At 74.1% G+C, this 461,373-nt stretch carries 312 protein-coding genes and 10 pseudogenes (2 of these 322 only partly in view); 175 read left to right on the top strand and 147 right to left on the bottom strand.

Going from position 1 to position 461,373, the window contains the following annotated elements:
- Positions 1–12,398 carry the 5' portion of a non-ribosomal peptide synthetase gene (locus tag MQV74_RS05175; protein ID WP_242728511.1) on the bottom strand. The gene continues 3,310 nt to the left of window position 1, outside the view, so 12,398 of the gene's 15,708 nt are visible here — the first part of the coding sequence; it begins with the start codon at positions 12,396–12,398; its stop codon lies beyond the left edge, outside the window.
- 425 nt (positions 12,399–12,823) lie between these two features.
- Positions 12,824–13,462 (bottom strand): TetR/AcrR family transcriptional regulator, encoded by a 639-nt coding sequence (locus MQV74_RS05170; protein WP_242714829.1) that lies wholly within the window; start codon positions 13,460–13,462, stop codon positions 12,824–12,826.
- A gap of 233 nt (positions 13,463–13,695) precedes the next feature.
- On the opposite strand from MQV74_RS05170, the gene MQV74_RS05165 reads away from it, so the two are divergent.
- The 3 genes from MQV74_RS05165 to MQV74_RS05155 all read left to right on the top strand — a co-directional run bounded on the left by MQV74_RS05165 (position 13,696) and on the right by MQV74_RS05155 (position 16,963).
- Positions 13,696–14,205: a cupin domain-containing protein gene (locus tag MQV74_RS05165; RefSeq protein WP_242714828.1), complete on the top strand. Its 510-nt coding sequence runs from the start codon at positions 13,696–13,698 to the stop codon at positions 14,203–14,205.
- A gap of 154 nt (positions 14,206–14,359) precedes the next feature.
- A complete protein-coding gene (locus tag MQV74_RS05160; RefSeq protein ID WP_242714827.1) occupies positions 14,360–14,788 on the top strand; it encodes a pyridoxamine 5'-phosphate oxidase family protein in 429 nt (142 codons plus the stop codon).
- 315 nt (positions 14,789–15,103) lie between these two features.
- Positions 15,104–16,963 carry a protein-arginine deiminase domain-containing protein gene (locus MQV74_RS05155; RefSeq protein ID WP_242728510.1) on the top strand — a complete coding sequence of 620 codons (1,860 nt, stop codon included), beginning with the start codon at positions 15,104–15,106 and terminating at the stop codon, positions 16,961–16,963.
- Positions 16,964–17,033: 70 nt separating this feature from the next.
- Here the strand turns inward: MQV74_RS05155 and MQV74_RS05150 are convergent, their stop codons facing one another.
- Complete coding sequence (locus tag MQV74_RS05150) at positions 17,034–17,516, bottom strand: helix-turn-helix domain-containing protein (protein ID WP_374120585.1); 483 nt, start codon at positions 17,514–17,516, stop codon at positions 17,034–17,036.
- Between the two features lie 241 nt (positions 17,517–17,757).
- On the opposite strand from MQV74_RS05150, the gene MQV74_RS05145 reads away from it, so the two are divergent.
- Both MQV74_RS05145 and secD read left to right on the top strand, forming a co-directional pair.
- A complete protein-coding gene (locus MQV74_RS05145; protein WP_242714826.1) occupies positions 17,758–18,159 on the top strand; it encodes a hypothetical protein in 402 nt (133 codons plus the stop codon).
- A 73-nt stretch (positions 18,160–18,232) separates the two neighbouring features.
- Positions 18,233–20,593, top strand: coding sequence for a protein translocase subunit SecD (gene secD / locus MQV74_RS05140; protein WP_242714825.1), 2,361 nt, complete (start codon positions 18,233–18,235; stop codon positions 20,591–20,593).
- A gap of 27 nt (positions 20,594–20,620) precedes the next feature.
- Here the strand turns inward: secD and MQV74_RS05135 are convergent, their stop codons facing one another.
- Both MQV74_RS05135 and MQV74_RS05130 read right to left on the bottom strand, forming a co-directional pair.
- Positions 20,621–21,829, bottom strand: coding sequence for a M20 metallopeptidase family protein (locus MQV74_RS05135; RefSeq protein ID WP_242714824.1), 1,209 nt, complete (start codon positions 21,827–21,829; stop codon positions 20,621–20,623).
- A gap of 100 nt (positions 21,830–21,929) precedes the next feature.
- Positions 21,930–23,261, bottom strand: a complete 1,332-nt coding sequence (locus MQV74_RS05130) for a M64 family metallopeptidase (RefSeq protein WP_242714823.1) — start codon at positions 23,259–23,261, stop codon at positions 21,930–21,932.
- A gap of 234 nt (positions 23,262–23,495) precedes the next feature.
- Here MQV74_RS05130 and MQV74_RS05125 point away from each other — a divergent pair, with 234 nt between their 5' ends.
- From MQV74_RS05125 to MQV74_RS05115, 3 genes are all read left to right on the top strand, one after another.
- Complete coding sequence (locus tag MQV74_RS05125) at positions 23,496–24,887, top strand: helix-turn-helix domain-containing protein (RefSeq protein ID WP_242714822.1); 1,392 nt, start codon at positions 23,496–23,498, stop codon at positions 24,885–24,887.
- A 31-nt stretch (positions 24,888–24,918) separates the two neighbouring features.
- On the top strand, positions 24,919–25,479 hold the full coding sequence (locus tag MQV74_RS05120) for a GNAT family N-acetyltransferase (RefSeq protein ID WP_242714821.1): 561 nt from the start codon (positions 24,919–24,921) through the stop codon (positions 25,477–25,479).
- A 129-nt stretch (positions 25,480–25,608) separates the two neighbouring features.
- Positions 25,609–26,016, top strand: coding sequence for a hypothetical protein (locus MQV74_RS05115; RefSeq protein WP_242714820.1), 408 nt, complete (start codon positions 25,609–25,611; stop codon positions 26,014–26,016).
- 9 nt (positions 26,017–26,025) lie between these two features.
- Here MQV74_RS05115 and MQV74_RS05110 read toward each other — a convergent pair whose 3' ends face one another.
- The 4 genes from MQV74_RS05110 to MQV74_RS05095 form a co-directional block, all read right to left on the bottom strand.
- Positions 26,026–27,975, bottom strand: a complete 1,950-nt coding sequence (locus MQV74_RS05110; RefSeq protein ID WP_242714819.1) for a pyridoxal phosphate-dependent aminotransferase — start codon at positions 27,973–27,975, stop codon at positions 26,026–26,028.
- 84 nt (positions 27,976–28,059) lie between these two features.
- Positions 28,060–29,007 (bottom strand): NAD-dependent epimerase/dehydratase family protein, encoded by a 948-nt coding sequence (locus MQV74_RS05105; protein ID WP_242714818.1) that lies wholly within the window; start codon positions 29,005–29,007, stop codon positions 28,060–28,062.
- A 49-nt stretch (positions 29,008–29,056) separates the two neighbouring features.
- Complete coding sequence (locus tag MQV74_RS05100; protein ID WP_242714817.1) at positions 29,057–31,882, bottom strand: alpha/beta fold hydrolase; 2,826 nt, start codon at positions 31,880–31,882, stop codon at positions 29,057–29,059.
- Between the two features lie 198 nt (positions 31,883–32,080).
- A complete protein-coding gene (locus MQV74_RS05095; RefSeq protein ID WP_242714816.1) occupies positions 32,081–33,241 on the bottom strand; it encodes an ATP-grasp domain-containing protein in 1,161 nt (386 codons plus the stop codon).
- A 541-nt stretch (positions 33,242–33,782) separates the two neighbouring features.
- On the opposite strand from MQV74_RS05095, the gene MQV74_RS05090 reads away from it, so the two are divergent.
- Entirely contained in the window at positions 33,783–34,790 is a 1,008-nt protein-coding gene (locus MQV74_RS05090; protein WP_242714815.1) for a cation diffusion facilitator family transporter, read from the top strand.
- Between the two features lie 100 nt (positions 34,791–34,890).
- Positions 34,891–35,136: pseudogene (locus MQV74_RS41520) on the top strand (bestrophin-like domain); the annotation flags it as partial.
- 83 nt (positions 35,137–35,219) lie between these two features.
- Here MQV74_RS41520 and MQV74_RS05085 read toward each other — a convergent pair.
- Positions 35,220–35,609, bottom strand: a complete 390-nt coding sequence (locus MQV74_RS05085) for a tautomerase family protein (protein WP_242714814.1) — start codon at positions 35,607–35,609, stop codon at positions 35,220–35,222.
- Positions 35,610–35,712: 103 nt separating this feature from the next.
- On the bottom strand, positions 35,713–36,342 hold the full coding sequence (locus tag MQV74_RS05080; RefSeq protein ID WP_242728508.1) for a LysE family transporter: 630 nt from the start codon (positions 36,340–36,342) through the stop codon (positions 35,713–35,715).
- A 573-nt stretch (positions 36,343–36,915) separates the two neighbouring features.
- Here MQV74_RS05080 and MQV74_RS05075 point away from each other — a divergent pair.
- From MQV74_RS05075 to MQV74_RS05045, 7 genes are all read left to right on the top strand, one after another.
- The gene (locus MQV74_RS05075; RefSeq protein ID WP_242714813.1) at positions 36,916–38,220 is read left to right on the top strand and encodes an ABC transporter substrate-binding protein; all 1,305 of its coding nucleotides are present in this window, start codon (positions 36,916–36,918) and stop codon (positions 38,218–38,220) included.
- Complete coding sequence (locus tag MQV74_RS05070; RefSeq protein WP_242714812.1) at positions 38,217–39,197, top strand: carbohydrate ABC transporter permease; 981 nt, start codon at positions 38,217–38,219, stop codon at positions 39,195–39,197. The genes MQV74_RS05075 and MQV74_RS05070 overlap by 4 nt, the downstream gene beginning before the upstream one ends.
- 9 nt (positions 39,198–39,206) lie before the next feature.
- On the top strand, positions 39,207–40,019 hold the full coding sequence (locus tag MQV74_RS05065) for a carbohydrate ABC transporter permease (RefSeq protein ID WP_242714811.1): 813 nt from the start codon (positions 39,207–39,209) through the stop codon (positions 40,017–40,019).
- A gap of 25 nt (positions 40,020–40,044) precedes the next feature.
- On the top strand, positions 40,045–43,209 hold the full coding sequence (locus MQV74_RS05060; protein ID WP_242714810.1) for a glycoside hydrolase family 38 C-terminal domain-containing protein: 3,165 nt from the start codon (positions 40,045–40,047) through the stop codon (positions 43,207–43,209).
- Positions 43,210–43,247: 38 nt separating this feature from the next.
- Positions 43,248–44,942 carry a class I mannose-6-phosphate isomerase gene (locus MQV74_RS05055; protein WP_242714809.1) on the top strand — a complete coding sequence of 565 codons (1,695 nt, stop codon included), beginning with the start codon at positions 43,248–43,250 and terminating at the stop codon, positions 44,940–44,942.
- Complete coding sequence (locus tag MQV74_RS05050; protein WP_242714808.1) at positions 44,939–45,784, top strand: ROK family protein; 846 nt, start codon at positions 44,939–44,941, stop codon at positions 45,782–45,784. Before MQV74_RS05055 ends, MQV74_RS05050 begins: the two co-directional genes overlap by 4 nt.
- An 86-nt stretch (positions 45,785–45,870) precedes the next feature.
- The gene (locus MQV74_RS05045) at positions 45,871–46,953 is read left to right on the top strand and encodes a LacI family DNA-binding transcriptional regulator (protein ID WP_242714807.1); all 1,083 of its coding nucleotides are present in this window, start codon (positions 45,871–45,873) and stop codon (positions 46,951–46,953) included.
- 22 nt (positions 46,954–46,975) lie between these two features.
- Here the strand turns inward: MQV74_RS05045 and MQV74_RS05040 are convergent, their stop codons facing one another.
- On the bottom strand, positions 46,976–47,668 hold the full coding sequence (locus tag MQV74_RS05040) for a B3/B4 domain-containing protein (RefSeq protein WP_242714806.1): 693 nt from the start codon (positions 47,666–47,668) through the stop codon (positions 46,976–46,978).
- A gap of 48 nt (positions 47,669–47,716) precedes the next feature.
- Complete coding sequence (locus tag MQV74_RS05035) at positions 47,717–48,316, bottom strand: LysE family translocator (protein WP_242714805.1); 600 nt, start codon at positions 48,314–48,316, stop codon at positions 47,717–47,719.
- Positions 48,317–48,344: 28 nt separating this feature from the next.
- Between MQV74_RS05035 and pdxR the strand changes: the two genes are divergently transcribed.
- Both pdxR and MQV74_RS05025 read left to right on the top strand, forming a co-directional pair.
- Positions 48,345–49,856, top strand: a complete 1,512-nt coding sequence (gene pdxR / locus MQV74_RS05030) for a MocR-like pyridoxine biosynthesis transcription factor PdxR (protein ID WP_242714804.1) — start codon at positions 48,345–48,347, stop codon at positions 49,854–49,856.
- A 228-nt stretch (positions 49,857–50,084) separates the two neighbouring features.
- Positions 50,085–51,032, top strand: a complete 948-nt coding sequence (locus tag MQV74_RS05025) for a TauD/TfdA dioxygenase family protein (RefSeq protein WP_242714803.1) — start codon at positions 50,085–50,087, stop codon at positions 51,030–51,032.
- A 13-nt stretch (positions 51,033–51,045) separates the two neighbouring features.
- Here the strand turns inward: MQV74_RS05025 and MQV74_RS05020 are convergent, their stop codons facing one another.
- Genes MQV74_RS05020 through MQV74_RS05010 form a run of 3 tightly spaced genes read right to left on the bottom strand, consistent with a single transcriptional unit; the run spans position 51,046 to position 53,115 of the window.
- The gene (locus MQV74_RS05020; protein WP_242714802.1) at positions 51,046–51,699 is read right to left on the bottom strand and encodes an SRPBCC family protein; all 654 of its coding nucleotides are present in this window, start codon (positions 51,697–51,699) and stop codon (positions 51,046–51,048) included.
- Positions 51,692–52,102 (bottom strand): ArsR/SmtB family transcription factor, encoded by a 411-nt coding sequence (locus tag MQV74_RS05015; protein ID WP_242714801.1) that lies wholly within the window; start codon positions 52,100–52,102, stop codon positions 51,692–51,694. The genes MQV74_RS05020 and MQV74_RS05015 overlap by 8 nt, the downstream gene beginning before the upstream one ends.
- A 47-nt stretch (positions 52,103–52,149) precedes the next feature.
- Positions 52,150–53,115, bottom strand: coding sequence for an NAD(P)-dependent oxidoreductase (locus tag MQV74_RS05010; RefSeq protein WP_242714800.1), 966 nt, complete (start codon positions 53,113–53,115; stop codon positions 52,150–52,152).
- Positions 53,116–53,185: 70 nt separating this feature from the next.
- On the opposite strand from MQV74_RS05010, the gene MQV74_RS05005 reads away from it, so the two are divergent.
- The gene (locus MQV74_RS05005; protein ID WP_242714799.1) at positions 53,186–53,800 is read left to right on the top strand and encodes a TetR/AcrR family transcriptional regulator; all 615 of its coding nucleotides are present in this window, start codon (positions 53,186–53,188) and stop codon (positions 53,798–53,800) included.
- 9 nt (positions 53,801–53,809) lie between these two features.
- Here MQV74_RS05005 and MQV74_RS05000 read toward each other — a convergent pair whose 3' ends face one another.
- Entirely contained in the window at positions 53,810–55,039 is a 1,230-nt protein-coding gene (locus MQV74_RS05000) for an MAB_1171c family putative transporter (RefSeq protein ID WP_242714798.1), read from the bottom strand.
- Entirely contained in the window at positions 55,039–55,710 is a 672-nt protein-coding gene (locus tag MQV74_RS04995; RefSeq protein WP_242714797.1) for a hypothetical protein, read from the bottom strand. The genes MQV74_RS05000 and MQV74_RS04995 overlap by 1 nt, the downstream gene beginning before the upstream one ends.
- A 522-nt stretch (positions 55,711–56,232) precedes the next feature.
- On the opposite strand from MQV74_RS04995, the gene MQV74_RS04990 reads away from it, so the two are divergent.
- Together MQV74_RS04990 and MQV74_RS04985 are read left to right on the top strand one after the other, a co-directional pair.
- Positions 56,233–56,916: a helix-turn-helix transcriptional regulator gene (locus tag MQV74_RS04990; RefSeq protein WP_242714796.1), complete on the top strand. Its 684-nt coding sequence runs from the start codon at positions 56,233–56,235 to the stop codon at positions 56,914–56,916.
- A gap of 784 nt (positions 56,917–57,700) precedes the next feature.
- A complete protein-coding gene (locus MQV74_RS04985; RefSeq protein WP_242714795.1) occupies positions 57,701–58,153 on the top strand; it encodes an NUDIX domain-containing protein in 453 nt (150 codons plus the stop codon).
- A 549-nt stretch (positions 58,154–58,702) separates the two neighbouring features.
- Here the strand turns inward: MQV74_RS04985 and MQV74_RS04980 are convergent.
- Positions 58,703–59,692 (bottom strand): MBL fold metallo-hydrolase, encoded by a 990-nt coding sequence (locus MQV74_RS04980; protein WP_242714794.1) that lies wholly within the window; start codon positions 59,690–59,692, stop codon positions 58,703–58,705.
- A 2-nt stretch (positions 59,693–59,694) separates the two neighbouring features.
- Positions 59,695–60,582 (bottom strand): helix-turn-helix domain-containing protein, encoded by an 888-nt coding sequence (locus MQV74_RS04975; protein WP_242714793.1) that lies wholly within the window; start codon positions 60,580–60,582, stop codon positions 59,695–59,697.
- A 167-nt stretch (positions 60,583–60,749) separates the two neighbouring features.
- Here MQV74_RS04975 and MQV74_RS04970 point away from each other — a divergent pair, with 167 nt between their 5' ends.
- From MQV74_RS04970 to MQV74_RS04950, 5 genes and pseudogenes are all read left to right on the top strand, one after another.
- Positions 60,750–61,568: a helix-turn-helix domain-containing protein gene (locus MQV74_RS04970; protein ID WP_242714792.1), complete on the top strand. Its 819-nt coding sequence runs from the start codon at positions 60,750–60,752 to the stop codon at positions 61,566–61,568.
- Positions 61,569–61,643: 75 nt separating this feature from the next.
- Positions 61,644–62,348, top strand: a complete 705-nt coding sequence (fabG, locus tag MQV74_RS04965; protein WP_242714791.1) for a 3-oxoacyl-ACP reductase FabG — start codon at positions 61,644–61,646, stop codon at positions 62,346–62,348.
- A gap of 251 nt (positions 62,349–62,599) precedes the next feature.
- Complete coding sequence (locus tag MQV74_RS04960; protein WP_242714790.1) at positions 62,600–63,556, top strand: helix-turn-helix transcriptional regulator; 957 nt, start codon at positions 62,600–62,602, stop codon at positions 63,554–63,556.
- 40 nt (positions 63,557–63,596) lie between these two features.
- A pseudogene (locus tag MQV74_RS04955) lies at positions 63,597–64,298 on the top strand (dioxygenase family protein); the annotation flags it as partial.
- Positions 64,299–64,427: 129 nt separating this feature from the next.
- Positions 64,428–64,823, top strand: a complete 396-nt coding sequence (locus tag MQV74_RS04950) for a hypothetical protein (protein WP_242714789.1) — start codon at positions 64,428–64,430, stop codon at positions 64,821–64,823.
- Positions 64,824–64,893: 70 nt separating this feature from the next.
- Here the strand turns inward: MQV74_RS04950 and MQV74_RS04945 are convergent, their stop codons facing one another.
- The 3 genes from MQV74_RS04945 to MQV74_RS04935 form a co-directional block, all read right to left on the bottom strand.
- The gene (locus tag MQV74_RS04945; protein WP_242714788.1) at positions 64,894–65,883 is read right to left on the bottom strand and encodes an MsnO8 family LLM class oxidoreductase; all 990 of its coding nucleotides are present in this window, start codon (positions 65,881–65,883) and stop codon (positions 64,894–64,896) included.
- Between the two features lie 128 nt (positions 65,884–66,011).
- Positions 66,012–66,302, bottom strand: a complete 291-nt coding sequence (locus tag MQV74_RS04940; RefSeq protein ID WP_242714787.1) for a hypothetical protein — start codon at positions 66,300–66,302, stop codon at positions 66,012–66,014.
- A gap of 236 nt (positions 66,303–66,538) precedes the next feature.
- Positions 66,539–67,369 carry a thioesterase family protein gene (locus MQV74_RS04935; RefSeq protein WP_242714786.1) on the bottom strand — a complete coding sequence of 277 codons (831 nt, stop codon included), beginning with the start codon at positions 67,367–67,369 and terminating at the stop codon, positions 66,539–66,541.
- A 183-nt stretch (positions 67,370–67,552) separates the two neighbouring features.
- Here MQV74_RS04935 and MQV74_RS04930 point away from each other — a divergent pair, with 183 nt between their 5' ends.
- Positions 67,553–67,822: a hypothetical protein gene (locus tag MQV74_RS04930; RefSeq protein WP_242714785.1), complete on the top strand. Its 270-nt coding sequence runs from the start codon at positions 67,553–67,555 to the stop codon at positions 67,820–67,822.
- Between the two features lie 484 nt (positions 67,823–68,306).
- Positions 68,307–69,230: a glycoside hydrolase family 16 protein gene (locus MQV74_RS04925; RefSeq protein WP_242714784.1), complete on the top strand. Its 924-nt coding sequence runs from the start codon at positions 68,307–68,309 to the stop codon at positions 69,228–69,230.
- Positions 69,231–69,269: 39 nt separating this feature from the next.
- On the opposite strand, the gene MQV74_RS04920 is transcribed toward MQV74_RS04925, so the two are convergent.
- Both MQV74_RS04920 and MQV74_RS04915 read right to left on the bottom strand, forming a co-directional pair.
- On the bottom strand, positions 69,270–71,408 hold the full coding sequence (locus MQV74_RS04920; protein ID WP_242714783.1) for an FG-GAP repeat domain-containing protein: 2,139 nt from the start codon (positions 71,406–71,408) through the stop codon (positions 69,270–69,272).
- Between the two features lie 68 nt (positions 71,409–71,476).
- Positions 71,477–72,485: pseudogene (locus MQV74_RS04915) on the bottom strand (LysR family transcriptional regulator).
- 93 nt (positions 72,486–72,578) lie between these two features.
- On the opposite strand from MQV74_RS04915, the gene MQV74_RS04910 reads away from it, so the two are divergent.
- Positions 72,579–73,562 (top strand): DMT family transporter, encoded by a 984-nt coding sequence (locus tag MQV74_RS04910; protein WP_242714782.1) that lies wholly within the window; start codon positions 72,579–72,581, stop codon positions 73,560–73,562.
- 76 nt (positions 73,563–73,638) lie between these two features.
- Here MQV74_RS04910 and MQV74_RS04905 read toward each other — a convergent pair whose 3' ends face one another.
- Complete coding sequence (locus tag MQV74_RS04905; protein WP_171076052.1) at positions 73,639–73,839, bottom strand: hypothetical protein; 201 nt, start codon at positions 73,837–73,839, stop codon at positions 73,639–73,641.
- A 331-nt stretch (positions 73,840–74,170) separates the two neighbouring features.
- Here MQV74_RS04905 and MQV74_RS04900 point away from each other — a divergent pair, with 331 nt between their 5' ends.
- The gene (locus MQV74_RS04900; RefSeq protein ID WP_242714781.1) at positions 74,171–75,421 is read left to right on the top strand and encodes a GDSL-type esterase/lipase family protein; all 1,251 of its coding nucleotides are present in this window, start codon (positions 74,171–74,173) and stop codon (positions 75,419–75,421) included.
- Between the two features lie 2 nt (positions 75,422–75,423).
- The gene (locus MQV74_RS04895; RefSeq protein WP_242714780.1) at positions 75,424–75,984 is read left to right on the top strand and encodes a GNAT family N-acetyltransferase; all 561 of its coding nucleotides are present in this window, start codon (positions 75,424–75,426) and stop codon (positions 75,982–75,984) included.
- Between the two features lie 16 nt (positions 75,985–76,000).
- Here MQV74_RS04895 and MQV74_RS04890 read toward each other — a convergent pair whose 3' ends face one another.
- The gene (locus MQV74_RS04890; protein ID WP_242714779.1) at positions 76,001–76,528 is read right to left on the bottom strand and encodes a luciferase domain-containing protein; all 528 of its coding nucleotides are present in this window, start codon (positions 76,526–76,528) and stop codon (positions 76,001–76,003) included.
- Between the two features lie 314 nt (positions 76,529–76,842).
- Here MQV74_RS04890 and MQV74_RS04885 point away from each other — a divergent pair, with 314 nt between their 5' ends.
- Complete coding sequence (locus tag MQV74_RS04885; protein WP_242714778.1) at positions 76,843–78,276, top strand: PepSY-associated TM helix domain-containing protein; 1,434 nt, start codon at positions 76,843–76,845, stop codon at positions 78,274–78,276.
- A 21-nt stretch (positions 78,277–78,297) separates the two neighbouring features.
- Here MQV74_RS04885 and MQV74_RS04880 read toward each other — a convergent pair whose 3' ends face one another.
- Positions 78,298–79,089: an SDR family NAD(P)-dependent oxidoreductase gene (locus MQV74_RS04880; RefSeq protein WP_242714777.1), complete on the bottom strand. Its 792-nt coding sequence runs from the start codon at positions 79,087–79,089 to the stop codon at positions 78,298–78,300.
- 87 nt (positions 79,090–79,176) lie between these two features.
- Here MQV74_RS04880 and MQV74_RS04875 point away from each other — a divergent pair, with 87 nt between their 5' ends.
- Together MQV74_RS04875 and MQV74_RS04870 are read left to right on the top strand one after the other, a co-directional pair.
- The gene (locus MQV74_RS04875; RefSeq protein WP_242714776.1) at positions 79,177–80,034 is read left to right on the top strand and encodes a helix-turn-helix transcriptional regulator; all 858 of its coding nucleotides are present in this window, start codon (positions 79,177–79,179) and stop codon (positions 80,032–80,034) included.
- A 73-nt stretch (positions 80,035–80,107) separates the two neighbouring features.
- Complete coding sequence (locus MQV74_RS04870; protein WP_242714775.1) at positions 80,108–81,616, top strand: amidase; 1,509 nt, start codon at positions 80,108–80,110, stop codon at positions 81,614–81,616.
- A 67-nt stretch (positions 81,617–81,683) separates the two neighbouring features.
- Here the strand turns inward: MQV74_RS04870 and MQV74_RS04865 are convergent, their stop codons facing one another.
- The 4 genes from MQV74_RS04865 to MQV74_RS04850 all read right to left on the bottom strand — a co-directional run bounded on the left by MQV74_RS04865 (position 81,684) and on the right by MQV74_RS04850 (position 85,784).
- Complete coding sequence (locus MQV74_RS04865) at positions 81,684–82,439, bottom strand: calcium-binding protein (RefSeq protein ID WP_242714774.1); 756 nt, start codon at positions 82,437–82,439, stop codon at positions 81,684–81,686.
- Between the two features lie 176 nt (positions 82,440–82,615).
- Complete coding sequence (locus MQV74_RS04860) at positions 82,616–84,163, bottom strand: FAD-dependent oxidoreductase (protein ID WP_242714773.1); 1,548 nt, start codon at positions 84,161–84,163, stop codon at positions 82,616–82,618.
- Between the two features lie 75 nt (positions 84,164–84,238).
- Positions 84,239–84,394, bottom strand: a complete 156-nt coding sequence (locus tag MQV74_RS04855; protein WP_199818770.1) for a DUF6131 family protein — start codon at positions 84,392–84,394, stop codon at positions 84,239–84,241.
- 223 nt (positions 84,395–84,617) lie between these two features.
- Positions 84,618–85,784: a lactate 2-monooxygenase gene (locus MQV74_RS04850; protein ID WP_242714772.1), complete on the bottom strand. Its 1,167-nt coding sequence runs from the start codon at positions 85,782–85,784 to the stop codon at positions 84,618–84,620.
- A gap of 340 nt (positions 85,785–86,124) precedes the next feature.
- Here MQV74_RS04850 and MQV74_RS04845 point away from each other — a divergent pair, with 340 nt between their 5' ends.
- The gene (locus MQV74_RS04845) at positions 86,125–87,786 is read left to right on the top strand and encodes an ABC-F family ATP-binding cassette domain-containing protein (RefSeq protein ID WP_242714771.1); all 1,662 of its coding nucleotides are present in this window, start codon (positions 86,125–86,127) and stop codon (positions 87,784–87,786) included.
- A gap of 58 nt (positions 87,787–87,844) precedes the next feature.
- Here MQV74_RS04845 and MQV74_RS04840 read toward each other — a convergent pair whose 3' ends face one another.
- Positions 87,845–89,152 (bottom strand): YhgE/Pip domain-containing protein, encoded by a 1,308-nt coding sequence (locus MQV74_RS04840; protein WP_242714770.1) that lies wholly within the window; start codon positions 89,150–89,152, stop codon positions 87,845–87,847.
- A 136-nt stretch (positions 89,153–89,288) separates the two neighbouring features.
- Between MQV74_RS04840 and MQV74_RS04835 the strand changes: the two genes are divergently transcribed.
- From MQV74_RS04835 to MQV74_RS04825, 3 genes are all read left to right on the top strand, one after another.
- On the top strand, positions 89,289–89,954 hold the full coding sequence (locus MQV74_RS04835; protein ID WP_242714769.1) for a MerR family transcriptional regulator: 666 nt from the start codon (positions 89,289–89,291) through the stop codon (positions 89,952–89,954).
- Between the two features lie 75 nt (positions 89,955–90,029).
- Positions 90,030–90,389, top strand: a complete 360-nt coding sequence (locus MQV74_RS04830) for a DUF6204 family protein (RefSeq protein ID WP_242714768.1) — start codon at positions 90,030–90,032, stop codon at positions 90,387–90,389.
- 62 nt (positions 90,390–90,451) lie between these two features.
- Positions 90,452–90,913 carry a MarR family winged helix-turn-helix transcriptional regulator gene (locus MQV74_RS04825; protein ID WP_242714767.1) on the top strand — a complete coding sequence of 154 codons (462 nt, stop codon included), beginning with the start codon at positions 90,452–90,454 and terminating at the stop codon, positions 90,911–90,913.
- A 21-nt stretch (positions 90,914–90,934) separates the two neighbouring features.
- Here the strand turns inward: MQV74_RS04825 and MQV74_RS04820 are convergent, their stop codons facing one another.
- Complete coding sequence (locus tag MQV74_RS04820; protein ID WP_242714766.1) at positions 90,935–91,885, bottom strand: EamA family transporter; 951 nt, start codon at positions 91,883–91,885, stop codon at positions 90,935–90,937.
- 39 nt (positions 91,886–91,924) lie between these two features.
- On the opposite strand from MQV74_RS04820, the gene MQV74_RS04815 reads away from it, so the two are divergent.
- Together MQV74_RS04815 and MQV74_RS04810 are read left to right on the top strand one after the other, a co-directional pair.
- Entirely contained in the window at positions 91,925–92,464 is a 540-nt protein-coding gene (locus MQV74_RS04815) for a MarR family winged helix-turn-helix transcriptional regulator (RefSeq protein ID WP_242714765.1), read from the top strand.
- A gap of 1,720 nt (positions 92,465–94,184) precedes the next feature.
- A complete protein-coding gene (locus MQV74_RS04810; RefSeq protein ID WP_242714764.1) occupies positions 94,185–94,838 on the top strand; it encodes a helix-turn-helix transcriptional regulator in 654 nt (217 codons plus the stop codon).
- 75 nt (positions 94,839–94,913) lie between these two features.
- Here the strand turns inward: MQV74_RS04810 and MQV74_RS04805 are convergent, their stop codons facing one another.
- Both MQV74_RS04805 and MQV74_RS04800 read right to left on the bottom strand, forming a co-directional pair.
- Complete coding sequence (locus tag MQV74_RS04805; protein WP_308402238.1) at positions 94,914–95,240, bottom strand: thioesterase domain-containing protein; 327 nt, start codon at positions 95,238–95,240, stop codon at positions 94,914–94,916.
- A gap of 754 nt (positions 95,241–95,994) precedes the next feature.
- Entirely contained in the window at positions 95,995–96,594 is a 600-nt protein-coding gene (locus MQV74_RS04800) for a hypothetical protein (RefSeq protein WP_242714763.1), read from the bottom strand.
- A 964-nt stretch (positions 96,595–97,558) separates the two neighbouring features.
- Here MQV74_RS04800 and MQV74_RS04795 point away from each other — a divergent pair.
- The 11 genes from MQV74_RS04795 to MQV74_RS04745 all read left to right on the top strand — a co-directional run bounded on the left by MQV74_RS04795 (position 97,559) and on the right by MQV74_RS04745 (position 160,539).
- Positions 97,559–98,530: an ACP S-malonyltransferase gene (locus tag MQV74_RS04795; protein WP_242714762.1), complete on the top strand. Its 972-nt coding sequence runs from the start codon at positions 97,559–97,561 to the stop codon at positions 98,528–98,530.
- Between the two features lie 25 nt (positions 98,531–98,555).
- The gene (locus MQV74_RS04790) at positions 98,556–99,638 is read left to right on the top strand and encodes an arylcarboxylate reductase (protein ID WP_242714761.1); all 1,083 of its coding nucleotides are present in this window, start codon (positions 98,556–98,558) and stop codon (positions 99,636–99,638) included.
- Positions 99,639–99,815: 177 nt separating this feature from the next.
- A complete protein-coding gene (locus MQV74_RS04785) occupies positions 99,816–114,023 on the top strand; it encodes a type I polyketide synthase (protein ID WP_242714760.1) in 14,208 nt (4,735 codons plus the stop codon).
- Between the two features lie 19 nt (positions 114,024–114,042).
- On the top strand, positions 114,043–128,925 hold the full coding sequence (locus tag MQV74_RS04780; RefSeq protein WP_242714759.1) for a type I polyketide synthase: 14,883 nt from the start codon (positions 114,043–114,045) through the stop codon (positions 128,923–128,925).
- A 63-nt stretch (positions 128,926–128,988) separates the two neighbouring features.
- Positions 128,989–140,724: a type I polyketide synthase gene (locus MQV74_RS04775; protein ID WP_242714758.1), complete on the top strand. Its 11,736-nt coding sequence runs from the start codon at positions 128,989–128,991 to the stop codon at positions 140,722–140,724.
- Entirely contained in the window at positions 140,721–150,827 is a 10,107-nt protein-coding gene (locus MQV74_RS04770) for an SDR family NAD(P)-dependent oxidoreductase (RefSeq protein ID WP_242714757.1), read from the top strand. Before MQV74_RS04775 ends, MQV74_RS04770 begins: the two co-directional genes overlap by 4 nt.
- Positions 150,828–150,852: 25 nt before the next feature.
- Positions 150,853–157,008: a type I polyketide synthase gene (locus MQV74_RS04765; RefSeq protein ID WP_242714756.1), complete on the top strand. Its 6,156-nt coding sequence runs from the start codon at positions 150,853–150,855 to the stop codon at positions 157,006–157,008.
- Positions 157,009–157,036: 28 nt separating this feature from the next.
- Positions 157,037–157,930 (top strand): 3-hydroxyacyl-CoA dehydrogenase family protein, encoded by an 894-nt coding sequence (locus MQV74_RS04760; protein ID WP_242714755.1) that lies wholly within the window; start codon positions 157,037–157,039, stop codon positions 157,928–157,930.
- Positions 157,930–158,202, top strand: a complete 273-nt coding sequence (locus MQV74_RS04755; RefSeq protein WP_242714754.1) for an acyl carrier protein — start codon at positions 157,930–157,932, stop codon at positions 158,200–158,202. Before MQV74_RS04760 ends, MQV74_RS04755 begins: the two co-directional genes overlap by 1 nt.
- Positions 158,203–158,275: 73 nt before the next feature.
- Entirely contained in the window at positions 158,276–159,397 is a 1,122-nt protein-coding gene (locus MQV74_RS04750; protein ID WP_242728506.1) for an acyl-CoA dehydrogenase family protein, read from the top strand.
- Positions 159,398–159,486: 89 nt separating this feature from the next.
- Positions 159,487–160,539, top strand: a complete 1,053-nt coding sequence (locus MQV74_RS04745; protein WP_242728505.1) for an HAD-IIIC family phosphatase — start codon at positions 159,487–159,489, stop codon at positions 160,537–160,539.
- Positions 160,540–160,641: 102 nt separating this feature from the next.
- Here the strand turns inward: MQV74_RS04745 and MQV74_RS04740 are convergent, their stop codons facing one another.
- Complete coding sequence (locus MQV74_RS04740) at positions 160,642–161,304, bottom strand: class I SAM-dependent methyltransferase (RefSeq protein ID WP_242714753.1); 663 nt, start codon at positions 161,302–161,304, stop codon at positions 160,642–160,644.
- 140 nt (positions 161,305–161,444) lie between these two features.
- Positions 161,445–162,386 carry an alpha/beta hydrolase family protein gene (locus tag MQV74_RS04735; protein ID WP_242714752.1) on the bottom strand — a complete coding sequence of 314 codons (942 nt, stop codon included), beginning with the start codon at positions 162,384–162,386 and terminating at the stop codon, positions 161,445–161,447.
- A 231-nt stretch (positions 162,387–162,617) separates the two neighbouring features.
- Between MQV74_RS04735 and MQV74_RS04730 the strand changes: the two genes are divergently transcribed.
- The 5 genes and pseudogenes from MQV74_RS04730 to MQV74_RS04710 all read left to right on the top strand — a co-directional run.
- The gene (locus tag MQV74_RS04730) at positions 162,618–163,223 is read left to right on the top strand and encodes a TetR/AcrR family transcriptional regulator (protein WP_242714751.1); all 606 of its coding nucleotides are present in this window, start codon (positions 162,618–162,620) and stop codon (positions 163,221–163,223) included.
- Positions 163,224–163,555: 332 nt separating this feature from the next.
- A complete protein-coding gene (locus MQV74_RS04725; protein WP_242714750.1) occupies positions 163,556–163,798 on the top strand; it encodes a hypothetical protein in 243 nt (80 codons plus the stop codon).
- A gap of 322 nt (positions 163,799–164,120) precedes the next feature.
- A complete protein-coding gene (locus tag MQV74_RS04720) occupies positions 164,121–164,666 on the top strand; it encodes a dihydrofolate reductase family protein (protein ID WP_242714749.1) in 546 nt (181 codons plus the stop codon).
- Positions 164,667–164,767: 101 nt separating this feature from the next.
- Positions 164,768–165,514: an alpha/beta fold hydrolase gene (locus MQV74_RS04715; RefSeq protein ID WP_242714748.1), complete on the top strand. Its 747-nt coding sequence runs from the start codon at positions 164,768–164,770 to the stop codon at positions 165,512–165,514.
- Positions 165,515–165,752: 238 nt separating this feature from the next.
- Positions 165,753–166,478: pseudogene (locus MQV74_RS04710) on the top strand (helix-turn-helix domain-containing protein); the annotation flags it as partial.
- Positions 166,479–166,481: 3 nt separating this feature from the next.
- Here MQV74_RS04710 and MQV74_RS04705 read toward each other — a convergent pair.
- Positions 166,482–167,399, bottom strand: coding sequence for a dihydrodipicolinate synthase family protein (locus MQV74_RS04705; protein WP_242714747.1), 918 nt, complete (start codon positions 167,397–167,399; stop codon positions 166,482–166,484).
- A gap of 71 nt (positions 167,400–167,470) precedes the next feature.
- On the opposite strand from MQV74_RS04705, the gene MQV74_RS04700 reads away from it, so the two are divergent.
- The 4 genes from MQV74_RS04700 (at position 167,471) to MQV74_RS04685 (ending at position 172,176) form a co-directional block, all read left to right on the top strand.
- Entirely contained in the window at positions 167,471–168,385 is a 915-nt protein-coding gene (locus MQV74_RS04700) for a LysR family transcriptional regulator (RefSeq protein ID WP_242714746.1), read from the top strand.
- Between the two features lie 125 nt (positions 168,386–168,510).
- Entirely contained in the window at positions 168,511–168,705 is a 195-nt protein-coding gene (locus MQV74_RS04695) for a hypothetical protein (protein WP_242714745.1), read from the top strand.
- Positions 168,706–168,836: 131 nt separating this feature from the next.
- On the top strand, positions 168,837–170,801 hold the full coding sequence (locus tag MQV74_RS04690; RefSeq protein WP_242714744.1) for a hypothetical protein: 1,965 nt from the start codon (positions 168,837–168,839) through the stop codon (positions 170,799–170,801).
- 274 nt (positions 170,802–171,075) lie between these two features.
- Positions 171,076–172,176 (top strand): YncE family protein, encoded by a 1,101-nt coding sequence (locus tag MQV74_RS04685; protein WP_242714743.1) that lies wholly within the window; start codon positions 171,076–171,078, stop codon positions 172,174–172,176.
- A 31-nt stretch (positions 172,177–172,207) separates the two neighbouring features.
- Here MQV74_RS04685 and MQV74_RS04680 read toward each other — a convergent pair whose 3' ends face one another.
- The 3 genes from MQV74_RS04680 to MQV74_RS04670 form a co-directional block, all read right to left on the bottom strand.
- Positions 172,208–172,660 (bottom strand): MarR family winged helix-turn-helix transcriptional regulator, encoded by a 453-nt coding sequence (locus MQV74_RS04680; protein WP_242714742.1) that lies wholly within the window; start codon positions 172,658–172,660, stop codon positions 172,208–172,210.
- Positions 172,660–174,102, bottom strand: a complete 1,443-nt coding sequence (locus tag MQV74_RS04675; protein ID WP_242714741.1) for an MFS transporter — start codon at positions 174,100–174,102, stop codon at positions 172,660–172,662. The genes MQV74_RS04680 and MQV74_RS04675 overlap by 1 nt, the downstream gene beginning before the upstream one ends.
- A 270-nt stretch (positions 174,103–174,372) precedes the next feature.
- Positions 174,373–174,804 carry a PPOX class F420-dependent oxidoreductase gene (locus tag MQV74_RS04670; RefSeq protein WP_242714740.1) on the bottom strand — a complete coding sequence of 144 codons (432 nt, stop codon included), beginning with the start codon at positions 174,802–174,804 and terminating at the stop codon, positions 174,373–174,375.
- Positions 174,805–174,941: 137 nt separating this feature from the next.
- Here MQV74_RS04670 and MQV74_RS04665 point away from each other — a divergent pair, with 137 nt between their 5' ends.
- Together MQV74_RS04665 and MQV74_RS04660 are read left to right on the top strand one after the other, a co-directional pair.
- Positions 174,942–175,340 (top strand): winged helix-turn-helix transcriptional regulator, encoded by a 399-nt coding sequence (locus MQV74_RS04665; protein ID WP_242714739.1) that lies wholly within the window; start codon positions 174,942–174,944, stop codon positions 175,338–175,340.
- Positions 175,341–175,628: 288 nt separating this feature from the next.
- A complete protein-coding gene (locus tag MQV74_RS04660) occupies positions 175,629–176,315 on the top strand; it encodes a DUF4232 domain-containing protein (protein WP_242714738.1) in 687 nt (228 codons plus the stop codon).
- Positions 176,316–176,394: 79 nt separating this feature from the next.
- On the opposite strand, the gene MQV74_RS04655 is transcribed toward MQV74_RS04660, so the two are convergent.
- Complete coding sequence (locus MQV74_RS04655) at positions 176,395–177,270, bottom strand: sigma-70 family RNA polymerase sigma factor (RefSeq protein WP_242714737.1); 876 nt, start codon at positions 177,268–177,270, stop codon at positions 176,395–176,397.
- Positions 177,271–177,356: 86 nt separating this feature from the next.
- Here MQV74_RS04655 and MQV74_RS04650 point away from each other — a divergent pair, with 86 nt between their 5' ends.
- Positions 177,357–177,815: a carboxymuconolactone decarboxylase family protein gene (locus MQV74_RS04650; protein ID WP_242714736.1), complete on the top strand. Its 459-nt coding sequence runs from the start codon at positions 177,357–177,359 to the stop codon at positions 177,813–177,815.
- 255 nt (positions 177,816–178,070) lie between these two features.
- Positions 178,071–178,661, top strand: coding sequence for a lytic polysaccharide monooxygenase auxiliary activity family 9 protein (locus MQV74_RS04645; RefSeq protein WP_242714735.1), 591 nt, complete (start codon positions 178,071–178,073; stop codon positions 178,659–178,661).
- 108 nt (positions 178,662–178,769) lie between these two features.
- Here MQV74_RS04645 and MQV74_RS04640 read toward each other — a convergent pair whose 3' ends face one another.
- On the bottom strand, positions 178,770–179,474 hold the full coding sequence (locus MQV74_RS04640) for a TetR/AcrR family transcriptional regulator C-terminal domain-containing protein (protein ID WP_242714734.1): 705 nt from the start codon (positions 179,472–179,474) through the stop codon (positions 178,770–178,772).
- Between the two features lie 104 nt (positions 179,475–179,578).
- Between MQV74_RS04640 and MQV74_RS04635 the strand changes: the two genes are divergently transcribed.
- From MQV74_RS04635 to MQV74_RS04620, 4 genes are all read left to right on the top strand, one after another.
- The gene (locus MQV74_RS04635; RefSeq protein WP_242714733.1) at positions 179,579–180,952 is read left to right on the top strand and encodes a serine hydrolase domain-containing protein; all 1,374 of its coding nucleotides are present in this window, start codon (positions 179,579–179,581) and stop codon (positions 180,950–180,952) included.
- 66 nt (positions 180,953–181,018) lie between these two features.
- Complete coding sequence (locus MQV74_RS04630; protein WP_242714732.1) at positions 181,019–181,195, top strand: CopG family transcriptional regulator; 177 nt, start codon at positions 181,019–181,021, stop codon at positions 181,193–181,195.
- 14 nt (positions 181,196–181,209) lie between these two features.
- On the top strand, positions 181,210–181,554 hold the full coding sequence (locus MQV74_RS04625; protein ID WP_242714731.1) for a VOC family protein: 345 nt from the start codon (positions 181,210–181,212) through the stop codon (positions 181,552–181,554).
- Between the two features lie 27 nt (positions 181,555–181,581).
- Entirely contained in the window at positions 181,582–182,451 is an 870-nt protein-coding gene (locus MQV74_RS04620) for a class I SAM-dependent methyltransferase (protein ID WP_242714730.1), read from the top strand.
- A gap of 38 nt (positions 182,452–182,489) precedes the next feature.
- On the opposite strand, the gene MQV74_RS04615 is transcribed toward MQV74_RS04620, so the two are convergent.
- Complete coding sequence (locus MQV74_RS04615; RefSeq protein ID WP_242714729.1) at positions 182,490–182,834, bottom strand: MerR family transcriptional regulator; 345 nt, start codon at positions 182,832–182,834, stop codon at positions 182,490–182,492.
- Between the two features lie 107 nt (positions 182,835–182,941).
- Between MQV74_RS04615 and MQV74_RS04610 the strand changes: the two genes are divergently transcribed.
- On the top strand, positions 182,942–183,745 hold the full coding sequence (locus MQV74_RS04610; protein ID WP_242714728.1) for an aminotransferase class IV family protein: 804 nt from the start codon (positions 182,942–182,944) through the stop codon (positions 183,743–183,745).
- A 13-nt stretch (positions 183,746–183,758) separates the two neighbouring features.
- Here the strand turns inward: MQV74_RS04610 and MQV74_RS04605 are convergent, their stop codons facing one another.
- From MQV74_RS04605 to MQV74_RS04590, 4 genes are all read right to left on the bottom strand, one after another.
- Positions 183,759–186,104, bottom strand: coding sequence for a glycoside hydrolase family 65 protein (locus tag MQV74_RS04605; protein ID WP_242714727.1), 2,346 nt, complete (start codon positions 186,102–186,104; stop codon positions 183,759–183,761).
- On the bottom strand, positions 186,101–186,862 hold the full coding sequence (locus tag MQV74_RS04600; RefSeq protein WP_374120584.1) for an HAD family hydrolase: 762 nt from the start codon (positions 186,860–186,862) through the stop codon (positions 186,101–186,103). Before MQV74_RS04600 ends, MQV74_RS04605 begins: the two co-directional genes overlap by 4 nt.
- 404 nt (positions 186,863–187,266) lie before the next feature.
- The gene (locus tag MQV74_RS04595; RefSeq protein ID WP_242714726.1) at positions 187,267–188,184 is read right to left on the bottom strand and encodes a hypothetical protein; all 918 of its coding nucleotides are present in this window, start codon (positions 188,182–188,184) and stop codon (positions 187,267–187,269) included.
- Positions 188,175–188,594, bottom strand: a complete 420-nt coding sequence (locus tag MQV74_RS04590) for a hypothetical protein (protein ID WP_242714725.1) — start codon at positions 188,592–188,594, stop codon at positions 188,175–188,177. Before MQV74_RS04590 ends, MQV74_RS04595 begins: the two co-directional genes overlap by 10 nt.
- A 314-nt stretch (positions 188,595–188,908) precedes the next feature.
- Here MQV74_RS04590 and MQV74_RS04585 point away from each other — a divergent pair, with 314 nt between their 5' ends.
- On the top strand, positions 188,909–189,286 hold the full coding sequence (locus MQV74_RS04585) for a nuclear transport factor 2 family protein (protein ID WP_242714724.1): 378 nt from the start codon (positions 188,909–188,911) through the stop codon (positions 189,284–189,286).
- A gap of 7 nt (positions 189,287–189,293) precedes the next feature.
- On the opposite strand, the gene MQV74_RS04580 is transcribed toward MQV74_RS04585, so the two are convergent.
- Positions 189,294–190,133 (bottom strand): SDR family oxidoreductase, encoded by an 840-nt coding sequence (locus MQV74_RS04580; protein ID WP_242714723.1) that lies wholly within the window; start codon positions 190,131–190,133, stop codon positions 189,294–189,296.
- A gap of 93 nt (positions 190,134–190,226) precedes the next feature.
- Here MQV74_RS04580 and MQV74_RS04575 point away from each other — a divergent pair, with 93 nt between their 5' ends.
- A complete protein-coding gene (locus MQV74_RS04575) occupies positions 190,227–190,598 on the top strand; it encodes a winged helix-turn-helix transcriptional regulator (protein ID WP_242714722.1) in 372 nt (123 codons plus the stop codon).
- A gap of 305 nt (positions 190,599–190,903) precedes the next feature.
- Here MQV74_RS04575 and MQV74_RS04570 read toward each other — a convergent pair whose 3' ends face one another.
- Positions 190,904–191,536: a TetR/AcrR family transcriptional regulator gene (locus MQV74_RS04570; protein ID WP_242714721.1), complete on the bottom strand. Its 633-nt coding sequence runs from the start codon at positions 191,534–191,536 to the stop codon at positions 190,904–190,906.
- 70 nt (positions 191,537–191,606) lie between these two features.
- On the opposite strand from MQV74_RS04570, the gene MQV74_RS04565 reads away from it, so the two are divergent.
- Positions 191,607–192,485 (top strand): cupin domain-containing protein, encoded by an 879-nt coding sequence (locus tag MQV74_RS04565; RefSeq protein WP_242714720.1) that lies wholly within the window; start codon positions 191,607–191,609, stop codon positions 192,483–192,485.
- Positions 192,486–192,550: 65 nt separating this feature from the next.
- Here MQV74_RS04565 and MQV74_RS04560 read toward each other — a convergent pair whose 3' ends face one another.
- The gene (locus MQV74_RS04560) at positions 192,551–192,922 is read right to left on the bottom strand and encodes a MerR family transcriptional regulator (RefSeq protein ID WP_242714719.1); all 372 of its coding nucleotides are present in this window, start codon (positions 192,920–192,922) and stop codon (positions 192,551–192,553) included.
- A gap of 115 nt (positions 192,923–193,037) precedes the next feature.
- Between MQV74_RS04560 and MQV74_RS04555 the strand changes: the two genes are divergently transcribed.
- Positions 193,038–194,099: an alkene reductase gene (locus MQV74_RS04555; protein ID WP_242714718.1), complete on the top strand. Its 1,062-nt coding sequence runs from the start codon at positions 193,038–193,040 to the stop codon at positions 194,097–194,099.
- A gap of 177 nt (positions 194,100–194,276) precedes the next feature.
- Positions 194,277–195,146, top strand: a complete 870-nt coding sequence (locus MQV74_RS04550; RefSeq protein WP_242714717.1) for a 4Fe-4S domain-containing protein — start codon at positions 194,277–194,279, stop codon at positions 195,144–195,146.
- A 43-nt stretch (positions 195,147–195,189) separates the two neighbouring features.
- On the opposite strand, the gene MQV74_RS04545 is transcribed toward MQV74_RS04550, so the two are convergent.
- Positions 195,190–196,641 (bottom strand): amidase, encoded by a 1,452-nt coding sequence (locus MQV74_RS04545; protein WP_242714716.1) that lies wholly within the window; start codon positions 196,639–196,641, stop codon positions 195,190–195,192.
- A gap of 127 nt (positions 196,642–196,768) precedes the next feature.
- Here MQV74_RS04545 and MQV74_RS04540 point away from each other — a divergent pair, with 127 nt between their 5' ends.
- The gene (locus tag MQV74_RS04540; protein WP_242714715.1) at positions 196,769–197,371 is read left to right on the top strand and encodes a TetR/AcrR family transcriptional regulator; all 603 of its coding nucleotides are present in this window, start codon (positions 196,769–196,771) and stop codon (positions 197,369–197,371) included.
- 48 nt (positions 197,372–197,419) lie between these two features.
- On the opposite strand, the gene MQV74_RS04535 is transcribed toward MQV74_RS04540, so the two are convergent.
- A complete protein-coding gene (locus tag MQV74_RS04535; protein ID WP_242714714.1) occupies positions 197,420–198,316 on the bottom strand; it encodes a LysR family transcriptional regulator in 897 nt (298 codons plus the stop codon).
- 221 nt (positions 198,317–198,537) lie between these two features.
- On the opposite strand from MQV74_RS04535, the gene MQV74_RS04530 reads away from it, so the two are divergent.
- Together MQV74_RS04530 and MQV74_RS04525 are read left to right on the top strand one after the other, a co-directional pair.
- Positions 198,538–198,927: a VOC family protein gene (locus MQV74_RS04530; RefSeq protein WP_242714713.1), complete on the top strand. Its 390-nt coding sequence runs from the start codon at positions 198,538–198,540 to the stop codon at positions 198,925–198,927.
- 166 nt (positions 198,928–199,093) lie between these two features.
- The gene (locus tag MQV74_RS04525) at positions 199,094–199,714 is read left to right on the top strand and encodes a hypothetical protein (protein ID WP_242714712.1); all 621 of its coding nucleotides are present in this window, start codon (positions 199,094–199,096) and stop codon (positions 199,712–199,714) included.
- 58 nt (positions 199,715–199,772) lie between these two features.
- Here the strand turns inward: MQV74_RS04525 and MQV74_RS04520 are convergent, their stop codons facing one another.
- A complete protein-coding gene (locus MQV74_RS04520; protein WP_242714711.1) occupies positions 199,773–200,729 on the bottom strand; it encodes a helix-turn-helix domain-containing protein in 957 nt (318 codons plus the stop codon).
- A gap of 300 nt (positions 200,730–201,029) precedes the next feature.
- On the opposite strand from MQV74_RS04520, the gene MQV74_RS04515 reads away from it, so the two are divergent.
- The gene (locus MQV74_RS04515) at positions 201,030–201,371 is read left to right on the top strand and encodes an ANTAR domain-containing protein (protein ID WP_242714710.1); all 342 of its coding nucleotides are present in this window, start codon (positions 201,030–201,032) and stop codon (positions 201,369–201,371) included.
- Positions 201,372–201,639: 268 nt separating this feature from the next.
- On the opposite strand, the pseudogene MQV74_RS04505 reads toward MQV74_RS04515, so the two are convergent.
- Positions 201,640–202,098, bottom strand: a pseudogene (locus tag MQV74_RS04505) (SRPBCC family protein); the annotation flags it as partial.
- Between the two features lie 280 nt (positions 202,099–202,378).
- Positions 202,379–202,549: a hydrophobic protein gene (locus tag MQV74_RS04500; protein WP_138957917.1), complete on the bottom strand. Its 171-nt coding sequence runs from the start codon at positions 202,547–202,549 to the stop codon at positions 202,379–202,381.
- 169 nt (positions 202,550–202,718) lie between these two features.
- On the opposite strand from MQV74_RS04500, the gene MQV74_RS04495 reads away from it, so the two are divergent.
- A complete protein-coding gene (locus MQV74_RS04495; protein ID WP_138957916.1) occupies positions 202,719–202,892 on the top strand; it encodes a CsbD family protein in 174 nt (57 codons plus the stop codon).
- Positions 202,893–203,079: 187 nt separating this feature from the next.
- Here the strand turns inward: MQV74_RS04495 and MQV74_RS04490 are convergent, their stop codons facing one another.
- Positions 203,080–203,493 (bottom strand): DUF5133 domain-containing protein, encoded by a 414-nt coding sequence (locus tag MQV74_RS04490; protein ID WP_278194084.1) that lies wholly within the window; start codon positions 203,491–203,493, stop codon positions 203,080–203,082.
- 221 nt (positions 203,494–203,714) lie between these two features.
- Between MQV74_RS04490 and MQV74_RS04485 the strand changes: the two genes are divergently transcribed.
- Together MQV74_RS04485 and MQV74_RS04480 are read left to right on the top strand one after the other, a co-directional pair.
- Complete coding sequence (locus MQV74_RS04485) at positions 203,715–204,275, top strand: Dps family protein (protein ID WP_242714708.1); 561 nt, start codon at positions 203,715–203,717, stop codon at positions 204,273–204,275.
- Positions 204,276–204,331: 56 nt separating this feature from the next.
- Positions 204,332–204,883 carry a type 1 glutamine amidotransferase domain-containing protein gene (locus MQV74_RS04480; protein WP_242714707.1) on the top strand — a complete coding sequence of 184 codons (552 nt, stop codon included), beginning with the start codon at positions 204,332–204,334 and terminating at the stop codon, positions 204,881–204,883.
- A 17-nt stretch (positions 204,884–204,900) separates the two neighbouring features.
- Here MQV74_RS04480 and MQV74_RS04475 read toward each other — a convergent pair whose 3' ends face one another.
- On the bottom strand, positions 204,901–205,635 hold the full coding sequence (locus MQV74_RS04475; RefSeq protein ID WP_242714706.1) for a dienelactone hydrolase family protein: 735 nt from the start codon (positions 205,633–205,635) through the stop codon (positions 204,901–204,903).
- Positions 205,636–205,981: 346 nt separating this feature from the next.
- The gene (locus MQV74_RS04470) at positions 205,982–206,785 is read right to left on the bottom strand and encodes an SDR family oxidoreductase (RefSeq protein WP_242714705.1); all 804 of its coding nucleotides are present in this window, start codon (positions 206,783–206,785) and stop codon (positions 205,982–205,984) included.
- A 196-nt stretch (positions 206,786–206,981) separates the two neighbouring features.
- Here MQV74_RS04470 and MQV74_RS04465 point away from each other — a divergent pair, with 196 nt between their 5' ends.
- The 3 genes from MQV74_RS04465 (at position 206,982) to MQV74_RS04455 (ending at position 210,517) form a co-directional block, all read left to right on the top strand.
- Positions 206,982–207,743: a MerR family transcriptional regulator gene (locus MQV74_RS04465; protein WP_242714704.1), complete on the top strand. Its 762-nt coding sequence runs from the start codon at positions 206,982–206,984 to the stop codon at positions 207,741–207,743.
- 165 nt (positions 207,744–207,908) lie between these two features.
- Complete coding sequence (locus MQV74_RS04460; protein WP_242714703.1) at positions 207,909–209,087, top strand: acyl-CoA dehydrogenase family protein; 1,179 nt, start codon at positions 207,909–207,911, stop codon at positions 209,085–209,087.
- 506 nt (positions 209,088–209,593) lie between these two features.
- Positions 209,594–210,517: an endo-beta-N-acetylglucosaminidase H gene (locus MQV74_RS04455; protein ID WP_242714702.1), complete on the top strand. Its 924-nt coding sequence runs from the start codon at positions 209,594–209,596 to the stop codon at positions 210,515–210,517.
- Positions 210,518–210,683: 166 nt separating this feature from the next.
- Here the strand turns inward: MQV74_RS04455 and MQV74_RS04450 are convergent, their stop codons facing one another.
- Positions 210,684–211,856 (bottom strand): serine hydrolase domain-containing protein, encoded by a 1,173-nt coding sequence (locus MQV74_RS04450; RefSeq protein ID WP_242714701.1) that lies wholly within the window; start codon positions 211,854–211,856, stop codon positions 210,684–210,686.
- A 170-nt stretch (positions 211,857–212,026) separates the two neighbouring features.
- Positions 212,027–212,827: an NAD(P)H-dependent oxidoreductase gene (locus tag MQV74_RS04445; protein WP_242714700.1), complete on the bottom strand. Its 801-nt coding sequence runs from the start codon at positions 212,825–212,827 to the stop codon at positions 212,027–212,029.
- Positions 212,828–212,925: 98 nt separating this feature from the next.
- On the opposite strand from MQV74_RS04445, the gene MQV74_RS04440 reads away from it, so the two are divergent.
- Positions 212,926–213,828, top strand: coding sequence for a helix-turn-helix transcriptional regulator (locus MQV74_RS04440; protein WP_242714699.1), 903 nt, complete (start codon positions 212,926–212,928; stop codon positions 213,826–213,828).
- Here the strand turns inward: MQV74_RS04440 and MQV74_RS04435 are convergent.
- Positions 213,804–215,048 carry a styrene monooxygenase/indole monooxygenase family protein gene (locus tag MQV74_RS04435; protein ID WP_242714698.1) on the bottom strand — a complete coding sequence of 415 codons (1,245 nt, stop codon included), beginning with the start codon at positions 215,046–215,048 and terminating at the stop codon, positions 213,804–213,806. The genes MQV74_RS04440 and MQV74_RS04435 overlap by 25 nt on opposite strands.
- Positions 215,049–215,160: 112 nt before the next feature.
- On the opposite strand from MQV74_RS04435, the gene MQV74_RS04430 reads away from it, so the two are divergent.
- Complete coding sequence (locus tag MQV74_RS04430) at positions 215,161–215,709, top strand: YciI family protein (protein ID WP_242714697.1); 549 nt, start codon at positions 215,161–215,163, stop codon at positions 215,707–215,709.
- Positions 215,710–215,713: 4 nt separating this feature from the next.
- Here MQV74_RS04430 and MQV74_RS04425 read toward each other — a convergent pair whose 3' ends face one another.
- The 6 genes from MQV74_RS04425 to MQV74_RS04400 all read right to left on the bottom strand — a co-directional run bounded on the left by MQV74_RS04425 (position 215,714) and on the right by MQV74_RS04400 (position 220,400).
- Complete coding sequence (locus tag MQV74_RS04425; RefSeq protein ID WP_242714696.1) at positions 215,714–216,277, bottom strand: DUF4291 domain-containing protein; 564 nt, start codon at positions 216,275–216,277, stop codon at positions 215,714–215,716.
- 78 nt (positions 216,278–216,355) lie between these two features.
- Positions 216,356–216,961 (bottom strand): nitroreductase family protein, encoded by a 606-nt coding sequence (locus tag MQV74_RS04420; protein WP_242714695.1) that lies wholly within the window; start codon positions 216,959–216,961, stop codon positions 216,356–216,358.
- Between the two features lie 76 nt (positions 216,962–217,037).
- On the bottom strand, positions 217,038–218,114 hold the full coding sequence (locus MQV74_RS04415) for a Leu/Phe/Val dehydrogenase (RefSeq protein WP_242714694.1): 1,077 nt from the start codon (positions 218,112–218,114) through the stop codon (positions 217,038–217,040).
- 84 nt (positions 218,115–218,198) lie between these two features.
- On the bottom strand, positions 218,199–218,993 hold the full coding sequence (locus MQV74_RS04410) for a hypothetical protein (protein WP_242714693.1): 795 nt from the start codon (positions 218,991–218,993) through the stop codon (positions 218,199–218,201).
- Between the two features lie 75 nt (positions 218,994–219,068).
- The gene (locus MQV74_RS04405; protein ID WP_242714692.1) at positions 219,069–219,806 is read right to left on the bottom strand and encodes a Phenylacetic acid catabolic protein; all 738 of its coding nucleotides are present in this window, start codon (positions 219,804–219,806) and stop codon (positions 219,069–219,071) included.
- A 180-nt stretch (positions 219,807–219,986) separates the two neighbouring features.
- Positions 219,987–220,400, bottom strand: coding sequence for a PaaI family thioesterase (locus MQV74_RS04400; protein ID WP_242714691.1), 414 nt, complete (start codon positions 220,398–220,400; stop codon positions 219,987–219,989).
- A 24-nt stretch (positions 220,401–220,424) separates the two neighbouring features.
- Between MQV74_RS04400 and MQV74_RS04395 the strand changes: the two genes are divergently transcribed.
- Positions 220,425–221,282 carry a TetR/AcrR family transcriptional regulator gene (locus MQV74_RS04395; RefSeq protein ID WP_242714690.1) on the top strand — a complete coding sequence of 286 codons (858 nt, stop codon included), beginning with the start codon at positions 220,425–220,427 and terminating at the stop codon, positions 221,280–221,282.
- Here the strand turns inward: MQV74_RS04395 and MQV74_RS04390 are convergent.
- The gene (locus MQV74_RS04390; RefSeq protein WP_242714689.1) at positions 221,249–221,947 is read right to left on the bottom strand and encodes a response regulator transcription factor; all 699 of its coding nucleotides are present in this window, start codon (positions 221,945–221,947) and stop codon (positions 221,249–221,251) included. The two genes, MQV74_RS04395 and MQV74_RS04390, sit on opposite strands and share 34 nt — an antisense overlap.
- 708 nt (positions 221,948–222,655) lie before the next feature.
- Here MQV74_RS04390 and MQV74_RS04385 point away from each other — a divergent pair.
- Entirely contained in the window at positions 222,656–223,540 is an 885-nt protein-coding gene (locus MQV74_RS04385; RefSeq protein WP_242714688.1) for a hypothetical protein, read from the top strand.
- 11 nt (positions 223,541–223,551) lie between these two features.
- Here MQV74_RS04385 and MQV74_RS04380 read toward each other — a convergent pair whose 3' ends face one another.
- The 3 genes from MQV74_RS04380 to MQV74_RS04370 form a co-directional block, all read right to left on the bottom strand.
- The gene (locus tag MQV74_RS04380) at positions 223,552–227,595 is read right to left on the bottom strand and encodes a trypsin-like peptidase domain-containing protein (protein ID WP_242714687.1); all 4,044 of its coding nucleotides are present in this window, start codon (positions 227,593–227,595) and stop codon (positions 223,552–223,554) included.
- Entirely contained in the window at positions 227,571–227,915 is a 345-nt protein-coding gene (locus MQV74_RS04375; RefSeq protein ID WP_242714686.1) for a CU044_2847 family protein, read from the bottom strand. Before MQV74_RS04375 ends, MQV74_RS04380 begins: the two co-directional genes overlap by 25 nt.
- 150 nt (positions 227,916–228,065) lie before the next feature.
- A complete protein-coding gene (locus tag MQV74_RS04370) occupies positions 228,066–228,719 on the bottom strand; it encodes a DNA alkylation repair protein (RefSeq protein WP_278194444.1) in 654 nt (217 codons plus the stop codon).
- A 293-nt stretch (positions 228,720–229,012) separates the two neighbouring features.
- Between MQV74_RS04370 and MQV74_RS04365 the strand changes: the two genes are divergently transcribed.
- Positions 229,013–229,435 carry a DUF6299 family protein gene (locus MQV74_RS04365; protein ID WP_242714684.1) on the top strand — a complete coding sequence of 141 codons (423 nt, stop codon included), beginning with the start codon at positions 229,013–229,015 and terminating at the stop codon, positions 229,433–229,435.
- A 73-nt stretch (positions 229,436–229,508) separates the two neighbouring features.
- Here the strand turns inward: MQV74_RS04365 and MQV74_RS04360 are convergent, their stop codons facing one another.
- The 6 genes from MQV74_RS04360 to MQV74_RS04335 form a co-directional block, all read right to left on the bottom strand.
- The gene (locus tag MQV74_RS04360; RefSeq protein ID WP_242714683.1) at positions 229,509–229,967 is read right to left on the bottom strand and encodes a MarR family transcriptional regulator; all 459 of its coding nucleotides are present in this window, start codon (positions 229,965–229,967) and stop codon (positions 229,509–229,511) included.
- Positions 229,964–230,512 (bottom strand): MarR family winged helix-turn-helix transcriptional regulator, encoded by a 549-nt coding sequence (locus tag MQV74_RS04355; protein WP_242714682.1) that lies wholly within the window; start codon positions 230,510–230,512, stop codon positions 229,964–229,966. Before MQV74_RS04355 ends, MQV74_RS04360 begins: the two co-directional genes overlap by 4 nt.
- Before the next feature lie 746 nt (positions 230,513–231,258).
- Positions 231,259–231,945: a GAF and ANTAR domain-containing protein gene (locus MQV74_RS04350; RefSeq protein WP_242714681.1), complete on the bottom strand. Its 687-nt coding sequence runs from the start codon at positions 231,943–231,945 to the stop codon at positions 231,259–231,261.
- 109 nt (positions 231,946–232,054) lie between these two features.
- Positions 232,055–232,525: a GNAT family N-acetyltransferase gene (locus MQV74_RS04345; protein ID WP_242714680.1), complete on the bottom strand. Its 471-nt coding sequence runs from the start codon at positions 232,523–232,525 to the stop codon at positions 232,055–232,057.
- Positions 232,526–232,572: 47 nt separating this feature from the next.
- Positions 232,573–233,409 (bottom strand): alpha/beta fold hydrolase, encoded by an 837-nt coding sequence (locus tag MQV74_RS04340; protein ID WP_242714679.1) that lies wholly within the window; start codon positions 233,407–233,409, stop codon positions 232,573–232,575.
- A 181-nt stretch (positions 233,410–233,590) separates the two neighbouring features.
- Positions 233,591–233,956 (bottom strand): hypothetical protein, encoded by a 366-nt coding sequence (locus MQV74_RS04335; protein ID WP_242714678.1) that lies wholly within the window; start codon positions 233,954–233,956, stop codon positions 233,591–233,593.
- Positions 233,957–234,378: 422 nt separating this feature from the next.
- On the opposite strand from MQV74_RS04335, the gene MQV74_RS04330 reads away from it, so the two are divergent.
- Positions 234,379–235,353, top strand: a complete 975-nt coding sequence (locus MQV74_RS04330) for a hypothetical protein (RefSeq protein ID WP_242714677.1) — start codon at positions 234,379–234,381, stop codon at positions 235,351–235,353.
- Positions 235,354–235,451: 98 nt separating this feature from the next.
- On the opposite strand, the gene MQV74_RS04325 is transcribed toward MQV74_RS04330, so the two are convergent.
- The gene (locus MQV74_RS04325; RefSeq protein WP_242714676.1) at positions 235,452–235,613 is read right to left on the bottom strand and encodes a hypothetical protein; all 162 of its coding nucleotides are present in this window, start codon (positions 235,611–235,613) and stop codon (positions 235,452–235,454) included.
- A 250-nt stretch (positions 235,614–235,863) separates the two neighbouring features.
- Between MQV74_RS04325 and MQV74_RS04320 the strand changes: the two genes are divergently transcribed.
- Positions 235,864–236,376, top strand: a complete 513-nt coding sequence (locus MQV74_RS04320) for a DUF1707 SHOCT-like domain-containing protein (RefSeq protein WP_242728503.1) — start codon at positions 235,864–235,866, stop codon at positions 236,374–236,376.
- A gap of 137 nt (positions 236,377–236,513) precedes the next feature.
- Here the strand turns inward: MQV74_RS04320 and MQV74_RS04315 are convergent, their stop codons facing one another.
- A complete protein-coding gene (locus tag MQV74_RS04315; RefSeq protein ID WP_242714675.1) occupies positions 236,514–237,482 on the bottom strand; it encodes an NAD-dependent epimerase/dehydratase family protein in 969 nt (322 codons plus the stop codon).
- A 326-nt stretch (positions 237,483–237,808) separates the two neighbouring features.
- Between MQV74_RS04315 and MQV74_RS04310 the strand changes: the two genes are divergently transcribed.
- The 5 genes from MQV74_RS04310 to MQV74_RS04290 all read left to right on the top strand — a co-directional run bounded on the left by MQV74_RS04310 (position 237,809) and on the right by MQV74_RS04290 (position 246,972).
- Positions 237,809–238,708 carry a GlxA family transcriptional regulator gene (locus MQV74_RS04310; RefSeq protein WP_242728502.1) on the top strand — a complete coding sequence of 300 codons (900 nt, stop codon included), beginning with the start codon at positions 237,809–237,811 and terminating at the stop codon, positions 238,706–238,708.
- A gap of 84 nt (positions 238,709–238,792) precedes the next feature.
- Entirely contained in the window at positions 238,793–244,288 is a 5,496-nt protein-coding gene (locus MQV74_RS04305; RefSeq protein WP_242714674.1) for a sacsin N-terminal ATP-binding-like domain-containing protein, read from the top strand.
- 310 nt (positions 244,289–244,598) lie between these two features.
- On the top strand, positions 244,599–245,318 hold the full coding sequence (locus MQV74_RS04300; RefSeq protein ID WP_242714673.1) for an NADPH-dependent F420 reductase: 720 nt from the start codon (positions 244,599–244,601) through the stop codon (positions 245,316–245,318).
- Between the two features lie 35 nt (positions 245,319–245,353).
- Positions 245,354–245,755: a VOC family protein gene (locus tag MQV74_RS04295; RefSeq protein ID WP_242714672.1), complete on the top strand. Its 402-nt coding sequence runs from the start codon at positions 245,354–245,356 to the stop codon at positions 245,753–245,755.
- Between the two features lie 23 nt (positions 245,756–245,778).
- Positions 245,779–246,972, top strand: a complete 1,194-nt coding sequence (locus MQV74_RS04290) for a winged helix DNA-binding domain-containing protein (protein ID WP_242714671.1) — start codon at positions 245,779–245,781, stop codon at positions 246,970–246,972.
- A gap of 71 nt (positions 246,973–247,043) precedes the next feature.
- On the opposite strand, the gene MQV74_RS04285 is transcribed toward MQV74_RS04290, so the two are convergent.
- The gene (locus tag MQV74_RS04285; protein WP_242714670.1) at positions 247,044–247,190 is read right to left on the bottom strand and encodes a hypothetical protein; all 147 of its coding nucleotides are present in this window, start codon (positions 247,188–247,190) and stop codon (positions 247,044–247,046) included.
- A gap of 601 nt (positions 247,191–247,791) precedes the next feature.
- Here MQV74_RS04285 and MQV74_RS04280 point away from each other — a divergent pair.
- On the top strand, positions 247,792–247,974 hold the full coding sequence (locus tag MQV74_RS04280; RefSeq protein ID WP_242714669.1) for a hypothetical protein: 183 nt from the start codon (positions 247,792–247,794) through the stop codon (positions 247,972–247,974).
- Positions 247,975–248,046: 72 nt separating this feature from the next.
- Positions 248,047–248,310, top strand: coding sequence for a hypothetical protein (locus MQV74_RS04275; RefSeq protein ID WP_138957880.1), 264 nt, complete (start codon positions 248,047–248,049; stop codon positions 248,308–248,310).
- Between the two features lie 75 nt (positions 248,311–248,385).
- Here MQV74_RS04275 and MQV74_RS04270 read toward each other — a convergent pair whose 3' ends face one another.
- On the bottom strand, positions 248,386–248,793 hold the full coding sequence (locus MQV74_RS04270) for a RidA family protein (protein WP_242714668.1): 408 nt from the start codon (positions 248,791–248,793) through the stop codon (positions 248,386–248,388).
- Positions 248,794–248,953: 160 nt separating this feature from the next.
- Positions 248,954–249,754, bottom strand: coding sequence for a crotonase/enoyl-CoA hydratase family protein (locus tag MQV74_RS04265; protein WP_242714667.1), 801 nt, complete (start codon positions 249,752–249,754; stop codon positions 248,954–248,956).
- A gap of 100 nt (positions 249,755–249,854) precedes the next feature.
- Here MQV74_RS04265 and MQV74_RS04260 point away from each other — a divergent pair, with 100 nt between their 5' ends.
- A complete protein-coding gene (locus MQV74_RS04260; RefSeq protein WP_242714666.1) occupies positions 249,855–250,376 on the top strand; it encodes a winged helix-turn-helix transcriptional regulator in 522 nt (173 codons plus the stop codon).
- Between the two features lie 16 nt (positions 250,377–250,392).
- Here the strand turns inward: MQV74_RS04260 and MQV74_RS04255 are convergent, their stop codons facing one another.
- Positions 250,393–250,866, bottom strand: coding sequence for a carboxymuconolactone decarboxylase family protein (locus MQV74_RS04255; protein WP_242714665.1), 474 nt, complete (start codon positions 250,864–250,866; stop codon positions 250,393–250,395).
- Between the two features lie 316 nt (positions 250,867–251,182).
- Between MQV74_RS04255 and MQV74_RS04250 the strand changes: the two genes are divergently transcribed.
- Positions 251,183–251,920 carry an SDR family oxidoreductase gene (locus MQV74_RS04250; RefSeq protein WP_242714664.1) on the top strand — a complete coding sequence of 246 codons (738 nt, stop codon included), beginning with the start codon at positions 251,183–251,185 and terminating at the stop codon, positions 251,918–251,920.
- A 26-nt stretch (positions 251,921–251,946) separates the two neighbouring features.
- Here MQV74_RS04250 and MQV74_RS04245 read toward each other — a convergent pair whose 3' ends face one another.
- Positions 251,947–252,861, bottom strand: coding sequence for a sigma-70 family RNA polymerase sigma factor (locus MQV74_RS04245; protein WP_242714663.1), 915 nt, complete (start codon positions 252,859–252,861; stop codon positions 251,947–251,949).
- Between the two features lie 343 nt (positions 252,862–253,204).
- Between MQV74_RS04245 and cseB the strand changes: the two genes are divergently transcribed.
- From cseB to MQV74_RS04225, 4 genes are all read left to right on the top strand, one after another.
- Positions 253,205–253,870 carry a two-component system response regulator CseB gene (cseB, locus tag MQV74_RS04240; RefSeq protein ID WP_242728501.1) on the top strand — a complete coding sequence of 222 codons (666 nt, stop codon included), beginning with the start codon at positions 253,205–253,207 and terminating at the stop codon, positions 253,868–253,870.
- A gap of 4 nt (positions 253,871–253,874) precedes the next feature.
- Positions 253,875–255,146, top strand: a complete 1,272-nt coding sequence (locus tag MQV74_RS04235; protein ID WP_242714662.1) for a HAMP domain-containing sensor histidine kinase — start codon at positions 253,875–253,877, stop codon at positions 255,144–255,146.
- Between the two features lie 130 nt (positions 255,147–255,276).
- A complete protein-coding gene (locus MQV74_RS04230; protein WP_242714661.1) occupies positions 255,277–256,068 on the top strand; it encodes an ABC transporter ATP-binding protein in 792 nt (263 codons plus the stop codon).
- A 73-nt stretch (positions 256,069–256,141) separates the two neighbouring features.
- The gene (locus MQV74_RS04225) at positions 256,142–258,706 is read left to right on the top strand and encodes an ABC transporter permease (protein WP_242714660.1); all 2,565 of its coding nucleotides are present in this window, start codon (positions 256,142–256,144) and stop codon (positions 258,704–258,706) included.
- A gap of 60 nt (positions 258,707–258,766) precedes the next feature.
- Here MQV74_RS04225 and MQV74_RS04220 read toward each other — a convergent pair whose 3' ends face one another.
- The 3 genes from MQV74_RS04220 to MQV74_RS04210 all read right to left on the bottom strand — a co-directional run bounded on the left by MQV74_RS04220 (position 258,767) and on the right by MQV74_RS04210 (position 261,196).
- Positions 258,767–260,035, bottom strand: a complete 1,269-nt coding sequence (locus tag MQV74_RS04220) for a serine hydrolase domain-containing protein (RefSeq protein ID WP_242714659.1) — start codon at positions 260,033–260,035, stop codon at positions 258,767–258,769.
- 210 nt (positions 260,036–260,245) lie between these two features.
- Positions 260,246–260,482: a hypothetical protein gene (locus MQV74_RS04215; RefSeq protein WP_242714658.1), complete on the bottom strand. Its 237-nt coding sequence runs from the start codon at positions 260,480–260,482 to the stop codon at positions 260,246–260,248.
- Between the two features lie 99 nt (positions 260,483–260,581).
- Positions 260,582–261,196, bottom strand: coding sequence for a dihydrofolate reductase family protein (locus tag MQV74_RS04210; protein ID WP_242714657.1), 615 nt, complete (start codon positions 261,194–261,196; stop codon positions 260,582–260,584).
- Positions 261,197–261,398: 202 nt separating this feature from the next.
- Here MQV74_RS04210 and MQV74_RS04205 point away from each other — a divergent pair, with 202 nt between their 5' ends.
- The 5 genes and pseudogenes from MQV74_RS04205 to MQV74_RS04185 all read left to right on the top strand — a co-directional run bounded on the left by MQV74_RS04205 (position 261,399) and on the right by MQV74_RS04185 (position 264,301).
- Positions 261,399–261,617 (top strand): hypothetical protein, encoded by a 219-nt coding sequence (locus tag MQV74_RS04205; protein WP_242714656.1) that lies wholly within the window; start codon positions 261,399–261,401, stop codon positions 261,615–261,617.
- Positions 261,618–262,178: an RNA polymerase sigma factor gene (locus MQV74_RS04200; RefSeq protein ID WP_242714655.1), complete on the top strand. Its 561-nt coding sequence runs from the start codon at positions 261,618–261,620 to the stop codon at positions 262,176–262,178.
- Positions 262,175–262,798 (top strand): annotated as a pseudogene (locus MQV74_RS04195) (sigma-70 family RNA polymerase sigma factor); the annotation flags it as partial. The gene MQV74_RS04200 and the pseudogene MQV74_RS04195, both read left to right, overlap by 4 nt.
- Before the next feature lie 496 nt (positions 262,799–263,294).
- Positions 263,295–263,513: a hypothetical protein gene (locus tag MQV74_RS04190; protein WP_242714653.1), complete on the top strand. Its 219-nt coding sequence runs from the start codon at positions 263,295–263,297 to the stop codon at positions 263,511–263,513.
- Between the two features lie 32 nt (positions 263,514–263,545).
- The gene (locus tag MQV74_RS04185; RefSeq protein ID WP_242714652.1) at positions 263,546–264,301 is read left to right on the top strand and encodes a helix-turn-helix domain-containing protein; all 756 of its coding nucleotides are present in this window, start codon (positions 263,546–263,548) and stop codon (positions 264,299–264,301) included.
- Here MQV74_RS04185 and MQV74_RS04180 read toward each other — a convergent pair.
- Entirely contained in the window at positions 264,294–265,226 is a 933-nt protein-coding gene (locus tag MQV74_RS04180; protein ID WP_242714651.1) for a bifunctional helix-turn-helix transcriptional regulator/GNAT family N-acetyltransferase, read from the bottom strand. The genes MQV74_RS04185 and MQV74_RS04180 overlap by 8 nt on opposite strands.
- A gap of 99 nt (positions 265,227–265,325) precedes the next feature.
- On the opposite strand from MQV74_RS04180, the gene MQV74_RS04175 reads away from it, so the two are divergent.
- The gene (locus tag MQV74_RS04175; RefSeq protein ID WP_242714650.1) at positions 265,326–265,721 is read left to right on the top strand and encodes a GNAT family N-acetyltransferase; all 396 of its coding nucleotides are present in this window, start codon (positions 265,326–265,328) and stop codon (positions 265,719–265,721) included.
- A gap of 148 nt (positions 265,722–265,869) precedes the next feature.
- Here the strand turns inward: MQV74_RS04175 and MQV74_RS04170 are convergent, their stop codons facing one another.
- Positions 265,870–267,381 carry an FAD-dependent oxidoreductase gene (locus MQV74_RS04170; RefSeq protein ID WP_242714649.1) on the bottom strand — a complete coding sequence of 504 codons (1,512 nt, stop codon included), beginning with the start codon at positions 267,379–267,381 and terminating at the stop codon, positions 265,870–265,872.
- Between the two features lie 149 nt (positions 267,382–267,530).
- Here MQV74_RS04170 and MQV74_RS04165 point away from each other — a divergent pair, with 149 nt between their 5' ends.
- Positions 267,531–270,848, top strand: a complete 3,318-nt coding sequence (locus MQV74_RS04165; RefSeq protein WP_242714648.1) for a BTAD domain-containing putative transcriptional regulator — start codon at positions 267,531–267,533, stop codon at positions 270,846–270,848.
- A gap of 38 nt (positions 270,849–270,886) precedes the next feature.
- Here MQV74_RS04165 and MQV74_RS04160 read toward each other — a convergent pair whose 3' ends face one another.
- Positions 270,887–272,116 carry a hypothetical protein gene (locus tag MQV74_RS04160; RefSeq protein WP_242714647.1) on the bottom strand — a complete coding sequence of 410 codons (1,230 nt, stop codon included), beginning with the start codon at positions 272,114–272,116 and terminating at the stop codon, positions 270,887–270,889.
- 131 nt (positions 272,117–272,247) lie between these two features.
- Between MQV74_RS04160 and MQV74_RS04155 the strand changes: the two genes are divergently transcribed.
- A complete protein-coding gene (locus MQV74_RS04155; protein ID WP_242714646.1) occupies positions 272,248–273,204 on the top strand; it encodes a helix-turn-helix domain-containing protein in 957 nt (318 codons plus the stop codon).
- On the opposite strand, the gene MQV74_RS04150 is transcribed toward MQV74_RS04155, so the two are convergent.
- On the bottom strand, positions 273,201–274,226 hold the full coding sequence (locus MQV74_RS04150; protein WP_242714645.1) for a zinc-dependent alcohol dehydrogenase family protein: 1,026 nt from the start codon (positions 274,224–274,226) through the stop codon (positions 273,201–273,203). The genes MQV74_RS04155 and MQV74_RS04150 overlap by 4 nt on opposite strands.
- A gap of 192 nt (positions 274,227–274,418) precedes the next feature.
- On the opposite strand from MQV74_RS04150, the gene MQV74_RS04145 reads away from it, so the two are divergent.
- Together MQV74_RS04145 and MQV74_RS04140 are read left to right on the top strand one after the other, a co-directional pair.
- On the top strand, positions 274,419–275,249 hold the full coding sequence (locus MQV74_RS04145) for a hypothetical protein (protein WP_242714644.1): 831 nt from the start codon (positions 274,419–274,421) through the stop codon (positions 275,247–275,249).
- Positions 275,250–275,271: 22 nt separating this feature from the next.
- Positions 275,272–276,096 carry a hypothetical protein gene (locus tag MQV74_RS04140; RefSeq protein ID WP_242714643.1) on the top strand — a complete coding sequence of 275 codons (825 nt, stop codon included), beginning with the start codon at positions 275,272–275,274 and terminating at the stop codon, positions 276,094–276,096.
- On the opposite strand, the gene MQV74_RS04135 is transcribed toward MQV74_RS04140, so the two are convergent.
- Positions 276,054–278,096, bottom strand: coding sequence for an alkyl/aryl-sulfatase (locus tag MQV74_RS04135; RefSeq protein WP_242714642.1), 2,043 nt, complete (start codon positions 278,094–278,096; stop codon positions 276,054–276,056). The two genes, MQV74_RS04140 and MQV74_RS04135, sit on opposite strands and share 43 nt — an antisense overlap.
- A 356-nt stretch (positions 278,097–278,452) precedes the next feature.
- Here MQV74_RS04135 and MQV74_RS04130 point away from each other — a divergent pair, with 356 nt between their 5' ends.
- The 3 genes and pseudogenes from MQV74_RS04130 to MQV74_RS04120 all read left to right on the top strand — a co-directional run.
- The gene (locus tag MQV74_RS04130; protein WP_242714641.1) at positions 278,453–279,049 is read left to right on the top strand and encodes a TetR/AcrR family transcriptional regulator; all 597 of its coding nucleotides are present in this window, start codon (positions 278,453–278,455) and stop codon (positions 279,047–279,049) included.
- Positions 279,046–279,891 carry an alpha/beta fold hydrolase gene (locus MQV74_RS04125; protein ID WP_242714640.1) on the top strand — a complete coding sequence of 282 codons (846 nt, stop codon included), beginning with the start codon at positions 279,046–279,048 and terminating at the stop codon, positions 279,889–279,891. Before MQV74_RS04130 ends, MQV74_RS04125 begins: the two co-directional genes overlap by 4 nt.
- A gap of 15 nt (positions 279,892–279,906) precedes the next feature.
- Positions 279,907–280,233, top strand: a pseudogene (locus MQV74_RS04120) (hypothetical protein); the annotation flags it as partial.
- Positions 280,234–280,283: 50 nt separating this feature from the next.
- On the opposite strand, the gene MQV74_RS04115 reads toward MQV74_RS04120, so the two are convergent.
- Positions 280,284–280,574: a LysR substrate-binding domain-containing protein gene (locus tag MQV74_RS04115; RefSeq protein WP_308402233.1), complete on the bottom strand. Its 291-nt coding sequence runs from the start codon at positions 280,572–280,574 to the stop codon at positions 280,284–280,286.
- On the opposite strand from MQV74_RS04115, the gene MQV74_RS04110 reads away from it, so the two are divergent.
- Positions 280,565–280,789, top strand: coding sequence for an SDR family oxidoreductase (locus MQV74_RS04110; protein ID WP_374120583.1), 225 nt, complete (start codon positions 280,565–280,567; stop codon positions 280,787–280,789). The two genes, MQV74_RS04115 and MQV74_RS04110, sit on opposite strands and share 10 nt — an antisense overlap.
- 139 nt (positions 280,790–280,928) lie before the next feature.
- Here the strand turns inward: MQV74_RS04110 and MQV74_RS04105 are convergent, their stop codons facing one another.
- The 3 genes from MQV74_RS04105 to MQV74_RS04095 all read right to left on the bottom strand — a co-directional run bounded on the left by MQV74_RS04105 (position 280,929) and on the right by MQV74_RS04095 (position 285,643).
- Entirely contained in the window at positions 280,929–281,708 is a 780-nt protein-coding gene (locus MQV74_RS04105) for an SDR family oxidoreductase (protein WP_242714639.1), read from the bottom strand.
- Between the two features lie 164 nt (positions 281,709–281,872).
- Positions 281,873–283,987, bottom strand: coding sequence for an ATP-binding protein (locus tag MQV74_RS04100; RefSeq protein WP_242714638.1), 2,115 nt, complete (start codon positions 283,985–283,987; stop codon positions 281,873–281,875).
- Between the two features lie 477 nt (positions 283,988–284,464).
- Positions 284,465–285,643 carry a serine hydrolase domain-containing protein gene (locus tag MQV74_RS04095; protein ID WP_242714637.1) on the bottom strand — a complete coding sequence of 393 codons (1,179 nt, stop codon included), beginning with the start codon at positions 285,641–285,643 and terminating at the stop codon, positions 284,465–284,467.
- Between the two features lie 566 nt (positions 285,644–286,209).
- Here MQV74_RS04095 and MQV74_RS04090 point away from each other — a divergent pair.
- Together MQV74_RS04090 and MQV74_RS04085 are read left to right on the top strand one after the other, a co-directional pair.
- Complete coding sequence (locus MQV74_RS04090; protein ID WP_242714636.1) at positions 286,210–286,722, top strand: helix-turn-helix domain-containing protein; 513 nt, start codon at positions 286,210–286,212, stop codon at positions 286,720–286,722.
- Between the two features lie 537 nt (positions 286,723–287,259).
- The gene (locus MQV74_RS04085) at positions 287,260–288,144 is read left to right on the top strand and encodes an aminoglycoside phosphotransferase family protein (protein ID WP_242714635.1); all 885 of its coding nucleotides are present in this window, start codon (positions 287,260–287,262) and stop codon (positions 288,142–288,144) included.
- A gap of 7 nt (positions 288,145–288,151) precedes the next feature.
- On the opposite strand, the gene MQV74_RS04080 is transcribed toward MQV74_RS04085, so the two are convergent.
- A complete protein-coding gene (locus MQV74_RS04080; RefSeq protein ID WP_242714634.1) occupies positions 288,152–288,817 on the bottom strand; it encodes a TetR/AcrR family transcriptional regulator in 666 nt (221 codons plus the stop codon).
- Positions 288,818–289,006: 189 nt separating this feature from the next.
- On the opposite strand from MQV74_RS04080, the gene MQV74_RS04075 reads away from it, so the two are divergent.
- The 3 genes from MQV74_RS04075 (at position 289,007) to MQV74_RS04065 (ending at position 291,346) form a co-directional block, all read left to right on the top strand.
- Positions 289,007–289,372, top strand: coding sequence for a hypothetical protein (locus MQV74_RS04075; protein WP_242714633.1), 366 nt, complete (start codon positions 289,007–289,009; stop codon positions 289,370–289,372).
- Between the two features lie 353 nt (positions 289,373–289,725).
- Positions 289,726–290,502: an oxidoreductase gene (locus tag MQV74_RS04070; RefSeq protein ID WP_242714632.1), complete on the top strand. Its 777-nt coding sequence runs from the start codon at positions 289,726–289,728 to the stop codon at positions 290,500–290,502.
- Positions 290,503–290,614: 112 nt separating this feature from the next.
- Positions 290,615–291,346 carry an SDR family NAD(P)-dependent oxidoreductase gene (locus tag MQV74_RS04065; protein WP_242714631.1) on the top strand — a complete coding sequence of 244 codons (732 nt, stop codon included), beginning with the start codon at positions 290,615–290,617 and terminating at the stop codon, positions 291,344–291,346.
- A gap of 93 nt (positions 291,347–291,439) precedes the next feature.
- Here the strand turns inward: MQV74_RS04065 and MQV74_RS04060 are convergent, their stop codons facing one another.
- The 3 genes from MQV74_RS04060 to MQV74_RS04050 form a co-directional block, all read right to left on the bottom strand.
- Entirely contained in the window at positions 291,440–291,988 is a 549-nt protein-coding gene (locus MQV74_RS04060) for a DUF1062 domain-containing protein (RefSeq protein ID WP_242714630.1), read from the bottom strand.
- 451 nt (positions 291,989–292,439) lie between these two features.
- On the bottom strand, positions 292,440–294,740 hold the full coding sequence (locus MQV74_RS04055) for an ATP-binding protein (protein WP_242714629.1): 2,301 nt from the start codon (positions 294,738–294,740) through the stop codon (positions 292,440–292,442).
- 169 nt (positions 294,741–294,909) lie between these two features.
- Positions 294,910–295,671: an NIPSNAP family protein gene (locus MQV74_RS04050; RefSeq protein ID WP_242714628.1), complete on the bottom strand. Its 762-nt coding sequence runs from the start codon at positions 295,669–295,671 to the stop codon at positions 294,910–294,912.
- Positions 295,672–295,776: 105 nt separating this feature from the next.
- Between MQV74_RS04050 and MQV74_RS04045 the strand changes: the two genes are divergently transcribed.
- Positions 295,777–296,757 carry a helix-turn-helix transcriptional regulator gene (locus MQV74_RS04045; protein ID WP_242714627.1) on the top strand — a complete coding sequence of 327 codons (981 nt, stop codon included), beginning with the start codon at positions 295,777–295,779 and terminating at the stop codon, positions 296,755–296,757.
- Between the two features lie 26 nt (positions 296,758–296,783).
- On the opposite strand, the gene MQV74_RS04040 is transcribed toward MQV74_RS04045, so the two are convergent.
- Both MQV74_RS04040 and MQV74_RS04035 read right to left on the bottom strand, forming a co-directional pair.
- Positions 296,784–297,686, bottom strand: a complete 903-nt coding sequence (locus MQV74_RS04040) for a serine hydrolase (protein WP_242714626.1) — start codon at positions 297,684–297,686, stop codon at positions 296,784–296,786.
- Positions 297,683–298,690: a LysR family transcriptional regulator gene (locus MQV74_RS04035; protein ID WP_242714625.1), complete on the bottom strand. Its 1,008-nt coding sequence runs from the start codon at positions 298,688–298,690 to the stop codon at positions 297,683–297,685. Before MQV74_RS04035 ends, MQV74_RS04040 begins: the two co-directional genes overlap by 4 nt.
- 164 nt (positions 298,691–298,854) lie before the next feature.
- Between MQV74_RS04035 and bla the strand changes: the two genes are divergently transcribed.
- The 4 genes from bla (at position 298,855) to MQV74_RS04015 (ending at position 303,349) form a co-directional block, all read left to right on the top strand.
- Positions 298,855–299,817 carry a class A beta-lactamase gene (gene bla / locus MQV74_RS04030; RefSeq protein WP_242714624.1) on the top strand — a complete coding sequence of 321 codons (963 nt, stop codon included), beginning with the start codon at positions 298,855–298,857 and terminating at the stop codon, positions 299,815–299,817.
- A gap of 20 nt (positions 299,818–299,837) precedes the next feature.
- Positions 299,838–301,484 carry a penicillin-binding transpeptidase domain-containing protein gene (locus MQV74_RS04025; RefSeq protein WP_242714623.1) on the top strand — a complete coding sequence of 549 codons (1,647 nt, stop codon included), beginning with the start codon at positions 299,838–299,840 and terminating at the stop codon, positions 301,482–301,484.
- A gap of 168 nt (positions 301,485–301,652) precedes the next feature.
- Entirely contained in the window at positions 301,653–302,591 is a 939-nt protein-coding gene (locus tag MQV74_RS04020; RefSeq protein ID WP_242714622.1) for an ATP-binding cassette domain-containing protein, read from the top strand.
- Complete coding sequence (locus MQV74_RS04015) at positions 302,588–303,349, top strand: ABC transporter permease (protein WP_242714621.1); 762 nt, start codon at positions 302,588–302,590, stop codon at positions 303,347–303,349. The genes MQV74_RS04020 and MQV74_RS04015 overlap by 4 nt, the downstream gene beginning before the upstream one ends.
- On the opposite strand, the gene MQV74_RS04010 is transcribed toward MQV74_RS04015, so the two are convergent.
- The 4 genes from MQV74_RS04010 to MQV74_RS03995 all read right to left on the bottom strand — a co-directional run bounded on the left by MQV74_RS04010 (position 303,333) and on the right by MQV74_RS03995 (position 309,030).
- Positions 303,333–306,533: a BTAD domain-containing putative transcriptional regulator gene (locus MQV74_RS04010; protein ID WP_242714620.1), complete on the bottom strand. Its 3,201-nt coding sequence runs from the start codon at positions 306,531–306,533 to the stop codon at positions 303,333–303,335. The two genes, MQV74_RS04015 and MQV74_RS04010, sit on opposite strands and share 17 nt — an antisense overlap.
- A gap of 76 nt (positions 306,534–306,609) precedes the next feature.
- Positions 306,610–307,152, bottom strand: coding sequence for a hypothetical protein (locus MQV74_RS04005; protein WP_242714619.1), 543 nt, complete (start codon positions 307,150–307,152; stop codon positions 306,610–306,612).
- Positions 307,153–307,225: 73 nt separating this feature from the next.
- A complete protein-coding gene (locus MQV74_RS04000; RefSeq protein ID WP_242714618.1) occupies positions 307,226–308,101 on the bottom strand; it encodes a fructosamine kinase family protein in 876 nt (291 codons plus the stop codon).
- The gene (locus MQV74_RS03995; protein WP_242714617.1) at positions 308,098–309,030 is read right to left on the bottom strand and encodes a LysR family transcriptional regulator; all 933 of its coding nucleotides are present in this window, start codon (positions 309,028–309,030) and stop codon (positions 308,098–308,100) included. Before MQV74_RS03995 ends, MQV74_RS04000 begins: the two co-directional genes overlap by 4 nt.
- Positions 309,031–309,099: 69 nt before the next feature.
- On the opposite strand from MQV74_RS03995, the gene MQV74_RS03990 reads away from it, so the two are divergent.
- The 8 genes from MQV74_RS03990 to MQV74_RS03955 all read left to right on the top strand — a co-directional run bounded on the left by MQV74_RS03990 (position 309,100) and on the right by MQV74_RS03955 (position 318,725).
- Positions 309,100–309,996, top strand: a complete 897-nt coding sequence (locus tag MQV74_RS03990) for an NAD(P)H-binding protein (RefSeq protein WP_242714616.1) — start codon at positions 309,100–309,102, stop codon at positions 309,994–309,996.
- Positions 309,997–310,225: 229 nt separating this feature from the next.
- Positions 310,226–311,476, top strand: a complete 1,251-nt coding sequence (locus MQV74_RS03985; RefSeq protein ID WP_242714615.1) for a hypothetical protein — start codon at positions 310,226–310,228, stop codon at positions 311,474–311,476.
- A 200-nt stretch (positions 311,477–311,676) separates the two neighbouring features.
- Positions 311,677–312,498: a 2,3-dihydro-2,3-dihydroxybenzoate dehydrogenase gene (locus MQV74_RS03980; RefSeq protein WP_242714614.1), complete on the top strand. Its 822-nt coding sequence runs from the start codon at positions 311,677–311,679 to the stop codon at positions 312,496–312,498.
- Positions 312,499–312,660: 162 nt separating this feature from the next.
- Positions 312,661–313,863 (top strand): isochorismate synthase DhbC, encoded by a 1,203-nt coding sequence (gene dhbC / locus MQV74_RS03975; protein WP_242728500.1) that lies wholly within the window; start codon positions 312,661–312,663, stop codon positions 313,861–313,863.
- The gene (locus tag MQV74_RS03970) at positions 313,860–315,518 is read left to right on the top strand and encodes a (2,3-dihydroxybenzoyl)adenylate synthase (protein WP_242714613.1); all 1,659 of its coding nucleotides are present in this window, start codon (positions 313,860–313,862) and stop codon (positions 315,516–315,518) included. The genes dhbC and MQV74_RS03970 overlap by 4 nt, the downstream gene beginning before the upstream one ends.
- A gap of 66 nt (positions 315,519–315,584) precedes the next feature.
- Positions 315,585–316,238 carry an isochorismatase family protein gene (locus tag MQV74_RS03965; protein WP_242714612.1) on the top strand — a complete coding sequence of 218 codons (654 nt, stop codon included), beginning with the start codon at positions 315,585–315,587 and terminating at the stop codon, positions 316,236–316,238.
- A gap of 107 nt (positions 316,239–316,345) precedes the next feature.
- The gene (locus tag MQV74_RS03960; RefSeq protein ID WP_242714611.1) at positions 316,346–317,314 is read left to right on the top strand and encodes a glycoside hydrolase family 19 protein; all 969 of its coding nucleotides are present in this window, start codon (positions 316,346–316,348) and stop codon (positions 317,312–317,314) included.
- A gap of 166 nt (positions 317,315–317,480) precedes the next feature.
- Positions 317,481–318,725, top strand: coding sequence for a glycosyltransferase (locus MQV74_RS03955; protein ID WP_242728499.1), 1,245 nt, complete (start codon positions 317,481–317,483; stop codon positions 318,723–318,725).
- Between the two features lie 11 nt (positions 318,726–318,736).
- Here MQV74_RS03955 and MQV74_RS03950 read toward each other — a convergent pair.
- Together MQV74_RS03950 and MQV74_RS03945 are read right to left on the bottom strand one after the other, a co-directional pair.
- Positions 318,737–319,987 (bottom strand): annotated as a pseudogene (locus MQV74_RS03950) (amidase); the annotation flags it as partial.
- Positions 319,988–320,219: 232 nt separating this feature from the next.
- On the bottom strand, positions 320,220–320,975 hold the full coding sequence (locus tag MQV74_RS03945) for a thioesterase II family protein (RefSeq protein WP_242728498.1): 756 nt from the start codon (positions 320,973–320,975) through the stop codon (positions 320,220–320,222).
- A 456-nt stretch (positions 320,976–321,431) separates the two neighbouring features.
- On the opposite strand from MQV74_RS03945, the gene MQV74_RS03940 reads away from it, so the two are divergent.
- From MQV74_RS03940 to fabD, 12 genes and pseudogenes are all read left to right on the top strand, one after another.
- Positions 321,432–335,609 carry an SDR family NAD(P)-dependent oxidoreductase gene (locus MQV74_RS03940; protein WP_242714609.1) on the top strand — a complete coding sequence of 4,726 codons (14,178 nt, stop codon included), beginning with the start codon at positions 321,432–321,434 and terminating at the stop codon, positions 335,607–335,609.
- Positions 335,606–357,781, top strand: a complete 22,176-nt coding sequence (locus MQV74_RS03935; RefSeq protein ID WP_242714608.1) for a non-ribosomal peptide synthetase — start codon at positions 335,606–335,608, stop codon at positions 357,779–357,781. The genes MQV74_RS03940 and MQV74_RS03935 overlap by 4 nt, the downstream gene beginning before the upstream one ends.
- A complete protein-coding gene (locus MQV74_RS03930) occupies positions 357,781–372,003 on the top strand; it encodes an SDR family NAD(P)-dependent oxidoreductase (protein ID WP_278194081.1) in 14,223 nt (4,740 codons plus the stop codon). Before MQV74_RS03935 ends, MQV74_RS03930 begins: the two co-directional genes overlap by 1 nt.
- A pseudogene (locus MQV74_RS41515) lies at positions 372,000–373,451 on the top strand (condensation domain-containing protein); the annotation flags it as partial. The gene MQV74_RS03930 and the pseudogene MQV74_RS41515, both read left to right, overlap by 4 nt.
- Positions 373,428–378,200: pseudogene (locus tag MQV74_RS41510) on the top strand (amino acid adenylation domain-containing protein); the annotation flags it as partial. The pseudogenes MQV74_RS41515 and MQV74_RS41510, both read left to right, overlap by 24 nt.
- Positions 378,201–378,287: 87 nt before the next feature.
- Positions 378,288–379,637: an FkbM family methyltransferase gene (locus MQV74_RS41505; RefSeq protein ID WP_441349351.1), complete on the top strand. Its 1,350-nt coding sequence runs from the start codon at positions 378,288–378,290 to the stop codon at positions 379,635–379,637.
- A complete protein-coding gene (locus tag MQV74_RS03920; RefSeq protein WP_242714605.1) occupies positions 379,634–388,912 on the top strand; it encodes a non-ribosomal peptide synthetase in 9,279 nt (3,092 codons plus the stop codon). Before MQV74_RS41505 ends, MQV74_RS03920 begins: the two co-directional genes overlap by 4 nt.
- Before the next feature lie 67 nt (positions 388,913–388,979).
- On the top strand, positions 388,980–389,234 hold the full coding sequence (locus MQV74_RS03915) for an acyl carrier protein (RefSeq protein WP_242714604.1): 255 nt from the start codon (positions 388,980–388,982) through the stop codon (positions 389,232–389,234).
- Position 389,235: 1 nt separating this feature from the next.
- Entirely contained in the window at positions 389,236–390,459 is a 1,224-nt protein-coding gene (locus tag MQV74_RS03910; protein WP_242714603.1) for a beta-ketoacyl synthase N-terminal-like domain-containing protein, read from the top strand.
- Between the two features lie 20 nt (positions 390,460–390,479).
- Positions 390,480–391,745 carry a hydroxymethylglutaryl-CoA synthase family protein gene (locus MQV74_RS03905; protein ID WP_242714602.1) on the top strand — a complete coding sequence of 422 codons (1,266 nt, stop codon included), beginning with the start codon at positions 390,480–390,482 and terminating at the stop codon, positions 391,743–391,745.
- Complete coding sequence (locus MQV74_RS03900; protein WP_242714601.1) at positions 391,733–394,087, top strand: enoyl-CoA hydratase/isomerase; 2,355 nt, start codon at positions 391,733–391,735, stop codon at positions 394,085–394,087. Before MQV74_RS03905 ends, MQV74_RS03900 begins: the two co-directional genes overlap by 13 nt.
- 4 nt (positions 394,088–394,091) lie before the next feature.
- Complete coding sequence (gene fabD / locus MQV74_RS03895) at positions 394,092–396,008, top strand: ACP S-malonyltransferase (protein ID WP_242714600.1); 1,917 nt, start codon at positions 394,092–394,094, stop codon at positions 396,006–396,008.
- A gap of 82 nt (positions 396,009–396,090) precedes the next feature.
- On the opposite strand, the gene MQV74_RS03890 is transcribed toward fabD, so the two are convergent.
- The 3 genes from MQV74_RS03890 to MQV74_RS03880 form a co-directional block, all read right to left on the bottom strand.
- Positions 396,091–397,323 (bottom strand): cytochrome P450, encoded by a 1,233-nt coding sequence (locus MQV74_RS03890; RefSeq protein WP_242714599.1) that lies wholly within the window; start codon positions 397,321–397,323, stop codon positions 396,091–396,093.
- Positions 397,324–397,507: 184 nt separating this feature from the next.
- Complete coding sequence (locus tag MQV74_RS03885; RefSeq protein ID WP_242714598.1) at positions 397,508–398,335, bottom strand: pentapeptide repeat-containing protein; 828 nt, start codon at positions 398,333–398,335, stop codon at positions 397,508–397,510.
- A 160-nt stretch (positions 398,336–398,495) separates the two neighbouring features.
- Positions 398,496–398,894 carry a DUF5997 family protein gene (locus tag MQV74_RS03880; protein ID WP_242714597.1) on the bottom strand — a complete coding sequence of 133 codons (399 nt, stop codon included), beginning with the start codon at positions 398,892–398,894 and terminating at the stop codon, positions 398,496–398,498.
- 105 nt (positions 398,895–398,999) lie between these two features.
- Between MQV74_RS03880 and MQV74_RS03875 the strand changes: the two genes are divergently transcribed.
- Positions 399,000–399,797 carry a LysR substrate-binding domain-containing protein gene (locus tag MQV74_RS03875; protein WP_242714596.1) on the top strand — a complete coding sequence of 266 codons (798 nt, stop codon included), beginning with the start codon at positions 399,000–399,002 and terminating at the stop codon, positions 399,795–399,797.
- A gap of 21 nt (positions 399,798–399,818) precedes the next feature.
- Here MQV74_RS03875 and MQV74_RS03870 read toward each other — a convergent pair whose 3' ends face one another.
- The 9 genes from MQV74_RS03870 to MQV74_RS03830 form a co-directional block, all read right to left on the bottom strand.
- On the bottom strand, positions 399,819–401,669 hold the full coding sequence (locus tag MQV74_RS03870; RefSeq protein ID WP_242714595.1) for a serine/threonine-protein kinase: 1,851 nt from the start codon (positions 401,667–401,669) through the stop codon (positions 399,819–399,821).
- 178 nt (positions 401,670–401,847) lie between these two features.
- Positions 401,848–402,693, bottom strand: a complete 846-nt coding sequence (locus MQV74_RS03865; protein ID WP_242714594.1) for an aminoglycoside 6-adenylyltransferase — start codon at positions 402,691–402,693, stop codon at positions 401,848–401,850.
- A 4-nt stretch (positions 402,694–402,697) separates the two neighbouring features.
- Positions 402,698–402,952, bottom strand: a complete 255-nt coding sequence (locus MQV74_RS03860; RefSeq protein WP_242714593.1) for a hypothetical protein — start codon at positions 402,950–402,952, stop codon at positions 402,698–402,700.
- 29 nt (positions 402,953–402,981) lie between these two features.
- Positions 402,982–404,331 carry a TRAP transporter large permease subunit gene (locus tag MQV74_RS03855; RefSeq protein ID WP_242714592.1) on the bottom strand — a complete coding sequence of 450 codons (1,350 nt, stop codon included), beginning with the start codon at positions 404,329–404,331 and terminating at the stop codon, positions 402,982–402,984.
- Complete coding sequence (locus tag MQV74_RS03850; protein ID WP_242714591.1) at positions 404,328–405,671, bottom strand: class II aldolase/adducin family protein; 1,344 nt, start codon at positions 405,669–405,671, stop codon at positions 404,328–404,330. Before MQV74_RS03850 ends, MQV74_RS03855 begins: the two co-directional genes overlap by 4 nt.
- Positions 405,668–406,987 carry a 3-oxo-tetronate kinase gene (otnK, locus tag MQV74_RS03845; protein ID WP_242714590.1) on the bottom strand — a complete coding sequence of 440 codons (1,320 nt, stop codon included), beginning with the start codon at positions 406,985–406,987 and terminating at the stop codon, positions 405,668–405,670. The genes MQV74_RS03850 and otnK overlap by 4 nt, the downstream gene beginning before the upstream one ends.
- On the bottom strand, positions 406,975–407,667 hold the full coding sequence (locus MQV74_RS03840) for a hypothetical protein (protein ID WP_242714589.1): 693 nt from the start codon (positions 407,665–407,667) through the stop codon (positions 406,975–406,977). Before MQV74_RS03840 ends, otnK begins: the two co-directional genes overlap by 13 nt.
- On the bottom strand, positions 407,664–408,671 hold the full coding sequence (locus MQV74_RS03835) for a hydroxypyruvate isomerase family protein (RefSeq protein WP_278194080.1): 1,008 nt from the start codon (positions 408,669–408,671) through the stop codon (positions 407,664–407,666). The genes MQV74_RS03840 and MQV74_RS03835 overlap by 4 nt, the downstream gene beginning before the upstream one ends.
- Positions 408,671–409,675, bottom strand: a complete 1,005-nt coding sequence (locus MQV74_RS03830; RefSeq protein ID WP_242714587.1) for a phosphoglycerate dehydrogenase — start codon at positions 409,673–409,675, stop codon at positions 408,671–408,673. Before MQV74_RS03830 ends, MQV74_RS03835 begins: the two co-directional genes overlap by 1 nt.
- 115 nt (positions 409,676–409,790) lie before the next feature.
- Between MQV74_RS03830 and MQV74_RS03825 the strand changes: the two genes are divergently transcribed.
- Positions 409,791–410,474: a GntR family transcriptional regulator gene (locus MQV74_RS03825; RefSeq protein ID WP_242714586.1), complete on the top strand. Its 684-nt coding sequence runs from the start codon at positions 409,791–409,793 to the stop codon at positions 410,472–410,474.
- A 37-nt stretch (positions 410,475–410,511) separates the two neighbouring features.
- Here MQV74_RS03825 and MQV74_RS03820 read toward each other — a convergent pair whose 3' ends face one another.
- Positions 410,512–411,114: a hypothetical protein gene (locus MQV74_RS03820; protein ID WP_242714585.1), complete on the bottom strand. Its 603-nt coding sequence runs from the start codon at positions 411,112–411,114 to the stop codon at positions 410,512–410,514.
- 191 nt (positions 411,115–411,305) lie between these two features.
- Here MQV74_RS03820 and MQV74_RS03815 point away from each other — a divergent pair, with 191 nt between their 5' ends.
- The 4 genes from MQV74_RS03815 (at position 411,306) to MQV74_RS03800 (ending at position 415,920) form a co-directional block, all read left to right on the top strand.
- Positions 411,306–411,521: a hypothetical protein gene (locus MQV74_RS03815; RefSeq protein ID WP_374120581.1), complete on the top strand. Its 216-nt coding sequence runs from the start codon at positions 411,306–411,308 to the stop codon at positions 411,519–411,521.
- A 189-nt stretch (positions 411,522–411,710) separates the two neighbouring features.
- A complete protein-coding gene (locus MQV74_RS03810; protein ID WP_242714584.1) occupies positions 411,711–412,382 on the top strand; it encodes a molybdopterin-dependent oxidoreductase in 672 nt (223 codons plus the stop codon).
- A gap of 104 nt (positions 412,383–412,486) precedes the next feature.
- Positions 412,487–413,032: a YceI family protein gene (locus MQV74_RS03805; protein WP_242714583.1), complete on the top strand. Its 546-nt coding sequence runs from the start codon at positions 412,487–412,489 to the stop codon at positions 413,030–413,032.
- Positions 413,033–413,169: 137 nt separating this feature from the next.
- The gene (locus tag MQV74_RS03800) at positions 413,170–415,920 is read left to right on the top strand and encodes an ABC transporter substrate-binding protein (RefSeq protein WP_242714582.1); all 2,751 of its coding nucleotides are present in this window, start codon (positions 413,170–413,172) and stop codon (positions 415,918–415,920) included.
- A 368-nt stretch (positions 415,921–416,288) separates the two neighbouring features.
- On the opposite strand, the gene MQV74_RS03795 is transcribed toward MQV74_RS03800, so the two are convergent.
- Positions 416,289–417,524 (bottom strand): hypothetical protein, encoded by a 1,236-nt coding sequence (locus MQV74_RS03795; RefSeq protein WP_242714581.1) that lies wholly within the window; start codon positions 417,522–417,524, stop codon positions 416,289–416,291.
- Positions 417,525–417,734: 210 nt separating this feature from the next.
- Positions 417,735–418,271 (bottom strand): EF-hand domain-containing protein, encoded by a 537-nt coding sequence (locus MQV74_RS03790; protein WP_242714580.1) that lies wholly within the window; start codon positions 418,269–418,271, stop codon positions 417,735–417,737.
- Between the two features lie 464 nt (positions 418,272–418,735).
- Between MQV74_RS03790 and MQV74_RS03785 the strand changes: the two genes are divergently transcribed.
- Positions 418,736–419,758 (top strand): YncE family protein, encoded by a 1,023-nt coding sequence (locus MQV74_RS03785; protein ID WP_242714579.1) that lies wholly within the window; start codon positions 418,736–418,738, stop codon positions 419,756–419,758.
- Positions 419,759–419,820: 62 nt separating this feature from the next.
- Here the strand turns inward: MQV74_RS03785 and MQV74_RS03780 are convergent, their stop codons facing one another.
- A complete protein-coding gene (locus MQV74_RS03780) occupies positions 419,821–421,185 on the bottom strand; it encodes an FAD-dependent oxidoreductase (protein ID WP_242714578.1) in 1,365 nt (454 codons plus the stop codon).
- Between the two features lie 115 nt (positions 421,186–421,300).
- Complete coding sequence (locus MQV74_RS03775; protein ID WP_242714577.1) at positions 421,301–422,101, bottom strand: helix-turn-helix domain-containing protein; 801 nt, start codon at positions 422,099–422,101, stop codon at positions 421,301–421,303.
- Between the two features lie 348 nt (positions 422,102–422,449).
- Here MQV74_RS03775 and MQV74_RS03770 point away from each other — a divergent pair, with 348 nt between their 5' ends.
- Both MQV74_RS03770 and MQV74_RS03765 read left to right on the top strand, forming a co-directional pair.
- Positions 422,450–424,195: a dihydroxyacetone kinase family protein gene (locus MQV74_RS03770; RefSeq protein WP_242714576.1), complete on the top strand. Its 1,746-nt coding sequence runs from the start codon at positions 422,450–422,452 to the stop codon at positions 424,193–424,195.
- Between the two features lie 161 nt (positions 424,196–424,356).
- Positions 424,357–425,829, top strand: a complete 1,473-nt coding sequence (locus tag MQV74_RS03765) for an alpha/beta hydrolase (RefSeq protein ID WP_242714575.1) — start codon at positions 424,357–424,359, stop codon at positions 425,827–425,829.
- Positions 425,830–426,012: 183 nt separating this feature from the next.
- Here the strand turns inward: MQV74_RS03765 and MQV74_RS03760 are convergent, their stop codons facing one another.
- The 6 genes from MQV74_RS03760 to MQV74_RS03735 form a co-directional block, all read right to left on the bottom strand.
- A complete protein-coding gene (locus MQV74_RS03760; RefSeq protein WP_242714574.1) occupies positions 426,013–426,375 on the bottom strand; it encodes an aminopeptidase P family N-terminal domain-containing protein in 363 nt (120 codons plus the stop codon).
- Positions 426,376–426,512: 137 nt separating this feature from the next.
- A complete protein-coding gene (locus MQV74_RS03755) occupies positions 426,513–427,019 on the bottom strand; it encodes a hypothetical protein (protein WP_242714573.1) in 507 nt (168 codons plus the stop codon).
- Between the two features lie 131 nt (positions 427,020–427,150).
- A complete protein-coding gene (locus MQV74_RS03750; protein ID WP_242714572.1) occupies positions 427,151–428,473 on the bottom strand; it encodes an alpha-glucosidase/alpha-galactosidase in 1,323 nt (440 codons plus the stop codon).
- A 56-nt stretch (positions 428,474–428,529) separates the two neighbouring features.
- Positions 428,530–429,417 (bottom strand): carbohydrate ABC transporter permease, encoded by an 888-nt coding sequence (locus tag MQV74_RS03745; protein WP_242714571.1) that lies wholly within the window; start codon positions 429,415–429,417, stop codon positions 428,530–428,532.
- Positions 429,414–430,376 (bottom strand): carbohydrate ABC transporter permease, encoded by a 963-nt coding sequence (locus tag MQV74_RS03740; RefSeq protein WP_242714570.1) that lies wholly within the window; start codon positions 430,374–430,376, stop codon positions 429,414–429,416. The genes MQV74_RS03745 and MQV74_RS03740 overlap by 4 nt, the downstream gene beginning before the upstream one ends.
- A 9-nt stretch (positions 430,377–430,385) precedes the next feature.
- Positions 430,386–431,714, bottom strand: a complete 1,329-nt coding sequence (locus MQV74_RS03735) for an ABC transporter substrate-binding protein (protein WP_242714569.1) — start codon at positions 431,712–431,714, stop codon at positions 430,386–430,388.
- Positions 431,715–432,142: 428 nt separating this feature from the next.
- Between MQV74_RS03735 and MQV74_RS03730 the strand changes: the two genes are divergently transcribed.
- A complete protein-coding gene (locus MQV74_RS03730; RefSeq protein ID WP_242714568.1) occupies positions 432,143–433,360 on the top strand; it encodes a S8 family peptidase in 1,218 nt (405 codons plus the stop codon).
- Between the two features lie 65 nt (positions 433,361–433,425).
- Here the strand turns inward: MQV74_RS03730 and MQV74_RS03725 are convergent, their stop codons facing one another.
- The 6 genes from MQV74_RS03725 to MQV74_RS03700 all read right to left on the bottom strand — a co-directional run bounded on the left by MQV74_RS03725 (position 433,426) and on the right by MQV74_RS03700 (position 438,979).
- Complete coding sequence (locus tag MQV74_RS03725) at positions 433,426–434,589, bottom strand: ATP-binding protein (RefSeq protein WP_242714567.1); 1,164 nt, start codon at positions 434,587–434,589, stop codon at positions 433,426–433,428.
- Positions 434,576–434,872, bottom strand: coding sequence for a hypothetical protein (locus MQV74_RS03720; RefSeq protein ID WP_242714566.1), 297 nt, complete (start codon positions 434,870–434,872; stop codon positions 434,576–434,578). Before MQV74_RS03720 ends, MQV74_RS03725 begins: the two co-directional genes overlap by 14 nt.
- 9 nt (positions 434,873–434,881) lie before the next feature.
- Positions 434,882–435,241, bottom strand: coding sequence for a hypothetical protein (locus tag MQV74_RS03715; RefSeq protein WP_138957777.1), 360 nt, complete (start codon positions 435,239–435,241; stop codon positions 434,882–434,884).
- A gap of 271 nt (positions 435,242–435,512) precedes the next feature.
- Complete coding sequence (locus MQV74_RS03710; protein ID WP_242714565.1) at positions 435,513–435,791, bottom strand: hypothetical protein; 279 nt, start codon at positions 435,789–435,791, stop codon at positions 435,513–435,515.
- A gap of 326 nt (positions 435,792–436,117) precedes the next feature.
- Complete coding sequence (locus MQV74_RS41105) at positions 436,118–436,624, bottom strand: STAS domain-containing protein (protein WP_308402231.1); 507 nt, start codon at positions 436,622–436,624, stop codon at positions 436,118–436,120.
- Positions 436,625–436,828: 204 nt separating this feature from the next.
- Positions 436,829–438,979: an ATP-binding protein gene (locus tag MQV74_RS03700; protein WP_242714564.1), complete on the bottom strand. Its 2,151-nt coding sequence runs from the start codon at positions 438,977–438,979 to the stop codon at positions 436,829–436,831.
- A 124-nt stretch (positions 438,980–439,103) separates the two neighbouring features.
- Between MQV74_RS03700 and MQV74_RS03695 the strand changes: the two genes are divergently transcribed.
- Positions 439,104–439,994, top strand: a complete 891-nt coding sequence (locus tag MQV74_RS03695) for an MEDS domain-containing protein (RefSeq protein ID WP_242714563.1) — start codon at positions 439,104–439,106, stop codon at positions 439,992–439,994.
- The gene (locus tag MQV74_RS03690) at positions 439,991–440,947 is read left to right on the top strand and encodes a sensor histidine kinase (protein ID WP_242714562.1); all 957 of its coding nucleotides are present in this window, start codon (positions 439,991–439,993) and stop codon (positions 440,945–440,947) included. The genes MQV74_RS03695 and MQV74_RS03690 overlap by 4 nt, the downstream gene beginning before the upstream one ends.
- A gap of 51 nt (positions 440,948–440,998) precedes the next feature.
- Here the strand turns inward: MQV74_RS03690 and MQV74_RS03685 are convergent, their stop codons facing one another.
- Complete coding sequence (locus tag MQV74_RS03685) at positions 440,999–441,736, bottom strand: S1 family peptidase (RefSeq protein WP_242714561.1); 738 nt, start codon at positions 441,734–441,736, stop codon at positions 440,999–441,001.
- A 341-nt stretch (positions 441,737–442,077) separates the two neighbouring features.
- On the opposite strand from MQV74_RS03685, the gene MQV74_RS03680 reads away from it, so the two are divergent.
- Positions 442,078–442,920 carry a DUF1206 domain-containing protein gene (locus MQV74_RS03680; RefSeq protein ID WP_278194078.1) on the top strand — a complete coding sequence of 281 codons (843 nt, stop codon included), beginning with the start codon at positions 442,078–442,080 and terminating at the stop codon, positions 442,918–442,920.
- Between the two features lie 87 nt (positions 442,921–443,007).
- On the opposite strand, the gene MQV74_RS03675 is transcribed toward MQV74_RS03680, so the two are convergent.
- Positions 443,008–443,415 carry a DUF3224 domain-containing protein gene (locus tag MQV74_RS03675; protein ID WP_242714560.1) on the bottom strand — a complete coding sequence of 136 codons (408 nt, stop codon included), beginning with the start codon at positions 443,413–443,415 and terminating at the stop codon, positions 443,008–443,010.
- 140 nt (positions 443,416–443,555) lie between these two features.
- Here MQV74_RS03675 and MQV74_RS03670 point away from each other — a divergent pair, with 140 nt between their 5' ends.
- Together MQV74_RS03670 and MQV74_RS03665 are read left to right on the top strand one after the other, a co-directional pair.
- A complete protein-coding gene (locus MQV74_RS03670; RefSeq protein ID WP_242714559.1) occupies positions 443,556–444,872 on the top strand; it encodes a cytochrome P450 in 1,317 nt (438 codons plus the stop codon).
- 193 nt (positions 444,873–445,065) lie between these two features.
- A complete protein-coding gene (locus tag MQV74_RS03665; protein WP_242714558.1) occupies positions 445,066–447,255 on the top strand; it encodes an MGH1-like glycoside hydrolase domain-containing protein in 2,190 nt (729 codons plus the stop codon).
- 18 nt (positions 447,256–447,273) lie between these two features.
- On the opposite strand, the gene MQV74_RS40700 is transcribed toward MQV74_RS03665, so the two are convergent.
- Positions 447,274–447,690, bottom strand: coding sequence for a hypothetical protein (locus MQV74_RS40700; protein WP_278194077.1), 417 nt, complete (start codon positions 447,688–447,690; stop codon positions 447,274–447,276).
- Between the two features lie 236 nt (positions 447,691–447,926).
- A complete protein-coding gene (locus MQV74_RS03655) occupies positions 447,927–448,250 on the bottom strand; it encodes a TfoX/Sxy family protein (RefSeq protein WP_242714557.1) in 324 nt (107 codons plus the stop codon).
- A 250-nt stretch (positions 448,251–448,500) separates the two neighbouring features.
- On the opposite strand from MQV74_RS03655, the gene MQV74_RS03650 reads away from it, so the two are divergent.
- Both MQV74_RS03650 and MQV74_RS03645 read left to right on the top strand, forming a co-directional pair.
- Positions 448,501–448,761: an alpha/beta fold hydrolase gene (locus tag MQV74_RS03650; protein ID WP_242714556.1), complete on the top strand. Its 261-nt coding sequence runs from the start codon at positions 448,501–448,503 to the stop codon at positions 448,759–448,761.
- A gap of 131 nt (positions 448,762–448,892) precedes the next feature.
- Positions 448,893–450,494, top strand: a complete 1,602-nt coding sequence (locus MQV74_RS03645) for an alpha/beta hydrolase (RefSeq protein ID WP_242714555.1) — start codon at positions 448,893–448,895, stop codon at positions 450,492–450,494.
- Positions 450,495–450,501: 7 nt separating this feature from the next.
- Here MQV74_RS03645 and MQV74_RS03640 read toward each other — a convergent pair whose 3' ends face one another.
- From MQV74_RS03640 to MQV74_RS03625, 4 genes are all read right to left on the bottom strand, one after another.
- Entirely contained in the window at positions 450,502–451,383 is an 882-nt protein-coding gene (locus tag MQV74_RS03640; protein ID WP_242714554.1) for a universal stress protein, read from the bottom strand.
- 218 nt (positions 451,384–451,601) lie between these two features.
- Positions 451,602–452,444, bottom strand: a complete 843-nt coding sequence (locus MQV74_RS03635) for an acyl carrier protein (protein WP_242714553.1) — start codon at positions 452,442–452,444, stop codon at positions 451,602–451,604.
- A 281-nt stretch (positions 452,445–452,725) separates the two neighbouring features.
- A complete protein-coding gene (locus tag MQV74_RS03630; RefSeq protein WP_242714552.1) occupies positions 452,726–453,187 on the bottom strand; it encodes a hypothetical protein in 462 nt (153 codons plus the stop codon).
- A 185-nt stretch (positions 453,188–453,372) separates the two neighbouring features.
- On the bottom strand, positions 453,373–454,077 hold the full coding sequence (locus MQV74_RS03625; protein ID WP_242714551.1) for a FadR/GntR family transcriptional regulator: 705 nt from the start codon (positions 454,075–454,077) through the stop codon (positions 453,373–453,375).
- 144 nt (positions 454,078–454,221) lie between these two features.
- Here MQV74_RS03625 and MQV74_RS03620 point away from each other — a divergent pair, with 144 nt between their 5' ends.
- The 9 genes from MQV74_RS03620 to MQV74_RS03580 all read left to right on the top strand — a co-directional run.
- Entirely contained in the window at positions 454,222–454,704 is a 483-nt protein-coding gene (locus MQV74_RS03620; protein WP_242714550.1) for a flavin reductase family protein, read from the top strand.
- 41 nt (positions 454,705–454,745) lie between these two features.
- Positions 454,746–455,942 carry an acyl-CoA dehydrogenase family protein gene (locus MQV74_RS03615; protein WP_242714549.1) on the top strand — a complete coding sequence of 399 codons (1,197 nt, stop codon included), beginning with the start codon at positions 454,746–454,748 and terminating at the stop codon, positions 455,940–455,942.
- A gap of 171 nt (positions 455,943–456,113) precedes the next feature.
- Positions 456,114–456,962, top strand: coding sequence for a class I SAM-dependent methyltransferase (locus MQV74_RS03610; protein WP_242714548.1), 849 nt, complete (start codon positions 456,114–456,116; stop codon positions 456,960–456,962).
- Between the two features lie 339 nt (positions 456,963–457,301).
- Positions 457,302–457,454: a hypothetical protein gene (locus tag MQV74_RS03605; RefSeq protein ID WP_171075619.1), complete on the top strand. Its 153-nt coding sequence runs from the start codon at positions 457,302–457,304 to the stop codon at positions 457,452–457,454.
- A 108-nt stretch (positions 457,455–457,562) separates the two neighbouring features.
- Complete coding sequence (locus tag MQV74_RS03600) at positions 457,563–458,810, top strand: hypothetical protein (RefSeq protein ID WP_242714547.1); 1,248 nt, start codon at positions 457,563–457,565, stop codon at positions 458,808–458,810.
- A gap of 39 nt (positions 458,811–458,849) precedes the next feature.
- Positions 458,850–459,413 carry a hypothetical protein gene (locus tag MQV74_RS03595; RefSeq protein ID WP_242714546.1) on the top strand — a complete coding sequence of 188 codons (564 nt, stop codon included), beginning with the start codon at positions 458,850–458,852 and terminating at the stop codon, positions 459,411–459,413.
- 94 nt (positions 459,414–459,507) lie between these two features.
- The gene (locus MQV74_RS03590) at positions 459,508–459,978 is read left to right on the top strand and encodes a hypothetical protein (protein ID WP_242714545.1); all 471 of its coding nucleotides are present in this window, start codon (positions 459,508–459,510) and stop codon (positions 459,976–459,978) included.
- 67 nt (positions 459,979–460,045) lie between these two features.
- Positions 460,046–460,648, top strand: a complete 603-nt coding sequence (locus MQV74_RS03585) for a carbonic anhydrase (protein WP_242714544.1) — start codon at positions 460,046–460,048, stop codon at positions 460,646–460,648.
- A gap of 45 nt (positions 460,649–460,693) precedes the next feature.
- Positions 460,694–461,373, top strand: partial view of a SulP family inorganic anion transporter gene (locus MQV74_RS03580; protein ID WP_242714543.1) — the 5' end (the start) only. Its footprint extends 883 nt past the window's final position; the window shows 680 of its 1,563 coding nt (coding positions 1–680); the start codon lies at positions 460,694–460,696; its stop codon lies beyond the right edge, outside the window.

Genomic DNA, 461,373 nt, shown 5'->3' with positions numbered 1-461,373 from the left:
ACCTGTACCGCGATGCCCCGGTCGTCGGTGACGTACAGCGTGCGCAGGCTCTCGTGCCGCACGACCACGTCCCGCACCGCCGCCGCCAGGGCGGGCACGTCCAGGTCCCCGCGGAGCCGGACCACGAGCGGCAGGTGGTACGTCGGCAGGGGCTCAAGGGCGTCGAGGAACCTCAGGCGGTGCTGGGCGAACGACAGGGGCACGCGGTCGGGGCGCGCGTCGGCCCGCCGCAGCGCGGGGCGGGAGGAGCGTGCCGCCGCGCCCACGCGCTGCGCCAGGCCCGCCACGGTCGCCGACTCGAACACCGCCCGGATCGGGACGTCCACGCCCAGGGACGCGCGCATCCGGTTGGCCAGCCGGGTGGCGAGGAGGGAGTGCCCGCCCAGGTCGAAGAAGCTGTCGTCGATGCCCACGGGCGCGGCCCCGACGTTCTCCGGCCCGAGCACCTCGGCGAACAGCGCGCACAGCGCCTCCTCCCGGGGCGTGCGCGGCGCGCGGTAGGCCGTGCCGCGGGCGGCGTCGGGGCGGGGCAGCGCCCTGCGGTCGAGCTTGCCGTACGGCGACAGGGGGAGCCGGTCGAGGGCGACGAAGGCGGCGGGGACCATGAAGTCGGGCAGCAGCCCGGCGAGGAACGCGCGCAGCTCGGCGGGTGGCGGCCCCTCGCCCCCGGACGCGGGGACGACGTACGCGACCAGGCGGCGTGCCGCGGCGGAGCCCCGGACGACCACGGCCGCCCGGCCGACCCGGGGGTGGGTGGCGAGGGCGGCCTCGATCTCGCCCGGTTCGACGCGATGACCGCGGATCTTGACCTGGTCGTCGGCGCGCCCCGCGTACTCCAGCTCGTCCCGGTCGTTGATGCGGGCCAGGTCGCCCGTGCGGTACATGCGGGTGCCCGGCGTGCCGAACGGGTCGGCGACGAACCGCTCGGCGGTGCGGGCGGGGCGCCGGTGGTAGCCCCGGCCCACGCCCGCGCCCGCCAGATACAGCTCGCCGGTGGCGCCGGGGGCGACCGGTGTCAGGCCGGGGCCGAGGACGTAGGCCCGCACGTGGGCCAGCGGGCGGCCGATCGGCACCGCCCGGGAGTAGTCGCGGCCGGGGTCCAGGACGTGGGAGGTGGCGTAGAACGCCTCGCTGGGGCCGTAGCCGTTGACGATCCGGATCCGGGGCCACCGGGCGCGGACGCGGGCGACCAGGGCCGGGGGCAGCGCCTCACCGCCGAACGCGAGCGTGGCGGGGCGGACGCGGTCGCCGATCCGGTCGACGAGCTCCGCGAAGGCCGACGGCACCGAGCTGATGACGTCGACGTCCCAGCTGTCGCGCTCGGCGAGGGCGAGCACGTCGCGGACGATCTCGACGCAGCCGCCGTGGGTGAGGGTGCAGAAGACCTCGAAGGCGGCCATGTCGAAGCCGATGGAGGTGCCGGTCAGCATCCGCCGACCGGGCACGCCGACCTGCTCGGCCAGGCGGGCGAAGGGGTTGACGAGGTGGGCGTGGGCGAGGGCCACGCCCTTGGGCCGCCCCGTCGAACCGGACGTGGCGACGACGTACGCCAGGTGCTCGGGGCGCGGACGGCGCGGCACCCCGGGCCCGCCGCCGGCCGGTTCGGGGCTGTCGATGCCGGTGTCGCCGAGGAGGACGGTACGGGTGCCCGTCCGGGGCAGCCCGCCGACCGTGGCGGCGTCGGTGAGGATCAGCTCCGGGCCCACGTCGCTGAGGATGTGGCCGAGGCGGGTGCCGGGGTGCTCGGGATCGAGCGGCAGATACGCGCCGCCCGCCTTGAGGATGCCCAGCAGGCCCGTGACCAGGTCCGCGCCGCGCGGCAGCACGAGCGCCACGACCGTCTCCGGGCCCACGCCGAGTCCGGCGAGGGCTCGCGCGAGCCGGTCGGCGCGGGCGTCGAGCTCGGCGTACGTGCGGGACACCGCGCCGCAGACCACCGCAGGCGCGTGCGGCCGCAGCCGGGCCTGCTCCTCGAAGAGGTCGACGACGGTCCGCCCCGGCGCTGCGGCGGCCGTGTCGTTGAGCGCGTGCAGCAGCCGCTCCCGCTCCGCGGCCGTCAGCACCTCCAGGCGGCCGACCAACGCGTCGGGCCGTGCGGCCAGTTGGGCCAGCACGCGCTGGAAGCGGTCCGCGAGGTCACGGGCGGCGTCGTCGCCGACCACGTTCCGCTGGTGCTGGAGCGTCAGCCGCAGCCGCGGGTCGGCGGCGGCCAGCACGGTCAGCGGGTAGTGCGAGCCGGACAGCGGGCGGATGCCGGTGACCTCGATGCCCGCCGCCGCGTTCGCCTCGCCGAAGCCGACCCGGTCCACGGGGTAGGACTCGAAGGCGACGAGGGTGTCGAAGATGACGCTCGTGCCCGTGGCCCGGTGGATCTCGGTGAGGCCGCAGTGGTGGTGGTCGAGCAGCGCCGCCTGCCGGTCCTGGAGGCCCGTGAGGACCTCGGCGACGCCGGCGGCGGGCCCGCACCGCACCCGTACCGGCAGCGTGTTGATGAACATCCCGGCCATCGCGTCGGCGCCGGGCACCGCGCCGGGGCGGCCGGACACCGTCGCCCCGAACACGACGTCGTCCCGGCCCGTCAGACCGCCGACGAGCAGCGCCCAGGCGCCCTGCACCACGGTGTTGAGGGTGACGCCGAGCTCGGCCGCGCGGGCGGCGAGGTCCCGCGCCAGGTCCACGGGGACGGGCACCTCGACCTGGCCGAACCCCTCGGGCCGCGCCGGGGGCGGCGGAGCCTCGGCCCGCGCCACCGGAGCCAGCAGCGTCGGCTCCGTCACCCCGGCGAGCTCCTCGGCCCACGCCCGGGCCGCCGCCTCCCGGTCCTGCCCGGCCAGCCACGTCAGGAAGTCCTGGTACCGGGGCGCGGGCGGCAGCGCGGAGCCGTCGCCCCCCGCTCCGTGGAGCCGCAGCAGATCCTGGGTGAGGATCGGCAACGACCAGCCGTCGAACAGCAGGTGGTGCGCGGTCAGGACCAGCTCGAACCGCTCCGGGGCGAGCCGGACCAGCGCCATCCGCAGCAGCGGGGGCGCCGCCACGTCGAAGGGCTCCCGCACGTCGTCGGCCAGCATCGCCTCAAGGGCCGTCGTCCGCCCGGCCCCTTCGGCTGCCGCCAGATCCAGCTCGCGCCACGGCAGCTCCACCCCGTCCACCACGATCTGTACGGAGTCCCCGTCGGCCCCGGCGGCGAAGGCCGTCCGCAGGGGCGCGTGCCGGTCGAGGAGCGCCTGCCCGGCGGCCCGCATCCGGGCGGCCTCGACGGGCCCGCGCAGGTGCAGGACGAACTGCACGTGGTACGCGTCCGGCTCGCCGTCGGCGTACAGCGTGTGGAACAGCAGACCCGACTGGAGCGGGGTGAGCGGCCACACCTCCGCGAGCCCCGGATACCGGCGCTCCCAGGCCTCGATGTCGCGCTGGCGCACCGGCACCAGCGGCACGTCCGAGGGCGTGAGCCCGCCCGCGCCGGGCCCCGCGGCATGCCGGGCGAGCCCGGCGAGGGCGGCGGCCCACAGCTCCGCGAGCTCCCGCACCAGGGCGCGGGACACCGCACCCGTGGCGTACTCGAACTCCGCGTCGAGGCACGGGCCGTGCGGGGTGTCGACGACCATCGAGTTGATCTGCACCGCGGCGAGCGCGGGCATGTCGGCGCCCGTCTCGGCGGTCGGCTCGCCCAGGCCCGCGACCTGGGTGAAGCCGAGGCCGCGCAGCTGCTCCGGCATGTCGGCGGGGGAGAACCGGCCCAGGTAGTTGAAGCCGATCTGCCCGGTGGGGTGCGGGCCGAGCACGGCGGCGGCGCGGGGGTCGAGCTCGCGCAGGAGCCCGTAGCCGAGGCCGCCGTCGGGCACGGCGAGGAGCTGCTCCTTGACGGCCTTGACCGCGCCGCCCGCCGCGGCCCCGCCCGCGAAGGCCTCGTCGACGTCGCAGCCGGACACGTCGAGGCGGACGGGGAACAGGCTGGTGAACCAGCCGACCGTACGCGACAGATCGGCGCCGGGGACCGCCGCTTCCTCGCGCCCGTGGCCCTCAAGGGCGAGCAGGAGCGATCGCTCGTCGACGCCGCGCGCCCGGCGCAGCCTGGCGACCGCGAGGGCGAGGCCCGCGAGCAGCCCGTCGTTGACGCCGCAGCGGAAGGCCGCGGGCAGCGTGGTCAGGAGCGCCCCGGTGACCTGGGCGGGCAGTCGCAGACGCACCGTGTCCACCGTGGACCGCACGTCCAGGGCGGGGTCGAACCGCCGGGTGCCGAGGGCCGGATCGGGGCCGTCCACGACGGCCAGCCACCGGGGCAGCTCGGCCGCCCTGCGTTCGCTGCCCGCCTCCGCGACGAGGGCGTGCGCCCACCGCCGGAACGACGTGCCCACCCCCGGCAGCGCGGGCGTCCGGCCCGCGCGCACGTCTGCCCAGGCCGCCGCGAGGTCCGGCAGCAGGACGCGCCACGACACGCCGTCCACCACCAGGTGGTGCAGCACGACGAGGAGCCGCCCCGCACCCGCCGCCGGGCTCGGGCCGAGGCCCGGGGCGAACCACACGAACCGCGCCATCACCCCGGCCGCCGGATCGAGGAGGTCCGCCGCCGCGCCCCGCTCCGCGGCGACCGCGCGCCGCCACCACGCGTCGTCCGCCGCGCCGCCGGGCCCGGCGGGGTCCACGCGGTGCAGCAGCGCGCCGGTGTCCACCGAGCCCGGCGGTCCGACCAGCAGGCCCGCGCCCGCGTCGCCGTCGGCCACCAGGCGCGAGCGCAGCACGTCGTGACGGTCGACGACCGCGTCCAGGGTGGCGACCAGCCCGGCCCGGTCGATGCCCTCGGGCAGGTCGAGGAGGACCGCCATGGCGAACCGGTCGATGCCGCCGCCGCGCTCGCGGACGTACCGCGCGACGGGCGGCAGCGGCAGGAACCCCGTGCCGCCGCCGTCGAGTTCGGCAAGCCTCGCGGGGGACCGCCGCGAGGCGCCGGCGTCGGGGCCGGTGGGCGCGAGCCGGGCGAGAGCGGCCACCGTCCGGTGCTGGAAGACCTGGCGCGGGGTGACCTCCACGCCGTGCGTCCGGGCGCGGGAGACCACCTGGATCGAGCGGATGCTGTCCCCGCCCACGGCGAAGAAGTCGTCGTCGACACCGACTCGGCCCAGGCCGAGCACGTCGGCGTACACGTCCGCGAGGACCCGCTCGCGCCGGGACCGGGGCGCCCGGTACGCGCCGGTGGTGAACTCCGGCTCCGGCAGCGCCGCCCGGTCCAGCTTGCCGTGCGGCGTCAGCGGCAGCCGGTCGAGGAGCACGTACGCCGCCGGGGCCATGAACTCCGGCAGCCGGTCCGCCACGAACCGGCGCAGCTCCGCCGTGGTCACGCCGACGTGGAAGTCGATGTCCCCGACGCCCGCGATGCCGCCCTCGCCGACCCGGACGACGTACGCCGCGAGCTGTCCGCCGCCGCCCGCCCCGGGCCGGGCGGCCACGACGGCCTGCGCCACGCCGGGGTGCGCGCTCAGCACGGCCTCGACCTCGCCCGGCTCGATCCGGAACCCGCGCACCTTCACCTGGGCGTCGGTGCGGCCCTGGTAGACGAGGCGGCCCCCGGGCGTCCACGCCACGCGGTCCCCGGTGCGGTACATGCGTTCCCCGGGCCCGCCGAACGGGCAGGCCACGAAGCGCTCCGCGGTCAGGGCGCGACGGCCCAGGTAGCCGCGGGCGAGGCGGTCGCCCGCGATGTACAGCTCGCCCGGCACACCGGCGGGGACCGGGCGGAGTGCCGCGTCCAGGACGTACAGACGGGTGTGGTCGAGCGGCCGCCCGACGGGGACGACGGCGCCGACGTCGGCGGCCTCGCGCATCTTGTGCGCCGATGCGGCCATCGTGGCCTCCGTCGGCCCGTAGGCGTCGACGACCGTGGTGCCCGGGCACGCGGCCAGGACCCGCCCGACGGCGTCCGGAGGCACCACGTCACCGCCCGCCCACACCTCGCGCACGCCCGTGAACGCCTCGGGCAGCTCCTCGGCCACCACCCGGAAGAGGCCCGCCGTCACCAGGAGCCCGGTCACCCGGTGCTCGGCGACGACCGCGGCGAGGGCCGCCGGGTCGAGGGTCCCGCCGGGGGCCACCACGATCGTGCCGCCGTTCAGGAGCGGCACCCACAGCTCGTACGTGGCGGCGTCGAAGGCCTGCGTCGCGTGCATCAGGACGCGCTCGTGACCGGTGCCCGCGTACGCGCGGTCGAGGGCGAGGCGCACCACGCCCCGATGCGTGATGCCCACGCCCTTCGGGGTGCCGGTGGAGCCGGAGGTGTGCATCACATAGACGAGGTGCTGCGGCGACAGCGCCGCGGTGGGCCCGCGGGACGCGTCCGACCCGGTCACCTCCTCCAGGAGCAGCACCCCTTCGACGCCGGTGGGCAGGGCGTGCCGTGTCGCCGCGTCGGTCAGGACGAGCCGCGGGGCCGCGTCCGCGAGGACCAGGCCGAGGCGGGCGCTCGCGTGCCCGGGGTCGACGGGCACATAGCCCGCACCGGCCTTCACGACGCCCAGGAGCGCCACGACGAGCTCCGCCGAGCGCGGCAGCGCGACCGCCACCAGGGCGTCGGGGCCGACCCCGCGCCGCACCAGCTCACGGGCGATCCGGTCGGCCCGCGCGTCCAGCTCCCGGTACGTCAGCGAGGTGGCGCCGCACACCACCGCGACGGCGTCCGGCGCGGCGGCGACCCGCTGCTCGAAGAGCGCGGGGACCGTGAGGTCGGGCGTGCTCACCTCCGTGTCGTTGAACGCGCGCAGCAGCCGCTCCCGCTCCCCGGGCACCAGCGGGTCCACAGAGCTCAGCCGCGCCCCCGGATCGACCGCCAACTGCCGTAAGACCCGCGTGAAGCGCGCCGCCAGCGCCTCGGCGGTGCTCCGGTCGAACAGGTCGGTGGCGTACTCCAGACCGCCCACGACCCCGCGCCCCGGCGTGTCAGCGAGGGCGAGGACGAGGTCGAACTTCGCGGTCCGGGTGGGGACCAGCTCGAAGGCCGACCGCAGCCCCGGCACGTCGAAGACCTCGTGGTCCGTCGTGCGCCAGGAGAACATCACCTGGAACAGCGGGTGGTGGGCGGTGGAGCGCTCCGGGTTGAGGGCCTCGACGAGCCGCTCGAAGGGCACGTCCTGGTGGTCGTACGCGGACACGGCCTTGTTCCGGACCTGCCGCACCACGTCGGCGAAGGCCGGGTCGCCCGACAGGTCCGCCCGCAGCACCCAGGTGTTGACGAGGAACCCGACCAGTTCGCCGAGCCCTTCGTCGGTCCGCCCCGCGATCGGCACCCCGAGGGTCAGGTCGTCGCCGCCGCCCATCAGCTGCAGCAGGACGACGAGGGCGGACTGGAGCACCATCGGCACGGTGGCGCCCTGGGCCCGCGCCACTTCCCCGACGGCGGCCAGGACGTCGGGGTCCAGGGCGAACGCGACGGTGTCGCCCCGGTGACGGGCCACCGTCGGCCGCGGACGGTCGACGGGAAGCCGAAGCGGCTGCGGAACGCCTGCCAACTCCGCCCGCCAGTAGGCGAGCTGGGTCGAAAGCAGGCTGTCGGGGTCGTCCTCGTCGCCGAGGAGGCGGCGCTGCCAGAGGGCGTAGTCCGCGTACTGCACGGGGAGTTCGGCCCACCGCGGCACGCCGCCCCGGCGTCGGGCGGTGTAGGCGGTGGCCAGGTCGCGTGCGAGCGGCCCCATGGACTCGCCGTCGGCGGCGATGTGGTGCAGGAGCAGGACCAGCACGTGCTCGCCCGGGGCGCGGCGCAGCAGGGTCGCGCGCACCGGAAGCTCCGCCGCCAGGTCGAAGCGGTACGCGACCTCCGCCGCCACGGCCGCGTCCACCGCCTCCGGTACGACGTCCCGTACGGGTACGTTCATTTCGACGTCGGCCCCGGACACGACGACCTGTGCCGCGACACCCCGGTCGTCCGTGACGAACAGCGTGCGCAGGCTCTCGTGCCGCACGACCACGTCCCGCACCGCCGCCGCCAGGGCGGGCACGTCCAGGTCCCCGCTCAGGGGCAGGACGTACGACAGGTTGTACGTCGCCGAAGGGCCCTCGTAGCGGTGCAGGAACCACAGGCGGTGCTGGGCGAACGACAGCGGCACCCGGGCGGGGCGCGCGTCGGCCCGCCGCAGCGCGGGACGGGAGGAGCGTGCCGCCGCGCCCACGCGCTCCGCCAGGCCCGCCACGGTCGCCGACTCGAACACCGCCCGGATCGGGACGTCCACGCCCAGGGCGGCCCGCACCCGGTTGACCAGCCGGGTGGCGAGCAGGGAGTGCCCGCCCAGGTCGAAGAAGCTGTCGTCGATGCCCACCTGCTCGACGCCGAGGACCTCGGAGAACAGCGCGCACAGGGCCCGCTCCCGCGTGGTGCGCGGCGCTCGCCCCGGCTCCGCCGCACCGCCGGGCTCCGGCGCGGGCAGCGCGCGCCGGTCCAGTTTCCCGTTGGGGCTCAGCGGCACCGCGGCCAGGGGCACGACCACCGACGGCACCATGTACGCGGGCAGCCGCTCGGCCGCGAAGGCCCGCAGCTCCCCGGAGGCAGGCCCGGCGGTGCCCGCCACCGGCACCACATAGGCCACGAGGCGCCGGTCGCCCTCCCGCTCGTCGGCGACCACGACCGCCCGCGCCACGCCCGGGTGCTCGCTCAACGCGGCCTGCACCTCGCCCGGTTCGACGCGGAAGCCGCGGATCTGGACCTGGTCGTCGGCCCGCCCGTGGAAGACGAGCTGGCCGTCGTGGCGCCGGGTCACCACGTCCCCGGTGCGGTACATGCGGCGGCCGGGCACGCCGTACGGACAGGCGACGAAGCGGCCCGACGTCAGCCCCGGGCGGCCGAGGTAGCCGCGGGCCAGGCAGTCGCCCGCCACGTACAGCTCGCCCGCCACGCCCGGGGGGACGGGGCGCAGCACGTCGTCCAGGACGTACAGCTCGGTGCGGGCGACGGGGCGGCCGATGGGCGGGGTGCGGCCGTCGGGGACGAGTGGGTCGCTGAAGGTCACGATGGCCGTGGTCTCGGTCGGCCCATAGGCGTTGACCAGGTCCCGGCCCGCGGCCCACGCGGTCACGAGCTCGGGCGTCGCCGCGTCGCCGCCGACCGCAAGCGAGGTGACGGTGGGCAGCGATCCCGCCGGGAGCGCGCCGAGCACGGCGGGCGGCAGGAAGACGTGCGTGATGCGGAGCGCGGCGATCGTCCCGGTCAGCGGGGTACCGGGCGCCAGCTCGTCCTGCGGGGCGAGGACGAGCGTGGCGTCCGTGAGCAGCGCCATGCACACCTCGTACACCGAGACGTCGAAGCTCGGGGACGCGAACTGGAGCACTCGCGCGGCGGCCGGGAGCCCGAGCCGCCGCCCCTGCGACGCGACGAGCGCCGCCACCCCGGAGTGCGTGACGGCCACCCCCTTCGGCCTCCCCGTCGAGCCCGACGTGTAGATGACGTACGCGGCGTGGGCGACGGACAGCGGCCCACCGCGCTCGTCGTCGGTGAGCGGACGGCCGTCGAGCCGCGCCACCGACGCGACGTCCTGCGGATCGTCCAACCGCAGGACGGGGAGGGCCACTTCGGGAAGGCGAGCCGCCGTCGGGCCGTCCGCCACGACGAGCAGCGCGCCGGAGTCCGCCAGCAGATGGGCGATCCGGTCCGGGGGGTAGGCGGCGTCCACCGGCAGATAGGTGCCGCCCGCCGTGAGTACGGCGAGCAGCGTCACCACCAGGTCGGGGGAGCGCGGCAGCGCCACCGCCACGACCGTCTCCGTCGTCACGCCGCGCCGGAGCAGCTCGCGCGCAAGGCGGTTGGCGCGCGCTTCCACCTCCGCGTACGTCAGCGACTCGGAGCCGTACTCAAGCGTCACCGCGCCGGGAGTCGCGGCGGCGCGCCGCGCGAAGAGCCCGGGGATGGTGTCCGCCGCGACCCGGGGGGCGGTGGCGTCGTGCCCGGACAGCAGGTCCGTGCGCTCGGCGGGAGTGAGCAGGTCGAGACGGGCGACCGTGGTGGCGGGGTCGTCGGCGATCTGCCGGAGCACGCGCGCGAGACGGTCGGCGACGGCCTGCGCGGCGCCGCGCCCGACGCGGGACTGAAGTGCCAGACGGAGGCGGGGCGCGGTGGTGACGGTCACCGTCAGCGGATAGTGGGTCCCGGCGCACGCGCGGACACCGGTGACCGCGAAACCGTCTCCGTCCCGGCCGTCCTTGCCGTCGTTGATGTCCTTGTCGCCGGGCTCCACGGTGTACGGCTCGGACGTCACCAGGGTGTCGAACAGCAGGGGCTTGCCGGTGGCCCGGTGGATGTCGGCGAGGCCGCAGGTGTGGCCGGGGAGCGCCTCCTGCCGGTCCCGCAGGCCGCGCAGTACGTCCGCCACGGTGTCCGTGGGCGCGAGGCGCACCCGCACCGGAAGCGTGTTGACGAAGAGCCCGGCCATCGCGGACGCGCCCGGCACCGCGTCGGGCCGCCCGGGGACGGTCGTGCCGAAGACGACGTCCCGCCGCCCGGTCAGACCGCTCAGGAGCAGCGCCCAGGCGCCCCGCACGAGGGTGTCCACGGTGACGCCCAGCTCGTCGGCCCGCAGGGCCAGGGCCCGCACGGTCGTGTCGGTGAGGGCGACTTCGGCCTCGGCGGCGGCTCCGGTGCTCGGGGCATCAGAGGGAGGTGCTGGTTCTGAGACGCGCACGGCTCGTTCGGCCGCGAGCTCGCCCGCCCCGGCTCCCTCCGCCGTGCCTCCCGCACCGCCTGCCCCGGGAGTGCCCACCTCGCCCGTGCCGGGAGTGCCCGCCCCGTCCGTCCCGGGAGCGCCCACCCCGTCCGTCCCGCCCGCGCCGAAAGCGCCCGCGCCGACGGCCGGCGCCAGCAGCGTCGGCTCCGTCACTCCGGCGAGCTCCGCGGCCCACCCCCGCGCGGCGGCGTCCCGGTCCTGCGCGGACAACCACAGGAGAAAGTCCCGGTATTCGGGTCCTCGCGGCACGGAGGAGCCGTCACCGCCCGCCTCGTAAAGCCGCTGGACATCCCTGACCAGATGCGGCAGGGAAAGCCCGTCGAAAAGGACATGATGGGCCGTCAGGACCAGCTCGTACCGCTCTTCTCCGGTCCGCGCCAATGCCATGCGCAGCAAGGGCGGAACACGCACGTCGAAAGGCGCCTGCCATTCCTCGGACATCAACGCGGCAAAGGGCCTGTCAGCAGGCGGATCCGTGTCGCTTTCGCGTAAGTCCACGGCACGCCAGGGCAGACGCACTTCCTCGACCACGACCTGTGCCGGGTCTCCGTCGGAACCTGCCACGAAAGCCACGCGCAGATTCGCGTGCCGGTCGAGCAGGGCCTGCCCGGCCGCCCGCATCCGCTCGCTTTCCACCCGCCCCCGCAGCGCGATGACGAACTGCATCCGATAGGCGTCCCGGGAGGAGCCGCCGAGCTGCGCGTGGAAGAGGAGCCCCGACTGCACGGGGGTGAGCGGCCAGACCTCCACGAGCCCCGGATACCGCCGCTCCCACGCGTCGAGGTCCCCCGGATCCACCGGCGCCAGGGACACGCCCACCGCCGTGACCCGTCGCCGGGGCTCGGCCGCGACCCGGCGCACCACCCGCACGAACTGCCGCGCGAGCGCCACCGCCGCCTCCCGGTCGCCCAGGGCGGTGTCGTACGGGAACACGCCGACCAGCCCGCTCCCACCGGGGCCGTCGAGGGGGTGGTGCAACGCGAGCGGAAGAGCCGCACCGCCGTCCGCGGCCGCCTCCCGGTCCCGCAGCCGCCGTGCCAGCGCGGCGAAGGGCGGGTCGTCCCGCCACAGGTCCGCGGGGAGCGCCGGGGCCTCGGTGACGCGCCACACGAGCTCCGCCGGGCCCTCCCCTGGAAGCCCGGATTCCGAAGGGTCCCCGGACTCGGAGGGCTTCCCGGACCCGGCGGGCTCCCGGGGTCCGCTGTGGCACCCGGCGACCGGAAGGCCAAGCCCCAGCACCGGTCCCGAGCCGTCGCCGAGCCGCCGCAGCAGCACCGCGAACGCCGCCCGCAGCAGCACGGGAGCCGTGACACCGCACGCGCGGGCCGCCGCCCCGACCGCGCTCAGCAGATCGTGGTCAAGGCTGAACTCCACCGTGGCGACGTCGGCGCGCGGCGGTCCCTCCGACGCGGGCGCGACCGGCAGTCGGGGCGTCGTGCCGCCCCGCCGGGTGGCGTACGCCGCCTCCAGATCCCGTACGAGCGGGGCGAGCCGCCCGTCGCCGTGCGGCGGCACGGCCAGGCGGACCACGTGGCCGTCGGCCGCGCGCCGGACCGTCCCGGTGCCCCCGGCTGCTGTGACGTCCCGGACCGCCGACGCCAGTGCCTGGGCGTCCGGTTCGCCGCGCAGGCGCAGCTCAAGGGTCCGCCCGTGCCGGGGTCGACCGTCCCCGCGCCGCTCCGTGAACCACGCCCCGCCATGCACCGAAAACAAAGGGATCACCTGCGTCCGCTCCTGTTCGTCGCATGCCGGATCGGCCCCGCTGGATCCGATCCGCCCCGCTGCTGATGCGCGAATTCCTGCAACGTGCTGTGATTTCCACCAGCTCCAGGAGTGAAGGAGCGGCAACTCACCTATACCGGCAATGGTTTTGCTTACCCCGGCGGTTCTCGGTCGATTCCGGAGAGGCGACCCCGCAAGGTCCTGGCGCACGCTCGGGGAGGTGAAGAAGAGGCAGTGCAATCGCTGTGGCCGCTGTGCTGCATGAGGCACCGCACACGGCCGGTATTCCAGGCGACCTCTGCGATGTGGCGTCCAGAGTGGCGGAAGTCCCGTCGACATGACAACGGCACCTCAGCCGCATCATTGGCCGGATTTCCCTTTGCCAGAGGGAGGTTCGGCGCCTTCGGCTACGCCTCGGGCCGCTCGTGTGCCCGCAGGGTGGGCCACAGCACGGCGACGACCCGGTCGGCGAGATCGGCCGGGGTGCTCTGCCCGGTGCGCAGGTAGTCGCCGAAGTAGCTGCCGAAGCAGAGGGTCACCACGGTGTCGAGATCGGCGTCCGCGCGCACGGCGCCCACGTCCTGGAGATGGCGCAGCGTGCGCGTGAGCTCGGCACAGCGCGGCTTGTTCCCGTGCTCGCGCATCTGCGTGAACAGCTCCGGCTCGCGCTCGGCCTCGCCCATGAAGTTGCCGTGCAGGGCCATGGCCCGCTCGTTGTGGTAGCGCGGGTCGAGGCGCCGCACGGCCTCGGTGAACGCCTCCAGCGGAGCCATCCGCTCCACGTCCATGGGCGGATAGGCCTCGCGCTGCTTGCGCAGGCCGTAGTGGAGGGCGTCCACGACGAGTTCGTACTTGTTCGCCCAGCGCCGGTACAGGGTCGGGCGCGTGACCCCGGCGTCGGCGACGACGTCGCCGATCGTCAGACGTGAGTAGCCGTCGGTGGCGAGCCGCGCCCGGGTGGCCTTGAGGATCGCCTCCTCGATCGCCGGATCCCGGGGCCTGCCGCCGGGGCGCGGTGCGGGCGCTCCCGCGTCCTTGCTGCTCATGACGTGCTCCTCCTGTCCGGGATCACCCTAACCGGCGTTCCCTCACGTGCCCCGCGAGAGAGTTTCAATCATTGACTGTAACGAAACCTGTAGGGCAGGGTGGCCCGCGTCGGACACCGCGCCACGGCTGGCCCGAAGCCCTCGATGCCTGAAGTGGTGAGCCCAAAGCCCCCTCGTGAGCGGCGACTTGAGCTCCGAGGCGCACCCCGCACCCGGTCAGGGAGGAATGCCCCATGAGCACCAGCGTCCCGCGCCTCACGGTCGTGCAGCCTGGGGAGGGCCACCACGCGCCCATCCCCGGCTTCGGCGCCGACTTCAAGCTGAGCAGCGCGGCCTCCGGGGGCCCGCTGTCCATCGTCGAGCACCCCTTCGGCGTGGGCGTGATCACCCCGGCCCACCTGCACAGCAGGGAGGACGAGTACTCCATCGTGCTGGAGGGCGAGATCGGCTTCCGCTCCGACGACGCCGAGACCGTGATCGGCCCCGGCGGCTACATCATCAAGCCCCGCGGCCAGATGCACGCGATGTGGAACGCCGGTGACACCCCCGGCCGCATCATCGAGATCATCACCCCGGGCGGCTTCGAGCGCTACTTCCAGGAACTCGCCGACCTCGTGGCCGCCAGCACGACCGACCGCGGCGCCTTCGACGCCCTTGCCGAGAAGTACGGCCTGACCTACGGCCACCCCGACTGGTTCGACGACGTCGTGCGGCGCTACGGCCTCACCCCGCCCAAGCGCTGACGGACGCGCTCCGCCGCGCCGTCCTCGCGAACACCGGCCGGAGAGGGAATCAAACGGGCTTTCGCCGGGGTAGGGATGTCGCGGCACGCCCCCGCGGCCCCGCCGTCCGGGGCGCCGGCCGCACGGTCCTGACGTACGTACGAAGGAGACGCACATGGCCCTCACACCCGAGGAGCGCGAGGAGTTCCTGGCGCAGGCGCACATCGCGGCGCTGTCCGTGGACGCGGGAGAGGAGGGGCGGGCGCCGGTCACCGTCCCGATCTGGTACCAGTACGAGCCCGGCGGCGAGATCTGGATCATGACGGGCAAGGAGTCGCGCAAGGCCCGACTGATCGCGGCGGCGGGGCGGTTCACGCTCATGGTCGAGCGCGTGGAGCCGTCCATCAGGTACGTGTCGGTGGAGGGCCCGGTCGTCGCGACGGAGCCCGCGACCCGCGAGCAGCTGCACGAGATCTCGGCCCGCTACCTCCCGGCCGACAAGGTCGACGGCTATGTGGAGCAGGCCTGGAAGGGGCACGGCGAGCAGATCGTCGTCCGGCTGCGCCCGCAGCGGTGGATGTCCTCGGACCTCGGGTCCGTCTGACGGCCGCTGTCAGGGATCTCGGGAGGGCCGCGGTCGGGGACGCCCGTCGGCCGCCCGGGGGTTCCCGGTGCCTGATATCAGCCTGTTGGTCCGGCTGTCAGTGGAAGTAAGCGCACGTGTCCCGCCCGATGCCCTCCGGTTCCGGGCAACCCGCCGCGCCCGCGCGGACTCTTCTCCAGCAGTGGCCCTCGCCGACCGACCAACCGACCAGAGGGCCCTGACAAGGAGAGGGGAACTGTGCACACGCACAGCTGGAGAAAGATAGCCCTGGCGGCCGGCGCGGCCGGGGTCCTCGTGGCGACGGGGGCCACGGCCATGGCCGACGCCGCGACCCCGGCCCCGGCGAACAAGCCCGACCTGCGCGCGGACGTCAACCGCGACGGGCGCGTGGACGTCGAGGGCGACAGCGACAGTGGCGGCGAGAACACCTGGACGCGGGAGCGCGGCGCGATCGTCCTGCCGAACATCGACGACGACGCGAAGCGCTGTCCCGTCAAGGACAGCCACGGGCGGCCCCTGTCGGACGCCAAGCTCGCCCGGTGCAACGACGCGTCGGACACCAAGGTCAACGGCGCCAAGGACGCCGCCGACCTGGCCCGGCTGCGGACCGTGCCCATGCCCGACGCGACCGCGAGCAGCCGCGGCACGGTGAAGGTGGTCGGCGCGGGCGCCAAGAAGGCCCGCCTGTTCATCCACCGCGACGGCCGCTGGACCCTGCTGAAGCCCACCGACAAGCTCACCGCGAAGGAGCTGCGCTCCGGCGTCGAGCTGGGCATCGAGGCGACCGACGTGGTGCGGGACGCCGCCCAGTGGAACGGCGACATCACCGTACGGTTCACCGTCGGCGGCGACGGCCCGTCCCGCTCCGACGACGTCGTGCTGCACACCGCGCCCGTGCTCACCCAGCACCACCTGCAGAAGGCCCAGGAAGTCCTGGTGACCAAGGTGTCGGGCCGCGACCCCTACAGCAAGGCGCAGCAGAAGTTCGTCAAGAACCTGGCGAAGCAGGTCAAGGACGCCGGCATCAGCAAGCCGCTGACCACCTTCACCAAGTACGACGACATCTGGGCGCAGGACTTCGTGGAGCCGGGCTACGCCAGCATGCCGGGCCCGGACGGCAAGCCGCGCACGATGCGGGTGCTCATCCGCTCCGCGCAGCTCGACCGCCCGGCGGGCCGCGAGCTGTTCGAGAAGCTGCGCGGCCCCGACGTCGGCGTGGTGCAGGTCGCCAAGGCCCGCGACAACGAGGAGTGGACGCTCAACTCCATGGGCAACCTGGAGACCATTCCGCCGTACAAGCTGGGGAACAAGGACTACCCCGCCGGGCGCATCATCCAGGGCTACCGCAAGGACAACGGCTCCAAGCCCGCCAAGTCCATGCGCACGTTCCTGAAGTCGCAGGGCGCCCAGGACCCGCTGCTGCTCGACACGTCCTGGCTGTCGGTCGGGCACGTGGACGAGTTCGTCCAGTTCCTGCCCGCCGACACCGAGCGCGGCTGGCGCATCGGCGTGGCCGACCCGAAGGCCGGTGTGGAACTCCTCCGCAAGGCCCAGCGCGAGGGCCACGGCGCGAAGAAGATGTTCTCGGTGCCGCGCGGCGCCGATGTCCCGGCGCCCAAGGAGACCATCGACAAGGTCCTTGGCTCCGCCAAGTTCAAGGCGGACAACAAGCTGGCCGCCGAGCGCATCGAGGCCAACGTGGCGACCCTCAAGCGCGAGACCGGCGTCACCGACGCCGAGATCGTGCGGGTCCCGGGCCTGTACGTGCGCGACGGCCAGGGAGGCAGCGGCCTGAGCAACAGCCGCAAGCTGCGCCGCCTCGGCCCGGACTCGCTGCGCAAGTTCAACCAGCTGCGCGGCGACGACAACCGTGCCGACGCGGGCGGCAAGGCCCGCACCCGGGCCGCCGCGGCCTGGCAGAACAGCGCCTACATCCCCGGCGCGGTCAACGGCGTCCTGCTCAGCCCGACCCGCTACCTCGCGCCCCAGCAGTGGGGCCCGGTCATCGGCGGCAAGGACATCTTCACCGAGGCCGTGAACTCCGTGTACGCCAAGGCCGGATTCACCACGACCTACATCGATGACTGGTACACGTACCACATCGGCATGGGCGAGGTGCACTGCGGCACCAACACGCTGCGGGACACCACCGCTCCGTGGTGGCCCAAGGCGTAACCCCGTTTTCCGGGCCCGTGGGGGCCCGCGTCCCGATGACGGACGCGGGCGCCCCACGGGCCCTTTCGCGTCAGGCGGCCAGCCGCAGTCGGCCCTGGTGCGTGCCGCCGCCCCCGAGCGGAGCGCCGCTGCTGAGCCGCGACACGGAGGCCTGCGGCGCCGTGGTGCGCGACACCAAGGACGCCCCCGGCCCGCGCAGGCCGCCGCGTGCCCGCCGCCCGGCGGACGTCAGCTCGTGGTGCGCGAGACCCAGCAGGTCGCCGAGGCCGAGGCCGAGCGCGTGCGCCGCCGCCGCGAGGACCTCCGACGAAGCCTCCTTGCGGCCCCGCTCGACCTCCGAGAGATACGGCACCGAGATCCGCGCCGCGTCCGCGACGTCCTTCAACGTGCGCTCCTGGGCCAGGCGTTCCCGGCGCAGCACGGCCCCGACGACGTCACGCCACAGGGGCTCCTTGGCGGCGGGGGCGGGCGCGGCCGGGCGCAGGGGAATGACGCGGGCGTCCCGGTCCGGCCGCGGCGGAGGGGGCGAGTCGTTCGTCGCATGGCTGGTCACGGCCTCAGCGTAGGAGCGCGGGGGGCCGCGGGGGCGATGTTCTGCCACGGGCGAAGTACGTTCTGCCGCGGGCGAAGCGGGGGAGGGGGCCGCGCGGGGCTGACGCCGCCTGGCGTTGGTGCCGCGCGGGGACTGCGGCGGGAACCTGCCCGCCCCCCGCCGCGTTGAGCGATTGGCACCCCGAACGCGGCCGTCCCGGCCGCGGGCTCCCGACGACCGCCGACCCGGCCAGGAGGCCCGCGTGCAGTACCGCGCCCGGTCCGCCCGGCTCGCCGCCTCGGTCCTCTCGGTGGTCGTCGCGGTCCTGGCGTTCGCCGTGCCGTCGCGCGCCCCCGGGGCCGTCCCGGCGGTCCCGACGGCGACAGCCGCCCCGGACCGCTCCCACAGCGAGAGCGTGGGCCCCCGCGCCCCGGACCTCCCGCGCGTCGTCCACGCGATGGTCGCGCACCCGCACCACGCGCACCTCCCGCACCCGCCGGACCCGGGCACCACGGCCGCCGACCGCGCGCCGCACCGGCCCGTCGGCGGGCCCGCCGCAGCCGCCGGAGGCGCGGCCCCGGCCCGGCAGCACGCCGACGCCGGGCCCCGGCCGCGCGGCCCACCGCCACGGATGAGCAACGACACCGTTCAGGACGCCGCCTGACGGGCGCTTCGCGCGCCCGGCCGCCGCGCCGTCCCCCTTCGTCATGCCCTCATCGTGGATGTGGAGTACACCCATGCCCCGCGCACCTCTGTGGCGGGCGATCGTCGCGCTAGTCGCCGTCGCCGCCTCACTGTTCCTCGCCCTCACCCAGTCGCCCCGCCTCGGCCTCGATCTGCGGGGCGGCACCCAGATCGTCCTGGAGACCAAGGACTCACCCACCGTCAAGGCCGACGAGGCCGCCACCCGCAGGGCCGTCGAGGTCCTGCGCCAGCGCGTCGACGCCCTCGGCGTGTCCGAGCCGAGCCTCGCCCAGGCGGGCGCCAAGCGGATCGTCGTCGAACTGCCCGGCGTACGCGACCCGCGCGAGGCCGCCGAAGTCATCGGCCGCACCGCGCAGCTGACCGTGCACCCCGTGACCGGCGCGGCCGACCGGCCCGGCAAGGCCGCGCCCGCCGCCGACGGCTCGCGCACCCTGCCCGACCCCGACCGGCCCGGCGGCCATCTGAAGCTCGGCCCGACCGCGCTGACCGGCGACGGCGTGAAGGACGCCGACGCGGTCTTGGACCAGCAGACCCTCAACGGCTGGTACGTCACCCTCGACTTCCGCTCGAAGGCCGCGGGCGACTGGGCCCGCGTCACCGGCGAGGCGGCCTGCGCGCCGCAGGACGCCCCGCAGCGGCGCGTCGCCATCGTCCTCGACGGCAAGGTCATCTCCGCGCCGGGCGTCAACGCCGACGTGCGCTGCGGCACCGGCATCACCGGCGGCAGCACCCAGATCACCGGCGGCTTCGACGAGGGCGAGGCCCGTGACCTGGCCGCCCTCGTCAAGGGAGGCGCCCTGCCGGTCCCCGTCGACGTGGTGGAACAGCGCACCGTCGGCCCGACGCTCGGCGCCGCCGCCATCGACGCGAGCACCCGGGCCGCGCTCATCGGCCTCGTCCTGACCGGCCTGTTCATCATCGTCGTCTACCGGCTCCTCGGCGCCCTCGCCACCCTCGCGCTCGCCCTGTACGGACTCATGTCGTACGCCGCGCTCCTGGCGGTGGGGGCCACCCTCACGTTGCCCGGCCTCGCCGGGTTCGTGCTGGCCATCGGCATGGCCGTGGACGCCAACGTCCTCGTCTTCGAACGCGCGCGGGAGGAGTACCTGGGCCCCCGAGCGCTCCGTCGCGACGGCGGCTCCCGCACCGCCGAAGCCCCGCGCAGCATGGCCAAGGCACTGCACACCGGCTTCACCAAGGCCTGGAGCGCCGTCGTCGACTCGAACGTCACGACGCTGCTCGCCGCGGGACTGCTGTTCTTCTTCGCCACCGGCCCGGTCAAGGGCTTCGGCGTGACCCTGTCGATCGGCGTCCTCGTGTCGATGGTCGCGTCCTTCGTCGTCACGAGGGCCCTCGCCGAGGCAGCCGTGCGCCGGCGCTTCGTCCGCGCCCGGCCCCGGCTCACCGGCCTGGCCGGCACGGGCCGCGTCCGCACCCTGCTGGCGCGGCGCAACCCCCGCCTGGTGCGCCACGGGGGCCGCTGGCTCGGTGCCAGTGCGCTCCTGGTGGCCGTGGCGGTCGCCGGGATCGTGGTGCGCGGGCTCGACCTGGGCGTCGAGTTCACGGGCGGACGCCTCGTCGAGTACAGCACCAGCCAGCGCCTGGACGCTGACACCGCCCGCGAGGCCGTCGCGGACGCGGGCTTCCCGCGCGCCGTGGTGCAGGAGTCGGGCGAGGACGACATCACGGTCCGCACCGGGGACCTCAGTGACGGCGAACAGGAGCGCATCAAGAAGGCCCTGGCGGGCCCCGGCGGCGAGGTGACCGTCGAACGCGACGAACGCATCGGCCCGAGCCTCGGCGCCGAGCTGCGCCAGAAGGCCCTGGTGGCGCTCGGCATCGCCGTCGCCGCCCAGCTGATCTATCTGAGCGTACGGTTCCGGTGGACGTTCGCGACGGCCGCCGTCACCGCGATGGTCCACGACGTGCTCCTGGTGGTCGGCCTGTTCGCCTGGCTGGGCAAGACCGTCGACAGCGTCTTCCTCGCGGCCGTGCTCACGGTCATCGGCTACTCCGTCAACGACACGGTGGTCGTGTTCGACCGGGTGCGCGAGGCGCGGCGCCGCGACCCCCGGGCCGATCTGGCGGACCTCGCCAACAAGGCCGTCCTCCGCACCCTGCCGCGCACGGTGAACACCGGCATGGGCGCGCTGTTCGTCCTGGCCGCCCTCGCCGTCCTCGGCGGCGACTCGCTCGCGGACTTCTCGCTCGCGCTGATCGCCGGTGTCGTCCTCGGCATGGCATCGACGGTGTCCGTCGCGGTGCCCGCGGCGGTCCTCCTGGAGCGGCGGAGCCCGGCGCCCCGGCGCCCGGCACACCCGCCGGAAGGCCCCCGTCCGCGCAGCCCGCTGGAGGCGAGGCGCCGCAGGAGCGGTGACGGCGCGGTGGTCTGAGGCCCGTCGCACCCGCCGTCCGCGCGGTCAGTCGCCCAGGAAGCGCAGGGCGACGGCCGCGTGGACGGCGCTCCCGACGGCCATGGCGTCCTCGTCGAACACGACCCGGTTGCAGTGGATGTCGGGCGCCTCCTCGGGCGACGTCCCCGGCGGGCAGGCGCCGAGGAAGGCCATGGCGCCGGGGACCCGTTCGAGGACGTAGGAGAAGTCCTCGGCGCCCATGACGGGCTCGGCGAGCTCGTGGACCCGGTCGGGCCCGAGCAGCGCGGTCGCGGCGGCGCGCGCGGCCGCGGTCCGGTCGGGGTCGTTGACGACGGGCGGATAGCCCTCCGGCAGTTCCACCTCGGCGGTGGCGCCGTGCGCGGCCGCGACGTGGTGCGCGACGCGGGCCACGTTCTCCCGCAGCAGCTGCCGCGTGGCGGGGGTCAACGTTCGGAGGGTGCCGTGGAGTTCGGCGGTCTCCGGGATGATGTTGGTGGTGGTGCCCGCCTCGATCTTGCCGATGGTCACCACAGCGGGGTCGAAGACGTGGACCGTGCGCGTGACCATCGTCTGCAGGGCCTGCACGATCTCGCAGGCGACCGGTACGGGGTCCAGGGCCCGGTGCGGCGCCGATGCGTGGCCGCCGCGGCCGTGGACCGTCACGTGCAGCGTGTCGTGGGCGGCGAGCGCGGGTCCTGGGCGCAGGTGCACGGTGCCGGAGTCGAGCCGGGTCGACACGTGCAGGGCGAACGCCGCGTCCGCACCGCCCTCCCCGCGGGTCCCGAGGACCCCTTCGTCGATCATGTGCCGGGCGCCGCCGTCGCCCTCCTCGCCCGGCTGGAACATGAACACGACGCGGCCGCACAGCTCCTCCCGGCGCGCGGCGAGCAGCCGGGCGGCGCCGATCAGCATCGCCGTGTGCAGGTCGTGACCGCAGGCGTGCATGGCGTCCGGCAGCTCGGACGCGAACTCCAGGCCGGTGTCCTCGCGTTGCGGCAGCGCGTCCATGTCGCCGCGCAGCAGCACCGTCCGGCCCGGGTGCGCGCCCTCCAGGGTGGCCACGACGGAGCTGAGGGCCCGCCCCGTGGTGACCGTCAGGGGCAGGCCCTCCAGGGCGGCCAGGACCGTGGCTTGCGTACGCGGCAGCCGCAGGCCGAGCTCCGGCGCGCGGTGCAGGGCGCGCCGCGTGGCCACGAGGCCGGGCAGCAGCTCACGGGCCTGGGCCAGCAGGGGCCGCGGGTCGTCGGCGGTCATGGTGTGCCACCTCCGGTGAACGGGGTGGGGCGGCGGGTGGCCGCCCCGGGCGGGCCAGAAGGCTGCCCCGCCCGGGGGGCCGTCATGCGGAGCCTGCGGCTCAGCGGGTGACGTGCCAGGTCAGCTCGCTCGTCAGGAGCTTGCGCAGGGCGGGGTCACGGACCGCCTTCGTGGTGTCCTTGGCGCGTACGGAGATCGTGTGCGCGCGGCCGTCGGCGGGCACGCCGAGGGAGCGCGGCGTGACGGCCCGCGCGTCGTTGCCCTTCTTGGCCGGGTGGCCGTCGACGTACCACCGCAGGCGGACGCCCTCGCCCGTCTCGACGGTGATGCGCTGCTTGCGGCGCACCTCGCTGCCGGTGGGCGTCGCGCTGGTCGCCACCGAGGCGTGCCGGTGGAAGCCCGCGATCATCGCCTCGCGCCCGGGCAGGTTGAACTGCCGCCCCAGGGTGCGCATGATCGAGTTGTCGGTGGGCCGGTACAGGCCGCGCGGGTAGTAGTTGCCGCCCTCGTACGCGCCGACGGTGCCGCCGTCGGGGGACGCCTGGCCGATCCAGCGGTACCACTTCTTCTTCTGCGCGGTCAGCTGGGCGGCCGTGAGCTTGCTGCTGTTGAGCCACGAGGGCTCGGCGCCGGTGTAGGTGCCGTACTCGTCGTACCAGTACTCGTCCGCGAGCTTGCCCAGGGAGTGGCCGAGCTCGTGCACGACGACCTGCGAGGACTGGGCGTTGTCGGAGGAGCCGGTGGCGATGCCGTCGTAGCCGGAGGGCGAGGTGATGTCGTTGTAGCCCGCGCCGCCGTACTTCGTGGAGTTCGCGAGCACGATCACCACGTCGGGGTCGGCGGCCTTGCGGGCGTACGCCTCGACCTTGTTGGTGTCGACGCACAGCAGGCGCTCGATGTTGTCGCAGTAGAAGGACGAGCCGAGCGCGGTGTCCTTGCGGACGTTGCTCGTCGGGTCGCCCGAGACGCCCGACTGCCGCGAGTGGGCGTCCACCGCCCACACGTTGAAGAGGTTCTTGTACGAGGCGTACGGCTCGACCTTGGAGACCTCCGCCCACTTGGTGCGGACGTCGGCGTGGAAGTCCTCCTGCTGGGCGGCGGTGTAGCCGTCGCCGATGAAGACGACGTCGGCCTTGGTGCCGACGGGGCCGTTCTGCACGATCGGCACGACGTCGCCGTCGGCGCCGCCCGCGATCTCCGATCGCTCCTCGCGCGTGAGCGGCGCGGGCGCGGGCACCTCGGTGTGGCGCGGGTGGCCGTCCTTGCCGAAGTACTCGACGCTCCGGGAGGGTTCGGCCGCGGAGGGCTCCGGGTGGGCGACCGCCCCACCCGTGGCGGAGAGGGTCGCCGCGAGCGTGACGCCCGCCGCGAGGGCGACCCGAAGGCGCCTTCTTCTGGTTCGGGGCGATATGCCTGATGTATCGGTGGTCATGTGGGGGCCTCCTCAAGGCCGCGCATTAAGCGACGAGTTAAGTAGGATTAACGCGCCGCTCAACGTAGGGGGCCGTGACGGAAGAGGCAATGCGTACGTGAAGTTTCACTTGAGGCACATGAGTCGAGGGTGACTTCACGCCACCGGGCAAACCCGTCCGGCCCCTTTCCAACCCCCGCGCCCATCGACTTAGCTCAGGTCACGGACCTACGGAGGATCCACGGAGGGGGAGAGGTGGCGGAAAACAGCCCCGAGGGGGCGCGGCTCGACGACCCGGCCGAGATCGGCCGCCGCGTGCTGCGGCTGCGCACCGAACGGGGGCTCACCCAGCGGCAGCTGGCCGAACCGGCCTACACGCCCGCCTACGTGTCCACCCTGGAGTCCGGCAAGGTACGGCCCTCCGAAGCGGCCCTCAGACACCTCGCGGGACGCCTCGGCGTCGGCTACGAGGAGCTGGCCACCGGGCGGCCCGCCCGCCTGGCCACCGATCTGCGGCTGCGGCTCACCGACGCCCGGCGCGCCCTCGCCACCGGCGCGCCCGAGGACGCCGCCGCCGTCTTCCGCGCCCTGCACGAGGAGGCCGTCGCCCACGCCCTGCCGCCCGAGCAGGCCGCAGCCCTCCAGGGCCTCGGCGACTGCCTCCTGGAGTCCGGCGAGCTGACCGACGCCCGCGACTGCTTCGCCGCCGTGGAGCGCCTCCTCGCCGACGAGCCGCTGCCGCGCCGCGTCCCCGCCATCCGCGGCCGCGCCACCGCGCACCTGCTCACCGGCGAACTGCGCTACGCCTGCTACCTCCTGGAGACCACCCTCGACGAGCTCAACGCCGGGGGCCTGCACGACCCTGACGCGCTGCTGCTCCTGTACACGGCGTCCATCGCGCCGTACATGGACATGGGCGCGCACGCCCGCGCCGCCCACGCCGCCGAGCTGGCCCTCGCCCTCGCCCCGAGCGTCAGCGACCCCGCGCTCGTCGCCCACATGCACCGCGGCGTCGCCCGTACGCTCATCGCCGAGGGCCGCACCGCCGAGGCCGACGCGTCCCTCGCCAAGGCGCAGGAGCTCTACCGCCAGCTGCACATCCGCACCGAACTCGCCCACTGCCACTGGATGCGCGGCTACGTCCACGCCCAGGACGGCGATCTCGACCGCGCCGAGAGCGAGTTGCGCACGGCCCGCGACATGCTCGCCTCCAAACGGGCCGCGCTCTTCACCGAGCAGGTCGAGGTCGAGCTCGCCGACGTGCTGCGGCGGCGCGGCCGGGCGGACGAGGCGGAGGCGCTGCTGAGGCCGCTGCTCGTCTCCGGCGCGGACGGCGCCGACACCGGGCCGCTGGGCGCCGAGCGCGGCGCCGTGCACGCGGGCGGCGCGCACCGCCTGCTCGGGCTGATCGCCGAGGAGCGCGGCGACACCGAGTCCGCCGAGGAGCACTACTGCGCGGCCCTGTCCCTCCTGGAACGCTCCAGCGCGGCCGGTGACCTGGCCGATCTGTGCCGGCTGCTCGGCGACCTGCTGCGGCGCACCGGGCGCGTCGAGGCCGCCCTCGACGCCTACCGCACCGGTCTCGGCCACCGCGCCGCCCCCGGGACGACCACCCTGGGCCCGGCCCCGGCGACACCGCCCCTGTGAACCACGATCTTGCCTCTGCTTCGATGGGCCCATGACATCCGATGGGGGCACGACAGCGGAACGACCCACAGCACCGGACGAGGCCCCGGAGCGCCCGGTGCTCGACTGGCCGACGACGCTCGCGACCGAGCGCCTGACCCTGCGCCCGGTCGCGGAGCCGGACGTGCCGCACGCCGTCCGGCTGTGGACGGACCCACAGGTCCGGCGGCACCTCGGCGGGCCCGTGATCGCCGACGTCGTCCGCGCCCGCGAGCAGCACTGCGTGGGCGTGCCCGGGGCGTTCGCCGTCGAGCGGCACGACGGCGCCGTGCTCGGCCTGGTCGTGGCCGAGCCCGACGGCCACGACGGCCGCACCGAGGTCTCCTACCAGCTCCTGCCCGAGCACTGGGGCCAGGGCTACGCCCGCGAGGCGGTCCACGCGGTCGTCGGCTGGGCCCGGCAGGCGATGCGCTCCGCCGTCCCCGGCGTGGTCGCCGTCACCCAGCGCGCCAACACCCGCTCCCGGCACCTCCTGGACAGCCTGGGCGCCACCCCCGCCGACCACTTCGTGGCCTGGGGCGAGCCCCAGGTCCTGTATGTGTTCCCCGACTGATTCTTGTCGCCGCAATTCCGCCGGGGATAGCCTGGGCCGGACCGTCTGCCGCCCGTTCAGGGATACCGACGCACGCCCGAAACCGAAAGGGTCCGGTTCATGGGTCAAGGAAATCCCGCCGTTCCCCCCTTGGTCAGCACCGTGGTGGCCGAGGCGTTCGACCGCTGGAGTCCGCCGCTGCACGCCGACTTCGAGAAGAACGCCCACAACGGCCGCGTCGGCTCCTCGCTCCTGGCCGAGACGGAATCCGTACGGATCTGGGAGACCCGCCTCGGTCCCGGCGAGCGGATCCCCGTCCACCGGCACGTCCTCGACTACGTCTGGATAGCCCTCACCAGCGGTCGGGCCCGTCAGCACCTGGGCGACGGGTCCAGCCGCGAGATCGCGTACGCACGCGGTCACACCCAGCGTTTCCGCGTTGCCGAAGGCGCGTTCCACCTCCACGACATGAGGAATATCGGCGAGGAATCCCTGGCCTTCCTGGTGATAGAGGAAAAGGGCGGGCCCAACGAACCCCTGGAACTCGCCGAGTCGTAGCAGACTTCTTCACAGAGCGGCGGTGAGCGCGGCGAGCAGTGAATGGTTGGCGCGTCGTTCACCGATGGAGACGCGGCAGGTATCGGGAATGACGCGCCCGGTGTCCGCGACGAGAATTCCCGCGTCGCGCAGCCGGTCCATGACCCGCTCGTGCTTGTGCAGCCGGACCAGCAGGAAATTGGTCTCCGAGGGGAAGACGCGCTCCACCGCGGGATGGCCGGCCAGGACGGCCGCCATCCACTCCCGCTCGGCGCGGACGCGCCGGACGCTGTGGAGCACGCGCGCCGCGTCGGTCAGCCGGTCCCGCACCGCCCGCTGCGACGCGTCGGTGAACCCGAAGGGCACCTGCACCCGCCGCAACGCGTCGACGACGCCCGGCCGGGCCAGGACGACACCGCAGCGCGCGCCGGCGAGACCCCACGCCTTCGACAGCGTCCTGAGCACGACGAGGTTGTCGTAGCGCGCGACGAGTCCCGCGTACGACGGCTTCTCACTGAACTCGACGTACGCCTCGTCGATCACCACGAGCCCTCGGCAGCCCGCCACCAGGGCGTGCACCCGCGCCGCGTCGAGCCTGGTCCCGACCGGGTTGTTCGGATCGCAGAGGAGGGTCACCCGCGGCTCGGCCGCCAGGATCCGCTCGACGTCCAGCTCGTCCAGGTCCCCGCCGCGCAGCGGCACGTCGACGACCGGCAGCCGCAGCACGCGCGCGAAGTGGTCGTAGAGCGGGAACGTCGGCGACGTGACGCAGACGCGCTCGCCGGGCGAGGCGAGCGCGGACAGGAGCAGCAGGGCGCCGTCGACCGCCCCGCTGCTGAACAGCACGTGGTCCGCGGTGAGCGCGCCGACCCCCGCGTGGCCGGGCAGCCGTGCCACCGTCGACAGATACGTCCGGGCCAGCTCCGCCGTGTCGAGCTCGGGGTAGAGGCTCGCGGCCCCCAGGAACGGATTGGTGTTGCTCGACAGGTCGACCACGTCGAACCGCGGCTGACGCCGGAACCGGGCCGGGCCCGGCACCGGCACCGCGGCGACCTGCGGCGCCGCGAAGGCCGAAAGGACCGCTTCGCCCGCGTCCGCGTCCGCCTCGGCGGGGGCGAGGCCGGGGGCCCGCAGCCAGTGGTCGACGGGCACGAACAGATCGGCCCCGAGACCGCGCATGCGCCCGGCGTCGCCCCGGCCGAGGTGCACCCAGGCCAGACCGGACCGCTGGGCATCGAGGTACACCCCGTACAGGCCCGCCTCCTGGAGGTCGCGGGCCGCACCGGGGCCGTCGTCGTGCGTGGCCAGGGCCAGGCAGTAGACGCCCCGGCCGTTGTGGGACCGCGTCAGGAGACCGGCTTGGACGACGGTGCTCCCGCGGCGGGCCACGAGCATCTCGGTGCGCTCCGCCAACGGGCCGCGGGCCAGCGCGTCGAGGGCATCGGCCGTGTACAGACCGGTGTCCTCGTGCAGCGCCACGAAGGCCTCGCGCACCCCGGCACGCCCGCCGAGCCCCCGCAGCGGCACCCGCTCCCAGCGGACCTCGCGGGCCGCTTCGGCGCGGCGGCGGCGCAGCTCGCCGAGCCGGTCGGCGCCGACGCGGGTCCGCAGCGCCTCGTCCACGTCCCCGGCGACGCGGAAGACGCACTCGGGGTCCACGGCGACGGGGACGAAACCGGCCCGCCGCAGCGCGCTCGTGTCGTCGCTGCGGCGCACCTGGGGCACGAGGACCTGGGGCACGCCCAGCGCCTTCGCCCGCCCGAGCAGCTCGTCGAGCGCGGGGCGCGCGGGCACCGGTCCCGTGGGGGCGTACGGCGCCCCGCCGCTGACCAGGGTGGGACGCTCCACGACCGCCGGGTCCAGGGTGGCGAACGCGGCGGTGTCCTGGGCGAGGTGCCCCAGTGAACACACGGGCTCGCGGGAGCCGAGGGCGGCGCACAGCACGTCCTGAAGCGCGTCGATGTCTGCGGTCCTGCGCACGCTAGGCACTCCTCTTCGTCACATGGGGCACGTCCTTCTCCCGCTCGGCCGGGCGTCCCGGCGGCCGGGACGCCCCGGCCCTCCTCACCGGGCCGCGCCCGTGCCGACGTACGCGTCGACGCGGTCGCGGTACTCCCCGAACAGCTCGGCCAGGGTGCGCGCGATGCCCGCCTTCCAGCCGACCGCGCAGTCGCCGATGAGACTGCGGCGCAGGGTGTGGTCGAAGACCGCCGTGCCCCGGCTGCGGTCACCGCGGTCCAGCGTGACCGGCACACCGGTCAGCGCGGACATGTACTCCAGGAGGTCGGTCATGCCGACCTCCTCGTCGCCGCCCCAGTTGACGACCCGCGCGCGTGTCCGCGCCGTCTCCCACAGGAGCGGGACCTGGCGCACGACGTCGTCGGTGTGCACCGGGTTGCAGTAGTTCTGCCCCTCGCGCGGCACCGCGCACGGCAGGCCCCGCAGCATCTCCCGGAACATGATCATGGGTACGCCGCCGTGCCCGTACGGGCCGTAGGCGATGTTGAGCCGGGCGATGACCGTGGGCAGCGCGAGCGCCTCGGCCAGGCCCCGCACCACGCCTTCGGTGGCGAGCTTGGCGACGGGGTACGTCGGCAGCCACGGCGCGCCCACGCCGAGGGGGTCGTCCTCCCGGTAGCGGTGGGCGGGGTCGGCGCGGTCGTAGACCACTCCGGACGACACGTACAGGAACGCCTCCGCGGCGGCGCAGTGCGTCATCAGGCGCGCGGTGCCGACGGAGTTGACGCGCACCGCCGCGTCGAAGTCGCCGCTCTCGCCGCGGTGCACCGCCGAGTGCAGGACGTGGGTGAAGTCGCGCGGCAGGCCGTCCAGGTCGCCGGAGTCCATGTCCCAGGTGAAGGTGCGGGCGCCCCGCTCCTGAAGTGCCGTGCGGGCGGCCCGGTCGCCGAAGCGGCCCAGGCACCACACCTCGTTGTCGGGGGCGAGCGCCTCGGCGACCGGCCGGGCGACCTGCCCGGTCCCGCCGGTGATGAGGATCTTCTTGCCTCGCATGCTCAGTGGCTCCTGCTCGTGTCGGCGGTGGCGGGGGGCGGGGCCGGGCTCATCGGCCGAGCGCGCGGGTCAGTTCCCGCCGCAAGGTCGCCTGGAAGGTCCGCACGTGCTGCGGGCCCATCAGGGTGTAGTGCTCCCCGGCGACCTCGACGTACCGGTTGGGGCCGCGGGTGAACGCGTCCCAGTGGCGCAGCTGGTCGTCGAGCCACTCCTGTGTGGTGCCGCGCAGCGGCGTGCAGTAGAAGACCCGCACCTGTCCGACCGACCCCGTCGGTTCGTACGTGCGGCCGAGGTGCACCATGCTCTGGGCGAGGCGCACCCACGCCGTGAACCGCTCGACGGTGAGGTCGAGTTCGGTGAGGCGGTGCCGGGGCGCGTGCGCGACGAGGTAGGCGAGCTGGTCGGCCTCGGGCAGGGGGCGGAGGGTGGCGGTGAGCCGCTCCACGTCGGCGGCGCCGATCAGTTCCAAAAAGAGCGCCAGGTTGATCGCCCCGTCGGTGAAGGTGATCTCGTTCATGCGGCCGCAGATGTGCGGCGGCAGGTTGAAGACGCCCACGAAGCCGACCTCGTCGCCCTCGTCCTCAAGGCGCTTGGCGATCTCGAAGGCGACCGCGCCGCCGTAGGAGTAGCCCGCGACGGCGTACGGTCCGTGCGGCTGAGCCCGCCGGATCGCCGCCACGTAGGTGGAGACCATCTCGGCGAACGACGCGAAGTGGGTCTCGCCCTGCCCGAACCCACGCGCCCGCAGCGCGTAGAAGGGCCGCTCGCCGGTGAAGTACTTGGCGAGGTTGACGAACACCAGGACCTCGCCGAGGCCGGGGTGCACACAGAACAGCGGGGTGCCGTCCCCGGTCACCTGGAGCGGCACCAGCGGGTCGTAGGCCGCGTCGCCGCCGCCCCGTCCGGCGGCCAGGCGCGCGGCGAGGGCCCGTACCGTCGGGGCCTGGAGGAGCGTCGCCATCGGTACGTCGTCGATGCCGAACGCGGTCTGGATCTCCAGCTTGAGCCGCAGCACGTCGAGGGAGGTGCCGCCCAGGTCGAAGAAGCTTGCGGTCGCGGACACCTCGCGGGTGTGCAGGACGCGGGCGTACAGGGCGGCGAGCGTCGACTCGGCCTCTCCCCGCGGGGCCGCGTGGGCGCCGAGGAACCGGGCGCTGACCTCCTCGGCCCGGCGGGCCGCGCCGTCCAGGTCCCCGGCCTCGACGGCCGCGCGCAGCCGTGCGCGCTGGACCTTGCCGAGGTTGCCGCGCGGGATGTCGGCCGCGGTGACGGGGAGGACCAGCTGGGGGCGGAACCCCCAGTGCAGCACCGTGGAGCTGCGGATCGCCACGATCGCCCGGTACAGGGCCGCGTCGGCTGCCTCGTCGTCGGGGGCGCCGGCCGGTACGAACGCGAGGGCGAGCTGCTCGGAGTCCGCCCCCTCGGGCCGCACCGGGAAGGCGGCGACCTGGCCGCGCCGCACCTCGCCGAGCTCGTCCAGGACCGCTTCGAGGTCGTGGCTGTAGTAGTTGACGCCGTTGACGATGATGGAGTCCTTGGCGCGGCCGACCAGCGTCAGCCGTCCCTCGGCGTCGAGGTGCCCCAGGTCGCCGGTGCGGAACCAGCCGTCGGAGGTGAACGCCCGCGCGGTGGCCTGCTCGTCGCCGAAGTAGCCCGGGGTGACCATGGTGCCGCGCAACTGCACCTCGCCGGGCACGCCGGGCTTGTGGGCCACGGCCCGCCCGGCGGCGGCCTCGTCGTCAGGGGCATCTTCAGGGGTGGCTTCTCCGGCGGTGGTGGCCAGCACCGTGCCGCCGCCGTCCACGATCCGTATGCGCAGCCCCCGTACCGGACGCCCGAGCGGCGGGAACTCCGGCTCCCCCTCGCGGGCGGCGAAGTCACGGTTGAACACGCTGCCCGCGCAGGTCTCGGTCATGCCGAACGCGGGCACGACGGCGTCCTCGCGCAGCCCGTGGCGGGCAAGCGTGTCCAGGAAGGTCCGCACGGTGGCGGTCACCGTCGCCTCGCCGCCGGAAATGATGTGCCGTACCTGCGACAGGTCGATGTCCCGCCGCTCGGCGGGTCCCTGTGCGAGGGCCTGATTGATCTGCCCGAACAGGAAGTTGGGGGTGAAGGCCACGCGCACCCGGTGTGCCGTGAGCAGCCTGAGGAACTCCACCGGGTCGGCGAGGACCGTCTCCGGTGTCGCGATGACCTGCTCCGCGCCCTGGGACATCGGCAGCAGGTGCGCCTCGACCGCGGCGATGTGGTCGGCCGAGATCCAGTTCATCATCGTGTCGTCGGGCCCGAGGCCGAGCGCCCCGGCCTTGCCCGCCACCGCCGCGAGGAGATTGGCGTGGGTGAGCTCGACCGCCTTGCTCACCCCGGTGGACCCGGAGGTGAGCATCAGCAGGGCGAGGTCGTCGGGGGCAGGGTCGGGGGAGTGTGCCCGGTCGTCCTCGGGGGAGGCCTGGCTCAGCTCCTCCACGGTGACGGTCCGCAGTCCGGTCTCGGGCAGGTCCCCGTGGGCGGCCTTGGGCACGAGGAACAGCGGGTCGCCCAGGAGCGCGCGCAGCTGCGCGAGGTGAGCGTGCCGGCGTGCGGGGTCGGCGGGCGGCGCGACCGGACACGGCACGACACCGCTGAGCACACACCCCCAGAAGGCACGGACGAAGCTCTCCGGGTCCTGGGCGGCGATCAGGGCCCGGTCGCCCGGAGCGGCGCCGAGGCCGCGCAGCGCCCGCGCGATCCGGCGGCCGGACTCCCACAGTTCGGCGTAGGAGAGGAAGGAGCCGCCGACGAAGGTGACACCACGAGTCGTGTCATGAGCCGCACGCTCGAGCACATGAGCAACAGTCGCATACGAAGCAGTCACAGAAGAACGTTGATCCAGCATCGGAACGAACCTCCAGCCAAAAACAGCGCGGAAGAGCCGTGAGCGCATGCGGTGAGAAGGAATGAGAGGGAGGTGAAGGAAGGAGAAGGAAATGGGGAAGGGCGTAGCCGTGACTGCCCCGCACGGGTGACGTGGCCGGGGTGTGCTGGGCTTTGCGCAGAAGCGCCGGTGAAGCCGAGACCGCGGAGCGGGACGGTGTCAGGCGCCCTCGTTGAAGTGGACGATTTCCTCGATCGTCTGCCGCAGTTTCAGCTCGTCGTGGTCGGACACGATCGCATGGCCCACTTTGCCGTACGGTCCGAGCGGCGTATCGGGCGCGGAAGAGTACTCGATCTCGTCGAAGAGGAAGCTCCGCTCGAAGTCCTCGCGGGTGAGTCTTCCGCGCTTCGCGCGGCGCAGCAGCAGATAGCCGTGAAAGCGGTCCGGCGTACGGTCGTCGAGGGTCTGTGTGACTCCCTCCCCGAGCGCGAGGCTGATCTCGACGTCGAAGAGGTCGACGCCGTAGGTCAAGTGGTTGATCTGCGGGGAGAGCGCCCCCGGGAGGCGGATGGCGCACTCGCCGAACGTCAGCCCCGACTCCTGGACGAACGCCTCCAGATGGAACACGCAGGACGGCGCGTCGAGGTGGGTGAGCACCTGGCGGGCGAGCGTCTCCGCCTGGGAGAACAGCGTTTCGTGCCGTCTTCTGTCCAGGAGGTGCGCGGCCAGGACGCCGCCTTGCGCGGCGCGCAGCGGCGAGTCGTGATAGCGCGTCATCGACGACCACCGAAGGTCGCCGTTCTCCCAGATGCCGTCGACGTAGACTTCCGGCGCCGCGATGAATGATTCGGCGACGACGGCGACGTCCGAGTCACCGGGAAACGGTTCCAGAGCGCGTGCGTACTCTTCGGGAGAGCGGACCACGCTGGTGCGCAGGGACCCGGCTCCGGTCGCGGGTTTGACGACGAAGGTGTCGCCCAGATCGTCGACGAGATCCGCGAACGTGGTGTCCGGGGTGGCGTATCGACAGCGCGCCCGCGCGATGCCCGCGGGAAGTCCGGTCTTCTGCAAGTACTTGTCCCGGAAGTAGGGGACGGTCCTGGAGTCCGTGTTTCCCGGAAGGTTCAACTGCTGCCGCAGGAAAGTGGCTCCGAACACGCCCATTTCATGGACGGTGAGCACTCCCGCGGCGTCGCGGATGCGCGCGGAGAGCACCGCCCGCAGGATTTCCTGAGCGTTCTCGATGTCGGTGACACGTGTGAAGTCGACGCCGCGGAGCGAACGCGTCGGCTGTTGCACGATGTAGAAGGGATCGAGGCCTCGGCGCCGCAGCACCCGATCGAGGTCGTCCCGATACCCGATGGCGATGATGGTCGGCATTCTCGTCCCCCGTATGACGGCCAGCCGAACGTTCAAGAAGTCATCAGTGGATTCACCACTGATTCAGTGGTCGATTTCCTGAGTGGTCGAGCAACACGGTGGCATCGTGGCACACGGGATCCCGCCGTGTGGATACGCGGAACAAGATCCTTTAACCATTCGGCGTGGCGTGGGTCACAAGTTGAGGGGCGCGATGGGGGGAAGTAGGGCATGCGGCGCCACTTTCTCCCCTTCAGGTTTTTTGAGGCTACTTGCCCCACTTCCTCTCCAGCTGGAGCGGACGGTCGACGCGAAGTCCAGACGGCACGCCGGGGAAGGGCGGGTGGCGAAGGGGTGGAGGGCCGGTCCGCACGCGCCCGTCCTCGCGGTCAAACGCACTGAATTGAGCCGCCTCCAGCCCGCAATTCCAGACATCGGGCGCCAAGAAGCAGGGTGCGAACCGGAATTGAAAACGGTCACCGATGCAGCCTTTGCAGTGGTGGCGGAATTGCGCTTGACTCCCCTGCGGCAGGCATCGTCGGCGCACGTGGGGGGAAACTCCGTGGGGCACGCTCATACGCATCAGCACGGACACGACCACGACGGTGGAGGTCATGCCGGGCACAGTCACGGCGTCTCCGCCGACGCCGACCGGCGATGGCTTTCGCTCGCACTCGTATTGATTGGCGTTTTCATTGCCGTCGAGACGGTCATCGCTTTCATGGCCGGTTCCCTCGCGCTGATATCCGACGCCGTCCACATGCTCACGGACGCCTTCTCCATCGTGCTCGCGCTCGTCGCGATGCGGCTCGCCGCGCGGCCCGCCAAGGGCACCTACACCTTCGGCCTGAAGCGGGCGGAGATACTCTCCGCCCAGGCCAACGGGCTCACGCTGCTGCTCGCCGCCGCCTGGCTCGGCTTCGAGGCCCTGCAGCGGCTGCTGCACCCGCCGGAGGTCACCGGCTGGATGGTGCTCGCCACCGCGCTCTCCGGCGTGGCCGTCAACCTCGCCGCGACCTGGTGCCTGTCCAAGGCCAACCGCTCCTCGCTGAACGTCGAGGGTGCCTACCAGCACATCCTCAACGACCTGTACGCCTTCATCGGCACCGCCGTCGCGGGCGTCATCGTCATGACCACGGGCTTCGCCCGCGCCGACACCATCGCCACGCTCTTCGTCGTGGCCCTCATGGTCAAGGCGGGCTGCGGGCTGCTCCGCGACTCCGGCCGCATCCTCCTGGAGGCGGCGCCCGCGGGCCTCGACCCGGACGCGATCGGGCACGAACTCGCCGGGATGCCCTCCGTGGCCGAGGTCCACGACCTGCACATCTGGACCATCACGTCCGGCGAACCCGCCCTGTCGGCCCACGTCCTCGTGCACCCCGGCGGCGACTGCCACGCCGTGCGGCGCGAGCTGGACAAGCGCCTCGCCGACACGTACGGCCTCACGCACACCACGCTCCAGATCGACCACGAGGAACCGGTTGCCGCCACGGCGCCGCCCGCCTCCACCGCCCCGCACTGCCTGAGCGGCCACGGCCCGACGCACCGGGGCGCCGGCCGCGTCCACTGACCGGCACCACCCCGGGACGGGCCCGCCCCGCGCGCTCCGTCCCCGTACGGGTGGTGCCGGGACGGTCGTCTCCACCGAGGCGTCCGACCTGGAGCAGGCCGTGCGGAACGTACGGGCCTTCCCGCCCGCCGAACGCGGTCGGATGGAGGCCGCCGTCAGCGTGTACGTCCACGCGGTGGTGGAGCGGCAGTGGCCGCTCATGCGCGCCGGGAAGGCCGAGCACTCCGTCACCCAGCGCCGGATCGACGGGATCCACGCCGTCCTCCAGGCGTACGAGCCGGACGACGGGCCGCAGCGGGCCTTCTGCCGCGAGTCCATCACGCACCTCGACGACGTGGTGGCCCAGCGCCGGGCCCGGCTCACCCAGTCCCACCAGGAACTGCCCCTGCTGCTCCAGGTTCTGGTGAGGCGGGGTGCCCCGGGGCGGGGCTACCCGGCCGGGGCGTACTGGGCCTCGCCGTGGCCGAGCGACCAGTCGGCCGAGGCGTTCTCCAGCACGGTGACGAACACGTTCCGCGGTTCGGTGCCCGCGTACTCCTCGGCGAGTTCGGCGATCCGCCGGTACAGGGCGCGCTTCTGGTCGGGCGTCCGTCCGGCCCGCATGGTGATCACGACGTAGACGATCCCGTCGTCGCGGCGCACGCCCAGATAGGTGCCGTGCCGCAGCGTGCTGCTGGTGCCGTCGTGACCGGTGAGGATCTGGAAGTGGTCGTCGGGCGGAATGCCGATCGTCTCCACCAGCGCGTCGTGGACGGCCCGTCCGAGCGCGTCGAGGCGCGCCCCGTCGGCGCGCAGGGCGTCTATGCGGACGAGGGGCATGGCGGGACTCCTTCTGGAGGTGCGGTGCGCCCGGGGCGGGGCCGGATGTGTGTACATACTAGTAGGTACACACATCCGGCCCCGCCCGGCCATGGAGCAGGACTCACCCCGCCACCAGCAGATGCACCGCCAAGGCCGTGATCGCCGCGCTGGAGGTCAGCGCCGTGACGAGGCGTCCCCGGCGGCCCGTCAGGGCGCGGCCCAGGAGCGCCCCGCCCCCGGCGAGCAGCAGTTGCCAGCTGGCGGAGGCCGCGAAGGCGGCGAGGGTGAACACGGCCTGCCCGAGGCGGTCCGTGTCCGCGCCGGACCCGCTGCCCACCACGAGCGCCGCGAAGTACACGACGGTGGTGGGGTTGAGCAGGGTGATGCCGAGGAAGGTGGTGTACGCGCGGGCCGGGCTCGGCGGGCCGCCGACGCGGGGCGCGGCCGCCTGCGGGGCGCGGTGCTGCCGGACGGCCGCCGTGGCCGCGCGGATCGCGAGGACGACGAGGACGCAGGCGGAGACCCAGCGCAGCGGGCCCATCACCGGTGCGACGACCTGGGCCGCGGCGGCCCCCGCGACGGTGGCGACCAGGGCGTACAGCCCGTCCGCTGTCGCCACCCCGAGGGCGGCGCACGCCCCCACCCGCCACGAGGTCCGGGCGGTGAGCCCCACCAGATACGTCGCGACCGCCCCCACCGGCATGGCGATGCCATACCCGGCGACGAGCCCCGCGACCAGGTGCCCGCTCACCGGAGCGGCGGCGCGGGCCTCCACGGACAGCCGGGCTGCTGCTGGCCACGCGCCGAACGGTCGGCGGTGGCGAGCGGCAGCGGGGTGGCTGTGGATGCGAAGAACATGCGCCGAGCTTGCGGCCCCGGCGGGGGGCCGGGCAACCGGTTTTCGCCTCCGCCGTCCGGCCGCTCGGCAGGCCGGACGCGAGGGCCTGTTGGCCGAGCGCACACCTCGAGGGCGGAATTCCTGGACGGTCGCCGCATGCCTCCGGCCGGGCCCGACGCCGGGCGTACCCGGTCGTGCCGCGAGAGGCCGCGGGAAAGCCGTCACGGCGGAAGAGCCGGGGACCGGCCGCGGCCGACCGCGAGCAGCGGCGCTCCGGGCCTGGGCGGGAGCGGGGTGTGCGCCTCGTGGCCTGAACGGTGCGCGGGGCCTTGACATCGGCCCCCGCCGCCGCGACGCTCCAACTCGCTCGTGTTAACGCTAACACCGGGCCGGGGCACGCCCCGGGCGCACCCGGTGCCGCTCGGTACACGCCGGTACAACCCGGGGGACGACCCGGGACGCACGGGACCCACCTGGGGGCCGCCCATGTCAGGTACCACGCCCACCGCGCCACCCGCTCTGGCACGCCGCACGCTGATCACCGGCGCCGCCGCGGCCGCCACCGGAGCCCTCGCCACGGCCTGCTCCACCGCCACCGGCCAACCCCGGGGCAAGGTGGGCGTGTTCGGGGACAGCGCCGCCTGGGCCGCGCCGATGACGGCCGCGGGCAAGGCCATGCAGGACGTCGCGGGGCTGCGGCTCGTCCCCGAGGTCAACCCGCTCCTCGAATCCTTCGAGCAGGTCGTCAAGTCCTCGCTGCGCACCCGCAAGACCCCGGACATGCTCAAGTACTGGTCCGGCTACCGCCTCAAGGACCTGGCCCGCACCGGCGGCATCGTCGACCTCTCCGCGACGTGGGACCGCGCCGAGCGCAAGGGCTGGGCCGACCCCGCGCTGCGCTCCGCGTTCACCGAGCGGGGCCGCGTCTACGGCCTGCCGATGAACCTCGCGTACTGGGTGGTGTTCCACAACCCCGAGGTGTTCGCCGAGCACGGTCTGCGGCCGCCGCGCACCTGGGACGACTTCCTCGCCGCCTGCGCCCGGCTCAAGCGCAACAAGGTGACGCCGCTGCACGGCACCGCCGACGGCCGGTGGCCCGCCTTCATCTGGTTCCAGGAGGTCCTCAGCCGCCAGGACCCCCGCTTCTACGACGAGTTGATGAACGGCCGCGCGCGCTACACCGACCCGCGTGCCGAGCGCGCCCTGCGCACCCTGGCCTCCTTCTTCGACCGGGACTGGTTCACGCCGATGGACATGAACCACGTCGACGCCGCCGCGGCGCTCGTGCACGGCAAGGTCGGCATGGTGCCCTGCGGCACCTGGCTCGGCTCCACGCTCGTGGCCGCGGGCGCCGAGCCGGGCAGGAACATGAGCGCCTTCGTCCTGCCGATGGCCGAGCCCGGGGCCCGCCCCAGCGTCGTCTTCGAGTCCAGCGCCCTCGTCGCCACCGTCAAGGGCCCCGACCACGACGAGGCCGTGAGGGCGACCGGCGCCTGGCTGCACCCGGCCGTGATGAAGGCCTTCTCGCACACCCTCCAGGACGGCTGCCCGAACCCCCGGGTCGCGCCCGCCAACCCGGTGATCGCCGCACTCCAGAAGAAGGTGCGCGGCGACCGCCTGTGGCTGCTCAACCGCTTCTGGGAGCAGGGCCCGCCCGAACTCGTCGAGGCCACCGTCGACGACCTCGCCGGATTCCTGCTCGACCCCTCCTCGTACCGGAAGGTCCTGCGCACCATGCAGGACCGCGCCGACGAGGCCTGGAAGGTGTGGCGGGAGGCGGCCGGGACATGACCGGGACCGTGACCCCCGCGGGGACGCCCGCGCCCGGCGCCCGCGAGCGCCGCGTCCGGCGGCGCGTGCCCCTGCGCACCCCGCACCACGCCGCGCGCCCCGGCGCCCGGCTCGGCGGGCCGCTGACCGCGCTGCCCTGGGCGCTGCCCGCCTTCGCGTTCGTGGGCGTGCTGCTCGTCTACCCGTTCCTGCGCAGCGTGTACGGCAGCTTCTTCGAGGACAACGGCTTCACGAGCAGCTACACCGGGCTCGACAACTACACCCGGCTCGCCGACGACCCCGTCTTCGGCCGCTCCCTGCTCAACACCCTGATGTGGGTGGCCGGGACGCTGCTCCTGCCGGTGCTCGCCGGGCTCGTCATCGCCCTGGCCACGCACCGCCTGCGCTGGGGCGGCGTCGCCCAGCTGGTGATCGTGCTGCCCTTCGCGATCTCCGGGACCGCCACCGCGGCCCTGTGGTACTTCATGCTGACCTCCGACGGAGCCGTCAACCAGGCCCTGCGCGCCGTCGGCCTCGACGCGTGGGCGCAGACCTGGCTCCTGGAGTGGCCGCAGAACACCCTGGCGCTGATCGTCGCGAGCACCTGGCAGGCGACCGGTCTGAACGTGGTGCTCTTCGCCATCGGCCTGCGCGCCATCCCCCGCGACACCGTCGAGGCGGCCCAGCTGGACGGCGCGAGCGGCTGGCGCATGTTCCGGTACATCACGGTGCCGCAGCTGCGCGCCGTGACCGTCGTCGTGGTCGGCATGGCCATCGTCAACAGTCTGAAGGCCTTCGACATGATCTGGATCCTCACCCAGGGCGGCCCCTCCCGCTCCTCCGAGACCCTCGCCCTGACCATGTACCGCGAGACGTTCCGCCTCTTCCACGTCGGCTACGGCTCGGCGATCGCCCTCGTGCTCTCCGTGGTCGTCGTCGCCTCGTCCTGGCTCTATCTGAGCCGTCAGATGCCCGACACGGGCTGGGCGAAGGCCTGAGGAGGCGCCATGGGCCGGATCGGGCGGAACGCCTTCGTCGCCGGGTGCGTCGCGCTCTGGCTGCTCCCGCTGTACCTGCTCGTCGTGAACGCGCTGACCCCCGTGGCCGCGTACGAGGGCGAGCCCGACTGGACGTTCCAGGGCTTCGCGCTCGTGGACAACGTGACGACCGCCTGGGACGAGGCGGGCATCGGCGACAGCTTCCAGGCCTCCCTCCTGTACGCCGTCGTATGCGGCCTGGTCGCGGTGCTCGTCGCGGCCATGGCGGCGTTCGCGGTGGTCGTCCTGCCGGTCCCGCGGCCCGCCCTCTGGTTCTGGCTGATCTACTCCGGGACGCTGTTCCCGCTCCAGGTCTTCCTCGCGCCGCTGTTCGGCCTCTACGCGGACGCCAATCTGTACGACACCCGGCTCGGCCTCATGCTCGTGTACGTCGCCTGGGCAGTGCCGTTCGCCTTCTTCCTGATCCGCAATCAGATGACCACGATGCCCCCCGAGTTGACGGAAGCGGCGCTCATCGACGGGGCCTCCTTCACCCGCATCTTCTGGCGCGTCCACGTGCCGCTGATGCGGTCCGGGCTCGGCGCCGCCTTCCTCTTCCAGTTCACCGCCGTCTGGAACGACCTGCTGCTCGGGCTCACCCTCAGCCGCAGCCGCGACGTCCAGCCGGTCATGGCGTCGCTCGCCACCCTGCGCGCCACCTACGCCTCCAGCGGGCCGCCCGTGATCCTCGCGGGCGCCCTCGTAGTGTCCGTGCCCACGCTGCTGCTGTTCCTCGTGTTCCGCGGCCTGTTCCTGCGCGGCATGGCCGCGTCCGTCCGCTGACCGCCCGCCACCCGGGGAGATCCGCATGACCACACGGGCCCTGGTCCGCACCGCCGACTGGGACAACGACCGCGTCCGCGCCAGCCTGCGCTCCGGCGTGGTCGGCGCCGAGGGCACCCTCGACGGCGCAGCGCTCCGGCTCAGCGAGGAACCCCTGCTGCGGGAGGCGGCCGACGGCACCCTGCTCCAGTCGCTGCGGATCGACCCCGTGGGCGGCTCCCGGGTCCCCGCCGAACTGGCCGTGCGCACCGGCTCGGGCACGGCGGTACGGGCCGAGCGCGTGGCCGGACCCGGCGGCGGCGCCCGGCTCCTGGTGCCCGCCGTGGACACGGCGACGCGCCTCACCGTGGGCCTGCCGCGGGAGGACGAGGGCATCACCGTCCAGCTGACCCCGCAGCGCCGCTGGATCCTCCACCTGGTGCACCACTCGCACCTCGACATCGGCTACACCGACCCCCAGGGCCAGGTCCTGAACGAACACCTCTCGTTCCTCGACTCCTGTCTGGAGCTGACCCGGGCCACCGACGACTGGCCGTCCGAGTCCCGGTTCCGCTGGTGCGTCGAATCCCTGTGGTCGTTCAAGCAGTGGGCCGCAGCCCGGCCGGCCGAACAGGTCGAGGAGCTGATGCGCCGCGTCCGGGAGGGCCGCATCGAGCTGACGGCGATGCCCTTCAACCTGCACACCGAGACCTGCTCCACGGACGAGCTGCACGAACTCCTGCGCCCGGCCCACGAGATCGGCGAGGCCCACGGCCTCACCCTCACCTCCGCGATGCAGACCGACGTGCCGGGCGCGGTCGTCGGGCTCGTCGACGCCCTCGCCCAGGCGGGCGTCCGCTATCTGTCCGTCGCGCACAACTGGGCGGGCCGCTCCGTGCCGCACCTCGTCGGCGGCGAGCACCTGCCCCGGCTGTTCCGCTGGCGCGCCCCGAGCGGCGCGAGCGTCCTGGTGTGGGTCACCGACACCCCGCACGGCCTGGCCTACATGGAGGGCCCGCTGCTCGGCTTCGACACCTCGTACGCGGACGTCGACGACCTGCTGCCCGCCTACCTCACCTCCCTGGCCACCCACCCCTACCCCTACCGGGGCGGCATCTTCGGCTGGGCCATGGACCACGTCGACGTCAAGCGCGAACCGTACCCGTGGGACGTGCTCCACCTGCGCGTGCAGGGCAAGTTCGGCGACAACGCGCCGCCGCGCCGCGTCATCGCCGACACCGTGCGCCGCTGGAACGAGACCTGGGCGTACCCGCGCCTCAGGCTCTCCCGCAACGAGGACTTCTTCCGCGACGCCGAGGCCAGGATCGGCGACGGGATCCGCACCTTCGAGGGCGACTGGACCGACTGGTGGGTGGACGGCGTGGGCGCGGGCGCGCGCCCGCTGTCGCTCGCCCGCACCGCCCAGTCCACGGTCGCCGACGCCCAGACCATCGGCACGTTCGCCGCTCTCCTCGACGCCACGGGGGCCGAGGACGACACGCGGGACGCCGCCGGGGTGTACGAGGCGGTGTCGCTCTTCGACGAGCACACCTGGGGCGCCGGCGACCCGTGGACGCACGGCGACGAGGGCGGCCACTCCGGCGAGCACCAGTGGCACTGGAAGTACGGACAGGCCCTGCGCGCCCACGACGACGGCGCCTCGCTGCTGCGCCGGGCCTCGGCCCGGCTCGGCCAGCGGCTCGCCGCCGCGCCCGGCGCCCTGGCCACGTACCACGTGGTGAACACCTGCTCCTGGCCGCGCACCGACGTTGTACGGATCTTCCTGCCGGAGAGCACGGTGCCGCTCGACCAGCGGGTCACCGTGCACGACGCCCGCGACGGCCGCGCGCTGGCGCACGAGGAGCGGCCCCAGACCAACGACGACCACCGCGACGCGGGCCGCTTCCTGCTGGCCCGCGTGGACGCGGTGCCGTCCGCAGGTTCGGTGCGCCTGGACGTACGGGCCGACGCCGGGCGGGCCGACCGCGGCGACGCGCCCCCCGTCGTCAAGGCCGCCACCGGCTGGAACCCCACCGGCGGCACCGAGCGCGAGGACCCCGCCGAGCGTGCCGCCCGCGCCGCCGCCCACCCCGACCCGACGCTCCTGGAGAACGAGTACCTGGCGGTCCGCGTCGACCTCGCCCAGGCCTGCGTCGCCTCCGTCATCGACAAGTCGACCGGCCGCGAGCTCGTGCGCGCCGACGCGATCGTCGGCTTCAACGGATACGTCCACGACAGCTACACCACCGCCGGGGCCTTCAACCACAACTCCAGCCGCACCACGGCGTCCGAGCGCCTGGAGCACCTGGGGCGGCGCGCCGTCGCCCCGCCCGCCGCGCTCATCGACCGCACCTCCACGGCGACCGCGGAGTCGATCACGTACGAGACCCGTCCGGCGGGCGCGAACCGCCTCCGGGTCACGCTCACGCTGCCGCGCGGCGTGCCCCGGCTCGACGTCGAGAACCGCCTCGACAAGGACCGGACCCTCGGCAAGGAGAGCGCCTACTTCGCCTTCCCCTTCGCCTTCGACCAGCCCGTCGTGCGCATGGAGGCCTCCGGCGGCGCCACCGGCACCGGGCTCCCGGTGGTGCCGGGCTCGGCGCGGCACATGCGGGCCGTGCGCCGCTGGGTGACCCTCGCCGACGACGGGCTCGCGGTCGCCTGGTCCACGCAGGACGCGCCGCTGGTGCAGTTCGGCAACATCGCGCTGCCGTACGCGCCGTTCCCCAAGACCCTCGGGCACGACGAGCCCGCCACCGTCTTCTCCTGGATCCACAACAACCTGTGGGACACCAACTTCCCGAGCGAGCAGGGCTTCGCTTTCACCTTCCGCTACAGCGTCGCCTGCGGTCCGACGGCGACCGGGCTCGGGACCCGGACGGCGGCGGCGTGGAGCAGGCCGCTGCGGGCGGTGCGGGCCCGGGGCGCGACGGGGGACGCCCCGGCCACGCACTGCTTCGCCGCCCTGACCGACCCGCGGGTGCGCCTGGTCGGCGCCACCACGCCCCGGGCGGGCGAGACGCTGCTGCGGCTGCAGTCCTTCGCCGAGGAGCGGGTGGCGTGCCGCGTGCGGATCGGCTTCCCCGCGCGCGCCGCCCACCGGGCGGGCTACCTGGGCGGCAGGGGACCCGAACTCCCCCTGGAGGACGGGGAGGTGAGCGTCGACGTGCCCGCCCTCGGCACGGCGGCGGTGCTGTTCGTGCGCCGGTGAGAGCCGGCAGGTCACTGCCTCGGCGGTAAGGAGATGGTGTGTACCGGCTCGACCCGCGTTACGGCCCCGCGCCCGGGGCCGTCCTGGCCACCGGCTGGCCCGCCGTGGCCGCAGCCCTGCCCAGCGGTCCGCGGACGGTGGCCGTGGAGGGGCCCCCGTCCGTGGACTTCGACCGCCTTGCCGCCCGGCTCGCCGCACACCTCGCCGCGCCCGTGCGGACCCTGGACGTGCGCGCGCACTACGCGCCGCCGTCCTCGGTCCGCGAGCGCACCGAGGACGGCAGCGGCGACCCGTACTACTGCAAGCTCGCCGCCAACCCCCTCAGCGACCTCTTCGACACCCTGCCGCGCGTGGCCGGGGCGCCGGACGCCCTGTGCCTCGTGTACGGCCCGGGCGCCTCCCTCGTCCCGCACGACGTCCTGTGGTACGCCGACGTGCCCAAGCGGTACGCGGAGGCCGCCGTCGCCGCGGGCACCGGCCGCAACCTGGGCCTCCCGCACGAACCGGGCGACCTGCGGCGGCTCTTCTACGTCGACTGGCCCGTGCTCGACCGGCACCGCGACGCGCTCGCCCCGCGCGTCGACGCCTGGCTCGACGTCCAGGACCCCGACCGGCCCGTCCACCTCGACGGCGACGGCCTGCGCGCCACCCTGGCCCGCCTCGCCCGCGGGCCGGTGCGCACCCGACCGTACTTCAACTCCACGCCCTGGGGCGGGCACTGGGCGCAGCGGCGGCTCGGCTTCGCCGCGGGCGCCCGCAACACGGCACTGGGCTACGAACTCATCGCCCCCGAATCCGGCGTCCTCATCGGGACCGGCCCCGACCGCCAGGCCGAAGTGCCCTTCCAGCTCCTGTGCGTCCTGTACCCGGAAGAGATGCTCGGCGCCGACGCGCACGCCCGCTTCGGCACCTCCTTCCCGATCCGCTTCGACTACCTGGACACCGTCGACGGCGGCAATCTGTCAGTGCACTGCCACCCGCGCGAGCGGTACATGCGGGAGCGGTTCGGCTGGCCCTACACCCAGCACGAGTCGTACTACCTGACGCTCGGCGGCCCCGACACGCGCGTGTTCCTCGGCCTGCGCGAGGACGCCGACCCCGCCCTGTTCCGCAAGGAGGTCGAGGAGGCCGCCCGGGACGGCGTGCCCATGGACCCCGAGGACCACGTCCTCACCTTCCCCGCCGAGCAGGGCCGCCTCTTCCTCATCCCCGCGGGCACCCCGCACGCCAGCGGCGCGGGCAACCTCGTCCTGGAGATCAGCGCCACGCCGTACCTGTACAGCCTGCGCTTCTACGACTGGCTGCGCCCCGACGCCGACGGCAGGCCGCGCGCGCTGCCCTACGAACACGGCCTGGCGAACCTGGACACCGGCCGGCGCGGCGACGCCGTCGCCCGCGACCTCGTCCAGGAGCCGCGCGCCCTGCGCACGGGCCCGGGCTGGCGCGAGGACCTCATCGGCGCCCTCGACGAGATGTTCTACGAGGTGCGGCGCTTCACCCTGGACGCCGGCGCCGAGGCCACCGACGACACCGCCGGGCGATTCCACGTCCTGAACGTCGTGGAGGGCGAGGGCGTGGAGATCCGCACGGCGGCGGGCGCCGCGCATCCGCTGTCGTACGCGGAGACCCTGACGGTGCCCGCGGCGGTCGGCCCGTACCGCGTCGCCGCGCGCGGCGGCCCGGCGCGGGTCGTCAAGGCGCTGGTCCGCCCGCCCGCCACGGGCCGCTCGTGAGAGCCGTCCTCGAACTGGGCGGCACCCACGTGACGGCGGCCCTCGTCGAGGCCGCCCGCGTCGTCCGCCGGGTGCGCCGCGGCGTCGAGGCGCGCGGCAGCGCCGAGCACGTCCTCGGGGCAGTGGTGCGCTGCGCCACCGACCTCGACGCGGCGCCGGGCGAGGTGTGGGGCGTCGCCCTGCCGGGCCCCTTCGACCACGACGAGGGAGTGGCCCGCTACGAGGGCGTCGGCAAGTTCGACGACCTGTACGGGATCGACGTGGGCGCCGTCCTGCTCGACGGCGTCCGGCCCCGGCCCGCGGGCGTGGCGTTCCTCAACGACGCGCACGCCTTCGCGCTCGGCGAGTGGCACGCCGGCGCCGCGCGCGGCCACCGCAGATGCGTCGGCGTCACCCTCGGCACGGGCGTCGGCTCGGCCTTCCTCGCCGACGGCGCCGTGTGCCGCGACGGGCCCGGCGTGCCGCCGCTGGGCCGCGTCGACCTGATCCGGGCCGAGGGCCGCCCGCTGGAGGACACCGTCTCGCGCCGTGCCGTCATCGCCCGCTACGGCGACGGCGCCGCGGACGTGCGGGACATCGCCGCCCGCGCCCGCGCGGGCGAAGACCGGGCCGCCCGCGTCCTGTCCGCGTCCCTGCGCCCCCTCGGCGCCGTCCTCGCCCCGTACGTGCGGGACTTCGGGGCCACGGCGCTTATCGTGGGCGGCGGCATGGCCGCGTCCTGGGACCTCGTCGGCCCGGCGCTGCGCGACGGCCTCGGGGACACCCCGGTCGCGCTGCGCTCGGCCGCGCTCGGCGAGGATGCGGCGCTGGTGGGCGCGGCGCTGTACGCGCGGCAGCGCTAGGGGAGTCGGCCGCCGCGCCGCGCCGGGGGACACCGCGCGGCGGCGGGAGACACCGTGCGGCGGGGAGAACGGAAAGGAAGGCCCGGATGCCCGGAACTCCGCAGGAGCCCGAGTCCGAGGGCGGGACGGAAGTGCCCGCGCGCGGCCCCGCCCCGCGCGAGTCCAGGAGCGGCAAGGCCACCCTCCGGGACGTCGCCGAACGCGCCGGGGTCAGCGCGATGACCGCGTCACGGGTGCTGCGCGACGACCCCCGGGTCCACCCGGCCACCCGGGACCGGGTCCGCGCGGCCGCCGCCGCGCTCGGCTACCGGCCCAACGAACTGGCCCGCCGCCTGCGCCTCGGCCGGGGGACGGGCCTCGTCGGCCTGGTGGTCACCAACCTCGCCAACCCCTTCTACTCCCGGCTCGCCCTCGGCGTCGACTCCGTGCTCGCCCCGGACGGCCTCAAGACGGTGATAGGCAACACCGGGCAGGACCTGGACGCCGAACGGGACCTGGTGGAGGACCTGGTGGGCCGCCGCGTGGACGGCATCATCGCCGTGCCCGCGGGGGACGACCAGCGCCACCTCGCCGCCGCGGCCGCCGAGGGCGTCCCCGTGGTCCTCGCCAGCCGCCCGCCCGAGGGCTTCGCCGCGGACTGCGTCCTCGTCGACGACTTCGGCGGTGCCCGCGCCGCCACCGCGCGTCTGATCTCACGCGGCCACCGCCGCATCGGCTTCCTCGGCTCGCCGCCGACCGTCTACACCGGGACCGAGCGGCTGCGCGGTTACCGCTCCGCCCTCGCGGACGCGGGCCTGACCGGCGACGAGCGGCACGTCCGCCAGGGTCAGACCCGGCCCCGCCAGGCGGAGCGCGCGGCCACCGAACTCCTGGGCCTGCCCGATCCGCCCACGGCTCTGTTCTGCTCCAACAACCGCAACACCATAGGGGCGTTCCGGGCCCTGCGCGCGAGCCGCACCGACACCGCCCTCGCGGGCTTCGACGACTTCGAACTCGCCGACGTCCTTGGCCTGCCCCTCACCCTCGTCGCCTACGACAGCGACGAACTGGGCCGCGAGGCGGGCCGGTTGCTCCGCCACCGCATGCGCGAGCGCGCCCCGGCCGACGGCCCGGTCACAGCCGCGCGACGGGTGGTGCTCCCCACCGAGCTGGTCGAGTACGGCGACTGACCCGAGGGAGCCGGTCGCACGCTCAGCAAGTGAACCCGGGAGCCTCCCGGGTCAGCACCCCCGTCGTCGGCTCGGTCGACCACGTCACGCGCAGTTCGTCGGCGAGCGAGGAGACCAGTTTCGGCACGTCCTGGGCAGCGGTGCCGTGCAGGGCCTCCGCGATGATCAGGACGTCGGTCGTGGTGGCCCGCACGGCCGAGTGGCCGCTCTGGCGGTTGGTCCAGCGGCGGGCGTGGGCCCGGCCCCTGCCGTCGGCGAAGACGACCTCACCCGCGTCGGGCCGCTCGACGCCGCCGGAGAACGTCTCGTAGGCCTCGTCCCCCGTGGCGTACCGGACCTCGAGGTCCCCGCCGATGCGGGAGAGGTCGAAGACGCCGACCGGGATGCCGTACGCGAGGGACACGGCGTTGCACAGGTCGATGAGCGGGTGGATGCGCGGCAGCGAGCCGTCCTTGCGGAAGCGCCGCAGCAGGGACTCCGAAGCGCAGCGGTACTGGGTGGGCTTGATCCCGAGCGCGGAGAACGCCCGCCGCCAGGCCTGGACTTCGGGGAACTGGCTCTCCGGGGCGGCGGCGAGCCGCTCGGCCGCCGCCGCGCCGTACCGGGCGACCGGCTCGTCGACCGGGACGTCCGGGGTGATGCCGCGGGCGTGGAGCACGCCGGGTACCAGGGCCGGGAAGTCCCGCCACAGGGCGGGATCATGCTGGAAGTGCACGGTGATTCCGATCAGGAGAGGGTGAAGGGAGGCAAGGGCGAGGGCCCGCTACGAGAGCGCGAGCTTCGCGCCCAGCGCGGCGAACGCGCCCGCGAAGACGCGCCGCAGCCACGTCACCACCGCGGGCCGCGCGATCACGTGGTCACGCATGGCCGCCGCGAACCGCCCGTACGCGGCGAACACGACGAACGTCAGGAGCATGAAGCAGCCGCTGAGTTCGAGCATGCGCAGCACCGCGTGCGGATGGTCGTCGGGCACGAACTGCGGCAGGAACGCGAAGAAGAACAGGGTGAGCTTGGGGTTGAGGAGGTTGAGCAGCACCGCGTCGACGATCACCCGGGCCGAGGAACGCGGCGCGGCGTCCTGCTCCGCGGTGAGCGCGCTCCGGTCGCGGAGCGTCTTCCACGCCATGAGGAGGAGGTAGGCGACACCGAGGTACTTGAGCGTCTGGAAGGCGAGGGCGCTGGTGTGCAGCAGCGCGGCCAGGCCCGTGATCGCCGCCAGCACGTGCGGAACGATGCCCAGGGTGCAGCCGATCGCCGCGACGACGCTGGCGCGCGGGCCGCGCGAGAGGCCCGCCGAGACGGTGTAGAGGACCCCGGTGCCCGGCGTCACGGTCATCACGAGCGTGGTGAGCAGAAATTCCATGGCTTGACTCTGTCGTCACAATGGTTCGGTGAACAGGTCCAATGGATCTCCCCCTGACAGGTCCAAAGCGGTCGGTGCGCCCGAGCCCACCGCCGCCTCCGACTTCCTCCAGCTGAACACCGCCGAGGCCCCGCGGGGCGGCATGGCCGACTGGCTGGCCCGCCAGGTCCGGCGCGCGGTCGCCGACGGCCTGCTGCCGGTCGGCAGCAGACTGCCCGCGACCCGGGTGCTCGCCGCGGAGCTCGGCGTCTCCCGCGGCGTGATCACGGAGGCGTACCGCAGGCTGACGGAGGACGGGCACGTGGCCGGGCGGGGGAGGGGCGGCACCGTGGTCGTGGCCGCACCGCTGACCTCGCCAACTATCCGTGCTGCCAAGGCTTCTGACGTGCCATCAGGCGGTAGCCCGCTGTTCAGGTCGCCGCCCGGAACGGACGTCTTCGACGCGCTGCGGGCCGCGCCCGCCCGGATCGACCTGTCGCCCGGCCTGCCGGACCTCGCCGCGTTCCCGCGCGCCGCCTGGCTGCGCGCCGAGCGGTCCGTGCTCGCCGGGCTCGTGCCCTCGGACTTCGGCTACGGCGACCCGCGCGGCACCCCGGCCCTGCGCCGCGCCGTCGCCCGGTGGCTGGCCCGCAACCGGGGCATCGCGGCCGACCCGGACGAGGTGCTTGTCGTCGCGGGCACCGCCCAGGCGCTCGGCCTGCTCGCCACCGTGCTCCAGGGCGTGGGGATCTCCCGCGTCGCGGTGGAGGACCCCTGCTCGCTCGGGCTCCGCCAGCACCTGCGCGTGTCCGGCCTCCAGGCGCCGCCCGTGCCCGTGGACGCCGACGGCATCCGCGTGGACGCGCTGCGGGACACCGGCGCCCCGGCCGTCCTGCTGACCCCCGCCCACCAGTTCCCCACCGGCGTGGTCCTCGGCGGCGGACGGCGGCGCGAACTCGCGCGGTGGACCCGCGACGGCGGGCTGATCATCGAGGACGACTACGACGCCGAGCACCGCTACGACCGGCCGCCCGTCCCCGCCCTGCGGTCCACGCTCCCCGACCGCGTTGCGTACGCGGGCAGCGTGTCCAAACTCCTCGCGCCCGCCCTGCGCGTGGGCTGGCTGCTCGCGCCCCGGACGCACCACGCCGCGCTCGTGGACGCCAAGCGCTTCGCGGACCTCGGCAACGCGGCGCTGCCGCAGCTGGTCCTCGCCCGGCTGATGGAGTCCGGGGACCTGGAGCGCCATCTGCGGCTGCTGCGCCGACGGCACCGCGCCCGCCGCGACGCCATGATCGAGGCCATCCGCACGCATCTGCCCGGTGCCGTCGTGCACGGCGCCGCCGCGGGCCTGCACCTGATGGTGACCTTCGCGCACCGAGCCGCGGACCGCGCCGACACCGAGCTCGCCGCGGCGGCCCTGGAGCGGGGCGTGAAGGTGCAGCCCCTGTCCTGGCACGCCCAGCGCCCCCAGCCGCCGGGCCTCGTCCTCGGCTACGCGGCGAGCACGCCGACGGACATCCGCGAGGGCGTGGCGGTCCTGGGCACTCTGGTCCCCTGACGGCGTGGTCGCACGGCCACGCTCGCTCGGGCCCCGGCCTTGATCCGGTGATCTACGGGGCGCATGATGAGGGCATGCTCACGCACCGCGCCCACGCGTTCGGACCGGCCACCGTGCCGGACCGATGTGGGTGCGCGCGCAGCGGCTTGTAGCGGACCTCAGGTCCCTCGCCGCCCGCCCCCGCACGCCGTCCGCCGTGCGGGCCCCCTTGCGCTCCGGAGGTGCCCCATGTCCGTCGCGGAAGCCCCGCGCCCCGCCGACCCCGGTCCGCTGCGCCCCGCGCGGATCCCCGCCGACGGCCTGTACGAGGGGCGGCGCGTGCTGCGCCGCACCCCGCAGGGCTGGCAGGACCGGCCCTACGAGTTGTTCGAGGTCGTCCCCAGGGCCGCCACCATCGGCGCCGAGATCCGCGGTGTCGACCTCGCCCGGCCGCTGTCGCCCGCCCTGCGCGAGGAGGTGGACCGGGCCCTGCTCGAATGGAAGGTGCTGTTCTTCCGGGGGCAGCACCTGAGCGGCGAGCGGCAGCGCGCGTTCGCCCGCCACTGGGGCGAGTTGGAGACCAATCCGCTGCTGGAGCGCGGCGACAGCGACGAGGTGGCGCGGTTCGACAAGGGCGCGTCGTCCGTGCCCACCTTCGAGAACGTCTGGCACGCGGACGTGACCTTCCGCGAACGCCCCGCGCTGGGCGCGGTGCTCCAGCTGCGCGAGGTCCCGCCGTTCGGCGGCGACACCCTGTGGGCCGACATGGCCGTCGCGTACGACAACCTCGCGGACGAGGTGAAGGAGCGCGTCGAGGGCGCCGTCGCCGAGCACGACTTCCTGCCCGGCTTCCGGCGGTTCTACGGGCCCGAGCGGCTCGCCCGGTGGCAGGAGGCCTTCCCGCCCGTGCGCCACCCGGTCGTGCGCAGGCACCCCGGGACCGGTCGGCGCACGCTGTTCGTGAACGCCTCCTTCACCACCCGGATCCTCGGCGTGGAGCGGGCGGAGAGCGACCGGCTGCTGCGGCTGCTGTTCCAGCAGGCCCACGTGCCCGAGTACCAGGTGCGGTTCCGCTGGCAGGCGGGCGACGTCGCGTTCTGGGACAACCGCGCCACCCAGCACTACGCCGTCGCCGACTACGGGGCCGCCCGCCGGGTCGCCGAGCGCGTGGCGATCGCGGGCGACCGGCCGTACTGATCCCGGGCCGCGCTCAGGAGTCGGAGGCGGGCGGTACGTAGAAGTCCGTGGTGGCCGACGTCATCGCCGCGACGGTCGCCGCGGGCGTGCCGTAGGCCGCGTTCGCCTTCCCCCAGGCCGCGCTGCTGGCGGTGAGGAACGCGCGCGCCTCGTCGGACTCGCTCCAGGCCTGCGTCGCCTCGCGGTCGAAGGCCTCGCCCTCGGCGAGGTACATCCCGAGGCCGACCAGGCCGAGGTCCCAGCCGACGCCGGTGGCGCCGGGGCCGTAGGTGTTCCAGAACGCCGGGTCGACGACGGCCACGTGCTCCAGCTCGAAGCGGGTGCGCTTCTGCCCTTCGGGCGTCAGGCGCACCTCGACCTCGCTGAAACCGCCCTCCTGCGGCTCGCCGAAGACCCAGCTGACCCGCAGCAGGCGGGGCGGTTCGCAGCGCAGCACCTCGCCGCCCGCGTTGCCCTCCAGCTGGTAGTGCCCGCCGGGCTTCAGCTCGCCCGTGACGGGCAGGAACCAGCGCCCCAGGCGCTCCGCGTCGGTGCACGCCTCCCAGACGTCGTGGACGGGTGCGTCGTACGTGCGGCGCATCACGATGCTGCGGCCGGTGCCTCGGGGGGTCTCGGTGTCGCGCACCTGGCGGTGCATGGCGTTGATCAGGTCGACGATGTCAGCCATCAGAGGTCTCCTCGCTCTCTTCCGTGGCGGTACGAGGTTCCGTACCGCGCTCACCACCCCCTGGTGTGCTGCCGTGCGACCGCCGGGCCCGCTTGCCCCGGGCCAGTTCGGTACCGAGGGCGTCCAGGCGCTGCTCCCAGAAGCCGCGGAAGCGCCCGAGCCAGGCGTCCACCTCGCGCAGCGGCGCCGCGTCCACGGCGTAGAGCCGGCGGGCGCCGTCGGCGCGCACCGTGGCGAACCCGCTCTCGCGCAGGACGCGCAGGTGCTGGGACACGGCGGGCTGGGAGATCGAGAACTCCTCCCGGATCGCGGCGGTCACCGCGCCGGAGCTCCGCTCGCCCTCGGCGAGCAGTTCCAGGATGCGGCGCCGGACCGGATCGCCCAGCACGTCGAATGCGTGCACGGCCCCAGCATGCCACCCCTGCCTTATATAAGGCAATGCTTATACGTTCAGGAGGCGGCCCGGCGCCGGTCGGGGAGCGGCGGGGCCCCGGCCCGCTCGGTCCGAGCCTCGACGGCGTGCAGGACGGCGACCATGTCGGCGCCCCCGTGACCCAGCGCCACGGTGTCCGCGTACAGCTCGTGGCAGACGTCGAGGAGCGGCGAGGCCACGCCGGTCGCGCGGGCCGCGGCCGCGACGAGCTGATTGTTCTTCAGGACGTCGAGGGCCGCCGCCTGGACGCCGAAGTCCCGGGCGAGCAGCTTGGGCGCCTTCATCCGCGAGACGCCGCTCGCCATCGGCCCGGCGTCGAGGACCTCCAGGAACTGCCGGGTGTCCAGGCCGTGCCGCTCGGCGAAGTGGAAGGACTCCGCGAGCCCGGTGACCGTGGTGATCAGGAAGAGGTTCACCGAAAGCTTCATCACCAGCGCGTTCGGGACGGGCCCGCACACGAACGCCTCGTGGCACAGCGGTTCGAGCAGCGGGCGCACCCGCTCCACGTCCGCCGGCTCCCCGGCGAGCATCGCCACGAGCCGCCCGGCCTCGGCGGGCGCGCGGGAGCCCGACACCGGGGCCTCCACGTACCGCCCGCCCGCCGCGCGGACGTCGGCCGCCAGGCCCTGGGAGTACTCGGGCGACGTCGTGCCCATGTGGACGACGGTCCGGTCGGCGACGCGCGCGGCGAAGTCCGGCGCGCCCCGGCCGAGGACGGCGTCGATCGCGTCGCCGTTCGCGAGCATCAGGATCACGACGGGCGCCTTCCGGAAGACCTCGTCGGCGTCCGCCGCGACGTGCGCCCCGGCGGCGCGCAGCGGCTCGCACTTCGCGGCGGTGCGGCTCCACACGATCAGCTCGGCGCCACAGCCGGCGAGGCGGAGTGCCATGGGCTGCCCCATGACGCCGAGTCCCACGAATCCCACGTCCACGCGCGCACCCCCGTACTCCGGCCTCGCGGCCGCGGTTATGACAGCCGTCATGACTATGACGGCTGTCATAGTAGTCCGCGCGGGGGCGGTCGGCAGGCGGTACGGGAAGAGGGGAGCGGCGATGGGGTCCGAGCGGGGGCCGCGCGAGCGGATGGTGTTCAGCGCGGCCCAGCTGATGCGCGGCGGTGGCGTCGCCGCCGCCGGGATGCGGGACGTCGCCGCGCGCGCGAACGCGCCGCGGGGCTCGCTCCAGCACTACTTCCCGGGCGGCAAGGAGCAGTTGGTCAACGAGGCCGTCGAGTGGGGCGGCGGCTATGCGGCGGGGCGCGTGCGGCGGTTCGTCGCCGGGCTCGCCGTGCCCTCGCCCAGCGGCCTGTTCGCCGCGATGGTCCGCCAGTGGACCGATGAGCTGGAGTCCGCACCGGACGCCACCGGCTGCCCGGTCGCCGCTGCCCTCGTCGACCGCGGGGGCTCCACGGAGTCCACCCGGGCCGCCGCCGCTGCCGCGTTCGGCCGCTGGAGCGGGGCGGTGGCCGGGGCGCTCACGGACATGGGCGTGCCCGCCGCGCGCGCCGAGCCCCTCGCGACCCTCATGATCAGCACCCTGGAGGGCGCCCTGCTCATCGCCCGCGCCGAACGGGACGCACGGGCCCTGACGGCGGCGGCCGCCGAACTCGGCCCGCTCCTCGACGCGGCGGTCACCGAAGGGGCTGCGGCGGTCACCGAAGGGACTTAGGGCGGCCGTCTACGCGTGCCCGCTGTCGCACATCGCCCGGGGCCGACGGCACGGCAGCGTCAGGGCCTCCCGCACGATCGGATGGTCGAGGTACCGGGCGACCAGGACGAGATGGGCCCGTTCCCCGGCGGCCGGGACGTCCTCGCCCGGCAGCCCGGGAAAGCCGGAGTCGGCCGGGGCGGGCGGCCTGCCCGCACCGCGCCGCCCGGCGGCGTACAGGAGCGTGGCGGCCGCCTGCGCCGCGACGACGTCGACGCCGGGGTGCGCGCCCCCGCGGGCCAGCTGGGCCACGGCGTGGGCGGGCGTCCCGGTCATCCACGGCCTGAGGCCGCGGGCGCCGTCCCGGATCTCGACGAGCCTGCGGGACAGGGCGATGCGCGTGTCCAAGGCGTCCCAGGCGAGGCCGGGCGTGAGCACCAGCTGCGGATCGCCGCCCACCACGGTCTGCCACAGCGGCCGCAGCGCGAAGTAGTCGCGCCGCTCCTGGCGGCGGGCGTGCACCGAGAGACGGACGAGGCTGTGGGTGGCGAGGAGGGCGCTGGCCGCCGTGGTCAGCCAGGCGCCCTCGGCGAGCGCGTCGAGACCGCGGCCGTGCGCGGCACCCGCCATGGCCACGAGCAGACAGACGGCGTGCACCAGGTCCAGGGCGACGGCCACCGCGAAGCCCCGTACGGACCGGTCGAGTTCGGGCGTGAGCCCGGGGGCGCCGAGGGCCAGGAGCGAGCGGCACTTGAGCACGGTGGCGGTCACGGCCGCCGACAGGGCGAGGAGGTACAGCACGTACAGGGCCACGATCTGGGGCACGCGCGCGTGGTCGGTGGCTAACAGCAAGGGGCGGGCGGGCCCGTCGAAGTCCGTCAGGGCGAACAGGCCCGTGAGGACGACGAGCGTGCCCCCGTACAGCGGTGCCCAGGCCCGCACCTTGCGCCGCAGCGGCACGCCGCCACGGTCCGGGGGATGCCACAGATGCGCCAGGAGATGGGCGTGGCCGACGCGCAGCAGGGCCGCGCAGTCGATGAGCAGGGCGGCCAGGTGGGGCACGCCGGTGAGCTCGCCGACGGCGTGGTAGACGGCGGGTGTGACGAGGAGGAAGAGCGCCGCCGAGTGGAACAGGGACGACGCGGTGAGCTTGAGGACCAGGGCCGGTTCACGCCGGGCCGCGAGCGCCTTGACGGTGCCGAGGGCCAGGCTGACGGCGGCGACGGTGAGGCTGACCGAGGACAGCAGCGCGTGCCACATCAGACGTCGGCGCGCCGGTGGGCGAAGGACGAGGTCAGAGCGCCGGTATAGCTGACCGCGGGGTCGAGGCACAGCATCAACAGGCCCACGGTGGCGAAGACTTCGGCGGCCCACTCCTCGTCCTCCCCCTGTTCCGCGGGCACCGCGGCGTCCTCGCGCGACGGCGTCCCGGTGCGCGGCCGGGCGGGCCGGAAGAGCACCTCCTCGACCACGGCGGGAGGCAGGGAGGGCAGTTGCGCGCTCACGGCGCCCGGATCGAGCAGGTCGCAGGCCGCGACGGCGTACGGGCTCGGGGCGGGCGGTCGGCCGCACAGCAGGTGGTAGAGCTCGTGGAGCAGGACGTGCAGCCCTTGCCGCTCACTGGTGTTGGCGGTGACGACGATGGTGTCCTCCGCGTCGCCGCGCACACAGAAGCCGCTGATGTGCGGGGGCAGGGGCACCCGCAGGACGGTGAGGGGTCTGCGGCGCCGCCGGACGACGGCCTGCAGGAGCTCCTGCAGGCCCTGGCCGGGCCGCAGTCCGAGGTCGTCGTGGATGATGCGGACGGCCCGCCGCCGCGCGCGGACCCAGGCGCGGCGCCTGCGGACGGCGTCGAGGATGCGGGCCGGGGCGTCGGTGACGCGGGCCTCGCCGGTGTGGCCCCAGGATGCGGAGGCGCCCGCGAACAGCACGGGTCAGCGCTCCCGGGTCGGCCGTGAGGGGGGCGGCACGGGGCCGATTCCCGGCCCCGGCACGGTTCTTCGTGGGTGCGTCGCGAGACGCGGGCGCGGCGCCCGTGCGCTGGCGGTTCTCATAGGCCCTTCACACTCCCCGTTCCGCCCCAGTGACAGACGTGTGCCCGCTGACCTGCGCTGGGACATTATCAGGCTGATTTCATACGGCGACGACGGCTCGCGTCGCGACAGTACGAGTGTGGTGTTTTCCCGTGATGCGGAGGTGAGTTGAGTAGCGAGTGCGCTGGTGGGTATCGGCCGCGCGGCGACGCGTACCGGGCGCCCGTTTGTACGGCCGGCAGGACACGGGAGAGAGCACGAAACGGAAGCTGTTGCCGCGCGACTGCCAGTTTTGACCGAAAGTCGAACGCTTTACGGCCGATTATGGTGTCAACAATTGAAGACAGTGCTGGCCGGGGATGGTTCGGACGGATACTCTCAGGGCGCCCAACGAGTTCCGTGGCCCATGGAGACCCTCAGGTGAACGCAGCCGACCACCAAGCGGCGCCCGGACACGTGATCGCCCGTCTCCTCGATGACGTCGACGCCTATGCCGCGCGCCTGGGGACCACGCGCGGGCGGCTCCTCGACCTCACGCTCATCTCCCGCGCGACGGGGATCGAACCCGAGCGGGTGCGGGCCCTGTTGAACGGCGAGCCCCCCGAGGACGAGCCGCGCGAGAAGTACGCGCGCGAGACGTTCCGCAAGGCGCTCTTCCAGCAGCGGCTGCGCTTCCTGCAGCGCACCCGGCTCAAGGAGACCCCGGCGGGCAGGGAGCCGTACGGCCTCAGGGAGATCTCGCGCGCGACCGGCATCTCCGCCCAGCACGTGTCCAACCTCCTGAACGGCGAGCGCGGCGCGAACCACGACCACGCCGCTCGCCTCGAACTGTTCTTCCGCGTGCCGGAGGGCTTCTGCTCCCGCACCGAAGGTGCCGCTCTGGTCGCCTACTTAAGGCGGATGGTGCACGAGGACCTGCCCAAGCTGGCGACGCACGCGGTGCTCCAGGAGCTCGGCGCCCGGTCGGTCGCCCTGCGCAGCACCGCGGACGGGGCGCAGATCGACACGCTGCGGGACCTGCTGCCCGCCCTGGACGAACTGGTCAGGGCGATCCAGGAGCGGAAGCCCGGCGAGGGCCTCGGCCCGGGCGACGGGCCCGCGTAGGTCCGGTCGGCCGGCTCGCCCGGGTCCGGGCGGAGTTCGCCGGGTGAGGGCGCTGCGCGCGTTGCCGTGCGGCACCGTACACCGTGCGGAGTGCCGCACCGTACACCGTGCGGCGCTCCGCACCGAACACTGTGCGGCGCTCTGTACCGACTTGCCTCAGTCGCCGACGCCATGACATGCGTCGTTCTCAATCGTTGACACCGCCTGTGATAGTGCATCAGGATCTGTCTACGCCAGAGCCGGGGGCAGGTTGGCTCTGACGGGGAAGGAAACCTGCCCGGATGTTCCATTCGTCCGTATGGTCGTTGTCGTGACTTCTCCCGTGGGGGCGGGAGTGCTCGGTAAGCGGCCGACGGTCCTGCTCATGCCCCGGAAGGCAGCGATGCCGCCCCGCGGTGGCCACGGGTTGCCCGCCCGACGCCGCGGAGTCAACCTCGGGGACTGGTTGGCCCCTGCGAATGGAACGAGCGTTCTATCAGGTGATGCCAGGGGCTGCCGCGGCCCGACCCGGACCGCGGCGGTGCAGGGGAGGAGCGATGGACTGGTGGCGACACCGCTTGCCGTCGGCGCGCTCCTTGGCAGTACGGCCTTGGACACGGCCGCGGTCATGGTTCCCTCCGAGGCGCGGGGGCGCCTCGGCCCGGAGAACCGAGCCGCTGCCGGGGGGTGCACGCGACGTCTGTGCGCGTACCCGTCGGGGGGAGTTGGGGACTCCGCTCGCCGAGCTGCCCGTTCCTGATGAGCCGGTGCTCAGATCATGACGGGGCTAATTCAGGAAGATGCCATGGATGCTACTGCTACGACCCTGGCCGCATCGGCCGGGGCCATCATCACCGATGAGCACGGTGATGTGCTGATGGTGAAGCCGCTCTACACGGCGTACTGGAATCTGCCCGGGGGGCATGTCGAGGGAGGGGAGGATCCGAGCGCCGCGTGCGCTCGTGAGATCCGCGCGGAGCTGGGCCTGGACGTGACGATGGGGGACCTGCTCGTGGTCGCCTGGGTCGACTCCGGCGGGCCCATGCCCCGTGTCTGCTACATCTTCGACGCGGGCGAGGTGGACGCCGAACAGCGGCGCACCCTCACCCGGTGCGAGGACGGGGACGTCTGCTACCGCTTCGCCCCGCCCCAGCGCGTCGACGCGTCACTGGTCTCGCCGTTCGTCAAACCCATGTGGGAGGCCGCCCTGACCGCCCGCCAGGAGAAGCGACTGGTCTGCCTCGAAGTCGAGGTGTGAACCACCGCCACGCGGCCGCCGGTTGAGCGGCGCGCACGGGGGCGCCACCCCGTGCAGGGAGAGGCCCGAGCCGACCGGATCCTGTCCCGACACCGGATCCGACACTTCGAGCGCACCGCACCCGACCCCCGGGGGCCGGGGCGGCGCCCAGCACTCCGGTCAGTGGTGCGGCCCGTGACGGGCCGGTGAACCAGCGCGCGGCCTGACCCGCCCGTCCCCTCCCGCACGGGAGGGGACGGGCGCATGCCGGTACGCACGAATGCCGCCGCCGGGGGATCGGCGACGGCATTCTCACGCAGGGCCGACGGCGTCCCGCCGCCCCTGCGCACACCGGACGTGGGGGAGAACCGTTGCCCGGTGTGCCGGTCGGCGCCCGCTGGAACCTGTAGCGGCCTGCCGACAGGCTCACCCCATCCCGCATCGCGCCGCCGCGCAACACCGCGGCCCTGCCGGGCGCCCGCGCGTTTCACGTGGCGAAAGGGAAGGCCCCTGGATTCCGGCAGCCGGAATCCAGGGGCCTTCCCGCGGTGCGTCCGCCGCTGTACGACGTCAGCCCGCCCGGGCGGCGGACAGGGCCTGCTCGCCGCTGTCCCGCTGCCAGGCGATCCGCGAGCAGTCGGTCATCAGGGCCAGGATGTCGGGCTCCGCGTCGGCCCGGTCCAGATGCCGGAACTCCGACGCCAGGGTGATCACCAGGCGTTCGGGCAGATGCAGATCCGGATAGCGGTCCTCCGCGATGAGGTGCCGCGCGGCCTCGGTCGGCGTGAGGCCGCGCGCGTGCAGGGACCGCGCCTGCTCGGCCAGGTCCCGCAGATAGGCGACGTGCCCCCGCAGGCCTTCCTGGTCGAGCACCGGACCGTGGCCCGGGACGACGAGCTCGGGGTTCCAGCCGAGCACGCGCTCGCAGGCCAGGACGACCCGCTCCAGCGGACCGGCCCAGTGGCACACGTGGTCACCGGCGAAGACCACGTCACCGGCGAAGACGATGCGCTCCTCGGGCAGGTGCACGACCAAGTCGCCGACGGTGTGCGCCGGTCCCACGTCGTGCAGCTCCACCGGCATGTCACCGACGCGGACGTCGAGGCGGCCCTCGAAGGTCCGCGTGGGCTCCTGGACGGTGATGCCACGGAAGTCGAACCGGCCGAAGTGGCGCCGGAAGTACCAGCCGAGCGGCTCGTCCGGATCCGTGTCCTCCACCAGGAAGCGCAGCTGCTCGGGCGTCGGCTCGAAGCACTGGTGCTCCAGGGTGCGCCGGGTGGAGACGATCTCCGCGCCGGTCACCCGCTGGTTGCCCCAGCCGTGGTCACCGTTGCCGTGCGTGGTGAACACGGTGGAGATCCGGGTGCCGGGGCCGGTCGCCCCGCGCGCCGCGGCGAGGAAGTCGTCGGTGCGGTCCAGGGTGTACGGCGTGTCCACCAGGGCCGCTTCCCCGGCGGCCGTGAGCAGGCCGCAGTTGGCGAGCCCCCAGGCGCCGGCCGCGTCGGGCGACCACACGTGGACGCCGGCGGCCAGGGGGACGAGGCGCGGTTCAGGTTCCATGGTCATGCATTCTCACCCGGCAGCGTGGGAGCGAAGACCAGGAAGAAGAAGCGGGACCCCGGGGACTTCAGCGGCTGGGCGGTGCACATCGTCACCGAGCCGAGGACCGACGGCTCGTGCCGGGCGCAGCACCGGCTGGCGTCGCCCCGGTCGACGCCGAGCGACGCTATGCCCGCGTGCCGCATGGGGCGCGCGTCCCCGTCGGGGTGGACGTAGGCCACGTCGTGCCGGCGGTAGATGGGGCCCGCGACGGGGTCGTCGTTGACCTCCTCGTCGATCTGCTGGAGGTCCTTGTTGTGCGGGTGCGCGGCGATCGCGGTGCGCAGTTGTGCCGACACCTTGACCGCCCAGTTCTCCTCCCAGTCGACGAGGTGACACTCCCGCGCCGCCTCGCACAGCAGCATCCACCGCATCAGATTGCGCTCGGGCAGCTGGGGCGTCGTCCCCGGGACCTGAGGGAACATGCGGATGAAATCGTCGTTGCACGCCAGGACGTTCCAGGCCACGTCGTTGATGTAACAGGGCTGGCCCTTGACCCGATTCACGGCCGTCAGCCACGCGGGGCCCACGTGCGTGCCCGCCAGCGGGTCCATCGGGAAGGGCGGCTCATATCCGAGCGCGTAGACGTACAGCGCCGTGCGTTCGGGCTCTTCCATCCGCAGCACCGTGGCCACGTTGTCGAGGAAATCGGCCGACGGCTGTGCCATCTCTCCGCGCTCCAGGAGCGCGTAGGTCCGCTCGGAGACGAACAGCTCCTGCGCCACCCTGGCCTGCGAGAGTCCGCGCGAGCGCCGGCCGCGCCCGGTGCGGCGCGGCGAACCCAGCTCGGTGGGGCTGATCTGGCTGCGCTTGAACTGCAGCAATTGCTGCAGCGCCTCCTTGTTGTTCAATTTCCAACCTTTCTCCGCGCTGTGCGGGGTGGTCGCTCGCACCGTTCCGTAGGAAACATTTTCATCGGAAGTTGAACTTCCTGAAAAATGCGGACCGGAAAAATCACGGCCTGGTGATCCTCCCGGTCCGGCCGCGAGAATGGCGTCAGGACCTGAGCAGGCGGGGCGTGGCGACGAGCCGTGCCAGTGAGGAGGACGGCGCGGTGCTGCGACCGGTGGCCACCACGGCGGTGCGGGAACCCGCCGGCAGTGCGGTGGCCCGCACGCTGGCCGTGCTCCGCGCGCTGCGGGAACTGGGCCCGGGAGCGCATCCGTTGGCGGTCGTCGCCGCGCGCGCGGAGCTGCCCGCACCCACCGCCCACCGCTATGTGCGGGCCCTCGCCAGGGAAGGGGCCGTCGAGCAGCGCGGTCCTCGGGGCCACTACGCGCTGACGGAGACACCGCACCGATCCACCCACCTCGTCGATGAGGTCACGGATACTAAAGTCGGTCAGACCTCGCCTGCGTTGCGTGCTGAACTCGTCACTCTACAGTCACGTACCGGGCAAGTGTCGCTCCTGTACGCTCCGTTGCTGGTGGGCGCCGCACTGCGGTTCTGCATCGACCGGGCGGTCGGTGCGCACGCCGCGACGCTGGAGGCAGCGCCCCGGTCGGCGCTGCGACGGCTGTGGAGCGCGCCCCTGGACGCCGACGCCGCGGGGCTGGCCATCCTGGCCTGTCTCGACGGCACCTCGTCGCCGGGTGCGCCGCTCGACCGCATCCGTGAGCAAGGTCACGCGGTGGGTCCTTCGCCGCTCCCCGAGTGGGAGTCGATAGCCGCCCCCGTGTGGCGCGGCTCCGTGCTCGCGGGGGCCGTGGCCCTGGTCGCGCCGCGGCGGCAGCTGCGCGGCGCGGTCACCCGCACCCGCTGTGTCCATGCGGTGATGGACACGGCGGCCTCCATGAGCGGCCTGCTCACCCGGACCCGGGTCCGGCACGCGGGCTGATCCGCGGTCGGCGTCCGCCCCACGTGACGCCGTCGCCCACCGCACGTCCCCCCACCACGACCAGAGAGGTTCTCAGTGTCCCGCTCCGTACTGATCACTGGCGGCAGCCGCGGCATCGGCCTGGCCGTCGCCCGCGCGATGCAGGCCGCCGGTGACCGCGTCGCCGTCACCTACCGCTCGGGCGAGCCCCCCGAGGGCCTGCTCGCGGTGCGCTGCGACGTCACGGACACCGACCAGGTCGACCTCGCGTTCCGGCGGGTCGAGGAGGAGCAGGGCCCCGTCGAGGTCCTGGTGGCCTGCGCGGGCGTGGCCAACGACAAGCTCCTCATGCGGATGACGGAGGAGGACTTCACCTCCGTCATCGACACGAACCTCACCGGGGTCTTCCGCGTCGCGAAGCGGGCCACCCGCGGCATGCTCCGTGCCCGCAGCGGCCGCATCGTGGTGATCTCCTCGGCCGTGGGCCTGCGCGGCGAGGCGGGCCAGGCCAACTACGCCGCGTCCAAGGCGGGCCTCGTCGGCTTCGCCCGCTCCCTGGCCCGCGAGCTCGGCTCGCGCTCCATCACGGTGAACGTGGTGGCGCCGGGGCTCACCGAGACCGCCATGAGCGAGGCCCTGACCCAGGAGCAGCGCGAGAGCCTGGTGCAGCAGATCCCCCTGGGCCGCCTCGCCCGCCCCGAGGAGGTCGCGGCCGCCGTGGCGTTCGTGGCCTCGCCGGACGCCGCGTACATCACCGGGGCCGTCATCCCGGTCGACGGCGGCGCGGGCATGGGGCACTGAGACCCCGCGCGGTCCCCGCGACGGCACTGATTCCGTCGCGCCGACCGCGCGGACACGGGCGGCTGCTTGCGGCCACGACCGGTACGGGGGTACGGCCGTGGCCGCGGCAGTCAAGCTCGTTGAGCCGCAAATTGGCCTGAGATGCGTGGGAGACGCTCCGTCCCGCGTGTCATCGTGGACCTATCGATTGGTCTGGACCTGACAAGGGTCGTGTGATCGCGACGGGCCGCGTCAGGGTGAGGAGCGTACGCATGCGCGGGACCACCATCTTGCCCGGCGGCCGGGCGAACGGCAGCGAACCGGAGAGGGGAGGGCTGCCGATCCACCGCCTCGAGGTGCCGAGACCGAACGCGCTGCCCTTCGCGATCGGCACCTTCGACACCATCGGCCCCATGTCGCGCGCCTCCTTCCCGCACCGGCACACCTTCCACGAGATCGTGTACGTCACCGGCGGCACCGGCAGCCACGTCGTCGACCTGGCCCGCTTCACGCTGCGCCCGCCCCACCTGTGCTTCATCGCCCCGGGGCAGGTGCACTACTGGGACGGCGTCCGGGACCTCGAAGGCTGTCTGATCCTGTTCACCGACGACTTCCTCCTGGAGAACCCGGGGGATCAGGAGACCCTGCGCAGACTCGGCCGCCGCTCCTGGCTCGAACTCTCCGGCACGGAGGCCGCCTGGGCGCACCGCCTCGTGGGCGACCTCGACGACGAGTACCGTACGGGGGCCGAGGACTTCCCCAGCGTGCTGCAGGCGCTGCTGCACGTCCTCGTCGTACGCGCCGCCCGTCTCCTCGCCCCCGAACGGGCCGCCCGCCAGGCGGCGCCCGCCCGCCCCGCCGCGGTCGCCGCCGACTTCGTCACGCTCGTGGACATGGCCGAAACACCGCTGTGGTCGGTGCGTGAATGCGCCACCCGGCTCGGCGTCTCCGTGAGCTACCTCAACGAGGCGGTGAAGACGGCCATGGGCCGCACCCCGGGCGAACTCCTGCGCCAGGCGCGCGCCCACGAGGCCAAGCGGCTGCTCGCCCGCACCGAGCTGACGGTGCGACAGGTCGCGCACCGGGTGGGGTTCACCGACCCCGCCTACTTCTGCCGGTTCTTCCGCCGCGAGACCGGGACCAGCCCCGGCGACTTCCGCCGCGGCGGTGGTGATATTCACCACGACCACCGACTTCCGTCCATCGCCCGGGCCCGGCCCTCCGCATAGCTTCATAGCCGATCCGATCCCCCCACCCCCAGGAGGAGCGATGGACGGCGAGACCCACGTGAACGGGCACGACGCGGACGAGCCCAGGGACGGCGAAGGCCTCGGCACCGCCGCGGGCACCCCCCGCCCGGGCCCGAGCCGCAAGACGGTGCTGCGCGCGGCCCTGGCCGCGGGCATCGCGGTACCGGTGGCGATGGGGGCGGCCCCCGCCCTCGCCCGCTCCAAGGCGGGCACCAGCGCGCCCCTGGAGCTGACCCCGCCCTGCGACGACGGCGACGACCCGACCCCGCCGCAGACCGAGGGGCCGTACTTCAAGCCCAACTCCCCGCTGCGGACGAACCTCATCGAGCCCGGCACCCAGGGCATACGCCTGACCGTCACCGGCTACGTCTTCGGCCGCAGGTGCAAGCCGATCGGGAACGTGCTCCTCGACTTCTGGCAGGCTGACCGCAGGGGCGCGTACGACAACACCGGCTTCAAGTTCCGCGGCCACCAGTTCACCAACGCGCAGGGAGCCTTCACCCTCACCACGGTGTTCCCCGGCCTGTACCCGGGCCGCACCCGCCACATCCACGTGAAGCTCCAGGCCCCCGGCCGCCCCGTGCTCACGACCCAGCTCTACTTCCCCAACGAACCCCGCAACAACACCGACCCCATCTTCGACTCCCGTCTGCTCATGAACGTACGGGACGTGGGCAACACCAAGGAGGCCGAGTTCGACTTCGTCCTGAACGTGCCGCAGTAGTCACACGGGACGCCCTTGATCCCCCGTCAGGGTGGACCGGCGCGCGGGAGTGCCGGTCCGGCCCGCCGTCACTGCCAAGATCGTCACGCCTTTTCGGCATGGCTGACGACTTCTGAGAGGTGGCACGTGAACGGTATGGGTGCGAAGGCGCGGTGGCTGGTACGGACGGTGACGACGTTCGTCTGCCTGGGGGCGGCCGTGACAGCCGCCGCGCCGTCGGCGTTCGCCGGGGCTTCGGGCTGCAGCCAGCGGACCTGCATCCGGGTGGACGGCAGCGGCCTGCGCGTGGAGACGGTGCAGGCGGCGACCACGTGGAACGGTGACTTCACCGGGCACTTCCACATCTGGGGCGGTGGCATCGACCAGAACAGCGCCACCGGCTTCTGGGGCTACCACCAGAAGTTCACGGTGCCCGTCCACCGTGATCTGCCCAACGGCGCCGTGCTGTGCGCCGAGGGCTGGGAGCACGTGGGCGGCCGCATGGAGTCCCGCGGCCGCGCCTGTGCGGAGGTCCACTTCTGATGACTCCGGTGACGGGACCCGGGCGCCCCGGGTCCCGCCACCGGTCCAGCGCATCAGCCCGCCTGCGTACTCAGGCGGGCTGATGCGCGCCACTCGTGCGCAGGTCCCCTATGAGCTCGAAGGAGCGGGCGCGGGCCGCCGGGTCGAAGACCGGGGTGACCAGCATCAGCTCGTCGGCGCCCGTGGCCCCGGCGATCCGGGTGAGCTGTGGGGCGATCGACTCCTTCGTCCCGCGGGCCTGCTGCGCCACGAACCCCGCCACGGCCTCGCGGTCCCGCTCGCCGAGCTCGTGGCGCGCCGCGGCGGCGGGGGTCGGGAAGGGCGTCTCGGCGAGGCCGTTGAGCAGCCCCGCCTTGATGACGTCCATCGGCCGCGCGAGCTCGGCGGCCCGCTCCTCGGTGTCGGCGCACACGGCCTCCACGCACACGAGGACCCGCGGCGCGGCGCTCCAGTGCGACGGGCGGAAACCGGACCGGTAACGCTCCAGCGCCCGCAGGGTGTTGTCGGGGCGGATGTGGTGGGCGAAGGCGATCGGCAGCCCCAGGGCCGCCGCGAGCTCGGCCCCGGCGTCGCTGGAGGCGAGCAGCCACGGCTCGGGCAGCTCGCCGAAGTTCTCCTCGTCCAGGAAGCCGAGGATCGCCTCGACGTCCGCGCGGTACTCCGCGTCGGTGGCGGGTCCGGCACCCCGGCGCAGCGCACGGGCCGTCGGCTCGTGGAAGGTGCCGGGGCCGCGGCCGATGCCGAGGTCGACCCGGCCCGGGTGCAGGGCCGCGAGGGTGGCGAACTGCTCGGCGACGGTGAGCGGGGCGTGGTTGGGGGCGAGCACACCGCCCGAGCCGACCCGCATCACCGCGGTGCTCGCGGCGGTGTCCGCGGCGAGCAGCACGGGCGGGAAGGCGCCGATGGCGGGGGAGTGGTGGTGCTCGGCGAACCACAGGCGGTGGTAGCCGAGCCGCGCCAACTCCCCGGCGACGGACTGACAGTTGCGCAGCGCGTCGGCGGGCGTGGCGCCTTCCTCGACGAGGGAGACCTCGAGGGCGGAGAGAGGCAGATCGATCATGCGTTCACGATAGGTGAGCGCGGCGGACGGCGGAGCGGGGCCCGCGTCCACGGGCCCCGCCCGGGCCGTCCGCCCGCCGCGCCGGGCCCGGCGCGGCGGGCGGACGCCGTGGTGCTCAGGCGGTGTCGTCACCCGGCGGCGCGACGGGCCTCGCGCCGGCCCGCGTAGCGCTCCTTGCGGTTCTCGGCCCCGGCCTCCCGCCGGCGCTCCGTGACGCAGCCGCGCCGGGCGCATCCCGAGCAGCAGGTGTGGCCGAACAGCAGCGCGCCGGGGTGCTCCCACCGGCAGCGGGTGTCGGACTCCTCGCGCGTCGGGCGCGGCGGCAGGTCGCAGGGGCCGTGGCGGTGGTCGTGGACCGGCCGGGGGCGGTGCTCCTTGTGGCGCACCCAGAGGGGCTTGGTCTTGTCCGTGCGGGACATCGTGTTCCCATCGGAACCGCCGCCCGGGCTCCCGGACCTTCCGGGCGGGCGGCTGGGTTCGCCGCTTCACGGCGACACCTCCTCGTCCATGCGCACGGGGCGCCCCCCCGGCCTCCGGGGTCCCGGATACGGGTCGCTCCGGGGGCCGACGCGCCGTACCGGCGCCGTCGTTCCCCGCAGCGCCGTGAGTGTAGGTTCCGCGCCCGTGACCGGTCCACCCGTTTTGTGGGGTCTTCCTAGCCCCCGGCCTGCGGGCGGACGGTGAGGATCTGCTCGGCGTGGCCGACGGGACCGTGGAGGTCGTGCAGGACGCTGCTGGTGAGCCCCTGCCCCGACGGGCCGAACGTGACGGTGGTGTCCAGGCCCGTCCACGGCCCCCGCGGCTGCCGGTGCAGATGGATCGTCAGGTCGAGGTTCGGGAACATCCACGCGGCGGGGTCCTGCTGCACGGCGATCCCGTTCGCGGTGTCCACGAGCGCGACGTACGAGGCCAGGGCGGTGCTCGGCTCGCCCGCGACCAGGTCGAGGCGCGAGGACACCCAGGCGGCCGCGCGGCCCCTGCGGGAGGGAGGCGTCCGGCGGACGTCGATGGACGAGATGTAGCCGCCGTGCCACTTCTCCCCCATCGCCCACGGAGCGAGCGCCTCCGGTGCGGGCATCCGGTCGTGCGGGCTGTCGGCCACGGCCGAGGTGTCCAGGGACGCGAGCAGCCAGGCGCGGGCCCGGACGACCGGGCGCCCGCCGATGACCACGGTCGCTTCGACGAGTTCGATGGTCCGGCCGGGCCGTACGGTCTCCACGGTGACCCGGCACTCGTCCAGGGCGATACGGCCGAGGATGTCGTAGCTGATCCGCGAGAGGGCCAGGGGCGCGGGCCGCGCCGCGGCCGCCGCGTCCCGCGCGAGGTGCCGGTCGATCGCGTGCGCGACGAGCCCCGCGAGCGGGCTGAAGTGCTGTTCGTCCGCACTCCACGCGCCGCCCGCGTGAGCCGTGGGCTTGTAGAGGTCCTCGCCCGCCCGCTCGTAGTAGCTCTCGCGTGCGACGTCGCCGGTGGTCACGGGATGCATCTCCTTGGCGGGGCGGGGCGGGGCGGGGCGGGGCGGGAAGGCGCGGGGATAGGTGCCTTGGCCACGCATCGTAGGAGCGGGCGTCCCGCAGGTCATCGTGATCTGACCCACAGGCGGACATGACGGCCGGGTCCTCCCTTCCCCGGCCGGGCGATTGTCAGTGCCGGATGCGAGGCTCGGGGCATGGACGAGGTGATACGCCGTCGCCGCGTGTACGGCACGGACCACGACGCACCGGACCCCGGCCCGCAGCCGGGCCACGACTACCGCGAGCTCGTCGGCGGCCCGCTCGACGGCCTGCTCCTCGACGTCACCGGCTGGACCGCGGGGCGGCTCGCCGAGGGCGCGCTGCTCGACACCGAGATCGGCCGGTACGGCCCGGGCGGCCGCGCCGAGTACGGACCGCGCGCCGGTTCGCAGCGCCTGTGGGACTGGCGCGGGGACACCCCCTGACGGGACGTGGCGCGCGTCGGCGGTGACGACCACGACGGGTACGCCGTCGACGGGACCGGCCGACGGCGGCGGAGGAGGTCCGGGACCGGTGGCCCGGTGCGGACGAGGCCGGGCGCGGCGCGGGGACCGGAGTACGCCAGCGGTGTCGACGGCAGCCTGTACGCCCTGCGTACGCGCAGCGGGTCGCCGCGCCGGGCGGTGTCTCTCACGCGGGCCCGCTGGTTGTCCCCGCGGTGGCGGAAGAGCCGGTGGTGTCGGCGCCGACGACCGCGGGTCGTCCGCGGTCACGGCCCGGCACACGCGTCCTCAGCCGGATGTCGCGTGTATCCCACACCTGAAACGGGCGGCGGAACAAGGAGTGAAATGAGCCGTCTCGGGGGATGGCGCTCTCCCTCCCGCCCGGCAAGGATGCCCTTCTCCCCGGCGCACCAGCGACACCAGCGCGCCGGAGCCGCATCGCGTGCACGGGAGGAAGCGCACTGCCATGGGGACACACGCAGCACCGCACCGGCGCCGCAGGCCCGCGCTGTTCGCGGCCGTGGGCGTCGCCTTGCTGGCCGGACTGCTCGGCCTCCCGCGCGCGGACGGGGCGCCCCGGTCCGCCGACGCCTGCCGCACGGCGGGTGCCACCATGCCGCGCGGCGACTGCGGCCCGTACTGGCAGGTCCTCGCGGAGGACTTCAACGGCGACCGGGTGCCGCTCGGCGCGTTCAGCGACTGCGCCCACCACGTCGACACCTCGGCCGCCTACTGCGGCGGGCTGCGGGGCGCGTACCGCAACAACTGGTGGGCGTACCCGACCGGTTGGCGTGATACGGCCAACGAGCGGCAGCGGGGCCGGAGCGTGGCGGGGGTCTACCACCCGGAGGACACCGTGAGCGTCGGCCCCGCCGCGGACGGGGACGGCCGCATGCGCATCCGGATGTGGCGGCCCGCCGACGGCGGGCCCGTGCACGCCGCGGCGGTGGTCCCGCGCGCCGTGATGCAGATGAAGTACGGCAAGTACAGCGCCCGCATCAAGGTGACCAAGCCCGCCGCCGGGTACAAGTCGGCGTGGCTGCACTACGGCGGCGGCTGCGAGATGGACCACCCCGAGGGCGAGTGGACGGGCTCCCTGACCGCCTTCCACCACCCCTGCGGCGGCGGTGAACAGGGCACGTTCCACGGGGCCGACGACTGGACGCGGTGGCACACCGTGTCGACCGAGTGGACGCCCGGCCAGGTCCGCTTCTTCGTCGACGGCCGCCAAGTGGGCCGCGACACCCGGAACGTGCCGGACCGCCCGCTGTCCTGGGTGCTCCAGAACGAGAGTGCCCTGGAGGGCCCGTCGGCGGCCCCCGGCAGCAGCGCTCAACTGGAGATCACCTGGGTCGCCGCGTACGCGTACGGCTGGAAGGGCGCCCAGTAGCGGTTCCGGCGGGCGGGCCCGCTCCTGGGCACCGCCGCCCTAACCGATCGACGCCCAGTTCCTCCAGTACGGCGTGGCGCCGAGCTGCGTGCGGTTGGCGAAGGTCCCGGTGCCGGAACCGGCGTTCAGCCACAGGCGGTTGGAGGTGTCGCGGGAGACCAGGTCGTGCTTGCCGTCGCCGTTGACGTCACCGGCTCCGATGACGTCCTTGTAGGAGGCGCCCCAGTCCTTGAAGACCCGGACGCGGTCCTTGAGGCGGCCGGTGCGGGTGCCGTCGTAGCGCCACAGCTCACCGGACCTGTCGAGGGCGAGGACGTCGCCGATGCCGTCGCCGTTGAGGTCGCCCGCGCCGATGACCCGCTGGTAGCCGGTCCACGACGAGCGGATCTTCACGCGCGGGGCGAAGCCGTCCCGGCCGTCGTGCGCGTACAAGTAGACGTGCCCGGTGGCCTTGTCGCGGGCCAGCAGGTCCGGGCGGCCGTCGCCGGTCTGGTCGCCGGAGGCGAGGAGCGTGTCGTACCTGCTCCAGTCGCGCGCGAGCTTCTTGTACGGCGACTCGGGCAGCGGCATGCCGCCGCAGACCGGGGTGTAGAGCCGGGTCTCGCCGTCGGGCATCCGGGCGACCACGTCGTTGCAGCGGTCGCCGTCGGAGTCGCCGAAGGCCACGAGGCGGGTCTTCTCCGGCCAGGTGCGCAGCTGGAAGGGGCGCGTCGAGCCGTCCTGGGTGAAGAGGTTGAGCGCGCCGGAGGTGGAGACGCCGATCAGGTCCGCCTTGGCGTCGTCGGCGTAGTCGTGCCACTTCGGCAGGGCGCGCTTGGCCGTGCTAGCGGTGAACGTCCGCCGGTCGCGGCCCTCGGTCTCGGTCCACACCGCGACGGGCCGGCCCTGGCCGTCGACGGTCACCCGGCCGCCGCTGAAGTGGCCGTCGGTGGGGGTGCTGAGGATCCGCGGCTTGGAGATGCCGTGGTCCCCGACGGTCTGCGTGACGAAGTCCGTGCGCACCACGGAGCTGAGGGCGTAGCGCTTGCGCGCGTACGTGATGACCAGCGCGCCGGTCGCGGTCCGCGCGCTGCTCACGGAGTCGTCGGCCACGTTGCTGTCGAGCAGGCGCGGTTCGGTCCACCGGCCCGTGGCGGCGCGCAGCGTCGTCACGCGGGGGCCGCCGCCGACGACGGTGACGTCACCGTTCGGGGCCGTGAACAGCTCGGCCGGGCGGGTGGCGTCCCCGCCGACCCCGATGGGCTGGGCGGCGCCCCAGTCCGCTCCGGCGGGCTTGCGGGCGTACGCGTCGTGGGACAGCAGGTGGAAGCCGCCCCGCGGGTGGGCGGCGAGCGTGACCCGGTCGGGCGTTTCGCCGAGCTGCGGCAGATCGCGCGGCGCGCTCCAGGAGCCGGACCCGGCGGGCTTCTCCAGGTACTTGTAGTGCCACTTGTGCGCGGTCGGGTCGGGGTCGACGCCGTCGCCGTCGTAGAAGCTGTTGCCGCCCCAGAGGATCGCCACGGTTCCGTCGTCGGCGACGGCGAGGCGCAGGTCGCGCAGTCGGTAGACGTAGGAGTTGTCCGGCCGCTCGATCGGCTCGGGCAGCTGGTCGAGGGCGACGGGCGCGGTCCACTCCTTGCCCGGGCCCGACTGCTCCACGACCGTCAGGCGGCGGTCGGCGTCCATCCAGGAGACGGCCGACCGGCCCGCCGCGTTGGCCGCCACGGCGGGGGCGTGCACAGGGCCGCCGCCGGTCGGCACGGTCTCGGCCGGGGCGAAGTCCGTGGCGTCCGGGGCGAGGCGCGAGACGCGCAGCTCGCCGGGGCCGCCGTCACCGGGCTCCGCCCACGTCAGAAGGGATATCGCGCCGTCGTCGGTCCGGTGGAGCGAGGCCTTCGCCGCGGGCCGGGCGGGCTGCCAGCTCGTGCTGCCCGCGGGCCTGAGGGCGACCACGCTCCTGCCCTCCTGCGTGAACAGGCCGACGACCGTGCCGCCGCGGTTCGACTTCAGGTCGTGGACCTGGGTGACGCCGGGCAGCTCCGCGGGCGCCGTCCACGGGCCCACGAGCCCACGCGGAGCGGACTCGGCGGCCTGGGGTGCCGGCTGCGGCGGCGCCGCGTGCGCGCTCGGCGCGGCGACGGCGAGGGCGAGCACGGGCGCGAGCGCGCTTCCCAGAAGCGCGCGCGACTGCATGGTCATGGAGAAATCCCCCCCGGGATGGTGGCCATGAAAGTAGCGGAAGCGTATATCAGCCAAGATCGGGCCGCTCAGGAGGATTCGCTCACTCTCCGGGCCGTGCCGCGAGCACTCGTCCGGGCCGTGCCGCCAGCACTCGTCCGGGCCGTGCCGCGAGCAGGAGAGGACTGTCCCGCAGGGGCGCGGTCCCGGACGGTCCCGGCGGCGCGGCGCAGCGCGGCGAGCACCGTGCGCACGGCACCGCGCGCCGCGCGTTCGGGCCGGTGCAGCACGTCGATGTGGCGCCGGGCGTGGACGCCGCTGAGCGGTCTGAGGGTCAGCGCGGGGTGCGGGCGCGTGGTCCAGCGGGGCATCAGGGCCAGGCCGCCGCCCGCGGCGACGGCCTCGGCGACCACCGTGAACTCGTTGACGCGGTGCACGATGTCGAGGCGCCGGCCCGCGGCCGTGGCGAGGGCGTCGATGGTGGCGAGCAGCGGGAAGCCGTCGTGCACCGTGATCCAGGGCTGGTCCGCCACGTCGTGCGGGGTGAGGCGGCGCTTGGCGGCCAGCGGATGGTCCACCGGCAGGGCCACGTCCAGGGGTTCGCGCAGCAGCGTGGTGGCGGTGACCGAGCGCGGCCACGGCGGCGCGGGGTCGAGGCGGTGGGCGAGGACGAGGTCGTAGTCCCGGGTGAGCAGCGGGAAGCGGTCCTGCGCCACGTCCTCGTCGGCGAGGGCGAGCCGGGGGCTGCCGGGGCCCGCGAGGTCGCGGAGCAGCAGCGGGAAGAACGCCCCGGCAGCGCTGTGGAAGGCCGCCACGGACACCGGCCCGTCCGGCTCGTTGAGGAACGCGTCGATGGTGTGCCGGGCGTGGGCGAGCGCGCTCTCCACGCCCGGCCGCCGCGTCGGCCAGGGCCTGCCCGGCGTCGGTGAGGACGAGGCGCCGCCCGGCGCGCTCGGTGAGGGGCACGGGGATCGTGCGCTGGAGCAGCCGCAGTTGCTGGGACACGGCCGAAGGCGTCATCAGGAGGGCCTCGGCGGCCGCGGTGACGCTGCCCAGCTCGCCGAGTTCCCGCAGGATCCGTAGCTGCCGCTCGTTCATCGGCCCATCGTAGACAACGATGTAGTGCTGCTTCACTGTTGCTGAAGAAGCACGCTCTTGGCTTCAACATCAGGAGCGGGCAGCGTGTGCGGGGTGTCCCAGAACCTCGGATTCCCGGCCCGTCGCGCCGACGCCGTCCTGCTGCTCGTCGCCCTCGTGTGGGGCTCCAGTTATCTCGCCGCGAAGACGGCCGTCGACGTGCTGCCCGTCATGGTGGTGCTGTGCGCGCGGTACGTGCTGTCCGCGGCCGTCTGCCTCCCGTTGGTCGCCGTGCGGCGCCGTGACCGGCGCTTCACCCGCGACGAGTGGACGGCGGGCGGGCTCCTCGGGCTCACCCAGGCGGCCGTCCTGGTCCTGGAGACGTACGGCGTCGCACACACCAGCGCGGCCAACGCGGGCCTGATCATCAGCCTCACCATCGTGCTCACGCCGTTCCTCGACCGCCGGTCCGGCGGGGGGCGGCTTCCACCGCGCTTCTTCGCCGCGGCCGGGGTGTGCCTGGTGGCCGTCGGGCTTCTGATGTCCGGCAGCGGCTTCCACGGGCTGCGCGGCGGCGACCTGTTGATGCTGGCGGCCGCGGTGGTGCGGGCGGCGCACGTGGCCCTGGTGGGCCGGTTGACGGCGGGCCGGGCGGTGCGGCCGCTGCACCTCACCACGGTCCAGACCGTCGTCGGCTCGGCGGTGTTCGCGGTGCCCGCGGCGAACGGGCTGCCGACGCTGGGCTCGGCGGACGCCGCCGTGTGGGGGCAGCTCGTGTATCTGGCCCTGTTCTGCAGCGTGTTCGCGTTCCTCGCGCAGACGTGGGCGGTGCAGCACAGCTCGGCGAGCCGGGCCAGTCTGCTGCTCGGCACCGAGCCGGTGTGGGCCGTCGCGGTCGGCATCGGCCTCGGGGGCGAGCGCTTCACGCCGTTCGCCGCGCTCGGCGCGGGGCTGATGCTCGTGGGCACGTACTGGGGGCAGGCCGTGGAACGGGCCCACCGGACGGCGCCGACGCGGCGAGCCGCCCGCGACGCTCCCGGGGAACGCGAAGGCCGGACGGCGTTGCCGTCCGGCCCTGACGCGCAGCGCGTCACCTAGGTGCCGCGCCGGGTGTGCCGCACCCGCCCCGTGCCGCGGGGAGTTTCGCGGGTCGGTTCCCCGTACCCCCGCGGTGTCAGTCCCAGCGGTAGCCGTCCCCGAAGTTCAGGGTGTGCTCCAGGACGTCCTCCATCGGGTCGTCGATCTGGCCGGTATTGATCAGCGCCACCACCGGCGCGTTGTGCGAGTCGCGGTGCGTCTCGTCGGCGTGCGCCGCACCGGCCGACACGACGACCGGACCGACGGCGACCGCGGCCACCAGCGCCCAGCGGGACAGTTTCCTCACCCGACTGCCGTTCACACCCTGCTCCTTGCCTCGTCTGGCCGAGGGGACCCACCCGGCCCGGCGGACCGGCTGCTCCGGCCCTCTCGTCGTACCCAACCGCCGAACGGATCAAGGAGTCACTGACGATCATACGAACGGGTTGTGTGGACGGAGCCGTGCGGGGAAGAGGGTGCGCCCTTCCCGGTATGAGCGGTACGAGCGGCGCGGGTGGCACGCGCGGCACGAGCCGTACGCGCGGCACGAGCCGTGCGCGCGTCACGACCAGCGGAGGAATTGTGCCGTGGCCGGAAATAACTCCCCACCCCCTCCGGTTCAGTCGATCATGAACGCAGAGACCCCGGCACCGCACACCCCCCGATCCACCGCGCACCCGCCCGCACCGCTCGCCCCGTCCGCCTCGCAGACGGCCTGGACCGCGGCCTTCCGCTCCGCGGTCCTCAGCCCCTACGAGTCCATCGAGCTCTTCGAACGCCGTGGTTTCGCCGACCAGACCGTCCGTCAGGTCATCCGCGTCGCCGGGGGCGGCAGCGCCCTGCGCATACGCCTGAGCAACCAGTACGGCAAGACCCCGCTGCGCATCGCGGGCGCCCGCCTCGCGCGGCGCACCCGGCACAGCGCCGTCGACACCGCGACGGACACCCCCGTGCTGTTCGACGGCGCCACCGAGGTCGTCGTCGCGCCGGGCGCGGAAGTGATCAGCGAAGCCGTCGAGCGCGCGGTGCACGCGGGCGAGGAGTGGGCGCTGAGCCTGTACCTGCCGGAGGAGACCGGTCTGAGCACCTACGCGGCCGTCCCCAACACCACCGGCTACGCCGTCCCCGGGAACGCCCTGGCCACCGCGTCCCTCGACAGCGCCGAGGGCCTGGAACTCCTGGTGACCCGGCACTACCTCACCGGCGTCGACGTCCTCGCCCCGGCCGGGACGCCCGTCACCGTGGCGTTCGGCGACTCCTGGCTCGAAGGCTTCGGCAGCACGCCCGACACCGACCGCCGCCTTCCCGACCTGCTGAACGCGCGGCTCCCCGAAGGCGCGGGCTGGGTGGTCAACCAGGGCCTGTCCGCCAACCGCCTCCTCACCGACGAGGTCGGCGACAGCGCCCTGAACCGCCTGGAGCGCGACGTGCTCTCCGTGCCCGGGGTCACCCACGTCCTGGTCCACCTCGGCGTGAACGACCTGGGCACGCCCGGCCAGCTCGCCCACCCCGAGCCCGCGGCCCCGCCCACCGCCGCCGCACTCGTCGCGGGCCTGACGACCCTCGCCGACCGGCTGCACGCGGCCGGGCTCACCGCGATCGCCACCACCATCGGCCCCTACAAGGGCACCATCTTCGACGGCTACGACAGCCCGGCGGGCCAGGCCGTCGCCCGCGAGGTCAACGCCTGGATCCGCGGCGCGGACAGCCCCTACGACGCCTACGTCGACACCGCGGCCGCGGTCGCCGACCCGCGGGACCCCGAGCGCATCCACCCGGACCTGGGCAGCGGCGACGGCCTCCACGTCAACGACGCGGGCTTCGAGGCCATGGCGGACGCGATGGACCTCTCGCTCCTCACGACCGGCGGCGGAAGGTGACGATGTACGCGATACCCCTGGGCGACGACGGCGCGGAGCTGCGCCCGCTGGAGCCGTGGCAGGCCGAGGAGTTCCTGGCGCACGTGGACCGGGGGCGGGAGTTCATCGGGCGGCACAACGGCCTGCCGGACATCATCACCGACCTGGCGTCGAGCCGTGCCTACCTCCAGGCGTACGCGGACAAGGCCGCCGCCGACGCCGGGCGGATCTGCGGCATCCACTGGGACGGCAGGCTCGTCGGCGCCGTCATCCTGCGCCGGATGGACGTCGGGCAGGGCACCGCGGAGGCGGGCTGCTGGCTTGAGCCCGCGGCGGCGGGCAGGGGCTTGGTGACCCGCGCCGCGCGCGCCCTCATCGACTGGGCCGTGGAGGAGCGCGGCATCCACCGCGTGGAGTGGTGGGTCTCGTCCGGCAACGCGCCGAGCATCGCCGTGGCGCGCCGACTCGGCATGACACGCGACGGTGTGCTCAAGGAGAGCTATCTGTACCGGGGCGTGCGGCACGACGAGGAGATCTGGTCGGTGCTCGCGCCCGCGTGGCGGGCAGGGAAGAAGAAGGCGTAGGGCGACGCCGCGCGGCTCAGTGCCCGTGCGGGATGAGCCGCCCGACCGCCCGCCACGTCGCGCGCAGGCCGCGGCGGGCCTCCGCGGACGGCGGGGGTGCCGCCGCCGCGAGTGCGGCGTGGGCCACCGGCTGGGCGCGGGCCTCCCAGTCGCACGGGGGAGAGGGGCAGTCGGCCGACCGGCCCCGCTGCTCCTCTCCCCGGAGCACGGCCAGCGCGTCGTCGTGCGCCTTGAGCCCGACGCTGACCAGCGTGAGCAGCAGCGCGATGTCCATGTCGCAGTCGAGCAGCACCGTGATCCACGACGCCCCGGGCCGCACCCGGATCGCGGAGCTGTGTCTCAGCTGCGGCCGCAGCCGGTCGACGGCGGCGCGGGTGAGGCAGACGTCCGCGGCGTCGTCGCAGTGGAAGTGGACCAGTTCGTAGCCCGCTCGCGCGGGTGTGCCCGGTGTGCCGAAGGAACGTCCCACCGCGCACCGGGGGGAGCCGCTCACGAGGTTCGGCCATGACTCCAACTGGGTCATGGCACGTTGCGCCGCCGTCATGCGCCCCATCGTCGCGCGGATTTCACCCTGCGAACTACCCCTGTTCACAAGCTGATTCCCTGCGCGGGGCCAGGCCCGTGGTCACGCCTGAGGTCAGCAAGGGTATGGCTGCCTCCCGGTCGGGCGGAAGGGGAGGGACCGTGTCACCCGCCCGTGCCGATGACGTGCGGTGTTGTCGTACCGCAGAACCGCACGGGAGTGTCATAGATCACATAGGCATCCGGGAACTCGGCCTTCACGCCGCTCGACCCATGGACCGGTCCGGTCAGCACCGGAGCACCTCGTACCACCGACCGGCACCAGGAGAGCACGACATGTCCGCCGCACCCCCTGCCCCCGCCCCGCCCGACGGGCGGTCCGCCGCCACGGCGGAGCCCGCCCCGCGGCGGTCCGTCCGGTCCTCGCTGCGCCCGCTGGTCCTGCGGCTGCACTTCTACGCCGGGGTGCTCATCGCCCCCTTCCTGCTCGTGGCCGCCGCGACGGGCTTCCTGTACGCCGCCTCGTACACGGCGGAGAAGGTCGTGTACGCCGATCAGCTGACGGTGCCCGTGGGGGACCGGGAGCTGCCCGTCGAGCGGCAGGTCGCCGCGGCCCGCAAGGCGCACCCCGAGGGGACGGTCGCCGCGGTGCGGCCCTCGGCGGAGGACGGCGCGACGACCCGCGTGCTGCTCGCCGGGGTGCCGGGCGTCGCCGAGGACCGCACCCTCGCCGTGTTCGTGAACCCGTACAACGGCGAGGTGCGCGGCGCCGAGGAGAGCTACGGCTCCAGCGGCTCGCTGCCGCTGCGCACCTGGATCTCCGGTCTCCACCGCGATCTGCACCTGGGCGAGACGGGCCGGCTGTACAGCGAACTCGCCGCGAGCTGGCTGTGGGTGATCGCGGGCGGCGGCGTCGTGCTGTGGTTCGGACGCCGCCGGGCCCGGCGCAGGCTGCGGGGCACGACGGGCCGTCGGCGCCTGCTCTCGCTGCACGGCTCGGTGGGCGTGTGGGCGGCCGGAGGCCTCTTCTTCCTGTCCGCCACGGGTCTGACCTGGTCGACGTACGCGGGCGAGAGCATCGGTGACCTGCGCGAGGCCCTCGGCCAGACGACGCCCACGGTGTCGGCGAGCGCGGCCGGAGCGGGAGCCGGGGAGCACGCCGGGCACGGCGGCGGCAGCGGCGCGACCGGCGGCGCGGGTGACGTCGGGCTCGACGCCGTCCTCAAGGCCGCCCGCGCCGAGGGGCTCACGAACCCGGTGGAGATCGTCCCGCCCGCCGACGCCTCCTCCGGCTACGTCGTCAAGCAGATCCAGCGCAGCTGGCCCGAGAAGCAGGACTCCGTCGCCGTCGACGCGAAGACCGGTCAGGTCACCGACGTCCTGCGGTTCGACGACTTCCCGGTCCTCGCCAAGCTGACCCGCTGGGGCATCGACGCGCACTCCGGCACCCTCTTCGGCCTCGCGAACCAGATCGCGCTCGCGGCCCTCGCGCTCGCCCTGGTCCTGCTCATCGTGTGGGGCTACCGGATGTGGTGGCTGCGCGGCAGCGGCAGCGCGTTCGGCCGTCCGCTGCCGCGCGGCGCCTGGCAGCACGTCCCGGCGTACGTCCTGGTCCCGCTGATGGCGGCGATCGCGGTGCTCGGCTACTTCGTGCCGCTGCTCGGCATCCCGCTGGCCGCGTTCATCGCGGTCGACGTCCTGCTGGGCGAGATCGCCCACCGGCGCGGCAAGCGGGAGTACGGCCCGCGGGCCGCGGCGGACCGCACGTAGTCGCCCCCAAAGGGCGGCGGTTCAGGCCCGCATGCCGCCGTCGACCCGCAGGACCGTGCCGGTGACGTAGGAGGAGCGGTCGCTGAGGAGCCAGGCGGCGGCCTCGGCGATCTCCTCCGGGGCCGCGGCGCGGCCCAGCGGGGTCAGGGAGTTGAGCTGCTCGATGGTGCCGGGGGACTCGGCGTCCCACTCCATCAGCATCTCGGTGAGCGTGGTGCCGGGCGCGATGGCGTTGACGCGGATGCCTTCCGGGCCGTACGTGGCGGCCGCCGACGCGGTGAGGCTGTTGAGGGCCCCCTTCGTCGCGGCGTACACGGGCAGCGCGGGGTTGGCCATCAGGCTGCCGACGCTGGAGGTGTTGACGACGGCGCCGCGCCCCGCGGTGGCGCGGATGGCGGCGACCTCGGCGTTCATGGCCAGCCAGGGGCCCTTGAGGTTCACGGCGCAGACGTGGTCGAAGTCGGCCTCCGGGAGCTGGTCCATCGGGCCGGGCCGCTGCCCCGCCGCGCCGTTGTTGAAGGCCGCGTCGAGCCGGCCGTACAGCTCCACGCACCGGTCGACGGCGGCGCGGACGCTCGCCGGGTCCGCCAGGTCGCACACCACGTGCGCCGCGGTGCCGCCTGCTGCCCTGATCTCCTCGGTCACCGCCTCGAGCTCGGTCTCCGTGCGGGCCGCGAGGACCACCCGGGCGCCCTCCCGGGCGAAGAGACGGGCCGCCGCGGCGCCGATGCCGCGCCCGGCGCCGGTGATGAGGGCGACCTTGTCGGTGAGCAGGCCCGCGGTGGTGGTGGAGGTCATCGGTGTGTTGTTCATGCCGACGAGCCTGCGGGCGCCCGTCCCGCTCATCCAGGCACTGACAGTGCCTGGATGAGCACCTCGCCGACCGTCCACACTGGACGTGTGGATCAACGTGAACGACGAGAGCTCGCCGACTTCCTGCGCAGCAGGCGGGAGCGCATCACCCCCGCCGACGTGGGGCTGCCCGCGGGCCCGCGCCGCCGCACCCCGGGGCTGCGCCGCGAGGAGGTGGCGCAGCTCGCGTTCATCTCGGCCGAGTACTACGCGCGCCTCGAACAGGGCCGTGCCCCGCATCCGTCGCGGGAGGTCCTCGCCCAGCTCACCCGCGCGCTGCGCCTGACGGAGGCCGAGCGCGACCACCTCCTGCGGCTCGCCGGTGCCCCGCCGGAGCCGCCGGGCCCGTCCCGGGAGGTGCGGCCGAGCATCGTCGACCTGCTGCGGCGGATGCCGGACGCGGCGGCGGTCGTCCTCTCGGCAACCTACGAGGTCCTCGCCTGGAACGACCTCGCGGCCGCCCTCATGGAGGACTTCTCCGCACTCCCGCGCCGGGACCGCAACCTCGTCCGGCGCGCCTACCTCGGCCCGCACCGGCACGGCCGCAGGCTGTACGGCCTCTCGGACGCGGACGACTTCGCCCGGACCGCGGCCCGGCACCTGCGCGCCGCCGCGGCCCGCTACCCCGACGACGCCGAGGTGCGCAGCCTGGTCGGCGAACTCCTCGCGGGCAGCGAGGAGTTCGCCCGCCTGTGGGCCGCGCACGACGTGGCCGACCGGCCCACGTTCTGCGGGACCTTCGCGCACCCCCTCGTCGGGCCCGTCCCCGTACGCGGCGACGTCCTGGACCTCACCGACCGGGACCAGCGGGTCCTCATCTACAGCGCCGTCCCCGGTTCGCCGTCGGAGGAGGCCCTGCGGCTGCTCTCGGTGATCGGCACGCAGAGCATGGGCGTGCCCGGCTGACGCACCGGAGGGCCGGGGCCCGTTCGGCCCCGTTGCCCCCCACGGCGCGGACGATCTAACCTCCCGGAGATCTATGACGCCGAGTCAGGTGGGGTGCGCGGTGGACTACGAGGACTACAAGCAGTACGACGCGGTCGGGCTCGCCGAGGTGGTGGCGCGGGGCGACGCGTCACCGGCCGAGCTCCTCGACGCGGCACTCGCGCGCGCCGAGGCCGTCAACGGGAAAATCAACGCCATCGTTCGCCCGATGCCGAGCATCGCGCGCGAGCGCGCCGCGGGCGAGCTCACGGGACCCTTCGCCGGAGTCCCGTTCCTGATCAAGGACTTGATGCAGGACTACGAGGGGCGGCCCACGGGGCGCGGCTCCCGCGCGGCCGCGGGGCTCGTCGCGGCGCGCCACAGCGAGGCCGTGCGGCGGTGGCTCGACGCCGGGCTCGTCGTGTTCGGGCAGACGAACACCCCCGAGTTCGGCATCAAGAGCATCACCGAGCCCGAGGCCAACGGCGCGACCCGCAACCCGTGGAACCTCGGCCACACCCCGGGCGGCTCGTCCGGCGGCTCCGCGGCCGCCGTCGCCGCGGGCATCGTCCCGGCCGCGGGCGCCAACGACGGCGGCGGCTCGATCCGCATACCCGCCGCGTGCTGCGGCCTCTTCGGCCTCAAGCCGGGGCGCGGCCTGGTGCCCGCGGGCCCCGCGCACGGGGAGCTGCTCGCGGGCGCGGCCAGTGACGGCGTCGTCTCCCGCACGGTGCGCGACAGCGCGGCCCTGCTCGACGTCCTCACCGCCCGCCCCGACCCGGGCGGCCCCTACCTCGCGGCCCGCCCCGAGGCACCGTACGCCGAACTGGCCCGGCGCACACCGCCGAGGCTGCGCGTCGGCGTGAGCACCCGCTCGCCGATCGGCACTCCGGTGGCGCGCGAGGCCGTCGAAGCCGTCGACGTGGCGGTCAAGCTCCTGACCGCTCTCGGCCACGAGGTGGAGGAGGCGGAGCCCGCCGTCGACGGCCTGCGCATGGCCGACGACTTCATGACCATGTACGCGGTGGAGAACGCCGCGACGCTGGCGGAGCTGAAGCACAGGACCGGCGCGGGCGACGACCGGTTCGAGCTCGACACCCACCTCGTCGCGGCCGCGGGCCGCGCGGTCGGCGCCGTCGAGCACTCCGTGCGGCACGCGCGCTGGAACACCTACGCCCGACAACTGACCGCGTTCCACGAGACGTACGACGTGCTGCTCACGCCGACGCTCGCCCGGCCGCCGGTGCGGATCGGCGAACTCGACACGCCCTGGCTGACCCGGCAGGTCGGCAAGGCGCTGCTCAAGGCGGGAGTGGCGGGCAGGCTCAGCAAGACCAGGCTGTGGAAGCAGGCCGTCGTCGAGAACCTCGCGCCCAACCCCTTCACCCAGCTCGCCAACATCACGGGCCGCCCCGCCATGTCGGTCCCGCTGTACCGCACGCCCGAAGGCCTGCCCCTGGGTGTGCAGTTCGGCGGGCCGCTCGGCAGCGAGGGGCTGCTGCTCGCCCTCGCCGGACAGCTGGAATCGGCCGCTCCGTGGGCTCAGGAGCGGCCGACCCTGTGAAACGGCGCGGCGGGCGCGCGTCGTGCCCCGCGCGCCCGCCGCTCAACCGGTGCCTACGACGTGGCGATCAACGCACGTCGACGGCGTCACCGGCGGCCTTGACCGCCCCGGTGCTGGAGTTGCCCGCGAAGGCGTAGCGGTACGAGCCGTCGACCGAGGCCTTGACCGTGGTCTTGAGGTTGCCCTTGTTGTCGGTCTTGACGGTCTTCACCGCGGTGTAGGCGGTGGCGCCCTTCTTCTTGAACTCCAGGGTCACCGACTGGCCGGTGTAGCCGGCGTACTTGTGGGTCTCCCAGTTGGCGCGGGTCAGCGCGCCCGTGATGGTCAGGGTCTTGCCCTTCTTGACCGGCTCGGGCGCGGCGTTGGCCGTCAGCTTCGCCTCGCGCTGGAGCTTGAACTTCCCGGCCTTCTCCGCGTAGATGCTGTCGGTGTCGGAGACCAGCAGGGGGTTGACGTACCACGTGCCCGCGGGCGTGTTGTCGAAGAAGTCGACGTCGGGGTCGATCGTGAACGTCCCCGTGCAGGTCGCCTTCGTGCCCTCGGCGGTGCACTTGGGGGTGGTCTGCGGCTGCGCCACGCTCGAATTCGGGCCGTACAGGGTGATGTCGGACTCGGTGATCGCGGAGTCGGTGTCCGCCGTCACCGAGACCTTGAAGGTCTTGCCGGCGGTGGTGCCGAGCACGACCGGCTTGCCGTCGTTCACCGTGACGTTCGTGATCGAGATGCCCTCGGGCGCGGCGGCCTGGGCCCCGGGGGCGGTGAAGCCCACGGCGGCCGCGGCGAGCACGGAGCCGAACACGGCGATGCGAGTGCGGTGTTGCATGACTGGTCCCCCACGGATGGTGCCGGGACGCGAGCGCTGCCCGGCGATAGATGTGAACGAAGTGACCTTACGGTCTTCACCACATCTTCATCACCGTGGTGATCGCCACGTGCGTCGCGTACAACCTTTCGCCAGGAGGGCCTGCGAACGGTCCGGACCCCCGGGAGCGCGGGCCCTCAGGCGGGCGGGCCCGGAATCTCGCGCGGTGCGAGGGGGTGGGTGGCGGGGCCGTGCAGGACCGAGCCGTCCGTCGCGAAGCGGGAGCCGTGGCAGGGGCATTCCCAGGCCTGTTCCGCGTCGTTGAAGTGCACCAGACAGCCGAGGTGCGTGCAGCGCGCGGAGACCGCGCTGACCTGTCCGCTCGCGTCGCGGTGGACGGCGCACCGGTGGCCCTCCAGGCGTACGACGGCTCCGCTGCCAGGCCGGATGTCCGCGACCGAGTCGACGTGGGCGGTGTGCAGCCGGTCGCCGACGAAGTGCTTGGCCACGGCTGCCTGATGGGCGACGAAGGGGCCCGCTTCGCGGACCGGCGGCAGTCGGCGCGGGTCGTACAGCTCGGTCCAGTCGGGCCGGGGCCCGCCGGTGACGTGGGCCGCGAGCAGTTCGCCCGCCATGACGCCGTTGCTCATGCCCCAGCCGCCGAAGCCGGTGGCCACGTAGACGTGCTGGGTGCCGGGGTGGGCGTGGCCGACGTACGGAAGACGGTCCAGGGAGTCGTTGTCCTGCGCGGCCCAGCGGTAGCCGGTGTCCGCCCGGGCGAAGTGCGGCACGTGGGCGCGGGCCCAGGCGTCGAGCCGGGCGTAGCGTTCCCGCACGTCGTCCGTTCCCGGCGTGAAGGACTCCCCGGTGACGATGACGAGGCGCCGCTCCTCGTCGTAGGGCGCGCTGCGCAGCGAGCGGACCCCGTCCTCCGGCGTGAGGTACATGCCCGTGGGGGCAGCGGCCGTCGGCACGGGAGCGGCGAGCACCAGCTCCCGGCGGGGGGTGAGGCGGGTGAAGAGCAGGGTGCGGTCGAAGACCGGGTAGTGCGTGGCGATGACCACGTCGCGCGTCTCCACGGTGACCCCGGCCTCAGTCGTCAGGCGGCAGCGGTGGCCGTCATGCAGCTCGGTGACCCTGGCGCGCTCGAAGACGCGGGCCCCGGCCGCGGTGAGGTGCTCGGCCAGGGCCAGGAGGAACTTGCGCGGGTGGAACTGGAGCTGGCCCTCGACGCGGACCGCGCCCGCGATGGCGAAGGGGAGTTCGGTGTCGGTCACGAACGAGGCGTCGAGTCCGGCCCGCCGTGCCGCGGCGGCCTCCTCCTGGAGCTCCTTGACGCGCTCGGGGTCGCACAGATAGGTGAAGGCGGGGGCGCCCTCCAGGTCCGCGTCGATGTCGAGGTCCGCGCACAGGTCGGCGGTCCGCTCCACGGCTTCCTGCTGGGAGCGGGCGTAGCGGCGGGCGTCGTCGGCGCCGTGCTCGGCCTCCAGACGCGCGTAGCACAGGCCGTGCGCGGCGCTGAGCTTGGCGGTCGTGTAGCCGCTCACGCCCGCGGCGATGCGGTCCGCCTCCAGGAGGACCACGTCGAGGCCGGAGCGGGTGAGCTCCCACGCCGTGCAGAGACCGGCGATGCCGCCGCCGACGACCGCGACGTCCGCCGTCAGATCCGTGTCGGGGGCCGGGTAGCGGGTCTCGGGCGTCGTGGTCAGCCAGTACGACTCGTCGACAACTGCGGTGCGCTGCATGGCGGTTCCCCTCGGGGGCCGGGTGCGGGCGCCGCCGCGGCCCGGGGGAGCGCGCGGCGGCCGTGCGGTGCGCTGCTACCAGTAGTGACGTCGTCCGCCCACCGCGTGTCCGACGGCGCCGAGGAGCCAGAGGACGGCGCCGACGGCGACGAGGATGACGCCGATCGTCCAGAGGATCGAGATGCCGGCCACCAGGCCGATGACGAGCAGAACGAGACCGATCGCGATCATTGGGTCCTCCAATGTGCGGATATGTTCCAGTATGCGCCCGTCGGTGTGGTGCCGTACCGGCCGGTCCGGGGGCGACGTACTGGCTGTGTCGTCGGGGGAGGGCGTCCGGCGGCACGGGCCACCGGACGTGGAGCCGTCCTGCTCGACGCGACCGCGCGGTTTCGTCATCGAGACGGCGTGAGAACCCCAGTACCCCGCTTCCCCGTCTCGACACGCGGTCGTGTCACGCCACGCGGCGGAGCGCGTCCGGGGTGAGGTCGCCGAGCGTTGGATATCCGTCGACGGCCATGATCAGATCGGTCTCGGCGAGGAGCGAGCGGAGCACGTGGACGATGCCGTCGGTGCCGCCGAGGGCGAGCCCGTACGCGTAGGGGCGGCCGATGGCGACGGCGGTGGCGCCCAGGGCGAGCGCCTTGACGATGTCCGCACCGCTGCGCACGCCGGAGTCGAAGAGCACCGGCAGTCCGTCGGCGGCCGCCACCACGCCGGGCAGCGCGTCCAGGGCGGGCAGCCCGCCGTTGGCCTGGCGGCCGCCGTGGTTGGAGCAGTAGACGCCGTCCGCCCCGCCGTCCTTCGCCCGGCGCACGTCGTCGGGGTGGCAGAGGCCCTTGAGGATCAGCGGCAGCTCGGTCAGCGAGCGCAGCCAGGGCAGATCCGCCCAGGTGAGCGGATTGCCGAAGACGCGCACCCAGTTGAGGACGGCCTCCTGCGGGGCCTCCTCCGGCGGCCGCTTCAGGTGCGCGCGGAAGACCGGGTCCGAGAAGTAGTTGGCGAGGCAGTGGCCGCGCAGCTGGGGGAAGTTGCTGACGCCCACATCGCGCGGACGCCAGCCCGTCACCCAGGTGTCGAGGGTGACCACGATGCCCCGGAACCCGGCCGACTCCGCCCGGCGGACGAGGCTCTCCGCCAGGTCACGGTCGGTCGGGGTGTAGAGCTGGAAGAAGCCGGGAGTGTCCCCGAGCGCGGCGGCCACGTCCTCCATGGGGTCGACGGACAGCGTCGAGGCGATCATCGGCACGCCGGTACGGGCGGACGCCCGCGCGGTGGCCACGTCACCGTGCCCGTCCTGCGCGCACAGACCGATCACGCCGATGGGCGCCATGAGCGCGGGCGAGGGCAGCGTCGTCCCGAACAGCTCGACGGACAGGTCGCGCTCGGCGGCGCCGACGAACATGCGCGGGACCAGACCCCAGCCGTCGAACGCGGTGACGTTCACGCGCTGGGTGCGTTCGTCCCCCGCCCCGCCCGCGACGTACGACCACACCGAGGGCGGCAGCGCCGCCTCGGCCCCGGCCTCCCACCCCGCGAAGCCCATCGGGAAGCGCGGGAGGACCCCGCCGAGCCCTTCGAGGTAGATCTCGTTCTGGTAGGAACCGAATGCCTGCCCCATGTGCCTGCCTCTCCACCCGCGGCCGCCGTCCCGGTGCGGCGATCCAGCGACCAGGGTGCAGCGCGGTGGGCCCGCCCCACCACGGCCGTACGTCGGTTTTCCGCGGGCGCGGTCCGCGGCATGCCCCGTGGGGGCCGTGCCACGGCCGGCGGAAATTCGGATGAACCGGCGCGCCGCCCTTGTTACCGTGATCGACATGGCACGAGGCATCTGGTCGCAGAAGGTCCGCTCCGCCCGCTGACGGCGGCGCCTTCCCCTGCTGAATCCGCGCTCGCCGTCCCGGTTCCCGCCGGGCGGCCGCTGTGCGCTGCCCGGCTCCCTGCGAGCTGCGGAGCACCCCGTGAACCTCACGCCCACCCCCGAAAGCCCGTCCCTGCCCGTCGAGGCGGGCGACAGCGCACACGTCCGCGCCGAAGGCGTCACCGTCACCCGCGGATCCCGGCACGTCCTGCACGACGTCTCGGTCACCGTCCCCGCCCGCTCGCGGCTCGCCGTCGTCGGCGAGAACGGCCGGGGCAAGACGACGCTCCTGCACGTCCTCGCCGGACTGGTCGCCCCCGACGAGGGCAGCGTGCACCGGGCCGGCACGATCGGCCTGGCCCGCCAGGAGCTCGCCGTACCCGACGGCGCGACCGTGGGCACCCTGACGTCCGAGGCGCTCGCCGCCTCGCTCGCGGCCCTCGTCGCCCTGGACGCGACGACCCACGCCCTGGCCGAGGGGCAGCCCGGCGCCGACGACCGCTACGCCACCGCGCTCGACGCCGCCACCCGGCTCGACGCCTGGGACGCCGAACGCCGCGTCGACGTCGCCCTGGAGGCCCTCGGCGCCCCCGCCGACCGCGAGCGCCCCCTGGCGACCCTCTCCGTCGGGCAGCGCTACCGGGTCCGCCTGGCCTGTCTGCTCGGCGCGCACCACGACGTCCTGCTGCTCGACGAGCCGACCAACCACCTCGACGCCGACGGCCTGGACTTCCTGACCCGCAGGCTGCGCGAGCACGCCGGGGGCCTCGCCGTCGTCAGCCACGACCGGGCGCTGCTGCGCGACGTCGCCGACCGCTGCCTCGACCTCGATCCGACCCGGGACGGAAGGCCGCGCCTGTACGCCGGTGGCTACGACGCCTGGCAGGACGCCCGGCGCCGTGAGCGCGAACGCTGGGAGCGGGACCACGAGGAGCAGCAGGCCGAGCACCGGCGTCTGACGGACGCGGTGTCCAGGGCCCGCGACCGGCTCTCCACCGGCTGGCGGCCGGAGAAGGGGACCGGCAAGCACCAGCGCCAGTCCCGCGCGCCGGGCGTCGTGCAGGCCCTGAAGCGGCAGCAGGACGCCCTGGAGGCGCACCGGATCGACGTGCCGGAGCCGCCCGCGGCACTGCGCTGGCCGGACCCGGGCGTCCGGTCGGGGGCGCCGCAGCTGCGGGCGCACGGCGTCGCGGTCGAAGGACGCCTCGCGGGCCCGGTCGCCCTCAGCCTCGACGGCGGCGACCGGCTGCTCGTCACCGGGCCGAACGGCGCGGGGAAGTCCACCCTGCTCGCGGTGCTCGCCGGTGCGCTCGCGCCCACGGACGGATACGTCCGGACGGCCCGGGGCGCGCGGGTCGTCCGGCTCACCCAGGAGACGGCGGGGCAGGACCCCGCGCTCACCGCCCGCGAGGCGCACGCCCGGCACGTGGGGCGGCTCGTGGCGGCCGGGACGCTCCGGGACGCCGACGCCGTCCCGCTGGGCGCGTTCGGCCTGCTGGACGCCGAGGCGCTGCGCACCCCGGTCGGGCGGATGTCGCAGGGGCAGCGGCGGCGCCTCGACCTGGCCCTCGCGCTGGCCGGGCGGCCCGGTCTGCTCCTGCTCGACGAGCCGACGAACCATCTGTCGGCGGCGCTCGTCGACGAGGTGACCGACGCCGTCCGGGGGACGAGCGCGGCCGTCGTCGTCGCCACGCACGACCGCCAGCTCCTGCGGGACCTCGCGGACTGGCCGCGCCTGGAGATCGGGGGACGCCGGGAATGACGACGGCCGGGCCGGAACGGTGTGCACCGTTCCGGCCCGGCCGTGGGCGGGCCGTGTCTCAGGCCGACGCGGGCTCCGGCGCGGCCTCGGTGGCCTTGGCGGGCTCGGCGGGCACCCGGTGCAGGCCCTTGCGGTCGTACAGGCGGGTCATGCCGAAGCCGAAGAGCAGGGAGACGACCAGGGCGACGCCCATGGAGATCCAGGCGCGGGTCAGTCCGGCGTCGCCCTGGGCGCCGAAGTACAGGATGGCGCGCAGGCCCCCGGTGAGCTGACGCAGCGGCTCGAACTCCGCGAGCGCGCGGAAGAACCCGGGCAGCGCCTCCAGCGGCACCGTGGCGCCGGAGGACGGGACGGCCATGGCGACGAAGACGATGGTCGAGAGCAGCATGCCGGGCGTGCCGAAGACGGCGAGCAGCGCCAGGGCGCTGAGGCCGACGACGGCGATGGTGCCCACGGAGTAGAGCCAGAGCAGGCCGAGGTGGTCCGCGTCCATGCCGAGGGCGCCGACCGTGGCGAGCTCCACGAGGGAGCCCATGACCACGGAGAGACCCAGCATCAGGGCCGAGTTGATGGCCAGGGTGCGCACGCGGCTGGTGCGGCGCAGGGGGTTGCGCTGGCGGAACGGGCCGAAGTCGGAGTGCAGATAGCCGAGCGCCGTGTCGACCTGGGAGTGGATCACGTTGGCGGCGAGCATGCCGGAGACCAGCAGGACCAGGGCGTAGTAGAAGGCGCTCAGGCCCATGGCGCTGTGGGTCTCCAACGGGTGGCCGTCGGCGACCTGGACGGTCACGGGGTCGGTGAGCATCAGCTGGGCGGCGGGGGCGAGCGGTGCCTTCTGCTCGCTCGCGCGGCCGAGGAGCTCCTTGCCGAGCTGCGCGGACGCGGCGTGGGCGGCCTTCTGCGTGGCCTGGCTCGCCATGGAGGAGCCGAAGCTTCCGGCCGCCTGGTTGGTGAGCACCGTGAGGGTCGGCGGGGCGGGGTTCTTCTGCTGCGCGCTGCTGAGGCCGCCGACCGTGGCGGTGAAGTCCTTCGGCACGACGAGCGCGCCGTAGAGCTTGCCCTGGCCGAGGCGCTTGTCGGCCTCGGCCTGGCTGAGGACCTGCCAGTCGATGCTGTCGTTGTCCGCGGCGGCCTTCTTGATGCCGGAGACGACCTGGTCGCCGATGTTCATGTGCTGCTTGCCCGTGCCCGCGCCGCGGTCGTTGTTGACCAGCGCGACGGGCAGGTCACGCAGGTTGCCCTTGGGGTTCACGTTGCCGCCCACATAGAGCAGGGCGAACAAGGTGGAGACCACCGCGACGATGATGCCCGTGCCGATCCACAGCCGGGGGCTGCGGAGCGCGGACGAGGGCTGAGGGGAAGGCATGGACGCTCCAGTGCACTGACGCTACGTAACTAGATACTTGAGGTATCCAGCTCTAGATAGTGACAGTATCGAGTTGGTGGTGTCCAATTGCCGTGAGGGGCTGCCGGGACGCGTCCCCCGTCGTCGAGGAAGCCGCGTGAAAATCTCCGAGCTCAGCCAGAGGACCGGCGTACCGGTCGCCAGCATCAAGTACTTCCGGCGCCAGGGGCTGCTGCCTGCGGGCCGGGCGACGGCCGCGACCCTGGCCGAGTACGGCGAGGAGCACGTCCAGCGGCTGCGCCTGATCAAGGCGCTCACCACGCTCGGCGGCCTGTCCATCGCCGCCACCGGCGACGTTCTGGCGGCGGTCGACCGGGCCGACAGCACCGACGGCACGCTCAGGGCGATCAGCTACGCACTGCCGGTGCCCGTCGCGCAGGCCCCGGCCGGGGACGAGGGCCGGGAGGCGGCGGCCGAGGCGGCCGCGGCGGCGGACGCCGCGGACCTGATCGCGGCCATGGACTGGCAGGTCCCCGACGACTCCCCGCACGTCCAGGGGCTGACGACGGTGCTGCGGGAGCTCAGACGCCTCGACGCCAACTACCGCCTGGACCGGCTCGCCGCCTATGGGGAGCTGGCCCGCTCGATCGCCCGCCTCGACCTGGAGCGCGCGGCGGACTTCGACGACTCGCCCGCCCTGGCCGAGCAGGCCGTGATCGTCCTTGCCCTCTCCGGTCCCGTACTCGAACTCCTGCGGCGCCTGGCGCAGGAGGACCAGGTGCGCCGCAGGATGGAGGCGGCGGGGGAGCCCGGCGAGGTGTGACCGCCCGGGCGGACCCGGGTGCTCCGACCGGAAAACGCGGTGGAGCGGCTCCGCCCCGCTGGTTAGGGTCGCCGGATGACTACTCGTACCTTCCGCGTCACCGTGCGCGGTGTCTTCGACGGACTGACGCCCGACCAGCGGGCCGAACTGCTGGCCCGGGCCGCGGAGCACGACGTGCTGCGCGCCGCCTTCACGCCCGAGGGGCACCTCAGCTACGACATCGCCGCCCGGCCCGCCTTCACCTTCCGCTTCCAGGCCGAGGGGGAGGAAGAGGAAGACATCCTGGAAGCCACCGACCAGGCCGAGGCGGCCGCGAAGGCGTGGCTCGAGCAGCGCGGCTACGGCTACAAGAACCTCCGGCCCCAGGCCGAGGACCTCTCCCAGGCACCGCTCGGCAAGCGGCAGCGCCGGGCCGCCGCCCAGAAGCGCACCTGACCCGCATCCGATGCTTGACTGCTCAAGCCCTGCCCTAAGCTTGAGCAGTCAAGGAGGAAGCAATGACTGATGCCCTCGACGCGTCGCTGCGTCTCGTACGGGCCCAGACCGCCCTGGTGAAGCGGTTCGACGCGGCTCTGGGCGGTCTGCACGGCGTGAGCCTGGCCGACTTCACCCTGCTCCTGTGCCTGGGGCAGGCGCCCGGCGACCGCATGCGCCGAGTGGACTTGGCCGAGGCGCTCGGCCTGACCGCGTCCGGAGTGACCCGGGGCCTCGCGCCGCTGGAGCGGATCGGCCTCGTCACGCGCGAGGCGAACGCCCGCGACGCCCGGGTGGCGTACGCCGCGCTGACCGACACGGGCCGCGAGCGCCTGGCGGAGATGCTCGCCACGGCCGAGCGGGTCGCCGCCGACGTCTTCGCCCCGCCCGTGTGGACGAAGGAGGACGTCGCCTCCCTGGCCACCGGGCTGACCCGCCTCGGCGGCACCGGCCTCGACGGCCGGGGCGCGACCCCGTCCGCGTGACCCAGGGCCTCGGCGCGGCCTTCACGCAGGGCCGCACCGAGAGGGATTCCGTGCCGAATCCTCGGCGGAGCCGGGCCGCTCGTCGGTGACGGCGCGCGTGCGTGTCCGGCCGCCGTCGCGCCGCCCCGCGCGGGCGGGCCTGCCGAGGACGACTCCCACCAGCACCAGGGCGAGCCCGCACAGTTGCTGCACGGTCAGCACCTCCGCGGCGACCGCCGTGCCGAGCAGGACGCCCGTGAACGGGTTGAGCAGTCCGATCAGACCCACCGTCCCCGCGGGCAGATGACGCAGCCCCGTGAACCAGGCGGCGAAGGCCAGAGCGGTGGCGATCAGGCCGACGTAGGCGAACGCGAGGACCTCCGAAGGCGAGAGCGCGGTGGGCGGGCCCTCCGCGACGGCGGCCGCGGGGAGCAGGAAGAGGCCGCCGGCGGTGAGCTGCCAGGCGGTCGAGGCGAGTACGTCGGCGTCGGCGCTCCAGCGCTTGGCCAGGACGTAGCCGAACGACGACATCAGCATGGCGGCGGCCGAGGCGAGGACACCCGGCACGCTCACCCCTGCCACCCCCGTGAGCAGCATGAGGCAGACCCCGGCGAGGCCGATGACCGCGCCCGACAGATGCGTGGCGCTGGGGCGTTCGGACACCAGGAGCCAGGCGATCAGCATCATCGTCAGCGGGGACACCGCCATGACCGTGGCGGCGACGCTCGTCGTAAGGAGTTGCGAGGCGACGTAGACGAGGACGAAGAACACGCTCACGTTGAGCAGGCCGAGCACCGCGGACCGCCACCACCACGCGCCGCGCGGCCGCTGCCTGCGCACGGCGAGGAGCAGGAGACCCGCGGGCAGCGCGCGCAGCGCGGCCCCCGAGAGCGGGCGGTCCGCGGGGAGGTACTCGTGCGTGACGAAGTAGTTCGTGCCCCAGGCCACCGGAGCGACCGCGGTCAGTGCCACCCATCGCGCATTGGCTTCCATGGAAGCCAATATAGCTTCCTGGGAAGCTAATATGTGCGGATGGACGACGTGCGCAGGGAAGAGCGGCAGCCACAGGACCGCGTGGCCCGCATTCAGGCCGACTGGCGCCGCGAGCGGCCCGACGTGGATGTCTCGCCGCAGGGGGTGATCGGTCGACTGCACCGCCTGGCCGACCGGCTCACCGAGCAGCTGTGCCTCGTCTATGGGCAGTACGGCCTCGGCGAGGGCGAGTTCGACGTGCTGTGCGCGCTGCGCCGGGCCGGAGCGCCCTACGAGCGGGCGCCCGGCGAGCTGGCCGCGCACACCATGGTCACCACCGGGGCGATGACGAAGCGGATCGACCGGCTGGAGCGGGCCGGGCTCGTCACCCGCCGCCGCTCCGGCGACGACCAGCGTGGCCGCATCGTCGCCCTGACCGGGCCCGGACGCGAACTGATCGACGAGGCGTTCACCGACCACATGCGCAATGAACGCCGACTGGTGAACCTCCTGACCCCCGACGAAGCCGCGTCGCTCGAAGCGCTGCTCACGACCTGGCTCTCCCGCATGGAACCGCCGCACACGCGTGACGGCGGGTGAAGGAGCGCCGTCGGTCCGCCGTTCACCCGGCCCGCGCGGCCCGGGTGGACGGGCCGGTGGTGGACGTGGTGGCGACGGCGGCTCTGGAAGGGCGTCCAGGTCTCGGCCGACCGGCGCCGGGACGGTGTGGAGGGTGTGAGGTAGGCCACGGAGGGTGGATGTCGAGGCCCAAAACGGGCAGGAAACGGAGCCCGTCAGTGGCCGAACGGGCATGGGCGCGGCGTGCGGGTTCGGCCCCCGGTAGCCACGCGGGACGCTGGGCATATGCCAGAGTCATCTATCACGGTCGCAAAATTACGCAGAGTAACGCCAGGTGGAGTGGGTGCTGATGATTCGCTCCCGCATATTTGTCAGCGCGTAAACAGCCCTCGGTGTCATCCTTGAAGGCGGGCGGACGGGTGTTGTTTTCGCTCGCGACGGCCACAAAAAGAGAGGCTGGTGCGGGCGGTGCACCCGGGGATATGGTTGGTTCCAGCGCGAGAGTTCGGATAATGTAATCGTCTGACCTCGCGCGATTCGGTTTCACATCCCATCGGGCCACCCGGTGGAGTGCCTTGCTGGAATATCTCCCTTGAGGCCGGTGCGGACTGAGTGTGCCTTATGAAGTGCGGCTCCCATATCACCGTCCTCAACTCCGGCCTGTCTCTGGTCGGGGCTAATGGCAGTTCGCTTGCCGCATTTTTGTCCGGCGCGCCAATCGGGCCAACTTCCCTCTCGTTTTCCTGCCGCCGTGACTCCAGCGGACGCCCCCGCCCCGGCCGACCGTCCCGCGGTGGCGCTGTGACCTTGGTGGTCTGAATGGGGTGGCTGCCTGGTCTGCGGCCCCCGAAACGTGCCTCTGACGTGGGCTTTCCGGCCATCCAGAACAACGGCCGCCTGCTATCCGAAAGCGCAAGGCTTGCTGCGTCATGGGGCGTGGGAGGGGCCTTCCTCTCTCGTGTTACCGCCGGGACACGCGCGGATCGCGGAGGGTCGCACGATGAATTTCGCGAGCCCAAGGGGTTACGAGCATTCCCATCCGCCTGCCACTCGTAAGCGCCTTGTAAGTAGAGCGTAAACAGCGGCGTTCGCGCCTCAGGCTGAAAATGTTCGCCGGTTGACATTTTTCGAAGCGCGGGTTTTGACTTGCGCTCGTTGTCGCGGAGGATTGGCCGAGAAAGGCTCGGTCCAATCCGGGCCGAGCAGCCATCAGTTCCGTACTCATGGACGACTCACGGGGGCGGAGAGCGCCATGCGCGAATCGGTACGAGTGGTCACCAGCACTGTCGCCGTCATCGGTGCCGCACCCGCGGCACCGATGCGGGCGCAGCAGGATCCCGGCGTACTGGCCGAGCTGACCGGTGTGCCGTTGCCCGCGAACCGGGCGGCCGCAGCGGAATCGGCGTGGACGGCCTGTGAGGACGCGGGCATCGGTGCCCGCGACCGTACGGACATCGATGTCTTCCTCGCCGGCTCCGCGGGACGTCCGCACCACCCCTCACCTTCGAACATGAGGCCGCATCGTCGGCACACCTCACATCGGGGTGCCCGAGGCGTCAGCGGAACATCAGCCGGACGTGAGCGGCGGGCACCAACCTGGTGGACGACAGCACGTGGCGCCGCTTGGTGCGCGAACGCGGCAGCTGCTTACCTGACAGCGGAGGAGCGAGCGGTGGACGCAGGTGTCTCCCGTCACCGCCGCACCTCAGGACCACCGTGGAACCTGGAGGCGCTCTAGCCCATGCAGCCGACCCTTGAGAGCGTTCCCACGACGCGGCCGGTGCTGGTGACCGTGCACGCGTCGGACCCGATCTCCCAGGCCGGGGTGGTGAGCCAACTCCGGCAGTGCGCGGAGATCGCGGTGGCGGACGGCACGCAGCACGAGCGCGGCCACGTCGCCCTGCTCGTCGTCGGCACGGTGGACGAGGCGACCCTGGTGAGTCTGCGCAGACTCGTGCGCGCGCAGAGCGCCCGGGTGGTCCTGGTGGTGGACCGGATGCATGGGGCGGACGTGCTGGAGGTCGCGGGCTGCGGTGTCACCTCGATCGTGCGGCGGCGGGAGGCCACACCGGCCCGGCTGCTGCGGGCGGTCCTCGCGGCCCACCGGGGTCACGGTGACTTACCGCCCGATCTGTTGGGCAGGCTCATCGCCCAGATGGGGCGGCTCCAGAGCAGCGCGCAGGGCCCCGCGCGCCTCACCTCGGCGGAGATGACACCGCGGGAGGTCGACATCCTCCGTCTGGTGGCGGACGGCCTCGACACCGCCGAGGTCGCCGCCAAACTCGCGTACTCCGAGCGGACCGTGAAGAACGACCTGCAGAACCTGACCTCACGGCTGGGGCTGCGCAACCGGACCCACGCGGTGGCCTACGCACTGCGCGCGGGCTACATCTGAGCCGACGGGCCGCACCCGAGGCCGAACGGGGGCCGGACGAGCGAGTCGTCCGGCCCCCGCTCCCGCCCCCCGCCGCTAGCCGACGGGCACGGCCACGGCCACGGCTCCGCGCAGCGCCTCGACCACCACCGCGATGAGGGCGGTGATCGGGCAGCCGAGCACCGCGTCCACGGAGCCGTACGTCTCGATGGCCCGGTAGTCGCTGCGGACGGCGGGCAGCACCATGCGCAGCAGTTCCTCGTCGCCGAGCACCTTCGCGTCGATGCCGCTCAGGGGCTTCACATCGGCCAGGAGCCCGTCGTGTGCCACCACGGGCGCCGTCCGGTCCGCCAGGACGCCGATGTCGTCCACGTTCGGTTCGTTGCGCCGGTCCTGGCGGCCCGGGTACTGGAGGGCCGCCACGTCGGCGCCGCTCGCGAGCGCGGCCGAGACGGGGTGCTGGAAGCTCGCCGATCCGCCCGGCGTCCTCGTGGCGGTGCGGCCACTGGGGCTGCCAGGCGTACTCGGTCGCCAGTGCTTCTGTTTCCCCGGACGAGAACGTTGCGTGCACGCACAGCGTCGGGGTCCCCACCGGTTCGGGCTTCCAGTTGTCGAACACGCGCACGGAACCACTCCGTCCGGTCATCTGCGCGCCGGTCAGCAGGTCGAACGCCTGGCTGGTGGGCATCCGCTCCGACAGCGCCGCTTCGAGCCGCTTCTCGAACGAGTGCGTCGCGATGTACGTGTCGAGGAGCACGAACGGCCGGTCGCCCGCCTGCCGCTCCACGGCCTCGGCCTGGAAGCGGACCACCGCCTTCCGGGTCGCGGGCGGCGGCTTCCCGGCACCGAAGCCGGGGTGGGGCAGTGGGGTCACGTCCCGGTGTCCCGCGAGGACGGGGGCGAAGCGGGAGAAGTAGTGCGGGCCCGAAGGCGCCGTGGTCGACGGGAAGCACAGCAGCGGGATGCCGGGGCCGGTGGCGAGCGGGACCGGCGGCAGCGCGGCCACCTGGGCCCGCCGCCCGGGCGGCCCGGGGCGCACGGGGCCGCGCAGCAGCGGGTGCACCGGCTCGGGCCCGCTGCGCAGCCGAACTCGAACAGGGCGAGGCCCCCTCCTCGGTGAGGCCCGTGATGCCGGAGCGGGACATCCGTGCCACGTCGCTGTCCGCGAGGCCGCCGGTCATCGTGCTGCCGACTCCCACAGGCCCCATGCCGGCGATGTGGGGCGCAGGCCCACCGCCCTGCGGTGGTGGGCGAGCGCGTCCAGGAACGCGCTCGTCACCCGGAGCGCGGGTTGCCCCACGTCCGGCCGGTCGAGGGAGGGTGTGTCCGTGGTGCCGCGCAGGACGTCGAGCACGGGCCGGTCCACGTAGGGGTGCGGGCGTCCGCGCAGGCGGGCAGGTGCTCGGCGAACACCGGCGAACACCGGGGAAGCGGGGAGGAGTTCGTCGGCCATGCCCAGCCACCGCGGTCCGTGCCCGGGGAACCCGAAGGCGATGCCGTCGGTGGGGTCCGCGGCCGGGAGCGCCGACGCCGTTGACGCGGGGCCGGGCACCACGGAGCGGCCCTCGCTGAGGGCGAGCAGTTCGTCGGCGAGCCGTGTGCGGTCGCCGCCGGTCGGCGCGGCACGGCGGGCGAGCGCGGGCCGGGCCGTGGCGGAGTGGGCGAGGTCGAGGACGGGCAGGTCGGGCCCAGCGGTGAGCAGCGCGTGCAGGTCGGCGGCCTGTGCCCGCAGGGCGCCCGGGCTGTGCGCCGACAGGGCGACCGGGACGGCGGGCACGTCGGGGGCGGTGCGGCCGGGCCGGGGTGGCCCGCGCGCACGGCGGCTTCGGCGAGCGCCGGGCTCGGGGCGGCCCGCGCGTGGTCGGGGTCGAGCCGGTAGGCGAAGGCCGCGGTCCGGGCGTCGTCCCTGCGGCTGAGCTCGACGAAGGCGCCGTCGGCCCCGACCAGGGCCGTGTCGCACGCACCGGACCGGAGGGCGGCGACCGCTCCGGCGAGGGGGTGCCCGGTGCGGTGCGCGTTCGCCGGGTCGGGGAGGCCGAGGATCCGCACCGGCTCGCTCGCGCCGTCCTCGCCGAGGCGGTCGCCGCCCTCCGCGCTCTCCGCCGCGCCCGCTTCGGCCGCGCCCGCGCCCACCGCACCCGCTGCCGCTGCGCCGTCGGCCGCGGGGCAAGTGGCTTTGCGTCACCTCGTGGAGACAGTGGGTATAGACCAGCGGCCTCGCTGGGCGCCGCGAGACGCACTCGGCAACTGTGCGCAGCACATGCCAGAGGCGGGTTTCGGCCTCCCGGGCGGGAGCCCCGAATGCCGTGGAGGCCGCTGTTTCAGCGGCGGGTGAGTGCGTGCGGTGACGCGTGGAACGGATGTCGCTGGCTTGTTTGTCACATCGCATTGCCGAGTGGCGTCAAAAGCGCGCTGTGGCCGGATTTGAAAGGCGCCCTTTCGGCGCCGTGGCCTCGGTGTTAAAGTCGCTGCCTCATACGTTAATCGCGACCCTGTTCACATCGGCCCCGTCGGGGCGGCCCTCGATTCCTTGGCAGGGGCTTTCGATCTGCCCGCCGCCGAAGAGGTTCGTTTCTCAAATTTTGAAGATCGAGCCACTTGATGGTGGCGTCTGTCATATTCCTTGGGTGTTGTGGATTTCCGTCATCGGGCCTGCGAAGGTCATGGCGATGGCGGGAATCGGGTGCTGAATTCATGCAGTGCATGCGGCAAGAGATGTTCAAAGCGCAACAGGAGTAAGCATGGCTCTGGGGTACCTATTCGGTGGCGGTGTGGGTTCTGAACCGCATGGAATCGAGCTGTACGAGTCGTCAGCTGCCATGCGGACGCTGTACGAAGAGATATCCGAATGGACCGGACTGACCCCCGAGCAGATCCTGCGCGCGGAACTGCCTGAGGGGCGCGAGCCGCGGCAGAGCGCGGGGACGATCCGCGAAGCGGCGCTCGCCGTCGCCGTGCACGACCTGCTCGCCGCGGCCGGACTGCGCCCGGACGTGGTCGGAGGCCTGAGCCTGGGAGCCATGACGGCCAGCTGTCTGGCCGGGGGACTGGACCGCAGATCCCTGTTCACGATGCTGGCCCGGACGGCGGATGCCCCAGGTCCACGGCCCTCGGACCCCGAAGAGGGCATGGCTCTCGCCTTTGTGCCCGCCGAGGACGCGGGGTCCGCGTGGCCCTGGCGCGGGCGCGAACACCTCTACCTGGCCGGTGACTTCGGCCCCGTCGCCGACGGGTCGCAGCGCATCATGATGCTCGCCGGGCACCGTACGGCCGTCGAGGAATTGGCCGCCGACGCTCCGCCCGGCGCGATCGTGCCGCTGCCCGATCGCGTCATTGGTGTCCACTCTCCGCTGCGCAGGCCCTTCCGTGACTTCATCTCGCCTCATCTGGCGGAGATGCCGTTCACCGCCCCCCGTATTCCGCTGCTCTCCTGTCTGGAGCGCCGAGAACTGAAAACAGCGGACGACGTGCGTCATATGTTCGAGCGGAATTCCACGGACCCGATCAGCCTCGTCGACGTCTACGAAGGCATGTGGGAGCGCAATGTGCGCCTGGGCGTCGTAGTGGGCCCATCCATTCCTGAAGGCGTCCTCGCCTTCCCGTTCCCCGTGGTTCACGTGGAATCAACGGACCATATTCGACTCGCCGTCAGTCAGGCCTACGACTTGGGGATCGAATTCTCCTTCGTCGGCTCCGACATGCAGGGAGTCTGATATGTGGGCGGCCGTACAAGGAGGCGTGCGGGAACAACCGTGCGAAGTCGACCCCGATTTAGTCGTCCAGCAGTGGCTCGGCATCGACAGGGACGAATGGACCCGCAGAGTCGTCCGGCGCACCTTCCACCCCGACCACGGCAGCCCGTACTGGCTGCGCCGCCGTGAGCGGCTCGACTTCGAGCCGCTCGACATCACGCGCTACGAGGACCTCACGGCCTTCGGGCCCTTCCCCCTCGCGGAACTGCGCACCCTGGACCCCGCGGACCTCGTGCCGCGCTCCGTGCCCCGGCCGCTCGCCGGGCGCGTCTGGGACACCGGCGGCACCACCGGCACGCCCTGCCGCGTCTTCTACACCCCCGCCATGATCCGCCACCGCGCGCTCTGGCGCCGCTGGTCCTTCGTCCACGAAGGCTTCGCGCCCGGCCGCGCCTGGCTCCAGGCGACACCCACCGGGCCGCACCTCATCGGGCACGGCGTCTGGGAGGTCGCCGACCTGTACGCGGGCCGGGTGTACGCCATCGACATGGACCCCCGCTGGGTGAAACGCCTCATCCGCGAAGGCCGCATGGCCGACGTCCAGCGGTACACCGACCACCTCCTCGACCAGGTCGTGGACGTCCTGGACCAAGGCGCCGTCGACTACGTCAACACCACCCCCGCACTCTTCGCGGCCCTGTGCCGGCGCGCCCCCGAGCGCGTCGGCGCCCTCGCCGGAGTGCGTCTGAGCGGCACCCAGATCAACACCGCCATGTACCGCGACTTCCGCACCGCCCTCAACGGCGGCCTCTGCGGCATCAGTTACGGCAACACCCTCGGCAACGCCGCCTGCCTCGGCGTACCGGACGACGGCGGCTCGATCCCGTACATGCCGAACTACCCGCAGGTGACGATGGCCGTCGTGCGCAAGGACGACTGGCGGGACGTCGTCGCGCCCGGCGCGGGCGGACAGGTCCGCCTGACCGTCCTGCACGACGACCTCTTCCTGCCGAACGTCCTGGAACGCGACCAGGCCGTACGGCACACCGACAGCCAGTGGCCCTGCGACGGCGTCGCCGACGTCCGTCCGCTCCAGGTCACCAACTCCGCTCCCGAGGGCCTGTACTGACGCAGCGCCCCGACCGCCCCCCACCCCCTCACCCCGCCTTCGTCCGCTGAGGTGCCCGCGCGCCGTGCCCGTGCCCGGGCGTGTGGATCCGCCGTGCCCCGGCGGGCCCCCGCACGGCCGTGCCGCACCGGCGCGCGCCCCGCCGTCCCTGTCCCGTACGTCCTGAGGAGCCATGGCGTGAACGTGCCCGAGTCCCCTGCCGGGACCTCCCTCCTGTGGGCCCTGTCCGCCGCACGGCGGGGCGCCCTGACGGCACAGGCGCGGCGGTTGCGCGACCACCTGCGCGCCCTGCCGGAGTGGAGCCCGGCGGACGTCGGCCTCACCCTCGCCCGCGCCGCGACCGCCACCGGGCGGCGTGCCGCCCTGGTGGCGGGCGACCGCGACGCGTTCCTGGAGCGCCTCGACGCCCTCGCCGACGGGCGCGGCGCCCCCGGCCTCACCGAAGGGCCCGCCGGGCCCGGCGGCGGCATCGCCTTCGTCTTCCCCGGACAGGGCTCCCAGTGGCCCGCCATGGCCGCACGGCTCCTCGACTCCGCACCCCGGTTCGGAGCGCGCGTGGACGCCTGCGCGCAGGCCCTCGAACCCTTCGTCGACTGGCCCCTCATGGACGTGCTGCGCGCGGCCGACGGCGCGCCCCCGCTGGAGCGGCCCGACGTCGTCCAGCCCGCCCTGTTCGCCGTCGGCGTCGGCCTGGCCGGACTCTGGCGCGACCACGGCGTGGAGCCCACCGCGGTGCTCGGTCACAGCTGCGGCGAGATCTCCGCGGCCGCCGTCAGCGGCGCCCTCTCCCTCGACGACGGCGCCCGTGTCGTCGCCCTGTGGAGCCAGGCCCAGGCGACCCTGTCCGGGCGCGGCGAGATGGTCTCCGTGATGGCGTCCCTCGCCGACGTGGAAGCCCAACTCGCCGACTATGAAGGCCAGGTGGGGGTTGCTGCCGTCAACGGTCCGCGCTCCGTGATCGTGTCCGGCGACACCGAAGCCGCCACCGAGCTGACCGCCCGGCTCACCGCCGCGGGCCTGCACGCGCGCCGCATCGCCGTCGGGCTCGCCGCCCACTCCCCGCACATCGACGCCATCGTGCCCCGCCTCCACGCCGACCTCGCCCCCGTCCGGCCGCTCCCCGCCCAGCTGCCGTACTACTCGGGCCTCACCGGCGACCTCCTCCCCGAACCGGCCCTGGACGCCGCCTACTGGGCCCGCAACCTGCGCCGCACCGTCCGCTTCGACCGGGCCGCCGCCGCCCTGCTCAGGGACGGCCACCACACCCTCCTGGAGATCAGCCCGCACCCGGTCCTCACCACCGCGCTCCAAGCGATCGCCGCCGAGCACGGCGTCACGGCGCACGTCGGCGCCACCCTCCGCCGCGGCCACGGCGACCGCACCCAATTCCTCACCGCGCTCGGCGAGATGTACGTCCACGGCGGCGCGGCCCCCGACCCCGAAGCCCTCTGTGAAGGGCTCGACGCCCGGCCCGCGGACCTCCCCGCGGAGTTGCTGGACGCGGCCGACGACACCGGCACCGAGGACCCGCGCACGGCCCTCCGCGACGAACTGGCCCCCCTCACCGCCACGGGGCAGCGCGAACGACTGCTGCGTCTGGTGGGCCACGAAGTCGCCGCCGTGCTCGGCGAACCGGGCCCCGTCGACCCCGACGCCACCTTCACCGGCCTCGGCCTCGACTCCGTCACCGCCGTGGAGATCCGCAACCGCGTCACCGCCGCCACGGGCGCCGCGTCGCTGCCCGTGACGGCCGTCTTCGACCATCCGACACCGCGCGCGCTCGCCGAGGCGCTGCGCGACGAACTCCTCGGCGGTGCCCGGCAGGAAGCACCCGCCGAGGAGCCCGCGACGGTCACGGACGAGGACCCCGTGGCGATCGTCGCGATGGGCTGCCGCTTCCCCGGCGGCGCCGACACCCCCGAGCGGCTGTGGCGCCTCCTCGCCGACGGCACCGACGCCGTGACGGAGTTCCCCGGCGACCGGGGCTGGAACACCGCGGGCGCCTGCGCGCCGGAGGACACCGGACCGGGCCGCCACTACCAGCGCGAGGCGGGCTTCCTGCACGAGGCCGACCGCTTCGACGCCGAGTTCTTCGGCATCTCGCCCCGCGAGGCGCTCGTCATGGACCCGCAGCAGCGGCTCCTCCTGGAGACCTCCTGGGAGGCCCTGGAGCGCGCGGGGTTCGACCCGCACACGCTGCGCGGCAGCCGCACCGGCGTCTACATCGGCGCGATGACCATGGACTACGCCCCCCGCCTGCACGAGGCGACGGACGGCAACGGCCACCTCCTCACCGGCAACACCGGCAGCGTCGCCTCCGGCCGCATCGCCTACGCCCTCGGTCTGGAAGGCGCCGCGGTCACCGTCGACACGGCCTGCTCCTCCTCCCTGGTCGCCCTGCACCTCGCCGTACAGTCGCTGCGGCGCGGCGAGTGCGCGCTCGCGCTCGCGGGCGGCGCGACGGTGATGCCGACGCCCGGCATGTTCGTGGAGTTCAGCAGCCAGGGCGGCCTGGCCCCCGACGGCCGCTGCAAGGCGTTCTCCGCACAGGCCGACGGCTTCGGCCTCGCCGAGGGCGTCGGCGTACTGCTCCTGGAGCGTTTGTCTGATGCTCGTCGCCACGGTCATCCGGTGCTCGCGGTGGTGCGGGGCAGTGCGGTGAACCAGGACGGTGCGAGCAATGGTCTGACGGCTCCGAACGGTCCGTCGCAGCAGCGGGTCATTCGTGCGGCGCTCGCGGATGCGGGGTTGTCGGCGAAGGACGTGGACGCGGTGGAGGCCCATGGCACGGGTACGCGCTTGGGTGATCCGATCGAGGCGCAGGCGTTGCTGGCGACGTACGGTCAAGAGCGTCTGGAGGAGCGGCCGTTGTGGCTGGGCTCCCTCAAGTCCAACATCGGCCACACCCAGGCCGCCGCGGGTGTCGGCGGCGTCATGAAGATGGTCCTGGCGATGCGCCACGGCCTGCTGCCCCGGACCCTCCACCTCACCGAGCCGACACCGTACGTGGACTGGAGCGCGGGTGACATCCGCCTCCTCACCGAACCGACACCCTGGCCCGAGAGCGACCGGCCACGACGGGCCGGAGTGTCCGGCTTCGGAATCAGCGGCACGAACGCGCACGTGATCGTGGAGGAGGTGCCGCAGGAGTCCGAGGCGGCCGGACTTTCCGAGGTGGGTGGGCCGGTGCCGTGGGTGGTGTCGGCGCGGTCACCGCAGGCCTTGCGGGCGCAGGCGGAGCGGTTGCTTGAGCTGTGCGGAGCGGACGACGTACGCCTTGGTGATGTCGCGCTGTCGCTGGCCACGACGCGCTCGCGGTTCGAGAGCAGAGCCGTTGTGGTGGCTGAGGGCCGCGAGCAACTGATGGATGGCGTACGGGCGTTGGTGGTGGGTGAGCCGTCGTCGTGTGTGGTGTCGGGTGGGGTGTCGGTGTCTGGGGGGACGGTGTTTGTGTTCCCGGGGCAGGGGGCGCAGTGGGTGGGGATGGCGCGTGAGTTGCTGGATGAGTCGTCTGTGTTTGCGGGGTTGATGGGGGAGTGCGAGGCGGCGTTGGGGCCTTATGTGGAGTGGTCGTTGGTGGAGGTGGTGCGTTCGGGTGTGGGATTTGAGCGGGTGGATGTGGTGCAGCCGGTGTTGTTCGCGGTGATGGTGTCGTTGGCGCGGTGGTGGCGGGTGTTTGGTGTGGTGGCGGATGCGGTGGTGGGGCATTCGCAGGGGGAGATCGCTGCGGCGGTGGTGGCTGGTGGGCTGTCTTTGGAGGACGGGGCGCGGGTGGTGGCGTTGCGCAGCCGTGCGATCGTGCGGCTTGCGGGGAGCGGGGGGATGGTGTCGCTGGCCCTGTCGTCGGCCGAGGTGGAAGAACGCCTCGCTGCATGGGGTGGGCGGTTGTCGGTGGCGGCGGTCAACGGCCCCTCGGCAGTGGTGGTGTCCGGTGACACCGACGCCCTGGACGAGCTCCTGGAAGGCTGCGAGGCCGAGGGTGTTCGGGCGCGTCGTATCGATGTGGACTACGCCTCCCATTCGGCCCATGTGGAGCGCATCGAGGCCGAGCTCCTGGAGGCGCTGGAGGGGATCTCGCCGGTTGCCGGTGACATCCCCCTGTACTCCACGGTGACGGGTGAGTGGCTGGACACCTCGGTGATGGATGCCGGGTACTGGTACACCAACCTGCGTCGCACGGTGGCCTTCGAGCCCGCCATCCGATCCCTGGCGGAGCAGGGTTTCGGCGCGTATGTGGAGGTCAGCCCGCACCCCGTCCTGACGATGGCGGTCGAGGCGACCCTGGAGTCGGCCGAGAGCACCGCGGTGGTGCTGGGGACCTTGCGCCGGGACCAGGGTGGTCTGGAGCGCATGCTCCTGGCGCTCGGGCAGGCTCATGTCCACGGCCTTTCCGTGGACTGGGCGCCGCTGTTCGAGGGGACCGGTGCCACCCGCGTCGAGCTGCCCACCTACCCGTTCCAGCGTGAGCGCTTCTGGCTGGGTCCTCAGGAGAGTGCGGCCCCGGCGCCCGATGCGGACGGCCTCTGGGAATCCCTCGTACGCGAGGAGCCCGCCCGGCTCGCGGAGACGCTGAAGGTGACCCCGCAGGCCCTGGACGAGGTGTTGCCCGCGCTCTCGGCGTGGCGGGCCGAGCGGACGCGGGAGCGGAGCGTCGACGCGTGGCGCCACCGCGTGGCATGGGAGCCCCTCGAACTGCCGCCCGCTGCGGTGCCCGAGGGGCGCTGGCTCGTGGTGTGCCCCGAAGTCGCGTGCTCCGAAGAAGCCGCGTACGCGGAAGGAGCAGAAGGAGCAGAAGGCGCAGCAGGACCCGGAGCAGGGGCCGCCGACGACATCCTGCGCGGGCTCCGCGCGCTCGGGCTCGACCTCGCCGTGGTCACTGCCGAAGGGCCCGGACAGGGCCGCGCCGGGCTGGCCTCCGCGCTCGCGGACGCCGTGGCGGAGCGGCCCGTCGCCGGAGTCCTTTCCCTGCTCGCGGACGAGCGCCGCCCGCACCCCGACCACGCCGACCTGCCCGGCGGGCTCGCCCTCACCCTCGCGCTCGTGCAGGCGCTCGGCGACGCCGGGATCGACGCCCCGCTGTGGTGCGTGACCCGGGGCACGGCCGTGGTCGGCACGGGGGAGCGGCCGGGCCCTTCCGCGTACGCGGCCGTCGCCGGTCTCGGCCGGTGTGTCGCTCTCGAACATCCCGACCGCTGGGGCGGGTTGGCCGACCTGCCCGTGGATCCGGACGAGCGGGCCCTGCGACGGCTGTGCGCCGTCCTGGCGGCGGTGACCGACGAGGACCAGGTCGCGGTCCGCTCGACCGGGGTGCACGGCCGTCGGCTGCGGCCCGCGCCCGTCACGCGCGGCGGCGCCCTCGCCGTCGAGGAGGGCTTCGGGAGCGGCACCGTACTGATCACCGGAGGCACCGGAGGCGTCGGCGCCCATGTGGCGCGCTGGCTGGCCGCGCAGGGCGCCGGACAGCTGCTGCTCGTCAGCAGGCGCGGGCCGCAGGCGCCCGGGGCCGCCGCGCTGCGGGCCGAACTGGCCGACGCGGGCGCCGCGGTGACGGTCGCGGCGTGCGACGTCGCGGACCCCGGCCAGGTGGCGGCCCTGCTCGGCGCGCTGCCCAAGGACCGTCCGCTGACCGCGGTCGTGCACGCGGCGGGCGTCCTCGACGACGGCATGCTCGACGCCCTCACCCCCGCGCGGCTCGCCGTGTCGCTGCGCGCCAAGACGACCGCCGCCCGCGTGCTGCACGAGGCGACCGCGGGCCTGGACCTCTCCGCCTTCGTCGTCTTCACCTCCGTGATGGGCGTCGTCGGCAACGCCGGGCAGGGAAACTACGCTGCGGCGAACGCGGCGTTGGAGTCCCTCGTCGCCGCCCGGCGCGCGGCCGGCCTGCCCGGCACGGCCCTCGCCTGGGGCGCCTGGGCCGCGGGCGAAGGCATGCTCGACGACGGCGTCGCCGGACGCCTCCGGGACCGGGGCCTGCCCTCCATGGACCCCGCGGCGGCCGTGACGGCCATCGGCCGCGCCCTGGCCGAGGACGACGGGCACGTGGTCGTCGCCGACGCGGACTGGCGGCGCTTCGCCGCCGCCACGGGACTGCGCGCGACCGCGCTGCTCGGCGCGTACACCGGCCGGGACGGCGACGACGGCGAGCGCGCGCCCGGCGCCGCCGACGGGACGCTGCGCGACCGGCTCGCCGCCGTGCCCGCCGCCGAGCGCGACAGGTTCGTCACCGACCTCGTCCGTACGCACGCCGCGGCGGTCCTGCGGCACCCCACCCCCGACGCCGTACGGCCCGAACGGGCCTTCAACGACATGGGGTTCGACTCCCTCACGGCGGTCGAGCTGCGCAACCGCCTGGCGGCGGCCACCGGGGTGCGCCTGCCCGCCACCGTGCTCTTCGACCGGCCCACCCCGGCCGTCCTCGCCGCCCACCTCCTGGGCGAACTCGGAGGGGCGGGCGCGGAAAGCGGGACCGACGACGCCCGGGATCCGGGCGGCGCGCCGCCCGCGTACGACGCGGAGCCCATCGCGATCGTCGGCATGGGCTGCCGGTTCCCCGGCGGTGTCGAGCGCCCCGCCGACCTGTGGCGGCTGCTCGCCGAGGGCCGGGACGCGGTCACGGACTGGCCCGCGGACCGGGGCTGGGACGCGGCCGGGCTCTACGACCCGGATCCGGACCGGGCGGGCACCACGTACTGCACGCAGGGCGCGTTCGTCACGGACGCCGCCGGGTTCGACGCCGAGTTCTTCGGGATCTCGCCGCGCGAGGCCCTCGCCATGGACCCGCAGCAGCGCCTCCTCCTGGAGACCTCCTGGGAGGCCCTGGAGCGCGCGGGACAGGACCCCGAGGCGCTGCGCGGCCGCCGCGTCGGCGTGTTCGTGGGGACCAACGGGCAGGACTACATGGGCCTCGCCGGAGCGGACCCCGAGGTGTCCGAGGGCCACCTCCTCACCGGGAACACGGCCAGCGTGCTGTCCGGCCGCGTCGCCTACGTCCTCGGCCTCGAAGGCCCCGCCCTCACCGTGGACACGGCGTGCTCCTCGTCGCTCGTCGCCGTGCACCTCGCCGCGCAGGCGCTGCGGCGCGGCGACTGCGAGCAGGCCTTCGCGGGCGGTGTCACGGTGATGAGCACGCCCCGGCTCTTCGTCGAGTTCAGCCGTCAGCGCGGCCTCGCCCGCGACGGCCGCTGCAAGGCCTTCGGGGCGGGCGCCGACGGCACCTCCTGGGGCGAGGGTGCCGGAGTCCTGCTCCTGGAACGCCTCTCCGACGCCCGCCGCAACGGCCACCCCGTCCTCGCCGTGCTCCGCGGCTCGGCCGTCAACCAGGACGGCGCCAGCAACGGCCTGACCGCCCCGAACGGCCCCGCCCAGCAGGACGTCATCCGGGCCGCGCTCGCCGACGCGGGGCTCCGCGCCGACCAGGTGGACGCCGTGGAGGCCCACGGCACCGGCACCGTGCTCGGCGACCCGATCGAGGCCCAGGCGCTCCAGGCCGTCCACGCGGGGCGGCCCGCCGGACGGCCGCTGTGGCTCGGCTCGGTCAAGTCCAACATCGGGCACACCCAGGCCGCCGCGGGAGTGGCCGGGCTGATGAAGATGGTGCTCGCCCTCGACGCCGGGGAGCTGCCCGGCACGCTCCACGCCGAGGAGCCGAACCCGCACGTCGACTGGTCCACGGGTAGCGTACGCCTCCTGACCGGGCGCACCCCGTGGCCGGAGACGGGCGAGCCGCGCCGGGCCGGGGTCTCCTCGTTCGGCATCAGCGGCACCAACGCCCACGTGATCGTGGAGCAGGCACCGCCCGCCGACGCCCCGGGAGCGGTGGGCACGCCGGACGCCCTCGACGCCGAAGCCACCCGCGCCGACGCGTCCGGCCCCGACTCCACCCGCCCCGACCCCACCCGCCCCGACGCCCCCCGCACCGGTGTCGCCGTCCCGCTGCTCCTCTCCGCCCGTACGCCGGACGCCCTGCGCGCGCAGGCCGCGCGGCTGCGGACGTACCTCAGCGGCCACCGGCCGGGCCACCGGCCGCCGGACGAGGGGCCCGGCCCCGGCACCCTCGCCGGCACGGCCCACGCCCTCGCCACCCGACGCGCCGCGCTCGACCACCGCGCCGCCGTCCTCGGCCGGGACCCCGACGCGGTGCTCGCCGCCCTCGCCGCGCTGGCCGAGGGGAACTCCTCCGGGCGGCTCGTCACCGGGCACACGGACGGGGCAGGGCGCACGGCCTTCCTCTTCCCGGGGCAGGGCAGTCAGCGGGCGGGCGCGGGCGCCGAGCTGTACCGGCGCGAACCGGTCTTCGCCGACGCGCTCGACGCCGTCCTCACGCACCTGGCCCCGCACCTCTCGCCGGAACTCGAACTGCCGCTGCGCGACGTCATGTTCGCCGCGCCCGGCACCGACGCGGCGGCGCTCATCGACCGCACCGGGTGCACCCAGCCCGCGCTGTTCGCCCTCCAGGTCGCGCTGTTCCGGCTCACGGAGCACTGGGGCGTGCGGCCCGACCTGCTGCTCGGCCACTCCGTCGGCGAGCTCGCCGCCGCCCACGTGGCCGGGGTCCTCGACCTGCCGGACGCCTGCGCCCTGGTCGCCGCGCGCGGCAGGCTCATGGACGCCCTTCCCGGCGGCGGCGCCATGGCGGCCGTCGAGGCCGACGAGGACGAGGTGCGCGCCCTGCTCGCCGAAGCCGGGGAGCCGGGCGTCTGCGTCGCGGCCGTCAACGGGCCGCGCGCCACCGTCCTGTCCGGCGACCGCGCCCCCGTGCTGCGCCTGGCCGAGTCCTTCCGGGCGCGCGGCCGCCGCACCAAGGAGCTCGCCGTCAGCCACGCCTTCCACTCGGCGCGCGTGGACGGCATGCTCGACGCCTTCCGGGCCGTGGCCCGGCAGATGACGTACGCGCCGCCGCGCGTCCCCGTGATCTCGAACCTCACCGGTGCGCGCGCCACCGCCGACGACCTGTGCGACCCGGAGTACTGGGTGCGGCACGTGCGCGGCACCGTCCGCTTCCTCGACGGCGCCCGCACCCTGCTCGCCGAGTCCGCCACCAGCTGCCTCGAACTCGGCACGGGCGGCGTCCTGTCCGGCCTCGTCGAGGCGTGCCGTACCGACGGCGACGACTGCCGCGCGGTGCCGCTGCTGCGCGACGGCAGGGACGAGGCCGCGTCGGTCACGGGCGCCCTCGCCGCGCTGCACGTCCGGGGCGCGGCCGTCGACTGGTCCGCGGGCTGCCCCGACCGGCTGCCCCGCCTCGACGACCTGCCCACCTACCCGTTCCGGCACCGCAGGTACTGGCCGGCCCCGCGCCCCGCCCAGGCCGTCGACGCGGCGGACACCTGGACCTACCGCGTGGCCTGGCGCGCCCTGCCCGAACCGGCCGCCACGCCCGCCCTCACCGGCACCTGGCTGCTCGTCGTGCCGGAGGCCGCCGCGAGCCTGCCGCTCACCGACGCCTGCCGGGGCACGCTCGCCGAGCATGGCGCCGCCGTGTCCGTCCTCACCGTCCCGCACGGCACGGACCGGGCCGGGCTCGCCGCGCTCGTACCGGCCGGAGCGAACGGCGTCCTGTCGCTGCTCGCCACCGCTCCCGCCGGGGGGACCGAGGCCACCCTGCTGCTCGTCCAGGCCCTCGGCGACGCGGGCGCCGACGCCCCGCTGTGGTGCGTCACCACCGGCGCCGTCGCCGTGGACGGCCGGGGCCCGGACCGCCCCGAGCAGGCCCAGGTCTGGGGCCTCGGCCGGGTCGCGGCCCTCGAACACCCGGGCCGCTGGGGCGGATTGGCGGACCTGGCGGAGCGGCCCGACGCCGCGTCGCTGCGCCGCCTGTGCGCCCTGCTGTCCGGATCCGTACGCACCGACGGCGGCTGCGCCGAGGACCAGGTGGCCCTCCGCGCGGACGGCCTTCACGGGCGCCGCCTCCTCCGGGCCGCGCGGGCACCGGCGCACGACTCCCGTACGGCAGCCCATGACGCTCGTACGGCGGACGGCGGCGAGCCCGTGTGGTCCGCGCGCGGCACCGTCCTCGTCACCGGCGGCACCGGCGGTCTCGGCGCGCACGTCGCCCGGCGGCTCGCCCGCGACGGCGCCGAGCACCTCGTCCTGACGAGCCGTCGTGGCCCGCAGGCGCCCGGCGCCGCCGAACTCGCCGCGGACATCGAGGCCTTGGGTGCCCGGGTCACCGTGGCGGCCTGCGACGTGGCCGACCGGGACGCGCTCGCGGAGCTGCTCGACCGGCTCGCCGCCGACGGCGACGCCGTACGGGCCGTCTTCCACGCCGCGGGCGTCACCTCCGACACCCGCGTCGCGGACTGCACCCCGGCGCTGCTCGCCGAGGAGACCGCCGCCAAGGTGCGCGGCGCCGTCCACCTGGACGACCTGCTCGGCGGGGCGCTGGACGCGTTCGTGCTGTTCTCGTCGGTCTCCGCCACCTGGGGCAGCGCGGGCCAGGCCACCTACGCGGCCGCCAACGCTCACCTGGACGCCCTCGCCGAGCGGCGGCGCGCGGACGGCCGCGCGGCGGTCGGCGTGGCCTGGGGGCCCTGGGCGGGGGCGGGCATGGCGCACGGCGCGACCGGCGCGGGCCTGCGCCGCCTCGGCCTGGTCCCGATGGCGCCCGAAGCGGCGCTCGACGCGCTGTGGCGAGCCCTGGAGCGCGACGACAGCGGCACCGTCGTCGCCGACATGGACTGGCCGCGCTTCGCCCCGGCCTTCCGGTCGAGCCGGGACAGCGCGCTGCTCGCCGAACTCCCCGACGCCGCCACGGAGCCGGGCCCGGCCGCGGACGACACGGTGACCGACACCGCCGCCCGCTGGCGCGACCGGCTCGCCGCGCTGCCCCACGCCGAGCGACCGCGCGCGCTCACCGACCTCGTACGCGCCGAGGCGGCCGCCGTCCTCGGCCACGACTCGGCGGTGGCCGTCGCGGCCGCCCGGCCCTTCCACGACATCGGCTTCGACTCGCTCACCGCCGTCGAACTGCGCAACCGGCTGGCCGCCGCCACCGGTCTGACCCTGCCGGCCAGCACCGTCTTCGACCACCCCACGGCCACCGCGCTCGGCGGCCACCTGCACGCCGAACTGACCGGCGCCGCCCCCGCACCGCAGGGCGAGCCCGCGCGGCCCGCCGCCACCGACGAGCCGTTGGCGGTCATCGGGATGGCGTGCCGCTTCCCCGGCGGCGTACGCGGCCCGGAGGACCTGTGGGACCTCGTCACGGGCGAGCGCGACGCCGTCGGCCCGCTGCCCGCCGACCGTGGCTGGCCGCTGGACGACCTCTACGACCCGGACCCCGAGCGCGAGGGCACCTTCTACACCACGGGCGGCGGATTCCTCGACGGCGCCGGGGACTTCGACGCGGGCTTCTTCGGGATCTCGCCGCGTGAGGCCCTCGCCATGGACCCCCAGCAGCGCCTCCTCCTGGAGACCGCCTGGGAGGCCCTGGAGCGCGCGGGCATCGACCCGGGCTCGGTACGCGGCAGCCAGGGCGGCGTCTACCTCGGTGTGGCCGCCCAGGGGTACGGCACCGGCCCGCAGGACCCGGCCGCCGCCGTCGAGGGGCATCTGCTCAGCGGCACGGTCACGAGCGTCGCCTCCGGCCGCATCGCCTACACCCTCGGCACCGAGGGCCCCGCCGTCACCGTCGAGACCGCCTGCTCCTCGTCCCTGGTCGCCCTGCACCTGGCCGGGCAGGCGCTGCGCGCGGGGGAGTGCTCCTTCGCGCTCGTCGGCGGCGCGGCCGTGATGGCATCGCCCGACGTGTTCGTGGAGTTCAGCCGCCAGCGCGGCCTCGCGCCCGACGGCCGCTGCAAGTCCTTCGCCGCCGCCGCGGACGGCACCGGCTGGGGCGAGGGCGTCGGCATGCTCGTGGTCGAGCGGCTCTCGGAGGCCCGCCGCCGGGGCCACCCCGTCCTCGCCGTCGTCCGGGGCTCGGCGGTCAACCAGGACGGCGCGAGCAACGGCCTGACCGCGCCGAGCGGCCCCGCCCAGGAGCGCGTCCTGCGCCGGGCGCTCGCCGCCGCCGGGCTCACCGGGGCCGACGTCGACCTCGTCGAGGCGCACGGCACCGGCACCGTCCTCGGCGACCCCATCGAGGCACAGTCCCTGCTCGCCGTCTACGGCCGGGACCGGCCCGCCGAACGGCCGTTGTGGCTCGGCTCGCTCAAGTCCAACATCGGCCACACCCAGGCCGCCGCGGGCGTCGCCGGGGTCATCAAGACGGTCATGGCCCTGCGCCACGGCCTGCTGCCCCGCACCCTCCACGTGGACACGCCCACCGCCGAGGCCGACTGGTCCCGGGGAGCGGTGCGCCTGCTCACCGAGGCCCGCCCGTGGGACGACACCGGCCGCCCGCGCCGCGCGGGAGTGTCCTCCTTCGGCATGAGCGGCACCAACGCCCACGCGGTGCTCGAACAGGCCCCGGACGAGCCGCCGCTGCCGGAGCCCGCCGCCACGGCCCCCGCCGTCGCCCCGATCGCCACCGACACCGTCGCGCTGCCCCTGTCGGCCGCCTCCGCGCCCGCCCTGCGCGCCCAGGCCCGCCGCCTGCGCGAGCACGCCGAAGCCGCCCCCGCCCTGCCCCTCGCGGACCTCGCCCACGCGCTCGCCACCACGCGCACCGCGTTCCCGCACCGCGCCGCCGTGACCGGGCGCACCCGGGACGAACTCCTCGCCGCGCTCGCGGCACTGGCCGACGGGGCGCCCGCGCCCGGCGTCGCCACCGGCCGCGCCGGAGAGGCCCGGACCGTGTTCGTCTTCCCCGGCCAGGGCTCGCAGTGGCCCGGCATGGCGCGCGAACTCCTCGACACCTCACCGGAGTTCGCCGCGCGGATCACCGCATGTGCCCAGGCCCTCGCCCCGCACACGGACTGGTCGCTCCTGGACGTACTGAAGGAAGCCCCCGAGGCGCCGCCGCTGGAGCGCGTGGACGTGGTGCAGCCGGTGCTGTTCGCCGTCATGGTGTCGCTGGCGGAGGTGTGGCGCTCGTACGGCGTCGAGCCCGCGGCCGTGGTGGGGCACTCCCAGGGCGAGATCGCCGCGGCCTGTGTGGCCGGGGCGCTCACCCTGGAGGACGCCGCCCTGGTCGTCGCCCTGCGCAGCCGGGAGCTGCGGCGGCTCGCGGGCCGCGGCGGCATGGTCTCGCTCGCCGCCCCCGAAGCGCACGTACGGGAACTGCTGCTGCCCTACGACGGGCGGATCGGCGTGGCCGCCGTCAACGGACCGGGGGCCGTCGTCGTCGCGGGCGCGCCCGACGCGCTGACCGGCCTGCAGGCCGACTGCGAGCAGGCGGGCGTACGGGCCCGGCGGCTGCCCGTCGACTACGCGGCGCACTCCGCCCAGGTCGCCGACGTGGGCGACGCGCTGCGCACCGCCCTCGCCGGAGTGCGGCCCCGGCCCTCGCACATCCCGCTCTACTCCACCGTGACCGGCGACGTCGTCGACGGCACCGCCCTCGACGCCGACTACTGGTACCGCAACCTGCGCGAGCCGGTCGAGTTCGCCCGCACCACCGAGACCCTGCTCGCCGCAGGCCACGACCTGTTCGTCGAGGCGAGCCCGCACCCCGTCCTGACCGCCGCCCTCACCGGGACCGCCGAGCGCGCGGAGCGGCCCGTCGCCGCCGTCGGCACGCTGCGCCGCGACGACGGCGGCACCGACCGGCTGCTCACCGCCCTCGCCGAGGCCTGGACCCACGGCGCGCCCCTCGACTGGGCCGCCGCCCTGCCCCGGCCCGCCCACGCCCACGTCCCCCTGCCCACCTACGCCTTCCAGCACGAGCGCTACTGGCTCGCCACACCGGGCCGGACCGCTGCCGTCGCCGCCACCGCACCCGCGCAGGCCCCCGCGCCCGTGCCGAACGGCGACCCCGCGGCCGAACTCGCCGTCCGGCTCGCCCCCTTGGACGGGGCCGACCGGCGCCGCGCCGTCCTCGACCTGGTCACCGCGCACGCCGCGGCCGTGCTCGGCCACTCCGGCCGCGCGGCCGTGGAGGCCCGGCGGCCGTTCACCGCCGTGGGGTTCGACTCGATGCTCGCCGTGACGTTCCGCAACCGGCTAGGGGAGGCGACCGGGCTGCGGATCTCGCCCACCGCGGTCTTCGACCACCCCACGCCCGCCGCCCTCGCCGACCATCTCCACCAGCGGCTGTGCGCGGCCTCCGCACCGGACCGGCCGGACCGCCCCGTCCACGAACACCTGGACGGGCTCGCCGCCGCGCTGGCCGCCGCCGGGCCCGACACACCGGGCGCCGACGCGATCGGCACCCGCCTGCGGGACCTGCTGCGCGCCTGGAACGACCGGCTGCCGCAGGACGGCGGCGGGGCGGACGGCGGACCCGCCGTCGACACCGCCACCGCCGACGAACTCTTCGAACTGCTCGACAACAACTACGGGGCCTGAGGGAGAAGCGAGAACACCCATGCCGGACAACGACAAGCTCCTCGAATACCTCAGGCGCGCCACCGCCGACCTGGGAGACGCCCGACGCCGGCTGCGCGAGGCGGAGGACGCCCGCCACGACCCCGTGGCCATCGTCTCCATGAGCTGCCGCTACCCCGGCGGCGCCGACACCCCCGAACGCCTGTGGGACCTCGTCGACAGCGGCACCGACGCCATCACCGAGTGGCCCGCCGGGCGCGGCTGGGACACCGAGGCGCTCTACCACCCCGACCCCGACCACCCGGGCACCTCCTTCACGCGGCACGGCGGATTCCTGCACCGGGCCGGGGACTTCGACGCGGGCTTCTTCGGGATCTCGCCGCGCGAGGCCCTCGCCATGGACCCGCAGCAGCGCCTCGTCCTGGAGACCGCCTGGGAGGCCGTCGAGCGCGCCGCCATCGACCCGGACGCGCTGCGCGCCACCAGGACAGGCGTGTTCGTCGGCGCGATGCGCAACGACTACGGCAGCACCTCGCGGCACGTCCCCGAACTCCAGGGGCTCCTCGACACCGGCACGGCCGCCAGCGTCGTCTCCGGGCGCGTCGCCTACACCCTCGGCCTCGAAGGGCCCGCGCTCACCGTCGACACCGCCTGTTCCTCGTCCCTGGTGGCCGTGCACCTCGCGGTGCGCTCGCTGCGTTCCGGGGAGTGCTCCCTCGCCCTCGCGGGCGGCGTCGCCGTGATGGCGACGCCGGACGCGTTCGTCGCCTTCAGCCGTCAGCGCGCCCTGTCCGCCGACGGCCGCTGCAAGGCCTTCGCCGCGGCCGCCGACGGCACCGGCTGGTCCGAAGGCGTCGGCGTCCTCGTCCTGGAGCGCCTCGCCGACGCCCGCCGCAACGGCCACCAGGTCCTCGCCGTCATCCGCGGCTCCGCCGTCAACCAGGACGGGGCCAGCAACGGCCTGACCGCGCCCAACGGACCCGCGCAGGAGCGCGTCATCACCGACGCCCTCGCCGACGCCAGGATCGCCCCCGGCGACGTCGACGCCGTCGAGGCGCACGGCACCGGCACCCGCCTCGGCGACCCCATCGAGGCGCAGGCCCTGCTCGCCACGTACGGCAAGCACCGGCCCGCCGAACGGCCGCTGTGGATCGGCTCGTTGAAGTCGAACATCGGCCACACCTCCGGCGCCGCCGGTGTCGGCGGCATCATCAAGACGGTCATGGCCCTGCGCCACGGGCGGCTGCCCCGCACCCTCCACGTCGACGAGCCGACGCCGTTCGTGGACTGGTCGGAGGGCGCCGTACGGGTCCTGGCCGAGCCCCGCCCCTGGGAGGCGCGGGGGCGCCCGCGCCGGGCCGGGGTGTCGGCGTTCGGCGTGAGCGGCACCAACGCGCACCTCGTCCTGGAGGAGGACACCCCGCAGGACCCCACCGCACCGGAGCAGGACGCCACCGCGCCCGAACCCGCCGCGGGCCCGCTGCCCTGGGTGCTCTCCGCCCGCGACGAGGACGCCCTGCGCGCCCAGGCCGCGCGCCTGCTCGCGCACCTCGACGAGGCCGACACCGACACCGGCACCGACGAGGACGCCACGGCCGGTGCGATCGGCCGGGCCCTGGCCACCACCCGTGCCGCCTTCGAGCACCGCGCCGCCGTCGTCGCCGACGACCGGGCGGGCTTCGTCGAGGGCCTGACCGCGCTCGCCTCCGGCGGCCCCGCGCCGCACCTCGTCCGCGGCACCGCAGGACCCGACGGCAAGACCGCGTTCGTCTTCCCCGGACAGGGCTCCCAGTGGCCCGGCATGGCAGTGGGGCTCCTGGACGCGGAGCCGGTGTTCGCCGCCCGTGTCGCCGCGTGCGAGCGGGCCCTCGCCCCGTACGTGGACTGGTCGTTGGAGGCCGTGCTGCGCGGCGCCGACGGCGCGCCGTCCCTGGACCGCGTCGACGTGGTCCAGCCCGCGCTGTTCGCGGTGATGGTGTCCCTCGCGGAGCTGTGGCGGTCGTACGGCATCGAGCCGGACGCCGTGGTCGGGCACTCCCAGGGCGAGATCGCGGCCGCCTGTGTGGCGGGCGCGCTGTCCCTGGACGACGCGGCCAAGGTCGTCGCGCTGCGCAGCCGGGCCCTCGCGGACCTGGCAGGGCGCGGCGGCATGGCGTCCGTTCCGCTGCCCGCCGCGGACCTCGGTCCGCACCTGGAGCCCTGGGGCGACCGGCTGTCCGTCGCTGCCGTCAACGGGCCCGCGACCACGGTCCTGTCGGGCGACCCCGAGGCCGTCGAGGGCGTCGTCGCCGCTCTCGTCGCCCAGGACGTGCGGGCCCGCGTCATCCCCGTCGACTACGCCTCGCACTCCGCGCACGTCGAGGAGATCGAGGAGCGCCTCCTGACCGCGCTCGCGGACCTCGCGCCCCGCCCCGCCGACGTGCCCTTCTACTCCACCGTCGACGCCGCCTGGCTGGACGGCGCGACCGCCCTCGACGCCGCGTACTGGTACCGCAACCTGCGGCGGACGGTACGTTTCGAGGAGGCCGTGCGCGGCCTCCTCGACCAGGGCTACGGCCACTTCGTCGAGGCCAGCGCCCACCCGGTGCTCACCCTCGGCGTGGAGCAGACCGCCGAGGCCGCCGACCTGGAGCGGCCCGTCGCCGTGCTCGGCACGCTCCGCCGAGACGAGGGCGGCCGCGCGCGCTTCCTGCTCGCCCTCGCCCAGGCCCACACCCGCGGTCTGTCCCCGGACTGGTCCCGGGTGTTCGCCGGGCACACGGCCGCGACAGGCCTGCCCACCTACGCCTTCCGGCGCCGCCCGTACTGGCTGGAGCTGGAGGCCGCGCCCACGGCCGCGGCCGCGCCGCCCACCGACCCCGTGGCGGACCGCTTCTGGGAGGCCGTGCGCGCCGGTGACCTGCCGGAGCTGACCGCCACCCTCGGCGTCGGACCCGAGGAGCCGCTGAGCGCCGTCCTGCCCGCGCTCGCCGCCTGGCGCGAACGGCGTGCCGCGCTCACCACTGTCGAGTCCTGGCGCTACCGGCCCGACTGGCAGCCGCTGCCCGAGCCCGCCGCCGCCCGGCTCCGCGGCACCTGGCTCGTGCTGCTGCCCGCACCGCTCGCCCTCGACCCGCAGTCCCTGGCCTGCGTCCGCGCCCTCCAGGACGACGGGGCCGCCGTGGTGAGCGCCGCCCTCGACGTGGCCGACCCCGAGCGGGGCCCGCTCCGCGACCGGCTCGCCGAAGCCCTCGCCGAAGTCCTCACCGATGCCGAGGAGCCACCCGCGGGAGTCCTGTCCCTGCTCGCCACCGACGAACGCCCGCACCCGCGCCACCCCGCCGTGTCCGTCGGCACCGCCCTGAGCCTCGCCCTCGTCCAGGCCCTCGGCGACGCGGGCGTCGACGCGCCGCTGTGGTGGGCCACGCGCGGCGCCGTCGCCGTCGGCCCCGCCGACCCGCCGGTGCGGCCCGCGCAGCACGCGGCCTGGGGCCTCGGCCGGTGCGCCGCCCTGGAGCACCCGCGCCGCTGGGGCGGGCTCGTCGACCTGCCGCCCGAGCTCGGCCCCCGCGCCGCGTCCCGGCTGTGCGCGGTGCTCGCCGCGCCCGGCGACGAGGACCAGCTCGCCGTGCGCGGCACGGGAGTCCACGGCCGCAGGCTCGTCCGGGCCCCGCTCGGCGACGCCGCGCCCCGCCGCGCCTGGACCCCGCGCGGCACCACGCTGATCACCGGCGGCACCGGCGGCCTCGGCGCGTACATCGCCCGCTGGCTGGCCCGCGAGGGCGCCGAACACCTCGTCCTGATCAGCCGCCGGGGCGCCGACGCCCCCGGCGCCGCAGAACTCGCCGCGGAACTCACAGAGTTGGGTGCCCGCACCACCGTCGCCGCGTGCGACGTCACCGACCGGGACGCCCTCGCCGCCCTCGTCGCGGGCCTCGCGGCCGACGGCTGCGAGATCCGGTCCGTGCTGCACGCCGCCGCCGGGGGCTCCCTCGTGGCGCTCGACGACACGGACGCGGCCGAGTTCGCCGACACACTGCACGCCAAGGCCCTCGGCGCGGACCACCTGGACGCCCTGTTCGACCGGGACACGCTCGACGCCTTCGTGCTCTTCTCCTCCATCTCCGGCGTCTGGGGCAGCGCGATCCACGGCGCCTACGCCGCCGCCAACGCCCACCTGGACGCGCTCGCCGAGAACCGCAGGGCCCGGGGCCTGGCCGCCACCTCCGTGGTGTGGGGCATCTGGAGCCCCGAGGACGGCGGCGGCATGGCCGCGAACCTCGCCGAGGACCAACTCCGCGCCCAGGGCGTGCTCTTCATGCCACCCGCCACCTGCGTCACCGCCCTGAAGCAGGTGCTCGACCACGACGAGACCCTCGTCCTGGTCGCCGACATCGACTGGGACCGCTTCGCCACCGTCTTCACCACCAGCAGGCCCAGCCCCTTCATCACCGCCGTCCCCGAGGCCCGCGCCGCCCTCGCCCCGGACACCGCCCCCGCCGACGCCGCCACGGACCCGGCGGGCGGCCTCCGCGCCCAGCTGCGCGACCTGACCGAGCCCGAGCGCGAACGCGCCCTGGCCGACCTGGTGCTCACCGAGGCCGCCGCCGTGCTCGGCCACGACGCGCCCGACGCGCTCGCGCCCGAACGCGCCTTCCGCGACCTCGGCTTCGACTCGCTGACCGCCGTCGAGATGCGCAACCGCCTCACCGCGGCCACCGGTCTGCGCCTGCCCGTCACCCTCGTCTTCGACTACTCCTCGCCCGCCGCGCTCGCCCGCCATCTGCGCGCCGAACTCCTCGGCGACCGGGCCCCGACGGCCACCGCGCCGGTGGTGCGCGCCGCCCCGGCCGACGACGACCCGATCGTCATCGTCTCCATGAGCTGCCGCTACCCGGGAGGCGTCGGCACCCCCGAAGAGTTGTGGCAGCTCGTCGCCGAGGGCCGCGACGCAGTCGCGGGCCTCCCCGCCGACCGGGGCTGGGACCTCGACGCGCTCTACGACGCCGACCCCGACCGGCCCGGCACCAGCTACGCGGCGGCGGGCGGCTTCGTCTACGACGCGGGCCACTTCGACGCGGACTTCTTCGGGATCTCGCCGCGCGAGGCCCTCGCCATGGACCCGCAGCAGCGCCTGCTCCTGGAGACCTCCTGGGAGGCCCTGGAACGCGCCGGGATCGACCCGCACACCCTGCGGGGCAGCCGCACCGGCGTCTTCGCGGGCGCCGCCTACCAGGGCTACGGCGGCAGCATGGACGACGTACCGGAAGAGCTGGAGGGCCTGTTCGTCGCGGGCATCTCCACCAGCGTCCTGTCCGGCCGCGTCGCCTACACGCTCGGCCTCGAAGGGCCCGCCGTGACCGTCGACACGGCCTGCTCCTCCTCGCTCGTCGCCGTCCACACCGCCGCGCAGGCCCTGCGCAACGGCGACTGCACGCTCGCCCTCGCGGGCGGCGTCACCGTCATCGGCTCGCCGCTCACCTTCACCGGCTTCAGCCGTCAACGCGGCCTCGCCGCCGACGGCCGCTGCAAGTCCTTCGCGGCCGCCGCCGACGGCTTCGGCATGGCCGAGGGCGTCGGCCTGCTCCTCCTGGAGCGCCTGTCCGACGCCCGCCGGGGCGGCCACCCCGTCCTCGCCGTCCTGCGCGGCTCCGCCGTCAACCAGGACGGCGCGAGCAACGGCCTCACCGCCCCCAGCGGCCTGGCCCAGCAGCGCGTGATCGCCGAGGCGCTCGCCGACGCGGGCCTGTTCGCCGCCGACGTCGACGCCGTGGAGGCCCACGGCACCGGCACCACCCTCGGCGACCCCATCGAGGCCGACGCGCTGCTCGCCACCTACGGGCAGCAGCGCGAAAAGCCCCTGCGCCTGGGCTCGTTGAAGTCCAACATCGGGCACAGCCAGGCCGCCGCCGGGGTCGCGGGCATCATGAAGATGGTCCTGGCCATGCGGCACGAGGTGCTCCCCGCGACCCTGCACGTGGACGCGCCGTCCCCGAACGTCGACTGGTCCGCGGGCGCCGTCTCGCTGCTGACCGAGGCCGTGCCCTGGCCCGCGAACGGCCACCCCCGGCGCGCCGGGATCTCCTCCTTCGGGCTCAGCGGAACCAACGCCCACGTGGTCGTCGAGCAGCCGCCCGCCGACGGGGAACCGGCCGGAGCCGAGCGCGAGTGCCCGGACGCGGCCGTGCCGTGGGTGCTGTCCGCGCGCAGCCCCGAAGCGCTGCACGAGCAGGCCGTACGCCTGCGCGCCCACGTCGCGGCCCGGCCCGGCCTGCGCCCCGCCGACGTCGGCCACTCCCTGGCCACCACGCGCGCCGCCTTCGCACACCGCGCCGCCGCCGTCGGGCGCGACCGGGACGCCCTCCTCGCCGCCCTCGACACCCTGATCGACGGCCGCACCGGACCCGGAGCCGTGCGCGGCACCACCGCCCAGGACCGGCGCGCCGTGTTCGTCTTCCCCGGCCAGGGCTCGCAGTGGCCGGGAATGGCGCGTGAACTCCTGGACGGCTCACCGGAGTTCGCCGCGCGGATGGCCCAGTGCGCGGACGCGCTGGCCCCGCACACGGACTGGTCGCTCCTGGACGTACTGAAGGAAGCCCCCGAAGCGCCGCCGCTGGAGCGCGTGGACGTGGTGCAGCCGGTGCTGTTCGCCGTCATGGTGTCGCTGGCGGAGGTGTGGCGCTCGTACGGCGTCGAGCCCGCGGCCGTGGTGGGGCACTCCCAGGGCGAGATCGCCGCGGCCTGTGTGGCCGGGGCGCTCACCCTGGAGGACGCCGCCCGCGTCGTGGCCCTGCGCAGCAAGGCCCTGCGCGCGCTCACCGGGCGCGGCGGCATGCTGTACGTGCCGCTGCCCCCGGAGCGGGTCGAGGCCCGACTCGCCCCCTGGGCGGACCGGTTGAGCATCGCCGCCGTCAACGGACCCACCACGGTGACCGTCTCGGGCGACCCCGACGCCCTGGGTGAGCTGCACACCGCGCTCGCCGACGACGGCGTGCTGTGCTGGCCGCTGCCCGGCGTCGACTTCGCCGGGCACTCGCCGCAGGTCGAGGAGATCCACGACGAACTGGGCACCCTGCTCGCCGGGATCGCCCCGCGCCCGTCCCGCGTGCCCTTCTACTCCACCGTCACCGGCGCCGCCCTCGACACCACCGCCCTCGACGCCGACTACTGGTACCGCAACCTGCGCGAGCCCGTCGACTTCCACCGGGCCCTGGGCGCCCTGCTCGCCGACGGACACCGCCTGTTCGTCGAGGCCAGCACCCACCCCGCCCTCACCGTCTGGCTCCAGGAGGCCCTGGAGGCCGCGGGCGGCAGCGGCGGCGCCGTCGGCACCCTGCACCGGGGCGAGGGCGGCCGCGACCGCGTGCTCACCTCGCTCGCCGAACTCCACGTCCTGGGCCACCCCATGGACTGGGACGCCGTCTTCGACGGCACCGGCGCCCGCCGCGTCGACCTGCCCACCTACGCGTTCCAGCGGCGCCACTACTGGATGGAGCCCGCGCCCCGGGAGGTCACCGCCTCCCTCGTCGGCACGGACCCCGTCGACCGGGGCTTCTGGGACGCCGTGACCGGTCAGGACCCCGACGCCCTCGCCCGGCACCTGCGCATCGAGGACGACGACGTACGCGCGGCCATGAGCACGGTCGTGCCCGCGCTCTCCCAGTGGCTGCACGGCCGCCGGGGCCGGACCACCCTCGACTCCTGGCGCCACCGCGTCACCTGGAAGCCCCTGCCCCAGGAGCGCACGGCGGCCCTCGGCGGCACCTGGTGGGTGACCGTACCCGAGGCCGCCGCCGCGAACCCGGCCGTCACCGCCTGCGTCCAGGCCCTGCGCGAGCACGGCGCGCACCCCGTCGTCGTGGAACTCGGCGCGGACGACGCCGGGGAGAGCGGACGCGGCCCGCTCGCCGGGCGCCTGCGCGACCTCGCCCAGGAGTCCCCGGCCGACGGCGTCCTGTCCCTGCTCGCCCTCGCCGACACCCCGTACGCCGACAGCACCGCCCTGCCCCTCGGCCTCGCCCTCACCACCGCGCTGCTCCAGGCGCTCGGTGACGCCGAGGCGAAGGCACCGCTGTGGTGCGCCACCCGCGGGGCCGTCGCCGTGGGCCGCTCCGACCGCCTCGACGCGCCCCTGGGCGCCCTGCACTGGGGCCTCGGCGGGGTGGCCGCAGTCGAGCACCCCGAGCGCTGGGGCGGCCTCGTCGACCTGCCCGCCCGCCTCGACGCACGGGCCCGCGCCCGGCTCGCCTCGGTCCTCGCGGCCCCGGACGGCGAGGACCAGCTCGCGATCCGCGCCTCCGGCGTGTTCGGCCGCCGCCTCGCCCACGCCGCGCCCAGGGCCGAGCCCGAAGGGCCCGGCTGGACCCCCGACGGCACCGTCCTGATCACCGGCGGCACGGGCGGCCTCGGCGCCCAGCTCGCCCGCAGGCTCGCCGGGAGCGGTACCGCGCATCTGCTCCTGACCGGCCGCCGCGGCCCGGACGCCCCGGGCGCCGCCGCGCTCGCCGCCGAACTCACCGCACTGGGCGCCGAGTTCACCATTGCCGCCTGCGACGCAGCCGACCGCGACGGCCTCGCCGCGCTCCTCGGCGCCATCCCGGCGAGGCGCCCGCTGCGCGCGGTGTTCCACGCCGCGGGCGTCCTGGACGACGGCGTCCTCGACACGCTCACCCCCGAACGCGCCGCCGGGGTCCTGCGCCCCAAGACGGACGCCGCGCTCCACCTCGACGCGCTCACCCGGGACGCGGACCTGACGGCCTTCGTGCTCTTCTCCTCCCTCGCCGGCACCCTCGGCGGCACCGGACAGGGCAGCTACGCCGCCGCCAACGCCTTCCTCGACGCCCTCGCGCAGACGCGCCGCGACCACGGCCTGCCCGCCACCTCCGTGGCCTGGGGCCTGTGGGGCGGCGACAGCCTGGCCGCGGGCGCCACCAGCGAACGCCTGGTCCGGGACGGCCTGCCCGCCATGGACCCGGAACTCGCCGTCGAGGCTCTCTGGCAGGCCCTGGCCGACGACGAGACCCGGCTGATCGTCGCCGACTTCGCCTGGGACCGCTTCGTCCGCGCCTACACCGCGCTGCGGCCCAGCGCCCTCCTCGCCGACGTGCCCGAGGCGCGCGCCGCCCTCGCCGAGCGCGCCGCCGCACCGGGCGGCACCGAGAACGCCCTCCTGGCGCGGCTCACCGGCCTCGGCGATGCCGAACGCACCCAGGAACTCACGGACCTGGTACGTGCCCTGGCCGCTGACGTGCTCGGGCACGACGACCCCGCCGCGATCGCACCCGAGCGCGCCTTCAAGGACCTCGGCTTCGACTCGCTGACCGCCGTGGAGCTGCGCAACCGCGTCGCCGGGGCCACCGGCCTGCGCCTGCCCGTCACGCTCGTCTTCGACCGGCCCACCACCACCGCGCTCGTCGACCACCTGCGCGAGGAACTGCTCGGCACGGCGGCGCCCGTACCCACGACGGCCCCCGTACCCGCCGCGGCGCCCGTCACCGACGACGACCCGATCGCGATCGTCGCGATGAGCTGCCGCTTCCCCGGCGGCGTGCAAACCCCCGAGGACTTCTGGCGGCTCCTCGCCGACGGCACCGACGCCATCTCCGCCTTCCCCGCCGACCGCGGCTGGGACCTGGAGGGCCTCTACGACCCGGACCCGGAGAAGGTCGGCCGCACCTACGCCCGCGAGGGCGGATTCCTCTACGACGCCGACCACTTCGACCCCGCCTTCTTCGGGATCTCGCCGCGCGAGGCCCTCGCCGTCGACCCCCAGCAGCGGCTCCTCCTGGAGACCGCCTGGGAGGCCTTCGAACGGGCGGGCATCGACCCGCGGACCCTCAAGGGCAGCGACGGCGGCGTCTTCGTCGGTTCCAGCTACCGGGACTACGGCTCCCGCGTCACCGAGCCGTCCGAGGAGTTCGAGGGCTACCTCGGCATCGGCAGCGCGGGCAGCGTCGCCTCCGGGCGCATCGCGTACACCTTCGGCCTGGAGGGACCGGCCGTGACCGTGGACACGGCCTGCTCCTCCTCGCTGGTCGCCGTCCACATGGCGGCGCAGGCGCTGCGCGGCGGCGAGTGCTCCCTCGCCCTCGCGGGCGGCGTCACGGTGATGGCCACGCCCGGCGCGTTCGTCGAGTTCTCCCGCCAGCGCGGGCTCGCCGCAGACGGCCGCTGCAAGCCGTTCGCGGCCGCCGCCGACGGCACCGCCTGGGCCGAGGGCGCGGGCATGGTGCTCCTGGAGCGCCTCTCCGACGCGCGCCGGGGCGGCCACCCCGTGCTCGCCCTGGTCCGCGGCTCCGCCGTCAACCAGGACGGCGCCAGCAACGGCCTCACCGCCCCCAACGGCCCCTCCCAGCAGCGCGTCATCCGCCAGGCCCTCGCGGGCGCGGGCCTCGCCCCCGGCGACGTGGACGCCGTCGAGGCCCACGGCACCGGCACCCGCCTCGGCGACCCCATCGAGGCCCAGGCCCTGCTCGCCACGTACGGGCAACAGCGGGAAACGCCGCTGTACCTGGGCTCGCTGAAGTCCAACATCGGCCACGCCCAGGCCGCCGCGGGCATCGCGGGCATCATCAAGATGGTCCTGGCCATGCGGCACGGCGCGCTCCCCGCCACCCTCCACGTCGACGAGCCGACGCCGTACGTGGACTGGTCCGCGGGCCGCGTACGCGTGGTCACCGAGCACACCGCCTGGCCCGAGGGGGGCCGCCCGCGCCGCGCCGGCGTGTCGTCCTTCGGCGTGAGCGGCACCAACGCGCACACCATCCTGGAACACGTCCCCGACCCCGCACCCCCCGCCGCGGCGGCACCATCAGGGCTCCGTCTGCCCTGGCTGCTCTCCGCCCGCGGCGAGGACGCCCTGCGTGCCCAGGCCCGGCGCCTGCTGGAGCGCGTCACCGCCGCGCCGGAGCAGCACCCCGACACCGTCGGCAAGGCCCTGGCCACCGGCCGCACCGCCTTCGAACACCGGGCCGTCCTCGTCGGCGCCGACCGCGCAGGCCTCCTGGCCGCGCTGGCCGCGCTCGCCGACGGCACCCCCTCGGCCGACGTCATCGAGGGCGCCACCGGCCGGCCGGGCAGGACCGCCTTCCTCTTCCCCGGGCAGGGCAGCCAGCGCCTGCGCATGGGCACGGAACTGTACGAGCGCTTCGAGGCGTTCGCCGACGCCTTCGACGCGGTGTGCGCGGAACTCGACCCGCTGCTCGACCGCCCGCTGCGCGAGGTGATCGCCGCGCCGGAGGGGAGCGCGGACGCGGCCCTGCTGCACACCACGGCCTACACCCAGCCCGCCCTGTTCGCCGTCGGCGTCGCCCTGCACCGGCTCCTGGAGTCGTACGGGGTGCGCCCCGACCTCGTCACCGGGCACTCCGTGGGACAGCTCGCCGCCGCGCACGTCGCCGGGGTGCTGTCGCTGCCGGACGCGTGCGCTCTCGTGGCCGCGCGCGGCCGCCTGATGCAGGCCATGCCCGGCGGTGGCGCGATGGTCTCCCTCACCGTTGCCGAGCCGGACCTGCTGCCCCACCTCGCGGGCCGCGAGGGCGAGATCGCGGTGGCCGCCGTCAACGGACCCGCCGCCACCGTCCTGTCCGGCGACGCGGCGGCCGTCGAGGAGATCGCCGACCACTGGCGGGACAAGGGCCACAAGACCCGGCGGCTCACCGTCAGCCACGCCTTCCACTCCCCGCACATGGACAACATGCTGGATGACTTCCGCGCCGTCGCCGAACAGGTCATCTATCACGAGCCGCGGATCCCCGTCGTCTCCGACCTGACCGGCGCCGTCGCCACCGCCGACGAGCTGCGCGACCCCGGCCACTGGGTCCGCCACGTCCGCTCCACCGTCCGCTTCCTGGACGCCGTACGGACCCTGGAGGCCGAAGGCGCCACCGCGTTCGTGGAGCTCGGGCCCGACGGCTCCCTGACCGCGCTCGGCCAGGACTGCCTGACCGGGCCGGCCGACGGCATCGCCGCGGTGCCGCTGCTCCGCAAGGACGCGCCGGAGGAGGCCGCGTTCACCGCGGCCCTCGCCCACCTGCACGTCCACGGCGTGCGGGTCGACTGGGCGCCGCTGTTCGCGCGGGTCCCGGCCGGGCACGTCGAGCTGCCCACCTACGCCTTCCAGCGCGCCCGCTACTGGCTCCCGCCCACCCCGCCCACCGGCGACATGCCCGCCGCGGGCCTGCTGCCCGCCGGGCATCCGCTGCTCGGCGCGGGCGCCCCGCTCGCCGACACCGGCGGCCACCTGTTCACCGGCCGCCTCTCGGTGGCCGCCCACCCCTGGCTCGCCGATCACGCCGTCCTCGGCGGCGCGCTCCTCCCCGCCACGGCCTTCCTCGAACTGGCCGTCCACGCGGGCGACGAGCTGGGCTGCGCCGAGGTCGACGAACTCACCCTGGAAGCACCTCTGGCCCTGCCCGAGCGTGGCGCCGTCACCCTCCAGCTCACCGTCCAGGCACCCGACGCGGGCGGCGGCCGCGTCTTCGCCTTCCACGCCAGGCCCGAGCACGCCGCGCCGGACGAGCCCTGGACCCGGCACGCCACAGGCCGCCTGAGCCCGGGCGGGCACACACCGCCCGAGGACCTCACGGCCTGGCCGCCCGCCGGAGCCGAACCCCTCGACGTCGACGGCCTCTACGCGCGCCTCGCCGACGGCGGCTTCGCCTACGGTCCCGCCTTCCAGGGCCTGTGCGCCGCCTGGCGCCTGGGCGACACCGTCTACGCCGAGGCCCGCCTGCCCGAGGCGCAGGCACCCGACGCCGGGCGCTACGGCCTCCACCCCGCGCTCCTCGACAGCGTGCTGCACTCGCTGGCCTTCGGCGTCCTCGAAGGCAGCGACCAGGGCTGGCTGCCGTTCTCCTGGAGCGGCGTACGCCTGCACGCCGCGGGCGCGGCCGCGCTGCGCCTGCGCATGACACCGGCCGGGCGCGACGCCGTCGCGTGGACGGTGGCCGACCCCACGGGCGCCCCGGTCGCCTCGGCCCGCTCCCTGGTGCTCAGGCCCGTGTCGGCCGACCGCGTCCAGGAGCCCCGCACCGGCACCCACGAGGACATGTTCCGCCTGGAGTGGCCCGCCCTCGCAGTGGCCGACACCGCCCCCGCGTCCTGCGCCGTGCTCGGCGACGCCCTGCCCGGCCTCGCGCCCGCCCATGCGGACCTCGCCGCCCTGGGAGCGGCGATCGAGGCGGGCGCCGAGGTACCCGCCCTCGTCGTGACCGCGCTGCCACCGACGACCGGGGAGCTCGCCGCGTCCGTCCACGAGCTCACCGGCAGCGTCCTGTCGCTGGTGCGGGCCTGGCTCGCCGACGAACGGTACGCGGGCGCCAAGCTGGCCCTCGTCACCACCGGAGCCGTGCCCGTCGGCCCCGACGACGACGTGGCCGACCCCGCGCAGGCCGCCGTCTGGGGCCTGGTCCGCTCCGCGCAGACCGAGAACCCCGACCGCTTCGTCCTGCTCGACACCGACGGCGCACCCGCCTCCGACGCCGCCCTCGCCGCGGTCCTCGCCACGGCACTCGGCACCGGGGAGCCCCAACTCGCCCTGCGCGCCGGGCAGCCGCACACCGCACGCCTCGCCCGGGTGCCCGGCTCCACCCCCGTGCGCGCACCCGGCTGGGACCCCGAAGGCACCGTCCTGATCACCGGCGGCACCGGCTCCATCGGCGCCCTGATCGCCCGTCACCTCGCGGGCGAGCACGGCGTACGGCACCTGCTGCTCACCAGCCGCAGCGGACCCGCCGCCGACGGCGCCGACGCGCTCCGCGCCGAACTGGCCGCCCTCGGCGCCGAGGCGGAGATCGTCGCCTGCGACGCCGCCGACCGGGAGGCCCTGGAGAAGGTCCTCGGCGGCCTGGAACACCCGCTGCGCGGCGTCGTGCACACCGCGGGCGTCATCGACGACGGAGTCGTCGCCGACATGACCCCGCACCAGCTCCACCGGGTGCTGCGCCCCAAGGTGGACGCCGTCGTCCACCTGCACGAGCTGACCGGGGACCTCGACCTGTCCGCGTTCGTCGTCTTCTCCTCCATCGCCGGTGTCTTCGGCGGCATGGGCCAGGCCAACTACGCGGCGGCCAACGCCTTCCTGGACGCCCTCGCCCACCGGCGCCGCGCCCGGGGCCTGCCCGCCGCCTCGCTCGGCTGGGGCCTGTGGGCCACCGGCGGCGGCATGACCGGACACCTCGGCGAGGCCGACCTCGCCCGCATCGCCCGCGGCGGCATCGTCGCCTTCACCCCTGCCGACGGCGTCGCCCTCTTCGACACGGCCACCGGCCTCGACGCGCCCGCGCTGCTGCCCCTGCGCCTGGACACCGGGGCGCTCGCGGCCCAGGCCGCCGCCGGAGGCGTGCCCGCCTTCCTGCGCGGCCTCGTCCGCACCCCGGCGCGCCGGGCCGCGGCGGGCGACGGGCCGGGCTCCGACGCCGCTGACGCCCTGCGCGGACGCCTGGCGGGGCTGCCCCCGGCGCAGCGCGCCCGGGTCCTCGTCGACGTGGTCCGCACCCACGCCGCCCTGGTCCTCGGCTTCCCCGACCCGGCGGCCCTCAGCACCGAACAGCCCCTGCTCGACCTCGGCTTCGACTCGCTGACCGCGGTGGAGCTGCGCAACCGGCTGCGCGCCGCCACCGGCCTGCACCTGCCCGCGACCCTGCTCTTCGACCACCCGACGGCCGCCGCGGTGGCCCGCCACCTGGCCGAGGAGATCGCCCCGGAGGACGGCACGGCCGGGGCCGGCCCCGCCGCCCTCGCCGAACTCGAACGCCTGGAGGCCGCGGTGCGCGACGGCGTGCCCGACGACGGCGCCCGCACCGCCCTCACGGCCCGCCTCCAGGACCTCCTGGAGACGCTCCGCCCCGGCACCGAGCCGGACGGGGACGCCGTGGAGGACCGCATGGGCTCCACCGACGACGACCTCTTCGCCTTCATCGACAACGAACTCGGCAGGCCATGACGGCACCCCGCCGCCCCACGCCCTTCCTCCGACCGCCCCGCGTACCGAAGGTGACGATGCACGGTGAATGACGACAAGCTGCGCGACTATCTCAAGCGGGTGGCCGCCGACCTGCACCGGACCAAGCAGCGCCTCGGCGAGGCCGAGGCGAGGGACCGGGAACCGATCGCCGTCGTCGCGATGGGCTGCCGCTTCCCCGGCGGCGTCCGCACCCCCGAGGACCTGTGGCGGCTCGTGTCCACGGGCACCGACGCGATCACGCCCTTCCCCGCCGACCGAGGCTGGGACCTGGCCGCCCTGCACGACCCGACGGGGGAGAGGCCCGGCAGCACGTACAGCGCCGAGGGCGGCTTCCTCGACGACGCGGCCGCGTTCGACCCCGGCTTCTTCGGGATATCTCCGCGCGAGGCCCTCGCCATGGACCCGCAGCAGCGCCTCCTCCTGGAGACCACCTGGGAGACCTTCGAGCGCGCCGGCATCGACCCGCACGCCCTGCGCGGCAGCCGCACCGGCGTCTTCGCCGGAGTGATGTACCAGGACTACGCGGTGCGCCTGCGCCAGGTGCCCGACGACGTCCAGGGTTACCTGGGCAACGGCAGCTCCGACAGCGTCGCCTCCGGCCGCATCGCCTACACCTTCGGCCTCGAAGGCCCCGCCGTCTCCGTCGACACCGCCTGCTCCTCCTCGCTCGTCGCCCTCCACCTGGCCTGCCAGGCGCTCCGCCAGGGCGACTGCGCGCTCGCCCTCGCGGGCGGGGCCATGGTGATGTCCACGCCGGTGCCGTTCGTCGAGATGAGCCGGCAGAACGGCCTCGCGGCGGACGGGCGCTGCAAGTCCTTCGCGGCCGCCGCCGACGGCACCGGCTGGGGCGAGGGCGTCGGCATGCTCCTCCTGGAGCGCCTTTCCGACGCGCGCCGGGGCGGCCACCCCGTGCTCGCCCTGGTCCGCGGCTCCGCCGTCAACCAGGACGGCGCCAGCAGTCGCCTCACCGCCCCCAACGGCCCCTCCCAGCAGCGCGTCATCCGCCAGGCCCTCGCGAACGCCCGGCTCGCCCCGGCCGACGTCGACGTCGTCGAGGCCCACGGCACCGGCACCCCGCTCGGCGATCCCATCGAGGCCCAGGCCCTGCTCGCCACGTACGGGCGCGAGCACACCGCCGAACAGCCGCTGCTGCTCGGCTCGCTGAAGTCCAACATCGGCCACACCCAGGCCGCCGCCGGAGTCGGCGGCGTCATCAAGATGATCCTCGCCATGCGCCACGGCGAGGTGCCGCCGTCCCTGCACGGCGGCGCCCTCACCCCCCAGGTCGACTGGTCGCCGGGGACCCTGCGGCTCGTCACCGAGGCCACGCCGTGGCCCGGCACGGGGCGCCCGCGCCGCGCCGCCGTCTCCTCCTTCGGCGTCAGCGGCACCAACGGCCACGTCGTCCTCGAACAGGCCGAGCCCACCGAGGAGCCCACCGCCGACAGGGACCGCACCGGACCCGTGCCCTGGCTGGTCTCCGCACGCGACCCGCAGGCCCTGCGCGCCCAGGCCGCCGCGCTCCACGCCCATCTGACGCGGCACCCCGCGCTGCACCCGGCGGACGTCGCCCACACCCTGGCGACCGGCCGCGCCGCCCACGAACAGCGCGCCGCACTCGTCGCCGACGACCGGCAGACGCTGCTCGACGCCCTGGACGCGCTCGCCCGCGACACGGACCCGCTGCCCCCGGGCTGCACGCGCGGCACGGCCCGCACCGGCGAGGCCGTCGCCTTCGTCTTTCCCGGCCAGGGCACCCAGTGGCCCGGCATGGCCCGCGAACTCCTCGACGCCTCACCGGTGTTCGCCGCCCGCCTGGCCGAGTGCGCCGAAGCCCTGGCCCCGCACACCGACTGGTCGCTCCTCGACGTCCTGCGCGAAGCCCCCGACGCACCCTCCCTCGACCGCGTGGACGTCGTCCAGCCCGCCCTGTTCGCGGTGATGGTCTCCCTCGCCGAGGTGTGGCGCGCCCACGGCGTCGAGCCCGCCGCCGTCGTCGGGCACAGCCAGGGCGAGATGGCCGCCGCGTGCGTGGCCGGGGCGCTCACCCTCGCCGACGCCGCGCAGGTCGTCGCCGTACGCGCCAAGGCGCTGCGGGCCCTCGCCGGACGCGGCGGCATGGCGTCGGTGTCGCTCCCCGCCGACCGGGTCCGCGAGCGCATCGCGCCCTGGGGCGGGCGGATCGCCGTCGCCGCCGTGAACGGCCCCTCCTCCGTCGCCGTCTCCGGCGACCCCGAGGCCCTCGCCGCACTCCTCGCCGCCCTCGAAGCCGACGGCGTAAGGGCCCGCCCCATCCCCGTCGACTACGCCTCGCACGGCCCCCATGTCGAGGAGATCCAGGTTGAGTTGACGGACGCGCTCGCGGGCATCACGCCCCGCACCGCCGACGTCCCCTTCTACTCGACCGTCACCGGCGGCCTCCTGGACACCGCACGCCTCGACGCCTCCTACTGGTACGAGAACCTGCGCCGCACCGTGCGCTTCGACGAGGCCGCGCGCGCCCTGTTCACCGACGGACACCGCGTCCTCGTCGAGGTCAGCGCGCACCCCGTGCTCACCGCCGCTCTCCAGGACACCGCCGACGCCACCGGCACCGACGCGCTGGCCCTCGGCACGCTGCGCCGCGACGACGGCGGCCCGCGGCGGCTGCTCACCGCGCTCACGGAACTGCACGTACGGGGCGTGCCCGTCGACTGGGACGCGGCCCTCGCCGGGCAGCGCCCGCACCGCGTCGACCTGCCCACCTACGCCTTCCAGCGGGAGCGCTACTGGCTGGAGGACTCCGGGTCGCCCGCGGGCGACCCCGTCTCGGTCGGGCTCACCCCCTCCGGGCACCCGCTGCTCGGCGCCGTCGTCGCCCTGGCCGACACCGAAGGACTGCTGCTCACCGGCAGGCTCTCGCTGCGCACCCACCCCTGGCTCGCCGACCACGCCGTCCAGGGCAGCGCCCTGCTGCCCGGCACCGCCTTCCTGGAACTCGCCGTCCTCGCGGGCGACCACACCGGCTGCCCCCGCGTCGACGACCTCACCCTCGAAGCGCCCCTGACACTGCCCCAGGACGGCGGCGTCGTGCTGCGCCTCTCCGTCGGCGCGCCCGCCCCCGACGGCACCCGCACCCTCGCCCTGCACGCCAGGCCCGACGACCCCGACACGGACGAGGAGTGGACCCGCCACGCCACCGGCGTCCTCGCCCCGCGCACCCCCGCCCCGGCCCCCGCCGCACCCACGGCCTGGCCCCCGCCCGGCGCCACCCCCCTCGACCTCGACGGCATGTACGCCCGCTACGCCGAGGGCGGCTTCGCCTACGGCCCCGCCTTCCAGGGCCTCACGGCGGCGTGGCGGCTCGGCGACGACCTGTACGCCGAGGCCGAACTCCCGGCCGGACTCCGCCAGGACGCCGCGCGGTTCGCCCTGCACCCGGCGCTGCTCGACGCCGCCCTGCACGCCACCGGGCTCACCGCCGACGCGGCCGACGGCGGCCGGATGCCGTTCGCCTGGTCCGGTGCCGCCCTGCACGCCTCGGGCGCCACCGCGCTGCGCATGCGCCTGACCGCGACCGGCACCGACACCCTCGCCCTCGACGTCACCGACGCCGCAGGCCGCCCCCTGGCCGCCGTGGAGTGCCTGACCCTGCGCCCGGCCGCGGCCGCGCCCGGCGCGGGCCGAACCCACCACGACGCGCTGTTCCGCGTGGAGTGGACCCCCCTCGCCCGCCCGCGGGCCGGGACGGACACCGCCCCCGTGGCCGTCGGCCCGCATTCCTTCGGCCTGCCGCACGCACACCCCGACCTGCCCGCGTTCCTCGCCGCCCTCGACGCGGGCGCCCCCGCCCCCGGCACGGTCCTGCTCGCGGAACTGCCCCACGGCGAGGGCGGAACGGGCAGCGCCGACACGGGCGCGGCACGCCACGCCCTCCACCGGACCCTGGAAGCCCTCCAGACCTGGCTCGCCGACGAGCGCCTCGCCGGCACCCGCCTCGCCGTCGTCACCCGGGGCGCGGTCGCCGCCGCCCCCGGCGAGAGCCCCGCCGACCCGGCCCGCGCCGCCGTGTGGGGCCTGCTGCGCTCCGCCCAGTCCGAACACCCCGGCCGCTTCGTCCTGCTGGACCTGGACGCCGGGGCGGGCACGGAAGCCGTGGTCGCGGCCCTCGCCGCCGACGAGCCGCAGCTCGCCCTGCGCGGCGACACCCTCCTCGCCCCGCGCCTCGGCAAGGTCCCCGCCGACGCCCCGGCGCCGGTCGCCCTCGACCCGGACGGCACCGTCCTGGTCACCGGCGGCACCGGCCTGCTCGGCTCCCGCGTGGCCCGCCACCTCGTGACCCACCACGGCGTGCGCCACCTCCTGCTCGCGGGCCGCTCCGGACCGGACGCGCCGGGCGCCGCCGAGGCCGTCACGGAACTCGCCGCGCTCGGCGCCCAGGTCACCGTCGCCGCCTGCGACGCCGCCGACCGCGCCGCGCTCGCCGCCCTCCTCGACGGCGTTCCCGCCGACCACCCCCTGACGGCCGTGGTGCACGCGGCGGGCGCCCTCGACGACGGCGTCGTCACCTCCCTCACGCCCGACCGCATCGACACGGTCCTGCGCCCCAAGGCCGACGCCGCGCTCCACCTCCACGAGCTCACCCAGGACCTCGACCTGAAGGCCTTCGTCCTCTTCTCCTCGGCGGCGGGCACCTTCGGCGGCCCCGGACAGGGCAACTACGCCGCCGCCAACGCCTACGTCGACGCCCTCGCCCAGTGGCGCCACGCCCGCGGCCTGCCCGCGCGGTCCCTCGCCTGGACCCTGTGGGAACAGCGCTCCGCCCTCACCGGCCACCTCGACGACGCCGACGTGCGCCGCCTCGCCCGCTCCGGCATGCCCGCGCTCACCACCGAACAGGGCCTCGCCCTCTTCGACGCGGCCCTCACCGTCGACGCGCCCGCGCTCGTCCCGCTCCGGCTCGACCGCCGCGCCCTGCGGGCCCGGGCCGCGGAGGGCGAACCGGTGCCGCCGCTCCTGCGCGCCCTGGTACGCGTCCCCGTGCGCAGAGCCGCGGCCGCCGCCCTCACCGCGGACACGGGCACCTCCCTGGCCGAACGCCTCGCCGCGCTGCCGGAGGCCGAACAGCGGCGCACCCTCGTCCAATTGGTGTGCGCGCAGGCCGCCGCGGTCCTCGGGCACACCTCCGGCAGCGCGGTGGCCCCCGCACGGGCCTTCCGCGACCTCGGCTTCGACTCCCTCGCCTCCGTCGAGCTCCGCAACCGCCTGGGCGCCGCCACCGGGCTCCGCCTGCCCGCCACGCTGGTCTTCGACCACCCGTCCCCGGAAGCCCTCGCCGGGCTCCTGCGGGACGAACTGGCCGGGACGGCCACCGGGGCGACCGCACCCGTGCCGGTGGTGTCCGCCGCGGACGAGCCGGTCGCCGTCGTCGCGATGGGCTGCCGCTTCCCCGGCGCCGTCCGCACCCCGGAGGACCTGTGGCGCCTCGTCGCCTCCGGCACCGACGGCATCGGTGACTTCCCCACGGACCGGGGCTGGGACCTCGACGCCCTCTACGACCCCGACCCCGGCCACACCGGCACCTCGTACGTGCGGGAAGGCGGGTTCCTCACCGGCGCCGGGGACTTCGACGCCGACTTCTTCGGGATCTCGCCCCGCGAGGCCATCGCCATGGACCCGCAGCAGCGCCTGCTGCTCACCATCACCTGGGAGGCCTTCGAACGGGCGGGCATCGACCCGGCCGCGCTGCGCGGAACCCCCACGGGCGTCTTCGTCGGCCTGATGCAGCAGGACTACGCCGTACGGCTCCTGCCGCACATCCCCGAGGACGTCGAGGGCTTCCTCGGCACCGGCAACTCCGGCAGCGTCGTCTCCGGCCGCATCGCCTACGCCTTCGGCCTCGAAGGCCCGGCCCTCACCATCGACACGGCCTGCTCCTCCTCCCTGGTGGCCCTGCACACCGCGGTGCAGTCGCTGCGGCGCGGCGAGTGCGCGCTCGCCGTCGCGGGCGGCGTCACCGTGATGTCGAGCCCCGAACTCTTCGTGGAGTTCAGCCGCCAGGGAGGCCTCGCCGCCGACGGCCGCTGCAAGTCCTTCGCGGCGGCCGCGGACGGCACCAGCTTCGGCGAAGGCGCCGGAATGCTCGTCCTGGAGCGTTTGTCGGATGCTCGTCGCCACGGTCATCCGGTGCTCGCGGTGGTGCGGGGCAGTGCGGTGAACCAGGACGGTGCGAGCAATGGTCTGACGGCTCCGAACGGTCCGTCGCAGCAGCGGGTGATCCGTGCGGCGCTCGCGGATGCGGGGTTGTCGGCGAAGGACGTGGACGCGGTGGAGGCCCATGGCACGGGTACGCGCTTGGGTGATCCGATCGAGGCGCAGGCGTTGCTGGCGGCGTACGGTCAAGAGCGTCTGGAGGAGCGGCCGTTGTGGCTGGGCTCCCTCAAGTCCAACATCGGCCACACCTCCGCGGCGGCCGGTGTCGCCGGTGTCATGAAGATGGTTCTGGCGATGCGCCACGGCCTGCTGCCCCGGACCCTCCACGTCGACGAACCCACCCCGCAGGTCGACTGGTCGACCGGCGACGTACGGCTGCTCACCGAGGCGCGGGCCTGGGAGACCGGGGGCGGGCCGCGACGAGCAGGTGTCTCGTCGTTCGGCGTGAGCGGGACGAACGCGCACGTGATCGTGGAGGAGGTGCCGCAGGAGTCCGAGGCGGCCGGGGCTTCCGAGGTGGGTGGGCCGGTGCCGTGGGTGGTGTCGGCGCGGTCACCGCAGGCCTTGCGGGCGCAGGCGGAGCGGTTGCTTGAGGTGTGCGGCAAGGAGGACGTACGGATCTCGGACGTCGCGCTGTCGCTGGTCGGGACCCGGGCACTCCACGAGCACCGCGCCGTGGTGGCTGGCGGTCGTGACCAACTGCTCGTGGGGTTGCGGGCGTTGGTGGTGGGTGAGCCGTCGTCGTGTGTGGTGGCGGGTGGGGTGTCGGTGTCTGGGGGGACGGTGTTTGTGTTTCCGGGGCAGGGGGCGCAGTGGGTGGGGATGGCGCGTGAGTTGCTGGATGAGTCGTCTGTGTTTGCGGGGTTGATGGGGGAGTGTGAGGCGGCGTTGGGGCCTTATGTGGAGTGGTCGTTGGTGGAGGTGGTGCGTTCGGGTGTGGGGTTTGAGCGGGTGGATGTGGTGCAGCCGGTGTTGTTTGCGGTGATGGTGTCGTTGGCGCGGTGGTGGCGGGTGTTTGGTGTGGTGGCGGATGCGGTGGTGGGGCATTCGCAGGGGGAGATCGCTGCGGCGGTGGTGGCTGGTGGGCTGTCTTTGGAGGACGGGGCGCGGGTGGTGGCGTTGCGCAGCCGTGCGATCGTGCGGCTTGCGGGGAGCGGTGGGATGGTGTCGCTGGCCCTGTCTTCGGCCGAGGTGGAGGAGCGCCTCGCTGGGTGGGGTGGGCGGTTGTCGGTGGCGGCGGTCAACGGCCCTTCGGCGGTGGTGGTGTCCGGTGACACCGATGCCCTGGATGAGCTGGTGGAGGGCTGTGGGGCCGAGGGTGTTCGGGCGCGTCGTATCGATGTGGACTACGCCTCTCATTCGGCCCATGTGGAGCGCATCGAGGCCGAGCTCCTGGAGGCGCTGGAGGGGATCTCGCCGTCCTCGTCAGAGGTGCCGCTGTTTTCCACGGTGACGGGTGAGTGGCTGGACACCTCGGTGATGGATGCCGGGTACTGGTACACCAACCTGCGCCGCACGGTGGCGTTCGAGCCCGCGATCCGTGCCCTCGCAGGTGAGGGCTTTGGTGCGTTCGTGGAGGTCAGTCCGCACCCGGTCCTGACGGTGGCGGTCGAGGCGACCTTGGAGTCGGCCGAAAGTACGGCTGTGGTGCTGGGCACCTTGCGCCGGGACCAGGGTGGTCTGGAGCGCATGCTCCTGGCGCTCGGGCAGGCTCATGTCCACGGCCTTTCCGTGGACTGGGCGCCGCTGTTCGAGGGGACCGGTGCCACCCGCGTCGAGCTGCCCACCTACCCCTTCCAGGAGCGCCGTCTCTGGCTGGACGTTCCGACGACGAGCTGGGACGTCGCGTCGGCGGGCCTGGGGACGACGGGGCACCCGCTGCTCGGTGCCGCTGTGGAGGTCGCCGACACGGGTGAACTCCTGTGCACCGGACGGCTTTCACGGCGTACGCACCCGTGGCTCGCCGAACACACCGTCCAGGGCGTCGCCCTGCTGCCCGGCACCGCCTTGCTGGAGCTCGCCCTGCGCGCTGCCGCCGAGGCCGATTGCGCCACGGTGGACGAACTCACGCTGGGCGCACCGCTCGTGCTCCCGGAGGAGGGCGCCGTCCTCGTACAGGTGCGGCTCGGCGCACCCGACGCGGACGGGCGGCGCGCGCTCGACCTCTTCTCCCGGGCCGAGCGCGAAGCCGAGGGCAGGCAGCCGTCGTGGACGCCCCATGCCTCCGGCACCGTCACCCCCGCCGCGCGGCCCGCGGGGCCCGCGCTCATCGCCTGGCCGCCGCCCGGCGCCGAGGCCGTGGACGTCGAGGGCCTGTACGAGCGGTTCGCCGCCGCCGGGTACGCGTACGGGCCCACGTTCCAGGGCATCCGCGCCGCCTGGGCGCGGGACGGCGAGGTGTGCGCCGAACTCGTCCTGGACGAAAGGCAGCACGCCGACGCGCCCGCGTACGCCGTGCATCCGGCGCTGCTCGACGCCGCCCTCCAGACGGCCGCGCTGCTGCCGGGCCGCGACGACACCGCGCGCCTCCCGTTCAGCTGGAGTGACGTCACCGCACACGACGCGGGGGCCACGGCCGTCCGGGTGCGGCTCACCGCCGACGGGCCGGACGCCGTCGGCCTCGCCGTGTACGACCTCGCGGGGCAGGAGGTCCTGTCGGCCGGTTCGCTCGCGCTGCGTCCCCTGGCCGCGGGCGGGCTGCGGCAGGCGGGCCAGGACCGGGACGGGCTGCACCGCGTGGAGTGGGTGCCCGCGCCCGACGCCGACATCACGTTGGGGGAGGGGAGCTGGGCCCGCCTGGAGGACCTGCGCGCGGAGCCGGACGCCGCGGTGCCCGCCGTGGTCGTCGCGGACTGCCCGTGGCCCGACGGCGCCGAAGACCCCGGGGACGAGGTCGCGTCGCTGCACGCCGCCACCGCCCACGGCCTCGCACTGGTGCAGGAGTGGCTGGCCGACGAGCGATTCGCCGACGCCACGCTCGCCGTCGTCACCCGGGGCGCGGTGCGCACCGCGCCCGGCGACCGCGCGGCCGCCCTGGCCCAGTCCGGGGTGTGGGGGCTGCTGCGGACCGCGCAGACCGAGCACCCCGGCCGCTTCGTGCTCGTGGACCTCGACGCCCTGCCGGAGTCCCGTGCCGCCCTGCCCACCGTGCTCGCCGGGGGCGAGCCCCAGACGGCCGTGCGGCACGGCGAAGCGCTCGTGCCGCGCCTCACCGCGGGGCCGGGCCGGGACACCCTCGTGCCGCCCGCGGGCGACGAGTCGGCCTGGACGGTCGGGCTCGCCGGGGACGGCGCGGTCGACGGACTCGCGGCCGTCCCCGCCCCGGCCGCGCTCGCGCCCCTCGGCGCGGGCCAGGTCCGCATCGCCGTACGGGCCGCGGGCCTGAACTTCCACGACGTGGTGGTGTCGCTCGGGCTCGACCCCGACCAGGCGGTGCTCGGCAGCGAGGGCGCGGGCGTCGTCCTGGAAGTGGGCCCGGGCGTCGACGACCTCGCGCCCGGCGACCGCGTCCTCGGCGTCTTCGGCGGGGCCTTCGGGCCCACGGCGGTCGCCGACCGGCGCACCCTCGCCCGCATCCCCGCGGGCTGGACCTTCGCGCAGGCCGCCGCGGTGCCGATCGTCTTCCTCACCGCGTACTACGGCCTGTTCGACCTGGGCGGCCTGCGCGCCGGCCAGTCGGTCCTGGTGCACGCGGCGGCGGGCGGCGTCGGCATGGCCGCCGTGCAGCTCGCCCGGCACGCCGGGGCCGAGGTGTACGGCACGGCGAGCCCGGCCAAGTGGGACGTGCTGCGCGCCTCCGGCCTGGACGACGGGCACATCGCCTCCACGCGCACCCTGGACTTCGCCGAGCGGCTCCTCGACGCCACCGGCGGCCGCGGCGTGGACGTCGTACTGGACTGTCTGGCAAGGGAGTTCGTGGACGCCTCCCTGCGGCTCCTGCCGCGCGGCGGACACTTCGTGGAGATGGGCAAGACCGACGTGCGCGACCCCGACGAGGTGGCCCGCGACCACCCCGGCGTGCGCTACCGGGCCTTCGACCTGATGGAGGCGGGCGCGGAACGGGTGGGTGCCATGCTCGCCGAGGTCCTGGCCCTGTTCGAGCGGGGCGTCCTCACGCCGCTGCCCGTCACCTGCTGGGACCTGCGGCAGGCCCCGCAGGCCTTCCGGCACCTGAGCAAGGCCCGGCACATCGGCAAGAACGTCCTGACCCTGCCCGCGCCCCTCGACCCCGACGGCACCGTCCTGATCACCGGCGGCACCGGCACGCTCGGCGGGCTCGTGGCCCGCCACCTGGCCACCGCGCACGGCGTCCGCCATCTGCTCCTGACGGGGCGCACCGGCATGAACGCCCACGGCGCCGAGCGCCTGGTGCGCGACCTCACCGACGCGGGCGCCGAGGTGACCGTCGCCGCCTGTGACGTGAGCGACCGCACCGCCCTGGCCGGGCTCCTCGCGGAGGTCCCCGACGCCCACCCCCTGACCGGGGTCGTCCACGCCGCCGGAGTCCTCGACGACGCCACCGTCGCCGCGCTCGCCCCCGAGCGGCTCGACCGCGTCCTCGCGCCCAAGGCGGACGCCGCGCTCGCCCTGCACGAGCTGACCCGCGACCACGACCTGGCCGCCTTCGTGCTGTTCTCGTCCGGAGCCGCGCTGCTCGGCGGCGCGGGACAGGCCAACTACGCCGCCGCCAACGCCGCCCTCGACGCGCTGGCCGCCGCCCGTCGCGCCGAGGGCCTGCCCGCCGTGTCCGTCGCCTGGGGCATGTGGCGGGAGCGCAGCGCCCTGACCGCGCACCTCAGCGACGCCGACGTGCGCAAGATGGCGCGCGGCGGCGTCGGGGCCCTCACCACCGACGCGGCGCTCGCCCTCTTCGACGCCGCCCTCACCGCGGCACAGCCGCACGTCCTGGCCGCCGCCGTCGACACCGCGGCCCTGCGCGCGGCCACCGCCACCGGCTCCCCGCTGCCGCCGCTGCTCAGCGGACTCCTGCCGACCGCCCGGCGCGCCCCCGCCCCGCGCGCGGCCGCCGCACCCACCGGGCCCTCGCTCGCCGGGCAGCTGGCGGACCTGGCCCCCGCCGAGGCGCACCGCGCCCTGCTGGACCTGGTGCGCGGCCACGCCGCCGCGGTGCTCGGCCACGCCTCCACCGAACTGATCGGCGGGGAGCGGCCGTTCAAGGACCTGGGCTTCGACTCCCTCACCGGTGTCGAGCTCCGCAACCGGCTGGCCTCCGGCACCGGGACGCGGCTGCCCGCCGCGCTCGTCTTCGACCACCCCACGCCCGACGCGCTCGCCCGCTACCTCGCCGAACGGCTCCTCGCCGACACCGGCGGCGCGGCCGGTCCTCCGGGGACGGCCGAGCTCGACCGCCTGGACGCCCTCGTCGGCGAACTGGCCGCCGCCGGGCCCGACGGCGACCGGCGGCGCACGGACCTCGCCCGGCGGCTGCGCGGCGCCCTCGCCCGCCTCGAAGGGGCCGCGGCCGACGGCACGGAGCGGGACGGACCGGACGCGGCCGACGCCATCGAGTCCGCCACCAACGAAGAGATCTTCGACCTGATCGACAAGGAGCTGGGCATCTCGTGAGTCCCGTCCAGGGCCCGCAGAACGAGCAGAAGCTGCGCGACTACCTCAACCGCGTCACCATCGACCTGCGCGACACCCGCCGACGGCTGCGCGAGGCCGAGGCCAGGAGCCACGAGCCGATCGCCGTCGTCTCGATGAGCTGCCGCTTCCCCGGCGGCGTCCGCACCCCCGAGGAGCTGTGGGACCTCCTCGTCGCCGGCCGCGACACCGTGACGACCGTGCCCGGCGACCGCGGCTGGGACACCGCGCTGCTCACGGCGGACGGCGTGCCCTGCCGGGGCGCGTTCGTCGACGGCGCCGCCGACTTCGACGCCGAGTTCTTCGCCGTGTCCCCGCACGAGGCCGTGGCCATGGACCCGCAGCAGCGGCTGCTGCTCCAGGCCGCCTGGGAGGCCGTCGAACGCGCGGGCATCGACCCGGCGTCCCTGCGCGCCAGCCGCACCGGAGTGTTCGCCGCCGCCATCGACCAGGGCTACGCCCAGCTGGGCACGGGCGCACCCGACACCGTGCGGGGCTTCTTGATGACTGGCAACTCGATGAGCGTCATGTCGGGGCGCGTCGCCTACGCGCTCGGCCTGGAGGGGCCCGCCGTCACCGTCGACACCGCCTGCTCCGCGTCGCTCGTCGCCCTGCACCAGGCGGCCCGGGCCCTGCGCGCCGACGAGTGCTCGCTCGCCCTGACCGGCGGCGTGACGGTGATGTCGCGGCCCTCCGTGTTCACCGAGTTCAGCCGCCAGGGCGCCATGTCCCGGGACGGGCGGTGCAAGCCGTTCTCCGCCGCCGCCGACGGCACCGGCTGGGGCGAGGGCGTCGGCATGCTCCTCCTGGAGCGCCTGTCCGACGCCCGCCGCAACGGCCACCCCGTCCTCGCCGTCCTGCGCGGCTCCGCCGTCAACCAGGACGGAGCCAGCAACGGCCTCACCGCCCCCAACGGACCCTCCCAGCAGCGCGTCATCCAGGCCGCGCTCGCCGACGCGGGCCTGTCCTCCGCCGACGTCGACGCCGTGGAGGCCCACGGCACCGGCACCACCCTCGGCGACCCCATCGAGGCCGACGCGCTGCTCGCCACCTACGGCCGGGGACGCCCCGCCGAACGGCCGCTGTGGCTCGGCTCGCTCAAGTCCAACATCGGCCACACCCAGGCCGCCGCCGGAGTCGCGGGCGTCATCAAGACGGTCCTGGCCCTGCGCCACGGCCTGCTGCCCCGCTCCCTGCACATCACCGAGCCGACACCGCACGCGGACTGGTCCGCGGGCTCCGTCGCCCTCCTGACCGAGGCCCGGCAGTGGCCCGCCACGGACCGACCGCGGCGCGCGGGCGTCTCGTCCTTCGGCATGAGCGGCACCAACGCCCACGTCATCCTGGAACAGGCCCCCGGGCCCCAGGAACAGGACCCCCAGCCGCGGCCGGCGAGCGAGACTCCCCCCGCCGTCCCGTGCCTGCTCTCGGGGCGCACCGCCGCCGCCCTGCGCGACCAGGCCGTACGCCTCAAGGCGCGGGTCGCCGCCGACCCGCAGGCCCGTCCCGTCGACATCGGCCACGCGCTCGCCACCACGCGCACCGGCTTCGTACACCGGGCCGCCGTGACGGCCGGCGACCGCGACGAGCTCCTCTCCCTCCTCACGGAGGTGGCCCGGGACCCGGAGAACGCCGCGGTCGCCGTCACCGGCGCCGCCGAGCCCGCGCCCGGCCGGATCGCCCTGGTCTTCCCCGGGCAGGGCTCCCAATGGCCCGGCATGGGCCGCGAACTCCTCGACGCCGCACCTGAGTTCGCGCGGTCCATGGCCGCCTGCGAGGACGCGCTCGCCCCGCACGTGGACTGGTCGCTGCGGGACGTCGTCCGCGCCGCGCCGGGTGCGGCGCCGCTCGACCGGGTCGACGTCGTCCAGCCCGCGCTGTTCGCCACGATGGTGTCCCTGGCCGCGCTCTGGCGCTCCTGGGGCGTCGTGCCGGACGCCGTGGTGGGCCATTCGCAGGGCGAGATCGCGGCGGCCGTGGTCGCCGGCGCCCTGTCCCTGGAGGACGGGGCGAAGGTCGTCGCCCTGCGCAGCCGCGCCATCGCCGCGCTCGCGGGCGACGGCGGCATGGTCTCCCTCGCCGTACCGCGCGAGCGGGCCGACGAACTGATCGCCCCGTGGGCCGGACGCCTGTCCGTCGCCGCCCTCAACGGGCCCGCCGCCGTCGTGGTCTCCGGCGACGCGGCCGCCCTCGCCGAGCTGACGGCCCGCTGCGCGGAGCGCGCCGTCAGCGCCCGCACGATCCCCGTCGACTACGCCTCGCACTCGGCCCACGTGGAGCGCGTCCAGGACGAGGTCCTGACGGCCCTCGCCGGGATCACCCCGGCCGCCGCGCACGTCCCCCTCTTCTCCACCGTCACGGGGGAGTGGCTGGACACCACGACGATGGACGCCGCGTACTGGTACCGCAACCTCCGCGAGGCCGTGCGCTTCGCCCCCGCGGTCCGCGCCCTCGCCGAGCAGGGCCACGGCGTGTTCCTCGAAGTGTCCCCGCACCCGGTCCTCACCGGGTCCGTCCAGGACACCGCCGAGGACGCGGGCGCCGTCGCCCCCGTCGTCACCGGCACCCTCCGCCGCGACGAGGGCGGCCTGTGCCGCGCCCTCACCTCCGCGACCGAACTGTGGGTCCGCGGCGTCCCCGTGGACTGGCCCCGCGTGTACGAGGGCCGCGGCGCCCGGCGCGTCGACCTGCCCACCTACCCCTTCCAGCAGCGCCGCCACTGGCTCACGCCCGCCGCGCCCTCCGCCGACGCCGACCGCCGCACCACCGAGGACCCGTACGACGACTGGCACTACCGCGTCGACTGGCAGCCCGTCCCCGACCCGGCGGCCCCCGCGCTCGACGGGACGTGGCTGGTCCTGACCCCCGAGGGGCACGAGGAGGACGGCACGGTACGCGCCCTGCGCGCCCACGGGGCGGAGGTCCGCACGGCCGAGCTCACCGCGACCGGCGAGGAGGGCAGCGACCGCGTCCGGCTCGCCGCCGCCCTCACCGCCGCCGCCGACGGACGCCCCCTCGCCGGAGTCCTCTCCCTGCTCGGGCTCGACGACCGGCCGCACCCCCGCCACCCGGGGCTCCCCACCGGCACCGCCCTCACCCTCGCGCTCGTCCAGGCGCTCGGGGACCTCGGGACCGAAGCACCGCTGTGGTGCGCCACCCGAGGAGCCGTCTCCACGGGGACGGGCGACCCGGTCACCGCGCCCGCGCAAGCACAGGTGTGGGGCACCGGCATGGTCGCCGCGCTCGAACACCCGCGCCGCTGGGGCGGTTTGATCGACCTGCCCGAGGCGCTCGACGCCCGCGCCGGAGAACGGCTGTGCGCCGCGCTCGGCGGCGTCGGCGGCGAGGACCAGCTCGCCGTGCGCGCGGGCGGCCTCCACGCCCGGCGCCTGGTCCGCGCGCCCCGCCCCACGGCCCGCCCCGGCCGCACCTGGCGGCCCCGCGGCACGGTCCTGCTCACCGGCGGCACCGGCGCCCTCGGCCCCCACCTCGCCCGCTGGCTCGCGCGCGCCGGAGCCGACCGCCTCGTCCTGCCCGGACGGCGCGGCGCCGACGTCCCCGGAGCCGCCGAACTCACCGCCGAGCTCGCCGAGTTCGGTACGACGGTCACGATGCCCGGCTGCGACCTGGCCGACCGCGCCCAGGTCGAGCGGCTCCTCGCCGGCCTCGACGCCGAGGGCACCCCCGTCACCGCCGTCGTGCACGCCGCCGCGTACATCGCGCTCGCCCCGCTGGACACCATCCCCGTCGAGGCGTACGAGCGGGTCGTCGCCGCCAAGGCCGCGGGCGCCGCCCACCTCGACGCGCTCCTCGACCGCGAGCTCGACGCGTTCGTCCTCTTCTCGTCCATCGCGGGCGTGTGGGGCAGCGGCGACCACGGCGCGTACTCCGCGGCCAACGCCCACCTCGACGCCCTCGCCCAGCACCGGCGCGGTCGCGGCCTGACCGCGACCACCGTCGACTGGGGCATCTGGCGGGCCGAGAACCCGTGGGCGCCGCCCGCCGACGACGCGGACGCCGATCTGTTCAACCTCGAAGAGCACGGGCTGCCCCGGATCGACGCCGAGCGGGCCCTCGCCGCCCTCCAGCGGATCCTAGACGACGACGAGACGCTCGTGACCGTCGCCGACGTCGACTGGGAGCAGTTCGCCCCGGTGTTCACCTCCGGCCGCCCCAGCCCGCTCCTGGCGGGCGTCGCCGAGGCCCGCCGCGCCCTGGCGGGGCAGGACGGCGACGACCGGGCCCCGGCCGCCGCCGAGCTGCGCGGCCGCCTCGCCGCGCTCCGGCGGCCCGCCGAGCGGTCCCGGCTGCTCCTCGGCCTCGTCCGCGAGCACGCCGCCGCCGTGCTCGGCCACGACTCCGCCGAAGCCGTGCCGCCCGGCAGGGCCTTCCAGGAGCTCGGCTTCGCGTCCCTGACCGCGGTCGAACTCCGCAACCGCCTCACCCGGGCGACCGGCCTGCGCCTGCCGTCGACCCTCGTCTTCGACCACCCCTCGGCCACCGCCCTCGCCGACCATCTGAAGGCCCGCCTGCTCGGCGTGGAGGAGGCGGAACGGGAGACCCCGGAGCCCGCCCGTGCGGCCGCCGACGAGCCCCTCGCCGTCGTCTCCATGGGCTGCCGCCTGCCCGGCGGCATCACCACGCCCGACGCGCTGTGGCGGCTCCTGGCCGACCGCGGCGACGCCGTCAGCGGATTTCCCACCGGACGTGGCTGGGACCTCGACGCGCTCTACGACCCCGACCCGGAGAACCCGGGCACCGTCACCACCCGGCACGGCGGATTCCTGCACGACGCGGCCGACTTCGACCCGGCGTTCTTCGGCATCTCACCGCGCGAGGCCCTCGCCATGGACCCGCAGCAGCGCCTCCTCCTGGAGACCTCCTGGGAGGCCCTGGAGCGCGCGGGCCTGGACCCGCAGGCCCTGCGCGGCAGCCGCACCGGCGTCTTCACCGGCGTCAACTACAGCGACTACGCCTCCGCCGTGGCCCGCTCCACGGAGGGCGAGGGCCACCTCCTCACCGGCAGCGCGCCCAGCGTGGTCTCCGGCCGCGTCGCCTACACCCTGGGCCTGGAGGGGCCCGCCGTCACCGTCGACACCGCCTGCTCCTCCTCGCTGGTCGCACTGCACCTGGCCGCCCGGGCGCTGCGCGCGGGCGACTGCTCGCTCGCCCTGGTCGGCGGAGTCGCCGTGATGGCGACGCCCGGCGCCCTCGTCAGCTTCTCGCGGCAGCGCGGCCTCGCCGCCGACGGCCGCTGCAAGGCGTTCGGGGACACCGCCGACGGCATGGGCATGAGCGAGGGCGCCGGAGTGCTCCTCGTCGAACGCCTCAGTGACGCCCGCCGGGGCGGCCACCCCGTCCTCGCCGTCCTGCGCGGCTCCGCCGTCAACCAGGACGGCGCGAGCAACGGCCTCTCCGCCCCCAACGGGCCGAGCCAGCAGCGCGTGATCCGCGCCGCGCTCGCCGACGCGGGACTCTCCGGCGCGGACGTCGACGTGGTGGAGGCGCACGGCACCGGCACCACCCTGGGCGACCCCATCGAGGCCCAGGCGCTCCTTGCCACCTACGGCCAGGACCGGCCCGAGGGACGCCCCCTCCTCGTCGGCTCCCTGAAGTCCAACATCGGTCACACCCAAGCCCTTTCAGGTGTCGCGGGCGTCATGAAGACGGTCCTGGCCCTGCGCCACGCCACCGTCCCCGCCACCCTCCACGCCGAGAAGCCCACCACCCACGTGGACTGGAGCGCGGGTGACGTGGAGCTCGTCACCGAGGCCGAGGAGTGGCCCGACACGGGCAGGCCCCGCCGCGCGGGCGTCTCCTCCTTCGGGCTCAGCGGCACCAACGCCCACGTCGTCCTGGAACAGGCCCCGGAGCCCGCCGCGCCGGAGCCCGAGCGCACCCGCACCGCCCCCGCCCTGCCCTGGGTCCTGTCGGCCAGGTCCGCCGACGCCCTGCGCGACCAGGCCGGACGCCTCCTCCAGCACCTGACGGGCACGGAATCGGGCACGGAAGCGGACACCGAAACGGACACGGCTGCGCGCCCGCCCGCCCCGGTGGACGTCGCCCTGTCCCTCACCGGCCGCACGCCCTTCCCGCACCGCGCCGTCCTCGTCGGCGGCCACGACCGGCTCCTGCCCGCCCTGCGGGAGTGGGCCAAGGGCGCGGCCCCCGCCGTGAGCGGCCTCGCGGACACCGACGGACGCACCGTCCTGATGTTCCCGGGGCAGGGCTCCCAGTGGACCGGAATGGCCCGGCAACTCCTCGACGAGGCGCCGGAGTTCGCCGAGGCCCTGCACGCCTGCGCGGCCGCGCTCGCCCCGCACGTCGACTGGTCCCTGCTCGACGTGGTGCGCGACGGCACCGGCCTGGACCGCGTCGACGTGGTCCAGCCCGTCCTGTTCGCCGTGATGGTGTCGCTGGCCCGGCTGTGGCGCGCCTACGGCGTGGTCCCCGACGCCGTCGTCGGACACTCCCAGGGCGAGATCGCCGCCGCCGTGGTGGCCGGCGCCCTGTCCCTGGAGGACGGGGCGAAGGTGGTCGCCCTGCGCAGCCGCGCGATCGCCAGGCTCGCCGGGCACGGCGGCATGGTCTCGCTCGCGCTGCCCGCGCGGCAAGCCGCCGACCGGATCGCCGCCTGGCCCGGGCGCCTCTCGGTCGCGGCCGTCAACGGCCCGTCGGCCGTGGTGGTCTCGGGCGACGCCGACGCCCTGGACGCACTCCTGGAAGCCTGCGCGGCTGACGGCGTACGGGCCCGGCGCGTCGACGTCACGTACGCCTCCCACTGCGCCCACATGGACCGCCTCGAAGTCGAACTCCTCAACGCGCTCAAGGACATCGAACCCACCGCCGCCGACGTCCCGCTGTACTCCACGGTGACGGACGAGTGGCTGGACACCTCCCGGATGGACGCCCGCTACTGGTACGCCAACCTCCGCCGCACGGTGGGCTTCGAGTCCGCGGTGCGTGCGCTCGCGGCCGCGGGGCACCGCACGTACATCGAGGTCAGCCCGCACCCGGTGCTCATTCCTGCGGTCGAGGAGACCCTGGAGTCGGCCGGTGCCGACGCCGCCGTGCTCGGGACGCTGCGGCGCGGCGAGGGCGGCACCGAACGCCTGCTGCTCTCCCTCGGCGAGGCCTGGGCCCACGGCGTCCCCGTCGACTGGTCGCCGCTCTTCGCGGGCACCGGCGCCCGCCGCGTCGACCTGCCCACGTACGCCTTCCAGCACCAGGCGTACTGGGCGGTGCCCGGACCGGGGGCCGACGGCGACGTCACCGCCGCGGGCCTCGGCAGCACCGGGCACCCGCTGCTCACAGCGGCCGCCGAACTCGCCGGGACCGGTGAGGTCCTGCTGAGCGGCCGCATCTCGGTGCGCAGCCACCCCTGGCTCGCCGACCACGCCGTGTCCGGCGTCGTCCTGCTGCCCGGCGCCGCGTTCGTCGACCTCGCGGTGCGCGCGGGCGACGAGGCCGGGTGCCCCGTCGTGGAGGAACTCACCCTCCAGGCGCCGCTGGTGCTTCCCGCGTCCGGTGGTGTCCGGATCCAGGTGCGGGTGGGCGCCCCGGACGCCAACGGCCGCCGGACCCTGGACGTGCACTCCCGGCCGGAGGACGCCACCGACGCCCCGTGGACGGCGCACGCCACCGGAGCCCTGGCCGAAGCGGCCGGGCAGGAAGCGCCGGTGACCGAAGGCGACTGGCCCCCGGCCGGTGCCGAGCCGGTCGACGTCGGCGACCTGTACGCGCGCTTCGCCGCGTCCGGGTACGGATACGGCCCGGCCTTCCAGGGCCTGCGCACCGCCTGGCGGCGCGGCGGCGACCTGTTCACCGAGGTGTCCCTCGGCCAGGAACAGCACCCGGCGGCCGCCGCCTTCGGCATCCACCCCGCCCTGCTCGACGCCGCGCTCCAGGGCCTGTGGCTCGCCCCCGGCACCGGGAGCGGGCCCGACCTCGAACCGGGCACCGCGCGGCTGCCCTTCGCGTGGACCGGCGTCACCCTGCACGCCTCCGGCGCCACCGAGCTACGGGTGCGCCTGACCCAGGGCGGCGACGGCTCGGTGTCCCTCACCGCGAGCGACCCCTCCGGCCGCCCGGTGGTCACGGTCACCGGCCTCGCCGTGCGCCCCGTCGACGTCGACGCCCTGCGCGGCGCCACCGCACCGGCGGCGCACGACTCCCTCTACCGCCTGGAGTGGACCCCCGTGCCCGTCCCGGCGCCCGCGGGTCCCGTGCCGCCCGCCCGCTGGGCCGCGCTCGGCCCCGGCGTGCCGCTGCCCGACACCTACCCGGGCCTCGCGGACCTCGCCGCGGCCGTCGACCGGGGCGCACCCGTGCCCTACGTGGTCCTCGTGCCCCGCGCCGAAGCCGCCGGTGACGACGCGACGGCCGTCCGCACCCTCCTACGCGACACCCTCACCCTCCTCCAGGACTGGCTCGCCGACGACCGGTTCGCCGACGCCCGCCTGGTGTTCCTCACCCGCGGGGCCGTGTGCGCCGGGCCGGACGACGGGGTGAGCGACCCGGCGGCCGCCGCCCTGCGCGGCCTGGTGCGCTCGGCCCAGTCCGAGCACCCCGACCGCTTCGTCCTCGCCGACGCGCCGGACCACGCCGCGCTGCTCGCCGCGCTGCCCGGCGCCCTGGACCTGGGCGAGCCCCAACTCGCGCTGCGCGGAGCAGAGATGCGCGTCGCCCGGCTCGCCCGGGTGGAGGCGCCGGACAGCGCCGACGAAGCCCCCGTGCCGCTCGACCCCGACGGCACCGTCCTGATCACCGGCGCGGGCGGGGCCCTCGGCGGGCTCGTGGCCCGGCACCTGGTGGCCCGGCACGGGGTGCGCCATCTGCTCCTGGCCGGGCGGCGCGGCGCCGCCACGGCCGGTGCCGAGGCACTCCTGGCCGACCTCCGGGCCCTGGGCGCGGAGGCGGAGTTCGCGGCCTGCGACGTCGCGGAGCCGGACGCCGTGGCGCGGCTCGTCGCGGGCGCGGGCGCCGCGCGTCCGCTCACCGCGGTCGTGCACGCCGCGGGCGTCCTCGACGACGGGGTCGTCGCCTCCCTCACGCCCGAGCGCCTGGACCGCGTCCTGCGGCCCAAGGTCGACGGCGCCCTCGCCCTGCACGAGGCGACCCGCGGCCTGCCGCTGTCCGCGTTCGTCCTCTTCTCGTCCGCCGCGGGCATCATCGGCAACGCGGGCCAGGCCAACTACGCCGCCGCCAACGGCTACCTGGACGCCCTGGCCCAGCGCCGCCGCGCCGACGGGCTGCCCGCCCAGTCCCTCGCCTGGGGCCTGTGGGAGCAGGCCGGTGACATGACGGGCACGCTGGACGCCACCGGGCTGCGGCGGATGACCCGCGGCGGGGTCGCCGCGCTCTCCGACGCCCAGGGGCTCGCCCTGTTCGATACGGCGCTGCGCCGCGCCGACGCCCTGCTCGTGCCCGTGCGCCTCGACACCGCCCGGCTGCGGGCGGGCGCCGCGAGCGGCACCGTGCCCCCGCTCCTGCGCGGCCTCGTCCGCGCCGCCCGGCCCACGGCCGCGCGCGCCGACGCCGCCCAAGTGGCATCGCTGCGCGAGCAGTTGGCCGCCCTGGGCGCCGAGGAGCGCCGGGAGCGGATCGAGCGGCTGGTGCGGGCCCGCGTCGCCGACGTCCTCGGGCACGGCGGCCCCGACGCCATCGACCCGGACCAGGCCTTCAAGGACCTCGGATTCGACTCCCTGACAGCCGTCGACCTGCGCAACCGCCTCAACGCGGCGACCGGCCTGCGCCTGCCCGCGACCCTCGTCTTCGACCACCCCACCCCGGCCGCCGCGGCCGCGTACGTGACCGCGCGCCTCGCCCCGGCCACCGCGGCCGCCGTCCCCCGGCACCCGGACGGCGACCGGGAGCTCCAACGCCGCCTCGCGGCCGTCCCCGTGGCACGGCTGCGCGAGGCCGGGCTCCTGGACGCGCTGCTGCGCCTCACGGAATCCGAGGCCCAGGCCCCGAGCGGGGCGGACGGCGGGGGAGCGGACCCGGCGGACGACCCCGCCGCGATCAGGGAGATGGAACTGGACGGCCTCGTGCGCATGGCACTGGGCGGCGGCGATCGTGCCTGATCCGGCGCGGAAGGAAAGGAAGCACATGTCCACCGACGACCAGGTGGTGGCGGCCCTGCGGGCCTCCCTGCTCGACAACCAGCGGCTGCGCCAGGAGAACCGCGGGCTCGCCGACGCCTCCCGCGAACCGATCGCCGTCGTGGCGATGAGCTGCCGCTACCCCGGCGGCGTCGGCTCGCCCGAGGACCTGTGGGAGCTGCTCGTCAAGGAGCGCGACGCCGTCACCGCCTTCCCCGCCGACCGCGGCTGGGACCTCGACGGCGTGTACGACGACGACCCGGACGCGCCCGGGACCTCGTACACCCGCGAAGGCGGCTTCCTCCACGACGCCTGCGCGTTCGACCCCGGCTTCTTCGGGATCTCGCCGCGCGAGGCCCTCGCCATGGACCCGCAGCAGCGCCTCCTCCTCGAAACCTCCTGGGAGGCCGTCGAGCGCGCCGGGATCGACCCGCGCTCCCTCAAGGGCAGCCGCACCGGCGTCTACGCGGGCGTCATCTACAGCGAGTACGGCTCCCGCCTCGACCGGGTCCCCGACGAGCTGGAGGCCTTCCTCGGCACCGGCTCCATCGCCAGCGTCGCCTCCGGCCGCGTCGCCTACACCCTGGGCCTCGAAGGCCCCGCGGTCACCCTCGACACCGCCTGCTCCTCCTCCCTGGTCGCCATCCACCTGGCCTGCCAGGCCCTGCGCTCCGGCGACGCCACGCTGGCCCTCGCGGGCGGCGTGACCGTGATGGCCACGCCCGGCCTCTACGTCGGCTTCAGCAGGCAGCGCGGCCTGGCGCCGGACGGGCGCAGCAAGTCCTTCTCCGCCGCCGCCGACGGCGCGGGCTTCGGCGAGGGCGCGGGCATGGTCCTCCTGGAGCGCCTCTCCGACGCCCGGCGGGGCGGCCACCCCGTGCTCGCCGTCATCCGTGGCTCCGCCGTCAACCAGGACGGCGCGAGCAACGGCATGACGGCGCCCAACGGCCCCGCCCAGGAACGCGTCATCCGGCAGGCCCTCGACAGCGCCGGACTCGCCCCCGCCGAGGTCGACGCCGTCGAGGCGCACGGCACCGGTACCGTCCTCGGCGACCCCATCGAGGCACAGGCCCTGCTCGCCACCTACGGCCAGGACCGGCCCGCAGGACGGCCCCTGTGGGTCGGCTCGCTCAAGTCCAACCTCAGCCACACCCAGGCCGCCGCCGGAGTCGGCGGCGTCATCAAGACGGTCCTGGCCCTGCGCCACGGCCTGCTGCCGCGCACCCTGCACATCGACCGGCCCACCCCGCAGGTCGACTGGACCGAGGGTGCCGTCTCGCTGCTCACCGCCGCCGCGCCGTGGCCCGCGACGGACCGCCCGCGCCGCGCTGGGGTCTCCTCCTTCGGGGCCAGCGGCACCAACGCCCACCTCGTCCTCGAACAGGCCCCCGAGGAACCGGTGCGGGAGCACGGCGAGCCCGAGGCGCCCACGGGCCCCGTCGCCTGGCCGCTGTCCGCCAAGGGCCCGGCGGCCCTGCGTGGCCAGGCCGCCGCCCTGCACGCCCACGTCCTGGCCGACCCGTCCCTGCGCCCCGCCGACATCGGCCTCTCCCTGGCCACCGGGCGCTCCCGGTTCGCCGACCGCGCCGTCGTCGTGGGCGCCGATCGCGGCGCGCTCCTCGACGGGCTCGGTGCGCTGGCGCGCGGCGAGCCGCTCACCGACGGCGTGACGGGCACCGCCCCGCGCGGCGGCCGCAAGGCGGTGTTCGTCTTCCCCGGGCTCGGCGCCCAGTGGCCCGGCATGGCGGCCGAACTCCTGGACGCGTCACCGGTCTTCGCCGCCCGTGTGGCGGAGTGCGAGCGGGCCTTCGCCCCGTACCTGGACTGGTCGCTCGGCGCGATGCTGCGCGGCGAGGACGACGCGCCGTTCCTCGACGGCGTGGAGGTCCTCCAGCCCGCCCTGTTCGCCGTGATGGTCTCCCTCGCCGAGGTGTGGCGCTCGTACGGCGTCGAGCCCGCGGCGGCCGTCGGCCACAGCCAGGGCGAGGTCGCCGCGGCCTGTGTCGCCGGGGCCCTGACCCTCCAGGACGCCGCCCGGGTGGTCGCCCTGCGCAGCCGCGCCCTGGCCCGCGTCACCGGCGGGGGCGGCATGGCCACCCTGATGATGTCCGGCGACGAGGCCGAGGAGCTGCTGGCCGCGCGCGGCGGCGAGGTGTCGGTCGCGGCCGTCAACGGCCCGCGCGTCGTGGTCGTCGCGGGCCCCGCGGCCGCCGTCGGCGACCTCGTCGCCGACCTGTCCGGGCAGGGCCTCATGGCCTTCCCCATCCCGGTCGACTACGCGTCCCACTCCGGCGCCGTCGACGCCGTGCGCGACGAACTGCACGCCGCGCTCGCGGACATCGCCCCGCGCACGCCGGCGATCCCGCTGCTCTCCGCCGTCGACGCCGACTGGCTCACCGCCGACGACCTCGACCCCGGGTACTGGTTCCGCAATCTGCGCGAGCCCGTCCGCTTCCATCCGGCCGTGCGCCGCCTGCTCGACGCGGGCCACCGCACCTTCGTCGAGGTGAGCCCGCACCCCACGCTCACCTACGGCATCGCGGACACGGCGGCCGACGCGGACGCCGCCGACGTCGAGGTCATCGGCACGCTGCGCCGCGACGAGGGCGGCCCCCGCCGCCTCCTGCTCGCCCTGGGCGAGGCGCACGCGGCCGGGCTCCCCGTCGACTGGCGGCCCGCCTACGAGGGCACCGGCGCGCGCCGCGTCGCCCTGCCCACGTACGCCTTCCAGCGGCAGCGCTACTGGCTGGACGCGCCCGCCCCCTCCGGCGACCCGGCGTCGACGGGGCAGAGCGACGCCGGGCACCCCCTGCTCGGCGCGGCCGTCGACCTGCCGGACGGCGGCACCCTCTTCACCGGCCGCCTCTCGGTGGCCGCCCACCCCTGGCTCGCCGACCACGCCGTCGCCGGGGCCGTCCTGCTGCCCGGCGTGGCCTTCCTGGAGATGGCCGCCCACGCCGGTGCGCTGCTCGGCTGCGCCCAGGTGGAGGAGCTGACCCTGGCCGCGCCGCTGCTCCTGCCCGACGGGGACGAGGCGGCCCGCGGCGTCCACCTCCGGCTCACCGCGGGCCCGGCGGACACCGGGGGCCGGCGCACGCTCGCCTTCCACTCCCGGGCCGAGGACGCGGCGCCGGACGAACCCTGGTCCCAGCACGCGGGCGGCGGCCTCGCCCCCGCCCCGGCGGAGCCCGCGGCCCCCGGCCGGACGCCCTGGCCTCCGGAGGGCGCGGCACCGCTGAACGTCGACGACCTGTACGAGGCCATGGCCTCCCGGGGCGTCGCGTACGGGCCCGCCTTCCGCGGGCTGCGCGCCGCCTGGGGACACGGGGACGACCTCTACGCCGAGGTGACCCTGCCCGAGGGAATGCCGGACACGTTCGCCGTGGCCCACCCGGCGCTCCTCGACGCCGCCCTCCAGACGACCGGCTTGCGCACCACGGGAGCCACCGGCGACGCCGTACCGCTGCCGTTCTCGTGGAGCCGGGTCACCCTCGGCCCGGGCACCGGGCGGAGCCTGCGCGTGGCCCTGCGGCCCGACGGCGACGACGCCGTGACCGTGCGCGTCACCACCGAGGACGGCCGAACCGTCGCCGACATCGGCGCGTTGACGCTGCGCGCGGCGTCGTACGACGGGCTGCGCGTCGCCGACCGCTCGCTCTACCGCGTCGACTGGTCACCGCTCGACCGGCCCGCCGTGCCCGTGCCCGCGCTCGGGGCGCGCTGGGCGCTCCTCGCCGAGCGCGACGCGCGGCTCCTGCCGGACGACTTCGCGGGGGTGCACCCTTCCGAGGCCGACGCGTTCCTGCTGCCCTGCCCGCCGGTCGACGGGGCCGAGGGGCCCGAGGCCGTGCACACCGCCACGGCGGCCGTCCTGGAGCGGCTGCGCGCCCGGCTTGCGGACCCCACGGCCCCGTCGGCTCCGCTCGTGGTCCTGACCCGGGGCGCGGCCGGACCCGGCACCGCGCCCGTGGACGTGCCGGGCGCGGCCGTCTGGGGACTGCTGCGCGCGGCGCAGCTCGAACACCCCGGGCGCTTCGTCCTCCTGGACACCGACGACCCGGCCGCCACGGCCGCCTCGCTCCCCGCCGCCTTGGCCGCAGACGAGCCCCAACTCGTGCTGCGCGAAGGCGTGTTGTACGCACCGAGACTCGCCCGGGCGGCAGCGGCTCCCGACGCCGCGAGCCCCGTCTTCGACCCGGACGGCACCGTTCTGCTGACCGGCGGGGGCGGCGTCCTCGCGGGCATCATCGCCCGCCACCTGGTCGCCCGGCACGGCGTACGCCACCTGCTGCTGCTCGGCCGTCGGGGCGCCGAGGCGCCCGGAACGGCCGAACTGGCCCGGGAACTGGCGGAGTCCGGCGCCCGCGTCACCGTCACGGCCTGCGACGTGGCCGACCGCGCGGCCCTCGCCCAGGCCCTGGACGGCATCCCCGCGGAGCATCCGCTGCGGGCCGTCGTCCACACCGCGGGCGTCCTCGACGACGGGCTGCTCGACGCCCAGACGCCCCGGCGGCTGAGCGCCGTGCTGCGGCCCAAGGCGGACGGGGCCCGGCATCTGCACGACCTGACCCGGACCGCCGACCTGACGGCCTTCGTCGTCTACTCCTCCGCCGCGGGCGTCTTCGGCAGCCCCGGCCAGTCCACCTACGCCGCGGCCAACGCCTGCCTCGACGCCCTCATGACGGAGCGCCACCGCCTCGGCCTGCCCGCCACCTCGCTGGCCTGGGGCCTCTGGGAGCAGCGCAGCGGCCTCACCGCGGAGCTGTCCGACACCGACCTGCGGCGCATGCGCCGCAGCGGCGTGCGCGGCCTCTCCGCCGAGGAGGGCACGGCCCTGTTCGACCGCGCGCTCGCCCTGGCCGAGCCCGTCCTCGTCCCCGTCCACCTCGACCTCGTCGCCTACCGCGACCAGGCCGTGCCGCCGCTGCTGCGCGCCCTCGTCAAGGCGGCGCCCGCCGGTCCCCGCCCCGCGGCCGACAGCGCGCCGCTGCGGCAGCGCCTCGCCGCCGCAGCGCGGGGCGAGCACGGGCGGATCCTCCTCGACCTCGTCCTGGCCCAGGCCGCCGACGTGCTCGGCCACGCGACGCCCGAGGCCCTGGGCGCCGAGGACGCGTTCCTCTCCGTCGGCTTCGACTCGCTCACCGCCGTCGAGCTCCGCAACCGGCTCGCCGCCCGCACCGGCCTGCGGCTGCGCCCCACCACGGTCCTCGACAGCGGCACCCCCGCCCGCCTCGCCGAGCGGCTCCGTACCGAACTGGCACAGGAGGCGGAACCGGCCGCCGCCGACGGGCCCGCGCCGGGCCCGGCCACGGACCCCGTCGGCACCCTCTTCCGCCAGGCCTGCGAACTGGGCCGCGTCGACGAGGGCATCGCCCTCCTGAAGAACGCCGCCGCGCTGCGCCCCGACTTCCGCACCGGCGCCGAACTCCTGGCGGCCCCGGCCAAGCCCGAACTGCTCCGCCTGTGCCCGCACGACGGCGCCCCGGAACTGGTCTGCTTCGGCTCCGTCGTCGCGCTCGGCGGCGCCCACCAGTACGCCCGCTTCGCCGCGCGGTTCCGCGACCGGTACGGCGTCAGCGCCCTCGCGGCCCCCGGGTTCCTGCCCGGCGAACCGGTCCCGGCCGACCTCGCCGCGCTGCTCGACTTCCAGGCCAGGACCCTCCGTGCGGAGCTCGGCGGGCGGCCCCTCGTCCTGCTGGGCTCCTCCTCCGGCGGCACGCTCGCGCACGGCGTCGCGGCCCGTCTGGAGGAGCTGGGCACGGGCCCGGCCGCCGTGGTCCTCCTCGACACGTACCTGTCGGACAACGCCGGGATGACGCAGTTCAACGACGTCCTGGTCGGCGGGATGTTCGCCCGCGAGGAGCGCGCGACCCCCATGGACGGCACCCGTCTCACCGCCATGGGCCGCTACTTCCGCCTCCTGGACACCTGGACACCCCCCGCCGTGCGGGCGCCCACCCTGCTCGTCCGCGCCTCCGAGCCGCTCGGCGAACCGGACCCCGACGCGGGTGACTGGCGGGCCACCTGGCCCACCGCGCGGGCCGTCGTGGACGTGCCCGGCGACCACTTCTCCCTGATGGAGGAGCACGTCACCACCACCGCGGGCGCCGTCTCCGACTGGCTCACAGAGGTCGTCGGCCTTCCGCCCCGCACCACGCCCTGACCATCCATCAGCGACCTAGGAGAGGCGCATGACGCAAGCGCCACACACCGCCCCCGACCCGCACGCCGACCACGGCCCGCACCGGATCGCCGTCCTCGGCGCCGGGGTCATGGGCGTGGGCATCACCGCCCTCGCCCTCGGGCACGGCGTCCCGGTCCTGCTCGTCGACGTCGACGCCGAGCGGCTCGACCGGGCCCAGGACGACATCGACCGCGAGCTGCGCATGGCCCAGCTCATGGGACGGCTCCCGGCGGGCGCCGCCACCGGAGCCCTGGCCCGGGCCACCGGCACGGACGGCGTCGGCGACGCCACCGCCGTCATCGAGGCCATCACCGAGGTCACCGAACTCAAGGCCGAGGCGCTCGCCGAGGTCTCGGCGCGGGTGCGCCCCGGCACCCCGCTGATCTCCAACACCTCGTCCATTCCCATCGACGAACTCGCCGGGTACGCCGAGCGCCCCCAGGACGTCATCGGCACCCACTTCATGAACCCGCCGTACCTCATCCCGACCGTGGAGGTCATCCGGGGCGCGCGGACCGGCGGCACGACGATGGCCGCCGCGGGCGCGCTGCTCACCGCGCTGGGGCGCGAGCAGGTCGTCGTGCGCGACGCACCCGGCTTCGTCACCAGCCGCGTCCTGCACCCGATGATCAACGACGCGGCCCGGGTGGTGCAGGAGGGCACCGCGACCGCCGAGGACGTCGACGCCCTCATGGAGGGCTGCCTCGGCCATCCCACCGGGCCGCTGCGCACCGCCGACCTCATCGGCATCGACAACTTGGTGGACTCCCTGAAAGTCCTGCACCAGCGCACCGGAGACGACGGCTGCCGCCCCTGCGACCTGCTGCTCGACAAGGTCCGCCGGGGCGAACTCGGCCGCAAGAGCGGCCGTGGATTCTACGCGTATCAGGAGGAGAACTGATGAACAGCTTCGACACCGGGGCCACCGAGAAGGAGATCATGCGCTTCCTGGAGGCGCGCACCAAGCGCTCCTGGGAGGCCGACGTCGACCTGTTCGCCTCCGGCGGCCTCTCGTCGCTGTTCGCGATGGAGCTGGTCGTCCACCTGGAGAAGTCGTTCGGCGTCTCCGTGCGCGGCGGCGATCTGCGCCTGGACAACTTCCGTACGGTCGCGTCGATGACGGCGCTCGTCGGCCGGCTCAGGGCGTCGGCGGACGGGGAAGCCGGTGAGTGACCGCCCGCTGACCGCCCCTTCGGGCCCGGCTTCCCCGGCGGCCGTCGAGGAGGCGAGCGCCGCCGTCACCGGCCTGATAGCCGCCGAGGCCGACGCCTGGGACCGGGCGGGGACGCTGCCCGTCGACCTGCTGCGCGGCCTCGGCGCCGAGGGACGGCTGTGCGCCCAGGTCCCGGCGGCGTACGGCGGTTGGGGCCTGGACAGCGCGGCCGCGGGCGCGTTCACCGCGCACGTCGGCAGCCTGTGCAGTTCGGTGCGGAGCGTCATGACCTCCCAGGGCATGGCCGCCTGGACGATCGAGCGCTTCGCCACCCCCGAGCAGCAGGCGGCGTTCCTGCCCCGCCTCACCGGCGGCGAGCTCGCCGCGGCGGGCTTCAGCGAACGCGCCGCGGGCAGCGACCTCTCCGCGATGACCACCCGCGTCCGCCGGGACGGCGACACGGTCGTCCTCGACGGCCACAAGGTCTGGGTCACCGCCGCGCACTACGCCGACCTCCTCGTCGTGTTCGGCAAGTACGCAGAGGACGCATTCCACGCGGAGGCGGGCTCGGAGGCGGGCTCGGGGGCGGCCGGTGGGGACGACGCCGTGGCCGTCGTCGTGCCCGCGGACACCCCCGGCGTCCGCGTCACCCGCGTCGCCGACCCGCTCGGCTGCCGCGCGGCCGGGCACGCCGACATCTCCCTCGACGGGGTGCGGGTGCCCGCGACGCATGTCCTCGGCGGCGCGGCCCTGCCCCTGCCGCTCCTGGTGACCACCGCCCTCGCGTACGGGCGCATGTCCGTGGCGTGGGGGTGCGTGGGCATCCTGCGCGGCTGTCTCACGGCGGCGGCCCGGCACGCGGCCACCCGGGAGCAGTTCGGCGCCCCGCTGGGCGAGCACCAGCTCGTGGCCCGCCATCTCGCCGAGCTGTACGTCGCCGAGCGGACGGCGACGCGGGCCTGCGAGCACGCCTCGCGGTGCTGGGACGAGGGCTCGCCCGAGCAGGTCGTCGCCACCGTCCTGGCCAAGCACGTCAGCGCGGGCAACGCGGCCCGCGGCGCGGCCACCGCCGTCCAGGTCCTGGCCTCGGCCGGGGCCCAGGACGGCCACCCCGTGGCCCGCGCCCACCGCGACGCCAAGCTGATGGAAATCATCGAAGGAAGCAACGAGATGTGCCAGCTCATGCTCGCGCGGCACGTCCTCGGCAGCGCGTGAAGGGAACCGGAGTGACGACCACCAGAGCGAACACGACCGCGGTGACGGCGGGGACGCGCGACGCGTCCGCCGCGCCCCCTGCTCCCGTACTGAAGTGCCTGGTCTGGGACCTCGACAACACCCTGTGGCGGGGCACCCTCCTGGAGGACGGCGAGGTGACCCTGCCCGACGCCGTGAGGGACGTCATAGTGGAGCTGGACTCCCGCGGCGTCCTGCAGTCGGTGGCGAGCAAGAACGACCACGAGACGGCGTGGGCCCGTCTGGAGGAGCTCGGCCTCGCCGAGTACTTCGTGCTGCCGCAGATCGGCTGGGGCGCCAAGTCGCAGTCCGTGCGCCGGATAGCCGACACCCTCAACTTCGCCCTCACCGCCATCGCCTTCATCGACGACCAGCCCACCGAGCGGGCCGAGGTCACCTACCACCTGCCCGAGGTCCGCTGCTACCCGGCCGACGCGGCCCTGGACCTGCCGGGCCTGCCGGAGTTCACCCCGGCCCTGCGGACGGTGGACTCCCGGCGGCGGCGCGAGATGTACCAGGCGGGCTTCCGCCGCGAGGCCGCCCGCGCCGAGGCGACCGGCCCCGACGAGGACTTCCTGCGCTCCCTCGACCTGGACATGCGCATCAGCCGCGCCACCGGCGACGAGCTGTCGCGGGTCGAGGAACTCACCCTGCGCACCAGCCAGATGAACGCCACCGGCGTGCACTACTCCGACGCCGATCTGCGGCGGCTGCTCACCGACCCCGACCACGAGGTCCTGGTGGTCACGCTCACCGACCGGTTCGGCCCGCACGGGGCGGTCGGCGTGCTGCTCCTGGAGCGCCGACCGCAGGCCTGGCACCTCAAGCTCCTCGCCACCTCCTGCCGCGTGGTGTCCTTCGGCGCCGGGGCCACCCTCCTCAACTGGCTGGTGGACGAGGCGGCCCGGGCGGGCACCCATCTGGTGGCCGACTTCCGGCCCACCGACCGCAACCGCATGATGGAGATCGCCTACCGCTTCGCGGGCTTCGCGGACGACGACCCCTGCTCCTGCGTGGCGACGCTCCCGCAGGCGGCGGACGAGCACCTCCAGCGCCTGCATCTGCGCCCCGGGCGGCGCCCGGCGTCGACGACGATCGCGGTGCACGCGGTGGATCTGAGCTAGAACGACGGATCCGGCCCGGAGAGCCGGTCTGGAATGCGGTCCGGAAAAAGGAAAGCCCGGTACGAGCGCCACTCGTACCGGGCCATTCCCCGAGCCGCATCCTCAGCGTTTACGGGCGAGGGTGATGCCGTCCGCCATCACGAGCAGCGACATGTCCACACGCGCGTCGTCGGCGAGCGCCGCGTTCAATTCGCGAATGGCCACCGTGTCGGCGTCGTCGAATTCCGGGTCGGCGACCCGTCCGAAGAACAGCGTATTGTCGATGACGATGAGGCCGCCGCTCCGGGTGAGGGCGAGGGACTTCTCGTAATAGGTGGGGTAGTTGACCTTGTCGGCGTCGATGAAGACGAGGTCGAAGGCGCCGGGCCCGCGCTCGGCGAGCAGCCCGTCCAGGGTGTCCACCGCGTCCCCGATCCGCAGGTCGATCCGGCCGTCGACGCCGGCCCGCTTCCAGTACGGGACGCCGACGTCCGGCCAACGGTCGCTGATGTCGCAGGTCACGACCGTGCCGTCGGCGGGGAGCGCCCGGGCCGCGCACAGGGTGCTGTATCCGGTGAAGGTGCCGATCTCCAGCACGGCCCGCGCGCCGACGAGTCCGACGAGCAGGCCGAGTAACTGGCCTTCCTCCGCCATGACTTGCAGTGCCGCACCACCGGGCAGCAGCGCCGTCTCCTCTCGCAGCTCTCTGAGGATGTCATCGTCCCGTAGAGATACGTCGCGGACGTAGGAGAGGAGTGTTTCGGTGGAATCGACCTGGTGGGCCATGGGGCGATGCCCTTCTCTGCGAGGCGCACAAAATGGGGATTCTGCCGATTCAGCGTAACACCGCATACTGCTTCCTGTGGGTCAATTCATAAGCGCCTGCGGGCATTTCGGCCGCAGAGCGGCCGGGCCGAGAGCGGGCCTCACTTGCTCTGCACCTTTCCCAGCGGATCGGGGTCTTCCTCCAGCGCGGTGACCGCATCCCGCCAATCGGTGACCTCGGGGTGGAGGGCACCGCGCAGGAAGGCGGTGGTGAGCTGCTGGAGGAGGGCGACCCGTGCGGGGCTCTCGTCGGTCGTCTCGGCGGCTTCGTGGCCGGGGATGCCGCCGAGGGAGTGCTCCGCGCCGAACAGGGTGAGCAGGCTCTTGTCACCCGGGCTGTACGTGTAGGCGTCGGTGAACCAGTCCGGTCCGCGCGTGGACAGGGCGGAGTCGTCGCTGTCCCCGGCGACGACGAGCGCGGGCGCGGTCATGGTGGTGAAGGACGGCCTCATGAAGGGAAGGTGCTCGACGGCGAACGGGGTCAGGCTGTCGCCGAGCCCGGTGAGCGCGAGCAACACCCCCGCTGTGACACGGGGGTCGGACAGGTCCTCGCCGGGTACGCCGTCGGCGTCGAGGACGCGCGCACCCAGCAGCGTGCTCGCCGTCTGGGCCCCCCAGGAGTGGCCCGCCACGGCGACGCGGTCGTGGTCGACGCGCCCGTTCAGGCCCGGCACGGCGGCTTCGAGCGTGTCGAGTCCGTCCAGGGCGCGCGTGAGGTCCTCGACGCGGAACCGCCAGATCCGTGGCGTACGGGGATCGTCGGCGGGGATGCCGAGCGTCCTGGAGTCCAGATGGGTGGGCTGCACGACCACGAAGCCCCGCGCGGCCCAGTGGTCCGCGAGCGGGGCGTAGCCGTTCATCGACCAGCCGAAGCCGTGCGAGAAGACGACGGCGGGCAGGTCACTGCCGGTCGCGGGGGCGGACACACGGACTTGGAGGTCCTCGCCGCGGCCCGGGGCGGGCAGGACGACGGGCTTCGCGGACACCACCGTGGCGGGTGCGTGCGCGGTCTGCTGTACGGGCGTGATCTGCGAGTGGGGCATGTCGGTGAGTGCTTCCGTTCGGTGTGCGGGGCGCGGGCACCACGCCGGCTCCGGCGTACGGCGGTGCCGGGGCGGGCGCGGGAAGAGGAGCCGGAGGGCATACGGGGGCGCACGGCAGTCCTCGGGGCCGCGCCCCCGCTCTGGCATCATGAGCAAAGCGGAACGTTGCTCCGCCAACGATACGGAGCACTGTTCCGTTTCGCAAGGGTTCGTTTCGAGAGGGGTACCGCGATGGACGAGAGCGGCGAGGGCGTGGGTGACGAGGGCGTGGCCGGCGTGGCGGAGCCCAGGCGCAAGGACGCCCGGCGCAATCAACAGGCCCTGCTGGACGCGGCGGCCGCCGTGTTCGTCACCTCGGGAGTGGAGGCCCCGGTGCGCGACATCGCGGCCGAGGCCGGGGTCGGGATGGGCACGATCTACCGGCACTTCCCGACCAGGGCGGACCTGATCATCGCCGTCTACCGCCATCAGGTCGACGCCTGCGCCGAGGCGGGCCCGGCCCTGCTGGCGGCGGGCCCCACCCCGCACGCCGCCCTCGGGGAGTGGGTCGACCTCTTCGTCGACTTCCTGGTCACCAAGCACGGCCTGGCCGCCGCGATGCGGAGCGACAGCACCGGCTTCGAGGCGCTGCACACCTACTTCCTCGACCGCCTCCTGCCGGTGTGCGCCCAGCTCCTCGACGCTGCCGCCGCCGCGGGCGAGATCCGGCCCGGCGTCGACGCCTACCAGCTGATGCGCGGCATCGGAAACCTCTGCATCGGGGCCGAGAGCGACCCGCGCTACGACCCCCGCCAGGTGGTCGCGCTTCTCGTCGCGGGCCTTCGTCAGGCGCACTGACCGCGCGGGTTCCGCCCTCCGCGACATGGTGGGGGCGGTGCGCGTTCACTGTCAGGTCATTGCAAAACCTGGCCCGCCCGGTTGCGTTCACCGGCACGTCCGTTGCAACGGTTAGTAGCATTTCACCTGGGGAAATGCCGTACAGGGGCGTTCAGTTGTTTGACTCTCCCATGAACGCAACATAGCTTTCCGTCCCGGGGTCAGGAACTGGCCCGGTCGCGGGCACCTCCGCCCGTGTCATCGCGCTGCCCCGTGACGAGAGGTGTCCGACGCTCCGGTCGGAGCGGGCCGGGGCCGCCGGGGTGCCCGGAGCGACAGAACGGTTGAAGACCTTGGGAAAGCTCATCCACCTCGTCCACCAGTCCCTCGACGGTCGCATGGAGGATCCGGACGGCGCATTCGACTGGCCCGCCCTGAAGGAATCCGGCACGGATCTCGTGCTCTTCGGCGGCACCGGCCTGGCCGCTCACCTCACCGAGCACCGGACGGAGTTGGACCCGGTGGAGTCCCGCACCTCCGACGGCCGGTCGACCCTGCTGCGCTACCGTCTCGCGGCCTCCGCTGCGAAGGCCTAGACCGCGCTGGCCGTAGCGGTCGGCGAGTACACGCTTCGCGCGGGGATGTCATCGAGCGCTTCGCCAAGTAAGGCCTTGTCAAGGCTGGTTGACGGCACGTGACCGCCGCGGGCGCCTGACGCGCAGGCGCTGACCGGCGCCGTCGGCACCCCACTCGGCCCGGCGGACCCGCACGTCCGCCGCCACCCTCACCACAAGCTTCGCTGAGCCACCCGCCGGACCGGAGCACCCCGGCCGGGCACGGCATCGCGCCCGGCCGGGACCCCGCGCCCGGCGAGGCTCGGCGGGACCCGAAGGACGACCCACCACCAGGAGGAACCGCATGACCGCACCACGCACCATCGTGACCGGGCTGTTCATCTCCCTCGACGGCGTCGTGGAGGCGCCGGAGACCTGGCACTTCCCGTACATGAACGACGAGATGGGCGCCGCGGTCGGCGAGATGTACGCCGGGGCCGACACGCTGCTCCTGGGCCGCAAGACCTACGAGTCGTTCGCCGCCGTCTGGCCCCAGCAGAGCGGTGAGATGGCCGACGCCATCAACGGCATCCGCAAGCTGGTCGCCTCCACCACGATGACCAGCGCCGACTGGAACAACTCGGCGGTCATCGAAGGAGACGTCGTCACCGCGGTCAAGGAGCTCAAGCAGCAGCCGGGCGGGAACATCACCCTGACCGGCAGCATAGGCCTGACCCGCACCCTGATCGCGGCCGGGCTCGTCGACGAACTGCGCCTGCTGGTCCACCCGATCGTGCTGGGGACCGGCACGCGGCTCTTCCCCGAGGGTTCCGAGCGGGTGCCGCTGAGGCTCACCCGCTCGACGACCTTCTCCACCGGCGTCCTGGACCTGAGCTACCAGCCGGTCTGACGGCACGGGGGTCCGCCCGCCGACCGCGTACGGCGGCGGGCGGACCCCGCACCACGGCACACCACACCGGGCCACGACGGCCCGTCCGAAGGCGAGGAACCATGCGAGACGCGCACGTTGGACCGGGCGACGCCCGGATCCGCTGGGTGGAGATCGCCGGGGACACACCGGCCCGCGTCTGCCTCCACGGCGCGGGCGGTCAGTCGGCGGCCTACTTCACCCACGTGATGACCCTGCCGCCGCTGACCGGCCGGCGCACCCTGATGATGGACCTGCTGGGCTTCGGCCTCAGCGATCGGCCCGCGGACTTCGGCTACCGCATCGAGGACCACGCCGACGCCGTGGCCCGGGCCCTGGACGGCGAGGGCGTCGGCGGCCCCGAGGTCGTCGCCCACAGCATGGGCGGCGCCGTCGCGATCGCACTGGCCGCCCGGCGGCCGGACCTGGTCTCCCGCCTCGTCCTGGCCGAGCCCGCCCTCGACCCGGTGCCTCCGCCCGCACCGGGCGCCTTCGGCATCACCGCCTTCACCGAGCGGGAGTTCGCCGACAGCGGGATGGCCCGGTTCCTGGAGCGGGTCGAACCGCTCTGGGCCGCGACCCTGCGCCTGACCGACCCCGTCGCCCTGCACCGCAGCGCCCTCGGCCTGCGCGCGGGAACCACCCCGGCCGCCCGCGAACTCCTTGCCGAGCTGACGATCGCGCGCACGGTCCTGCTCGGGGCGCGCTCCCAGCCACTGACCGGCAGAGCCGAACTGGAGGCCGCGGGCGTCCGGATCGTCACCGTCCCGGACGCCGGGCACACCATCATGCTCGACAACCCGCGGGCCTTCGCCGAGCACGTCGCCTGACGCGTCCGCATCCGGCGCGCCCGCTGGCATCGGTCACTGTTTCCCCATGCAGAAACGCTACGTTGCTTTCAAGGATCTCCCTGACGCATTCGTTGCATCAAGCTTCCATGTCTCCAGCTGGAGCTCAACTCACGTTGCAATGCCTGCACTTCCAGTGCAACGACCGTGCCCTGATCGTTGCACTGGAAAGGGGGCGGACTCTACGGTGGAGGCACCACGGAGCACGAAGGAGACCGCGATGCCGGGAGGCAGACTCACCCAGCGGGAGCGTCAGCACATCGCGCTGGGACTGGCCGACGGCCTCGCCTACGCGGAGATCGCCCGCCGCCTCGACCGCCCGACCTCGACCGTCACGCGCGAGGTCATGCGCAACGGCGGCCCCACCACCTACCGCGCCGACCTGGCCCACCGCGCCACCGAGCGCCGCGCCCGGCGGCGCAGGCAGGCCGCGTCCCGCGGGGCGGAGGCGTCCCCGCAGCCCTACGGACGCGACGCCGAGGCGGTGCGTGCGTACGAGGAGATGTTCACCACCGTCCTCATGGCGTCGGGCATGCCCACGATGACGGCCCGGGTGATGGCCTGCCTCACCCTCACCGACGCGGGCAGCCTCACCGCGTCCGAACTCGTCCGGCGCCTCCAGGTCAGCCCGGCGTCCGTCTCCAAGGCGATCGCGTTCCTCGACGGCCAGGGCCTCGTCCGCCGGGAGCGCGACGAACGCCGCCGCGAGCGCTACGTCGTCGACGACGACGTCTGGTACCAGTCGACGATGGCCGGAGCCCGGAGCGCCGCCCAGGTCGGGGCGACCGCACGCGAGGGCATCGGCGTCCTCGGCACCGGCACCCCGGCCGCCGCGCGCCTGGAGAGCATCGCCCGCTTCGTCGACTTCGTCAGCGAGGGCATCGCCCGCGCCGCGGACCAGGCCCGCGCGTTCCTCCACCCGAAGCCCGAAGCGCCCTCGGCCGGCATGTCAGACCAAGGCGAGTTCACCCAGGGGCAGTTGTCGCGCGAGGTCCCGGGCCCGGCGGACCGCGTCGGGGGAGGCGGGCAGCAGCGGCAGCCGGACGGCCGCGCTGGGGATGCGCCCCTGGGCGTGCAGCACGCCCTTGATCACGGTCGGGTTGGGCTCGGCGAAGAGGGCGGCGGAGAACCGGGCGAGATCCGCTCCCAGCGCGCGGGCGGGCCCGGCGGCGCCGCGGCGCCACAGCGCGATCAGCTCGGCGTACTCGGCGGTGCGCAGGTTGGCCGACGCGAGGATCCCGCCGTGCGCGCCCGCCGCGACGAGCGGTGAGATGACGGCGTCGTCCCCGCCGAGCACGGCGAAGCCGGGCGGAGGAGAGCCGAGCAGCTCCACCGTCGTCGCGTCGATCGCGCCGGTGGCGTGCTTGGTCCCGACGATCCCCGGCAGCCTGCCGAGCGCGGCGACGGTGCGCGCGCTCAACGACTGTCCGGTGCGGTAGGGGATGTCGTACACGATCAGCGGTACGCCACCCTCCGCGGCCAGCGCGGTGAAGTGCGCCACCGTCCCCGCCTCGCCCGGCCGGACGTAGGGAGGCGCGGGGACCAGCGCCGCCGCCGCGTCGCCGGTGGCGGCCAGGGCGCGCAGCGATCTGATGGCGGCCGCGGTGTCACCCGTGCCGACCCCGACGACCAGCGGGGCGCCGTGCGCCCGGCAGGCGGCCGCGCAGACGCGCACCACCGTCTGCCGCTCCGCCTCGGTCAGCGTGGTCACCTCCGCGGTGGTGCCGAGGGCGACCAGCCCGGAGGCACCGGCCGAGAGCGCCTCGTCGGCGAGGCGGGCGAGCGCGTCGGGGGCCAGGCGCAGGTCGTCGGTGAAGGGGGTCACCAAGGGGACGTACAGGCCGTGGAAGTTCGGTTCGGGCTTCATGAGTCAACCCTGGCGCACACCGACCCGGTAGATCCATTTCCGATTTCTATCTCCATGCCTAAGCTGAACTTATGCTCGATGTGCGACGTCTCTCCCTGCTGCGCGAACTGGACCGGCGGGGCACCATCGCCGCCGTGGCCGATGCGCTGACCTTCACCGCGTCCGCGGTCTCCCAGCAACTGGGCGTCCTGGAGCGCGAGGCGGGCGTGCCCCTGCTGGAGCGCAGCGGCAGACGGGTGGTGCTCACCCCCGCGGGCCGGACCCTCGTCGCCCACGCCGACGCCGTGCTGCAACGCCTTGAGGTCGCGGTCTCCGAGCTGGCCAGCGCGCGGGAGGGCGTCGGCGGGCCGCTGCGCATCGGGACCTTCCCCTCCGGCGGCCACACCATCGTGCCGGCGGCCCTGGCGGAGCTCGCCCGACGGCATCCCGCGCTGGAGCCGATGGTGCGGGAGATCGACTCCGCGCGCGTCTCCGACGGCCTGCGGGCCGGTGAGCTCGACGTGGCCCTCGTCCACGACTACGACTTCGTCCCCGCGACACCGGACACCACGGTCGACGAGATCCCCCTGGTGGACGAGCCGATGTACCTCGTCACCAGTGCCGCAACCCGGGCCACCGGCCGCGGCGGGACCCTGGCGGAACTGCTCGGGCCCTACGCCGAGGCCCCGTGGATCACCGCACGGGACGGCACCACCGGCCACGCCATGGCCGTGCGCGCCTGCCAGGCCGCCGGGTTCCAGCCGCGCATCCGCCACCAGGTCAACGACTTCCGCACGGTCCTGGCCCTGGCCGCCACCGGCCAAGGCGCCGGTCTCGTCCCCGCAACGGCCACCGCGCAGGGCCCCGCGGGCCTGGCCCTGACCGAACTGCCCCTGTTCCGCCGCTCGAAGGTCGCCTTCCGCGCGGGCAGCGCAGGCCATCCGGCGATCGCCGCCTTCGTGGCCGCGGCGACTGCGGCGGTCACGGCGGGGAGCACCACCGCCTGACGTACGCGGACCGCGTCGCCCTCCCGCACGGCAAGCACGCACGGCAAGAGCGCACGGCAAGCACGCACGGCGGGCCCCGGTCCGTCGCGCGTGTCCTCGCTTTCCGCGCGGTCGTTGAAGTACGCATGCCTCCGAAAGATGTGATCAACGGACCGCACGCGGACCCCGCACCCCACCGTCCCCTCGGCGCCGTGCCCCCGCCCCGGCCGCGGAGCACCGGCACCGACCCGGAGCCCTCGACCGCCGCGCGAGCAGCGCGCGGGACAGGGGGCGACGGCGAGGCGTGCGTCTTCAACCGCTGGTGCACCGTCCTCTACTGACCGCGCCGTGACACGGCGCCGTACGACGGGCGAACGCGGCGGGCGGATGCCGTGGTGACCATCCCAAGATTCACTCGTTGGGAGGGGGGTGACAGCAACTCGCCTACAGCCGTTGGAAGGCTTTGTGATCAATGTCCTCAGCACGGCGACGTACGGCACCCCCACCCTCCACCGGCCGACTGGAACGGACCGAGGCCACGCTGGTCGACCGGTACGCCCACCTGGTGCGCCTGGCCTACCTCACCCTCCCTCCCGAACTCGGCAGGCACCGCAAGGTACTTGTCGCACAGGCACTGGTGCAGCGCGCGCTGCCGCGCCTGCCCGCGGCCGCGCTCCTGCCCCGGCAGCGCACTGACGGCGCGGCCGCCGAAGCGGACTGGCTGTACGCGCGCGTCCTGCGGTCGGCGCTCGCGTACGACCGGCGCCCGCGCGGCTGGCCCGCGCGCGTACCCCCGCCGCGCGCTCTCCGGCCCCGCCTTCCGGTGGTATGGGGGCTGCGGCTCACCCCGCACGCGGGCGGTGCCGAGGAGATCGCGCTCAGCCGGATGCTCGCCGGAGCCCCACCCGCCGCGCGCGCCGTCCTCGCCCTGCGCTGCGGCGACGACATGCCGGACGAGCGCGTGCGCGAACTGCTCCTGGCCGTAGGGGAGAAGGACCCGGACGCGGCCCTGGCCGCTGCCGAGGACCTGCGCGCCCCCACGGGCACCGACGCGCGGACCCTGCTGGGCTCCGCGGAGTTCGACGCCTGCTCCGTCCGGACCCGCCCGACCGACCTGCTGCGGCGCAGGCACCGCGTCCGGTTCGGCTGCCTCGTCGCGGCGGTGACGGCGTGCGGCACGGTGCTCACCGTCTCCTCCTCACCGGCGGGCCCTCCCGAGGACGCGCGGACGCGCCCGGTCCGGGCGCCGCGGGTCACCCCCGCCCACCTCGTGCACACCTCCGACGCCACCTGGGCCGACACCGCGCGCGTCGACTTCACCGCCTGGCCCGCCAGAGGCGGGCGCACCGACGACGACGCGCTCCTCACCCGGGCCCTGGACACCTGGGCCGCGCCGCCGCCCGGCACCGCCGTGACCGGGGCGAGGGCCACCGCCCTGGTGCCGCCCACGCGCGGTGCCCACCTCCTGTACGCGGGCGACGTCGACGGCCGTGCCGTGGTCCTGCTCCACGACAGCGACCGGGTCGTGCGGTACAGCGAACCCCTCGACTCCCCGGACCGCCCGGCGCTCGACGTCGCGCGCACCGACGAGGCCGGAGTCACCACCGCGGCCGCCCTCGTCGTCGCACGCCACGACGGCGCCGTGCGCTACCTCGCCGCGCCCTGGATCGCCGAGGCGCAGACCCGGGACCTGCTGCGCCCCGACACCCCCGGACGCCCGCTGCACACCACGAAGGACGGGATCACCGACCCCGTCGACACACCCGGAACAGGAGGCGCGTGCTCGGGCCTGCCGGTCCTCCAACTCCGGTCGTCCGTGCGGATCGTGGAGAAGCACGCCTTCCTCGTCACCGACCTCGGCGGCCTCACCCCCGCCCACCTCGGCTACACCCCGTCCCCGCACTCCGGCGCCCCCGCGCGGCAGCCGCGCGAGGCCACCGGACCCGCCGCGCTCACGGCCTGGGCCCGCACCGCGTGCGCCCTGCGCGCCCTGCGCGACGACGGCGTCCGCGCGGTGAACCTGTGGGACTTCGCGGAGCAGGACCTGCCCGAGCGCGGCGGCCGTGCCGTCTGGTCCTGCATCCGCATCTCCACGTGGGCCGGGCCCGGCGACATCCAGGTGCACCTGCGCCCGCCCGCGCGCACGGCCACCGCGCCCGCCCGCCTCGTCGCCCGCGACCGGTCCACCGCCGCGTGCAGCCGCTTCGGCCAGCACGTCGTGGCCAGCACCGCGTGGACGACGGACTCCGGACGCCGTTACGTCCTCGCGGCGGGCAGCAGGGACATCCGCCGGCTCACCGTCACCGGGGACGCCCGCGCCACCGAGGACGGCAACACCCTCGCCGTCCGCGCCCCCAAGGGTGCGGCCCTCTCCGTGCGCGGCCGCACCGAGGAGGGCGCGAGCGTGGCGGCGGTCGGCGGGCCCCGGGCGCCCTAGGGCCTGTCCGATGGGTCGGCGCGGCGTCGCGGCGTCTGGCACGCACGCTCGCCGCGTTGCCGAAATGTCCTAGTAGCTCCGCTACGAGGACATCCCGGCGCCTTGCGATCGCACGCACCAGACGCCGCTCCTTGCTCCACGCGACCCATCGGACAGACCCTAGGCCGACCGGTTGGCGTCGGCGGCGCGGCCCGTGGGCTCACCGCACCGGGCGCGTCGGCGTAGCCTGGCCCCGCCGACGCGAGGGCGCGGTGTGTCCGTGGGGGAGGGTGGCATGAAGTCCCTTGGTTCCAGAGCCCGTTGGCTGACGTCGCTGATGGCCGTCGGGGTGCTGCTGGTCACCGGCGTGGGTGTCGCCACCGCGGACCCGGAGCCGGTCCCGGGCGTGGAGAACCTCATCCCCTTCCCCGCGGCCCGGCACGCGCGCGCCCCGCTGGTCAGCGCGGACGGCACCCAGGCGTACGTCGGGGCGGCCGAGGCCACCGGCACCAAGCTGTACGTCGTCGACACCCAGGCCGGTGAGGTCACCGCGGAGGTGCCCACGGGCCCCGGACGGTGGGCCGGGCCCCTGGTGTTCGGCGCCCGCGGCCGACTGATCTACCTGGTCACCGAAGGCACCCTCAATGTGATCGACACGGCCACCCGCACCCTGCGCGCCAGTTTCCCCGTCCCCGACCAGCCCCGGCCTCCCGGCTCCCGGCCCGGATCGCTGTCACGCATGGCCATCAGCCCGGACGGGACGACGATCTACCTGGACCAGAGCGGACCGCACGCCGACGGGCCGAGCGTCGGCCCGTCCCGGCTCCTGGTGTTCTCCACGGCCCGGCGCGCGTTCACCGCGACCGTGCCGCTGCCCGGCGACAGCCCGCGCGACATCGTCGTACGGCCGAACGGCAAGGACGTCTACGTCGGCGGCGACGTCGGCCTGACCCATCTGGACGCCTCGGCGGGCGTCCCGAAGGTGGTGCGCACCATCGCGGCCACCGGGTTCGTCGACGAGCTGGCGCTCACCCCCGACGGCCGCCGCCTGTACGCGCTGTCCAAGCCGGACGGACACGCCGCCGTGGTCGACATCACGCGCGACAGCGTCCTGACGGCCATCGACTTCCGGTCGGATTTCTCCCCGGTGTCGAGCCCGGCCGTGAGCCAGGACGGCACCCGCTTCCACGTGCTCGTGGACGACCACCGGACCGCGCCGAAGGTGCTGTCCTACACGACGGACACCCACACCCAGGTCACCGACGAGACGGTCACCGACTTCGACGTGGAGCGCGCGTACGGGCTGACCGTGGGGCCCGACGGGGAAACGCTCTACCTCTCCGGAGCCACCTATGTCGACGACTCCGGCTTCGCCCTCCAGATCGTCAACTTCTGACGGGAGGCGCCGCCCGTGGGCTCGGGCAGGCTCAGTCGAGGAGTTTCGCCACGACCCGGTCGAGCGCCTCGATGTCCTCACGGGGCAGGGCGAGCAGCGCGTCGGGCGGGGTGGTGAGCATGGCGACGGCCCGCTCGGCCTTCTCCTGGCCGTCCTCGGTGAGGTGGACCAGCTTGGAGCGGCGGTCGGTGGGGTTGGTGATGCGCTCGGCCAGGCCGCGGCGCACGAGGTCGTCGACGATGACCGTGGTGTAGGGCGGGTCCGCGCCGAGCCGCTCGGCCAGCTCCCGCAGGCTGATCGGCCCCGCGGCGAGGCGACGCAGCGCCCGCACCCGGCTGAAGCTCATGCCGAGGGCTTCCGAGACGGCCTTGCGGAGGTCGTGGCGCTCCAGCAGGAGCGTGTGCAGCCCCTGCCAGGCGCGGGCTGCCGCCCTGGCGGTGTCGTCGTCCTTCTCGGGGCCCTTGTCGGCGTGCAGGCGCTCCATCAGGCGTTCAGCTTCTCCTTGGTCTCCTCGGCAGCGAACTGCCGCGCGGTGCGCTGCGCCGTTGCCCGGCCCCAGCGGCCGGTAGTGAGGGTACCCAGGATCAGTACGGCGGCGCCGCACCCGGCGACGATCCACCACGCGGTCCGGCCCGCGTCGACGAAGGCCGCCGTGTCCGTGCGGGCCGTGCCCGCCATGAGGGCGCCGATGACGGCCACGCCGAGGGTCTGGCCGATCTGGCGGCTGGTGGAGGCCACGGCCGCGGCGACACCCGCCTGCGCGCGGGGCATCCCCGACACCGCCGTATTGGTGATGGGCGCGTTGACCAGGCCGAAGCCGGTGCCGAAGAGCAGATACGCGACGACGAGCACAGATGTGGGAAGACGCTCGGCGTAGGTGAGCGCCTGGAGCACGGCGCTCGCGCACAGCGCCGCCCCGGCGAGCTGCAGCGGACGGCGCGGCCCCCGCGTGGCCACGAGGCGGCCGGACAGCGGCGCGGCCAGCAGCGCCATGACCGCCATCGGCAGCATGAACAGGCCTGCGTGCAAGGCGTCGTAGCCCCGCACGTTCTGCAGGTACAGGGAGCTGACGAACAGGAAGCCGCCCAGCGCGGCGAACGTGACGACCGCGATCGCGGTGGCCCCCGAGAACGGTGCGGAACGGAAGAAGCGCAGGTCGATGAGGGGGTCACTGCGCCGCGGCTCGAACCACAGCAGACCGAGCAGCGCGCACAGCGCCGCGGCCGCGCAGCCGACGACGAGCGGCGAGGTCCAGCCGCGCTCGGGCGACTCGATGATCGCGTACGTGAGCGAGGTGAGGAGCACGGCGATGAGGACCTGGCCGACCGGATCCATCCGCCGGGCCCGCGGAGCTCGTGACTCCGGTACGTAACGACGCGTCAGGAACAGCGCGGCCAGGCCGATCGGCACGTTGAGCCAGAAGATGGACCGCCAGCCGACGGACTCCACCAGGGCTCCGCCCACGATCGGCCCCGCGGCCATGCTGATGCCCACGACTCCGCTCCACACCCCGATGGCACGGGCGCGGTCCCGGGCGTCGGTGAAGGTGTTGGTGATGATCGACATGGCGACCGGGTTCAGCATCGAGCCGCCGACCGCCTGGAGCATCCGCGCGACGACGAGCCAGCCGAGGCCGGGGGCGAGGCTGCACAGGAGCGAGGCCGCGGTGAACACGACGAGCCCCACCTGGAAGACCCGGCGGCGGCCCACCCGGTCGCCGGTCGACCCGGAGAACATCAACAGGCTTGCCAGGACGAGCGTGTAGGCGTCGACGGTCCACTGGAGTCCGGACACCGATGTGTGCAGATCGCGTTGGATGGAAGGGAGAGCGACGTTCAGGATCGTGTTGTCGAGGCTGACGATCAGCAGGCTCATGCAGCAGATGGCGAGCACGAGCCAGGGCCGCCGGGAGGGGGCGTCGGGCATGACGGAGCTCCATTTACTTGTGTTAGTGAAATCATTGTAAGAGTACAAGTGAATGGGCCGTGCTGTCGTGCTCTTTGGGCGGCGATCGCGGTGCGGAGTTGACCCGTAACTGCCGGGCCGTGGTGCGAGACTTCCCCGACCTGGCCGGAGCGCGCCCTCGAACTGATCGGCGCGATCGCCTCGCCCTGGTCGTCGAGGGCCGTCGTAGCGGCGGCGAGGACACCGACCGAGCCCCTGCCGCGGCATCCACGGGGCAGACCTGCCGCGGCCCTACTGGAGAGCTGTCGCGATCACCTTCGCCGCGGTGATCCGTACGACCAGGCGGACGACGTCATCCGGCTCCGCCGGGGGGTCCTCGCCGAGGTATCGCTGCGACAGCTCGCGCGGCAGCGCCTTGTCCGGGTCCGGCAGCAACTCGGCCGTTCCCCGTATCTCCGCGGAGCGGTAGGGGTTCGCGAGGTCGTACACCGTCAGGCTGATCCGCGGGTCCCGGGCGAGGTTGCGCGCCTTCTTCCGGCCCGCGGTCGTGGAGAAGACCACGGCGTCCTGCTGCCTCCCGACCCAGACGACGGACGTCTGGGGGCCGCCGTCGGGGTTCAGCGTCGCCACCACGGCGAAGTTCCGCCCGTCGAGCAGTTCCCTCACCGCCGCGTCGAGCGCCACCGGCGCGGGAAGCTCTTCCGTCCTGCGGACGTTGTTCACTCGTCGTTCCTCGTCTCTCGTCGCTCGTCGAGCATGTGGATCACCGCGAGGGGCCGAGGCCGTCTCTCACGGGGGGCACCGACGTGCCCGCGCCTCATCCTCGGAGAGCACGCCGCACAACGGAAGAAGGCACATTTATGTCACGTAAGAACACGTGCACCGCCGCGGAGCCCGCGGGCCGCGAGGTCTGCACCGTCCTCGACGTGCTCGGCAGGGTGAGCGGCAAGTGGAGCCTCGGAGTCCTGAGCGAGACCACGCGGGGGCCCGTCCGTTTCGCCGAACTCGAACGTTCGCTGAACGGCATCAGCCGCCGGATCCTCACCCTGACGCTGCGCGACCTCGAAGGCAACGGCCTGCTGACCCGCACGGTGTACCCCACGGTGCCGCCCAAGGTCGAGTACACCGCGACCGAGGAGGCGCGCGAGCTGTACGCCCAGCTCACCGGCCTCACCGTCTGGGCCGCCCGGCACGCACCCGCGTCCGCCCACGACGCCGCCCCGGCGGACGTCACCCAGGAGCGCCCGGAGACGCCGTAGCTCCGCAGCGGTCAAGGGTCGGCGGGTAACGGGTCGGTCCCAGGCGGCAGTTGTCGCGAACAGGTGCGCGAAGGCGGCGGGAACGGCCGTCCCGGCCCGTCGTGCGGGGTGTGCCCGGTGGTGGTGGCGGGGGTGAGGCCCGGCTGTGCGTGTAACAGCGATGTATTAGCGGAGGGTGGGGCGGAACGGTGCGCCGGTCCCGACCGGTCCTGCTGCTCAGAACTGCCCGCTCGTACCGATGCGTACCGGGCAGCAGGCACACTCCCCACCGATCCTGAGGAAGAAACGATGCGTGTTCACCAGCTCACCTTCGCCGCCCTGGCCGTCGTCGCGGGTCTTTCGCTCACGGCCTGCAACGACGGTGACGACTCGGGGAAGGGCGACTCGTCGTCCGGGTCCTCCGCGTCGTCCTCGGCCGGCGGTTCGGGATCGAGCGGTTCGGACCAGGGCGGCGGGAAGGACTCCGCGGGGCAGGAGTCCACGGGGAAGAACTCCGCGGGCAAGAGCTCGGGCGGCCAGGGCGCCACGTCCGGGGCCGGATCCGGCGCGAGCGGCAAGACGGGCAAGTGCCGTACGGACGCGCTGAACATCACCGCGTCGGACAGCACCATCGACGGGGACTCCGACGCCTCCGTCGCGGTGACGATGGAGAACGGCGGCCGGGACTGCACGATGGCGGGGTTCGCGGGTGTCGACCTGAAGACCAGCGAGGGGAACCTGTCCGCCGAGCGCACCGGTCAGCCCGCCGACCAGATGGTCCTCAAGGCCGGGAAGTCGGTGTCCTTCGGCATCAACTACCCGATGAACGACTCGGGCGGCTCGGGTGTCACCGTCACCGGGCTCGTGGTGACCCCGCCCGGCGAGACGAAGTCGTTCAGCATCGAGTGGCCGGGCAAGGGCACCCTGCCCGTCACCGACGGCTCCGGTGCGCCGGTGACGGTCGGCCCGATCGGCAGCGCGGGCCAGGGCGGCTGACCCACGCCGCTCTCGGCTCGACGCGCCCGCGACTCCCCTCAGGCCCCCACCAGGGTGGGCCGCCGTCTCCAGTAGGGAGTCACTCCGGCTCCGGCAGGTCCATGAGCGCGAGGTGAGCCGGGTCGACGACCGCGGTGATCGCGGTGATGCGGCCGTCGATGACGGTGAAGGCGAGGAGGGCGGCCGGGGTGCCGTCCTGGTTCCAGGAGATGACACCGGGGCGGCCGTTGACGGTCGCCGTACGTCCGTGAGCCGCGCTGCCGGCCACCCGGGCGCGGGCGGCGACCTCGGTGGCCCCGATCGTGACGAACCGGCCGCCCGGGGCGTGCACGGTGAACTCCACCTCGGGGTGCAGGACTTGCAACAGCTGCTCGAACTGCCCCTCGCGGGCCGCCGCCAGGAAGGCCCCGACCACTTCCCGTTGCTGTCGTCCGGTGCCTTCCGGCTGCCGGGCCGCGCGGACCTTCCTGCGGGCGCGGCTGGTGAGCATCTTGGTGGCGTCCGCGGACTTGCCGAGGATGGTGGCGATCTCCCCGTGGGGCACGGCGAACACGTCGTGCAGGACGAACGCGAGCCGTTCGTCCGGGCGCAGCGAGTCGAGGACCGTGAGGAGCGCGAGCCCGACCGAGTCCCCGAGTGCCACGAGTTCCTCGGGAGCGGGAGCGTCGTCGAGCGTCACGGTGTACTCGGGAAGACGGTCGTCGAGGGGGACGTCGGGGCGGGTGCGGCCCGAGCGCAGCACGTCGAGGCTGATGCGGCCGACCACGGTGGTCAGCCAGCCGCCGAGGTTGTCGATGGTGTCGGCGTCCTGGCGCTGAAGCCGTAGCCACGCCTCCTGGACCACGTCCTCCGCGTCGGCGTACGAGCCGAGCACGCGGTGGGCGACGGCGCGGAGGCGGTCGCGGTGGGCCTCGAAGGCATCGGCGATCGGATCCGCGGGGTGGGTGCCGGACATGGTGTTACCTCTCTCGAAGCTGCTCCGTCATAGGGGTGACGGGCACGAGCCCGGCGACGTAACCCGATGGAGGAGTGCACTCTCGCATGGAGAACCGGCTCAAGAACAAGAAGGCCAGCAACCCGGACGCGTGGACCGCGATCCAGCACCTCCACAAGGCGATCGCGGCCGGGGGAGTCGACCCGAAGCTGCTCGCGCTGGTCCATGTGCGGGCCAGCCAGATCAACGGCTGCTCGGCATGTGTCTACGCAGGTGTCGCCGGGGGGAAGAAGGCCGGTGAGACCGACGAGCGGCTGCACGGCGTGGCGGCGTGGCGTGAGGCGCCGTTCTACACGGACGCGGAGCGCGCGGCACTGGCCCTCACCGAGGGCGCGACCCGGCTGCAGGACGGTGCGGAGGGCGTCACCGACGCGATCTGGGACGAGGTCGACGCCCACTTCACGGAGGAGGAGATCGGCGCGCTCAACCTGGAGATCGCGCTGACCAACTTCTTCAACCGGATCAACCGCACCATCAAGGAACCGGCCGGTCGGACCTGGGGTTGAGCCGGGCCGCGCGCGGCGGCGACGAAGGGGAGCGGCGCGCGAGGTGGTCAGGTCGCTCCGCTTGCCCTGACGGGCTGTCATTGGTATGGACATGACCAAACCCTGGGGCTAGTCTCGGACTTGGTCTAGACCGCGTCGGACGTGTGCCCTCCGGTTGTTTCCGTGCTGCCGCCCTGCCCTCACCGTTCGCTCAGGCAGTGCGTCCGAGGGTGCGCGTCCGCCCCCACCCGCACCCTCGGACCACGGGAGCGCAGCATGCGCAGAAAGCTCACCTCGTTACTCCTGGGCCTCGGTCTCGCAGGCACGGCCGTGCTCGCCACCAGCGGCAGCGCCCAGGGCCACGGCTACACCGACTCGCCCGTCAGCCGGCAGCAGTTGTGCGGCAACGGCACCGTCCGCAACTGCGGGCAGATCCAGTGGGAGCCGCCGAGTGTGGAGGGGCCCAAGGGGTTCCCCGCGCGCGGGCCCGCCGACGGGCACATCTGCTCGGGCGGCATCGGGCGCTTCCACGAACTGGACGATCCGCGAGGCGGCAACTGGCCGACGACCGGCCTGACCGCGGGCCAGAGCCACACCTTCGTCTGGCGCATCACCGCCCGCCACGCCACGACCGACTTCCGCTACTACATCACCAAGGACGGCTGGGACGCCACCAAGCCGCTGACCAGGGCCGACCTTGACCCCCAGCCGTTCCTCACGGTCGCCTTCGGCGGCCGTCCACCCGGCTCCACGGTCACCCACGCCGGGACCCTGCCCCAGAAGACCGGCCGCCACCTCATCCTCGGCGTCTGGACCATCGCAGACACCGGAAACGCCTTCTACGCCTGCTCCGACGTGCGCTTCTGACGGGTCCCCGCGCACTTCGCCACCACCTCCCCGGCTCATCGGCGAACGCCGGGACCTGGCCCCGGGTCGGTCACCGACCCGGGGCTCCCGCGGTGGTGGCGCGCGCGTTCACCCGTTCCGCGCGGCTCCGGCCGCGCGCTGCGCGGAGAGCCGGGCCTCGAAGCCGTCGAGGATGGCCCCGAGGCCGAACGCGAAGCTGTCGTCGGGCGCCGCGGCGTACTGCTCGGCGGAGGCGGTGCCGAGGCGTGCGCGCAGCCGCGGGTAGGGCTCGGCGTCCTCGGCGGCCCGGGTCATGGCGTCGGCCATCAACTGCTCGGCGTCCGCGCCGTTCTTGCCGAGGCGGCGCTTCAGCGAGACCTCCGCGGCGGGCCCGAGCGCACTGCCGAGGACGAAGATGAACACCGTGGCGGCGGCCCGGTCCGCGTCGTCGGCGGCGAAGCCCGCCTTCTCGTAGACCGCGAGGCTGAGGTCGTCGAAGCGCGCCTGGCCCGGACCGTGCATGAGGTGGCTGCCGAACGCCTGGCCGAGCCAGGGGTGCCGGGTGAGCATCGCGTGCATGGCGGCGGCCTGGGCGGTGGCGGCCGTGCGCCAGTCGGTGGCGTCGAGGTCCGGCAGCTCGACCTCCTGCCAGGCCGCGTCACTGGCGAGCCGGACCAGCTCGTCCTTGGTCTTGATGTGCCAGTAGACGGCCGTGGCGGCCGAGCCGAGCCGTCGGGCCAGGCTGCGCATGTTCAGGCCGTCGAGGCCCTCGTCGTCCAGGAGCTCGATGGCCGCACGGACGATCCGGTCTGCGGTGAGCGTGTCTCGCACCATGACGGTCACCCTACTTGCACTTAGTTCATGCCCGCTCTTGCACTTAGTTCAAGATGCGGTCTACGCTGCACTCGTACTTAGTTCAAGTGCCCGGAGGGGGAGCGATGTCGCAGGAGAAGCTGGCCGAGGTGGTCAAGGCGCGGGCCGCGGAGTTCGGGGTGCCCGGCATGTCCGTGGGGGTCCTGGTGGACGGCCAGGAGATCTTCGCGTCGCACGGCGTGACGAGCCTCGGCGCTCCGGTGCCGGTCGACGAGAAGACGGTGTTCCACCTGGCGTCGGTGTCCAAGACGTTCACCGCGACCGCCCTGATGCGCCTGGTCGCCGAGGGGAAGGTCGACCTGGACGCCCCGGTGCGGCGCTACGTCCCCGAGCTGCGGCTCGCCGACGAGGGGGCGGCGGAGCGGATCACCGTCCTGCACCTGCTCAACCACACCGCGGGCCTGGACTGGAACCTGATCGACGACGGCCGGGGCGACCGCTCGCTCGCCGGGCTCGTGGCGAAGCTGCACGAGCTGCCGCTGATCGCGCCGCCCGGCGCCCGCGCCTCGTACAGCCAGGCGGGGTACAACGTCCTCGGGCGGATCATCGAGAAGGTCACGGACCTCCCCTTCGAGCAGGCGGTGGCCTCGCTCGTCCTGGAGCCGGTGGGTCTTTCGGACACCGTCTACGGCCTGGCCGAGGTGATGGTCCGCAAGTTCGCGGTGGGCTACAACCGCGACGGCGACGGCGCGTTGCGGCCCGCCCGGCCGTGGGGAGCCTTCAGGGAGGGCGCGCGCGGCGACAACCCCGGCGGCGGCCTCGCCTCCACGGCGAGCGACCTGCTGCGCTGGGCGCGGTTCCAACTCGGCGACGGTGAGGGCGTGTTGCCCGCCGAGGCGCTGCACCGCATGCGCGAGCGCACGGTCGACCTGCGCTCCAGCTCGCTCGGTGACGGCTTCGGCATCTGCTGGTTCCTGCACGACCTGGACGGCGTCCGGGGGATCGGGCACGGCGGCTCGGGCAACGGGCAGTTCGCCGAACTGCTCATCGTGCCGGAGCGGAACTTCGCGGTGGTCGCCCTGTCGAACGTCGGCCCGGACGGCTACACCTGCAACCAGTCCGTCGTGAAGTGGGCCCTGGAGCACTACCTCGGCGTCGTCGAGAGGGAGCCGGAGCCGCTCCCGTACGAGGACGCACCGGCCCGGCAGGCCGCGGGCCGCTACGACATCGACGCCATGAACGTCGACGTCGCCGCCGACGGCACCCGCCTCACCCTGGCCGTTGAGATCAAGCCGGAGATCCGCGAGGCCTCGGACGAGGAGATGCCTCCCGGCTACCCGCCCGCGGCCATCGCCTTCCTCCCCGGCGGCCGCGACGAGTACCTCGTCCTGGAAGGCGGCCTCAAGGGGGAGCGCGGCTACTTCTCCCGTGACGCCGACGGCACGGTCACCGGCATCGACCTCGGCGGCCGCCTCTTCACCAGGGTGGAGACGCCCTGACGCCCGCACCCTCCCGCAATCGAACACTCTGGCGACCTAGCTTGCTAGGATGCTAGCATCGCCGACGTGGGTGATGAGGAAGTCAAACAGTTCAACGTGTATCTGCCGCTCGAACTGATCAAGCAGGTCAAGTTCCGCGCCATCGAATCGGGCATGTCGTTGTCGGCGTTGACCGCCGAGGCGCTGCGCGCCTACCTCGACGACGCCCACGCGCGGGACCGGCGATCGGGCGGGGCGGACTGAGAGGGAGGCCCGACATGGCGACCGAAGGCATCGAAGCCGTCTTCCTGGAGACGCACAACTGGGGCAAGGCGGCGAAGTTCTTCCAGGATCTGGGCTACGAACTGGAGTTCTCGACGGACCACAACTCCGGCCGACTGCGCAACGGCGACGGCCCGTACGTGTTCATCGCGGAGGTCCCCGAAAGCCAGGAGCCGCGGACGCGGCTCGTCCTGAAGGTGCCGGACGCGGACGCGTTCCCCGCCGACTCCGCCGTCGAGGTGGTCACCCCCTTCGAGGACACCCACTACGGGACCAGGGAGATGACCGTCCGCGACCCCGACGGGCGACTGTGGAGCCTCCAGGCCCCGGGCAGGAGCTGACCGTTGACCACGACGAGAGGGCGCACCATGTCAGTCGAGCAGACCGCCGAGCACACCGGGGCGCCGGACAACACGGCGGTGCGCACCGCCCTGTGGCGGGCCCTGCACCTGGAGGTCGACGCACCGCCGCACGTGCTGGAGGACGAGGTCGGCCTGCGGCTCGCGGCCCCCGCCGACGGCTGGCGCGAGCGGCCGGACATGGATCCGCGGACCACCAGCGGATTCCGCGCGGCCATCGTCGCCCGCGCCCGCTTCGTCGAGGACCTCATCGCCGAGCGGGCCGAGCACGGCGTCACCCAGTACGTCATCCTGGGCGCGGGCCTGGACACCTTCGCCCAGCGCAGGCCCGAACTCGCCGCGCGTCTGCACGTCTTCGAGGCGGATCAGCCCGGCACCCAGGCCTGGAAGCGCCGCCGCCTGGCCGCACTCGGCCACGACATCCCCGAGTGGCTGCACCTGGTGCCGGTCGACTTCGAGTCCGGCGAGCCCTGGCCCGAGCGGCTGGCCGCCGCGGGCTTCGACCGCGGCCGCCCGGCGGTCGTGGTCTCCACCGGCGTCAGCATGTACCTCACCGAGGAGACCACCACGGCGACGCTGCGCGAGGTCGCCGGGCTCGCCCCCGGCACCACGCTCGCCATGACCTTCATGCTGCCGGCCGAGCTCGTCGACCCCGCCGACCGGCCCGGCCTGCGGGCGAGCGCGGAGGGCGCCCGCGCGTCCGGCACGCCGTTCATCAGCTTCTACGCCCCGCAGGACATGCTCGACCTCGCCCGTGAGGCGGGCTTCGCCGATGCCCGGCACGTCTCGGGCGGCGCGCTCGCCGCCCGCTACTTCGCCGACCGCGCCGACGGCCTGCGCCCGTCGACCGGCGAAGACCTCCTGCTGGCCACCGTCTGACCCCTCGGGCGGGCGCGTCGCGGCGCCCGCCCGCCGGGTCAGGGCTGCGTCATATAGCCCGCGAGCGCGCCCCGGCTGCGCCGGAGGTCGTCGATGCGCTCGTCCATGGCCGCCAGCTCGCGGTCAAGGAGCTCCCGCAAGTCCGCGCACCAGTCGAACCCGGTCTGTTCGCCCCGGGTGCAGGGCAGCACCTCACGGATCACCTCGGTGGTCAGGCCCGCGTTCAGCAGGGCCCGCACCTTGCGGACGGTGAGGACCGCGTCCTCGCCGTACTCGCGGTAGCCGTTCGGGCCGCGCTCCACCTCCAGCAGGCCCTGGGCCTCGTAGTACCGCAACAGCCGCGCACTGACGCCGGTACGCCCGGACAACTCCCCGATCAGCATCTGCTCCCGCCTCGTCCGCCCTTGACCTTGTCACCGATGTGAAGGCTTAACGTCGCCCCGTGACCAGGCATTCCACGCCCGGCACCGCACACCACGGGAGCCCAGCCATGACCTCTTTCGTCACCCACATCGACGGTCGCCCGGCCACCGCCGAGGAGCTGGCGCCGCTCGCCTTCGCGGGCTTCGCCCACTTCACCGCCGCGCAGGTGCGCGACGGCCGGGTGCGCGGACTCGACCTCCACCTGCGAAGGCTGCGGCACGCCTCGCAGGACCTGTTCGGCCGGGCGCCGTCCGACGAGCGGATGCGCGCCCTGCTGCGGGCGGCGATCGCGGAAGGCCCGGGGGACCTCTCCCTGACGGCGACGGTGTACTCACGGGCGGGCGAGTTCACCGCCGCCGGGCCCGACGCCGAGCCCGCCGTGCTCGTCCGCACCGGCCCGGCCGCCACCGGCCCCGAGGGCCCGCTGGCCCTCGCCACCGTCGAGCACGAGCGGGACCTGCCCGGTGTGAAGCACGTGGGCGAGGTGGCCAAGACGCGCCTGCTGCGGCAGGCCGTCGCGGAGGGCTTCGACGACGCGGCCTTCCTCGACCGCCGCGGCCGCCTCAGCGAGGCCACCATCTGGAACCTGGCCTTCTGGGACGGCTCCGCCGTGCTCTGGCCCGTCGCCGACGTCCTCACCGGCACCACGATGGGCATCGTCCGCCGCGGCCTTGAGCGCCTCGGGGTCCCGCAGCACGAGCGGGAGATCACCCCCGCCGACCTGCCGACGCTGTCCGGGGCCGTCGTCATGAACTCCTGGACGCCGGGTGTCCCCGTCCACCGCGTCGGCTCCGCACCGCTGCCCGAGGCCCCGGCCTTCCTGGACCTGCTGCACAAGGCCTACGAGGCGGAGCCGCTCGTGGCGCCCTGACGGCCGCCCCCGCTCAGGGGTGGGCGTGCGGACGGCGGTGCGGCGGCTGGTCGGGGGCGGGCCGGGGCTTGAGGTCCGGGAGCTCCCGGCTGCGCGGCTCCTCGGGGCTGAGGGTGAGCGGCTCGCCGTAGTGGTGGACCGTCAGCTCCGGGCCGCTCAGGACCGTGTACGTGACCGCCGTCGCGCGCACCTCCACGCGCAGGCACCGGCCGAGCAGCTGGAGCTTGAACGTGACCCGGCTCAGCCGCTCGGGCAGCCGGGGGGTGAACTCCAGCGTGTCCCCGCAGCGCCGCATCCCGCCGAAGCCCGCGACGAGCGCCGTCCACGTCCCGGCCAGAGAGGCGATGTGCAGCCCGTCGCGCGTGTTGTTCTCCAGGTCCTCCAGGTCCATCAGCGCCGCCTCCACCAGATAGTCGTAGGCGAGGGACAGATGGCCGGTGCGGGCCGCGATGACCGCCTGGCCGCACGCGGACAAGGAGGAGTCGCGGACGGTGAGCGGCTCGTAGTAGGCGAAGTTGCGGTCCAGGTGCTCCTCGTCGAAGAAGGCGGAGCAGGTGTACATGGCGAGCACGAGGTCCGCCTGCTTGACGACCTGCTTGCGGTAGAGGTCGAAGTAGGGGAAGTGCAGCATCAGCGGGTACTGGTCGGGCCGGGTGGCCGCGAAGTCCCAGCGCTGGTAGCGGGTGAACCCCGCGTGCTGCTCGTGCACCCCGAGATCGGCGTTGTACGGGATGTGCATGGCCTCCGCCGCGTCCCGCCAGGCCGCGCTCTCCTCGTCGTCGACGCCGAGCGCGGCGGCCGGTTCGGGATGGGCCTCGGCGAAGTCGGCCGCCGCGAGGAGATTGGCGCGCGCCATCAGGTTCGTGTACGTGTTGTCGTCGGCGATCGCGCTGTACTCGTCCGGGCCCGTCACGCCGTCGATGTGGAAGGCCCCGTGCGCGTCGTGGTGGCCGAGCGACCGCCACAGCCGGGCCGTCTCCACCAGGAGTTCGACCGCGGTGTCACGGACGAACTGCCCGTCGCCGGTGGCCTCCACATAGCGCACCACGGCGTCCGCGATGTCGGCGTTGACGTGGAAGGCCGCGGTCCCGGCCGGCCAGTAGGCGGACCCCTCCGCCCCCTCGATCGTGCGCCAGGGGTACGCCGCTCCCCGCAGGCCCAGCTGCGCGGCCCGCTCGCGCGCGGCAGGCAGCGTCGCGTGCCGCCAGCGCAGCGCCTCGGCGACCGCGTCCGGCGCGGTGTACGTCAGCAGCGGCAGGACGAACGTCTCGGTGTCCCAGAAGGCGTGGCCGTCGTAGCCGGAGCCGGTCAGGCCCTTCGCCGGGATCGCGCGCCGCTCGGCCCGCGCCCCCGCCTGGAGGACGTGGAAGAGCGCGAAGCGGACGGCCTGCTGGATCTCCTCCGCGCCGTCGACCTCGACGTCCGCGTGCGCCCAGAAGGCGTCCAGATAGGCCCGCTGCTCGTCGGCGAGGCCCGTCCAGCCGGTGTCGGTGGCCGCCGCGAGCGCCGCGTCGACCTGGTCGCTCACGGCGGGCAGGGACCGCGTGCTCGACCAGCCGTAGGCCACGATCTTCTCCAGGCGCAGCCGCTGGCCCGGTTCGAGCACGGAGGTGACGGTGAGCCGGGCGACGTCGTCGCCGGACTCGCTGCCGGTCCGGGTCCTGTCGGGTCCGTCGACGGTGTGGTCGGCGGCCGCGGCGACCCGCAGCCCGCTGCGCCGGGTGCGGTGCACGAGGCGGAGGCGCCCGTCCCGCGCGAAGTGCTCCTCCGGCGCGAGGGGCGACTCGAGGACGGCCGACGCGCGGGGGTCCTTGGCGGGCTTCGGCAGCTGTTCGTTGGCCACCAGCTCCGACTGGACCACCACGCGGACCTGGCTGTCCACGGCCTCGACCTCGTAGGCGACGGCGGCCACCGAACGCTGTGTGAACGACACCAGTCGGGTGGAGCGCACCCGCACGGTGCGACCGGCCGGGGAGGTCCACTCGCAGGTGCGCCGCAAAACCCCCGCGCGCAGGTCGAGGACCCGTTCGTGGGAGACCAGGCGGCCGTAGCGCAGGTCGAAGGGCTCGTCGTCCACCAGGAGACGGATGACCTTGCCGTTGGTCACGTTGATGACCGTCTGCCCGGACTCCGGATAGCCGTAGCCCGCCTCCGCGTAGGGGAGCGGGTGGGTCTCGTGGACGCCGTTGAGGTAGGACCCGGGCAGGCCGTGCGGCTCGCCCTCGTCCAGGTTGCCGCGCCAGCCCACGTGGCCGTTGGACAGGGCGAACACCGACTCGCTCTGCGGCAGGACGTCGAGGTTCAGGACGTTCTCGCGCAGGCACCAGGGCTCCACGCCGTAGGACGTGTGAGTGATCATGCCGCGCCCCCGAGCTCCGCGAGGTCGCCCACGACCCGGTCGGCGCCGTGGGCCCGCAGGGCGTCCGCCTGGCCGACGCGGTCCACTCCGACGACGTAGCCGAAGTGGCCCGAGCGGCCCGCGTCCATCCCGGCGAGCGCGTCCTCGAAGACCGCGGCCTGCGCGGGCTCGACGCCGAGGTCGCCCGCCGCGGCAAGGAAGGTGTCGGGCCGCGGCTTGCCCGGGAGCTTCCGCTCGGCGGCGACCACCCCGTCGATGCGCACCTCGAAGAGCGACTCCGCCCCGACCGAGCGCAGGACGTCGCGGCAGTTGGCGCTGGAGGAGACCACCGCCGTACGCAGCCCCGCGGCGCGCGCGGCCTCGACGTAGCGCAGGGTGCCGTCGTAGGCCTCGACGCCGCCGGTGCGGATCTTCTCCAGGAGCAGGGCGTTCTTGTGGTTGCCCACGCCGTGGACCGTGGGCCGGTCCGGTGGGTCGTCGGGACTGCCTTCGGGCAGGTCGATGCCCCGGGAGGCGAGGAAGGAGCGCACCCCGTCGGCGCGCGGCCTGCCGTCCACGTACTCGTCGTACTCGGCGACCGGGTCGAACGGCCGGAAGCCGTCGCCCTCCCGCACGCGCAGGAAGGCGTCGAAGGCCTCCTTCCAGGCGGCGGCGTGGACGACGGCCGTCTTGGTGATCACACCGTCGAGATCGAAGAGGCAGGCCCGGACGGTGTCCGGAAGGCCGAGCTCGGTCAGATGGGGTCCTTGTTCCGTCATGAAGGGCGTGTTCCCGGTCGGGCGCCTCTGAACAAGGAGGACGCACCTGCTGTCGGCCGACCGGGTGTCTCGGGAACCGCCGACCGGTGGGGTGTGCTCCACTTCACTCGCCGAGCGCCCAGGGGGCCGGAACAAGGGGCGGCCGTCCGCCGTTCTTCTCCACGTGACCGCGGAGGGGACAGTGTCCCCGGGCCTCACTCATGGCCCACAGGGACGATCGTTCGGCTGAAGCCCTGTGGAGCCCTCCGCCGAGAGGCGACCGCCCTCCGCTGTCACCACCTGCGGCCCCGGCTGGTCTCCCCCGTCCAGCCGGGGCTCTCACGTCTTCGGGAACGCGTCCCGCTCCGGTCAGCGGTGTGCACCGGCCTGCGGCCGGATGGTCGAGCGGGGTGACGCCGTTGCCGTCAATGACCCGCTCGACTCTCTTCGGCGCTCAGTACCCGTTGGGCAGTCCGCTTCTGCTGTCTGACGAGGGAGGTCCACTCGGCGAGCAGCCGACCGTCGTCTCTCATGACGTCGCGCTGTGCTTGTGCGAGGCCCCTGTACGCAGACCTCAGATAGTTCGTCTTCCGTTTGCAGGCGACATCCGACACGACACGCGGATCGTCGATGACGTCGGCCTTCCGTGGCAGGGCATCGCGCAATTGGATCGGCGTGCTGAACGAGTAGCCGACGTCTTTCATGCAGAGTTTCCACCGGGAGTTCAGTCTCCGGAACGACGGGCGTGATGCGAGGAGCTGCTGAGCCTGCGTCTCGGCTTCGCCGAGCCGCATACGGATCTCGCTCCATCTGATCCTTTCGTCTCCCAGCAGCCGGGTCTCCGCGTACGCGACACAGCCGTGCGCGGGGAGGGACACCTGCATGGCCTTTCCGCGCACCAGGATGCGGTCGTCCTGCCGGCCGTGGAGGGCGAGAACGTAGGCCTTGCTGACGGCTCCGGGCTTTTCCAGCGGTGGGTTCGCCTTCGCGCCGACGGAGCGCTTCAGTGATTCGAAGCTGAAGGGCGTGGGCCGGTCCGGTTCTGCGGTCTCCTCGGGGCGTTCGGTCGCGTAGGAGAAGCCCTTCCGCGCCATACAGGTGGCGATCAGCTTGTCCTTGGCCGCCGAGATGGACCGGTCCGCTGCCTGCGCCGCCGGACCGTACACCTGGGCGTGGATGGGCGGAAACAGGTGGGCGGGTGTGGTGCGGGCAGGTCCGGGCGCCCCGCCGGCGCATGCCGTACCTGCTGCGATGACCAGCGCGGAGAGGAACGCGGGCCCGAGGCCGGTGCCTGACAGCCGCCGGCTGCCAGGCACCGACTGCCCGTGACGGGTCAATAGCATCGGATCGACGTCGTTCCCCTGAGCTGAAGCGAGCCAGGCAGGTCGTTCAGGGACGAGGGGAGGTGGTTCGGCGTGGCGTGCCCGGGATTCACGCAGAACAGGAAGTCCCGGTAGCCGGGGAGCAGGTAGTAGTGGCTCTCGTAGCCTCCGGTGGAGGAATTGCTCGCCGCGGTCACGTTGAAGTCCACGACACCACCGTTGTTGGTGAAGCGGTCGTTCCCGAAGTCGTTATCCGAGTTGAAGTAGTTGTGGCGTTGGTTGTCGCCCAAGTTGTCCTTGAACACACAGTGGTATCCGGACGGGCAGGTCGGGTGCGCCGAGGCCGGGCTCGCCGTCATGACACCCACGGAGCCCAGCATGCCGACAACTCCGATCAGCGTCGCCACTTTGATGCCGAGACGAGTTCTCATGTTTCTCCGATCACTGGTCTGGTACTGCCGCAAAGAGTCTGACGCGCCGCACCTTCCGACTGGAACGTGTGTGCGCCTGGGCGCAATGACCCTGGTCTCATGGGGGGCGCATGTGCTGAGCGGTTGGTTTCGCCCGTTCCTTCGCCCGGTGATGCACATCAATTCAGGTCCCGTCCAAGAGCCACACCATCGCCGAGCCCTTGGCCGGGAGTGTCGTCGGAGCGTGGACGCGTGGTGGTGGGCTCGTCGCCGGACCGGGGCGGCCCCGAGACCGGCACGGGTGCGTTCCGCGGTGCGCCTGGTATGACTGGTGCATGCAGGAAGAGACCGCGCGATCCGCGATCGACACGTTCATCTCCGCCTTCAACGCCTCGAACGACGGCTACGTGACCACGCTGCTCGCCCAGGCCCTGACCTCCGACGTGGTGTTCTGGGGGCCGTTGGGCCGCAGCGAGGGCATCGAGGCGGTCGAGCGGTTCGTGCTCGACATCCGGCGCCACCCGGCGGGCACCGGCACGATGGTGCGGTGCTCGGGGGTGGACATGCCGGACGAGTGGGCCCGCTACCAGTGGGTGTTCACCACACCGGACGGAGGCCCCCGCCTCGCGGGCACGGACGTCGTCCATCTGCGGCGCAGCCTCATCGACCAGATCATCGTCTTCGCGGGGGAGATCAAGCCGCCCTCGTCATGAGCCTGCCTCAGCGGAAGGCGGCGATGTTGCGTTCGACCCAGTCGCCGAAGGGGCGCGGCGTGCGCCCGAGGACGCGTTCCACGTCCGGGCTGATGCGGAGCTCGGCGGCGTTCGGCGCGGCGATGATGTCGAGGGTGTCGTCGGCGAGTTCCGCCGGAACGGCCTGGACCATCGCGGCCCTGGCCTCGGCGCGGGTGAGTTCGTGGAACCGTACCGGCGAGCCGAGCGCGGTGGCGATGGTCTGCGCCTGCTGACGCGGGGTGATCACCTCCGGCCCGGTCAGTTCGTAGATCCCGCCGGTGTGGCGGTCGTCCAGCAGGCAGGCCGCCGCGACCTCGGCGATGTCGGCGGGGTCGACGACCGGGACCCCGGCATCGCCGAAGGGCGCCGCGACCGTTCCTTGCGTACGGACGGACTCCGCCCAGGCCAGGGCGTTGGAGGCGAAGCCGCCCGGTCGCACGACGGCCCAGTCCGGGCCGGAGTCGCGCAAGGCGTCCTCCAGCGCGCGCATCGCGACCCGCGAGGGGCCTTGCGGGCGGGTCGCCACGCCCTGCGAGGAGAGCAGGACGACCTTGCGGACCCCGCTGGCCGCGGCCCGGTCGATGAGGTCGGCCGGTCGGGCGTCGGGGGCGTGCAGATCGCCGGACAGCAGCAGGAACAGCGCCTTCGCCCCCTCCAGCACGGGGGTGAGGCCCTGCGGCTCGGACAGGTCGGCCCGGATGTGCCGGACCCCGTCGGGCACGTCCGCCGCGTGCCGTGACACCGCTGTCACCTGCTCGCCCGCCGCGGCCAGGGCCTGCGTCAGGGGCCGCCCCACATTGCCGGTAGCGCCGGTCACCACGATCATGTCTGACTCCTCGTTCGTTGTGCGGTACGGCACTTGACGTTAGGGAGCCGGGCTTACCTTTCGTAAGGACATACCCGGAGGTAAGCTCCGGATATGAGAGAAGGCGCGCAGGTGACACCGGTCGACGCGGGGCCTCGGTATGAGGTGTTTCACACCGACTGCCCCGCGCGTGACGTGGTCGACCACGTGACCAGCAAGTGGGGCATCTGGGTACTGATCTCCTTGCGGAGCAACAGCCTTCGCTTCTACGAGCTGCGCGACAGCATCCAGGGCATCAGCGAGAAGATGCTCGCGCAGACCTTGCGCGCGCTGGTCCAGGACGGCCTGGTCTGGCGAGAGGTCGAGCCGACGACCCCGCCCCAAGTCACCTACGGGCTGACCGAGTTCGGCAAGGACATCAGCGAGCCGCTGACGGACCTGTTCGACCGGATCACCGAGCAGCTGCCGCCACGCACCACGGAGTAGCACGGCAACGGCCGTCCACGAGGCCGTGCCCGGCCTGGCCTGAGGAGGCCCTGCCGGAGTGCGGGTGGCCTGTCACGTGCAGCCCAGCGGGCTGCTGGAGCAGCCCATGGGTGTCACCGGGCTCGTGGCCTCCGCCGCGGCGCGGGGGGCCGGGGCCGCGGAGGCGGATGTGCCCAGGGCGCTGAGCGCCAAGGCCGCCGCCAAGCCGACCGCTAATCGAACTGCCTGCCTGAGCATGAGGGACCTCCAGGGCCGCGAACGGAGAACTGACCCGCCCAGTAGGCCAGTTGGCCATGGGCAACCGGTCAACGGCTGCTCAACGGCCCTGCTTGAGAAGGGGGTTGCTCTGTCGCCCGAGCGGCGCCCGGTCCCGGTGGCGCCTGCGGTTCGAGGCCGGTCAACGTGATGTCGACGAACCGCTTCCAGTCGCCCAGATCCGCGCGGGCCACCGCCGCGAGCGCGCCCACGATCATGTAGAGGTCACCGAACGTGGCGTCGGCGCGGAGGGTGCCGTCCTCCCTGCCCCGGTCGAGGATCTCGGTGGCGACGTCCTGGAGTTCGGCGCCGACCTGGCCGCGCGGCGACGTGGCGCCCAGCGCCGACTCGATCACGAGCGAGAGCGTGCGGCCCTGCTCGTGGACCCGGCCGATGTGGAGCATGAGGCTCTTCAGGGCCGCACGCGCGGTCGGAGCCGACGGGCACGCGGTCCGCGCGAACGCGAGGATCTCCACGAAGCGCTGCTCGGCGACCGCCTCGATGAGGGCCTGCCGGGTGGGGAAGTGCCGGTAGACGGTGCCGACGCCGACACCGGCGGTCTTCGCCACCTCGGCCATCTGTACCTCCGCGCCGCGCTCGGTGAAGAGCGCAACGGCGGCTTCCAGTACGCGGGTTCGGTTGCGTCCGGCGTCGGCGCGCGGGCGCCGGGGCGGGGTTGACATGAGGGCGGGGTCCTCTACATAGTCGAACCGAATCGGAAGCGGAATCCGATTCCGTTTGGAAGGGTATCGCATGTCCAAGAATCGCTTCATTCTGCTCGATGCCGACGCGTCCCGCCCCAGCCGCACCCCACCGCCGCCCTCGCCGCCGTCACTCCTGGTCAAGGCCGACGCGGCCGACACCGAAGGCCGGTTCACCCTGCTGGAGAGCCGGGGCGAACATCCCGTACCGTCGTACGTCCACGAGGCGTGCGATGTCTTCGTCCACGTCCTGGAAGGGGAGCTGGGCGTCGACCGCGACGGGGTCACGCACCGGATCGCCCCCGGCATGTGCGCCCTGCTGCCGCGCGGGGTGCGTCACCGCGTGCACGGCCTGTCCGCCGCGCCGGTGCGCGCGCTGTATCTCATAGCGCCGGGGGTGCGGGAGGAGTTCCTGCGCGCGCCGGTGCCGGGGGAGGCGCCGACGCACCTCGGTGGTGGGGCCGAGGGGCCCGGCGACCCGGACCGGTTCGTCGTCCTGGACCGGGGGCAGGCGCGCCCCGGACGCGTCGCGGTGCCGCCCGCGTTCTGCGTGAAGGCGCGCACGGAGGACACCGAGGGTCGCTTCTCGCTCCTGGAGGTCGTCGTCGCCCAGGACATACCCCGGCACGTCCACCACGAGGCCGACGAGGCCATCTACGTACTCGAAGGTGAGCTGGCCGTCGCGTACGACGGCCGCGTGCACACCGCTGCCGAGGGGCAGTTCGTCCTGCTGCCGCACGGTGTCCCGCACGCCTTGCGGCCGGGCTCGGCGCCGCCGCCCAGGGTGCTCCAGATCTCGGCGCCCGGCGGCTGGGAGCGCTTCGTCGAGGCCACGATCGAGGCCAGTGCTCAGGTCGGAGCCGGCGGCAGGCTCGACGCGGCGGCGCTCAACCGCGTCGCGGCCCCGCACGGGATCACCTACGAGGAGTGACTCCCTGGGGACGGTCGGCCCTCACCGGGAACGCGCGGTCCGGGCGGCCGGGGCCTGACGCTAGGTCACGACACCGCGCAGGGCCGCCCGGTGCGCAGCGCGGTGGTCGCCGTGGAGATGATGTCGTCGAGGCGGTCCCGGGTGTCCTGGAGGTCATCGATCCGCTGGTCGATCCGGTCGCGCTCGCCCGCGAGCCACGTGATCAGCTCCGGTGTCGCCTCGCCCGTGGCCGCGCACGGCAGGACCTCGCGGATCGACTTGCTCGGCAGCCCCGCGCCGTACAACTGCTGGATCAGCTGGACGCGGTCCACGGCACGGGCGCCGTAGTGCCGCTGGCCGCTCGGGCTGCGCTGGGCGCTGAGCAGGCCCTGTTCCTCGTAGTACCGCAGTGATCGCACGCTCACGCCGGTGCGGGTCGCGAGTTCGCCGATGCGCATGTGGCCCCCTGTGGCCTCTCTCACCTTGCCCCTGACGTCAATGTCAGGTTTTAGCGTAGCCGACGAACGGGCCGGATACCCCGGCCCGCGCTCCCGCGGCCTGAGAGGCACCACCATGACCAGCCTTTTCGAGGGATTCCGCCTCGGTGAACTCGCCCTGCCGAACCGCATCGTGATGGCCCCCATGACCCGGGCGAGGGCGGGCGCGGACGGGCTGCCGACGGCGTCGACCGCCGCCTACTACGCCCGGCGCGCCACCGCGGGACTCCTCGTCAGCGAAGGCGTCCAGCCGAGCCTGCTCGGTCAGTCGAACCCGAACACGCCCGGCCTGTACAACGAGGCCCAGGTGGCCGCCTGGCGCCCCGTCACCTCCGCGGTGCACACCAACGGCGGGCGCATCTTCGCCCAGATCATGCACGGCGGCCGCGTGGGACACCCGGACGTCGCCGGGCAACACCCCGTGGGGCCCTCGGCGGTGGCGATGCGCGGCGAGGTGTTCGTCGGATTCGGCGGGGCGGACGTCCGCAAGCCCGCGCCCGTGCCGCGCGCCCTGACGCTGAAGGAGGTCGGGGGAGAGGCGGCGGCGTACGCGGACGCGGCCCGCCGCGCCGTGGCCGCGGGCTTCGACGGCGTCGAACTGCACGGCGCCAACGGCTACTTGATCCAGCAGTTCCTGTCGTCCAACGCCAACCGCCGCACCGACGCGTACGGCGGCTCCGTCGCGGGCCGCATCCGCTTCGCCGTGGAGGCCGTCGAGGCGACCGCCGACGCCATCGGCGCCGAGCGCGTCGGCATCCGCCTGTCCCCCGGCGGCCAGGTCTGGGACGTCGTCGAGGACGACGTGCCGGACCTGTACGCCGCGCTGTTCGACGCCCTCGCCCCGCTCGGGCTCGCCTACGTCCACGTCCTGGCGACCGCGCCCGACGACGTCCTGATCGGCCTGCGCAAGAGCTGGCCGACCGCCTTCGTCATCAACCCCGGCGGCCAGATCGGCCCGGACGAAAGCACCCGGGCGCAGGGTGAGGACTGGCTGGCCCGGGGCGCGGACCTGGTCAGCTACGGCCGTGCCTACCTGGGCAACCCCGACCTCGTCGAGCGCTTCCGCACCGGCGCGCCGCTGCGCACCCTCGACCGGGAACTGTGGTTCCAGGGAGGGGACTCCGGCTACCTCGACTGACGACCGCCTGACCGCTACGACACGATTGCTCCGGATTCGGCGGGCCGTCAGAAGGCCATGCGGCCCGAAACACAAGGTCGGCACGGCCTACCGGTTCCGTTCACGGGCGGGATATTCCTGGAAGAGCACCCGGGCGGAACCCTCTGCCCGGGCCCTCTTCCCGCGAAGGAGCCCGTCGTGGACGGATGGTACGTGGACGACCGCTGCACCAACTGCGATGTCGCGCGGCAGTTCGCGCCCGACCTGATCGACGAGGCCGACGGGAAGTCGCGGATCCTGCGGCCGCCGCGCGACGCGGCGGAGAACCGGCGCTTACACGCCGCCGTCTTCGCCTGCCCCACCCGGTCGATCCGTCCGGCGTCCGGGCAGCCGGACCGGGCGCTCGACCCCTTCCCGATGGCGCTCGACGACGGCGTCCTGATCTGCGGCCACAACGCGACCCGGACCGCCGGGGCCAACTCCTATCTGCTCCGGCGGCCGTCCGGCACCGCCATGCTGATCGACACACCCCGCTGGAGCCGCGACCTGGCCGAACGCTGCACGGCCTGGGGCCCCGTCACCGACGTGCTGCTCACCCACCGCGACCACGCCGCGCACGGCCGCCGCTACGCCGACCACTTCGGGGCCCGGCTGTGGATCCACGAGGGCGACCTCGACGCGGCCCCGGACGCGGACCAGGTCATCCGCGGCGTCGAACCCGTGGAGATCGGCGCGGGCGTCACCGTCCACCCGCTGCCCGGTCACACCCGGGGCAGCGTGCTCTACCTCGCCGACGACCGGTACTGCTTCAGCGGTGACAGCTTCTACTGGTCGCGCGGCACGGGTGACCTGGAGGTCGCGGAGAGCGTGACCTGGTACTCCATCGAGGAGCTGGCCGCCTCCTTGGCGCGGACCGCCGGGCGCCTGCGGTTCGAGTGGGTGCTGCCGGGGCACGGGGACCGCCGCCGCCTCCCGGCCGACGAGATGTCCCGCCGCCTCGGCCTCCTGACCGAACGCGTACGCCAGTTGCGCCCGCAGCCCATCGACTTCACGGCCGTCCGCTGGTGAGAGGGCGGCCCGGCCCGATTGGGCGGGCCCCCACGGGTGTTCCTCAGGAGCCCGTAGGGTCCCCCGCCCACACCGTCGGGGTGCGGCCCGCCCACGGACTGGCCTGTTCGAGCTGTCCGGCCAGGCGGAAGAGGAGGCCCTCGCGCCCGTAACCGGCGGCGAACTGCAGGCCGATCGGCAGCCCCGTCCCGGGGTCGGCCGTCACCGGTACGGACATGGCGGGCGTGCCCGCCACGTTGAACGGCATGGTGAACGGCGAGCGTTCGTTGAGGCGGCCGATCCAGCCGAGGCCGTCGAGCTCCTGCGCGCCTTCGGCGAAGGTCCCCAGCCGCATCGGCAGCTCCGGCAGGGTCGGAGTGAGCAGTACGTCGTACGCGTCGAAGGACCGTGCCAGGCTGCGGGCGACCCGGTTGCGCACCTCGAAAGCGGTGGCGAACTGGGTGCCGCTGACGCGCTGCCCGTAGTGGTAACCGGCGAGGGTCACCGGTTCGAGGGTCGAGGAGTCGACGGGCCTGCCGAGGGCGGCGGCGAGCCCGTCGACCAGGACCGCGAGGTTCGCCGTGATCAGACGGGTGGTGGCCAGGAGGAACTCCTCCTGGCCGACCCCGAGACCGACCTCGGCCTCCGTCACCTCGTGCCCGAGCGACTCCAGCAGCAGGACGGTGCGGGAGAGGGCGGCGGCCACCGGCGCCGTGGTGCGGCGGCCGCCCCACGCCTGCGTGAGGACGCCGATCCGCAAGGTGCCCGGGGGCCGGGTGACCTCCTCCGCGTACGGCCGGGGCGGCTCCTGCGCGAAGTAGGGGTCGCCCGGCTCCGGGCCGCGGATCAGGTCGAGCAGGGCCGCGCTGTCGCGCACGGTGCGGCTGACGCTGCCGTGCACCACCAGGCCGTTGAACATCTCGTCGGCGTCCGGCCCCATGGAGACCCGGCCACGGGTGGGCTTGAGCCCGAAAAGGCCGTTGTGCGCGGCTGGTACGCGCAGCGATCCCGCGGCGTCGGTGGCGTGCGCCATCGGCACCACCCCGGCGGCGACGGCCGCGCCCGCGCCCCCGCTGGAGCCGCCCGCGCTCCGCTCCGGATCCCACGGGTTGCGGGTCGCGCCGTACAGCACCGGCTCCGTCGCCATGCTGTAGGCCAGCTCCGGCGTCGTCGTGCGCCCGAACGTCATGAGGCCGGCGCGGCGGAAGCGGCGCATCAGCGCCGAGTCGGCCCCGGACACGTTGCCCGCGGCGAGGCGGCTGCCCAGCTCCATCCGCCTCCCGGCCATGGCGACGCCGATGTCCTTGATCAGGAAGGGGACCCCGGCCAGCGGCGCGCTGCCGGGGCGGGGCCCGTCGTCGGTCGGCCACGTCTCCACGATGGCGTTGATCCGCGGATTGACCGCTCCCGCGGCCTCGTGTGCGGCCGCCTCCAGTTCGGCGGGGGTCACCTCGCCCGCGGCCACCAGCTCCGCGAGCCCGACCGCGTCGAAGTTCACGTACTCGCTGACTCTCACTGTCACTCCCAGCAGAACGAACAGTACCGTTGAGTCCCACGCGATACCGAACGGTATCGCCTGGAACTGAGAGGTACCGTAACAGGAGGCGGGAACCCCCCGACCGTTCGGACGTCACGGAGAAGTCATGGCATCGACCGCCAGCAGGCCGGACAGGGTGGCGAAACTGCCGCCGCGCGAGCGCATCCTCGACGCGGCGGAGGAGCTCTTCCAGAGCGAGGGGATCCTGCGGGTGGGCGTCCAGGCGATCGCCGAGCGGGCCGGGACCACCAAGATGGCGATCTACCGGCACTTCGACACCAAGGACGCGCTCGTCGCGGAGTGGCTGCGGATCCTCGCCGCCGATTACCAGGCGGCCTTCGACCGCGTCGAGGCCGAGCACCCGGACCGGCCGGGGGAGCAGATCCTCGGCCTGGCCCGCTTCATCGCCGACGGCCTGCCCGCCCTCTCGCACCGGGGCTGCCCGTTCATCAACTCCCTCGCCGAACTGCCCGACCGCTCCCACCCCGCACGGCAGGTGATCGAGCAGCACAAGGCCCACCAGCTGCGCAGGCTGGTCGGCATGTGCGCGCGGGCCGGTCTGTCCGACCCCGAACAGGCCGCGGCCGAGATCACCTTCGTACTCGAAGGCGCACAGGTCAGCACGCAGAACGGAAGCGTCGGCCAGGCGGGGGACCGGCTGATGAGGATCGTCGAGAGGATCGTGGGCAGCGTGGCCGTACCGCGCTGACGGCCCGGGCGCGGACTGCTTCCGTGGGGAGGCGGTGCGGCCTCCCCGTCACCGATGCCCGGCAGGGCCCTCCCCGTCGCCGATGCCCAGCAGGGCGAGGAACGCGGACGCGGCAGGTGTCGGGGTGGAGCGGCTCCAGATGAGGCGCTCCACCCGCACCGGGCCGTCGGTGACCAGCACGCTCCGCAGACCGTGGAGTCCGGCCGCGAACGCCCCGGGCAGCAGGGCGACGCCGAGGCCCTGGCGGACCATGGGCGCCATCAGCTCGACGCCGGACACCTCGAAGGCCACCTCGCGCCGCAGCCCCGCCGCCGCGAAGGCCCGGTCCGACTGGGCGCGGGCGGCGCTGCCCTCGGCGAAGTCGACGAAGGCCTCGTCGGCGAGCCGGCGCAGATCCACCTCGCGGTGCGCGGCGAGCGGATGGTCGGGGGCGACCACGGCGACGTGCCGCCCGTGCGCGAGCTCCCGGTCGTGGACGCCCCGCGGCCGGAAGTCGGGCCGCACACCGAGGAACGCCGCGTCCAACTGCCCGTCGCGCACCCGCTCGACGAGCTGCTCGCTGGAGCCGGCGCGCAGGGTGATGCGCACCTGGGGATAGCGCCGACGGTAGTCCCGCAGCGTCGCCGGGAGGTCCACCGCCGTCACCGTGGGGATCGCCCCCACGGTCAGCTTGCCCCGCACCTCGCCGCTGGCCGCCGCCACCTCCGCGCGGGCCCGCTCGGCCGCCTCCAGGGCCTGGCGCGCCGCGGGCAGGAACGCCTCCCCGGCGGCGGTGAGCCGCACCCGGCGGCTGGTCCGTTCGAAGAGCCGGGCGCCCAGTTCCTTCTCCAGCCGGGCCACCTGGTGGCTGAGTGCGGACTGGACGACGTGGCACCGCTCGGCGGCGCGCGTGAAGCTCGCGGTCTCCGCCACCGCCAGGACGTAGCGCATCTGCTGGAGATCCATGGACCCAGCGTGAATCACGATGGATATCCATGACAAGCATGTGTTGGACTAATGGATATCCGCCGGGTGATCATGAAGTCAGCGGCGGGGCACGGCGGTCGGTGACGCATCACCGACGAGCCACCGCCCGGTCCCGGCCGGATCCTGCGGGGGCCGGGCGCACCGGTCCCGCCGTACGACCACCACCGGCGCCCCGGCGCCCCGATCCAGCGGAGACCACCATGCGCGTGATCGCCCTCGACCACATCGTCCTGAACGTCACCGACGTCGAGCGTTCGCTGGCCTTCTACACCGGCCCGCTGGGGCTCGAACCGGTGCGCGTGGAGGAGTGGCGCGCCGGCAAGGTCTCCTTCCCCTCCGTGCGGGTGAGCCCCACGACCATCATCGACCTCTTCAAGGGACCCGACGGGGAGTCGCGCGGGGCCAACGTCGACCACATCTGCCTGGCGGTCGAGCCGCTCGACTGGCAGGAGGTCATCGACTCTGGCGTCTTCACCGTGGTGGACGGCCCCGGCAAGCGCTTCGGCGCCCGGGGCACCGGCCTCTCCCTCTATGTGAAGGACCCCGACGGCAACACCGTGGAGCTGCGCTGGTACGAGCAGGACGCCTGAGCACCCCTGCGGACCCGGCCTCCGGTGCGCCCGAACTCCTGTTTCCGTCCGGTGACATACGCGACGAGGCTGTGACGATCAGTCGTGCAACGTCCTGCGGCCCTGACGGGTCGAACGGGGTGGAAGTGCCGATCGGCACGGAAACAGCGGGAGTTGGGGGAGACGAATGAGCATGCGTAACCGAGGTGCCCTGGCCGCGATGACGGTCGGCCTGTGCGTGGCCGCCACGGCCGCGGCCGTGGCGGCACCCGCCGCCGCGGCCCCGTCCGGCGGTGGGGAGCCGCGCTTCCTCAGCGCCGGTGAACTGCCGCCGCACCCCTCGTCGGCGTGGCACGCCGGGCGGGTGACCGCGGGCCAGCCCGACGCCCTGCCGGTGTGCGCGGGCGAGGCGCTGCCGTCGACGTCGGTGCACCGCACCTTCTGGACCGACCTCGACACCAACGCCGTCCAGGTGACCGTGGTGGAGCGGAGCACCCAGCGGGCCAAGGAGTTCGCCGGGCTCCTGCGCAAGAAGCTCGACGACTGCGCCGCGCGCCTGGAGCGGGAGCACCCGGACGTCAAGGCGAAGCAGAAGTACTACGGCAAGCTGGACGTCGAGGAGGGCGTCCACGTCTACGGCCTGCACACCGCGTGGAACTCGGGGGCCTCGGACGCCAACCTCTTCGCGGTGGGCCGCGACGGGCGCACGGTGACGCTCGTGCGCTGGGGCCAGCTCGGCGACCTGTCGCACGCGCCGGTCAGCGGCTTCAAGACCACTGCCAAGAAGGCCGTGAACAAGCTCTACTGACCCCGGCCCCCGCGGCCCCCCTCGGCGACCGCCGGCGGGGGCCGCCGTGCGTGGGCCCTCAGGTGCGCAGGGTGCGGGAGGGACTGGTGCCGTACACCGACCGGTAGAGCGCGGCGAAGCGGCCCGGGTGCGGGAAGCCCCAGCGGGCGGCGATGCCTCCGACGGTGGCGCCGCCCTGCGGCGAGGCGTTCAGCAGGTCGCGGTGCGCGTGCGCGAGGCGGGCCCGGCGGAGATAGGTGAGTGGGGTGGTGTCCAGGTGACGGCGGAAGGCGTACTGCAGGGTGCGGATCGTCACGTGGGCGGCGGCAGCGACCTCGGCGACCGTCAGGGGCTGGTCCGCGTGGTCGTCGATGTAGGCGACGGCACGCCTCAGGGTGGCGGAGTGCGCGTCCGTGCGGTCCTGGGCGGTGGGGTCGGTGCTCGCGGTGTTGGGGAAGGCCGCCAGGACGCTCGCGGCCAGGAGTTGCTGGCCGGCCGCGACGACCAGGGGCTGCGCCGCGACGTCCGGGTCGCCCAGGATGTCGTCGCGCAGATGAACGATGGTCTTCTTGAGGAAGGCGGCCGCGGCGGCCGACGGGGGTCTGTGCCGGGTCAGCCGCACGGGCTCGCCGAGCGCTCGTCCCGCGGTGGCCGCGACCTGGTCGAGCAGGCCGGGGTCGAGCATCGTGATGTTGTAGCGGGCACTGCAGATGCGGCCCGCGTACGGCAGGTCCGGGGGCGCGAACAGTACGACGTCTCCGGGGCCGAAGTCGTCCCGGACGCCGTGGAAGGCATGGTCGCGGACGGTGCCCTCGTGGACGACGCACAGACAGATCCTGCCCAGCGGGGTCACGGAGTAGGACATGTCGAAGTTCAGGTCCAGCTCGTCCACGCTGACCGACGCGGTGCTGTCGCGGTGGATGCGCGCGTGGCTCGCCTCGGGCGTTCCGCTGCCGATGCGCATCCTGGCGTAGGCGCGGCAGAGGAAGTCCTCCGTCACCCCCAGGTCATCGCTCTCGAACGTCTCCGAACTCACGGCGTCACCTCCGGGTGGGGGAGCGGGCGGGCTCGGGCCGCCGTGCTCCCTGTCGGTCGCCGCCCGTCGCCTGTCGCCCGGCGGCCGCGCTCGGGCGAGAAGGGCACGCCGTGGGGAACCGGGCTGCTCGAAGGACGTTACGTGTCGCGCGGGGGCGGCTGAGCCGGTACCCCGTCCGGCATTGCGCTTTCTGGACAGGCGGCGCGGCAAGTGTTCGCTGTGCGCACCTTCACCGGCGCCGATCGCGGGCAGGCGTGACAGTGACCGTCATGGCCGTCTCACCAGGGAGTTCCGCTCACGATGCCAGAAGACGAAGAACGCGCGGGCAGAGTCGCCGCTCTCCAGGAGGAGATCGCGCAGCTCCAGCGTGCGGTCGACTCGCACGCGGTCGTCGACCAGGCCATCGGTGTCGTGATGGCCTGGAGCGGAGTGCGACCGGAGACTGCCTGGGAGGTCCTGCGGGACGTCTCCCAGAACACCAACACCAAGCTGCGGGAGGTCGCGGAACACGTCGTGCGCTGGCCGCGCGGCGGAGGGCTCCCGGAGCAGGTGCGCGTGGCGATGGGGGCGGCGGTCAGGCGCCGGGTGCCGGCGGGCGGGCGCGTCCGGCCGCGGGTGAGGAACACGCGCGCCCTGCGTTGAAGACCCTGCGTTGAAGCACGGGTGCTTCGCGCCGAGTCACCGAAGCCGAGTGTCCGAACGGGCCCGGGCAGGCACCGCCACTCGCGGCGGTGCCTGCCCGTTCTCGCGGGGGTCCGTCGGACACGACGGCTCGGGCCGTGTCGGATCAGAGAGGCATACCGGGGCCGGGGCTGGGTCCGGTGCCAGGGACGGGGCCAGGTCCGGCGCCGGGGCCGGGACCAGGGACGGGGCCGGGACCAGGGACGGGGCCGGGTCCGGCGGTGGGACCGGGGTCGCCCGGCCGGACGCGGCCGCGCCAGGCGCCGCTCTCCCCGGAGCGCTCGACGTGGTCCTTGAACCGGTGCAGATCGCCCTTCACGCGTCGCTCGATCATGCCCAGCGCGTCCGCGCCCTTCTCCGCGACACCGGTGGGCTCGACGTCCATGACCAGCTCCACGCGGGTACGCGTCGCGTCGAGTTGACGGAAGCGCACGGAGCCCTGCTGCCGGGTGTCACCGCCGATGGTCCGCCAGGTGATCCGGTCGTCCGGCATCTGGTCGACGATCTCCGTGTCGAACTCGCGCCGTACGCCGCCGATGCTCGTGGTCCAGTGGTTGTGTACGTCGTCGATCTGCCGGACCTCGTCGACGCCTTCCATGAACTTCGGGAACTCCTCGAACTGCGTCCACTGGTCGTACGCCCTGCTGAGCGGGACCTGTACGTCCACTGTTTCCTTGATCGTGCTCACACTGTCCTCCTCTGTGAATCTCCTCGGTGAATCCACGGACGTGGTCGGCGACTTCGGCTCGGCCGGTCTTCGCGGGGCGCTGAACAATTCAACGACCTTGAGCCATAGGCCGTATGTCATATGCGACGCCCTATGCGGCGTCATCTGCGGGCGCGGAAAGGGGTATTGGCCCACGGCGCATCCCCGACGGTCGGCATCTCCGGCGGACGGCATGCAGAGGCCGTCGCGGCGGCCCGGACGCCCCGTCGCGAGGCGGCCGGGCCCGTGACGCCGACCGCTGTCACCAGCGGTACCACCGGCTCCTGCGTCCACCGGTGCCCGCGGGGCGGACGATGAAACCGAGCACCCACGCCAGCAGCACGAGGGCGGCGAGCAGCCAGAGGAATTTCACGGCGAATCCCGCACCGAACAGCACGACGGCGATAAGAAGAACGAGCAACAAAGGCACCATGGTCCGTCACCTCCAGTGCTGCGAGTTCCCTCGATCCCCGGCGTGACACAGGCCTGCCCGGGCCATTTTCGATGTGCCTGCCACGACGCACGTGTTTCACGTGTTTACGGTGAGGAAGCCCGGTTAGGCGCCCGGATGAACCTGTTGTCGATATTCGGGAGTGAGCACTGTGGCTGGCGACGAGAAGGCCAAGGGCAAGGTCGAGCAGGCCAAGGGCAAGCTGAAGGAAGCGGCGGGCCGGGCCGTGGGCAACGAGCGTCTGACGGCGGAGGGCCGCGCCGAGCAGGGCAAGGGTGACCTGCGGCAGGCGAAAGAGAAGGCGAAGGACGCCTTCCGCCGCTGAGGCCCCGACCCCGTCGGCAGGCCCCGATGCCACCGTGAGGGCCCGACCCGTCGGCTGCCACCCTCGGCTGCCACCCGTGAGGGCCCGACCCGCCGGTGAGGGCCCAACCCCGCCGGTGAGGCCCGGAGGCGCGCGGCTCCGGTGGGACGCCGCGCGCCCGCCTCCCGCCTCCCGCGGCCCGGACGGATCAGACGGCCAGCGACACGTCGCCCGAGCTGTCGTCCGTCGGGTCGGCGGCGGGCCCGTCGGGCGGAAGCGACTCGGGGGCGGCGGAGGGCCGGGGGAGCGGGAACTCCTCCATCCGGCGGCTCGGCCGCGCACCGGGCACCCCCGGCGCCCCGGCCCGAGGCGATGCCGGACGAGCCTGTTCCGCCCCGGCCCGGGGCGATGCGGCACCCGGCCGCCCCGACCCGCCCCCGGCCTCCGCGAGCAGCGCGTCAGCGACGCCGAGCGCGTCGTCGACCCGGGTCACCCCGGTCAGCACGCACAGCGTGTAGCTCACGTCTTCCAGGGCACGCCGGGTCGCCTCGGTCGGCGGCGCCGCGATGCGCAGGTCGGCGTAACGGGCGAGCATGACTCTCAGTGTCTTGGGATCCGGCATCAACACGGTGTCCACCCCTTCTTCCCCTACGTCCTGCGCCCTGCCCGCTGGCATGGCTTTATGTGGCCTTTGAGCTATTTCACACGTTATGTGTCACTGGCTGGGGGAAGGCGTGCCAGAGGAGGACGACGACCCGGTCGCCCCCAGTACCCGTAGTTCCGGTATCGATGCCACGGCCCGCGCCGGAGGCGTCGGTGCCCGACCCCTGTGAGGAGCGCACCATGGCTCGTACGACCACTCCGCGCTACACCGTCCCCGGCATCAGCGTCGAGGACGGCGGCAAGCTCATCGCGGCGCTCGCCATCCGTCTGCACGCGCTGAACGATCTGCACCTCACGCTCAAGCACGTGCACTGGAACGTCGTCGGCCCGCACTTCATCGCCGTGCACGAGATGCTGGACCCGCAGGTCGACCGCGTCCGCGCCATGGCCGACGACGTCGCCGAGCGGATCTCCGCCCTCGGTGGCGTGCCGCACGGCACCCCCGGCGCCCTGGTGGCCGAGCGCACCTGGGACGACTACAGCATCGGCCGGGCGGACGCCATCGCCCATCTGGGTGCGCTCGACCTCGTGTACACCGGCGTGATCGAGGCCTATCGCGCCGCCATCGACGAGGTCGGCAAGCTCGATCCGGCCACGGAGGACATCCTGATCGAGCAGGTGCGGGACCTGGACCAGTTCCAGTGGTTCGTCCGGGCCCACCTGGAGAGCGCCCAGGGCACCCTCGCCACCGGCGGGAAGGCCACCGAGCGTGAGGCCGCGGAAGCGGCCGGGAACAGCTGACCACACCAGTACCACCACGAGCTGACCACACCAGTACCACCACGAGAGGAGCCCCCATGCGTGTCGCCTTTCTCACCGCGCCCGAAGGCGTGGAGCAGATCGAACTGACCGAGCCGTGGAGGGCCGTCGAGGCCGTCGGGGCCGAGCCCGTCCTGCTGTCGACCGAGCCGGGCCGCGTCCAGGGGTTCGACCACCTGGACAAGGCCGACTCCTTCCCGGTCGACCAGGTCGTGGCCGAGGCGTCCGCCGCCGACTTCGAGGCCCTGGTCCTGCCCGGAGGCGTCGCCAACCCCGACGCCCTGCGCCTGGACGACGAGGCGGTGGCGTTCGTGAACGACTTCTTCACCGCGGGGAAGCCGGTCGCGGCGATCTGCCACGCCCCGTGGACCCTGATCGAGGCCGACGTGGTGCGCGGCCGCACCCTCACCTCCTGGCCCAGCCTGCGCACCGACATCCGCAACGCGGGCGGCACGTGGGTCGACCAGGAGGTGCAGGTGTGCACCACGGGCGCCAACGTCCTGGTCACCAGCCGCAAACCGGACGACCTCCCGGCCTTCTGCCGCGCCCTGACCGACGCCCTGGGCAAGACCGACGGCGCGGCGGGGTGAGCGTCGTCCCCGGAGCCTCAGCCGTTGGTCAGGGTGCGGTCGAGGAGGGGGAGCAGGCGGTCCCAGTGGTGGCGTAGTGCGGCAGGGTCGAAGGCGTCGGTGTCGGACATGGTGAAGCCGTGGACGGTGCCGGGGTAGATCTCGGAGGTGTGGTCGACCCCCGCGGCGTCCAGGGCTTGGTTGAGCTCGCCGAGGGCCTCGGGCGTCATGTCGCCTTCGGCGTGGCCGAGGTGCACCCGCGCGGTCAGCGCGGCGAAGCCGTCGGTCCCGTCGGCGCCCGCGGGGCAGTGGAATCCGGCGACGGCGGCCACCTGGCCGGGGTGGGCCACGGCGGTGCGCATGGCCAGCAGACCGCCGATGCAGTAGCCGGTCACCGCGACCGGCCCGGCGCCGACCTCGGGCCGGGTGGTGAGGAACCGGAGGTAAGCGTCAGCGTCGCGCACAGTACGGTCGACGGTGTGCGCCTCGATCAAGGGCATCAGCTGGGCGAAGACCGCGGGCCGGGCCGCTTCTCCGATGTACGCGGGCAGTTCGATCACCGGCGCCGGGCCGTGCCGGTAGAGGAAGTTGGGGACGAGTACGTAGTACCCGTGCCCGGCCAGTTCGCGGGCCATCTCCCGCAGCACGGGCCGGATGCCGAAGCCGTCCGGGTACATCAGCACCCCGGGGTGCCGCCCACCGCCGTCGGGGAAGGCGGCGAAGGCGTCGGCTCGGCCGTCGGCGGTGGGGATGTGCAGCGTCTGGGTGGGCATGAAGTCTCCTGTCGTGGTTGACGTGTCGAGCTGAGATCAACACGACAGGAGGCGGAGCCCGCGCCACGGAGCCGGGTCCTCGTTCCCGCAGCGGGCCACCACCGGCCCGCACGGCGCTCAGAGGAGCGCCGGGTCACCAATCCGTGTGTGGCGCGAAGCCGTCCCGGTAGTCATCGTGGCCTAACGTAGCCCACCGAACAGGGCCGATGCCAGGGGTGACCCGGGCGGACGTCACCGACGACGCCGAGGCGGGGGCGGCTCCGGCCCCTGGTCCGACGGGTTGGTCACCAAGCCAGGGGCGCGGGACCGGCGCCCGGACAAGGAGCCAGGAGACCGGTGCCCGCCCCTACGCGATGCCGCCGTTGCTCATCAGCAGTTGACCGTTGATCCACTGGCCCTCCTTGGAGCACAGGAAGTCCACGAGGTGTGCGGTGTCCTGCGGAGTGCCCAGGCGGCCGAGGGGGGTGCTGCGGACACACTCTTCCCTGACCTCCTCGGGCATCCATCCGGTGTCGATCGGCCCGGGGTTGATCGCGTTGGCGGTCACCCCGAGGTGGGCGAGTTCGTGGGCGGCGGCCAGGGTGATGCGGTCCACGGCTCCCTTGCTGGCCCCGTAGGGCAGGTTGCCGACGGTGTGATCACTGGTGAGGCTGACGATCCGGCCGGTTCCCCGTTCCGCGGTGAAGCGGCGGCCGAACTCGCGGATGAGCAGCCAGGTGGCCCGTGCGTTGACGGCGAAGTGGCGGTCGAAACTCTCGACGGTGGTGTCGAGCAGCCCGGAGTCGACGGACTCGCAGTGACTCATCACCAGCGCGGTGACACTGCCCAGTTGGCGCTCGGCCTCGTCGAAGACGCGCGCCGGGGTGTCCGGGTCGGCGAGATCCGCCTCGATCGCGGTGGTGGACGCCCCGTGGTCGGCCAGTGATTGACTGATTGCTTGGGTCGCGCCGGATTCCCTTCCCCAGCTCATGCGGTCGTCGTAAGGGGCCCAGTAAGTGAAGGCGATGTCCCAGCCCGACGCGGCAAGGCGACGGGCGATGCCCGCGCCGATCCCGACGGTGCGGCCCACCCCGGTGATCAGGGCGAGCGGGCGGTCGGCCGAAGGGCCTCGTCCGTGGGCCGACAGGTCCTGATCGATGTTCGTCGTCACGGTCCGGAATGGTTCACGAACGGCAACACCGCGTCAATCGGTTTCCTACGACGCCGTGGTACGACGCCGTGGTGGGGGACTTCGAGTACCTCGCGGACGTGAGCCCCGGGCTTGAAGCTGCCGCAGCGGAAGCCTCTACCGTCCTGAGCAGGGCCGGAGATTCCGGCCCGGTGAAGCACGTGTGAGGGAGGCGGCGATGGCCTGGTCGATCGCGGAGGTCGCCCGGATGTCGGGTGTGACGGCCCGGACCCTGCGGCACTACGACGAGATCGGACTGTTGCAGCCGGCCTGGATCGGGTCCAACGGCCACCGCTACTACGAGGAGCGTCACCTGCTGCGGCTGCAGCAGGTCCTCGTGCTGCGGGCGCTGGGCGTGGGGCTGCCCGAGATCGGCCGGATCCTGGCCGCGCAGGTCGACGAGGTGGAGGCCCTGCGGGGCCACCACCGTCGGCTGCTCGCCGAACGCGACCGCCTGAACGCCCTGGCCGGCACCGTCGCCCACACGATCACCGAACTGGAGCAGTCCAGGAAGGACGGCACAGACATGATCAGCATCACCCGTCCGGAGAACCTGTTCGAGGGCATCCGGTCCGCCCAGTGCATGAAGGCCCTGCACGGTTCACCCGGGCTGGCCGGGGCCATCGAACGGCACAACGCGGCGCTGAGCGAGGCCGAGCTCGAGGCCGACGAGCGCGAGCGCACGGCGCAGATGATCCGCCTCGCCGAGCTGCTGGCCGCCGGCCTGCCCCCCGACGCCGAAGCGGTGCAGGCCGAGATCGACACCCAGTACCGGACCCTGGCGCGGATCAGGGCAGCCACCGCTGAGGAGTACCGAGCGATCGGACGGACCTGCGTGGAGAACGAGCACTGGTACGCGTGGTACGAGGCGATCGCGCCGGGCCTGGCCGCGTACCAGCGGGCCGCCATCGAGGCGTACGCCGCGACTCGGCTGAGCTGAGCTGAGCCGGGACGGGGCCGCCGCGACGGGGGCGCGGCGGCCCTGCGCCCTCGGCCTCAACGGCCGGACGCATCAGGGCGGTTGGAGCTGTCCGACCGGGTCGCCCGACGGTGCGGGAGACGCACGTGGGACGATCGGGATCCAGGCCACGAGGAGAGGGGTGTCATGGCGGGCGAGGGGCAGCTGCATGTCGGTGCGGAACTGGCGGAGGTGCTGGAGCGGATCGACGCGCTCGGCGGGATGCTCGACGAACGGGCCCACGCGGCCGAGGAGTTGGGGAGGCTGCCGGAGGACACGGCGCGGGCGCTCCTCGGCACCGGGATCGTACGGGCCGAGCTCCCGCTGAGCCTCGGCGGATACGAGTTCGCGCCGCGGCAGCTGATCGAGGTGGCGGAGCGGGCGAGTTACCACGACGCCGCGGCCGGGTGGACCATGTTCGCGCTGCAGATGATGACCGGGACCACCGCGGCGTACCTCGCCGCGGACGCGGCGGCCGAGCTGTTCCCCGACGTGCCGCACGGCACGTACGCGCTGCTCTCCGGGCACGGCACCCGCCCCGGCCGGGCCGTCCCCGTGGAGGGCGGCTACCGGGTCAGCGGCCAGTGGCAGTTCGCCTCCGGGATGGCGCACGCCACGCACATCCACAGCGCGATCCTGGTCGAGGGCACCGGTGAGCTGCGGGTCCTCGCGATGCCGAAGTCGCAGGTGACCCTGGACGGCAACTGGGACGTGCTCGGGCTGCGCGCGACCTACAGCGTCGACTACCACTGCGACGACGTGTACGTGCCGCACGAGTACACCTACGCCGCCACCACGGACACCCCGGTGAACGGCGGCGCCCTGTACCGCCTCGGCCTGGTCAACATGTCGGCGATCGGACACACGGGCTGGGCCCTCGGTGTCGGGCGGCGGCTCCTGGACGAGCTGAAGCGGGTCGCCGCGGCGCGGACCGGCTCGCGGGGCGCGGCGGTCGACACCTCCCAGTTCCACGCCGAGTACGCGTCGGCGGAGGCCGGACTCCGGGCGGCCCGGGCCTGGGTGTACGACGTCTGGCGGGACGTCGAAGAGACCCTGGACCGGGGTGAGTTGCCGGCCACGGAGCAGGACACCCTGATCCGCCTCGTCCTGAACCACACGACTTCGACCGTGTACGAGGTGGGCCGCACCGTGCACCGCTGGGCGGGTTCGGCGGCGATCCGCCGTGGCCCCGTCGACCGTTTCCTGCGCGACCTCGGGACGGGCACGCAGCACATCACGTCGAGCCCGGTCGTGCTCCAGAACTGCGGCAAGTGGCTGAGCGGGGCCCAGCCGGACGCCCGGTGGAGCTTCCTCGACCTGACCTGACCCCGGGGCGGGGCGGGCGGAACTGTCCGTCGCCCGCAACCGTCCACGCCCTCGACGACAAGGGCCGGTCGGCGTGGAGTTGCACGACCCGCCGCGCGCTGGGCTTCCTCGGGGCCGATCGGTACGAGCGCGTCGTACGGCTCGATGCCACGACGCACAAGACCGCTGGAGTTCCGTTTCCACCAGGCGTAGGGCAGCACCGAGATCGGACAGGTGGTGGCGAGGGACCGGCGCTGCCCGTCCACCTGGGGATTCGCCTCCATGGGCGATCAGTTGATCCGGGGCCGGGGCCGGGGCCGGGGCCGGGGCAGGGCCCCAGAGGGCAGAGGGTCGCTCAGGGCCCCCTGGCTCACGCGTGTCGATCTGTGGCATGAGATGCGTGGGAGTCGTGAAGAGATTGCGTGCGAATCTTGGGATTCGGTCACCAGCGCGGAAAACTCGGAGCGCTCACTCGGCGCTTTCGAACAGGTCGGGCGCCGACCCATGCGATGGGAGACCGATCAACGATGTTCACATTGGTACGGAGCAGAGTGCGGGTGGCCGCGCTCGCGCTCTCGGCAGTCGCGGCCCTCGCCTTCGGTGCGACCACCTCGACCGGCGCGGCGGCGGCCCCCGCTCCGGCTCCGGCGAAACAGGGGCCGACCTCGGTGGCGTACGTCGAGGTGAACGACAACAGCATGCTGAACGTCGGCAAGTACACCCTCGCCAAGGGCGGCGCCAACGTCTTCGACGTGGCCGTGATCTTCGCGGCGAACATCAACTACGACACGGGCAAGAAGGCGGCGTATCTGCACTTCAACGAGAACGTGCAGCGCGTCCTCGACAACGCCGCCACGCAGATACGGCCGTTGCAGCAGAAGGGCATCAAGGTCGTCCTCTCGGTGCTGGGCAACCACCAGGGCGCGGGCTTCGCCAACTTCCCGTCCCAGCAGGCGGCTTCGGCCTTCGCGAAGCAGCTGTCGGACACCGTCACCAAGTACGGCCTCGACGGCATCGACTTCGACGACGAGTACGCCGAGTACGGCAACAACGGAACCGGCCAGCCCAACGCCAGTTCCTTCGTGCACCTGGTGACGGCGCTGCGCGCGAACATGCCGAACAAGATCATCAGCCTCTACAACATCGGCCCGTCGGCCTCGCGCCTGTCCTACGGCGGCGTCAACGTCTCCTCCAAGTTCGACTACGCCTGGAACCCGTACTACGGCAGTTGGCAGGTCCCCGGCATCGCCCTGCCCAAGGCGAAGCTTTCGCCCGCTGCCGTCGAGATCGGCCGGACCTCGCAGAGCACGTCCGCCGCGCTCGCCCGCCGCACCGTCAGTGAGGGGTACGGCGTCTATCTGACGTACAACCTCAACGGCACCGACCGCAGCGCCGAGGTCTCCGCGTTCACCAGGGAGCTGTACGGCAGTGACGCCGTCTACACGCCCTGAGGCGACCACGCGCCGTAAGGCGACCGCTCGCCCCGGCCTGCGGTGCTCCCTCGGGGCATCCCGCGTCCCGTAGGCCGAGACCGTGCACGCCGCGCCTTCGACAACGATGTCGGAGGCGCCGCGTGCCCGGGGCCGGACGCTCCACCGCGGTCCGGCCCCGGGTGTCTCAGCGTGACGTACCGCAGAACTCGGCGTCGACGATCTTCGGCATCTGTGCCGTGTCCCAGTCCGCGTTGAAGTTGTAGGCGAGCTGATGGCTGCCGTCCGCCGTGGACACGACCATGGAGAGCCAGCCGATCATGCCGCCGCCGTGGCCCCACAGCGTCGTGCCGCAGCTCGTCCTGAGGCGGGAGATGCCGAGGCCGTACCGCGTGTACGACGACCCCGAGGTGGCGACGGTGGTCTTCATCTCCTTCAGCTGCTTCGGCGGCAGGAGCTTGCCGCGCAGCAGGCCGCGGTAGAACCGGTTCAGGTCGCCCGCGGTGGAGATGATGTCTCCGTCGGCCCAGCCCTGCGAGCCGTTCATCTCGGTGATGTCGTCGATCCGGTCGGGCGCCGCCGGGAACAGCTTGGAGTAGCCGCGGCTGCTGGGCCGGGGCAGGTGGATGCTGTTGCCGGGGTTGGAGGTGTGCTTCAGGCCCAGCGGCTCGATGATGCGGTCGCGGACCTCCCTCTCGTACGTCCTGCCGGTGGTCTTCTCGATGATCAGCCCGGCCAGGATGTAGTTCGTGTTGGAGTACGAGTGCCGGGCGCCGGGCTTGAACAGGGGCTCGTGGGACAGCGCGATGCGCACGTGCTTCTTGGGCGGCAGCGTGTCGTACCGGTGGGTGAGGTAGCCGTCGCCCTCCATGTACGTCCTGCTGTACTCGGGGTCGGCCAGGTAGTCGAACAGGCCGCTGGTGTGGTTGAGCAGCTGCCGGAGGGTGATCTTGCGGCCGTCGTTGCCGTTGCCGCGCACGAGGCCCGGCAGGTGGCGCTCGACGGTGTCGTCGATGCTGAGCTTCCCCTCGGACTCCAGCTGGAGCAGGACCGTCGCCACGAACGCCTTGGTGATGCTGCCCGCGCGGAACTTGTCGTTCTTGCCGCGCGGCTTGCCCGACGTCAGATCGCCGACGCCCGACGCCGCCTTCCAGACGCCGCGGCCGTCGCGGGCCTGGGCCGTGACGCCGGGGATGCCCGCGCGCACGGCCGCGTCCATCGCGCGCTGCGTGGCCTCGTGCCCGGCCGCCGGGCCCGGCCCGTCGGGTCTCGCCTGGGCGGGTGCCACGAAGGCGGTGGCCGCAAGGGCGGCCGCCACGACCCCCACCACGCCGGCCTTCGTGCTCTTCCGTAACGCCATTGCGTACTCCTCACGGTCGTCTGCGCACGTCCGTACTCCTGCGACCCGGGAGGCGCCCCGGAGGTGTCACTCCCCGAGGTGCGCGAGGGCCGCTTGTGTACCGAGACCGCGGACAGGGCCGGAGGGGTTGAGAGGGATCCGGTGAACAGTCCGGTGTGCGCGCCTTCGGGCTACTGGCCGGCGCGCGGGCGGACATGCAGGTCGAGCCCGCTCGTCCCCGGCGCCTCGACACCGTCCAGGAGCCGCATGTCGTGGTCGTAGTCGCCGCCCACAAGGGTGCGGAACGGGACCGGCTCGTCCGTGAACAGCCCGTCGAGGCGCCGCCCGTACGCCTCCCGCGCCGCGGTGAACTGCTCCTCGGTCATGGCGTTCGAGCCGTACACCGCGAACGGGTCGAGCGGCCGGACCCCGGTGAACCAGAACAGGCCGTGCTGCAGCGGGTGCAGGACGTCGTCGAGGCGGCCGTGGATGCCCCGGTCGGAGAACGAGGTCTCCCTGGCCCCGGCCGTCACCGACAGCAGGGCGCGCCGACCCGCGAGCGGGCCCTCGCTGTAGGGCGGCGCCACCTTGGGGCCGTAGGCGAACCCGGCGGTGAACACCCGGTCGATCCAGCCCTTGAGGATCGCGGGCGCCGAGAACCACCACACCGGGAACTGCAGGATCACCGCGTCCGACCACAGCAGCTTCTCCTGCTCCGCCGCGACGTCCGCGGACAGGCGGCCCGCGAGCGTGGCGCGCTCGGAGGCGTCCATGACGTGGAGGCGCTCGTCCGGGCCGTGCTCCGGGAAGTCGTCGGCGTCGACGGTCGCCTTCCACTTCATCGCGTACAGGTCGGACACCCGCACCTCGTGGCCCGCGGCACGCAGGTGCTCGACCGCGAAGGACGAGAGCGAGGCATTGAGGGACCGGGCGTCCGGGTGGGCGCTGACGACGAGGATCTTCTTGGGCCGCTGCGGGGTGATCGCGTTCATGCCCCTACCTTCGTACGGACCGCCGCGGGCAGCCAGCACCCTGTTCAACCAGTGGATCGCCGATCCTGGTACTGGCAGGGCCACGCATACTGGAGCGCATGAACGGCGTGAACCACATCGAGCGCGTGAACGGCACCGGCGGCGACCCGGCGGAGCGCATCGGCGACCCCGGCCGGGCCCTCGGCGGCTTCCTGCGCGCCCGGCGGGGGCGCGTCGCGCCGGAGCACGTCGGGCTCACCGGCGGACGGCGCCGCCGCGTGCAAGGCCTGCGCCGCGAGGAACTGGCCCAGCTCGCGGGCATCAGTGTGGACTACTACGTCCGCCTCGAACAGGGCCGGGCCACCCAGCCGTCCCCCGAGGTGCTCGACGCGCTCGCCCGCGCCCTCGGGCTCGACGCGGCCGAGCGCACCCACCTCGTCACCCTGGCCGACGCCCGGCGCGGCCCCGTGCCCAGCGTCCGGGCCAGCCCGCTGCTGCGCGGCATGCTCGACTCCCTGGCGCACTTCCCGGCCTTCGCGACGAACCCCCGCCTGGACGTGGTCGCGTGGAACGCCCTGGGCGCCGAACTCCTCGGCGGCCTCGCCGAGCCGGGCCGCCGCGATCCCAACAACGCCCGGTTCCTCTTCTTCGACCCCGCGTCCCGGGACGTCTTCCCCGACTGGGAGCCACGGGCCGCGGAGGCCGTGGGCCAGCTGCGCGTCGCCGCCGGGCGCTACCCCGACGACGCGGAACTCGCCGCCCTCATCGCCGAACTGGCCGACCGCAGCGCCGACTTCGCGCGCATCTGGGACAGCGGCGAGGTCGTCATGTGCGAGGCGGGCCGCAAGCGGCTGCGGCACCCGGTGGCCGGGCTGCTCACGCTGGACTTCGAGCCGCTGCACGTCCAGGCCGCTCCCGAGGTCACGGGCATGGTGGTGCACGTGTTCAGCGCGGGCGACGACCACGAGGCCGCGGCCGGCCTGGCCCGCCTCGGTGACTACGTGTCGAGCCGGGCCAGATAGGCGTCCGCGCCGGCCGGGTCCATCAGCCAGTCGCGGTAAGTGAGCGGATCGGCGTAGCCGTTGGCGAAGCGGTGGGCGGTGCCGGCGTGGTCGAAGGCGGCCCCGACGGCCCGGCGCACGTGCTCGGGCTGCGGATCGCGCAGCATCACGTCGGTGAAGGCGTGCGTGTGCCGGGCGGTCTCCCAGTACGCGGCGAACGTCTCCCGCATCCAGCCCTCGTCGAACGGCCGCCCGCCCCGCTCCACGACGGCCGCGAGGTAATGGGACGCCGCCCGCGCCGCGTTGTTGGAGCCCTGCCCGGTGATCGGGTCGTGCACGGCGATGACGTCCGCCATGCCGAGGACGCACAGGTCACCGTCGAGGCGTGCCACCGGGTGGCGGACCACCGGGGTGACCGCGCCGTACAGGGCGGCACCCGGGTCGGTGAGCTCCGCTTCCCGGAAGCGCTCGTACTCCCAGGGCGCGTACGTCCGCAGCAGGCCGAGCGCCCGCCGCAGCCCGTCGGCGGGCGCGGGCCGGTCGCTCCAGCAGTCGTAGGCCCCGCCCCACCGGCCCTCGAACAGCAGGATGTCGCAGGGCCCGCTGACCGTCAGCGCCCGCAGCATGATCACGTCGCCGGTCGGCGGCACACCCGTGTTGCGTACGTACGCGGCCGCCGGGTCGGCGTCCTCGTGGGCGCCGCCGTGCACGTAGAAGCAGGCGAGGGAGCGCTGCGGGCGGTCGAAGACGGACCGGGCGTCGTCGCGGCCGAAGAGCGCCGACAGGTCGCCGCGGCCGGTGGCGAGCACGGTCAGCTCGTGCGCCGCGGCGAGCGCGGCCACCTCGGCGGGGCCGACCGCACGGTACTCGACGCGCCCGCCGCGCTCCTCGAACAGCTCCAGCCAGGCCGCGAGCTTCACCCGCTGGTCCACGGAGCGCACCTCGTCGTCGAAGGCCGCCGTGAACCGCCGCACCGGAGCGTCCGGCTCGCCTTCCGGATCCCAGTTGCTCAGCTCGAAGCCCGGCATCACCGGCGCGGTGCCGTCCCAGAACGCGAGGCCCGCCGCCCGCTCGATCGCCAGCGTGGGCCCGAACATGAGCTGGGTCGAGGTGACCCGCCCGCCGCGCACCTCGTCCGGCCGCCGCTCGGCGACGAGCGTGACGTCGTACCCGGCCCCGAGGAGCCCGAGGCCGAGCTGGAGCCCGGCCTGCCCCGCTCCCACGATCGCGATCCTGCGCACCTGTTCCTCCTGCCCCCGGGCCTGATCGACCCGGCACGGCTCAGTCGTACCCGTCGGAGCATCCGCGAAAGCCAGTTGTGACGCGGCGCGCCGTGAGGGAGTGTCTGCGCCTATGGAATTCTTCTGCTACCACCGTGACCGGCCCGGCTCCCTGCCCCTGCGCCAAGAACTCCTGGAGCGGCACTGGTCCTACATGGACCGGTTCGAGAAGGAGCTGATCGCCCGCGGGCCGACCCTCGCGAGCGACGGCGACACGCCCAGCGGCAGCGTCCACATCGTCGACCTGCCCGACCCCGCCGCGGCGCGCGCCTTCGCCTTCGACGAACCCAACCAACAGGCGGGCGTGTACCGGGACGTCCTGCTGCTCCGCTGGCGCAACCTGCTGGGCCGCACGATGTGGGAGTTCCCCGGCGGCCTCACCGGAGGCAACCGTCACCTGGTCCTCGGCCTGGGCCCCGCCCCTGCCCCCGCCCCCACCGCGCCGCCCGTCCAGGACGGCCTGATCGCCTTCGGCCCTCTCCTCTCCGACGACGCCACCGCCTGGCTGGGCACGGCGGCGCTCGTCCGGTCCCCGGACGCTCGGGCGGCCCGGGACGTTCTGGCCCCGGGCCGGTACGCGGACATCGAAGTGCACGACTGGGAGTGCGGAGGACGCCGCTAGGGCCTCACCCGCGGCAGAGGCGGTCTTCCAAGGTGCGGGGGAGCGGGTAGACGCGTTCCGCGGGGAACAGGCGTTGGGCCTTGGCGGCGTGGCCGTTCTGGATGAGGGCGGCGGCCTTGCGGACCTGGGGGGTGAGGTCGGTGAGGCCGACGATCCAGTCGTCGGTGAACGTACGGATCAGGTGGCGGCCGATGCCGACCTGGATGCTGTAGTGGTTCAGCGCCGCCCCGCGCGTCGAGCGCTCCGGGTCCCACTGGACGTGCACGGTCGCCTGCGCCACGGCCGCCGGATCCGAGGTCGTCAGGACGGCCTGGGACAGCGCCTCCTCCCAGCCCTCACGGCTCACGCGTACGGCCAGGACGCGCTCCTGACCGGACTTGCGGGCCCAGTTGCTGCGGTGCATCAACCACAGGAACGAGGGCTTGATCCACGTCATCCGGTGGAACGAGAACGGCGTGACGAAGCGGCCCGCCCGCAGGGCCGGGTCGGCGATGGCGGGCGAGTACGCCTGATAGAGCACGATCGTGCGCGCGTCGTAGTCAGCACGAATCTGGTAAAGGGATGACATGCGCCGCACCCTGCCATCCGCTCCGGCGGCGCGGCGACTCAATTTCCCCCGGGCGGGGGCCTGATGAACGGCCCCCGGCTACGGGACGGGGCTGGTGATCCCCTCCGCGATGCGGGCCCCCGCCGACGCGGGCCGCGGTGGGGTGAACAGGGAGACCCGGTGTCCGACCGGTACCGGAGTGCGGGGCACGGAGCGGCGGGTGGGGTCCGGGGTGCCCACGTAGAGCCAGCCGATGATGCGTTCGTGCGGGGCCAGGTCGAGGAGCAGACGGGGGCCGGTGGAGTCGACCGAGGGCCCGGTGCGCCACATGCTGCCGAAGCCGCGGTCGTGGAGCAGGAGCATCAGCGAGTTGACCATGGCGCTGCTCGCGGCCAGCTGCTCCCAGTCCGGTACGCGGTGGTTGCGCTGCGGGACGAGGACCAGGGTGGCGAGGAGCGGGGCGCGCAGCGGCTTGCGCGCCTCGCGCTGGACGGCCTCCGCGTCGGGGGCGCCGGACGCGAAGGCCGCGCCGAGCGCCGCCCGGCTCTCGCCGCGCACGAGGATCCACCGCCAGGGGCGGAGGTGGCCGTGATCCGGCGCGGTCGCGGCCCAGCCGAGCAGATCGACGAACTCCTCGTCGCTCGGGGCGGGGTCGATCAGCCGGTGCTGGCTGCGGCGCGTGCGTATCGCGGCTTCCAACTCCATCAGCGGTCGCTCCTCATGGTGGTCGGGCGTCCTCTCGTCGGGGCGGGACCTCGGTCGGCGGCGGGTGGGAGGCGGCTCAGGCGCAGCGCGGCGGCAGCCAGAACGACCGCACGGTCCGCACCGCCGCGAGACGGTCCCTGGCCATGCTGATCGCCGCGGCGGCGGTGCTGATCCGCAGGTGCTGCGACCGGTTGAAGATCTCGCCGAGCCGTTCCGGGATGAGCTCGGCTCGCTGCCTGACCCGGTCCATGTCGTGGCCCGCGGGGTGCAGTTCGTCGACCACCTGGATCAGGCCGAGCGCGTTGATGACGAAGTCCGGGGCGTAGAGGATGCCGCGTGCCGCGAGCCTGTCCGCGACCGTCGGCGCGGTGAGCTGGTTGTTGGCCCCGCCCGCGACGACCCGGCAGCGGAGCCGGTCCACGAGGTCGGCGTCGATGACGTTGCCGACGGCGTTCGGGCTGAGGACGTCCACGTCGAGCAGGTAGAGCTTCTCCCTGCTGACGACCTCCGCCCCGCACGCCCGGGCCACCTGCTCGGCCTTCTCCTGGTCGATGTCGGCCACCGTGAGCCGCGCGCCCCCTTCCGCGAGGAGCGTCGCGAGCCGGGCGCCCACCTTGCCGACGCCGTCGATGGCGACGTGCCGGCCCTCCAGGCTCTCGTCGCCGTCGAGGTGCCGCAGACACGCGCGGATGCCGAGGCTCACTCCGTACGCGGTCATCGCCCCCGATTCACCGGAGCCGCCCTCCTCGGCGTCGAGGCCGCGGATCCACTGGGACTCCTTCCGCATGACCCGGAGGTCGGCGGTCGTGATGCCCATGTCGCAGGCGGCGATGAATCGGCCGGAAAGACTCTCGACGGCCTGCCCGAAGGCGCGGAGCAGCGGCTCGGACTTCTCCACGCCGGAGCCGCCGAAGATGACCGCCTTTCCGCCCCCGATGTCGAGCCCCGCGCACGCCGCCTTGTACGTCATGGCCCGGGAAAGACGCAACGCGTCGCTGATCGCCTGGTCGTCGTCACGGTAGGGAAGAAAGCGGACGCCGCCGAGCGCGGGGCCCAACAGCGTCGAATGAATGGCGATGACGCACCGGAGCCCGCCGGGACCGGTGCTGAAAAGCACTTGCTCGTGACCGTCGATTTCGTCGAAAACACTCATGACCCACCCCAGAATTCCGTCCGGTGACGGCCGGACCGGCGGCCCCGCCGTCAGGCGTGAACCGCCGGCCCGTCCGGCAGTGAACTATTCGGTCGGCTGAAGTCCTGACGAGAGCAGTGCCGCGTCCAGGACGTCCCACAACGCGCAGAGCGATTCCAGGAAGTCCTCCACGCCCTGGGCGATCTGGTCGCTGTTCGACGCATCCATGACGGACGACACGGCCTGGATCACATTCGCCTCGTGCTGCTGCTCGGCACCCGCGTCGCCCCAGTGCTCCGCCATGTAGTGCATTTCCGGCTCTTCGAGGTCGGTCTTGTAGTGACCGGAGTCGATGAGGGCGCGCTTCTCGCCGGGGATCAGGGACTGGTTGGAGATGATCTCAAGCGCGAGGGCCGTGCCCAGGTTGCGGACGGTGGTGTCGGCGTCGGAGGAGAAGCGGCGCTTGAACACCTCGATGGCGGCTGTGGCCTGAGCGGTCAGACCGGTCTCGCGGTCGTATCCGGGCAGCCCGGCGAGCAGCTGGTCCGACGACGTCTTGAGCCAGGCCTCGACCCGCTCGGTGTCGTACACGTCGTCGAAGACAGGGGCGCCGGTGCGGTTGACGATGTGGCCCGCCATCGTCGCGAGTTCGGGGCCGTGGCCGGACTCGCTGTCGACGATCTCCTCGATGAGGACGGCCTGCTCGTCCCAGCCGATGCCCCGCAGGGCGGTGGGGAAGTCGCCGCCGGGGCGGGTGGAGGCGCAGAACGACTGCACCTGGTGGAAGAGGGCGCCCGAGACCTCGGCCGTCGGGGGCCGCGCGGCCCAGTGGTCGTAGAGGGGGTGGTCGAAGACGCGGTGCGTCTTGATCCGGTCGATCAGCGTGTCGGTCGTCGTCATCGATTCCTACTCCGGTGAGGTGGGTGGGGCCCGGGGGGAAGCGCGGATGCGCCGGGAAGGGCGGGCCGACGCCGCTCAGGCGTACTGCAGCTGGGAGGGGTCGATCTTGGGCACGGAGAAGCCGATCTTCTCGATGTGCTGGGCGATCGCGGCCTTGTAGAGCTCGCGCAGCTCGCCGTTGTCGTGCTTGCGCAGACCCCACTTGACGGCGAGGCGGCCGCGCCGGGAGTCGGGTCGCCCGAACATGTCGAGCGCCATCGGGTAGAACTTGTCCAGCGCCTTCTGCGCCCGGTCACGGGCCTGGCCGCCCGTGTCGTAGGCCTCCTGCATCAGGCGCTTGCCGTAGCCGAAGTGCCGGGCCTCCTCCTTGAGGATCGCGTCGGCCTCGACGCGCAGCGGCCCGTAGGTGCTCGTGGTCATTTCCTTGATCTGGAAGTGGCCTTCGAGCTCGCAGAGGAAGCTGAACGCGGCGCGCTCCTCCCAGACGGTGACCTGGGTGGTCATGCTCTCGGCCGGGAAATAGCGCCGGTCGGCCACGGCCTGGTTCACCATGTGCGAGGTGTCGATGCCGAGCGGGGTGAGCAGCTTGGCGAAGCGGCGGAAATGGTCCACCTCTTCCATGCCGAACTTGAGGCATACGTAGCGCTCGTCGGCATTGGGTGCGAGGGGATAGAACGAATCGACGTAGGTGTCGCCTGCACTCAGCTCGCCCTCGCCATTGGCGAGCATCTGGTGTGTCAGTACCTCGTGGTATTCCTCGGGGAGTTCACCGACACTCTCCAGGTTTACAGTCTCCGAAAAGACGTCTCCCATACGAATCTCCTCCGGGTAGCCGAGAAATGGAGACTATCCGGCCGACTCGCGAGGTCGACAGGCCACGTTGGGGCCATATCACTGGGGCACGATGGGGGTATTCCGGTGGCTCTTTGGTGGTACTCCGGGCGCTTTCCGGGGCCCGGCCCGGGGCCCGGCGGGTCGGGGGAGCGCCGGGCCTCAGGCGCTGTCGCGCCGCGGCGGCCGGATGTAGGTGAGGGTGTGGTGGGAGACGAGCTTGCCCGCCGTGTCGGTCGTCTCGGCCGTGCCGTAGACGATCAGACGGCCGGGCCTGACGATCGTGGACTCGCAGATCAGGTCGGTGCGGGCCGGGCCGAGGAAGCTCGTCGTCATCTGCTGGGTGACGGACGGGTCGTCCTCGCCGAACAGCGACATGATCGCGATCCAGCAGGTCACGTCGGCGAGCGTCATGGCGCATCCGCCCTGCAGGACGCCGCCGGGGCGGAAGAGCTCGGGGCGCTGGGGCAGCGAGACCTTGGCGTGCCCCTTGGCGACGGCTTCCACCCTGAATCCCCACCAGGGGCCGAAGGGGCTGTTATCGAGGACAGCTTGGGCCGCGTCGACATCCATCATCGAAGGAACATAGCATCGTTCGGTATGTCGCCGCGCAGATCCAACGCAAAGCGCACTGAGGCCACCCGGGCCCAACTCATCGGAGTGGCGCGCCAGTTGTTCGGTGAGCGCGGGTACTCCGCCACGACCATCGCGGAGATCGCGCGGAGCGCCGGGCTCACGACCGGGGCGCTGTACCACCACTGGCCGGGCAAGGAGGCGCTGCTGGTGGACGTCGTGCACGACGTCCACCGGGAGCTCGCCGCCCGGATCCGGTCCGGCGAGGCGGTCGGCGCCATGGAGGCTCGCGGGGCGGACCGGGCGACCGAGGTCCGCGGGGCGGACCGGGCCGTTGAGGTCCGTGGGGCGGGCCACGCCACCGAGGGTCGTGGGGTGGTCCGTGTCACCGAGGTCCGTGAGGCGGACCACGCGACTGAGGTCCCTGGGGCGGGCCACGCCACCGAGGGGCGTGGGGCGGACCGCGCGACCAGGGGCCGTGAGGCGGCCCAGGTCGTCGAGGGGCGTGGGGCGGGCCGGGCCGTCGAAGGCGCGCCCGTCCCGCTGCTCCTGCGGTCCGGCCTGGAGTTCCTCGGCTTCTGCGCCGACCCCGCGGTCGCCCGGCTGCTCCTGCTCGACGCACCCGCGGTCCTCGGCTACGAGCGGTGGCGCCGGATCGACGAGCAGTGGTGGCTGTCGCCGACGATCCGCCTGGTGGAGCGGGCCCGCCTCGAGCGTGGCGGCCCCGGCGCCGCGGAGGCGGGCGCCGACGGGTCACGCCAGCTCGCGCTCGTGCTGCTCGGCGCCCTGACGTCCCTCGGCCACGAGGTCGCGATGAAGGGCGCCGCGACGGCCGTCAGCGCCGGACGGACCTATGAGGTGCTGCTCAAATCACTTCTCTGCTGACCCGCGGTGGCGCGGCCGCGGGCCGTTCCGTCCAGCGGGCCGAGCCGGGATACGAGGAGCGCGGCTTCCACGCGACTGGAGGCCGATAACTTTCCCATGGCGCGATGCACGTGTTTCTTCACCGTGTTCTCCGCGATATGCAGGGCGGACCCGATCTGTTTGTTCGTCATGCCGCCCGCGAGAAGGTGCAGTACGTCGCTCTCCCGTGAGGTGAGCGTCGACATCGCCCCCGAGGGCACCGTATTCGAACCGGCGTCGCTGATATCGCGGATGCGTTCGCGCGGAAAGAGATAGGCGGCGCAGCCGCGGTCGACCAGGGCGATCACGCTGGCGAATTCCTCCTGCAGGATCTCCAGGGCCATGAATCCGGCGACCTTGGCCCGTAACGCGTCCTGGACGGTGACGGCGGAGTCATGACACCAGAGCACGATGATCGAGACGTGCGGGCCGATGAGTTGGGCGAGACGGCGCAGACCGTCCCCCGAGAGTTTGCGGAGATTGAGGAGGACGATGTCGGGGTCCAGACAGTCGACGGCGGTCACGACGCCGGCCATGTCCTGGGCCACGCCGACCACATCGAGTCCGGGAGCTTCCCTGCTCATCGCCACGAGGCCGGATCGGGTCACGGCGCGGTCATCGGCGATCAGCAGTCGTATCTGAGCCATGTGCGGCTTCCTTTTCCCCCGTATGGCCGTCCGGGGCCTCTGTGGAGGCCGGGCGTCGGAGCGACCACAAGATCGAATAAGGTCAGATGGTGCCGACCTGTCCATGCGTCGCAATTGCCGTTGCTTTGGGCGGGAAAGGCGGCAATGCTGGCCATTTCCATGAACCGTCGGCATAGCGCAGTTCTTCACGGCATCGGGTCGATCAATGCTGAACCGGTGCGGAGCGAGTGCGAAGCGCCACAGTGGAGGTTCGCGTGCGGGTTGTCCGACGCGCACCCCTCACTCGTCTGAGTTTTCGTGCCGGTATCCGGCCATGCGGGCCACCTCCGGCTGCGCCAGGGCCGACGGGGAAAATCAGCCATGCGCGTGAGCGCCTCCGTCGCGCCCAAGATGCCACCCCTCGGCCGGACGTCAGGCTCACGGCGAGCGTACAACACGGTCACCTCCATGGGGAGATAAGAAGGAGATATTCCGGATTTGGTCATTGCGGGAGGCGCCCGGCTCGAATCGGTCATTCCCTCCCCGTGTGCGGTACAAGGAAGAGAGAGCGCGTTACGGACGATCTCGCTTCGGGGCGGCGGCCGTTCACCCTTCCGCCGGGAATCCGGTGAAGCGCCGTACGCCCGCCCCGTCCGCACCTACCGTGTAGTCCTCTCGTCGGCGCGGGCGCGCGTCGGCGTGCCGGGGCGGTGCGGAAGGGGCTGGGCCGTGCGCGACCAAGAGATCTTTCCGAAGCCCGCGGGGCCGCGGCGCCACGCGCTCGCCGTGGCCGTCGCGATCGGCCTGCTGGTGGGCTCCGCCGGGGGTCTCGGCGCCCATCTCCTGTGGCCCGGCGATGCCGACGACTCCGCCGGTGGCGGCCGGGCGCAGCCGTCGGCCGCCGCCTCGGCCCCTTCCCGGGCCGAGGCCGTGCGCGCCGCGATGCTGGCCCAGCGGCGGGTCGGCGTCGACGTCCTGGCCCGCGAGGGCGGTGACCCCGACTTCTTCACCGGCCAGGCCCGCCTCGATCTGCGCGACGGCTCCACCGTCCGGGCCGCGACCCACGTCCTGTACGACATGGGCGAGGGCCACCCCTGGTACCCGCCGGAGATCGTGCTGATCGGCGACCGCGCCGCCATCACCCCCCACAAGGAGATGACCGGCCCCGAGTACGGCCCGCAGGGCGCGTACCGCACCGAGCCCGACGCCACCGCCGCGGCGCGGGACGACGTCGCGCTGCGCAACGCCCTGGAGGCCCGGTGGCTGGCCGAGCCCGCGCATCTCGCGGCGCTCCTCGACGGCGCCACCGAACTGACCACGCGCCGCGCACGGGGCCTGCGCACCTTCACCGGCAGCACCCCCTTGCGCACCCTCGCCGCGGACCCGGCCGTCGGCCCTCTCTACCGCCCGTACGCCGCCGAGCGCCGTGACGGCGTCGTCCGCTTCACCCTCGTCGTGACGGCGCGCGATCTGCCCGAGTCGCTGAAGACCGAAGTGCCCTCGGCCTCCGGTGCCGATGACTTCCGCGTGGAGTACCGGGACTGGGCCAAGGGCGGGGAGATCACGGCACGACCGGGCCCCGCACCGGCGCCCCAGTGGACCGCGCTGCCCTAGGGGCGGCGGCCTCAGGCCCGCAGCTCTCCGTTCCACGGGATGACGGCCGCGAGGTAGGAGCCCATCTCGTTGAGGACCGGAGGTTCCGGCGCTCGCATGAAGCCGAGCACGGCTGCCACCGGCAGGCTGAGCAGCAGGATCTCCCGGCCCGTGCGGCCCGTGTCGGCGACCGAGGTCGCGCCGATGTACACCGTGCTGACCAGCAGGGCGGTGGTCAGGAGGTAGACGCGCAGCTTCCAGTCCTCGGGCGGGTGGTCGGCCGCGCACACGGCCGAGAACGCGTTGGCCGTGACCGCGACGGAGACGGGCAGGACGGCGAGCAGGGCGACGAAGACCAGTTGCAGGAGCCAGTACAGGAGCCGTTCGATGCCCTCCGTCACGGCGTGGGCGAGGTCGCGCAGATGGAGAGCCAGATCGAGCGCGAGGGGGACGGCCAGCTCCCACAGGACCTCGAAGAGCGCCGCGAGGCGGTGGAGCGGCTTCACGGTCGCGTCCCACGCCAGCTTGAGGCGCGGATCGGGCACGTCGTCAGCCGGGTGCGTCTGCTTGGCCGCACGAGCGGCCAAGCGGCGCAGCGCGCCGGGCAGCGTCGCCGACGAGGCGAGCGCGGTGAGAGTGCTCCATGCCCTTGCCTGCGTCAACTCCTCGATCAGCTCCCGCCGTTCGGCATCGAGCGTCGTTCCGTCGAGGACCAGGGCGCAGACCGTGTCGCACCACCAGGTCGACGGTTTGCGCTCTTCTCGCAGGGTGCGGTGCTGTTCGGTCCACCAGAAGGCCAGGTACCGGACGAGAGACGCGCATTGATCGGACGGCAGGGAAGGGTCCGCCAGCAGGGAGGCGAGCGCCCGCTGGCTCTCCTCTCGAGGAGAGGGCGAGGGTGGCAGCCGCTGCACCGCGTCGAACCGCGTCCTGACCGGAACCGTGGGATCGGCGATGACGGGAAGCAGAATGCGCACAGCGCGCAGTGGGGTTGTGCCAGGCACGCGGCTCAGGGCCTTGAGCCGTAGCTCGGTGCTCGTCGCCGGGTTCTCGGCCGCGGCCAGGAGCACTCGTTCCTGCTCCGTGCGGTTCGGGAGGTATCCGGCCGCTTCGATCCGCAACTCGGCCGGAAGCCCGGGCTCCGCCGCCACGACCGTGAGCAGGGCGGTGGCCCGCGGCGTGAAGTGGGCCAGGGTTCTGAGCAGGGCGAGCGCCCGGCCCCGTACATCGAGCGGCAGGTCGTCGCGGATGAGCTCCGCCATCGTCTCCGCGACCTGCGGGGCACAGACGTCGGTCAGCACGCGGGCGACCGCGATCCGCGTCGCAGCTGGTTCGCCGGTGTCCGCCATCCGTGCCCGGAGAGCCGCGATGCCCTCGGGAAGGCGCAGTGCGACCAGCGCCTGGGCCGCGGAGCTCCACACACGCGACGGAGTTCCGGGACGTGTCGCGTGGGCGAGCAGGGCCCGCGCGCCGCACGGGTCGTCCCGGCGGATGAGTTCCTCGGCTGCCCGTACGGTGTCGGGATGCGCGGGGTCCTCCGCCAAGGCGCGCAGGACCCGCGGACCGTGGCCGTCGCCGAGATCGGCCAAGGCCATGGCCGCGTTGAGCTGCTGGCCGGAGACGTGCCTCGACTGATCCGCCATGGTGGTCAGGATCCCCACGCCCCGGGCGTCGCCCATCCGGGCCAGGGCCACCGCGGCTTCGTGGTCTCCGAGCTGGGCCTTGCCGTGCAGAACGGCCGTGGCGGACCGCTGGGCGGCGGCATCGACCTCCGCCCCGTCCGCGACCAGTGTGGCGATGAGTTTCGCCCCGTCCGGGCCGGTGGCCAGGCGGCACAGGGCCTGCTGGAGCCCGCGCTGTCGCTTGTGTCCCCAGGCGTCGATGAGGAAGCGGGCGATCGAGTCGCCCGCCGGCTCGGCGGTCCTGGTCAGCCACACGGCCCACGCAGGCCAGCGGGGGCCGTGGCCGAACAGGCGACGGAACTCCGCCTGACTGCGCTCGGCGCTGTGGGCGATCCGCTTGGCGGTGAGGAACTCCGCGAAGGTCTGGTGGATGAAGACGAAGTCCTGACGCCGCTGCACGAGCAGTCCGCTGTCGCGCAGGAACTCGGGGAGGGCGTAGGCGAGCAGACCGGCCCACCTCCCGCGGCCCGGGTCCGCCTCGGCCGGGCAGGGCGTGGCGTGCCATGCGGTCAACAGGTCCACGGCCGGGCGCTTGTCGCCCTCGTACCGCTCCAGGGCGAGGCGTTCGATGTCGTCGGGCAGTCCCGCGCGGACCGCCTTGAGCGCGGTGACGCCGTGAGGGCCGCACCGGGACTCGGCCTCTTCCTCGATGCGCGGGTGCATCGTCCTGCTCCGGACCCAGCGCCGGTCGTCCAGGATCGCGTCGACGAAGGCGCGGTAGACGGCACTGCGCCCGCGGGGCAACGGCTTGCGCTGGTCCATCGCGAACAACTGGCAGAGCATGGAGGCCATCAGCGGGGTCCTGGCCGGCTCCGCCATCCCGGACGCGGAGAGCCGGTCCATGAAGCGGTCCTTCACCGCACAGGGATCGTCCAGCTCCAGGGCCGTGAACCACCGCTGGGCGAACTCCGGCAACTGGGCGGAGTCCAAGGGCAGCAGGTCGAAGCGGCGCAGGTCCGCGGGGTCTCCCTCCTCGGACGGCAGGGGGCGGGTCGTCACGAGGAAGCGGTAGTCGTCCCCGACGGACCCGGCCCGCACCTCGCCGATCTTCCGCAGCACCGTCGCCCGGGCCTCCGGGCCGCCCGCCTCGTCCAGTCCGTCCACGAGGATCAGCCAGCGCACCGCCGGGAGCGGAGGGCCGTCGAACCAGTGCGGGGGCCAGCCCGCCGCCGACGGGGCGGTGACGCCGTCCGCGGCGGCGGCGATCGCGGCGAGCGGCTGGACGTCCCCCTTGAACTCCTTGGCGTCCATCCGGACCGGAATCACTCCGGGCCGGGAGCCCTCCTCGCCCCAGCGGTCGGCCAGCTCCGCCACCGCGTGGCGCAGCAGGCTCGACTTGCCCGCGCCGGGAGCACCCACGAGGAGCACGTCCTCGTCGAGCTCGAACAGCGCCTCGGCCAGGATCCGCTCGCCGTCCTGCTGACGCGGGCGCCGTTCCCCGGACGGCTCGCCGGTGCCGTCGTGCCCCTGTGCCTCGCCCTTCCGCTCACCGTCGGCCGACTGCTGGTCCGCCCCGTCCGCGCCCGCCTCCGGCTCCTCGTCACGCGATGCCTCATCGGCGTAGCGGCGGACGTACACGATCGAAAGGGACGAGGGGGCCTTGCCCTCGATCGCCGGGTACGGGTGCTCCGCGTCGGCCGAGTCGGCGGCGGTCGTGAGGTACTCCCGCAGCCGTGGGGTCAGATACCGCCAGCCGGCGGCTTCGAGCTGGCTCTCGGTCAGCGCGCGCGGCCACTCGCCGCCCAGGGCCGCCCGTTCCGTGCCCGCGGGGCAGCGCGCCAGGATCTGCTCCACGGGCACCAGGTGAACGCTTCCGGAGAGGTCGGAGGTGCTGACCATGCCGCACACGGCCCCGGTCCGGACATTGATCACCGCGCTGCCGCTGCAGCCCGCGCCCACCAGCCCCTCCGCGCGGGGCAGCCACGGCGCGTCGGGCTCCTCGCTGCGCAGATCCGTGCCCTGGTAACGCAGGTTCGTGGACTGCCCCGCGTGGAAGCCGCCGACGGGATGGCCGTACGTCCACAGGTCGTCGCCGATCTCCACGACACCTGATGCCAGGACCGGCGGGAGGTCGGCGTCCGACGTGCGGGGCCGGTCGGTGATCCGCAACAGGACCAGGTCGAGGCCGCTCTCCCGGTCCCGTACGTACGAGTCGCGCACGGGTTCCAGCCGGAGCTCGCGTCCGAGGGCCACGACGCGTCCTCGTACGCGGGCCGGGAGCAGGTCCTCGCGCTCGGCGACGACGTGCGCACAGGTCACCACCAGACCGCGCGCCACGACGAACCCGGTGCCGACCTCTCCGGAGGGCGGCTGGAGGCGTACGGTCGCCGCCTTCAGAAGTCCTTCCCAGCCGGTCGAGGCCGCCCGGATCACGGGGTCGGGGGCCTTTCCCATTCCAGCTCCACCACGAAGGCCGAAGACGTCCGTGCCTTGCCGACCACGGCGACGACGGAGCCCGACTCGACGGCGAACTCGCAGCCGAACTGGACCCGCACGCGGGTCGCGTCGATCTGCCGCAGCCGGGCCACCACCGCCCGTGCCGTGCTCGTCAGCCCTTCGAGGGCCTCGTCCAGGCTGCGGCGGGCGCGGCCGGAAACCTCCCGCTCCTCGCCGTACCGGCCGTCGAGCTCGCTGACGGCCATGTAGACCGTCTGCCCCTCCACATCCAGCGGGATCAGCTGATCCGCCGCACCGCCGAGCCGTCCATCGCGCACGTTTCCCCCCACAGCACCCATGCGACAAGTAGCCGAACCAGTACGTAGAGTATCCCCAACGTGGCTGGAACACGGCGGAGTTGGGACTCCGTGACGCCAAGGGGGCCGCCGAGGGGCCGTGCCCGGTCCGCCGCGCGGGGCCGCCGCCGATCAGGCCGTCGGCTCGTCCTGGCGTCGGCGCACCATCTCGGTGATCCAGACGGGTGCGAACGGAGACGTGCAGCCCGGGGGCGTGGGGTAGTCCTTGAGCACGCCCAGGCGCTCGCCGATGGCGATCGCGCGGGCGCGGTGGGCGGGGTGCTCGATGCCGATCCGGGCCAGGCAGTGGTTCATCGCCCACTGCAGACGGTCGGGGGCGTCCTTCAGCTCCGCCTCGATGACGTCGAGGAGTCCCGCGAGGTCGAGGCCCTCGGGCTTCTTCGCCACGCGCTCGGTGGTCAGCGCCCAGCCCGCGCTCGCGACTACGGGGTCGGCGTCGGCGGACCAGGCCAGCCGCAGCTCCTCGGCGTGCGGGTTCTTCTTCACCACGTAGTTCACGAGCCAGTCGTGGACCTTGGGCGTGCGCGCCGCGCGCAGCATGGCGTCCAGCTCGGCGCGCGTGAAGGCCTTCGGGCGGCAGATCAGGAGCGCGAGCAGCCGCGCCGCGGTGTCGTCCGTGGCCCAGAGCCCGGTCGCCAGTTCCTGCTGGGTCTTCAGACGCTTCGCGAGTGCGCGCAGCTTGCCGAGGTTCACCCCGTGGTCGTCGCCGTGCTTCTCGTTCACCGCGCGCGCCTTCGGGTCCTCCAACGCGGCCAGCTCGGCCATCACCTCGGCGACCGTCGTCCCGGTCGGCGTCGTCTCGGCCACCTCGGTCTCCTGCCCTTCAGATACGGCTTTCAGCCTAGGCCGGAAGGCGGCGAGCGGTCCTGCGGGGATCCGCCACGCGCGGCGGAGGCGGGCTCCCTGCTGCGCCGCGCGCGAGTGAGCGGCTGGGCCTCCGGATGCGTCCTCCGAGCCCGCAACTCGTCCCCGAACGAGTGAGGTTACGAGAGACAAACGGTGCGTTCAGGTATGCCTGGCGGCGGCAATACCGCCCCCCACCTCCCGAAAGGCCAGTCATGCGCGTCCGCCTCGCCCTCGGTGCCGCCGCGAACACCCTGCTCATCGCGGGCCTCGCCGCCGCCACGCCCGCCCACGCGGGCCGGTTCGACGACCTGACCGTCAACGGCACCGGCACGGTCGCCGCCGACGGCACCATCACGCTCTCCGGCACGTACCGCTGTCTGCCCGACGGCTCCCCGGGGCCGGTCTTCGTCAGCAGCACCCTCGTCCAGGGCGACGAGTCCACCGGCATCGGCGGCACCCACGCGGTCTGCGACGGCCAGGTCCGCGAGTGGACCAACAGCAGCAAGGGCACCGGTTCCCGCTACGAGCGGGGCGAGGCCACCGTGCGGGCCCACCTGATGAAGCTGTCCACGAAGAGCGGCCTGCCGATGCCGCAGCCGCTCGCCCGCGAGGAGGCCCAGGTCCAGCTCGGCTAGCCGGAGACGTACGGCAACCGGCGTCATGGCGGTGGCCCGGCCCCACTACCGGGGCCGGGCCACCGCCATGACGTCAGGCGTCGAGCGCCGCCAGCTCCGCGTTGGCGCGCTCGGCGACCAGGGCGAGGACGCGCCCGGCCGCGGCCAGGTCCTCGGTGGGTATGCCGCCCCAGATGCGGGCGCTGACGGGGGCGGTCTCCGCTCCTGCGGCGGCGAGCAGCTCGCGCCCCGCGTCCGTGGGAACGAGGTGCGCGCCGTCCGCGACGAGCAGCCCCTTGGTCACCAGCTCGTCGAGGGTGGCGCGGAGGTCGGCCGGATCGGCTTTGAGGGAGTCCCGGACCTGTGCGACGAGGTCCTCCGGCGTCCGCGGGGCATCGGCCGTGACGGCGGCGCGCAGGGCGATCTGCTGCTGGAACGTGACGCCGTGCCGGGCCAGGACGCGCTCCAGGACGCCGCGCGCGGCGTAGTGCGCCAGACCGAGGGCGCGGGCGTCGGCGAGGGGCGCGGTGGCTGCGGATGCGGTGGTGGTCATGGCGTTCTCCCCTGAGTGATCTCGTCGTTCGGTACGGCGCAAGCGTTCGGTACGGCGGAAGCGGTCGGCATGGCCGGAAGGTGTCGCGCGGCCGCAGTGAGAGGTGCGTCGAGCAGGGTTCTGAGCTCGTCGGTGAACTCCCGCGTGCGCGGTGCGTCGAGGCCGCCGAGCGGCTCCAGGAGCTGCCCGAGCAACTCCTGGACCACCGCGACGGCCTCCCGGGTGACGGTCTGGCCCTCCTCGGTGAGGGCGAGCTGGACCGCGCGCGGGTCGCGGGGGTCGCGGGCGCGCTCGACGAGCCCGGCCGACTCCAGGGCGCGCGCCAGCTTCGAGACGTACAGCGCCTCCAGGCCGGTGTGGTCGGCGAGCCGCCGCTGACTGGGCCGCTCACCGCCGCACTGCATGCCGTACAGCGACGCCACCAAGGAGTACTGCGCGTGAGTGAGGCCCAGCGGGGCCACCGCGCGATCGACCGCGACGCGCCATTTGTTGGCGAGCCGCCATACCAGGAAGCCGGGCGTGGGACACGGTGAACCCTTGCTCATGCCGAATAGAGTACATAGCTACTATGTCCATGGCTACTATTTTCCGAGCGGCTTCGCCACGGCTGCGGCACCGGCCTGCGGTCACGAGCGCGTCATGGGTGGCCGGACCTGTGAGGATCCAGCGCAGGAACGTGACGCTGTCCGGTACGAGGGCGAGGACCATGTTCGGGAAGACTCCCGCGACCATCACCCCGGACGACGGCCGGGCGCCGAGCCCGGGGAGGAGCGAACCGGCCTGCGGCTCGCCGTCCACGCCCGGCTCCAAGGTGGCCGCGTGCGTGCCCATGTGGTGGCAGTTCTCCGAGCCGTTCCCGAAGACCACCTTCCAGTTCGCCGGTACGTTCTCCCAGCGCGCCGTGCCGTCGGGCCGCCCTCGGGCCCTCGTGTCGTACCCGAGGCCGGTTGGCCCCTGTCGGAGCCGGGTGCGGGGGAGTAGACCAGAGGCATGGCGCGGTGTGCGTCCGAGGCCGGCAGCGCCGCCCGAGGCCACGGCTCCTTCGAGGCTTCGCAGGCTGCTGCCCGGGGCGTCCCGGACGGAGGCGATGCCGACGGGGCGGCGGCCGTCACCGGGGGTGGTGGCGGCCGCGTGCGTCCGCAGGCGCACTCGGCCTGCGGACGCACTCCTCGACGGGTACCCAGGGGGCGTGGATTCCCTGATGGGCTCGGTACCCGGAGGCCACCGCCCGCTGCGGGTACCCGGTACCGGAGCCGTCATGCACCGTCACCGCGGAGCCGTTCGCGGAGGGTTATAGGCCGCCCCCTTCGCAGACGCGCCGGGCGACCTCGCGGAGCTTGACGTTGTTCTCCTGGGAGTAGCGGCGCAGCACGTCGAAGGCCTGCTCCTCGGTGAGGCGGTGGCTTCCCATGAGGATGCCCATGGCCTCGCCGATGAGGTGGCGGGTGGCGACGGCCTGCTCCATCTGGGCGTGGGTTCGGGCGCTGGAGAAGGCCACCGCCGCGTGGGAGGCGAGGAGCCAGCCGGCCAGCTCGCTGGCCTCGGTGAAGGCGCCGGGCTCGTGGGAGTAGAGGTTCAGCGCGCCGAGGTCCGTGTCCTCGGTGAACAGCAGGAAGCCCATCATGCTGCCCACGCCGAGCCGGTGGGCCCGCGGGGCGTAGGCGGGCCAGCGCGGCTGTTCCTTGCTGAAGTCCGCGATGCGGAAGACCCGGGCGCCGCGGGAGCTGCGGGCGGCGTCGAAGCACGGTCCTTCCCCCACCCGCCCTTGGAGCCGATCGCTGTCCACGACCAGTTGGGAGGTGGGTGCGAGCGTCTCCACGTCCTTGCCGTGCAGGACGAGGATGCCCGCCGCGTCACAGCCCTCCACCAGCTCCGTGGCGGACGCGGTGATGCGCCGCAGGGTGTCGTCGACCGATGTCTGCGCCAGGAGTTCCCGCGCCATCGCCGCCATCTGCTGTGCGAACCGGGCCCAGTTCATGCCGCCTCCGCGTCTCGGCTACGTCCCGGAGGAATCGCTTACCCGGCTTTCCGTGCCGCCACAAGTGTGCGGGGCGCGCGGTGTCGGCGAGCGCTGCCCCTGGGGCGCGTCACGGCCGCCAGTACAGCGCGGGGTCCGGGTGGTCGGCGAACCCGAGGTCGCGGTAGAGGGGCTCGCCGTCGGGGGAGGCGTGGAGGTCGACGCGGGCGGCTCCCCGCTCGCGGAACCAGTCGAGCAGCCCCCGCATGATCGCGCGGCTGTGGCCGCGCCGCCGGTGGACGGGGTCGGTGACCACGCCGAGGACGAACCCGATCCGTCCGTTGCGCAGGTGCGGGCCCGGCAGCCGCTGCTCGATGGTGCCGATGCCGCAGGCGGCGAGCCCGTCGTCGCCCTCCACGACCAGGATGCGTACGGCGTCCGAACCCAGCTGTTCTTTGAGGACCGTGGCGAGTTGGTGCCGCCACTCCTCGTCCTCCGCCGTGGGGTTGAAGAACTCGCCGCCGAGGGTCTCGAACAGCAGCGCCCGCAGGCGTACGAGCTCCGGGACGTCGTCTTCCACTGCCTGGCGTATATGCGACATGTAATGACCCTATGGCGCGGTGAACGCTTACGGCAAGGGGTGGTTGGTCAGCCCAGGAACGCCGTCACGGTGCTCACGAAGCGCTGCGCGTCGTCGAGCCACGGGTGATGCCCGGCGCCCGGCTGCGTCACCAGCTCGGCGCGCGGGAACAGCGCGGCGAGCTCGGCCATGGCCGGGGGCGGGGAGTTGAGGTCGACCTCCCCGGCGAGCAGCAGGACCGGCGCGGTGAAACGGGCGAGCGCCACGCGGGTCTCGGCCGGACGGAAGGCGCCCTCCGCGCTGAAGGCCCGGACGACCTCGCTGTTCTTCTGCTCGGCGTCGGCCGCCTGGAGGGCCTGCGCGGCCTCGTCCCACCGGCCGTGCAGGAAGGGGGCGATGGCCTCCCAGGAGCCGCCCGTCGCCCGCCCCGCCGTGATCGCCTCCAGGGCCGCGTACGCCTCCGGGAACCAGGGCTCGGCGGCGCGCAGCCGCGCGGTCCTGCGGCGCACGTCCGCGCTGATCTCGATGCCGACGGCCAGGACGCTCGGCGTGATCAGGGTGAGCGTGCCGACGCGGTCCGGGTGCTCGCTCGCGTACTGAACCGCCACGTTGGCGCCCGCGCAGTGCGCGAGCAGGTCCATGGTCTCCAGGCCGAGGTGCTCGCGCAGCGCCTCGACGTCCGCGACGAGCCGGTCGCTGCGGCAGCTGCCGAGGTCCGCCGGGACCTCGGACCTGCCGGTGCCGCGCAGGTCGAGCAGGACCAGCTCCCGGTGCGCGGAGAGCCCGCCGAGATCGCCGAGGTAGACGGAGTCCCGCATGCCACCGGGCAGGCAGACCAGCGGCGACCCGGCACCGGACACGCGGTAAGCGATCTTGGTTCCGTCGTACGAGGAGAACGTAGGCATGGGCGTGACCTTGTCAGGGGAGCGCGGGGCGGGCAAGTGGGTTAGGCGGCCTCGCGGAGCTGGACCGTGGTCACTGCGGTGACATCGGCAGGGCGGTTGCGGAAACTCGAAATGCCCCCGTGCGGTGCAACAGCCGAGTTGCTGCATCGCACGGGAGCGGATGGCGTCCGGCCGCGTGGCCTTACGTGCGGCCGATCTCCAGATCCGCGGTGATCAGCACGGTGGCCTCCGCGGAGAACTCGTAATTCGATTCGTTCCGCACATCGGGCCTGCCGGACATGAAGAATTCCGCGACGACCTTACCGCTTTGGTAGTCCTCGGGATCCAGCCGCAGCTTTATCGACTGCTTGCCGAGCTCCCAGTCCTCCTCCCTGCCGCCGTGATAGGCGGTGAACTCGTAGGACTGCAGGGATACGGCCCAGACGCGATGGTCACGGTAGTCCCGGCAGATGGGACTGTGAAACTCGAAGGGCTGCTCGTCCGCCGCCGGCTTCGAGATCGACTGCCGACCCACCTTCTTTTCGTTCTGGCGGAGCGCGGACAGCACTCAGGTACGGGGTGGCACAAGCCGGGACGAGGAGCCCGGTGCGGCAGAGGGCGTGGGCGAACGCCGCCGTCCCGGTCGGCGCTTGGAAACGGTGAAGGCCCCCTCCGTGCGGAGGGGGCCTTCGTGTGGAGCGCCCGGCAGGCCTTGCACCTGCATTTCCCATCGGATGATGGACGTCTTTCCTTGGACCACAGACGCGTGACTCCCGTGCCCTGCACCGGAGTTACGTGAAGATCGTACACCGGCCGCGAGGTGGCCCGGCACCACCCGCCGCGGTCCTCCGGCGCCCGCGATCGCCGCGTGGGCCGGTCCGGGCAGGGGCCTTGACGGAGCCGATGTGAACACTTCGCGGAGTCTCGCCCGCCGTGCCCTTCCCTGACTAGGGTCGCCACGGCCATGACAGTCACTGCAAGGGAGCGCACATGACAGTGGTACGAGGACCGGAGGACTTACGCCGCCGGGCGGACGAGGGAGATGAGGGCGCACAGCTTGAGCTCGGCCAGTGGTACGCCGACAACGGGCATCTGCGTCAGGCGCTGAAGTGTCTGGCACCGCAGGCCAAGGCAGGCAACGGCCGGGCCCTGGAGCAGATCACCGCCGTGATGATCTCGCTCGCCCGCAGCGACTCCCGCTACCGGCCGTCCACCGAAGCGTTGCTGCGGAGCCGGGCCGAGCGGCAGGGGCCTGGGTTCCTCCTGGCGCTGGCTCACGAGATGCGGTCCTGGACGGGCAGGGCACTCGACGCGCAACACCTCCTGATCGGCCTGATGGGAGAGGCGGAAGCGAGAGAGGCGGCTCTCACCGAACTGGCCGACATGGATCATGGCAACCCCCAATTCGCTGTCCGATGGCGCTGCGTGGCCATGGAGTCGGACGGTTGGCGGCACTGGGGGCGGAGCCAGCGCTCGCAGGTGCTGGAGCGTCTGGAGGATCTTCTGAGGGACCTTCCGCGTGACCGGGCGGGGTGCGACCTGAACCACCGGGCACAGATGGCTCTGTATCGGGCGCAGCGTGCCGAGCGCGGTCCGGATCCGGTGCCCATAGATCTGGGCGACGCGGCGACGATCGTAGGGACCGCGACCGCCGTGCCCCTCGTCCACGCCTTCGCGACGCAGGCGGGTGCGGACGTCTACGCCTGGGTGCGACAGATCTTCAGCCGCGCTCTGGGGCGCGAGAGCGACGAACTGACGGAGCGGACCGACGTGGCCGCCCTGTACGTCGTGGGGGACAGGGCGGCCAACACCTGGTTGGAGATGCGCGGCCGTCCCACGGACGAGGCGCTGGCCAAGCTCGCCGAGACCGACCTGGAGACCCTGGCCGCCCCCGACCCGCGGGGGCGGGCCGTCGTCGTCTGCTGGGTCCCCGAGGCCGGGGAGTGGCAGCGACGGCTCCGGTAGCCCGGCAGCCCTGGACCGCGGCGATGCTCAAGGGAGGGGTCAGGTGACAGCGGAGGTGTGACCTCGCGCAGGTGTACGCGGGCCGGACGGTCAGTCGGTCAGGCGATCGCCCCGGCCACCCCGGTGCGGCCCTCCGGGACCCCGGCGATGGTCACGATGAAGATCCCCGTACCGGAGGCGCTGCGGTCCTTCGCCCTCGCGCCCGAGCACCAGGCGGCGATCGCCGCGTGGCTCGCCCCCGGGGCCGCCGCGTGGCGCACGGCGCCGGCTCCGCTGACGCCGGATCAGCGGAGGATGTTCATCGATACGCTCCTGGCGTACGAGGCGGCCGTGAGCCGAGAGCCGTCCTGTCGGGCGTGGCGGTGGCGCCAACTGGCCTGGCACTAAAGTGAAACGGTGACTTCGTCCCCGAACGACCCGTCGGCAGACATACCGAAAGAGACCTCGGTGGACGCGCCGACAGACCCATCCGCAGGCCCACCCGCAGGCCCGTCCACTGGCGCGTCGACCCTGATCGGCGACGACGACCGCGAAGCGGCGGCGACGCGCCTCCAGGACGCGTACGCCGGTGGATACATCGCGCACGAGGAGATGGACGACCGCCTCCAGCGGGCGCTCACCGCCAGGACGCGGGAAGACCTGGCGGCGGCGCTCGCCTCGCTTCCGGAGCCGAAGGCGGAGGCCGCGTCCACGATCGCCGCCGGCAGCGGACGGATCAAGCGGCGGGGCGCCTGGCGGGTACCGAGGACCCTCAAGGTCGCGTCGGCGTTCGGCAAGGTGTACCTGGACCTGTCCCGGGCGGTGATCGAGCATCCGGTGGTGGACATCGAGCTGGCGATCGGCACGGGCAGGGCCAAGATCACGGTCCCGCGCGACGCGATCGTCGACATCGGCGCACTGCAGGCCGGATGGAAGGAGCCGCGCTACAAGGCCCCGCAGCGCACCGGCCCCGGCGGACCGACCATCAGGATCAGCGGAGCCATGGGCTTCGGGCGGCTGAAGGTCCGCCACGCCCGGCGCTGAGAAGTCGGGCGAACGGCGGTGGGGCGGCTGCGGGGGACGGGCCTCGGTGGACGCCGGGGGTGAACCCCCGCTGCCCGGGCGCCGGTGCGCCGACGCGGTTCTGGCGGACGGCCTCGGCGCCGGGGCGCGGCGCATGGTCAGCCCCTCGACGGGCCCGGCGAAGCCGTGCTGTGGGTAGGCCCGGCTGTGTCGGGCCTTTCCGCGGCCATCTCCGCCACGACCACGTCCAGCGCGGTGGGCAGGATGCCGAACGCCTTCTCCGTGGCCGATGCGTCCAGCAGGTTCGGGCGGTCGTAGAGGTAGAGCATTTCCGGGAGCTCGGCCATCACCGAGTCGGCGCGTCCGATCTCGCGCAGTTCGGCGGGGCTCATGCGGCCCAGCTGTGGGGCGGGCACGCCGGCCGCCTCGGCCAGGCGTACGGCCAGTTCGCGTACCGGCAGGTCCGATGTGGACGGCGCGTGCCACGACCGGCCCCACGCGTCGCCGTGACCTGCTGCGGCGACAAGCGTACGGGCGACGTCGACCGTGTAGGACCAGCTGTGCGGCGCGTCGAGGTCGCCCGGGTAGGAGGCCGGCACTCCGGCCAGCACCTGTGCGCCGACCATCAACGTGAACGGAGAGTAGGCGCCCGCGCCGAGATAGTCGCTCGCGCGTACCTCGGTCACGCGCACCCGGCCCGCCGCGTGCGCCGCGAGGGCGTCCTGCCACATCCGCGCCCGGACGCGGCCCTTCTCGCTGGTCGGCGCCAACGGCAGGTCCGGGGTGGCGGGCCCGTCGAGCGGCCCGTACCCATAGGTGTTGCCGAGCATGACGTAGTCCGCGCCGGTGCGTTCGGCGGCGGCGAGCACCGCCGCGGCCAGCGGCGGGAAGTCGGTCGGCCAGCGGTCGTAGGCCGGCATCGCGCAATTGAACACGGCCGCTGCACCCGTGGCGATCTCGACCAGCCGTGCGGTGTCGGTGGCGTCGGCGGCGACCCGCTCGACGCGCGGGTGCGACGGACCGCTGCCGCGGCGGGTGACGAGGCGGACCTGCGCGCCGGACTCGGCAAGCAGGCGGGCGGTGGCCGACCCGGTGGCTCCGGCTCCGACGACGACGTACTTGGGCATGCGGGACTCCTGGCTCGGGACGGTGACGCGACAGCAGATGCGCCCGAAGTGGCCTTCCGCTCCGGGGCCTTCCGCTCCGGGCGCAGGCACTACTCTCCCGGCCGGAAGATCGCTAAGGTAGTGGCCCGAATGCCAAACATCCGGAGGTTCGGGCCATGTCGTCAGCCGCGGCGGCCACCGCCGTTACTCCCGCGGCGGCCACCGCCGTTACTCCCGTGGCGGCCACCGCCGTTACTCCCGTGGCGGCCACCGTCGGCTCCGCCGCCCACCGCATCGCCGTTGTCGCCGTGCCCCCGGTCACCACCTTCGACCTGTCCATCCCCGAGATGGTGCTCGGCGAAGTGACCGTGGACGGCCGGGCCGGCTACCACGTAGAGGTGTGCACCCCCACGCCCGGCGTCATCGCCACCAGCGGCAGCCTTCAGGTCACCGTCCCCCACGGCCTGGACCGCGTCGACGCCGCAGACACCGTCATCGTCACCGGCAGCAGCGCGCGCGACGACGTCGACCCGCGCGTCCTGGCCGCCCTGCGGCGCGCGCACGAGGCGGGCAAACGCGTCGCTTCGATCTGCACCGGAGCGTTCCTCCTCGCCCGTGCCGGACTTCTCGACGGCCGCAGTGCCACCACGTACTGGGCCAGGACAGGCGAATTCCGCAGCGCCTTTCCCGACGTCGACCTGCGCCCCGACGTGCTCTACGTCCAGGACGGCAACGTCCTCAGCTCGGCCGGCCTCTCCGCCGGCATCGACCTGTGCCTGCACCTCGTGCGCAGCGACTACGGCGCGGCCACCGCCAACGCCGTCGCCCGCCTGGTGGTGGCCGCACCGGTACGCCCCGGCGGCCAGGCCCAGTTCGTCAAGACGCCGGTGCCGCCCGACGACGGCACGTCCCTCGCGCCCACCCGGGCCTGGGCACTCGAGCGACTCCACGAACCGCTCACCCGCGACGACCTCGCCGCACATGCCCGCACCAGCATCCGCACCCTGACCCGCAAATTCCACGCGGAAACAGGCCTCAGCCCCCTGCAGTGGCTGCTCCACCAGCGCGTCGACCGCGCCCAGTCACTCCTTGAGACCACCACGCTCCCCATGCCCGAAGTCGCCCGCTCGAGCGGCCTGGCCACGCCGGACTCGCTGCGCCAGCACCTCGTCCGACGCACCGGCATGACCCCCACCGCCTACCGCGCGGCGTTCACCCAGGCGGGAGGCTGGGGCACGGGTACGTGAATGCTTTGGGTGGATCTCGGTCACCGCCCCGCCGTGACCTCGCTACCGTTGCGGCGAGCAGGCGGACAGGCCCTTGGGGGGACCATGACTGACCATGCGTTCGGGGCCCGGCTACGGGACTACGCGCTGAGGGTGCTGCACGAGTGGCAGTCGGCTCCGACCTGGCAGCCCGGGCTGCAGCTGCGTGCCGCCTCGCTGAGCAATGCCCGGGACTACGCGGGGCGGTTCCTCCTGGAGCTGTTGCAGAACGCCCACGACGCACACCCCAGGGACCGCGGCGACGGCCGGGTGCACGTCCTGCTCGACGAGGACGAAGGGGAGGCGGGCACGCTCTACGTCGCCAACGGCGGCACCCCGTTCACCTGGTCCAGAGTCGAGGCCGTGTGCAAGTTCGCCCGCAGCGACAAGCCGATCGGGGAGGGCATCGGCAACAAGGGGGTGGGGTTCCGCAGCATCCTCCAGATCACCGAGGCCCCGGAGATCTACAGCGCCGCGTCGGAGAGGCGGGAGCCCGGCCCGCTGGACGGCTACTCCTTCCGCTTCGCGCGCCGGGACGACCTGGGGGAGCTGCTCCAGGACGAGCGGACGGCGCAGCGGGCGCATGGTGAACTTCCCCCGTTCCAGGTGCCGTTCCCGGTCGCGGAGGTGCCCGGGGCCTGCGCCGAGCTCGCCGCCCTCGGGCACGTCACTGTGGTCCGGCTTCCGCTGCGCGGCGAGGCCGCCCTCGACGAGGTGCGGCTGCGCCTGCGGGAGCTGGCCGAGGCCAGGACGCCGGTCATGCTCTTCCTCGACCGGCTCGCCGGGCTGACGCTGGAGTGGCGGGGCGGCGGTGAGGTGCGGCAGGTCCATGAACTCGCCCGCGCGGAGCAGCCGTTCGCCCTCCCGTCAGGGGAGCCCCTCGGGTCGGAGAAGCCCCTCCGGCCCGCCGCTCCCGAAGCGCTCCCGCCCCACCCCGCCGAGCCCCGCCCCGCCGAGCCCCGCACCGAAGTCACCCTCGCCCACGTCGCCCTCGAAGGCACCGGGGACTTCCTCGTCGCCCGCGGCCAGGTCTCGCCCGAGCGGCTGCGGCGCACCGTCGCCGAGGCGACCGGCCTCGGCCTCCTCGACGAGGCCTGGCTGGAGTGGAGCGAACCCGCCGTCATCGAGGTCGCGGTGCCGCTCGCCGCGGGCAAGGCGCGCCGCGGCCAGACGTACACGTTCCTGCCGCTGGGCGACAGCGCGACCGCGCCCCTCGCCGCCCACGTCAACGCGCCGTTCTTCACCAAGATGGACCGGACGGGCCTCGACGCCGAACACCCCCTGAACGCCATGCTGTTCGACGCGCTCGCCGAGACCTGCCTCGCGGCCGCCGAGCGCCTGCGCGCGGCACCGGACCCGCGCCTGCGCCGCCTCGCCGTGGACCTGGTGAGCTGGGAGACCGGCAGGCGCAAGGCGACTCTCCTCGTCACGGCGGCCCGGCACGTGCACGGCCGCGAACTGGCCGACGTACCGCTCGTCCCCGTCCTCACCGCCGAGGGCGCGCCCCCGCACACCGCCTGGGCCGCGCCCCGGCAGGCCGCCCTGTGGCCCGACCACGACCTCGCCGTCCTCACCGCGCGGCGCGCCCACGACGCCGGTGCCGTGGTCGCGGACCCGGACGTCGGCGGCGAGCGGCTCAAGCGCCTCGCCTCCGTGTGCAAGGCCCTCGGCTGCCCCTGGGAACCCGTGCCCGAGGCGCTCGCCGAGCACGTGGAGCGCATGATCGCCACGCTTCCGCTGCCCGGCCCCGGCGACCCCGTCGGGACGTGGGACGACGCGTACGACGACATGGCGGCCCTCTTCCAGGACGACGGCACCGTCCTGCGCGGGCGGCGGATCCTCCTGGCCGACGACGGGACGCTGCGGCACGCCAACGGCGAGGTGCGGCCCGCGGGCCGCTCCGGGCGCCGGGCCCGCCGCGAGGCCTTCTTCCAGCCGGTGCGCGGCGACCTCGGCGGCGAGGCGGACGCCCTCGCGGTCCCCGCCGTGCTCGGCAAGCGGCTCTTCTCCCTGCACCCCGGCCTGACCTGGACCGGCACGGCGCGGCACGTCCGCCGCCAGCCCGCCCGCTTCTTCCTCGAACACGCCGGTCTGGTACGCCCCTTCGACGTGAAGGGCCTGCTGGAACACGTGCGCAGGGCCCTCGCGGAGAGCAAGGACCGCAAGCTGCGCGACCAGGCACTCCGCTTCGTCTTCCGGCTGTGGCGCTCCCGCCGCACGACGAGCGGGATGGCCGTCGGCAGCCTCGGCCTCTACGTGCCCTGCGCCGACGGGACGCCGATCAGGGCCGCCCAAGCGGTCTTCGGCCGGGGCTGGGACGGCACCTGCGGGGACGACCTCGTCGTCGTGGTCGAAGCGGGCCAGGAGGCGTCCCCGAGCCTCAAACGGATCGCCAGGCGCCTGACCGCCCCGCCGGAGGCGTTCCTCAGGCGCGGCGAAACCGCGCAGGAGTGGCGGGAGTTCCTCCTCGAAGCGGGCGTGAGCGACGGGCTCTCCCCGGTGTACGCCGCCAAGGCCGTGCGCCGCGAGTACGGCCAGGACCTGGTCGCCGCCCGCCTGGTGCGCCTGGCCAACGTGCCCCCGGGCGTGGCCGCGCAGTGGGAGCCGCACATCGGCAGGGCCTCCTCCGACGCCTGGTACCCGCAGACGCCCTACGAGGGAAGTCCTGCCTTCTGGCTCCCGGGGCAGGACGTCGTCGGACGGCTCGGCGAGAGCGCGCGCCTCGCGTACGCGCGACTCGTCCTGCACGGCCTCGCCGAGTGGACGGACCGGTACTTCACCAGCACGTGGTCCAGCGCGGGCAGCCGCAGGGACGACCGGGAGCGGGTGCGGACCCCGCTGGCCGCCTTCCTCAGGGAGCAGCCGTGGCTCCCGGTGCGCGGACGCGGCAGGACCGTGCGGTTCGTCCGCCCCGCCGACGCCTGGCACTGCCCGCCCGGGCTCGACGAGGAGCCCCTGTACGCGCCCGGCGTCGACCGTCGCGTACGTCCGCTCATCGAGCCGCAGCAGACCGGTGCGCGGCTGCGCACCCTGGGCCTTCCGACGTGGGACGACCCCCGTGACAGCGCCCGGCTCGTCGCCGCGCTCGGTCGGCTCGTCGCCGACGGCGAGGTCGGCGGCGAGGACCGGCCCGCCGCGCAGCGCGCCAACGAACGCGCCTGGAAGCACCTCGTCCAGCAGACGTCCGGCGCCCTGCCGGACGACGCGTGCGTCCTCGCCGAGGCGGGGGAGCGGCTGATCGCGGTACGGCTCTCCGAACTCGGCGGCCCGGCCACCCCGTCCTGCGTGGCGGGGGAGGCGCCTGCCGCATCCGGCGACGCTCCCTCCGACCACGGCGGTGCGGCTTCCGGCCCCGGCAGCCCGCACTCCGTGCTGTACGTCAGCGGCGAGCGCGAGAGCCTCACAGCGCGGCTCGTACGGGAGATGGGGCGGCCGCTGCTCGTCGTGCCCGGCGTCGCGGCCGAGGCCGCCGCGCGCCTCGGCCGCCCGGACGCGGTGCGGCACGTCGACGCCGCCGCGTTCTCCGTGACCGTGGACGGCGAGGTCGTGAACGCGGCCGCCCTCGGCGAGCCCCTCGTCGAGGAACTGCCCTGGCTCACCCTCGCGGCGGGCGTGCTCGCCGACCACGTGGCCGACGGGCCCCGGCCGAGCGACGCCGAACTCGCCGAGCTGACCGCCGCGGTCCGCCGGATCCGCCTGCACCGCTACCGCACCTGGGAGATCGGGCTCGACGGCAGGCCGGTCACCATGCCGGACCGGCTCGGCGGGGTCCTGCCCCTGCCCGACCCCAAGCACCCGCTGCTCCTCACCCGGGACGCCGACCCCGGCTGGGCGGAGACGGCCCGGCTCGCCCCCGCCCTCGCCGACCTGCTCGGGCACCGCGACTTCGGCATCCGGCTGCGCCTGGCCGCCCTCCACCTCGCCTCCTGCCACGCCGATCCGCGCACGCCCGCGCCGGACGAACTCGCCGACGCCCTCGGCGTCACGCGCTCCCAGGTCGAGGAGACGGGCCGCCGCATCGACGGAGCCGTCGGCGGGGTCCTGGAGCGCTGCTTCCCCTTCCTCGTCCACCTCCTCGGCTCCGCCGCGGCCGAGGCCCTGACCGTGCCGCCGCCCCGCGACACCAGGGAGTTCCAGAGCGCCCTCGACGGCCGCGCCGACGAACTGCCGCTGCCGCCCGAGGAGTTCATCCGTCTGGCCCGCACGGCCCGTGACCTCGACGAGCTGCGGCTGCTCCTCGACATCGACTTCGCCGCGTTCAACGAGACCCTGGAAGCCCTGCCGCGCCCCGGCCGCATCAGCCACGCCGAGGCCCACGAAGAGGCGGTGCGCGGGCATCTGGACCTGCACCGCAAGACCCTCGTGAACCGGTTGCGCCGGGCCGCGCAGGACGCCTTCGACGCGCGCGAGCCGCTGCCGGACTGGCCGGCGCTGCGCACCCTGGACTGGATCACGGCCCCGGAGTCGTGGGAGTACACCGTGGACACCGCCGACACGCCGCTGATCGCGGCCCACGTCGAGGCTCAGCTCACGCTGCGCCTGGGCGCGCCGGTTCCCCGCGAGGGCGCCCACCTGCCCCCGGTCGACCAGATCCGCAGCGGCAACCGCCGTGCGGTGGCCGACGCCGTCGCGGACCTCGTGGCCCTGGTGAAGGCGGCCCGGCACCCGCTGCCCGAACCCCTGGCCGGGGCGAACCCGGCCGAGGCCGTCACCGATCGCCTCGACGCGGCCGGAGCCCTGGACTTCCGGCTCCTCGAACCGGACGACGTCGTAGGCTGGCTCGCCGCGCTCGGTCACTGGCCGGACGACATGCCCGCGACCGTCGCCCTCGACGCCCACGGGCTCACCCCGACCGCCGTGGACCGGGTGCGGCACGCGGCGGAGCACGAGCGCCGCGCACGGGAGCGCAGCCGGCGCACCCTCTCCGTCGGCGGCAGGGACATCGACCTGCGCGCGGAGGACCTCACCGACCTGACCGCCGCCCTCCAGGGCGCCCTGGACCGGGACGCCATCCCCGCCCTCGGCGGCGGCCGCGTCGCCTTCACCCGGCCCCAGGAGCTGCCGCCCGCCCGCCGCCCGTCCGGCGGCGGGCGACGCGGGCCCGGCGGCCGCAACGGCGGCGCGGACGCCGGGCTCTCCCCGGCCCAGCGCGACGCCATCGGATACATGGGGGAGTGGTACGCCTACCACTGGCTGTGCCGGGGCTACCCCGAGGCCGCGGACGAGACGAGCTGGGTGTCCACGAACCGCAGGCGGCTGTTCCCCGGCCCGGCGGGCGACGACGGCCTCGGCTACGACTTCGAAGTCGGCTCAGGCCCACGGCCGTTGATGTTCGAGGTGAAGGCGACCCAGGGCGACGGCGGCCAGCTGGAGCTCGGTGAGAGCGAGGTCCGCGCGGCCCAGCGGCACGCGGCCAACGACCGCTGGCGGCTGCTGGTCGTCACCTCGGTCCGGGAGCCGGAGCGGGTGAGCGTCCGCATGCTCCCGAACCCCTTCGGCAGGCGCGGCCGCGGCCGCTACCGCGAGGAGGGCGGCGCCCTGCGCTTCTCATACCGGTGGTGACCGGAGCCGCTCTCCGCCTCGCCCCCACTGCCCCAGGGGTCCATGACAGCTCTGCGCCCCGAGCGGCCGTCCGCACCATCTAGTACAGACGTACTGGTGAGTGAGTGGCATGGGCGAGTCAGCCCTTCCGTCGCGTCTACGAGTCAGCCTTTCCGTCACGTCTAATGGATTATCGGGCGCTGGTCAGCGGCTCCAAGGTGGGCGTGATGTCCGTATTGCGGCCTTGGCGGGATCGTTGTACAGTACGTATGTACCAATCAAACGTGAGGGGCCCGCTTCCAGGGTCCTGTCCGCACCGAAAGGCCCCGTCATGAAGATCGCAGTTCTCGGTACCGGCGGCGGTGCCCGTGAGCACACCGCCAAGCTCGTCGAGCTCGGCCACGAGGTGTTCGTCGGCACCCGCGACCCGGAGGCCACCCTGGCCCGCACCGAACCCGACATGATGGGCAACGCACCCTACGGCCAGTGGCTCGCCGACCACCCCGGTGTCACCCTGCTGACCTTCGGCGATGCCGCCGAGGCCGCCGACGAGGTCGTCATCAACGGCATCGACGGGCACAACGCCGTCGCCGCCTTGACGGGCATCGCGGGCAGCCTCAGCGGCAAGACCCTCATCGACTACGCCGTGCCGTTCGTGTACCAGCACGCGTCGGAGCACCCCTGGCCGACGCCGTGGGGAGTCATGCCGAAGCTCGACCCCTGCGACACCGACAGCCTCGGCGAGCGGATCCAGCGCGCCCTGCCGGACGTGAAGGTCGTCAAGAGCTTCGTCACGCAGGAGCAGTCCACCGTCGTCAATCCGAAGGCGGTGGGCGACGGCGACCACACCATGTTCGTCGCCTCCGACCACGACGACGCCAAGCGGACCGTCACCCACCTGCTCACGTCCTACGGCTGGACCGACATCCTCGACCTCGGCCCGCTCGTCTGCTCCCGCGGCATGGAGATGTACGCCCACATGCACTCCGCCATCGGCTTCGGCCTCGGCCAGCAGTTCGGCGGCCACTTCGGCATCAAGGTCGTGCGCTGAGCGGCCCGCCGCCCACGCGACCGCGAGGACACCCCATGACGAACACCGGCACACCCAGCACTCCGTTGGCGGGCAAGGTCATCTGCCATGCCCTGTGGGCCGACGACGGCCGACGGCTGGCCGACTTCTACGCCGCCGCCCTCGGAACCGAAGTGAGCGAGACCTTCCCCGACGAGCACGGCACCGACGTCGCCCACGCGTTCCACGTCGGCGCGGCCATGTACCTCTTCTTCACGAGCGAGGACTTCACCGCCCCCAACTGGCCCGAGGACCCGCTGCCCTTCCACATGGACCTCGCCTTCGACGACGCGCGCGCGGCGGTGGAACGCCTCCTCGAACTCGGCGCGACCAAGCCCGCGTTCCAGCCCGGTGGCGCGTACTGGACCGTCCTCCTCGACCCGTCGGGCCAGCCGTTCTGCGTCCACGGCGCCCGCTGACCCCCTCCGCCCCAGGAATCCGCATGACTGCCCTGCCCGGCGTCACCGCCGCCGAACGCCGCGCCCGGCTGGCCCAGCGGCATCTCCTCACCGCCGCTACCAGGGTCACCTCGGCCCAGGAGGTCGCGTACGCCCTGACCGGGCTGCACGCCACCGACCCGGCGACGGTCTTCCTCGCGGCGGCCGCCCGGATGCGGACGCCCAGCGTCGCCGCCATCGACGCCGCGCTCTACGGCACGGGCCCCCAGGCCGAGCCGGAACTGGCGCGCGTACGGTGCATGCGCCGCACCCTGTTCGTGGTCCCGGCCGCGCTCGTCCCGACCGTCTGGCACGCGACCGCCAAGAGCAACGACCCGCACCGCGCCGACGCCACGGCGAAGCTGCGCGAGGCCCTGGGCTGGGACGAGCGGCGCTGCGCCGCCGTGGAGCGGGCCCTCCTCGACGCCCTCGCGGCACGCGGCGAGGCCTCCGCCGCCGAACTGGCCGCCGATGTACCGGACGCGCGTGAACAGTTCGTCGTCAACCCCGGGAAGTCCTACGCGTCGCGACAGCGGGCCGTCTCGCCGGTGCTCGGCCTGCTGGCCGCAGAGGGGCGCGTGCGGCGCGCCCGGCCGGTGGGCTCGTGGACGTCCGGACAGTTCCGCTGGGCGCCGGCACGGCCGCAGCCGCCGCTGCCCGCCGCCGAGGCGCGGGCCGAGCTGGCCCGCCGCTATCTGGCGGCCTTCGGGCCGGTCACCGTCGACGACCTGAAGTGGTGGACGGGCTGGACACTCACCGCCACGCGCGCCGCGCTCGCGGCCACCGCCGCGCAGGCCGTCGAGCTCGCCGAGGGCACGGGCCACGTACTGCCCGACGACGTCGACCCGCTCCCGGCCGCCGCGCCGGAAGCCGCGCTGCTGCCCGGCCTCGACCCCACCGCGATGGGCTGGCGCCACCGCGACTGGTACCTCGACCCGGCGTACACGCCCGAACTCTTCGACCGCAACGGCAACATCGGCCCCACGGTCTGGTGGGGCGGCCGCGTCATCGGCGCCTGGTCCCAAGGGCCCGACGGACACGTGCACCACCACCTGCTCACCGACCCGGGCCGAGAGGCCCGCACGGCCGTGGAGGACGCCATCGGCCGCCTGACCGCCTTCCTCGACGGCACCCGCGTCACCCCCAGCTACCGCACCCCCCTCGAACGCCGCCTCAGCGGCGCCCGGACGGCGCGGTGACGACGGCGTCCGCCGCTCGGCCGTGCCGACCGGGCTACGGGAGGCTCGCCCGTAACCCGGCAGGCTCGCGGCTACTCCTGCGACGAGCTTCGGCAGGCGTCCAGGGCCAGTTGGGCGGGGACGTACTCCCGCCGCAGCTCGTGGTAGCAGGCCCGGATGTTCTCGGAGCTGCCGTCGGCCGCGGTGAGGCAGGCGTGCGCCACCACCTCCTCGTCCACGTCGGGGCGCTGCTCCAGGACCTGGTAGAAGCAGCCCTGCGGCGTGGCGTTGACAGCCGGTGCGACGGCGACGGCGCCGCCGAGGGCAAGTAGTTCTGGTTGCCCGGATTGCCCTGGAGGCGGCCGAGCCGCACGGCTCCCGCGCCGAGCCCGTCGGCGACCTCCGAGGCGGGCCGGGTGGACAGATGGCCCCGTACGTCAGGGCCCTCGGAGGTCTTGAGGTCCTCCAGGCGCAGCAACTGGCGGCCGTCGGCGAGCCGCAGGGTGCGGGCGGTCGTCCCCGGGATGCCGGGTCCGGTCCCGGGTGGTCGGCGCGGAATGTCGGGCCCGCGATCCGGCCAGGTCGCTGACGACGCGGCATAGCGCTTTTGTCCGAGACTGGTTGGCCCGTACCCCCTTGTGCTCCTTGTGGGTGATGGACACGCCCCCGCGCCGGGGGGACAGTAGCGACTCGCCAGCAACTCCTTACGCCCCTTCGCGTCCTCGGACCGGGTGCCCCGCGCCCCGGGGACCCGGCGCCGGACGTGAAGGGGTCCCACGGTCGTTCCGCACAACCGCGGAGAACCGCAGAGATCCGCAGAACTACAGAAAGGGGAGCGGTGTGAGCGGCAGCCACGTAGGGGAGCCCGCGCCGCAAGTGGCCGGGGCGGGCCAGGACGAACCCGCGGGTCCGGGCGTGGCCCCGCCCAGCGCCCTGTCCGAGGGCGCGGACCAGGCCGCGGACGCCGCGGAGGGCGCGGTGGCTCCCGCGGTGCTCGAAGCCGCCGAGGACGAGGCGGTGTGACCTCGGCGCGCGGACACGGGGAGCGGCAGGACCACAGGAGCGGATAGGGCACGAGCAGCGGAAAGAGGGGACATGAGCACGGTTATCCGACGGGTATTCAACGGCAGGGGACGCGGCAGCTTCGTGCAGCCCATCAACTCGCCTGTCGCCTTCAAGGGGAGCACCATCGTCGCCTCCATCACCGAAGTCGACGCCAACGGCGACTCCTTCGTCGGCAGCGCGCGCATGACGGTGCACAACGTGGCGCCGAGGGATGGCCAGTACGTCATCTGGGTCAACATCGAGTGGTCGGACCCGCTGAACTACCGGCTCAACGTTCTTGTCAGCAACGACTAGCGCGGGCCGTGGCCCCGTCTCGGGGGCGGGGCCACGGCGGCCCGGGCAGCACCTCTTCCGTCGATGACGGCCGTTTCAGTCGATGACGGCCGTGGCCTCGACCTCGACCAGGTGGTCGGGCGCGTCGAGGGCCGCGACGCCGAGGAGCGTGCCCGGCGCCACCGGTGTCACCCCCAGCTTCGCGGCGGCGCGGGCGATTCCCTCCAGGAGGAGGGGCATCTTGTCCGGAGCCCAGTCGACGACGTGGACGGTCAGCTTCGCCACGTCCTCGAAGGTGGCGCCGACCGCGGCGAGGGCGGTGCCGACGTTGAGGTAGCACTGCTCGACCTGGGCCGCGAGGTCACCCTCGCCGACCGTCGCGCCCGCGGCGTCCCAGGCGACCTGCCCGGCGACGAAGACCAGCTTCGACCCCGACGCGATCGACACCTGCCGGTAGGCGTCGACCTCCGGCAGTCCGGCGGGGTTGACGAGGGTGATGGCCATGATGCCTCCGAAACCAAGATGCGATTGCTCTCCAGTGGTTACTCGGGAACCGTAGGAGAGCGGCCGCTGACGTGGAAGGACGCACTTTTCAGTGACTGGGGCACCTCAAGGTGACCCAGCAGTTCGGACGGCTGCCGGGGGCCGGGCGGCGTCGGGCGGGTCAGGTGCCGGTGAAGACGGCGTCGCGCCGCTCGGCGAAGGACCGGACCCCCTCGGCCCCGTCGGAGGTCGCGACGAGCCGCGCGACGTCGGGGCGCAGCCGCTCGATCGCGCGTGCGTCGCCGTGCTCGCGCGCCCGGTGCGCGGACTCCAGGGTCGTACGGACCCCCAGGGGCGCCGACTTCGCCGCGATGAGGGCGGCGAGCTCGACGGCCCGGGCGCGCGCGGCCGGGCCGTCGTCGACCACCTCCTGGACCAGGCCGATGCGACGGGCCTCCGCGGCGTCGAACTCCTCGCCGGTCAGGAGCCACCGCATGGCGTTGCCCCAGCCCGCCTGCTGGGGCAGGCGGAACGTCGCCCCGCCGAAGGGGTAGATGCCCCGGCGGACCTCCGACTGGGCGAAGCGCGCGTCCCGGGCCGCCACCCGGATGTCGGCGGCAAGGAGCAGCTCGATGCCGAGGGTCATGACCCAGCCCTGCGCGGCCGCCACGACGGGCTTGGTCCAGGGGCCGTCCAGGCGCCACGGGTCACGGCCGCCCTCGGGCGCGGGGAACTCCCCGGCGGCCAGTTCGGCGCCGACGTCGAGCATGTCGAGGCCGCCGGTGAAGTGCTCCCCGTGGGCGAAGAGCACCCCGCACCACAGGTCGTCGTCCCGCTCCAACAGGCCGTACGCGAGCGACAGTTCGGTGAGCATGCGCCGGGTGAACGCGTTGCGCTTCGCGGGGCGGTTCAGGCCCATCAACAGCACGTGCCCGTCCCGTTCGACGGTGACCGTCGCCGTGTCCGCAGGCGTGGAACTCATCAGCCCTCCTCGTCAGTTGCATGATGAGACCTACTGGACGGTAGCCGCCCCCGGGTGTGCTCACAAGTGGGTCTCATCATGAAACCGATACGCTGGGCGAATGAGACGGACCTCTTTCGACAGCTGGCCCTGCTCCATCGCCCGCACCGTCGACATCCTGGGTGACGGCTGGACGCTGCTGGTGCTGCGCGAGGTCTTCTACGGGGAGTCGCGCTTCGACGGCTTCATCGGGACGCTCGGCATCGCCCGCAACACCCTCACCGACCGACTGCGGCGCCTGGAGAGCGCGGGCCTCCTGGAGCGCCGCGCCTACCAGAGCGACCCGGTCCGCCACGCGTATCTGCTGACGGACAAGGGCCGCGACTTCTTCGGCGTGCTCGCCGCGATCAACGCCTGGGGCGACCGGTGGCAGTCGGGGGAGGAGGGCGCGCCCACGGTCCTGCGCCACACGACCTGCGGCCACGACACCCGGGCCCGCGTCGTCTGCTCGTCCTGCGACGAACCCCTCCACCACGAGGACGTGACCGTGCGCGTCGGCCCCGGCTTCCCGTCCCGGCTGCTCGACGACCCGGCGGTGCGGGCCCGCTTCCCCGCCGGGGACGGCACGCGGGCCGCGAGCTGACCGCGCGTCACCCCTCTCAGTGCAGCTGACCGGGCTCGTAGCCACCGGCGGGCTGCTGGACCATGACGTTCCCCCGGTTGAAGGCGTTGATGAGCGCGATGGCACACACCAGGGCCGCGAGCTGGTCCTCGTCGTAGTGCTTGGCGGCGTTCGCCCAGGCCTCGTCGGTGACCCCGCCCGCCGCGTCGGCGATGCGGGTGCCCTGCTCCGCGAGCTCCAGGGCGGCCCGCTCGGCGTCGGTGAACACGGTGGCCTCGCGCCAGGCCGCGACCAGGTTCAGGCGCGTGGCGCTCTCCCCGGCGTGCGCGGCGTCCTTGGCGTGCATGTCGACGCAGAAGCCGCAGCCGTTGATCTGGCTGGCGCGCAGCTTCACCAGCTCCTGGGTGGCGGCGGGCAGGCCCGAGTCCGCCAGGGCCCTGTCCGCCGCGACGAGGTGCCGGGCGAACGCGGTGGCGACGGCGTTGGTGAAGAAGTTCAGTCGAGCGGTCATCGTGTGCTCCTGTGTCGTCGTTGCGCTGACACACCCTTGGACGAGACGGCCGGGCCGGTCTGTGACATCCGTACGTGTGACGGCCGTCTCACCTCCTGGCGGGCCCGGGCCGGGCGCTGCGATCCGGACGGCCGTGATGTGCGGCCCGGCGCTCCCGGACCCCGGCCGCCCCGCTCCGGAAAGGGCGCGTATCCGGCTGTCACAGAAGCGGCCGCTGCCTTGTCCTGTTGATGTGCGCACAGACGCACCGGCTCCACGGAGGTGCCGGCCGCACCCCGCGTCCGGGCGCGAGCCGGATCAGCGAACGGAGACAGTGATGAAGATCGTGGTCATCGGCGGTACGGGCCTCATCGGCTCCCAGGTGGTCGCGCGACTGCGCGAACGCGGACACGAGGCCGTGGCGGCCTCCCCCTCCACGGGCGTCGACACCCTCACCGGGGAGGGCCTGGCCCCGGCCCTCAAGGGCGCGGACGTGGTCGTGGACGTGTCGAACTCCCCGTCCTTCGAGGCCGGGCCCGCGCTCGACTTCTTCACGCGCACGGCCCGCAACGTGGCCGACGCGGAGCGGGATGCGGGCGTCCGCCACCACGTCGCGCTCTCCATCGTCGGCGTCGACCAGGTCCCCGACTACGGCTACTACCGGGCCAAAGTCGCCCAGGAGGAAGCCGTGCGCGGCGGCGGAGTCCCGTACAGCATCGTGCGCGCCACCCAGTTCTTCGAGTTCGTCGCCCCGGTGATGGACCTGTCCACCCAGGGCGGCGAGGTGCGCCTGCCCTCGCTCCCGCTGCGCCCGATCGCCTCCGCCGACGTCGCGGCCGCCGTCGCCGACGCGGCGCAGGGCGCGCCCTCGAACGGCGTGCGCGACATCGCGGGCCCCGAGGTCCACCGGCTCGACCGGCTCGGCGAGATCACCCTCGCGGCGAAGCCCGACGGCCGCTCCGTCGTCACCGACGAGGACGCCGGCTTGTTCGCGGGCTTCCCCGACGTGCTCACCGGCGACGACACGGTGCACACCGCCGCCACCCGCTACGAGGACTGGCTCCGGCAGCACTGACCGACGCCGACGGATGCCGCCCCGCGCTACGAGCGGCCGGTGCGCGCGCGGACCGACCGCTCGTACGCCCGCAGTTTGTCGGCCGCCAGGATCCAGTAGAGCCCGTCGATCCCGTCGGGCCCCACCGTGACGCTCACCAGGGCGACGGCGACGGCGTCCTGGACGAGCAGCAGGCTGGGGCGGCCGTTGGCCTCGACCAGGGCGTACTCGGCCCCGGGGAAGAACTTCTTCGCGAAGGCGCTGATCCGCGCCACGCGCCCGGCGCCCACGACCTCAAGCCGTGCCACGCCCCGCATGCCGTTGCCGTCCGCGTAGGCGACGACGTCGGCCGACAGGACGTCCTCCAGGGCGGCGACGTCCCCGTCGCGCGCGGCGGCGACGAAGGCTTCGAGGAGCCGCCGGTGCTGGGCCGCGTCGACGGGTTCGCGGCGCTCGGCGGCCAGGTGCTTGCGGGCCCGGCTCACGACCTGCCGCGCATTGGCCTGACTCAGCCCCAGCATCCCCGCGATCTCGTCGTACGCGTAGCCGAACGCCTCCCGCAGCACATAGGCCGCCCGCTCCACCGGGTTCAGCTTCTGCAGGACCAGCAGCACGGCCAGCTCGACGGCCTCGCCGCGCTCCGCGCCGACCTGCGGATCCACGCTGGTGTCCACGGGCTCCGGCAGCCACGGCCCCACATACGCCTCGCGGCGCACCCGCGCCGACTGGGCCACGTTGATCGCCAGGTGCGTGGTGACCTTCGCGAGGAACGCCCCCGGCGCGACGACCGTGTCCCGGTCGGTGCCCTGCCAGCGCACCCACGCGTCCTGGACCACGTCCTCGGCCTCGCTCACGCTGCCCAGGATGCGGTAGGCGATGCCGAAGAGCCGGGGCCGCAGCCGCTGGAACGCGTCCGCCGCCTCCGCCAGCGCGTCGTGGGGGAGCGCCCGGCGCTCGTCCATCGTGCCTCCGCAAGTGTCGACCGCCGTACCCCTCGGACGGGCCCCCGCCGGTACCGGGGCGGTCCGCTCACCGCGATCCTACGGTGATCACACGGGCAGGCCCGGGGGCCTGTCGTGTATCAGCCACGTATCAGGAAGCGCTTGATCGTCCATCGGATCCGGGCCCCTGCCGCGACGAGGCCGCCGTGTCCGGTGTCTGCCGTATCGTTCCTTTCGGGTCACCGGCCGGGCAGCCGCCGCCGGGACCGCCGTCGCCTCCCCGCCCACGAACAGGAGCCACCCGCCCGTGTCCTCGTCCGCGCCGCCCGCCGTACGCGTACTGCTGGTGGAGGACGACGACCTGATGCGCCGCTCCTTCACCGTCGCCCTGGAGCGCTACGGATACGCGGTGAAGGCCGCGCCCGACGGCCTCACGGGCCTCGAAGTCTTCCGCGACGAGAACTTCGACCTGCTGATCCTGGACGTGATGCTGCCCGGCCTCGACGGGATCGGCCTGTGCCGCAGGGTCCGCGAGACCAGCCTCGTGCCCGTCCTGATGATGTCCGCCCGCGGCGACGGCCTCGACGTCGTCGCCGGTCTGGAGGCCGGGGCCGACGACTACGTGGTCAAGCCCGTGGACACCTACGTCCTCGTGGCCCGCATCCGCTCCCTGCTGCGACGGGCGACCTACGCGCCCCTCCCGGCCCCCGGGAGCGCCACGGAACGAGCGCGGCCGTCCGAGGGGCGCACGCTGGTGTTCGGCGACCTGACCATCGACACCGCGGGCATGGAGGTGACGCTCGCCGGCGGCCCGGTGGCGCTGACCCCGACCGAGCTGAAGCTGCTCCTGGAGTTCGCCGCGCGCCCCGGCGTCGTACTGGAGCGGCACACCCTGCTGCGCGACGTGTGGGAGTACGGCTGGGACGGCGACAGCCGGGTCGTGGACCTGTGCGTGCAGCGGCTGCGCAGGAAACTGGGCCGGGACCGCATCGAGACGGTCCGCGGCTTCGGCTACAAGCTCCGGCCCTGAGCTCGTGCGTCCGCACCCCCGGCCCCGGCAGGGCCGCACCTCGCTGCGCTGGAAGATCGCCGCACTCGCCGCCGCCACCGCCTTCCTGGTGGTGGCCGTGGTGGGCGTACTCGTCCACATGTGGACGGAAGCCGACATCCGCGACCGGGCCCGGGCGCGGGCCCTGAACACGCTCTACTCGGCCATGGACGTCCACCGCCGCACCGGCACCCTGGCGGACGGCGCCGAACTCGATCCGGCCGCCCTGCCCGCGGCGCTCCGCCACCCCGCCGACGGCGACCGGCACGCGGCCCACGACGGGAGCGTCGAGGGCAACCTGGGGCCGAGCGTCTGGGCCGCCCAGCGCACCGGAGGCCGGGGCAGCCCCGTGCTCGCCGTGCGGGTCAACATGGGCCCGGAGCTGCACACCCTGCGCCGCCTCGACGCCACCATGGCGGTCGCCTCGCTGATCGCGCTCGCCGCGGCAGTCCCCCTGGCCGTCCACGGCGCCGGGCTGCTCGCCCGGCGGCTGCGGCGGGTCTCCGACACCGCGGGCCGCATCTCCGCCGGGGACCTCGACGCGCGCACCGGGCCCACCCAGGGCCGCGACGAGGTGGCCGAGATCGCCGCCACTGTCGACCGCATGGCCGACTCCCTCGGCGAACGGCTGCGCACCGAGCGCCGGTTCACCGCGGACGTGGCCCACGAGCTGCGCACCCCCGTCGGCGGCCTGCTGGCCGCCGCCGACCTGCTGCCGCCCGGCGAGACGGAGGACCTGCTCCGCGCCCGGGTGCGGGACCTGCGCGGCCTGGTCGAGGACCTCCTGGAGGTCTCCCGCCTCGACGCCGGGGCCGAACAGGCCGTCCGCGCCCGGGTGCCGCTCGGCGCCGTCGTCTCCGAGGCCGTGACGCGCACCGGCCACGCCACCGAGGTCCTCGGCGCCGGTCCCGCCGACGCACGGGGCGCGGTGGTGGGCCCGACCGTGGAGACCGACCCGCGCCGCCTGGAGCGCATCGTCAGCAACCTCGTCATCAACGCCCACCGGCACGGGGCCGCTCCGGTACGGGTCACCGTCGAGGCCCGGGCGGTCGTCGTGCGCGACCACGGCCCCGGCTTCCCGGCGGACCTGCTGCGCCACGGCCCGCGCCGCTTCCACGCGGGCGCGGCCGAGCGCGGCTCCGGCCACGGCCTCGGCCTGACCATCGCCCTGGGACAGGCCCGGCTGCTCGGTGCCGAACTCCTCCTGGACAACGCCCCGGACGGCGGCGCCGTGGCGACGCTGCGCCTGCCGGACTGACCACCGCCGCGGCCCGCCCTACAGAACTGCCGCACACCGGCGCGGACGCCGATACACGGTGGCTCAGGCCCCGATACGTTCCCCGGACACCCTTCGAAGTGCACTCGCCCGCACCCGAAGAGGAGCCCTGTTGACCGCCGACGCCCTTGCCCCGCACCCGACGCCGGGAATCGCAGCCGCCACCACCGACCTGTCGAAGGCCTACGGCAGCGGCGACACCCGGGTCGTCGCCCTCGACCGGGTCAGCGTCGCCTTCCGCGAGGGCGAGTTCACCGCGATCATGGGGCCCTCCGGCTGCGGCAAGTCCACCCTGCTGCACTGCGCCGCCGGGCTCGACACCCCGACCTCCGGCTCCGTGCGCGTCGGCACCACCGACCTGGGCACGCTCGACGACCGCCGCCTCACCCGGCTGCGCCGCGACCGGATCGGCTTCGTCTTCCAGGCGTTCAACCTGCTGCCGACGCTGACCGCCCTGGAGAACATCACGCTGCCCCTGAGCCTCGCCGGGCGCCGCCCCGACCCGCAGTGGCTGGACCGCGTCGTCTCCATGGTCGGCCTCTCACCGCGCCTCGACCACCGGCCCGCGCGGCTCTCCGGCGGGCAGCAGCAGCGCGTCGCGGTCGCCCGCGCCCTGGTCTCGCGGCCCGCGGTCGTCTTCGGCGACGAGCCCACCGGCAACCTCGACTCCCGCACGGGCGGCGAGGTCCTCGGCTTCCTGCGCGACTCGGTGCGCGAGCTCGGCCAGACCGTGGTCATGGTCACCCACGATCCCGTCGCCGCGGGCTTCGCCGACCGCGTGGTGTTCCTCTCCGACGGCCGCCTGGTCGACGAGATGACCCACCCGACCCCGGAGCGGGTCCTGGAGCTGATGCCGCGCACCACCGTGGCGAACCCGCGGACGTCGGGCGCACGCACCGGCTGAACCGGCCCGGCCCCGGACCGAACCCGCCCCACCCGCTCGCGGCCACCGAGCCCAAGCCCCCCGGAAGTCACCCATGTTGAGAACAGCCCTGCGCGGCGTCCTCGCGCACAAGGCCCGGCAGATCATGACCGCCCTCGCGGTCTGCCTGAGCGTCGCGTTCGTCAGCGGCGCCCTCGTCTTCGCCGACTCCACCGCCGCCGCCCACCGTGCCGCCGCGTCGAAGAGCTTCGCCGGAGTCGCGGTCACCGTGACACCGAAGACCTCCCCGTCCCGTGCCGCCGCCGACCGGGGCGCCACCGCGCTCGACGACGCCCTCGTCCGCAAGCTGGCGGGCGTACCCGGCGTCGCGGCGGTACGCCCGGCGGCCGACGGCTCGGCCACCCTGAACGCGGCGGACGGCACCCCACTTCGGGCCGGGAAGGCGTGGGCGAACCTGGCCGCCGCCTACGTGCCCGGCACAAACGGCGAGGACGGCCGCCACCCCCTGGCCGAGGGCCGCGCCCCGCGGAACAGCGGCGAACTCGCCGTCGACCGGGGCACCGCCGCCGCCGGGCACCTCCGCGTCGGCGACACGGTCACCCTCGCCACCGACGGCCCGGTCATGACCAAGCGGCTCGTCGGCATCGTCACCACCCAGGACACCCGGGTCACCGCGGGCGGCACCCTCGCCCTGTTCGACGAGGCCACCGCCCAGAGGCTGTTCGCGTCCCCCGGCCACTACACCGGCATCGACCTGTCGGCGGCGCCCGGCACCGCGGCGTCCGACCTCGCCCGGCGCGTCACCGGCGTCCTCCCCGCCGACCGCGCCGAGGTCACCACCGGCGCCGCCCGGGCCGCACAGCAGGCCGTCGTCGTCGACACCCTGACCCGGGGGTACGCGAAGCTGCCGCTGGTGTTCGCCGGGGTCTCGCTGTTCGTCGGCTCGTTCCTCGTCGTCAACACCTTCACCATGCTCGTGACGCGGCGCACCCGGGAGATCGCGCTGCTGCGGGCGATCGGCGCCTCCCGCCGCCAAGTGGCCCGCACCGTCCTCCTGGAGGCCCTCCTGGTCGGCCTCGTCGCGTCCACGGCGGGCTTCGGGCTCGGCCTCGGCGTCGCCTCGGCACTGCCCGACCTGCTGAGCACCGGCGGGGACCGGCTGCCGCACGGCCCGCTGGTGATCGGCCCGGCCTCCGTCGTCGCGGCGCTCGGCGTGGGCGTCGGCGTCACCGTGCTCGCCGCGTGGCTGCCGTCCCGCAGGGCGGCGCGGGTCGCCCCCGTCGAGGCCCTGCGCACGGCCGAACAGCCGTCCTCCGCCGCCCGGTCCAGGGCCCGCGGCGCGGTGGGCCTCGTGCTCCTCGCACTCGGCGTCGGCTGGCTCGTGTCCCTCTCCGGGGCGCAGGACGCGTCGGAGGACAACCTGCGGAGCGCGCTGACCGGCTGCGCCCTGCTCGTCGCCGGCCTGACCGTGCTCGCACCGCTCCTGGCCGTCCCCGTGATCCGGCTGACCGGACGGCTCACCGACCGCTTCGGCGTCCCCGGACGACTCGCCCGGGAGAACGCCCTGCGCGACCCCCGGCGCACCGCGGCCACCGCCGCGACGCTCATGGTCAGCACCGCGCTGGTCGCCGGTCTCGCCGTCATCGCCCACTCCACCGGGCACGCCCTCGACCGGCAGGCCGCGGCCGGGCTCGGCGCCGACTACGTGATCGGCTCCCGCACGTCCACGACCGCCGTCGCCCCGGCAGCCGTTCAGCGTGTGGCCGCGTCCCCCGGGGTGCGGACCGCGTCTCCCGTGTCGGACTCCACCGTCTTCGTCGGCGGCGGCGTCCGGGAGATCTCCGGCGTCGACCCGCACACCGTGGACGACGTCCTGAAGCTGACCTACGTCAGCGGCTCCGGCAAGGACCTCGGGCCGGGCCGGATCGCCCTCTCCCGCACCCTCGCCCGGGAACAGGGAGTGAGCGCGGGCAGCCGCGTCGACCTCCGCATGGGGCAGAGCCGCCAGGCCGAGCGGTACACCGTCGTGGGCGTCTACCAGGACAACCCCGTCGCCCGCGACGCGCTCGGCGTCCGCACGGAAGTGGCCCGGCACAGCCTCGCCCCCGGCTCCGTCCAGCGCGTCCTCGTCCGTACTGACGGCGGCACCGTCTCGAAGACCATGGAGGAGCGGCTGCGCACCGCCGTGGGCAACAGTCCGCTGCTGACCGTGCACGACCGCGAGGAACTCGTCCGCGAGGCCGCGGGCCCCCTGGCCGACCTGCTGAACGTGATGTACGGGATGCTGGCCATCGGCGTCGGCATCGGCGCGCTCGGCATCGTGAACACCCTGGCCATGTCGGTCACCGAACGCACCCGCGAGATCGGCGCGCTGCGCGCCCTCGGCATGGACCGCGCGGGGGTCCGGCGGATGATCCGCGTCGAGGCGGTCACCGTCGCCGCGTTCGGCACCGCGCTGGGCCTCGCGGGCGGCCTGTTCGGCGCCTGGGCGGTCGGCTCACTGGCCAACGGCGCGCTGGAGCAGTACTCCCTGCGGCTGCCCTGGGGGACGCTGCTCCTCACCTGCGCGCTGTCCCTGGCGGCCGGAGCGCTCGCGGCCGCCGTCCCGGCCCGCAGGGCGGCCGCCCTCAGCCCCCTGGAGGCCGTAGCGGAGGCATGACGTCCGCTCGGCCCGCGGGCGGGGGCGCACCCCGCCCGCGGGCCGCTCACCCGATGCGGGTCAGATGCGGCTGTCCTCGACGGCCGGCACCCGCGGGGTGGTGTTCACGTCCGCCGAGCGGGGGGCGCGCTGGGAACTCTTGGCGGCCGGGGACGGCTTGGTGCCGCAGAAGGCCGGTTCCAGGGTGTTCGTCAGACCCTGCGTCACCGCGCTGTTGTTGGACGCGTTGGCGAAGACCACGACCGTGCGGTCGCCCTCGCGCGTGGAGAAGGACTGCGTCTGGAAGCCCTGGACGATGCCGCCGTGGCCGTAGACCTTGCCGCAGGACAGCGCGATCTCGCGCAGGCCGAGGCCGTAGCTGACCTTCGCCGTGGGCGTGGGCAGCACGGTCGTCATCTGGCGCCGCGACGCGTCGGAGATCAGCTCGCCGGAGTCCCCGGCGAGGAGCGCGGTCAGGAAGCGGTCCATGTCGGCCGCGGAGGAGATGACGGCGCCCGCGCTGCCGACCCAGGAGCCGTTCTGCTTCGTGGAGTCGAGCAGCGGCTTGGAGCGGTCGTCGTTCGTCAGGTAGCCGGTGACGTGCGCCCCCGAGATGGTCTTCTTCGGGACGACGTAGGAGGTCTTCTTCAGGCCCAGCGGCTTGATGATCTCCTTGCGCAGCACGTTCGCGTAGGTGTCACCCGTGAGGTGCTCGATCGCCATGCCCAGCACGACGTAGTTGGTGTTCGAGTACGAGTACTTCGTGCCCGGCGCGCTCTGCGGGCCGTGCTTGACCGAGCGCGCCACGAGGTCGGCGGGCTTGTACACGGTGTTGCGGATGCGCTTCTCGAACGCGTCGGTGGTCTCCTCGCCCGGCTGCTCGAGGAGGTCGTTGGTGTGGTCGTAGATGCCGGAGCGGTGCTGCATCACCTGGCGGACGGTCATGTTCCAGTCCGCGGGCAGGGTGCCGGCCGGGAGGTACTCGCGCACCGGCTTGTCCAGGTCGATGCGGCCCTGGTCGGCCAGGCGGAGCACGAGGGCGGCGGTGAACATCTTGGTGTTGCTGCCCACCCGGAAGCGCCACTCGCCGTTCATGGGCGTGCCGTCGAGCTTCGCCTTGCCGACGGCGACGGTCCGGTCGACGCCCGGGGTGTCGTGGTCCCGGATCACCGCGAACGCGCCGGGCGCGCCCGCCGCGACGGTGCGCTCAAGGGCGGTCTGGACCCCCGCCGCGTCCGGCACCGGCTCCGCGGCCCGGTCGCCGGCCGACGCCTGGGCCGTGCCCACCGCCGCCAGCACCACACCGGTCACGGCCACCGTGGCCGTCCGTACGAACCCGCTTCTCACCATGGGAATTCCCCCAGCCTGCCTGCGTCTCGAAAATGGTCGGGGCCCGCAGGAGCCCACATGTGATCGAGATCGTATAGGGCGGAAGCATCGGGACGTTTCTGACGCGTCGTGAGGCCGGTGTCCGTTGGCCCGGCGTTGAGCCGGGTGCGGCCCTCCGGCCGCGAGAAGGCCTCCTCACCGCGACGGTGAGGAGGCCTTCTCGCGTGCCCGTCAGCCTTCTTGCAGGCGCGAGCGCAGCAGCTTCTTGCCGAGCTCGGCGCCCTTGCGGCTGTCGGCCTGCGCCTTGCGGAACAACTCCGCGACCTCGGTGTCCTTGGCGCGCTCCGCGTCGTGGACGTACGCCTCGAGCCGCAGGGCGTTGCTCAGGCACGCCTCGACGTACCAGACCAGGTTGTAGTCCTTGTCCCGCGTGCCGGTGACGTCACCGGTCTCGGTGCCGCTGGTCATGCCGGTCCTCCCTCGTGTCGTGTACTGGGGCTGTACTCGCAGCTGGGAGACCGTCGGGTACCCGGGGAGTCCTGGTGTACACGGCCTCGTACGGGAAGTTCAGTCGGCCGCGACCGGGCGGTAGCGCACGTCCACCGCGGCCGAGGGGTCGTCGCCGCCGAGCAGTTCGAGGCGTACGGGAGCGCCGCCGGGGTTGTCGAACAGCCGGACCCCGTCGCCGAGCAGCACCGGCGCGACGTGCAGGGCGATCTCGTCGATCAGGCCGCGCTGGAGCAGCTGGCGGCCGATCGAGGCGGAGAGGACCTCCAGGTTCTTGCCCCCGGCGGCTTCGAGGCCGATGCGGACCGCTTCGGCGACGTCGCAGCACAGGAACGTGACGCCGTCGGCGGGCTTCGCGTCCTCCGGATGGTTCGTGAGGACGAACACCGGTCCTCGCCACCGGCCGCCGTAGATGCCGCTGGTGTCGGGGAAGGCGTCCCAGCCGTCCCGGCCGCCCAGGACGGCGCCCGTCGTGCCCGCGTACTCGTCGACGAGGTCGGGGCGGAACGAGGTCCCCTTCATCCAGTCCACGGTGTGGTCGGGCCCCGCCACGAACCCGTCGAGGGACATCGTGAAGTGCCACAGCACCTTCCCCGCGGCGGTCTGCCGCTCCGTGCCCGTCGGCGATGACGTATCAGGGGTCTCGGTACTCCGCGGCGTCTGCGCGCTCGACATGATCGATTCCTCTCTGCAACGGCCCGTGCTTCTCTGGACCCGGCTCGCCCCCGAAACTCATCGCCGGACTCGCACGGGTTTTCCGCGCGTCGCCCGGACCGGTGGTTCCCCGGCCTCCCCTACGCGCTTTCGAGGCCGCTCCGCTCTACGCAGTGTCGGGGTCTCCCGGCGGGTCGGGAAGAGCGGAGAGGAGAACACCACCGTGCTCACAGTGTGGGGGTGGGTGTGCCTGGGGATCGGCGCGAGCGCCGCGGTCGGGATCGTGGCGAGCGCCCACGCGTACCGGGTCCGCGAGCGGGTGCGGCGTGACACGATGACGGCCGTGCTGCACGGTCTGTCACGCGGCGGCGGCTCCGCCGAGGTGACCGAACAGGACGGCGTCTCCTGGGCCGTCAAGGTCCGCGACGAGGAGCAGCGGTGAATGCCCGGACAGCCGGGGCAGCCCGTCGGCGCCGCGTTCGACGCCCTGTACAGGGACCTCCGGCCGAGGCTGCTCGGCAAGGCGGCCCTGGTGTGCGGGGGCATGCCCGCGCTGGCGCACGACGCCGTCCAGGAAGCGTTCTACCAGTGCTGGCGCCGCATGAACGACCCGGACGCGGAGCCGGTGCGCAGGTGGGAGGCCTGGCTCTCCACCACGGTGGTCCGCGAGGCGATCGACGTGTCCCGTCGCCACTCGGGCAGCATCCCTCTTGACGGCGTCGACCGCCCTGCCCGCGCCCCCGAGCCGGCCGCGCTCATGGATGTGAAGGAGGGCTACCTCAAGGTGTGCCGGGCGATCGCGCGGCTGCCCCTGCGGCAGCGCGAGGCCGTGGCGCTGCGCCATCTCGCCGGCCTGACCACGGCCGAGATCGCTCGGACGATGGGCATCGAGAAGTCGACCGTACGCGCCCTCCTGAGCCAGGCGCGGCGCACGCTGGCGCCGTTGTGGCAGGAGCTGCGGCGCCTGGGTCTGCTGGACGGGGAGCGAGGTGACGAGGAATGACACACCCTCAGGGCCTGCGTCCCGCCGGGCAGTCGGTCGAGCCCTCGACACCGGACGAGCTGTGGCGCGCGTACAAGGCGACGGGTGAACGGCTCATGCGGGACCAACTGATCCACTACTACATGCCGTTGGTGCGGTACGTGGCGGACCGCATGAGCGTCGGCGCGCCCACCCCTGTGGAACGGGCGGACCTCGTCTCCACGGGGATGTACGGGCTCCTCCGCGCGGTCGAGGGGTTCACCCTCGACCGGGGGGTCAGGTTCGAGACGTACGCGGTCATCCGCATCCGCGGGGCCATGGTCGACGAGCTGCGGAGACTGCGCCGGTGGTCGCCCGCGGGTGACGTGTCGCTGGAGGAGCTGCTGGACTCCGGCGTCGAGGAACGCGACCTGCTGGGCGCCGTGGCCGAGGACCCCGGGGCGGCCGCCGAGGACCGCGAGCTGCTGCGCCTGCTCGCCCACGCCGTCAACGCGCTGCCGGGGCGTGAGAAGACCGTCGTCACGCTGTGCTTCTACGAAGGCCTGCCGCGGGCCGAGGTCGCGGGCGTGCTCGGCCTGACGGCCCAGGGCGTCGACCGCCTCCGCACCAAGGCCCTCACCCGTCTGCGGGCGGCGCTCGCGGCTCCCGGCGAGGGCCCCTCCGGCGCGGGCGGCGACCTGGTGCGCGACATGCTCCACGAGACCGAGCGGGCCCTCTCCCGGGCGGTGGCCGAGACGGACACCGAGGACGCGCTGGCGGCGTTGTGGCAGCGGATCAGGTCCGACGGTCAGGTGTGAGCGGGGGAGGACCCAAGGGATGGGGGTGCCGTTCGGTGATGCGCCCGGGGCGGCGGAGGCCGGGGCGCTCGTCGATGCATCAATTCCGCCGCCGTACGCCACCGGCGTTCCGGCGCACGGCATCCGCGCAGGTCGTCCGAGGCCCGACAGGCGCGTCGGCGGCCGCGGGGCGAGGGGGCGGTGTCGCGCAGGCGGGGCGGGGATGCATCAACTCCGGCGAGGGCCGGGATCCGGTGCCACCATGCTGCGCAACGGGCGTGCGCCCGTTGCGCAGTTGGCCCCGTACCCTCCGTGGCGCGGGGCCCGGGAACATCAGCACTCCGAGATCCAGAGGTAGTTCATGGACAAGTCGCGTCGACGCCTGCCGTGCGTCGTCCCCACGCCCCCGGCCCGGCCCACCGGTGAGCAGACCGTCATCGTCGTCGTGGTGCTCGTCCTCGGGGCCGCGCTCGCCCTCGCCGGACTGCCCGTCGTCGTGATCGCCGAAGCGCTGACGGCCGCGGGCGTGGTCGCTGCCCAGCTGGCCCGGCGCGCCCCGCTCGCGCCGGCCGAGCGGTGACCGGGGCGGCCGTGGGGCGCCCGGAGCGGCCGGTGGCCACCGCCAACGCGCGCCTGGAGGAGCTGGCGGAGTGGCTGCGCGCCCAGCGGCACGCGGCGGGCCTGACCCACCGGGAGCTGGCGGGACGCTCCGCGCACGCCTTCTCCGACACCACGTTCTCGCGGGCCACCACCGGGACCCGGATCCCCCGCCTCCCGGTGGTGGAGGCGTACGCGCGGGCCTGCGGGGCCTCGGTCACCCACGCCCGGAGGCTGTGGCGCGCGGCCCGCTACGCCGAGCACCGGCACCGGAACCCGGGCGCGCGCGTGCCGCGTCCTGACCGCGTGTACGACAAGGGCGAGCTGATCCACGCCCTGCAGCAGCTCTACTACAAGGCCGGGGCGATGCCCATGGACGAGATGGAGCACCGTGCGGGGGACCACGGCGAACTGCCGCACAGCACGGTGCGGCGCATGCTGGCGGGCACGTCCATGTTCGACCTGCAGCAGCTCTACGCCTTCCTGCACGTGTGCGACGTGACGGGCAGCGCGTGGGAACAGTGGTGCCAGGCCTGGAAGCGCGTCAAGCGCCACTGCGAGGTGCTGCACGCCGCCGAGCGCGCCCTCCGGACCCACGCCCACGGCCGCCCGGGCCCGCGCGACGGGACCCGGTCCGCCGGGGCGCCGCGACGGGCCGCGGGGGCGCCGCGCGCGTTCCCTCCGGTGGCTCTGGCCATGCCGCTGTTCCGGCCGGCGCCGGTGCCCGCGGTGGCCCGGCCGGCGCCGCGCCCGTGCGCGAGGTCTACGTGAGCCGCCGCCCGGGAGCCTCCTCGGGGGCGGGCCCGGTGATCCGCTTCTCGAACCAGTGGTGGGCGTACGGCTCGTCGTTGAAGGCGGCGACCTCATCGAAGCCGTAGGCGCGGTACAGGCCGATCGCCGTCGTCAGGGCCTTGTTGGTGTCCAGGCGCAGCCGGTCGTGGCCGTGCCGCGCGGCCCGGTCCTCCAGCTCGGCCAGGAACCGGCGGGCGAGCCCGAGGCCGCGCACGTGCGGCGCCACCCACATGCGTTTGATCTCCGCGGGCGCGTCGGCGGGCAGCTTCAGACCGGCGCAGCCCACGGGTTCGCCGCGCAGCCGCGCGACGAGGAACACGCCGTGGGGCGGCCGGAGTTCCCCCGCGTCGGGCAGCAGGCTGAGCGCCGGGTCGAAGCCCGTCTCGAAGCTCTCCTGCATCTCGGCGAAGTACGACGTCAGACAGGAACGGGCGTCCGGGTGGCCGGGGTCGACGGCGTCGAGCGCGACCGTCGCGGCGGTGAGCAGCCGCTCCACCTCGGACATCGCGGCGACGAGCCTGCCGCGCTGCGCGGAGTTGAGCGGTTCGAGGAGGGTCCCGGCCAGGGTGTCGCTGTGCCGGTCGAGCAGGGCGCGCTCCGCGCGGCCCGCGGCGGTGAGCCGGGCGGTGCGGACCCGCCGGTCGAGCGGGTTCGGCCGTACGGCCACGAGCCCGTCGTCCGTGAGGGCGCGCAGCAGTCGGCTCAGGTACCCGGAGTCGAGCCCGAGCCGCTCCCGCAGCCGCCGCACGTCCTGCCCGTCGTCGTCCTCACCGATCTCCCACAGCAGCCGGGCCTCTCCGATGGGCCGGTCGAGGCCCAGGTAGTGGTCGTGGAGCACGCCCACGCGTTCGGTGACGGTGCGGTTGAAGCGGCGTACTCGGGCGATCTGTGCGTCGTCAGCCATTCTCTGACTTTAGTCAGGGGAGCCGTGCCGAGACGGGGGAACGGTGAGGTTCGGGGGCTCGGCGGGGCCGGTCCGGCGGCACGTGAGAGTCTCGGCGCCATGACGATCACGTACGAGTGGCGGGGCGACTTCGACAACGCGGCCGTCAACGCGCTGCACGCGGAGGGTTTCGGTCACCCGGTCCTGGACCTCGACTGGCTCGGCCAGGTGCACCGCCACAGCCTCGGCTGGGTCTGCGCGCGCGACGGCGGCGACCTGGTGGGCTTCGTGAACGTGGCGTGGGACGGCGGCGTGCACGCCTTCGTCCTGGACACGGTCGTCGCCACGGGTCGGCGGCGCTGTGGGGTCGGCGCCGGGCTCGTCGCCGAGGCCGCCCGGCACGCCCGGGCGGCCGGGTGCGAGTGGCTGCACGTCGACTTCGACGACGAGCTGGGGCCGTTCTACTTCGAGGCCTGCGGGTTCCGGCCCACGCCCGCGGGGCTCATCGCCCTCTGAAGGACCCACGGACGCGGCCACGCGATCGGGCGCAGCCAGGCTGCGGTCGGCACGCAGCAGTTGGCGCTGCACCTGTCGGCGAGTCCCCCCACGGCCCGGACCTCCGGGGCCAGGTCGGCGCGCCACTCCGCCGTACCGCTTCCTGGTGTCACGACGGGCCGAACCACCTGTCGGCGGCCCGCTCGAATCCTTCGAGGTCTTCGGGGCCGAAGTCACGGGCGCCCGCCCAGGCGATGACGCCGTCCGGCCGGACGAGCACGGCGTCCAGCCCGAGGTCGTTCCGCGCGGGCCCGGACGCGTACCGCAGTCGGCCCCGTCTGCCCGCCGCCGCGGCACGCAGACGGCGGCCGGTGCTGAAATCGAGCGCGACGCCCTGTCCGTCCCGCAGCAACTCGCCGAGGAAAGTGCCGTCCTCAAGACGGAACTCCGGGGCGTTGCGGCCGACCAGCGGCTGCTCGCTGCCGAGGTCGTAGCGGATCGACGTCCCCGACATCCGCTCGAACACCCGGGTCGTGCCGTCACGGGTCGCGAGCAGGTCGCGCAGCACCTCCCGGAGCGCCCAGCCGTGGGGGTCCGGCCTCATCACCGCCGCCTGGGCGCGCGTCCAGTCGAGCACCCGGGCGCCGACCGGATGCCGTTCGCGGGTGTAGGTGTCGAGGAGCCCGTCCGGCGCGTGGCCGCGCACGGACGCCGCGAGCTTCCAGCCCACGTTCATGGCGTCGCCGATGCCGAGGTTGAGCCCCTGGCCGCCGGCGGGGGAGTGGATGTGCGCGGCGTCCCCCGCGAGCAGGACGCGCCCGCGCCGGTACGTCGTCGCCTGCATCGCCCGGTCGGTGAACGTCGAGACCTGACGGACGGCGCCCAGCGTCACACCGGTGCCGGACAGGCGCCGCAGCACCGTCTGGAGGTGGCCGGCGGTCGGCTGCCGGGTCCGGTCGTACGCGCCGCCGTCGCAGTCCATCATGCCGATGTGCTCGTCGGACAGTCGGAGGTACATGCCCTGCGGCGTCAGATGGACCCCCCGGGGCAGCTCGTCGGGGCCGGTGACCTCGGCGACCATGACGTAGCCGGTGAACTGCGGCTCGGTGCCCACGAACGCGAAGCCCGCGCGGCCGCGCACCGCGCTGCGCCCGCCGTCGCAGCCGACGAGCCAGCGCGCCGCGTACGCCTGCTCGCCGGTGTGCGCGACCACGCTCTCGTCGTCCTGTACGACGTCCGTGACCGTGACGCCCCGCCTGACCTCCACGCCGAGCTTGTCCGCCCGCTCGGCCAGCACCGTCTCGACCGCTTCGAGGTTCGTGAACAGGCCGTCCGCCGCGGGCCCGGGGAGCCGGAACGGCAGGGCGGCGAGGTCGACCCCGGCCGGATCGAGCACTATCCCGGCGAAGTGGCCCACGCCACGGGGAGGTGACGGCCCGTCAGCGTCGACGCCCTGGTCGTGGACGCCCGACGCCTCCAGCAAGGGGTGCAGCATGCCGCGGCGGTGGAACGCCTCGGCCGACCCGGGGGACAGGCCCCGCGACCCGAGGGGGTGCGCCCGCCACGGCGATCCGGGTTCCGGCTCCCGTTCGAGCACCAGCACGGAGCAGCCCGCGAGGCCCAGTTCACAGGCCAGGAAGAGACCGACCGGGCCCGCGCCCACGATCAGGACGTCGTGCATGACGAGACTCCTCTGTCCGAAGGCGGTTTCCGGCGACGTGCCAAGGCTCCTGAGGGCCCCTCACACAGGGCACACGCGGCGCTGACGAGCGGGCGCACGGGCGTGGCCCTGATGTGAGGGACCGTCGGCGCGTGTGTGAGGATCGGAGGATGAGCGGGGGGACGCGGCGTCGTGTCACGACGGAGGCGCGGCTCCGCGCCGCGAGCGGCACGCGGCTCCGTGTGACGCTGCTCGGTGCCTTCCAGGTGTGCCGGGGCGACGCGGTCCTGCCCGTGCCGGGTACCCGGTCGCGGGACCTGGTCGCACGACTCGCCCTCGCGGGCGGCCACGCGGTCGAGGCGAGCGCCCTCATCGACGCGATCTGGGCCGAGGAGCCGCCGTCCGGTCCGGGCCACGCCCTGCAGGCCCTCGTGTCGCGGCTGCGCCGGACCCTCGGTTCGGCCGGTGCCGTCACGCGGCTCGCGGACGGCTACCACCTGGCCGTGGACGCGGCCGACGTGGACGCGCTGCGCTTCGAACAGCTGGCCGGTGCGGGCCGCGACCGCCTGCGTGCCGGTGACCTTCCCGGCGCGGCGAGCCTGCTCGGCGAGGCCGTGGCGCTGTGGGGCGAGAGCCCCGGCACGGAACCCGCGGCCGTCGCCGCGGTGGCGCCCGCCGTCGCGGTCCGGCTGGCCCACGCCTCGGCCGAGGCCGTCACCGACCTCGCCGACGCCGAACTGGCCCTCGGCCGTGCCGACGCGGCCGCCGCCCGCCTCACCACACTGCTCGCCGAGCACCCCGTCCACGAGCGCGCCGCCGCGCTCCTCATGGACGCGCTCGCCGCCCAGGGGCGCCAGGCCGACGCCCTCGCCCTGTACGAGCGGGTTCGCGAGAGCCTGGCCGACGCCCTCGGCACCGAACCGGGCGCCGCGTTGAGCGCACGCCACCTGTCGCTGCTGCGCGCCGAGCGGCCCGCCCCCGACACCACCCGAAGTCGGCGCGGCAATCTGCCCGCGCCGCTGACCAGCTTCATCGGCCGCGACGACGACCTGGCCCGGATCGACGCCCTGTTCGCCACCGGACGCCTGGTGACCGTGCTCGGTCCCGGCGGAGCGGGCAAGACGCGCCTGGCGGTCGAGGCCGCCCGCCGCCAGCGGCACGCGTATCCCGACGGCGTGTGGCTGATCGACCTCGCCTCCGTCACCGAGCCCGCGAAGGTAGGCGCTGCCCTGCTGGCCGCGATCGGGCTGCGCGGCTCGGCCCTGTTCGCGGCCTCGGCCGGGCTGCGCGGCCAACCCGCCGACGGACTCGACGAACTCGACGTACTGGCCGACCAGTTGGACGGCCGCGAGAGCCTGCTCGTGGTGGACAACTGCGAGCACCTGATCGACGCCGTGGCCCACCTGGTCACGGCGCTGCTGACCCGCTGCGCCGCGCTGCGGGTCCTGGCCACGAGCCGCGCACCCCTGGCGGTCGACGGCGAGGCGCTGGTCCCGCTCGGCCCGCTCGCCCTGCCCGAGCCGCACGAGGGGGCCGAACAGGTCCGCCGGGCGCCGTCGGTGCGCCTGTTCACCGAGCGGGCGGCGGCCGTGCGGCCCGGGTTCGACGTCCACGAGGGCAACCTCGGCGACGTGCTGCGCGTCGTCCGCAGCCTGGACGGCATGCCGCTCGCCCTCGAACTGGCCGCGGCCCGGCTGCGCACGCTCTCGTTGACCGGCCTGGCCGCCGGGCTCTCCGACCGGTTCCGGCTGCTCACCACCGGCAGCCGGACCGCGCTGCCCCGGCACCGCACGCTGCGCGCGGTCATCGCGTGGAGCTGGGACCTGCTCGGCCCGGACGCCCGCGCGGTCGCGGAGCGCGTCTCGGTCCTGCCCGGCGGCGTCACCCCGGCCTCGGCCGCCGCGGTCTGCGCGGGCACCGCGGTGCCCGCCGCCGAGGTCCCGGAGCTGCTCGCGGGCCTGGTCGACCGGTCGCTGCTGCACCTCGCGCCGGACACCGGCCGGTACCGGATGCTGGAGAGCCTGCGTGAGTACGGCCAGGAACGGCTGGCCGAGCAGGGCGCCCTGACCGGCGTGCGCGACCTCGCCGCGCGCCACTTCGCCGCGTGGACCGCCCGCCAGGACCCGCTGCTCCGCGGCGCCGAGCAGCTCGACGCGCTGCACGAGCTGCACGCCGAGTACGCCAACGTGCTCGCGGCCCTGCGTCACTTCTGCGCCACCGGCGACGCCGCGAGCGCGCTCACCCTCGCCCTGGACCTGACCTGGTACTGGCAGATGCTCGGGCGGCACGCCGACGCGGCCTACTGGCTGGCCGAGGCGGTCGCCCTGCCGGCCGAGGAGCCGAGCGTGCGCCGCGACGTCGCCGAAGGGCTGCTGGTGCTCAACACCCTCGTCCCCCGGGGCGGGGAGCGGGTCGGCCACTGGGCCGAGGAGCGGCGTGCGGGACTGCGGGCGCTCGTCGGCCGCCTGCTGAGCCGCCCGGAGCTGCTGAGCCGTCCGGACCTGCCGGGCCTCTGCGGCGTCCTGACCGTGGTCGGCCTCGCCCCTCTCGTCGGGACCGAGGTGCCCGTCACGGTCCTTGAAGAGCTGACCGAGGCGCCCGACGCGTGGACGGCCGGGACGGCCCGTCTGACGCGGGCCCATCTCGCCGAGAACGACGGCCGCTTCGAGGAGGTGGGCGGCGACGTGCGGGCCGCCCTCGAGTGCCTCACCCGGGCGGGCGACCGCTGGGGCCTGGCCAGGGCGCTGCCTCTGCGCGCGATGACGCGGCAGTACGACGGTGACCTCGACGGCGCCCTGGCCGACCTGAACGAGGCCAAACGGCTGGCTCGCGCGTTCGGTTCGCTCAGCCTCACCGACGAGGTCTTCGTCGAGATGCGCCTGAGCGACCTGTACGTGCGGCTCGGCGAGACCGCGCGGGCCGCCGAGACGATCGCCGTGGCCCGGGAGCGCGTGCTGCGCTCGGCGTTGCCCAGGACGGCCTTGCTGCTCGACGCCTGGGAAGCCGCTCTGTCGATCGGCACCGGAGCGCTGCCCCGGGCGCGCGACCTGGTCGAGTCGATCGAGGCCGCCCTCACCGAGCGGGTCCTGTTCGGCGGCGACCAGGGCCAGGCCGTGATCGGTGCCCTGCGGGGCGCGCTCTGCCTCGCACTCGGCGACGACCCCGGCGCCGAAGAGGCACTGGACCGGGCGTACGCCATGGCGGTGGGCAGCCGGGACATGCCGGTCGTGGCGATGGTGGCGGTGCCCGTGGCGGGCCTCGCCGCGCTGCGCGGGCGCTTCGCCGACGCCGCCGTCCTGCTCGGCGCGGCGGCCCGGCTGCGCGGCGCCCACGACCCCACCAACCCCCAGGTCAGCGGCTTGAGCGGCCGCGGCCGAGCGGAGCTCGGAGCCGAGCGCTTCGCCGCGGCGTACGAGAGCGGCTGGCGCCTGGACACGGCCGCGGCCCTGGCCCGGGTCGATCCGGCGCGGCTGTCCCGGGACGCGTGAGGGCCGCCAGGAACGACGTGGGCCACAGCGGCGGTCGCTCACCGGCCGCCGATCGCCCGCAGTGACGGCCCCGCGTGCCGCAGCCGTGGCACGAGGAGGACGGCGGCCAGGCCCAGGTAGACGTAGGTCAGGACGAGGCGGGCGCTCTCCGCGGGGAGCAGGAACTGGGCGGCGAAGAGGCCGAAGAGCGTGGCCGCCTCCCAGAGGCGGAAGCGCAGGTCCAGCAGGATGACGACGGCGAGCACCGTCTGGGCCGCCGTCAGCGCGACCTCGTCCACCTGGCGCCCCACGAGCGGCATCCCGAAGCCGCCGCCTCCCACGAGATACGCCACGGGCAACAGCCCGACCAGCAGCGTCCACTGGTTGACCTTGCTGGAGAGCAGCGCCCCGAGCCCGTCGTCCGCCCGCAGCCGCCAGGCGAAGACGACCGCGACGATCAGCTCGGGCGCCTCGGTGGCGAGCGGCGCGACCCACTGCACCAGCAGGAACCGGTCGACGCCGAGGGAGCTGCCCGCCGAGATCAGTGAGGTGGCGAAGGGCTCGGCGGCGGCGAAGATGACCGCGGCCGCGGCCACGAACAGCGCCGTGGTCGTCAGCCTGCGCCGACGCCGGGGGAGCGCGGCGAGGCGTGCGGGCACGCCCGTGAACTCCTCGTCGTCACCGGGGCCCGAACGGGCGACGCGCCACAGGTAGAAGCCGTACCAGGGGATGATGAGCAGCGGCACGTACCAGGCGATCTGCCGTGTCAGGGGCAGGACGAAGGCGAACACCGCGGCCACGGCGAGGAAGCCGATGTCCACGCGCCGGTGCGCACCCAGCGTGGTGCTCGCGACGGCCGGGCGGGCCCCGCTCCTGCGGGCGGCCAGATAGCCCGCGAGGGCGACGAGGGGCCAGCCCACACCGATCAGGAGCCGGTTGGCGCCGGTCATGTTCGCCGCCGCGTACGCCGCGTTGGCGGGGTCGCTGCCACCGGTGTAGGCGAAGTACAGATCCACGGCGTACTCCGGCAGGACGGCGATGAAGGCGAGCAGCGCCAGGGCGAGCGCGCCGGAGATGTCGGCGCGCGCGGTCTCCGCGGCCCACATCAGGAGCACGGCGGCGGCGAGCACGCCGAGGCCGAAGACCAGCATGCCCACGACGGGGCCGGGCTCGGCCCCGCCGAGCCGCAGCACGACGGCCGGGGCCGCGCCGAGCGCCACCAGCAGGAGGCGGCCGCGCACGGCGGGCGCCCGGGGCGGGGCGGAAGGGGAGAGCGAGGTCAGGGTCATCGCGGCCTCCGTGGGCGATACCAGGGGGAAGGCGTCCGGCCGTCCTCCCGGTTGCGGGAGGGAGGGCTTTCCGGCACCCCTCCACACTCCCTGCGCCCCACCCGGAACACGAGGTATGTTCGGGAGCAGCCATGGTCAAAAACGGACAACCCCTTGCGGCGCCGATCAGCGACATCAGCTACCGGAACCCGCACTGCCCGGCCCTCGGCATCGACGTACGGACCCTCGCCGAGGAGCGCGCCCACGCGCCCGAGCAGGGCGGCGCCGGACCGCAGCGCCTGGACTTCCACCTGCTCGTCCTGGTCACGCGGGGACACGGCACCCACATGGTCGATTTCGTCGGCCACGACTGCCGCCCCGGCACCCTGCTGTGGATCAGGCCCGGCCAGGTCCACGCCCACGCCCGTGAGCCGGGGCTGCGCGCCCGCCTCGTCCTGTTCACGCCCGACTTCCCGCCGCCCCTGCGGACCGGCCCGCTCCTCGACGACCCCTTCGCCGCCGCGCACTGGCGCACGCGGGGCACCGACCTCAGGGACCTCACGCGTCTCACCGAGCTGCTGGCCGGCGCCCACGACACCTACGAGAGGGGGGCGCGTGACCTCGGCACCGATCTGCTGCGCCACACCCTGGCGGCGCTGCTCCTGCGGATCGCACTGCTGCCGGAGCCGGAGGGCGAGCCCGTCCCGCCCGGCCCGGGCGAGCTCTTCGGCCGCTTCCGCGCGGCCGTGGAGGAGGGCTTCGCCGCCGAACGCTCCGTGGCGGCGTACGCCGCCCGCCTCGCCACCACGCCCAAGACGCTCACGCGGGCCTGCCTCACCGCGACCGGGCGCCCCGCGAAGGTCGTCATCGACGCGCGGGTGGCCCTGGAGGCCAAGCGGCTCCTGGTCCACACCGATCTGAGCGCCGCCGCGATCGGGCGCCGCCTGGGCTTCGACGAGGCGGCGAACTTCGGGAAGTTCTTCCACCGGACGACGGGGTGGACGCCCGGGGACTTCCGGACGGCCTCGGCGAGCGGAGCGCCTCAGGCCCCGCACCGCGGGGCGCCCCCGGCCCCGGCCCGGCCCGGTGGCTCCGTCCGGAGCGGCTAAGCGGTGGGACCCCCGCCGCCCTCGTGTCCGTCCACCGTCACGACGATCTTGCCCACCTGGCGGCCCGCCTCCATGTAGCGGTGCGCGTCGGCGATCTCCGTCAGCGGGAAGGTGCGGTCCACGACGGGCTCGAAGGCGCCCGTGCCGAGGCCGGAGGCGACGAACGCCTCGGCGCGGCGGAGCCGTTCGGGCACGGTGGTCAGCTCGTGCAGGGTGTAGGTGCGGATGTTCAGCGCGGGCATGCCGAGGTCGAAGCCGGGGTAGGGGGTGACCTCGCCGCTCAGTGCCCCGTACAGGAAGAGCGTGCCGCCGGGCGCGATGACCTTCGCCAGGTCCACCACCCCCGGACCGGCGATGGCGTCGAAGACGAACTCGGCGCCCCGGCCGTCCGTCAGCGCGCGCACCCGCTCGACGACGTCCTCTTCCTCGGTGACGACGACAGCCGCGGCACCCGCCTGGAGGAGTGCCTCCTTCTTGGCGCCGGTGCGGGTGGTGGCGATGGGCACGGCCCCCACCCTGCGGGCGATCCGGATCGCGGCGAGGCCCACGCTGCTGGAGGCCGCGGTCAGGACGACGGTGTCCCCGGCGCGCATCCCGCCGACCTCCACCAGGGCTCCGTACGCCGTCAGATAGGGCATCCACACCGCCGCGCCCGCGACCGCGTCGAGGCCCTCGGGGCGGTGCAGCAGCGCGGCCGCCGGGACGAGCGCGCGCTCGGCGTAGACGGCGTAGTCGTTCATCGAGAAGGCGGGCACCACGCTGACCGCGTCGCCGGTCCGAAAGCCCGTCACCCCGGTGCCGACGGCCTCGACCACGCCCGCCGCCTCCGCGCCGAGCCGCGCGGGGAACTCCCTGACCGTCTCGATGTAGTGGCCGCCGCGGAACAGCACCTCGGCGCGGTTGAGCCCGATCGCGTCCACGCGGATCAGCACCTCACCGGCGCCGGGCGCACCGATCTCCACGTCCTCGATCCGCAGCACATCAGCCCCGCCGAACTCGTGGAACCGCACCGTCCTGGCCATCACGCGCCGTCCTTCCCCCGGTTGAGGCACCGCGCCGTGCGGCACCGTGGATCACCCAAGCCGAAAGTACGACGACTGTCAAACTTCGATGGTCGTCGTACTACGTGAACGCCCTCCGTAGTCCCCGCCCCCCGGCTAGCATCGTCGCCGACGGCGCGGATCGGCAGGTGGGAGCGGGGGATGCGGGGCGGCATGCGCTATCGGGCCGAGCGGATCGCGCTGGCCGTGATGGCCGGGGCGGGCATCGTGGTGGTGCTCGCCGATCTGCTGGGCTGGCTGGACGAGTTGGCGCCGGGGAGCACCCTGCCCAAGGTCACCCTGCTCATCCTGAGCACCGTCACGCTCTTCCTGCTCCTGGAGTTCGACCGGCTCAAGGTCCTCGACGACGTGCACGCGCAGCTGTCCAAGCTCGACATCGATGCCCTCGCACGGGAGTTGAGGCAGCGGCACTACGCCGGTGTGGTGCGGGTGCACGAGCGGTTCCCCGACGACAGGTTCGCCACGCTCGTGGACGGCGCGACGCGCGAGGTGACCATCCTGCAGACGTGGATACCGAACCTCGACGAGTTCGACCGCGGTCTGCGCAAGGCCATCGTGGAGCGCCAGGTGCGGGTGCGCGTCCTGCTCCTGCACCCGTCGTCGCCGGTGGCCGGGTTGCGCAGCGAGGCCCTGCGCACGGTGCGGGACCCCGCCCGCGACGGCGACGTCCGGGCCAACATCGAGCAGTGCCTGTCCACGCTCGCCTCACTGGTCCACGACGCCGGGGACGAGGACCGCGCCCGCCTCGAAGTGCGCGTGTACAACTCCCTGCCGTCCGTCGCCGTCTACAAGGCCGACGAGCACTACCTGGTGAGCTCGTTCCTGCACGGACGGCTCGCGATCCGCTCCACCCAGATGGAGATCGAGGGCTGCGCCACCGTGATGGGCAGGGAGGTGCAGCGCGAGGTGGACACGCTCTGGAGCATCGGCTGTGCCGTGGACATGAGCGACTGGCGCGGATCCGTCGGAAGGATCAACCTGTGACCCCGGAAGAGAGAGCACGGCCATGCAGCAGAACGGATCGAACCGACGTGCGGGACGTGACGGGGCGGCGGCCGTGACCGGCGTGCTCGGCGCGCCGGGCGCCGCGGGCGGACTCGACCGCCTCGACGCCTTCGAGGACGCCCTGGTCGAGCGGTTCGACCAGCACCCGGTGCTCGCGAACATCGCGCTCCTTCCGGACGACGCCTTCGCCGAGGTCCTGCTGCAACGCCGCTTCGTGTCCCTCGCGTTCACCCCCTGCTACGACCTGGCCATCGACCTCCTCAGCGACGAGGCGAGCCTGCGGATCGCCCGGGTCATCCTGCGCGAGGAGTACCCCGACAGCCACGGCCACACCCGGTCGCACCGCGAGGACATGACCGAGGACTTGCGTCAACTGGGCATCCCCCAGCGGAGAATCGTCACGTCGAAGCCCTCGGCGACCACCCGGAAGGTCATCCTCGACTCCCTCGAAATGATCGCCGAGGCGGGCGCCGAGCCGGACGCCGACGTGCGGATGCTGACGCTCCTGCGCTTCTGGGGCGAGATCCTCGTGTCCGTCGAGTACGGACGCCTCTGGGAACGCATGGGCCCCCTGCTCACCCAGGGCGGCGAGAACCGCTCGCGCTTCTACTACCCGCACCACTCGCACGACGCGAAGGCCAACCCGCTGGCCCGGGTCTCCCTGCTCTCCACCACCCACGCCGACCGCCTCGGCCGCCGCCTGAGCGAACTGCTCGCCCGCGAGCCCTCGTCCGACGGCTTCCAGGAGATGGAGGAGCGCTCCCTGCGGCTCAAGACGGACTTCTACGACCAGTTCCTGCCCGCCCTCGGAGGCGCCGGGGCCTGACGCGGCACGGCCGGGGCCGCGAGCGGGAACCCCGGGTCCGGAGCCGTGACGTACGCGAACACCGCCTCGGCGTACGGCAGCTGATCCGCAGAGCCGAGCACGATCTCGCCCCGCTCGACCGCCGCGGTGAAGTTGCGCCGGAAGTCCGGTCCGTCGAGCCACAGGTCGTCGAGGGCGGCCCGGCAGAGCGCGATCGTCGCCTGCGGGGTGCCCGCGAGACGGTCCCTGCCCGGCACGTGGACCAGTACGCCGTGGCGCAGCGTGGTGGTGCACTCCTGCTCGGGGGCACCGGTGACGCGCCACCGCAGGACGAGGGGGGAGCGCTGTTCGTCGGCGGCCCGGGGGCCGTCGAGGCGGCGGGCCACCGCGGCGAAGTACTGCTCGACGCTGAGGCTCCCGATGAGGTCGCCGGTGGCCCGGCGGGCGTACTGCCGTACACCGACGGCGAGTTCGCGGGCGCCGCTGAGGCAGAGGTTGCGCCACGTGCCGCTCTCCGCGCCGTAGCCCAGCTGGCTGAGGGCCTTGGTCTGGAGCCGCCTGGCCGGGCCGCTCCGCTCGGGGCAGCCGAAGATGACGTGGTTGAGCAGCTCGGCGGCCCAGCGCGGGTCGCCCTGCTGATAGGCCTTGCGCGCCGCGCTGACCACGGCGTCGGGCCCGCCGATCACCTCCACGTACCGGCGGCCCGCCTCGGCCTGCGGATACGTCCACAGGTGCGCCGGGTTGCCGTCGAACCAGCCCAGGTAGTGCTGATGGACGGCCTTCGCGTCCTGGCCGACCGGGCCGTGGCGGCCGCGCGTGTACCAGTGGTCCGCGAGGGCGGCGGGCAGCTTCAGCTCCTCGGCGATCTCCGGGCCGTTCCTGCCCCCGTTGATCAGCCTTAGGGTCTGGTCGTTCAGGTAGGCGTACACGTCGCGCTGGACGCTCAGGAGCTCGGTGATCCTCTCCCGGCCCCACACCGGCCAGTGGTGCGGGGCGAAGGCGACCTCCGCGTGCCCGGCGAAGCACTGCACGGCCTCGGTGAGGCGGCGCGACCAGGTGTGGGCGTCGCGCACCCGCCCGCCGGTCCGTGCGTGCGCCGCGCTGTCCGCCATGCACAGGGCTCTGAGCTGCGGGAAGTAGAGGTTCATGGCCGCCGGGTCCGTGGCGCGCGGGCCGCGCTGGATGACGATCCGGACGCCGCCCACGACGTGCCGGTACAGGCCCGGCCGCCAGGGGATGACGTCCTCGGCCGACCACTGGTCGCGCGGCACGGGCCCGTGGCCGGCATCGCCCACGCTGACGGTGGGCGGGATCAGCGTCACCTCACCGGTGGAGACGGTCAGGCCGAGCCCCGAACCGGCCTGCGCGTACGGATTCTTGTCGAGCCCGGCGGCGTACGTGTACGCCGCTCGGCGCGCCACGGCCGGGCCCGCGCCCAGCTGCTCCCCGGCCACGTGCTCCAGGAAGCCGTCGGGGGCGATGACCGGGATGTCGGGCACCTCGCCGCCGCGCTCGTCGAAGAGGCCGCGTACGCCGCCGAAGTGGTCGACGTCGCTGTGGGTGTAGAGGACCCCGACGACGGGCTTTCGGCTTCCCGTGGTGTCGCGGTAGAGCTTGAGGGCGTGCTGCGCGGTCTCGTAGCTGGCCAGCGGGTCGAGCACGACGATGCCCGTGGCGCTCTCGACGATCGTCATGTTCGAGAGGTCGTAGCCGCGCACCTGGTAGAGGGCGTGCTCGGGCGTGCGCGCGACCAGGAAGAGACCGGCGAGGGCGGCGAGTCGGCTCCGGCGCCACAGGTGCGCGTTGACCGAGGGCGGCGGTGTGTCGCTGCGGTGCAGGAACGCGGATCCCGCGAAGTCCCACACCGGTGCCCCGCCGGGTGCGCGGGCCGGGACGGCGGGGAGGGGCGGGATCGCCAGATGGCCGCGCGTGGCGTCCTCGAAGTCGTCCGCGTCCTGCTGGACGCCCTGCGCGCGGTTCGCTTCCGCGACGGACGAGGACACCTCGACGGGCTGGGGCATGCGGCTGCCTCCTCGGGGTTGGGGGTGAGGGCGTGGCGCGCGTACGGGAGTCGGCGCGGGGCGCGCCCCGTAGGCGAAGGACGCTAGTCAGATCCCTGAACGGTGAGCAAGGGGTTGATTGCTGAGCGTGAGCGGGCGGCGATGACTCTGGCTGGAAGGTGCCCCGCCGGTCCGCTCGGGTGGGGCGTGCCGCCGCGCCCCGGGATCCGCCGGGCGCAAGGCGCGGGCGCGGGCTTCCCGGTGGGCCGCGTGTCCACGCCGGGCCGGTGCGAGGCGGGCCGGAAAGGGAAGGCTTTCCGCTTGCCATCCTAGGAGCCCTAGGTTAAAACTAGGACCCCTAGGAAACGGGAGGGCGCATGGTGCGGGCAGGGCTCACGGCGGAGTCGGTGACGAGGGCGGGCGCGGAGCTCGCGGACGAGGTCGGCCTGGACCGCGTGACGATGTCGCAGGTCGCGCGGCGACTCGGGGTGAAGGACGCGAGCCTGTACTCGCACGTCCGTAGCCTGGAGGACCTGCGCGGCCGCATCGCGCTCCTCGCGGCGGACGAGAAGACCCTCCGCATCGCGGAGGCGACCGCCGGGCGCTCCGGCAAGGACGCGCTGATCGCGTTCGCCAACGCCTGGCGGGAGTACGCCCACGCGCACCCCGGCCGCTACACGGCGACACAGACCCCGATCCCCATCGACCCCGAACTGGCCGCCCGGGCCGCAGGACCGCGCCGCGCCGTCGGGCTGACGTACGGCATGCTGCGCGGCTACGGCCTCGCCGAGCCCGATCTGACCGACGCGGTCCGGGTGCTGCGCAGCACCTTCCACGGCTTCGTCGCCCTGGAGGCCGCGGGCGGCTTCGCGCACGAGCGGTCGCCGCAGCGGACCTGGGAGCGTGCCCTCGACGCCCTGCACGCCCTCCTGGAGCACTGGCCCCCGTCCCGAGAAGGAGACGACCCCCGATGACCGGACCGACCACCGGCAGCCTGCGCGTGCCCGGCGCGACCCTCCACTACGAAGTGCGCGGCCACGGCCCGCTCCTGCTGCTCATACCCGGCGGGACGAGCGGCGCGGCCGCCTTCGACGGCGTCGCGGACGACCTGGCCACCGACCACACCGTGGCCACCTACGACCCGCGCGGCATGTCCCGCAGCCCGCTGGACGACCCGGGCGCCGAGCAGCACGTGGCCGAGCACGCCGACGACGCCCACCGGCTCCTCGCACGCCTTTCGCCCGTCGAGCCCGCCCGGGTCTTCGGCGCCAGCTCGGGCGCGATCGCGGCCCTGCACCTGCTCAGCACCCACCCGGAGCGCGTCGAACGCCTCGTGGCGCACGAGCCGCCGCTGGTGGAGCTCCTGCCCGACGCGGCCGAGCACCGCGCGCTCATCGCCCGCGTACAGAAGACCTTCCACGCCGAGGGGCTGATGGCGGCCATGACCGTGTTCGCCGCCGGGCTCACGAAGGGTGCCGCCGCCGCGCCGAAGGCCGCGCCCCAGGCGCCGCCCGCACTGCCGCCCCAGGCGGCCGCGCGGGCCGAGCGGACGATGGCCGACCTGCCGTACTTCGTCACGCGCATCGTGCCGTCGTTCATGTCCCACACCCCGGATGTGGACCGGCTGCGCGCCCTGGCGGACCGCCTCGTGCTCGCGGGCGGCCAGGACTCGCCCGGCGAACTGCCCCACCGCGCGACCGCCCACCTGGCCGAGCGCCTGGGCACCGACCTGCTGCGCTTCCCGGGCGGGCACACGGGCCTGACCACGCACCCCCGCGCGTTCGGCGCCCTCCTCCACGAGGCGCTCCACGCCTAGGCCGACACGCTCCAGCTGTACTTCCTGCGCGCACCCGTCCCTGACCCCGGCCTCGGCCGTCGCGCTCACGCTGCGCGCGGTCGGCGGCCTGTTCACCCGGCAGATCGCCCAGGCGTACCTGGTGCCCGAGGCGGCCATGGCAGTGGGGTCTCCCCTGCTCGAGCGAAGCCGAGAGTTTGGGGAAGGATCAGCAGGGCCAAACGGACCGTCTCCGGCGTCCGGTTCGCCAGGCCCGGTGACGTCGCCACGGTCCTGCGCGTGCTCTACCGCGTCTTCAACGAGGGCCACTCCGGCGCCGTCGACCTCTCCGCCGAGGCGATCCACCTCACGCGCCGGGCCGCCCGGCTCAACACGCGGCTGCGCGGCGCGCCCGTCGGCGCTGTTCCCGAAGGTCAGCCCCGGGGCCCGGCGTCCTCGGCCCCGGCGGCCAGGACGGTCGTACGGAATGCCGCGACGACCGGGCGCAGATCGGTCCGGTGCCACACGGTCCACAGGGGAACGGACCGCTGGAACCAGGGCAGTTCGCGGACGGTGATGCCCGGCAGGTGGCCGTGCAGCATGCTCTTCCGGACGAAGGCGCTGCCGAACCCGGACGCCACGAGCCCCAGCGCGGTGAGGGGCTCCGGCGCGACCTCTCCACCTTGCGCGTGCACCCCGACGCGGGCCGTGCTGAGTGTGCCCACGGGACATCCTCAGCACCGCCATCGAGGCCGGCACGTGGTGCGAGGCCGCCCTCCAGCCGGTCAACCGGACGGGCCGCCCCACCGAGGTCGCCGAAGCTCTCACCTGGCTCGCCTCACCGGCCGCGCCCTGCGTCACAGGAACCGTGCTCAACGTCGACGGCGGCTACAAGGCCCAGCAGAGGTCGGCGAAGCGGTCCCGAAGGCCGTACTGGTGACTGCCTGTGTCAGAACCTCCAGCCATGTCAAGGACATAGCGCCCCATGACCTCGGGTGGAGTGGCGTCCGCTGCGAACAGGCCGCGCGCCCCCTGCGGTTGGGCCGCCAGGGCGTTGTCCGCGCTGCGCCCGTGGCAGGTCATCCGGGGGTGATCGGTCCGAGGTAGGTGCCGCCGGAGACGTCGATGGTCTGGCCGGTCACCCAGCGCCCCCGCGGTCCGGCCAGGAAGCCCACTACGTCCGCGACGTCCTCCGGCTCGCCGATCCGTCCGAGCGCGGTGATCGATTCGAGTCCGGCCACTGCCTCGGGAACCTTGGCGTAGTGGGCGGTCATGTCGGTCAGCACCACTCCGGGTTCGACCGTGTTCACGGTGATGGCGCGTCGGCCCAGTTCGTTGGCGAGCGAGGGGCCAAGGGCGGCCAGCGCCGCCTTGGTGAGGGTGTAGCCGATCTGGTGGGGGTCCGCGATCCGGGTGGAGGCCGAGCCGATGTTGACGATCCGCCCGCCGTCCCGCAGCAGCGGCAGTGCCCGCTGGATCACGAAGACGGGCGTGCTCACGTTGATGGCCAGCAGCCGCTCGAACTCCTCCTCGGTGAGCTGTCCGATCGAACTGGCCGAGTGAATGCCGGCGTTGTTGACCAGGATGTCCAGGCCGTCCGCACCGTGATCGGCGAGCTCGGTGGTGAGCCCGTCGAACAGCCGCTGCACCGCACGGCTTTCGCCGAAGCGGGCCCGCACCGTGAACGCCCGGCCGCCGGCCTCGGCGATCCGTGCCACGGTCTTCGCAGCGGCCGCGTCGTTGCCGCCGTAGTGGACCGCGACCAGCGCCCCCTCGGCGGCGAGCCGCACAGCGACCGCGCGCCCGATACCGCGCGAGCCGCCCGTCACCAGTGCGCTCTGGCCGTCCAGTTCCCCCATGAACGCCTCTTCCCTCGCGAAGTACCCGGCCGGACCCGAGAGCGACTCAGCCTAAGGGCCGTACCGGGATGCGGGGCAGGACGAATTTCGCCGACCGGGGCATGCCGGAGGCGCCGCGGACGAGGCCGTGACCGTCTACGGCGACATGGGGAAGACGCGGGCGGTCAGCCGGTGGGGCCGGGCGGTGCGGGAGCGTGCGGGGATGTGCCGGAGGAGGTGAGAGCTTCGGCGATGCCGGAGTTCAAGTCAGTGTCGTACCCGGCGTCGAACGCGGCCTGGTAGACGTCGTTCCCGAGGAGGCGGCGGGCTTGGTGCTCGCACGCTGTGCGGGCGGCGACGAGTTCGGGTGAGCCCAGCTGGGGGGTGCCGAGGGTGTGCCAGATCTGCTCGGCGAGGCCGAGGATCCGGGGGACCTGTTCGGTGGGGCCGCAGGCGACGGCTGCGGAGGCGAGCACGTCGAGGGTCAGGGCGATGCCGATGCTGTCGTGCAGGCGGTGCTTGCCGTCCAGGGCGGTGCGGGCATGGGCTGCGGCCTGCGCCGCCCGTCCCAGCCCGAGGGCGGCGAGGGCACGCAGATAGTCGCCCCAGGCGCGGATATGGACCTCGCCGTGCCGGGCGCACTCGGCACACAGCTCGTCGGCGACGGTCAGGGCGTCGGCGAACTGCCCGTAGAGGCTGTGGGTGAAGGCCCGGGTGCCCCGCAGGAGGAACCACGCCGCGTCGTACTGGCCGCCGGCCGGCCGGGTGTGCGGCACCGCGTCGAGCACCTCGGCGGCCTGCCTCTGCTGACCGCGCAGGGTGAGGCCAACCCCCTCCAGGAAGGCTGCGGCGACCGGGGCGGTCTTGTCGGCTGCCTCGGCCACGGCCGCCCGGAATGCGTGGGCGAGGCGGAGGGTGGCCTCGGTGTCGCCCAGGACGAAGGCGACGACGCCGCTGGCCCATACTGCCTTGGCCCGGGCGGGCCCGGGGGCCGCGGGAAGGGCCAGGGCGCGGTCCAGGTAGTGGCGGCCCTCCTTGGGGAAGCCGCAGGCGTACCAGAAGAACCACAGCGCCCCGGCCAGCTCCAGTGCGCCGTGCCCGTCTTGTTCGGCGAGGCAGTGGTCGAGCGCGGTCCGCAGGTTGGCGTGGTCGGCGACCGTCCGCTCGTACCAGGTGATCTGCTCGGGCCCGATCCAGGCGGCATCTGCGGCCCGGGCCCGGGCCAGGTAGTGGTCGCGGTGGCGGCGGCGCAGCACCTCCTCCTCACCCAGGCCGCGCAGCCAGAAGGCACCGTAGTCGCGCAGGGTGTCCAGCATCCGGAACCGCTCCCCGGCCCCGGTGGGCACCCACTGAAGGATCGAGTCCCGCACCAGACCGGCCAGGAGACCAGGCACCTCCTGGGCGGGCAGGCGCTCATCGGCCAGGACCTGGCTCGCGGCCTCGGTGTCAAAGGTGCCGGCGAACACCGACAGCCGTGCCCAGGCCAGGCGTTCGGCCGGGCTGCACAGCTCGTGGCTCCAGCCGATCGCGGTGCGCAGCGCCTGGTGCCAGGGCGGATCGGCCTGGCAGTCCTCGGTTTCGGTGTTGCCGAGGATGGCGTAGCGGTCGTCCAGCCGCTTGTTCAGCTCGGCCGCAGGCATCTCGCGCAGGCGGGCCGCGGCCAGCTCCAGGGCCAGCGGCAGCCCCTCCAGACGGCGGCACAGGGCGGCCAGCTCAAGGCGATTGGCGTCGGTGACGGCGAAGCCGGGCACGGTCTGCGCGGCCCGGCCGGACAGCAGCACCAATGCGTCCGCCGCCTCGCTTCCGCCGTCCCCGTCAGCCCCGGGGACCGGGAGCGGGTCAAGACCGAGCACATCCTCGAGGTGCAGGCCGAGCGGGCGGCGGCTGGTGGCCAGGATCCGCAGCCCCGGCGCGACTGTCAGCAGTGACGCCGCCGCCTGTCGGCACTCCTCGATGAGGTGCTCGCAGGTGTCCCACACCAGCAGCGCTTCCCGCCCGGCCAGGTGCTCGGCGACCACTTCCAGCATCGGCCGGGTCGTCTGGTCGACCAGCGCCAGTGCCTCGGCGATCGCATACGGCAGGCCACTTCCGTCGCTCAGCGGGGACAAGTCCACCCACCACGCCCCGTCTGCGAACTGCGGTTGCAGACCGGCCGCCACCCGCCGGGCCAGCCGGGTCTTGCCCACGCCCCCGACCCCGCTCACCGTCACCAACCGGGACCTCCGGCACAGCCGGGCCACCTGCGCCAGCTCCGCGCGCCGCCCGACCAGCCAGTCCGTCTCCTCCGGCAGGTTCCCCACCCGCCGCTCTCCTGTCATCGCGACCGCCCCCCCCTCTCCCGCTGCGGATCTCCGTCCGCGAGGTCTTGGTGATAGCAGAAGGCCGGGCTCGTCCGCAGAGCTTCAGCCGTTCGATCCGCAGTCCGTCACCTGCCGTGGGAGCGTGCTGCCTTCCTGCTCGTCCGCGACGGTGGACAAGCCGCGTTCCCCCGAAAGAAGGGTGGGGTGTGCGTGTCCCACGCCCGGCCGCAGCTGGTATCGACGGCTCGGCCTGCATCGTCCTGTCCGTGCGTGCCCGTCCCGCCGACGGAGCGCAGCAAGGGGGCGGCGTGCGCACCGCTGCCTCCTCCCCGGCCGGGCCCCCCAAGCCGCTCGGCACCAGGTGTGGCACGAGTGGCGTCGGGGCGGGGTGCCGTCGCTGCTCGACGTACTACCTGCTCCCGCGCGCTGGGCCTGCCTTGGCCCTGGCCCGCGCTGTCCCACGTCGTGCCGGTCTTGTCAGCGGTCGCAGAACTCCGTGCGCACCGCGGCGTCCTCCAGGTCCTGCTTGCCCCAGTCGCCGTTCCTGTTCATGGTCATCGCGTGCTGCCCGTCGGCCGACACCACCGTGCGGGTGGCCGAGCCCGGGATCATGCCGCCGTGGCCCCAGGCCCAGCAGCCCGGCGCGAGCTTGAAGTGCCGGATGCCGAGGCCGTAGACGTCCTCCGGGCCGCCGTGTCCCTTGTCGCCGTCGACGGGCACGGCGTCGAGCAGCTCCCGCCGCTGGGCGGCGGGGAGCAGGCCGCCGCCCATCAGCTCGCCCATAAAGGTGCTGATGTCGTGGACGGTCGATATCAGCTGCCCGGCCGCGTACGCGACCGTGGGGCTGAACTCCGTGACGTCGCGCACCCGTGCCTGTGGCCCCTCCTCGAACAGCGTGGAGTAGTGCCTCGCATGCGGGCCGGGAACCCGGGGTGAGGTGTCGGGCACGCTGGTGTCGTCCAGGCCGAGGGGCTCGATCACCAACCGCTCGACAGCCTCCTTGTACGAGACCCCCGAGGCCTTTTCGACGATCATTCCGGCGAGGACGTAGTTGGTGTCTGAATAGTCCCACTTCCCGGGCCTTCCGGGCCTGCTGCCCTGTTCCGGCTGGAAGTTCGGCCGGTGGGCGAGTGCGATGCCCACCAACTGCTCGGGGGTCCACTTCCGGTAGCGGTTCTTGTCGAACGCGTCGCCCGCGTACTGGGCGCGGAAGCGCGCGTCCGTGTTGTAGTCGAAGATGCCGCTCGTGTGGTTGAGCAGGTGCCGGACGGTGATGTGCCGCGGGCGGTAGCCCTTGCCGTGCACCACCTTCGGCAGCCATCGCTCGACGCTGTCGTGGAGTGAGAGCCGTCCCCGCGCTTCGAGTTGGAGGAGGACGGCGGCGGTGAACGGCTTGGTCACGCTGGCCACGCGGAACTTGTCATGGATGCTCCGCGGCCGTCCGTTGTCGATGTCGCCCACTCCGGCCCGGCCGCTCCACACGCCGTGAGCGTCCCTGACCTGGGCCACGACGCCCGGTGTCCCCTCCCCGGCGATCCGGTCGAGGGCCGCCTGGAGCCGGGCGCGGGGGTGCGGGGGCGGTCGGCGCTCGTCGGCGAGGGGCGGAGGCGCCGACGCGAGGCAGAGCAGCCCCACGGCGGCACCAAGGACGGCCAAGGCACGTGAGTACGACGGGAACTGCGGGTGTCGGCGCATGGACCAAGCTCACCATCGGGCCGGTCGCCCCGGCATCGGGGATGCCCCTGAAGTGACTCAGGGGCGGGCTCAGGGGCGGGCTCGGGGGATGCTGGAAGAGGCGAGCCGTCGCCGTGACCGAGTCCCGACCCGCACACCGGGGCTCGAGAAGCCCACGGACCAGCCGAGCGTGCCACCCTCCTGCACCACCCAGAGACCCGCGTCCGGCCGAGGGGATCGAAGAACTCCGCGCCGCCTGCTGGCTCCGGCTACCGGTATGCGGTCGCCCCTGCACCGGTTCACTCCCGGCCGGGCGCGGCGACCACCTCATACGGCCTCTCCCTTCACCCTTGCGGCGGCTTCCGCCCCCGCAGAAACTCATGCCCGATGCCATCGGCCGGCAGCCGTCGAGGTGGACCCGTGGAGATCGCCAACGCGCACGTACCCGCATCAGACCGGTTCGGGTTCTGGGCTGACCTGGTGTCGGAGCGGCTGGCACGGATGCGGCTCACCCGTCCGATCGCGTCGCGGCATCCGGGGTGGGTGGGGTGCTGGCGGACCTGATGACGTCGATACGGACCCACGGCGCGGACTGCGACCTCTCGGCTCTGGAACGTATGGGGCGGATGACGGCCGACCTGGCAGGGGCGGTCGTCGCCCGGCAGTTGGACGCCTACAGGCACCTGCCGGTGCAGACCCGGCAGGACGTCATGCGGGCACGGATCCTCAGTTTCATCGACGTGAATCTCGCCGATCCACAGCTCGGTCCGGCCACGGTCGCGGGATTCCACCATCTGTCACTGCGCGCTGTGCACGCGTTGTTCCGACAACAGGACGTAGGGACGGTCGCGGCGGTGATCCGGCGCAGGCGGCTGGAGCGCTGCCGGGAGGACCTGGCCGACCCACGGCTGGACGCGCTGCCGGTGGCGGCGATCGGCGCGCGTTGGGGCATGGGCCGTCCTCAGGGGTTCAGCAGGGCGTTCCGGATAATGTTCGGCGTGGCGCCGAGCGCGTACCGGCGAGCGGCACGGACCGGTAAGCATCCGGGCACCGAGAGGTAACTGCGACCCGGAGCCCTGCGCCTACGGTGCGGGACACAGACGCGTTCCCGGCCGACGACCGGTCCGCACGCTTCTGTCGTCCGGGGCTGAACGGCAGGCGGCTCCACTCGGAGCTGAGGGCGATTTCCCGGGCGGAGACCATCACCGGAACGCTATGGGGCCGACATCCCGCAGGAGCCGGAAGGCGGGCGGGGCCATACGGCATGGGGGTACAGATGAAGAAGGCGGTTGCGGCTGCGTTGTCCGCGCCGGCCCTCGTGACGGGAGGATGCCGCAAGGGATGCGATCACCCTCACCTCCCGCTTCACACCATGAGGAGCAGAGGCGCGCCCAGGTGCAGGGTCCGCTTCCCGGTCACGACCGTGGCCGACCGCCGTGCGCGTCGAAGCGGGTCCATCACCGCGTGCTCAGCGCGCATGCCCGGCTGAAGCGGAACCTGAGTATTTCGGTTGACGCGCCCGGCCCCGGAACGTTCGGATGTCCTGCGCGTCCGCACATCCCTGCGCGCGTGGAGGAAACCGCCTCGGAAGGGCATCCATGAGCTCTGGCACCCCGCGCGTCGACGCGGATCTCGTACGACGGCTGATCGCCGCGCAGTTCCCGCAGTGGGCGGGCCTTCCCGTCGAGGCGGTGGACTCGGCAGGCACGTCGAACGTCATGTACCGGCTCGGCGAGGACCTGGTGGCGCGGCTGCCGCGCGAGTCGGGCTCCGCCGACGAGGTCGCCAAGGAGGACGTGTGGCTGCCGAGGCTCGCCCCGTCGCTGCCGGTGCCGGTGCCCGTGCGGCTGGGGGAGGGGACACCGGCCGAGGGGTACCCCTGGCGCTGGGCCGTCTATCGCTGGATCGAGGGTGAGAACCCGGTCGTCGGCCGGATCGCCGAACCAGGCGCGCTCGCCACCGCCCTGGCGGAGTTCGTCCTGGCGCTGCGGGGCGTCGACCCCGCGGGCGGGCCGCCCTCGTACCGCGGCGGGTCCCTGAAGGACCGGGACGCGGAGACCCGCGACGCGCTCGCGGACCTGCGCGGCGTCATCGACACGGCCGCGGCGGCGGCCGCGTGGGAGACGGCCCTGCGCGCCCCCGAGCGGTCCGGCCCGCCGGTGTGGATCCACGCGGACCTGCAACCGGGGAACCTGCTGCTCCACCGGGGGCGACTGAGCGCCGTCATCGACTTCGAGTGCCTGGGCCTCGGCGATCCCGCCGTCGACCTCATCGTGGCGTGGTACGTGCTGCCCGCCGGGGTGCGCGACGCCTTCCGGGCCGCCCTGCCGCCGGACGCCGCCGCCTGGGCGCGGGGCCGCGGCTGGGCCCTGTCGATCGCCCTGATGGAACTGAGCTACTACCGGGACAGGAACCAGCGGATGGCGACGGTGGCACGCCACGTCATCGCCGAGGTCCTCACGGACGCGGCGCGCACCGCCTGACGCGCGGTCACGCCCCCTCCGGCAGCAGGTCGTCCAGCTCGGCCGCGAAGAACAGGGCGGGGTCGAAGCCCATGCCCGTGAAGTGCCCGGCGAGTTCGAGCGACAGGACGCCGTGCACCCGGGACCAGAAGGACAGGGCGCGGTGCAGGACGGCGGGCGGGGCGGGGTGGTCCCCGGCCCAGGCCCGGTGGTCCTCCAGGTGGGTGCGGAACGGCGTCGCGGAGTCGTCCGGGGCGAGTGCCGCGCCGGCGTCGAGCAGGGTCGCCATGATCTCGGAGGCGATGCCGGTGACGTCCTCCGGCGCGTGGTAGCCGGGCACGGGCGTGCCGTAGACGAGGAAGTACCGCTGGGGGTCCGCCAGGGCCCACGCGCGCAGGGCGTGGGCCAGTCCGGCGAGGTCGGCACCTTCGGCGGCGGCCGCGCGGACCGTGTCGGCGAGGCTGCGGTACGCGTCCCGGATGAGCTCCGTGATGAGCTCGTCGCGGCTGGCGAAGTAACGGTAGAGGGCGGGCCCGCTCATGCCCATCTGCTTGGCGATCGCGTTGAGGGAGAGCGCGGAGGCCCCCGCCGTGGCGATCTGCTCCCAGGCGTGCTCCTTGACCTCCGCGCGCACCTGGGCGCGGTAGCGCTCCCTGGGGGTCTTCGCCCCTGCTTTCGGCTCCGCCTTCGCCATGGCCTGCCACCCTCCGCACCCTACGGCTATATCTTCGCGATTTAGTTAGAAGCTATCACGCAATCTATTGACCCCCTGCTCGCTTCGGCGTTACAACTTATAACGAACGCGCTGGCCTATAGCTCGGAGCGTGGTGGCGCGCGGCGAGGCCGCGCGCCACCCGTGCTCCGGCAGACGAGGGGAACCCCCATGACCACCACAGTCGACGCACGCCGCACCCCGCCCCGCCCCGCCCGTCGTGTTCCCCGCTCCGTGACCGTCTCCGCCTGGGCGGTGCCCGTCATGGTGATCGGTCAGTTCGCGCTGATCTCGGGCTTCCCGGTCGCGGTCGCGCTGGTCGGCGTGGTGCGCCGCGTCCGCGAACCGGCGGCGCGCCGGGCCGCCGCCGTGCTCGCCGTCACCTACCTCGTCCCGCTCGTCGTCTGGCTGACGCGGCCCGACGGCGCGGAGAGCCTGTCCAAGGACATGCACCCCGTCTTCGCCGCCCTGATGGTCACGGCGTCCGCCGCCCTCATCGCCGCGCTGCGCCGGGCGCGGTCCCGGGGCCTGTCGTGAGCCCTCTGTTCCGCGGCACGGGCCGCGTGCGCGATGCACCGACCCGTGCGGCGAGCGGACCGGCCCCGTGGCGACCAGTGGCCGAAACGCCGATCGACGGAGGCACCGGTGACGACGATGCTCCTCCGGCGTCCCGAGGAGCCGGGCGAGGACGCCATAGGCCCTTCCTATAGCGGCTGCTGACATTTCGTCTTTGCCCCTCGCTCCTTTCCGTACGTACGGTGAAACAGCTCGACGAGGCGCCCCCTGAGCGATTTCTCCGCAGGGTCGCGCTCCGCGTACGTCGCTGCTTATTCCGTACTCATTCCGTCGAGCATGCCAAGTCGACATTGCAGGGAGAGGGCCGGTCGAACATGACCACCATGGAAAACACAACAGGCACGGCAACGCGGCAACTCGTGGGGAAGCGGGCCCTCGTGACGGGCGGATCCCGCGGCATCGGGGCGGCCGTGGTGCGACAGCTCCTGGACGCGGGCGCCCAGGTGCTCACGACGGCCAGGTCGGCGGCGGACGCGCTGCCTGAGGGAGCCGCGTTCGTGGCGGCCGACGTGCGGACGCGGGCCGGTGCCGAGGCGCTCGCCGCGGCCGCCCGGGAGGTGCTCGGCGGGGTGGACATGCTGGTCCACAACGTGGGCGGGGCGGGTCCGCACCAGGGTGCCCTGGCCATCCCCGACGAGGAGTGGCAGGACGCTCTTGACCTGAACTTCCTGGCCTCGGTGCGCCTGGACGCGCTGCTGGCACCGCAGATGCGGGAGCAACGCTCCGGGGCGATCGTGCACGTCTCCTCGGCCGCGGTCCCCACCGTGGCACCGCCGTTCCTGCACTACACGGCGGCGAAGGCGGCGTTGGAGAACTACAGCAGGGGGCTGGCCCAGGAGTTGGCCCCGTTCGGCGTCCGCGTCAACACGGTGCTGCCCGGCCGGACCGCCACCCCCGGCGGCGAGCGCACCCGGGAGCAGTGGGCGCGCCTGAGCGAGGGGCCGGGCCAGGACGTCACCACCCCGCCGCTGGGGCGGGACGGCGAGCCCGACGACATCGCCGACGCGGTGCTGTTCCTGCTCTCCGCCCGGGCGAGCTGGATCACCGGGAGCAGCCTCGTCGTGGACGGCGGCGAATTCCCCAGGGGCTGACGTCGCGAGAATTCCGAAAAGCCCGCACGAAGAGCAGATGTGGCCGCACTGCCGCGACGGCCACCGCGCATGATTCGCTTTCCCGTTCACGCATTTTGAGAGGACGCACATCATGGAATTGAAAGGCAAAGTCGCGCTGGTCACCGGGGGCACTTCCGGTATCGGCCTCGCGGCGGCCCGGTCGCTGGCCCGCGCGGGTGCCGACGTGGTCATCGCCGGCCGCGACGCCGTGCGCGGCAAGAACGCGGCGCACGCCGTGCAGGGGGACGGGGCGGTCCGGTTCGTCCCTGCCGACGTGGCCGACCTGGACGCGGTGGCCGAACTGGCCCGCCAGAGCGGCCCGGTGGACATCCTCGTCAACAACGCGGGTGCCTTCCCCACCTCGCCCACCGTCGAGCAGGGCGTGGCGGACTACGAGCGGACCTTCGACACCAACGTGCGCGGTGCCTACTTCCTGGTCGCCACGCTCGTGCCGCACATGCTCGAAAGGGGCGGGGGCAGCATCGTCAACGTCACCTCGCTCGCGGCGCACAAGGCGTTCCCCGGTGCCTCGGTCTACAGCGCGTCCAAGGCCGCCCTCGACTCGCTGACCCGCACCTGGGCCGCGGAGTTCGCCGAGGGCGGCGTACGGGTCAACAGCGTCGCCCCGGGCCCGACCCGCACCGAAGGCGTCCTCGCCGCATGGGGCGAGGAGGGCAACGAGGGCGTGGCCAAGGAGCTGGGGCTCCAGCGCACCGCCGGGTCCCAGGAGATCGCCGAGGCGATCCGCTTCCTCGCCTCGCCCCGCGCGAGCTACATCACCGGTACCACGCTCCATGTCGACGCCGGGGGCACCGTCTTCTGAGCGGGTGGACGGATGACGCGCGCCCCGGGAACCTCCCGACCGCCAGGGCCTGTCCACAGGACGTGCCGGACAGGCCCTGGCGCGGGGGAGGGCTCAGCGCTTCAGCGTGAAGGTGAAGTCACTGGAGTGTCTGCCGCCCAGGCGGACCGCCGAGACCAGCTTCCCCTCCACGACGAGCCGTTCGACCTCGGCCCGCGAGAGGCCGCAGCCCTCGGCGACCAGGCGTACCGGACGGACGGGGATCCGGGCCGCGAAGCGGACCGAGACGTCCAGCACCTCCTGGTCTCGGTGATCCGATCCGCCGGTGTCGAGGCGCCAGGCCCCGTCCCAGTCGAGGGCGACGCGGTTGCGCCGCCGCAGGACCGGGTCCTGGAGCAATTCGGCCGCCAGGGAGGGGTCGTTGTCGTGCATCCGGTCCAGCAGTCCGGGGCGGAGGGAGCGCACGTTCGTCCGCTCCAGGACGGTGAGTTTCGCCGTGTCCCCGCAAGCGGTGCAGAGCACGAGGAGCCAGGCGTCGAGGAGCTTGTGGTGTGCGTTGACGCGGAACTTGCCGTTCGCCCGGAAGCGGTCGGACGCGCACGCGGGGCAACGGCGGAGGACGGTCGGCAGGCAGGTGGGCATGACCACCCAGCTATGGAGCACAGAAGGACACCGGTTTCAGTGAGAAGTCCGCAGCAAAAAGGAGCGCGGCACGCAGGCGCGACGCGCGACAGATCAGCTCTCGGGAGGTCTCACACGGTGTACAACGGCACGTCCTTGCCCAGACGACTCGGTTCGCCAGCACGGTAGGGCAGGACGGCGGCGCCGCTCCACCGGTTTTTCGAGCGTCTCACCGGCGGGACGCGTCCGGCCGGGCGGCGGGCCCGGTGGAGGGGGAGGCGGTGCGGGGCGCCCGTGCCTGGCAGCGTTGCGTCCGATGCTGCCGGCGCCCGGCACCGCGTCCCGGCTGGCCCTGCCCACTCTCCCGGGCTCCGGGGCGTCCCGGCATCCGTGACCCGCCACGATCGGTATACGTACGCGGCGCGCGAGGGCGGTGGCCCTTCCGCCTCGCCGCACGCGGTGGGGACGGCCGCGTACGTACGTATGTCTCCGGTCAGTCCTCCAGTGCCGCCGATACGTCGGCGCGCGAGGTGAGGTCCAGCTTGGCGAGGATGCGCTCGACGTGGGTGTCGGCGGTGCGCTTGGAGATGACCAGGCGTTCGGCGATCTCCCGGTTGGACAGGCCCCGGGCGACGAGCGCGGCGACCTCGCGCTCGCGGGGGGTGAGGGCGTCGGCGGCGCCGCCCCGGCGGGCGCCCGGCAGGGGCCGCGCCGACGCGGGCACGTCGAGGTCGGCCCGCACCGCCGCGAGGACCTCCGTGCCCGTCAGGCGCGCCCCGAGCCCGTGCCAGCGCGCGAACGCCGCTTCGCCCAGGGCGCCGCGGACGGCCCGCTGCACCGCCTCCTGCTCGTCCAGGAGCGAGGGCAGCATGGCCACCGGATCCCCGGTCAGGCGCCGCGCGCTCTCCGCGTACCCCAGCAGCCAGGCGGCGCGGGCGTACCGTTCCTGTTGGGCGGAGTGCCAGGCCAGCCCCAGACAGCACAGGGCGGCGACCAGCACGTCCCCGACCTCGCTCACGGCGTCGAGGGCCCGGCGCAGCGGCGGGGCGCTCTCGTCGTGCCGCCCGGCGAGCCACAGGACGACGCCCTGCACCATCAGCGTCGAGGCGTAGAGCTGGCGGTCCCCGGTGCCCTGGAGGTGGGCGAGCCCGGTCGCGCACAGCTCCAGGGCGCCGTCGACGTCGCCGAGGACGGCCCTCAGGAGGGCGCCCTCGTAGTGGACCACGCCGATGCCGAGCAGGTCCCCGGCCTCCACGATCCGCAGCCGCCCCCGCTCCAGCTCGGCCAGGCCCTCGTCGACCTCGCCGCACAGCGCGCGCATGGCCCCCAGATACGGCTCGGCGAACAGCACCACGCGCGGCTCGCCGCAGCGCACCGCCACCGCACGCGCCTCCTCGAAGAGGCCGGGCGCCGCCGCGAGGTCGCCGCTCCACACGGCGAGCACCCCGCAGAGGAAGAGGCCCCAGGCACGCTCCGCCCGCTCCTCCGGCACCAGATCGAGCCCCTTGTCGATCCAGTACCGCCCCTCCGACAGCGTGCCCGCCGCACGCCAGAACGGCGCCAACTGCGCCGCGAGCCACAGCCCTTGCGGGGCGCGCCCCGGGGTGGCGAACGCATGCCCCAGGGCCGCCCGCAGATCGGCGAGCGCCTCCCGCGCCTCCTGGTACAGAGCGGCCTGCGCCGGGGTCAGGAGTTCGTCCCACAGCCGCTGCCCCAGCTCCTGGTAGTGCGCGAAGTGCCGCTCCCGCACGCTCACCGCGTCGTCCGTGTGCCCCGTGCCGCCGGGGTCGTCGAGCCGTTCCCCGCCGTACGCGCGGATCGTGTCGAGGAGGCGGTAGCGGCCCGCGCTCCCGCCCAGGTGCTGCACCACCGACTTGTCGACGAGCCCGACGAGCGCCTCCAGGACGTCCCGGGCCGCCAGACCGCCGCCCGCGCACACCCGCTCCGCCGTCCCCAGCTCGAAGGGGCCCGCGAACACCGAGAGGCGCGCCCACAGCAGCCGCTCCGCGGGCGCGCACAGCTCGTACGACCAGTCGATCGCCGTACGCAGCGTCTGGTGCCGGGCCAGCTCCGTGCGGCGCCCGCCGGTGAGCACCCCGAAGCGCTGGTCGAGGCGCGCCACGAGCTGGGCGAGCGGCACGGCCCGCAGCCGTACGGCGGCCAGTTCGAGGGCGAGGGGAATGCCGTCGAGGCGCTCGACGAGCGCCCCCACCTGCGCGCGGTTGCTGTCGTGGACGGTGAAGTCCGGTACGACGGCGGCCGCGCGCTGCGCGAACAGCTCCAGGGCGTCGTCGGCCGGGAGCGGCGCGAGCGGCAGACACCGCTCGCCGGGCACGTCGAGCGGCTGCCTGCTGGTGGCGAGGACCGCCACGCCCGCGGCCTCCCGCAGCAGGACCTCGCAGAGCAGCGCGCACGCGTCCACGAGGTGCTCGCAGGTGTCGAGGACGAGCAGCAGACGGCGCGCCCGCAGATGCGCCACCACCGCGTCCAGCGGCTCCATCCCCGGCTGTTCGGGCAGGTCGAGCACGGCGGCCAGGGTCGCGGGCACGAGCTCGGGGTCGCGCAGGCCGGACAGCTCCGCGAGCCACACGCCGTCGGGGAAGTCCTGGGTGACCTCGGCGGCCACGCGCAGCGCCGTGCGGCTCTTGCCGACGCCGCCGGGGCCCACCAGGGTGACCAGCGGAGCCCGCGCGAACGCCTCCTGGACCCGGGCGAGGTCGTCGGACCGCCCGACGAAACCCGTCCGCTCCACGGGCAGTTGCCCGCCACGTCGCTGCGTGAAGCCGAATCCCATCCGCGGCCGACCTTCCCGTCGAAGTGACGGCAGGCCTCCGGAACGGCCTGCCACCCGCCTCCCACGGTCCCACCCCCGTGACGTGGTCCGCAGGGCATAGCGGCGCGTCAGGGGTGATCGAGTTGAGTTCGAGGGCCGCCAGTTCGAGGGATCCCGGTTCGGGCGCCCCTCAGCGCGCGGTCCCGATGAGCGAGCGGGCCGTGGGCGCGAGTCGCAACAGCTGAGGAGGAGCGGTCTGCTCCCGCTCGACGCCCGGCAGGATCTCGTCCCGCACCAGCCGGTCGGCCCGTACGGCCGCACGGTGGACCCGGCAGGCGTTTTCGTCCGCGTACGACGTGAGGACGACGACGGCGTTCTCGCCGGTGCGCACCGGCAGGCGGGAGAAGGTGTTGGGCGCCGTCTCGGTGGTGAGGGCGGCGAGGGGCGCGGGCCCCGTGGCCGCCAGGGCGGGAAGGAGCCCGCCGCGGATCAGCTCGACGCCCGTGTCGCGCCCCGGCGGGAAGGACCAGACGGTGGCGGACACGAAGCGGTCCGGCGCGGCCGCGTCCGGACCGGGCCGCACCTGCGGGCGCGGCGTGAGGCCGCTGCCGTCCGTCAGCGGGCGCAGCAGCAGGACGTCGTCGGAGTCGACCATGGTGCTGTTCGCCCGCGGCCCGTGCTCGGCCCAGACGGGACCCCCGTAGAACGACGTCAGCGCCCGGTGGCGCGTCGCCATGTCGCGGAAACCGCGCAGCCACACGAAGCGTTCGGGGGCGTCCAGGTCACGGAACTGGCCGAGGACGACCATCCCGGTGTCCTCCTGGGGCTCGACCAGCTCCCGGTCGAACAGGTCGATGAGTTCGTCGCGGCGGCCGAGGCGGAGCGTGTACTGCCGGAGTTCGATCACGGCGGGGCGGACGGCGGGACCGGCGGACGGGGTGGTGCGCGGCATGGAGGGCTCCTGGCAGTCCGGAGGGAAGAAGAAGGGGGTGTCGCGGACCGACGCTAAAGGGGCCGTGTGCCAGGAGCTGTCAGTGTTTCGCGGGAGGATGCGCGCATGTCTGCCAGTCGACTGCTTTCGGTGCTCCTGCTGCTCCAGTCCCGCGGCCGCATGTCCGCGCGCGGGATCGCCGAGGAACTGGGGGTGTCCATGCGCACCGCCTACCGCGACCTGACGCGGCTTCAGGCCGCCGGTGTCCCGGTGTACGCGGAGCCCGGCCGCGCGGGCGGCTACCAGCTGCTCGACGGCTACCGCACCCGCCTCACCGGCATGAGCGAGGGCGAGGCCCGGGCCCTGTTCTTCGCCGGGCTCCCCGGCCCCGCCGCCGACCTGGGCCTGGGCGACGAGGTGGCGGCGGCACGGCTCAAGCTGCTCGCGGCGCTGCCCGAGGGCCCGCGCGCGGAGGCGGAGCGGACCGCCGCGGTCTTCCACGTGGACGCCCCCAGCTGGTACCGGGAGGCCGAGGAGACGCCGTACCTGCCGGTGTTCGTCGACGCGGTGCTCACCCGGCGCGCGGTGGACGTGCGCTACCGGCGCTGGCGCGCGCCGCAGGAGGTGCGGCGTCGGCTGCGCCCCTACGGCCTCGTGCTCAAGTCCGGCGTCTGGTACCTGGTGGCCGCCCTCACGGAGAGCCGCGTCGCGACCTACCGGGTCACCCAAGTCCTGGACGCCGTACCGGCCGACGAGCGGTTCGAGCGGCCGGACGGCTTCGACCTCGGCGCGTACTGGGCCTCCTACGTGGACGACTTCCAGCAGCGGCGCCACACCGGAACGGCCACCGTGCGGCTGTCCCCGCGGGGGCGCCGCCGCCTGCCGGACAACGCGCCGCCGGAGGTCGTGCGGGCCGTCGACGCCACCGCGACGCCGGTCGGCGACGACGGCTGGGTGGAGGCCGTCGTCCCGATCGAGAGCGTCGAGCACGCCCGGGGCGAACTGCTGCGCCTCGGCACCGACGTCGAGGCCGTCGCCCCCGTGGCGCTGCGCGAGGCGATGGCGGCGACGGTGGGCGCGCTCGCCCGGACGTACGGCGTCGGCTGAACCGGGGCGCGCTGTCCCCTACGCCGCTAGAGCTGGCGCAGATGGTCCCGCAGGGAGCGGGCGACCTGCGCCATCAGGGCGTCGGCGCCTGGCTGGGCGGAGGCCGGGACCAGGGACTCGGTGAGGGCGGCGACGGCGAAGGCCTGGCCGTCGGCGTGCTCGACCACGCCGACCTCGTGGCGGAGGTTGAGGAGGGTGCCGGTCTTGGACGACCAGGTCGTCGCGTCGGAGCTGAAGTCGGGGGTGAGCCGGTGCCGGATCAGGTTGTTGCCCATGAGCTCGCGCACGCGCCCGGCCACCTCGGGGTGGATCGCCGACGGCGTCCACAGGGCCTGGAGCAGGTCGACGTAGGCGCGGGCACTGCCGGTGTTGGCGCGGGTGGTGTCGAGCTGCGGCAGCCGGTGGCCGCGGCCGCTGGTGCCCGCGTCGATGGCCAGGGCGTGGGCGAGGTGGGCCTGCGCGGCGGAGAAGCGCTCCGTGGGGGTGTCCGACAGCTCGCGGGTGTCGTGCCGGACGGCGAAGCCGCGCAGGCCGAGGTCGTCGAGGACGGCGGCGACCCGGGCGGGCGGGGTGAGGTCGAACAGCGCGTCGGCGGCCGCCCCGTCGCTCACGGACGTGCTCAGGTACAGCAGGTCGTCGATCGCGATGCGGGCGGGGTGACGGAAGCGGCTCACCCCGGTCGGGCCGGGCGTGGTGATCCGGCCGGGCCGCACGTCGAGCGCCGTCGCCCCGTCGAGCTCGCCGCGCCGGATGCGCTCCGCCGTCGCGAGGGCGAGCGGGATCTTGACCAGGGAGGCGGCGGGGAGCTGGGTGTCGGGTTCGAGGCCGAGCTCGTCACCGGTGTGCAGGTCCCGTACGAGGAAGCAGCCGTGCAGGCCGCCGTCGCTCAGCTCTTGGCGCAGCTCGCGCAGCAGCACCTCGGGGTTCACGTGGTCTTCCCTTCCGGGGGGAGCGGCCGGATGCCCGCGTTGCTCGTCCGGATCACCGGGGCGGTCGCCCGGGGCTCGGCGGTGGCCGCCCGGAGGTCCGGTGCGGCCGTCCGGGTCTCCGCGGGCTCCGCCTGGACGGCGGCGCCGAGGCAGCGCGTGATGGCTTCGCCCAGGCGGTCCTGGAGGTGCTGCGGGTTGCCCTCCGCCGCGGCGGCGAGCGCGAACCCCCGGCGGAGCGCGAGCTCGCCGATCGGCCGCCAGACCAGGCCGAGTTCGGCGGCCTGCGCGGGGGAGCAGAGCAGCAGGTCGCGCCCGCCCAGGGCCTCGGCGGCGGCGCCCGTCAGGTCGGCCGCGGCGACGAGCTGCGCGGGGCGCAGGCCCAGGGCGTCGCGCAGCCGGGTGAGCGGGTCGCGGATGTGCGGCACGTCGTCCTCGGGCTGGATCCAGACGCGGCGGGCCGGGCCGCTCGCGCCGCGGCCGAGCCGCAGCGTCTCCAGATAGACGCGCCGCACGCCGGGGTCGTGGGCCGTGGCGACGCCGAGCGGCACGGACCACGTGGCCTCGTCGGCGGGCACCGCGAGCAGCGCGGCCCGCACCTGCTGGGCGTGGAGCAGCTCCCGGCGCTGCGCCGGCGGGGCCACGCGCAGGTCGAGCGTCACCTCGTGCGCGCGCGCCTCGGCGACGAGCCGGGCCAGGGCGACGGTGGGGCAGATCCCGGGCACCGCGAGCCGCCACGGCTTGCGCCGTGCGGCCTCCGCCTCGCCGAGCAGCACGTCCGCGGCCTGCACGAGCTGCCTCGCCGTCGGCAGCATGTCCCGGCCGAAGGGCGTGAGGACGGCCCGCCGCGAGGTCCGCTCGAACAGCGGCTCGCCGAAGCGCTCCTCGAGCGCGGCGACGCGGCGGCTGGCCACCGGCTGGGACATGCGGGCCGCCGCCGCTCCCACGGTGAAACTGCCGCGCTCACTGACGCTGACGAACGCCCGGCACGCTCCTACGAGATCCACGCCCGCACCCTATGCCAGATCAGCATGGAACTGCGCACAAGCGTATTGGACCGCATGGGAACCCCCGGGCGAGGGTGGTCCCGGCACTGATCACCACACGCCGGAACGGGGCCGTGCCGCTCCGTTCCCCGTGCCCCGCGAGCGGGGCTCCCCGGAGGTTGACCATGCAGCACTCCCGCGTCCGGCGCGCCGCCCTCGGCGCCGTCGCCACCCTCGTTCTCGTCCCGCTCGTGGCCTGCGGCCAGGGCGACTCCCCGGCTTCGGCGGCCGAGCGGCCGACCGCGGACCGGAGCGAGAAGTCCGCGCAGAGCACCGGGAGGTCCGCGCCGAAGGCGGACGCCGCGTCGTACACCCGCGCGTTCAAGAAGCTGGAGCGCAGGTTCGACGCACGGCTCGGCGTGTACGCCGTGGACACCGGCACCGGCCGCGAGGTGGCGTACAACGACGGACGCCGCTTCGCGTACAACTCCACCTTCAAGGCCCTGGCCGCCGGGGAGACGCTGCGCAAGTACGCGCCGGACAAGATGGACCAGGTGGTGAAGTACTCCAAGGACGACCTGGTCACCTACTCGCCCGTCACCGAGAAGCACGTCGACACCGGGATGACCCTGCGCGCCCTGTGCGACGCGGCCGTCCGGTACAGCGACAACACCGCGGCCAACCTGCTGTTCGACAAGCTCGGCGGCCCCAAGGGCCTCGACGCCGCCCTGGAGCGGATCGGCGACCACGTGACCCGGATGGAGCGCGTCGAGCCCTTCCTGAGCCGGTGGGTGCCGGGCGAGAAGCGGGACACGAGCACGGCGCGCGCGCTGGCCAAGGACCTGCGCGCGTACGTACTCGGCGACGTCCTCGCCGCGCCCGAGCGCGCCCAGCTCGCCACCTGGCTGAAGACCAACACCACCGGCGACCACGTCATCAAGGCCGGGGTCCCCAAGAACTGGGTGGTCGGCGACAAGACGGGAACCGGCAGCTACTACGGCGCCCGCAACGACATCGCCGTCGTGTGGCGCCCCGGCGCCGCTCCCCTCGTCGTGGCGATCCTGTCGCACCGCGGCGACAAGGACGCCACCCCCGACGACAAGCTGATCGCGGACGCGGCGTCCGTGGTCGCCGACTCGATGGCGTAGCCGCCACCAGGGAGCCCTTGATGAACGACACCGAAGGCACCACCTACGGCCGCGCGGCCCCCGCCCGCAAGGCCCGCAGGACCCGCGCGGCCGTCGCGGCGGGCGTGGCCGTCGCCCTCGCCGCAGGTACCGCGTACGCGACCGACCTCGGACCCTTCGCGGCGAAGACGCCGAAGGCACCGAAGGCCGCGCCCGAGGCCGCCGCCCAGGCGCGGGCGTTCCTCGCCGACTGGTCGGCGGGCCGCCTGGCGCGGGCGGCCCGGCTGACGTCCAGCCCCGGACAGGCGGAGCGCGTGCTGCGCAACTTCACCACCGGCCTCGACATCGGCAAGCCCGCGCTGCGGGCGGGCGAGGCCACCGCCGACGAGGGCGGCACCGTGACCGTGCCCTTCACCGCCACGATGCCCGTCACCGGCCTCGGCACCTGGACCTACCGCTCCCGTCTTCCGCTGCGCGAGCGGAACGACGGCACCTGGGCCGTGGACTGGAAACTGTCCGTCGTGCACCCGAAGCTGAGCGACACGGAGAAGTTCCGCCTGGAGCGCGAGGACACCGGCGCCGCCAGAGTGAACGACCGGAGAGGGTCCGCACTCTCCGGCGACACCCACCCGTCCCTGGCGCCCGTCCTCGCCCAGCTGTCCGGCGCCGCCGGAGCCGGGCCCCGCGGTGCGATCCGGCGCGTCGACCGGACCAGCGGCGACGTCACCGGCACGGAGGCGACCTTCGGCGCGCGGCGCGCCCGCACCCCTCAGAAGCCGGTCGCCACGACCATCGACCCCGCCTGGCAGTCCGCCGCCGAACGGGCCCTCGCGGCCGGGGCCAAGGGCAAGGACGCCGCCCTCGTCGCCCTGCGCGTCGACAACGGCGAGATCCTCGCCGTCGCCAACTCCCCCGCCACCGGCTTCAACCGCGCGCTGTCCGGCACCTACGCCCCCGGCTCCACCTTCAAGGTCGTCACCACCAGCGCGCTGCTCCTCAAGGGCGCCCTCGCACCCGGCGACACCGTGGACTGCCCGCGCTACCTCACCGTCGGCAAGCAGTTCCACAACGTGGAGAAGTCCGAGCACCGCGGCGCCACCTTCCGCGAGGACTTCGCCGAGTCCTGCAACACCGCCTTCATCGGCCTGCGCGGCAAGCTCGCCGACGACGGCCTGGGCGAGGTCGCGCGGCGGTACTTCGGCATCGGGCAGCGCTGGCGCACGGGCGTGCCGTCCTTCGACGGGGCCGTGCCCGCGCCCCGGGACGAGACGGAGAAGGCCGCCGCCATGATCGGGCAGGGCCGCGTCCTGGCCAACCCGCTGGTGATGGCGTCGGTGACGGCCACCGCCGCCTCCGGTACCTTCCGCCAGCCCACCCTCACCCCGGGGCAGAAGGACACGACCAGGACGAAGGCCCTGCCGCGCGAGGTGGTCGGCGCGCTGCGGTCCCTGATGCGGACGACCGTCACCGACGGCACCGCCCGGGGCCTGGCCGCGCTGCCCGGCGCGGTCGGCGCCAAGACCGGCACCGCCGAGGTCGCCGAGGGCACCCCGAACAACGGCTGGATGGTCGCCCACCGCGGCAACGTCGCCCTCGCCGCCGTCGTCGAGAAGGGCCGCACGGGCGGGGCCTCCGCCGGGCCCGTCGTCAAGGAGGTGCTGGCGGCCGTCGACTCCGACCCCTCGTGAAGCGGTCGACTCCACCCCGCGTGAGACCGTCGACCCCGCCCCACGTGACAGGCGGCGGCCTCGCCCCCCCGTGACAGCCGTCGCCGCCGACCCCGCGTGACAGCCGTGTCAGCCGTCGTGTCAGGGCAGTGACAGAGGCGTGTCAGGCCCGGCCGCGACGGTAGGGGCATGAAGAGTTCGGCAATCGCAGTCTCAGGGCTGCGCAAGACATACGGCGACAAGGCCGTGCTCGACGGCATCGACTTCGACGTCGCGGCGGGATCGGTCTTCTCCATGCTCGGCCCGAACGGGGCGGGCAAGACCACGACGGTGAACGTCCTGGCGACGCTGGCGAGGCCCGACGCGGGGACGGTCCGCGTCGCCGGGCACGACGTGGCGACCGCGACCAAGCAGGTGCGCGCGGCCATCGGCGTGACCGGACAGTTCGCCGCCGTCGACGAGTTGCTCACCGGCCGCGAGAACCTGCGGATGATGGCGGACCTGAAGCGCGTGCGCTCCGGCCGCCGGGTGGTCGGGGAACTGCTCGACCGCTTCGACCTGGCGGAGTCGGCGGACAAGCTGGCCGCGACCTACTCCGGCGGCATGCGCAGGAAGCTGGACCTGGCGATGACGCTGGTCGGCAGCCCGCGGATCATCTTCCTCGACGAGCCGACGACGGGTCTCGACCCGCGCAGCAGGCGCACGATGTGGGGGATCGTCCGCGAGCTGGTGGCCGAGGGCACCACCCTCTTCCTCACCACCCAGTACCTGGAAGAGGCCGATCAGCTCGCCGACCGGATCGTCGTGCTGGACCACGGCCGCCTGGTCGCCCAGGGCACCCCCGAGGAGCTCAAGCGCCAGGTCCCCGGCACCCACGTCCGGCTCTGCTTCGCGGACCGGTCCGGGCTCGACGCGGCGGCGCGCGTCCTGGCCGGAGCCGCGCGGGACGAGCAGGAGCTGATCCTGCGGGTGCCGAGCGACGGCGAGTCGAAGTCGCTGCGGGCCCTGCTCGACCGGCTCGACCAGCACGCGATCAACGCCCAGGAGTTCTCCGTGCACACGCCGGACCTCGACGATGTCTTCCTCGCCCTGACCGGGCGCCCGAGCACGGAGGCGACCGCCAAGTGAGTACTCTCCCGACGGCCCTGACCGATTCGACGATCATGCTGCGCCGCAATCTGAAGCACACCCTGCGCAACCCGCTCGTGCTCTTCAACGCGGTGCTGTTCCCCATCGTGATCATGCTGTTGTTCGTCAAGGTGTTCGGCGGCGCGTTCGCGGTCGGCGAGGACTACGTCGACTACGCGACACCGGGCATGCTCGTGATGGCCGTCAGCTACGGCCTCGGCTCCACCGCGGCCGCCGTGCACGACGACATGGCGAAGGGCATCATCAACCGCTTCAAGGCCATGGACGTCTCCCGCGGCGCCGTCCTCACCGGCCAGGTCGTCGTCACCACCGTGCGCTGCCTGGTGGCCAACGCGGCCATCGTCGGGGTGGCCTTCGCCATGGGGTTCGACCCGGCCGCGAGCGCCCTCGACTGGCTCGGCGTGCTCGGCCTCGTCGTCCTGCTCACCTTCGGGGCCAGCTGGCTCACCGTCGCCCTGGGCCTGGCCGCCAAGAGCGCGGAGTCGGCGGGACTCGCCACCGTCCCGCTGATCATGCTGCCGTTCCTGAGCAGTGCGTTCGTCCCCGCGGACACGATGGGGGCGGGCGTGCGGCAGTTCGCCGAGTACCAGCCCTTCACCCCGATCATCGAGACGCTGCGCGGGCTCCTCGCGGGCGACCCGGCGACCGGCGACGCGCTCGCGGCCGTCGCCTGGTGCCTCGGCCTCGCCCTCGTCGGGTACGTGTGGGCCCTCGCCACGTTCAAGAAGCGAGCGTGACCTCCACCAGCCGGGACCAGCCGGTCCCCGCCGCCTCCCGGGCCGCCTCGGTGAACCGCGCGTCGCCGAGGCGGCTCCGCGCCGTCCGCTCGATCCGTACGACGTCCGGGTGGGAGCGGTCCGGCAGGCCCCGCACGTCCGCGCTCGCGGCGAGCAGGCGCGCCGCCTGCTCGTACGCGTCATGACGCAGCGCCAGGTCCGCGACCCCGACGAGCACCTGCGCGATCAGCGGCGCGTGCCCCGACTCGGACGCCGCCGCGCAGGCCGCCGCGCGGTGCGCCTTCGCCTCGTCGAGGTCGTCGGTCAGATAGGCGAGCAGGTCGTGCGTCACCGCACGGATGCTCGCCTGTTCCGCCTCCCGGCCGAGCACGGCCGTCACGGCGGCGAGGTGCTGCCGGGCCTCCTCGGCACGGTCGTCCCACCGGGCGAGCTCCGCCTTCGCGAGGGCCAGCAGGGCGAGCGCGCCCGGCCAGGTGACGCCCTCCGCGCACCGCTGCGCCTCGGCGAGGGCGGCCGCGCCCGCGGCCCTGTCGCCGAGCAGCCAGTACAACTGGGCCTGACGCGACCGCAGTCGGATGACGTCCTCCCCGGCGCCGACCTCGGTGACGACCTCGATGGCCTCCTCGTAGTACGCGCACGCGGTGGCGAACTCGCCGCGCACGGCCATCCGTTCGGCCAGCTCGCTCAGGGCGAAGGAGATCCCGAACCGCTCGCCGAGGGCCCGGAACTCCCCGAGCGCCCGCTCCAGATACGCGTCCGCGTCCTGCCCCTTGTGGCCGAACACGACCCGGAACTTGCCCAGGTGGAGCCGGGCGAGGGCGCGCACCCAGGGGTCCTCGTCGTCGAGCAGCGCCTCCCAGGCGGGCAGGAACGCGTCGGGCGCCCGCAACAGGCGTTCCATCGGGGCGACGAGCCCGATCGCCGGGTGGCGGTGCCCACCGGCCGGGGCGCTCCGGCTGAACCGGTACGCCTGGTGGATCCACTCCGCGGCCAGGTGCTCGTCGCCGAGGCCGGAGGTCACGAACATCGAGCCCAGGGCGTACACCGTGGCCCGGTACGTGTCGGTGACCTCGCCGGGCGTCCCGGTGGCCGCGGTGATCAGCTCCAGGCCCTCGGTCTTGTGCCCGCTGAGCCACCAGTACCAGCCCGCGCCCGCCGCGAGCCGCATCGCCGCCTGGGCCTCGCCCGCCGCGAGCGCGCCGCGCATCGCGGCACCGATGTCGTCGTGCTCGGCCCGCAGCACGGCGAGCCACTCCAACTGCTCGGCGCGGCGCAGATGCGGCTCCGCGGTCTCGGCGAGTCGGGTGCAGTAGGCCAGGTGCGCGAGGCGCGCCGACTCCGCCTCACCGGCCTCCGCGAGCCGGAGTCCGGCGTACTCCTTGATCGTGCCGAGCATGCGGTAGCGGGGGGCGTCGTCGCCCTCGGCGCGCAGCAGCGACTTCTCGGTCAGCGAGGTGAGCAGCTCCAGGACCTGCTCCGGCTCGACGGAGCCGACACCGTCGGAAGCGTCGGCGGGGTGGTCCGCGCAGACCTGTTCGGCCGCCTCCAGGCTCGCCCCGCCCGCGAACACCGACAGCCTGCGCAGGACCGTCCGCTCGGCCTCGGTGAGCAGCTCCCAGCTCCAGTCGACCACCGCGCGCAGCGTCTTGTGCCGCGGAAGGGCGGTGCGGCTGCCGCTGGTCAGCAGGCGGAACCGGTCGTCGAGCCGGTGCGCGAGCTGCTCGACGGACATGGTGCGAAGGCGGGCCGCTGCCAGTTCGATCGCCAGCGGCATCCCGTCGAGGGCCCGGCACACGCGCACCATGGTCGCCAGCGTGGCGGCGTCGGCCGCGAGGTCCCGGCGCACGGCTCCGGCCCGGTCCCGCAGCAGTTGGACGGCGGGCGAGGACGCGATCGCGCCCGGATCGGCGTCCGGATCCGGCAGGGCAAGGGGCTCGACCGGCCACAGCGCCTCCCCGGTGATGCCGAGCGGCTCCCGGCTCGTCGCGAGGATCCGCAGCCGCCGGCACTCGCCGAGCAGCCGGTGGGCGAACACCGCCGCCGATTCGATGACGTGCTCGCAGTTGTCGAGGATGAGGAGCGCGTCCCGCTCGCGGATCGCGGCGATGAGCCGGTCCGTCGGCTCCGCGTTCGGTGCCTCGCCGAGCAGGGTGTCCCGCAGGTCGAGCGCGGCGAGCGTCGCCTGCGCCACGTCCCCGTCCGCGCCGATCGCGGCGAGCTCCACCAGCCAGGCCCCGTCCGGTACGTCGCCGAGCAGCGTGCGCGCGGTCTCCGCGGCAAGCCGGGTCTTGCCCGCGCCCCCCGGCCCGATCAGGGTGGTCAGCCGGTGCTCGGCGACGAGTTCGCGGACCGCGGCGACGTCGGCGCCCTTGCCGACGAACGTGGTCAGCTCGGCGCGCAGATTGGTCCTGCGGCCCGCTTCGGCCCGCTCCCGCTTCCGTTCGTCGCGCCCGAGCTCGCCCCGCAACAGCGCGACGTGCAGCGCGGCGAGGTCCGGCGAGGGGTCGACGCCGAGCGCGTCGGCGAGGGCCTCCCGCGCGTGCTGGTACGCCTGGAGCGCCTCGCTGTCGCGACCGGCCGCGACCAGGGCGCGCATCAGGGCGGCGACGAGCCGTTCGCGCACCGGGTGCGCGGCGACCAGGTCGGTCAGCTCCGTGACCAGCTCCGCGCCGTGCCCGAGGGCGATCTCCGCGTCGACGCACTCCTCCGTGGCGCTCAGGCGCAGCGCTTCGAGCCGGACGGCCGCGGCATCGCACGCCTCGCTGTCCTGGAGGCCGATGTCCTGCAGGGCCGCGCCGCGCCACAGGCCGAGGGCCTCGCGCAGCAGCCGCACCCGCCGGGAGGCGTCCTCGGCGCGGGACTGCCCCGCGCCGACGAGGCGTTCGAACCGCACGGCGTCGACGGCGTCGGGCTCCACGCGCAGCCGATAGCCGTCGGGCTGCCCCTCGATCACCCCGTCCGGGAGCAGCTTCCGCAGCCGGGACACCAGGCGTTGCAGGGCGTTCGTCGCGTCGGCGGGCGGGCGCTCCCCCCAGATCCAGTCGACGAGCGACGCCTTCGGGACCACGTGGCCCGGCTTGAGCGCGAGGGCGACCAGCAGCCCGCGCAACCGCGCGCCCGGTACGTCGGCCAAGACGCCGTCGTCCGTGCGAACCTCCAGTGGACCCAGCATCCTGATCTGCACCCGCTGATTTTGCCATGCGCTCGACTGTGCGATGCGTGGCCCCGTGGTGCGGATCACCGGCCTCGGCCGGAGCCGGTCACCGTGCCGGCGCTCGCCCTGGTGTCGTGCCGGGCTGGTCGCGGCGGTTGTCGGAAGCGGCCCTCCGCGCCGAGTCGGCGACCTCCTGGTCGACGGCCCGCTGCTCGCGCTTGTCGCGGGCGTCCGCACGGCGCAGGGCCGCCGCGCTGCGGTGCAGTTTCGCCTCGCTGGCGGCGATCAGGGCATGGGCGCGGGCGATGTGCTCGTACGACCGCTGCCGCTGGCTGGGCGTCGCCTCGTGCAGGGCGCGCAGGTGCCGGTCCACCACCTTCTCCCGGGCGTCGAGGCCCTGTTCGCGCGCGTCGGCGTCGGCTTCGCGTGCGTCGGCCGCGGCTTCGCGTGCGTCGGCGGCGACCTCCCGTGCGTCGGCCGCGGCCTCCCGTGCGTCTGCGGCGGCTTCGCGTGCTTCCGCGTCGGCCTCCCGCGCGGCGGCGCGTACGCGCTCGTCCGCCGCCTCTTCGTGCTCGCGCAGAAGGAGGTGCCGCCGCTGGGGCCCGTCCTCGGGCCCCTGCGGCCGGCCGGCCGTCGCCCCCCTGTCCACACGGTAAGTATGCGGTGTTCCGGCCCGGGGGAGAAGCGGACGGCTGCCTCCCGCCGGTGCCGCGCGGGCCGGGTCAGCGGGCCAGGGCCGCCCGCGCGGCGGCCACGGCCTGCTCCGCGTAGCCGCGCCCGAACAGCACGGTGTGCACGAGCAGCGGGAAGAGCTGGTGCAGGCCGACGCGGTTCCGCCAGCCGTCGGCGAGGGGCGCCACCTGCTGATAGCCGTCGAGGATCCGCTCCAGGTGCGGGCAGCCGAAGAGGCGCAGCATCGCGAGGTCGGTCTCGCGGTGTCCGCCGTGGGCGGCCGGGTCGATCAGCCAGACGTGTCCGTCGGCGCCCCACAGGACGTTGCCGTTCCACAGGTCGCCGTGCAGCCGGGCGGGCGGTTCGGCGGGCCCGGCCAGCTCCGGGACGCGTGCGCAGACGCGCTCGACCACGGCGGCTTCGGCGGGCCGCAGCGTGCCGTCGTCCACGGCGCGGCGCAGATAGGGCAGTACCCGGTGCGCGGCGTACCAGCTCGGCCAGTCGGCGCCGGGAACGTTGCGCATGGGGGCGAGCCCGATGTACGCGTCCTCGGGCCCCGTGGGCGGCGGGGAGCCGAAGGCGGGCGCGCCGGTGGCGTGCAGGGCGGCCAGGTCCCGGCCGAACCGCGCCGCCGCGTCGGCGCTCGCCCGGCCGGGCGGCACGCGATCGATCACCAGCCACCCTCCCTCGTGGCCGTGCACGGTCGGCACGCGCACGGTCCCGGTGGCGGCGAGCCAGTGCAGGCCCGCCGCCTCGGCCCGCATCGCGCCGGGCACGTCGTCGTGCTTGACCACGACCACCCGCCCGCCGTCGAGGACGACTTCGGTGAGCGCTGCCGACAGCGGCCGCTCGGCGGTCGCCGCGTGCCCGGTGAGCCGGGCCGCCACGGCGCCGGGGCCGTGGCCGGGGTCAGGGCGGGTGCTCATGGGGCTCCAGGGTGCTCGGGCGCGGGCCGCCGGGTCCGCGTCGACCGGTTCTGCGTCGACCGGTTCTGCGTCGACTGGTTCCGCGTCGACCGGGTCCGCGGCGTCGGGGTGTGGGGCGCCGCGCGCTGCCGCAGCACCGTGGTGGCGACCTCCACGAACTCGGCCACCGGCCCCTCGCAGCCGCCCTCCGGCACGGCGAGGCACGTCTCGACCGGCGGGGCGTCCGTCACGGGCACGTGGACGAGGTCGGGCCGGGGGTAGGACCGCGCGACGCTCAGCGGTACGAGCGCCACGCCGTGCCCGGCGGCGATGAGCTCGAACTTCTCCTCGACCGACGACGTCCGCCGCCGCTGCGCGTCCAGGACCGGCTCACCTTCGAGGTCCACGGAGAGCAGCTCCGCGCGCCGGGCGAGGCGGTGCGTCACGGGCACGCAGGCGACCCGGGGCTCGCGTCCGATGGGGACGACGCACAGCCCCGCCGTGTCGAACGGCCCGCGCAGATAGCCGACGTGGGCCCGGCCGTCCCGCAGTGGGGCCTCGCCCTCCCACCAGCGCGACGGGACGAGGTCGACCTCCAGGTCCGCGCGGCGCGCCGTGAACGCGACGATCGCCTCGGACACGTGCAGTCCGGGCGAGAAGGCGATGACCAGCCGCTGGACCCCTCGGTCGGCGTCCCGCACCCGCCGCAGCGCCGCCTCGACGGACGCGGTGAGCCCGCGCGCCTCCTCGTGGAGTTGCCGTCCCGCTGCGGTCAGCTCCACGCTGCGCGTCGTACGGACGAAGAGCGCGCAGCCCAACTCCTGCTCGAAGGCCCGGATCTGGCGGCTGAGGACGGGCTGGGCGATGTGGAGCCGCTCGGCGGCCCGGCCGAAGTGCCGGTGGTCCGCCACGGCGACGAAGTAGCGGAGCTTGCGCAAGTCAAGATCCATACCCTGAGCGTATCAATCGTCAACAGAAGGTATTGGACGCCGCGTTCGGCCGCGCCCGAGACTCGACGCATGATCGTCATCACCGCCCCGACGGGGAACATCGGCAACCAGGTCCTGCGCACCCTCCTCGACGAGGCTCCGGCGCACGGCGAGGAACTCCGCGTCGTCGTACGGGACCCCGCCAAGCTCTCCGGGCCGCTGCGCGCACGCGTCGAGGTCGTGCCCGGCTCGCACCGCGACCCCGAGGTCGTCGACCGCGCCTTCGCCGGTGCGGACGCGGTGCTGTGGATCGTCCCGCCGGACCCCGTGGCGCCGACCCTGGAGTCCGCGTTCACCGGGTTCACCCGTGCCGCCGCGCGGGCGTTCACGGACCACGGCGTGCGGCACGTGGTCGGCGTCTCGGCGCTCGGCGGCGGCACGCCCCTGGCCGGGCGCGCCGGACTGGTCACGGCGTCGCTGGCCATGGACGACCTCATCGCGAGCACGGGCGTGGCCTACCGGGCGCTCGCCTGTCCTTCGTTCATGGAGAACCTGCTGGACGAGGTGGGCTCGCTTCGGGACGAGGGGGTCTTCAGCGACACCTCCGACGCCGACCGCAAGGCGCCCTCGGCCACCACCCGGGACATCGCGGCGGCCGCCGCCCGCCTCCTGCTCGACCGGTCCTGGTCGGGCACCGGCGAGGTGCCGGTCCTCGGCCCGGAGGACCTCTCGCCGAACGACATGGCCCGCGTCCTGTCCGAGACCCTCGGCCGACCGGTCCGCTACGAACGGCGGTCGTACGACGACCTCGCGGCCGAACTCACCGGCCACGGCCTCGGCGACGCGTTCGTCCAGGGCCTGATCGAGATGAAGCGCGCCAAGGAGGAGGGCCTCGACGACGGCGTGCCCCGGACCCCGGCGACCGCGAGCCCGACGACCTTCCGCGCCTGGTGCGAGCTGGTGCTGCGCCCGGCGATGGCCGTCTGAGACCCGCCGCCGGCCGGACCCACGCGCCCCGTCGCGTACGGGACCCCTCCCGAACCCCGCGCAGGACACTGCCACGGCGCATCCGGACGAGGAACGGAGCCCGACGGCGGACGCCTGCCGGAGGGGGGCAGGCGTCCGCCGTCGGGCTCCGTCGCCCGCGTGCGCCGACCGACGACGTCGAGATGGGGCGGGCGGAGCGATGGCGGTTTCCCGATTACGGACCGACGCGGTGACGAAGGGCAGCCTCGGCCCGGCCGTCATCGCCGAGCTCAAGGCGCAGCTGTGGCCGGTGGACTGCCAGAGCTGCGGCCGTCCGCTCGGGCGGTGGACGGCGGCCGCCCTCGAGGTGGCGGCACAGGACGCGGTCGCCGCCGCCGCGCTGCACCATCCGCGCTGCCGCCGCCCCGGCTGGCAGGACCGCCCCATCGGCACGTCCACCGAGCGGCCGCTCCTCTCCTGGCGGGCGGGTTGCACCCTGCTGCCCCCGGGCGGTGTGCCGACCTTCCTGGTGAACCCGTCGTACGAGTGCGCGCTGCTGCGCCGGACGCGGGACGGCGGCTGGCGCGTGGCCACGCTGGACCCCTTCGTGTCGCTGGGCCTCGCCCTGGACTTCCCGTCGAGGAGGCCGCCCGCGGTCCCGGCCCTGTCCGCCGCGATCGACGGGGACCGGATCTCCGTCGACGTGCGGCACGACGGCGGCGTCGTCCACGCCTGGCACGACGTCCCGATCGGCGCCGACGTCGCCGCCGCGGTGCGGGAGTCGGGGGAGGTCCTGGTCGCCGTGACGACGCTCCTCGACGTGGGCCGGCCGTTCCCGCTCGACGCGCTGCTCACGCTGCTCGGCGGGCGCAGGGTGGCGCTCGGCCCGGCGCGGCTCTCCGCCCTGCGCTTCTCCCGGTCCGCCCAGGCGCTCGCGGCCGACGACTTCTCCGCGGACGTGCGTCGCAGTTCCTTCGCCCTCGCCTACGGTCTGATCAGCCTGTCCCGGCCGCCCCAGGACGCCGTCGTCGCGGCCGCGTTGGCCCTGTGCGAGGGCAACGAGAGACCGGTGCGCAGGCTGCGCGGCCGGGCCAAGCTGACCGCGCTGTTCCTGGTGAGTCATCTGTACGCGCTCGGCTCACGGGACGCCGGGCCCGCGGTCCACCGGGGCGGCGGTGTCCACGTCGTCGCGCCGGACGTCCACCGCGCCAAGGAGTACGTCGACTTCTTCGCCCCGCTCCTGGAGCGGACGAGGGCGATGACGGTCGCCCGCCTCGGTGCCGAGCCGCTGTCGCCGGAGGGCGGCGAGGCGTATCTGGCGGACATCGTCATCGGCACGGCCGAGGAGTTCGCCGCCGCCTGGAACGCCTACCGCGACGCGGGCCCGGACTTCGCCCCGCACGCCGCCCGCGGCCATCTGGCCCTGCTCGTCGAGGGAGGCGCAGCGGAGCCAGGACCCGAGGCGTTCACGCGCCGCTACCCCAGGCTGGCCAGCGTGTGAGCGGGGGCGTCGCGGTGGTCGTTCATGAACTTCCCCCGGAACAAGGGACCTTCAGCTGAGACCAGGAAGAGGCCCTCGTATCGCGCCCGCCGTGAGTGAGGTTAGCCTTACCAAAGAAGTTCCCCCAAGGTGCGGGCCTTGGATGATCATTGCGACTGTATTAGGTTAGGCTTACCTAACCGATACGGGGGGAGTCGCCCATGCCTGACCACATACCCGGCGCCCGCGCCGCGCTCGCCGACAGGACCGCCCTGGTCACCGGGGCGGGACAGGGCATCGGCGCGGCGGTCGCCGAGGCGCTGGCCGCCGAGGGCGCCCACGTGGTGGCCACCGACCGCGACGCCGACGGCGTCAAGGAACTCGCCGCCGCCTGGGCCGCCGACCCGGCCCGGTGGGGCGGGGGCGCGGGCACCATCACCGCCCAGGTCATGGACGTCACCGACGCCGCGTCCGTCGAGGCCGTGGCCGCCGACACCGAGCGCGCGCACGGCCCGGTCGACATCCTCGTGAACGTGGCCGGAATCCTCCGCCCCGGACCCGCCGCCGAACTCACCGACGCCGACTGGGCGGACACCTTCGCCGTGAACACCGGCGGCGTCCTCCACACCGCACGCGCCGTCACGCCCCGCATGGCCGCGCGCGGCCGGGGCAGCGTCGTCACCGTCGGCTCCAACGCCGCCGGGGTGCCCCGCACCGGCATGGCCGCCTACGCCGCGTCCAAGGCCGCGGCCGCCATGTACACCAAGTGCCTCGGCCTGGAGCTCGCCCGCAGCGGCGTGCGGTGCAACGTCGTCGCTCCCGGCTCCACCGACACCGCCATGCAACGCGCGCTGTGGACCGACGAGAGCGCCCCCCGTCGGGTCATCGACGGCGACCCCGCCACCTACCGCACCGGCATCCCGCTCGGCCGCATCGCCGAGCCCCGGGACATCGCCGATGCCGTGGTCTTCCTCGCCTCCGACCGGGCCCGCCACATCACCATGCAGGAGCTCTACGTCGACGGCGGCGCCACCCTCCGCTGACGCCCCACCGCCCGCAACACCCCTTCGCCGCACCCGCACCCGCACACCCATCGCGTCCGTACGCCCGCACGCCCACGGACCGTGAGAGAAACGGAGACCCTCGTGTCGACGGCACCCGATGTCGCCCCGCACGTCCCGGCCCCGACCACCCCCACCGGGGCGCTGGACCAGGCCCGCCGGGCGGTGGAGGCCGACCCGGACCACCCCGCCGTGGGGGCCGCCACCGCGCTCCTCGCCGACTACGCGCCGGGCGCCCGCTTCCTCGGCACCCCGACCCGGACCCTGCTCGGGCAGGGCGTCCACAGCGAAGTGCCGCACGACGGGAGACCGTTGGCCGCGCGCGTCGCGCACACCCTGGCCGCCGCCCGGGAGGCGGGCGTCGACGCCCCGGTCGTCATCGGCGCCGTGCCCTTCGACCAGGAAGCTCCGGCGGCGCTCGCCGTGCCCGCCGCCCTGCACAGCGCGCCGCCGCTGGCCGCCGACCCGCTCATCGCCCTGCCCGCCCAGGCCCCGGCCGCCGTCGACTGGCGCATCCGGCAGGTGCCCGCGCCCGGGCACTACGGCAAGGCCGTCGCCGCCGCCGTCGACCGCATGTGGCGCGGCGAGTTCAGCAAGGTCGTGCTCGCCCGCACCCTCGAACTCGACGCCCCCGACAGCGCGGAGCCGGTCGACGTCGCCGCGATGCTCCAGCGCCTGGCCCGCCGCGACCCCAGCGGCTACACCTTCGCCCTGCCCACCGGGCCCGAGCGCACCCTCATCGGCGCGAGCCCCGAACTCCTGGTGTCCCGGCGCGGCCACCAGGTCGTCGCCAACCCGCTCGCCGGGTCCGTCCCGCGCAGCGCCGACCTGGCGGAGGACGTGCGCCGCGCGGCGGCCCTGCTGCGGTCCTCGAAGGACCTGCACGAGCACGCCGTCGTCGTCGACGCCGTCCACCAGGCGCTCGCCCCGTACTGCGCGGACCTGACGGTCCCGGCCGCGCCCACCCTGATCCGCACCGCCGCCATGTGGCACCTGTCGACCACCGTCACCGCCACCCTCGCGACGCCGGAGACCTCCGCGCTCGAACTCGCCTGTGCCCTGCACCCCACCCCGGCCGTGTGCGGCACGCCGACCGCCACCGCCCGCGAGGTCATCCGCGAGAGCGAGCCCTTCGACCGCGGGTTCTTCACCGGCATGGTCGGCTGGGGCGACGCCTCGGGCGACGGCGAGTGGGTCGTCACCATCCGCTGCGCGGAGGCCGAGCGCACCTCCCTGCGCCTGTACGCGGGCGCGGGCGTCGTCGCCGCGTCCGAGCCGGAGGCCGAGACCGCGGAGACCGCCGCGAAGTTCCGTACGTTCCTCGCCGCCGTGGGAGCCGAGCTGTGAGCACCGACACGCCCCTGACCGCCCGGTCCCTGGCGCCCACCTGGCCCGAGGAGTTCGCCGCCCGCTACCGCGCGGCGGGCTGGTGGCGCGGCGAGACCTTCGGGGGCATGCTGCGCGAGCGCGCCGCCGCCCACCCGGACCGGATCGCGATCGTCGACCCCGCCACCGACCGCCGCTGGACGTACGGCGAGCTCGACGCGCGCGCCGACCGGCTCGCCGCCGGAATGCTCGCCCGCGGCATCGTGCCCGGCGACCGCGTCGTCGTCCAGCTCCCCAACATCGCCGAGTTCTTCGAGGTGGTCTTCGCCCTCTTCCGGATCGGCGCCCTCCCGGTGTTCGCGCTGCCCGCGCACCGCGAGACGGAGATCGCCTACTTCTGCCGCTTCACCGAGGCCGCCGCCTACGTCATCGCCGCCGAGCACGGGGGCTACGACTACCGCGCGCTCGCCGCCACCGTCCGCGCCGAGGTGCCGACGCTGCGGCACGTGTGGGTCGCCCAGGGCGAACCGGGGCGGTTCACGCCCCTGGACGACGTACGCGCCGACACCGGCGGCCCCGTGGACGTCACCGGGCCCGCGCCGCAGGACCTGGCCTTCCTCCAGCTGTCCGGCGGCAGCACCGGCGTGCCCAAGCTGATCCCGCGCACCCACGACGACTACATCTACTCCCTGCGCGGCTCCAACGAACTGTGCGGCGTCGACGAGCACAGCGTCTATCTGTGCGTGCTCCCCGCCGCCCACAACTTCCCGCTGTCGTCGCCCGGAACGCTCGGCGCGCTGTACGCCGGGGCCCGTGTCGTCCTCAGCCCGCGCCCCGACCCCGAGACCGCCTTCTCGCTCGTCGCGGCCGAAGGCGTCACCCTCACCGGGCTCGTGCCGCCGCTCGCCCTGCTGTGGACCCAGGCCGCCGCCACCACGGCCCACGACCTGAGCAGTCTCGACGTCCTCCTCGTAGGCGGCGCCAAGTTCAGCGAGGAAGCCGCCCGGCGCGTCCGCCCGTCCCTCGGCTGCACGCTCCAGCAGGTCTTCGGCATGGCCGAGGGCCTGGTCAACTACACCCGCCTCGACGACCCCGAGGAGGTGATCGTCACCACTCAGGGCAGGCCGATCTCCCCGGACGACGAGATACGCGTCGTCGACGACGAGGACAACGACCTGCCGCCCGGCTCCACCGGACACCTCCTGACCCGCGGCCCGTACACCATCCGCGGCTACTGGAACGCCCCCGAGCACAACGCCCGTTCCTTCACCGCCGACGGCTTCTACCGCACCGGGGACATCGTCCGTCTCACCGACACCGGCCACCTCGTCGTCGAGGGCCGCGCCAAGGACCAGATCAACCGCGGCGGCGAGAAGATCGCGGCCGAGGAGGTCGAGAACCACCTCCTGGCGCACCCCGCCGTCCACGACGCCAACGTCGTCGGCGAACCCGACCCCTACCTCGGCGAGCGCACCTGCGCCTATGTGATCCTGCGCCCCGGAGCCGAGCCGCTGAAGCCCGTCGCCGTGAAGCGCTTCGTGCGCGAGCGGGGCCTCGCCGCGTACAAGGTCCCCGACCGCGTCGAGTTCGTGACCGCCTTCCCGCACACCGGCGTCGGCAAGATCTCCAAGAAGGACCTCAGGGCGGCCGCCGCCGACCGGCCCGCCGTGCCCTGACGGGACCCCGCTCCTTCGTACCCGACCCACCGATTCGCACCCCACCCGGACGGAACGCACCGCACCATGGCCCTGCCCCGCATCGCCCCCTATCCCCTGCCCACCGCGGCGGACCTGCCCGCCAACCGCGTCGACTGGACGGTCGACCCGGCCCGCGCCGTGCTCCTCGTGCACGACCTGCAGAACTACTTCCTGTCCGCGTACGACACCGAGGCCGCACCGGTCCCCGAACTGCTGCGCAACGTGGGCGCCTTGAAGGAGCGCGCGGCCGCCCTCGGCATCCCCGTCGTCTACACCGCGCAGCCCGGCGGCCAGACCCCCGCCGAACGCGGCCTCCAGCAGGACTTCTGGGGCCCGGGCCTGCCCGACGACCCGCAGGCGGCCGCCATCGCCGGGCCCGTCGCCCCGGGCCCCGGCGACCAGGTCCTCACGAAGTGGAAGTACAGCGGGTTCGTGCGTACGTCCCTGGCCGACGACCTCCGCGCCCAGGGCCGCGACCAGTTGGTGATCGTCGGCGTCTACGCCCACATCGGCGTCCTGATGACGGCGTGCGACGCCTGGATGCGGGACATCCAGGCCTTCGTGGTGGCCGACGCCGTGGCCGACTTCTCCGCCGACGACCACGCGATGGCCCTGCGCTGGGCCGCGGGCCGCTGTGCCGTGGTCACCACCACCGACGAGGTCCTTGCCGTGAACCAAGGCTCCCCCAAGGGGAGTTAAAAGAATTCCCACTGGTCTACACCTTGACTGGTATAGACCAAGCCGGGTTGACTGCGCCCCAGTCCGTCTCGACCCCCCAGCGTGGCTCGCTGCCGCATCGAGGAGTGATGAGATTGAACGAGCGCAAGCCGAAGAGAGGCGTCGCCGCCCGGGTCCGCGCACGCGCGCGGCGGCTGCGGCCGTTGCTCGCGGCGTCGGCCGCCACCGGCGTCGCGGCCCTCCTGGCCACCCTGATTCCCACGTCGTCGGCGGCCGCCGCCCCGGCCGCGGCACCCGCCTGCGCCGGCGCGTGGGACTCCGGCGCCGTCTACACCAACGGCTCCACCGTGTCGCACGGGCAGCGCAACTGGCAGGCCAAGTGGTGGACCAAGGGCGAGACCCCCGGCACCACCGGCGAGTGGGGAGTCTGGGTGGACAAGGGGGAGTGCGGCACCGGAGGCGGGAACCCCGACCCGAGCGGCTTCATCGTGAGCCAGGCCCAGTTCGACCAGATGTTCCCGAACAGGAAGCCCTTCTACACCTACCAGGGCCTGGTCGACGCGCTGAAGGCCTACCCCGCGTTCACCAAGACCGGCAGCGACACCGTACGCAAACGGGAGGCCGCGGCCTTCCTCGCCAACGTCAGCCACGAGACCGGCGGGCTCGTCCACGTCGTGGAGCAGAACCAGGCCAACTACCCGCACTACTGCGACAAGACCCAGCCCTACGGCTGCCCCGCGGGCAACGACGCCTACTACGGCCGCGGCCCCATCCAGCTCAGCTGGAACTTCAACTACAAGGCCGCGGGCGACGCGCTCGGCATCGACCTGCTGAACAATCCGTGGCTGGTTGAGCGCGATCCGGCCGTCGCCTGGCAGACCGGCCTGTGGTACTGGAACACCCAGAAGGGCCCGGGCACCGTGACGGGACACCAGGCCATCGTCGACGGCCACGGCTTCGGCGAGTCGATCCGCAGCATCAACGGCACCCTGGAGTGCAACGGCGGCAACCCCGCCCAGGTGCAGAGCCGCATCAACCGCTACAAGGAGTTCGTCCAGATCCTCGGCACCACCCCCGGCGACAACCTGAGCTGCTGACACCCACCCGAGCCGCCGGGCCCCGCCACGAGGGGGCGCGGCGGCTCGGGCGCTGAGGGGGCGCGGCGGCTCGGGCGCGCGCCGGCACCTTTCCGTCGTTCTCCGCGCGTTCGCCCGGTGAACGGGCCGCCGTGCACCCATACTGTCCGCCGTGCGAGTTGCGATGATGACAGCGGGCTCACGGGGTGACGTCGCCCCGTTCACCGGACTCGGCGCCGGACTGGTCCGGGCCGGACACGACGTGACCCTGGTGACGCACGCCCTGTTCGAGCCCCTGGTGCGGGGCTCCGGCGTCCGCTTCCACCCGCTGCCCGTCGACCCGCGGGCGGAGCTGCACTCCGAGCGCGGCCAGGGCCTGCACCGCAGCGGCACCGGCGCGGGCAAGCTGCTGCGCGCCATGGCGATGGGCAGGGCCGTCGTGGGCCGGTTCACCGACAGCCTCATCGAGGTGGCGCAGGGCAGCGACGTCCTGGTCCTTGGCGGTGTGGTGGCCCCCCTCGGCTGCGCCGTCGCCGAGGGCCTGAAGCTGCCGAGCGTCGGCGTCAACCTCCAGCCCATGCACGCCACCCGAGCGTTCGCGCCCCCGCTGGCCACCGTGCGCTCGCTCGGCCCGGTGGGCAACCGCGTGGCCGGGCACGCGGTCACCGCCCTCATCGAGCAGATCTTCACCCAGGCCGCCCGCGAGGCCCGCCGCCGGCTGTGCCTTCCGCCGCTCGGCGTCGCGGCCGCACGCCGCGCCCGCGAACAGCGCGGCTGGCCGGTCCTGTACGGCTTCAGCCCCCGGGTCGTGCCCCGGCCCGCGGACTGGCGCCCCGGCCTGGACGTCGTCGGCTACTGGTGGCCGCACGACCTCCAGGACCGACTGCCCGCCGAGGTGGAGGACTTCCTGGCCGCGGGCGCCCCACCGGTCTACGTCGGGCTCGGCAGCGCCACCGTCCCCGACCCCGCCCGCCTCTGCGGCCAGGTCGTCGGCGCCCTGCGCGCGGCGGGCCTGCGCGGCGTGATCCAGCGCGGCTGGGCGGGCCTGTCCGCCGACGGTGACGACATGCTCACCATCGACGACGTCCCGCACCGTCTGCTCTTCCCGCGCACCGCGGCCGTCGTGCACCACTGCGGCGCGGGCACCACCGCCGCGGGCCTGCGCGCGGGCGTTCCCGCCGTGCCCGTCCCCATCCAGTTCGACGAGATGTTCTGGGCCGACCGCCTCACCGCCCTGGGCACGGCCCCGTATCCGCTGCCCCTGCGCCGACTGAGCAGCGAGCGCCTCGCCCACGCCCTCATCCGGGCGACGGGCGACCCCCGCCACCGGGAGCGCGCCCAGCTGCTGGCGGGCCACCTCGCCACCGAGGACGCCGTCGCTCCCGTACAGGCCCTGTTGCGGCGCATCGAGAGCGGCGCGTGCCTGTCGTAGCGCCCGCCGGCTCAGCCGACGGAGAGCTGAGGCGCGCGGTCCCGCCACGGAACGGCCTGCTCCAGCTGCGCGGCCACCTGGAGCAGCAGGTCCTCGCGGCCGTGCGCGGCCACCAGCTGCACGCCGATGGGCAGGCCCTCGCGGCTCTGGCCGAGCGGCAGGCTGATCGCCGGGTTCCCCGACACGTTGAACGTGGCGGTGAACGGCCCGTACGTGAACAGGCGGTGCAGCCACGAGCGCGCCGAGTGCCCCTCGTGGTCGTAGTTGAGGGTCCCGTGCGGCGCGGGCAGCCGACCGAGGGTGGGTGTCACGAGCAGGTCGTGTTCCTGGAAGAAGCGGCCGATCGAGCGCGTCACCTGGTTCTGCGCCTCGGTCGCGGCCATCACGTCGAGCAGCGTGAAGTCCTCGGTCTCGGTGAGCACGCGCCGCGACACCGCCTCCAGCTTCGCCGGGTCGGGCCTGCGGGGCGCGCCGCGCAGCACCGCGCCGCCGGTGGTGACCACCGTCAGCATCGCCGCCTCGACGACGGCGCCGCCGTCGACGTCGGGACCGGCCTCGGTCACCACGTGGCCGATCCACTCCAGGACCTGGCCCGCGGTGACCGCCGCGTCGGCGACCTGGGGATCGACGGTGCCGCCCGTCCACGGCACGGTGGTCAGGGCGATCCGCAGGCGCCCTGGGTCGGTGCGGATCGCCTCGGCGTACGGCCGCGTCGGCGGCGGCGCCTGGTACTTGTCGCCGACGGCGGGCGCGCAGACGGCGTCGAGGAGATGCGCGGTGTCCCGCACGGTGCGCGTGACCGCGAACTCCACCAGCTGCCCGAAGGCGCTCTCACCGCTCATCGGCCCGCACGGCGTGCGCCCCAGGCCGGGCTTGAGACCGACGAGGCCGCACGAGGACGCCGGGACGCGAATGGACCCGCCCGCGTCGTTCGCGTGCGCCAACGGCACCGCGCCCGCCGCGACCAGCGCGGCCGCCCCGCCGCTCGACCCGCCCACGCCGCGCTGGGGGTTCCAGGGGTTGCGCGTCGGGCCGTAGCGCACCGACTCGGTGGCGAAGCTCAGGCCGAACTCGGGCGCGGTGCTCTGCCCGAGCGCCACCAGGCCCGCGGCGCGGAACCGGGCCATCAGATCGTGGTCGACCAGGGCGTACGCGCCCTTGATGGAGCGGCTGCCGATGGTGAACGGCACGCCCTGCGCGAAGGGCCCGCTGTCCTTGATGACGAACGGCACTCCGCCGAAGGGGCCCTCGGGCTCATGGGCGAGGGACGGGTCGAACAGCGGCTGCGTCAGCGCGTTCAGCTCGCCGTCGGCCTGTTCCAGGGCGCGCCGCGCGCAGGCCTCGACCTCGGCCGCGCTCACCTCGCGCGTCCGGATCAGCTCACGGAGGCCCACCGCGTCGAAGGACGCGTACTCGTCGAGCTCCAGCGCTCCCAGCTCCTTGCTCTCACCGTTGCGGTCGTCTGTGTCGTGTGCGCCTGCGTACGCGGAAGGCTCAGCGGCCCGGGGCCGTGGCGCCGAGGTGCTCGGTGAGCTCGCGGGCGACGGACTCGGTGTGTTCGCCCAGGAAGAAGTGCCCGCCGGGGAAGACGCGCAGCCGGAACGGCGCCACGGTGTGCTGCGCCCAGGCCCTGGCCTCGGCGACGTCGACCAGCGGGTCGCTGTCGCCGGTCAGCGCGACGACCGGGCAGTTCAGGGGCGGCCCCGGCCGGTAGCGGTAGGTCTCGATGGCGCGGTAGTCGCCGCGCATGGCGGGCAGGACCATCCGCAGGACCGCCTCGTCGGCGAGCAGCTCCGCGTCGGTGCCGCTCAGCCGGCGCAGCTCCTCGACGAGCCCCTGGTCGTCGCGCAGGTGCACCTGCTCCTCGCGGTGGCGCGACGGTGCCCGGCGCCCGGACGCGAAGAGGCCGCGCAGGATGACACCGCTTTCTTCCAGGCGCCGGGCCACCTCGAAGGCGAGCGTGGCGCCCATGCTGTGCCCGAGGAACGTCAGCGGCCGGTCCGCCCAGGGCCTGAGCTCGTCGGCCAGACGGTCAGCCAGGGTTGATATGTCCGTGATGCACGGTTCCTGGAGGCGGTCCTGCCGACCGGGATACTGCACGGCCAGCACGTCCGCCGCCTCGCTGAGCGCGGTGGAGAGCGGGAAGTAGTAGGTCGCCGAGCCGCCCGCGTGCGGGAAACAGACGAGGCGGGCGCACGCCTGCGGTGCCGGATGGAACCGCCGGACCCAGGCGCTGCCGGTCGATGCCACCACGGTGCCTCTTCTCCGCTTCGTGCCGGTGGTGCAGGTCAGCCGGGTGGTACCCGGTCCTGCGGGTGGTGCTCGCGCGGGAGTGGTGCGCGGGCGAGGGCTACCTTAAGCTCCCCGCGCCCCCGACGTGACACCGGAGGGGGACCGGGTGCGCTGAGGTATATTTCGAGCCACTGCGACGACCGGCCCGTGACTCCGTCCCCGCAGCTCGTACCCCCTCGATCCTCGGTCCACCATGAATTCCGGACAGGCGGAACTCGCGACGGCGGGTGCGGCCGGGAAATTGGTGCTTGACGGTCGGCCCATTCGTGACGCAGTGTTGCGGGACAGTCGTCAGTGAGTAGGCGAGTAGGACGACTGCTCGACGATTGGGAAACGCCGGGCACGGGGGACGGGGCGTACGTACACATGGTTCAGCAGCGCAACGATGTCATTCGTCATGCTCGCCTCTCCGACATGCCCCGACTTCTCGAACTCGAGGAGCTGTGCTGGGCCGAGCCACTGCGCGTCTCCGAAGAAGTCATCCGCCGACGCCTTTTCTCCCATCCCGTCGGTCAGTTCGTCGTCGAGTCCGACGGCGCGGTGCACGCGGTCATCTACTCCCAGCGCATCGGGAGTCCGGATGACGTGTTCACGGCGACCTTCGACACCGCCGACCGCCTGCACCGGCCCGAGGGTCCGGTCGCCCAGGTCCTCTCGCTGAACGTCGACCCTTCGAAGCAAAGCTTCCGTTTCGGTGACATGCTTCTGGAACACCTGCTGACCTGCGCCGAAGAGGAGGAGTCCATCCGGACGGCGGTCGGCGTCACCCGCTGCCGGGACTTCGGGAGACACCCGGAGCCGGACCTCGCCGCGTACCTCCGCGCGACGAACGCGCAGGGCCGTTGCCTCGACACCGTCCTGCGCATGCACCAGCTGCACGGCGCCGAGATCCGCGCGCTCGTCCCGGGATATCGGCCGGGGGATCTGGTCAACGAGGGAAACGGCGTACTCGTCGTCTACGACCTGTCGGTCCGTCAGGAGCGAGTGCGAATTCTCCAAAGCGAAGGAGAGAAGTCCGCAGCGGCCCCCATTCCGCCGGGCGGGCAACTTGCCGTAGAAATACGGGAGTTCTTCGACGTTATACTCGGCGTTGACTACGAGGGAATCGAGCACCCGCTAGAAAGCCCTCTCTTCGAGCTGGGATTCGACTCGGCGGGGCTTCTGGATCTTCAGGAAAAGATCGAGTCCCGATACGGAATTGCGCTCGCACCCCTCTTCTTCTTCGAGCACAACACCGGCGCCTTGATCATTTCCTATCTGGAAGATCTCAGGGAGGGAGAAACAGGCCACGCACCGGACGCCTCACCGTCCACCGCGGCCGCACGGCCCGCGGGCGCCGACGACTCCCGTGACGTCGCGATCATCGGGACGGCGTGCAGGCTGCCCGGTGGCATCGAGGACCGCGCCGGACTGTGGGAGCTGCTCGCCTCCGGCACCAGCGCGATCGGCACCCTGCCCGAAGGGCGCTGGCAGTGGCCCGACGGCACCGGGCCCGACACCCACCCCGGCATCGACCGGGGCGGCTTCGTCACCGACGCCGGGGCCTTCGAGGCGGCCCTGTTCCGCGTCACCCCGTACGAGGCACGGCACATGGACCCGCAGCAGCGCTGGACGCTGGAGCTGGCCTGGGCCTGCCTGGAGGACGCCGGATACGCGCCGAGCGGCGTCGCGGGCACCCGGACGGGCGTCTTCGTCGGCGCCAGCGGCTCGGACTACCAGCGCGTCATGGACACCCGCGGCCTGCCCGTGCGCGCCCACAGCGGCCTGGCGACCTCCATGGCCGTCATCGCCAACCGCGTCTCGTACTTCTTCGACCTGCGCGGCCCCAGCGTCCAGCTCGACACGGCCTGCTCCAGCTCCCTCGTCGCCGTGCACACGGCTCTGCGCGCACTGCGCGCGGGGGAGTGCGACACCGCCCTGGTCGCCGGCGTCAACGTACTGGCCCACCCGGCCAACAGCGTCGCCTACCACCAGGCGGGCATGCTGTCGCCCGACGGACAGTGCAAGACCTTCGACGCGTCCGCCAACGGCTATGTGCGCTCCGAGGGCGCCGTCGCCCTGCTCCTGAAGCCGCTCGCCGCCGCCCTCGCCGACGGCGACCCCGTGCACGCCGTCATCAAGGGCAGCGCCACCAACCACGGCGGCCAGGCGGGCGGTCTGACCGTGCCCAGCGCCGCCCTCCAGGCGAGCCTCGTCGAGGCCGCCCTCGCCGACGCGGGCCTCGGCGCGCGCGACATCGGCTACGTGGAAGCGCACGGCACCGGCACCGCCCTCGGCGACCCCATCGAAGTCCAGGGACTCACCAAGGCGTTCGCCGGGAGCGACCGGCCCTGCGCGCTCGGCTCGGTGAAGACCAACCTGGGCCACCTGGAAGCCGCCGCGGGCATCACCGGACTGCTCAAGACGGTCCTCGCCCTCCAGCACCGGCAGCTGCCCGCCTCGCTCCACTACGAGCGCCCCAACCCGCACATCGACCTGGACGCCTCGCCGTTCTCCGTCGTGACCCGGCTCTCCGACTGGGGCCTCGACGGGCGCCCCGTCCGCCGCGCCGGGATCAGCAGCTTCGGCTCGGGCGGCAGCAACGCCCACGTCGTCGTCGAGGAGTTCCCGCGCGCCGGGGCCGCGCCGGACGCGACCGACGGCCACGGCGGCGGCCAAGAGCCCGCGATGGTCGTCCTGTCCGCCCGCAGCACGCCCCAGCTGCTGCGCCAGGCCCGGCGTCTGCTCGACCACCTGCGGCAGGAGCGCCCGGCCGACGCCGACCTGACGGACATCGCGTACACCACGCAGGTGGGCCGCGCGGAGCTGCCCGAGCGCCTCGGCCTCGCGGTGACGAGCGTCGCCTCCCTCAGCGCGCTCCTCGAAGACTTCGTGGCGGGCGCCGACGCCTCGCCGGCCGTGCTGCGCGGACGCGCCGAGCGGGACGCCGTGCCCGCTGCCGCCCCCGGCACGGCGGCCGAGGACATCCTGGCCGCGTGGGTGCGCGGCGCCCGCGTCGACTGGGAGGCGTGCCACGCGGGCCGGGCCCGGCCGCGCCGCGTCCCGCTGCCCACGCACGCCTTCGACCGCGACCACTACTGGCTCGCCGACGAGCCCGCCGACGACCGGCCGCGCGGCGCGGCGGACCGCACCGCGTCGACGGACCGGTTCACCGCCCCGGCCGCCCCCCGGCACCCCCTGCTCCACAGCGCGATCCAGGACGCCGACGCCCTCGCCTCCTTCGCCTCCGCCTTCACCGCCGAGGACTTCTTCCTGCGCGACCACCGGGTGGCGGGCGACCCCGTGCTGCCCGGCGTCGCCTCCCTGGAGATGGCGCGCGAGGCCGCGAGCCGCACGCTGCCCGCCGCCGACAGCGGGGACTCCGGCCCGGCCGACGCGGCCGAGGTGCTCCGCCTGGAGAACGTGGTGTGGTCGCGCCCCCTCGTCGTACGCGACGGGACGCGGACGGTCCACACGGTGGTGACGGCGGGCGCCAACAGCCCGACCACCGGCGAAGGTTCGGCACCCGAGGGCGGCCCGGTCGCCTTCGAGATCCGCGCCGCCGACGTCGTCCACGCGCGTGGAGTGGCCTCGCGGGTACGGACGGCCCCGCCCGAGCCCCTCGACCTCGACGCGCTGACCTCGCGCACCGGCGCGGCCGCGCTCGACGTCGACGACTTCTACGCCACGCTGCGCGCCACGGGACTCGACTACGGCGCCGCGCACCGGGCCGTGCGCGAGCTGCGCCTCGGCGACGGTGAGGTCCTCGCCGCGCTCACCGTGCCCGACGAGGTGGCGGCCGGCCTCGACGCCTGCGTACTCCACCCCAGCGTGCTCGACGGCGCGCTCCAGGCGGCCTTCGCGCCCGACGCCCACACGGCCGGACGGAGCGGCCTCGCGCTGCCCTTCGCCCTCGACCGGATCGACGTCCACGGGCCGACGCCGCGCTCCGCCTACGCGTGGGTCCGCGCGGTACCCACCGCCTCGCGCCAGGTGCGGCGCTGGGACCTCGACCTCTGCGACACCCAGGGAAGGATCTTCGCGCGGCTGCGCGGCTACTCCATGCGCCAGACCACGGAGCCCGCCGCCGAGCCGGGGGCCACGCACGACGTGACGCTGTTCCGCCCGGTGTGGCGCGCGGCCGACACCCAGGACCGCCCCGAAGCCCCCGCCTACACGGCGCGGCTCGTGCTCGCCTGCGGCTTCGACGGCCGGCTCGGCGAACTGCGCGCGCTCGCCCCGGACGTGACGTTTCTGGAGCCGCCCGAGCGGGCCGCCGACCGCCCGGCGGCGGACTCCGTCGCCGAGCACGCCGTCGAACTGCTCCGTGCGATACGAGGCCTGCTCATCGGCAGGCCGACGGGCTCCGTGCTCCTCCAGGTCCTGACCCCCGCCGAGGGCGAACAGGCGCTCCACCAGGCCCTGTCCGGACTCCTGCGCACGGCCCGCCTGGAGAACCCCGCCCTCCTCGGCCAGGTCCTCGCGGTGCCCGCCGACGCGACGGCGGCAGACCTCGCCGAGACCCTGGAGGCGGAGAGCCGCCACCCGGGCGACCGGCGGATCCGCCACGGCGACGGCACCCGCGAGGTGCTCGCCTGGGAGCCCCTGGACGAGACGGCCACGACCGGGGCGCAGCCCGTGCGGTGGCGGCCCGGCGGCGTGTACCTCATCACGGGCGGCGCGGGCGGCCTCGGCCGGATCTTCGCCAGGGACATCGCCCGCCGCGCCCCCGGAGCCGTCCTGTGCCTCACCGGCAGGTCGCCGCTCGGCCCCGCGGTCGAGGCGGAGCTCGCGGCGCTGCGTACCGAGGGCGCCCGCCCCGAGTACCACGTCCTCGACGTCACCGACGGGCGCGCCACCGAGCGCCTCGTCCGCAAGCTGACGCGGCGCCACAAGGCGCTGCACGGCGTCCTGCACGCCGCCGGAGTCCTGCACGACGCCTTCCTCCAGCGCAAGACCGACGCGGAGTTCCGCCGCGTGCTCGCCCCCAAGCTCGCCGGGTGCCGTGCCGTCGACGAGGCCACCAAGGGCCTCGACCTGGACTTCTTCGCGCTGTTCTCCTCCGTCATGGGCGCCACCGGCAACGTGGGCCAGGGCGACTACGCCGTGGCCAACGCCTTCCTCGACGCGTTCGCCCACCACCGCGGCGCCCGCGTCGCCACGGGCGAGCGCAAGGGCCGCACCCTGTCCGTCGCCTGGCCGCTGTGGCACGGCGGAGGCATGGGCGCGGACGAGGACACGCGCCGGGCCCTGCGGCTGCGCGGCGGCTTCCTGCCGATGGCCACGGACGCCGGGGTCGACGCCTTCCACCGCGCCCTGGACAGCGCCGAGCCCCACGTCGTCGTCTGGGCCGGAGACCGCGCGGCGGGCGAGCGGGCCCTCCTGGACGCGGCCCCCGAGGCCGCCCCGGCCACCCCGGACGTCGCGCGGCCCGCCCCCGCCTCCGCACCCGACGAAGGGGCCCTGCGCGCCCGTACGGTGGAGTTCCTCAGGGCGGAGCTCTGCCGCCTCACCCAGCTGCCGCCGGACGAGCTCGACGACGCCGAGCCCCTGGGCTCGTACGGCATGGACTCGATCCTGGCGACCGAACTGACGGCGGGCCTGGAGAAGACGTTCGGCTCGCTGCCCAAGACGCTGCTGTTCGAGTACCACACGCTGGCCGAGCTCGGCGGCTACTTCCTCGGCGCGCACCGGGCCGCCCTGGAGGCGATGTTCGCGGACGCCCCGGAGCGGGCGGAGCCCCAGCCCGATGCCGTGGCGCGCGCGACGGTCGCCCGGGAAGCCCCCGGGCCAAAGGTGCGCCACGCCGCCCCCGCCGGGGAGGACTCCGCCCTGGACATCGCCGTCATCGGCCTGTCGGGCCGCTATCCCGAAGCGCGGGACGTACGCGAGTTCTGGGAGAACCTGCGCGCCGGACGGGACTGCGTCGTCGAGGTCCCCGAGGACCGCTGGGACTGGCGCGAGTACTACGAGCAGGACCGCACCGTGCCCGGCCGCCACTACAGCAAGTGGGGCGGCTTCATCGGCGAGGTGGACCGCTTCGACCCGCTGTTCTTCAACATCGCGCCCCACGAGGCCGACTATCTGGACCCGCAGGAGCGGCTGTTCCTCGAACACGCCTGGACGGCGATGGAGGACGCGGGCTACACCCGCGAGCGCCTCGGCCGCGCCACCGGCGACGGCGCCGCCGGACGGGTCGGTGTGTACGCGGGCGTGATGTGGGGGCAGTACCAGCTGCTGTTTCCGGACGGTGGCGCGGGCCGCGGCAACCCCCACGCCCTCGGCAGCAGCTACGCCAGCGTCGCGAACCGCGTCTCCTTCGTGCTGAACGTGCACGGCCCCAGCATGACCGTCGACACCATGTGCTCGAGCTCGCTCACCGCCGTGGAGCTGGCCTGCCGCGATCTGCGCCGGGGCCGCACCGGGCTCGCCTTCGCGGGCGGCGTCAACGTGACCGTGCACCCGAACAAGTACCTCGGCCTGAGCACCGGCCAGTTCATCTCCAGCCAGGGCCACTGCGAGAGCTTCGGCGTCGGCGGCGACGGCTACATACCCGGCGAGGGCGTCGGCGTCGTCCTGCTCAAGCCCCTGCGCGACGCCGAGCGCGACGGCGACCACGTCTACGGCGTCATCAAGGGCAGCGGCGTGTCCCACGGCGGGCGCACCAACGGCTACACCGTGCCCAACCCGCGCGCCCAACAGGCCGCGATCCAGGACGCGTTGAGCGAGTCCGGGGTCGACCCGAGGACCATCAGCTACGTCGAGGCGCACGGCACCGGCACCAAGCTCGGCGACCCCATCGAGATCACCGGCCTGAGCCAGGCCTTCACCGCCGCGTCCCCGGAGGGCGCGGGCGCCGCAGCCCCCTGCTACCTCGGCTCGGCGAAGTCCAACATCGGCCACTGCGAGAGCGCCGCGGGCATCGCCGGGCTCACCAAGGTCCTGCTCCAGCTCCAGCACGGCCAGATCGCCCCCTCGCTGCACTCCGCCACGCTCAATCCCCACATCGACTTCTCCCGTACGCCGTTCGTCGTCAACCAGGAGCTGCGCGACTGGGAGCGCCCCGTCGTCGACGGGCGCCCGCGGCCGCGGATCGCCGGTGTCTCCTCCTTCGGCGCCGGGGGCGCGAACGCGCATCTGATCGTGGCCGAGCACACCGACCGCCGCCCCGCCCCCGCCGCACACGGCCCGCAGCTCTTCCCGCTCTCGGCGAAGGACGAGGAGCGGCTGCGCGCCTACGCCGAGCGGGTGCTGCGCTTCGCGAAGGACTCGGCGCAGCTCGCCGACGTGACCCCCGTGGACCTCGCGTACACCCTCCAGACCGGGCGCGAAGCCATGGACGAACGCCTCGGCGTCGTCGCCGACTCCTTCGCCGCGCTCGCCGAGAAGCTGGAGCGCCACCTGGCCGGTGACACCGCCGTCGAGGGCGTCTGCCGCGGCAACGCCAAGCGCGACCGGAAGGCCCTGGCCATCGTCCCCGCCGAGGAACTCGCCGAGACCGTCGCCTCCCTGGCGCGGCGCGGCAAGGCGGCCGAACTCCTGGAGCTGTGGGCCCGCGGCGCCGCGCCCGACTGGCAGGCCCTGCACGCCGCCGCGGCCGTCACGCCGCGGCGGATCAGCGCGCCCACGTACCCGTTCGCCCGCGACCGGCACTGGGTGCCGGAGGCCGCGCCCTCCTCTTCCGCGACTGCCGGGGAGCTGCCCGCCGTGTCCACCGCCTCCTCCTCTTCCAACTCTTCCGACTCTTCGGACGCGGCGTCCGGTACGGGGCTCTTCCTCGCCAAGCGGTGGCGCCCCGCCCCGTCCGCACCCGGTCTCCCCGCCCCGTCCGGCGCCCTCGTCCTGCACGGCCCCGCCACCCGGCAACTCGCCGAGCGGATCGCCGAACTGCTCGACGGCGCCGTGCCGGTGGACGCGACGGACCCCGGCGCGGACGGCCTCGTCGACCGGCGTGCCGCCGCGTGCGCCGCCCTCATCGACCTGACCGGGACCGGCGACGACATCGACCGCATCACGGAGGACAGCCACTCCGGGCGCGCGCTCGCGCTGCTGCGCCGCGTGCTCGACGCGAAGGCGTCGCGGGACATCCGGCTGCTGTTCGTGACCCAGGGCCTGGAGGCCGCCGCCTCCCCTCGCGTGCCGCTGGCGGGGGCCGCCCGCGCCGCGCTCTACCGGCTGCTCCAGAGCGAGTACCGGAGCCTCACCTCCCGCCACGTGGACCTCGATCCCGCCGTGCGCGACGCCGCCGCCCTCGCGGCCGTCGTCCACCGGGAGCTCCTCGACGACGGGCGCGCGCCCGAGGTCTGCCACCGCGACGGCACCCGGCTCGCGCCCGTGCTCGCCGCGTCCCCGACACCCAGCGGGCCCCGGCGCACCCCGCCCGCCTTCGCCCCCGACGAGGTCCTGCTCGTGACCGGCGGCACCCGCGGCATCGGGCTGCTGTGCGCGCGGCACTTCGTCGCCCGCCACGGCGTACGACGGCTCGTCCTGACGGGCCGTGAACCCTTGCCGCCGCGCCACCTGTGGACGGACCCGGAGGCCTGCCCGCCCGCCGTACGGGCGAAGACCGACGCCGTCGCCGCCCTGGAGGCCCAGGGCGTCGAGGTACGGGTGCTCGCGCTGCCGCTGGACGACGCGGACGCGGTCGCGGCAGCCGTCGCCACCGTCGGGTCCACGCTCGGGCCGATCGCGGGCGTGCTGCATGCGGCGGGGCTCGTGGACACGAGTAACCCGGCGTTTGTCCGCAAGCCCGTCGCTGACATCGCCCGGGTCGTCTCACCCAAGATCGACGGCACCGTGAACCTGCTCGCGGCCCTCGACCCGCGCGCCCTGCGCTTCGCCGTCCTCTTCTCCTCGGTCTCGGCCGCCCTGCCGACCCTCGGCGCCGGGCAGAGCGACTACGCCATGGGCAACGCCTTCATGGACTACCTCGCCCACGCACGCGCCCACGAACTGCCCGTCACCAGCGTGCAGTGGCCGAGCTGGCGGGAGACCGGCTTCGGCGAGGTCACCAACAAGGCGTACACCGACACGGGCCTGCTCAGCATCACCAACGCCGAGGGCCTCGCCTTCCTCGACGAGATCCTCACCGCGCCGCGCGGCCCCGTGGTCATGCCGGTCCGGGTCGACACCGCCCGCTTCGACGCGGCCGCCCTCCTGGACGCGCGCCCGGTGGCCCCGGCCGCCCCGGCGCCCCGCGCCCGTACCGTCGAGACCCAGCAGGACTCCGCCGCGGGCGAGTCCCTCGGGGCGCGGCTCACCGCCTTCCTCAGTGACACCTTCAGCGGTGAACTCGGCCTCAAGTCCGGCCAGTTGGACACGGACACCTCGTACGCCGACTACGGTGCCGACTCGATCCTGCTCGCGCAGATCCTCCAGCGCATCCGCCAGCGCCTCGACGTGCCGCTCGACCCGTCGGTCCTCCTGGAGTACCCGACCCTGAGCGAGCTCGTGACCTGGCTGCTCGACACCTATCCGGCGGAGGTCGCCGCGCGGTTCGGCGCCGCGCCGGAGCCCGGCCGTGCGCAGGGCGGGGAACCGGTGCGCCCCGAGCCGACGCCGTCCGCGGCCGTGCCCGCCCCGGCCGAGGCGCGTACCACGGATGAGGACACGGGCCGTCGGGGCACCGCCGTCGCGGTGGTCGGCATGGCCTGCCGGCTTCCGGGCGCACCCGGTCTCGACGCCTACTGGGAGCTGCTGTCCGAGGGGCGCCGCGCCGTGCGCGAGGTGCCCGCCGAGCGCTGGGGGCGGCCGACCGGCTTCCGCGCCGGGCTCATCGACGACGTGTACGGCTTCGACGCCGGGCACTTCATGCTGCACGACGAGGACGTCCGCGCCATGGACCCGCAGGCGCTCGTCCTTCTGGAGGAGAGCCTCAAGGCCGTGCACCACGCCGGCTACCGGGCGGCCGACCTGGAGGGCTCGCGCACCGGCGTGTACGTGGGCGCCCGCAGCGGACAGCGCCCCGACGGCACGCTGGTGGACGGTGCCCGCAACCCCATCATGACGGTGGGCCAGAACTACCTGGCGGCCAACGTCTCGCAGTTCTTCGACTGGCACGGCCCCGCCATGGTGACGGACACCGCCTGCTCGTCCGCGCTGACGGCGATGAAGGTCGCCACCGACGCGCTGGCCGCGGGCTCCGTCGACCTGGCCCTCGTCGCTGGCGTCAGCCTGCTCGCCGACCCCGAGGCGCACGAGCTGTTCCGGCGCCGCGGACTGCTGCGCGAGGACGGCGCGTTCCACATCTTCGACCGCCGTGCGGGCGGTGTCGTCCTCGGCGAGGGCGCGGGCGTCGTCCTGCTCAAGCCGCTGGCCGCCGCCGAGCGCGACGGCGACACCGTGTACGCCGTCGTCGAGGGCCTCGCCGTCAACAACGACGGCCGTACCGCCGGACCCGCGACGCCCAACCTCACCGCCCAGAAGCAGGTGATGCGCGAAGCCCTGCGCCAGGCGGGCTGCGCCCCGCACCAGGTGGGCCACCTCGACGTCAACGGCTCCGGTTCCGAACTCACGGACCTCCTGGAGCTCAAGGCCGTCCAGGAGGTGTACGGCGCGGACCGCACCGCGCCGCTGCACGTCGGGTCGATGAAGCCGAACATCGGGCACCCGCTGTGCGCCGAGGGCATCGCCGCGTTCATCAAGGTGGCGCTGATGGTGCACCATCAGCGGACGGTGCCGTTCCTGTCGGGCGAGCAGCCCATGGAGCACTTCACGATCGACCCCGCCGTGCTCCGCCTGCCCCGGCACGCCGAGCCGGTGGACCTGGCGTACGCGGCCGTCAGCAGCTTCGCCGACGGCGGCACGAACGGGCACGTCATCCTGGGCCGCCCCGCGGCCCCGCGCCCCGGCGAGGAGCGACGGCGCCCCCTGGCGCTCCCGGAGCTCGACCGCCGTGACGTGCGCACCGGCGCAGCCGTCGCCGAGGCGCGGGTGTGGACGCGGCGCGTCGACGCCCAGGACGCCGTCGTCGACGGACACCGCGTCTACGGACGGCGGCTGCTGCCCGGTCTCGCCTGGATCGACCTCCTGTACGGCTGCTGCGCGGAGCTGACGCCCGACGCGTCGCCCGCCCGGCTCGTCCTGCGCGACCTGTCGATCTACCGGCCGCTCGCCGTGGACGAGGGCGCCGCCGTGGACCTAGGCGTCGAGGCCCGCGCCACGGCCGCCGACGCCTGGCGGATCACCGTCACCGACGCCGCACGGAGCGAGGGTGAGGCCCCGGCCCCGTACGTGACCGCCGATGTCCACCTGACGGACGTCCCCACCGCTTTCGACGCGCAGGTCCCCGCCGACGTTCTCGACGCGCTGCGCGCCCCCGGCGAGGACGTGCGCGACCTCGGCGAGATCTACCGGAGCTTCCGGTCCCAGGAGCTCGTCCACTCGGGCGCGATGAAGGCCGTCGGCTCCGTGCGCACCACGCCCGACGACATCTGGGTGAGCGTGGCGGTCGACGAAGACTTCCTGTTCCACGACTGGATAGAACGTTCGTTCCAGCCCGTACTCATTGACGGGAGCGCGGTGGCGGCCAGCGCCGTCGCCCTGGGCGGCGAGCCGCGGCTCTTCCTGCCCCTGCACTACGCCTCGTTCCGGGCCACGGGCCCGCTGGGCCGCGCCTGCCACACCCGCGTACGGCGGGACACGATCACGCGCGGGGACGAACTGCTCACCTTCGGGATGGAGTTCTTCGACGACCACGGGCGCAAGCTGGCCGAGCTGACGGGCCTGACCACGAAGGCCGTGCGCGACGCGGGACACATCGACCCCGCGCGGGAAACGGCGCCGGAGCCGGTGGCCGTGGCGGCGGCCGAGCCCTCGGTCACGGCCGTGCCGGTGGGCGCCCCGGCGGCCGACGCCATGCAGGCCCTCGTACGGTCGGTCGTCGCCGATCGGCTCGGCGTGCCCGCGGACCGGATCGACGCGGGCGCGAGCTACTACGCGTTGGGCCTGGACTCCGCGACGCTGCTGCGGGTCGCGGCGGAGCTCGGGGAGCGGCTCGGCACGCGGCTCGCGCCGACGCTGCTGTTCGAGCACGCCACGGTGACGGCGCTGGCCGGGTATCTGGCGCGCCACCACCAGCCGGTCGCGCCCGCGGAGGCCGCGGAGCCCGTGGAGGCGACGCCTCCCGCCGCCCCCGCCGCACCGGCCCCGGTCCCCGCCGTGCCCGACCGCAGCGGGACGCGGGACATCGCGATCGTCGGCATCAGCGGCCGGTACCCGAAGGCGCGCGGCCTCGCCGAGTTCTGGGAGAACCTCAAGTCCGGGCGCGACTGCGTCGGCGAGGTGCCCGAGGACCGCTGGCCGCGCGACACCTTCGACGGCGAGCGCACCCCCTCGGGGCGGCCGGTGTCCCACCTGGGCGGCTTCCTGGACGACCCCGACTGCTTCGACGCGGAGTTCTTCCAGATATCCGACGCCGAGGCGGCCCGGCTCGACCCGCAGGAGCGGCTGTTCCTCGAAGTGTGCTGGGAGGCCGTCGAGGACGCCGGATACACGCCCGCGGGCCTCTCCGGGGCCGAGGACGGCGGACGGCGGGGGACCGTCGGCGTCTTCGCCGGGGTCATGCACAAGGACTACGTCCTGGTGCAGCACGACGCGGCGGACGGCGACCCGGCGGGCCCGCCCCTGGCGATGAACGCCGCGGCCGTCGCGAACCGCGTCTCGCACGTCTGCGACTTCCGCGGCCCGTCCCTCGCGGTCGACTCCGTGTGCGCCTCGTCGCTCAACGCCGTGCACCTGGCGGTGGAGAGCCTCGGGCGCGGCGAGTGCGACGCCGCCCTCGCGGGCGGGGTGAACCTCTCGCTGCACCCCGCCAAGTACGGCACGTACGGCGGCCTCGACCTGCTGGCGGGCGACGAGCCCGCCCGCTCCTTCGGCGCGGGCGGCGACGGCTACGTGGCGGCGGAGGGCGTCGGCGCGGTGCTCCTGAAGCCGCTGGACCGCGCGCTGGCCGACGGCGACGCCGTGTACGCCGTCATCAAGGGCACCGCGGTCAACCACTCCGGCCGGACCCCCGGCATGCGGGTTCCGTCCGTCGCCGCGCAGGCGGAGCTCATCGAGACCTGCCTGGAGCGCGCCGGGGTCGACGCCGGGACGATCGGCTACCTCGAAGCCCACGGCACGGGCACCGAGATCGGCGACCTCATCGAAGTCCAGGGGCTGCGGCGGGCGTTCGAGAAGCACACCGACGCCAAGGGCTTCTGCGCGCTGGGCTCGGTCAAGTCCGCCATCGGCCACGCCGAGGCGGCCGCCGGGATCAGCGGGCTCACCAAGGCGGTCCTCCAGCTGCACCACCGGACCCTGACGCCGCTGGTCGGCGCTGCCGCGCCCAACCCGTACCTCGACCTCGCCGACTCGCCCTTCCGGCTCCAGACGGACCTGGAGGAGTGGACGCTGGACGCGGGCGGCCCGGGCGCGCCGCGCCGCGCCGGAGTGAGCGCGTTCGGCGCCACGGGCACCAACGCCCACGTCGTCGTCGAGGAGGCGCCTCCGGTGCCCGACCAGGCCCTGAGCGGCGCGGCGGCGGGCCCCGTGCTCGTCCCGCTGTCGGCGACCGACGTGGACCGGCTACGCGCCTACGCGGAGAAGCTGCTGCGCTTCCTGGACACCAAGGAGGGCGCCGCGCTCGCCCCCGCGGCCCTGGCCCACACCCTCCAGACCGGGCGCGTGGCCCTGGCCGAGCGGGCGGTGATCCTCGCGCACGACCTGGCCGAGGTCCGCGAGGGCCTGGAGGCCGTGGCGGGCGGCACCGGGACCGACGGCACCGGGGTCCAGGTGTGGCGCGGCCGCGTGGCGGAGACGACCGCCGAGTCCCGGCTCCTCGACGAGGACGACGTACGCGCGGAACTCGTCGGCCGGTGGGCGGTGCAGGGCAAGTGGGGCAAGGTCGCGGAGCTGTGGCTCGGCGGCCACGCCGTCGCCTGGCCCGCCCCGAACGGCGCGGCGGCGCCGCGGCGCGTGCACCTGCCCACGTACCCGTTCGCCAAGCGGCGCCACTGGGTCACGACGGCAGCGCCCACCACGACGGCAGCGCCCACCACGACGACCGCCCCCACCGTGGCGACCCCCGCCACCCCGGCTCCTGTGACGGGCACCGTCCACTGGTGCTTCGTTCCGGACGGCGCGGAGCCGCCCGTCTCCGTCCACCGGGCCGAGCCCCCGGTGGAGGAGAAGGCCCGCGGTTATCTGCGTCAGCTCGTCGCCGCCCGCGTGGGACGGCCCGCGCGGGACATCGGCCCGCACGCGGGGCTGATCGAGCTCGGCCTGACGTCGCTCGGCGCCGTCGGCCTCAGCAAGGACCTGGCGGCGACGGTCGCGCCCGGCTTCGTGCCCAGCGCCCTGTTCGAGTACGGCACCGTCGCCGAACTCGCCGGGCACCTGGCGGACCGCTGGCCCGCGGGCCTGAAGCGCCTGGTCGCCACGCGCCCGCAGACTCCCCGGATTCCGGAGCCGCAGGAGATCCCGGAGACCCCGGACACGGACCGGCCGTCCGCCGGGCCGGAGCAACGGCCCACCGCGCCCGACGTCCTGGACGTCCTCGAGTGCCTGCGCGCCGGCGCCCTGCACCTCGACGACGCCATCGCGCTCCTCGACGAAGAGAGTTACGAGAAGTGAAGCACGAGCTCAGCGCCCTCATCGCGGACTACAAGGCGGGCCGGGTCGGCGCCCGTGAGGTCGGCGACCTCCTGCGCGACCTGCGCGACCAGGCGGCGGAGCCGCGCGCCCGGGCCGCGGCCGCGGCCGGGGACGCGCCGCGCCCCGCAGGGGAGTTCGCCTACCCGCTCTCCGAGGGCCAGCGCGGACTGTGGGCGCTCCAGCGGGCGTACCCGGACATGGCGGCGTACAACGTGCCGCTGTGCTTCCGCGTCAGCGGCCTGGACGTGGCGGCGTTCCAGGACGCCTGCCGGGCGCTGCTCGTGCGCCACCCCGCGCTCACCACGGTGATCCGCCAGGACGCGGGGGAGCCGACGCAGTCCGTCGACCCCGCCCGCGCGCTCGACTTCGCGCGGGTCGACCTGACGGGCACCGCCGACGAGGGCGAGGCGCTCGCCGTCGTCGAGCGCGCAGGCAAGCGGGTGTTCTCGCTGGCCGGGACGGCAGAAACGATCACGCAGGACGGTGCGGGGCTGTTCCGCGTCCGGGTCTTCGACCGCCCGGGGGACGAGTCGCTGATCCTGATCGTCGTCCACCACATCGTCTTCGACGGCACGTCGGCGACACTCCTGATGAGCACGCTGTTCGAGGAGTACGAGGCGCGGGTGGGCGGCGCCCCGGCCGCACCCCGCACCCCGCACCCCGAGGCGGGCACGGGCTTCCACGACTTCGTCCGCGAGGAGCGGCGCACCCTGGCCGGGCGCGGCGCCGAGCGCCTTCCGTACTGGCGAAGCCGGCTCGCCGCGCCCCTGCCCGTGCTCGACCTGCCCGCCGAGCGGCCCCACACGGCGCTCACCGACCGCTTCGCCGGGAAGACCCTCGTGACCGAGGTGCCCGCGGAACTGGCCGCGCGCGTGGCCGAGTTCGCCACCGCCCGCCGGACCTTCGTGTCCACGGCCATGCTCACCGCCTACGCGGCGACCCTGGCGACGTACTCCGACGCCGCCGAACTCGTCGTCGGGATGCCGGTGAACGAGCGCGAGGGCGACGCCCTCGCCCGCACCATGGGCCTGATGATCAACATGGTGCCGGTGCGCGTCGCGCTCCCCGCCGACGAGCCCTTCGAGGGGCTCGTCACCCGCGCCCAGCGCGACGTCTCCGACGACCTGCTGCACGGGTACCCCTTCCCGGCGCTCGTGCGGGAGCTGGCGCAGGACACCCCGGCCGGGCGCTCCCCGGTGTTCCAGACGGCGTTCGTCTTCCAGGACGTCCTGGACGGCATCGCCGACGCCGACCGGCCCTACCGGCTGGTCGAGGAGCTGCACCAGGAGGGGGAGTACGAACTCTCCGTGGAGGTGTGGCGCAGCGGCGGGGGCTACGCGCTGTACTGGAAGTACCAGCCGGAGCTCTACCGCCCCGCCTTCGTCCAGGAGCTGGCGGCCCGCTTCCTCGACGTCCTGGCGGCGGTGTGCGACGACCCGCGCACGACCGTGGCCGCGCTGCGGCGGCGGAGCGGTGAGCGGTGCGTCCAGGACCTCGTCGAGGAGACGGCGCGCCGCACCCCGGACGCGGTCGCCGTGGCGGGCCAGGAAGAGGTCCTGACGTACGAGGCGCTCAGCGCCCGCAGCGACGCGCTCGCCTCCTGCCTGGCGGCGCGGGGCGTCCGGCGCGGCGACCTGGTGGCCGTGCTGCTCGACCGCTCGCCCGAGCTCGTCGTGACCCTGCTCGGCATCCTCAAGGCGGGCGCCGCCTATGTCCCGCTCGACCCGGAGCTGCCCGCCGCCCGGCTCACCGACATCGTCACGGACAGCGGCACTCCGCTGATCGTGACCCAGGCCCGGTACGAGGCCCGCGCCCGCGGCCTCGCGGAGGGCGCCGCCGCGCCCGCCCTGTTCGTGCTCGACGAGGAGCGGGCCGCGCTCGCGGCCGCCCTCGGCTCCGGACCGGTCGCCGCCGCGGTGACCGCCGACGACCTGGCGTACGTCATCTACACCTCGGGCAGCACCGGCCGCCCCAAGGGCGTGATGATCCCGCACCGCGGCTTCACCAACCTGCTCGGTTCGCTGCGCCGTGAGCCCGGCATGGACGCGGCGGACACGCTCTTCGCCGTGACCACCGTCAGCTTCGACATGGCGCAGGTCGAACTGCTCCTGCCGCTGGTGTGCGGGGCCCGCGTGTACGTCTGCGACAGCCCAACGATCAAGGACGTGGAGCGGCTCAAGGAGCGTGTCGCCCGGGTGCGGCCCACGGTCATGCAGGCGACCCCGGCGACGTGGAGCATGCTGTTCCACTCGGGCTGGCGCAACCCCGAGGGCGTGCGCGTCTTCTGCGGTGGCGAGGCGCTGCCCCGGACGCTCAAGGAGTTCTTCCGCGACACCGGCACCGAGGCCTGGAACCTGTACGGGCCGACGGAGACGACCGTGTACTCCACCGGCGGCCTGGTCCGCCACGACCGGCCGACCACCATCGGCAGGCCGGTCGCCCACACCCAGGTCCACATCCTCGACGAGGACCTGCGCCCGGTGCCCCACGGCGGGACCGGCGAGCTGTGCATCGCGGGCAAGGGCCTCGCGCAGGGCTACGTCAACCGCCCCGAGCTCACCGCGGAGAAGTTCGTGGACCACGACCTGGTGCCCGGCGGCAAGCTCTACCGCACCGGGGACCTGGCCCGCTGGACCGAGGACGGCGAGATCGACTACCTGGGCCGCAAGGACTTCCAGGTGAAGATCCGCGGCTACCGCATCGAACTGGGCGACATCGAGTACCACTTGGGCCGCCACCAGGACGTCGCCGAGTGCGTCGTCGTCGCGCGCGGCGAGGACGGCGCCAAGCAGCTCGTCGCCTACTACGTGCCGCGCGGCGCGGCCGCCCGCGCCGACGCCTTCAAGGAACACCTGCGCGCGCTGCTGCCCGCGTACATGGTCCCGGACTTCTACGTGCCGCTCGACACCGTCCCGCTGACGGGCAGCGGCAAGGTCGACCGCACCGCCCTGATGCGGCGCGAGGTGTCCGCCGCGCCTGCACCCGCCGTGCCCGCACCCGCACGCGCCGGGGCGGTCGCGCAGCCGTCCCGCGACGTCGAGCGGGACGTCCTCGCCTGCTGGCAGGACGTGCTGAAGCTCCAGGACCTCACCCCGGACGCCTCCTTCTTCGAGTCCGGCGGCAACTCCCTGTCGGCCGTGGTGCTCGCGGACCTGATCAGCCGCCGCCTCGGCGTCGCGTTCACGGCCGCCGACCTGTTCAAGTACGCCACCGCGGCCGCCGTCGCCGCGTACGTACGGGAGCGGACGCCGGACGCGGAGGACCACGCGGGCGAGGCGGTCGTGCCGGAGCCCGTCGCGTCGGCTCCCGCGCCCCGGCCCGCGTCGCTGCCCGACGACGCCGTCGCCGTCGTCGGCATCTCGTGCCGCTTCCCCGACGCCCGCGACCACTGGGAGTTCTGGGAGAACCTCAAGCGCGGCCACGCCTGTGCCGGACGCTGGAGCGAGGCCGAGCTGCGCGCGGCGGGCGTGCCCGAACGGGTCCTGGACGACCCGGACTTCGTGCCGCTGCGCTCGGGGCTCGACGGCAAGGAGGAGTTCGACGGCGCGTTCTTCCGGCTCTCGCCCCAGCACGTCGAGCTGATGGACCCGCAGTTCCGCCAGGTCCTGCTGCACGCCTGGAAGGCCGTCGAGGACGCGGGCCGCGACCACCGGCAGATCCCGAACACCGGGGTGTACGTCTCCACGGGCAACCACCACTACGGCGCCCCCGACGACTCCGGCGAGACGCCCGCCGCGGTCATCGAGGACCCCCGGCAGTACCTGTCGTGGGTGATGAGCCAGAGCGGCACCGTCGCCTCGATGGTCTCCTACCAGCTCGGCTTCGGCGGGCCGAGCATGTCCGTGCACTCCAACTGCTCCTCCTCGCTGAGCGCGCTCGCCCTCGCGGCCCGCGCCGTGCAGACCGGCGAGACGGACTTCGCCCTGGTGGCGGCGGCATCGGCGAGCAGCGTCGACGGCCTCGGCTACGTCCACAAGGCGGGCCTCAACCTCTCCGGCGACGGCCGCGTCAAGGCCTTCGACGCGGACGCCGACGGCATGGCGGGCGGCGAGGGCGTCGTGGCCCTGCTGATCCGCCGCGCCGCCGACGCCGTCGCCGACGGCGACCACGTCTACGGCCTGCTCCGCGGCATCGCCACCAACAACGACGGCGGCGACGCCACCGGCTTCTACAGCCCCAGCGTCAACGGCCAGTCCCGGCTGATCCGCCAGGTTCTCGACCGCACCGGCGTCGACCCGCGCACCATCGGCTACGTCGAGGCCCACGGCACCGGCACGAAGCTCGGCGACCCCGTGGAGGTGGCCGCGCTCACCGAGGCCTACCGCGCCTCCACGGCCGACACCGGCTACTGCGGCATCGGCTCGGTGAAGACGAACCTCGGCCACCTCGACACCGCGGCCGGACTCGCCGGGGCGCTCAAGGTGCTCCTGAGCCTCTACCACGGGCAGCTCCCGCCCACCCTCCACTACCGCGAGCCCAACCCCCAACTGCGCCTGGACACCTCGCCGTTCCACGTCGTCGACCGGCTGCGCGAGTGGCCCGGGGGCGAGGGGCCGCGCCGTGCCGCGCAGAGCTCCATCGGCCTGGGCGGGACCAACGCCCACGCGATCTTCGAAGATTACGTGCCCGCCGCCGCACCGGCACGCCCCGACGGCGAGGGCACGCCGCAGCTCGTGCCGCTGTCCGCCCGTACGCGCGAGGACCTCGTGCGCGCGGCCGCCGAGCTCCGCCGGCACCTGACCGGGCCCCGCGCCGCCGCGCTGCGCCTCGACGACGTCGCGCACACCCTGCGCACGGGCCGGGTCGCCATGGCCTGCCGCGTGGCGTTCGTGGTCCGCGACCTGGCGCAACTGGCCGCCGAGCTGGAGGCGTTCGTCCAGGACCCGGACGGCGACGACACCGCGCGCCGCTTCGCGGGGCCCGCCGGGGGAGGAGCCGCGGGAGGTGCCGCGGCCGACCGCGACGCCACCCGCAAGCGCACCGCGCAGCTCGCCCGCAGGCTCGCCGACGGCAAGCTGAAGAAGGCGGCGAAGGCCTGGGCGCGCGGCGCCGAAGCCGACTGGAGCCCGCTCGCCGGGCAGCCGCCCGCCCGCCGCGTGAGCCTGCCAGGGTACGCCTTCGCCCCGGTGCGCCACCCGTACCCGGCCCGTGCTCCGCGCACCACCGCCCCTGGCCCGGACGCGGTCCCCGGCACGCCGCACGCGCACCCGCTGCTGCACGAGAACGTGTCGCGGCTCGACGGACAGCGCCACCGCTCGTCCTTCTCCGGTGACGAGTACGTCCTGCGTGACCACGTCGTCGACGGCAGGAAGCTGCTGCCCGCCGTCGCGAGCCTGGAGATGGCCTGCACGGCCCTGCGGCAGGCCCTGCCCGACGCGGCCGGGCGGCGCGCCGTCCTGAAGAACGTGACGTGGGCGCGCCCCGTCGTCGTCGGCGACGCCGGCAGGCAGGTGGAGTTCACCCTCACCCGCGACGACGCGGCACCTTCCGGAGCGCTGGCCTTCGCCCTCCTGACGGACGGCGACCAGCCGTGCGTCCAGGGCCGCGCCACCACCGAGGAGGCCGCGCCGCCGCCCCGCGTCGACCTCGAAGGGCTGCGCGACCTGCTGCGGCTTCGGCCCCTCGCGGGCGAGGACGTCTACGCGCACATCGCCCGCGCGGGCGTCGCCTACGGCCCCGGCTTCCGCCTCGTGCACGTCCTGCACCGCGGCGAGCGCGACGGGCGCCGCGAGGTGCTCGCCGAGCTGCGCCTGCCCGCGCACCTGCGCGCCGGCGCGTCGGCGTACGCGCTCCACCCGAGCTTCCTCGACGCCGCCGTCCACGCCTCGCTCGGCCTGGACCCGGCCTTCGACTCCGCCACGGCCCAGGGGGTCACGGACGGGACGACGCGGGTGCCCTTCGCCCTGGACCGGCTCGACGCGCACGCGCCGTTCGGCGAGACGATGTACGCCTGGGTGCGTCCGGCGGCGAACCGCTCCACGGGGGCGGACCGTGGGCGCGACGTGCTCGACATCGACCTCGTCGACCCCGCCGGCCGGGTCTGCGTCTCGCTGCGGGGCCTGGCCTACCGCGACCTGGCCGCGCCCGACCGCCGGGACTCCGACCGCCGGGATTCCGACCGCCGGGATTCCGACCGCCCGCAGGCGTCCCCCGCTTCCCGTCTGCGCACGCTCCTGCCGGTGTGGGAGCCCCGGCACCCCGCCGACGCCGACGCCGACACGCCCGCGCGGGCGCGGAGCCCGCGCGGCGCGGTGCTCGTCCTCGACGCCGACCGCAGGCTGCGTGCCGAACTCGCGGCGCTCCACCCCGGCCACCAGCGCGTCGACCTGCCCGACGGCGCGTCGCCCGAGGCCATCGCCGAGCTCGTCCGCACGGCCTGCGCCGCCACCGAAGGACGGATCGCCCGGGTCGTGTGGGTCGCACCGGCCGAGACGCCCGACGGCATGGTCCAGGGCCAGGAGCGCGGCGCGGTCGAGGTCTTCCGGATCGTCAAGGCGCTGCTCGCCCTCGGCCACGGCACGCGCGACCTGGCCTGGTCCCTCTACACGTTCGGCACCCAGTCCGTCCGGGACCGGGACGCGGTCGCGGCCACGCACGCGAGCGTCCACGGCCTGGCGGGCAGCCTCGCCCAGGAGCACACGCGCTGGACGATCGACCTGGTCGACCTGCCGCACCCGGACTCCGGCGACCGCGTCGGCGACCGCCTGGGGGAGGAGCGGCACCTCACCGGGGTGCGGCCCGGCACCACGGTGGCCCTGCGCGGCGGCCGCTGGTTCTCCCAGGAGCTGCTGCCCACCACCGCCCTCGAACCGGCCGCGGGCCCCTACCGGCACGGCGGCGTCTACGTGGTCATCGGCGGCGCGGGCGGCATCGGCGAGCTGTGGAGCCGCTCCATGGTGGAGCGGTACCGGGCCACGATCGTGTGGATCGGGCGGCGCCCCCTGACCGACGAGGTCGAGCGGCGCCTCGCCGACCTCGCCGAGCGGGCCCGCGCCGCGGGCGCGGCGGCCCCCTCCTACGTCCAGGCCGACGCGCGCGACCACGCGAGCCTCCTTGCCGCGCACGCGCGGATCAAGCGGGACCACCCGCGCGTCGACGGCGTCGTGCACTCGGCGATCGTCCTCGCCGACAAGACCCTCGCGCACATGGACGAGGACCGCTTCCGTGCCGCCCTCGCCGCGAAGGCCGACGTCGGCGTCCGCGTCGCCGACGTGTTCGGGGCCGAGCCGCTGGACTTCCTGCTGTTCTTCTCCTCTGTCGAGAGCTTCGTACGGGCGCCCGGACAGGCCAACTACGCCGCCGGATGCACCTTCAAGGACGCCCTCGCGCACGCCCTGCGCCGCCGCGGCACCGTGGCCAAGGCGGTCAACTGGGGGTACTGGGGCGTGGCCGGTGTCGTCAGCGACGCCTTCTACCGCGAGCGGATGGCCGCCGCCGGAGTCGACTCGCTCGACCCCGACGAGGCGTTCACCGCCCTGGAGTCCTTCCTCGCGGGCGAGCACAGCCAGGTCACGCTGATGCGCACCTTCGGCGACGAGGCGCTGCGCGGCCTCGCCCTGGACGAGCACCAGGGCGACCACCGCCCGGGGCTGCCCTCCGTACGCGACGCCGTGGTGGCCGCGCACCGCGCGCCGCACGGCGAGGTGGAGCGCCTGCGCGGCCTCCTGCCGCACCCGCGCCTGCGCGAACTCACTTTGAACCTGCTGTATGTGACGCTCCGTGACCTCGGCGCCGCCCGCCCGGACGGCACGGGCCACCGCGTCCTGCCCCGGTACGCGCGCTGGCTGGAGGAGAGCCACCGGCTGTTCGCCGAGGCCGGGCCCGCCCTCGCCGCCGGCGACCTGGACGCCGCCGCCCTGTGGCGCCAGTGGCGGGCCGAGTGCGACGGCTGGCAGACCGGCGCCAACCAGCGCGCGCAGGTCGACCTCGTCGAGTCCTGCCTCCAGGCCCTGCCGGACGTCCTGACCGGCGCGCGCCAGGGCACCGAGATCCTCTTCCCCGGCTCCTCGCTGTCCCGCGTCGAGGGCGTCTACCGGGGCGACCCGGTCGTCGACTACTTCAACGACCAGCTCAGCGTGGTCCTCGCCGACGCCGTGCGCGCCTGGGGCGCGGCCGCACCGGGACGGCGGCTGCGCGTTCTGGAGGTCGGCGCCGGAACCGGCGCGACCAGCGTCAGGGCCCTGGAGGCCCTGGAACCCTTCGGCGACCGCATCGCCGAGTACCACTACACCGACCTGTCCAAGGCGTTCCTGTTCCGCGCCGAGGAGCGCCTGAAGCCCCGCTACCCGCACCTGACCACCGGCATCTTCAACGCCGAGCACGCGCCCGGGCCGCAGGGCGTCGACCTCGGCGGCTTCGACATCGTCGTGGCCACCAACGTCCTGCACGCCACCGCCGACATCTCCCGCACCCTGCGCAACGTCAAGGCGACCCTGCGGGCGGGCGGCCTGCTCTTCCTCAACGAGATGAGCCGCAACACCCTGCTCGCCCACGTCACGTTCGGCCTCCTGGACGGCTGGTGGCTGTACCGGGACGCCGCCCTGCGCATCCCCGGCAGCCCGGTGCTCTCCGCCGAGAGCTGGCGCGAGGTCCTGGAGGACGAGGGGTTCCGCACCGGCGCCCAGCCGGACACCGGGGCCCACGTGCTGGGGCAGATGCTGCTCGTCGCCGAGAGCGACGGCCGCTTCCGCACGGCCGAAGGCCCCCAGGACCGGTCCACGCCCCCCGCCACGGCCACCGTGGCCGCTGTGGCGGCGCCTCCCGCGGACAACGAGGGCGAGCTGCGCGCCCGCACCGCCGACTACTTCGAGCGGCTGCTGCGCGAGGCCCTGCACCTGGCGGCCGGGGAGCTCGACCCGGCCAAGGACCTGCACGACTACGGCCTCGACTCCATCCTCGTGTCCGGCATGAACAGCGCCGTGGCCCGGGACTTCGAGGACGTCAGCAGCACCCTGTTCTTCGAACTGCGCACCCTGGACGAGCTCGTGGAGCACTTCGTGGAGCGGCGCCGCCCCGAGCTGAGGACGCTCTTCGGCCTCGACGCGGCAGCGGCCCGGGACGCACGGGCCGAGGCACCCCAGGCACCCCAGGTGTCTCAAGCGCCCCAGGTCTCCGGGGCCTCCCTCGCCGACCGGGCCGTCGCGTACGTCACCGGACTCGTCGCCGAGACGCTCAAGCTCGACCCCGAGCGGCTCGACGCCGACGCCGACCTCTTCGACCTCGGCCTGGACTCCATCCTCGTGGTCCAGCTGAACACCACCCTCGGCCGCGCCTTCGAGGACCTCAGCAGCACGCTCTTCTTCGACCACTCGACGGTCCGGGACGTGGCCGGATACTTCGCGGCCACGCACACCGCGCGTCTGGCCGAGGTCCTCGGCGTGGACTCCCGCCCGGCCTCCCCGCCGACCGCGCGGGCCCTGCCCGTGCGCCAGGACGAGGAGACCCGGCCCGCGCCCGAGGCCCCCAGCGGGACCGCGCCGCGCCCCTGCGGCGACATCGCCGTCGTGGGCCTCGCCGGGCGCTACCCCGGTGCCGACAGCCCCGCGCGCCTGTGGGAGAACCTGGCCAGGGGCGAGAGCGCGACCGCGCCCTACCCGGCCGACCGCTGGTGGTGCGACTGGCAGGACCGGGAGCGCCCCTGGGGCGGCTTCCTCGGCGACGTGGCCTCCTTCGACGCCGCGTACTTCGGCATCGACGAGCGCGAGGCCGCGGCCATGGACCCGCAGGAGCGCCTGTTCATCGAGACGGCGCACGGCGCCGTGCAGGACGCGGGCTACACGCCCGCGGCCCTCGCCGGGCACGGCAGCGTGGGCGTGTTCGTGGGCGTCATGAACGCCACGTACAACGGCCGCACGGCCTACTCGTCCATCGCCAACCGCACCTCGTACCTCTTCGACTTCCAGGGCCCGAGCGTGGCCGTCGACACGGCCTGCTCCGGGTCGCTCACGGCCCTGCACCTGGCCGTGCAGAGCCTGCTCTCCGGTGACAGCGCCTGCGCGGTGGCGGGCGGGGTCAACCTGCTCCTCGGCACGGACCACTTCGACGTGCTCCAGGAGCACGGTCTGCTGTCGTCCGGCGAGCGGTGCCGCCCCTTCTCCGAGCACGCGGACGGGTTCCTCGCCGCGGAGGGCGTCGGCGCCGTGGTGCTGCGCCCGCTCGCCGACGCGGTGGCCGCGGGCGACCACGTCTACGGCGTGATCAAGGGCAGCGCCGTCAACTCCGGCGGTCGTACGAGCCGTTACAGCATGCCGAGCCTGGACGCGCAGCGCGACGTCGTCACCCGCGCCCTGGCCAGGGCCGGAATCACGCCGGACACGGTCAGCTATGTGGAGGCGCACGGCACGGCGACCCCGCTCGGTGACTCCCTGGAGATCTCCGCGCTCAGCCGCGCCTTCGCCGGTGACCGCCCGGGGCAGTACTGCGCCGTCGGCTCGCTCAAGTCCAACCTGGGCCACTGCGAGAGCGCCTCGGGCGTCGCGGGCCTCACCAAGGTCCTGATGCAGCTGCGCCACCGCGCGCTCGCGCCCTCCATCAACGCCGAGGACCTCAACACCGGCATCGTCTTCAAGCAGTCGCCGTTCCACGTCCAGCGGGAGCTCGCCCCCTGGAACCCGGTCGACGCCGAAGGCCGCCCCCTGCCGCGGCGCGCGGGCATCTCCTGCTTCGGCGCGGGCGGCTCGAACGCACACCTGATCATCGAGGAATACGAGGACATGGCGGACATGGCGGACACGGCCGACGGCGAGGCACGTCCCACCGAGGCGGCGGCCGACGACACCTGCCTGGTCCCCCTGTCGGCGCACACGCCCGAGCGGCTGCGCACGGCGGCCGGACGGCTGGCCGCGCACCTGCGCGACGCGGAGCGCGAGGGACGCCCGATGCCGCTGCGCGACATCGCGCACACCCTGCAGAGCGGCCGTGACGAGCTGCCGGTGCGGCTTGCGCTCGTCGTCCGCTCCACCGCCGAACTGGCCACCGCGCTCGCGGAGTTCAGCGTCGACGGCGCCGCGGGCCCCGACCGGTACGCCGACCTCACCGACGCCGGTACGAGCGCGTCGGCGGCGGGCGGTCCGACCGGTGACCCGCACGCGGCGGCCCGGAGCTGGCTGAGCGGAGCGTGCGTCACCTGGGGCGAGCTGTACACCGGGCGCCCGCCGCGCCGCGTCAGCCTGCCGACGTACCCCTTCGCGCGGCGCGACCACTGGTACGCGCCCGCGGCGAGCGACCACGCGCGCGTGGAGCCGGTCCGGGCCGAGAAGCCCGGGGCCGCGCGGCCGGAACCCCGCCCCGGGGACGGCACCACCTCCGACGTCCGCGCCTGGCTGCGCGCCGCGCTCGCCGAGGAGCTGGACACCGCGCCCCACGAGGTGGCCACCGACCGGGAGTTCAGCGCGCTCGGCATGGCGTCGATGGGCCTGGTGCGCCTCTCCAAGCGGGTGCGCGGAGAGCTCCATGCGGACTTCGCCTCGGCCGCGCTCTTCGAGCACCGGACCGTCGACGCCCTGGCCGCCCACCTCGACGGCGTACGCCCGCGGACGGCTCCGGAGCTCCCGGCGGACGAGCCCGCCGAGTTCGTGCCGCACCCGCTCTCCGAGGGGCAGCGGGGCCTGTGGAGCCTCCAGAAGTCCGCGCCCGGGGCGAGCGTGTACCACGTGCCGCTCTGCTTCCAGGTGGCGGACCTCGACCTCCCGGCCCTGCGCGCCGCCTTCGACCGCGTCCGCACCCGCCATCCGCTGCTTTCCGCCGTCGTACGGCAGGACGGCGACCGGCTCGTGTTCGCCCGGCCCGACGCCATGCCGCTCGCGGTCACCGAGCACGAGCTGACCGTCAAGGACCCCGACGAGGCGCGCGCACGGCTGCGCGCGCACGCCAGGGAACCCTTCGACCTGGAGAACGGCCCGCTGTGCCGCCTGAGCGTCTTCCGCGACGCCCGGGGCGCCGACGCCTGGGTCCTGCTGAACGCCCATCACCTCGTGCTCGACGGCGCCTCCGCCGTCGTGCTCGTGAAGGACCTGCTCGCGGCCTACCGCGGTGCCGCGCTCCCGGCCGACGAGCACGCCCCGTACGCCGAGTTCGCCGCCGAGGAGGCCGCCCTCCTGGCCGGGGACGAGGGCGCGGCCCGGCTCGCCTACTGGCGCGAGCAGCTGGCGTCCCTGCCGCCCGCCACGGCCCTCCCCACGGACCGGCCGCGCTCCGCCCCCGACCGGGGGCGGCACGGCGCGACCGAGACCGTGCGGCTCCCGGCGGACCTCGGCGACCGCCTCGCGCGGTTCGCCCGCGAGCGCGGCGTCTACCCGTCCGCGGTGTTCCTGGCCGCGCACCAGGTCCTGCTGCGCCAGTACGCCCAGCAGGACGACGTCGTCGTCGGGATGCCGGTCAGCACCCGGCCGGGCCGCCGCTTCGACGGCACCGTCGGCCACTTCGTCACCATGGTGCCGGTCAGGAGCCGGATGTCCGGTGGCGCCACGTTCGCCGAGCTGTGCGCGGACGTCCAGGGGACGCTGCTCGACGCCCTCGCGCACGCCTACCCCTTCGGCCCGCTGGTCCGCGAGCTCGGCCCGGGCGCGGCCGACGGCTCTGCGCCCGTGTTCCGCCACGCCTTCATGTACCAGGACTGGCACGAGGACGTCACGGCCGGCACCCCCGGCGTCCGTTACGTCGAGGGCATCCACCAAGAAGGCGAGTACGAACTCGTCATCGAGGTCATCGCGCCCCACGCCACCGACGACGCCTGCACCGTCAAGGCGAAGTACGACCCCGCCCTGTTCGACGCCGCGACGGTGGACCGGCTGCTGCGCCAGTACGTCCACCTCCTGGAGTCGGCCCCGGGCGCGGACCCGCGACAGCGGCTCGACGACCTCTCAGCGGCCTCGCCGCAGGAGCTCCACACGCTCACCGTGGAGTGGAACGACACCGCCGTCGCCCAGCCGGAGCGGTGCGTCCACGAGCTGTTCGCCGACCAGGCGGCCCGCACCCCCGACGCGATCGCGCTCGTCGCGGGCACCGAGTCCGTGACGTACGCGCGCCTGGACGAGCGCACCCGGCAGCTCGCCGCACGCCTCCGCCGCCTCGGCGTGGGCCCCGGCCGACTCGTCGCCGTCCACCTGGAGCGCTCCGTCGACCTCGTCGTCGCCCTGCTCGCCACCTTGCGTGCCGGGGGCGCCTACATCCCCCTCGACCCGGACTACCCGCAGGACCGGATCGCCCACATCCTCGACGACGCCGCGCCCGCCGTCCTGCTCAGCCACAGTGCCCTGCACGGGCGCATCGCCGACCAGGGCCGGGCCGGTCAGCGGCTGCTGCTGCTCGACGACCCGGCCGCCGACCCCGCGGCCGACGCGCCGGGCACCGGCTCCGGCGACGCCGCGCCCGGCGGCGCGGATCCCGCGTACGTCATCTACACCTCCGGCAGCACCGGCCTGCCGAAGGGCGTCGTCGTACCCCACCGCGCGCTCACCAACTTCCTGTGCGCCATGGCGAAGCGGCCGGGCCTCGGCGCGGCCGACCGGGTCCTCGCGGTGACGACGCACAGCTTCGACATCGCCGCCCTGGAGCTCTATCTGCCGCTGGTCACCGGCGCCGAGTGCCACCTCAGCGACCCGGCCACCGCGCGCTCGGGCGACCGGCTCGCCGCGCTGATCGCGCGCGTGCGGCCGACCGTCATGCAGGCGACCCCCGCGACGTGGACGATGCTGCTGCACGCGGGCTGGACCAACGCCGAGGGCCTGCGCGTGCTGTGCGGCGGCGAGGCGCTGTCCGAGACGCTCAAGGAGCGCCTCACCGCGCTCGGCGGCGAGGTGTGGAACCTGTTCGGGCCCACCGAGACCACCGTGTGGTCCACCGTCGCCCGCGTCGAGGCCGATCGGCGCGTCACCATCGGGCACCCCATCGACAACACCCGGATCCACATCCTCGACCAGCGCGGCACCACGGCCCCGGTCGGCGTGCCCGGCGAGCTGTGCATCGCGGGCGACGGGCTCGCGCTCGGCTACCTCAACAAGCCCGAGCTCACCGCCGAGCGGTTCCCCGCCGACCCCTTCACCCCGGGCGGCAGGCTGTACCGCACGGGCGACCTGGCGCGGCGCCTCGCCGACGGAGCCATCGAGTGCCTGGGCCGGATCGACTCCCAGGTCAAGGTGCGCGGCTTCCGCGTCGAGCCGGGCGAGATCGAGCACGCCCTGGCCCGGCACCCCGCCGTGCGCGAGTGCGCCGTCGTCACCAGGGCCGAGCCCGCGACCGGCGCCACCCAGCTCGTCGCGTACTGGACCGGCGGAGCCGCCACCGCGCGCGAGCTGACCGACGAGCTGCGCCGGACCCTGCCCGCGTACATGGTGCCCGCCTTCGTCCTGCCGGTCGACGCGCTGCCGCAGACCCCCAACGGCAAGGTGGACCGGCTCGCCCTGGCGCGCCGGCCGATCACCCTGCCGGACGGGCCCGCCGCGGAACGGAGCACGAGGGCCGAGGCGGGCGCCGCCGGTGCCGTACGCGAGAGTGACGTACTCACCGTGTGGCAGGAGGTGCTCGGCGTTGCCGGGCTGCGCCCCACGGACGCCTTCCTGGACGCGGGCGGCAACTCCGTCCTCGCGGTGGTGCTCGCCGACCGCGTCGCCGAGCGCTTCGGGGTGCCCTTCACGTCGGCGGACGTCTTCGGCTGCGTGAACGCCGCGGGCACGGCCGCCCGCCTGCGCGCGGGCCTCGGCACGGAGCACCGGCCGGACACCGCGAGCCGCGCCGCGGCCACGCCCCGGACCGAACCGGCTTCCCCGGACCTGTCCGGGGATCTCGACGGTGCCGTCGCCGTCATCGGCGTGTCCGTCGGGCTCCCCGGCGCCGACGACCACCGCGCGTTCTGGCGCAACCTCGTCGCGGGCACCGAGAGCGTCGAGCTGTGCCCGCCGGAGGAGCTGCGCCGCCTCGGCGTCGACGAGCGCCTGATCCAGGACCCGGCGCACGTGCCGGTCCGCGCGAGCATGCGCGGCAAGGGCCTGTTCGACCACGCCTTCTTCCAGGTCTCCGCGCGCGACGCCGAACTGATGGACCCGCAGGCGCGCCAGCTGCTCCAGCACGCCTGGAAGGCCGTCGAGGACGCGGCGTACCTGCCGGAGGACATCGCGGATGCGGCGGTGTACATGTCCACCGCCAACTCCCTCTACCAGGCGCCCGTCACGGGCCCCGGCGCCCGCCGCGACTCCGAGGCCCTCGTCGGCTTCCTCCAGGCCCAGCCCGGCAGCGTGCCGACGACCGTGTCGCACCGGCTCGGCCTGCGCGGACCGAGCCTGTTCGTGCACAGCAACTGCTCGTCGTCGCTCGCCGGTCTCGCCCTGGCCTGCCAGGGCATCCAGTCGGGCCAGACCACGCACGCCCTGGTCGGCGGCTGCGCGATGTACGGCGAGGAGACCGTCGGCTACCTCTACGAGGAGGGCATGACGCTGTCGCCCGACGGGCACTGCAAGCCGTTCGCGGCGGACGCCCGCGGCATGGTCGGCGGCGAGGGAGCCGTCGTCGTCCTCCTGAAGGACGCCCGCGCGGCCGTGCGCGACGGCGACCACATCCACGCGCTCGTGCGCGGCGTCGGCATGAACAACGACGGCGCCCGCAAGGCCGGTTACTACGCGCCGAGCCTGACGGGCCAGAGCGAGCTGATCGCCTCCGTCCTCGACCGCGCCGGGGTGCGCGCCGACTCCGTCCGCTATCTGGAGGCCCACGGCACGGGCACCGTCATCGGCGACCCCGTCGAGGTGAACGCCGTGGCCGAGGCGTTCCGACGCCACACCAGTGCCACCGGCTTCTGCGGCATCGGCTCGGTGAAGGCGAACCTGGGCCACCTCGACGCGGCGGCGGGCCTCGCGGGCCTCGTCAAGTCCGCCCTCGTCCTGAGCCACCGCACGGTGCCGCCGACCATCAACCACACGGCGCCCAACCCGCAGATCGACTTCGCGAACTCCCCGTTCCACGTGGTGGACCGGCTCACCCCGCTGCCGCCCACGGAGACACCGCTGCGCGCCGCCGTCAGCTCCTTCGGCATCGGCGGCACGAACGTCCACGCCGTCCTCGAAGAGGCCCCGCCGCGCCAGGGCCACGGCACGGGTCTGCCCGGACCCCACCTCGTCCCCCTGTCGGCACGGACCCCCGACGCCCTGCGGCGCTACGCCCGCGACCTGGCGCGGCACCTCACCGCCGAGCAGGACGCGCCGGACCTCGCCGACGTCGCCTACACCTTCCAGGTCGGGCGCACCGCCATGGCCTGCCGCGCGGCGTTCGCGGCCGGGACCGCGGCCGAACTCGTCACGGCCCTGGAGGACTTCGCCGCCCGCGCGGCGGCGCCCGCGCAGGCGCCCGCCGTCCTGGACGTCCTGGACGACGAGGACCGCCGCGCCCTGGTGGGCCAGTGGCTCGCCGAGCGCAGGCTCGACAAGGTGGCACGGCTGTGGGAGGCGGGCGAGCCCGTCGACTGGCGGCAGCTGTACGCGGACGGGCCGCGCCCGCGCCGTCTGAGCCTGCCCGCCTACCCGTTCGACGGGCAGCACTTCTGGCTGCGCGCGGAGCGCCGGGAACCGGCGCAGGAGCGCGCGGCCGACGCCGTCGCCCCGCACCTGTTCGAGGAGCGCTGGGTGGCACGCGAGGCCACGCCGGTCGCGGACACCGGCGCCCGGCGCGTGGTCGCCGCCTTCCTGTCCGACCCCGCGGCCCAGGACGCCTACCGGGCCGCGACGCTCCGCCACGCGCCCGGCACCCGCCTCGTGTTCCTCGCCGAGGCCGAGGCCGAGGCCGAGGCCGGGCCTGAGGCCGGTGCCCCGGAGCCCGCGCGGACCGGGTCGACCGAGCCGTCGGCGTACCGCGTCGACCCCGCCGACGAGCAGGCCCTGACGCGGGTGCTCACCGCCGTCGCCGAGGCCCACGGCCCCCTCGACGCCCTCCACTACCTGTGGCCCACCGAGCGCGCGGACGGCCGTCCGCCGCTGCGTGAACTGGCCGACGTCGGCGCGCTGGTGCGGGCCGTGGCCGCCACCGGCCGTCCCGTCCCAGACGTCCTCGTCGCGGGCCACTTCGACGACGCCGTGGGCCAGGCGGCCCTCGACGCCCTGATCGGCTACGAGCGCTCCCTGTCCGGGCCGCTGCCCGGCACCGCGCTGCGCGTCGTGCTGCACGAGGGCGCCGCGCCCGCGAGCCGCTGGGCGGAACTGCTCCTGACCGAGCAGCACCAGGAGCGGCGGGCCGCCGCCCTGTACCGGGGCGGACAGCGCCACGTCTGCGAGGTGCGGAGCCTGCCCGGCACCGCCGCGCCCGCCCCGGCCGCGCTGCGCGAGGGCGGCACCTATCTGATCACCGGCGCCTTCGGCGGCCTCGGCCGCCGCGTCGCCGAGCACCTGGCCCGCGCCTACCGCGCGAACCTCGTCCTGCTCGGCCGCTCGCCGCTCAGCCCCGCCGACGAGACCTGGGCCGCGGGGCTCGGCGAGCACGGCGGCACGGTCGTCCGCCGCCGCGCCGACGTCACCGACGAGGACGCCCTCGTCGAGGCGCTCAGCACCCTGCCGCCCGCGCTGCGCGCCATCGACGGCGTCGTGCACGCCGCGGGCACGGCACAGCGGCACGCCGTGACGGACGCGACCCGCGACGCCGCGCTGCGCGTCCTCGCCGCCAAGGTGGACGGCACGCTCGCCCTCGAACGGGCCCTGGCCCGCACCCGGGCCGGGCGCGCCGCGGAGTTCGTCTGCCTCTTCTCGTCCAGCTCCGCGACCCTCGGCGACTTCGGCAGCTGCGACTACGCGGTCGCCAACCGCTTCCAGTCGGCGTACGCCCGCGCCCTCGCCGAGCGCGGCGAGCGACGGCTGCTCGCCGTCGCCTGGCCGCTGTGGGAGGACGGCGGCATGGGCGCGGCCGCTCAGCGCGCGGCCGACCACGACCACGTCACCGCCTACCTGGCCGCCAGCGGTCAGCGGCCCCTCGCCGCCGACACCGCGCTCGCCGTCCTCGAACGGCTGCTCGCGCAGCGGTCGGGACCGGCCGCGCCCCTGGTCCTGCACGCGCCCGCCGAGCGGGCCGAAGCCCTGGCCGAGCGCGCGGTCGCACCCGCGCCGCGCCGCACGGAACCGACGGCCCCCGCACCGGGCCCGGCCCCCGCGCGGGAGTCGGCCCCCGCGCGGGAGTCGGCCTCCCCGCAGGAGTCGGCCGTGGCGCACGACCGGCGGCGCGCGGCCCTGGCCGACGCGGTCCGCGAGGTCGTCGCGCACGTCCTGAAGTCCCCCGTGGACCAGCTCGACGACGACAGCGGCTTCCACGACCTGGGCCTGGACTCCATCCGCCTCACCCAGCTCGCCCACCGGCTCGCCGAACGCCTCGGCACCCCGCTCCAGCCGACGGTCCTGTACGACCACCCGTCCGTACGGCGCCTGACCGACCACCTGGTGCACGACACGGGGGTCCAGCTCCCCGAGCCGGTCGGACCGGTCGAGCGGGTCGAGCCGGCCGAGCCCGTCGCGGCCCCGGCGGACTCCGTGGCCCGGCGGCCCGCCTCCGACGCCCTCGCCGTTATTGGCATGAGCGGCATCTTCCCCGGCTGCCGCGACGTGGACGCCTTCTGGGCCGCGCTCGCCGACGGCAAGGACCTCGTCCGCGAGCTGCCGCCCGCCCGCTTCGGCGCGGCGCCGGCGGCGACGCGGGACGAGGGCGCCCCGGAGCCCTACCGGTGGATGGGCAGCATCGACTGGGCGGACGAATTCGACGCCGCGTTCTTCGAGATCGCCCCGAAGGAGGCCCGCGCGCTCGACCCGCGCCAGCGCCACCTCCTCCAGGAGTGCTGGAAGGCGCTGGAGGACGCCGCCCTCGGCGCCCAGGAGCTGGAGGGCCTCACGGTCGGCGTGTTCGTCGGCGTGGAGCAGGGCGACTACCAGCTCCTCGACGGCGCGGGCGGCAACCTCACCTCGCACCACGACGGCGTCCTCGCCGCGCGCCTGTCGTACTTCCTCGACCTGAAGGGGCCCGTCCTCGCGGTCAACACCTCCTGCTCCTCGGGCCTGGTGGCCCTCCACCAGGCGCGGACGAGCCTGCTCCAGGGGGAGTGCGACATCGCCGTCGTCGCGGCGGCGAACTTCGTCCTGACCCCGCAGGCCCTCGCCGCCATGAGCGACGCGGGCATGCTGTCGGCCTCCGGCAAGTGCGCCACGTTCGACCAGGACGCCGACGGCATGGTCCCCGGCGAGGCGGTCACGGCCCTGGTCCTTCGCCCGCTGGCGGACGCGGAGGCCGCGGGCGACCCCGTGCACAGCGTCGTCGCGGCCAGCGGCCTCAACTACGACGGCCGGACCAACGGCATCACGGCCCCCTCGGGCGACGCCCAGCGCGCCCTCCTGGAGTCCGTGTACGAGCGGGGCGGCATCGACCCGGCGGACATCGGCTACGTCGTGACCCACGGCACCGCCACGAAGCTCGGCGACCCGGTCGAGGTGGGCGCGCTGCACGCGGCATTCGCCCGGCACACGGACGAGCGCGGGTTCTGCGCCCTCACCTCGACCAAGCCCAACGTCGGCCACACCTTCGCGGCCTCCGGCCTGGTCGGCCTGATCTGTCTGTCGGAGGCGCTGCGCCACCGCGCCATCCCCCCGAGCCTGCACTGCGAGCGGGACAACGAGTTCATCGACTGGAGCGCGAGCCCCTTCTACGTCAACAAGGCGACGAAGGAGTGGCCCGCCCCGCAGCACGGCCGGCGGACGGGCGCGGTCAGCGCGTTCGGCATGAGCGGCACCAACGCCCACGTGGTCGTACGGGAGTACACCGGCCGGCCGGTCCCGACCGTCCCGTCCCGGCCCGCGTACCTCCTGCCGGTCTCCGCCAAGACGGAGGCGGCCCTGGAGGAGATCGTCGACGGCCTGCTCGACCGGATCGCGAGCGGCGCCCTGACGGACGCCGACCTGCCCCGGCTCAGCGCCACGCTCCTGACCGGACGCCACCACTTCCGCCACCGGTGCGCCCTGGTCGTGGGCTCCCTCGACGAGGCCGCCGCGCTCTGGCGCGCCCGGCGCCGCGCGCGGACCGCTCCGGCCGGTGCCTGCTTCGAAGGCGTCGTGCCGCGCGGCTTCACCGCGTCGGCGCAGGACACCGACCGGCTCCGGGCCGCGGCCGACACCGCCCGGGACACCGGGCTCGACCCGGCCGCGCGGCGCGCCGCCCTCGTCGAGGTCGCGCGCGGCTACGTCGCGGGGCACACCGTCCCGACCGCCGTCGCCCGGCCCGACGGACGCCGCGTGCCGCGCCTGCGGCTGCCCGCCTACCCGTTCGCCCGGAACCGCTACTGGGCACGCGCCGAGCAGCCCGCCCAGGCCTCCGCCGACGTACCCGCGACGGAGCCGGAGCGTGCCCCCGCGCCGTCCGGGGCGGAGCCCCGCAAGCCCGTCGTCCTGCGGGACCTGTCGGACGTACCGCACCGCATCGACACCTCGGACACCTCGCCCGCGGCCGCGAGGCCGCAGGTGGCCCTGACGCCGCTGACGCCCGCGCCCCCCACGCCTGCGCGGGCCGCGGCGGCGCCCGAGGCCGCGGCGGCGCGCCCCGTCACCCGTGACCACGACGTCCTGGAGGACCTCAAGGCGGCGGCCGCCCTCGACTTCGGCGGGATGGTCGCGACCCTGAACCGCACCGGCGTGATGGTCGAGCGGCTGATCCCGTACTCCGAGGAGTTCGCCGCGTACGCGGGGGACAGCGGCGGGGAGGCCCTGGACCTGGGCTGTGCGTACGGCGTGGCGAGCATCGCCGCCCTGGAGCGCGGGGCCCGCGTCGTGGCGCTCGACATGGAGCAGAAGCACCTGGACATCCTCGGCCAGCGCGTCAACGACGAGGCCCGGGAGCGCCTGTCCCTGCGCCAGGGCATGCTGCCCGACGTCGATTTCGAGGCCGCCCGCTTCACCGCCGTGCACGCCAGCCGCGTGATGCACTTCCTCGCCCCGGACGACTTCCGGCTCACGCTGCGCAAGATGTACGACTGGCTGGCGCCGGGCGGCAAGGTCTTCCTCAGCTCGGACTCGCCGTACTTCGGCTACTGGGCGTCCAAGGCCGCCGACTACGAGGCGCGCAAGGCCGCGGGCGACCCGTGGCCCGGCTACATCGACGACGTCGCCGCGCACTTCGAGGCGGCCCACGTCGTCGGCGGGCCGCCGCTGATCAACGCCATCGACCCCGACGTGTTCCGCAGGGAGTGCGAGGCCGCCGGGTTCGTCGTGGAGCGGGCCGGGTTCTTCGGCGCCGTGGGCGTGGACCGCCAGTCGTACGGCGCGCCCGCCCCGGACATGGAGCACGTGGGCGTCATCGCCCGCAAACCGGATGAATCGGCTGCTCCGCCCGCCGCCACGGCCACGTCGGCCGACGGCAACCGCATCCACTACCGGGTGCGCGGCGACGGGCCGACGGCCCTGGTCCTCATCCACGGCCTCGGCTGCGACGCGTCGTACTGGGACCGCCAGCTGGAGCACTTCGCGGACCGGTACACCGTGATCGCCCCGGACCTCGCCGGACACGGCGGCTCGGGCAGGTCCCGGCAGCGGTGGACCGTCGAGGCGTTCGCCCAGGACGTCGTGGCCGTCGTCGAGCAGGAGGGCCTCGACGACGTGGTCCTCGTCGGGCACTCCCTCGGCGGGCCCGTGATGCTGGCCGCCGAGCGGCTCCTGGGCGGCCGGGTCCGCGGCCTGGTCGGCGTCGACACGCTGCACAACTTCGAGCCCAAGGCGCTGTCCGCCGAGCAGCTCGACCGGTTCGTGCGCACCTTCAGCGAACAGCCGGTGCAGGCGCGGGAGCTGTTCCTCGACGGCGCCCGCGACGACCTCGTCGCCCTGGTCGCGCGCACCCGGGAGGAGACCGGCGCGGCCGTGGTCTCCGCCGCGTTCCGCGAGATGCTCACCTATCTCCAGGACGTGCCCAAGCACTTCGACGTGCCGCTCGTACTGATCAACTCGACGTCCTGGATGCCGACGAACCTGACCGCCGCGCGCCGCTACGGCGTCGAGGTGGAACTGGTCGACGGCGTCGGGCACTTCGTGATGCTTGAGGCGCCGCTCACCTTCAACGCGACGCTGCGGCGCCATCTGGAGCAGATCGCTCCAGGCGTCCCCGCAGGTCAGAACGGGAACGAGCCCGGCGCTCCGGTGGAAGGGGCCGATTCCTGATGCCCGCGCCACGTATTAAGATCCACGCGAAAAGCGACCTGCATCGGTACCTGCGCGACACGCTGGCCGTCGTCCTTGGAACCGAAGTGGCTCCGAGCCGTGACGACGCGTCCCTCGTGGAGCTGGGTCTCGATTCGTTCGGCTGCGCCCAGTGGCTGCACGAGGTCAACCGAACCCTCGGGCTGTCCGTCACCGTGGCCCAGGTCTGCGGTCACCCCACGTTCCGTACGTTGTCCGCCCTGTTCGAGGGCGCCATGGGAGAACAGATGAGTGCCACACCCCCTGGGTCCTCGGCCACCCGCGGCACGTCCGCGCCGGGGCGCCCGGACATCGCCGCGCACCTGCGCGAGAGCCTCGCGGCGGAGCTCGAACTCGTCGCGGCGGACATCGACGACGAGGCGCCCTTCGTGGAGCTGGGCCTCGACTCGATCACGGGTGTCACCTGGACCCGGAAGCTGAACACGCACTTCCAGCTGTCGCTCTCCGCGACCCAGGTCTACAGCCACCCCACGGTCGACGACCTCGCGGGGCACCTCGCCGAGCTGCTCGGCGCGGGCCCGGCGCCCGCCGAGGCCCCCGCGCCGGTGGCCGCGCCAGCGCCGGTGGCCGTGAAGGAGGCGGAGCCCGCGCCCGCCGAGGCCCCCGCGCCCGCCGCCGAGGCCGCGCCCGCCGCTGAGGCCGCGCTCGCCGCGTGGCTGCGGGCCAGCCTCGCCAAGGAGCTGGAGCTCACCGCGTCCGAACTCGACGACGACGCGCCCTTCGTGGAGCTGGGCCTCGACTCGATCTCCGGCGTCACCTGGACCCGGACCCTCAACACGCGGCTGCGGCTCTCGCTGTCCGCGACCACGGTGTACGGACATCCGACGATCAGCGACCTGGCGGGGTACCTGACGCGGGAGCACGGCGCCGCGGCCCCCGACGCGGCGGTACAGGCCCGGCCCGAGCCCACCACCGTGGCAGGGGAGCCCACGCCGGAGCCGGAGCCGGAGCCGGAGCCGGAGCCGGAGCCGGTGCCCGTGCCCGTGCCTGCCGCCGTCGAGCGGGAGCCCGCGCCCACCGCCCCCGTCGCGCCCGAGCCCGCCGTAGCGCCCGAGCGCCCGGTCACGCCCGCGCCCGCGCCGCAGCCCACCGCCGAGCCGACCCCGGAACCCGGCACCGAGCCCGCCGCCGGGCCCCAGCGGGTCCCCGGCCTCGTGGACATCGCCGTCATCGGCATGTCCGGTGCCTTCCCCAAGGCGGAGGACCTCGACGCCTTCTGGCAGAACGTCCTCGACGGCCGCGACTGCATATCCGAGGTCCCGGCCTCGCGCTGGCCCGTGGAGAGGTTCTACGACGAGCGGCCCGGCGTGCCCGGCAAGTCCTCCAGCAAGTGGATGGGCGTCCTGGAGCACGCGGACCGGTTCGACCCGCTCTTCTTCTCCATCTCGCCGGGCGAGGCCGCGGCCATGGACCCCCAGCAGCGCGTCCTGCTCCAGGAGAGCTGGCGCTGCGTCGAGGAGGCGGGCTACGACCCCGACGACCTCTCCGGCACCCAGTGCGGCGTCTTCGTCGGCTGCTCCGTGAACGGCTACGGCGCCACGGCCGACGCGTCCGGCCTGAGCGCGCACCAGAACCTCGGCACCAACAGCGCCATCCTCGCCAGCCGCATCTCCTACGCCCTGAACCTCAAGGGCCCCTGCCTGTCCATCGACACCTCCTGCTCGTCGTCGCTTGTGGCCATCGCCCAGGCCTGCGACAGCCTCTGCCTCGGTGACAGCGACACCGCGCTCGCGGGCGGCGTCTGGGTCATCCCCGGCCCCGGCGTCCACGTGGCCATGAGCCAGCTGCGGGCTCTGTCGCCCGACGGCCGCTGCTACGCGTTCGACGAGCGCGCCAACGGCTTCGTACCGGCTGAGGGCGTCGGCGTGGTCCTCCTGAAGCGGCTCGCCGACGCACAGGCGGACGGCGACCGGATCCACGCCGTCATCAAGGGCTGGGGCGTGAACCAGGACGGCAGGTCCAACGGCATCACCGCCCCCAACGCCGAGGCCCAGGCCCGGCTCCAGAAGCACGTGTACGACAAGTTCGGCATCGACCCCGGCGACATCGAGCTCGTCGAGGCGCACGGCACCGGCACCGCCCTGGGCGACCCCGTCGAGATCGACGGCCTCGTCGACAGCTTCACCGCGCGCACCGACCGCCGCGGCCACTGCGCGATCGGCTCGGTGAAGAGCAACATCGGCCACACCGCGTGCGCCGCGGGCGTCGCCGGAGTCCTCAAGGCCACCCTCGCCCTGGAGCACGCGACGCTGCCGCCGACCGCCCAGTACGAGCGCCTCAACGAGCACATCGACCTGGACGGCACGCCCTTCTACGTCAACACCCGGGCGCGCGCGTGGCGGCCCGCCGACCGGCCGCGCCTGGCCGCCGTCAGCTCCTTCGGCTACAGCGGCACGAACGCCCACGTCGTCCTGGCCGAGGCCCCTGAGGCCGCCCCGGCGGCCGAACAGCACGACGGCTCCCGCCTGATCGCGCTGTCCGCCCGCACGGCCGACCAGCTCACGGACCGGGCACGGCAGCTCGCCGCCCACCTCGAAGCGCACCCCGGCCTGAGCCTGCGCGACGTCAGCCACACCCTGGGCCGGGGCCGCAAGCACTTCCGCCACCGCCTCGCGTTCGTCGCCGACACCACGGCGGGAGCCGCCGCGCGGCTGCGCACCTGGCTGGAGACCGGCAGCGCGCCGTCGGCGTACGCGGGTGACCACAAGCCCCAGCGCCCGGCCCGGCCGGACGTGCGGGCGGCCCGGGAACTGACCGACCCGGACCGGCTCCTGACGCTCGCCGAGGAGTACGCCCGGGGCGCGGCCGTCGCCTTCGAGCTCCTGTACGCGCCCGACCGGCGCCCGGCCCGCCTCTCCCTGCCCACGTACCCGTTCGCGCAGGACTCCTACTGGCTGTCCGACGAAGCCCCCGCGGCAGCCGCCGACGCCCCGTCGTCCCAGGTCCCGCACCGCCAGGACGCCCCCGGGGACCTGCTGGTCCTTGAGCCGTGCTGGACTCCGCTGCCCACGCTGTCCGCCGCCCCCGACGCCGAACCGGCCGAGCGGGTCGTCTGGCTCGTCGGCCCCGGAGCCGACGCGGCCGGGAAGGCGCTGCGCACCCGGCTGCCCCGCACCGTCGTCCTGCACACGTCCGAGGTGGCCGCGGACCGTCCGCTGGACGTCGCGTACGCCCGTCTGACGCGGGACGTCCTGGGCGAGCTGCGCACCCTGATCGCGGCCGGGGACCTGCCGGACGGCGGCCTCACACAGATCGTCGTCCTGGGACACGGCTCTCCGGCCGCCCAGGTGCTGACCGGCGTGTCCGGGCTGCTGCGCACGGCCGCCCTGGAACACCCGTGGCTGCGCACCCAGCTCCTGGAACACCTCGACCCCTTCGACGCCGCCGACGAGCGGTCCGCGGCGGCGCTCGCCGAAGCCGTCGAGGCGGGCGCCCGCGCCCACACCGAGCCGCACGTCCGCCAGCAGGGCGGCCTGCGGTACGCCGGGCGGCTCACCGAGGCCGAGGCGCGGCCCGCGCACGGGACCGCCGCGTCGCCGTGGCGCGACGGCGGCGTCCACCTGATCACCGGTGGCACCGGCGGGCTCGGCCTGCACGTCGCCCGGGAGCTGTCCCGCGCCCTGCGCACCGGCACGGTCGTCCTCGTCGGCCGCTCCACGCCCGACGACGCACGGCCGCGCCTCGCCGACCTCGCGGCGCCCGGCGTCACCGTCGAGTACCGGCAGGCGGACGTCACCGACCGGCAGGCCGTCGACGCGCTCGTCGCGGACGTCGTCTCCCGCCACGGCGCGCTGCACGGCGTCGTGCACTGCGCCGGAGTGCTCCGCGACGGCTACCTCGCCACCAAGAAGGACGGCGACCTGGCCGCCGTCCTCGCCCCCAAGACCACCGGCCTGGTCAACCTCGACGAGGCCACCGCCGGGCAGCCCCTCGACCACCTGGTCGTGTTCTCCTCCACGGCGGCCGCGCTCGGCAGCCCGGGACAGGGCGACTACGCCGCGGCCAACGCGTTCCTCGACGCCTACGTCGCCCACCGCGCCGACCTCGCCGCACGCGGCCTCAGGTCCGGCCGCTCCGTGTCCGTCGGCTGGCCGCTGTGGGCCGACGGCGGCATGCGGCTCGACGACGCCGCCCTCGAAGGGCTGCGCGGGATCGGCGTGACGCCCCTGCCAACCGAGGTCGGCCTCAGGGCCCTGACCGAGGCCGTCGCGGGCGACTCCCGCCACACCCTCCTGCTCTGCGGCGACCGCGCACGGCTGCTCGACCGCCTGTCCGCGCGGATCACCACGGAGCGGCCGCTGCCCGCCCCGGCCACGGAGGCGCCCGCCACCGCGGCGCGCCCCTCCCGCGACGCGTGGGAGCGCACGCTGGTCGCCGCCGTGTCCGAGCAGCTGAAGGTCCCCGCCGAAGAGATCGACGGGGACGGGGAGTTCGGTGAGTACGGCTTCGACTCCATCAGCCTGACCGAGCTCGCGCGGCGGCTCAACGACGACCACGGGCTGAGCCTCGCGCCCACCGTCTTCTTCGAGCACACCACCGTGGGCGCGCTCGCGGCCCACATCGCCGGGCACGCGCCCACGACGCCCGCCGACCACCGCGCCCCGGCCGCGGAGCCCGCGCCGGTCACGGCATCCGCCCCGGTCGCGGCGCCCGGCCCCGACGCGATCCGGCAGGCCGTGATCGCGGAGGTGTCCGGACAGCTGAAGGTCCCCGCCGAGGAGATCGAGGGCGACGGGGAGTTCGGTGAGTACGGCTTCGACTCCATCAGCCTGACCGAGCTCGCGAACCGCCTCGGCGACCGGTTCGGCACGCACCTGGCGCCCACGGTGTTCTTCGAGCACCGGACCGTGGACAGCGTGGCGGCACACCTGGCGGCCACGGCACCCGCACCGACGGCCCCGGCCGCGGAGGCCGCGTACGAGACCGAGTCGTACGAGGAGCAGCCGCAAGAGGCGCACCCCTCCGAGCCCGCGGCCCACGAGCCCGCCGCCGACGGACTCGGCGCCGCCGAGCCCATCGCCGTCATCGGCATGAGCGGCAGCTTCCCGCAGGCGCCCGACCTGTCGGCGTTCTGGGACAACCTGCGCGCGGGCAAGGACTGCATCACGGAGATACCCGAGGACCGCTGGGACTGGCGCGCCCTGGAGCAGGACCCGGACGTCCCGCGCGGCAAGAAGCCCGTGCGCTGGGGCGGGTTCCTCGACGGCGTCGACCGGTTCGACCCGCTGTTCTTCGGCATCTCGCCCCGCGAGGCGCGCACCATGGACCCGCAGCAGCGGCTGCTGCTCACCCACGCCTGGCAGGCCCTCGAGGACGCCGGGTACGCGCCCTCCGGCCTGGCGGGAAGCGACACCGCCGTCCTGATCGGCACCGCGCCGAGCGGCTACGGCAGCCTCGTCATGGGGGAGCGGGCCGGCGAGGACGGCTACGCCGCGACCGGCGTCTCCGGCTCCGTGGGCCCCAACCGCGTCAGTTACCTGCTCGACCTGCACGGCCCCAGCGAGCCCGTGGAGACGGCGTGTTCGAGCTCGCTCGTCGCGCTGCACCGCGGTGTCGAGCTGCTGCGCTCGGGCCGCAGCGGCCTCGCGCTCGTCGGCGGCGTCAACACCATCGTCAGCCCCGACCTGCACATCGGCTACAGCCGCGCGGGCATGCTGTGCGAGGACGGCCGCTGCAAGACGTTCTCCGCGCGGGCCAACGGGTACGTACGGGGCGAGGGCGTCGGCGTCCTGGTCCTGAAGCCGCTGCGCCACGCCCGGCGCGACGGCGACCGGATCCTCGGTGTCATCCGCGGCAGCGCCGTCAACCACGGGGGCCGCGCCCACTCCCTGACCGCGCCCAACCCGCGCGCCCAGGCGGACCTCCTCAAGAGCGCCTACCGCGACGCGGGCGTCGACCCGCGCACCGTCACCTACGTCGAGGCGCACGGCACCGGCACCGAACTCGGCGACCCCGTCGAGCTGAACGGCCTCAAGAGCGCCTTCGGCGAGCTGTACGCGGAGACGGCGGGAGCGCCCGGTCACCTCGACGCACCGGCCCGCTGCGGCCTCGGCTCGGTCAAGAGCAACATCGGGCACCTGGAGCTGGCCGCGGGCGTCGCCGGAGTCATCAAGGTGCTGCTCCAGATGCGCCACGCCACCCTGGTCGAGAGCCTGCACTGCGCGGACCTCAACCCGTATCTGGACTTCACGGACAGCCCGTTCGAGGTCGTCCGCGAGCGGCGGCCGTGGCAGCGGGCCCACGACGCCGAGGGCCGGGCGCTGCCGCGCCGGGCGGGGGTCAGCTCCTTCGGCTTCGGCGGCGTCAACGCGCACGTCGTCATCGAGGAGTACGCCGAGGAGCACGACGAAGGCCACGACGCGGCCGGTCACGGACACGAGCGGCACCACCGCACCGAGGAGCACGGGGGACACGCGGCCATGGCATCGCACGCCGACGCGCACACGGGCACCGCGCCCCCGGCCGGCGCACCCGCCCCTGCCGTGGCGCTGATCCCGCTGTCCGCGCGCACCGAGGAGCAGCTCGTCGCCCGGGCCCGCGCGCTGCGCGACCACCTCAGGGCCGGGCACGTCGCCGCCGGGCGCCTCGCCGACCTCGCGTTCACCCTCCAGGTGGGCCGCGACGCGATGGAGGAGCGGCTCGCGACCCGGGTCACCTCGCTCGCCGACCTGGAGCGCAGGCTCACGTCGTTCGTGGCGGACCCGGGCGCCCACGAGGGCTGGCACCGCGGCACGGTCTCCCGCAGGACGGGCGGCACCGCGCAGCCCCGCGCCCGCGATCTCACGCCGGGGGAGTACGACCGGGCCCTCGGCGAATGGGCGGCGGGCCGGCCCCTCGACTGGCGGAGCCTGTACGCCCCGGGGACCCGGCCCGTGCGGATCGGCCTGCCGACGTACCCCTTCGCCGAGGAGAGCTACTGGGCGGGGCGCGGCACCGCGCCCTCGGCCGCACGACCGGACAGCACGCCCGGCGCGCACCCGATGCTGCACCACGCCCCGGACGGCACCCCGACGGCGTACCGCACCGTCTTCGACGGCTCCGAACCCTTCCTGAAGGACCATCAGGTACGCGGTCTGCGCGTCCTGCCGGGCGCCGCGCACCTGGAGATGGCCCGCGCGGCCGTCGCCCGCGCCACGGCGGCGCCGGGCCGCGTCCGGCTCAGCGACGTGGTGTGGCTGCGGCCCGCCGCCTGCGCCACGGACGACGGCCTCGACGTGCGCCTCGACCTGAAGCCGACGGGCCCGGACGCCTACGCGTACACGCTCCACACCGTCGGCCCCGACGGCGAGCGGACGCTGTCCAGCCAGGGCCGCGCACAGCTGGCCGAGGCGCCCGCCGAGCGTCCGGCGCTCCCGCTCGCGGACCTGCGCGCCGCCTGCGCCGGGACCTCCTTCACCGCCGCCGACCTCTACGCCCTGTACGACCGCGTGGGCATGGAGTACGGCCCGGCACAGCGCTCCCTGGCGACGCTGGCCGTCGGCACCGACACCGCGGGCCGCCCCCAGGCGCTCGCCGAACTGCGCCTGCCCCGCGCGGCGGAGACCACCGCCGCCTACGCGCTGCACCCGAGCATCCTCGACGGCGCGCTCCAGGCCACGATCGGCCTCGGGCTCGGCGGCGACGGCCACGGCACGGCCCCCGCGCGGCCCGCGCTGCCCTTCGCCCTCCAGGAAGTGGACGTCCTGGCCGCCACCCCGGCGACGGCGTACGCCTGGATCCGCTACCAGGACGGCAGCCGCCCCGGCGACACGTCCGCGAAGCTGGACATCACCCTCCTCGACACCGAGGGCCGGGTGTGCGCCGAACTGACCGGCCTGCTCGCGCGGGTGCTGCCCGCCGAGGCGGCCCCGGCCGCCACGGAGCACCCCGCGTCCCCCGCCGCGGCGGACGCCGCCGACACCACCCTCGCCGGGCGCGCGCTGCCGTATCTGCGCGACCAGCTCGCCGCGGCGCTCGAAGTCGACGCCGAACGCCTCGACGTCGACACGCCGTTGGAGTTCTACGGCATGGACTCCATGATGGCGATGGAGCTCACCCACCACCTGGAGGGCACCTTCGGGGAGCTGTCCAAGACGCTGTTCTTCGAGGTCCGTACGGTCCGTGCGCTCAGCGAGCACTTCGCGGAGGCGTATCCCGGGCGGCTGCGCGCCGCACTCGGCGCGACGGCCCCCGAGGCCGAGGAGCGGGCACCGGCTCCGGCGCGGACCACGCCCGCGCCGCCGCGCGCGGAACAGGTCACCGACATCGCGATCGTCGGCGTGAGCGGCCGCTACCCGCTGGCCGACGACCTCGACGCGTTCTGGCGGAACCTGCGCTCCGGCCGGGACTGCGTCACCGAGGTCCCGGCGGACCGCTGGGACCCCCGCGACCACGAGGGCACGTCCCGGTGGGGCGGCTTCCTCGACGGCGTCGACCGCTTCGACCCGCTGTTCTTCCGCATCTCGCCGCGCGAGGCGGAGTTCCTCGACCCCCAGGAGCGGCTCTTCCTGGAGACCGTCCACCACACCCTGGAGGACGCCGGGTACACCGGCGAGACCCTGTCCCGGCAGTCCACCGACCCCGACACCGGCGCGGGCCTCCTCGCCACGGGCAAGGTCGGCGTGTTCGTCGGCGTGATGTACGAGGAGTACCAGCTCTACGGCGCCCAGGCGCAGGCACGCGGCCACCGCGTGGCGCTCTCCGGCAGCCCCTCGTCCATCGCCAACCGGATCTCGTACTTCTACGACTTCCACGGCCCGAGCATGGCCGTGGACACCATGTGCTCGTCCTCGCTGACCGCGATCCACCTCGCCTGCGAGGCGATCAGGAGCGGCCAGTGCGCCGCGGCCGTCGCGGGCGGGGTCAACGTCAGCGTCCACCCGAACAAGTACGTGATGCTGAGCCAGGGCAAGTTCACCTCCAGCGACGGCCGCTGCCGCAGCTTCGGCGAGGGCGGCGACGGCTACGTGCCCGGCGAGGGCGTCGGCGCCGTCCTGCTCAAGCCCCTGGAGCGGGCGATCGCCGACGGCGACCAGATCCACGCGGTCATCAAGGGCACGGCCCTCAACCACGGCGGCAGGACCCACGGCTTCTCGGTGCCCGACCCGGCGGCCCAGGGCGACGTCATCACGCGCGCGCTCGCCCGGGCGGGCGTCGCGCCGCACGAGCTCAGCTATCTGGAGGCGCACGGCACCGGCACCTCCCTCGGCGACCCCATCGAACTGACCGGCCTGGTCAAGGCGTTCGGCCGCACCGCCGGGGCGGCCGGGCCGACCTGCGCGATCGGCTCGGTGAAGTCCAACATCGGCCACTGCGAGAGCGCGGCGGGCATCGCGGGCATCACCAAGGTGCTGCTCCAGATGCGCCACGGCGAGCTGGTGCCCAGCCTGCACGCGAGCACGCTCAACCCCCATCTGGACTTCGCCGGGACGCCGTTCACCGTGCAGCGCACCCTTCAGCCGTGGCGCGGGCCGCGCGTCGCGGGCGTCTCCAGCTTCGGCGCGGGCGGCGCCAACGCGCACGTGGTCCTGGCCGCGTACGAACCGCAGGCCGCCCCCGCCCCCGCCGCCGCGCCGCACCCCGTCGTCGTACCGCTGTCGGCCGCGACCGAGGACCAACTCGTGGAAACCGCGCGGCGGTTGCGGGCCCGCGCGGACGAGCTCGGCGAAGGCGACCTCACCGCGCTCGCCCGGACCCTGCAGACCGGCCGCGTCGCCCTGGAGGAGCGCCTCGCGTTCACCGCGGACTCCCTGGAGTCCGTCCGGCGCACCCTCGACGCGTTCCTGACCGACCCCGCCGCCACGGGCGCCTGGGCGCGCGGTCGTGTCCGGCCCGACCAGCCCCCCGTCAAGGCCGACGGCACGGTCACGGAGCCCCAGGAGGACGCGGCCCGCTGGGCCCGCGGTGAAGCCGTCGACTGGGACAGGGCGTACGCGGCGGACGGCACGGCACGGCCGCGCCGCCTCAGCCTGCCCGGCTACCCCTTCGCCCGCGAGCGCCACTGGCTCGACCTGGAGAGCGCGACGGGCGGCGAGCCCGCCACGCCCGGCCACGTGCTCCTCACGCACCCCGTGTGGGAGGCGGAGGAGGCAGGCGGCGCCACGGCCGCACGCGTGGCCGAGCACCATGTGATCCTCGTGGGCCGGTTCGCGCCGGGCGAGGAGTCCGCGCCGACCACGGCCCTCACGGCCGCGGCGCACCTGGAGACCGTGGCCCTGGCGGACGACGCCCCCTTGGACGTCGCGTACCTGACGGCGGCACGGCAGGTGTTCGCCCGGGCCCGCGCCCTGCTGACGGACGGCGTGCGCGGCGGAGCCCTGCTCCAGGTCGTCCTCGTCGGCGACCGGAGCCAGGAGGCGGCGGGCCGGGCCGCGTTCACCGGCCTCAGCGGACTGCTGCGGACCGCGGCCCTGGAGAACCCGAGGCTGCGCACCCAGCTCGTGGACTGCCTCGACGGCGCCGCGCCCGCCCTCGTCGCCGAGCGGCTGCGCGCGGAGACGGCCCCCGAGACGGCGCCCGAAGTCCGCTACCGCGCGGGCCGCCGTGAGGTCAGGCGGCTCGCGGAACTCCCCCCGGCGCCGGAGGCGGGCACCGCCCCGTGGCGCGCGGGCGGGGTGTACCTCATCACGGGGGGCACCGGAGCCCTCGGCCTCGTCACGGCCCGGGACATCGCAGCGGCCGCCCCGGGCGCCACCGTCGTCCTGACCGGCCGCTCGGCGCTCGACGCCACCCAGCGGCAGGCCCTCGACGAGCTGCGGGCCTCGGGCCTGACCGTGGACCACCAGCGGACCGACGTCACCGACCGCGCCGACGTCGAACGCCTCGTGGCGCACGTCGCGCGGACGCACGGGCCGCTCACCGGTGTCGTGCACGCCGCGGGCGTGCTGCGCGACGCCTTCGTCGCGCACAAGACGCCGGAGGAGTTCGCGCGCGTCCTCGCGCCGAAGGTCGCGGGCCTCGTCCACCTCGACGAGCTGACCCGGGACCAGCCCCTCGAGCTGTTCCTGTGCTACTCGTCGACGTCCGGCGCCCTGGGCAACGCGGGCCAGGCCGACTACGCGGCGGGCAACGCGTTCATGGACGCCTACGCCGCCCACCGGGGCCGCCTCGCGGCCGCCGGGGCGCGCCACGGCCTGACCCTGTCCCTGAACTGGCCTCTGTGGGCCGAGGGCGGAATGGGTGTGGACGCCGCCACCGAGGAGCGGCTGCGGCGGATGGACCTCGTCCCGCTGGACACCCGGAGCGGCCTGCGGGCCCTGCACGCCGGGGTCGCCGCACGCCGCACCGGCCTCGCCGACGGCCAGCTCCTCGTGGTCGCCGGGCGGCGCGCCGCGGTCCTGCCGCGCCTGACCGCGCGACCCGCGCGGGCGGCGGCCGGGGCCGAGCCGCGCGCCGGGGCCGAGCCGCGTGCCGGGGCCGAGCCGCGTGCCCTGGAGGTACCGCGGGCCGAGGCCGCCCCGACGCCGCCCACCGGTGCGGCGGGCGACGACCGGGCCCTGCTCGACCGCACCCGGCGCCATCTGCGCGCGCACCTGGCGGCCGGCCTCAAGCTCGGCGCCGACCGGCTCGACGCGGAGGTGCCCCTGGAGCGCTACGGCATGGACTCCGTGGTGGCGATGAACCTGATCGCCCAGCTGGAGACGGACTTCGGCACGCTGCCCAAGACCCTGTTCTTCGAGGTGCAGACGGTCCGCGAGCTGGCCGAGTACTTCGTGGCCGAGCACGGGGACGCCCTGCGCGCGCTGTTCGGCGAGCCGAACACGACCACGACGGCACCCGCACCGGCCCCGGCGACCGTGCCCGAGTCCGCGACCGAACCCGCACCCGCACGGGTACCGGCACCGCCCGCCCCCGAACCCGCGCGGCGCGAACAGGCCCGGCCCGCCCGGGACCCGCGCGACGACGGCGTCGCCATCATCGGCCTCGCCGGACGCTACCCGGGCGCCGCCGACCCCGACGCCCTGTGGGGCCTGCTGCGCACCGGCGCCGACTGCGTCACCGAGGTCCCCGCCGACCGCTGGGACCACGACGCGGTGTTCGACCCGGACCGCGACGCGCCCGGCAAGAGCTACGGCAAGTGGGGCGGCTTCCTCGACGGCGTCGACCAGTTCGACCCGCTGCACTTCGGCATCTCGCCGCGCGAGGCCGAGACCATGGACCCGCAGCAGCGGCTGTTCCTGGAGACGGTGTGGCAGCTCCTGGAGCGCAGCGGTGTCACCCAGGAGGCCGTCGAGCGCACGTACGGCCGCCGGGTCGGCGTGTACGTCGGCGCGATGTACCAGATGTACCGGGCCGACACCGCCGACGTGGTGCGCTCCGCCCTGACGTCGGCGGCCTCGTACAACCTCATCGCCAACCGCGTCTCGCACTTCTTCGGCCTGGAGGGACCGAGCCTCGCCGTGGACGGCATGTGCGCGTCCTCGGCGGCGGCCATCCACCTGGCCTGCGCCGATCTGCTGCGCGGCGACAGCGAGCTGGCGATCGCCGGAGGCGTGAACCTGACGGTCCACCCCGACAAGTACCGGGCCCTGTCCCGGGCCGGCCTGCTCGGCAGCCACCCCGGCAGCCGCAGCTTCCGGGACGGCGACGGCTATCTGCCCGCCGAGGCGGTGGGCGCCGTGCTGCTCAAGCCGCTGGCCGCCGCCCGCAGGGACGGCGACACCGTCCTCGCGGTCATCAAGGGCAGCGCCTCGCTGCACGGCGGCCGCGCGGGCCAGTTCATGGCGCCGAGCCGCAGGACCCAGGTGAACGTGGCCCGCAGGGCCCTGGAGAAGGCGGGCTGCGACCCCGCGTCGATCGGCTACGTGGAGGCCGCGGCCAACGGGTCCGCGCTCGGCGACGCCGTCGAGGCGGGTGCGCTGCGCGAGGTGTTCGCCGACGTCACCGAGCCGATCGCGCTCGGTTCGGTGAAGTCCAACCTGGGCCACCCCGAGGCGGCCTCCGGCATCGCCCAGCTCACCAAGGTCGTCCTCCAGCTGCGCCACCGGGAGCTGGCACCCCGCACGGCGGTCGGCACGCCCAACGCCGAACTCCGCCTGGACGACGGCCCGTTGCGGCTGTGCGAGACGCTCACGCCGTGGGAGCCGCGTACCGGCTCCCCCCGGCGCGCACTGCTCAACTCCGTCGGAGCGGGCGGCAGCCACGTCAGCCTCGTCGTGGAGGAGGCGCCGGAGCCCGAGCACGTGGCGGCGGCGCGGCCGCAGCCGGGGCAGCCGCAGCTGATCGTGCTGTCCGCCGGGGACCCCGAGCGGCTGCGCACCGCCGCCCGTCTGCTGCACGACTTCGTCGAGCGGGCCGACGTACCGGACGCGGACGCCGCCGCCTGGCTCGCGGACGTCGCCCACACGCTGCGGACGGGCAGGGAAGCCCTGGCCGAGCGCCTGGCGTTCGTCACGGAGTCCCGCGCGGGCCTGCTGCGCGCGCTCGCGGAGTTCCTCGCCGACCGGTCCGAGTACGCCCAGCTGTACCGGGGCGACGCGGAGGCCGGGGCCGCCACCCTGGGCGACCTGCTCGCGGGCGGCCACGGCGAGGCGTTCGTCCGGGCGCTCGTCACCGACGGCGAACTCGACCGGCTCGCCGAGCTGTGGGTGCGGGGCGGCCGGATCCCCTGGCGCGGCCTGTCCGCGGGGCAGGGACGCCGACTCGTGGCGCTGCCGACGACGGAGTTCCGGCGCAAGCGGTACTGGGTGGGCCACACCGGCACCCCGACGACGCCTCCCACGCCCCATACGCCTCCCACGCCCGACGCGGCTCCGCACACCGAGCTGCCCGACCCCCTCACCCACCCCGACCCCGATCCCGTCACCGAGCCCGAAACCGAAGCCGGAACCCACGACGGCGGCACGCACGACGGCGACATCCTGCGCTACCTCGCGGACTACTTCAGCGACGCCCTCGGCTTCGCCCCCGGCGAACTCCCGCTGGACAAGGACCTGCACAGCCTGGGCGCCGACTCGGTCCTGTGGGTGCGCCTGCGACGCGCGGTGGAGGCCGACCTCGGCCTCACCCTCACCACGCGGGAGATCGTCGAGCTCACCACCCTGGAGCGCATCGCGGACCGGCTCGCCGCGAAGCGCGGAACCCCGCAGCCACCCCACGTACCGGACGTACGCGAAGCACGGACCAAGGCACTGGAGGAGTTCCGCCAGGGCCACGTCGGACTCGAAGAACTCAAGTCACTCATGAAGGAAGCACCGGGCGCGTGAACGAGGATCAGATTCTGGCGGGCTTCAAGGCGGGCCTCTGCACCGCTGAGGACGTGCTCGCGTTCTACGAACGACTCCAGGACTCCGCGCAGGCGGGCGTCACCGACCGGCGTGCCCTCTCCGAGGGCCAGAAGGGGCTGTGGCTGCTCCACAAGCTGCGGCCCGCGTCGGACGTGTACAACGTCCCCGTCTGCTTCCGCACGTCGGCGCCGTTCGACGTCGACGTGTTCGCGGAGGCCTTCCGGCAGGTGACGTCCCGGCACGCGCTGCTGCACAGCGTGGTCGTCGAGGACGAGGGCACCCCGTACCTGGTGCGGCGCCCGGACGGCGAGGAGGCACCCTTCCGGCACCAGACCGTGCCGCACGGCCTGCCCGACGACGTCCTGGTCGCCCTGGCGCGCGAACAGGCCAAGGCACCCTTCGACCTCCACCAGGAAGGACCGGCCCGGGCCGTCGTGTACACGGCGGGCACGGCCGACGCGCCGCGGACGCTCGTCCTGCTCGTCCTGCACCACCTGGTGTTCGACGGCGCGTCCACCCCCGTGCTGCTCCGCGACCTGCTCCGCACCTACGACACCCTGCTGCGGGGCGACGCCCCCGAGCCCGCGTCCGCGCGGCACGACGCCTACGACGCGTTCGTGCGCTGGGAGGCGGACTTCCTCGCGGGTCCCGACGGCGCCCGCCACCGCGCGTTCTGGCGGGACACCCTGGCGGGCGACCTGCCCGTGCTGCGCCTCGGCATCGAGCGCGCCCCCGCGCCCGGCACCGCCGTGGTGGGCGAGACGGTCACCCAGCCGCTGCCCGAGGCCCTCGCCGCGCGGGTGCGCGACCTGTGCGCGGACCGCGGCGTCAAGCCCGCGGTGCTCTTCCTCGCCGTGTACGAACTGCTCCTGCACCGCTACAGCGGCGAGCGCGACCTCGTCGTCGGCGTGCCGTCCCTGGGCAGGCCGGACGCCACCTACGACGAGGCGGTCGGCTACTTCGTGAACATGCTGCCCGTGCGCCACGGCGTGCGCGGCGACGTGCCGTTCACCGACTTCGTGCGCGACCTGACGCTCGTCATGGCCGACGGCCTCGACCACGCCGCGTACCCGTTCCCGCGCATGGTGCAGGACCTGAACCTGCGCACGGACCCCGACACCTCCCCGGTCTTCCAGGTCTCGTACGTCTTCCAGAACCAGCGCATGATGCGGCTGACGGACGGCGACGTGCACGGCCTCGACCTGGCCCGCTCGCTGCGGTTCGTGGAGGAGATATCCCAGGAGGGGGAGTTCAAGCTCCACCTGGAGGTCGTCGAGCACGCCGCCGACGCCTACACGCTGCACCTCAAGTACGACGCCGCGCGCTTCGACGCGGCGGACGTCGAGCGCTTCCTCGGGCACTACGAGACCCTGCTGCGCGCCCTGGTCGACGCCCCCGGACAGCTGCTGTCCGAGGCCTCGCACCTGTCGGACGACGAGCTGCGCCGGTTCGACGCGTGGAACGACACCGCCCGCCCCTTCTCCGCGGAGCGCAGCCTGCCCGACCTCCTGGCCGACGCCGTCGCCCGGCACGAAGAGCGCACCGCCCTCGTGTACGGCGAGCACTCCCTGACGTACGCCCAGTTCGCCGCGCGCACCGACGCCCTGGCCGCCGAGCTGCGCCGCCGCGGCGTCACCGCGGACACGGTCGTCGGTATCTCCATGGAACGCTCCCTGGAGATGGTGATCGCCCTGTGGGCGGTCATGAAGGCGGGCGGCGCCTACCTCCCCCTGGAGCCGGACTACCCGGCCGAACGCATCCAGTACATGATCGAGGACTCGGGCGCCGCCCTCGTCCTCACCCAGTCCGGCACCGACACCTCCGCCCTGACCGGGGCGCGCACGGTGCTCCGCCTGGACGCCGAGGGACGGCCGCTCCCCGGCGGCGCCCCGGGTGCCCAGGACGTGGGCGCCCCCGCCCGGATCGCCCCCGGCGACCTCGCGTACGTCATCTACACCTCCGGCTCCACCGGCCGTCCCAAGGGCGTCATGGTCGAGCACCGTGCGGCCGTCAACCGCGTCGAGTGGATGCAGAACGCGTACGCGCTGACGCCCGACGACGTCGTGCTCCAGAAGACGCCGTTCAGCTTCGACGTCTCCGTGTGGGAGTTCGTCTGGCCCCTGATCACCGGCGCGCGCCTGGTCGTCGCCGCACCGGGCGGCCACAAGGACCCCGCGTACCTGGTGTCGCTCATCCGGGCCGCCGGGGTCACCACCGCGCACTTCGTGCCGCCCATGCTGCGCCTCATGCTCGACCACGAGGGCTGGGCCCGCTGCACGTCGCTGCGCCAGGTCTTCTGCAGCGGCGAGGCCCTGCCGCCGGAGCTGCCCGCGCGCCACTACGCCCAGCACCGCGCGCTCCTGCACAACCTGTACGGCCCCACCGAGGCCGCGATCGACGTCACCCACTGGGCCTGCCCGCCCGACGCCGCGGACCGCACGGTGCCGATCGGCCGCCCGATCCAGAACATCCAGCTGTACGTCCTGGACGACCTGGGCCGGCGGCAGGCCGTCGGCTGCGCGGGCGAGCTGCACATCGCGGGCGTCGGCCTGGCCCGCGGCTATCTGAACAACCCCGGCCTGACCCGCGAGCGCTTCGTCCCGAACCCCTTCGCGGCGGACCCGGACGCCCGCATGTACCGCACGGGCGACCTCGTCCGATGGCTGGCGGACGGCACCCTGGAGTACCTCGGCCGCATCGACAACCAGGTCAAGCTGCGCGGCTTCCGCATCGAACCCGACGAGATCGAGGACCGCCTCTCCCGCCATCCCGCGGTGCGGGCCTGCGCCGTCGTCGTCCGCGAGGACAGCCCCGGCAACCCGCGGCTCGTCGGCTACGTGGTCCTCGACACGGCGCACACCGGGGAGTTCCACGACGCCCTGGTGCAGCACCTCGGCCGGGCGCTGCCCGAGTACATGGTCCCGGGCGCCCTGGTCCGCCTCGACGCCCTGCCGCTGACCGCGAACGGCAAGCTCGACCGGAAGGCACTCCCGGCCCCCGACGCCGACGCGTATGCCGTGGCCGGTGACCGCGTCGATCCGCGCACCCTCACCGAGCGGACCCTGCTCGCGGTCTGCGCGGGCCTGCTCGGCTTCGACGAGGAGCGCATCGGCGTCCACGACAACTTCTTCGCCCTCGGCGGGCACTCCCTGCTCATCCCCAAGCTGACCGCGCGCCTGCACGATGCGGGGCTGGAGTGCGAGCTGCACAGCGTGTTCGCCGCCGCCACGCTCGCCGACCTGGCCACGGCCATCGACGCTGCGCACGCCCCGGAGGACCCCGACGCGCCGGACGCGGCCCCGGCGGGGACGGCCTTCACCGTCCCGCCGAACGGCATCCCCGCGGACTGCGACCGGCTCACCCCCGACATGCTGCCCCTGGTCTCCCTGACCGACGACGAGCTGGCGGCGATCGTGGCCGCGGTGCCCGGCGGCGCCCCCAACGTCCAGGACGTGTACCCGCTGGCGGCCCTCCAGGAAGGCATGCTCTTCCACCACCTCAAGGAGAGCGGCCGCGACCCGTACGTGCTCTCCGGCGTGTTCTCCTTCGAGAGCAGGGTCCACCTCGACGGCTTCGTGAGCGCCCTGCGCGCGGCCGTCGCCCGGCACGACGCGCTGCGCACGGCGATCCTCACCCAGGGCCTGTCGCGGCCCGTCCAGGTCGTGGTGCGCCGCGCCGACCTCGACCTGGAGGAGTTCGAGGTGCCCGCGGGCCGCGACGCCGAGGAGGAGATCCGCGCCCTCCTGGCCCGGCCGCAGGCGATGCGCCTCGACCGCGCCCCGCTGATCCGGCTGCGCGCCGCCCGGCAGCCCTCCACGGACACCTGGTACGCCGCGCTCAACCTGCACCACGTCATCGACGACGCGACCTCGCTCGGCCTGCTGTTCCGGGAGGTCGTCGCCCACATGACGGGCCGCGCCGGGGAGCTCGCCCCGCCCGCGCCGTACCGCGACTTCATCGCCCAGGTGCAGCACCGCGCGCGCGAGTACGACCCGGCGGACCACTTCCGGGACCGGCTCGGCGACGTCACCGAGCCCACCGTGATGTTCGGGCTCCAGGACGTCCACGGCGACGGCCGCAGCGTCCTCGACCTGCGCCGTCCGCTGGACGCCCGCCTCGGGGAACGGATCCGGGCCTGCGCGAAGGACCTGCGGGTCAGCCCGGCCACGCTGTTCCACGCGGGCTGGTCCCTGGTCGTGGCGGCGTGCGCGGGCCGCGACGACGTGGTCTTCGGCACCGTCATGTCCGGCCGTCTCCAGGGTCCGCGCGGCATCGAGCGCATGCTCGGCAACTTCATCAACACCCTGCCCGTGCGCGTCGACCTGACGGGCACGAGCGTGCGGGACCTGGTGAGCGCCACGGACCGGACTCTGCGCGACCTGGTGCGCCACGAGCAGACCCCGCTGGCCGTGGCCCACGGCCACAGCGCCGTGCCGCCCGAGACGCCGCTGTTCAACGCGATCCTGAACTACCGGCACCTGGAGTCCGACGACCGCATCGACGACTCCGAGCTGGAGCGCGCTGGCGTCAAGTCCCTCGCGGGCGTCATCGAGCGCAGCAACTACCCCATCGCCCTGTCCGTCGACGACCTCGGGCACTCCTTCTCGCTCGACGCGCAGATCGACCGGGCCCAGGACGCCGAACTCGTCATCGGCTACCTGGAAACCGCCATGGAGGGCCTCATCGCCGCCCTCACCACCGAGGGCGCCGAGCAGCGCCCGGCCCTGGACCTGCCCGTCCTGAGCGACGCCCTGCGCCACCGGGTCCTCGCCGAGTGGAACGAGGTGCCCGCGGCCGAGCCGGTGGCGCGTCCCCTGCACGAGGGCTTCGAGCGGATCGCCGCCCGGACCCCGGACGCGGTGGCGGTGGAGTTCGAGGGCAGCCGTCTGTCGTACGGGGAGTTGAACGCGCGGGCGAACCGTCTCGCGCGTCATCTGCGCGGTCTGGGTGTGGGCCCGGACGTGCTGGTGGCGCTGTGCCTGCCGCGCAGCGAACACCTCGTGGTCGCCGTGCTCGCGGTCCTGAAGGCGGGCGGCGCCTACGTGCCCGTGGACCCGGCATCCCCGGCGGACCGCCTCGCGCACATCCTCGACGACAGCGCGCCTCGCGTCCTGGTCATGGACGGCGTGCTGCCCGAGGGCCTCGCCGTCCCGTCGGTCCCGGTCGTGGACGTCCGCGCGGACGCGGACCAGTGGGTGACGCTGTCGGCCGACGACGTCACGGGTACGGGTGTGGGTCCCTCGCACGCGGCCTATGTGATCTACACGTCGGGTTCGACGGGCGTGCCCAAGGGCGTGGTCGTCGAACACCGCAACGTGGTCCGCCTCTTCACGTCGACGGACGACTGGTTCCGTTTCGACGAGCACGACGTGTGGGCGCTGTTCCACTCCTTCGCGTTCGACTTCTCCGTGTGGGAGATCTGGGGTGCGCTGCTGCACGGCGGCCGTCTCGTGGTCGTACCGCAGGCCGTCACCCGTAGCCCGGAGGACTTCTACGGGCTGCTGTGCGAGACGGGGGTGACGGTCCTCAACCAGACTCCGAGCGCTTTCCGGCAGCTGATCGCCGCACAGGGCGACGACGCCCGGCCGCACGCCCTGCGCGCCGTGGTCTTCGGCGGCGAGGCCCTGGAGGTGGCCTCGCTCAAGCCGTGGCTGCGCCGCCCGGTCAACAAGAACGCCCGGCTCGTGAACATGTACGGCATCACCGAGACCACCGTGCACGTCACCTACCACCCCCTCACCGAGGCTGACCTGGACCGGCCCGTGAGCCCCATCGGACGCCGCATCCCCGACCTGCGCACCTACGTCCTGGACCCGCACGGCCGCCCCGCCCCCATCGGCGCCGTCGGCGAGCTGTACGTCGGCGGCGAGGGCGTGGCCCGCGGCTACTTGAACCGGCCGGAGCTGACGGCGGAGCGGTTCCTGGAGGACCCGTTCCGCGAGGTGCCGGGTGCGCGGATGTACCGCTCGGGTGATCTGGCCCGCCGGCTGCCCGACGGCTCGCTCGAATACCTGGGCCGCAACGACGATCAGGTGAAGATCCGGGGCTTCCGGATCGAGCTGGGCGAGATCGAGGCCCGCCTCGCCGAACACCCCGCCGTCCAGGACGCCCGCGTCCTGGTGCGCGGCTACGACGACCAGGACCAGCGCCTCGTCGCCTACGTCGTCCCGTCGGCCGACCACGCGCCGGCCGTACGCGAACTCCTGCGCCTGGACCGCACCGAGCCGGAAGCGCTCGCGCGGACCTACGAACTGCCCAACGGCATGACGGTGTTCCAGCAGAACAGGAGCGAGACGGACTTCGTCTACGACGAGATCTTCACGCACCTCGAATACCTGCGGAACGGCATCACCATCGAGGACGGCGACACCATCCTCGACGTGGGCGCCAACATCGGCCTGTTCACACTCTTCGCGGGCAGCCGCTGCCCCGGCGCCCGGATCCACGCCTTCGAGCCGATCCCGCCCGTCTTCGACTCGCTGCGCCGCAACGTCGCGCTCCACGGCATCGACGCCAAGGTGCACGACTGCGGCCTCGCGGCCGAGGCGAAGGAGGAGACCTTCACCTTCTACCGCCACAACACCGTCATCTCCTCCAGCGTCACCACCGCCGAACAGGCCCACGACCTGGTGCGCTCCTACCTGCGCAACCAGGAGGAGCTGACCGAGGAGGGCACGGACGACACCACCGCCGGGGACGACCTCGTCGACGCGGTCGTCGACGCCCGCCTCGACAGCGAACAGTTCACCTGCCGCCTGCGCACCCTCTCGGACGTCATCGCGGAGGAGTCCCTCGACCGGATCGACCTGCTGAAGGTCGACGTGGAGAACGCCGAGTACGAGGTGCTCAAGGGCATCCACTGGCGGGACTGGCCGAAGATCCGCCAGCTCGTCGTCGAACTCCACGACGTCGACGGCCAGCTGGAGAAGGTCGTCACCCTCCTCAAGGCGCTCGGCTACGACGTCGTCTGCGAGCAGGACAACCGCCTGCTGCGGGGCACCACCCTCTACAACGTCTACGCCCGCCGCGCCGACGACCGGGGCACCCGGCGGACGGACGGGTCCGCCACCGCGGCCCCGCGCTGGTCGGGCCGGGCCGCCCTGGTCGCCGACGTACGCGACAAGCTGGGCGCGGCCCTGCCCGAGTACATGGTCCCGGCCGCGCACGTGCTGCTCGAAGAGCTGCCCCTGACCCAGAACGGCAAGCTGGACCTGCGGGCCCTGCCCGCCCCCGAGGACCGGCAGCGGCCCGCCGGGCGCCGCGTCGCGCCCCGCACCGAGGCCGAGCGGACCGTCGCGGACGTCTGGGCGGAGCTGCTGCGGACCGACGCCGACGCCCTGGACGTCGACAGCGACTTCTTCGCCCTCGGCGGCAACTCGCTGCTCGTCACCCGCCTCGTCAACCGCCTCGCCCAGGCGACGGGCGCCGAACTCACCGTCCAGGCCGTCTTCGAGGGCCCGACGCTCGCCGCGATGGCCGCCGAGCTGGAGCGGCGCGCGCCCGGGGCGCCCCAGGGCGAGGCACTCGACGTCGCCGCGATCCTGGAGAGCATCGACTTGATCGAGAACATGAGCGAAGAAGAGCTGGACGCGTTGGAAGGCCGGATCAAGTGACCACGACGACGCCGATGAGCACCCCGAACAACGGTACCTCCCTCGACCTGATCCGGAAGATCAAGTCGCTGCCCGCCAACAAGCAGCGCGCCCTCATCGCGATGCTGAAGAAGCAGGGCGTCGACCTGTCCGCCCTGGAGGCGATCGGCCCCCGCCCGCACACCGGGGACGAGCCGGTCCAGCTGTCCTTCGCCCAGCAGCGCCTGTGGTTCCTGGCGCAGCTGGACGGCACCAGCGCGTACTACAACATCCCGATGGCGATGCGGCTGAGCGGTCCGCTCGACCGCCCCGCCCTGCTGCGCGCCCTGGAGACGATCGTCCAGCGCCACGAGGCGCTGCGCACCCGCTTCGTCGAGCGCGACGGCGTGCCGTACCAGGAGATCGGCGACGGCCGCGACTTCACGGTCGGCGAGGAGGACCTGACCGACCCCGCGGAGCTGCCGTCGATCTGCGAGCGGGAGGCCGTGGCCCCCTTCGACCTCGCCCGCGACTCGCTGATCCGCGTCCGCCTCCTGCGCGAGTCCGAGCACCGGCACGTCCTGCTCGTGACCATGCACCACAGCGTCTCCGACGGCTGGTCGCTCGGCGTGTTCTTCCGCGAGATGGTCACGCTGTACGAGGCGTTCCAGGCGGGCGACGCCTCGCCGCTCGCGCCCCTGCCCATCCAGTACGCGGACTACGCGCACTGGCAGCGCCAGTGGCTCGTCGACGAGGTGCAGGACCGCCAGCTCGGCTACTGGACGCGCAGGCTCGACGGCGTCGACCCGCGCCTGCCCCTGCCGGCCGACCGCACCCGCCCGGCGATCAAGACCTACGAGGGCGCGCACGAGCGCTTCCACCTGCCCGAGGAGCTCCTCCGGCAGCTGAAGGCCCTCGCCGAGCAGCACGACGTCACGCTCTACATGACGCTGCTCTCCGTCTACGCCCTGCTGCTGCACCGCTACAGCGAGCAGACCGACATCGCCATCGGCACCCCCGTCGCCAACCGCCAGCGCATCGAGTCCGAAGGACTCATCGGCTACTTCGCCAACACCCTGGTGATGCGCGCCGACCTGTCGGGCGACCCGGCCTTCACCGATCTGCTCGGCCGGGTCAAGGACGTGGCGCTCGGGGCCTTCAGCCACCAGGACGTGCCGTTCGAAGCGGTCGTCGACGCCTTGCAGCTGGAGCGCAGCCTCAGCCACTCGCCCCTGTTCCAGGTCGCGTTCGTGCTCCAAGAGGCGCACACCGACCGCGAGGTGCGCCTGGGGGACCTCGACGTCTCCCTCATCGAGTTCGACTTCGACATCACGAAGTTCGACGCGACGCTCGACCTGCGCGAGACCCCCGACGGCCTGATCGGCGCCTTCGAGTACAACACCGGCCTCTTCGACCGCGAGACGGTCCAGCGCTTCGTCCGGCACTACACCGCGCTGCTGCACGCCGTCGTCGCGGCCCCGGGGGAGCGGCTCTCCCGGCTCAGCACCCTCGACGCCGCCGAGCGCCGCCAGGTGCTCACCGAGTGGAACGAGGCACCCGCCGCCGCGCCGGTGGACCGCTGCCTGCACACCTGGTTCGAGGAGGTGGCGCGGCGTTCCCCGGACGCGGTGGCGGTGGAGTTCGAGGGCAGCCGTCTGTCGTACGGGGAGTTGAACGCGCGGGCGAACCGTCTCGCGCGTCATCTGCGCGGTCTGGGTGTGGGCCCGGACGTGCTGGTGGCGCTGTGCCTGCCGCGCAGCGAACACCTGGTCGTGGCCGTCCTCGCCGTCCTGAAGGCGGGCGGCGCCTACGTGCCGCTGGACCCGTCGTCCCCCGCCGACCGCCTCGCGCACGTGCTCGACGACAGCGCGCCCCAGGTGTTCGTGACCGACGGCGTGCTGCCCGAGGGCCTCGCCGTTCCGTCGGTCCCGGTCGTGGACGTCCGGGCGGACGCGGACCAGTGGGCGACGCTGTCGGCCGACGACGTCACGGGTACGGGTGTTAGTCCCTCGCACGCGGCCTATGTGATCTACACGTCGGGTTCGACGGGCGTGCCCAAGGGCGTGGTCGTCGAGCACCGCAACGTGGTCCGTCTCTTCACGTCGACGGACGACTGGTTCCGTTTCGACGAGCACGACGTGTGGGCGCTGTTCCACTCCTTCGCGTTTGACTTCTCCGTGTGGGAGATCTGGGGTGCGCTGTTGCACGGCGGCCGTCTCGTGGTGGTACCGCAGGCGGTGACGCGCAGTCCGGAGGACTTCTACGGGCTGCTGTGCGAGACGGGGGTGACGGTCCTCAACCAGACCCCCAGCGCTTTCCGGCAGTTGATCGCTGCGCAGGGTGAGGACCCGGAGCCGCACGCGGTGCGCGTGGTGGTCTTCGGCGGCGAGGCCCTGGAGGTGGCCTCCCTCAAGCCGTGGCTGCGCCGCCCGGTCAACAAGAACGCCCGGCTCGTGAACATGTACGGCATCACCGAGACCACCGTGCACGTCACGTACCGGCTGATCACCGAGGCCGACGCCGACCGCACCGTGAGCCCCATCGGCGAGCGCATCCCCGACCTGCGCACCTACGTCCTCGACGGACACGGCCAGCCCGTACCGGTGGGTGTCGTGGGGGAGTTGTACGTCGGCGGCGAGGGCGTGGCCCGCGGCTACTTGAACCGGCCGGAGCTGACGGCGGAGCGGTTCCTGGAGGACCCGTTCCGCGAGGAGCCGGGCGCGCGCATGTACCGCTCGGGTGACCTGGCCCGCTGGCTGCCCGACGGCTCGCTCGAATACCTGGGCCGCAACGACGACCAGGTGAAGATCCGGGGCTTCCGGATCGAGCTGGGCGAGATCGAGGCCCGCCTCGCCGAACACCCCGCCGTCCAGGACGCCCGCGTCATCGCCCGCGAGGACACCCCTGGCGACCGGCAGCTGGTCGCCTACACCGTCCTGCGCCCCGGCACGCCCGGCTCCGGATCACCCGAGCAGGAGGCCGACCACCGCGCCGAACTCGCCCGCCACCTGCGCAGGACCCTGCCCGACTACATGGTCCCCAGCGCCTTCGTGGCCCTGGAGCGCCTGCCCATCACCGGCAACGGCAAGCTCGACCGCAAGGCCCTGCCCGCACCCGGCATCGAGGCCTTCGCGCAGCGCGCGTACACGCCGCCGAGCACGGCCACCGAGCGGACGCTCGCCGCCGCCTGGGCCGAACTCCTCGGCTTCGACGAGGGCCGCATCAGCGCGCACGACAACTTCTTCGCGCTCGGCGGCCACTCCCTGCTCATCACCGTCCTCATCGCCCGGCTCAAGGAGCGCGGCCTCGACGTCGCCGTGCGCAGCGTCTTCAGCAGCCCCACGCTCGCCGACCTCGCCGCCGACATCGACCGCGCGGGACCGGCCGCCACCGGCTACACCGTGCCCGCCCCCGCCGTCCCCGAGGGCTGCGAGCGGCTCACGCCCGAGATGCTGCCGCTGGCCGGGCTCGACCAGGCCGCCGTCGACGCCGTCGTGTCCCGCGTGCCCGGCGGCGCCCCCAACGTGCAGGACGTCTACCCGCTCGTGCCGTCGCAGGAGGGCATCCTCTTCCATCACCTGATGGACCCGGCCAACGACCCGTACGTCATCCCCATCCTGCTCACCGCCCCCGACCGGCAGACGTGCGACGCCTTCGTGGCCGCCCTGCAGGCCGTGGTGGACCGGCACGACGTGATGCGCACGGCCGTCGTCACCGAAGGCCTCGGGGAGCCCGTGCAGGTGGTCCTGCGCGACGTCCGCCTCGACGTCGAGCGGCGCACGCTCGACGCCGCCGACTCCGCCGCCGCCGAGGAACAGGCCCGCGCCTGGCTCGCGGACCCGGGGAGCATGGCCCTCGACCGGGCGCCGCTGCTGCGGCTCGCCGTCGCCGCCGACCCGCACTCCGCCCGGCACTTCCTGCTGCTCCGCGTCCACCACCTCATCGAGGACGCGACCTCGCTGCGCCTCATCCTCGAAGAGCTCGCCGCGCACATGGCGGGCCGCGCCGACGAACTGCCCCCGGCCCCGGCCTACCGCGACTTCGTCGGCCACACCCTGCACCAGCTCGCCGCGGGCGGTGCCGAGGCGTACTTCCGCCGCGAGCTGGGCGACGTCACCGAGCCCACCACGCCGTTCCAGCTCGTCGACGTGCACGGCGACGGCAGCCGCGTGCGCGACCTGCGCCGCTCCCTGCCGCCCGGCCTCACGAGCAGGCTGCGCGAGCAGGCCCAGCGGCTGCGGATCAGCCCCGCCGCGCTCTTCCACGCCGCCTGGGCCCTGGTCACGGCGGCCACCGGCGGACGCGACGACGTGGTGTTCGGCACCGTCCTCTCCGGCCGCCTCCAGGGCGTGCCCGGCGTCGAGCGGATGCTCGGCAACTTCATCAACACCCTGCCCCTGCGGGTCCGCCTCGCCGACCGCAGCGTCAAGGACCTGGTGTCCGCCGTGGACGCCTCCCTCAAGGAGCTCATCGCCTACGAGCAGAGCGCGCTGACCCTGGCCCAGCGCTCCAGCGGCCTGGACGGCGACGCCACCCTGTTCAGCTCGATGATCAACTTCCGGTACTTCGAGCCGCGCCAGGGCGACCTCGGCCCGGCCACCCTGGACGACCTCGGCATCCGCTGGCTGGGCTCCCTCGACCGCACCAACTACCCGGTCGGGGTGTCCGTCGACGACACCGGGACCGAACTGTCCCTCAACGCCCAGGTCGACGCCACGCTCTCGCCCGACGCCGTCCTCGGCTACGTGGAAGCGGCGGTGACCGGCCTCGTCGACGCCCTGGCCACCGACGACGGCACCGGCACGCGCGCCCTCGACATCGACGTGCTCCCCGCCGCGGAACGCCACCGTCTGCTGACCGAGTGGAACGACACCGACCAGCCCTACCCGGACGACCACTGCCTCTTCGAGCTCTTCGAGGAGCACGTGCGGCAGCGCCCCGACGCCATCGCCGTCGAACACGGCGAGCAGCGCCTCACCTACGCCGAGACCAACGCCCGCGCCAACCGCGTCGCGCACTGGCTGCGCGCCCAGGGAGTCGGCCCCGACACCCTGGTCGGCCTGTGCGCCCGCCGCTCCCCGGAGCTGGTCACCGGCCTGCTCGGCATCCTCAAGGCGGGCGGCGCGTACGTCCCCATCGACCCGGACTACCCCCGGGAGCGCATCCGCACCCTGGTGGCCAACTCCGGCGTCGGCATCGTGCTCAGCCAGTCCCACCTCCCGTCCGAGGCGCTCGACGGCACCGACGGCGGCAAGCGGCCCCAGGTCGTCCACCTGGACACCGGCGAACGCGCCGGGGACGGCCCCCAGCTGCTCGCCGACCACCCCGAGCACGACCTGACGCGCGCCGAACTCGGCCTCACGCCCGAGCACCTCGCCTACGCCATCTTCACCTCGGGCTCCACCGGCGTCCCCAAGGGCGTCCTCGTGGAACAGCGCGGCGTCGTCCGACTCGTACGCAACCCGGACTACTTCCCGACGGACCCCGACACCGTCGTGCTCCACCACTCCTCGATCTCCTTCGACGTCGGCTCCCAGGAGGTCCTCGGCCCGCTGCTGTGCGGCGGACGGCTCGTCCTGCACGACGGCGACTCCAAGGACGTGGGCGCGCTCCTGGACCGCGCCGAGCGTTCCGGCGTCACGATGATGGCCCTGTCCGCGGCCTTCCTGCCTGCGTTCGCCGAAGCCGCGCAGGGGCGGCGGCTGCCGCTGACCTACCTCGGCGTCGGCGGCGAGGCCTTCTCCGCCAAGGACGTACGCCGCCTGTACGCGGCCCACCCCGGCCTGACCGTCGTCAACGCCTACGGCCCGACCGAGAACAGCATCGCCTCCACCTGCCACGTGATCCCCCGGGACATCGCCGAGGACGCGGTCGTCCCCATCGGCAGGCCGATCGCCCAGTCCACCGCCCACGTGCTCGACGCGCACCTGCGGCCCGTGCCGCTGGGTGTCGTCGGCGAGCTGTGCGTGGGCGGCGCGGGCGTCGGCCGCGGCTACCTCGGCAACCCGGAACTGACGAAGGAGCGGTTCGTCGACGACCCCTTCGCCACGCGGCCCGGTGCCCGTCTCTACCGCACCGGCGACCTGGTGCGCCGACTGCCCGACGGCGCCCTGGAGTTCGTCGGCCGCGTCGACGACCAGGTCAAGGTGCGCGGCTTCCGCGTGGAACTCGGCGAGATCGAGAACGCGCTCCACGCCCACCCCGCCGTGCGCGGCGCCGTCGTCACCACCCTGGCCAGCGGCGAGACGAAGAAGCTCGTCGCCTACGTACGGCCCACGACCACCTGGCTGGACGCCACCGCGCGCGAACAGAACGCCGACCGCCTGGAGCAGTGGCAGGACCTCTTCGAGGACCAGTACGGCACCGACGCGGACGAGCAGGCGCACGCCACCGACAGCCCCGGCGCCCCCGGCGACGACCTCAACCTGGTCGGCTGGAACAGCAGCTACACCGGCGACGCCATCCCCGAGCACGAGATGCGCGAGTGGATCGACGGCACCGTCCGCCGCATCGAGGAGCTGCGGCCCCGCAGGCTCCTGGAGGTCGGCTGCGGAACGGGACTGCTGCTGTTCCGCTACGCCGGAGCCTGCGAGGCCGTGCACGCCGTCGACATCTCCGCGTCGGCCCTGGCCGGAGTGCGCCGCGGCGCCGACCGCCGCGGCTGGTCGCACGTCACCCTCGCGCAGGGCGACGCCCGGAACGTGCCGGTGCCCGAAGGCCTCACCGCCACGGAGAAGTTCGACACCGTCGTCATCAACTCCGTGGCCCAGTACTTCCCCAACCGCCTCTACCTGGAGGAGGTCATCGAGCGGCTCCTGCCGCTCGTCGCCGACGGCGGCCGGATCCTCCTCGGCGACATCAGGAACCTCGACCTGTTCTCCGCGCACGTCACGGCCGTGGAGCGCAGCCGCCTCTCCGCACGCGCCTCCGTCACCGCCCTGGCCCGCCAGGTGCAGCGCCGCCGCCAGCAGGAGACCGAACTCCTCGTCAGCCCGAGCTACTTCGCCGCACTGCCCCGGCGCTTCGCGGACGTCGGCTCCGTCGACATCGCCGTCAAGCGCGGCACCGGCGGCAACGAAATGCTCAGCTACCGCTACGACGTGGTCCTCACCAAGGGCGCGGCCCCCGCCCCCGAGGACGACCTGCCGTGGCTGACCGCGACCACGCCCGACGAAGTGCGCGCCCTGCTCGCCGACGGCACCCGCACGCGGTTCGGCGTCACGGGCCTGGACAACCCGCGCGTCGCCGACGACGTCCGCGCCGCCGAGAGCCTGCGCGGCACCACCGCCCAGCAGCACGTCGAGCCCCTGGGCGCGAGCCGCCTCTCGGACGCCGCCGCCCAGCGGGTGCGCGACCTGGAGGACGTCCTCGCGTACGCCGAAGAGCTCGGCTACCGGGCCGCCCTGACCTGGTCCCAGGACCGCCTCGACGGCCTGGACCTGATCCTCGCCAAGGGGGAGCGGCCGACCGCCCTGGCCCGGACCGCCTACAGCGCGACCCACCTGGCGAACGTGCCGCAGATCGCCACCACCGGCCAGGCCCTGACGCGGGAGCTGAAGGACCACCTGGCGGGCCGCGTCCCCGAGTACATGGTCCCGAGCGTCTTCGTCGCCCTCGAAGAGCTGCCGCTCACCCCCAACGGCAAGGTCGACAAGCGGGCCCTGCCCGCGCCCGACGAGGCCGACGTGCACAAGGAGGTCTACGTCGCGCCGCGCACCGCCACCGAGCGCGCGCTGTGCCGCCTCGTCCAGGACGTCCTCGACCTCGACCGCGTCGGGCTCCAGGACGGCTTCTTCGACCTCGGCGGACACTCCCTGCTCGCCACCCGGCTCACCATCCGCGTCAAGCAGGAGACCGGCAAGGAGCTGCCGCTCCAGTCGATCCTCGCCGGAGCCACCCTCGGCGAGCTGGCCGCCGCACTCGACGCGTCGGCGGGCGGCACGGCCGACGAGACCGTCCCGCTGGTGCCCGTCACCGGCCCCGGCGACGACAGCCCGCTCTCCTTCCAGCAGAGCGAACTGTGGTTCCTCAACCCGCGCGCGCACCTCGGCTCGTCGTACGACAACGTCCAGATGGCCTACCGCGTCATCGGCCCCCTCGACCGGCAGGCCTACGCGCGCGCCTTCGAAGGGCTCGTGGCCCGCCACGCCGTGCTGCGCACCAGCTACCTGAAGCGCGGCGACACCTACGTACAGCGGGTGAACGACACCACCGGCTTCGCCGTCGCCTTCGAGGACGTCACCGGCGACAGCGCGGTCGCCGAGTACCTGCGCGCCGAGCGGCTGCGGCCGTTCGGGCCCGAGGACCGGCACATGCTGCGCGTCCACATCCTGACCCTCGCGCCGCACGAGCACGTCGCCGTCGTGACCCGGCCCTGGGGCATCTTCGACGGCTGGTCGACCGGCGTGTTCATCGCCGAGCTCAACGCCCTGTACCAGGCGCTGAGCCGCGGCGAGGAGCCCGCGCTCCCCGAACCGCCCGTGCAGTACGCGGACTTCGCGCACTGGCAGCACCGGGTCGTCGACGCCGACGCCCGCGCCCGGCAGGAGGCCTACTGGCGCTCGCAGCTCGCGGGCCTGCCGGCCCGCACCGCGCTGCGCACCGACTACCAGCGGCCCGCGGTGAAGTCGTACCAGGGCGCGTCGGTCGAGGTGAACGTCCCCGTCGCGGTGCTCGACCAGCTCAAGCGGGTCAGCAAGGAGCGCGGCGGCACGCTCTACCTGACGCTCCTCTCGGCCTTCGCGACGCTGCTCGGCGCCCACACGGAGGACCGGGACCTGGCCATCGGCTCGCCGGTGACCAACCGGCCGCGGCCGGAGCTGGAGCGCCTCGTCGGCTACTTCATCAACGTCCTGGTCATGCGCCTGGACGTACGGCCCGAGCAGGCCTTCGACGACCTCATCGGCCAGGCCCGGCGCGTCACCGCCGCCGCCCACGAGCACAAGGACGTGCCGTTCGCCGACCTCGTGACGGCCCTGGTGCCCGAGCCGGACCCGGCCCACTCGCCGCTGTTCCAGGCCATGTTCAACCTGGTGCCGGCCGCCGAGGCCGCACCCCGGGACGCCGACCCCGGCGCGCTCGGCTTCGTGCCGCTGCCCACCGACAGCGGCACGGCGAAGTTCGACCTCAACCTCGTCGTCCGCGAGACCCCCGAGGGCCTGCGCGGCTACCTGGAGTACAGCACCGACCTCTACGCCAGGAGCACGGCCCGGGCCCTGGCGGCCACCTATGAGAGGTTGCTGCTCAAGATCGTCACGCAGCCGGGCGCGAGCCTCGCGCGGCTGCGCGAGGCGGCGGCGGACGGCGGGCTCGGATGAGCACCGACCCCGCCCCGGCCACCGGCCCGACCCCTTCCCGCACGTCCCTCCGAGCGAAAGCGCGCACATGACCAAGGACAAGACCTTCACCCTGATCGTCGAAGCCGTCCGCGAGATCCTCCCGGAACTCGCCGACCACGACTTCGCCGAGACCGACACCCTGGACGCGCTCGGCGCCAACTCCATGGACCGCGCGGAGATCGTGATGACCGTCCTGGAGGAGATGGACCTGGACATACCCCTGGTCGACACCCACGGGCCGCAGAACCTGGGCGAGCTCGCGCAGCACCTCAGCGACACGGCAGCGGTCAAGGCCGGGTGACGTGAGCGACTCCGCAGGGCTCGTCGTCACCGGCATCGGCGTCACCACCGCCGTGGGCCGGGGCAAGGACGCCTTCACCCAGGCACTGTTCGCGGGAGAGCACCGGTTCGCCGTCATGGACCGGCCCGGGCGGCAGTCCGGCACCCGCTTCGTGGGCGCCGAACTGCCCGCCCAGGCGCCACCCGCCCGGCTCGGCGCCCGGGAGCTGCGCACCGCGTCGCTCACCGGGCAGGTCGCCCTCGCCACGCTCGAAGAGGCGTGGACCGAGGCAGGCCTCGACGGGCACGACCCGGACCGGGTCGGGCTCGTCATCGGCGGCAGCAACCTCCAGCAGCGCGAACTCGTCCTGGCCCACGACCGGCACCGGGCCAAGCCGCGCTTCCTGCGGCCCAGCTACGGCCTGTCGTACCTGGACACCGACCTGTGCGGCCTGTGCACGAGCGCCTTCGGGATCCGCGGCCTCGCCCACACCGTGGGCGGCGCCTCGGCCAGCGGACAGCTCGCCGTCATCGAGGCCGCCGAGGCCGTCGCCTCCGGCCGCGTCGACGTGTGCGTCGCCCTGGGCGCGCTCGCCGACCTGTCGTACTGGGAGCTGCTCGGCCTGCACGCGATGGGCGCCATGGCGGGCGAGGAGCACGCCGAGGCGCCCGCCGCGGCCTGCCGTCCCTTCGACAAGGCGCGGTCCGGCTTCGTCTACGGCGAGGCCTGCGCCGCCCTCGTGATCGAGCGCGAGGGCGCCCGCCCGGACGCCCCCGCCCCGTACGCGCGGATCGGTGGCTGGTCCGTGCGCCTGGACGGCAACCGCAACCCCAACCCGTCCCTCGCGGGCGAGACCGCCGCGATCCGCCAGGCCCTGGACCGCGCCGGGCTCACCGCCCGGGACATCGACTACGTGAACCCGCACGGCACCGCATCGCCGACGGGCGACGAGACCGAGGTGGCGGCCCTCAAGGCCTGCGGCCTCACGCACGCCGCCGTCAACGCCACGAAGTCGATCACCGGCCACGGGCTGACGGCCGCCGGAGCCGTCGAGGCGGCCGCGACCCTGCTGCAGCTGCGGCACGGGCGCCTGCACCCCACGCGCAACCTCGCCGAGCCCGTCGACGACGCCCTCCGCTGGGTGCGCGAGACGGCCGTCGAGGCCGACATCCAGCACTGCCTGAGCCTGAGCATGGGCTTCGGCGGCATCAACACCGCACTGTGCCTGAGCGCGTGCGCCGCATAGAGAGCAGAACAGCGAACCCCATGTCCCGCGTCGGTATCGAAGCGATGAACGTGTTCGGCGGCTCGGCCGTGCTCGACGTCATGCAGTTGGCGCGGCACCGCGAGCTCGACCTCGCGCGCCTGAACAACCTCCTGATGAAGGAGAAGACGGTCGCGCTGCCCTTCGAGGACCCGGTCACCTTCGGTGCCAACGCGGCCCGGCCGCTCCTCGACCGCATGAGCGAGGAGGAGAAGAACAGCATCGAACTCCTCATCACCTGCACCGAGTCGGGCTTCGACTTCTCCAAGTCGGCGAGCACCTATCTGCACGACCAGCTGGGCCTGAGCCGCAACTGCCGGATGTTCGAGCTCAAGCAGGCCTGCTACGCGGGCACCGCCGGGCTCCAGATGGCCTGCAACTTCATCCTCTCGGGCACATCTCCCGGCGCCAAGGCCCTGGTCATCGCCACGGACATCTCGCGCTACATCCTGGAGGACGGCGACGACGTGGCCGCGCAGGACTGGGCCTACGCCGAACCCAGCGGCGGCGCGGGCGCGGTCGCCCTGCTCGTCAGCGCCGAGCCGCACGTCTTCCAGCTCGACGTCGGAGCCAGCGGCACCTACGGCTACGAGGTGATGGACACCTGCCGCCCCGCCCCCGACAGCGAGGCGGGCGACGTCGACCTCTCCCTGATGTCCTACCTCGACTGCTGCGAGCAGGCCTACCGCGCCTACGAGGCCAAGGTCGAGGGCGCGAACTACCGCGACACCTTCCAGTACCTCGCCTTCCACACCCCCTTCGGCGGCATGGTCAAGGGCGCCCACCGCACCATGATGCGCAAGGTCGCGGGGGCCAAGGGCGCCGAGGTCGCCGAGGACTTCGAGCGCCGCGTCGCCCCGGGCCTCAGCTACTGCGGCCGCGTCGGCAACATCATGGGCGCGACGGTCTTCCTCTCCCTCGCCGGGACCATCTGCACCGGCAGCTACCCCGACCCGCGGCGCGTCGGACTCTTCTCCTACGGATCCGGCTGCTGCTCGGAGTTCTACAGCGGCGTCGTCACCCCCGACGGCGCCGAGCGGCTGCGGGCCATGGGCATCGAGGACCACCTCGACGGGCGCTACCAGCTCTCCCTCGACGAGTACGACCAACTCCTGCGCGAGAGCGCCTTCGTCCGCGTCGGCACCCGCGACACCGTCGTGAACCAGGACTTCGTCGCCAGGACCGCGCCGCGCGGCGCCGGCTCCTCGCCGCGCCTCGTCCTGCGCGCGATCAAGGAGTTCCACCGGGAGTACGCATGGATCGACTGACCTACTCCACCCTGCGCGTCCGCGAGCAGGGCAGCGTCCTCTTCGCGCAGATCCACCGGCCCGAGGCGGGCAACGCCATCAACGCCACGCTCGTCCACGAACTCGACGACGTCTTCACGCGCGCCGCCGCCGCGGAGCACACCACCGTGGTCGTCCTCGAAGGCCTGCCCGAGGTCTTCTGCTTCGGCGCCGACTTCGGCGTGATCAGCGACGCGGCACGCACAGGACGGGACACGTCCTTCGACCCCGAGCCGATGTTCGAGCTCTTCCGGCACATGGCCTACGCCGACGTGCTCACCGTCGCGCACGTGCGCGGCAAGGCCAACGCGGGCGGCGTCGGCCTCGTCGCCGCGTGCGACGTGGTGATCGCCGACGAGAGCGCGACCTTCAGCCTCTCCGAGCTGCTCTTCGGCCTGATCCCGGCCGTCGTGCTGCCCTATCTGATCCGCAGGACCGGCTTCCAGCGCGCCCACTACCTCGCCGCCACCACCCAGACCATCGACGCCCGGCAGGCCCACGAGTGGGGGCTCGTCGACGCGCTCGGCACGCCCAGCGACGCGCTGCTGCGCCGCCACCTCCAGCGCCTGGGACGCCTGTCGAAGAAGGGCGTCGCACGCTACAAGGCGTACCTGCGCGAGCTGTCCCCGCTGACCGAGCACACCAAGGACGTCGCGCTCGCCACCAACCGCCAGGTCTTCGGCGACCCCGACAACGTACGGGCCATCCGGCGCTACGCCGAGGAAGGCGTCTTCCCCTGGGAGAACGCTTCGACGCCGGAACCGGACCCCGCCGCCGCCCCGGTGGCCCGGCCCGCGCCCCCGCCCCGCCCGCAGCCGTCCCCGAGCGAGACCACCGTGGAAGAACAGCACCTGCACCAGCGCCCGCGCCCCGCCTCGCCGCCGCCCGCCCTGTCGCCCCGGGCTCTCGGCAGCCCGCACTTCCGCGTGGCGCACGGCGTCGACTACGCCTACGCGGCCGGAGCGATGTACAAGGGCATCGCCTCCGTCGACCTCGTCACCGCGCTCGGCAACGCGGGCATGCTCGGCTTCTTCGGCACCGGAGGCCTCCCCCTCGACGAGGTCGAGGACGCGATCACCCGCATCAAGAAGGGCCTGGACCCCGGCCGGGCCTTCGGCATGAACCTCCTCAACAACCCGGACGACCCGGATCTCGAAGCCCGCACCGTCGAGCTGTACCTGCGCCACGGCGTGCGCTCCGTCGAGGCGTCCGCCTATCTGCGGCCCACGCTGCCCCTGGTCCACTACCGCCTCGCGGGCCTCGGCACCGACGCCGAGGGGCGCCTGCGGCAGGACCACCACATCATCGCCAAGGTCTCGCGCACCGAGGTCGCCGAGCACTTCCTGCGCCCGGCCCCGGAACCCCTGGTACGCCGCCTGCTCGACGACGGGCTCATCACCCCCGAGCAGGCCGCGCTCGGGGCCCGCCTGCCGCTGGCCCAGGACCTGTGCGTCGAGGCGGACTCCGCGGGCCACACCGACGGCGGCAACGCCTACGTCCTGATGCCCGCCATGCGCGCCCTGCGCGACCGCGTGACGCGTGAGGAGGGCTACTCCGAAGAGAGCGGCGAGGCCGCCGTGCGCGTCGGCGCGGCGGGCGGCATCGGCACCCCCGACGCGGCCCTCGCGGCCCTGACCCTGGGCGCCGAGTTCCTCGTGACCGGCTCCATCAACCAGTGCACCGTCGAGGCCGGTACCAGCGACGCGGTCAAGGACCTGCTCCAGGGCCTCGGCGTGCACGACACCGAGTATGCGCCCGCGGGCGACATGTTCGAGGTCGGCGCCCGCGTCCAGGCCGTCAGGAAGAGCACGTTCTTCCCCGCCCGCGCCCAGAAGCTGTACGAGCTCTACGTACGCCACGACTCCCTCGACGACCTCGACCCGCGCACCCGGGCCACCCTGGAGACCAAGTACTTCAAGCGCTCCCTCGACGAGGTGTGGGAGGAGACCCGGGCGTACCTCGCACGGCGCTTCCCCGCCCGGCTCGCGGACGTCGAGCGCAGCCCCAAGCAGAAGATGGCCCACGTCTTCCGCTGGTACTTCGTCCACTCCACGCGCCTGGCGCTGCGCGGCGCCGACCAGCGCGTCGACTACCAGATCCACTGCGGCCCCGCCCTCGGCGCCTTCAACACCTGGGTGCGCGGCACCGACCTCGAACCGTGGCGCGGCCGCAGGGTCGACGTCATCGCCGAGCGGCTGCTGCGGGAGACCGCGGCCCTGCTCACCGAGCGCCTGGCCGCCTACGGCGCCCTGGCCGCCGACAGCACACCACCCACGCCCCCCACCGCCCCCGGCGGACCGGCACCTCTCGCGACGGCTGAGTGATCACATGACTTCCGTGTACGTATTCCCCGGGCAGGGCTCCCAGCGCAAGGGCATGGGCAAGGAGCTGTTCGAGAAGTACCCCGACCTCGTGGCCCGGGCGGACCGGCTGCTCGGCTACTCGCTGCGCGACCTGTGCGTCGACGACCCCGACCGGGTCCTCAACCGCACCGAGTACACCCAGCCCGCCCTCTACGCCGTCAGCGCCCTGCAGTACCTCGACCACGTCGACTCCGGCGGCGCCCCGCCCGCCGTCGTCGCCGGGCACAGCCTGGGCGAGTACAGCGCCCTGTTCGCCGCGGGCGCCTTCGACTTCACGACCGGCCTCGACCTCGTGCGCAGGCGCGGCGAGCTGATGAGCCGGGCCCCCAAGGGCGCGATGGCCGCCGTCGTCAACCTCGACCAGGAACGCGCCGCGGAGATCCTGGCCGCACTCCCGTACTCCGGCATCGACATCGCCAACATCAACTCCCGGCAGCAGTGCATCCTCTCCGGCGCCTACGAGGAGGTCCACGCCCCGGAGGTCCGCGAGGCCTACACCGAGGCGGGGGCGCGGTTCATCCCCCTCAACGTGAGCGCGGCCTTCCACTCGCGCTGCATGGCCGACGTCCAGGAGGAGTTCGCCCGCCACCTGTCGGGGGTCGACTTCCGCCCGCTGCGCATCCCCGTGATCGCCAACTGCACGGCGCGGCCGTATCCCACGACCGGCTACGCCGACCTCCTCGTGCGGCAGATATCGAGCCCCGTGCGGTGGTACGAGTCCCTCTCCTGGCTGATGGCGCGCGGCCACGACGACTTCCGGGAGATCGGCCCCGGCACCGTCCTGACCAAGCTCACCGGCAAGATCCGCGAGGAGCCGCTTTCCTTCGAGGAACCCGCGGCCCCGCGGCCCCCGGCCGCCCCCGCCCCCGCCCCCCACCGGCCCCTGCGGCGGCCCGAGGTCGTCTTCATGTACGGCGGCCAGGGCACGCAGTACTACCGCATGGGACAGGAGCTGTACGACACCCACCCGGCGTTCCGCGACGCCATGGACCGGTGCGGCGCGCTGTACGGGGCGGCGCAGGGCACGTCCCTCGTGTCGGCCCTGTACGACCCCGCCCGGCGCGGCCAGGACTACGACGACATCCTGCACACGCACGCGGCGCTCTACAGCATCGGCTGGAGCCTCACCGAGGCCCTGCGCGCGGAGGGCTTCCGCCCCGACGCGGTCCTCGGCCACAGCCTCGGCGAGTACGTCGCGGCCACCGTCGCCGGGGCGATGTCCTTCGAGGACGGCTTCGACCTCGTGATGAAGCAGGCCCACCTCCTTGAGGCGCGCTGCCGTCCCGGCGGCATGCTGAGCGTCCTCGCCCCGCCCTCCCTCTACCAGCGGCGGCGCGACCTGTTCGCCGGACTCGCCCTGGCGGGCGTCAACTTCACCGGCGAGACCACCGGCAACTTCGTCGTCAGCGGCGAGGCCGAACGCGTCACCGAGGCCCGTGCCACGCTCGACCGGGAAGGGGTGATCGCCGTCCGGCTGCCCGTGCGCCACGGCTTCCACTCCGGCCTCCTCGACGACATCCGGCACGAGTGCCGGAGCCTGGGCCGCGCGGTCACGGTCAACTCGCCGAACCTGCCGGTGTATTCGTGCGCGTACGCCGGAGAGCTGGACGGCGCGGCACTGACCGGCTGGGACGACTACACGTGGGACGTGATCCGGGGGCGCGTGCGCTTCGACGAGCTGATGGCCACCGCGTTCCGCGACCCGGCGCGCCACTACTTCGTCGACCTGAGCGCCAGCGGCTCCTTCGTCAACTTCCTCAAGCACGGCTACGGCCCCGACCACCGGGGTGCGTTCGCCATCAACCAGTTCGGCAACAACGCCGCGTCCATGCGGCGGCTGCGCGACGGACTGGAGCAGGCCACCCGGCCCGCCCTGGTCTGACCCCGGGAACGGCAAAGGGGGCTCACCGCCGTGGCGGTGAGCCCCCTGACGCCTTCTCGGGCGCGTGCCGGGATCAGCCGTGTCAGCCGACCGAAACGGGCAGCGAGGCCACGCCGCGCACGTTGATGCGGCCGTTCCAGGACACGTCACCGGCCAGGGACAGGTCCGGGAACCGCTTCAGCATCCGCTCGAAGGTGATGCTCGCCTCCAGGCGCGCCAGGGCCGCGCCGAGGCAGTGGTGCGAGCCGGAGCCGAACGCCAGGTGGGCGCGGGCGCCCTCGCGGTCCAGGCGCAGCGTGTCCGCGTCCTCGCCCCAGCGCGCCGCGTCGCGGTTGGCGGAGGCGAGCCCGGCGACCACCATCGCGCCCGCGGGGATCTCGACGCCGCTGAGCACGGTCGGCTCAAGGGTGATGCGCCGGCTCGACTGCAACGGGCTGTCGTAGCGCAGCAGTTCGTCGACGGCGTTGGGCATCAGGTCGGCGTCCGCGCGCAGCGCGGCGAGCTGCTCGGGGTGGCGCAGCAGTGCGAGGGTGCCGTTGGCGAGCAGGTTCACGGTCGTCTCGTGGCCCGCGATGTACAGCAGCTGGATCTGCGCGACCAGCTCGTCGTCGCTGAGCTTGTCGCCGTCCTCCTCGGCCTCGATCAGGGCCGTCATGAGGTCGTCGGCGGGGTTGCGCCGCTTCCACTCGATCATCTCGGCGGTGAGGACGGCCAGTTCCGCGTCCGCGTTCTCGATCTCCTGCATCACGGCCGGGTCGGCGACGGGCTCCAGGGAACGCACGATCGTGCCGCTCAGCTCCCGGATCCGCTCGTGGTCGGTGGGCGGGGCACCCAGCATGTCCGCGATCACCGTGAACGGCAGCGGCGACGCGAGCGCGGGCACCAGGTCGGCGCCGCCCTCCTCGGCGATCCGGTCGAGCATGCCGTCGACGAGCTCGCCGATGCGCGGCGCGAGCGCCTGGATCGACCTCGGCGTGAACGCCTTCTGCACGAGGCGCCGCAGCCGGGTGTGGTCCGGGGCGTCCCGGTCGATCATCGAGAAGCCGTCGATGAGCGGGGTCTTGCGCGACTCGTCCTTCTGCCGCAGGTTCTCCAGCGCGCCGGAGTTCACGTTACGCAGTTCGACCGACGCGCCCGAGCGCAGCAGGCCGAACACGTCCTCGTACCGGGTGACCACCCAGAACCCCAAAGGGTGCGGATAGACGGGGGCGACTTCGCGGAGCGTCGCGTACTGCGGGTAGGGATTGTCGGTGAACCCCTCGGCGAAGGGGTTGAACAGCGGTATCTGTTCCTGAGGGAGAACGCCCCCGGTCATCTCGTGCTCCTTGTGGTGGCACCGGCTTGAGGGACCCCCCCGGCGGGGATCCACAGGGATCCACCGCCTTGGCCCTCGGCCCCGGTTGGATGAGAGTTCGCAGGTCACAGTAGTGCCGCCGGGAGGACCGGTGACACGTGACCAGGATGAGAGCTGGAGAGTACCCGGCGTAGCCGGGCCGACACTAGGCCGTCCAGTGGGAGGGGCGCTCCAGCGGGTGGGGGACCTTCGTCCGGGCGTCGCCCCGCGCGGCGTTCAGCTGGGGCTGGGTGAGGAACAGGGCGCCGCGCAGATCCGCGCCGCACAGGTTCGTGTCGCGCATGTCCGCGCCGATGAGGTCGGCCTCGCGCAGATCGGCGTCGGACAGGTCGGCCGCGATGAGGAGGGCGCCGCGCAGGCTGGCGCCGCGCAGCTTGGCGCCCCGCAGCCGCGAGCCCATGAGGTTGGCGCCCCGGTGGTTCTTCTTGCGCCCCGGGACCGCCGCCCGGGCCAGCTCGCTGGCGCGCAGGAGCAGCGGGTTCACCTCGCCCCGCAGGGCGTCCACGTCGACGGCCATCAGGGTCTCGACGGTGTCCCGGGTGAGCGCGTCGATCCGCTCGTACGCGCGCCGCAGATCGCGGTGGACGGGCCGGGCCGCGGGCAGGTCGAGGGCCTGCGCGGTGTACTTCAGGAGCTCCTGGAGCTGCCGGACGACGGGGAAGACCTCGTACATCGCGCGGGCCGAGTCCGGGTCCTCGCGCCAGCTGACGCCCTTGAAGGTGACCTGGGAGACCTTCTGGCCCGCGCCGAAGCAGTCGAAGACCGTGCAGCCGTTGTAGCCCTTGTCGCGCAGCCGCTCGTGGATGCCGCAGCGGAAGTCCTCCTGGAGGTTCCCGCAGGGGGTGCCGGCGGACTTGTCCACCGGGAAGTCCGACGAGCGCGAGAAGGGCAGCGCCACGCAGCACAGACCGAAGCAGTTCCCGCAGTCGGCCTGCAGGTCGGTCTGGGCGGCGTGCGAGGTGCGCTCGGACAAGGCGGTGGCTCCTGATGCGGTGGGCGGCGGCGTACGGCGGTCGTACGCCTCCATTGTCCCTCGTACGCGGACGGTGACAGTACGCGGCCCCGGGACGCGCGCGGAGGGGACGGAGGCGCCGGGCGGGGGCGCGCGGGCGCCCCCGGCTCCGGCCCCGAGGTCAGTCCTTGTCGGCCTTCTCGGCCTGCTCCGCCTTCTTCGCCTTCAGACGCACCGTCTCCTTGCGGACCTCGGCCTGGGTGGCCCGCTCGCGCTCCAGCCACTCGGGGCGCTCTTCCTTCAGCGCGTCGATCTGCTCCGTGGTCAGGGCCTCCGTGACGCCGCCGCGGGCGAGGCCCGACACGGAGACGCCCAGCTTCGCCGCGACGACGGGGCGGGGGTGCGGGCCGTTGGCGCGCAGGTCGCGCAGCCACTGGGGCGGGTCGGCCTGCAGCGCGTTGAGCTCGGTCCGCGACACCACGCCCTCCCGGAACTCGGCGGGGGTGGCTTCGAGGTACACACCCAGCTTCTTCGCCGCGGTGGCGGGCTTCATGGTCTGGGTGGAGTGGTGCGACGTCATGGGACAAGGGTATCGAGCGAATGCGCGACCGCTGACCACGGCGGGCCCGCGGCGGCGGCGCCCGCCGGTGCGTCGGCCACCGACTACGCCCGGTAGTCTGGCGAGGTGACAGGCTCGGAAGACTCTCCCGCGTTCCGGCTCGCCTACGTCCCCGGGGTGACGCCCTCGAAGTGGGTGCGCATCTGGAACGAGCGGCTGCCCGACATCCCCCTGACCCTCCTCCAGGTGACCGCGCCGGAGGCCTGCGGGGTCCTGCGCGGGGGCGGGGCCGACGCGGGGTTCGTACGGCTCCCGGTCGACGGCGAGGACCTCAGCGCGATCCCCCTCTACGAGGAGACGACGGTGGTCGTGGTCCCCAAGGACCACCTCTTCGCGGCGGCCGACGAGGTGGCCGCGGCGGACCTCGACGACGAACTGGTGCTGCACCCGCTGGACGACACCTTGGACTGGGAGCACCCGCCGGGGCGCCCCGCCGTCGAGCGCCCCGCCACGACCGCCGACGCGATCGAGCTCGTGGCGGCGGGCGTCGGCCTGCTGATCGTCCCCCAGTCCCTGGCGCGGCTGCACCACCGCAAGGACCTCACGTACCGCACGGTCACGGACGTCCCCACGTCCCGCGTGGCGCTGTCGTGGCCGCAGGAGGCCACCACGGACATGGTGGACGACTTCATCGGCATCGTCCGCGGCCGCACCGTCAACAGCACCCGGGGCCGCCGCGCCGACGCCGAGCCCAAGGAGAAGCGCCCGGAGAAGGGCGGCCCGCGCCGGCAGCAGGCCGGGGGCAAGGGGAGCGGCCGGGGCACGACGGGCAAGGCGGCGGGCAAGCCGTCCGCCAAGAACGCGCGCCGTGGCTCCGGAGGCCCGAAGGGCACCAAGGGCGGCAAGCCGCGCCGTAGGCCGTAGCGGCCGGGGCGGAGCCGCCCGTCACCAGGGCTGGTTCCGCAGGAACGCGGCGGCGTGGGCCGCCTCCGCCTCCCGCGCCTGGTGGGAGCGGATCAGGGCCCAGCAGCCCACCGCCGCCACCGCCGTGGCGAGGACGACCAAGCGCCAGGTGGCGACGGGCGCGGAGGACGCGGCGGGATCCGGGTGCGTGGCGAGGACGATCCCGAGGGTCAGCGGTACGGCCAGCGCCAGCGCCCAGCCGCCGAGCACCGACGAGGCGAGGCGGTGCGGCAGCACGAGGCCCGCCCAGAGCAGCACGGCGAGGGTGCCCACCACGGCGGCCGCACCGCTCATCAGCCCCGGGACGGCGATGCCCGCGGCGACGGCCCCCGTGACGGCACCGGCCGCCACCGGAATCAGGCGGCGGCGGTCGAGGGAGGGTGCCTGCCTTCCGCCGTGCCGCGCCAGGTGCGTGGCGGCGAGCAGGCCGACGGCTCCCGCCAGGAGGTAGGGCCCGCTGTTGAGCCAGACGTCGTGGCCGGGTGCGTCGAAGTGCCGGTGTACGCCGTTGATGACGAAGCCGCTGGTCAGAGCGAGGACGCTACTGCCTGCCAGGAGCCCGGCCCAGACGCGCCGGCGCGTCGAGACGAGACTCGCCCAGGAGCCGACGAGCAGCGCCAGGAAGGGGAGGTGGGTGAGGACGAGCAGGGCGTTGAGCACCCCGTCGTCCCCGAAGGGGTCACCGGCCGCGATGGTGGCCCAGGAGGATTCGGGGCCGGAGGCGTCGGGGGTGTGGCCCGCGTCGATCCACCACGTCTCGAAGGGGCGCGTGCGGAACACCAGGAGGCCCGGCCCGGTGAGCACGGCATGCCCGTCGAGCTGGAACCAGGACAGGACCCAGAGGCCGACCGTGCCGAGGCCGAGGAGCCCCGGCAGGACGGGGTACGCCAGGGAGGCGGGCCGCGCGGGCCGCCACGGCGGCATCCGCGGCGGTGTCGGCAGGGGCGCGGGCATGGGCGAGAGGCTCGCCACGGGTGCCGGACGCCGGGGCGCCGCCGGGGCGGCCATCAGGGTGGTGGCGCGGCCCTCCGCGATCTGCCGCAGCTCCGCGGCGGCCTGTGCGACGTGCGGCCGGTCCTCCGGGTTCTTGGCCAGCAGGGAGTCCAGGACGGCCGTCAGGGCGGACCCGGCGCGGCGGGGCCTGGGCGGCGGGTCGGAGAGCACCGCCGCGATGGACTCCACCGCGGCGGGCCGGGCGAAGGGCGACACGCCCTCCACCGCGTGGAAGAGGGTGACGCCGAGGGCCCACAGGTCCGTGGCGGGAACGGGCGTCCCGCGGATCTGCTCGGGCGCCATGTAGGCCGGAGTGCCGAAGACGCTCGTCGTGGTGGTGACCTCGCTGGAGAGCCGGGCGATCCCGAAGTCGGCCAGCTTGACGCGGCCGCCCGCGAGGAGCATCACGTTCTCGGGCTTGACGTCACGGTGGATCACGCCCAGGGCGTGGGCGGCACCGAGGACCTCGGCCAGCTGCGCCCCGATCGACGCCACCCGGGCGGGCGGCAGGGGGCCCTCGCGGGCCACGAGCGCGGCCAGGGTCGTGCCGCGCACGAGCTCCATGACGATGACGACCTCGGCGCCGGAGCGCACCACGTCGTACACGGTGACAGCGCCGGGGTGATTGAGCTTCGCGGCCGCGCGGGCCTCGCGCAGCAGGCGCGCGGTGGCCTTGGTGTCCAGGGGCGCGGCCCCCTGCCCGGGCCCGCGCACGTGCTTCACGGCGACCTCGCGCCCGAGAAGCGTGTCGACGGCCCGCCACACCACTCCCATGCCACCCCGCCCCAGCTCCTCGATCAGCTGGAACCTGTCACCGAATGGCTGCCCGCCCTCAACCATCGCGACCCCCCGGAACGCGCCCCCTGATACTCGCTGGGTCATCATCCAGCCACTGGCGACTTCCCGCAGCCCATGACCGAAGTTGCACGGTAGAGAACGTTCCTGAGCACTTCCCCTGCGTCCCGTGTGCCTGCCCCACAGCGGCAACGGGCAGGCGGCACAGGGGCACCGGCCGCACCTAGCCCCGGGGGAGCGCGTCCAGGGTCGGGCGGATGGTCTCTTCGGCCTTGTGGGGGTAGGGGAAGCCGTGGGTCTCGGCCACCTCCTTGGCCAGGCGGGAGAAGAGGTCGGCGGTCGCGCGGGCGGCGCGCAGGGCGTCGGCCGCGGGGAAGCCGCCGAAGGTGTCGGGCAGGCGCTCCCACACCTCCGGTGCGGCCCACTGCCGCATGCGGGTGCCGCCGTACCAGACGTCGTGGTCGGCGCCCTCGCGGGTCAGGGCGTGCCACTCGATGACGCTCTGCAGGAGTTCCTTGGTGGTCCAGTCACGGGACTTGGCCACCCACAGCTCGCCCCGGGCGAGACAGCGCGGCAGGTGCGCCACCTCGAACCAGAACTCCGCGCAGAGCTCCGCGAACTCCTCGGCGTCGGGAAGCTCCGCCGCCACCTCGCCCGTGGCGGCGGGCAGGCGGGCGGCGGCACCGTCGGGGTCCCACAGCACCTCGTAGCCGCGCTCGTGCAGGTCGTCGAGGCCGTCCGCGGCCATCGTCGCCAGCAGGCCGACCGGCACCACCTGGAAGTCGACCTTGACGTCCCCTTCGAAGAGCACGAGCCGCGCCGGGTTGTCCCACGGCCCTTCGAGGCCGACCTGCACCACGACAGGGGCCAACTCCTCGACCCACGCGCCGTCTTCGTAGCGGTCGGGGTCGGTGGTGTACAGCTCGATGTCGTGGTCCGAGAAGGCGTCCACCGTCCCGTCGCGCCGCGCCCGCGAACCCGTCCGCAGCACGGCCCGGACGTCCTCCCGGCCCCGAGCCCACTCCCGTACCCGCTCGACGATCCCGTCGTCCCCGGATTCAACGATCATGCGGTCACGTTACTGCGTCGCCTTCTGCGGCCCGACCCCCCTCCCGGACGTACGAGTGGAGGAAGGAGCAGATCCCCGCGGCCCCCGCGACGACGCACACCACCTCGGTGACGTCCGTGCCGAAGAGTTCCATGAGGTGGCGGTCGCCGAGGGCGAGGGCGACGGTCTGGCCCGCCACCACGGTGAGGCCGCCGAGGAGGAAGGCGATCAGGAGGACGCGGGTCGCGCCGAGGAGGAAGAGACGGAGGAAGGTGCGCACGGCGGGTGCTCCGTTCGGTGAAGGGGCGCTCAGCCCGGGATCCACAGGGCGCCCGTCGCGATGAGGACGCCGAAGACATAGGTCGGCACCAGGTAGTAGAGGGCCACGGGCAGGAAGATCCGGGCGGGGTTGATGTCGGCGATGCTCGCGGCCACGTACAGCGGCGCGGCGCCCGGCGGCGAGCAGCCCTCCGACGAGGCCCACACGATGACCGCGGCGAAGGCCACGTGCGCGGGGATCCCGGAGGCGGTGAGCGCGGCGAAGGCGACGGGGCCGACGGCCGCGAGCGTGGAGGTGGTGTTCAGGGGACCCGCCACGATCACCAGGATCAGGCCCACGACGAGGGCGGCCACCAGCGGCGGCACGTCCCGCAGGTCCTCCAGGTACGGGGTGAGCTCCGCGCCGAGGCCGAGCCGGTCGAGGACCTCGGAGGCGGCGAACGCGGACACCATGGTCACACCCACCAGGCCGAGCTGCGGGCCGACCTCGCCGAGCAGCCGCCACCAGGCCGCGCCGCCGTGCGGCAGCGTCCGGCGCTCCACGAGGAGCCCGGCGATCAGCATCACGACCGGCAGCCACACGAGCAGCGGCACCGCGTCCGTGGTGTCGAGCCCGCCGAGCCGGTCCGTCGCCCGGTCACTGGCGGGGCCCGACGTCAGGAGCACGGGCACGGCCACGGCGGCCAGGACGAGCAGCGAGGTCCAGCCCGCCGCGAAGGAGGCGCGCAGCGGCCGGATGTCCTGGGCGGCCATGGTGCCCACGCCCCGCCACCGCACGATCGCGTACGCGACGACCAGGCGCATCGCCACCATCCACGCCCCGGTGACGAACAGCGTGCCGACGACGTCGGACGAGGAGAGCACGGGCAGCACCGTCGGCGCGGCGAGCAGCACGAAGAACGCGCCGCTGAAGGGGAAGGTCGCGCCGACACCGGCGTTCCCGGAGAGGACGAGCGCGGCCGTCTCGCCGCTGGCCCGCGAGCGCTTCATCCACGGGATGGCGAGCGAGCCGACGGTGGCGACGATCGCCGCGCCGTTGTGCGCCACGGCGCCGAACAGGCCGGAGGCGACGGTCGCCGCGTACGCGGAGCCGCCCCGGCGGCGGCCGAGCAGCGAGCTGAGGATGTCGATCATCCGGTGCACGAGGCCGGTGCGGGTGAGCAGTTCGCTGACGAACACGAACGCGAGCGCCGCGAACGTGATCTCCGACTTCAGGCCCGCGACCAGGCTGTCCCAGGCCACGCGCGGCGCGTCCGCGCCCCCGAACGCGGCGCTCGCGAGGAACCCGAGGACCATGGCCTCGCCGATGTTCCGCTTGACCGCCACGTTCCACACGATGATGACCCCGATGAACGCCACCAGGGCGAGGATCGCGTTCATCGGCGTGGGTCTTCCAGACCGGCCGCCCGGTACGCGTCGCGCGCCGCGGCGGAGGTGAGGTGGCGCAGTAGCGCGGCGGCCTCGGCGCGGCCCGCGGCGTGCGCGCCGAGGCCCACCGACAGATCGGTGTAGTGCTGGACCTCTTCGGGGAACGGCCCGACCACGCGCGCCCGCGGCACGAAGCGCAACTCGCTCAGCTGCTGCACCGCGAGGTCCGCGCGGCCGTCCGTCACCGCGAGCGCCGTGAAGCCCTTCTCGACCACGGTGGCGCGGGAGTTGACCTCCTCCGCGATGCCGAGCCGTTCGAGCAGGGCGGCGAACGCGACGCCGCTGGCACCGGTGCGGGAGTACGCCACCGAGCGCGCGGAGGTCAGGGCCCGGACGAGCGCGCCGGTGCTGGCGATGTCCACGGCGGGCGCGCCCGGCGGCACGGCCACGCCGATGCCGACCCGGGCCAGGGGCCGCAGCGAGGGCGCGCGGAGCACCCCGGATGCGGCCAGCTCCGCCAGGGCTCCGGTCACGCCGACCAGCACGTCGGGGCGGGCCCCCGCCTCGATCTTCCGCAGCAGGACGTTCGTCGGCTCGTACACGCCGTCGACGTCGATGCCGCTGGTGCTGGTGAAGGACTCCAGGACCGTGTCGTCGAGGGCCTTCTTGATGGCGAGCGCGCTGAACAGGGTGACCGGGCGCGGTGGTCGCGGCCGCAGCGCGGTGCGCTGCTCCTCGGTGAGGCGGGCGTGGTCGGTGCCGCGGAGCAGCAGGAAGATCCGCGCGGTCTGCTCCAGCTCCTCCACCGCCTCAAGCGCGGCGTCGAGCCCGGGAGCCGCCACGACGGGCCCGTGGTGGCGCAGCAGCAGCGCCGCGTGCCCATGGGCGCGTTCCTCGGCCGCGGCCGCGAGCCGGCGGTCGCCGGGCGCGAAGTACGGGACGAGCGCGAGGCGTCCGACGCGCAGCGCGTAGTAGGCGGTGAGCGGCGGCAGCGCGTCGTCGGCGTCGAGGCCGTTGAGGCAGGACACGGCGGCGGCGTGCGGGGAGTGCGTGTGGACGACGGCGCGCGCGTCGGGGCGGGCACGCAACACGGCGGCGTGCAGGAAGGCCTCCTTCGACGGCGGCGGCCCGTCGAGGTGGTTGCCGTCGGCGTCGACGAGCGACAGGTCGCCGGGGCCCAGGGCCGCGAGGCCGGCACCGGTCGCGGTGACGAGGATCCGGCCGTCGCCGGTACGCAGCGACACGTTGCCGGTGCGGCCGTGCGCGAGGCCGCGCGCGGCCAGGGCGCGGGCGGTGGCGACGACGGCCGCGCGCCCGGCCGCGTAGGAGGGGAGGGCGGAGGCGGTGGTCATGGGCGGGCTCCTTGACGTCGTCCGTGCGGGGGAGGGGGCGGCAGGGGCTGATCCGGCGGCGGCCCTGAGGCGGTGGTGAGGAAGTCGGGGCCGCCGAAGTTGCCGGACTTGAGCAGCAGCGCGATCCGGGGCCCCGACGTGGGGTGGATCCAGGGCACGCCCGGCGCGGCGGCCCCGCCGATCAGCGCGCCGGTGATGCCGAGCGCGGTCACCACGGCACCCGACGTCTCCCCGCCCGCCGCGATGAGGCGCCGTACCCCGCGCGCCACGAGCCCGGCGGCGATGCGCCCGGTGGCCTCCTCCAGGGTGGCGGCGGCCCGCTCGGCACCCAACTGCCGCTGAATGGCGTGCAGGTCGCCGGGCGGAACGGAGGAGTGGAAGACGGGTGCGCCCCGCTGCGCGCCGGTCGGCAGCGCGTCGTACCAGGCCAGGGCCCGCTCGGCCAGGGCCGCCGGATCCGGCTCGGCGACCGGGTCGAGCCGGTGCGTCGGCCGGTCCGCGGCGCGCAGCGCGTCGAGCTGCTCCAGGGTGCGGGCCGAGCAGCTGCCGCAGAGCACGGCCGCGGGCCGGACGGACAGCGGGTCCGCCTCCTCGTACGGGGCCGCGCCGCTGCCCGGGACGGTTGCGGCGAGCCCTTGGGCGAGGCCGGCCGCACCGGCCGTCAGCGGTGCGTCGGCGGTCGCGCGGCCGAGCGTGCGCAGGTCCTCGCCGTCGAGCGCGTCCGCCAGCAGATAGCGGACCCCGCGCGTGGCCGCGTCGTCGACGGCCTCACGGACGGCCGCCGCGCCCGCGCGCACGGTGTCCCACCGCAGGAGTTCGACGGGCCGCCGCGTCTGGGCGCGCAGCAGCCGGGGCAGGGAGGAGTCCGTCATCGGCGTCACCGGGTGGTGGCGCATCGGGGACTCGGCCAACGGCACGCCGTTCACGAAGAGATGGCCTGCGTACTGGGTGCGGCCGTGCTGCGGCGAGCTGGGCGTGAGCAGCACGACCGGCACGTCCAGGGCGTCGGCGAGCGCGTCGAGGACCGGCCCGATGTTCCCGTCGGCGGTGGAGTCGAAGGTCGAGCAGAACTTGAAGTAGATCCGCCGCGCCCCGTGCGCACGCAGTCGGCGCAGGGCCGCGAGGGATTGCGCGACGGCCTGTCCAGGCCGGGCCATGCGGCTCTTGAGCGCGATGACCACGGCTCCGCAGCCGTCGGGCGGTGTCACGCCCGGGCCCGGCACACCGAAGTACAGGACGGTGCGCAGCCCGCTCTCGCGCAGGGCCAGGGCGACGTCGCTCGCCCCGGTCACGTCGTCCGCGATCACTCCGAGCACGGCGTGTCTCCTTCCACGGGGCTTTCCGCGGGGCCTTCGGCGGCGGCGTTCCGGAGGGCTGCGCGAAGTGCACGGGCCGCCGCGTGCGGACCCGCGTGCACGGGCAGCCCGAGGGCCTCGGCCAGGGCGTCGGCGTGCGGAGCCAAGGAGTACTGGGCCAGTAGCACGGCGTCGGCGGCGCCGGGGTCCGGCACCGCTCCCGGCGCGACGACCCGGCCCACGATCCGCGTGGGGGAGCGGGCGGCGCGCGCGGCCGCGCGCAGGCGGTCGACGGAGTCGTCGAGGGCCGCCGCGAACGTGGCGAGGACGAGCACTTCGCGGTGACCGCCACCGAGGGCCGCGGCGAAGGCGGCGGCATCGGCGGCGAGCACCGGAACCCCCACGTCCGCGCGCGCCGCGACCGGCCCGTACAGCGAGCAGGTCAGCAACACGCCCTGGGCGCCGCCCTCGACGGCGTACGCGATGAGGCGCCGCATCCGGTCGGCGAGCGCCGGGGTGAGCCCACCGGCCGCGTCGGCGTCGGAGAGCAGCGCGTCGTCGAGCAGATTCCACGGCCGGGCCTCCGGGAACGCGGCGCCGAGCCCGGCGACGGCGGGCCCGACGGCTGCCGCGGTGGCACTCACGAGGGCGATGCGGACGCCGGGCGCGCCGGGACCACGCGTGCGGTCGCTCCCGTTCATGAGGTCACCTCCGCCGACGCCGCGACCTCCGCGACCCACCCGAGCCCCGCCACGGTGGCGCCCACCGGCGCGTACTCGCATCCGAGCCAGCCTCCGTATCCGGCCGCGCGCAGGGCGCCGACGACGCGCGGCCACGGGATGTCGCCGGTGCCCGGCTCGGTGCGGTCGGGCGGGTCGGCGAGCTGGAGGTGCAGGGCGTACGGCAGATACGTGTGCAGCGTGCGGACCGGATCCCCCTCGGTGAGCCGCGCGTGGTACAGGTCGAGCAGCAGCCCCACCCGGTCGAACCCCACCGCCTGAGCGACGGCCGCCGCCCGGGCCTGGGTGCCCAGGAAGTAGCCGGGCGCGTCACGGTCGTTCTGCGCCTCGATCACGAGCCGCACCCCGGTGCCGTGCGCGCGCTCGGCGGCCCAGAGGAGGTTGGTGACGTACGTGGCGAACGCCTGTTCCGCGCCCACGTCCGGCGGCACGATCCCGGCCAGCACGTGCAGGAGCCCGGCGCCGAGTTCGGTGGCGTACTCGAGGCCGCGCTCGACCCCGGCCCGGAAGTCCGCCGCGCGCCCCGGATGACAGGCCACGCCGGACCGCTCGGATGAACCCGGTGCACCAGCGGGGGAGTTGATGAGCACTTGACGCAGCCCCGCGTCCCGTAGCAACGTGCGCAGCCGCGCCGGGGGGTACGGATAGGGCGCCGCGTATTCCACCCCGGCGAAGCCCGCGTCGGCCGCCGCCGCGAAGCGCCGCTCGAAGGGCAGCTCGGTGAAGAGCCACTTGAGGTTGGCCGCGAGGAGGGGAGCCTCCGGCCCGGCGCCGAGCCGGAGCGGTCCTGGGCCCGCTGGGCCGGGCCGGAGCGACCTCGGGTCTGCCTGATCTGCCGGGCCCGGCCGCGGCCCTCCCGGCCTTCCCGGCGCTCCCGGCCCTCCCGGATCTGCCGGGCCGACCCGCGACGCCGCACCTGACGGCCCACCCGGCAGCCCACCCGACGGCCGCTCAGGAACCCCCATCACCGCACCCCCGCCCGCACCGCGGCCCACCCCGGGTTCACCACGTGCTCGGGTGCGCGCCCGGACAGCACCGCGACCACCTGTTCCGCCGCCGAGCGGCCGGAGCGGGCCCGTGCCTGGACGGTCGCGCCCGCGATGTGCCCGGTGACCAGGACGTTGTCGAACGCCCGCAGCCGGGAGTCCGGTGGCAGGGGCTCATGCTCCGTCACATCCAGGGCCGCGCCCGCGAGACGGCCCGAGGCGATCGCGTCGGCGAGGGCTTCCTCGTCGACGACGCCGCCCCGCGCGGTGTTGACGAGGTACGCGCCGGGCCGCATCAGACGCAGCGCCGCGCCGTCGATCAGATGCCGGGTCGAGGCGTCGAGCGCGAGGTGCAGCGTGACGAAGTCCGCCTCGGCGAGCACGGCCCCCAACGGCAGGGCCTCGACCTCCGTTTCGGCGAGGAAACCGGCGTCCGGGCGCGGGTCGTGGCCCACCACCCGCATCCCCAGCGCCAGGCCGAGCCGCGCGACGGTCCTGCCGATCGCGCCGAGCCCGACGACGCCGAGCGTGGCGCCCGCCAGCTCGCGCCCGCTGGGCTGGGACCAGCCGCCCGCCCGTACGTCGGCGACGCTGCGCGGAATGCCCCGCGCGCAGCCCACCAGGAGGCCGAGCACGTACTCCGCGACCGACTGCCGGTTCACGCCGGGGGTGTGGGTCACGGCGATTCCGCGCCGGGTGGCCGCGGCCACGTCCACGTTGTCGTATCCGGCGCCGCAGCGGCCGATGACCCGGAGGCCGGGGGAGGCCTCCAGCACCTCGGCGGTGAACGCGTCGGTCCCCGCCACGACGCCCGCGGGGGCGGTGTCCGCGACGGCCGCCCGCAGCGAGCGGCCCGCCGCGCGCCGGTCGTCGGGCCGCGCGAAGACGGGGCGGAGCCCCGCCCCGCGCAGCAACTGGTCGACCTCGTCGCCGGGTTGGAGATACGCCGTGGTCACGAGCACGTACGAGCCGTCGTCAGGCATCGGGATCCTCCACGATCGCTGGCTATACTATAGCGATGAGCAAAATAGTATAGGATTCAGCAGTGATCAAGAGGGGTGGGGAGCTGCGCTAAGGTCGGGCAGCGAAGGAGGCACGATGGCTACGACGCGCCCGTCCGCCCGGCAACCCCTGGCCGACAAGATGTACGAGGTGCTGCTCGGGCAGTTCATGGACGGCCTGTGGTCGCCGGGGCAGCCCCTCAACATCGGGGCGCTCTCCCGCGAGCTCGACGTCAGTCAGACGCCGCTGCGCGAGGCCCTCGCCCGCCTGGAACACACGGGCCTCGTGCGGCGCGAGGCGCTCAAGGGCTACCGCGTCGCCCCGCTCTTCACCGAGCGCGAGCTGGTCAAGCTGATGGACGCGCGGCTCGTCCTGGAGCCCGCGATGGTGCACGAGGCCGCGCGCCGCACCACGCCGGAGTTCCTGGCGGAGCTGGCGGGGAGCATCGACGAGCTCAAGCGCTGTGCGGACGCGCCCCGTTCGGCCTCGGTGCGCTCCTACTGGGCCGCCGACGAGCGCTTCCACCTGCGCATCGCCGCCCAGTGCGACAACCCGTTCCTGGAGGCCGCGTACCGCTCGCTGGGCGGGCACGTCCAGCGCTTCCGGCTCTTCACGGAACTGGGCTCGTCCGAGGCCGAGTCACCGGCGCGCGAGCACAGGGCCGTCCACGAGGCGATGGCGGCGGGGGACGCGGAGGGCGCGGCGAAGCGGATGCGCCGGCACATCGAGAACGCGAAGGCCCGCGCCCTGACCGACCGTCAAGCGGTGCAGACGGCCTGACGGCCGGTCGGGATCCGGGGGGTGGGGGTGCTGCCGCTCAGATCCGGGGGACGTCGACGACCTGGTCGCCGTCGGGTACGTCCGTGACCGTCACCCGGTCCGTCGGTACGCCGAGCCCCCGCGCCACGGCGGCCGCTATCCCGGCGGCGTCCTGCCCGGTGGGCACGGGCACGTCCTCACCCTCGCCGTAGCTCTCGATGGCCTTGGTGAAGTAGCCCGGGTGCCAGGCGCCGACCGCGCCCCGCACGGCCACGGAGGCCACCGCGCGGCCGCCCGCCACCGCCTTGATCCGGTCCAGGATCTGGTCCGAGCGCAGTTCGCCCGGCACCTGGAAGAGGCTCGCGTGCGCGCCCACCGCGCCGCCCGACCGCAGCTGGACCGTGAGGGTCAGACAGCTCGTGACGCTCGGGTACAGCAGGCTGCCGCCGGGCCGCGCCTCCTTCACCTGCCCCTCGGTGACCACGGTCCGCGCGGGGGCGGAAACGGGGGACGCGAGCGGGGCGGCGGCCCGCGCTCCGCCGCCGTCCCCCGCGTGGGCCGGAGCCCCGGCCGTCAGCGAGGCCGCGACGGCGAGAGCGGCCACCACGAGGGACGGCCTGACGAAGGGGGCGTACGACGGGAGGCCTGTACGGAGGGACAAGAAGAACTCCTACCTGGGAAATCCGTGACAACTGCCCGCGGCCCACTGGGCCACGGCCGACCGGCCACTTTATGGTGCGGGCCGGACGGTGGAGCGGGGCGGGGGCGCTTCCGCAGGCGCACCCTCTCCATGAGTCACCCCCTTGACCGGTGACGAGTGGCGTGGGAGAGTCATCGCACACACTGGTGGACGTGACCGAACGGAGTTCGACCATGGAAGGCCAGAACGCCATCGACAGTGCCGCCGTCGCCCGGCAGGAGCGCTTCGGCAAACTGCCCGAGCGCATCCGCTTCGAGGACATGGTCGAGGAAGAGACCGCGACACCGGACGACCCGGCCCGACACGACTACAACCCCGAAGGCTCCTGGAAGACCTTCAACTGCCTCGCTGCGGACCTGGGCCTCTGAGCTCCACCGGACCGGAAGCGTCCCGTCCCCTCCCTCGCCGCCTCACCCGCGCGGAAAAGCCGCACGGTGAGTCCGCGTACGCACCATCGACGCGCTCGACCGTGAAGGGAAGACTGTGGCCAGCGATCCGTACGCGCAGCCGCACCTCTCAGGCGACACCACGTGACACGCGCTCAGTGGAGGACCGACATGACGCTTCCCCCAGGCCAACGTGCCGTCGATGGATTCCCGCGCTTCGGTACGCACCTCCATCACCCGCCACCGCCCGTGCCCGCGGAGCCGGTGATCGCGATCGGGGGAGCCCTGGCCAAGGGCGTGAGCCTGACCGTGGACGACCTCGCCGAACTGCCGCGGCGCGAGCTGGGAGCCGACTTCCACTGCGTCGCCGGGTGGTCGGCGACCGGCCTGCTGTGGGAGGGAGTCTCGTTCGAGACCGTCTACCGCACCCACGTCGTACCGCTGCTCGCGCCGGACGCCGTGATCAGCCACGTCGTCTTCGAAGGCCTCGACGGCTACCGGTCGGTCGCCCTGCTCGAGGACGCCCTGGCCGAGGACGTCCTCATCGCCGACCGGCTCGACGGGCGGCCGCTCGACGGCGACCACGGCGCTCCACTGCGCCTCGTCAGCCCCAGCCAGTACGGCTTCGTCAGCACCAAACACCTCTGCCGCATGGAATTCCACACCTCCGCGCCGCCGGACCCCGACCGGTGGTCGCCCATCGCGGCGCACCACCGGGGCAGGGTCTGGCAGGAGGAACGCCACCGCCACCTGCCCGGCCGGGTGGTGCGCCCGGTCTACCGTCGGCTGATCGGGCCGATCCGCGCGCTGAGCGCCCGGGGCAGCCGCACACGGCCGCGCTGAGGACGCCGCCCGGCGGAAGGCGGGGCCGCGGCCTCACATTCCGCCGGGCTGTCTCGTCGTACTCCTGGGACCAACCACCTCTCGCCTGCCCAGGAGTGACCACCATGCCCACCATCACGGAGCTCAGCGAGCTGACCGGCGACTACGTCTTCGACACCGCGCACACCCGGATCCGGTTCGTCGCCCGGCACACGATGTCCACCCGGGTGCGCGGAGAGTTCGGCGAGTTCGAGGGCGGCGCCCTCCTGGACGGGGACCGTCCGGAGCGGTCCAGCGTCCGCCTCACGATCGGCGCGGCCAGCATCCAGACCCGCAACAAGCAGCGCGACGACCTGCTGCGCGACAAGTTCCTGGACGCGGGCGACCACCCGGCCCTCACCTTCGCCTCGGTCCACGTACGACAGGTCGACGGCACCCGCTACAAGGTCGCCGGGGAGCTCACCATCCGGGACGTGACCGCGCCGGTCACCCTGGACATCGCCCTGACCGACGCCGCCACCGACCCCGACGGCGGCGTCCGGCTCGGCTTCACCGGCAGCGCCACCATCGACCGCCGCGACTGGGGCGTGAACTGGAACGGCATGACCGCCCTCATGGTCGGCCCGAAGGTAACCCTGGAGTTCGACGTGGCGGCGGTCCGCAGGTCCTGACGCGCACGGTGGCCCACTCCGCCCCGGCGGTGTCCGTCATGCCCAACTGCCCCTCTGAACGAGGGCGTTGACTTATCATTGACACGTGCTGGCTACACGGGGGCCGCAGCAGTGGGCGGCGTGTCAGTGGGGGATCGATGGACCGCATACCACCGTACGCAGGCATGGACCGCTTCGTCGGCGCCTTCGACAAGCTGGTGGTGCAGCCGCGGCGCAGCCGTAGCCGCCTTCCCGCCGTGCTGCTCACCGAGCCCGGCGGCGGCTTCGCGGGGCGGCGGATCGTGGCCGGGCTGCGGGCGCGGCTGCGCGGCGACAACGTGATGCTGGCGCCGCACGCTTGCGTCCCCCCGGACGGCCACGACGCCCCGCACCTGGAGCTGTTCGAGCAGATCACCCAGCAGCTGACGGACTCCATGCCGCCCGGCGCGGGACGCCTGAAGCTGCCCGGATACCGGCTCCTGCACGCCGTCCTGAGCGCCCCCCGCTTCGAAGGGCCCGTGGAGCGGCGCCACCACGCCCTGCGCGACCACTGCTACGCCGACCACCGCCAGTGGTCACCGCTGTCCGCCGCGCTGTGGCGCCTCGGCGGCGGGGACCAGACGAGCGGCGCCGGCTTCATCGAGCTGCTGTGGAACTTCTTCTCGGGCCCCCTCTTCCAGCAGCTGCCCTGCGCCCTGTTCGGCCTGCGCGCCACCCGCCGCATCCTCGGCCACGGCCGCAACCGCCGCTGGTACGCCCAGTGGTACCGCCAGCAGCACGGCTCCCCGCCCACGGACTTCTTCCGCTCCGCACTCGACCTCGTACCGCACGACCACGACGCCCCGGACGCCCCCGACCCCGAGCAGGTCGACCGCGTCCTGATGCACGCGCTCCTCGCCGACCTGGACGCGGCCGCGCGGCCGCGCCGGTTCAACCCCTGGCGGCGCCGCCGTACGACACGGTTCGTGGTGCTCTTCGAGGAGCTGGGCCCGGCGGACTCGCGCACCCAGCGCTTCGTGCGGGAGCTGCGGACGGCGTCGGCGGACCTCGGCACCACGTCGGTGTGCGTGGTGGCGGCCGGTGTCCGCTCGCTCGCCGCGCGCGTCCCGGACATCGAGCCGTCCGACCTGGCCCACGCGGGCGCCGAGCTCGACCTGATCGTGGAGAGCGGGATGCGGCCGGGGCGGCCGAGCGGGATGACCGTGCCCGCCCCCGCGCAGGACGAGCCGCCGGACGAGCGGGCCGCGTACTGGCTGCGGCACCAGCCCCGGCTCGTGCCGCCCGCCCAGCGCTTCTCACCGGGCGCCGAAGTAGTGGGCACCGTGGGAAGCCTGGCGCTCGTCCTCGTCGTCCTGGCCGGGCTCTTCGCGTGGCGGCCCCTCGACCGGGGGGAGCGGGACGACTGCGCGGGAAAGACCTTCCTCGGCACCGACGGCACCTGCGTGGGCGTGGCGGAGGGCGCCAAGGGCTTCGGGAGCAGCAAGGACGACCAGGGCGTGCGCGACGCCCTGCGGATGATCGAGGCGCAGAACAGCCAGGTCGACGCGGCCGCCCGGGACAAAGAGGCCGCGGGCGGCGGCGCCCGGCCCCGCACGGTCGTCTACATCGGCCCGCTCAGCGGCGGCCGGGGAGCCCAGGACCCGGTGCGCGGCGGCACCCTGCCCGAGCTGCGCGGCCTCGCCCTCGCCCAGGCCCGGATCAACCAGCTCGCGCGGGGCAGCCACGACCGCGTACCCCTGCGCGTCCTGACCGCCAACGCGGGTGACCGCTTCCAGGACGCCGAGAAGGTGGCCCAGCAGATCGCGCAGCTCGCCCGGCGCGACCCGGCCGTCGTGGGCGTCGTCGGCTTCGGGCAGAGCAGGCCCGGCACCCTGGACGCCATCAAGGTGCTCAACACGGCGGGCCTGCCCATGGTGGGCACCTCCGGCACCGCCGCGGAGCTGCTGCGCACCGGCCGCCCCTACTACTTCCAGCTGGCCCCCACCAACGCCCGCCTCGCCCAGGTCATGGCCGCCTTCACGCGGAAGGCGAGGACGGTGGCCGACGGGTCGCGCACGGCCCGGCGGATCGAGCTGGTCGCCGACCCCACCGACGTGTACAGCAACGACCTGGCCAGGGAGTTCCTGAAGTCCGTGGGCCGGACCCCGACGACCGTGTGGGAGCACACCCCGCAGGACGACACCGGCGGCCCCCGCGTGGCGAACGCCGTCCGCGGCTCGCTCGCCACCAGCGCCCCCGACCTCGCCCGGCAGGTGTGCCGGGCCGTCGTGAAGGAACCGCGCACGGCGCTGGTGTGGACGGCGCGGGCGAACGAGTTCACGGCCTTCCTCGACGAGATGAACCGCCTGAGCGGCGAGTGCCCGCGCCTGACCGTCCTCGGCGGCGACGACGTCACCAACTCCCTGCTCCAGGGCGAGCCCCCACAGCGCCGCTTCCCCGGTCTGACCCTGTACTACGTCGCGCACGGCAGCGCCCCCGAACTCCGGCGCGCCGCGGGCCGTTCGGCCATCGAGGCCCAGGAGTTCCTCCAGGCCTACGACCGGGTGAACCGGCGCCACCAGTGGGGCGAGGCCATGCGCGCGGACGGCCACCCCGTGCTCGCCTGGGACGCCCTGCGCTATCTGTCCGAGGCCGTGGACGAGGCCCGTGCCACCCTCGGCGGCAACGAGGACCGGCTCGACGCCGACCAGGTGCAGTCCGTGCTCTACCAAGGCCTGGGCGGCGGCGGCTTCAACGGCGCCACCGGCCGCGTCGACGCCTCCGGCGTGGCGGGCGGCGGCCGCTTCACCCCCGACAAGCTGGTGTTCGTGATGAGCGGCGACGGCCGGGCGAAGGCGGTCTGCGGCGCCATGACGAAGAGCCTCAGCCCCAAGACGTGGGGCGAGCGCTTCGACTGCCCCGCGGCCTGACCGGTGTCCGGGCCAAGGCTCAGGAACCCGCCGGGGGCCGCGCGCCCCGGCCCCAGCGCCCCCCCCGGGGGAGGAAACCGGCCCCGGCGGAGGGTGGCGCCACCTCCACCCCCGAAGCTCGCCGCGGCCGGTCTGACGCGGCTGGGGCGGGCGGGGAGCTCACTCACTGCTGTTTGCGCTTGCTCGACCGCATGGACCACAGGGTGATGGCGATACCGACGAGTGCGAGGAGAAAAAGGATCTTCATGGTGTGCGAGTGCCCCCGATAGCTCGGTCCAGTACGCCGAAAGCCCGACCGAGTAGGCCGAAACCCGGTCCAGTATGCCGAGTTCCGGGCCCGGACGGCACCGCGGGCCCCCGTTCGGCGCCTACGGAGCCTCCACTGCGGCGGGCACGCCGGCGAGGTCGAGCAGCTCGTGCATCACGGCTTCAGGCAGCGTGGGGTTCGCCGCGGCGTGCTGCGCCGAGCCCGGCACGGCGAGCCTGCGGCGCAGTTCGTCGGGCGGCAGCCTCGCGTCACGCAGCGCGCTCGCACCCGCGTCCGGGTCGTCGACCAGGCGCATCACGACGTCCGGTCCCGCCTCCGGGTCGTCGAGCGCGGCGACGCGCAGCCGGGGGTTGGGATGGTCCACGTACCGGGCGAGCCCGGGTCGGGCGAAGTTCGCGTGGCTCCGAAGGAAGCCCCACTTCAGGCCGTGCCAGTAGGCGTACATCTCCACGACGAGGTCGTGGGGCGCCTTGTCCCCGTACTCGCACAGGGTCAGCTTGACGAAGAAGTCCTCGTCGGCCGCCAGCAGGTCCACCACGTCGGCGGGCAGCCGCTCCTGCATCGCGATGCTGCGCCGCAGCAGGACGTGGCCCGACGCGGCGGCCCGGCGGGCGACCTCCGGCTCGTGGCCGCGCTCCTCGATCCAACGCGGCACCGAGTGGTAGCCGCTCGGCACGACGTAGGCGATGGCCGAGCGCTGCTCCGGGGCGAGGTCCGCGCGCATCGACAGGGCGAGGCGGACGCTGTTCTCGGGATCGGCGGCCAGCCGCAGTGCCAGCTCGGCCGGGATCTCGGGGTCCTCGACCGCGGCACGGCGTACGCGCGGGTCGGGATCCGCCAGGCGGGCTTCCGCGGGGAGCGCTGGTTCGGGGGAAGCTTCCGGTACGCGGGGGCGCAGCGCGGCGAGGGCTTCTTGAACCTCAGGTTCCGGGTCGGCGAGCAGCTCCTCCCGCACGGACGCCGGAAGCAGCGGCCACGTTTCCGGCCCGATGGCCGCCGCCCGCACCCCGGCGTCCTCGTCCCTCAGCAGCCGTATCCGTGCGTCCAGGGGCAGGTCGAGCCACGCCGTGGTCCGGCGGACCCGCACCTCGCTGTCGTCGGCCAGCACGTCGAGTACGTCGTCGGGCAAGCGGCGGCCGAACTCGTGGGCGAGCATCGCGTACAGGAACCGCACCCGTGGTTCCGCGTCCCGGGCCAGCACCGTCAGCGCCGCCGGATCGGCGTTGCCGTTCTCGACCACCGCGAGCCGGTCCTCGGCCCGGGGCGACCCGGCCAGGACGGCTGTCCTTTCCTCGTCGAGCGAGCAGGACAGCAGCCACATGTCGCGCCGCGGCAAGCCCTCGACTGTCAGCAACCGTGCCAAGACGGGCCCCGTCAGCGCGGTGTTCCACATCAGCCCCTCGAGCCACTCCCGCGCCAACCCGTCCTGCACGGTACGCCGCAACGCTTCTCCCCAAAGTTCGCCCATCTGCCTATCCTCCACCAGCGGATGACGGCGTTCCCTGGGGGGCGACGCGTCGGGAGGGGCTACATCATGGTGACCGGCTCAGGGACGGGTGCCGGACACCGGCCGACGGCCGCCGTACGCCACCGCCATGGGGGAGCTTTCGTTGGTGACGAAGTCGTGGATGCCCGCCAGGTAGGCCTCGCGTTCGACCAGGCCGTCGCCGTCGGTGTCGAGGGCGTCGAAGGCTGCTTCGGCGTCGGTCTCGGCGTTGCCCGCGCCTGTGCGCAGGCGGGTGAACTCCTGGCGGTTCAGATGCCCGTCCGCGTCGGCGTCGGCGATGTCGAACAGGGAGCCCAGAGCGGGGCGGCAGGAGCGTTCGAAGGCGTCGTGCCCCACCCACGAGCGGTATTCGTCGAAGGTGACGCGGCCGTCGCCGTCACCGTCCATGTCGGTGAACACGGCCTCGTGGGCGGCTCGCGAGGCGGCGACCACCGGGTGCTCGGCGGAGCGGCCCGTGGCGGCGGCCACGCGGTCGACGCGTCCGAGGTATTCCGCACGGGTGATCGCGCCGTCACCGTCCACATCCAGCATGGCGAAGATGCGGTGCTGCGGTGAGTCGGACCCTGGGCTGGACATCGTGCGGCCTCCCGGTTGCTTTCCACGAGTTCGGAGTCGTGAAGATACCCAGGAAGCAGAGAAAGCCACGCGTTCGGAAATAATCGGATAAATACGTGAGGCTCACGCCCTACGGCTCCGCCGTGGTGCGTCACTCGCTCAACCCCACGACACACCACCCTCGTCGGGCCACTGCGGACAGGACGTCCGCCCACTGCGTCAGCAGAGTCGACGTGGTCGCGGACGCGTTCCCACCGCTCCCCGGCCCAGAAGTGCGCCTTGAACGAACCGAGGGTGTGCCGGAACTCGTACACGGCGAAGAGGGAGCTGTGGGGTCCACGCGGCCACGCCCACCGCCGGGTGTGACGGCCGGGGCTGTCGGGGAGCTGGACGTCTCCGTCCCCCGTCCACCAGGCTCGGGCGCGGGCCGTGGTCTGTCGGTCGTGGCCATGACGGGTGTCGAGCGATCGGGGTGAGGGTCTGTGGTGACGCGTCGTACGGTGATCAAGGCGGCGGGCGCGGGGGTGGTGGCGAGCGGGGCGGCCACGTCGGCCTGGAGTGCTTCCCGGGCGGCGGAGGGTGACACGCTCGTGGTGGTGGAGAAGAGCAGCCACGCGGTCGGCTTCTACGACGTCGGGTCGGGGCGGCGGCTGGGGACGGTCCACCTGCCCGACCACCCGCACGAGATGGTCGTCGACGCGCGCGGACGGTTCGCCTACGTCGGGCACTACGGCGTCCGCATGGCCTCCACCGCGGGCGAGGGCGGCGCCGCGGTCTTCGTCATCGACCTCGTCGAGCGGAGGCTGGCGCGGACCATCGACACACGGCCGTTCCGCCGCATCCACGGCATGGGGATCGACCGTGACGACCGGCTGTACGCCCTCAGCGAGGAGAAGGCGGTCCTGCTGGGCTTCGACGACCCGGCCACCGACGAGGCGCCGTCCAGGGCGGTGCCCACGCACGGGGTGAAGACGCATCTGTTCACGCTCAGCCGCGACGGCGAACGGGCTTATGTCACCGGCCTGTTGTCGCACACGGTGAGCCTCGTGCGCCCGTACGACGCCGCCGTGCCGCCGCTCCTGGTGACGCCCGGACAGCTGCCCGAGAGCAGCTGTCTGAGCCGGGACGAGAAGACGCTGTTCGTCGGGGCCCGCAAGAGCTCCGCCCTGGTCGCCGTCGACGCGCGCACCATGGAGGTGCGGCACAGCCGGAAGACGGGCGGAGACCCACTGCGGGTCTACACCCTCGACGAGGAGCGGCTGTTGGCGACGGACATCGCCGCCAGGACCCTGACCCTCTGGAGCACCGGCCTGCGGCCGATCCGCTCGCTCCACCTCGACGGCACACCGGCGGCCGTGTCACTCCACCCCACCGAGCCGCTGGCGTATGTCTCCCTGCTGGACACCGACCGCATCGCGGTCGTCGACCTGGACCGGCTCGCCGTCGTCGGCGGCTTCGGCACCCAACGGGAGCCGGACTCCTCGGTCCTGCTGCCCGCCCGCCCCTGAAGCGCGCGACCGGCCGTCGCGGGGGAGCGACGGCCGGTCGGCGCGGTGCGTGCGGTCCGGCGTCAGGCCCCGCTCTCCCGCAGCATGTCCTCGCGCTCGACGATCTTCACGCGCTCCCGGCCCTGCGGCTCGCCGAGCGCCTTCTCGGCGGCGTCGAGGCGGTACCAGCCCTCCCACGTCGTGAAGCGGACGTTCCGCTCGTTGAGGAAGGCGTCCACGGCCTCCGGAGCGGGCGAGGCGGGCTCCGGCAGACGGCCGTGCGCGTGGTCGTCCAGGAGGTTGGCGACCGTCTCGTTGGCGTCGCCCTTGGTGTGACCGATGAGGCCGACGGGCCCGCGGCGGATCCAGCCCGTGACGTACGTCGACGTCAGGTGCTCCCCGGACTCCTCGATCACGCGGCCACCGGCGTCCGGCACGGTGCCGGACTCGACGTCCCAGGGGAGCTTGGGCAGCGCGTCGGACAGATAGCCCACGGCGCGGTAGACCGCGCTGACGTCCCAGTCCTTGAAGGTGCCGGTGCCCTTGACGTTGCCGGTGCCGTCCAGCTCGGTGCGCTCGGTGCGCAGGCCGACGACCTTGCCGTCCTCGCCGAGGATCTCGGACGGCGACTCGAAGAAGTGCAGGAAGAGCTTGTGCGGACGGTCGCCGACGTCGCGGATCGCCCAGTTCTCCAGGGTCTTGGCGACCATGTCGGCCTGCTTGTTGCCGCGGCGGGTCGCGATGGAGCCGTCGTCGTAGTCGATGTCCTCGGGGTCCACGATGACCTCGATGGTGGGGGAGTGGTCCAGCTCCCGCAGTTCCATGGGGCTGAACTTGGCCTGCGCGGGGCCGCGACGGCCGAACACGTGGATCTCCCGGGCCTTGTTGGCCTTGAGCCCCTCGTGCACGTTCGGCGGGATCTCCGTGGGCAGCAGCTCCTCCGCCGTCTTGGCAAGCACGCGCGCCACGTCGAGGGCGACGTTGCCGACGCCGAGGACGGCGACCTTCTCCGCGTCGAGCGGCCAGGTCCGCGGGACGTCGGGGTGACCGTCGTACCAGGAGACGAAGTCCGCCGCGCCGTACGAGCCGTCGAGCTGGATGCCGGGTATGTCGAGGGCGCGGTCGGCCGTGGCGCCGGTGGAGAAGACGACCGCGTCGTAGAAGGCGCGCAGGTCGTCCAGGCTGATGTCGCGCGGGTAGTCGACGTTGCCGAAGAGGCGGATCTGCGGCTTGTCGAGCACCTGGTGCAGGGCCGTGATGATGCCCTTGATCCGGGGGTGGTCGGGGGCCACGCCGTAACGGATCAGGCCGAACGGGGCGGGCATCCGCTCGAAGAGGTCGATGGACACGCCGGGCTCGGCGGCCACGTCGGACTTCAGCAGCGCGTCGGCGGCGTAGATCCCAGCGGGTCCGGCTCCGACGATGGCTACCCGCAGGGGGCGGTGCATGCTCAGGTTCCCTTCGAGTGGTGACGACTGACTCGACGGCAACCGTAAACTAAGGGGACCCTAACCTAGCAGGCGGGGTCGGTTAACGCGTCCATGCCCCCCCGGCGCCACGTGCTCACGGGAACACGAGCGTCGAGTCCACCGGCATCACCAGGTGCCAGCGGACCGTCACGTCGTCGTACGGGCCACAGGCCAGGACCCGCACGTCGACCGGGTCGGGAGCGACCAGCGGGAAGAACATCGGGCGTGTGTCGTCGCCCGGGAGCGGTTCCGGGGCGGCGGGCGCGGGGGAGTCCCAGAGGGCCGCGACGCCCGGCTGGGCCCGCACCTCGCGGACGACCTCGTCGAGGCGTGCGTCATCCGGTCGGCGCTGCCAGGCGAGGCGGAGCCGGGTGAGCAGGGAGACGGCCCAGCGGTCCTCCCAGTCGCGGAGTTGATAGCGGGCCTCGGGGGAGAACGCCCAGGTCATGACGTTGGCCCCGGGGCGGGCGAGCCAGGGGCAGTGCCGGGCGGCGACCACGTTGGCCTCGATCACGTCCCAGGCCTGGTCGCAGAGGTAGCTGACGTACCGCTGCTGGCGCATGAGCCGGACGAGCGCTGGGTCGGGGCCACGGCCGCGGCCGGGCTCCGGGGGCTCGTGTCCGGTGCCCCGGTGGAGGGCGGCGGCCTGCTGCGGGGCGAGGTCGAGGATCCGGCAGACCCCGGCGATCATCTCGCGGCTGTACCGGCGGTCCTCGCCCTTCTCCAGCGCCCGGTACCAGCGCTCGGAGACGCCGAGCTGCAGCGCCATGTCGAGCTGGGTGAGGTAGGTGCGGTGCCCGCGCGCGGGCAGGGAGCCGAGCGCCGGCGCGGGACCGCGTGCCCTGCGCCAGGTGCGGAGCATCCGGCCGAGGTCCTCGCGGCGGGCGTTGGTCATGGTAAAGATCTCGCAAAGAAGGTGGGGCTGATCAGGGGTTTTCCGGCACGGCGTGCGTCTCGGAGCCCCTTCGGTGCTGGTGGCAGGATCGCATGCCGCGGCCCTGACCGGAACGCAGGGGTTCCGGCACTATGGAGTTCCGGCCTTGGGCGCCGTCCGGCGGCCAGGGTGGGCGCACGTCCGGAGCGGGGCGTGGGTCGGCGCACGGGGCCGTGCGGAGGCCGCACCGGCTCCGGCCGTGCGAAGCGAGCCCTCGCCGATGCCGACCCAGCTGCCGACACCTGTGCCGACGCCCGAGCCGACGCCGACGTCGAGGCCGACCCGAGCCGACCTACGGAGAACCGACCGATGAGCTACTTCCTGCCGGAATCCGCCCCCGTGCTGACCGCCGCGCGCGGTCTCGCCCTGGCCCACCCCGGCATCGTCGAGGTCAACAGCGCCCCGCTGTACCTGCGGGCCCGCGCCGCGGACCCCGGCCGTCGCGTCGCCCTGGTGTCCGGGGGCGGCTCCGGACACGAGCCGCTGCACACCGGCCTCCTCGGGCGCGGCGGCCTGGACGCGGTCTGCCCCGGCGAGGTCTTCGCCTCCCCGCACAACCGGCAGATCTACGAGGCGAGCGCGGCCGTCGCCAAGAGCGCGGGCGTGCTGCTGATCGTCAAGAACTACACGGGCGACGTGATCAACTTCCAGATCGCGGCGGAGCGACTGCGGCACGACGGCATCCCGGTCGCGACCGTCCTGGTTGACGACGACCTCGCCACCGACATCGCCGACAGCGCGACGGGCCGCCGGGGCACGGCGGCGACGGTGGTCGTGGAGAAGCTGCTCGGCGCCGCCGCCGACCGGGGCGCGTCCCTCCAGGAGCTCCAGGAGCTCGGCACCCGCGTCGTGGCGCAGTCGCGCAGCGTCGCCGTGGCCGCGCGCGCCCAGACCTCGCCCACGACGACCGCTCCCGCCTTCACGCTGGAGCCCGGCGTGCTCGACTACGGCGTCGGCATCCACGGCGAGCGCGGCATCCGCACCATCGCCCGGCCCTCCGTCGACGACCTGGTGCGGCGGATGACCGACGACCTGATCGACGCGCTGCCCGAGGGCTCCGACGAGGTCCTCGCGCTCGTCAACGGCCTCGGCGCCACCACCGAGCTCGAACTGCACGCCGTCAGCTCGCTGCTGCACGACCGGCTCGCCGAGCGCGGCCTGCGCCCCGCCGTCACCATCGCCGGTACGTACACCGCAGCCCTGGACATGGCCGGGTTCTCGCTCACCCTCACCCGTCTCGACGAGGGCTGGGTCGACCTGTGGACGGCACCGACCGAGACCCCGCTCACGCTGCCCCGGACCGTCCGCCCCGCGGGCACCTCGGCCGCCCCGGCGGCGGCCCCCGCGGCGCAGGCCCCCGTGCCCGCCGCGACGGCCGGTGCGGCGGGCACGGCCGGTGGCCGGATCGTGCTCGACCGGTACGCGGAGGTCGTGGCGCAGGTCCGCGACAACCTCACCAAGCTCGACCAGCTCGTCGGCGACGGCGACTTCGGGGACAACCTCTCCGGAGGCGTGCGGCGCGCGGTGCGGCTGGCCGACGAGACGGGCATCGAGGGCACGGCCGCGCTCGCCGAGGCGTTCCTCAACGACGTCGGCGGCACGAGCGGGCCGCTCTTCGGGCTGTTCTTCAAGGACCTGGCGTCCGCCGAACCCGGCGACGGGCAGGCGCCCTCCGTCGCGGCACTGGCGGAGGCCGCGGCCGCCGCGAGCGCGGCCATCCACCGCGTGGGCGGCGCGCGCGTCGGCGACTGCACACTGGTCGACGCACTGGTCCCCGCCGCCGAGTCCCTCGCCGCCGCGGCGGGCGGGGAGCCGACGGGTGAGCTCGCCGAGGCTCCGCTGACCACCGCCGCGCAGGCCGCGATCCGCGGCGCGCTCTCGACCGCGTCGCTGCGCCCCCGGCGCGGCCGCGCCAGCTACGTCGGCGACCACGCCCTCGGCGTCCCGGACCCGGGCGCGCTCGCCGTCGCCCTGGTCTTCACGACCCTGGCCGAGGTGCACGAGCCGACGTGGGCCACCCGCCTCCCCGCCCCGGGCCACCTGACCACGATCTGACCCGGCCTCACCCGACACCGGCCCGGTGTGGGTTCAGGAACCGTCCCATGGTCCTGGACCCGCCCGGGCCGGTGCGTACCTCCTGTGACCGATGGGAAACCTGGTCTCCGTTTCCGCCGTCCTCCCTGCTGAGAGCCATCGAACTGACGGGAAGACAGCACATGAGACCGAAGCGCATCGTCGGCGGCACCGCCGCCGTCGCCGGGGCCCTGAGCCTGCTCGCCGTGGGGATGCCCGCGACGGCGCAGGCCGCGGCCCCGGCGGCCGGACCGCGCTGGGGCACCTGCCCCGCCGGGACCGACGCGCCGCGCGGCACCTACTGCGCCACGCTCAAGGTGCCGCTGGACTACAAGAAGCCGGACGGACGCCGGATCAAGCTGACGCTGTCCGTCGCGGGCGCGGGCAACGCCCCGCGCACCCTCGTCGTCAACCCGGGCGGCCCCGGCGAGTCCGGCATCGGCGTCGCCAAACTGGTGTGGAGTTCGCTGCCCCGGAAGGTCGCGGAGAAGTACAACGTCGTCAGCTTCGACCCGCGCGGCGTCGGCGCCAGCACCCCCGTCTCCTGCGGCGACGCGAGCAAGCTCACCAAGCACCCGGCGCTCCCGTACACGCCCCGCAACACGGGCGAGGAGAAGAAGCGGCTGACGGTCGCCCGCAAGGTCGCCGAGCAGTGCCGGCAGCACTCCGGCGACCTGCTGCCGCACATGACCACCGAGAACGCCGCCCGGGACATGGACCGCATCCGGGCCGCGCTCGGCAAGTCGAAGCTCGACTACCTCGGTTACTCGTACGGCACCCGCCTCGGTGCCACGTACGCGACGCTCTTCCCGAAGCGCACCGGCCGGATGGTCCTGGACAGCGTGATGGACCCGACGGCGAGCTCCTACGCGGCCCAGTTCCAGCAGAACAAGGCGTTGAAGCACCGGGCCGGGCAGTTCTTCGCCTGGGCCGCGCGGCACGACCGCACCTACCACCTGGGCGGCACCCGCGCGAAGGTGGCCAAGGCCTGGGAAGCGGCCCGCAAGAAGCTGGACGCCCGCCCCGCCGGGGGCCGGGCCGGGAGCGCCGAGCTCGACGACCTGCTGGCCTCCGGCATGTACACCGACCTGACCTGGGGCGAACTGGCGCGGGCCGTGTCCGACTACCGGCGCGGCGACACGGGCGCCCTGCTCGCGGCCACCGACCAGCTCGCCGACGGCGGCGTCAACCCGGCCATGCTCGCCTACTCCTGTGTGGACGACCCCTGGCCCCGGGACTGGAAGACCTGGCGCACGGACACGCGCGCCTCGGCCCGTAAGGCGCCGCTGTTCGGCTGGTTGAACACGTGGTACAGCGCCCCGTGCGCCTTCTGGAAGGCCAAGCCCGTCACCTTGGTGAAGATCGGTTCCGTGCGGGTGCCGCCCCCGCTGCTGCTCCAGGCCAAGGGCGACGCGGCGACGCCGCTGGCGGGGGCGCGCCGGATGCAGGCGGCCCTGAAGGGCTCGCGCCTGGTCGTCGCGGGCGGCGGCAACCACGGCCAGTTCCTGTTCGACGCCAACTCCTGCGTGGACAAGCACGGCAGCCGCTATCTGCTCACCGGCAAGCTGCCGACGCGCGACAGCACCTGCCCGGCGGGCCCCGCTCCGACCCCCTGACCCCAGGGGCTGCGCGACCACGCCCGGAGGCGGCCCACCGGTGGGCCGCCACCGCGGCCTCCCGGATCCGTGCGATCTCCCGTGCGGTGTGCACGTGCCGCTGGTCGCTGAGCAGGGCGTCGCAGGGGTGCCAGCGGGCCGGTGCCGAGGAGCGAAGACGGTCCCGGACGGCGGGCGGCAGGCTCAGCGAGGCGAGGCGGCCTGGTGGCCGACCGCGTGCCCCGGCGGCGCGACCTGGGTGAGGACGGCGAGCAGCGCCTCGGCCGGGTCCTCGGGGTCTCCATAGCCGTGGTGGTCCACACCGTGGGTCCGCGCGGCCGCCGTCGGGGCCTCCATGGCCCGCTCGACGAGCACGGGACGGCCGTGCAGCGGTACGACGAGGCCGGTCACGGCGAAGTGCCCCTGATGGTCCAGGCCGCACAGGTGGTGGACGTCCTCCGGCGCGGTGACGAGGGCGGCGGTCAGGCCGAGCCGGTCCAGCGCCCCCCCCCGCACGGCGGACAGCCGCTGCGCGTGCTCCTCGGGCGGGAACTCCGGCTCGGACACCTGGAGTTGATGCGTTGTGGGTCTGTGGGTCGCGTCATGCCACACCAGTCTGCCCCCGGCCCCCGCCCGGACGCGAAGGCGTGACGGGGTGGTGAGCCCGTCACGAAGGCCGTACGCCCGGCGGACGCGCGCTCGGCTCAGGGCGCGGCGGACACCCGCTCGCCGCACCACGCGCAGAACGGCGCCGCGGCCTCGGCGCGCATCTTGCCGCACTCCGGGCAGACCCGGTCCAGGGAGCACGGCGCCTCGCCGCCCTCCCGCGCGGCGACGGCCGCGGACGCGGTGCCGGCGACGCTCAGGCCGGGGCGGCGCGCGTGCACGGTCAGGTACACCAGGCCGTGCGCCCCGGCGCTGAGCCCGCGCCGGGAGGAGCGCGGCAGCCAGGCGACGGACCCGGCGGCGAGCGCGAGCTGCTCGCCGTCGCCGTCGAGGCGGCCGTCGCCCGCGACCACGACGAGCAGGACGTCCAGGGAGTGCTCCACATGGGCCGCCACGCCGCCCGACGGGGGCAGTCTGATCAGGTTGGCGTCGAGCTGCCGTCGCCCCTCCGCCAGTTTCCACAGTGCTCCGGTCTGCTCGGAGGACACGTACGGCAGGTACTGGTCGAAGGAGACCAATAGGCGGGGCTTCTCCGGTGCGGACATCGGCACCTCCTGGCTGTGCGGCGGAACGGTGGAATCCTAAAGGGCCGGGACCCCGGAAGGGCGGGATCGCGGGGCAGAGCACCCTTACGGCACCGTGCGTCGCGCAGGAGCGGGGCGCGGGGGAGGGACGGTCAGCCGTCGGCCGGGTCGGCGAGCAGGGCGCGCAGGGACGGCTGGAGCAGGTCCCCGTGGGCCCGGACCATGTCGTCGCACAGACGCCAGATCTCGCGCACGGTCAGAGTGGCGGCCGTGGCCGGGTCGGTCATCGCCGCGTGCCGGATGTGGCGCGGCTCGTCGTCCAGGGCGGCGCGGACGACCAGGTCGTTCATGCTGAGGTAGGTGCGGTTGAGGGCGGCGAGCTGCGGGGGCAGGGATCCGGCGCGGGTGGGCTGGACGCCGGACGCGTCGACGAGGCAGGGCACTTCGACGACGCCGTGGGCCGGGAGGTTGTCGATCAGACCGTGGTTGGGCACGTTGCCGTAGATCGTGCGCGGGGTGCCGGTGACCACGCTGTGGATGACCTGCGGCGCGTACTCCATGGTGCCCTCGACGGCGAGCGGCGCCCCCTTGGCCAGGGCGTCCCTGGTCCGGTGGTACGCGGCGACGTTCTCGTCGGTCATGTCGAGGTAGACGCCGACCGGGAGCCGCAGCCGCTCGACCTCGCTGTCGTGGCGCAGGTACCAGGGGACGTACTCGGACGAGTGCTCGCTGGTCTCGGTCGGGTAGTAGCCGAGGCGCCGGTACATGTCCATGCGGACCCGCCGCCGCAACTGCGGTTCCCGGGCGATCAGTTCGTCGAGGCGGGGGTAGAGGTCGCTGCCCCGGTGCTCGAGGCGCAGCACCCACGCCTGGTGGTTCACGCCCGCGGCCCGGTACGTGATCTCGTCGTACGGGACGTCGAGGAGCTCGGCCAGGTCCCGCAGGGTCCAGTACACGGAGTGGCACAGGCCGACGACCCGGGTCAGGCCGGTGGCCTGCGTGACGTACTGGACGTTCATCGCCATGGGGTTGGTGTAGTTGAGCAGCCAGGCGTCGGGGCACACCGCGGCGATGTCCTCGCCGAGGCCCTTGAGGAACGGGAAGGTGCGCAGGGCGCGGAAGACGCCGCCGATGCCGAGCGTGTCGCCGATGGTCTGGCGCAGGCCGTAGCGGGCGGGGACGGCGAAGTCGGTGCGGGTCGCCTCGGCCATGCCGACCTGCACGGTGTTGATGACGAAGTCGGCACCGGCCAGGGACGCGCGGCGGTCGGGGTGGGCCGTGACGCGGGCGTCGGCGCCGCGCTCCCCGGCGATGTGGCGGGCGGCGGCCTCGGCGGTGGCGAGCCGTTCGGCGTCGATGTCGTGCAGGGCGACACGGGCGCTCTTCAGTTCGGGGAAGGCGAAGAGGTCGGCGAGCAGGCCCTGGGTGAATTCCACGCTGCCCGCCCCGATGAAGGCGATCCTGGGATGCGTCATGGGGTGGTCACTCCGATGCTGGTGGCGTTGGGCGGGTCGGGGCGGGCGCCGGGCGGTCAGCCCTTGATGCCGCTGGAGGTGATCGAGCGGATGAAGGTCTTCTGGGCGAGAAGGAAGGCGAGCAGCACCGGCAGGACCGTGATCACGTTGCCCGCCATCACCGCGGACCACTGCGTGTGGTGCTGCCCCTGGAAGGTGGTCAGGCCGAGCTGGAGCGTGTACTGGGTGTCGTGGTTGATGGCGATCAGCGGCCAGGTCAGGTCGTTCCACGTGGTCAGGAAGGTCAGTACGGCGACGGTGGCGAAGGCGGGCCGGGCCAGGGGCAGCACGATCGACCGGAGCACCCGAAGGCGTGAGCAGCCGTCGATCCAGGCGGCCTCCTCCAGCTCCCTGGGCAGGGACAGGAAGAACTGCCGGAACAGGAACACCGCGAACGGTGTGACCAGCGACGGCACGATCAGCGCGCCGAGGGTGTCGATGAGGCCGAGCCACTTCATCACCAGGAACGTGGGGATCATCGTCAGCTGGAACGGGACCGCCATCGTCGCCAGCATCAGCACGAGGAGCAGCCGCGAACCGGCGAACCGCATCCGCGCGAAGGCGTAGCCGCCGAGCGCGCCGCACACGAGGTTCGAGGCCACCGCGGCGGCCGAGACGACCGCCGAGTTCAGCAGCCACCACGGGAACAGGGCGTTGCCGAGGACGTAGCGGTATCCGCCCAGGTCCAGCCCGGACGGCCACAGGGCGGGCGGGAAGCGGTTGATCTCGGCGTCGCTCATCACCGAGCTGAGCACCAGCCACACCAGAGGCACCGCGAACAGCGCGGCCAGCGGCGCGAGCGCCAGGTGCCAGGGGCTGAACGGGAACCGCGGGCCGCGCCGCCGCGCGGGCGCCGGAGCCGGACGGGCCCGGGCGCGGGCCGGGCGGCCCGTGGTCACGGTCATGAGGCGGCCGCCTTCGTGCGACGCGGCCGTGGGAGCCGCGCACGGCCGCGCACCGCCCGCAGCGCGACCGCGACGACGAGCAGCGCCACGGCGAGGACGTAGGCGGCAGCGGCGCCGTACCCCGCGGTGAACTCCTTGAAGGCCTGCTCCCAGACGAAGTAGACGATCACGGTGGTGGAGCCCAGCGGGCCGCCCTTGGTGGTCACGTAGACCAGGTCGAAGACCTGGAGGGCCTGGAGGGTCTGCCACAGCACCAGGAACAGGCTCACCGGCGCGAGCGCGGGCAGCGTCACGTGCCGCAGCAGGTGCAGCGGCCCCGCCCCGTCGAGCCGCGCGGCCTCGACCAGCGACTGCGGTACGTCCTGGAGCGCGGCCAGATAGATGACGGTGCACAGCCCCGTGCCGCTCCACAGGGTGATGGCGACCAGGACGAACAGCGCCTGCGAGGGGTCGGTGAGGAACCCCTGCGAGGAGACGCCCAGTCGGTGCAGGACGGAGTTGGCCGCGCCGAACTCCGGGTCGAGGATGAAGGAGAACAGCACGCCCTGTGCCGTGGCGGAGATGACGAACGGCACGAAGAACAGGGTGCGGTACAGGCCCGCGCAGCGGATGCGCCGGTTGAGGACGAGGGCGAGCGCGAGCCCGAGGGCGATGCTCAGCGGCACGTAGAGGACGGTGTACACCACGGTGTTCCGCACGGCCTCGTGGAAGTTCGGGTCGTGGCGCAGGGCGCGGTAGTTGTCCAGGCCCACCCAGCGGCTCGGCGTGACGAGGTCGTCGGCCCGGAAGGACAGCAGCAGCGACCAGACCACGGGCACGACGCTCAGACCGAGGACGACGAGCACGGCGGGGGAGACGAACGCCCAGGCGGCGGCGGACTCGCGGCGGCGCCGACGGCGTCGGGCACGCGCCCCGGACCGGTCCGAAGGCAGGGTCAGCGGTGGGGGATGCGGGGGCATGTCACGTCCTCAACGCGGGATCAGCAGGGCTGCGTTGGCCTCGTCGGCGCAGGAGCGCACCGCGTCGGCGGGACCGGCGCGGCCGAGCAGCACGGACACGATGGCCTGCCCCAGGGCGCGCGAGACGCGGGGGTAGGCGGGGTGCACGGGGCGTACGCGCGCGGCGGTGAGCGCCTCGGTGAACACCGGGAGGCCGGGCGTGTCGGCGGCGTGCGCGCGCCAGGCCGGGCGCGTCCCGCTGCGGCGGCTCAGCGGCAGACTGCCCGCCCGCACGTCCCACCGGCTGTCCTGGGCGGGCTGGATCAGCCAGGTGACGAAGGTCCGCGCGGCCCGCGCGCGGGCGTCTCCGTTGTCGAAGAGCACCCAGGTGTCGGGGCCCGAGATGGTCACGGGCCTGCGGCTGAAGGTGGGCAGCGGGACCACGTGGTAGTCGAGGCCGGCCTGCCGGAGGTCCGGCAGCTGCCAGGGCCCGGTGATCACCATGCCCATCCGCCCGGACAGGAAGACCTGGTACATCTGCTCGCTGCCCGGCTTGGGGTCGACATAGACGCTCCGGTCGCGCGCCAGGTCCCGTACGACCTCCAGGGCGCGCACACCCGCCGCGGCGAAGCCGATGCTCCGCCCGTCGTCGGCGATCACGTCGCCGCCCAGGTCCCACACCAGCGGCCACAGCCGCCACACGGTGTCCTCGTCGCCGGTGCCGGGCCAGCTGGTGCCGAACCGTCCCTCGCCCGCGTCGGTGAGGCGGCGCGCGGTGTCGACGAACTCCTGCCAGGTCCAGCCCGCCTCGGGCAGGTCGAGCCCGGCCGCGGCGAACACCTTCTTGTTGCAGATCACGCCCAGGCAGTCCAGGAGCGCGGGCACCGCCCGCACCCGGCCGTTGACGGTGACGGCGTCGCGGGCCGCCGACCAGTAGTCGCGCCACGGCGTCGGGGCCCGCCGCACGTGTCCGGTCAGGTCGACGACCTTCGGGCTGCGGGCCACGCTGGCCAGGTCGGAGCCGAAGACGTAGGCGATGTCGGGGTAGGAACCGGCGGCCAGGGCCGCGGTGACCTTCTGGAGCATCGCGTCGGAGATGACGCCGCCGCCCATGTCCACGCGGATGTCCGGGTGGCCGCGCTCGAAGTCGGCGACCAGGCCCCTGAGGACCTTGGCGGCGATCTCGGTCTGCCCGTGCCACAGCTGGATGGTGACGCGCCCGTCGGGACCGACCCCGCCGTCGGCCCCCGCCGCGCAGCCCGGCACCGCGCCACCGGCCGTGACGAGCGCCCCGGCACCACCGGCGCGCAGCAGCCCGCGCCGCGACAGCGGACCTGACGCACCGGGCACTGCGGGCATCGCCACCTCCGGAGGGCCGGTCCTTCCGTCGAGTCGAGGGGAACGTACGAGGGGATGTCCGTGGCGAGAAGAGGGCTGGCGGAGGGGGAGCCGGGTTCCGGCCGCGCGGAACGGGGCGGTCCGTCTGTGCGGGCCGGCCGCGTGTGCCGCCCCGGGCGGCGGCGCGGTCGCGATCGTCGCCCGTGCGGGCGCCGGGGGCGTCCGCCGCCCGCACGCCGTCGCGTGCGACCCCACCGCTGACGGCCCGCGGCAGCAAGGCCGGATCCCGCTCCCGGCCGTACGGGTTCCCGCGACGGCCCGGCGGACCAAGGGGACGTGCGCCATCGGGGGGACGGACGGGTACACGCGAGCGCGGCCCGGTGAGAGATACAGAGCGGCCTGTGGGCCGTGCGGTACGCACCAGCCCCCACTCTCACCTGGAGCACCCCATGCCCCGACCACCTCGGCGCGCCGTCACCGCCGTCGCCGCTGCCACCGCCGCCCTCACGGCCGGTCTCGTCGCCGCCCCCGGCGCGACGGCCGGGGAGCGGGCGCCCGCCCCCGTGCACGAGGCGGCCCACGCCCTGCCGGGCCGGTACATCGTCACCCTGGCCGAGGGCGTGCCGTCCGACCGCGCGGCGGAGCAGTGGCGGCTCCCGGTGCGCCAAACCTTTCGCGCGGTCCTGAACGGCTTCTCCGCCGACCTGAGCCCGCGTCAGCTGAGCGCCGTGAGGCGGCTGCCGGGCGTGGTGGCGGTGGAGGAGGTCGGCGTCATCTCGGGCCCGCGCAGCACGGCCTGGAGGCGCCATCGGGAGGCCACCGCGTCGTGGGGCCTGGACCGCATCGACCAGCGCCCGCTGCCGCTCGACGGCTCCTTCACGCCCGGCGAGGACGGCGAGGGCGCGACCGCGTACATCCTCGACAGCGGCATCGACTTCGACCACGTCGCGTTCGAGGGCCGGGCGACGCTCGGCTTCGACGCCTTCGGCGGCGACGGCAAGGACTGCTACGGCCACGGCACCAGCGTCGCCTCCCTCGCGGGCGGGGCCGCCTACGGGGTCGCGCGCAAGGCCAAGCTGGTGTCGGTGCGCGTCCTCAACTGCCAGAACAGGGGCACCAATGAGGGGCTGATCGCAGGCTACGAGTGGATCGCGAAGAACGCGGTCCCGGCGGCCGTGGTGAACTCCTCACTGAGCTCATCGCTGTCCCCGACCACCGATACGGCCGTCAACAACCTCGCGAAGGACCACGGCATCCTGACCGTCGCCGCCGCGGGCAACCAGGGCCGCAGCGCCTGCACCCGCTCGCCCGCGCGCGCGTCGAGCGTCCTGGCCGTCGGCAACAGCACGCGCAGCGACGTCCAGTCCGCCACCAGCAACTACGGCCGCTGTGTGAGCCTCTACGCGCCCGGGCACCAGGTCCTCGCCGCGAAGATGGGCGGCGGATCCGCCACGGTCAGCGGCACGTCCTTCGCCGCGCCCTACACCACCGGGGCCGTCCTGCTCGCCCTGGACGACGACGCGGAGAGCACCCCGGCGGTCCTCAAGCAGCGGATCATCGACGCGGCCACGCCGGACGTCCTCACCGTCAGCCCGGGCTCGCCCAACCGCCTGCTGTACCTGGCTCCCTCCCTCACCCCGGACGATCCCGAGGAGGACAACGGCTGAGCCCGCGGGCCCGGCCGGGCCCGCGGACCGCCGTTTCCCTGGGGCGCGGTACGGCACGGCACGGCTCAGGCCGGGGCGTCCGCGCCGCTGTCGCCCTTCGCGTCGGCGAGGCGTCGGCGCAGCTGTGCGGCGACCGACTCCTTGCCCTCGTCGGAGAGTTCGGCCCCCGACTCGTCCGGGACCGGGGACGAGGGCGGTTCAGCGCGCTGTTCCTTGAGGGCGGCGAGCAGTGTCTCGCGCGTGACGGCGGCTTCCCGGCGGCGGGCCGTGCCGACCGCCGCGAGGACGACCGCCAGTTTGATGTCCCGGCCGGAGACGTCGCCGACGTCGGCCAGGTCCTCCGGCGAGACGTCGTCGTGCACCGGCAGTTCGGCGGGCAGATGGGTCTGCCAGATCCGGCGCCGGGCGGCGTGGTCGGGCAGGGCGAAGTCGACGTGCAGCAACCGGGACTCGACGGCCGCGTCGTAGCTGTGCGGCAGGTTGCTCGCGAAGATCACCAGGCCCTGGAAGGTGTCGAGGGCCATGAGGAGCTCGGTCCGCATGGAGTTGATGGCGCTCTCGGCGGCCTGCTGGGGCTGGGCGAACCGGCGGGAGAGCAGCGATTCGGCCTCGTCGACGAAGAGGACCGCGTTCTGCTCCTTGGCCGTGGCGAACAGCGCGGCGAGGTTCTTGGGCCCCTCGCCGTGGTACTTGCTCTCCAGGTCCGACAGGCGGCAGGACAGGATGCGCCGGCCGAGCCGGTGCGCGACGGCGTGCGCGGCCATGGTCTTGCCGGTGCCGGGCGGGCCCCGGAAGTTGACCGCCGTGGACGGATGGGGCTCGATCGACCGCAGGTTCCAGGTGTCGAAGACGAGCGGGGCCACCTCCACGAGCGACACGCAGTCGAGCAGCCTGCTGACGGTCTCCTCGGGCAGGACCAGCTGGTCGAAGGTGTACAGCGGCTCGACCGTGGAGAAGGACGGTGGCTGCGGCTCCTCTTCCTGGGCGGGCCACGGCGCGGGGGCGTGGCCGGGCCGCGGGGGCAGCGTGCCGTATCCGGCGCTCAGGACGAAGGGGCCGGGCCGGTAGTGGTCGACGATCTCGCCGAGCATGGCGAAGAGCCGCACCCGGAACTTCACCAGTTCCCGGTCCGGTACGTCCGCGGGGAAACCGCTCAGGAAGAGGCGGGGCGCGGACCAGGAGCCGTTGTCCGTGCCGTGCCCGTCGAGGCCGCGCTCATGTCTGGACACGGATCACACCCCTCGACGTGCGGAGCCTGCGGGCGAGTTCGGGGTCGATGGCGTGGGCGTCCCAGACCTGGGTCGCCGTCCTGACGCCGTACGGGCTGAAGATGCCGCCGACGACGTGGTAGTCGCCGGTGGTGAGGCGCTCGGACAGGATCTCCGCGTAGCCGCCCCGCACGGCCCGCGCGGAGATCCAGCCGTTCACCATGTCCCAGGTCACCAGGGCGAGGACGGCCCCGGCGGCGAAGCCTCCCGCCATCAGGAGCAGGAGGAGGCTGATGGGTTCCACCGCTGCCCCTCAGGTGTAGACGACGAGCCCGCGGCCCGCCGCGTGGTGGCGCACCACGGCGGCGTCGGGCTGGCGGGCGCTGGCGAGCGCCCGTGCCTGGACCACGCGGCCGGTCCGCTCGTCGAAGAAGCCCTGCACGATGCGCGTGGACGCGGTCGTCGGGGTCTTGTCGAACACCCCGCCCACCTTCGCGTAGTCCTTGTTGGCGATGCGCTCGGCGAGCGAGAAGGCGATCGCGTTCGCGTTGTCCGCCTTGATCCTGCCGCGCGCCCGAAACCATTCCGTGATGATTTCCACGGTGATGGAGACGATCACCACCGCGATATAGCCGAAGAAGGCGATCGCGGCGATGAGGGAGAGTGGATCCATTGGTGTCTTTCCCCCCGATAGTGTTCGTTTTTCTTCCGTTGTCGTTCGGATGTGGTTACGGACTCGTCGTGTGTGGCCGCCCTGGTATCAGCGATGGCGCCGGAACCATCGGTTCAGTTCTGCTTGATCGATCTCTGTGTCCAACCGGTTCCTCTTCCTGCGCGCGCGGAACGTCGCAACGGCCAACGGCACCGCGACGGCCAATCCGGCGGCCACGGCCGCCCATTTCCCCATCGATTCCTCCCGCACTGCCCCACTCCCGGCCGTGGCGCTACTCGAAGATGATGAGTTCCCGCCCGCCGAACATCCCCAGGAGTTCACCGTCCAGCTCCTTCGCCACCATGAACCTGCCGTACGGCTCCCCGGAGGGGCGCAGGCACGGGTGGTTGTCCTGGTCGACGAACAACTGGAGACAGGGGAATCCGTAGGAAAGCCCCTGCCGGGTGAGGAGGGCGCCGTGGTGCACCTGAGGTACGTCCGGGCGTTCCTCCACGAAATAGCGGACGATCTCGTCGAAGGTGAGCTTCTTCAGCTGCAGCGGACGCGGCACTTGCGCGATTTTGATCGCGACATCGCCGAGGAGTTGCAGAACTCCGACGATGGCTTCCGCGGCCTCCGGCGGGACTTCCCGGTGCCAGGGGCGGCGGCGTCCGTGCCGTGCGGCTGAATCTTGTGAGTGTGGATCATCGGCCATGTGTGATCGCCCCCCGAAATCCCCCGAAGCCGGATATCCCGATGAGCGAGTGTAGCGGCGAAAGCCTTTTCTTGTACCGCCTCATTTCCGGGAATCACGGCGACTGCCTGTGCGATTTCAGGAGCGGCGGAGGTGACGCCCGGGAGAGGTGGTGCGGAGGGTCCGGCACGCGCCGCGCGGGCTCACGCGAGCGGGTGTCGAGGTACGTCGTCGTGCCACTGGGCCACCACGGAAGGGGCGCCGTCCGCGGCGCTGGCCAGGACGTCCTCGACGGCGGGCGGCGGTGCGTCGCCCGCGGCCAGCGCGTGGTCGAGGGTGGGGTGGGCCGGCAGCGGCCGGTCGAGACCGGTGATGTGCAGGATCCGCAGCAGCAGCGGGTCGCGGCTGACCAGCAGGAGTCGGCCCTCGCGCTCCCGCACCCGGCGGTGGGCCCGGACGAGCAGGGAGAGCCCGACGCAGTCGATGAACGTCACGGCGCGCAGGTCGACGACGACCCGGGCGAACGGGCGGCAGGTCACCCCGTCCAGATGGAGCCGGAGGTCGGTGTCGGCGTCCAGGTCGATCTCACCGTGGAGTTCGACGACGGTGTGTCCGGCCAGGACGCGGCTGGGCGCGGACCACCCCGCGTGGCTCGCCGTGGCGAGCGCCGGTCGGTGGCGCCGGACGTTCCGTTGCCATGGCTCACTCATGGCGGCTGCTCACCTCGGCAATGGGGTGCGGTCGTCGTGGTTGCCCGGGCCGTGCCGAGCTCGGCGGTTGCACGGTGGGACGGTACAGCCCGGTCAACAGCCCCGTCAGGGGAATGGCTGTCGCTCGATCGGGTGAGCGGGGGAGCGCGCGCGAGCCGGGGCGTACGCGGGCCGCCGCCGGGTGCGCCCCACGCCGGGCCCGGCTCAGGACGGGCCCTCCGGCACCTCGGCGAGGGCGAACGCCACGGTCTGGTGGGTGTCCAGGGCCAGGCCCTCGGCCAGCAGGCGGCCGAGCCGCGCGTCGCCCAGCTCCCCGCGGAGCCTGCGCCGCTGCTCCCGCTGGACGACGGTGGCCTCGGCGTCCCCGAACCGCGCGAGCCCCACCCGGCGCCACAGCCCGGCGGCGGCCCCGAGCAGCCGGGCGGCGCGCTCGGGCCGCCCCCGGGCCGCCTCCACGCACACCAGGAGATCGACGGCCGCGGCGGTGCCGAGGCCGTCGTGGATGCGCCACTTGGCGGCCAGGGCGGCCCGGGCGCAGTCGGCCGCGGACTCGGTGTCCCCGAGGCCGAGCCGGGCCAGGCCCAGGTAGTAGTCGCCCCACGCGCGCATCCACAGCTCGCCGTGCTTGTCGCACTCGGCGCTGAGCCGCTCGGCGGCCCTGACGGCGCGGGCCGGAGCGCCCTGCCCGGCGAGGAGGTACGCCTGCACGGCGTGGCTGGTCAGCTTGAAGAAGGTGGCACCGCCGCCGCCCGCGGGGCCGGGGCCCGGCACGCCGTGCAGGACGGCCGAGCGGGCGGACTCGCCGCGCGCGGCCAGGGAGGCCCCGTTCAGCGGCAGGATCCGGGCCGCCGGGGGCAGGCCGCGGGCCGCGGCGAGACGCGCGTACCCGGCGGCGACCTCCTCGGCGGCGTCGAGGTCGGCCGGGGTCAGGGTGATGAGGCGGTGCGCCCAGGCGGCGAGGGTGCGCTCGGCGCTCGTGCCGCTGCCCCGGCCGAGGGCCCGCTCCAAGTAGGCGCGGCCCTCCTCGGCGTGGCCCGCGGCGAACCAGAAGAACCAGAGCGTGCCCGCCAGTTCGAGGGCGAGCGTGGGGTCGGGGTCCCGCAGGCAGGTGTCGAGGGCGAGGCGGAGGTTGGCGTGCTCGGTGCTCATGTGGTCGGCCCAGGCGCGCTGGCCGGGGCCGAGCCACTCGGCCTCGGCGCGCCGGACGAGCCAGCGGTAGTAGTCGCGGTGGCGGCGGCGGACGTCATCGGCCTCGCCGAGTTCGGCCAGCCAGTGGGCGCCGAACTCGCGGAGGGTGTCGAGCATCCGGAAGCACGGCCCGGCCCCGTCCGGCTCCTGCGTCACGACCGACTTCTCGGCGAGCCCCGCCAGGTGCTCCAGGACGTGATCGGCGCCCAACGGGCCGCCGTGACAGACGAATTCGGCGGCCTCCAGGTCCCAGCCCCCGGCGAACACCGAGAGCCTGGCCCACAGCAGCCGCTCCAGCGGGGTGCACAGCTCGTGGCTCCAGCCGACGGCCGTCCGCAGGGCCTGGTGGCGTGCGGGGCGTGCGGGACCCTTGGCGGTGAGCAGCTCGAAGCGGGCGTCGAGGCCCGCAAGCAGACGGTCGAGGGGGAGGTCGCGCAGGCGCGCGGCGGCCAGTTCCAGGGCGAGCGGAATGCCGTCCAGGCGCGCGCAGACCGCGGTGACCTGGGGGCGGTTGGCGTCGGTGAGGGCGAAGGAGGGCACGGCGGCGACGGCACGGGCCGCGAAGAGCGCCACCGCGTCCCCGCCCACCGGGTCCCCGCCCACCGCGTCTCCCTCCACCAGGTCCTCGTCCGCCAGGCCCCCGCTCCCCTTGGGGCCGCCGACCGGCAAGGGCCCCACCGCCAGGACGCGTTCGCCGCTCGCGGCCAGCGGCTGTCTGCTGGTCGCGAGGACGCGCAGCCGCGGCGCGCGGGCGAGCAGGGCGGTGGCCAGGCGCGCGCAGGCGGGGAGCAGGTGCTCGCACGTGTCCAGGACCAGGAGCACCGGCTTGTCGCCCAGGTGCCCGGCGACGGCCGTGAGCGCCGGGCGGGCCGGCTCGTCGGCGAGGCCAAGCGCCTGCGCGATCGCGACGGCCACGAGTGCGGGATCGGTGAGCGCGGACAGTTCGACCAGCCACACGCCCCCGGGGAAGCGGCCCCGGACGGCGGTGGCGGCGCGCACCGCGAGCCGGGACTTGCCCACCCCGCCGGGGCCCGTCAGGGTCACCAGACGCGTACGGCCCAACAGCACCTCGATGCGGGCCAGTTCGCCCTTCCGGCCGACGAATGCATTGGGTTCCGCGGGCAGATTGCCCAGGCGGTCGTTGCCGTTGCGCACTGAGGCGGACATACCTTCCCCTTGTGAGGTGTGGATCACCATATCGGCTACGGAGGCCCCGTTTCCGGCGTAGCGTGTAACCGTCCCGGCACACCGCGTAGTTGCGGTGGAGGTGCGGCGCAAGGGGGTGGGTCGGATGGACGTGGAACCGGTACTCAGAGCCGTCGGGCAGATGAGGTGCGGTGACCACCTCCTCCTCGGCTACGACACGGAGGAGGAGCGCGAGGTGACGCTCGCCGCCTTCCTCCTGGACGGCCTGGCCAGCGGGCACCGGGGCCTCGTCCTCACCTCCGGGCCCGCGTCGCCCGAGGCGGCGCTCGGGTTCCTGCGCGGCCACGGGGCCGACGTGGAGCACGCGTTGAGCACGGGCGGGCTGCGGTTCGACCCCAGGTTCGGCACCCCGGAGTCGTTGTGGGACCTCGACGAGCGGGTGCGCCGCGAGGCGGAGGACGCCGTGGCCGACGGCTTCCTCGGGCTGCGCGTCGCCCTCGACGTCGTACGCGGTCCCGGTGACGACGCGTTCAAGGAGCTGCAGGACGCCGAGCGCCTGCTCGACCCGGTCTTCCAGGCCCTGCCCGTGCTCGCGGTCTGTCAGTACGACCGTCGTGTCTTCGACGTCCACGAGTGGGCGCCCGTGGAGGGGCTGCACCACGGCCGGGCCGTGGCCGACCACGTCTGGAAGGACGAACTGCTCAGCATCACCCGTACGTTCGCCCCGCCCGGTCTCGCCCTCTCCGGGGAGATCGACGACACCAACGTCACGGCCGTGGCGCGGGCCCTGCGCGGCGAGGCCGCGCGCACCGCGGGCCGGGCCGACGGCCACCGCACCCGGCTCTGCCTGCGCGACGTGTCGTTCATCGACGTGGGAGCCCTGCGGCTGCTGGTCCACACGGGTCTGCGGCTGCGGGCGCGGGGCGGCGGTCTCCTCCTCGCCGGGGTCGCCCCGCACGTGCGCCGGGTCATGCGGGTCACGGGCTGGGACGCGGTCCCCGGCCTGGAGATCGACAGGGGGGATGAGGAGCTATGACGCGAACCGGCTTCGTCCATCAGGCGCTGTGCTACGGCGCGGACGAGGAATTCCTGGAGGGCACCCTCGGCTATGTGCGCGAGGGCCTGGAGGCGGGCGACGCGCTCCTCGCCGTCGTCGCGGGCGACAACATCGACCTGTTGCGGGACGCCCTGGGCGGCGCGGCGCGCGAGGTGGAGTTCATCGACTGCCTCGACTGGTACCACTATCCCTCGCGCACCCTCGGCCAGTACCACGCGTACTGCACCACCCGCGAGCAGGGCGGCGCCCGCCGCGTCCGGGTGATCGGCGAACCCGTCTGGACGGGCCGCACCACCTTGGAGGTCCAGGAGTGGATGCGCTACGAGTCGCTCCTGAACGTCGCGTTCGCCGAATCCGGCCACTGGATCCTGTGTCCGTACGACACCCGGGCCCTGCCGGAAGAGGTCATCACGACCGCCCGCCGCACCCACCCCGAGCTGGCCGTCGGCGACGACGCGCTGCTGCGCAACGACCGCTACGCCGCCCCCGCCGACTTCTACGCCGAGTGCGACGAGGCCGAACGCGAGCTGCCCGGATCGGCCGGTCGCGAGGCCGTCGAGGTCCCCTTCGAGCGGGGGCGGACGGCCGTGGCCCGCGCGGCCGCCGCCGAGTTCGCGCGCGGCCGGTCGCTCGCCGAGGGCCGTGTCCAGGACCTGGTCGTCGCCGTGCACGAGACGGTGGTCAACGCCATCCGCTTCGGCGGCGGGCACGGGGTGCTGCGGCTGTGGAGCGAGCCGGAGTACCTGGTCTGCGAGATCGCCGACGGCGGCTGCGGCCGGCTGCCGCACGTGCCCGCGTTCCCGGGCCATCTGCCCCCGGCCCCGCGCACGGCGAGCGGACACGGCCTGTGGGTCGTACGGCAGTTGAGCGATCTGATGACCGAGCGGCTCGGCCCCGACGGCTCGGTCGTTCGCCTCTACTTCCGGTGCTGAACCGGGGCCCGTGCCCCCTCCGCGCGGCGTCGCGCGGAGGGGAGGGGTGGCTCAGACTCCGGCCACGCTCTGGATCCAGGAGCGGTACGCCGTCACGTTCGTGTACGCGGTGGTGGTCTGCCGGTCACTCGTGGAGGCCACGCCGACCTGGAGGCCATTGGCCATCATGGGGCCGCCCGAGTCGCCGCCCGCGGTGATGCCGTTGCCCCGGCGGGCGCAGATGGCCTGGCCCTGGTAGGCGTCGCGGCAGCCACCGGTGACGGTGACGTTGGCGACCTTCAGGAGCCGGGACTGACAGTTGATCTCCTGGCCGCACTGGGAGGTCGCGCCCCAGCCGTAGACCTGCACGGACTGGCCCACGGTCACGGAACCGGGCTGACCGAGCGGCGAGTACGTGCCCGCCACGGAGCGGTCGAGCTTGACCAGGGACAGGTCGGCCGACGGGTTGCTCGTGACGCTGACGCCGTTGGCCTGGGTGCCGCCCGTGGTCTGGTCGAGGCTGCCGATGCGGAAGGAGAGGCCGCCGCCGCTGACGCAGTGCTTGGCGGTGAGGATCCAGGTCGGGGCGATGATCGTGGCGGTGCACGTCTGCCGCCCGTTGGAGAAGAGCCGGGCGGCCCAGGGGGCGTTGCTGGCGTAGCCGCCGCCGATGATCGGCTGGGCCGAGGTGGTGGACGGGGCGGCGGGCGCGCGCTCGGCCGCCGAGGCCTGGGCGGCGGCGGTGGGGGCGAGCCCCAGGACGGTCAGTGCGACCGCCGCAACGGCGGGGAGGAGTCTGGAAATTCGCACGTTCATCTCCATTGTGTGGGGGTGGAGCGTCCTTCAGGAGGACGAAGCCGCATAGGTATGCGGCCGGGGGTACACGCGCGAGGCGGGTAATCCTGTCGCGTGCATGCCATCAAAGGCCCTTGAGAATCTGGCAGATGGGCCAGCGCTGTCGCAAGAGGCGGGGCATGGCTATTCGCGTAGACTTGCGTACGCATGCATAGTCAAGCGAAAACATATGGTCTGGACTATTGCGTGGCGAAAGGTCGCTCCTGTGGGGCGAGCGGGGCGCTCCCGCCCTTCGGTGTGGCCTCTCCCTCGCATTCGAGGGGCATGGGTCGCGGGTCCCGGGGGATTCGGCCACCATGGGCTTTGATGGGGCAGTGCGAAACGGGACAGGCCGGGCGCGGAGCCTGGCCCGCGGTCATGTGGTGGAGGTCGCGGCGCGGGCCGGCTTCGTGGCGCGCGGCGCGATCTACGTACTGGTCGGCGTGGTGGCGTTGCGCATCGCGCTCTCCGACGACGACGGGAAGCAGGCCGACCGCGGCGGCGCGCTGACCGAGCTCGCCCAGAAGCCCTTCGGGGAAGCCCTGTTGTGGCTCCTCGGACTCGGCCTCGTGGGAATGGCGCTGTGGCGGCTGTCCGAGGCGCTGTTCGGGCAGGCGGGTCCCGAGGGGCGCAAGCCGGGCAAGCGCCTCCTGTCGGCGGCCCGGTTCGTCTTCTACGGCGTTGTCAGCTATCTGGTCCTGGCCTACGTCACGGGGGACAAGGGCAGCGGCAGCGGCTCCTCCGACCGTCAGGCCGACGACTTCACGGCGACCGTCCTGGACTGGCGGGGCGGGCAGTGGATCGTGGGCGCGGTGGGGCTCGGCGTCGTGGCGGCCGGGCTGTGGATGATCGGCAGGGCCGCGCTGCGCAAGTACCGCCGCCGGCTGCGGATGGGGGAGATGTCCGCCCCCGTGCGCCGGGGCGTGGACGTGCTCGGGGTGGTCGGCGGCTGCGGCCGCGGATGTGCCTTCGCGGCGGCCGGTGTGTTCCTCGTCGTGGCCGCCGTGCGGCACGAGCCGGGCGAGGCCAAGGGGATGGACGACACCCTGCGCTCCTTCAGCCACACCGCGGGCGGACCGTGGCTGCTGGTCGCCCTGGCGGTGGCGCTGATGGCGTTCGGCGTCTTCTCGTGGGCCAGCGCGCGCTGGCGGAAGGTGTGAGCTTCCCGGGGGTACGGCAGGGGCACGGTGCGGCGGCCGGGGAGGGGCGCCTCCCCCGGCCGCCGCGTTCGCGGAGGGACCGCCGCGCTACTGCCCGAGTTCGTAGTCGAACCAGAGCCGGTGCGTGCCGTCCTCGTCGACCGCGATGCCGCCGGTCCCGCTGATCCCCGCGAGGCCGCCCGTTCCGCTGCCCGGGACGATCACGAAGAACTCGCCCTGCTTGCGGCTGTCCACAGTGGTCCCGGAGTGGGCGAAGTTGAAGGTGCCGCTCCGCGTGTGGAGCGTCCCTTCGAAGGACTCCATCGCGACATAGGTGCCGGTGCCGGAGGCCTGGTCGGCGGCGGCGGTGAACAGGGTCGTGGAGTGTCCGACGACCTCGCCCTCGTACTGCTTGGCCATCGTGGCCACCGCCACCGGCACCGCGGTCTCGATCCCCGGGCTCGGCGTGGTGACCGGGGTGAAGTCGGCGACTTTGAACGTTCCAGAGGCTCGCATACCGGATCGTAGTCCCCGCCACCCGCACGGCCACCAGATGACAAAGCCTGATCTACCGGACGGACGGCCCGGCGGTACCGCCCGGAGAATCTCCGGATGCGTACGTGTGCTCGACCCGCGGGCAGGGAAGGAACGCGGCCATGGAGATCCCGGGACCCGAGGCCCGCCCGGACGGCGGCGTGGGCGCTGTCACGGCGGCGGGCGGACTGCACGCCTATCAACTGCGGCTGCACGCCGCATACGGACCCGTCGTGCGGTTCCAACTCCCGGGCGCGGAGGAGGCCGTGTCGGTCGCCGACCCCGTGCTCCTGGAAGCCACGGCCCACATCGACAAACGGCCCGAGCGGCTCTTCGCGTTCCTGGCCCCGCTCTGCGAGGCGGACAACCTCCAGGTCCTCGCGGCCGAGCAGCACACCCCGTGGCGGCGGCTGCTCCTCTCCGTCTTCGCCGGACGCCCCTCCCACGAGCGGCACTTCGCGCGGTTCACCGAGCTCGCGACGGACCTCGCCGACCGCTGGGCCGCGCGTGCCGGGGGCGAGCCCGTCGAGCTGCAGAAGGACCTCACCGCGCTGACGCTCCGGATGATCTGCGCGTACTCCCTGGGCGGCGACACCGAGGACCCCGAGAAGGTCACCGAAGCGTTCGAGACGGTACTCACCGAGTACCTGGGACGCCTCTACCAGGCTCCGGTCCCGGGTACGCAGGACGAGCGCGCCCGGCGCGCGGACGAGGCCCTCGCGTATCTGCGGGCCACGGTCGACCAGGTCGTCGCGGCACACCACCGCTCCGGCGGCCGCGAGGACCGGAGCGATCTGATCGGCGCGCTCGTCGAGGCGGGCCAGAGCCCCGCGCGGATCCGCGACACCGTCATGGTGACGCTGCTCGCCGCCCACCACACCACCGGCGTGGCCGTCTCCTGGACCCTCCACCTGCTGAGCCGACACCCCGAGGCGGCGGCCCGCGTCACCGAAGAGGTGGACCGCGTGCTCGGGGACCGCGCCGCGCCCACGTACGCGGATCTGCGGCAGCTGACGTATCTGGACATGACCCTGAAGGAAGCGATGCGGCTCTACCCGCCCGGCCCGTACGGCGCGCGGGAGACGACCGAGCCCCTCACGCTGGGCGAGTACGAGATCCCCGCGGGGACGACCATCTTCTACCCCTTCTGGGCCGTCCATCTGAACCCCGACCACTGGCCCGAGCCCGAGCGGTTCCTCCCGGAGCGGTTCACCCCGGAAGAGACGGCCAAGCGGCCGAGGTTCGCCTACATCCCCTTCGGCCTCGGCCCCCGCAGCTGCGAGGGCGCGGGCCTGGCCACCGTCGAGGCGCAGCTCGTCCTGGCCGTGCTCCTCAAGCGCCTCACGTTCCGGCCGGTGCCGGGGCACCAGGTCACGCCGATCGAACGGTTCGTGCTGTGGGCGGCCGACGGCATCCCGATGCGGGTGGGTGTGCGGTGACGCGGGTGAACAGCGGGTAAGGCGAACGGCTGTTCAGCCCTCACGCGCCAGCAACTTTTCCACGTGCCCGCAGCTTTCCCACGCGCCAGCAGCTTCCTCACGCGCCAGCAGTCTTCTCGTGCGTCCGCAGTGCTCTCCCCCACCCGGAGTCCTCTCCCCCACCCGGAGTCCTCTCACCCGCCCGGAGTCCACGATGCGCTCTCCCTCCCGTGTCCTGCCCGCGCTCGCCCTGGCTCTCGGCCTCGCCGCGGGCGCGACGTCCCCGTCGGGGGCGAGTGACGCCGTGCCGCGGCACCCCACCGCGTCCGCCGCCCGCTCCCCGGTCGCGTACGAGAACGTCCTCGACCTCGAAGGCGTACCCAAGGCCGCATCGCCGGGGGAGTTCAACCCCGTCAACGTGTTCGCCGACCGGGGCGCCTGGCACGCGTACGCCCTGCCCGAGGCGGACGACCCGACGACGTACGGAGGTTTCACCGGGCCGCTCTACATAGCTCAGGAGTACCCCTGGTGGCTGAGCGGATCCTTCAGCAGGATCCGCTTGAAGGAAGCGGACAGAACGCTCGATCTGGCCGGTGGAGGCGCGCCGCGCTTCACGTCGCTGCCGGGGCTGCTGCGCCAGCGCTACCGCCTCGACGGCCTCGACCTCACCCTGGAGCTGCGGTTCGCCACCGACCGCACCGCACTGGTCCGCGCCCGTGTTCACAACAGGGGCCGTACGACGCGTACGCTCGCCGCCGACTGGTCCGGCGGCCTGCTGCGCCCCGAGAAGGGGCCGCAGCGGGACGCGCCCGCGCTGACCACCACGGCGCGCGGCGTCGCCGTCGACTTCGCGCGCGTGCGCGAGAAGTGGGACTACCTCACCGCCGGCACCGAGCGCTTCCAGATCACCCACCGCGAGCGCGTCCGCACCACGCTCGACCACGACACCTACCGCACCGAACTGGCCGCGCCGCTGCGCCTCGCCCCCGGCGCGGCCCGCACCCTGGACTGGGCGGAGAGCTACACCTTCACCGCGCCCGAGCAGGCGCGCGAGGGCGGTGCCGTGCGCCGTGCCCTGTCCCACCCGGCTGCCGTCGCGGCGGCCGGGGACGCGCGCTGGCGGCGCTACGTCGCCGCCGTCACCGACTCCGTCCCGCCCGCGCGCCGCCGCCTCGCCGTGAAGGCGCTCCAGACCCTGGTCACCAACTGGCGTTCGGCCGCGGGGCGGATCCGGCACGACGCCATCAGCCCCTCGCTGTCGTACAAGTGGTTCGCGGGCGGAATCTGGGCCTGGGACACCTGGAAGCAGGCCGTCGGCACCGCCCGGTTCGACCCGCGGCTCGCCGCGTCGCAGCTCCGCGCCATGTTCGACCACCAGATACGCCCCGGCTCGGCGAGCAGGCCGCAGGACGCCGGGATGATCCCGGACGCGGTCTTCTACAACGACACCTCCGACGGCGGCGGCAACTGGAACGAGCGCAACAGCAAGCCCCCGCTGGCCGCGTGGGCGGTGCGGGAGGTCTACGAACGCGGCGGCGACCGGGGCTTCCTGCGCGAGATGTACCCGAAGCTGGCCGCGTACCAGGCGTGGTGGTACCGCAACCGCGACCACGACGGCGACGGGCTCGCCGAGTACGGGGCGACCGTCGACCCCGCCAACGACAGCGCGGAGCAGCGCAGGCTCGCCGCCGCCTGGGAGAGCGGCATGGACAACGCGCCGCGCTTCGACGCCGCCCTCGGCACCTCCGTCGTCGCGAACCAGGACGCCTCGGGCCGCGTGACCGGCTACTCGCTCACCCAGGAGTCCGTCGACCTCAACGCCTACCTCGCCGCCGACCAGACCCATCTCGCCGCCATCGCAAAGGAGTTGGGCGACAAGGCGGGGGAGCGGCACTGGCGCGCCCGCGCGCGGGCCACGCACAAGGCGGTGCGCGAGCGCATGTACGACCCGAAGAGCGGCTGGTTCTACGACACGGACCTGGCCGACGGCTCCCGGCTCACCGCGCGCGGGCGGGGCATCGAGGGCGCCGTCCCGCTGTGGACCGGCACGGCGACGCCCGCGCAGGCGGCGGCCGTACGCGACAAGCTGACGGACCCGGGCGAGTTCGCCACGCCCGTGCCCTTCCCGACGGTGGCCCGCAGCTCGCCCTACTTCGCCCCGCAGCGCTACTGGCGCGGCCCCGTCTGGCTCGACCAGGCGTACTTCGCCGAGGCCGGACTGCGCCGCTACGGCCACACCGCCGAGGCCCGCGCGCTGACCGACCGCCTCCTCACCCACGCGGCCGGTCTCACGGACCGGGGCCCGGTGATGGAGAACTACGACCCGCTGACCGGCGCACCGCTCAACTCCCCGAACTTCAGCTGGTCGGCGGCGGTGCTGCTGCCGATGCTGAGCGGGAGGTGAGGGCCACCCCTGACGCGGTCAGGCGGCGTCGAGGGCGTCGGTGATCTTGCGTGCCATGGCGGCCGGTGCGGGGCCGGGCTCGGCGCGGTGCGCGCGGGCGGCGGCCTCCACGGCGATGGCCACGGTGGTGCGGAAGTTGGCGGCTTCGGCGGGGGAGTGCCGCTGGAGCAGTTCCATCGCCGCGGTCAGGGCGGGCAGCACGCGCTCGGCGAGTGCGGCGGTGGTGGTGCCGTCGAGGTGGGCGATGGGGGTCTTCTCGGCGAGGATGTGTCCGACCTGCCCGGTGGCGGAGGTCAGGGCGATGGTGCCCTGGGTGGCGGTCTTGTGGGGCTTTCCGGCGGCATCCGCGGCGGCCATGAGGCAGACGGCGCCGTAGGCGGCGGTGCGCAGGGTGTTCTTGTCCTGGGCGGTGAGGGCGGCGAGGGTGAGAGACATGAGGTGCTCCTTTGAGGGGATCGGGCCGGTGGCGGGCCGCCGGGCCGGTGCTTGATGTCTCTACGATCTCCGCCGCGGCTGTCAGCGGCCTGACACCCCGCTGACACGGCCCCTGACACCGCCACCTGCGTCGCCACACGCCGGACAACTCCTCACCACCGGCCTCGGCGGCGACAACACCTCCACGGCACTCCCGAACCCGCCTCGCACCTGGAGCAGTCGGGTGAACCGGCGGGCTACTTGGGCGGGAGCTCCGCGGTGACCTCCGTGGCCCACTTCAGCCAGCCGTCCAGGACGTCGTCGTCGAGGGTCTCCTCCGCGAGAACCACCCAGCCGTTCTGCTCCTTGCCCCGGAACACCAGCTGCTTGGTGCCGGGGCGAGCCAGCGCCTCGTCCATCCCGTCGGGCCCGACGCGCACCATCAGGCCCTCGTCGTACAGATTGGCGAGCGCGTTGCCCTGCAGGAGAAAGGTGATCCCGCCGAACATCTTCTTCGCGGTCACGCCCTCCGGCTCGAGGCGCTCCTTGATGCGCTCCGCCAGCACGTCGTCGTATGCCATGGCACCACGCTAACCACCCGCCACCGGGCCCGCCCGGGTGGTCCTGGGTGGCCGTGCTGAGCGGTGGTCCGAGAGGTAAGCGGCTGCGGCGGTGCGCCGCAGGGGTCGGCACCGCGTTCCCTCACGCGGGGGTCACTGGACGGAGAAGGCCACAAGTCCTCCGAACCGGTGCCCGCGTCAGATGGACATCGTGGCGATGAGTTCCGGCCGGACAGCCGGTCTGACATCTGAAGCGTGGACGAGGGACGGAGTGAAGGCGGCGGACCTGGCCGCGGTCACCCAGCGCGCCCTCGTGATGTTCTCCGACGACGACCTGGTGACGATGCGGCACGTGGTGGAGATGTACGAGGCGCTGCCCCGCGCCGAACTCGCCGTCGTACCGGGCACCTCGCACTTCCTCACCCAGGAGAAGCCCGCGCTGGTCAACGCGCTCGTCCTGGACTTCCTCACGAAGGAACCGGTCCGGACGGTGGCGGCCATCCGGCGGGCGCAGGACCCTCAGGCCGGTTGACGGGCCAGGCCGACGGCTCGGTCGCTGCCCCGAGTGCCTCGGGCACGCGGGCGTGTGTCAGTGCCCCCTTGCGTCCGTTCGTGGTCGTCATCAGGGACCCTGTGGTGAACCAGAAACACAGGAGCACCCACGTGAAGTCCCCGAAGCACACCCTGCGCGTCCGCGTTCTCGCCCCGTCGCTGGCAGCGGCCCTCGCCGCTCTGCCGCTCGCGGGCTGCTCCACGGAGGGCGGTTCCGCGAGGAAGGAAGGGGACGCCGCCACCCGGCCCGAGCTCCGGCGTTTCTACGGGCAGCGGCTGAAGTGGAGGGACTGCGGTGACGTCGAGTGCGCCCGGCTCACCGTGCCCAGGGACTACGCGCACCCGGGTGACGGGAAGACCTTCGTCCTGCCCGTGGCCCGGGCCGCGACCGCCGACGAGAGGCGGCGCGTCGGCACTCTCGTCTACAACCCGGGCGGCCCGGGTGAGTCCGGGGTGGCCGACCTCAAGGAGGGCGGGGCCGAGTCCTTCGGAGCCACGGCGCGGGCCCGCTTCGACATCGTCTCCTTCGACCCGCGCGGCGTCGCGGGCAGCCGTCCCGCGCTCGACTGCCCGGAAAACGAGGAGGACGAGGAGGACGAGGAGGACACCGCCGAGGACGACGGCGCTGAGGAACAGCCTCCGGTTCCCCGCACCGCCGCCGCGCGCGCCCGGGCGCTCGCCGACGCCCGCGCCGAAGCCACCGCGTGCCGCAAGGGAAGCCCCGGCCTCCTCCAGCACGTCGGCACCCGGGACGCGGCCCGCGACCTGGACGTCCTGCGCGCGGCCCTCGGCGAGCGGAAGCTGACCTACGTCGGCTGGTCGTACGGCACGCACCTGGGCACCCGGTACGCCGAGCAGTTCCCGCGCCGGGTGCGCGCCATGGTCCTGGACGGCGCGGTGGACCCCTCCCTCGGCTGGGCGCAGCGGGCCCTGAGCGAGGCCACCGGCTTCCGCAGGGCCGTCGACGACTACGCGGCGCAGTGCGCGGACGTCGTCGGCAAGAGCTGTCCGGGGGCGAGTCCGGAGGAGATCCGTCGCCTGATCCGCGGTCTGTACGCGCGTGCCGAACACGATCCGCTGCCCGTCGACGGCGAGGAGGAGGGTCTCGGTGCGGCGGAGGTCGCCGACGCCGTCTCGATGGCGATGTACACGCCCGAGGACGAGTGGAAGCCGCTCTCCGCGGCCCTGCGCACCGCGGCCCGCGGCGACGGCACGAAGCTGGCGGAACTCTCCGAGGCCGATGACGCGGGGTCCGCTGCCCGTGCCCGCCGCGCCGGCGCCGCCGCCGACGAGGGCCCCGTCGACAACAGCGACGCCGCCATCCTCGCCGTCTCCTGCGCCGACACCGCCTACCCCCGCGCCGCCGAGCCGTACTGGGACGCCCTGGACCGCGCCGAGAAGAAGGCGGGCCTGTACGGCGTGTCGAGCGTGCTGAGCGTCCTGGCGTGCAAGGACTTGCCCACGGGCACGCAGCAGCCGCGCAGGGTGACGGCCGAGGGGGTGCCGCCGGTCCTCGTGGTCGGCACCACCGGCGACCCGGCCACCCCGTACGAGGAGGCCGAGAGCCTGGCGGAGCAGTTCCCCGGCGGCATGCTCCTGACGTACGAGGCGCCGGGGCACACCGCCTACGGCAGGGGCGACGCGTGTGTGACGAAGCGCGTGGACGACTACCTGGTCGGGCTGCGCGAGGTTCCTGACGGCACCACCTGTTGAGGCGTGCTCAGGCCGGGGGAACGACCGCGACCGGGCAGCCCGCGTGGTGCAGCGCGGCATGGGCCACGGAGCCGATGCGCGTGCCGATGGGGGAGCGGCGCGTCCTGCGGCCGACGACGAGGAGGCCCGCGTCGGGGGTGGCCGCGAGGAGGACCTGGCCCGCGCTGCCGATCTCGACGTGTTCGACCACGGGCACGTCGGGGAACCGCTCGCGCCACGGGGCGAGCGCACGCGTCAGCGCCTGCTGTTCGAGCGGTTCGAGGCCGCCGGCCTCGTCCGCGACGTGCAGCACGCCGGTGTTGTAGGAGTACAGGGGCGGCAGGGTCCACGCCCGCACCGCGCGGACGGCCGTGCCGCGGGCGGCCGCGGCCTCGAAGGCGAACCGCAGCACGGTCTCGCTGTCCTCCGGCTCCCCGTGCTGGCCCACCACCACGTCGCCCGCCCCGTCGGACCGGGGCGACGCCTCCGTCCCCGTACCGGCTCGTACGGACACCACGGGGCCGGGGGCGTCGGCGATGACCTGTTGTCCGTAGGACCCGAGCAGGAAGCCGATGAGGGCTCCGTGCCCGCGCGAGCCGAGCACCAGCATCTCGGAGCGCTCGGCCTCCTTGAGCAGGGTGTCGACGGGGGTGGCCTGGACGACCTCGGAGGCGATCGTGAGGTCCGGGTGGCGGCCGGAGACGCGCGTCACGGCCTCCCGCACGAAGGCGTCGGCGGCCGCGACCTGCTCGTCCCCGCTGCGGGCGAGCGTCACGTCGGTGGACTGCGGGAGCCAGGCGTGCACGATCCGCAGCGGCGCGCCGCGCAGCGCGGCTTCGAAGGCAGCCCAGTCGGCTGCGGCCAGGCTCTCGGCGGATCCGTCCACTCCGACGGCGATGGCGCGGGTCATGGGGCCTCCGTACGTTCCCGGGACGGGAGTGCGGCACCGCGGCCGCTCCTGTCCCTTGTGGGTCTCGTTCTCGTGGTGGTCTCTCCTTGTCCTTTCTCCTTCTCCCTGCCGCCGTCGGCAATCGGAATCCGCCCGTACGGATCTGTGTGAGATGTGTCAAACCGGGACAGGACCGCAGGGCCCGCCACCCGGTTCTCGGCAGCGGGCCCGCTCGGGTCTCAGGCCGCGGGCCTCGGGCGCGGCGTGACGTTCGTGACCGGCAGGCTCTCGCTCGCGCCCGTGATGTAGTAGTCCTTGGGCGTCGAGAAGATCACGAAGTCGCGGTCGTAGCCCCGGATCTTGGCGCGGACGGTGAAGTTGCCCCGTGCGTCGGTGGTGGCCTTCGCGTTGTACGCGGACTCGTAGTAGGTCCGGAGCAGGACGCGGGTGCCCGCGACCGGGCCGTGCCCGGCGGGCCAGGTGACCTTGCCGGTGACGACGAGGGTGTCACCGGCGCGCACCTTCTTCTTGTTCACCTTGTAGGTGAGGGAGCTGTCGACCGACCGGACGCCGACCGTGGTCTCGGCGAAGTAGAAGTGGCCGTCCGAGGGGTCACCCGGGTCGTACGAGGCCTGGAACTCGACCTCGTGGCGGGGGAACAGATGGACGCTGTCCCGGTCCAGCCAGCGGTCCGCCGGGACGCCGGAGACCTTGAACTTCCCCTCGGCGTCGGTGTGGAGGGTCCCCAGCGGCAGGGTCTCCCGCTCGATGGGGTCGATGGGGTCGCCCCACGGGTTCCACGTGTTGAACAGGACGGCCTTGTGGAGCTTGACCGGCGCGCCCGCCACCGGGGTGCCGTCGGCGCGGGTCACGGTGCCGCTGAGCTTGACCTTGCGGTGGGTGAAGTCGGTTCTGGAGACGTCGGAGGAGAGGGTGACGACGAAGGGGTCGTCCGGCGCGCGGTGCGACGCCCGGTCGGTGTCCGCTGCCTGGGCGGACGGCACGCCGAGGGCGAGGGTGGCAAGGGCGAGCGCGGCGGTGGCGGCGAGGCGGGCCACCGGGAAGCGTGAACGCGAGTGCACGTGAACTCCGTGGGTTCGGTGGGTGCGGGATCGGTGGCGCCGGGGGACCGGCGCACCGGCACGGAGTTCGACACGGGGGAGGGCGGCGGTGGTTGTAGGCCGTGCGGAGAGTGCATCAGCAGTATGTGGTGTGTTCGACGGGAGGTCGCCTGCCCGTCTCCTCGGCTGGCCGGAAGCGCCCGGGCGGCACGCGCAGGGGCCTCTCTCATGGGACCGGCCGGGCCCCCGCGGGGCCCGGCCGGTGACGCGCCGAGAGGGATCAGCGGCCTGCCGCGGGGCCGCTAGTGGTTGGTGCCGGAGGCCCAGATGGCCTGGCTGCCGTCGTAGATGACGACGTTGCCGTCGTCCTGGATGACGAGGCGGGAGCCGGGGTGACCCGCGGTGTGGGACGCCCAGACGGCGCGGCCGCTGCGGGTGTAGACGACGAGGTTGCCGTCTTCCTGGAAGCGCGTGGTCCAGCCCTGGCCGACGGTCCTGCTGGCCCATCTGGGCCTGTTGAACTCGTCGTAGATGACGAGGTTGCCGTCGGACTGCTGGATGAGTCGGGCCGTGTTGGAGCTCACGGACTCGTTGTGGTTGAGGGTGAACGGCGCGTACCGCACCTGGTCCGCGAGGGGACCGGGCTGCGCCGATGTGGAGGAGGGGGCGGGGGCGTGGTGTGCGGGGGCGGCGTTCGCCTGGCCGACGAGGGTGAGGGAGGCGAGTGCGGCGGTTGCGAGCAGCGTCGCGGTTTTCTTCCCCACGAAAAGAACTCCTTGGAGTCAGGTAGTTCAGCCACCGGCGCCCTGTTGGGCGCCGCACCGGGACTCTGGCACCGACCTCGTGGCGGAAGGATCGGCTCCGCGTAGGGATGGCGGTTTGACGCCCCTCAATGACCGGAAAATGTGAACGACCTGTGCCCAAGGTGAGTAGGTCCCGTGCGCCCGCCTCATGTGGAGCGCGCGAGGGCGAGCGCCCGGTCGCGGTCGCGGGCCTCCAGGGCGTCGACCAGGGCCGCGTGGTGGTCGTACCGCTCCTGGAGATGCTCGACCGCGTCGGGCTCGGCGACCGGAAGGAGCGTCGCGTACAGCGAGCGCAGCAGCGAGTTGGGGCTGACGGCGGCGAGCCGCGTGCGCAGCCGGTGGTCGGCGTCGGCGAACGCGACCGGGTCGGCCCGTCGCGCGGCCTCGGCCAGCTTCGTCAACTCCTGCCGAAGTGCCGCCACATCGGCCGGTGAGCCGTGCCAGAGGGCGTCCTCGACCAGGAGCGGGACCAGGGCGTCCCGGATCCGCCGGGCCTCCTCCGCGCGCGTGCCGTCCGGCTCCTTGGCGTCCAGGGCCAGCACGGAGTTGCCCAGGCGCCGCATGGCGGACTGCTCGGCGGCGAAGAGGCCGCCGCCGGGGCCGGGGCGGACGGTGACGAGCCCGCGCGACTGGAGCAGCCGCAGGGTCTCGTTGAACGTACCGACCGACACCCCGCAGGTGGCGCGCAGCTCCTCCTTGGTGCCCAGGCGCTCGCCCGGCTCCGCGTCCGCGACCATGGCCGCGATGCGCCGGGCGGCGACCTCGGCGCGGGAGGCCGCGGGGCGCTCCCACTCGCCGCGCCGCAGGGCGGGCGGCTCCATGTCCCCTCGGGTGTCGTCCGTGGCTCCCACAGGTCCCCCCATCCTCGCGACGATCCGTGTAGCGATCCTCGGAATGAATTGATTATGACCAATAGCATCGCATCTCTTGACGTGCTTTCAAAGTCTCATCCATGATCACCGTAATCATCATGATGGATTGGAGGGGACGCCGTGATGACCGAACAGGACTTCCGGGACCTGATGGCCGGGGTCTGCGCCCCGGTGACCGTCGTGACCGCCGCCGAGGGCGGCGCGCCACACGGATCGACCGTCAGCGCCTTCGCCTCGCTGTCGCTGCGCCCGCCGATGGTGTCGGTGGCGCTCGACCACGGGTCGGGGCTGCTCGCCCGCATCCTGACGACCGGGCGGTTCGGGGTGAACGTGCTCGGCGCGGAGCAGGAGGAGCTGGCCCTGCGCTTCGCCGGCCGGTCCGCCGACCGCTTCGACCGGATCCGGTGGGCGTACGACCACGGGCTGCCCCGCCTTCCGGACGCGCCGGGCTGGCTGGTGTGCGAGCTGACGTCGGCCGTCGAGGGCGGTGACCACCGGCTGCTGCTCGGCACGGTCGTCCACGCCCGCACGGCCACGGCCGCGCCGCCGCTGGTCTACGGCCACCGGACCTTCGGCACGCACTCCGCCTTCACCCCGGTCGCGTGACTCCCGCCACCCCCTTACGTGTTCGAGCCATGGAGACAGACATGACCACCACCGACACCGCCGCTCCGACCAACGCCGAGTTCGTCAGCCGGGCCATCGCGCTGCAGCCCCTGCTGCGCGAGCACGCCCCCAGGATCGATGCGGACCGCAAGCTGACCGACGAGGTGATCGACGCGCTGGCGGACGCCGGGCTCTTCCAACTGACCGTGCCCCGGCGCTTCGGCGGACACGAGGCCGACATGCGCACCCAGGTGGACGTGTCGGCCGCACTCGCGGAGGGCGACGGCTCCACGTCCTGGGTGGTGGCCGTGGTCAACACCTGCAACTGGCTCGCCGCCGCGCTCTTCCCCCTCCAGGCCCAGGAGGAGGTCTTCGGCGCCGACCCCGACGCCCGGGTCACCGGCGTCTTCGGCCCCACCGCCACCACCCGGAAGGTCGAGGGCGGCTGGCGGACGACCGGCCGCTGGTACTACAACTCCGGCGCCTGGCACTCCACCTGGGCCGTCCTCGGCATCCCGCTGACGGACGAGGACGGTGAGGTGGTCGACCAGGCGATGGCCCTGGTGCCGCGCACCGACCTGGAGATGCAGGACGTCTGGCACGTCGCCGGGATGCGCGGCACCGGCAGCAACTGCCTGATCGCCGAGGACGTCTTCGTGCCCGAGCACCGGGTCGTCTCCGTGCCGCGCGCCCTCGGCGGCGAGGTGCCGGCGACGCACGGGGAGACGGGCCTGTTCCGCTCCCCGCTCTCGCCGCTGCTCGCCCTCGGCCTGGCCGGGCCCCAAGTGGGCCTGGGGCGCGCCGCGCTGAAGCTCGTCTCCGAGAAGGCCGCGAGCAAGCCCATCTCGTACACGTACTACGAGTCGCAGGTGGATTCGGTGGGCGTGCAGCTCCAGATCGCCGAGGCCGCCATGAAGATCGACACGGCCCAGCTGCACGTGCACCGCGCCGCCGCGGACATCGACGAGGCCGCGGCCCGCGGCGGCGAGCTCGACGTGCTGACCCGCGCCCGCGTCCGCGCGGACAGCGGACACGCCATCAAGAACGTCCTGGAGTCCATCAACACCCTGCTCAACGTGCACGGCGGCGGTGCCTTCGCCGATTCCAACCCGCTCCAGCGGATCTGGCGGGACGCGAGCACCGCCGGACGGCACGCGGTCTCCACGCCCGCGGTGGGCATGGAGATCTACGGCAAGCTGCTCCTCGGCGTCGAGGAGCGGATCACGCCCTTCGTGTGATCCGGCCCGGTCCGGCGCGGCGACGGCCGTTCCGGGCCGGTGCCGTCCCGCCGGAGTCCGGTGCGTCACCCGCCCGGCTCCGCCCCGCGGAAAGGACATCGCTGCCCCGCCCCGGCTGTGGCATCATCGGCGGCTCCGCGCTCGGATCCCTGCGAACGGAGGTGCGCCGAGATGTCTGCCGACTGGCAGTGGGACGACACCCTGTTCTCCGGGACGGCCGCGTACTACCGGCGCGGACGGCTCCCGTACGCCCCCGCGCTCGCGGACGCGCTCACCGAGGCGCTGGACCTCGACGGCCGGGGGCGTCTGCTCGACGTGGGATGCGGCCCGGGCAGCGTCGCGCTGCGGCTCGTGCACGCGTTCGCCGAGGTCGTCGGGCTCGACCCCGACGGCGGAATGATCGCCGAGGCCCGGCGTGAGGCGGCCGGGCAAGGAGTGGCCGAAAAGACCTCCTGGGTACGGGCCCGGGCCGAGGAGCTCCCCGCCGGTCTCGGCACCTTCACCGTGGTGACCTTCGCCCAGTCCTTCCACTGGATGGACCGCGACCTGGTGGCACGGACGGTGCGGGGGATGCTGCGCCCGGGCGGAGTCCTCGCGCACATCTCGGACCTGAAGACGGAGGACCGGTCCGTCGCGGGCCCGGCGCATCCGCCGGTGCCGTACGCGGCGATCGACGAGCTGGTCAGGCGGTATCTGGGACCGGTCAGACGGGCCGGGCGCGGCGTGCTGCCGCAAGGGACGCCGGGCGGCGAGGCCGCGGTGTTCGCCCGGGCGGGCTTCGCCGGTCCCGAGCGCCTCGTCGTCCCCGGCGGGCAGGCGCTCCAGCGCACGGCCGACGACGTCGTCGCCGGGGTGTTCTCCATGTCGTTCTCGGCCCCGCACCTGTTCGGGCCGCGCCGGGGCGACTTCGAGTCGGAGCTGCGCGAGCTGCTGCGGAAGGCGGCTCCGGCGGGCCGCTTCGCCGAGCGCCGGCCGAGTACCGAAATCTTCCTCTGGCGCACCGCGTCCACCGGGCGATAACACCTGTCTCGCCCCTCTTTGGCGGCACACCCGTCTCTCCTGGCGCGGCCCTTCCGGTCGATCAGCCCTTTATCAAGCCGTTCAGCTCCATCCAGCTGATTGGCCCCTTTTGACCCACCGTTCCCACGCGTGCGCATTCCCTGTCGCATTGGTGAAGAGAAGGTGAATAGCGCCCCGCGCGCCCCAAAGGATCAAGCCAAAGTCTCCGCCCTGGGCGGCTTTTGAGCCAGTGACGCATTGCTCACCTTTGACTTCGACTTGGTGTTGCTTTTACTTTCGATTGCAGCGGTGAACGGGCAGCAGCCCCGCCGCACATCCCCCTTCCCCTGGAGGTACGCCATGGAAAAGCTCATCGCGAAGATGGCCAAGGACGATGTCTGGAACCAGTGGACGGCCCTGAACTCGCCGAAGGCGTCCGGAAAGGAAGGCTGCATCAGCGCGGACAAGTCCGGCTGCATCAGCGTCTCGGCGAAGTCCGGCTGTATTTCCTGAAGACCCGTTAGTTGCCTCTGCTACTACAGGTGCTACGACAGGCCCGGCACGCCCCACGGCGTGCCGGGCCGCCCCCCCCGCATACCCGAGCAGCCCCGAAGGGTGGTCATGAACGGTCAGCCCAGTGCCGACGTCATCGCCCAGATCCAGGACATACCGATCTACCGGCCCCACGTCGAGCGCGGCCACTTCCCCATTCTGGAGAAGCCGGAGATAGCCCGTGGCTTTCCCGACAACTGGATGACCCCCACCCTGGCCGCCGCCCTCGCGGCGGGAGAAGCCGAGTTCGTGCTCTCCACGGGCACCAACCACGCCCGGATGCAGATCATCCGGCCCCCGTACTTCCTGCTCGACTCCTACTACCGGCTGTGGAGCGAGCACCCCGACATCGCCGACACCTGGCACGAGGGGTGCCGGCGGGTCTCCCTCACCACCGTCCTCGCCACCGAGCACGTCGCGCGCGTCAACGCCCGCAAGCGGGGTGGCCCCCGGGCCGAGCCCGACCCGCTGCCGGACCTCGACCAACGGCGCCTGGACGAGCGGACGTTCTACGTCAACCTGCGCCGCGACCCGGCCCTGTGGGACCGTGCGGACGTCGAGCGCATGATCGAGGAGATCCGCACCGCGCAGACCGCCCACCCCCGTGGCCGGTACCACCTGGACTGCTCGGGACCGCACCTCGCGCACCTGGTGCGCAAGGCCGTCGACTGGGGACTGTGGGCCTCCTTCCCCCGGCCCGCGAGCATCGTGCACGCCTACGAGTACGCGCCGCTCAACGTCCGGCGCTACCTCCAGCACCACTTCTCCTGCCCGGTCGTCGACCTGTTCGGCAGCACCGAACTCGGCTACCTCTTCTACAGCGACCGCACCGGCAGCTACCGCCCGTACCTGGACCGGATGAGCGTCGAGCTGCTCCCCGTGGAGCCGGGCAGCGGCATCCACAGCCTCATCGTCACCAGCGTGCGCAACCCGCACATGCCCCTGGTGCGCTACCGCTCGGGCGACTGCGTGCGGACCGCCGACGGCTCGCCGGACCCGGACCGCATCACCCGGTTCTGCGGCCGCGAGAAGGAACTCCTGAAGACCCCGCACGGGCCCGTGGCGCAGGGCGACCTCGACGACGTGGTCGCCCACGCCTCGCCCCGCGTCTTCGTCCACCAGCTCGACGTCCGCGACCCCTCCCGCGCGCTGCTGCGCTACACGACCTTCGACGGCGCCCCGCTCGCGCCCGTCGAGGCCGACACGCTGCGCCAGGGCGTCGCCGCCCTCACCGGGCGGAGCAGCGATCTGCGCCACCAGGAGCACATCGCCATCGGCGGCTCGGGCAAGTACGCCTGGCTCGCCAAGGACACCTGACCCCCCTCCGCACTCCACGCCACCTCTCCCGGGAGCACCATGACCACGCAGCCGATCGCGTCCGCCGACACCCTCGCGCCCGCCGTCGACCACGTGACCCCCGCCGACCTCGCGTCGCTGCTCGGCGACGCCCTGCACGCCGAGGTGGTGGCCCACTTCGCCGCGACGGCCGACGCACCGAGGGAGTACGTCGAGCGCCAGGTCACCGAGTGCCTGCGCTATCTGTACCTCGTCTCCCGCCACCCGGACCGGCTCAGCGGGCTCTTCCTCCCCGTCGAGCAGGAGATCGACGAGATCTGGCACTACCTGATCCTCCAGACCCGCGAGTACCGCGCCCTGTGCGAACAGCGGCTGCCCGGCGGCTTCTTCATCGAGCACCGCAGCATCGCGTACGAGGACTACCAGCGCGAGCCGGGCAGAGAGCAGGCCATCGAGGAGGCCCTGCGCTGGATCCCGTTGTACGCGCGGGAGTTCGGCCCCTTCGACGAGGGAGCGCTGCCGCACTGGACGATCGTGCGCTTCCTGCACGAGCAGCTCGGCATGGAGCTGTCCGAGATCAGCGAGCTGACCCCGGCGGAGCCCCAGGGAACGGGCGGCAGTTGAACGCGCACCCGCGTGCCGACACGGCCACCCCGCCAGGGATCCCCGTGACCGGCCGACCCCCGCGCACCCCCGCGCCCGAAGCCTCCTGACGACGATGAAGCACCTCAGCACCGACCGCCCGGACGGCCGGGCCGGTCCCGTGCGCATCCGGCAGCGCATCCGGCCGGGCCCGACGGCACGAGCGCGCCGCTGGGCCGTCACCACCGTGATCGTCCTCCTGTCCCTCCTCTGCGGCGGGGCCGCCCCGGCCGTCGCCGGCGCGGCCCCCGGCTCGGCGGCCCCGTCCAGGCTCGCCGCGCCGCCACCGCCCCCGGTCGCCATGGACACGCGGGAACGCGCCCTCAGGGACAGCGAAGTCCCCCACCCGCCCCCGCACTTCGTCCGCGGCCGCGCGCACACCACCCCCGCGCACGCGCGAGCCGCCACCCCGCAGGCCCGGCCGGACGCGGCCGACCCCGCCGACACCCACACGGCCCGCGGCCCCACCGGTCCTCGGCCGGGCGCGCCCGTGCCCGCCAGATCGGGTGCCCAACTGCTCGTCCTGCACTGCGTATCGCGCTCCTGAGCGGAACGCCGGGCCCCGCCCGCCGTCCGCACACCCCACACCGACACCCCCAGGAGACGTCTTCGCCATGGAGACCTTCATCACGCATGCCCGCGGCATGACCGCCCGCATCGCCGAACGACGCGAGGAACAGGAGACGTTCGAGCGGCTCGCCGCCGGGCAGTCCCCGCTCGCCCTCTTCATCACCTGCTCCGACTCCCGGGTCGTGCCCTCCCTCATCACCGGGGCCCGCCCCGGCGACCTGTTCGAGCTGCGCACCGCGGGCAACGCGGTGCCCCCTTACGAGGCCGACCGGCCCGCCAGCTCGGAAGGCGCCACCATCGAGTACGCGATGCGCGTCCTGCGCGTCGCCGACATCGTGGTCTGCGGCCACTCGCACTGCGGTGCCGTCGGTGCCAAGGCCCGCGGCGAGGACCTCGCCGAACTGCCCGCCGTCCGGGACTGGCTGGACCGTCAGCTGTCCAGCGAACTGCCCGCCGACGACGGTCCTGCGGTCGCCGCCGCCGTCCAGCGCCACGTGCGCGAACAGCTGGTACGCCTGCGCGCCTACCCGTGCGTCAGCGAGCGCCTGGAGAGCGGCGACGTGCGCCTGCACGGCTGGTACTACGAGGTCCACACTGGCCTGGTGGCGGCTCATCACGCCGAGACCGACCTCTTCCTCCCGCTGTGAGAACGGGGAGATCCGGTGAAACCCACGAAAGCTGACGTACCGACCATGAAAAGGCCCTCAGTGCGTGACTTCGCCACACTGCGCGCGGACTTCACCGCGTCGATCGTGGTCTTCCTCGTCGCCGTCCCCCTGTGCGTCGGCGTGGCCGTCGCCTCCGGCGTACCGGCCGAGCTCGGTCTGGTCACCGGCATCGTCGGCGGCCTCCTGACCGGTCTGCTGCCCGGCAGCAGCCTCCAGGTCAGCGGTCCGGCCGCCGGTCTGACCGTCCTCGTCTACGAGGCCGTGCATGAGTACGGCATCGCCGCGCTCGGCGCCCTGGTGCTGATCGCCGGGCTCCTCCAGCTGGCCATGGGAGCCCTGCGGCTCGGCCGCTGGTTCCGGGCGATATCCGTGGCGGTGGTGCAGGGGATGCTCGCGGGCATCGGCCTCGTCCTCATCGCCGGGCAGCTGTACGCGCTCGTCGACGCGAAGGCCCCCGCGTCCGGCCTGGACAAGCTGGCCGAACTGCCCCGGCTCGCCGCCGACACGGCCGGCTCGGGCGACGCCCTGGCCGCGTTCGCCGTCGGCACCGGCACCATCGCCGTCCTGGTGCTGTGGCCGCGGTGGCGCAGGGCCGCCCGGGTGCTGCCCGCGCCGCTCGCCGGGGTCGCCCTGGCCACGCTCGCCGTGTTCGCCCTCGACCTGTCGGTGGCGAAGGTCGAGGTGCAGGGCCTGGTGGACGCGGT

Source organism: Streptomyces sp. AN091965, assembly GCF_022698285.1.
Lineage (GTDB): Bacteria > Actinomycetota > Actinomycetes > Streptomycetales > Streptomycetaceae > Streptomyces.
The sequence above is the reverse complement of the archived record's forward strand: the minus strand, read 5'-3'. Positions and strand labels throughout refer to the sequence as shown.

Excerpts from the sequence above, each read along its gene's own strand:
- MQV74_RS05170 (WP_242714829.1), bottom strand. The coding sequence starts at position 13,462 with ATGAGCAGCAAGGACGCGGGAGCGCCCGCACCGCGCCCCGGCGGCAGG.
- MQV74_RS05165 (WP_242714828.1), top strand. The coding sequence starts at position 13,696 with ATGAGCACCAGCGTCCCGCGCCTCACGGTCGTGCAGCCTGGGGAGGGC.
- MQV74_RS05160 (WP_242714827.1), top strand. The coding sequence starts at position 14,360 with ATGGCCCTCACACCCGAGGAGCGCGAGGAGTTCCTGGCGCAGGCGCAC.
- MQV74_RS05155 (WP_242728510.1), top strand. The coding sequence starts at position 15,104 with ATGGCCGACGCCGCGACCCCGGCCCCGGCGAACAAGCCCGACCTGCGC.
- secD (WP_242714825.1), top strand. The coding sequence starts at position 18,233 with ATGCCCCGCGCACCTCTGTGGCGGGCGATCGTCGCGCTAGTCGCCGTC.
- MQV74_RS05135 (WP_242714824.1), bottom strand. The coding sequence starts at position 21,829 with ATGACCGCCGACGACCCGCGGCCCCTGCTGGCCCAGGCCCGTGAGCTG.
- MQV74_RS05130 (WP_242714823.1), bottom strand. The coding sequence starts at position 23,261 with ATGACCACCGATACATCAGGCATATCGCCCCGAACCAGAAGAAGGCGC.
- MQV74_RS05120 (WP_242714821.1), top strand. The coding sequence starts at position 24,919 with ATGACATCCGATGGGGGCACGACAGCGGAACGACCCACAGCACCGGAC.
- MQV74_RS05105 (WP_242714818.1), bottom strand. The coding sequence starts at position 29,007 with ATGCGAGGCAAGAAGATCCTCATCACCGGCGGGACCGGGCAGGTCGCC.
- MQV74_RS05100 (WP_242714817.1), bottom strand. The coding sequence starts at position 31,882 with ATGCTGGATCAACGTTCTTCTGTGACTGCTTCGTATGCGACTGTTGCT.
- MQV74_RS05095 (WP_242714816.1), bottom strand. The coding sequence starts at position 33,241 with ATGCCGACCATCATCGCCATCGGGTATCGGGACGACCTCGATCGGGTG.
- MQV74_RS05085 (WP_242714814.1), bottom strand. The coding sequence starts at position 35,609 with ATGCCCCTCGTCCGCATAGACGCCCTGCGCGCCGACGGGGCGCGCCTC.
- MQV74_RS05075 (WP_242714813.1), top strand. The coding sequence starts at position 36,916 with ATGTCAGGTACCACGCCCACCGCGCCACCCGCTCTGGCACGCCGCACG.
- MQV74_RS05070 (WP_242714812.1), top strand. The coding sequence starts at position 38,217 with ATGACCGGGACCGTGACCCCCGCGGGGACGCCCGCGCCCGGCGCCCGC.
- MQV74_RS05065 (WP_242714811.1), top strand. The coding sequence starts at position 39,207 with ATGGGCCGGATCGGGCGGAACGCCTTCGTCGCCGGGTGCGTCGCGCTC.
- MQV74_RS05060 (WP_242714810.1), top strand. The coding sequence starts at position 40,045 with ATGACCACACGGGCCCTGGTCCGCACCGCCGACTGGGACAACGACCGC.
- MQV74_RS05045 (WP_242714807.1), top strand. The coding sequence starts at position 45,871 with ATGCCCGGAACTCCGCAGGAGCCCGAGTCCGAGGGCGGGACGGAAGTG.
- MQV74_RS05035 (WP_242714805.1), bottom strand. The coding sequence starts at position 48,316 with ATGGAATTTCTGCTCACCACGCTCGTGATGACCGTGACGCCGGGCACC.
- MQV74_RS05025 (WP_242714803.1), top strand. The coding sequence starts at position 50,085 with ATGTCCGTCGCGGAAGCCCCGCGCCCCGCCGACCCCGGTCCGCTGCGC.
- MQV74_RS05020 (WP_242714802.1), bottom strand. The coding sequence starts at position 51,699 with ATGGCTGACATCGTCGACCTGATCAACGCCATGCACCGCCAGGTGCGC.
- MQV74_RS05010 (WP_242714800.1), bottom strand. The coding sequence starts at position 53,115 with ATGACGGCTGTCATAACCGCGGCCGCGAGGCCGGAGTACGGGGGTGCG.
- MQV74_RS05005 (WP_242714799.1), top strand. The coding sequence starts at position 53,186 with ATGGGGTCCGAGCGGGGGCCGCGCGAGCGGATGGTGTTCAGCGCGGCC.
- MQV74_RS05000 (WP_242714798.1), bottom strand. The coding sequence starts at position 55,039 with ATGTGGCACGCGCTGCTGTCCTCGGTCAGCCTCACCGTCGCCGCCGTC.
- MQV74_RS04985 (WP_242714795.1), top strand. The coding sequence starts at position 57,701 with ATGGATGCTACTGCTACGACCCTGGCCGCATCGGCCGGGGCCATCATC.
- MQV74_RS04980 (WP_242714794.1), bottom strand. The coding sequence starts at position 59,692 with ATGGAACCTGAACCGCGCCTCGTCCCCCTGGCCGCCGGCGTCCACGTG.
- MQV74_RS04960 (WP_242714790.1), top strand. The coding sequence starts at position 62,600 with ATGCGCGGGACCACCATCTTGCCCGGCGGCCGGGCGAACGGCAGCGAA.
- MQV74_RS04945 (WP_242714788.1), bottom strand. The coding sequence starts at position 65,883 with ATGATCGATCTGCCTCTCTCCGCCCTCGAGGTCTCCCTCGTCGAGGAA.
- MQV74_RS04940 (WP_242714787.1), bottom strand. The coding sequence starts at position 66,302 with ATGTCCCGCACGGACAAGACCAAGCCCCTCTGGGTGCGCCACAAGGAG.
- MQV74_RS04935 (WP_242714786.1), bottom strand. The coding sequence starts at position 67,369 with ATGCATCCCGTGACCACCGGCGACGTCGCACGCGAGAGCTACTACGAG.
- MQV74_RS04930 (WP_242714785.1), top strand. The coding sequence starts at position 67,553 with ATGGACGAGGTGATACGCCGTCGCCGCGTGTACGGCACGGACCACGAC.
- MQV74_RS04925 (WP_242714784.1), top strand. The coding sequence starts at position 68,307 with ATGGGGACACACGCAGCACCGCACCGGCGCCGCAGGCCCGCGCTGTTC.
- MQV74_RS04920 (WP_242714783.1), bottom strand. The coding sequence starts at position 71,408 with ATGACCATGCAGTCGCGCGCGCTTCTGGGAAGCGCGCTCGCGCCCGTG.
- MQV74_RS04900 (WP_242714781.1), top strand. The coding sequence starts at position 74,171 with ATGAACGCAGAGACCCCGGCACCGCACACCCCCCGATCCACCGCGCAC.
- MQV74_RS04895 (WP_242714780.1), top strand. The coding sequence starts at position 75,424 with ATGTACGCGATACCCCTGGGCGACGACGGCGCGGAGCTGCGCCCGCTG.
- MQV74_RS04890 (WP_242714779.1), bottom strand. The coding sequence starts at position 76,528 with ATGACGGCGGCGCAACGTGCCATGACCCAGTTGGAGTCATGGCCGAAC.
- MQV74_RS04885 (WP_242714778.1), top strand. The coding sequence starts at position 76,843 with ATGTCCGCCGCACCCCCTGCCCCCGCCCCGCCCGACGGGCGGTCCGCC.
- MQV74_RS04880 (WP_242714777.1), bottom strand. The coding sequence starts at position 79,089 with ATGAACAACACACCGATGACCTCCACCACCACCGCGGGCCTGCTCACC.
- MQV74_RS04870 (WP_242714775.1), top strand. The coding sequence starts at position 80,108 with ATGACGCCGAGTCAGGTGGGGTGCGCGGTGGACTACGAGGACTACAAG.
- MQV74_RS04865 (WP_242714774.1), bottom strand. The coding sequence starts at position 82,439 with ATGCAACACCGCACTCGCATCGCCGTGTTCGGCTCCGTGCTCGCCGCG.
- MQV74_RS04860 (WP_242714773.1), bottom strand. The coding sequence starts at position 84,163 with ATGCAGCGCACCGCAGTTGTCGACGAGTCGTACTGGCTGACCACGACG.
- MQV74_RS04855 (WP_199818770.1), bottom strand. The coding sequence starts at position 84,394 with ATGATCGCGATCGGTCTCGTTCTGCTCGTCATCGGCCTGGTGGCCGGC.
- MQV74_RS04850 (WP_242714772.1), bottom strand. The coding sequence starts at position 85,784 with ATGGGGCAGGCATTCGGTTCCTACCAGAACGAGATCTACCTCGAAGGG.
- MQV74_RS04840 (WP_242714770.1), bottom strand. The coding sequence starts at position 89,152 with ATGCCTTCCCCTCAGCCCTCGTCCGCGCTCCGCAGCCCCCGGCTGTGG.
- MQV74_RS04830 (WP_242714768.1), top strand. The coding sequence starts at position 90,030 with ATGACTACTCGTACCTTCCGCGTCACCGTGCGCGGTGTCTTCGACGGA.
- MQV74_RS04825 (WP_242714767.1), top strand. The coding sequence starts at position 90,452 with ATGACTGATGCCCTCGACGCGTCGCTGCGTCTCGTACGGGCCCAGACC.
- MQV74_RS04820 (WP_242714766.1), bottom strand. The coding sequence starts at position 91,885 with ATGGAAGCCAATGCGCGATGGGTGGCACTGACCGCGGTCGCTCCGGTG.
- MQV74_RS04815 (WP_242714765.1), top strand. The coding sequence starts at position 91,925 with ATGGACGACGTGCGCAGGGAAGAGCGGCAGCCACAGGACCGCGTGGCC.
- MQV74_RS04810 (WP_242714764.1), top strand. The coding sequence starts at position 94,185 with ATGCAGCCGACCCTTGAGAGCGTTCCCACGACGCGGCCGGTGCTGGTG.
- MQV74_RS04795 (WP_242714762.1), top strand. The coding sequence starts at position 97,559 with ATGGCTCTGGGGTACCTATTCGGTGGCGGTGTGGGTTCTGAACCGCAT.
- MQV74_RS04780 (WP_242714759.1), top strand. The coding sequence starts at position 114,043 with ATGCCGGACAACGACAAGCTCCTCGAATACCTCAGGCGCGCCACCGCC.
- MQV74_RS04765 (WP_242714756.1), top strand. The coding sequence starts at position 150,853 with ATGTCCACCGACGACCAGGTGGTGGCGGCCCTGCGGGCCTCCCTGCTC.
- MQV74_RS04760 (WP_242714755.1), top strand. The coding sequence starts at position 157,037 with ATGACGCAAGCGCCACACACCGCCCCCGACCCGCACGCCGACCACGGC.
- MQV74_RS04755 (WP_242714754.1), top strand. The coding sequence starts at position 157,930 with ATGAACAGCTTCGACACCGGGGCCACCGAGAAGGAGATCATGCGCTTC.
- MQV74_RS04740 (WP_242714753.1), bottom strand. The coding sequence starts at position 161,304 with ATGGCCCACCAGGTCGATTCCACCGAAACACTCCTCTCCTACGTCCGC.
- MQV74_RS04735 (WP_242714752.1), bottom strand. The coding sequence starts at position 162,386 with ATGCCCCACTCGCAGATCACGCCCGTACAGCAGACCGCGCACGCACCC.
- MQV74_RS04730 (WP_242714751.1), top strand. The coding sequence starts at position 162,618 with ATGGACGAGAGCGGCGAGGGCGTGGGTGACGAGGGCGTGGCCGGCGTG.
- MQV74_RS04720 (WP_242714749.1), top strand. The coding sequence starts at position 164,121 with ATGACCGCACCACGCACCATCGTGACCGGGCTGTTCATCTCCCTCGAC.
- MQV74_RS04715 (WP_242714748.1), top strand. The coding sequence starts at position 164,768 with ATGCGAGACGCGCACGTTGGACCGGGCGACGCCCGGATCCGCTGGGTG.
- MQV74_RS04705 (WP_242714747.1), bottom strand. The coding sequence starts at position 167,399 with ATGAAGCCCGAACCGAACTTCCACGGCCTGTACGTCCCCTTGGTGACC.
- MQV74_RS04700 (WP_242714746.1), top strand. The coding sequence starts at position 167,471 with ATGCTCGATGTGCGACGTCTCTCCCTGCTGCGCGAACTGGACCGGCGG.
- MQV74_RS04695 (WP_242714745.1), top strand. The coding sequence starts at position 168,511 with ATGCCTCCGAAAGATGTGATCAACGGACCGCACGCGGACCCCGCACCC.
- MQV74_RS04690 (WP_242714744.1), top strand. The coding sequence starts at position 168,837 with ATGTCCTCAGCACGGCGACGTACGGCACCCCCACCCTCCACCGGCCGA.
- MQV74_RS04685 (WP_242714743.1), top strand. The coding sequence starts at position 171,076 with ATGAAGTCCCTTGGTTCCAGAGCCCGTTGGCTGACGTCGCTGATGGCC.
- MQV74_RS04680 (WP_242714742.1), bottom strand. The coding sequence starts at position 172,660 with ATGGAGCGCCTGCACGCCGACAAGGGCCCCGAGAAGGACGACGACACC.
- MQV74_RS04675 (WP_242714741.1), bottom strand. The coding sequence starts at position 174,102 with ATGCCCGACGCCCCCTCCCGGCGGCCCTGGCTCGTGCTCGCCATCTGC.
- MQV74_RS04665 (WP_242714739.1), top strand. The coding sequence starts at position 174,942 with ATGTCACGTAAGAACACGTGCACCGCCGCGGAGCCCGCGGGCCGCGAG.
- MQV74_RS04660 (WP_242714738.1), top strand. The coding sequence starts at position 175,629 with ATGCGTGTTCACCAGCTCACCTTCGCCGCCCTGGCCGTCGTCGCGGGT.
- MQV74_RS04655 (WP_242714737.1), bottom strand. The coding sequence starts at position 177,270 with ATGTCCGGCACCCACCCCGCGGATCCGATCGCCGATGCCTTCGAGGCC.
- MQV74_RS04650 (WP_242714736.1), top strand. The coding sequence starts at position 177,357 with ATGGAGAACCGGCTCAAGAACAAGAAGGCCAGCAACCCGGACGCGTGG.
- MQV74_RS04645 (WP_242714735.1), top strand. The coding sequence starts at position 178,071 with ATGCGCAGAAAGCTCACCTCGTTACTCCTGGGCCTCGGTCTCGCAGGC.
- MQV74_RS04640 (WP_242714734.1), bottom strand. The coding sequence starts at position 179,474 with ATGGTGCGAGACACGCTCACCGCAGACCGGATCGTCCGTGCGGCCATC.
- MQV74_RS04635 (WP_242714733.1), top strand. The coding sequence starts at position 179,579 with ATGTCGCAGGAGAAGCTGGCCGAGGTGGTCAAGGCGCGGGCCGCGGAG.
- MQV74_RS04625 (WP_242714731.1), top strand. The coding sequence starts at position 181,210 with ATGGCGACCGAAGGCATCGAAGCCGTCTTCCTGGAGACGCACAACTGG.
- MQV74_RS04620 (WP_242714730.1), top strand. The coding sequence starts at position 181,582 with ATGTCAGTCGAGCAGACCGCCGAGCACACCGGGGCGCCGGACAACACG.
- MQV74_RS04615 (WP_242714729.1), bottom strand. The coding sequence starts at position 182,834 with ATGCTGATCGGGGAGTTGTCCGGGCGTACCGGCGTCAGTGCGCGGCTG.
- MQV74_RS04610 (WP_242714728.1), top strand. The coding sequence starts at position 182,942 with ATGACCTCTTTCGTCACCCACATCGACGGTCGCCCGGCCACCGCCGAG.
- MQV74_RS04605 (WP_242714727.1), bottom strand. The coding sequence starts at position 186,104 with ATGATCACTCACACGTCCTACGGCGTGGAGCCCTGGTGCCTGCGCGAG.
- MQV74_RS04600 (WP_374120584.1), bottom strand. The coding sequence starts at position 186,862 with ATGACGGAACAAGGACCCCATCTGACCGAGCTCGGCCTTCCGGACACC.
- MQV74_RS04595 (WP_242714726.1), bottom strand. The coding sequence starts at position 188,184 with ATGCTATTGACCCGTCACGGGCAGTCGGTGCCTGGCAGCCGGCGGCTG.
- MQV74_RS04590 (WP_242714725.1), bottom strand. The coding sequence starts at position 188,594 with ATGAGAACTCGTCTCGGCATCAAAGTGGCGACGCTGATCGGAGTTGTC.
- MQV74_RS04585 (WP_242714724.1), top strand. The coding sequence starts at position 188,909 with ATGCAGGAAGAGACCGCGCGATCCGCGATCGACACGTTCATCTCCGCC.
- MQV74_RS04580 (WP_242714723.1), bottom strand. The coding sequence starts at position 190,133 with ATGATCGTGGTGACCGGCGCTACCGGCAATGTGGGGCGGCCCCTGACG.
- MQV74_RS04575 (WP_242714722.1), top strand. The coding sequence starts at position 190,227 with ATGAGAGAAGGCGCGCAGGTGACACCGGTCGACGCGGGGCCTCGGTAT.
- MQV74_RS04570 (WP_242714721.1), bottom strand. The coding sequence starts at position 191,536 with ATGTCAACCCCGCCCCGGCGCCCGCGCGCCGACGCCGGACGCAACCGA.
- MQV74_RS04565 (WP_242714720.1), top strand. The coding sequence starts at position 191,607 with ATGTCCAAGAATCGCTTCATTCTGCTCGATGCCGACGCGTCCCGCCCC.
- MQV74_RS04560 (WP_242714719.1), bottom strand. The coding sequence starts at position 192,922 with ATGCGCATCGGCGAACTCGCGACCCGCACCGGCGTGAGCGTGCGATCA.
- MQV74_RS04555 (WP_242714718.1), top strand. The coding sequence starts at position 193,038 with ATGACCAGCCTTTTCGAGGGATTCCGCCTCGGTGAACTCGCCCTGCCG.
- MQV74_RS04540 (WP_242714715.1), top strand. The coding sequence starts at position 196,769 with ATGGCATCGACCGCCAGCAGGCCGGACAGGGTGGCGAAACTGCCGCCG.
- MQV74_RS04535 (WP_242714714.1), bottom strand. The coding sequence starts at position 198,316 with ATGGATCTCCAGCAGATGCGCTACGTCCTGGCGGTGGCGGAGACCGCG.
- MQV74_RS04530 (WP_242714713.1), top strand. The coding sequence starts at position 198,538 with ATGCGCGTGATCGCCCTCGACCACATCGTCCTGAACGTCACCGACGTC.
- MQV74_RS04525 (WP_242714712.1), top strand. The coding sequence starts at position 199,094 with ATGAGCATGCGTAACCGAGGTGCCCTGGCCGCGATGACGGTCGGCCTG.
- MQV74_RS04515 (WP_242714710.1), top strand. The coding sequence starts at position 201,030 with ATGCCAGAAGACGAAGAACGCGCGGGCAGAGTCGCCGCTCTCCAGGAG.
- MQV74_RS04500 (WP_138957917.1), bottom strand. The coding sequence starts at position 202,549 with ATGGTGCCTTTGTTGCTCGTTCTTCTTATCGCCGTCGTGCTGTTCGGT.
- MQV74_RS04490 (WP_278194084.1), bottom strand. The coding sequence starts at position 203,493 with ATGCCGGATCCCAAGACACTGAGAGTCATGCTCGCCCGTTACGCCGAC.
- MQV74_RS04485 (WP_242714708.1), top strand. The coding sequence starts at position 203,715 with ATGGCTCGTACGACCACTCCGCGCTACACCGTCCCCGGCATCAGCGTC.
- MQV74_RS04480 (WP_242714707.1), top strand. The coding sequence starts at position 204,332 with ATGCGTGTCGCCTTTCTCACCGCGCCCGAAGGCGTGGAGCAGATCGAA.
- MQV74_RS04475 (WP_242714706.1), bottom strand. The coding sequence starts at position 205,635 with ATGCCCACCCAGACGCTGCACATCCCCACCGCCGACGGCCGAGCCGAC.
- MQV74_RS04465 (WP_242714704.1), top strand. The coding sequence starts at position 206,982 with ATGGCCTGGTCGATCGCGGAGGTCGCCCGGATGTCGGGTGTGACGGCC.
- MQV74_RS04460 (WP_242714703.1), top strand. The coding sequence starts at position 207,909 with ATGGCGGGCGAGGGGCAGCTGCATGTCGGTGCGGAACTGGCGGAGGTG.
- MQV74_RS04455 (WP_242714702.1), top strand. The coding sequence starts at position 209,594 with ATGTTCACATTGGTACGGAGCAGAGTGCGGGTGGCCGCGCTCGCGCTC.
- MQV74_RS04450 (WP_242714701.1), bottom strand. The coding sequence starts at position 211,856 with ATGGCGTTACGGAAGAGCACGAAGGCCGGCGTGGTGGGGGTCGTGGCG.
- MQV74_RS04445 (WP_242714700.1), bottom strand. The coding sequence starts at position 212,827 with ATGAACGCGATCACCCCGCAGCGGCCCAAGAAGATCCTCGTCGTCAGC.
- MQV74_RS04440 (WP_242714699.1), top strand. The coding sequence starts at position 212,926 with ATGAACGGCGTGAACCACATCGAGCGCGTGAACGGCACCGGCGGCGAC.
- MQV74_RS04430 (WP_242714697.1), top strand. The coding sequence starts at position 215,161 with ATGGAATTCTTCTGCTACCACCGTGACCGGCCCGGCTCCCTGCCCCTG.
- MQV74_RS04425 (WP_242714696.1), bottom strand. The coding sequence starts at position 216,277 with ATGTCATCCCTTTACCAGATTCGTGCTGACTACGACGCGCGCACGATC.
- MQV74_RS04420 (WP_242714695.1), bottom strand. The coding sequence starts at position 216,961 with ATGGAGTTGGAAGCCGCGATACGCACGCGCCGCAGCCAGCACCGGCTG.
- MQV74_RS04415 (WP_242714694.1), bottom strand. The coding sequence starts at position 218,114 with ATGAGTGTTTTCGACGAAATCGACGGTCACGAGCAAGTGCTTTTCAGC.
- MQV74_RS04410 (WP_242714693.1), bottom strand. The coding sequence starts at position 218,993 with ATGACGACGACCGACACGCTGATCGACCGGATCAAGACGCACCGCGTC.
- MQV74_RS04405 (WP_242714692.1), bottom strand. The coding sequence starts at position 219,806 with ATGGGAGACGTCTTTTCGGAGACTGTAAACCTGGAGAGTGTCGGTGAA.
- MQV74_RS04400 (WP_242714691.1), bottom strand. The coding sequence starts at position 220,400 with ATGATGGATGTCGACGCGGCCCAAGCTGTCCTCGATAACAGCCCCTTC.
- MQV74_RS04395 (WP_242714690.1), top strand. The coding sequence starts at position 220,425 with ATGTCGCCGCGCAGATCCAACGCAAAGCGCACTGAGGCCACCCGGGCC.
- MQV74_RS04390 (WP_242714689.1), bottom strand. The coding sequence starts at position 221,947 with ATGGCTCAGATACGACTGCTGATCGCCGATGACCGCGCCGTGACCCGA.
- MQV74_RS04380 (WP_242714687.1), bottom strand. The coding sequence starts at position 227,595 with ATGGGAAAGGCCCCCGACCCCGTGATCCGGGCGGCCTCGACCGGCTGG.
- MQV74_RS04370 (WP_278194444.1), bottom strand. The coding sequence starts at position 228,719 with ATGGCCGAGCTGGCCGCGTTGGAGGACCCGAAGGCGCGCGCGGTGAAC.
- MQV74_RS04365 (WP_242714684.1), top strand. The coding sequence starts at position 229,013 with ATGCGCGTCCGCCTCGCCCTCGGTGCCGCCGCGAACACCCTGCTCATC.
- MQV74_RS04360 (WP_242714683.1), bottom strand. The coding sequence starts at position 229,967 with ATGACCACCACCGCATCCGCAGCCACCGCGCCCCTCGCCGACGCCCGC.
- MQV74_RS04355 (WP_242714682.1), bottom strand. The coding sequence starts at position 230,512 with ATGAGCAAGGGTTCACCGTGTCCCACGCCCGGCTTCCTGGTATGGCGG.
- MQV74_RS04350 (WP_242714681.1), bottom strand. The coding sequence starts at position 231,945 with ATGAACTGGGCCCGGTTCGCACAGCAGATGGCGGCGATGGCGCGGGAA.
- MQV74_RS04345 (WP_242714680.1), bottom strand. The coding sequence starts at position 232,525 with ATGTCGCATATACGCCAGGCAGTGGAAGACGACGTCCCGGAGCTCGTA.
- MQV74_RS04340 (WP_242714679.1), bottom strand. The coding sequence starts at position 233,409 with ATGCCTACGTTCTCCTCGTACGACGGAACCAAGATCGCTTACCGCGTG.
- MQV74_RS04330 (WP_242714677.1), top strand. The coding sequence starts at position 234,379 with ATGACAGTGGTACGAGGACCGGAGGACTTACGCCGCCGGGCGGACGAG.
- MQV74_RS04315 (WP_242714675.1), bottom strand. The coding sequence starts at position 237,482 with ATGCCCAAGTACGTCGTCGTCGGAGCCGGAGCCACCGGGTCGGCCACC.
- MQV74_RS04310 (WP_242728502.1), top strand. The coding sequence starts at position 237,809 with ATGGTGCTCGGCGAAGTGACCGTGGACGGCCGGGCCGGCTACCACGTA.
- MQV74_RS04305 (WP_242714674.1), top strand. The coding sequence starts at position 238,793 with ATGACTGACCATGCGTTCGGGGCCCGGCTACGGGACTACGCGCTGAGG.
- MQV74_RS04300 (WP_242714673.1), top strand. The coding sequence starts at position 244,599 with ATGAAGATCGCAGTTCTCGGTACCGGCGGCGGTGCCCGTGAGCACACC.
- MQV74_RS04295 (WP_242714672.1), top strand. The coding sequence starts at position 245,354 with ATGACGAACACCGGCACACCCAGCACTCCGTTGGCGGGCAAGGTCATC.
- MQV74_RS04290 (WP_242714671.1), top strand. The coding sequence starts at position 245,779 with ATGACTGCCCTGCCCGGCGTCACCGCCGCCGAACGCCGCGCCCGGCTG.
- MQV74_RS04275 (WP_138957880.1), top strand. The coding sequence starts at position 248,047 with ATGAGCACGGTTATCCGACGGGTATTCAACGGCAGGGGACGCGGCAGC.
- MQV74_RS04270 (WP_242714668.1), bottom strand. The coding sequence starts at position 248,793 with ATGGCCATCACCCTCGTCAACCCCGCCGGACTGCCGGAGGTCGACGCC.
- MQV74_RS04265 (WP_242714667.1), bottom strand. The coding sequence starts at position 249,754 with ATGAGTTCCACGCCTGCGGACACGGCGACGGTCACCGTCGAACGGGAC.
- MQV74_RS04260 (WP_242714666.1), top strand. The coding sequence starts at position 249,855 with ATGAGACGGACCTCTTTCGACAGCTGGCCCTGCTCCATCGCCCGCACC.
- MQV74_RS04255 (WP_242714665.1), bottom strand. The coding sequence starts at position 250,866 with ATGACCGCTCGACTGAACTTCTTCACCAACGCCGTCGCCACCGCGTTC.
- MQV74_RS04250 (WP_242714664.1), top strand. The coding sequence starts at position 251,183 with ATGAAGATCGTGGTCATCGGCGGTACGGGCCTCATCGGCTCCCAGGTG.
- MQV74_RS04245 (WP_242714663.1), bottom strand. The coding sequence starts at position 252,861 with ATGGACGAGCGCCGGGCGCTCCCCCACGACGCGCTGGCGGAGGCGGCG.
- cseB (WP_242728501.1), top strand. The coding sequence starts at position 253,205 with ATGCGCCGCTCCTTCACCGTCGCCCTGGAGCGCTACGGATACGCGGTG.
- MQV74_RS04225 (WP_242714660.1), top strand. The coding sequence starts at position 256,142 with ATGTTGAGAACAGCCCTGCGCGGCGTCCTCGCGCACAAGGCCCGGCAG.
- MQV74_RS04220 (WP_242714659.1), bottom strand. The coding sequence starts at position 260,035 with ATGGTGAGAAGCGGGTTCGTACGGACGGCCACGGTGGCCGTGACCGGT.
- MQV74_RS04215 (WP_242714658.1), bottom strand. The coding sequence starts at position 260,482 with ATGACCAGCGGCACCGAGACCGGTGACGTCACCGGCACGCGGGACAAG.
- MQV74_RS04210 (WP_242714657.1), bottom strand. The coding sequence starts at position 261,196 with ATGTCGAGCGCGCAGACGCCGCGGAGTACCGAGACCCCTGATACGTCA.
- MQV74_RS04200 (WP_242714655.1), top strand. The coding sequence starts at position 261,618 with ATGCCCGGACAGCCGGGGCAGCCCGTCGGCGCCGCGTTCGACGCCCTG.
- MQV74_RS04190 (WP_242714653.1), top strand. The coding sequence starts at position 263,295 with ATGGACAAGTCGCGTCGACGCCTGCCGTGCGTCGTCCCCACGCCCCCG.
- MQV74_RS04180 (WP_242714651.1), bottom strand. The coding sequence starts at position 265,226 with ATGGCTGACGACGCACAGATCGCCCGAGTACGCCGCTTCAACCGCACC.
- MQV74_RS04175 (WP_242714650.1), top strand. The coding sequence starts at position 265,326 with ATGACGATCACGTACGAGTGGCGGGGCGACTTCGACAACGCGGCCGTC.
- MQV74_RS04170 (WP_242714649.1), bottom strand. The coding sequence starts at position 267,381 with ATGCACGACGTCCTGATCGTGGGCGCGGGCCCGGTCGGTCTCTTCCTG.
- MQV74_RS04165 (WP_242714648.1), top strand. The coding sequence starts at position 267,531 with ATGAGCGGGGGGACGCGGCGTCGTGTCACGACGGAGGCGCGGCTCCGC.
- MQV74_RS04160 (WP_242714647.1), bottom strand. The coding sequence starts at position 272,116 with ATGACCCTGACCTCGCTCTCCCCTTCCGCCCCGCCCCGGGCGCCCGCC.
- MQV74_RS04155 (WP_242714646.1), top strand. The coding sequence starts at position 272,248 with ATGGTCAAAAACGGACAACCCCTTGCGGCGCCGATCAGCGACATCAGC.
- MQV74_RS04150 (WP_242714645.1), bottom strand. The coding sequence starts at position 274,226 with ATGGCCAGGACGGTGCGGTTCCACGAGTTCGGCGGGGCTGATGTGCTG.
- MQV74_RS04145 (WP_242714644.1), top strand. The coding sequence starts at position 274,419 with ATGCGCTATCGGGCCGAGCGGATCGCGCTGGCCGTGATGGCCGGGGCG.
- MQV74_RS04140 (WP_242714643.1), top strand. The coding sequence starts at position 275,272 with ATGCAGCAGAACGGATCGAACCGACGTGCGGGACGTGACGGGGCGGCG.
- MQV74_RS04135 (WP_242714642.1), bottom strand. The coding sequence starts at position 278,096 with ATGCCCCAGCCCGTCGAGGTGTCCTCGTCCGTCGCGGAAGCGAACCGC.
- MQV74_RS04130 (WP_242714641.1), top strand. The coding sequence starts at position 278,453 with ATGGTGCGGGCAGGGCTCACGGCGGAGTCGGTGACGAGGGCGGGCGCG.
- MQV74_RS04125 (WP_242714640.1), top strand. The coding sequence starts at position 279,046 with ATGACCGGACCGACCACCGGCAGCCTGCGCGTGCCCGGCGCGACCCTC.
- MQV74_RS04105 (WP_242714639.1), bottom strand. The coding sequence starts at position 281,708 with ATGGGGGAACTGGACGGCCAGAGCGCACTGGTGACGGGCGGCTCGCGC.
- MQV74_RS04085 (WP_242714635.1), top strand. The coding sequence starts at position 287,260 with ATGAGCTCTGGCACCCCGCGCGTCGACGCGGATCTCGTACGACGGCTG.
- MQV74_RS04080 (WP_242714634.1), bottom strand. The coding sequence starts at position 288,817 with ATGGCGAAGGCGGAGCCGAAAGCAGGGGCGAAGACCCCCAGGGAGCGC.
- MQV74_RS04075 (WP_242714633.1), top strand. The coding sequence starts at position 289,007 with ATGACCACCACAGTCGACGCACGCCGCACCCCGCCCCGCCCCGCCCGT.
- MQV74_RS04070 (WP_242714632.1), top strand. The coding sequence starts at position 289,726 with ATGACCACCATGGAAAACACAACAGGCACGGCAACGCGGCAACTCGTG.
- MQV74_RS04065 (WP_242714631.1), top strand. The coding sequence starts at position 290,615 with ATGGAATTGAAAGGCAAAGTCGCGCTGGTCACCGGGGGCACTTCCGGT.
- MQV74_RS04055 (WP_242714629.1), bottom strand. The coding sequence starts at position 294,740 with ATGGGATTCGGCTTCACGCAGCGACGTGGCGGGCAACTGCCCGTGGAG.
- MQV74_RS04050 (WP_242714628.1), bottom strand. The coding sequence starts at position 295,671 with ATGCCGCGCACCACCCCGTCCGCCGGTCCCGCCGTCCGCCCCGCCGTG.
- MQV74_RS04045 (WP_242714627.1), top strand. The coding sequence starts at position 295,777 with ATGTCTGCCAGTCGACTGCTTTCGGTGCTCCTGCTGCTCCAGTCCCGC.
- bla (WP_242714624.1), top strand. The coding sequence starts at position 298,855 with ATGCAGCACTCCCGCGTCCGGCGCGCCGCCCTCGGCGCCGTCGCCACC.
- MQV74_RS04025 (WP_242714623.1), top strand. The coding sequence starts at position 299,838 with ATGAACGACACCGAAGGCACCACCTACGGCCGCGCGGCCCCCGCCCGC.
- MQV74_RS04020 (WP_242714622.1), top strand. The coding sequence starts at position 301,653 with ATGAAGAGTTCGGCAATCGCAGTCTCAGGGCTGCGCAAGACATACGGC.
- MQV74_RS04000 (WP_242714618.1), bottom strand. The coding sequence starts at position 308,101 with ATGAGCACCCGCCCTGACCCCGGCCACGGCCCCGGCGCCGTGGCGGCC.
- MQV74_RS03995 (WP_242714617.1), bottom strand. The coding sequence starts at position 309,030 with ATGGATCTTGACTTGCGCAAGCTCCGCTACTTCGTCGCCGTGGCGGAC.
- MQV74_RS03990 (WP_242714616.1), top strand. The coding sequence starts at position 309,100 with ATGATCGTCATCACCGCCCCGACGGGGAACATCGGCAACCAGGTCCTG.
- MQV74_RS03980 (WP_242714614.1), top strand. The coding sequence starts at position 311,677 with ATGCCTGACCACATACCCGGCGCCCGCGCCGCGCTCGCCGACAGGACC.
- MQV74_RS03965 (WP_242714612.1), top strand. The coding sequence starts at position 315,585 with ATGGCCCTGCCCCGCATCGCCCCCTATCCCCTGCCCACCGCGGCGGAC.
- MQV74_RS03960 (WP_242714611.1), top strand. The coding sequence starts at position 316,346 with ATGAGATTGAACGAGCGCAAGCCGAAGAGAGGCGTCGCCGCCCGGGTC.
- MQV74_RS03955 (WP_242728499.1), top strand. The coding sequence starts at position 317,481 with ATGACAGCGGGCTCACGGGGTGACGTCGCCCCGTTCACCGGACTCGGC.
- MQV74_RS03940 (WP_242714609.1), top strand. The coding sequence starts at position 321,432 with ATGCCCCGACTTCTCGAACTCGAGGAGCTGTGCTGGGCCGAGCCACTG.
- MQV74_RS03930 (WP_278194081.1), top strand. The coding sequence starts at position 357,781 with ATGCCCGCGCCACGTATTAAGATCCACGCGAAAAGCGACCTGCATCGG.
- MQV74_RS41505 (WP_441349351.1), top strand. The coding sequence starts at position 378,288 with ATGACGGTGTTCCAGCAGAACAGGAGCGAGACGGACTTCGTCTACGAC.
- MQV74_RS03915 (WP_242714604.1), top strand. The coding sequence starts at position 388,980 with ATGACCAAGGACAAGACCTTCACCCTGATCGTCGAAGCCGTCCGCGAG.
- MQV74_RS03905 (WP_242714602.1), top strand. The coding sequence starts at position 390,480 with ATGTCCCGCGTCGGTATCGAAGCGATGAACGTGTTCGGCGGCTCGGCC.
- MQV74_RS03900 (WP_242714601.1), top strand. The coding sequence starts at position 391,733 with ATGGATCGACTGACCTACTCCACCCTGCGCGTCCGCGAGCAGGGCAGC.
- fabD (WP_242714600.1), top strand. The coding sequence starts at position 394,092 with ATGACTTCCGTGTACGTATTCCCCGGGCAGGGCTCCCAGCGCAAGGGC.
- MQV74_RS03890 (WP_242714599.1), bottom strand. The coding sequence starts at position 397,323 with ATGACCGGGGGCGTTCTCCCTCAGGAACAGATACCGCTGTTCAACCCC.
- MQV74_RS03880 (WP_242714597.1), bottom strand. The coding sequence starts at position 398,894 with ATGACGTCGCACCACTCCACCCAGACCATGAAGCCCGCCACCGCGGCG.
- MQV74_RS03870 (WP_242714595.1), bottom strand. The coding sequence starts at position 401,669 with ATGGTTGAGGGCGGGCAGCCATTCGGTGACAGGTTCCAGCTGATCGAG.
- MQV74_RS03865 (WP_242714594.1), bottom strand. The coding sequence starts at position 402,693 with ATGATCGTTGAATCCGGGGACGACGGGATCGTCGAGCGGGTACGGGAG.
- MQV74_RS03855 (WP_242714592.1), bottom strand. The coding sequence starts at position 404,331 with ATGAACGCGATCCTCGCCCTGGTGGCGTTCATCGGGGTCATCATCGTG.
- MQV74_RS03850 (WP_242714591.1), bottom strand. The coding sequence starts at position 405,671 with ATGACCACCGCCTCCGCCCTCCCCTCCTACGCGGCCGGGCGCGCGGCC.
- MQV74_RS03840 (WP_242714589.1), bottom strand. The coding sequence starts at position 407,667 with ATGAACGGGAGCGACCGCACGCGTGGTCCCGGCGCGCCCGGCGTCCGC.
- MQV74_RS03835 (WP_278194080.1), bottom strand. The coding sequence starts at position 408,671 with ATGGGGGTTCCTGAGCGGCCGTCGGGTGGGCTGCCGGGTGGGCCGTCA.
- MQV74_RS03830 (WP_242714587.1), bottom strand. The coding sequence starts at position 409,675 with ATGCCTGACGACGGCTCGTACGTGCTCGTGACCACGGCGTATCTCCAA.
- MQV74_RS03825 (WP_242714586.1), top strand. The coding sequence starts at position 409,791 with ATGGCTACGACGCGCCCGTCCGCCCGGCAACCCCTGGCCGACAAGATG.
- MQV74_RS03810 (WP_242714584.1), top strand. The coding sequence starts at position 411,711 with ATGACGCTTCCCCCAGGCCAACGTGCCGTCGATGGATTCCCGCGCTTC.
- MQV74_RS03805 (WP_242714583.1), top strand. The coding sequence starts at position 412,487 with ATGCCCACCATCACGGAGCTCAGCGAGCTGACCGGCGACTACGTCTTC.
- MQV74_RS03800 (WP_242714582.1), top strand. The coding sequence starts at position 413,170 with ATGGACCGCATACCACCGTACGCAGGCATGGACCGCTTCGTCGGCGCC.
- MQV74_RS03790 (WP_242714580.1), bottom strand. The coding sequence starts at position 418,271 with ATGTCCAGCCCAGGGTCCGACTCACCGCAGCACCGCATCTTCGCCATG.
- MQV74_RS03780 (WP_242714578.1), bottom strand. The coding sequence starts at position 421,185 with ATGCACCGCCCCCTGCGGGTAGCCATCGTCGGAGCCGGACCCGCTGGG.
- MQV74_RS03775 (WP_242714577.1), bottom strand. The coding sequence starts at position 422,101 with ATGACCAACGCCCGCCGCGAGGACCTCGGCCGGATGCTCCGCACCTGG.
- MQV74_RS03770 (WP_242714576.1), top strand. The coding sequence starts at position 422,450 with ATGAGCTACTTCCTGCCGGAATCCGCCCCCGTGCTGACCGCCGCGCGC.
- MQV74_RS03765 (WP_242714575.1), top strand. The coding sequence starts at position 424,357 with ATGAGACCGAAGCGCATCGTCGGCGGCACCGCCGCCGTCGCCGGGGCC.
- MQV74_RS03755 (WP_242714573.1), bottom strand. The coding sequence starts at position 427,019 with ATGTCCGCACCGGAGAAGCCCCGCCTATTGGTCTCCTTCGACCAGTAC.
- MQV74_RS03750 (WP_242714572.1), bottom strand. The coding sequence starts at position 428,473 with ATGACGCATCCCAGGATCGCCTTCATCGGGGCGGGCAGCGTGGAATTC.
- MQV74_RS03745 (WP_242714571.1), bottom strand. The coding sequence starts at position 429,417 with ATGACCGTGACCACGGGCCGCCCGGCCCGCGCCCGGGCCCGTCCGGCT.
- MQV74_RS03740 (WP_242714570.1), bottom strand. The coding sequence starts at position 430,376 with ATGCCCCCGCATCCCCCACCGCTGACCCTGCCTTCGGACCGGTCCGGG.
- MQV74_RS03735 (WP_242714569.1), bottom strand. The coding sequence starts at position 431,714 with ATGCCCGCAGTGCCCGGTGCGTCAGGTCCGCTGTCGCGGCGCGGGCTG.
- MQV74_RS03730 (WP_242714568.1), top strand. The coding sequence starts at position 432,143 with ATGCCCCGACCACCTCGGCGCGCCGTCACCGCCGTCGCCGCTGCCACC.
- MQV74_RS03715 (WP_138957777.1), bottom strand. The coding sequence starts at position 435,241 with ATGGATCCACTCTCCCTCATCGCCGCGATCGCCTTCTTCGGCTATATC.
- MQV74_RS41105 (WP_308402231.1), bottom strand. The coding sequence starts at position 436,624 with ATGAGTGAGCCATGGCAACGGAACGTCCGGCGCCACCGACCGGCGCTC.
- MQV74_RS03700 (WP_242714564.1), bottom strand. The coding sequence starts at position 438,979 with ATGTCCGCCTCAGTGCGCAACGGCAACGACCGCCTGGGCAATCTGCCC.
- MQV74_RS03695 (WP_242714563.1), top strand. The coding sequence starts at position 439,104 with ATGGACGTGGAACCGGTACTCAGAGCCGTCGGGCAGATGAGGTGCGGT.
- MQV74_RS03690 (WP_242714562.1), top strand. The coding sequence starts at position 439,991 with ATGACGCGAACCGGCTTCGTCCATCAGGCGCTGTGCTACGGCGCGGAC.
- MQV74_RS03680 (WP_278194078.1), top strand. The coding sequence starts at position 442,078 with ATGGGCTTTGATGGGGCAGTGCGAAACGGGACAGGCCGGGCGCGGAGC.
- MQV74_RS03675 (WP_242714560.1), bottom strand. The coding sequence starts at position 443,415 with ATGCGAGCCTCTGGAACGTTCAAAGTCGCCGACTTCACCCCGGTCACC.
- MQV74_RS03670 (WP_242714559.1), top strand. The coding sequence starts at position 443,556 with ATGGAGATCCCGGGACCCGAGGCCCGCCCGGACGGCGGCGTGGGCGCT.
- MQV74_RS03665 (WP_242714558.1), top strand. The coding sequence starts at position 445,066 with ATGCGCTCTCCCTCCCGTGTCCTGCCCGCGCTCGCCCTGGCTCTCGGC.
- MQV74_RS40700 (WP_278194077.1), bottom strand. The coding sequence starts at position 447,690 with ATGTCTCTCACCCTCGCCGCCCTCACCGCCCAGGACAAGAACACCCTG.
- MQV74_RS03655 (WP_242714557.1), bottom strand. The coding sequence starts at position 448,250 with ATGGCATACGACGACGTGCTGGCGGAGCGCATCAAGGAGCGCCTCGAG.
- MQV74_RS03640 (WP_242714554.1), bottom strand. The coding sequence starts at position 451,383 with ATGACCCGCGCCATCGCCGTCGGAGTGGACGGATCCGCCGAGAGCCTG.
- MQV74_RS03620 (WP_242714550.1), top strand. The coding sequence starts at position 454,222 with ATGACCGAACAGGACTTCCGGGACCTGATGGCCGGGGTCTGCGCCCCG.
- MQV74_RS03615 (WP_242714549.1), top strand. The coding sequence starts at position 454,746 with ATGACCACCACCGACACCGCCGCTCCGACCAACGCCGAGTTCGTCAGC.
- MQV74_RS03610 (WP_242714548.1), top strand. The coding sequence starts at position 456,114 with ATGTCTGCCGACTGGCAGTGGGACGACACCCTGTTCTCCGGGACGGCC.
- MQV74_RS03605 (WP_171075619.1), top strand. The coding sequence starts at position 457,302 with ATGGAAAAGCTCATCGCGAAGATGGCCAAGGACGATGTCTGGAACCAG.
- MQV74_RS03600 (WP_242714547.1), top strand. The coding sequence starts at position 457,563 with ATGAACGGTCAGCCCAGTGCCGACGTCATCGCCCAGATCCAGGACATA.
- MQV74_RS03595 (WP_242714546.1), top strand. The coding sequence starts at position 458,850 with ATGACCACGCAGCCGATCGCGTCCGCCGACACCCTCGCGCCCGCCGTC.
- MQV74_RS03590 (WP_242714545.1), top strand. The coding sequence starts at position 459,508 with ATGAAGCACCTCAGCACCGACCGCCCGGACGGCCGGGCCGGTCCCGTG.
- MQV74_RS03585 (WP_242714544.1), top strand. The coding sequence starts at position 460,046 with ATGGAGACCTTCATCACGCATGCCCGCGGCATGACCGCCCGCATCGCC.